The organism is Marasmitruncus massiliensis (assembly GCF_900186535.1).
Lineage (GTDB): Bacteria > Bacillota > Clostridia > Oscillospirales > Ruminococcaceae > Anaerotruncus > Anaerotruncus massiliensis_A.
In genome coordinates, this window is the sequence record NZ_FYDE01000003.1 from 54,789 (window position 1) to 516,161 (window position 461,373).

The 461,373-nt window shown below is 50.2% G+C and carries 452 protein-coding genes, 5 tRNA genes, 8 pseudogenes, 1 CRISPR repeat array and 1 other annotated feature (2 of these 467 running past the window's edge); of the genes and pseudogenes, 304 read left to right on the forward strand and 161 right to left on the reverse strand.

Annotated elements, in window-relative coordinates:
* The 11 genes from secY to rplQ all read left to right on the forward strand — a co-directional run.
* Nucleotides 1-1,245, forward strand: the 3' portion of a protein-coding gene (gene secY, locus C1A10_RS01445) for a preprotein translocase subunit SecY (RefSeq protein ID WP_101908529.1). The gene continues 60 nt to the left of window position 1, outside the view; 1,245 of the gene's 1,305 nt are visible here — the last part of the coding sequence; the start codon falls outside the window, past its left edge; it ends in the stop codon at nt 1,243-1,245.
* A gap of 14 nt (nt 1,246-1,259) precedes the next feature.
* Complete coding sequence (locus tag C1A10_RS01450; protein ID WP_101908530.1) at nt 1,260-1,892, forward strand: adenylate kinase; 633 nt, start codon at nt 1,260-1,262, stop codon at nt 1,890-1,892.
* Nucleotides 1,893-1,895: 3 nt separating this feature from the next.
* Nucleotides 1,896-2,642 (forward strand): type I methionyl aminopeptidase, encoded by a 747-nt coding sequence (gene map, locus C1A10_RS01455; RefSeq protein ID WP_101908531.1) that lies wholly within the window; start codon nt 1,896-1,898, stop codon nt 2,640-2,642.
* A 14-nt stretch (nt 2,643-2,656) separates the two neighbouring features.
* Nucleotides 2,657-2,920 (forward strand): KOW domain-containing RNA-binding protein, encoded by a 264-nt coding sequence (locus C1A10_RS01460; RefSeq protein WP_101908532.1) that lies wholly within the window; start codon nt 2,657-2,659, stop codon nt 2,918-2,920.
* Nucleotides 2,913-3,131, forward strand: coding sequence for a translation initiation factor IF-1 (infA, locus tag C1A10_RS01465; RefSeq protein ID WP_101908533.1), 219 nt, complete (start codon nt 2,913-2,915; stop codon nt 3,129-3,131). The genes C1A10_RS01460 and infA overlap by 8 nt, the downstream gene beginning before the upstream one ends.
* Before the next feature lie 56 nt (nt 3,132-3,187).
* The gene (gene rpmJ, locus C1A10_RS01470; protein WP_016317597.1) at nt 3,188-3,301 is read left to right on the forward strand and encodes a 50S ribosomal protein L36; all 114 of its coding nucleotides are present in this window, start codon (nt 3,188-3,190) and stop codon (nt 3,299-3,301) included.
* A 33-nt stretch (nt 3,302-3,334) separates the two neighbouring features.
* On the forward strand, nt 3,335-3,703 hold the full coding sequence (rpsM, locus tag C1A10_RS01475) for a 30S ribosomal protein S13 (protein ID WP_101908534.1): 369 nt from the start codon (nt 3,335-3,337) through the stop codon (nt 3,701-3,703).
* A 19-nt stretch (nt 3,704-3,722) separates the two neighbouring features.
* A complete protein-coding gene (rpsK, locus tag C1A10_RS01480; RefSeq protein WP_101908535.1) occupies nt 3,723-4,127 on the forward strand; it encodes a 30S ribosomal protein S11 in 405 nt (134 codons plus the stop codon).
* Between the two features lie 63 nt (nt 4,128-4,190).
* Nucleotides 4,191-4,811: a 30S ribosomal protein S4 gene (rpsD, locus tag C1A10_RS01485; RefSeq protein WP_101908536.1), complete on the forward strand. Its 621-nt coding sequence runs from the start codon at nt 4,191-4,193 to the stop codon at nt 4,809-4,811.
* A gap of 103 nt (nt 4,812-4,914) precedes the next feature.
* A complete protein-coding gene (locus C1A10_RS01490; protein WP_101908537.1) occupies nt 4,915-5,871 on the forward strand; it encodes a DNA-directed RNA polymerase subunit alpha in 957 nt (318 codons plus the stop codon).
* A gap of 51 nt (nt 5,872-5,922) precedes the next feature.
* A complete protein-coding gene (gene rplQ / locus C1A10_RS01495; RefSeq protein WP_101908538.1) occupies nt 5,923-6,264 on the forward strand; it encodes a 50S ribosomal protein L17 in 342 nt (113 codons plus the stop codon).
* 59 nt (nt 6,265-6,323) lie between these two features.
* Here rplQ and C1A10_RS01500 read toward each other — a convergent pair whose 3' ends face one another.
* Nucleotides 6,324-7,919 carry a peptide ABC transporter substrate-binding protein gene (locus C1A10_RS01500; protein ID WP_101908539.1) on the reverse strand — a complete coding sequence of 532 codons (1,596 nt, stop codon included), beginning with the start codon at nt 7,917-7,919 and terminating at the stop codon, nt 6,324-6,326.
* A 134-nt stretch (nt 7,920-8,053) separates the two neighbouring features.
* On the reverse strand, nt 8,054-10,135 hold the full coding sequence (locus C1A10_RS01505) for a glutamine synthetase III family protein (RefSeq protein WP_101908540.1): 2,082 nt from the start codon (nt 10,133-10,135) through the stop codon (nt 8,054-8,056).
* A 232-nt stretch (nt 10,136-10,367) separates the two neighbouring features.
* Between C1A10_RS01505 and C1A10_RS01510 the strand changes: the two genes are divergently transcribed.
* Nucleotides 10,368-10,904, forward strand: a complete 537-nt coding sequence (locus C1A10_RS01510) for a Chromate resistance protein ChrB (protein ID WP_101908541.1) — start codon at nt 10,368-10,370, stop codon at nt 10,902-10,904.
* 61 nt (nt 10,905-10,965) lie between these two features.
* On the opposite strand, the gene lepA is transcribed toward C1A10_RS01510, so the two are convergent.
* From lepA to gpr, 4 genes are all read right to left on the reverse strand, one after another.
* Nucleotides 10,966-12,780 (reverse strand): translation elongation factor 4, encoded by a 1,815-nt coding sequence (gene lepA, locus C1A10_RS01515; RefSeq protein WP_101908542.1) that lies wholly within the window; start codon nt 12,778-12,780, stop codon nt 10,966-10,968.
* Nucleotides 12,781-12,914: 134 nt separating this feature from the next.
* A complete protein-coding gene (locus C1A10_RS01520) occupies nt 12,915-13,295 on the reverse strand; it encodes a hypothetical protein (protein WP_101908543.1) in 381 nt (126 codons plus the stop codon).
* A 25-nt stretch (nt 13,296-13,320) separates the two neighbouring features.
* Complete coding sequence (gene spoIIP / locus C1A10_RS01525; RefSeq protein ID WP_101908544.1) at nt 13,321-14,526, reverse strand: stage II sporulation protein P; 1,206 nt, start codon at nt 14,524-14,526, stop codon at nt 13,321-13,323.
* Between the two features lie 83 nt (nt 14,527-14,609).
* Nucleotides 14,610-15,479 carry a GPR endopeptidase gene (gene gpr / locus C1A10_RS01530; protein ID WP_101908545.1) on the reverse strand — a complete coding sequence of 290 codons (870 nt, stop codon included), beginning with the start codon at nt 15,477-15,479 and terminating at the stop codon, nt 14,610-14,612.
* A 203-nt stretch (nt 15,480-15,682) separates the two neighbouring features.
* Here gpr and C1A10_RS18295 point away from each other — a divergent pair, with 203 nt between their 5' ends.
* From C1A10_RS18295 to C1A10_RS01565, 8 genes are all read left to right on the forward strand, one after another.
* A complete protein-coding gene (locus C1A10_RS18295) occupies nt 15,683-15,859 on the forward strand; it encodes a hypothetical protein (RefSeq protein ID WP_180950935.1) in 177 nt (58 codons plus the stop codon).
* A 59-nt stretch (nt 15,860-15,918) separates the two neighbouring features.
* A complete protein-coding gene (gene alr, locus C1A10_RS01535) occupies nt 15,919-17,115 on the forward strand; it encodes an alanine racemase (RefSeq protein ID WP_101908546.1) in 1,197 nt (398 codons plus the stop codon).
* 104 nt (nt 17,116-17,219) lie between these two features.
* The gene (gene murD / locus C1A10_RS01540) at nt 17,220-18,614 is read left to right on the forward strand and encodes a UDP-N-acetylmuramoyl-L-alanine--D-glutamate ligase (protein WP_101908547.1); all 1,395 of its coding nucleotides are present in this window, start codon (nt 17,220-17,222) and stop codon (nt 18,612-18,614) included.
* Nucleotides 18,615-18,665: 51 nt separating this feature from the next.
* Nucleotides 18,666-19,691 (forward strand): M42 family metallopeptidase, encoded by a 1,026-nt coding sequence (locus C1A10_RS01545; RefSeq protein WP_101908548.1) that lies wholly within the window; start codon nt 18,666-18,668, stop codon nt 19,689-19,691.
* On the forward strand, nt 19,691-20,704 hold the full coding sequence (locus tag C1A10_RS01550; protein ID WP_101908549.1) for a M42 family metallopeptidase: 1,014 nt from the start codon (nt 19,691-19,693) through the stop codon (nt 20,702-20,704). The genes C1A10_RS01545 and C1A10_RS01550 overlap by 1 nt, the downstream gene beginning before the upstream one ends.
* A 113-nt stretch (nt 20,705-20,817) precedes the next feature.
* Complete coding sequence (locus C1A10_RS01555; protein WP_180950936.1) at nt 20,818-21,456, forward strand: GNAT family N-acetyltransferase; 639 nt, start codon at nt 20,818-20,820, stop codon at nt 21,454-21,456.
* A gap of 35 nt (nt 21,457-21,491) precedes the next feature.
* Complete coding sequence (locus tag C1A10_RS01560; protein WP_101908551.1) at nt 21,492-22,763, forward strand: methionine gamma-lyase family protein; 1,272 nt, start codon at nt 21,492-21,494, stop codon at nt 22,761-22,763.
* A gap of 59 nt (nt 22,764-22,822) precedes the next feature.
* Nucleotides 22,823-22,904 (forward strand) — tRNA-Leu (locus tag C1A10_RS01565).
* A gap of 146 nt (nt 22,905-23,050) precedes the next feature.
* Here the strand turns inward: C1A10_RS01565 and C1A10_RS01570 are convergent.
* The 13 genes from C1A10_RS01570 to C1A10_RS01625 form a co-directional block, all read right to left on the reverse strand.
* A complete protein-coding gene (locus C1A10_RS01570) occupies nt 23,051-23,524 on the reverse strand; it encodes a hypothetical protein (RefSeq protein ID WP_101908552.1) in 474 nt (157 codons plus the stop codon).
* The gene (locus C1A10_RS01575) at nt 23,511-24,524 is read right to left on the reverse strand and encodes a hypothetical protein (RefSeq protein WP_101908553.1); all 1,014 of its coding nucleotides are present in this window, start codon (nt 24,522-24,524) and stop codon (nt 23,511-23,513) included. Before C1A10_RS01575 ends, C1A10_RS01570 begins: the two co-directional genes overlap by 14 nt.
* Before the next feature lie 23 nt (nt 24,525-24,547).
* Nucleotides 24,548-27,625, reverse strand: coding sequence for a type I restriction endonuclease subunit R (locus C1A10_RS01580; RefSeq protein WP_101908554.1), 3,078 nt, complete (start codon nt 27,623-27,625; stop codon nt 24,548-24,550).
* A gap of 16 nt (nt 27,626-27,641) precedes the next feature.
* Complete coding sequence (locus C1A10_RS01585; protein ID WP_101908555.1) at nt 27,642-28,181, reverse strand: hypothetical protein; 540 nt, start codon at nt 28,179-28,181, stop codon at nt 27,642-27,644.
* Nucleotides 28,182-28,201: 20 nt separating this feature from the next.
* A complete protein-coding gene (locus C1A10_RS18675; RefSeq protein WP_101908556.1) occupies nt 28,202-29,401 on the reverse strand; it encodes a restriction endonuclease subunit S in 1,200 nt (399 codons plus the stop codon).
* Nucleotides 29,402-29,405: 4 nt separating this feature from the next.
* A complete protein-coding gene (locus C1A10_RS01595) occupies nt 29,406-29,624 on the reverse strand; it encodes a hypothetical protein (RefSeq protein WP_101908557.1) in 219 nt (72 codons plus the stop codon).
* A complete protein-coding gene (locus C1A10_RS01600; protein ID WP_101908558.1) occupies nt 29,614-31,116 on the reverse strand; it encodes a class I SAM-dependent DNA methyltransferase in 1,503 nt (500 codons plus the stop codon). Before C1A10_RS01600 ends, C1A10_RS01595 begins: the two co-directional genes overlap by 11 nt.
* Before the next feature lie 2 nt (nt 31,117-31,118).
* The gene (locus C1A10_RS01605; protein WP_101908559.1) at nt 31,119-31,328 is read right to left on the reverse strand and encodes a helix-turn-helix domain-containing protein; all 210 of its coding nucleotides are present in this window, start codon (nt 31,326-31,328) and stop codon (nt 31,119-31,121) included.
* A gap of 124 nt (nt 31,329-31,452) precedes the next feature.
* Entirely contained in the window at nt 31,453-31,620 is a 168-nt protein-coding gene (locus C1A10_RS18300) for a hypothetical protein (RefSeq protein WP_180950937.1), read from the reverse strand.
* Between the two features lie 515 nt (nt 31,621-32,135).
* Nucleotides 32,136-32,528, reverse strand: coding sequence for a hypothetical protein (locus tag C1A10_RS01610; RefSeq protein WP_101908560.1), 393 nt, complete (start codon nt 32,526-32,528; stop codon nt 32,136-32,138).
* Nucleotides 32,529-32,847: 319 nt separating this feature from the next.
* Nucleotides 32,848-33,723 carry a hypothetical protein gene (locus tag C1A10_RS01615; RefSeq protein ID WP_101908561.1) on the reverse strand — a complete coding sequence of 292 codons (876 nt, stop codon included), beginning with the start codon at nt 33,721-33,723 and terminating at the stop codon, nt 32,848-32,850.
* A 321-nt stretch (nt 33,724-34,044) separates the two neighbouring features.
* On the reverse strand, nt 34,045-34,389 hold the full coding sequence (locus tag C1A10_RS01620) for a TnpV protein (protein WP_101908562.1): 345 nt from the start codon (nt 34,387-34,389) through the stop codon (nt 34,045-34,047).
* The gene (locus tag C1A10_RS01625) at nt 34,382-34,660 is read right to left on the reverse strand and encodes a DUF6809 family protein (RefSeq protein ID WP_101908563.1); all 279 of its coding nucleotides are present in this window, start codon (nt 34,658-34,660) and stop codon (nt 34,382-34,384) included. The genes C1A10_RS01620 and C1A10_RS01625 overlap by 8 nt, the downstream gene beginning before the upstream one ends.
* Nucleotides 34,661-34,873: 213 nt before the next feature.
* On the opposite strand from C1A10_RS01625, the gene C1A10_RS01630 reads away from it, so the two are divergent.
* From C1A10_RS01630 to araD, 18 genes are all read left to right on the forward strand, one after another.
* Nucleotides 34,874-35,236 carry a helix-turn-helix domain-containing protein gene (locus C1A10_RS01630; protein WP_101908564.1) on the forward strand — a complete coding sequence of 121 codons (363 nt, stop codon included), beginning with the start codon at nt 34,874-34,876 and terminating at the stop codon, nt 35,234-35,236.
* A complete protein-coding gene (locus C1A10_RS01635) occupies nt 35,233-36,867 on the forward strand; it encodes a recombinase family protein (protein WP_101908565.1) in 1,635 nt (544 codons plus the stop codon). The genes C1A10_RS01630 and C1A10_RS01635 overlap by 4 nt, the downstream gene beginning before the upstream one ends.
* Nucleotides 36,791-37,492: a hypothetical protein gene (locus C1A10_RS01640; protein ID WP_101908566.1), complete on the forward strand. Its 702-nt coding sequence runs from the start codon at nt 36,791-36,793 to the stop codon at nt 37,490-37,492. Before C1A10_RS01635 ends, C1A10_RS01640 begins: the two co-directional genes overlap by 77 nt.
* A gap of 88 nt (nt 37,493-37,580) precedes the next feature.
* Nucleotides 37,581-37,883 carry a hypothetical protein gene (locus tag C1A10_RS01645; protein ID WP_180950938.1) on the forward strand — a complete coding sequence of 101 codons (303 nt, stop codon included), beginning with the start codon at nt 37,581-37,583 and terminating at the stop codon, nt 37,881-37,883.
* Nucleotides 37,880-38,605: a YoaK family protein gene (locus tag C1A10_RS01650; protein WP_341456877.1), complete on the forward strand. Its 726-nt coding sequence runs from the start codon at nt 37,880-37,882 to the stop codon at nt 38,603-38,605. The genes C1A10_RS01645 and C1A10_RS01650 overlap by 4 nt, the downstream gene beginning before the upstream one ends.
* Nucleotides 38,606-38,784: 179 nt before the next feature.
* The gene (locus C1A10_RS01655; RefSeq protein WP_101908569.1) at nt 38,785-40,416 is read left to right on the forward strand and encodes a response regulator; all 1,632 of its coding nucleotides are present in this window, start codon (nt 38,785-38,787) and stop codon (nt 40,414-40,416) included.
* Nucleotides 40,413-41,852, forward strand: a complete 1,440-nt coding sequence (locus C1A10_RS01660) for a sensor histidine kinase (protein WP_101908570.1) — start codon at nt 40,413-40,415, stop codon at nt 41,850-41,852. Before C1A10_RS01655 ends, C1A10_RS01660 begins: the two co-directional genes overlap by 4 nt.
* Before the next feature lie 151 nt (nt 41,853-42,003).
* Nucleotides 42,004-43,047, forward strand: a complete 1,044-nt coding sequence (locus C1A10_RS01665) for an ABC transporter substrate-binding protein (protein ID WP_242968800.1) — start codon at nt 42,004-42,006, stop codon at nt 43,045-43,047.
* 96 nt (nt 43,048-43,143) lie between these two features.
* Nucleotides 43,144-44,697 carry a sugar ABC transporter ATP-binding protein gene (locus C1A10_RS01670; RefSeq protein ID WP_101908988.1) on the forward strand — a complete coding sequence of 518 codons (1,554 nt, stop codon included), beginning with the start codon at nt 43,144-43,146 and terminating at the stop codon, nt 44,695-44,697.
* Entirely contained in the window at nt 44,681-45,733 is a 1,053-nt protein-coding gene (locus tag C1A10_RS01675) for an ABC transporter permease (RefSeq protein WP_423241410.1), read from the forward strand. Before C1A10_RS01670 ends, C1A10_RS01675 begins: the two co-directional genes overlap by 17 nt.
* On the forward strand, nt 45,733-46,758 hold the full coding sequence (locus tag C1A10_RS01680) for an ABC transporter permease subunit (RefSeq protein WP_101908990.1): 1,026 nt from the start codon (nt 45,733-45,735) through the stop codon (nt 46,756-46,758). The genes C1A10_RS01675 and C1A10_RS01680 overlap by 1 nt, the downstream gene beginning before the upstream one ends.
* 349 nt (nt 46,759-47,107) lie before the next feature.
* A complete protein-coding gene (chvE, locus tag C1A10_RS01685; RefSeq protein ID WP_101908571.1) occupies nt 47,108-48,262 on the forward strand; it encodes a multiple monosaccharide ABC transporter substrate-binding protein in 1,155 nt (384 codons plus the stop codon).
* A gap of 104 nt (nt 48,263-48,366) precedes the next feature.
* A complete protein-coding gene (gene mmsA, locus C1A10_RS01690) occupies nt 48,367-49,920 on the forward strand; it encodes a multiple monosaccharide ABC transporter ATP-binding protein (protein WP_101908572.1) in 1,554 nt (517 codons plus the stop codon).
* Nucleotides 49,920-51,107: a multiple monosaccharide ABC transporter permease gene (gene mmsB, locus C1A10_RS01695; protein WP_101908573.1), complete on the forward strand. Its 1,188-nt coding sequence runs from the start codon at nt 49,920-49,922 to the stop codon at nt 51,105-51,107. The genes mmsA and mmsB overlap by 1 nt, the downstream gene beginning before the upstream one ends.
* A 199-nt stretch (nt 51,108-51,306) precedes the next feature.
* The gene (locus C1A10_RS01700) at nt 51,307-52,383 is read left to right on the forward strand and encodes a GntR family transcriptional regulator (protein ID WP_101908574.1); all 1,077 of its coding nucleotides are present in this window, start codon (nt 51,307-51,309) and stop codon (nt 52,381-52,383) included.
* An 80-nt stretch (nt 52,384-52,463) separates the two neighbouring features.
* Nucleotides 52,464-54,128, forward strand: coding sequence for a ribulokinase (gene araB / locus C1A10_RS01705; protein WP_101908575.1), 1,665 nt, complete (start codon nt 52,464-52,466; stop codon nt 54,126-54,128).
* Between the two features lie 19 nt (nt 54,129-54,147).
* A complete protein-coding gene (araA, locus tag C1A10_RS01710; RefSeq protein WP_101908576.1) occupies nt 54,148-55,626 on the forward strand; it encodes an L-arabinose isomerase in 1,479 nt (492 codons plus the stop codon).
* 10 nt (nt 55,627-55,636) lie between these two features.
* Nucleotides 55,637-56,332: an L-ribulose-5-phosphate 4-epimerase gene (gene araD / locus C1A10_RS01715; protein ID WP_101908577.1), complete on the forward strand. Its 696-nt coding sequence runs from the start codon at nt 55,637-55,639 to the stop codon at nt 56,330-56,332.
* Nucleotides 56,333-56,389: 57 nt separating this feature from the next.
* Here araD and C1A10_RS01720 read toward each other — a convergent pair whose 3' ends face one another.
* Both C1A10_RS01720 and C1A10_RS01725 read right to left on the reverse strand, forming a co-directional pair.
* Nucleotides 56,390-57,325 carry a TDT family transporter gene (locus C1A10_RS01720; RefSeq protein WP_101908578.1) on the reverse strand — a complete coding sequence of 312 codons (936 nt, stop codon included), beginning with the start codon at nt 57,323-57,325 and terminating at the stop codon, nt 56,390-56,392.
* Nucleotides 57,326-57,337: 12 nt separating this feature from the next.
* Nucleotides 57,338-57,811 (reverse strand): C-GCAxxG-C-C family protein, encoded by a 474-nt coding sequence (locus tag C1A10_RS01725; protein WP_101908579.1) that lies wholly within the window; start codon nt 57,809-57,811, stop codon nt 57,338-57,340.
* A 429-nt stretch (nt 57,812-58,240) separates the two neighbouring features.
* Between C1A10_RS01725 and C1A10_RS01735 the strand changes: the two genes are divergently transcribed.
* The 28 genes and pseudogenes from C1A10_RS01735 to C1A10_RS01870 all read left to right on the forward strand — a co-directional run.
* The gene (locus tag C1A10_RS01735; RefSeq protein WP_101908581.1) at nt 58,241-59,764 is read left to right on the forward strand and encodes a phosphohexomutase domain-containing protein; all 1,524 of its coding nucleotides are present in this window, start codon (nt 58,241-58,243) and stop codon (nt 59,762-59,764) included.
* Nucleotides 59,765-59,875: 111 nt separating this feature from the next.
* On the forward strand, nt 59,876-61,246 hold the full coding sequence (locus C1A10_RS01740) for a glycine--tRNA ligase (RefSeq protein WP_101908991.1): 1,371 nt from the start codon (nt 59,876-59,878) through the stop codon (nt 61,244-61,246).
* A gap of 79 nt (nt 61,247-61,325) precedes the next feature.
* Complete coding sequence (locus C1A10_RS01745) at nt 61,326-61,526, forward strand: hypothetical protein (protein ID WP_101908582.1); 201 nt, start codon at nt 61,326-61,328, stop codon at nt 61,524-61,526.
* A gap of 202 nt (nt 61,527-61,728) precedes the next feature.
* Nucleotides 61,729-61,804: transfer RNA gene (locus C1A10_RS01750), tRNA-Pro, on the forward strand.
* 417 nt (nt 61,805-62,221) lie between these two features.
* The gene (locus C1A10_RS01755; protein WP_180950939.1) at nt 62,222-62,821 is read left to right on the forward strand and encodes a hypothetical protein; all 600 of its coding nucleotides are present in this window, start codon (nt 62,222-62,224) and stop codon (nt 62,819-62,821) included.
* A 38-nt stretch (nt 62,822-62,859) separates the two neighbouring features.
* The gene (locus C1A10_RS01760) at nt 62,860-63,822 is read left to right on the forward strand and encodes a DNA adenine methylase (RefSeq protein ID WP_341456886.1); all 963 of its coding nucleotides are present in this window, start codon (nt 62,860-62,862) and stop codon (nt 63,820-63,822) included.
* Complete coding sequence (locus C1A10_RS01765; RefSeq protein WP_101908585.1) at nt 63,791-64,180, forward strand: hypothetical protein; 390 nt, start codon at nt 63,791-63,793, stop codon at nt 64,178-64,180. The genes C1A10_RS01760 and C1A10_RS01765 overlap by 32 nt, the downstream gene beginning before the upstream one ends.
* A gap of 13 nt (nt 64,181-64,193) precedes the next feature.
* The gene (locus C1A10_RS01770; protein ID WP_101908586.1) at nt 64,194-64,442 is read left to right on the forward strand and encodes a hypothetical protein; all 249 of its coding nucleotides are present in this window, start codon (nt 64,194-64,196) and stop codon (nt 64,440-64,442) included.
* Entirely contained in the window at nt 64,435-64,722 is a 288-nt protein-coding gene (locus C1A10_RS01775; protein ID WP_101908587.1) for a division/cell wall cluster transcriptional repressor MraZ, read from the forward strand. Before C1A10_RS01770 ends, C1A10_RS01775 begins: the two co-directional genes overlap by 8 nt.
* Nucleotides 64,723-64,725: 3 nt before the next feature.
* The gene (locus C1A10_RS01780; RefSeq protein ID WP_101908588.1) at nt 64,726-65,295 is read left to right on the forward strand and encodes a hypothetical protein; all 570 of its coding nucleotides are present in this window, start codon (nt 64,726-64,728) and stop codon (nt 65,293-65,295) included.
* A 15-nt stretch (nt 65,296-65,310) separates the two neighbouring features.
* Nucleotides 65,311-65,859, forward strand: a complete 549-nt coding sequence (locus tag C1A10_RS01785; protein WP_101908589.1) for a YodL domain-containing protein — start codon at nt 65,311-65,313, stop codon at nt 65,857-65,859.
* 61 nt (nt 65,860-65,920) lie between these two features.
* Complete coding sequence (locus C1A10_RS01790) at nt 65,921-66,274, forward strand: SpoVG family protein (protein WP_101908590.1); 354 nt, start codon at nt 65,921-65,923, stop codon at nt 66,272-66,274.
* Nucleotides 66,275-66,317: 43 nt separating this feature from the next.
* Entirely contained in the window at nt 66,318-66,548 is a 231-nt protein-coding gene (locus C1A10_RS01795) for a DUF6133 family protein (RefSeq protein WP_101908591.1), read from the forward strand.
* Nucleotides 66,538-66,996, forward strand: a complete 459-nt coding sequence (locus C1A10_RS01800) for a prepilin peptidase (protein WP_101908592.1) — start codon at nt 66,538-66,540, stop codon at nt 66,994-66,996. Before C1A10_RS01795 ends, C1A10_RS01800 begins: the two co-directional genes overlap by 11 nt.
* Nucleotides 66,993-67,814, forward strand: a complete 822-nt coding sequence (gene cpaB / locus C1A10_RS01805) for a Flp pilus assembly protein CpaB (RefSeq protein ID WP_101908593.1) — start codon at nt 66,993-66,995, stop codon at nt 67,812-67,814. Before C1A10_RS01800 ends, cpaB begins: the two co-directional genes overlap by 4 nt.
* A gap of 1 nt (nt 67,815) precedes the next feature.
* Nucleotides 67,816-68,631, forward strand: a complete 816-nt coding sequence (locus tag C1A10_RS01810) for an AAA family ATPase (RefSeq protein WP_101908594.1) — start codon at nt 67,816-67,818, stop codon at nt 68,629-68,631.
* On the forward strand, nt 68,628-70,013 hold the full coding sequence (locus C1A10_RS01815) for a CpaF/VirB11 family protein (protein WP_101908595.1): 1,386 nt from the start codon (nt 68,628-68,630) through the stop codon (nt 70,011-70,013). The genes C1A10_RS01810 and C1A10_RS01815 overlap by 4 nt, the downstream gene beginning before the upstream one ends.
* The gene (locus tag C1A10_RS01820) at nt 70,013-70,942 is read left to right on the forward strand and encodes a type II secretion system F family protein (RefSeq protein ID WP_101908596.1); all 930 of its coding nucleotides are present in this window, start codon (nt 70,013-70,015) and stop codon (nt 70,940-70,942) included. Before C1A10_RS01815 ends, C1A10_RS01820 begins: the two co-directional genes overlap by 1 nt.
* A gap of 8 nt (nt 70,943-70,950) precedes the next feature.
* Nucleotides 70,951-71,820, forward strand: coding sequence for a secretion protein F (locus C1A10_RS01825; RefSeq protein ID WP_101908597.1), 870 nt, complete (start codon nt 70,951-70,953; stop codon nt 71,818-71,820).
* 4 nt (nt 71,821-71,824) lie between these two features.
* A complete protein-coding gene (locus tag C1A10_RS01830) occupies nt 71,825-72,232 on the forward strand; it encodes a DUF3848 domain-containing protein (protein WP_242968801.1) in 408 nt (135 codons plus the stop codon).
* Nucleotides 72,226-72,621 carry a DUF4320 family protein gene (locus C1A10_RS01835; RefSeq protein ID WP_101908598.1) on the forward strand — a complete coding sequence of 132 codons (396 nt, stop codon included), beginning with the start codon at nt 72,226-72,228 and terminating at the stop codon, nt 72,619-72,621. Before C1A10_RS01830 ends, C1A10_RS01835 begins: the two co-directional genes overlap by 7 nt.
* Nucleotides 72,622-72,705: 84 nt before the next feature.
* The gene (locus C1A10_RS01840; protein ID WP_101908599.1) at nt 72,706-73,254 is read left to right on the forward strand and encodes a TadE/TadG family type IV pilus assembly protein; all 549 of its coding nucleotides are present in this window, start codon (nt 72,706-72,708) and stop codon (nt 73,252-73,254) included.
* A 97-nt stretch (nt 73,255-73,351) separates the two neighbouring features.
* Nucleotides 73,352-73,870 (forward strand): DUF6550 family protein, encoded by a 519-nt coding sequence (locus C1A10_RS01845; RefSeq protein WP_242968802.1) that lies wholly within the window; start codon nt 73,352-73,354, stop codon nt 73,868-73,870.
* Nucleotides 73,871-73,938: 68 nt separating this feature from the next.
* Complete coding sequence (locus C1A10_RS01850; RefSeq protein ID WP_101908600.1) at nt 73,939-75,660, forward strand: DUF8193 domain-containing protein; 1,722 nt, start codon at nt 73,939-73,941, stop codon at nt 75,658-75,660.
* A gap of 716 nt (nt 75,661-76,376) precedes the next feature.
* Nucleotides 76,377-78,359 (forward strand): group II intron reverse transcriptase/maturase, encoded by a 1,983-nt coding sequence (ltrA, locus tag C1A10_RS01855; RefSeq protein WP_101908601.1) that lies wholly within the window; start codon nt 76,377-76,379, stop codon nt 78,357-78,359.
* A 156-nt stretch (nt 78,360-78,515) separates the two neighbouring features.
* A pseudogene (locus tag C1A10_RS01860) lies at nt 78,516-78,749 on the forward strand (DUF3852 family protein); the annotation flags it as partial.
* Nucleotides 78,750-79,348: 599 nt separating this feature from the next.
* Nucleotides 79,349-81,166 carry a reverse transcriptase domain-containing protein gene (locus C1A10_RS01865; RefSeq protein ID WP_101908603.1) on the forward strand — a complete coding sequence of 606 codons (1,818 nt, stop codon included), beginning with the start codon at nt 79,349-79,351 and terminating at the stop codon, nt 81,164-81,166.
* 102 nt (nt 81,167-81,268) lie between these two features.
* A pseudogene (locus C1A10_RS01870) lies at nt 81,269-81,376 on the forward strand (DUF3852 family protein); the annotation flags it as partial.
* Nucleotides 81,377-81,422: 46 nt separating this feature from the next.
* On the opposite strand, the gene C1A10_RS01875 reads toward C1A10_RS01870, so the two are convergent.
* Together C1A10_RS01875 and C1A10_RS01880 are read right to left on the reverse strand one after the other, a co-directional pair.
* On the reverse strand, nt 81,423-81,791 hold the full coding sequence (locus tag C1A10_RS01875; RefSeq protein ID WP_101908604.1) for a YkvA family protein: 369 nt from the start codon (nt 81,789-81,791) through the stop codon (nt 81,423-81,425).
* Nucleotides 81,792-81,794: 3 nt separating this feature from the next.
* Nucleotides 81,795-82,511, reverse strand: a complete 717-nt coding sequence (locus C1A10_RS01880) for a sulfite exporter TauE/SafE family protein (RefSeq protein WP_101908605.1) — start codon at nt 82,509-82,511, stop codon at nt 81,795-81,797.
* Nucleotides 82,512-82,677: 166 nt separating this feature from the next.
* Between C1A10_RS01880 and C1A10_RS01885 the strand changes: the two genes are divergently transcribed.
* The 4 genes from C1A10_RS01885 (at nt 82,678) to C1A10_RS01900 (ending at nt 85,079) form a co-directional block, all read left to right on the forward strand.
* The gene (locus C1A10_RS01885; protein WP_101908606.1) at nt 82,678-83,580 is read left to right on the forward strand and encodes a conjugal transfer protein TrbL family protein; all 903 of its coding nucleotides are present in this window, start codon (nt 82,678-82,680) and stop codon (nt 83,578-83,580) included.
* Nucleotides 83,577-84,140: a DUF7768 domain-containing protein gene (locus C1A10_RS01890; RefSeq protein WP_101908607.1), complete on the forward strand. Its 564-nt coding sequence runs from the start codon at nt 83,577-83,579 to the stop codon at nt 84,138-84,140. The genes C1A10_RS01885 and C1A10_RS01890 overlap by 4 nt, the downstream gene beginning before the upstream one ends.
* A 13-nt stretch (nt 84,141-84,153) precedes the next feature.
* Nucleotides 84,154-84,423: a hypothetical protein gene (locus C1A10_RS01895; protein ID WP_101908608.1), complete on the forward strand. Its 270-nt coding sequence runs from the start codon at nt 84,154-84,156 to the stop codon at nt 84,421-84,423.
* A 68-nt stretch (nt 84,424-84,491) separates the two neighbouring features.
* Nucleotides 84,492-85,079, forward strand: coding sequence for a hypothetical protein (locus C1A10_RS01900; protein WP_101908609.1), 588 nt, complete (start codon nt 84,492-84,494; stop codon nt 85,077-85,079).
* Between the two features lie 78 nt (nt 85,080-85,157).
* Here C1A10_RS01900 and C1A10_RS01905 read toward each other — a convergent pair whose 3' ends face one another.
* From C1A10_RS01905 to C1A10_RS01920, 4 genes are all read right to left on the reverse strand, one after another.
* Nucleotides 85,158-85,505 carry a thioredoxin family protein gene (locus C1A10_RS01905; RefSeq protein WP_101908610.1) on the reverse strand — a complete coding sequence of 116 codons (348 nt, stop codon included), beginning with the start codon at nt 85,503-85,505 and terminating at the stop codon, nt 85,158-85,160.
* Between the two features lie 35 nt (nt 85,506-85,540).
* Entirely contained in the window at nt 85,541-86,302 is a 762-nt protein-coding gene (locus C1A10_RS01910; RefSeq protein ID WP_101908611.1) for a DUF2703 domain-containing protein, read from the reverse strand.
* A 14-nt stretch (nt 86,303-86,316) separates the two neighbouring features.
* Nucleotides 86,317-87,330, reverse strand: a complete 1,014-nt coding sequence (locus tag C1A10_RS01915) for a permease (protein ID WP_101908612.1) — start codon at nt 87,328-87,330, stop codon at nt 86,317-86,319.
* A 91-nt stretch (nt 87,331-87,421) separates the two neighbouring features.
* Nucleotides 87,422-87,739, reverse strand: a complete 318-nt coding sequence (locus C1A10_RS01920; protein ID WP_180950940.1) for an ArsR/SmtB family transcription factor — start codon at nt 87,737-87,739, stop codon at nt 87,422-87,424.
* A 93-nt stretch (nt 87,740-87,832) separates the two neighbouring features.
* Between C1A10_RS01920 and C1A10_RS01925 the strand changes: the two genes are divergently transcribed.
* The 12 genes and pseudogenes from C1A10_RS01925 to C1A10_RS01980 all read left to right on the forward strand — a co-directional run bounded on the left by C1A10_RS01925 (nt 87,833) and on the right by C1A10_RS01980 (nt 101,080).
* On the forward strand, nt 87,833-89,422 hold the full coding sequence (locus C1A10_RS01925) for a VirB4 family type IV secretion system protein (protein ID WP_242968803.1): 1,590 nt from the start codon (nt 87,833-87,835) through the stop codon (nt 89,420-89,422).
* A 701-nt stretch (nt 89,423-90,123) separates the two neighbouring features.
* Nucleotides 90,124-92,001, forward strand: a complete 1,878-nt coding sequence (gene ltrA, locus C1A10_RS01930) for a group II intron reverse transcriptase/maturase (RefSeq protein WP_101908613.1) — start codon at nt 90,124-90,126, stop codon at nt 91,999-92,001.
* Between the two features lie 210 nt (nt 92,002-92,211).
* Nucleotides 92,212-92,466, forward strand: a pseudogene (locus C1A10_RS18680) (type VI secretion protein); the annotation flags it as partial.
* A complete protein-coding gene (locus C1A10_RS01940; protein ID WP_101908614.1) occupies nt 92,466-92,933 on the forward strand; it encodes a hypothetical protein in 468 nt (155 codons plus the stop codon). The pseudogene C1A10_RS18680 and the gene C1A10_RS01940, both read left to right, overlap by 1 nt.
* 15 nt (nt 92,934-92,948) lie before the next feature.
* Nucleotides 92,949-94,007, forward strand: a complete 1,059-nt coding sequence (locus C1A10_RS01945; protein WP_101908615.1) for an amidoligase family protein — start codon at nt 92,949-92,951, stop codon at nt 94,005-94,007.
* Between the two features lie 10 nt (nt 94,008-94,017).
* Nucleotides 94,018-94,518 carry a gamma-glutamylcyclotransferase family protein gene (locus tag C1A10_RS01950; RefSeq protein WP_101908616.1) on the forward strand — a complete coding sequence of 167 codons (501 nt, stop codon included), beginning with the start codon at nt 94,018-94,020 and terminating at the stop codon, nt 94,516-94,518.
* 6 nt (nt 94,519-94,524) lie between these two features.
* Complete coding sequence (locus tag C1A10_RS01955) at nt 94,525-95,610, forward strand: M23 family metallopeptidase (RefSeq protein ID WP_101908617.1); 1,086 nt, start codon at nt 94,525-94,527, stop codon at nt 95,608-95,610.
* Nucleotides 95,611-95,625: 15 nt separating this feature from the next.
* Nucleotides 95,626-96,000 (forward strand): DUF3846 domain-containing protein, encoded by a 375-nt coding sequence (locus tag C1A10_RS01960; protein WP_101908618.1) that lies wholly within the window; start codon nt 95,626-95,628, stop codon nt 95,998-96,000.
* 14 nt (nt 96,001-96,014) lie between these two features.
* Nucleotides 96,015-96,275, forward strand: coding sequence for a DUF6103 family protein (locus tag C1A10_RS01965; RefSeq protein WP_101908619.1), 261 nt, complete (start codon nt 96,015-96,017; stop codon nt 96,273-96,275).
* Between the two features lie 417 nt (nt 96,276-96,692).
* Nucleotides 96,693-97,115, forward strand: coding sequence for a hypothetical protein (locus tag C1A10_RS01970; RefSeq protein ID WP_101908620.1), 423 nt, complete (start codon nt 96,693-96,695; stop codon nt 97,113-97,115).
* Nucleotides 97,115-99,994 carry a MobP3 family relaxase gene (gene mobP3, locus C1A10_RS01975; RefSeq protein WP_101908621.1) on the forward strand — a complete coding sequence of 960 codons (2,880 nt, stop codon included), beginning with the start codon at nt 97,115-97,117 and terminating at the stop codon, nt 99,992-99,994. The genes C1A10_RS01970 and mobP3 overlap by 1 nt, the downstream gene beginning before the upstream one ends.
* Nucleotides 99,995-100,138: 144 nt before the next feature.
* Nucleotides 100,139-101,080 (forward strand): DUF3991 and toprim domain-containing protein, encoded by a 942-nt coding sequence (locus tag C1A10_RS01980; protein ID WP_101908622.1) that lies wholly within the window; start codon nt 100,139-100,141, stop codon nt 101,078-101,080.
* Nucleotides 101,081-101,182: 102 nt separating this feature from the next.
* Here the strand turns inward: C1A10_RS01980 and C1A10_RS01985 are convergent, their stop codons facing one another.
* On the reverse strand, nt 101,183-101,467 hold the full coding sequence (locus C1A10_RS01985) for a hypothetical protein (RefSeq protein WP_101908623.1): 285 nt from the start codon (nt 101,465-101,467) through the stop codon (nt 101,183-101,185).
* 150 nt (nt 101,468-101,617) lie between these two features.
* Between C1A10_RS01985 and C1A10_RS01990 the strand changes: the two genes are divergently transcribed.
* The gene (locus C1A10_RS01990; protein WP_101908624.1) at nt 101,618-103,444 is read left to right on the forward strand and encodes a VirD4-like conjugal transfer protein, CD1115 family; all 1,827 of its coding nucleotides are present in this window, start codon (nt 101,618-101,620) and stop codon (nt 103,442-103,444) included.
* Between the two features lie 13 nt (nt 103,445-103,457).
* A complete protein-coding gene (locus C1A10_RS01995; protein WP_101908625.1) occupies nt 103,458-103,724 on the forward strand; it encodes a helix-turn-helix domain-containing protein in 267 nt (88 codons plus the stop codon).
* Between the two features lie 362 nt (nt 103,725-104,086).
* Here the strand turns inward: C1A10_RS01995 and C1A10_RS02000 are convergent, their stop codons facing one another.
* From C1A10_RS02000 to C1A10_RS02085, 19 genes are all read right to left on the reverse strand, one after another.
* Nucleotides 104,087-104,941 (reverse strand): ADP-ribosylglycohydrolase family protein, encoded by an 855-nt coding sequence (locus C1A10_RS02000; RefSeq protein WP_101908626.1) that lies wholly within the window; start codon nt 104,939-104,941, stop codon nt 104,087-104,089.
* On the reverse strand, nt 104,941-105,594 hold the full coding sequence (locus tag C1A10_RS02005) for a vWA domain-containing protein (protein WP_101908627.1): 654 nt from the start codon (nt 105,592-105,594) through the stop codon (nt 104,941-104,943). Before C1A10_RS02005 ends, C1A10_RS02000 begins: the two co-directional genes overlap by 1 nt.
* Nucleotides 105,595-105,722: 128 nt before the next feature.
* Nucleotides 105,723-106,832: a DUF4268 domain-containing protein gene (locus tag C1A10_RS02010; protein ID WP_180950942.1), complete on the reverse strand. Its 1,110-nt coding sequence runs from the start codon at nt 106,830-106,832 to the stop codon at nt 105,723-105,725.
* Between the two features lie 147 nt (nt 106,833-106,979).
* On the reverse strand, nt 106,980-107,102 hold the full coding sequence (locus C1A10_RS18820) for a hypothetical protein (protein WP_278309110.1): 123 nt from the start codon (nt 107,100-107,102) through the stop codon (nt 106,980-106,982).
* A 50-nt stretch (nt 107,103-107,152) separates the two neighbouring features.
* Complete coding sequence (locus C1A10_RS02015) at nt 107,153-108,439, reverse strand: topoisomerase IV (RefSeq protein WP_101908629.1); 1,287 nt, start codon at nt 108,437-108,439, stop codon at nt 107,153-107,155.
* Nucleotides 108,440-108,443: 4 nt separating this feature from the next.
* Nucleotides 108,444-109,442: a macro domain-containing protein gene (locus C1A10_RS02020; RefSeq protein ID WP_101908630.1), complete on the reverse strand. Its 999-nt coding sequence runs from the start codon at nt 109,440-109,442 to the stop codon at nt 108,444-108,446.
* Between the two features lie 196 nt (nt 109,443-109,638).
* On the reverse strand, nt 109,639-111,714 hold the full coding sequence (gene brxL / locus C1A10_RS02025; protein ID WP_101908631.1) for a protease Lon-related BREX system protein BrxL: 2,076 nt from the start codon (nt 111,712-111,714) through the stop codon (nt 109,639-109,641).
* Between the two features lie 16 nt (nt 111,715-111,730).
* Nucleotides 111,731-114,277, reverse strand: coding sequence for a BREX-1 system phosphatase PglZ type A (gene pglZ / locus C1A10_RS02030; RefSeq protein WP_101908632.1), 2,547 nt, complete (start codon nt 114,275-114,277; stop codon nt 111,731-111,733).
* Nucleotides 114,278-114,296: 19 nt separating this feature from the next.
* Complete coding sequence (locus C1A10_RS02035) at nt 114,297-114,800, reverse strand: hypothetical protein (protein ID WP_101908633.1); 504 nt, start codon at nt 114,798-114,800, stop codon at nt 114,297-114,299.
* Nucleotides 114,797-115,819, reverse strand: coding sequence for an AAA family ATPase (locus C1A10_RS02040; protein ID WP_101908634.1), 1,023 nt, complete (start codon nt 115,817-115,819; stop codon nt 114,797-114,799). The genes C1A10_RS02035 and C1A10_RS02040 overlap by 4 nt, the downstream gene beginning before the upstream one ends.
* A 39-nt stretch (nt 115,820-115,858) precedes the next feature.
* Nucleotides 115,859-119,488 (reverse strand): BREX-1 system adenine-specific DNA-methyltransferase PglX, encoded by a 3,630-nt coding sequence (gene pglX / locus C1A10_RS02045; protein ID WP_101908635.1) that lies wholly within the window; start codon nt 119,486-119,488, stop codon nt 115,859-115,861.
* Between the two features lies 1 nt (nt 119,489).
* Nucleotides 119,490-120,074: a MarR family transcriptional regulator gene (locus C1A10_RS02050; RefSeq protein ID WP_101908636.1), complete on the reverse strand. Its 585-nt coding sequence runs from the start codon at nt 120,072-120,074 to the stop codon at nt 119,490-119,492.
* 36 nt (nt 120,075-120,110) lie between these two features.
* Nucleotides 120,111-123,689, reverse strand: coding sequence for a BREX system P-loop protein BrxC (gene brxC / locus C1A10_RS02055; protein ID WP_101908637.1), 3,579 nt, complete (start codon nt 123,687-123,689; stop codon nt 120,111-120,113).
* 11 nt (nt 123,690-123,700) lie between these two features.
* Nucleotides 123,701-124,282, reverse strand: a complete 582-nt coding sequence (locus C1A10_RS02060; protein ID WP_101908638.1) for a DUF1788 domain-containing protein — start codon at nt 124,280-124,282, stop codon at nt 123,701-123,703.
* Nucleotides 124,283-124,285: 3 nt separating this feature from the next.
* Nucleotides 124,286-124,888, reverse strand: a complete 603-nt coding sequence (locus C1A10_RS02065) for a DUF1819 family protein (protein WP_180950943.1) — start codon at nt 124,886-124,888, stop codon at nt 124,286-124,288.
* A 13-nt stretch (nt 124,889-124,901) separates the two neighbouring features.
* Nucleotides 124,902-125,126, reverse strand: a complete 225-nt coding sequence (locus C1A10_RS02070) for a helix-turn-helix domain-containing protein (RefSeq protein ID WP_101908640.1) — start codon at nt 125,124-125,126, stop codon at nt 124,902-124,904.
* Nucleotides 125,127-125,144: 18 nt separating this feature from the next.
* Complete coding sequence (locus C1A10_RS02075) at nt 125,145-126,944, reverse strand: AAA family ATPase (RefSeq protein WP_101908641.1); 1,800 nt, start codon at nt 126,942-126,944, stop codon at nt 125,145-125,147.
* Entirely contained in the window at nt 126,937-127,398 is a 462-nt protein-coding gene (locus tag C1A10_RS02080; protein WP_101908642.1) for an ABC-three component system middle component 2, read from the reverse strand. Before C1A10_RS02080 ends, C1A10_RS02075 begins: the two co-directional genes overlap by 8 nt.
* Nucleotides 127,391-128,392: an ABC-three component system protein gene (locus C1A10_RS02085; protein WP_101908643.1), complete on the reverse strand. Its 1,002-nt coding sequence runs from the start codon at nt 128,390-128,392 to the stop codon at nt 127,391-127,393. The genes C1A10_RS02080 and C1A10_RS02085 overlap by 8 nt, the downstream gene beginning before the upstream one ends.
* A 275-nt stretch (nt 128,393-128,667) precedes the next feature.
* Between C1A10_RS02085 and C1A10_RS02090 the strand changes: the two genes are divergently transcribed.
* The 10 genes from C1A10_RS02090 to C1A10_RS02125 all read left to right on the forward strand — a co-directional run bounded on the left by C1A10_RS02090 (nt 128,668) and on the right by C1A10_RS02125 (nt 136,614).
* Nucleotides 128,668-128,871: a hypothetical protein gene (locus C1A10_RS02090; protein WP_101908644.1), complete on the forward strand. Its 204-nt coding sequence runs from the start codon at nt 128,668-128,670 to the stop codon at nt 128,869-128,871.
* A 239-nt stretch (nt 128,872-129,110) separates the two neighbouring features.
* Nucleotides 129,111-129,578, forward strand: a complete 468-nt coding sequence (locus tag C1A10_RS02095) for a sigma-70 RNA polymerase sigma factor region 4 domain-containing protein (protein WP_101908645.1) — start codon at nt 129,111-129,113, stop codon at nt 129,576-129,578.
* Between the two features lie 553 nt (nt 129,579-130,131).
* Nucleotides 130,132-130,185, forward strand: a complete 54-nt coding sequence (locus C1A10_RS18910; protein ID WP_376745147.1) for a hypothetical protein — start codon at nt 130,132-130,134, stop codon at nt 130,183-130,185.
* Nucleotides 130,166-130,534, forward strand: coding sequence for a type II toxin-antitoxin system PemK/MazF family toxin (locus C1A10_RS02100; protein ID WP_101908646.1), 369 nt, complete (start codon nt 130,166-130,168; stop codon nt 130,532-130,534). The genes C1A10_RS18910 and C1A10_RS02100 overlap by 20 nt, the downstream gene beginning before the upstream one ends.
* 19 nt (nt 130,535-130,553) lie before the next feature.
* Nucleotides 130,554-130,709: a hypothetical protein gene (locus C1A10_RS18310; RefSeq protein WP_180950945.1), complete on the forward strand. Its 156-nt coding sequence runs from the start codon at nt 130,554-130,556 to the stop codon at nt 130,707-130,709.
* A gap of 66 nt (nt 130,710-130,775) precedes the next feature.
* Nucleotides 130,776-132,356, forward strand: coding sequence for a recombinase family protein (locus tag C1A10_RS02105; protein WP_101908647.1), 1,581 nt, complete (start codon nt 130,776-130,778; stop codon nt 132,354-132,356).
* A gap of 4 nt (nt 132,357-132,360) precedes the next feature.
* Nucleotides 132,361-133,227, forward strand: a complete 867-nt coding sequence (locus C1A10_RS02110; RefSeq protein ID WP_101908648.1) for a recombinase family protein — start codon at nt 132,361-132,363, stop codon at nt 133,225-133,227.
* A complete protein-coding gene (locus tag C1A10_RS02115; RefSeq protein WP_101908649.1) occupies nt 133,220-134,875 on the forward strand; it encodes a recombinase family protein in 1,656 nt (551 codons plus the stop codon). The genes C1A10_RS02110 and C1A10_RS02115 overlap by 8 nt, the downstream gene beginning before the upstream one ends.
* An 82-nt stretch (nt 134,876-134,957) precedes the next feature.
* Nucleotides 134,958-135,722 carry a BRO family protein gene (locus C1A10_RS02120; protein ID WP_101908650.1) on the forward strand — a complete coding sequence of 255 codons (765 nt, stop codon included), beginning with the start codon at nt 134,958-134,960 and terminating at the stop codon, nt 135,720-135,722.
* Between the two features lie 103 nt (nt 135,723-135,825).
* The gene (locus tag C1A10_RS02125; RefSeq protein WP_101908651.1) at nt 135,826-136,614 is read left to right on the forward strand and encodes a DUF1016 N-terminal domain-containing protein; all 789 of its coding nucleotides are present in this window, start codon (nt 135,826-135,828) and stop codon (nt 136,612-136,614) included.
* A 646-nt stretch (nt 136,615-137,260) separates the two neighbouring features.
* On the opposite strand, the gene C1A10_RS18315 is transcribed toward C1A10_RS02125, so the two are convergent.
* Nucleotides 137,261-137,434 (reverse strand): hypothetical protein, encoded by a 174-nt coding sequence (locus C1A10_RS18315; protein ID WP_180950946.1) that lies wholly within the window; start codon nt 137,432-137,434, stop codon nt 137,261-137,263.
* A gap of 112 nt (nt 137,435-137,546) precedes the next feature.
* Between C1A10_RS18315 and C1A10_RS18185 the strand changes: the two genes are divergently transcribed.
* Both C1A10_RS18185 and C1A10_RS02135 read left to right on the forward strand, forming a co-directional pair.
* Nucleotides 137,547-137,717, forward strand: a complete 171-nt coding sequence (locus C1A10_RS18185; RefSeq protein ID WP_145997680.1) for a type II toxin-antitoxin system antitoxin — start codon at nt 137,547-137,549, stop codon at nt 137,715-137,717.
* Nucleotides 137,718-137,802: 85 nt separating this feature from the next.
* Nucleotides 137,803-138,510 carry a DNA alkylation repair protein gene (locus C1A10_RS02135; RefSeq protein ID WP_101908653.1) on the forward strand — a complete coding sequence of 236 codons (708 nt, stop codon included), beginning with the start codon at nt 137,803-137,805 and terminating at the stop codon, nt 138,508-138,510.
* A 108-nt stretch (nt 138,511-138,618) separates the two neighbouring features.
* Here the strand turns inward: C1A10_RS02135 and C1A10_RS02140 are convergent, their stop codons facing one another.
* From C1A10_RS02140 to C1A10_RS02165, 5 genes are all read right to left on the reverse strand, one after another.
* Nucleotides 138,619-138,849: a hypothetical protein gene (locus C1A10_RS02140; RefSeq protein ID WP_101908654.1), complete on the reverse strand. Its 231-nt coding sequence runs from the start codon at nt 138,847-138,849 to the stop codon at nt 138,619-138,621.
* A gap of 210 nt (nt 138,850-139,059) precedes the next feature.
* Nucleotides 139,060-139,764: a LiaF transmembrane domain-containing protein gene (locus tag C1A10_RS02145; protein ID WP_101908655.1), complete on the reverse strand. Its 705-nt coding sequence runs from the start codon at nt 139,762-139,764 to the stop codon at nt 139,060-139,062.
* On the reverse strand, nt 139,754-140,218 hold the full coding sequence (locus tag C1A10_RS02150) for a LytTR family DNA-binding domain-containing protein (protein WP_101908656.1): 465 nt from the start codon (nt 140,216-140,218) through the stop codon (nt 139,754-139,756). The genes C1A10_RS02145 and C1A10_RS02150 overlap by 11 nt, the downstream gene beginning before the upstream one ends.
* A gap of 206 nt (nt 140,219-140,424) precedes the next feature.
* The gene (locus C1A10_RS02155; protein ID WP_101908657.1) at nt 140,425-141,162 is read right to left on the reverse strand and encodes a ZIP family metal transporter; all 738 of its coding nucleotides are present in this window, start codon (nt 141,160-141,162) and stop codon (nt 140,425-140,427) included.
* A gap of 235 nt (nt 141,163-141,397) precedes the next feature.
* Nucleotides 141,398-141,589 (reverse strand): ferredoxin, encoded by a 192-nt coding sequence (locus C1A10_RS02165; RefSeq protein WP_101908659.1) that lies wholly within the window; start codon nt 141,587-141,589, stop codon nt 141,398-141,400.
* Between the two features lie 127 nt (nt 141,590-141,716).
* Between C1A10_RS02165 and C1A10_RS02170 the strand changes: the two genes are divergently transcribed.
* A complete protein-coding gene (locus C1A10_RS02170; RefSeq protein ID WP_101908660.1) occupies nt 141,717-142,148 on the forward strand; it encodes a putative ABC transporter permease in 432 nt (143 codons plus the stop codon).
* 54 nt (nt 142,149-142,202) lie between these two features.
* Here the strand turns inward: C1A10_RS02170 and C1A10_RS02175 are convergent, their stop codons facing one another.
* Genes C1A10_RS02175 through C1A10_RS02180 form a run of 3 tightly spaced genes read right to left on the reverse strand, consistent with a single transcriptional unit; the run spans nt 142,203 to nt 142,885 of the window.
* The gene (locus tag C1A10_RS02175; RefSeq protein WP_101908661.1) at nt 142,203-142,415 is read right to left on the reverse strand and encodes a cold-shock protein; all 213 of its coding nucleotides are present in this window, start codon (nt 142,413-142,415) and stop codon (nt 142,203-142,205) included.
* A gap of 43 nt (nt 142,416-142,458) precedes the next feature.
* On the reverse strand, nt 142,459-142,632 hold the full coding sequence (locus C1A10_RS18320) for a hypothetical protein (RefSeq protein WP_180950947.1): 174 nt from the start codon (nt 142,630-142,632) through the stop codon (nt 142,459-142,461).
* Nucleotides 142,633-142,648: 16 nt separating this feature from the next.
* The gene (locus tag C1A10_RS02180) at nt 142,649-142,885 is read right to left on the reverse strand and encodes a hypothetical protein (RefSeq protein WP_101908662.1); all 237 of its coding nucleotides are present in this window, start codon (nt 142,883-142,885) and stop codon (nt 142,649-142,651) included.
* Nucleotides 142,886-143,059: 174 nt separating this feature from the next.
* On the opposite strand from C1A10_RS02180, the gene C1A10_RS02185 reads away from it, so the two are divergent.
* Both C1A10_RS02185 and C1A10_RS02190 read left to right on the forward strand, forming a co-directional pair.
* Nucleotides 143,060-143,428 (forward strand): phage holin family protein, encoded by a 369-nt coding sequence (locus C1A10_RS02185; protein ID WP_101908663.1) that lies wholly within the window; start codon nt 143,060-143,062, stop codon nt 143,426-143,428.
* Between the two features lie 197 nt (nt 143,429-143,625).
* Nucleotides 143,626-143,847: a helix-turn-helix domain-containing protein gene (locus tag C1A10_RS02190; protein ID WP_101908664.1), complete on the forward strand. Its 222-nt coding sequence runs from the start codon at nt 143,626-143,628 to the stop codon at nt 143,845-143,847.
* 42 nt (nt 143,848-143,889) lie between these two features.
* Here C1A10_RS02190 and putP read toward each other — a convergent pair whose 3' ends face one another.
* A complete protein-coding gene (gene putP / locus C1A10_RS02195) occupies nt 143,890-145,464 on the reverse strand; it encodes a sodium/proline symporter PutP (RefSeq protein ID WP_101908665.1) in 1,575 nt (524 codons plus the stop codon).
* A gap of 206 nt (nt 145,465-145,670) precedes the next feature.
* On the opposite strand from putP, the gene C1A10_RS02200 reads away from it, so the two are divergent.
* The 5 genes from C1A10_RS02200 (at nt 145,671) to C1A10_RS02220 (ending at nt 151,274) form a co-directional block, all read left to right on the forward strand.
* The gene (locus tag C1A10_RS02200; RefSeq protein ID WP_101908666.1) at nt 145,671-146,558 is read left to right on the forward strand and encodes an NAD(P)-dependent oxidoreductase; all 888 of its coding nucleotides are present in this window, start codon (nt 145,671-145,673) and stop codon (nt 146,556-146,558) included.
* Nucleotides 146,551-147,003, forward strand: coding sequence for a hypothetical protein (locus tag C1A10_RS02205; RefSeq protein WP_101908667.1), 453 nt, complete (start codon nt 146,551-146,553; stop codon nt 147,001-147,003). Before C1A10_RS02200 ends, C1A10_RS02205 begins: the two co-directional genes overlap by 8 nt.
* A 58-nt stretch (nt 147,004-147,061) precedes the next feature.
* Nucleotides 147,062-147,367: a sodium ion-translocating decarboxylase subunit beta gene (locus C1A10_RS18685; RefSeq protein WP_242968804.1), complete on the forward strand. Its 306-nt coding sequence runs from the start codon at nt 147,062-147,064 to the stop codon at nt 147,365-147,367.
* An 81-nt stretch (nt 147,368-147,448) separates the two neighbouring features.
* The gene (locus C1A10_RS02215; RefSeq protein WP_101908669.1) at nt 147,449-149,614 is read left to right on the forward strand and encodes a Tex family protein; all 2,166 of its coding nucleotides are present in this window, start codon (nt 147,449-147,451) and stop codon (nt 149,612-149,614) included.
* Between the two features lie 37 nt (nt 149,615-149,651).
* Entirely contained in the window at nt 149,652-151,274 is a 1,623-nt protein-coding gene (locus C1A10_RS02220; RefSeq protein ID WP_145997681.1) for a B12-binding domain-containing radical SAM protein, read from the forward strand.
* 19 nt (nt 151,275-151,293) lie between these two features.
* On the opposite strand, the gene C1A10_RS02225 is transcribed toward C1A10_RS02220, so the two are convergent.
* From C1A10_RS02225 to C1A10_RS02240, 4 genes are all read right to left on the reverse strand, one after another.
* On the reverse strand, nt 151,294-151,884 hold the full coding sequence (locus C1A10_RS02225; RefSeq protein ID WP_101908671.1) for a VanZ family protein: 591 nt from the start codon (nt 151,882-151,884) through the stop codon (nt 151,294-151,296).
* A gap of 72 nt (nt 151,885-151,956) precedes the next feature.
* Nucleotides 151,957-152,844: an aldose 1-epimerase family protein gene (locus C1A10_RS02230; RefSeq protein ID WP_101908672.1), complete on the reverse strand. Its 888-nt coding sequence runs from the start codon at nt 152,842-152,844 to the stop codon at nt 151,957-151,959.
* Nucleotides 152,845-152,858: 14 nt separating this feature from the next.
* Nucleotides 152,859-153,812 carry a glycosyltransferase family 2 protein gene (locus C1A10_RS02235; protein ID WP_101908673.1) on the reverse strand — a complete coding sequence of 318 codons (954 nt, stop codon included), beginning with the start codon at nt 153,810-153,812 and terminating at the stop codon, nt 152,859-152,861.
* A gap of 20 nt (nt 153,813-153,832) precedes the next feature.
* The gene (locus tag C1A10_RS02240; RefSeq protein ID WP_242968805.1) at nt 153,833-156,322 is read right to left on the reverse strand and encodes a YfhO family protein; all 2,490 of its coding nucleotides are present in this window, start codon (nt 156,320-156,322) and stop codon (nt 153,833-153,835) included.
* A 130-nt stretch (nt 156,323-156,452) separates the two neighbouring features.
* On the opposite strand from C1A10_RS02240, the gene yfbR reads away from it, so the two are divergent.
* Entirely contained in the window at nt 156,453-157,019 is a 567-nt protein-coding gene (gene yfbR / locus C1A10_RS02245; RefSeq protein WP_101908675.1) for a 5'-deoxynucleotidase, read from the forward strand.
* Nucleotides 157,020-157,059: 40 nt separating this feature from the next.
* On the opposite strand, the gene C1A10_RS02250 is transcribed toward yfbR, so the two are convergent.
* From C1A10_RS02250 to C1A10_RS02280, 7 genes are read right to left on the reverse strand one after another with little or no spacing between them, the layout of a single operon-like run.
* Nucleotides 157,060-161,385, reverse strand: coding sequence for an EAL domain-containing protein (locus C1A10_RS02250; protein WP_101908676.1), 4,326 nt, complete (start codon nt 161,383-161,385; stop codon nt 157,060-157,062).
* Between the two features lie 42 nt (nt 161,386-161,427).
* Nucleotides 161,428-163,074, reverse strand: a complete 1,647-nt coding sequence (locus C1A10_RS02255) for a glutamine--tRNA ligase/YqeY domain fusion protein (RefSeq protein WP_101908677.1) — start codon at nt 163,072-163,074, stop codon at nt 161,428-161,430.
* Nucleotides 163,075-163,095: 21 nt separating this feature from the next.
* Nucleotides 163,096-164,739, reverse strand: coding sequence for a glutamate--tRNA ligase (gene gltX / locus C1A10_RS02260; RefSeq protein WP_101908678.1), 1,644 nt, complete (start codon nt 164,737-164,739; stop codon nt 163,096-163,098).
* Between the two features lie 34 nt (nt 164,740-164,773).
* On the reverse strand, nt 164,774-165,229 hold the full coding sequence (ruvX, locus tag C1A10_RS02265; protein WP_101908679.1) for a Holliday junction resolvase RuvX: 456 nt from the start codon (nt 165,227-165,229) through the stop codon (nt 164,774-164,776).
* Nucleotides 165,226-165,921, reverse strand: a complete 696-nt coding sequence (locus tag C1A10_RS02270) for a histidine phosphatase family protein (RefSeq protein ID WP_101908680.1) — start codon at nt 165,919-165,921, stop codon at nt 165,226-165,228. The genes ruvX and C1A10_RS02270 overlap by 4 nt, the downstream gene beginning before the upstream one ends.
* Nucleotides 165,922-165,958: 37 nt before the next feature.
* The gene (locus C1A10_RS02275; RefSeq protein WP_101908681.1) at nt 165,959-166,870 is read right to left on the reverse strand and encodes a dihydroorotate dehydrogenase; all 912 of its coding nucleotides are present in this window, start codon (nt 166,868-166,870) and stop codon (nt 165,959-165,961) included.
* Complete coding sequence (locus C1A10_RS02280; RefSeq protein ID WP_101908682.1) at nt 166,867-167,640, reverse strand: dihydroorotate dehydrogenase electron transfer subunit; 774 nt, start codon at nt 167,638-167,640, stop codon at nt 166,867-166,869. Before C1A10_RS02280 ends, C1A10_RS02275 begins: the two co-directional genes overlap by 4 nt.
* Before the next feature lie 207 nt (nt 167,641-167,847).
* On the opposite strand from C1A10_RS02280, the gene C1A10_RS02285 reads away from it, so the two are divergent.
* Entirely contained in the window at nt 167,848-168,375 is a 528-nt protein-coding gene (locus tag C1A10_RS02285; RefSeq protein WP_101908683.1) for a QueT transporter family protein, read from the forward strand.
* Nucleotides 168,376-168,409: 34 nt separating this feature from the next.
* On the opposite strand, the gene C1A10_RS02290 is transcribed toward C1A10_RS02285, so the two are convergent.
* Nucleotides 168,410-169,099, reverse strand: a complete 690-nt coding sequence (locus C1A10_RS02290) for a DUF624 domain-containing protein (protein WP_101908684.1) — start codon at nt 169,097-169,099, stop codon at nt 168,410-168,412.
* A 127-nt stretch (nt 169,100-169,226) separates the two neighbouring features.
* Nucleotides 169,227-170,339 (reverse strand): ABC transporter ATP-binding protein, encoded by a 1,113-nt coding sequence (locus C1A10_RS02295; protein WP_101908685.1) that lies wholly within the window; start codon nt 170,337-170,339, stop codon nt 169,227-169,229.
* A gap of 136 nt (nt 170,340-170,475) precedes the next feature.
* Between C1A10_RS02295 and C1A10_RS02300 the strand changes: the two genes are divergently transcribed.
* The gene (locus tag C1A10_RS02300) at nt 170,476-171,351 is read left to right on the forward strand and encodes a helix-turn-helix transcriptional regulator (protein ID WP_101908686.1); all 876 of its coding nucleotides are present in this window, start codon (nt 170,476-170,478) and stop codon (nt 171,349-171,351) included.
* Between the two features lie 19 nt (nt 171,352-171,370).
* On the opposite strand, the gene C1A10_RS02305 is transcribed toward C1A10_RS02300, so the two are convergent.
* Complete coding sequence (locus C1A10_RS02305) at nt 171,371-171,856, reverse strand: flavodoxin family protein (protein ID WP_101908687.1); 486 nt, start codon at nt 171,854-171,856, stop codon at nt 171,371-171,373.
* A 48-nt stretch (nt 171,857-171,904) separates the two neighbouring features.
* Nucleotides 171,905-172,579: a Crp/Fnr family transcriptional regulator gene (locus C1A10_RS02310; protein WP_101908688.1), complete on the reverse strand. Its 675-nt coding sequence runs from the start codon at nt 172,577-172,579 to the stop codon at nt 171,905-171,907.
* A gap of 149 nt (nt 172,580-172,728) precedes the next feature.
* On the opposite strand from C1A10_RS02310, the gene C1A10_RS02315 reads away from it, so the two are divergent.
* Nucleotides 172,729-173,634, forward strand: coding sequence for a ribonuclease Z (locus tag C1A10_RS02315; protein WP_101908689.1), 906 nt, complete (start codon nt 172,729-172,731; stop codon nt 173,632-173,634).
* A 180-nt stretch (nt 173,635-173,814) separates the two neighbouring features.
* The gene (locus C1A10_RS02320) at nt 173,815-174,078 is read left to right on the forward strand and encodes a hypothetical protein (protein ID WP_101908690.1); all 264 of its coding nucleotides are present in this window, start codon (nt 173,815-173,817) and stop codon (nt 174,076-174,078) included.
* On the opposite strand, the gene trpA is transcribed toward C1A10_RS02320, so the two are convergent.
* The 8 genes from trpA to trpE are packed head-to-tail and all read right to left on the reverse strand — an operon-like array spanning nt 174,044 to nt 181,453.
* Nucleotides 174,044-174,820, reverse strand: a complete 777-nt coding sequence (gene trpA / locus C1A10_RS02325; protein WP_101908691.1) for a tryptophan synthase subunit alpha — start codon at nt 174,818-174,820, stop codon at nt 174,044-174,046. The two genes, C1A10_RS02320 and trpA, sit on opposite strands and share 35 nt — an antisense overlap.
* Entirely contained in the window at nt 174,813-175,997 is a 1,185-nt protein-coding gene (trpB, locus tag C1A10_RS02330) for a tryptophan synthase subunit beta (RefSeq protein WP_101908692.1), read from the reverse strand. Before trpB ends, trpA begins: the two co-directional genes overlap by 8 nt.
* Before the next feature lie 14 nt (nt 175,998-176,011).
* Nucleotides 176,012-177,025 (reverse strand): 3-deoxy-7-phosphoheptulonate synthase, encoded by a 1,014-nt coding sequence (aroF, locus tag C1A10_RS02335; protein ID WP_101908693.1) that lies wholly within the window; start codon nt 177,023-177,025, stop codon nt 176,012-176,014.
* A gap of 2 nt (nt 177,026-177,027) precedes the next feature.
* Entirely contained in the window at nt 177,028-177,621 is a 594-nt protein-coding gene (locus tag C1A10_RS02340; RefSeq protein ID WP_101908694.1) for a phosphoribosylanthranilate isomerase, read from the reverse strand.
* Complete coding sequence (gene trpC / locus C1A10_RS02345; RefSeq protein ID WP_101908695.1) at nt 177,618-178,403, reverse strand: indole-3-glycerol phosphate synthase TrpC; 786 nt, start codon at nt 178,401-178,403, stop codon at nt 177,618-177,620. Before trpC ends, C1A10_RS02340 begins: the two co-directional genes overlap by 4 nt.
* Nucleotides 178,400-179,416: an anthranilate phosphoribosyltransferase gene (trpD, locus tag C1A10_RS02350; protein ID WP_101908696.1), complete on the reverse strand. Its 1,017-nt coding sequence runs from the start codon at nt 179,414-179,416 to the stop codon at nt 178,400-178,402. Before trpD ends, trpC begins: the two co-directional genes overlap by 4 nt.
* A complete protein-coding gene (locus tag C1A10_RS02355) occupies nt 179,385-179,987 on the reverse strand; it encodes an anthranilate synthase component II (protein ID WP_101908697.1) in 603 nt (200 codons plus the stop codon). Before C1A10_RS02355 ends, trpD begins: the two co-directional genes overlap by 32 nt.
* Nucleotides 179,984-181,453, reverse strand: coding sequence for an anthranilate synthase component I (gene trpE / locus C1A10_RS02360; protein WP_101908698.1), 1,470 nt, complete (start codon nt 181,451-181,453; stop codon nt 179,984-179,986). Before trpE ends, C1A10_RS02355 begins: the two co-directional genes overlap by 4 nt.
* A 609-nt stretch (nt 181,454-182,062) precedes the next feature.
* On the opposite strand from trpE, the gene C1A10_RS18645 reads away from it, so the two are divergent.
* On the forward strand, nt 182,063-182,623 hold the full coding sequence (locus tag C1A10_RS18645; protein ID WP_101908699.1) for a hypothetical protein: 561 nt from the start codon (nt 182,063-182,065) through the stop codon (nt 182,621-182,623).
* Nucleotides 182,624-182,658: 35 nt separating this feature from the next.
* Here C1A10_RS18645 and C1A10_RS02370 read toward each other — a convergent pair whose 3' ends face one another.
* Nucleotides 182,659-183,075 (reverse strand): metal-dependent transcriptional regulator, encoded by a 417-nt coding sequence (locus tag C1A10_RS02370; protein ID WP_101908700.1) that lies wholly within the window; start codon nt 183,073-183,075, stop codon nt 182,659-182,661.
* A gap of 104 nt (nt 183,076-183,179) precedes the next feature.
* Between C1A10_RS02370 and C1A10_RS02375 the strand changes: the two genes are divergently transcribed.
* The 8 genes and pseudogenes from C1A10_RS02375 (at nt 183,180) to C1A10_RS02410 (ending at nt 191,882) form a co-directional block, all read left to right on the forward strand.
* Complete coding sequence (locus C1A10_RS02375; RefSeq protein ID WP_101908701.1) at nt 183,180-183,413, forward strand: FeoA family protein; 234 nt, start codon at nt 183,180-183,182, stop codon at nt 183,411-183,413.
* A gap of 68 nt (nt 183,414-183,481) precedes the next feature.
* Nucleotides 183,482-185,626: a ferrous iron transport protein B gene (feoB, locus tag C1A10_RS02380; RefSeq protein ID WP_101908702.1), complete on the forward strand. Its 2,145-nt coding sequence runs from the start codon at nt 183,482-183,484 to the stop codon at nt 185,624-185,626.
* 226 nt (nt 185,627-185,852) lie between these two features.
* Nucleotides 185,853-186,317 (forward strand): annotated as a pseudogene (tnpA, locus tag C1A10_RS02385) (IS200/IS605 family transposase).
* A gap of 651 nt (nt 186,318-186,968) precedes the next feature.
* A complete protein-coding gene (locus tag C1A10_RS02390; RefSeq protein ID WP_101908703.1) occupies nt 186,969-187,334 on the forward strand; it encodes a hypothetical protein in 366 nt (121 codons plus the stop codon).
* A complete protein-coding gene (locus tag C1A10_RS02395; protein ID WP_101908704.1) occupies nt 187,319-187,552 on the forward strand; it encodes a hypothetical protein in 234 nt (77 codons plus the stop codon). Before C1A10_RS02390 ends, C1A10_RS02395 begins: the two co-directional genes overlap by 16 nt.
* A 409-nt stretch (nt 187,553-187,961) precedes the next feature.
* Nucleotides 187,962-188,888 (forward strand): DUF7916 family protein, encoded by a 927-nt coding sequence (locus C1A10_RS02400; RefSeq protein WP_101908705.1) that lies wholly within the window; start codon nt 187,962-187,964, stop codon nt 188,886-188,888.
* Between the two features lie 256 nt (nt 188,889-189,144).
* On the forward strand, nt 189,145-190,650 hold the full coding sequence (locus C1A10_RS02405) for a purple acid phosphatase family protein (RefSeq protein ID WP_207654708.1): 1,506 nt from the start codon (nt 189,145-189,147) through the stop codon (nt 190,648-190,650).
* A 77-nt stretch (nt 190,651-190,727) separates the two neighbouring features.
* Nucleotides 190,728-191,882, forward strand: a complete 1,155-nt coding sequence (locus C1A10_RS02410) for a YibE/F family protein (RefSeq protein WP_101908707.1) — start codon at nt 190,728-190,730, stop codon at nt 191,880-191,882.
* A gap of 78 nt (nt 191,883-191,960) precedes the next feature.
* Here the strand turns inward: C1A10_RS02410 and C1A10_RS02415 are convergent, their stop codons facing one another.
* The 4 genes from C1A10_RS02415 to C1A10_RS02435 all read right to left on the reverse strand — a co-directional run bounded on the left by C1A10_RS02415 (nt 191,961) and on the right by C1A10_RS02435 (nt 196,285).
* On the reverse strand, nt 191,961-192,662 hold the full coding sequence (locus tag C1A10_RS02415; protein ID WP_101908995.1) for a flavodoxin family protein: 702 nt from the start codon (nt 192,660-192,662) through the stop codon (nt 191,961-191,963).
* Nucleotides 192,663-193,004: 342 nt separating this feature from the next.
* Nucleotides 193,005-194,135 (reverse strand): 5-methyltetrahydropteroyltriglutamate--homocysteine S-methyltransferase, encoded by a 1,131-nt coding sequence (locus C1A10_RS02425; RefSeq protein ID WP_101908709.1) that lies wholly within the window; start codon nt 194,133-194,135, stop codon nt 193,005-193,007.
* Between the two features lie 91 nt (nt 194,136-194,226).
* Nucleotides 194,227-195,147 carry a LysR family transcriptional regulator gene (locus C1A10_RS02430; RefSeq protein WP_101908710.1) on the reverse strand — a complete coding sequence of 307 codons (921 nt, stop codon included), beginning with the start codon at nt 195,145-195,147 and terminating at the stop codon, nt 194,227-194,229.
* Between the two features lie 436 nt (nt 195,148-195,583).
* Nucleotides 195,584-196,285: a LysM peptidoglycan-binding domain-containing protein gene (locus tag C1A10_RS02435; RefSeq protein WP_242968808.1), complete on the reverse strand. Its 702-nt coding sequence runs from the start codon at nt 196,283-196,285 to the stop codon at nt 195,584-195,586.
* 490 nt (nt 196,286-196,775) lie between these two features.
* Here C1A10_RS02435 and C1A10_RS02440 point away from each other — a divergent pair, with 490 nt between their 5' ends.
* From C1A10_RS02440 to tnpA (C1A10_RS02455), 4 genes are all read left to right on the forward strand, one after another.
* Nucleotides 196,776-197,210 carry a MarR family winged helix-turn-helix transcriptional regulator gene (locus C1A10_RS02440; protein ID WP_101908712.1) on the forward strand — a complete coding sequence of 145 codons (435 nt, stop codon included), beginning with the start codon at nt 196,776-196,778 and terminating at the stop codon, nt 197,208-197,210.
* 15 nt (nt 197,211-197,225) lie between these two features.
* Nucleotides 197,226-197,882, forward strand: a complete 657-nt coding sequence (locus tag C1A10_RS02445) for an ABC transporter ATP-binding protein (protein WP_101908713.1) — start codon at nt 197,226-197,228, stop codon at nt 197,880-197,882.
* Complete coding sequence (locus C1A10_RS02450) at nt 197,879-198,637, forward strand: ABC transporter permease (protein ID WP_101908714.1); 759 nt, start codon at nt 197,879-197,881, stop codon at nt 198,635-198,637. Before C1A10_RS02445 ends, C1A10_RS02450 begins: the two co-directional genes overlap by 4 nt.
* 236 nt (nt 198,638-198,873) lie before the next feature.
* Complete coding sequence (tnpA, locus tag C1A10_RS02455) at nt 198,874-199,344, forward strand: IS200/IS605 family transposase (RefSeq protein WP_101908715.1); 471 nt, start codon at nt 198,874-198,876, stop codon at nt 199,342-199,344.
* A 253-nt stretch (nt 199,345-199,597) separates the two neighbouring features.
* Here the strand turns inward: tnpA (C1A10_RS02455) and C1A10_RS02460 are convergent, their stop codons facing one another.
* Complete coding sequence (locus C1A10_RS02460) at nt 199,598-200,464, reverse strand: AraC family transcriptional regulator (RefSeq protein ID WP_101908716.1); 867 nt, start codon at nt 200,462-200,464, stop codon at nt 199,598-199,600.
* A gap of 407 nt (nt 200,465-200,871) precedes the next feature.
* On the reverse strand, nt 200,872-201,411 hold the full coding sequence (locus C1A10_RS02465; protein ID WP_101908717.1) for a hypothetical protein: 540 nt from the start codon (nt 201,409-201,411) through the stop codon (nt 200,872-200,874).
* Nucleotides 201,412-201,493: 82 nt separating this feature from the next.
* Between C1A10_RS02465 and C1A10_RS02470 the strand changes: the two genes are divergently transcribed.
* From C1A10_RS02470 to C1A10_RS02525, 12 genes are all read left to right on the forward strand, one after another.
* Nucleotides 201,494-201,757 carry an SOS response-associated peptidase family protein gene (locus C1A10_RS02470; protein ID WP_101908718.1) on the forward strand — a complete coding sequence of 88 codons (264 nt, stop codon included), beginning with the start codon at nt 201,494-201,496 and terminating at the stop codon, nt 201,755-201,757.
* A gap of 218 nt (nt 201,758-201,975) precedes the next feature.
* Nucleotides 201,976-204,162, forward strand: coding sequence for a CRISPR-associated helicase/endonuclease Cas3 (locus tag C1A10_RS02475; RefSeq protein ID WP_101908719.1), 2,187 nt, complete (start codon nt 201,976-201,978; stop codon nt 204,160-204,162).
* 36 nt (nt 204,163-204,198) lie between these two features.
* Nucleotides 204,199-204,876 (forward strand): type I-C CRISPR-associated protein Cas5c, encoded by a 678-nt coding sequence (cas5c, locus tag C1A10_RS02480; protein ID WP_101908720.1) that lies wholly within the window; start codon nt 204,199-204,201, stop codon nt 204,874-204,876.
* Entirely contained in the window at nt 204,870-206,714 is a 1,845-nt protein-coding gene (cas8c, locus tag C1A10_RS02485) for a type I-C CRISPR-associated protein Cas8c/Csd1 (protein ID WP_101908721.1), read from the forward strand. Before cas5c ends, cas8c begins: the two co-directional genes overlap by 7 nt.
* Complete coding sequence (gene cas7c / locus C1A10_RS02490; RefSeq protein WP_101908722.1) at nt 206,698-207,555, forward strand: type I-C CRISPR-associated protein Cas7/Csd2; 858 nt, start codon at nt 206,698-206,700, stop codon at nt 207,553-207,555. The genes cas8c and cas7c overlap by 17 nt, the downstream gene beginning before the upstream one ends.
* Nucleotides 207,542-208,219, forward strand: coding sequence for a CRISPR-associated protein Cas4 (gene cas4, locus C1A10_RS02495; RefSeq protein ID WP_101908723.1), 678 nt, complete (start codon nt 207,542-207,544; stop codon nt 208,217-208,219). The genes cas7c and cas4 overlap by 14 nt, the downstream gene beginning before the upstream one ends.
* Entirely contained in the window at nt 208,161-209,189 is a 1,029-nt protein-coding gene (cas1c, locus tag C1A10_RS02500) for a type I-C CRISPR-associated endonuclease Cas1c (protein WP_101908724.1), read from the forward strand. The genes cas4 and cas1c overlap by 59 nt, the downstream gene beginning before the upstream one ends.
* 3 nt (nt 209,190-209,192) lie before the next feature.
* On the forward strand, nt 209,193-209,483 hold the full coding sequence (gene cas2 / locus C1A10_RS02505) for a CRISPR-associated endonuclease Cas2 (RefSeq protein WP_101908725.1): 291 nt from the start codon (nt 209,193-209,195) through the stop codon (nt 209,481-209,483).
* A 148-nt stretch (nt 209,484-209,631) separates the two neighbouring features.
* Nucleotides 209,632-212,676: a CRISPR direct-repeat array (repeat unit 33 nt; unit sequence GTCGCACCTCGCATGAGGTGCGTGGATTGAAAT).
* Nucleotides 212,677-212,747: 71 nt separating this feature from the next.
* Complete coding sequence (locus tag C1A10_RS02510) at nt 212,748-214,058, forward strand: ABC transporter substrate-binding protein (RefSeq protein WP_101908726.1); 1,311 nt, start codon at nt 212,748-212,750, stop codon at nt 214,056-214,058.
* A 68-nt stretch (nt 214,059-214,126) separates the two neighbouring features.
* Entirely contained in the window at nt 214,127-215,044 is a 918-nt protein-coding gene (locus C1A10_RS02515; protein ID WP_101908996.1) for a carbohydrate ABC transporter permease, read from the forward strand.
* 3 nt (nt 215,045-215,047) lie between these two features.
* Nucleotides 215,048-215,899 (forward strand): carbohydrate ABC transporter permease, encoded by an 852-nt coding sequence (locus tag C1A10_RS02520; RefSeq protein ID WP_101908727.1) that lies wholly within the window; start codon nt 215,048-215,050, stop codon nt 215,897-215,899.
* Between the two features lie 58 nt (nt 215,900-215,957).
* Nucleotides 215,958-217,967, forward strand: a complete 2,010-nt coding sequence (locus C1A10_RS02525) for a glycosyl hydrolase 115 family protein (RefSeq protein WP_101908728.1) — start codon at nt 215,958-215,960, stop codon at nt 217,965-217,967.
* Nucleotides 217,968-218,662: 695 nt separating this feature from the next.
* Here the strand turns inward: C1A10_RS02525 and C1A10_RS02535 are convergent.
* Nucleotides 218,663-219,121 (reverse strand): hypothetical protein, encoded by a 459-nt coding sequence (locus C1A10_RS02535; RefSeq protein ID WP_101908730.1) that lies wholly within the window; start codon nt 219,119-219,121, stop codon nt 218,663-218,665.
* The gene (locus tag C1A10_RS02540; protein ID WP_101908731.1) at nt 219,108-219,323 is read right to left on the reverse strand and encodes a helix-turn-helix transcriptional regulator; all 216 of its coding nucleotides are present in this window, start codon (nt 219,321-219,323) and stop codon (nt 219,108-219,110) included. The genes C1A10_RS02535 and C1A10_RS02540 overlap by 14 nt, the downstream gene beginning before the upstream one ends.
* 108 nt (nt 219,324-219,431) lie before the next feature.
* Between C1A10_RS02540 and C1A10_RS02545 the strand changes: the two genes are divergently transcribed.
* Nucleotides 219,432-220,220, forward strand: a complete 789-nt coding sequence (locus C1A10_RS02545; protein WP_101908732.1) for a helix-turn-helix domain-containing protein — start codon at nt 219,432-219,434, stop codon at nt 220,218-220,220.
* Nucleotides 220,221-220,624: 404 nt separating this feature from the next.
* On the opposite strand, the gene C1A10_RS02550 is transcribed toward C1A10_RS02545, so the two are convergent.
* Nucleotides 220,625-221,404: an IclR family transcriptional regulator gene (locus C1A10_RS02550; RefSeq protein ID WP_101908733.1), complete on the reverse strand. Its 780-nt coding sequence runs from the start codon at nt 221,402-221,404 to the stop codon at nt 220,625-220,627.
* 253 nt (nt 221,405-221,657) lie between these two features.
* Between C1A10_RS02550 and C1A10_RS02555 the strand changes: the two genes are divergently transcribed.
* The 8 genes and pseudogenes from C1A10_RS02555 (at nt 221,658) to C1A10_RS02590 (ending at nt 228,908) form a co-directional block, all read left to right on the forward strand.
* The gene (locus tag C1A10_RS02555; RefSeq protein WP_101908734.1) at nt 221,658-222,995 is read left to right on the forward strand and encodes a mandelate racemase/muconate lactonizing enzyme family protein; all 1,338 of its coding nucleotides are present in this window, start codon (nt 221,658-221,660) and stop codon (nt 222,993-222,995) included.
* A gap of 10 nt (nt 222,996-223,005) precedes the next feature.
* Nucleotides 223,006-223,665, forward strand: a complete 660-nt coding sequence (locus C1A10_RS02560) for an RraA family protein (RefSeq protein ID WP_101908735.1) — start codon at nt 223,006-223,008, stop codon at nt 223,663-223,665.
* 16 nt (nt 223,666-223,681) lie between these two features.
* The gene (locus C1A10_RS02565; RefSeq protein ID WP_101908736.1) at nt 223,682-224,452 is read left to right on the forward strand and encodes an SDR family NAD(P)-dependent oxidoreductase; all 771 of its coding nucleotides are present in this window, start codon (nt 223,682-223,684) and stop codon (nt 224,450-224,452) included.
* 70 nt (nt 224,453-224,522) lie between these two features.
* Complete coding sequence (locus C1A10_RS02570; protein WP_101908737.1) at nt 224,523-225,584, forward strand: TRAP transporter substrate-binding protein; 1,062 nt, start codon at nt 224,523-224,525, stop codon at nt 225,582-225,584.
* A gap of 241 nt (nt 225,585-225,825) precedes the next feature.
* Complete coding sequence (locus C1A10_RS02575) at nt 225,826-226,299, forward strand: TRAP transporter small permease (RefSeq protein WP_101908738.1); 474 nt, start codon at nt 225,826-225,828, stop codon at nt 226,297-226,299.
* Nucleotides 226,299-227,558 (forward strand): annotated as a pseudogene (locus C1A10_RS02580) (TRAP transporter large permease). The gene C1A10_RS02575 and the pseudogene C1A10_RS02580 overlap by 1 nt, the downstream one beginning before the upstream one ends.
* Before the next feature lie 52 nt (nt 227,559-227,610).
* Entirely contained in the window at nt 227,611-228,120 is a 510-nt protein-coding gene (locus tag C1A10_RS02585; protein ID WP_101908739.1) for an HIT family protein, read from the forward strand.
* A complete protein-coding gene (locus tag C1A10_RS02590) occupies nt 228,117-228,908 on the forward strand; it encodes a 5-deoxy-glucuronate isomerase (protein WP_101908740.1) in 792 nt (263 codons plus the stop codon). Before C1A10_RS02585 ends, C1A10_RS02590 begins: the two co-directional genes overlap by 4 nt.
* Before the next feature lie 1,481 nt (nt 228,909-230,389).
* Here C1A10_RS02590 and C1A10_RS02595 read toward each other — a convergent pair.
* From C1A10_RS02595 to C1A10_RS02610, 4 genes are all read right to left on the reverse strand, one after another.
* Nucleotides 230,390-230,474: transfer RNA gene (locus C1A10_RS02595), tRNA-Tyr, on the reverse strand.
* A gap of 47 nt (nt 230,475-230,521) precedes the next feature.
* A tRNA-Thr gene (locus C1A10_RS02600) sits at nt 230,522-230,597 on the reverse strand.
* A 123-nt stretch (nt 230,598-230,720) separates the two neighbouring features.
* Entirely contained in the window at nt 230,721-231,608 is an 888-nt protein-coding gene (locus tag C1A10_RS02605; protein WP_101908741.1) for an LCP family glycopolymer transferase, read from the reverse strand.
* Nucleotides 231,609-231,747: 139 nt separating this feature from the next.
* Nucleotides 231,748-232,524, reverse strand: a complete 777-nt coding sequence (locus C1A10_RS02610; protein ID WP_101908742.1) for a peptidylprolyl isomerase — start codon at nt 232,522-232,524, stop codon at nt 231,748-231,750.
* A 14-nt stretch (nt 232,525-232,538) separates the two neighbouring features.
* Between C1A10_RS02610 and C1A10_RS18330 the strand changes: the two genes are divergently transcribed.
* Both C1A10_RS18330 and C1A10_RS02620 read left to right on the forward strand, forming a co-directional pair.
* Complete coding sequence (locus C1A10_RS18330) at nt 232,539-232,679, forward strand: hypothetical protein (RefSeq protein WP_180950949.1); 141 nt, start codon at nt 232,539-232,541, stop codon at nt 232,677-232,679.
* A gap of 840 nt (nt 232,680-233,519) precedes the next feature.
* Complete coding sequence (locus C1A10_RS02620) at nt 233,520-233,828, forward strand: DUF1292 domain-containing protein (protein WP_101908744.1); 309 nt, start codon at nt 233,520-233,522, stop codon at nt 233,826-233,828.
* Nucleotides 233,829-234,101: 273 nt separating this feature from the next.
* Here the strand turns inward: C1A10_RS02620 and C1A10_RS02630 are convergent, their stop codons facing one another.
* Entirely contained in the window at nt 234,102-235,421 is a 1,320-nt protein-coding gene (locus C1A10_RS02630) for a hemolysin family protein (protein WP_101908745.1), read from the reverse strand.
* A gap of 270 nt (nt 235,422-235,691) precedes the next feature.
* Here C1A10_RS02630 and nifJ point away from each other — a divergent pair, with 270 nt between their 5' ends.
* Entirely contained in the window at nt 235,692-239,240 is a 3,549-nt protein-coding gene (gene nifJ / locus C1A10_RS02635; RefSeq protein ID WP_101908746.1) for a pyruvate:ferredoxin (flavodoxin) oxidoreductase, read from the forward strand.
* Nucleotides 239,241-239,294: 54 nt separating this feature from the next.
* Here nifJ and C1A10_RS02640 read toward each other — a convergent pair whose 3' ends face one another.
* From C1A10_RS02640 to C1A10_RS02650, 3 genes are all read right to left on the reverse strand, one after another.
* A complete protein-coding gene (locus C1A10_RS02640; protein ID WP_101908747.1) occupies nt 239,295-239,975 on the reverse strand; it encodes an ABC transporter ATP-binding protein in 681 nt (226 codons plus the stop codon).
* A gap of 213 nt (nt 239,976-240,188) precedes the next feature.
* Nucleotides 240,189-242,060 carry a glycoside hydrolase family 13 protein gene (locus tag C1A10_RS02645; protein ID WP_101908748.1) on the reverse strand — a complete coding sequence of 624 codons (1,872 nt, stop codon included), beginning with the start codon at nt 242,058-242,060 and terminating at the stop codon, nt 240,189-240,191.
* 119 nt (nt 242,061-242,179) lie between these two features.
* The gene (locus tag C1A10_RS02650) at nt 242,180-244,588 is read right to left on the reverse strand and encodes a glycogen/starch/alpha-glucan phosphorylase (protein ID WP_101908749.1); all 2,409 of its coding nucleotides are present in this window, start codon (nt 244,586-244,588) and stop codon (nt 242,180-242,182) included.
* A 304-nt stretch (nt 244,589-244,892) separates the two neighbouring features.
* On the opposite strand from C1A10_RS02650, the gene C1A10_RS02655 reads away from it, so the two are divergent.
* The 21 genes from C1A10_RS02655 to C1A10_RS02755 all read left to right on the forward strand — a co-directional run bounded on the left by C1A10_RS02655 (nt 244,893) and on the right by C1A10_RS02755 (nt 264,951).
* Nucleotides 244,893-245,261 carry a cell division protein ZapA gene (locus C1A10_RS02655; protein WP_101908750.1) on the forward strand — a complete coding sequence of 123 codons (369 nt, stop codon included), beginning with the start codon at nt 244,893-244,895 and terminating at the stop codon, nt 245,259-245,261.
* Between the two features lie 3 nt (nt 245,262-245,264).
* Nucleotides 245,265-247,334 carry a U32 family peptidase gene (locus tag C1A10_RS02660; RefSeq protein ID WP_101908751.1) on the forward strand — a complete coding sequence of 690 codons (2,070 nt, stop codon included), beginning with the start codon at nt 245,265-245,267 and terminating at the stop codon, nt 247,332-247,334.
* A 10-nt stretch (nt 247,335-247,344) separates the two neighbouring features.
* On the forward strand, nt 247,345-247,776 hold the full coding sequence (gene dut / locus C1A10_RS02665; RefSeq protein ID WP_101908752.1) for a dUTP diphosphatase: 432 nt from the start codon (nt 247,345-247,347) through the stop codon (nt 247,774-247,776).
* A gap of 47 nt (nt 247,777-247,823) precedes the next feature.
* Complete coding sequence (locus C1A10_RS02670; protein WP_101908753.1) at nt 247,824-248,384, forward strand: Maf family protein; 561 nt, start codon at nt 247,824-247,826, stop codon at nt 248,382-248,384.
* A 115-nt stretch (nt 248,385-248,499) separates the two neighbouring features.
* Complete coding sequence (locus tag C1A10_RS02675; protein ID WP_101908754.1) at nt 248,500-249,516, forward strand: rod shape-determining protein; 1,017 nt, start codon at nt 248,500-248,502, stop codon at nt 249,514-249,516.
* Between the two features lie 63 nt (nt 249,517-249,579).
* Nucleotides 249,580-250,428, forward strand: a complete 849-nt coding sequence (gene mreC, locus C1A10_RS02680) for a rod shape-determining protein MreC (RefSeq protein ID WP_101908755.1) — start codon at nt 249,580-249,582, stop codon at nt 250,426-250,428.
* Complete coding sequence (locus C1A10_RS02685) at nt 250,421-250,942, forward strand: hypothetical protein (protein ID WP_101908756.1); 522 nt, start codon at nt 250,421-250,423, stop codon at nt 250,940-250,942. The genes mreC and C1A10_RS02685 overlap by 8 nt, the downstream gene beginning before the upstream one ends.
* A gap of 54 nt (nt 250,943-250,996) precedes the next feature.
* Nucleotides 250,997-253,066, forward strand: a complete 2,070-nt coding sequence (locus C1A10_RS02690; protein WP_101908757.1) for a penicillin-binding transpeptidase domain-containing protein — start codon at nt 250,997-250,999, stop codon at nt 253,064-253,066.
* 25 nt (nt 253,067-253,091) lie between these two features.
* On the forward strand, nt 253,092-253,817 hold the full coding sequence (locus C1A10_RS02695; protein WP_101908758.1) for a nucleotide-binding protein: 726 nt from the start codon (nt 253,092-253,094) through the stop codon (nt 253,815-253,817).
* Nucleotides 253,818-253,948: 131 nt separating this feature from the next.
* Nucleotides 253,949-254,353, forward strand: coding sequence for a methylglyoxal synthase (mgsA, locus tag C1A10_RS02700; protein WP_101908759.1), 405 nt, complete (start codon nt 253,949-253,951; stop codon nt 254,351-254,353).
* A 326-nt stretch (nt 254,354-254,679) separates the two neighbouring features.
* The gene (gene hisS / locus C1A10_RS02705) at nt 254,680-256,014 is read left to right on the forward strand and encodes a histidine--tRNA ligase (protein WP_101908760.1); all 1,335 of its coding nucleotides are present in this window, start codon (nt 254,680-254,682) and stop codon (nt 256,012-256,014) included.
* Nucleotides 256,015-256,019: 5 nt separating this feature from the next.
* Nucleotides 256,020-257,810 (forward strand): aspartate--tRNA ligase, encoded by a 1,791-nt coding sequence (gene aspS, locus C1A10_RS02710; RefSeq protein WP_242968809.1) that lies wholly within the window; start codon nt 256,020-256,022, stop codon nt 257,808-257,810.
* Between the two features lie 152 nt (nt 257,811-257,962).
* Nucleotides 257,963-258,826: a DUF8122 domain-containing protein gene (locus C1A10_RS02715; RefSeq protein ID WP_101908762.1), complete on the forward strand. Its 864-nt coding sequence runs from the start codon at nt 257,963-257,965 to the stop codon at nt 258,824-258,826.
* Between the two features lie 19 nt (nt 258,827-258,845).
* A complete protein-coding gene (locus C1A10_RS02720) occupies nt 258,846-260,075 on the forward strand; it encodes a class I SAM-dependent rRNA methyltransferase (protein WP_101908763.1) in 1,230 nt (409 codons plus the stop codon).
* A gap of 340 nt (nt 260,076-260,415) precedes the next feature.
* Nucleotides 260,416-260,844 carry a 50S ribosomal protein L13 gene (gene rplM / locus C1A10_RS02725; protein ID WP_101908764.1) on the forward strand — a complete coding sequence of 143 codons (429 nt, stop codon included), beginning with the start codon at nt 260,416-260,418 and terminating at the stop codon, nt 260,842-260,844.
* 16 nt (nt 260,845-260,860) lie between these two features.
* The gene (gene rpsI / locus C1A10_RS02730; RefSeq protein WP_101908765.1) at nt 260,861-261,259 is read left to right on the forward strand and encodes a 30S ribosomal protein S9; all 399 of its coding nucleotides are present in this window, start codon (nt 260,861-260,863) and stop codon (nt 261,257-261,259) included.
* Between the two features lie 435 nt (nt 261,260-261,694).
* Complete coding sequence (locus C1A10_RS02735; protein ID WP_101908766.1) at nt 261,695-262,741, forward strand: 3D domain-containing protein; 1,047 nt, start codon at nt 261,695-261,697, stop codon at nt 262,739-262,741.
* Between the two features lie 155 nt (nt 262,742-262,896).
* Nucleotides 262,897-262,973: transfer RNA gene (locus C1A10_RS02740), tRNA-Arg, on the forward strand.
* A gap of 150 nt (nt 262,974-263,123) precedes the next feature.
* Nucleotides 263,124-264,041, forward strand: coding sequence for an aspartate carbamoyltransferase (gene pyrB, locus C1A10_RS02745; protein WP_101908767.1), 918 nt, complete (start codon nt 263,124-263,126; stop codon nt 264,039-264,041).
* Nucleotides 264,035-264,463: an aspartate carbamoyltransferase regulatory subunit gene (locus tag C1A10_RS02750; protein WP_101908768.1), complete on the forward strand. Its 429-nt coding sequence runs from the start codon at nt 264,035-264,037 to the stop codon at nt 264,461-264,463. Before pyrB ends, C1A10_RS02750 begins: the two co-directional genes overlap by 7 nt.
* An 11-nt stretch (nt 264,464-264,474) precedes the next feature.
* On the forward strand, nt 264,475-264,951 hold the full coding sequence (locus C1A10_RS02755; protein WP_101908769.1) for a peptidylprolyl isomerase: 477 nt from the start codon (nt 264,475-264,477) through the stop codon (nt 264,949-264,951).
* A gap of 43 nt (nt 264,952-264,994) precedes the next feature.
* Here the strand turns inward: C1A10_RS02755 and ypeB are convergent, their stop codons facing one another.
* The gene (gene ypeB, locus C1A10_RS02760) at nt 264,995-266,329 is read right to left on the reverse strand and encodes a germination protein YpeB (RefSeq protein WP_101908770.1); all 1,335 of its coding nucleotides are present in this window, start codon (nt 266,327-266,329) and stop codon (nt 264,995-264,997) included.
* 163 nt (nt 266,330-266,492) lie between these two features.
* On the opposite strand from ypeB, the gene C1A10_RS02765 reads away from it, so the two are divergent.
* The 5 genes from C1A10_RS02765 (at nt 266,493) to C1A10_RS02785 (ending at nt 274,666) form a co-directional block, all read left to right on the forward strand.
* Nucleotides 266,493-267,635 carry a cysteine desulfurase family protein gene (locus C1A10_RS02765; RefSeq protein ID WP_101908771.1) on the forward strand — a complete coding sequence of 381 codons (1,143 nt, stop codon included), beginning with the start codon at nt 266,493-266,495 and terminating at the stop codon, nt 267,633-267,635.
* A gap of 34 nt (nt 267,636-267,669) precedes the next feature.
* Nucleotides 267,670-268,839, forward strand: coding sequence for a tRNA uracil 4-sulfurtransferase ThiI (thiI, locus tag C1A10_RS02770; RefSeq protein ID WP_101908772.1), 1,170 nt, complete (start codon nt 267,670-267,672; stop codon nt 268,837-268,839).
* A 27-nt stretch (nt 268,840-268,866) separates the two neighbouring features.
* Nucleotides 268,867-272,763 (forward strand): class B sortase, encoded by a 3,897-nt coding sequence (srtB, locus tag C1A10_RS02775; RefSeq protein ID WP_180950950.1) that lies wholly within the window; start codon nt 268,867-268,869, stop codon nt 272,761-272,763.
* Nucleotides 272,764-273,080: 317 nt separating this feature from the next.
* Nucleotides 273,081-274,013: a class B sortase gene (locus tag C1A10_RS02780; protein ID WP_180950951.1), complete on the forward strand. Its 933-nt coding sequence runs from the start codon at nt 273,081-273,083 to the stop codon at nt 274,011-274,013.
* A 68-nt stretch (nt 274,014-274,081) separates the two neighbouring features.
* Complete coding sequence (locus tag C1A10_RS02785; RefSeq protein WP_207654709.1) at nt 274,082-274,666, forward strand: serine acetyltransferase; 585 nt, start codon at nt 274,082-274,084, stop codon at nt 274,664-274,666.
* A gap of 19 nt (nt 274,667-274,685) precedes the next feature.
* On the opposite strand, the gene C1A10_RS02790 is transcribed toward C1A10_RS02785, so the two are convergent.
* The 10 genes from C1A10_RS02790 to ppdK all read right to left on the reverse strand — a co-directional run bounded on the left by C1A10_RS02790 (nt 274,686) and on the right by ppdK (nt 284,353).
* Nucleotides 274,686-275,456: a M23 family metallopeptidase gene (locus tag C1A10_RS02790; RefSeq protein ID WP_101908775.1), complete on the reverse strand. Its 771-nt coding sequence runs from the start codon at nt 275,454-275,456 to the stop codon at nt 274,686-274,688.
* Between the two features lie 116 nt (nt 275,457-275,572).
* On the reverse strand, nt 275,573-275,932 hold the full coding sequence (locus C1A10_RS02795; RefSeq protein WP_101908776.1) for a sulfite exporter TauE/SafE family protein: 360 nt from the start codon (nt 275,930-275,932) through the stop codon (nt 275,573-275,575).
* Nucleotides 275,929-276,276, reverse strand: coding sequence for a sulfite exporter TauE/SafE family protein (locus tag C1A10_RS02800; RefSeq protein ID WP_101908777.1), 348 nt, complete (start codon nt 276,274-276,276; stop codon nt 275,929-275,931). Before C1A10_RS02800 ends, C1A10_RS02795 begins: the two co-directional genes overlap by 4 nt.
* Nucleotides 276,277-276,413: 137 nt before the next feature.
* On the reverse strand, nt 276,414-277,049 hold the full coding sequence (gene upp, locus C1A10_RS02805) for a uracil phosphoribosyltransferase (protein ID WP_101908778.1): 636 nt from the start codon (nt 277,047-277,049) through the stop codon (nt 276,414-276,416).
* Between the two features lie 29 nt (nt 277,050-277,078).
* The gene (rpiB, locus tag C1A10_RS02810) at nt 277,079-277,516 is read right to left on the reverse strand and encodes a ribose 5-phosphate isomerase B (RefSeq protein WP_101908779.1); all 438 of its coding nucleotides are present in this window, start codon (nt 277,514-277,516) and stop codon (nt 277,079-277,081) included.
* On the reverse strand, nt 277,516-278,226 hold the full coding sequence (gene tsaB, locus C1A10_RS02815) for a tRNA (adenosine(37)-N6)-threonylcarbamoyltransferase complex dimerization subunit type 1 TsaB (protein WP_242968811.1): 711 nt from the start codon (nt 278,224-278,226) through the stop codon (nt 277,516-277,518). Before tsaB ends, rpiB begins: the two co-directional genes overlap by 1 nt.
* The gene (gene tsaE, locus C1A10_RS02820; protein ID WP_242968812.1) at nt 278,223-278,651 is read right to left on the reverse strand and encodes a tRNA (adenosine(37)-N6)-threonylcarbamoyltransferase complex ATPase subunit type 1 TsaE; all 429 of its coding nucleotides are present in this window, start codon (nt 278,649-278,651) and stop codon (nt 278,223-278,225) included. Before tsaE ends, tsaB begins: the two co-directional genes overlap by 4 nt.
* Before the next feature lie 33 nt (nt 278,652-278,684).
* On the reverse strand, nt 278,685-280,352 hold the full coding sequence (locus C1A10_RS02825) for a formate--tetrahydrofolate ligase (protein WP_101908780.1): 1,668 nt from the start codon (nt 280,350-280,352) through the stop codon (nt 278,685-278,687).
* A 17-nt stretch (nt 280,353-280,369) separates the two neighbouring features.
* Complete coding sequence (locus C1A10_RS02830; RefSeq protein ID WP_101908781.1) at nt 280,370-281,509, reverse strand: FtsW/RodA/SpoVE family cell cycle protein; 1,140 nt, start codon at nt 281,507-281,509, stop codon at nt 280,370-280,372.
* A gap of 216 nt (nt 281,510-281,725) precedes the next feature.
* Complete coding sequence (gene ppdK / locus C1A10_RS02835; RefSeq protein ID WP_101908782.1) at nt 281,726-284,353, reverse strand: pyruvate, phosphate dikinase; 2,628 nt, start codon at nt 284,351-284,353, stop codon at nt 281,726-281,728.
* Nucleotides 284,354-284,590: 237 nt separating this feature from the next.
* Here ppdK and glmU point away from each other — a divergent pair, with 237 nt between their 5' ends.
* The 4 genes from glmU (at nt 284,591) to C1A10_RS02855 (ending at nt 291,351) form a co-directional block, all read left to right on the forward strand.
* A complete protein-coding gene (gene glmU / locus C1A10_RS02840) occupies nt 284,591-285,985 on the forward strand; it encodes a bifunctional UDP-N-acetylglucosamine diphosphorylase/glucosamine-1-phosphate N-acetyltransferase GlmU (RefSeq protein WP_242968813.1) in 1,395 nt (464 codons plus the stop codon).
* Between the two features lie 111 nt (nt 285,986-286,096).
* Complete coding sequence (gene pth / locus C1A10_RS02845) at nt 286,097-286,711, forward strand: aminoacyl-tRNA hydrolase (protein WP_101908783.1); 615 nt, start codon at nt 286,097-286,099, stop codon at nt 286,709-286,711.
* A 31-nt stretch (nt 286,712-286,742) separates the two neighbouring features.
* Nucleotides 286,743-290,210 (forward strand): transcription-repair coupling factor, encoded by a 3,468-nt coding sequence (gene mfd, locus C1A10_RS02850; protein WP_101908784.1) that lies wholly within the window; start codon nt 286,743-286,745, stop codon nt 290,208-290,210.
* 103 nt (nt 290,211-290,313) lie between these two features.
* A complete protein-coding gene (locus C1A10_RS02855; protein WP_101908785.1) occupies nt 290,314-291,351 on the forward strand; it encodes a peptidylprolyl isomerase in 1,038 nt (345 codons plus the stop codon).
* 96 nt (nt 291,352-291,447) lie between these two features.
* On the opposite strand, the gene C1A10_RS02860 is transcribed toward C1A10_RS02855, so the two are convergent.
* From C1A10_RS02860 to C1A10_RS02885, 6 genes are all read right to left on the reverse strand, one after another.
* Nucleotides 291,448-291,960 (reverse strand): flavin reductase family protein, encoded by a 513-nt coding sequence (locus C1A10_RS02860; RefSeq protein ID WP_101908786.1) that lies wholly within the window; start codon nt 291,958-291,960, stop codon nt 291,448-291,450.
* 77 nt (nt 291,961-292,037) lie between these two features.
* Nucleotides 292,038-293,252: a homocysteine S-methyltransferase family protein gene (locus tag C1A10_RS02865; protein WP_101908787.1), complete on the reverse strand. Its 1,215-nt coding sequence runs from the start codon at nt 293,250-293,252 to the stop codon at nt 292,038-292,040.
* A 48-nt stretch (nt 293,253-293,300) separates the two neighbouring features.
* On the reverse strand, nt 293,301-294,995 hold the full coding sequence (gene argS, locus C1A10_RS02870; protein WP_101908788.1) for an arginine--tRNA ligase: 1,695 nt from the start codon (nt 294,993-294,995) through the stop codon (nt 293,301-293,303).
* A gap of 61 nt (nt 294,996-295,056) precedes the next feature.
* Nucleotides 295,057-295,488 carry a YwiB family protein gene (locus C1A10_RS02875; protein WP_242968814.1) on the reverse strand — a complete coding sequence of 144 codons (432 nt, stop codon included), beginning with the start codon at nt 295,486-295,488 and terminating at the stop codon, nt 295,057-295,059.
* Between the two features lie 86 nt (nt 295,489-295,574).
* Nucleotides 295,575-296,384 carry a glutamate racemase gene (gene murI / locus C1A10_RS02880; protein ID WP_101908790.1) on the reverse strand — a complete coding sequence of 270 codons (810 nt, stop codon included), beginning with the start codon at nt 296,382-296,384 and terminating at the stop codon, nt 295,575-295,577.
* A gap of 42 nt (nt 296,385-296,426) precedes the next feature.
* A complete protein-coding gene (locus tag C1A10_RS02885) occupies nt 296,427-297,497 on the reverse strand; it encodes a D-alanine--D-alanine ligase family protein (protein ID WP_101908791.1) in 1,071 nt (356 codons plus the stop codon).
* 405 nt (nt 297,498-297,902) lie between these two features.
* Here C1A10_RS02885 and rpmG point away from each other — a divergent pair, with 405 nt between their 5' ends.
* From rpmG to rplL, 7 genes are all read left to right on the forward strand, one after another.
* Nucleotides 297,903-298,052 carry a 50S ribosomal protein L33 gene (gene rpmG, locus C1A10_RS02890; RefSeq protein WP_101908792.1) on the forward strand — a complete coding sequence of 50 codons (150 nt, stop codon included), beginning with the start codon at nt 297,903-297,905 and terminating at the stop codon, nt 298,050-298,052.
* A 21-nt stretch (nt 298,053-298,073) separates the two neighbouring features.
* Entirely contained in the window at nt 298,074-298,298 is a 225-nt protein-coding gene (gene secE / locus C1A10_RS02895; protein WP_101908793.1) for a preprotein translocase subunit SecE, read from the forward strand.
* A gap of 46 nt (nt 298,299-298,344) precedes the next feature.
* Nucleotides 298,345-298,866, forward strand: a complete 522-nt coding sequence (gene nusG, locus C1A10_RS02900) for a transcription termination/antitermination protein NusG (protein WP_101908794.1) — start codon at nt 298,345-298,347, stop codon at nt 298,864-298,866.
* 161 nt (nt 298,867-299,027) lie between these two features.
* Nucleotides 299,028-299,453 carry a 50S ribosomal protein L11 gene (gene rplK, locus C1A10_RS02905; protein ID WP_101908795.1) on the forward strand — a complete coding sequence of 142 codons (426 nt, stop codon included), beginning with the start codon at nt 299,028-299,030 and terminating at the stop codon, nt 299,451-299,453.
* A gap of 56 nt (nt 299,454-299,509) precedes the next feature.
* A complete protein-coding gene (gene rplA / locus C1A10_RS02910; protein ID WP_101908796.1) occupies nt 299,510-300,202 on the forward strand; it encodes a 50S ribosomal protein L1 in 693 nt (230 codons plus the stop codon).
* A gap of 73 nt (nt 300,203-300,275) precedes the next feature.
* Nucleotides 300,276-300,428 (forward strand) — a sequence feature (ribosomal protein L10 leader region).
* A 25-nt stretch (nt 300,429-300,453) separates the two neighbouring features.
* Nucleotides 300,454-300,972, forward strand: a complete 519-nt coding sequence (rplJ, locus tag C1A10_RS02915) for a 50S ribosomal protein L10 (protein WP_101908797.1) — start codon at nt 300,454-300,456, stop codon at nt 300,970-300,972.
* A gap of 50 nt (nt 300,973-301,022) precedes the next feature.
* Nucleotides 301,023-301,400, forward strand: a complete 378-nt coding sequence (gene rplL / locus C1A10_RS02920; RefSeq protein WP_101908798.1) for a 50S ribosomal protein L7/L12 — start codon at nt 301,023-301,025, stop codon at nt 301,398-301,400.
* A gap of 62 nt (nt 301,401-301,462) precedes the next feature.
* On the opposite strand, the gene C1A10_RS02925 is transcribed toward rplL, so the two are convergent.
* Together C1A10_RS02925 and C1A10_RS02930 are read right to left on the reverse strand one after the other, a co-directional pair.
* Nucleotides 301,463-302,494, reverse strand: coding sequence for a DUF4349 domain-containing protein (locus C1A10_RS02925; RefSeq protein ID WP_101908799.1), 1,032 nt, complete (start codon nt 302,492-302,494; stop codon nt 301,463-301,465).
* Between the two features lie 126 nt (nt 302,495-302,620).
* Nucleotides 302,621-304,267: a D-alanyl-D-alanine carboxypeptidase family protein gene (locus C1A10_RS02930; protein WP_101908800.1), complete on the reverse strand. Its 1,647-nt coding sequence runs from the start codon at nt 304,265-304,267 to the stop codon at nt 302,621-302,623.
* Between the two features lie 94 nt (nt 304,268-304,361).
* Between C1A10_RS02930 and C1A10_RS02935 the strand changes: the two genes are divergently transcribed.
* On the forward strand, nt 304,362-305,660 hold the full coding sequence (locus tag C1A10_RS02935; RefSeq protein WP_101908801.1) for an O-acetylhomoserine aminocarboxypropyltransferase/cysteine synthase family protein: 1,299 nt from the start codon (nt 304,362-304,364) through the stop codon (nt 305,658-305,660).
* 113 nt (nt 305,661-305,773) lie between these two features.
* Nucleotides 305,774-306,451, forward strand: coding sequence for a metallophosphoesterase (locus C1A10_RS02940; protein ID WP_101908802.1), 678 nt, complete (start codon nt 305,774-305,776; stop codon nt 306,449-306,451).
* Between the two features lie 186 nt (nt 306,452-306,637).
* On the opposite strand, the gene C1A10_RS02945 is transcribed toward C1A10_RS02940, so the two are convergent.
* The 3 genes from C1A10_RS02945 to mtaB form a co-directional block, all read right to left on the reverse strand.
* Nucleotides 306,638-307,339 carry a TVP38/TMEM64 family protein gene (locus C1A10_RS02945; RefSeq protein ID WP_101908803.1) on the reverse strand — a complete coding sequence of 234 codons (702 nt, stop codon included), beginning with the start codon at nt 307,337-307,339 and terminating at the stop codon, nt 306,638-306,640.
* Nucleotides 307,340-307,458: 119 nt separating this feature from the next.
* The gene (locus C1A10_RS02950; RefSeq protein ID WP_101908804.1) at nt 307,459-311,172 is read right to left on the reverse strand and encodes a phosphoribosylformylglycinamidine synthase; all 3,714 of its coding nucleotides are present in this window, start codon (nt 311,170-311,172) and stop codon (nt 307,459-307,461) included.
* A 58-nt stretch (nt 311,173-311,230) separates the two neighbouring features.
* Nucleotides 311,231-312,520: a tRNA (N(6)-L-threonylcarbamoyladenosine(37)-C(2))-methylthiotransferase MtaB gene (gene mtaB, locus C1A10_RS02955; protein WP_101908805.1), complete on the reverse strand. Its 1,290-nt coding sequence runs from the start codon at nt 312,518-312,520 to the stop codon at nt 311,231-311,233.
* Nucleotides 312,521-312,733: 213 nt separating this feature from the next.
* On the opposite strand from mtaB, the gene C1A10_RS02960 reads away from it, so the two are divergent.
* The 10 genes from C1A10_RS02960 to C1A10_RS03005 all read left to right on the forward strand — a co-directional run bounded on the left by C1A10_RS02960 (nt 312,734) and on the right by C1A10_RS03005 (nt 321,850).
* The gene (locus tag C1A10_RS02960) at nt 312,734-312,967 is read left to right on the forward strand and encodes an HPr family phosphocarrier protein (protein ID WP_101908806.1); all 234 of its coding nucleotides are present in this window, start codon (nt 312,734-312,736) and stop codon (nt 312,965-312,967) included.
* Between the two features lie 138 nt (nt 312,968-313,105).
* Nucleotides 313,106-314,281, forward strand: coding sequence for a D-alanyl-D-alanine carboxypeptidase family protein (locus C1A10_RS02965; protein WP_101908807.1), 1,176 nt, complete (start codon nt 313,106-313,108; stop codon nt 314,279-314,281).
* Nucleotides 314,282-314,486: 205 nt separating this feature from the next.
* On the forward strand, nt 314,487-315,824 hold the full coding sequence (locus C1A10_RS02970) for a glucose-6-phosphate isomerase (protein ID WP_101908808.1): 1,338 nt from the start codon (nt 314,487-314,489) through the stop codon (nt 315,822-315,824).
* A 50-nt stretch (nt 315,825-315,874) separates the two neighbouring features.
* A complete protein-coding gene (locus C1A10_RS02975) occupies nt 315,875-316,285 on the forward strand; it encodes an apurinic/apyrimidinic endonuclease family protein (protein WP_101908809.1) in 411 nt (136 codons plus the stop codon).
* 282 nt (nt 316,286-316,567) lie between these two features.
* A complete protein-coding gene (locus C1A10_RS02980; RefSeq protein ID WP_101908810.1) occupies nt 316,568-317,065 on the forward strand; it encodes a YceD family protein in 498 nt (165 codons plus the stop codon).
* 73 nt (nt 317,066-317,138) lie between these two features.
* Nucleotides 317,139-317,321 (forward strand): 50S ribosomal protein L32, encoded by a 183-nt coding sequence (gene rpmF, locus C1A10_RS02985; protein WP_101908811.1) that lies wholly within the window; start codon nt 317,139-317,141, stop codon nt 317,319-317,321.
* 85 nt (nt 317,322-317,406) lie between these two features.
* Complete coding sequence (locus C1A10_RS02990) at nt 317,407-318,708, forward strand: DUF512 domain-containing protein (protein WP_101908812.1); 1,302 nt, start codon at nt 317,407-317,409, stop codon at nt 318,706-318,708.
* Between the two features lie 19 nt (nt 318,709-318,727).
* Nucleotides 318,728-320,053: a ribosome biogenesis GTPase Der gene (der, locus tag C1A10_RS02995; protein ID WP_101908813.1), complete on the forward strand. Its 1,326-nt coding sequence runs from the start codon at nt 318,728-318,730 to the stop codon at nt 320,051-320,053.
* Between the two features lie 77 nt (nt 320,054-320,130).
* Entirely contained in the window at nt 320,131-320,802 is a 672-nt protein-coding gene (gene plsY, locus C1A10_RS03000) for a glycerol-3-phosphate 1-O-acyltransferase PlsY (protein ID WP_101908814.1), read from the forward strand.
* 37 nt (nt 320,803-320,839) lie between these two features.
* A complete protein-coding gene (locus tag C1A10_RS03005; protein ID WP_101908815.1) occupies nt 320,840-321,850 on the forward strand; it encodes an NAD(P)H-dependent glycerol-3-phosphate dehydrogenase in 1,011 nt (336 codons plus the stop codon).
* 103 nt (nt 321,851-321,953) lie between these two features.
* On the opposite strand, the gene rpmB is transcribed toward C1A10_RS03005, so the two are convergent.
* Nucleotides 321,954-322,142, reverse strand: coding sequence for a 50S ribosomal protein L28 (rpmB, locus tag C1A10_RS03010; protein ID WP_101908816.1), 189 nt, complete (start codon nt 322,140-322,142; stop codon nt 321,954-321,956).
* Between the two features lie 231 nt (nt 322,143-322,373).
* Here rpmB and C1A10_RS03015 point away from each other — a divergent pair, with 231 nt between their 5' ends.
* The 27 genes and pseudogenes from C1A10_RS03015 (at nt 322,374) to C1A10_RS03145 (ending at nt 346,594) form a co-directional block, all read left to right on the forward strand.
* Entirely contained in the window at nt 322,374-323,063 is a 690-nt protein-coding gene (locus C1A10_RS03015) for a site-2 protease family protein (RefSeq protein ID WP_242968815.1), read from the forward strand.
* Between the two features lie 11 nt (nt 323,064-323,074).
* Nucleotides 323,075-323,806: a segregation and condensation protein A gene (locus C1A10_RS03020; protein WP_101908817.1), complete on the forward strand. Its 732-nt coding sequence runs from the start codon at nt 323,075-323,077 to the stop codon at nt 323,804-323,806.
* Nucleotides 323,803-324,387, forward strand: a complete 585-nt coding sequence (gene scpB / locus C1A10_RS03025) for an SMC-Scp complex subunit ScpB (protein ID WP_101908818.1) — start codon at nt 323,803-323,805, stop codon at nt 324,385-324,387. The genes C1A10_RS03020 and scpB overlap by 4 nt, the downstream gene beginning before the upstream one ends.
* 28 nt (nt 324,388-324,415) lie before the next feature.
* Nucleotides 324,416-325,027, forward strand: coding sequence for a DUF2953 domain-containing protein (locus C1A10_RS03030; RefSeq protein ID WP_101908819.1), 612 nt, complete (start codon nt 324,416-324,418; stop codon nt 325,025-325,027).
* A gap of 18 nt (nt 325,028-325,045) precedes the next feature.
* The gene (gene ytfJ / locus C1A10_RS03035; protein WP_101908820.1) at nt 325,046-325,474 is read left to right on the forward strand and encodes a GerW family sporulation protein; all 429 of its coding nucleotides are present in this window, start codon (nt 325,046-325,048) and stop codon (nt 325,472-325,474) included.
* A gap of 63 nt (nt 325,475-325,537) precedes the next feature.
* On the forward strand, nt 325,538-326,683 hold the full coding sequence (locus tag C1A10_RS03040) for a D-alanyl-D-alanine carboxypeptidase family protein (protein ID WP_242968816.1): 1,146 nt from the start codon (nt 325,538-325,540) through the stop codon (nt 326,681-326,683).
* A gap of 79 nt (nt 326,684-326,762) precedes the next feature.
* Complete coding sequence (locus tag C1A10_RS03045) at nt 326,763-327,500, forward strand: pseudouridine synthase (RefSeq protein WP_101908821.1); 738 nt, start codon at nt 326,763-326,765, stop codon at nt 327,498-327,500.
* A 33-nt stretch (nt 327,501-327,533) separates the two neighbouring features.
* Nucleotides 327,534-327,911 (forward strand): hypothetical protein, encoded by a 378-nt coding sequence (locus C1A10_RS03050; RefSeq protein ID WP_145997682.1) that lies wholly within the window; start codon nt 327,534-327,536, stop codon nt 327,909-327,911.
* Nucleotides 327,912-328,133: 222 nt separating this feature from the next.
* Complete coding sequence (locus C1A10_RS03055) at nt 328,134-329,537, forward strand: carboxyl transferase domain-containing protein (RefSeq protein ID WP_101908823.1); 1,404 nt, start codon at nt 328,134-328,136, stop codon at nt 329,535-329,537.
* A gap of 61 nt (nt 329,538-329,598) precedes the next feature.
* Nucleotides 329,599-329,989: pseudogene (locus C1A10_RS03060) on the forward strand (biotin/lipoyl-containing protein).
* 16 nt (nt 329,990-330,005) lie between these two features.
* Nucleotides 330,006-331,409 carry an oxaloacetate decarboxylase subunit alpha gene (locus C1A10_RS03065; RefSeq protein ID WP_101908824.1) on the forward strand — a complete coding sequence of 468 codons (1,404 nt, stop codon included), beginning with the start codon at nt 330,006-330,008 and terminating at the stop codon, nt 331,407-331,409.
* 205 nt (nt 331,410-331,614) lie between these two features.
* A complete protein-coding gene (locus C1A10_RS03070) occupies nt 331,615-332,493 on the forward strand; it encodes a YicC/YloC family endoribonuclease (RefSeq protein ID WP_101908825.1) in 879 nt (292 codons plus the stop codon).
* Nucleotides 332,494-332,504: 11 nt separating this feature from the next.
* Nucleotides 332,505-332,768, forward strand: a complete 264-nt coding sequence (gene remA, locus C1A10_RS03075) for an extracellular matrix/biofilm regulator RemA (protein ID WP_101908826.1) — start codon at nt 332,505-332,507, stop codon at nt 332,766-332,768.
* Nucleotides 332,761-333,366 (forward strand): guanylate kinase, encoded by a 606-nt coding sequence (gmk, locus tag C1A10_RS03080; protein ID WP_101908827.1) that lies wholly within the window; start codon nt 332,761-332,763, stop codon nt 333,364-333,366. The genes remA and gmk overlap by 8 nt, the downstream gene beginning before the upstream one ends.
* 1 nt (nt 333,367) lies before the next feature.
* Nucleotides 333,368-333,571, forward strand: a complete 204-nt coding sequence (rpoZ, locus tag C1A10_RS03085) for a DNA-directed RNA polymerase subunit omega (RefSeq protein ID WP_341456879.1) — start codon at nt 333,368-333,370, stop codon at nt 333,569-333,571.
* Between the two features lie 76 nt (nt 333,572-333,647).
* Nucleotides 333,648-334,862 carry a bifunctional phosphopantothenoylcysteine decarboxylase/phosphopantothenate--cysteine ligase CoaBC gene (gene coaBC / locus C1A10_RS03090; RefSeq protein WP_101908828.1) on the forward strand — a complete coding sequence of 405 codons (1,215 nt, stop codon included), beginning with the start codon at nt 333,648-333,650 and terminating at the stop codon, nt 334,860-334,862.
* 14 nt (nt 334,863-334,876) lie between these two features.
* Nucleotides 334,877-337,330: a replication restart helicase PriA gene (gene priA, locus C1A10_RS03095; RefSeq protein ID WP_101908829.1), complete on the forward strand. Its 2,454-nt coding sequence runs from the start codon at nt 334,877-334,879 to the stop codon at nt 337,328-337,330.
* Between the two features lie 76 nt (nt 337,331-337,406).
* Nucleotides 337,407-337,694: a DUF2500 domain-containing protein gene (locus C1A10_RS03100; RefSeq protein ID WP_101908830.1), complete on the forward strand. Its 288-nt coding sequence runs from the start codon at nt 337,407-337,409 to the stop codon at nt 337,692-337,694.
* A gap of 49 nt (nt 337,695-337,743) precedes the next feature.
* Nucleotides 337,744-338,211: a peptide deformylase gene (gene def / locus C1A10_RS03105; protein WP_101908831.1), complete on the forward strand. Its 468-nt coding sequence runs from the start codon at nt 337,744-337,746 to the stop codon at nt 338,209-338,211.
* Between the two features lie 23 nt (nt 338,212-338,234).
* Complete coding sequence (gene fmt / locus C1A10_RS03110) at nt 338,235-339,155, forward strand: methionyl-tRNA formyltransferase (protein ID WP_101908832.1); 921 nt, start codon at nt 338,235-338,237, stop codon at nt 339,153-339,155.
* A gap of 23 nt (nt 339,156-339,178) precedes the next feature.
* The gene (locus tag C1A10_RS03115) at nt 339,179-339,862 is read left to right on the forward strand and encodes a zinc metallopeptidase (RefSeq protein ID WP_101908833.1); all 684 of its coding nucleotides are present in this window, start codon (nt 339,179-339,181) and stop codon (nt 339,860-339,862) included.
* Nucleotides 339,863-339,893: 31 nt separating this feature from the next.
* The gene (rsmB, locus tag C1A10_RS03120) at nt 339,894-341,174 is read left to right on the forward strand and encodes a 16S rRNA (cytosine(967)-C(5))-methyltransferase RsmB (protein WP_101908834.1); all 1,281 of its coding nucleotides are present in this window, start codon (nt 339,894-339,896) and stop codon (nt 341,172-341,174) included.
* Nucleotides 341,175-341,179: 5 nt separating this feature from the next.
* A complete protein-coding gene (gene rlmN / locus C1A10_RS03125; RefSeq protein ID WP_101908835.1) occupies nt 341,180-342,235 on the forward strand; it encodes a dual-specificity RNA methyltransferase RlmN in 1,056 nt (351 codons plus the stop codon).
* Nucleotides 342,236-342,344: 109 nt separating this feature from the next.
* Complete coding sequence (locus tag C1A10_RS03130) at nt 342,345-343,076, forward strand: Stp1/IreP family PP2C-type Ser/Thr phosphatase (protein ID WP_101908836.1); 732 nt, start codon at nt 342,345-342,347, stop codon at nt 343,074-343,076.
* Between the two features lie 19 nt (nt 343,077-343,095).
* Nucleotides 343,096-345,048 carry a Stk1 family PASTA domain-containing Ser/Thr kinase gene (pknB, locus tag C1A10_RS03135; protein ID WP_101908837.1) on the forward strand — a complete coding sequence of 651 codons (1,953 nt, stop codon included), beginning with the start codon at nt 343,096-343,098 and terminating at the stop codon, nt 345,046-345,048.
* A 32-nt stretch (nt 345,049-345,080) separates the two neighbouring features.
* Complete coding sequence (rsgA, locus tag C1A10_RS03140; RefSeq protein ID WP_180950952.1) at nt 345,081-345,971, forward strand: ribosome small subunit-dependent GTPase A; 891 nt, start codon at nt 345,081-345,083, stop codon at nt 345,969-345,971.
* The gene (locus C1A10_RS03145; protein ID WP_101908838.1) at nt 345,968-346,594 is read left to right on the forward strand and encodes a thiamine diphosphokinase; all 627 of its coding nucleotides are present in this window, start codon (nt 345,968-345,970) and stop codon (nt 346,592-346,594) included. Before rsgA ends, C1A10_RS03145 begins: the two co-directional genes overlap by 4 nt.
* A gap of 44 nt (nt 346,595-346,638) precedes the next feature.
* On the opposite strand, the gene spoVM is transcribed toward C1A10_RS03145, so the two are convergent.
* Nucleotides 346,639-346,722 carry a stage V sporulation protein SpoVM gene (gene spoVM / locus C1A10_RS18915; RefSeq protein ID WP_101908839.1) on the reverse strand — a complete coding sequence of 28 codons (84 nt, stop codon included), beginning with the start codon at nt 346,720-346,722 and terminating at the stop codon, nt 346,639-346,641.
* Nucleotides 346,723-346,743: 21 nt separating this feature from the next.
* Nucleotides 346,744-346,902, reverse strand: coding sequence for a hypothetical protein (locus C1A10_RS18335; RefSeq protein WP_180950953.1), 159 nt, complete (start codon nt 346,900-346,902; stop codon nt 346,744-346,746).
* Nucleotides 346,903-347,043: 141 nt separating this feature from the next.
* Here C1A10_RS18335 and C1A10_RS03155 point away from each other — a divergent pair, with 141 nt between their 5' ends.
* A complete protein-coding gene (locus C1A10_RS03155; RefSeq protein ID WP_341456880.1) occupies nt 347,044-348,108 on the forward strand; it encodes an aldose epimerase family protein in 1,065 nt (354 codons plus the stop codon).
* A gap of 68 nt (nt 348,109-348,176) precedes the next feature.
* On the opposite strand, the gene C1A10_RS18340 is transcribed toward C1A10_RS03155, so the two are convergent.
* Nucleotides 348,177-348,815, reverse strand: coding sequence for a hypothetical protein (locus tag C1A10_RS18340; RefSeq protein WP_180950954.1), 639 nt, complete (start codon nt 348,813-348,815; stop codon nt 348,177-348,179).
* Between the two features lie 232 nt (nt 348,816-349,047).
* Here C1A10_RS18340 and C1A10_RS18345 point away from each other — a divergent pair, with 232 nt between their 5' ends.
* The 6 genes from C1A10_RS18345 to rd all read left to right on the forward strand — a co-directional run bounded on the left by C1A10_RS18345 (nt 349,048) and on the right by rd (nt 352,451).
* A complete protein-coding gene (locus tag C1A10_RS18345) occupies nt 349,048-349,221 on the forward strand; it encodes a hypothetical protein (protein ID WP_180950955.1) in 174 nt (57 codons plus the stop codon).
* 23 nt (nt 349,222-349,244) lie between these two features.
* Complete coding sequence (locus C1A10_RS03165; RefSeq protein ID WP_101908840.1) at nt 349,245-350,738, forward strand: recombinase family protein; 1,494 nt, start codon at nt 349,245-349,247, stop codon at nt 350,736-350,738.
* Nucleotides 350,739-350,943: 205 nt separating this feature from the next.
* Nucleotides 350,944-351,237: a late competence development ComFB family protein gene (locus tag C1A10_RS03170; RefSeq protein ID WP_101908841.1), complete on the forward strand. Its 294-nt coding sequence runs from the start codon at nt 350,944-350,946 to the stop codon at nt 351,235-351,237.
* A gap of 246 nt (nt 351,238-351,483) precedes the next feature.
* Nucleotides 351,484-351,840, forward strand: a complete 357-nt coding sequence (locus C1A10_RS03175; protein ID WP_101908842.1) for a cupin domain-containing protein — start codon at nt 351,484-351,486, stop codon at nt 351,838-351,840.
* Nucleotides 351,841-351,842: 2 nt separating this feature from the next.
* Nucleotides 351,843-352,031, forward strand: coding sequence for a ferredoxin (locus C1A10_RS03180; protein ID WP_101908843.1), 189 nt, complete (start codon nt 351,843-351,845; stop codon nt 352,029-352,031).
* Nucleotides 352,032-352,292: 261 nt separating this feature from the next.
* Complete coding sequence (gene rd, locus C1A10_RS03185) at nt 352,293-352,451, forward strand: rubredoxin (RefSeq protein WP_101908844.1); 159 nt, start codon at nt 352,293-352,295, stop codon at nt 352,449-352,451.
* A 23-nt stretch (nt 352,452-352,474) separates the two neighbouring features.
* Here the strand turns inward: rd and C1A10_RS03190 are convergent, their stop codons facing one another.
* The 5 genes from C1A10_RS03190 to C1A10_RS03210 form a co-directional block, all read right to left on the reverse strand.
* Entirely contained in the window at nt 352,475-353,005 is a 531-nt protein-coding gene (locus tag C1A10_RS03190) for a manganese catalase family protein (protein WP_101908845.1), read from the reverse strand.
* Nucleotides 352,993-354,423: a recombinase family protein gene (locus tag C1A10_RS03195; RefSeq protein ID WP_101908846.1), complete on the reverse strand. Its 1,431-nt coding sequence runs from the start codon at nt 354,421-354,423 to the stop codon at nt 352,993-352,995. The genes C1A10_RS03190 and C1A10_RS03195 overlap by 13 nt, the downstream gene beginning before the upstream one ends.
* A gap of 42 nt (nt 354,424-354,465) precedes the next feature.
* Nucleotides 354,466-355,095 carry a YHYH domain-containing protein gene (locus C1A10_RS18695; RefSeq protein WP_242968817.1) on the reverse strand — a complete coding sequence of 210 codons (630 nt, stop codon included), beginning with the start codon at nt 355,093-355,095 and terminating at the stop codon, nt 354,466-354,468.
* A gap of 39 nt (nt 355,096-355,134) precedes the next feature.
* Complete coding sequence (locus tag C1A10_RS03205) at nt 355,135-355,512, reverse strand: hypothetical protein (RefSeq protein WP_101908847.1); 378 nt, start codon at nt 355,510-355,512, stop codon at nt 355,135-355,137.
* 174 nt (nt 355,513-355,686) lie between these two features.
* Entirely contained in the window at nt 355,687-356,100 is a 414-nt protein-coding gene (locus C1A10_RS03210; RefSeq protein ID WP_180950956.1) for a helix-turn-helix transcriptional regulator, read from the reverse strand.
* Between the two features lie 147 nt (nt 356,101-356,247).
* Here C1A10_RS03210 and C1A10_RS03215 point away from each other — a divergent pair, with 147 nt between their 5' ends.
* The 36 genes from C1A10_RS03215 to C1A10_RS03380 all read left to right on the forward strand — a co-directional run bounded on the left by C1A10_RS03215 (nt 356,248) and on the right by C1A10_RS03380 (nt 386,786).
* Nucleotides 356,248-356,478 carry a helix-turn-helix domain-containing protein gene (locus tag C1A10_RS03215; protein ID WP_101908849.1) on the forward strand — a complete coding sequence of 77 codons (231 nt, stop codon included), beginning with the start codon at nt 356,248-356,250 and terminating at the stop codon, nt 356,476-356,478.
* A gap of 97 nt (nt 356,479-356,575) precedes the next feature.
* Complete coding sequence (locus tag C1A10_RS03220) at nt 356,576-356,761, forward strand: hypothetical protein (RefSeq protein WP_101908850.1); 186 nt, start codon at nt 356,576-356,578, stop codon at nt 356,759-356,761.
* Nucleotide 356,762: 1 nt separating this feature from the next.
* Complete coding sequence (locus C1A10_RS18350) at nt 356,763-356,918, forward strand: hypothetical protein (protein ID WP_180950957.1); 156 nt, start codon at nt 356,763-356,765, stop codon at nt 356,916-356,918.
* A gap of 14 nt (nt 356,919-356,932) precedes the next feature.
* The gene (locus C1A10_RS03225) at nt 356,933-357,214 is read left to right on the forward strand and encodes a hypothetical protein (protein ID WP_101908851.1); all 282 of its coding nucleotides are present in this window, start codon (nt 356,933-356,935) and stop codon (nt 357,212-357,214) included.
* Complete coding sequence (locus C1A10_RS03230; RefSeq protein ID WP_101908852.1) at nt 357,211-357,492, forward strand: hypothetical protein; 282 nt, start codon at nt 357,211-357,213, stop codon at nt 357,490-357,492. The genes C1A10_RS03225 and C1A10_RS03230 overlap by 4 nt, the downstream gene beginning before the upstream one ends.
* Nucleotides 357,493-357,882: 390 nt before the next feature.
* Nucleotides 357,883-358,725, forward strand: coding sequence for a hypothetical protein (locus C1A10_RS03235; protein ID WP_101908853.1), 843 nt, complete (start codon nt 357,883-357,885; stop codon nt 358,723-358,725).
* Nucleotides 358,726-358,828: 103 nt separating this feature from the next.
* A complete protein-coding gene (locus tag C1A10_RS03240; protein WP_101908854.1) occupies nt 358,829-359,230 on the forward strand; it encodes a DUF2256 domain-containing protein in 402 nt (133 codons plus the stop codon).
* Between the two features lie 169 nt (nt 359,231-359,399).
* On the forward strand, nt 359,400-360,341 hold the full coding sequence (locus C1A10_RS03245; RefSeq protein ID WP_341456882.1) for a hypothetical protein: 942 nt from the start codon (nt 359,400-359,402) through the stop codon (nt 360,339-360,341).
* On the forward strand, nt 360,335-360,472 hold the full coding sequence (locus tag C1A10_RS18355) for a hypothetical protein (RefSeq protein WP_180950958.1): 138 nt from the start codon (nt 360,335-360,337) through the stop codon (nt 360,470-360,472). The genes C1A10_RS03245 and C1A10_RS18355 overlap by 7 nt, the downstream gene beginning before the upstream one ends.
* Nucleotides 360,469-362,967 carry a DNA methyltransferase gene (locus tag C1A10_RS03250; RefSeq protein WP_101908855.1) on the forward strand — a complete coding sequence of 833 codons (2,499 nt, stop codon included), beginning with the start codon at nt 360,469-360,471 and terminating at the stop codon, nt 362,965-362,967. Before C1A10_RS18355 ends, C1A10_RS03250 begins: the two co-directional genes overlap by 4 nt.
* A gap of 33 nt (nt 362,968-363,000) precedes the next feature.
* Nucleotides 363,001-363,222, forward strand: coding sequence for a hypothetical protein (locus tag C1A10_RS03255; RefSeq protein ID WP_101908856.1), 222 nt, complete (start codon nt 363,001-363,003; stop codon nt 363,220-363,222).
* 179 nt (nt 363,223-363,401) lie between these two features.
* Nucleotides 363,402-363,755, forward strand: a complete 354-nt coding sequence (locus tag C1A10_RS03260) for a DUF4406 domain-containing protein (RefSeq protein ID WP_101909006.1) — start codon at nt 363,402-363,404, stop codon at nt 363,753-363,755.
* Nucleotides 363,752-364,159: a VRR-NUC domain-containing protein gene (locus C1A10_RS03265; RefSeq protein WP_180950959.1), complete on the forward strand. Its 408-nt coding sequence runs from the start codon at nt 363,752-363,754 to the stop codon at nt 364,157-364,159. Before C1A10_RS03260 ends, C1A10_RS03265 begins: the two co-directional genes overlap by 4 nt.
* Nucleotides 364,143-364,682, forward strand: coding sequence for a hypothetical protein (locus tag C1A10_RS03270; RefSeq protein WP_101908858.1), 540 nt, complete (start codon nt 364,143-364,145; stop codon nt 364,680-364,682). Before C1A10_RS03265 ends, C1A10_RS03270 begins: the two co-directional genes overlap by 17 nt.
* Nucleotides 364,682-365,095 (forward strand): hypothetical protein, encoded by a 414-nt coding sequence (locus C1A10_RS03275; RefSeq protein WP_101908859.1) that lies wholly within the window; start codon nt 364,682-364,684, stop codon nt 365,093-365,095. Before C1A10_RS03270 ends, C1A10_RS03275 begins: the two co-directional genes overlap by 1 nt.
* A gap of 2 nt (nt 365,096-365,097) precedes the next feature.
* Nucleotides 365,098-365,874, forward strand: coding sequence for an MmcB family DNA repair protein (locus C1A10_RS03280; protein ID WP_101908860.1), 777 nt, complete (start codon nt 365,098-365,100; stop codon nt 365,872-365,874).
* Between the two features lie 189 nt (nt 365,875-366,063).
* Nucleotides 366,064-366,804, forward strand: a complete 741-nt coding sequence (locus C1A10_RS03290; protein WP_101908862.1) for a radical SAM family protein — start codon at nt 366,064-366,066, stop codon at nt 366,802-366,804.
* Nucleotides 366,797-367,129 carry a hypothetical protein gene (locus C1A10_RS03295; RefSeq protein ID WP_101908863.1) on the forward strand — a complete coding sequence of 111 codons (333 nt, stop codon included), beginning with the start codon at nt 366,797-366,799 and terminating at the stop codon, nt 367,127-367,129. The genes C1A10_RS03290 and C1A10_RS03295 overlap by 8 nt, the downstream gene beginning before the upstream one ends.
* A complete protein-coding gene (locus tag C1A10_RS03300; protein WP_101908864.1) occupies nt 367,119-367,556 on the forward strand; it encodes an ASCH domain-containing protein in 438 nt (145 codons plus the stop codon). Before C1A10_RS03295 ends, C1A10_RS03300 begins: the two co-directional genes overlap by 11 nt.
* Nucleotides 367,557-367,595: 39 nt before the next feature.
* Nucleotides 367,596-367,844 (forward strand): hypothetical protein, encoded by a 249-nt coding sequence (locus C1A10_RS03305; protein WP_101908865.1) that lies wholly within the window; start codon nt 367,596-367,598, stop codon nt 367,842-367,844.
* 92 nt (nt 367,845-367,936) lie between these two features.
* Nucleotides 367,937-368,344, forward strand: coding sequence for a hypothetical protein (locus C1A10_RS03310; RefSeq protein WP_101908866.1), 408 nt, complete (start codon nt 367,937-367,939; stop codon nt 368,342-368,344).
* On the forward strand, nt 368,304-369,761 hold the full coding sequence (gene terL / locus C1A10_RS03315) for a phage terminase large subunit (protein WP_101908867.1): 1,458 nt from the start codon (nt 368,304-368,306) through the stop codon (nt 369,759-369,761). The genes C1A10_RS03310 and terL overlap by 41 nt, the downstream gene beginning before the upstream one ends.
* Before the next feature lie 2 nt (nt 369,762-369,763).
* Nucleotides 369,764-369,934, forward strand: a complete 171-nt coding sequence (locus tag C1A10_RS18360; RefSeq protein ID WP_180950960.1) for a hypothetical protein — start codon at nt 369,764-369,766, stop codon at nt 369,932-369,934.
* Nucleotides 369,924-371,579: a portal protein gene (locus tag C1A10_RS03320; RefSeq protein WP_101908868.1), complete on the forward strand. Its 1,656-nt coding sequence runs from the start codon at nt 369,924-369,926 to the stop codon at nt 371,577-371,579. The genes C1A10_RS18360 and C1A10_RS03320 overlap by 11 nt, the downstream gene beginning before the upstream one ends.
* Nucleotides 371,580-371,679: 100 nt before the next feature.
* Nucleotides 371,680-372,129 carry a DUF2829 domain-containing protein gene (locus C1A10_RS03325; protein ID WP_101908869.1) on the forward strand — a complete coding sequence of 150 codons (450 nt, stop codon included), beginning with the start codon at nt 371,680-371,682 and terminating at the stop codon, nt 372,127-372,129.
* A gap of 132 nt (nt 372,130-372,261) precedes the next feature.
* Nucleotides 372,262-373,020 carry a hypothetical protein gene (locus C1A10_RS03330; RefSeq protein ID WP_101908870.1) on the forward strand — a complete coding sequence of 253 codons (759 nt, stop codon included), beginning with the start codon at nt 372,262-372,264 and terminating at the stop codon, nt 373,018-373,020.
* A 23-nt stretch (nt 373,021-373,043) separates the two neighbouring features.
* Complete coding sequence (locus C1A10_RS03335) at nt 373,044-374,102, forward strand: chitobiase/beta-hexosaminidase C-terminal domain-containing protein (RefSeq protein WP_101908871.1); 1,059 nt, start codon at nt 373,044-373,046, stop codon at nt 374,100-374,102.
* 63 nt (nt 374,103-374,165) lie between these two features.
* Entirely contained in the window at nt 374,166-374,540 is a 375-nt protein-coding gene (locus C1A10_RS03340; RefSeq protein ID WP_101908872.1) for a hypothetical protein, read from the forward strand.
* Nucleotides 374,537-376,444, forward strand: coding sequence for a hypothetical protein (locus C1A10_RS03345; protein WP_101908873.1), 1,908 nt, complete (start codon nt 374,537-374,539; stop codon nt 376,442-376,444). The genes C1A10_RS03340 and C1A10_RS03345 overlap by 4 nt, the downstream gene beginning before the upstream one ends.
* 4 nt (nt 376,445-376,448) lie before the next feature.
* Nucleotides 376,449-378,167, forward strand: a complete 1,719-nt coding sequence (locus tag C1A10_RS03350; RefSeq protein ID WP_101908874.1) for a hypothetical protein — start codon at nt 376,449-376,451, stop codon at nt 378,165-378,167.
* A 242-nt stretch (nt 378,168-378,409) separates the two neighbouring features.
* On the forward strand, nt 378,410-379,468 hold the full coding sequence (locus C1A10_RS03355; RefSeq protein ID WP_101908875.1) for an RNA-directed DNA polymerase: 1,059 nt from the start codon (nt 378,410-378,412) through the stop codon (nt 379,466-379,468).
* Nucleotides 379,428-379,874, forward strand: coding sequence for a phage tail assembly chaperone (locus C1A10_RS03360; RefSeq protein ID WP_145997685.1), 447 nt, complete (start codon nt 379,428-379,430; stop codon nt 379,872-379,874). Before C1A10_RS03355 ends, C1A10_RS03360 begins: the two co-directional genes overlap by 41 nt.
* Before the next feature lie 15 nt (nt 379,875-379,889).
* Nucleotides 379,890-380,333 (forward strand): phage holin family protein, encoded by a 444-nt coding sequence (locus C1A10_RS03365; protein WP_101908877.1) that lies wholly within the window; start codon nt 379,890-379,892, stop codon nt 380,331-380,333.
* The gene (locus tag C1A10_RS03370; RefSeq protein WP_101908878.1) at nt 380,326-381,102 is read left to right on the forward strand and encodes a glycoside hydrolase family 25 protein; all 777 of its coding nucleotides are present in this window, start codon (nt 380,326-380,328) and stop codon (nt 381,100-381,102) included. The genes C1A10_RS03365 and C1A10_RS03370 overlap by 8 nt, the downstream gene beginning before the upstream one ends.
* A gap of 1 nt (nt 381,103) precedes the next feature.
* Complete coding sequence (locus C1A10_RS03375) at nt 381,104-382,216, forward strand: hypothetical protein (RefSeq protein ID WP_101908879.1); 1,113 nt, start codon at nt 381,104-381,106, stop codon at nt 382,214-382,216.
* Between the two features lie 13 nt (nt 382,217-382,229).
* Nucleotides 382,230-386,786 carry a hypothetical protein gene (locus tag C1A10_RS03380; protein ID WP_101908880.1) on the forward strand — a complete coding sequence of 1,519 codons (4,557 nt, stop codon included), beginning with the start codon at nt 382,230-382,232 and terminating at the stop codon, nt 386,784-386,786.
* A gap of 53 nt (nt 386,787-386,839) precedes the next feature.
* Here the strand turns inward: C1A10_RS03380 and C1A10_RS03385 are convergent.
* The 3 genes and pseudogenes from C1A10_RS03385 to C1A10_RS03395 all read right to left on the reverse strand — a co-directional run.
* A pseudogene (locus tag C1A10_RS03385) lies at nt 386,840-386,932 on the reverse strand (manganese catalase family protein); the annotation flags it as partial.
* A gap of 6 nt (nt 386,933-386,938) precedes the next feature.
* On the reverse strand, nt 386,939-387,190 hold the full coding sequence (locus tag C1A10_RS03390) for a spore coat protein CotJB (RefSeq protein ID WP_101908881.1): 252 nt from the start codon (nt 387,188-387,190) through the stop codon (nt 386,939-386,941).
* Nucleotides 387,183-387,383, reverse strand: a complete 201-nt coding sequence (locus tag C1A10_RS03395; protein WP_242968818.1) for a spore coat associated protein CotJA — start codon at nt 387,381-387,383, stop codon at nt 387,183-387,185. Before C1A10_RS03395 ends, C1A10_RS03390 begins: the two co-directional genes overlap by 8 nt.
* 367 nt (nt 387,384-387,750) lie before the next feature.
* Between C1A10_RS03395 and C1A10_RS03400 the strand changes: the two genes are divergently transcribed.
* From C1A10_RS03400 to C1A10_RS03440, 9 genes and pseudogenes are all read left to right on the forward strand, one after another.
* Nucleotides 387,751-388,290 (forward strand): stage V sporulation T C-terminal domain-containing protein, encoded by a 540-nt coding sequence (locus C1A10_RS03400; RefSeq protein ID WP_101908883.1) that lies wholly within the window; start codon nt 387,751-387,753, stop codon nt 388,288-388,290.
* Nucleotides 388,291-388,292: 2 nt separating this feature from the next.
* A complete protein-coding gene (locus tag C1A10_RS03405) occupies nt 388,293-388,478 on the forward strand; it encodes a hypothetical protein (protein ID WP_101908884.1) in 186 nt (61 codons plus the stop codon).
* Between the two features lie 255 nt (nt 388,479-388,733).
* Nucleotides 388,734-390,266 carry a DUF3794 domain-containing protein gene (locus C1A10_RS03410; RefSeq protein ID WP_101908885.1) on the forward strand — a complete coding sequence of 511 codons (1,533 nt, stop codon included), beginning with the start codon at nt 388,734-388,736 and terminating at the stop codon, nt 390,264-390,266.
* A gap of 21 nt (nt 390,267-390,287) precedes the next feature.
* On the forward strand, nt 390,288-391,529 hold the full coding sequence (gene spoIVA / locus C1A10_RS03415) for a stage IV sporulation protein A (protein ID WP_101908886.1): 1,242 nt from the start codon (nt 390,288-390,290) through the stop codon (nt 391,527-391,529).
* 52 nt (nt 391,530-391,581) lie between these two features.
* Nucleotides 391,582-391,776, forward strand: coding sequence for a hypothetical protein (locus C1A10_RS03420; protein WP_101908887.1), 195 nt, complete (start codon nt 391,582-391,584; stop codon nt 391,774-391,776).
* Nucleotides 391,777-392,175: 399 nt separating this feature from the next.
* A complete protein-coding gene (gene ilvD, locus C1A10_RS03425; protein WP_101909007.1) occupies nt 392,176-393,852 on the forward strand; it encodes a dihydroxy-acid dehydratase in 1,677 nt (558 codons plus the stop codon).
* Between the two features lie 24 nt (nt 393,853-393,876).
* Entirely contained in the window at nt 393,877-394,848 is a 972-nt protein-coding gene (locus tag C1A10_RS03430) for a bile acid:sodium symporter family protein (RefSeq protein WP_101909008.1), read from the forward strand.
* A 180-nt stretch (nt 394,849-395,028) separates the two neighbouring features.
* Entirely contained in the window at nt 395,029-396,678 is a 1,650-nt protein-coding gene (locus C1A10_RS03435; protein ID WP_101908888.1) for a recombinase family protein, read from the forward strand.
* A pseudogene (locus tag C1A10_RS03440) lies at nt 396,666-396,950 on the forward strand (sporulation stage IV protein A); the annotation flags it as partial. The gene C1A10_RS03435 and the pseudogene C1A10_RS03440, both read left to right, overlap by 13 nt.
* A gap of 75 nt (nt 396,951-397,025) precedes the next feature.
* Here C1A10_RS03440 and C1A10_RS18700 read toward each other — a convergent pair.
* Entirely contained in the window at nt 397,026-397,355 is a 330-nt protein-coding gene (locus C1A10_RS18700) for a transposase (protein WP_101908889.1), read from the reverse strand.
* A gap of 854 nt (nt 397,356-398,209) precedes the next feature.
* On the opposite strand from C1A10_RS18700, the gene C1A10_RS03460 reads away from it, so the two are divergent.
* The 13 genes from C1A10_RS03460 (at nt 398,210) to C1A10_RS03520 (ending at nt 411,446) form a co-directional block, all read left to right on the forward strand.
* Entirely contained in the window at nt 398,210-398,929 is a 720-nt protein-coding gene (locus tag C1A10_RS03460; protein WP_101908892.1) for an indolepyruvate ferredoxin oxidoreductase subunit alpha, read from the forward strand.
* A 19-nt stretch (nt 398,930-398,948) separates the two neighbouring features.
* Nucleotides 398,949-399,584, forward strand: a complete 636-nt coding sequence (locus C1A10_RS03465) for a hypothetical protein (protein WP_101908893.1) — start codon at nt 398,949-398,951, stop codon at nt 399,582-399,584.
* A 139-nt stretch (nt 399,585-399,723) separates the two neighbouring features.
* On the forward strand, nt 399,724-400,782 hold the full coding sequence (locus tag C1A10_RS03470; protein ID WP_180950961.1) for a tripartite tricarboxylate transporter substrate binding protein: 1,059 nt from the start codon (nt 399,724-399,726) through the stop codon (nt 400,780-400,782).
* A 203-nt stretch (nt 400,783-400,985) separates the two neighbouring features.
* Nucleotides 400,986-401,438, forward strand: coding sequence for a tripartite tricarboxylate transporter TctB family protein (locus C1A10_RS03475; protein WP_101908895.1), 453 nt, complete (start codon nt 400,986-400,988; stop codon nt 401,436-401,438).
* Nucleotides 401,439-401,454: 16 nt separating this feature from the next.
* Complete coding sequence (locus C1A10_RS03480) at nt 401,455-402,972, forward strand: tripartite tricarboxylate transporter permease (RefSeq protein WP_101908896.1); 1,518 nt, start codon at nt 401,455-401,457, stop codon at nt 402,970-402,972.
* 75 nt (nt 402,973-403,047) lie between these two features.
* A complete protein-coding gene (locus C1A10_RS03485; RefSeq protein WP_101908897.1) occupies nt 403,048-404,928 on the forward strand; it encodes an NAD(P)/FAD-dependent oxidoreductase in 1,881 nt (626 codons plus the stop codon).
* A 113-nt stretch (nt 404,929-405,041) separates the two neighbouring features.
* Nucleotides 405,042-406,289 carry an aconitase/3-isopropylmalate dehydratase large subunit family protein gene (locus C1A10_RS03490; RefSeq protein WP_101908898.1) on the forward strand — a complete coding sequence of 416 codons (1,248 nt, stop codon included), beginning with the start codon at nt 405,042-405,044 and terminating at the stop codon, nt 406,287-406,289.
* Nucleotides 406,289-406,774: a LeuD/DmdB family oxidoreductase small subunit gene (locus C1A10_RS03495; RefSeq protein WP_101908899.1), complete on the forward strand. Its 486-nt coding sequence runs from the start codon at nt 406,289-406,291 to the stop codon at nt 406,772-406,774. The genes C1A10_RS03490 and C1A10_RS03495 overlap by 1 nt, the downstream gene beginning before the upstream one ends.
* A gap of 46 nt (nt 406,775-406,820) precedes the next feature.
* Nucleotides 406,821-407,921, forward strand: a complete 1,101-nt coding sequence (locus C1A10_RS03500; protein WP_101908900.1) for an AbrB family transcriptional regulator — start codon at nt 406,821-406,823, stop codon at nt 407,919-407,921.
* A gap of 95 nt (nt 407,922-408,016) precedes the next feature.
* Nucleotides 408,017-410,170, forward strand: a complete 2,154-nt coding sequence (gene helD, locus C1A10_RS03505) for an RNA polymerase recycling motor HelD (protein WP_180950962.1) — start codon at nt 408,017-408,019, stop codon at nt 410,168-410,170.
* 66 nt (nt 410,171-410,236) lie between these two features.
* Nucleotides 410,237-410,698, forward strand: coding sequence for a transporter (locus tag C1A10_RS03510; RefSeq protein WP_101908902.1), 462 nt, complete (start codon nt 410,237-410,239; stop codon nt 410,696-410,698).
* 61 nt (nt 410,699-410,759) lie between these two features.
* A complete protein-coding gene (locus tag C1A10_RS03515; protein WP_207654710.1) occupies nt 410,760-411,149 on the forward strand; it encodes a VOC family protein in 390 nt (129 codons plus the stop codon).
* Between the two features lie 78 nt (nt 411,150-411,227).
* Nucleotides 411,228-411,446 carry a sporulation stage IV protein A gene (locus C1A10_RS03520; RefSeq protein ID WP_207654711.1) on the forward strand — a complete coding sequence of 73 codons (219 nt, stop codon included), beginning with the start codon at nt 411,228-411,230 and terminating at the stop codon, nt 411,444-411,446.
* Here the strand turns inward: C1A10_RS03520 and C1A10_RS03525 are convergent.
* Genes C1A10_RS03525 through C1A10_RS03560 form a run of 8 tightly spaced genes read right to left on the reverse strand, consistent with a single transcriptional unit; the run spans nt 411,416 to nt 417,193 of the window.
* Nucleotides 411,416-412,480 carry a type IV pilus twitching motility protein PilT gene (locus C1A10_RS03525; RefSeq protein WP_101908904.1) on the reverse strand — a complete coding sequence of 355 codons (1,065 nt, stop codon included), beginning with the start codon at nt 412,478-412,480 and terminating at the stop codon, nt 411,416-411,418. The two genes, C1A10_RS03520 and C1A10_RS03525, sit on opposite strands and share 31 nt — an antisense overlap.
* Nucleotides 412,481-412,497: 17 nt before the next feature.
* On the reverse strand, nt 412,498-413,016 hold the full coding sequence (locus tag C1A10_RS03530; protein WP_101908905.1) for a hypothetical protein: 519 nt from the start codon (nt 413,014-413,016) through the stop codon (nt 412,498-412,500).
* Between the two features lie 31 nt (nt 413,017-413,047).
* Complete coding sequence (locus tag C1A10_RS03535) at nt 413,048-413,485, reverse strand: hypothetical protein (protein ID WP_101908906.1); 438 nt, start codon at nt 413,483-413,485, stop codon at nt 413,048-413,050.
* A 33-nt stretch (nt 413,486-413,518) separates the two neighbouring features.
* Nucleotides 413,519-414,004, reverse strand: a complete 486-nt coding sequence (locus tag C1A10_RS03540) for a DUF4860 domain-containing protein (protein ID WP_101908907.1) — start codon at nt 414,002-414,004, stop codon at nt 413,519-413,521.
* A gap of 35 nt (nt 414,005-414,039) precedes the next feature.
* On the reverse strand, nt 414,040-414,378 hold the full coding sequence (locus C1A10_RS03545) for a hypothetical protein (RefSeq protein WP_101908908.1): 339 nt from the start codon (nt 414,376-414,378) through the stop codon (nt 414,040-414,042).
* A gap of 13 nt (nt 414,379-414,391) precedes the next feature.
* Nucleotides 414,392-415,444: a type II secretion system F family protein gene (locus C1A10_RS03550; RefSeq protein WP_242968819.1), complete on the reverse strand. Its 1,053-nt coding sequence runs from the start codon at nt 415,442-415,444 to the stop codon at nt 414,392-414,394.
* A 13-nt stretch (nt 415,445-415,457) separates the two neighbouring features.
* Nucleotides 415,458-416,456 carry a transglutaminase domain-containing protein gene (locus C1A10_RS03555; RefSeq protein ID WP_180950963.1) on the reverse strand — a complete coding sequence of 333 codons (999 nt, stop codon included), beginning with the start codon at nt 416,454-416,456 and terminating at the stop codon, nt 415,458-415,460.
* Between the two features lie 35 nt (nt 416,457-416,491).
* Nucleotides 416,492-417,193, reverse strand: coding sequence for a class E sortase (locus C1A10_RS03560; protein ID WP_101908910.1), 702 nt, complete (start codon nt 417,191-417,193; stop codon nt 416,492-416,494).
* A gap of 204 nt (nt 417,194-417,397) precedes the next feature.
* Here C1A10_RS03560 and C1A10_RS03565 point away from each other — a divergent pair, with 204 nt between their 5' ends.
* The 3 genes from C1A10_RS03565 to C1A10_RS18825 all read left to right on the forward strand — a co-directional run bounded on the left by C1A10_RS03565 (nt 417,398) and on the right by C1A10_RS18825 (nt 423,002).
* Nucleotides 417,398-418,618 carry an AfsR/SARP family transcriptional regulator gene (locus tag C1A10_RS03565; RefSeq protein ID WP_145997687.1) on the forward strand — a complete coding sequence of 407 codons (1,221 nt, stop codon included), beginning with the start codon at nt 417,398-417,400 and terminating at the stop codon, nt 418,616-418,618.
* Nucleotides 418,619-418,838: 220 nt separating this feature from the next.
* Nucleotides 418,839-419,342, forward strand: a complete 504-nt coding sequence (locus C1A10_RS03570; RefSeq protein WP_101908912.1) for a hypothetical protein — start codon at nt 418,839-418,841, stop codon at nt 419,340-419,342.
* A 15-nt stretch (nt 419,343-419,357) separates the two neighbouring features.
* Complete coding sequence (locus tag C1A10_RS18825; protein WP_278309111.1) at nt 419,358-423,002, forward strand: InlB B-repeat-containing protein; 3,645 nt, start codon at nt 419,358-419,360, stop codon at nt 423,000-423,002.
* 61 nt (nt 423,003-423,063) lie between these two features.
* On the opposite strand, the gene C1A10_RS03580 is transcribed toward C1A10_RS18825, so the two are convergent.
* The 6 genes from C1A10_RS03580 to C1A10_RS03605 form a co-directional block, all read right to left on the reverse strand.
* Nucleotides 423,064-423,405: a DMT family transporter gene (locus C1A10_RS03580; RefSeq protein WP_101908913.1), complete on the reverse strand. Its 342-nt coding sequence runs from the start codon at nt 423,403-423,405 to the stop codon at nt 423,064-423,066.
* Nucleotides 423,395-423,739: a transporter gene (locus tag C1A10_RS03585; protein ID WP_101908914.1), complete on the reverse strand. Its 345-nt coding sequence runs from the start codon at nt 423,737-423,739 to the stop codon at nt 423,395-423,397. Before C1A10_RS03585 ends, C1A10_RS03580 begins: the two co-directional genes overlap by 11 nt.
* A gap of 59 nt (nt 423,740-423,798) precedes the next feature.
* Complete coding sequence (locus C1A10_RS03590; RefSeq protein WP_101908915.1) at nt 423,799-425,031, reverse strand: FAD-dependent oxidoreductase; 1,233 nt, start codon at nt 425,029-425,031, stop codon at nt 423,799-423,801.
* A gap of 155 nt (nt 425,032-425,186) precedes the next feature.
* A complete protein-coding gene (locus C1A10_RS03595) occupies nt 425,187-425,735 on the reverse strand; it encodes a YeeE/YedE thiosulfate transporter family protein (protein ID WP_101908916.1) in 549 nt (182 codons plus the stop codon).
* A gap of 59 nt (nt 425,736-425,794) precedes the next feature.
* Nucleotides 425,795-426,022 (reverse strand): sulfurtransferase TusA family protein, encoded by a 228-nt coding sequence (locus tag C1A10_RS03600; protein ID WP_101908917.1) that lies wholly within the window; start codon nt 426,020-426,022, stop codon nt 425,795-425,797.
* 45 nt (nt 426,023-426,067) lie between these two features.
* Entirely contained in the window at nt 426,068-426,760 is a 693-nt protein-coding gene (locus C1A10_RS03605; RefSeq protein WP_101908918.1) for a YeeE/YedE thiosulfate transporter family protein, read from the reverse strand.
* 306 nt (nt 426,761-427,066) lie between these two features.
* Between C1A10_RS03605 and C1A10_RS03610 the strand changes: the two genes are divergently transcribed.
* Nucleotides 427,067-427,966 (forward strand): LysR family transcriptional regulator, encoded by a 900-nt coding sequence (locus tag C1A10_RS03610; RefSeq protein ID WP_101908919.1) that lies wholly within the window; start codon nt 427,067-427,069, stop codon nt 427,964-427,966.
* A gap of 12 nt (nt 427,967-427,978) precedes the next feature.
* On the opposite strand, the gene C1A10_RS03615 is transcribed toward C1A10_RS03610, so the two are convergent.
* Nucleotides 427,979-428,209, reverse strand: coding sequence for a sulfurtransferase TusA family protein (locus C1A10_RS03615; RefSeq protein ID WP_101908920.1), 231 nt, complete (start codon nt 428,207-428,209; stop codon nt 427,979-427,981).
* 66 nt (nt 428,210-428,275) lie between these two features.
* Here C1A10_RS03615 and rffA point away from each other — a divergent pair, with 66 nt between their 5' ends.
* From rffA to C1A10_RS03645, 6 genes are read left to right on the forward strand one after another with little or no spacing between them, the layout of a single operon-like run.
* Entirely contained in the window at nt 428,276-429,403 is a 1,128-nt protein-coding gene (gene rffA / locus C1A10_RS03620) for a dTDP-4-amino-4,6-dideoxygalactose transaminase (protein ID WP_180950964.1), read from the forward strand.
* The gene (locus C1A10_RS03625) at nt 429,400-430,251 is read left to right on the forward strand and encodes a glycosyltransferase (RefSeq protein ID WP_101908922.1); all 852 of its coding nucleotides are present in this window, start codon (nt 429,400-429,402) and stop codon (nt 430,249-430,251) included. The genes rffA and C1A10_RS03625 overlap by 4 nt, the downstream gene beginning before the upstream one ends.
* On the forward strand, nt 430,160-431,416 hold the full coding sequence (locus C1A10_RS03630) for an ATP-grasp domain-containing protein (protein WP_145997688.1): 1,257 nt from the start codon (nt 430,160-430,162) through the stop codon (nt 431,414-431,416). Before C1A10_RS03625 ends, C1A10_RS03630 begins: the two co-directional genes overlap by 92 nt.
* 14 nt (nt 431,417-431,430) lie before the next feature.
* A complete protein-coding gene (locus C1A10_RS03635; protein ID WP_242968820.1) occupies nt 431,431-432,390 on the forward strand; it encodes an ABC transporter substrate-binding protein in 960 nt (319 codons plus the stop codon).
* Between the two features lie 22 nt (nt 432,391-432,412).
* Nucleotides 432,413-433,213 carry an ABC transporter permease gene (locus tag C1A10_RS03640; RefSeq protein ID WP_101908925.1) on the forward strand — a complete coding sequence of 267 codons (801 nt, stop codon included), beginning with the start codon at nt 432,413-432,415 and terminating at the stop codon, nt 433,211-433,213.
* 12 nt (nt 433,214-433,225) lie between these two features.
* The gene (locus C1A10_RS03645; protein ID WP_101908926.1) at nt 433,226-433,951 is read left to right on the forward strand and encodes an ABC transporter ATP-binding protein; all 726 of its coding nucleotides are present in this window, start codon (nt 433,226-433,228) and stop codon (nt 433,949-433,951) included.
* A 30-nt stretch (nt 433,952-433,981) separates the two neighbouring features.
* Here the strand turns inward: C1A10_RS03645 and C1A10_RS03650 are convergent, their stop codons facing one another.
* Nucleotides 433,982-435,412 (reverse strand): ArnT family glycosyltransferase, encoded by a 1,431-nt coding sequence (locus C1A10_RS03650; RefSeq protein WP_145997689.1) that lies wholly within the window; start codon nt 435,410-435,412, stop codon nt 433,982-433,984.
* Between the two features lie 427 nt (nt 435,413-435,839).
* Between C1A10_RS03650 and C1A10_RS03655 the strand changes: the two genes are divergently transcribed.
* Together C1A10_RS03655 and C1A10_RS03660 are read left to right on the forward strand one after the other, a co-directional pair.
* Nucleotides 435,840-436,748 (forward strand): sulfurtransferase, encoded by a 909-nt coding sequence (locus C1A10_RS03655; RefSeq protein ID WP_101908928.1) that lies wholly within the window; start codon nt 435,840-435,842, stop codon nt 436,746-436,748.
* A gap of 63 nt (nt 436,749-436,811) precedes the next feature.
* Nucleotides 436,812-437,801, forward strand: coding sequence for a rhodanese-like domain-containing protein (locus C1A10_RS03660; protein ID WP_101908929.1), 990 nt, complete (start codon nt 436,812-436,814; stop codon nt 437,799-437,801).
* Between the two features lie 48 nt (nt 437,802-437,849).
* On the opposite strand, the gene C1A10_RS03665 is transcribed toward C1A10_RS03660, so the two are convergent.
* From C1A10_RS03665 to C1A10_RS03695, 7 genes are all read right to left on the reverse strand, one after another.
* Complete coding sequence (locus C1A10_RS03665; RefSeq protein ID WP_180950965.1) at nt 437,850-439,073, reverse strand: M23 family metallopeptidase; 1,224 nt, start codon at nt 439,071-439,073, stop codon at nt 437,850-437,852.
* Nucleotides 439,074-439,230: 157 nt separating this feature from the next.
* Complete coding sequence (locus C1A10_RS03670; RefSeq protein WP_101908931.1) at nt 439,231-439,857, reverse strand: GNAT family N-acetyltransferase; 627 nt, start codon at nt 439,855-439,857, stop codon at nt 439,231-439,233.
* Between the two features lie 258 nt (nt 439,858-440,115).
* On the reverse strand, nt 440,116-442,161 hold the full coding sequence (locus C1A10_RS03675; RefSeq protein ID WP_101908932.1) for a M28 family metallopeptidase: 2,046 nt from the start codon (nt 442,159-442,161) through the stop codon (nt 440,116-440,118).
* A gap of 87 nt (nt 442,162-442,248) precedes the next feature.
* A complete protein-coding gene (locus C1A10_RS03680; protein WP_101908933.1) occupies nt 442,249-443,019 on the reverse strand; it encodes a TatD family hydrolase in 771 nt (256 codons plus the stop codon).
* 93 nt (nt 443,020-443,112) lie between these two features.
* Complete coding sequence (gene metG, locus C1A10_RS03685) at nt 443,113-445,071, reverse strand: methionine--tRNA ligase (RefSeq protein ID WP_101908934.1); 1,959 nt, start codon at nt 445,069-445,071, stop codon at nt 443,113-443,115.
* Between the two features lie 182 nt (nt 445,072-445,253).
* Nucleotides 445,254-446,861 (reverse strand): CTP synthase, encoded by a 1,608-nt coding sequence (locus C1A10_RS03690; RefSeq protein WP_101908935.1) that lies wholly within the window; start codon nt 446,859-446,861, stop codon nt 445,254-445,256.
* Between the two features lie 448 nt (nt 446,862-447,309).
* Entirely contained in the window at nt 447,310-448,464 is a 1,155-nt protein-coding gene (locus C1A10_RS03695; protein WP_101908936.1) for a sensor histidine kinase, read from the reverse strand.
* Nucleotides 448,465-448,725: 261 nt separating this feature from the next.
* On the opposite strand from C1A10_RS03695, the gene gap reads away from it, so the two are divergent.
* From gap to glgA, 5 genes are all read left to right on the forward strand, one after another.
* Nucleotides 448,726-449,739, forward strand: coding sequence for a type I glyceraldehyde-3-phosphate dehydrogenase (gene gap / locus C1A10_RS03700; protein WP_101908937.1), 1,014 nt, complete (start codon nt 448,726-448,728; stop codon nt 449,737-449,739).
* Between the two features lie 318 nt (nt 449,740-450,057).
* Nucleotides 450,058-452,061 (forward strand): 1,4-alpha-glucan branching protein GlgB, encoded by a 2,004-nt coding sequence (glgB, locus tag C1A10_RS03705; RefSeq protein WP_101908938.1) that lies wholly within the window; start codon nt 450,058-450,060, stop codon nt 452,059-452,061.
* Nucleotides 452,062-452,097: 36 nt separating this feature from the next.
* On the forward strand, nt 452,098-453,312 hold the full coding sequence (locus C1A10_RS03710) for a glucose-1-phosphate adenylyltransferase (protein ID WP_101908939.1): 1,215 nt from the start codon (nt 452,098-452,100) through the stop codon (nt 453,310-453,312).
* Between the two features lie 3 nt (nt 453,313-453,315).
* Nucleotides 453,316-454,440, forward strand: a complete 1,125-nt coding sequence (gene glgD, locus C1A10_RS03715; protein WP_101908940.1) for a glucose-1-phosphate adenylyltransferase subunit GlgD — start codon at nt 453,316-453,318, stop codon at nt 454,438-454,440.
* A gap of 82 nt (nt 454,441-454,522) precedes the next feature.
* The gene (gene glgA / locus C1A10_RS03720) at nt 454,523-455,980 is read left to right on the forward strand and encodes a glycogen synthase GlgA (protein ID WP_101908941.1); all 1,458 of its coding nucleotides are present in this window, start codon (nt 454,523-454,525) and stop codon (nt 455,978-455,980) included.
* A gap of 62 nt (nt 455,981-456,042) precedes the next feature.
* On the opposite strand, the gene prmC is transcribed toward glgA, so the two are convergent.
* The 5 genes from prmC to C1A10_RS03745 form a co-directional block, all read right to left on the reverse strand.
* The gene (gene prmC, locus C1A10_RS03725) at nt 456,043-456,882 is read right to left on the reverse strand and encodes a peptide chain release factor N(5)-glutamine methyltransferase (RefSeq protein WP_101908942.1); all 840 of its coding nucleotides are present in this window, start codon (nt 456,880-456,882) and stop codon (nt 456,043-456,045) included.
* The gene (locus tag C1A10_RS03730) at nt 456,882-457,820 is read right to left on the reverse strand and encodes a DUF1385 domain-containing protein (protein ID WP_101908943.1); all 939 of its coding nucleotides are present in this window, start codon (nt 457,818-457,820) and stop codon (nt 456,882-456,884) included. Before C1A10_RS03730 ends, prmC begins: the two co-directional genes overlap by 1 nt.
* Nucleotides 457,821-457,924: 104 nt before the next feature.
* Nucleotides 457,925-459,325, reverse strand: coding sequence for a sensor histidine kinase (locus tag C1A10_RS03735; protein WP_101908944.1), 1,401 nt, complete (start codon nt 459,323-459,325; stop codon nt 457,925-457,927).
* A 45-nt stretch (nt 459,326-459,370) separates the two neighbouring features.
* A complete protein-coding gene (locus C1A10_RS03740; RefSeq protein ID WP_101908945.1) occupies nt 459,371-460,075 on the reverse strand; it encodes a response regulator transcription factor in 705 nt (234 codons plus the stop codon).
* A gap of 31 nt (nt 460,076-460,106) precedes the next feature.
* A protein-coding gene (locus tag C1A10_RS03745) for a hypothetical protein (RefSeq protein WP_101908946.1) crosses the window boundary here: on the reverse strand, nt 460,107-461,373 show its 3' portion. 170 nt of this gene lie beyond the right edge of the window; the window shows 1,267 of its 1,437 coding nt (coding positions 171-1,437); its start codon lies off the right edge, out of view; the stop codon is at nt 460,107-460,109.

A 461,373-nucleotide genomic window follows, 5' to 3' on the forward strand; every position in this document is an offset into this window, starting at 1 on the left:
ACCCTGATGATCATTGTGCTGTTCCGGCTCGGCGCCGCCGTTCCGGTTCCGTTCCTTGATGCATCTGTTCTTCAAAACATGGTATCGGATACAGGCAACCTTCTGGGCTACTTGGATATCCTCTCCGGCGGCGCATTTGCCAACGCAACGATTTTTGCGCTGTCAATTACACCGTACATCACTTCTTCCATCGTCATCCAGCTGCTCACAGTTGCCATTCCGGCTCTGGAGCGCATGGCCAAGGAGGGAGAGGACGGCAGAAAGCAGCTCCAGAAGATCACACGCTACACAACCGTGGGTCTTGCCCTGCTGCAGGCGTTCGCTTATTACACGATGCTCCGTAACCAGGCGGGGGCAGTGCTGTACACAAGCGGCTTCTCCGGCGTTTTTGCCGCTCTGGTGATCATGGGCGCGTTCATTGGCGGGGCCATGCTGATTGTCTACATGGGCGAAAGAATTGACGACCACGGTGTCGGAAACGGTATCTCCCTGATCCTTTTCTCAGGTATCGTTTCCCGCGGTCCGCACGCTCTGCAGAAACTATGGGCTTACTTTAAACTGGCATTCGGCGACAACCCCCAGTCGATCTATCTGCTGACCGTTCCGCTGATCATCGTGCTGTTCCTGGCTCTCATTGTTGCGATCATCGTTATGACCAATGCTGAGCGCCGCATCCCGGTGCAGTACGCGAAAAAAGTGGTGGGCCGCAAAATGTACGGCGGGCAGTCGACCTTCATCCCCATTAAGGTCAACATGTCCAACGTCATGCCGATCATCTTCGCTTCCTCTCTGTTGGCAATCCCGGGCACCATCAAGGCGTTCGTCGATCCTAACGGTACAGGAATGCTTGGCAAGATCCTCGGCGCATTCAACTATAACACATTCCTTTATGCGGCGCTGTATTTCGTCCTGATCCTCGCGTTTAACTATTTTTACGTGGCGATCCAGTATAATCCGATCGAAATATCCAACAATCTGCGTAATAACAGCGGTACAATCCCGGGCATCAGACCGGGCAGACCGACATCCGATTTCATTGCCAGAATCATCTCCAAGATCACATTGATCGGCGGCGTTGTTTTGGCTCTCATCGCAACCCTGCCTATCGGTGTTGGCGCGGTGACCAGAATGAATATCTCGCTTGGCGGTACGTCCATCATTATCGTTGTGGGCGTTGCGCTGGATACTTTCAGACAGCTTGAATCTCAGATGATGATGCGCCACTATAAGGGCTTCTTAGAGTAAGGGGAGGAGAAGTTATGAAACTGATACTCCTTGGCGCTCCTGGCGCCGGCAAGGGCACACAGGCGGAAATCATCTGCGACCGTCTGCACATCCCCGCAATCAGCACCGGAAACATCATCCGGGAAGCACTGAAAAACGGGACCGAAATGGGACTGAAAGCCAAATCCTATATGGAAGAGGGCAAGCTCGTTCCGGACGATGTGGTGATTGGAATTATTAAAGAGCGTCTTGCACAGGACGACTGCCGGAACGGCTTCATTCTTGACGGCTTTCCGCGCACCGTTCCTCAGGCGCAGGCGCTTGACGCGATGGGAATCGAAATCGACCGCGTGATCGACATTGAAGTTGCCGATGAGGCGATCGAGAAGAGAATGGGCGGCAGACGCGTTTGTGAAAAATGCGGCGCCAGCTACCATGTCGAGGTAAAGCCTCCCAAGCAGGAAGGCGTCTGCGACAGGTGCGGCGGAGGTCTGGTAATCCGCAAGGACGACCAGCCCGAAACCGTCCGTGACCGTCTTGCGGTTTACCATCAGCAAACAGAGCCCCTCAAGGATTATTATGCCGAAACCGGCAAACTTAAAATTGTTGTGGGGCAGCAGGAGCTTGAGGAAACAACCAAACTCACTCTTGCAGCTTTGGAGGCGTAGCGTATGGTCGTGCTGAAAACGTCCCAGGAACTTGCGAAGATGAAGAAAGCGGGTTCTGTATCGGCACAGGCGCTACAAGTCGGCGGTGCGGCTGTTCGCCCCGGCATTACTACCGGGGAAATCGACCGTATCATAAAGAGCTTTATCCTTTCCAAAGGCGCCAAACCCTCGTTCTTGGGGTATGGTGGTTTTCCGGCCAGCGCATGCATCTCGATCAATGAGGAAGTCATCCACGGCATCCCCGGTAAACGGGTCATTCAGGAAGGCGATATTGTCAGTATTGACGTTGGAGCCATTCTGGACGGCTATCAAGGGGACAACGCGGGAACCTTCGCGGCGGGAAAAGTAAGCGCTGAGGCTCAGGCATTAATGGATGCGACGCAGCAGAGCCTGCTTGCCGCGATTGCGGTGATGCGGCCGGGCGCGCGTCTGGGAGACATTGGCCATACTGTCCAGTCCTATGTGGAAGCGCGCGGTTTCGGAGTTGTCCGCGAATATGTCGGACACGGAATCGGCCGTAAAATGCATGAGGAGCCTGAAGTTCCCAACTATGGGCACCCGGGCCACGGCATACGGTTAGTTGCGGGCATGGTACTTGCGGTGGAACCGATGATCACGCAGCATTCACCGGCGGTGAAAGTACTCGACGACGACTGGACAGTGATAACCGCTGACCATGGACTCGCGGCACACTATGAACACACAATTGCGATTACCGATAATGGCCCGGTAATCCTGACCTTGCCTTGACGGGAGGATATGGGATGCCGACTGAAGCGGGAATCATTGTGCGCTCAACAGCCGGGCATGATGCCCGCGGATGGTTTGTGGTTGTTTCAGCAGAAAACGGTTATGTCTGCTTAGCCGACGGCAAAACACGCCTGCTTGAGAAGCCCAAACGCAAAAGCGAAAAACACATCCGGAAAACCAACACACAGCTGGATTTATCCAGTATCACCACGAACAAAAAGCTGCGGGAAGCCCTTCGGGAATTCCGCGGGAATGAGGGAGGTAATCAGCTTGTCTAAGGAAGATGTCATCGAAATCGAAGGCATTGTCGTAGAAAGCCTGCCGAATGCGCAGTTCCGCGTCGAGCTGCCGAACGGCCACCAGCTTTTGGCGCATATATCAGGTAAGCTGCGGATGAATTTCATCCGTATCCTGCCGGGAGACAAGGTCACGCTGGAGATGTCTCCGTATGACCTGACCAAGGGGCGCATCACTTGGCGTTCCAAGTAAGCAGCGGCCTTGGCCGTTCGTAAACAATCCACGGGATTTTAAGGAGGTAGTTTCAGATGAAAGTAAGACCTTCCGTTAAGCCCATTTGCGAGAAGTGTAAAATCATCAAGCGCAAGGGCCGTATCATGGTAATATGCGCAAACCCAAAGCACAAACAGCGTCAGGGCTAAGTGCAAACCAAATAATGGAGGTGCAACAGAAGTATGGCTCGTATAGCTGGCGTTGACCTGCCGAGAGAGAAGCGGGTCGAAATTGGTTTAACCTATATCCTTGGTATAGGCCGAAAAACCGCTCAGCAAATTCTCGAGTCCACCGGAGTGAATCCTGACATCAGAGTCAAGGATCTTTCCGAGGACGACGTTTCCAAACTGCGTGATTATATCGACCACCATGTGCGCGTGGAAGGCGACCTTCGCCGTGAAACAGCGCTGAACATCAAGAGACTGGTCGAAATTGGGTGCTATCGCGGCTTACGCCACAGAAAGGGTCTTCCTGTCCGCGGACAGAGAACCAAGACCAACGCGCGTACCAGAAAAGGCCCCAAGAAAACAATCGCCAACAAGAAGAAGTAATTAGGGAGGGATATACACGATGGCGAAAGCTATTGCCAACAAAAAGACTGCCACTCGTAGGCGTCGTGAACGCAAGAACATTGAGCGTGGCGCCGCACATATCCAGTCCACTTTTAACAACACGATCGTCACGATCACCGACACCCAGGGCAACGCGCTTTCTTGGGCTTCGGCAGGTGGCCTCGGCTTCAGAGGCTCCAGAAAGAGCACTCCGTATGCAGCTCAGACTGCGGCCGAAACCGCTGCGAAAGCTGCTATGGAGCATGGCTTAAAGTCGGTTGAAGTTTTTGTTAAGGGACCGGGTGCCGGCCGTGAGGCTGCTATCCGTGCGCTTCAGGCAGCGGGGCTTGAGGTCAATATGATTAAGGACGTAACTCCGATTCCGCATAACGGATGCCGCCCGCCCAAGAGAAGACGCGTATAAGCGGCAAAACCAGCCCTAATGTGCTGCTGCACAGGGCGTTAAACCAATCAGGAGGTGCAATTCATGGCAAGATATACCGGTGCTGTATGCAGACTCTGCCGCAGAGAGAACAAGAAACTGTTCCTCAAGGGTGAAAGATGCTACACCGACAAGTGTGCCGTCAGCCGCAGAGCATCTGTTCCCGGTCAGCACGGCAAAGCGCGCGCAAGAAAATCTTCCGAATACGGAATTCAGCTTCGCGCAAAACAGCAGACCAGACGTTATTATGGAATCCTCGAAAGCCAGTTCGCGAAATATTTCGATATGGCTGCACGCAAAGAGGGCGTAACGGGCGAAAACCTGCTGCAAATCTGTGAGAGCCGTCTCGACAACGTTGTTTACAGACTGGGCTTTGCTTCTTCCAGAAAAGAAGCCAGACAGCTTGTTCTTCACGGACATTTCACTGTGAACGGCAAAAAAGCCAACATTCCTTCCATCCTGCTGAAAGCCGGCGATGTTGTTGCGGTGGCTTCCAAGAGCGACAAGATCAAGAATGTGGTTGAGACAATGGCTTCCCGTCCGGTCGCAAAATGGCTGGACTGCAACAAGACGAATATGACCGGACGCGTCATCGACCTTCCGAAGCGCGAAGATATTGATCTGGACGTTGAGGAGCATCTGATCGTCGAGTTGTACAGCAAATAATTGCAGCGCTGCATAGAACGGTTTGCGCTGTGTACGATTTATGGTTACAGGGAAACGAGAATGATACGGCGGGAGCCATTCCGCCAGAGAAGGAGGGTCCAATATGGTCAAGATCATAGAGCCCAAGATTGAAACGGTTGAGCTCAAATCTGACGGAACCTACGGCAAATTTGTAGCGGAACCGCTGGACAGAGGGTTTGGCACAACGTTGGGGAATTCCCTGAGGCGTGTGCTGCTTTCCTCTCTTCCTGGTGTTGCGGTCATTTCTGTCAAGATTGATGGCGTGCAGCATGAATTCTCGACAATCCCGGGAGTCAAAGAAGATGTAACGGAAATAATCCTCAACATCAAGGGCCTTACCGCAAAGCTGTATTGCGACGAGCCCAAGACGGTGAGAATTGACGCTCAGGGTGAGTGCGAAGTCACCGCCGGCAGCATTGAGTGCGATTCGGAGGTCGAAATTCTCGACCCCAGCATGCATATTGCCACGCTGGACGCGGGTGCCAAGCTTTCCATGGAGATTACGCTGCGCAAGGGACAGGGATATGTTTCCGCCGACCGCAACAAGCACACCGAGCTTGAAAAAGCACCGGTAGGCACGATCGCTGTGGACAGCATCTATACACCGGTGTTAAAGGTAAATTATACAGTGGAAAACACCCGAGTGGAACAGATAACCGACTATGATAAACTATCGCTTGAAGTCTGGACAGACGGGACGATCTCCGCAAAAGAGGCGGTCAGTCTGGCGGCCAAGATCCTCAATAGGCAACTCAATCACTTCGTCGATCTGTCTGATGAGGTGAGTGCGACAGAGATCATGGACAAGAAGGAAGATACCGGCAAGGATAAACTCCTTGAGATGACCATTGAAGAGCTTGACTTATCTGTTCGTGCATTTAACTGTCTGAAGAGAGCCAGCGTCAACACCGTGGCGGATCTCATCAACAAGTCTCCCGAAGAGATGATGAAGGTGCGCAATCTTGGCAAAAAGTCGCTGGAAGAGGTTATCGAAAAGTTACAGTCACTGGGATTTGACCTTTCTAAGGACGAAGAATAACGGAAAGCGCGCGAGCGCTTGATCTAAAGCATGGGTAAGGAGTGAAATTCGATGCCAGGAACCAGAAAACTCGGCAGAACTTCCAGCCATAGAATGGCTATGCTCAGGGCAATGGTAACTTTCCTACTGGAAAACGGCAAGATTGAGACCACTGTCACGAGAGCGAAAGAGGTTAGGGCAATGGCCGAGAAGATGATTACTACGGCGAAAACCAACGACCTCCACTCCAAGCGTCAGGTCTTCTCTTTCGTGACGAAAGAGGATGTAGCGAAGAAACTGTTTGACGAGATCGCTCCGAAGTACGCCGAAACAAAAGGCGGCTATACGAGAATCGTCAAGATCGGTCCTCGCCGCGGTGACGCAGCAGAGATGGCAATCATTGAGCTTGTGTAATTATTCAGTATAAAAAAGGGCGCATCCGAAAGGATGCGCCCTTTTGATCTGTTTGCAATTCAGTTTTTGCGCGCGTTCTTAAAATAGATGCCGGAAAGGAACGGAGAGAATTCGATATCGCTGACTCCTTTTGCCATAGCATAATAAGAAGTTTCAAAAAAGAGCGGAATCACGACGCACTCCTCCAAAAGTTGCTGCTCAGCCTGCATATAGGCGGTAAACTGGTCGTCGCTGTCCATTGTGGCGGTGGATTGCAGCAGCTCGTTATAGGATTCATTGCGATAGGCAGCGTAATTCTGCGGAGAATCCGACTTGAAAGCAGACAAAATGGCGTCGGGGGAAGAATAGGAGGCGGAAACTGGAAGAACAGCCGCTTCGAAATCGCCGCCGCTTACGCGCGAGAGCAAATCTTCGCGGGAAAGTTTCACGATTCCGGTATAAAGCCCCAGATGCTTCTGCCAGGCCTGCTGGAGAAAACCGGTGAGCAGCGGAATGTTGTTTTCGTCGCACACCAGTAGTTCGTTCAGGGACAGACGGTTCAATCCCAGGGCGGCCAGCCCAGAGTCGTAGTAACGCTTCCCGATTTCAGGGCTTGGGAGGACAGGCGAAACATTGCCGGCTGATTCACGGAAGGAACTGCCCGCAAACGACACCGCCGGCGGGATCAGCATGGAAGTTGTACGCAGGTTGCCCGGAAGATACTGCTCGAACAAAGTCCGGTCGGCGGTATAGGAAAGCGCACGCCGGATATCGGTGTTTGAGAGGCTGGGGCTGCCGCAGTTCAAAACCAGTATCCAGACAGTGTCCTCGAAAGAAGTATAGGAGCCTTTTTTGTCGAGGACTTTGGACAGCGACGGGTAATCAATTTTGCAGGCATCAGTCTCGCCGGATAAAAAACGCGTCAAAGGATCTGTCGGCTGGTCTTTATCCGAGGAGGGGATATATAGATTGGCCCCGGCGGCAACAACCGAATCCGTATCGCAATAGTGTGTATTTTGACGCAGGGCGACCACATCGTCATCCCAGGAACGTACAAGATAAGGGCCGTTGAAAATCATCGTTTCCTTCGTCAGCCCGTATCGGGCGGAGGTGGATTCAAAAAATGCCTTGTTGCAGGGTACCGCGTAACTGGAAGCAAGGCGCTCCAAAAGCAGCTGATCGGGCCGTTCCAGCCGGATGACCAGCGTGCGGCTGTCGACGGCGGATACCCCCAGTGCCGACTGACCGGCGTCTCCACTCAAAATCAGGCCCGCGTTTTCAATTGCGGAGAACTGGACGGCATAAGGGCTGAAAGCAGCGGAATCAAACATCCGACGCAGTGCAAATTCGAAATCCATTGCAGTGACGGGATCACCGTTGGACCAGGAAACGTCGTCGCGCAGATGAAACGTATAAGTGAGCTTGTCCGGCGAAATCTCATAAGACTCGGCCAGGCAGTTTTCAATTTTGCCTGAAGACAGCTGCCGGAACAGCCCTTCAAACGTATTGGAAATAATCATGTGGGCAGTTTCGCTGGTTGCAAACTGTGGATCTAAATTTTTAACCGCTGCGGGAATATCATAAGCAATCACTTGCCCCGCAGAGGAATCGGAGCCGCAGGCGGACATGCTGAAAATCAGCAGCATCGCCAGAAACAGAGTGAGTGGTTTTTTCATGCTGGCGTACCTTTCACAAAGTAATCAATATATGCATTTTAGCAGAAGAACAGACAGGTTGCAACGTAGAAAAAGAAATTCCCATTTTTATAGAAAAAGCGGCGCCCGGGAGGGACGCCGCCGACTGGATGGTATCAAACCCGGAGAAGCAAATCGGTATAGGTGGGGATTGGCCAGACCGCGCGGTCGGTGATTTTCTCGGCGGCGTCGCAGGCGGCACGCAGGCTGTCCATACGGCCGAGAACCTCATCGCGCATATAAGCGGCGCGATGGCGCGGGTCCTCCAGGGACTGGCTTCTCGCATAGACCTCCCGCAGGGAGCAAAGTTCGCTGTCAATCTGGTCGATGATGGCGGTCAGTGAATGAAGCTGGTTAACAACCGACTGGGAAACAAGGTTTGCGGTACGCATCCGGTTGACGATTTCCGCCACATCGCCCGCGTAACGCACAACCGCCGGATAGATCTGGCGGCATACCATCTCAATCATGGTAGCCGCTTCGATATTGACGACTTTGGCGTAATTTTCAAACAGGATTTCATGGCGGGACGCGCATTCCACTGCGGTGAATACCTTGTGGCGCTTAAAGAGCGCGATGTTCTTGGGATCGATGAACGCGTCAAAGGCGTCAACCGAAGAATTCAAAATCGGCAGCCCGCGGCGTTTTGCCTCCTGTACCCAGGCGTCCGAGTAGTTGTTGCCGTTAAAAATCACGCGGCCGTGTTCCCGCACAACATCCGCAAGAATGGCACTAAACTCCGCATTACGGTCGGAAGCCGCTTCCAGACGGTCTGAGAACTGTGAAAACACGTCGGCAAGAGCGGTGTTCATCACCACATTGGTCAGCGCAATCGACTGCGAAGAGCCCAGCATGCGGAATTCAAACTTGTTGCCGGTGAACGCAAAGGGCGAGGTGCGGTTGCGGTCGGAATCGTCTTTCACCAGATCGGGCAGGGCGGAAACGCCTGTTTTGATCAGTTCCAGATCATGCATATCCGCCGCTCCGCCCGCAGCGGCGGAAAACAGCTGGGAGGTAAGGTTTTCGCCCAGGAACATCGAAATAATCGCGGGAGGGGCCTCGTTGCCGCCCAGACGCTGGTCATTCCCGGCGGATGCGGCGGAAGCCCGCAGAAGGTCGGCGTACTCATCCACCGCCTGCACGAATCCGGCCAGAATCAGCAGGAAGGTGCGGTTTTTCGCGAAGTCTTTTGACGGGGAAAGAAGGTTCAGCCCGTCATCGGTCGAAAGGGAATAGTTGTCATGCTTGCCGGAGCCGTTGATGCCCGCGAACGGCTTCTCATGGAGCAGGCAGGCAAGCCCTTTCTTTTTCGCCACGATGCGGAGGGTCTCCATGGTCAGCTGGTTGTGGTCGCAGGCAATATTCGCGGAGTCAAACACCGGCGCGAGCTCGTGCTGCGCGGGCGCCACCTCGTTATGCTTGGTTTTGCAGGGGATTCCCAGCGACCAGAGCTCTTCATCCAGCGCATGCATAAAATCCGATACGCGCAGGCGAATACGCCCGCAGTAATGGTCGTCCAACTCCTGCCCCTTGGGCGGTTTCGCGCCCAAGAGGGTGCGCCCGCAGATTTTGAGATCCAAACGGTTTTCATAAAGGCCGCGGTCAACCAAAAAATATTCCTGCTCGGCGCCCACGGTAGGCATCACCCGTTTTGAGGAGGTATTGCCAAGCAGCCGCAGCAGCCGCAGAGCCTGCGTATTGACAGCCTCCATCGAGCGCAGCAGCGGGGTCTTCTGGTCGAGCGCCTCACCCGTATAGGAACAGAAAGCGGTGGGGATATAGAGCGTACCGTCTTTGACAAACGCGGGACTGGTGGGGTCCCACGCGGTATAGCCGCGCGCTTCAAAGGTTGCGCGAAGCCCGCCTGACGGGAAGGAGGAGGCGTCCGGCTCTCCCTTGACAAGTGCCTTGGGAGAAAACTCCAGAACCGCATTGCCGTCGCTGACCGGCTCCAGAAAAGAATCGTGCTTTCCGGCGGTGATATTGTTCAGCGGCTGGAACCAATGGGTGTAATGGGTGGCGCCCTGCTCGGTCGCCCAGTCCTTCATTCCTTCCGCCACCGACGCCGCAATCGCGGGGTCGAGCGGAAGCCCGTCCCTCTGGGTGCGTTTCAGGCTTTCATAAACATCTCTGGATAAATATTTGCGCATAGCGGCATCACCGAATACACGGCTCCCGTAAAGCGTTGTCAGTTCCATAGCAACCTCCTGCAATTTTAATCAACACAACACAAACACACACGAAAGCCTGCCGACCGGCAGGCAAAGTTTGTAACAGGAAAAGAACTAAATTTTATTTTATCATTTCGCATGTCAACATGCAAGCAACGACGCCCATAACTGTAATATTTTTACCATAGTCAAATAAACATTGACGGAAAAGCTAACAGTTGTTACAATTAAGACAGAATTGTTTAAAGGAGTGGCATATGTGCAGAGAACCATCTGGCTGGCACTGAGCTATAACGTACCGATCAATCCGTCGAAAGCGCGCGTTTATGTCTGGCGCAAGCTCAAGGAGTTCGGCGCGGAATACTTTAAGCAGGGGGTCGCGATTTTGCCGATTTCCGCGCAAAGTATGCAGCAGTTCGCCGCACTTGCCCAGAAAATCCGGCAGATGGGCGGGGAGGCATCTATTGTGGAGCTTCGTTTTACCGACCCGATCGACGAAGCCCAGATGACCGCCCGGTTTAAAAAACAGGCTGAGGACGAATATACCGCACTGCTCAACGACTGCAAAAACGCCCTGCGTGAGCTGCGCAATCTGCCTTCCGCCTTTTCTCTTTCCCAGCAGGAGGGGGAGCGCATGAAACAGGTAGTCAAACGCTACCGCAAGGCCCGCTCCAAGGACTATTTTAAAACCAGCACTTCGCGGGAAATTGAGGCGGGAATCGACGAGATGATTGACAGCGTGCGGGAAATCGCATCGGATTTCAGCAAACAGCTCCGCTCAATGATGGAAAACTGAACCGCAGGTTTACCATTAAGAAAAGCCATGCATCCGCAGATGCATGGCTTTTTCAGATGCTTCAGTCGTTGGAATCCAGCTTGAGCACAGCCATAAACGCTTCCTGCGGAACCGAGACGCTGCCGAGCTGCCGCATGCGCTTTTTGCCTTCCTTCTGCTTTTCCAGCAGCTTTTTCTTACGCGTAATGTCACCGCCGTAGCACTTGGCAAGCACATCCTTGCGCATTGCCTTGACGGTTTCGCGTGCGATCACCTTCCCGCCGATTGCGGCCTGAATGGGAATCTCAAACATCTGACGCGGGATATGCTCCTTAAGATTTTCCACCATCTTCCGGGCGCGGGGATAGGCCTTGTCCGCATGTGCGATAAATGACAGCGCGTCTACAACGTCGCCGTTGAGCAGGATATCCAGCTTGACGAGTCTGGAATCCCGATATCCGCAAAGCTCGTAATCGAAAGACGCATATCCTTTGGTGCGGGATTTGAGCGCGTCGAAAAAGTCGTAGACGATTTCATTGAGCGGAAGCTCATAATGCAGTTCCACACGGTCGGTATCCAGATACTTCGTGTCAAAATAAATTCCGCGCCGGTCCTGGCAAAGCTCCATGATGTTGCCGATATAGGCGGTCGGCGTGAAGATATTCGCTTTCACGAACGGCTCCTGTGCGCTGGCAATCAGCGCGGGATCGGGGTAACTGGTGGGGTTGTCGATCCAGCGTTCCTCGCCGTTTGTCATCGTCAGCTTATAAATAACGCTGGGGAGCGTCGTGATGATATCAAGGTTGAATTCACGCTCCAGCCGTTCCTGAATAATCTCCATATGCAGGAGCCCTAAGAATCCGCAGCGGAAACCAAATCCCAGCGCCACAGAAGTTTCCGGCTCATAGGAGAGGGAGGCGTCGTTAAGCTGCAGCTTTTCCAGAGCATCGCGCAGGTCGGGATATTTTGCACCGTCCAGCGGATAGATGCCCGAAAAGACCATCGGCTGCACCTTGCGGTAACCGGGGAGCGGTTCGGCGGCAGGACGGGATGCGTCAGTGACGGTATCACCGACGGCGGTGTCCTGTACGGTTTTGATAGAGGCGGCGATATACCCAACCTGTCCCGCATACAGTTCACTGCGCGGAACCGGTGTAGTCGCGCCCATGACGCCGCATTCCACCACGTTAAATTCCGCGCCGGTCGCCATCATCCGGATGGCCATGCCGGGCTTTACAACGCCGTCCTTCACCCGAACATACACGATGACGCCGCGGTAGCTGTCATAATAGCTGTCGAAGATCAGCGCGCGCAGCGGTGCGTCCTCATCGCCCACGGGCGGCGGGACGTCTTTTACAATGCGCTCCAGCACCTGATGCACGTTTTCGCCGGTCTTGGCGGAGATGCGGGGCGCGTCCATGCACGGAATCCCGATAACATCCTCCACCTCCTGCGCCACGCGCTCCGGCTCGGCCGCGGGAAGGTCGATTTTGTTGATGACCGGCGTTACCTCCAGGTCATGTTCAATCGCCAGATAGGTATTGGCAAGAGTCTGCGCCTCTATGCCCTGGGAAGCGTCCACAATCAGCACAGCGCCTTCACAGGCGGCGAGCGAACGTGAAACCTCATAGTTAAAGTCCACATGTCCAGGTGTGTCGATCAGGTTAAAGTTATAGTCCTGGCCGTCGTCGGCGTGATAGGTCAGGGAAACCGCGCGCGCCTTGATGGTGATGCCGCGTTCCCGCTCGATATCCATATTGTCAAGAATCTGGTCTTCCATATCCCGTTTGCTGACAGTCTCGGTCTGCTCAAGGATACGGTCGGCCAGCGTACTTTTGCCGTGGTCTATATGCGCGATGATGCAAAAATTGCGAATATTCTCTCTGCGGTCTGCCATTTGATACCTGCCGTTTCCGCCCGCCGGACGGGCTTTTCAGTTGCTTTGTTCAATGCTAAATTATAACACATCCGGTCCGCACTATGCAACGGGAATCTGTGCGGCGAAAAGACCGGAAGCATCAAAAAAACGCCCTATGAGACAGGCGTTTTTTTGATATTTTGTAGATATTGATCATTTAAATACTGATCGTAATATTTGATCCAGTAATATTTACAGAGGGATACTGCGATTTCTCCATTCAGGAGGGTGCGCGGCGTTACGAGGCAGGCGTATTCTTTTCGCCAGCTTTCCCATTGATTGACGGAATCGAGGGAAAGATGGTATTCCTGTCCCAGCAGCGCGACACGATAATGTAGCGCGTCGGGTTGGGAAAGGGAAAGGGCGGGCACTGTATCTCCGCTTTCGTATTGGGAACTGCTGGAATCGACCAGCAGGAACGCGGCAATCCAGCCGCTGAGGAGCAGGGATAGAAGGAATGCGGAAAAGAAGAGTCGTAAATCATTTTTTGTCATCCTGTATTTTCACCTTAGATTTATCCTATTTATTATTTTCCGTAAGGAGCTTTGCGAGGGATTTTCCGACCATATGGGCGGTATAGATGCTTTCCTCCAGTGTATTGGCGCTGGCGCCGACTTCCAGCAGCAGCGAGCCGGTTGTCTTATCCATATTGTATTTTCGGTAACAGAAGAAAATCGGGCGGGTCAGCTGCGGATAGTCCTGCTCAATGGCATCCTGCAGAGAGGCCGCAAATCGCAAATTCTCCCGCCACTTGGGCACATTCATCGTGCCGTCGTCGCTTCCGGTAATGATCATCAGCTGGGCGGCCTTTTTGCCGTCAATTTCCACCACCGGCTTTACAATGAGCTTTTCTTCGCGTTGAATCGCGTCCCTGTGCACATCAAGCGCAATTTTGATGGACGGATATTGATCGAGGTAGGACTGAATGGTCTTGGCGCTGCGCTCGTAAGCGCCGTTATAAGAGGGGTAGTCGTGCTGTGTGGTATCATGCAAGACCCCGATGCCGGCATCCTGCAGTTCCTTGGCCAGGGCGTTCCCAACCGCCACCATGTTTTTCGTATTATCGGTGGAACGCCACGTATTGCGGATATCATAGGCGCTGCTGTCATAGGGCTCAAAGCTTTCGGTTGCGTGGGTGTGGAAAATAAGCACCTGCGGCTCTTTTGTATCCTCAAGCTGGATATTTAAGCCCTGCTTCATGATGGAAACCACTTCACTGTCCGGAACCTGTGTATAGTTTCGAAGAAGCCCTTCTCCATAAGCCAGCAGATTCGAACCGCTGCCGGACATGTTTTCCTGAATCAGGGTGCCCCGGTAGGCCTCGGGAACTTCGTGGGTGTTATCCGACGCGGGCGACGGGTCCTGGCTGGTTGCTTTTTGGGGCGTCCGGGGAGGGGCGGAGGAAGATGCGCCCGAAGAAGCAGAAGATGATGTATCCGAATTTTCTTCCTCCGGGAAAGGTTCCACATAAGGGGCAACTTCACTTTCGTTGCCGTTATAGTATTCCTTATCCAGCTTGTCTGAAAAACGATTCTCCAAAAGGGATAACGAACCCTCCGGCATACTGATCATAGCCGAGACCAACGCGGCCTTCTCCGTAAAAGCGGACATGTCCACTGAAAATACAGCCGCAATGGTTAAGCCGATCGGCAGTATCGCGGCAACAGCGAGCAGTATCCATGGCCTTTTGCCTGACTGCTGTTTACGACCGTAATGTTTCAGCATCCCTGTTCCCCCCTAGCCGACAGAACCGTTTCTGTTCATTTTATGAGAGGTTTCGGGAAAATATGACAATGCGGCCGAAGCAATTACGAAACCAGATAGGTGATATCCTCCATGGAAAGCCGTGGCTGAAGCGCGCTGTTGATGGCAAGAGAAAGATGCCGCGCGCCGCGGGCGATCAGTGCGTCAATATCACGCGGGGTGACCATGACGGTGCGCGCGCGTTCGGGAATTTTGTCCTGCTCCGATTCCAGCAGGTCGGATATCATAGTCGCGCCGTCCACAACGGTAGGAATTCCGATTGATACAACCGGGACACCGAGCGTCTGTTCGGAAAGTTCCTTGCGGGAGTTCAGCACACCCGCTCCGGGGGCGATTCCCTGATCGGAAAGCTGGATGGTCTTTCCAAGACGGTCAAGTGAACGGGCTGCCAGCGCGTCAATCACAAGGACGGCGGCGGGCTTCAGGTCGTGTATCATGCTGAGAATGATTTCACTTGTTTCGATTCCGGTCTGTCCAAGCACACCGGGGGCAATCGCTGCAACCGGGCGAAGCCCGGTCAGCCCGGTCTGTTTGGCAACCTGAGCGGGAATATGCCGTGTTGCGAAAATCTGCCGCGCCGCCAGCGGACCCAGGGCGTCGGGTGTAATATCCGAGTTGCCGAGCCCCACAACGAGCACCAGCCCAAGGGATGGAAGCAGCGAGGCGAGCTCATCGGCGAGCAGATGCGTGGCGTCGTCGGCAGGGCTGACGGAAGAATCGACCGCGGGCAGTTCAATGGTAATATACTGCCCCTGTGCCCGCCCGAGCGCGCGTGCGCCCTGTTCGCTGGATATTACAACCCGCGTCAGCCCCACTCCGTTTCGTGTGTATTCTTCCACTGTAACCCCGTCTGGGAGGGTATCCCGATATTGTTCGGTCTGTTCCACCACGAGGTCGGTTCTAAGCAGGGACATGAATAACCTCCTAATAAAACGTTAAATTTTTGTGTTCGGTTGTAAATCAGGCGCAACGGGTGTATATTAAACTTACGCGGTCAAAACGGCCGAAGCCGTACCGGCCACGGCAGGTTGTATCCGCCGGTGCGCTGCCCGGACACGGCTATCCGCAGTCGGCGGATATGCAGTCCTTATGAGCAAATGAAAAGGAATTGAGTATCATGTCAAAAAATAAATTAGGTCTTATCATCCTTTCCGTAGGCATACTTCTATTGTTGGTTGCACTGCTGCTTTTATTCAATACAAATTCAGTCTGGGCGCTGATTACGCTGGGTGCATCCATTATAGTGAATACAGCCGGTCTGTCTGTGATTCTTGCGAAGAAAAGGGACGACTGAACCGGGCTTTGCCGGAAACAGGCCGGCAGAAAACATATGACAAAAGGAGATCTTTTTCCATGGATTATCTTCAGCGCACGTGGGCGAAGATTAATTTGGACAACGTCGTCCACAATTATTATGAACTGAAAAAAAAGCTGAAACCGGAATGCAAAACCATGGCAGTCGTCAAGGCGGATGCCTATGGCCATGGCGACGGATATGTTGCCGCCGCGCTTGAGAACGCCGGAGCCGACTGGTTTGCGGTTTCCAATATTAATGAAGCGGTTTCCCTGCGTAAGCAGGAGATTACCCGCCCGATTCTGATTCTGGGTTATACGCCGCCGGAAATGGCCGGAATGCTGGCCGCCCAGACAATTTCACAGACTGTCTATTCCCTCGAATATGCACAGGCGCTGTCCCGCTCGGCGCAGGCGGCAGGTGTTTGTGTGGACTGCCATATCAAGGTGGATACGGGCATGTCGCGTATCGGCTTTTTTGCGCAGCATGGGCATGAGGCGGAAGCGGCGGAGGAAATCGCGGCGGCCTGCGCGCTGCCCGGACTGAACTGCACCGGAATTTTCACGCATTTTGCCTGCGCCGATGAGTTTTCGGAGGACAGCCGCGCCTATACGCTCAGGCAATTTGACACTCTGATACGTACGGTTTCGCTGCTGGAACAGCGGGGAATCCGGTTTTCCATCCGCCACTGCTGCAACAGTGCGGCGGCGATGGCCTATCCGCAGATGCACCTGGATATGGTTCGTCTCGGCATTGTCCTTTACGGGCTGAACCCTTCGGATGAATGTGCGGGTATGGCCGACCTTCGCCCGGCCATGTCGCTTTATACCATTGTGACAATGGTGAAGAAGCTGGAAACCGGCATCAGCATCAGCTACGGCAGGCGCTATACTACTCAGGAGGACGGCAAAACAATTGCGTCGATCGCGGTGGGCTATGCGGACGGTTACCGCCGGAATTTTACCAACCGCGGCAGGGTGATTGTGCGCGGAAAGTATGCCCCGATTACGGGAACGGTCTGTATGGACCAGCTGATGATCGACGTCAGCGGAATTGAGGGGGTCCGGACCGGCGATACGGTGACCCTGATCGGCGAAAGCGGGGAAACCAAAATTACGCTGGATGATTTCGCTGCCTGCAACGGCACGATCAATTATGAGGAAGCCTGCCTGATTGGAAGGCGTGTCCCGCGCGTCTATTGGAAAGACGGGCGGCAAATCGCGGCAGTGGATTATGTGATTTCCGCATGGGAATAAGCAATTTGCACAAAAACATTCTTGATAATTGCGCGTTACGCGAATATAATAGTTTCGTTGGCTTTTTATCAGCAGAATAACGATTGTTTTGGAGGCAGTCATTTATGGACAGCAGGGTTCAGCATTTTTTTGAACAGATCAAAGGTGTGAAAATCTGTATCATCGGCATTGGCGTTAGCCACTCCGACCTAATCAGCCGTCTGGCGGAATACGGCGCGAAGGTTACCGCGTGCGACAAACGTTCCCGGGAAGAGCTCGGGGAGGCGCTTTGCAACAATTTTGAAGCGCAGGGGATTGAGCTGCGCCTGGGGCCCGGCTATCTCGACAGCATTGACGCCGAGATTGTCCTGCGCACGCCGGGAATGAAATTCTACCAGCCTGTGTTTGACGAGCTGCGCCGCAACGGTGTGGTGGTTACCAGCGAGATGGAGTTGTTTTTCGACCTTTGCCCCTGCAAAACCATTGCCGTAACGGGTTCGGACGGCAAGACCACCACCACTACCCTGATCGCTGAAATCTTAAAGGAAGCAGGGCGCCGCGTCCATATTGGCGGCAACATCGGCCGCCCGCTAATGCCTTTGATCCGTGACATCCGTGAGAATGATTTTGCCGTTGTGGAGCTTTCCAGCTTCCAGCTGATTTCTATGCGCCAGAGCCCGGATATTGCCGTCATCACCAATATTACACCGAACCATCTGGACATTCATAAGGATATGCAGGAATATGTGGATGCAAAGAAAAACATCTTTCTGCATCAGGGTGCGTTTTCCCGCACTGTGCTTGGTGTTGACAATGAACTGGCCGCTTCTTTTGAGAATGAAACGCGCGGACAGACGTTTTCTTTCTCGGTCAAACATCCGGTTCGCACCGGTGCTTATCTCGGAGAAGACGGCATCATTTATCTGTCGGTGAACGGGAAGCCGCAGAAGATCATGCACGCAAGCGAGATTAAACTGCCGGGCATGCATAATGTGGAAAACTATCTGGCGGCGATCTGCGCTGTCTGGGGTTATGCCGACGCGGAAGCCATTTATAATGTTGCGGTGGAATTCGGCGGCGTTGAGCACCGGATTGAACTGGTGCGGGAAAGAAACGGCGTAAAATGGTATAACGACTCCATCGCCACCACCCCCACCCGTACTATCGCGGGGCTGGACAGCTTTGCGCAGAAGCTGATTCTGATTGCCGGCGGCTATGATAAAAAGATTCCGTTTGAACCGCTGGCGCCCAAACTGATGGAAAAAGTAAAGGTTTTGATTCTGACAGGCACGACCGCGGATAAAATTGAACAGGCGGTCAAAGCTTATAGCGGGTATGATGCTTCTCAGCTGAAAATCCTGCGTGCAAAGGATCTGCCCGACGCGGTGCAGCTTGCCGACGGGCAGGCGAAAGACGGGGATATTGTATCGCTGTCCCCGGCCTGCGCCAGTTTTGACGCCTATCCCAATTTTGAATCCCGCGGGCAGCATTTCAAGGAGCTTGTCAGGGCACTTTCATGAAAGCGGGGCGGCATTTTGTGCCGCCCTTTACAGTTTAGGAGGCGAAAAATTATGACGACCAGAGAACTGCTTTTTACCCTCTGCGAAGCGACCGGTGTTTCAGGACTGGAAACCGGCGCGGTTGCCGAAGCAGAGAAGCTGCTGTCCGGTCTGGGCGGCTGCGAAGTCACCACGCTCGGCTCGCTCGTCTGTCGGGTGAAAACGCGGCCGGAAAAGCCGCATGTGATGCTGACGGCGCATATCGACACGATCGGGCTGATTGTTTCCTATATCGAGGACAGCGGATTTCTGCGCGTTTCCAACTGCGGCGGCATTGACCGCTCCCTGCTGCTGGCGTCCCATGTGGTGGTGCACAGCGACAGCGGCGATTACGACGGGGTGGTGTGCAGTATCCCGCCGCACCTGAATCCGGATGATTCCGTGATCCCGAAAGTGGAGGATATTTATATTGACGTCGGCTTCGACGGAGAAACCGTCCGCAAAAAAATTGCGCTCGGCGACCGGGTTTCTTTTTACGGACAGTCCCATGAACTGCTGAACGGGCGCGTCAGCGCAAGGACGCTGGACGACCGCGCGGGATGCGCGGCGGTCATCCTTGCGGCGCGCAGGCTTGCGGACTGCAACCTGAACTGTTCGCTCTCCGTCGTCCTTGCAACGATGGAGGAAGTCGGCAGCCAGGGTGCCAAAACGGCGTCGAACCTGCTTTCGCCCACTCATGCCATTGTGGTGGATGTTTCTTTCGGCCACACGCCAGATGCGCCCCGCCAGAAGTGCGGCGTTTTGGGCAAAGGCCCGATGATCGGCATTTCGCCGATTCTCGATAACAATATGACCGCGAATCTCAGGGAAACCGCCGAAAAGGAGAAAATCCCCTATCAGCTTGAAATTATGGGGGGAAACACCGGGACCGACGCGGACGCGGTCGCGTCTTCGGGCGCAGGTGTGCGCTGCGGCCTGGTTTCGATCCCTCAGCGGTATATGCATACCCCGATTGAAGTGGTGGAAATTGCCGACGTGGAAGCAGCGGCAAACCTGATTGCCGCCTATGTCCACGACGAGTTTGGAGGTGCGTGCTGATGCTTTTGGAAACGATCAGACAGCTGAGCGAAATCCCGGGGGTTTCCGGCTGCGAGGAGCAGGTGCGGTACGCAATCCTGAACCTGATTGAGGGACATTGCATCTACAAGGTGGACGCGCTCGGCAATGTCCTCGCGTTCAAAAAAGGCAGACGGGAGCCAAACCATAAACTATTGCTTTCCGCCCATATGGATGAAGTGGGGCTGATTATTACCTACGCCGAAGAGGACGGCTTGCTGCGGTTTTCCCCTGTCGGGGGAATCGACAAGCGCGTGATTGTCGGCAGGTCGGTTCAGATCGGCGATGTATACGGAGTCATCGGTATGAAAGCGCTGCACATGCGTTCGACGGAAGAAAAAGACAAAGTGGTTGAATCCGACAAGCTGACGATTGATATCGGAGCGAATAGCAGGGAAGAGGCGCTTGCGGTGGTTTCGCTCGGCGACCGCGCGGTATTTACTTCCCAATTTGCCCCGTTTGGGGAGGGGTTCCTCCGCGGGCGCGCGCTGGACGACCGGGCGGGCTGTGCGCTGCTGGTGGAATTGATTGAAAGCGAACTGGAATATGACACCCACTTCGCGTTTACCGTGCAGGAGGAGACCGGCACGACGGGCGCAAAAACTGCGGCCGCGCAGGTGGAACCGGAAATCGCGATTGCGGTGGAAACCACAACGGCGGGCGATATCCCCGGTACGGACCCTTCCAAAACGGTCTGCGGCCTGAAAAAAGGGCCGGTGCTTTCCTTTATGGACAAGGGCACGATTTATGACCGGACGCTGTACCAGAAAGCGCTTGCCGTGGCCGAGGAAAAAGGAATCCCCTGCCAGATCAAGGCGGGCGTCTATGGCGGAAACGAGGCGCGCTCGGTTCAGGTAGCGGGGAACGGCGCGCGGGTGCTGGCCGTGTCGCTGCCCTGCCGATATCTGCATACCCCGTCCTGTGTGCTGCATGAATCGGATATCCGGGAAACCGCCCGCCTGCTGCCCGCGCTGATCGGCGCTTTCGGGGAATGATCCGGTTTATTTCCCCGGAACTGGAAGCGCGGCTTCTGGATTGTTGCAATACAAATGATGTATTTTCTGCGAAAATATACTCACAGTATCAAACTTACGGTGCACAAAGCGGAATGATTCATTTTTGGATGCTGTTCAGCGGCGATACTCCGACAGGCGCGGTGTCAGGATGCGGCGATTATTTCACGCTGGCGGCAAAGACCGTACCGGATACGGGCGAACTGGCCGCGTTTTTGCGGGCATCCGGCTGCCGTACCATAGAGGCAAAACGGGCGTTACTGGAAGGTCTCGGAACAGTCACATGTTCCGGTTTGATTCTATGCGCGGATCAGCCGCCCGGACAAGCCGGAGGCGTAAAGCGGGCGGGAAAACTGTCCGCTGTCTGGGAACTGCTGTGCGAAGCCGACCCGGAATTTGCCAAAGGAACATGCTATGACGCGTGGCTGACTGAGCTTTCCCATAAAATCCGGCATGGCTTGGCGGAATGCTATACACTTGAAGTTGAAAACAGAATCGTATCAACATCCAGTATATTATTTCATAATCATCAAACGGCCGTTATCGCTGCCGTTGCCACGCGTCCCGCATTTCGGGGGCGTGGGTTTGGGCGGCGTGTAGTGAATCAGGCGGCAGCTTCCGCGTTTGCACAGGGGCTGAGCCCGCAGATGCTGATCAAAGCCCCCGGGCTGGCCGCGTTTTACGCTGCCTGCGGGTTTCAGCCGGCAGGTGAATGGGGGCGGGCGGCACTCTGAAAACCGCAGGATTCTGATTTTTGAGGAGATTACGTATGCTCGAACAATTTTTTCAGATTGACCCTTACATACTGACCCTTGCGCGGGAGGCTGAGGAGACCTGCGCGGGGGCTTTTGCGCGCATTGACCGCAATGCGGAATACAATTCCGCAAAGGTGCTTTCCGCGTTCATTCAAAACGGCGTCAGTGAAAGCCATTTTTCCGGTTCTACCGGCTACGGCTACGGCGATCGCGGACGTGAGGTACTGGACGCCGTTCTGGCACAGATTTTTGGCGCAGAGGACGCTTTAATCCGCCACAATTTTGTATCGGGTACCCACGCCATTACGACCGCGCTGTTTGGCGTACTTCGCCCGGGCGACCGGATTGTTTCGCTCACTGGTTTGCCCTATGACACCCTTCAGCCGGTGCTCGGTATCGTGGAAGGCGGGAGCGGTTCGCTGAAAGAATTCGGTGTGCGCTATGAACAGCTCGACCTCTTGCCGGACGGAACCCCCGACTTTGATCGTGTCGGCGAAGCGGTGAAGGGCGCGAAAGTTGCTTATATGCAGCGCTCGCGGGGCTATTCCCTGCGGGAATCGCTTTCCGTTTCCCAAATTGAAAAGATCATCGGGCTGGTGCGCAAGACCAATCCGCAGGCCATTGTCATCGTCGATAATTGTTACGGTGAGTTTGTGGAACAGCAGGAGCCGACACAGGCAGGCGCCGACCTGATCATTGGTTCCCTGATTAAAAACCCGGGCGGCGGGATTGCCAAGACCGGCGGCTATATCGCTGGACGCGCCGGCCTGATTGAACAGTGCGCCTGCCGCCTGACAGCGCCGGGCGTCGGCAAAGAGGTTGGGTGCACGCTGGGTGAACTGCGGGGTATGTTTTTGGGCCTGTTCTTCGCGCCGACCGTGGTGGCTTCCGCGTTAAAAACCGCTGTTTTTGCCGCGGCGCTGTTTGAACGTCTGGGCTTCGAGGTTTTCCCGCACTGGGATGCCCCCCGGACCGACATCATTCAGGCGGTCAAGCTCGGGACGCCGCAGGGACTGGAGGCTTTCTGTCAGGGAGTTCAGCGGGGAGCGCCGGTGGATGCGTTTGTCCGCCCGGAACCGTGGGACATGCCCGGTTACGACAGCAAGGTCATTATGGCGGCGGGGGCGTTTACGCTGGGAGCTTCCATCGAGCTTTCCGCCGACGGGCCGATGCGTGCGCCGTATGCTGCCTGGATGCAGGGGGGGCTTACCTACCCCAGCGGTAAAACAGGTGTCATTCTTGCCGCACAGTCGTTGCTGGAAGCGGGCGTCATCGCTGCCGGTTGACAACCCCTGTCCGGGATGCTATAATAACTGTTGTTTCTGCCGCCGGATGCGGCAGTTTTGCGGGCGTGGCGGAATGGCAGACGCGCTGGTCTTAGGAGCCAGTACTTCGGTGTAAGGGTTCAAGTCCCTTCGCCCGCACCAAATCATGATAATCCGAACCTTGCCCCCATTGGGGATGGGTTCGGATTATTGCTTTATTTATAACATCCTAAACTGTAGTCATTAAGTTCATGATTACTCAAAACCAGCCCCATCTTCTCCGGAATGGAAAATACGGGGCTGGTTCTCTATTTGAAAATAAGTAGCAACATACGGACACTTGATAGAAAAAATACTATTCCCTGCACGAAAAGAGCAACAGATAAATATTCGATATATTTCTTGGTCCTTACATATGCTTCGGATACCTGCTCTAACAGATTTATATCAATTATCATAATTAATAAAGATAATGTGAGCAAGATTATTGAATGAAAAAACAACTTGTATATTGTCTTGTCGCTCCCAATTTCTTTTATTGACTGGAATTTTTGATTTCCATTGAGTGATATTAATAAAGCTACCCCGGCCAGCTCAAAGCCTGCAATGGTAGCTGAAAGTGATATAACGTCGGAATTAACCAGTGAGGAAATCTTGGATATAGGAACAATTTCCGATTGTTTAACTGCTAAATATACTATGGACATAATGATAATTCCAACTGCCCAATGAAAGCACGCGAAAAATTTATCATGATAAAGCAACTTGTTAATTGCTTTCACCGCTACCACCTCTCATATATTGCTTTGCTAAATCTTGTTTTTCTCTAAAGGCATCTTGAATGGCTGAGAACATTTGCTGGGAATTGATATACTTAGTTTTCGCAGAGATTTTCTCTACCCTTACTACTTGCAACAGCTTTTCATCTAACAAATCATATGGGATTATTTTGCATTCATCTGCATCGTATCCCCGCATTTTCGCCTTTTTTAAAAGCGGTTCATCCTTATTTATAGTTTCCTCGTCTTCTTCCGCTGCTTTCTTAACTGCACTAATGACTTTATTTAAAAATTTCCCGACATTCTTTACAGGAAGATTTTTTCCTCTTTTTCCGCCTGATAGTTCAACATCAACATAAAATGGCTCACTGATATCAAGGTTGTCCGAAGCAATATCGTATGCGTTGATGATGCCTTCCTCTTTTAGTAGCTTTAGTCCCGGTTTAGCAACTTTGAATTGGATTTTTGATATAGCTTTGCAGTTGGCAATTTTCTTATAATAATCAGGAATAATGATGGGAAGTACTTCAATATCATATATTCTGCTGGGATAGATGTCCTGTACCATTCGGCAAAGATGGCTCCCCAATCGCTCTATTCGAGCACCATGAAAATTGAATTCGCTAACAATCAGTCCTTGGTCTATGTAGCAGTAAAAATGAGTTTGCTCCATCAAGGTGTCATCTGCATTCGCAGTAATTTCTTGGCGTCTTCCATCTAGGACATTGAATAAATATGGGAAATCGGTTCTTCGAAGACTGTAAAACAAACCTCGATACACGTTCTTATCACTCTTATGCGAATGCAAGTCGAGATAATGGTATTTGTCAAAATATTCAACGGCAAGCCCCCTTTCAATGAGCTTACTGTTATCTCCATTGGATTTCTTGATATAAGCATCGAATACTTCCCTTATAGGAGCTATTTTCCCATTGTATGAGCAGGTGAATTTATAGAAATAAATTTTTCTTTCAACCGTCTGAGGTTTTGGGGGCTTTGCCATGAAACTTCCTCCTCTACTGAATTTTAGTTTTTATCTGTCCACATCTCACATTGTGCCATTACAGTCTGTATCGCACCCTCAAGCCCTTCAGGAGGATACTTATACTTTTTAAGCAAGCGCTTTACCAGCATGCGCATTCCAGCACGTGCGCTGTCTTTTTTCTGCCAATCAATCGTGCGACTTTTTTGAAGTGCTGTGGTCAGCTCTTTCGTCATATCACAAAGCTGGTCATGTGTAAAAAAGTCTTTTATCGCTTCGGGTTTTGTAATTGCATCGTAGAAAGCCAGTTCCTCCGGTGAAAGTCCTAGATCATCACCTTCTTGATGGACTTTTCGTATATCTGATGCCATTTTCCGAAGTTCTTCAATTACTTCTGCATTGCTGAGTTGTCCATTTCGATATAAATTCATAATACGCTGCATACGTTCTGAGAACTTTTCTGCCTGCACGAGATTTGTTCGCTGATATGCTGAAATTTGCTCACTCAATAGTTTTCGGAGTAATTCAGCAGCAAGATTCTTTTCCCTCATTTTACCGACCTCTTCGAGAAAAGCGGGATCAAATAACGAAAACTCCTCATTCTTGTCCGAAAACAGATTGATAACACCTTCACTGCGTATACTTTGCTTAAGCATTTCGTTGATTTGCTCGTTAATTTCCTTAAATGACAGCTTGCGAGGGGCAGATATTTTACTGATTGCAACGCGAATCGCCTCAAAATAAGCTGATTCCATGCGCTGCTGTTTATTCAGCAGGCTTTGGCATAAGGTTTTTGCCTGACGAAGTAATAACGCCTCTTTTTGAAACAGCTTTTGTGCATCTTCATTTTTCCCAAGTATGAAGTTAATTCCACCAGTAATCAAATTAGCACGTATTTTATCGTTACTATCTTCTGCCAAGAAATAATCATATGTAAACCCGTAGAAAAACTCTCCGCATACTCTCAGTTTTTCTTCAAATTTAGGAAGTGCGGTTTTGGCAATATCCATATCTCCATAGTTTTTGCGGTCACGAAGGGTATAATCGTTCATAGCCTCCTTGAGCGCACGAGCAATGCCTACGTAGTCCACAACCAAACCGCCTTCTTTATCCTTAAAGACACGGTTTACACGAGCAATGGCCTGCATAAGGTTGTGACCGGACATAGGCTTGTATACATACATAGTAGCAAGGCTTGGAACATCAAAGCCTGTCAGCCACATATCCACCACAATAGCAATTTTCATTGGGTCATTATTATCCTTGAACTTACGTGCAAGCTCTTTTTTATATGCCTTATTTCCTATAATAGCTCGCCATTCCTCCGGGTCGTTATTGCCCGAGGTCATAACTACTTTAACCTTTTCTGTCCAATCTGGGCGTAGCTCCAGTATCTTTCGGTGGATATCCAGAGCAATGGGGCGGGAATAGGCTACAATCATTGCCTTTCCAGTAAGCAAGTTCTCGCGGTTGTCCTCATAATGTGTGATAATATCTCTGCATAGTGTATCAATGGTTTCAGGTGCCGCTAAGATAGCCTCCATACTGCCGAGCTCTTTTTTGCTGCGCTCAATATCCTGTTCATTGGCATTGAGTGCCAAAAGCTCATAGGTAGTATCAATTTGCCGTAATACATCCTCTTTAAGTCCGAGGTTCATAACCCGGCTTTCATAATACACCGGGCGAGTGGCGCCATCCTCCACAGCTTGTGTCATGTCGTAAATATCTATGTAGTCACCAAATATTTCTCTTGTATTGCGTTCTTTCGATGAAACTGGCGTTCCGGTAAATCCAATAAAAGTGGCTTTGGGTAAGCAATCGCGCATAATGCGAGCCGTACCAATAACAACAGTTCCATCCTTTTTTACTCGCTCACTTAGTCCATACTGACTGCGATGAGCTTCATCTGCCATGACAATGATATTCCGCCGTTCTGAAAGCGGCTCTGAGGATTCCTCAAACTTTTGCATAGTGGTAAATATAATACCGTTTGCTTGTCGCCCATCCAGATAATCTTTCAATCCAACTTCTTTTTTAACCGCTTTTTCTCCGATAGCAAGGGATTCTTTATATTCATCACTCAAACTCCGGCAAGTTGCCTGTACCGGGGTTTGGCGCAGAAAATCTTTACAGCTTGCAAATTGCAAATAAAGCTGATCATCCAAATCATTACGATCCGTAATGACTACAATTGTTAGACTGTCCAACTCCTGCTGTAAAAGGCCAGCGTAAAATACCATAGAAAGGCTCTTTCCACTGCCCTGCGTATGCCAGAATACCCCGCCCTTGCCATCGGTCTGAGTAGCATAACAGGTGGATTCTACGGCTTTCCGGACAGCGAAATATTGATGGTATCCTGCTAGAATTTTATTATCCTCGGGCGTGTCTTGAGAAAACAGAACAAAATGCTGTATAATATCCAAAAATCGTTTGGGTTCCAGCATCCCTTGAAACAAAACATCGTATCGGGCATATTGCGTTTCTTCATAGTTTCCGTCAACTGTTTTCCAGTTAACGAATCGATCAAACCCCGAAGTAATTGTGCCGACCTTGGAATCAACTAAATCGCTGATGATACAAAAAGCATTGTATTGAAAAAGCACCGGTATCTCATGCATATAGTTTTTAATCTGGCGATAGCCATTAGAAAAATCGGTGTCCTCTCGCATACAGCTTTTTAGCTCGATAACCACGAGAGGAAGTCCGTTAACAAATATTGTGATGTCTGGGCGTTTCGTCTCATTTTCTACCACTGTCCATTGATTAATTGCATAAAATAGATTGTTATTAACATTGTGATAGTCAATCAACTTGATAATATCGTGCTTGGTTTCACCATTTTTTTGATAACTGACTTCCATGCCGTTTTGGAGCCAGTCCGTAAACTGTTTGTTTTGCTGAATAAGCAAACCATGTGCCATATGGGTCAGCTTATAAAGAGCCTCGTCTACTGCCTGTTTGTCCGCTTTGGAATTGATATGCGGGAGCCGCTCTGTCAATATATCCATATATAGAGGATTGTGGAAATCCCGCTCAATGTCAGGGCCGTATAAACGAGTATAGCCTAGCTCATCCAGCAAAATCATCACGGCATTTTCGTAGTTGGATTCAAGGAAAGACATGACAATCACCTCGCAGTTAAATAAGATTCTCTGATGTAAGAAAAGCAAATATATCAGATACATCAGCGTCATCAATGGCATTAACATAGAATATTCGCTTACCCAAAATTCCGTTTAGTGATGTTCCCAAGATAAAACCACGACCGCTTTCTTTGATTATCCAAAACCGGTCATGAAAAGCACTGCAATTCCTTTGTATTAAACAGATGCCTTTATCCTTAAGGATACTGGTAAAGAAGTGTAACGTGCTTGGGCAGATGTTTTTTTGCGGACACAATACACATATTTCCTTTGGCGCAATACCAATAATTGTTGACAAGAAAAAATCTATAATGTCTGGAGTGTTACATGAAAGGAAATATGGATCGGTAATTATTAGTGTGTGGGATTTAGCGTCGACGTCTTCTAACATCCTCGTAAATTCAGTCTTTACATCACCTGTTAGCCTACCTCCATAAACCTTTTCTTCCTCATACACTACATTATCGCCCTTTTTGCGAAGCATACTACTAATTCCCTCAAAGAAACAATTCTTGCGTTTTATCACCAGTTCCATTATACATCCTCCTTCATCATTCACACTTCAATTTCACCGCTCATGAGCTTGGGTAACAGAGCATCGCGCAGGGCGGCAAGCGTCTGATTCTCTTTACGTAAGCCGGTTATCTTTTTTTGAAACTCCAACACCATTATGTTGAGTTGCTGTATATAAATACTACTATCGGGTATTTCAGGTAACGCTATAGGATAGCTCATGATAGCTGTTTTGTCACCACGTGGCATCTTGGTGCCTTTAGATGTGGCAGTTGCATGCTCGAAAAAAGTATCACTATATAGAACGCTGTACAGTACCCCTATAAACGCTGCGTGTTTTGCCCGAAAAACAAGAACATCATTAGAGCATCCACCAACTTTATCCGAAAACCAAATCTTTTTAAAATATGGCCTAATATTTGATATCAATATATCGTGTTCCTCATATCTGCTTACCGCAGGCATGGAAGGTAAAGAGGTAGCCTCAATAACCCCTTGCTTATTTACTTGCATATTTTCTGTGGATATGTAATTTTCTGTATTACAATGACTGACGGGTATTCGTTCCCCCACATATCGTGCAATATCTCCAAGTTTCCCTACCCGCCAGCCCTTTGGAATAAGGCCGAGCTCGCTCTCCACAAACTCACCATCCTGAAACGGCTCAAAATCCACAAACCAACTTTTGAAGATAGCCTGCGCCTGCGCTTCCAGATTGGCATTGATCTTGTTGTTTAGCTCTATTTTGTTATCAAGGCAGGAGAGGGTAGCAGCCATAGCACGTTGTTCAGAGAGGGAGATATAGGGTATTTGTAGGCTTTCCAAGTGTGGAATACGCAGGTTACTAACGGTTGTACCAGTTCCATCACTCCATGAAATTTGGTGCTGAACATATTTTGACATAAGTATGTAGAGCAAGTATCTATTATCACAAACCGCCTTATTAGGCTTCAATAATACCATTCTCTGCCCAAGGCAACACTCAAGTCCCTCGGGAATCATGCATACTTCACCCATCGGTGCCTCGCGTGTGATAATAATATCCCCCGCACAAGGTTTAGCTCTTTTCCGTCTTAGCAAGTAGCTTTGCTCAGTTGTATAAGATGGATTAGATAAATCCATCTTTCCATTCTTAATATATTGATTCCTAATTACCAGTTTACCACCATTTGTCCATTCGGGTGTTGAATGGGGGCAGTCGGTAATGGAAATACATAACTCAATTAATTTTTTTGAAATCATACGCTCACTCATTCTTCACATTTAATTTGGCAAATTGTTTTTTCCATGCAGATGATGGTTTCCTGCATATGCCGTCTTCCCGACTAAACGCGCAAATATTTGCCAACCCATTTGAGCCACAAATATCTGGATTTGTATGGCGACAGCCGATGGTTTGAAAAGGTGTATCATTCGTCTTTAAAGGCGAATTGAACGGTACACGAAGCTCTTTATCAGGCCTCATAACCAATCGCCCCCAATCTCCGGCGAATTTCATCTTCTAATTCATGGCTTTGTGCGAATAAATTAGACAATTCGCTCGTCAGACGTGCCATTTTTTCCTCAAAAGGCTCACCATCATCCTCTTGCTCGGCCAGCCCAACATAACGCCCCGGAGTCAAAATATAATCTTGTTTAGCGATTTCTTCCGTTGAAGCAGCAGCGCAAAAGCCAGCTTCATCCGCTAACGTACCTTCCTCGAAAGCAATAAAAGTATCAGCAATCTTAGCAATGTCTTCGTCTGCCATTTCTCGCAGGCGACGGCTAATCATAGTTCCCATATTACGGGCATCAATAAACAAGGTTTTACCAGGCTGTTTTTTGGCACGATTTAAAAACCACAGCGAAACAGGAATTTGTGTGGTATAGAATAGTTGTGGCGGCATGGCGACAATACCTTCCACTAAGTCATCTTCAATAATCTTTTTGCGGATTTCGCCCTCGCCACCGCTCTGGCTGGAGAGTGAGCCGTTAGCCAACACCATGCCAAGGCGACCCTTGGCGCTTAAATGGTGAATCATATGCTGCATCCATGCAAAGTTCGCGTTGCCAGCAGGGGGAATACCATATTTCCAACGTATATCATCAGCCAGCTTATCTGCTCCCCAGTTGGAAAGATTAAACGGAGGATTGGCCAAAATATAATCAGCCTTCATAGTGGGATGAAGGTCTTTAAAGAATGTATCCTCCGATGTCCTTCCAAGGTCAGCTTCAATACCATGAATGGCAAGATTCATTTTGCACAGCTTCCATGTAGTGGGGTTTGAATCTTGTCCATAAATGGATAAGTTATTGATATTTCCTCTGTGAGCCTGCACGAAGTTTGCAGACTGTATAAACATACCGCCGCTACCACAGCAGGGGTCATATACACGTCCATTAAAAGGCTGAATTACTTCTACCAAAGTGCGGACTACACACGCAGGAGTGTAAAATTCTCCAGCTAGCTTGCCTTCCTGTTCAGCAAAGCGTCCAAGGCAGTATTCATATGCTCGTCCCAACAAATCCATCGTGCCACCATTAGCAGCTACGGCTATGTTGGTAAACAAATCAACCACTTCACCCAACCTACGTTTATCCAACTCTGGTCGAGCAAAGTTTTTTGGTAAAACACCTTTTAGAATTTTATTAGCTTGCTCAATAGCGTCTAATGCGAAATCAATCACTTTTCCGATTTCCGGTGTATGTGCCTGCGATTTGATATTAGTCCATCTGGCTGCGGCGGGAACAAAGAAGATATTATCTTCCAAATAGGCATCTTTATCTTCTTCAAATCCTTCTCCTTCTTCAAGTAATTTCTTATATTTATGTTCAAACCGATCCGATATGTATTTTAAAAATATAAGTCCCAATATAACATGTTTATATTCAGCAGCGTCCATGTTTCCACGCATAATGTCGGCTGCCTTCCAAATTTCTTTCTCAAATCCAAGTTCTACACTATTATTTACTGCCATAATTAATCCTCCGCATCCATCAAATTGTCTATATCCACTCCGTGTAGTTTGCAAAAATCAAAAAATACTGACTGGGTTAATTTGTTAGGACGTGTTTTTCCATTTTCCCATCGGTTGATGGTGGCAAAGCTCACATTTAAAGCACGTGCCAGATCTTCTTGGCTCATGCCTGTCTTTTCTCTTATTAATCTTACAATTTCGTAAAAATTCATGGTTTTTCACCTCTGTTTAAAGTATAACACATGCTATAACACAAGTATAGAGTATTATGGGAATTTATTACTCCACAGAATAGCAGGGCGGCGGTTCATTTTGAACCGCCGCCCTGCTTATATATCATTTAGCTTCTTTCGTAGCCTCTTGTGCCTGCTGCTGTTTCCACTCATCAAATTCCCGCTGTCCTTCCTCGCTTTTAAAGAATAGGCGGATTTTCGGCAGGAGCAACCTTGCAAGACTCTCAATCTCGTGCTGTGGGATTTCTACCCCGATGTCGTCTTTTGCCATTTGCCCTCCTAGGTCTTAGGCAAATGCCACGGCATCCTGTGAAGCTGACTATTCAATTTTTGTGGGCATTTTTACCCTTTAATATAATTATTGTAGCGCTCACCAAATGACTTGTCAAGCTGCAAAACTTAACCGTATCTAGTTTCGCAAATTACGTAAAGCGGCTGGTTAAGGTAGGAATAAAGTTGTCAAACAACTCATGGTTATCGCATTCAGTCAAGGCCTGCAATGTTGTTAAATCCTTCTTCGCTCTGTTAAAAAGTGCATAGAACCCCGGTAGCGGCTTTATCCGTAACGATTTATGATAATGCTGGAACCCCTATACCCAAAAATCAAGTGTATGGAACCCCAAATGGGTGACATTAAAAATAATGTCCGAATCCTTGCTGAATGTCGTTGCCGCCCTTGGCGGCAAGCGGTCTGGAGGGAGTTTTGGAACTCCCCTATTCCTGCCTTAACTTCGTTAAGTTCTCCTTGCTGCTTTGGCGCAAGGGAAAAGCGAAGGGCTGTTGCGTCTACTCAGTACCGTTTCCGTGTTCACCACGTACAATTTCTCCAACGGTCGTTCGACTAATGACAATTTCAAACTCCTCAAAAATAGCTTTTGAGATATTTTGCTGCGATAAACCTTCCTGACGCAGCTCCAAAACCCGCAAAATGACTTGATTTGTTGCCTTTTTCCTGCGTCCGGCACCACGCTCATTATGTTTTTGTGATTGACGATTATTAATTTCCGCTATTTCCTGTGCATGTTTTTCTTGGAGCAAAGCAATAGCCTTTTCATGCTCCTGTATGGTAATGCGCTCCTTTAACTGTTCTCTCATGAGGTCGATTTTCTTGTTGAGCTTCTCGGTATATTCTATTTCTCGGTCAAGCGCAGCTTGAAGTTGTTCGGCTGTTTTTTTCATGGTAATCTCCCCATATATGACGATATTTAATTACCGTCAATCTATAATGGATCAATTTCAAGGAATTGTCCAGTATCACAAAAAGTTTAAAAAGTTCTTGCAGTCAATTTTTAATGGCATTATGTTTTATTAAGGATATCCCTCATAAATCAATTGATAGAAACGGAAGAAAATCACTATCATTTACAACCTCGTCGGGCAAACCGGTTAACCGTCAGCTTTATGGAGAGATTGACTGGCAGGCGCTAGGGGGGTAGCAATACCGAACAACTCTGCTTTTATAAAAAGCTGAAGCTGTTCGGTTAAAATTCGTATATCCTTACACTGAGCCAGATAGCCACATTGGAAACAATGCTGAAACCCATTCCGATGCTTTGCACCTGCTTTCAAAGCAGACATAGCCTTTATAACTGTATAGATAATCTATCTTCCATTGGTTTGCCTCTATTTGTTTCTCTTGCAAAAGGCGTAACAATGCTGCGCTGTCTTCACTTGCCGTTAACCGCCTTTTTCCGACAATATAAATTAAGTCTGTAAGTGAGAGTGCGTAACTTTGCGGAAACATGATATCTGTAATATGAGCGCTGATTGGTTGTCCATCCGATAATTTTTGAAACATTTTATGGCGAAGCATATAGTCTGTCCCTTGTATCAAGAGCTTTTCCACGTTCTGGTTTTCATACTTAACGCACTCTGAATAGGTGGTGAGCGCACGGACGGTTTTGCCAATACCAATATAACATGGCGTTTTTCCAAGGCAACCACCATGTTTGCAAACACCTTTATAAGGCCATAAAGTGGTTTGATTGCGCCCCAAAAGCTGATATTGCTCTATCCAACTTAAAGCTGCCTGTGCTTCTTTGCTGGTAGCAAGGCCAAGTCTGCAATAGGCTTCCAATAGCATTGCATTGTAGCAAGGGACAATTTCTTCAACTCCGCCTAAACATGAAAATCCATGTGCAGTCGCTATGTTCTGGTTAATATAGGCTATCATTTTCTGCGTGTAAGGCAGTCTTTCAATATATGGGATTTCACTCAGACCCATAATCCGAAAGACAGCAAATAGAGGGTGACCCACAAAATCTGCCGTGAGTTTTCCCACTAATGCCGATTGACTCAGTAGACTGGCAATTTCGTTACTCGCAAAATGCTGGTTTTTCTCAGAAGCAATTCTTAATATTAATGCGGTATCCACGGTACACCCCCTTAGAATTCATTACTTATGGCTTCTACGCTGTATGGAAAAGTCAAGTTTTTACAAGGGAAGCATACCATATTTTTTAGAGACTTTCCACTACCTTTATGCAAGTATTGACTAGGAGATGGTGGGAATGTAATTTACATCCGCTTCTCTTTTTATTCCGGATGCCAAGGGCAGAATAGAACTGAATAGAGAGCATGTCGAACCCATATTTGAAGATGAAATTTAACGAATTTGTTTTACTGTAGTTACACTGTTTAATTTTCCATAAATAGAACTGCCCTGCTGACCGTAAATCAGCAGGGCGGCTATCTTTTAGGCATATATCAAATCATGCAGTACATATTCGTCGGCAATATCTTGTGCCAGTGTAAATACCTGTATCCTTGCTAATGTATCCTCAAGAGGCGGGGGATTTTGCTCCAAATACTGTCCTCGAATCCGCTCCACCATGTCAAAAGCGGATTTCTCAATATCGGCACAGTGCCTTGACAGCTTGCCCAAAAACAGCAGTTCCCGATACATTTCTGGCTTTTGTCCGTGCAAATATTTCAGCCGTAGATTGCCGTATTTACCAAGGTGGCTATAAAGCCCCTCATCGTCCAAAGCAATGTTGGGATATAGGAGACCGTCTATTTCTATATAGTCCAACTCAATCATCTTTTCTCACCTCCAAAACCTCCAACATCAATTGTGCACCCAACCTGAACCCGTCTGAAAATGCCTGCTCCATATGATAAGCGGTAACGTCCGATTCCTTGGAAAGATACTCGTCCAGTTCCCCTTTCATAGATTGGCACAGCTTTTCTTCAAAGGCATCATGAGCCAGTACCGCCGCATTTTTTGCTGTATAAAATTCTGCAATGCATACCTTGGAACGCTCTGCCGGACACAATTCACCACTGTAAATCTGCTTGATTACACTCTGCATCTTCACCACCTCCTGTTTACTATGGTAGCCAAAAAGGAAGTGCGCGTCCAGACGGAATCCCGGACAAAGTTTTAGCGCTTTAAAGTGCGGTTTCCGGTAAAGGCCCACAAAAACAATCCGAATCGTTATGAGAATCCATATCGAATCTAAATATGAGTTGATTTTGTTTTGCATATGGGTTAATATAAGGATAAAAGAAAGCGAGGGCTGTACATGAAAGAGGTTGCGGAAAAAATCAAATTGCTGCGAGAAAGCGTGAATTTATCGCAGGCAAAACTTGCGACATTGGCCGGGGCCACTCAATCCAGCATTAACCGATATGAAAACGACCAGTCTGCTCCGCCTTTGCCATTGCTCGTCTGGTATGCGGATTATTTTGACGTATCTCTGGATTATATCTTTGGCAGAACGGACAAGCCGGAAGGCAGACTATACGACTATAAACCGAAATTCTCTGAAGAAAACCAACAGCTTCGGCAGTTTATCGAAATGTGCTTTGACCCCAAATCCCCCATGAATGATAAGCTAAAACAGGCTCTGATAGAAATGATTTCGAAAGGCGGTGACAGTGTGTGAATGGTGTGATTTATGCTCGCTACTCTTCTGATAATCAGCGGGAGGAAAGCATTGAAGGTCAGTTACGAGAATGTATGGCATTTGCCGAAAGCAACGGCATCAACATTTTAAGTAGCTATATTGACCGTGCGCTGTCTGCTAAAACGGATAACCGTCCGCAATTTCAGCAGATGATTAAAGACAGCGGCAAGGGTATGTTTGAAACCATTATTGTATGGAAGTTGGACCGGTTTGCCCGTAACCGTTACGATTCGGCTCATTACAAAGCGATGCTCCGCAAAAATGGTGTTACCGTGGTGTCCGCTACCGAGAATATCTCCCGTGGCTCTGAGGGTATTTTGCTGGAATCTATGCTGGAGGGAATGGCAGAATACTACTCCGCCGAGCTTTCGGAGAAGGTCATCAGAGGGTTAACCGACAATGCCCTCAAATGCCGCTACAACGGTGGTACACTGCCGATTGGTTATGTAGTAGATAAGGAACAGCAATTCCAAATTGACCCTGTTACGGCTCCCGTGGTGTTGGAGGTGTTCACGGCTTACAGTGAGGGCGCGACCATGCAGCAGCTTGTCAATCTGCTCAACGAGCGTGGTATCCGCACAAGCAGAGGAACGAAAATTACGCTAAACATTATGGCGCACATGCTGAAAAACCGCCGCTATATCGGAGAATACAGCTATCGTGATGTGGTAGTGCCGGAGGGTATTTCTGCCATTATCCCGAAAGAATTGTTTGACAGGGTGCAGGAGCGAATGCGCAAAAACAAGAAAGCCCCTGCCCGGCATAAGGCAGAGGATGATTACATACTGACCACCAAACTTCACTGTGGAAAATGCGGGCGGTACATGGTAGGAGAAAGCGGAACCAGTCATACAGGAAATGTCCACCGCTATTATCGGTGCCATAATACCAAGAAAAAGAAACTGTGTGACAAAAAGGCGGTAAAGAAGAATTGGATTGAAACTCTGGTTATTCAGCAAACCATGTGGGTGGTCATGGATAACGAGGTTATCAATAAAATTGCTGACACTGTATTTGCTCTGCAATGCAAGGAAAGCGATGCTATCCCCATGCTGAAAAAACAACTTGTCGAAACACAGAAAGGCATTGAAAATATGCTTAATGCGATACAGGCCGGTATCTTTAATGAATCTACCAAGAAGCGGCTGGATGAATTGGAAGAACGCAAAAATCAATTAGAGGTCAGTATTCTACAAGAAGAATTACAGCATCCAGTTCTCACAAAGGAGCAGATATTATTCTGGCTACACAAATTCCGTACCACCGATATTTCGGATAAAACAGAGCGCCAACGGCTGATAGATAGCTTTGTGAATGCGATATATCTGTATGACGATAAAATTGTACTGGTTTGGAATTATAAAGACGGTACAAAAACGGTATCTCTCAAAGACATTGAGGGTTCGGATTTATCATTAAACACTGCACCAAACAAGACATACTTTCCCGTAAGGGGAGGGTATGTCTTGTCTTATATAAAAGGTATGATACAATGGATATGGGTTATTTGTATGTTATTCGGGGGTGTCGAAAATGAAAAAAGTCCTGATACTCTTATTGGCGGCTATAATTCTCATATCGGTTGTTGCATGTACATCAGGGAATTCTAATAAACAAATTGAGAGTCAATCGGGAGTCGACGCACAAAGTGATAACAGTGAAATATTGTTTGCTCAGACAATTACATTTCCTGTAAGCGATGCCGGAAAAACAGAAAGTAATACTGAAATCTTTGACGTCGAACCATTTACGCTGTCAATGAAGTTGCCAAAAGGCTGGACTTTAACAGGGCGGTCACAAGACACAAAAATTTTTCCATTGATAGGCGTATGGTCGGTTATGGGAATTTACAACAAGAATAATGAGTATGTAGGGGCTGTCGGATACAATATTTACGAAGAATATGAGGGGGCTGAAAAGATACCGCAGGCAATCTACAGCCCAATTGCCTTAGGCAATGGCTATTTTTTTGATGCACGCCCCAAAGAAAACGGCGGTAGCTATACTCCAATTAGCGAAAAAGAAAATGGTGTTACTGCAATAACAGATGTCTATTATGCTGCCTGCTTGAGTAATGATTTGGGATATGGCGAAAACGAAAAGTATAATAAAGGAATTCTTTCCTACAACGACACCTTACTTGTATATGTCGCTTTTGAATTTGATGCGGATAGTCTGTCTGATGAGGAACTAAGCGCTATTGCCCAGAGCATAGATATTCAACCTGTACAGTAAAGTTTACATATAAATGAATGAGCGTAATCTCCGTCTAATCGTAAACCCCTTTTCCCAGTATACTCCCTAAAGACATGGCTTTCCGACAATGGACAGCGATGTCTTTTTTTATAGGGAAAAACGTGATATGATAAATATAGAAAAGATTTTCTATACGGATAAACGGGAATATGTTGAGGTGATTTATCTTGAAAGGATTTCTGGGCACATTTGTGATTTGCCTTGTTTTGTGCGTAATTGCGGCGTTTTTATTTGCAGGGCTTTTGGTAAGCAACATTTGGGCGGATATCATTGCGATAGCATTTCTGTTGGCGATATTGGTCACCGTTCTCATGAATCAGGATTCCAGAATCGAAGAACTGGAGAAAAAGATACAGCAATTGCAAAGTGAGAAAGAATCATCCTCCGAGGAATAAACTCCTATGCATCCGAATAAGGGGAATAGATACAATGGAAAAATCTCAACAAATATCAGAATCTTTACCGCTTGTAATTTTACTGACGCTGTCCGGCGGATTCATGGATGCATATTCCTATCTATGCAGGGAACATGTTTTCGCAAATGCCCAAACAGGAAATATTCTGCTGTTTGGGGTCAATCTCTCAACGGGCAATTTTTCGTCTGCGCTGCGGTATCTTTTTCCTGTTCTGGCATTTGCTTTTGGTATCGCTGCTGCGGAAATCATCAGAAATCGCTTTGGCGGAACAAAGCGTTTCCACTGGCGCCAGCTGGTGCTTCTGGCTGAAGCGATTATTTTGCTTGCCGTATCCTTGATGCCTCAAAGTTTCAATCTGCTTGCAAACAGCCTGGCTTCATTTGCCTGCGGCGCACAGGTGGAGAGTTTTCGGAAGATGAATGGAAATGGAATTGCCACTACGATGTGCATCGGTAATCTGCGGGCGGCTACGCAAGCTATTTGCGATTACGGTTTTACCAAAAACACAACAGCAAAAGAAAATGGGTTTTTATATCTTGGCGTCATCGGAATATTTGTCATTGGGGCGATTATAGGAAACTTTTGTGTAAATATGTGGCAGGAAAAGGCAATCATGGTCAGTGTCATACTATTGCTGGCAGGTTTTGCATTTATGTTCATCAATCAAGAAAATTAATAGAATGAAAAAGCCATACCCAAAAACCTCCTGCATCCGGGCCGGATGCGGGAGGTTTTTGCCTACACAGCGGATGTGCGGCGCAAAATCGTTATATTGCATTTATTTCCATCAAGTGGTTTAATGAAATTGGCTATTTCTGTTAACTATATGCGTCAAAATTGCGAGGTGGGAATGATATGCTCAAAATTTTTCTTGTAGAAGATGAAATGGTTGTCCGGGAAGGAATCAAGAATAAAATTGACTGGGCGGAACATGGGTTTGAATTTGCCGGGGAAGCAAGCGACGGGGAACTGGCCTATCCGCTGATCCAAAAGCTGCGGCCGGATGTCCTGATTACAGACATTAAAATGCCGTTTATGGACGGATTGGAGCTGGCGCGGCTGGTCCGTCAGGAGATTCCCCGCATGAAGATTATCATTTTGAGCGGATATGATGAGTTCCAGTATGCGAAGGAAGCGATTGCGATCGGCGTGACAGAGTATCTTCTCAAGCCGGTTGCAAGCGCCAAAATTGTGGAAACAATCCAGCATGTCAAAAAAATCATAGACGAGGAACGCCTGCAGGAAACCTATTTGCAGCGGTACCGGCAGGAAATGCAGGAACAGGCCGGGTTGGAGAACAAGCGGTTCTTTGAGGAACTGGTGTCGGGAAAACAATCGGTTTCCGACCTTTTAAAGAAAGCAAAAGATCTGGGATTTGAGCTGATTGCCCAAAACTATCAAATCGTACTGTTCAAGTTTTTTAAAGAGACGGGTGTAAACGATCTCTATTCCGAAAAGCTGGTGCAGCTGCAAAAAAAGCTGGAAGAACATCTAGGTGGTCAGCCCAACGTCCTGCTCTTTAAACGCGGGCTGGAAGGATATGCGCTGCTTGTGAAAGGCAGCGCCGAAATACCGGCGGAAACAGCCTCCCGGGCTTGCGCGGAGCGAATTACCCAGATTTTTCAGCAGGAACCGGGTATTTATTATTTTATCGGGATCGGGGAACCGGTCTGCCGGCTGCTGGAAATTTCCAAAGCCTTTGACACCGCAAGCAGGGCGTTTGCATACCATTATATTTTTGAAAAAAGCCGTGTGGTTAACTACTGTGAGATGCGCAAGCTTTCAGCGACGCAGGACGCGGATATCAGCCTGAAAACCCTCGATACCTCCAAAATTGACAAAATGATCGTGGAACGTTTTCTGAAAAGCGGGTCACGGGAAAATACGGATCATTTTGTGGAAGATTATTTTGAAAGCCTTGGCACAGTACATATCCAGTCGTTTCTGTTCCGGCAGTACATTGTCATGGATATCCGCCTTGCCGCTGCTGCTTTTCTGGAAGAACTGGGACACGGACAGAGCACATTAATTGAGCGCTGCGGCGATCTTGACCGCGTGGTCGGCATGGCTTCGACGGTGCAGGATGCGAAAAGCTATGTAAAGACCGTTCTCTCCGAAACACTGGCTCTGCGCGACCTTTTTTCCCGTAAAAAGTACGATGGACTTCTCCAGCGCGCGCAGGAATACATCCGGAAAAACTATAGCTGCGACGATATTTCGCTGAACCATGTGGCACAGGCAGTCAACATCAGTCCTACCCATTTCAGCGCAATCTTCAGCCAGGAAACCGGCGAAACCTTCATCGAATACCTGACGGGCGTGCGTATGGAAAAGGCAAAGGAGCTGCTGCGCTGTTCGGGAATGAAATCCTCTGAAATCAGTTATGCGGTGGGGTACAAAGACCCTCATTATTTCAGTTACCTGTTTAAGAAAATGCAGGGCTGCACCCCGAGTGAATTCCGTATGGGGAGGCAGAAGGAACTATGAAACGGACATTTTTTCAGAATTTCCAGCACATGCCGCTGGAAGTCAAGCTGAAGCAGCTGTTTGCCGGCATTCTGATACCGCTTGCCTTTCTGATCAGCCTGCTTCTGATTGCGCTTATCCGGTATAACAGCCAGTACAACATGATTGTCCGGAATGTAACGGTTGCCAGCGAGTTCAGCTTTGACTTTAAAAAGACATTGGATTATAAAATGTACCGCTATGTGATCAGCGGCAGCAATTTTGAAATGTTTGCGCCGCTGGACGATGTGGAACATGCACGCGCAATCGTTGAAAAGCTCAACCAGACCACAACGCGGGCAGACAGCCGTGACCGCCTGCAATACATCGGAAAATTCCTCGACAGCCTGGAAGCCAGAATTCTGGATATCAAAAGCGGAATAGGCGGCTATGACTGGAATATGGACAGGTTGGAACATAATATTTATATTCTCACCGAGCTGATCAGCGACAGCATGCATGAGTATATCTATTATGAAACCTGCAATCTGGCCGATATTCAGCAGCGTACCTATCTCGAAATCCGGCGCACGGTTCTGATTATTGCGGCAGCATCGGTGATCATGGTGTGTCTGCTGTGGCTGGTTGCCGTGCGGACATCCAAAGGCATCACGAGGCCGCTTAAAGAGCTGTGCGAAAATATCCGGATGGTAGGGGAGGGGGACTTCACTGTCCGCCCCGTTGCCAGCCAGAACGATGAGGTGCAGACGCTCAGCGAGAGCTTTGACAGGATGGTCGGACGGATCGGGACGCTGATGATGGACGTCCGTCAGGAGCAGGTGAATTTGAGGCGTACGGAGCTTAAGCTGCTGCAGGCGCAGATCAACCCGCACTTTCTTTATAATACATTTGATACGGTAATCTGGCTGGCGGAAGACCATAAGGACGAACAGGTGGTGGAGCTGATCTCCTCGCTCTCCACATTTTTCCGGACGACGCTGAGCAAAGGGGAGGATTTTATCCGGCTGCGGGAAGAAGCGCTCCATGTGAAAAGCTATCTCGAAATCCAGCAGGTACGATACTGCGACATTATGGAGTATGAAATCTGCATTCCCGAGCAGCTTGGAGAATATACTGTCTTAAAGCTGACCTTGCAGCCGCTGGTGGAAAACGCTCTTTACCATGGCATCAAAAATAAGCGCGGAAAGGGGAAGATTACGGTTTGCGGCCATAAGGATGGCCAGCTTCTGGAGCTAAGGGTCAGGGACAATGGAATCGGCATCTGCCCAGACCAGCTAAGCAAGCTGAGAAACTCCATATACAGCGGCAACAAGGTCGGTTTCGGCCTGACTAATGTGCATGAACGGATCCAGTTGTATTATGGAAAGGAGTATGGGCTCAGGATTAACAGTGAATACGGGGTTGGAACGGAAGTAACTATACGGCTGCCGGCGAAAATTATTCAACCGGTATCATAAGAAAATCAACCGGAGGGGAAAAGCCCCAAATTATTGAAACGAATCCGTAAGATACTGCATTGTAACCGCGCGGAGTTGTATGTACAATATAGGAAAGATCAATCAGGCTTGAACAACAACTGCATTCAAGAAAGTCTAAGGAGGAGAAAGAATGAGAAAGATTGTTAGCTTATTGTTAGGTGTCGCATTGGCCGCCGGCATGATGACGGGCTGCGGCTCCGCGGCTCCTGCATCCAGTGCTGCCCCGGCATCATCCGATTCGAACGCTCCCGCCGCTCCGGCTGCATCCGCCGCGGAAGAAAAGGGCACGATTGTAGTCGGCTATGCGCAGGTGGGCGCGGAATCTGACTGGCGCACAGCAAATACAAAATCTTTCCAGACCACATTTGTTCCGGAAAACGGATACACCTTGATTTTTGACGACGCGCAGCAGAAACAGGAAAACCAGATCAAAGCCATCCGCAACTTTATCGCGCAGGAAGTGGACTACATAGTGCTTGCTCCCGTCGTGGAAACCGGTTGGGAGACTGTTTTGGGCGAAGCAAAAGCTGCGGGCATTCCGGTGATCCTGTCCGACCGTATGATTGACGTATCAGATGATACACTGTATACCTGCTGGGTCGGCGGAAACTTCATTAAAGAAGGCGAAGACGGCGTTAAGTGGCTGAACGACTATCTTAAGGCGCAGGGCCGTGATAACGAAGACATCAATGTCGTGATGCTGCAGGGAACCATCGGCGCCTCTGCTGAAATCGGGCGTACCGAGGGCGTTGAAAAGATGCTGAAAGAGAATCCGCACTACAAGCTGCTTGAGAAGCAGACCGGCGAATTTACCCAAACAAAGGGTCAGGAAGTTATGGAATCCTTCCTGAAAGCTTACGATGACATTGACGTTGTCATTGCGCAGAACGACAATATGGCGTTCGGAGCAATCGACGCGATCAAAGCAGTCGGTAAGGTTCCCGGAAAAGATGTGATCATCGTTTCTTTTGATGCTGTTCACGCAGCTTTTGAATCGATGATTGCCGGCGACATGAATGTTTCTGTTGAGTGCAACCCGCTGCATGGGCCCCGCGTCGCGGAAATCATTCAGAAGCTGGAAAAAGGCGAAGCTGTTGAGAAGATCCAGTATGTCGATGAAAAGGTTTATGACCAGACCAACGCGGAAAAAGAACTGCCCAACCGTCTGTATTAATCAGTGATGGAAACTGGCAGAATCATAACCAAATAGCAAACGGCAGGTATGAACCAGGGAACCATCCGTATGGTTCTCCGGCATACCTGCCGTTTTATGAATCATTTTCGGAAAAGGGGGAGCGCAGTGGGCAGTGCAATTTTGACCATGCGGAATATCAGCAAAAATTTTCCCGGCGTGAAAGCGCTCGATCAGGTGGATTTCACCCTGCGGGCAGGCGAAATTCACGCACTGATGGGGGAAAACGGCGCCGGGAAATCAACGCTCATTAAAGTGCTGACCGGTGTTGAGGAATTGGAGACGGGAGAGATCCGGGTGGAAGGGATTCCCCACCCCATCGTCAACCGTTCGCCGCAGGAAGCACAGGCCAACGGCATCAGTACGGTGTATCAGGAGGTCAATCTTTGCCTGAACCTTTCGGTTGCGGAAAATATTTTCATCGGGCGGGAACCTCGGAAGCTGGGAGCAATTCACTGGAAAGAGATCAACCGCCGCGCCAAAACCGTTATGGAAAACCTGAACATCCACATTGATGTAACCAAGGCACTGGAAAACTATTCAGTCGCGATTCAGCAGATGGTTGCAATTGCGAGAGCGGTCGACATATCCGCCAAGGTTCTGATTCTCGATGAACCCACCTCCAGCCTTGACGAACAGGAGGTTCAGAAGCTGTTCCGCGTCATGAATCAGCTGAAGGAACGCGGAATCGGCATCATATTCGTTACGCATTTTCTGGAGCAGATGTATGAGATCAGCGACCGGGTCACCGTTCTGCGAAACGGAGGCCTCGTAGGGGAATATGAGGTGGAAAGCCTGCCCCGCGTCCAGCTGGTTGCTAAGATGATGGGAAAGGAATTCGACGATCTGGCTTCCATCAAGAATGAAAGCAGTTCCCAGAAAAACCATTCCGGTGAAGAACCGGTTGTCAGCGCAAGGGGGCTGGGACATGCGGGCACCATCAAACCGTTTGACCTTGATATCTATCAGGGGGAGGTCATCGGCCTTACCGGCCTTTTAGGTTCCGGACGCTCTGAATTGGCGAGGGCAATTTACGGAGCGGATAAAGCTGATTGCGGAGTCCTACATGTAAAAGGCAAAAAGGTACAGATTCATGCACCGATTGACGCTATGAAGGCGGGTATGGGATTTCTGCCGGAAAACCGCAAGGAAGAGGGCGTGATTGCCGATCTTTCCGTCCGCGAGAATATTATCATTGCGCTGCAGGCCAAACGGGGTATGTTCCGCCTGCTGACGCAGCGGGAACAGGAAAAAATCACCGACGAGTATATTAAAATGCTGCAGATCAAGACCGCCGGCAGGGAAACCCCGGTGAAACAGCTTTCCGGCGGCAACCAGCAGAAAGTGATTCTCGGCAGATGGCTGCTGACGCATCCGGATTTTCTGATTCTGGATGAGCCGACCAGAGGAATTGACGTCGGCACCAAAACTGAAATTCAGAAGCTGGTGCTCAAACTGGCCGGAGAAGGGATGGCCATCATGTTTATTTCGTCGGAGATCGAGGAAATGCTGCGAACCGTAAGCCGGATGGGCGTTCTGCGCGACGGCGCGAAGGTTGGCGAACTGGAGGAAATTCAGCTGACACAGACAGAAGTGATGGCGGCAATTGCGGGAGGTGGAAACGGTGAATAAAATAAACGCATACTGGCAGAAACTCAGAAAGCAGCCTCTGTTCTTACCGATCCTTTGCCTGTGCCTGGTGCTGCTGTTCAATGTAATCAAGACACCGGCGTTCTTTAACATCTCGATCCAGAACGGTGTTTTTTACGGCTATATCATCGACATTATCAATCGTTCCAGCGAACTGGTCATTATGGCTGTGGGGATGACGCTGGTGGCGGCATCTTCCGGCGGTGCGGATATCTCCGTGGGTGCTGTCAGTGCGGTGGCGGGAGGCATGTGCATCTTCGCGCTGGGCTCGGACAGCGTCTATCATATCCCTTATTTGGCGGGATTCCTGCTCGCAATGCTTACCGGTATTGCCTGCGGCGCATGGAACGGATTCCTGGTTGCAAAAATGAAAATTCAGCCGATGGTTGCAACCCTCATCCTGTTTACGGCGGGACGAGGCATCGCTCAGCTCCTGACAGAGGGACAGATCCTGTATGTACGCGTGGAAAGCTATAAACGGCTGGGCGCGTTTCTGCCGGGAGTCCCGCTGCCAACGCCGGTGTTTGTGGCGGCAATTGTGGTGATTCTTACAACGCTGATGCTCCGGTATACCGCACTCGGGCTTTATATCGAGGCCGTCGGCATCAACCGCAGGGCCGGCCGGCTGGTGGGGCTGAACTCCTCCCTGATTATTTTCCTGACCTACACCTTCTGCGGACTATGCTCCGGAATCGCCGGCATGATCATCACATCCCGCGTGTATTCCATCGACGCCAACAATGCCGGACTGAACATGGAGTTGGATGCCATCCTTGCGGTTGCGCTGGGCGGCAACAGCCTCGGGGGCGGAAAATTCTCTCTGGCAGGCAGCGTGATCGGCGCAATCACCATTCAGGCCCTGACCACTTCGCTTTACGCGATGAAGGTGACGGCGGATCAACTGCCGATTTATAAGGCAATCGTGGTAGTCATCATCGTATCCCTGCAATCCCCGGAACTGAAAAAGATGTTAACCGGCTTAAGGAACAGGCTGGCGTTGAGGGAGAGGGTGGCATGATGATTCAAAAGCTGAAGAATAAAATAACCGGAAACAGTTTTCTGCTGATGATTACGATTCTGCTGTTTGCGGCGATGTACATAGCGGGCGTATTCATATTTGCGGATAAAAACTTCGGGAAGATGCAGGTATTTCTGAACCTGTTCATCAGCAATGCCGGATTAATCGTTGCAGCCGTGGGCATGACCATGGTGCTGATCACGGGCGGTATCGATATCTCGATTGGCTCGGTAATTGGCATGACCTGCATGCTGCTGGCATGGATGATGGAGAAGAAAAGCATCGGAGCGGTACCGGCAATTGCAATCGTATTGCTGGTGGGAATTGTGTTCGGTTTTGCGCAAGGATTTCTGGTGGCTTACCTGAAAATCCAGCCGTTTATCGTCACGCTGGCGGGCATGTTCTTCGCGCGCGGCATGACCGCTATTATCAGCTCGGAAATGATCAGCATTCAGAACCCGACTTTTCTTGCAATGGCAAACGCGAAGCTCTACCTGCCGTTTGGCGGCGCAGTCAATAAAAAAGGGGTTATGATCTATCCCTATATTTATCCCAGCGTAATCATTGCCCTGATTGTGCTTGCAATCCTCTTCGTGGTGCTGAAATATACGAAGCTGGGACGCGCGATCTACGCGGTAGGCGGCAATGAACAGTCGGCGCTGCTCATGGGGCTGAATGTGCGCAGAACAAAGATGAAGGTCTATGTGATTAACGGGTTCCTTGCCGCTCTGGCCGGGTTTGTCTTTGCCCTCAATTCCTGCGGTGGATTTGTCGAACAGGCCCGGGGGTTTGAAATGGAGGCGATAGCATCGGCTGTCATCGGCGGAACGCTGCTGACCGGCGGTGTCGGAAATGTTATCGGGAGCCTGTTCGGGGTGTTGATTAAAGGAACGATTGAGACCTTTATCACTTTCCAGGGAACGCTGTCTTCCTGGTGGACCAGAATTGTGATTGCGTCTCTGCTTTGTTTTTTCATTGTGCTGCAAAGTATTTTTGCCGCGATCAAACTCAGAAGAGCCAAGTAACTGTACAGAATGCAGGGCGGTTGGTACCGGCTGGCTGCCCTGCCTGAGCAGTTTAATTTTTATGGCATGTGATGTACGTACAAGTTGACAAAAAGACAAACGAAAATAGAGATTATCGTGCAAAATGCTCGAAGAAAGAACAAATTGCACAGAGGGAAGCAGGCATCATTGGTCAGGTTTTTAGTAAAGATGTATTGACAACTTTCTTTCGATCCTGTATATTTAGAGCATAAAATATTTATAACCAATAAAAAAAGAGGATTTAATGTCATTTTTTTGAACATTATGTTGGTAAAGCCTGCTGACGGCAGGCAAGTGAATAGTATAACTTTAAGAAGGAGAGAAAGAAATGAAAAGGTTGTTAGCAGTATTCGTATCCGCGGCAATGATGTTATCTCTGGCGGCTTGCGGTTCCTCCGCATCCCCCGCTGCGTCTTCCTCTGCGGCCCCTTCTGCTTCCGCGCCGGCATCCAGTGCCGCGGCGACGGAAAGTAAACCCGAGGCTTCCGGCGCCGGCAAGAAAATCGGCGTGGCGATGCCAACCCAGTCCTCCCAAAGATGGATTCAGGACGGAGGCAACATGAAGGAAAAGCTGGAGGAGCTTGGCTATGAAGTCGACCTGCAGTATGCGGAAGACGATGTCCAGATGCAGGTTTCCCAGCTGGAAAATATGATTACCAACGGTGCAAGCTGCCTTGTCGTCGCCTCCATCGACTCGAGCGCGCTGGTTAACGTGCTTGCGCAGGCGAAAGCCGCGGGAATTCCAGTCGTGGCTTATGACCGTCTGCTGATGGACACAGACGCCGTTGATTATTACGCAACCTTCGATAACAAAGGGGTCGGCACCGCGATCGGCCAGTACATTGAAGAAAAAATGGGCCTGAAGGAAGGCAAAGGACCGTACAACATTGAGTTCTTTGCAGGTTCTCCGGACGATAACAACGCGCATATGTTAAATGCAGGGATGTTCGAAGTGCTCCAGCCGTATCTGGACAGCGGAAAACTGGTGTGCGTATCCGGACAGACGGATTTCGATACCATCTGCACCCTCCGCTGGTCTCAGGAAACCGCTCAGCAGCGCATGGAAAACCTGCTCTCCGCGAACTACAGCACCGGCAAGGATGTTGACATCGTAGTCAGCCCGTTTGACGGCATTTCCTACGGTATCGCCGCTGCTCTTGAGGGCGCAGGCTATAAAGTTGGCGAGAAATGGCCGCTGATCACCGGCCAGGATGCGGAACTGATGGCCGCGAAGAACATTCTCTCGGGCAAACAGTCGCAGACGATCTTTAAAGATACCCGTGTGCTCGCTGAAAAATGCGTCACCATGGTGCAGGCGGTTCTGGAAGGCTCCCAGCCGGAAATCAACGATACCGAAACCTATAATAACAATGTCAAGGTGGTTCCGTCCTATCTGTGCACCCCGGTTTCCGTTGACAAGGACAATCTCACCGAGATGCTTGTGGATACCGGCTATTATACCGCTGATCAGCTTAAAGGCTGAGTCTGAAAAAACAATTTCATCAGCTCCTAAGGATTGAGGCGGCGGCATCAAAGCCGCCGCCTCATCGCTTACGGGATCCAATTCAGCAAAGAAGGAGGCTGCTTATGTCCGATATACTGCTGGAAATGCGGCATATTACCAAGGAATTCTCCGGGGTAAAGGCATTGGACGATGTCAATCTTGTTGTCAAACGCGGGGAAATCCACGCACTTTGCGGTGAGAACGGCGCGGGGAAGTCAACGCTGATGAATGTCCTGTCGGGGGTTTACCCTTTCGGGGACTATTCCGGGGAAATCATTTATAAAGGGGAGGAATGTCAGTTCCGCGATATCCGTGACAGTGAGCGCAAAGGGATTGTTATCATTCATCAGGAGCTTGCGCTCAGTCCGTATATGAGCATCGCGGAAAATGTATTTCTCGGCAATGAGGTCACATCGCAGAAAGGCGTGATTGACTGGGATAAAACCCAGGCGAAGGCAATCGAGATCCTGCAGAAGGTTGGTCTGGAAAATGAAAGTGTAGATATACTTGTCAGTGAGCTCGGTGTCGGCAAGCAGCAGCTTGTGGAAATCGCGAAAGCACTGGCTAAAAAAGTGGAACTGCTCATCCTTGACGAACCCACAGCCTCGCTGAATGATGAGGACAGCAAAAAATTGCTCGGAATCATGCTTTCCCTGAAAGAGCAGGGAATTACCTGCATTATGATTTCGCATAAGCTAAATGAAATCAGCTATGTTGCGGATTCCATTACGGTCATCCGGGATGGGCATACCATTGAAACGCTTGACAAATCTATGGATGAAATCAGCGAGGACCGCATCATCAAGGGAATGGTGGGCCGCGAGCTGACCAACCGTTACCCTGCCCGGGAAAGCCATATCGGGGACGTCATTTTTGAGGTAAAACACTGGAATGTGTTTCATCCGGAGGACCCCCACCGCCAGGTGGTACGGGATGTTTCCTTCAGTGTCCGGCAGGGGGAGGTTGTGGGCTTCGCGGGGCTGATGGGAGCCGGAAGAACCGAGCTTGCCATGAGCATATTCGGCAGGGCCTACGGCAGCAAAATTTCGGGGGAAATTTATAAAAACGGAAAACAGCTGCATCTACACAGCGTGAAAGACGCAATTGATAACGGAATTGCTTATGTTTCTGAGGACCGCAAAAATTTGGGATTAATTTCCATAAACGATATCAAGTGGAATATGACGCTTGCAAGCATGGACCGAGACCGTTTCTCCAACAAAAATGTAATCAACGCCAACGAGGAAATTCTTGCGGCGGAGGAATACCGGCGCAAAATCAATATCAAGTGTATGTCGATCGAACAGCCGGTCAGCTCCCTGTCGGGCGGAAACCAGCAGAAGGTTGTTTTAGCCAAGTGGATGATGTCCGAACCCGAGGTGCTCCTGATGGACGAACCCACCCGGGGAATCGACGTGGGCGCAAAGTATGAGATTTACAGTATCATTAACGATCTTGCAGGCGCGGGGAAGGCAATCGTTGTAATATCCTCTGAAATGCCGGAACTGCTGGGTATCTGCGACAGAGTGTATGTCATCAACGAGGGGGAAATTGCAGGGGAACTGCAAAAAGAAGAACTTTCTCAGGAACTCATCATGAAGAAAATCATGGCGCATATCGGAAGGGAGAAAGACTGATGGAGACGAAAGCTGTTATCAAAAACCGCACAGGCGTGCAGATCAATCTGAAGCAGTACGGAATGATGATTGCGCTGGTTGTAATCTTTGTTATTTTTACAATGCTTTCGCTCGGGAAAAACGCGTCGGCTATGAACATCAATAACCTTGTGATGCAGAATAGCTATGTTGTCATCCTGGCGGTTGGCATGCTGCTCTGTATTATCACCGGCAATGTAGACCTTTCGGTTGGGTCTGTCGTTGCTTTCACGGGCGCTGCGTGCGCAATCTTTGTCTTGGACTATGGAATGCCGATTTTCCCGGCTTTTCTGCTGATCTTGGTCGGCGGCCTGATCGTTGGTATGTGGCAGGGCGTTTTTATTGCAAAGCTGCATGTCCCGCCGTTCATCGTTACGTTGGCGAACATGCTGATCTTCCGGGGCCTGACGATGTCCATCCTGAAAGGGCAGACCAAGGGCCCGCTGCCTGATGCCTATACGCAGGTAGGCGCGGGCTATCTGCCTACATTCTACATTCATTTTGGGAATTCCAAGCTGGATTTGGTTGCTGTTCTGGCAGGAATTATCGGATCTCTGCTGATCATTTACGGTGAGTTCCGGGGGATTGCCAATAAGAAAAAATACAACTTCCAAACGCCTCCGCTTTGGCAGACCACTGTCAAGCTGGTGATCATTGTGGCGATTTTGAATTTCTTTACATTGAAATTGGCGGCGTATAACGGTCTTCCGTTTGTACTGACCATTATGCTTGCGCTGATTCTGATTTATACGTTTATTTGCAGCAAAATGGTGGTTGGGCGCCAGATCTATGCGGTTGGCGGCAATGCCAAAGCGGCGAAGCTGTCCGGTATCAAAACTGACAAAGTCATGTTCTGGGTTTATGCCAACATGGGGATGCTTTGCGCACTGGCCGGTATTGTGCTCTCCGCGCGTAATGCTTCTGCAACGCCGAAAGCCGGAGACGGCTTTGAGCTTGACGCTATTGCGAGCTGCTATATCGGCGGGGCGTCTGCCTATGGTGGCACCGGCACCATTATCGGTTCTGTGGTCGGCGCGCTAATTATGGGCGTGCTCAATAACGGCATGTCCCTGATCGGCTGGTCGGTGGATATGCAGAAAGTGGTAAAAGGGCTTGTTCTGCTGGGCGCGGTGACCGTCGACCTGATTTCCAAACAAAAAAACAAATAGTGTGAATCTGAACTATCCGCTTTTGCGCTGTAGGGACGGGACCTCCTGACATGTGGATGCGAATTGGACTGTACAACCGGAGTAAAAATTGCTATACTATTCAAAACGTAAAAAATGTCGATTGCCGTCGAACCGGGGAAAGCAGATACAGTCCGATTTGCGGCTGCCGCATAAATCCACGTAGAAACGAGGGGACTCTATGGCACAGGAACTGCCCAAGTATTTGGTACTGGTCAACTGGATGAAAGAACAGGTGATGAGCGGCCACCTGAAATACGGGGAAAAGATCTATTCCGAAAATGAACTGAGCGCAATGTTTGGAATCAGCCGCCAGACCGTCCGGCAGGCGGTTGGGATTTTGGAACAGGAAAAGTTTGTGGAGCGCCGGCGGGGCAGCGGGACTTTTGTGACCTACAGCCCCATAAAACGCCGCGAAAAAACAATGAATATCGGTGTCATATCCACCTATCTGGACGACTATATTTTTACCAGTATTATTCGCGGAATCGAGACAGTGCTTACAAAGAACGGCTATTCCATGCAGCTCACCTTCACCCATAACCTTGTTGAAAATGAGTCGCGTGCGCTGCGGATGATGATTGATAAAAATGTGGACGGCATCATCGTCGAACCGACCAAAAGCGGCCTGCCCAACCCGAACCGCTCTTTTTATGATGAGATTCATCAGAAAGGAATTCCGCTAGTGTTTTTTAACGCCTATTATCAGGGCTTGCCGTTTCCGCATGTGGCAATGGATGATACGATAGCCGGGCGCCTCGCTACCGAAGCTCTGATCAATGCGGGACACCGGGAAATAGCGGGAATCTTTCAGTCTGATGACCTGCAGGGACATCTGCGCTATTCCGGTTATCTGGACGCAATGCGCGCCGCGGGGCTGGAGCTTCACTCGGAGCACATCCTGTGGTATTCCACGGAAGACAAGGCGTGCATGGCGGAAGATTTTCATAGGATTCTGCGCTGCCTGAAAGGCTGCACCGCGTTTGTCTGCTATAATGATCAGCTGGCGGTCGGTCTGATTCCGCTCCTTCGCGCCCGCGGGATCATTGTTCCCGATCAGATTTCCGTTGCAAGCATTGATAATTCCGATCTGGCATCCCTGTGCGAAGTTCCGCTTACATCAGTTGCTCACCCGATGGCGCTTTTGGGTGAGACTGCGGCCAATAATCTGCTAAAACTGGTTGCAAACCCTCGTTTTAACGCAACCGTAGACTTTACACCGAATTTAGTGGAACGCGCGTCAATCCGCAAGCTGTGAGCGGGCGGGCTTGTGGTAGATTTCTGTAAATTGTTGTATTTACAACTATTGAAATATTATAACACAAGGAGGAAGACAACATGGCGGCATATACGATCGGTGTCGATTTTGGTACGCTGTCAGGCCGGGCGGTTTTGGTAAATGTAAAGACAGGAGAGGAACTTGCAGACAGCGTTTTTGATTATCCTCATGCGGTCATGGACCGTGAACTTCCCGACGGTACCAAACTGGGGGTAGACTGGGCGCTCCAGCATCCGCAGGATTATTTGGATGTATTTTACCATACCATCCCCGAGGTGCTGAAAAAAAGCGGCGTCAGTCCCTCCGAAGTAGCAGGCATCGGAATCGATTTTACCGCCTGTACGTTTATGCCGGTAAAAGCGGACGGAACCCCCCTGTGTTTCCTGAAAGAGTTCCAGTCGGACCCCAATGCGTGGGTGAAGCTCTGGAAGCACCATGCGGCGCAGGACAAAGCCAACCGGCTGAATGAAATCGCACATGCCCGCGGCGAAAAGTGGATTGAACGCTACGGCGGAAAAATCTCCTCCGAATGGGAAGTACCGAAGGTCTGGCAGGTGCTGGAGGAATCCCCCGCAGCTTACGACGCAACAGACTGCTTTATGGAAGCGGCCGACTGGGTGGTCTGGGCGCTCTGCGGGAAACTGACCCGAAACACCTGCACCGCCGGATATAAGGGAATCTGGCATAAACAGGACAGCTATCCTTCAAAGGATTTTTATAAGGCGCTTGACCCCCGTCTCGAGAACTATGTAGAGGAAAAGCTTAGCTATCCGCTAGCGGAACTCGGCTCCCGCGTAGGCGGTCTTACCGCCGAAATGGCGGCCAGAACAGGGCTTTTGGAGGGAACGGCGGTTGCCGCCGCAAATGTGGATGCGCATGTCACGGTGCCGGCGGTCAAGATTGAACACGCAGGCGCGATGCTGGCGATTATGGGGACCTCTACCTGCCATATTCTGCTGGGAACCGAAGAGCATACCGTCCCCGGCATGTGCGGCGTGGTGGAAGGCGGCGTCTATCCCGGATTCTATGGGTATGAAGCGGGGCAGTCCTGCGTCGGGGACCACTTTGCCTGGTTTATCGATAACTGCCTGCCCGCCTCCTATTACGAGGAAGCCAAAAAGGAAGGCAAAAATATCCATGTTTTCCTGCGGGAAAAAGCCGAAACCCTCGAAGTTGGCGAAAGCGGCCTGCTGGCGCTTGACTGGTGGAACGGGAACCGTTCGGTGCTGGTGGATGTGGACCTGACCGGCATGATGCTTGGGATGACCCTGCAGACCAAGCCGGAGGAAATCTATCGCGCGCTGATTGAAGCGACCGCGTTCGGAACCCGCAAAATTATTGAAACCTTCCGTGAGAACGGAGTACCGGTGGAAGAATTCTACGCGTCGGGCGGCATCTCCCAAAAGGACCCGATGACTATGCAGATTTATGCGGACGTCATCAATCTGCCGATCCGGATTGCCGGCTCCAAGCAGGGCCCGGCACTTGGCAGCGCTATTTTCGCGGCGGTAGCCGCCGGTTCGGAAAACGGCGGATATGACGACGTTTTCTCAGCAGCGCGCGCGATGGGCAAGCTGCGGGATCAGATTTACCTGCCGATTCCGGCAAATGTCGCGGCATATGACAAGCTGTACGCCGAATACAGCGCTCTGCATGATTATTTCGGCCGAGGCGCGAACGATGTGATGAAACGGCTGAAAGCACTGAAAAAAACTGTGAAATAGAAGAAACGGAGGGTATGTCATGTCTGGTTTGAAACAATATGAGTTTTGGTTCCTTGTGGGGTCGCAGTTTTTATATGGACCCGAGGTTCTGGAGAAAGTGGCGGAGCACGCGGCAATCATTGCCGAGAGTCTCAACACCTCTCAAAAGATTCCCTGCAAGGTGGTTTATAAAGCAACGCTGAAAACGCCGGATGAGATCACCCAGCTGATCAAAGAGGCAAACTACACCGACAGCTGTGCCGGAATTATCACCTGGATGCATACTTTTTCACCGTCGAAAATGTGGATTAACGGGCTGGAACTGCTGCAGAAACCCTATTGCCACCTGCATACCCAATTTAACCGCTGCATCCCGAACGAAGAAATCGACATGGACTTCATGAACCTCAACCAGTCCGCCCATGGTGATCGCGAGCACGGCTTTATCGGCGCGCGTATGCGGATGGCGCGCAAGGTGGTCGTCGGCTATTGGGAGGATGAGGATGTTCAGGCTAAACTGGGCAGCTGGATGCGCGCGGCCGTCGGCGTTGCGGTCAGCAAAAAACTCAAGGTCATGCGTTTCGGAGACAACATGCGCAATGTTGCGGTAACCGAGGGCGACAAAGTTGAGGTTCAGCGCAAGCTGGGCTGGCAGATCAACACCTGGGCGGTCGGCGATCTGGTGAAGGAAATTGATGCCGTCACCGAGGAGCAGATTGACGCGCTGATAGCCGAATACAGGGAAAAATACACACTGAACACCGATAACATGGAGTCTGTGCGTTATCAGGCGCGCGAAGAAATCGCGATGAAAACGATTCTCGAGCGGGAGGGCTGCAAAGCTTATACCAACACCTTCGAGGATTTGTATGGCATGAAGCAGCTCCCGGGGCTTGCGTCCCAGCGTCTGATGGAACGGGGCTACGGCTACGGCGGAGAGGGCGACTGGAAGGTTTCCGCGCTGACCCATATCCTCAAACAGATGTCTGAGGGCGTACCGGGGGGTACCGCGTTTATGGAGGATTACACCTATGACCTGACGCGCGGCAAAGAACTTTCGCTTGGCGCGCATATGCTGGAGGTATGCCCGTCGCTTGCAGCGGACAAACCGAGAATTGAAGTGCACCCGCTGGGAATCGGGGGCCGTGAAGACCCCGCGCGGCTGGTGTTTGAAGGGCATCCGGGCAGCGCGATCGTAGTTTCGCTTATTGACATGGGCGGCCGCCTGCGGATGATTGTGCAGGATATCGAGGCGGTCAAACCAATCTATGAGATGCCGAACCTGCCGGTGGCGCGCGTTATGTGGCGCGCAATGCCGGATCTGCGTACGGGCGCGGAAGCATGGATTCTCGCGGGCGGCGCACACCATACGGTGCTCAGCTACGCGGTAACCGCCGGGCAGATGGAAGATTGGGCAGAAATGATGGGCATTGAATTTGTACATATCACGAAAGATACCACCATTGCCGGGTTGAAACAGCAGCTTTTCCTGGCGGATCTTGCCTGGAAGCTGAAATAGGAGGCCCCGTATGCTGGAAGAACTGAAGCAGCAGGTTTTTGAGGCAAATATGCAGCTGCCAAAACACGGGCTGGTCACGTTTACCTGGGGCAATGTCTCCGGGATCGACCGGGCCGGTGGATTGATGGTCATTAAGCCTTCCGGGGTCGAATATGACGTGATGTGCGCGGAAGACATGGTGGTTGTGGATCTGGAAACCGGCAGACGGGTGGAAGGTAAGTTGAAACCGTCGTCGGATACCCCGACACATCTGGAACTTTATAAGGCGTTTTCCGGAATCGGAGGCGTTGTTCATACCCACAGCCGGTGGGCGACGATCTTTGCCCAATCCGGCAGGGGAATCCCCGCGCTCGGTACCACGCAGGCCGATTACTTCTATGGGGAGATCCCCTGTACCCGCAGAATGAAGCCGGAAGAAATCCGGGGGGAATATGAAAAGGAAACCGGAACAGTCATTGTTGAACGGTTTCTGGATTTAAGCCCGCAGGATATGCCCGCGGTTCTGGTGCACAGCCACGGCCCGTTTGCGTGGGGCGCCGACCCCGCCAACGCGGTGCATAACGCGGTGGTGCTGGAGGAGTGCGCCATGATGGCATGGCACAATCTTGCGCTGTCAGGGTGCACCATCGAACCGATGCAGCAGGAATTGCTCGATAAGCACTATCTGCGTAAGCACGGTGTAAACGCCTACTACGGGCAGGGATAAAAAAACTGATAAAGCCCCGCGGAATTTTCCGCGGGGCTTTTGTATAGCAGGATTCTGTCAGGGCTGTTTTTGTGCGGGTGTTTTGCGAAACAGGAACGACAGATAGCAGATCAGGACATATAGGACCGCGATTACGGCGACTCCGGTTTCGACCGGTACAAGAGCGTTCAGGAACCCAACGGGTGTTCCAGCTTTGGAGAAAAACCCGCTTGTCTGTTTAAGCGAGATGGCGGTGATGACAAGCGGAAAGGTAAATCCCGAATAACTGGGGAAAAACCCGGCTTTCATCATAGCGGGCATTCCGCACAGAACCGCAAGATAAAGCAGCTGGGATAAAATGAGCAGGAAAACAATCATCGCAGTACTTTTCTGTTCGAACGAAGCCAGATAGCCGGCAAGGCAGAGCGCCGCCGGTGCGGCAAAAATTGCGTTGGTGGGTTTCACCGGGTTTGCAAAGTTTTTGATTGTCAGCAGCCGATAGAGCACCAATAGTAGCAGCGGCAGATAGGCGGCGAACCCGAACCAGAACATCGCGCGTCCCAGCCCGGTTTGTCCGAAAGCTGGTGCGGTTACGCTGACGGTGACTATCCCGACATAAACAATGAAATAGCTGGCGAATACCTTCTGAAAGTCAAAGTGAAAAAGGAATTTTACCGTAAAATACAGAATAAACAGCCAGTGCAGGGCAATTGCCGCGATCCAGAGCGCAAAAGCAACCGGGACAGACATCTTTACAAGATAGCCCGCCAACAGGATCAGCCCCATGGAAAAGGTGGGCGCGACACTGGCCATCACCGGGTTTTGCAGATCTTTGCGGACATCGCCAAAGTAAAGAACCGCTTTCGCAGTGAGCAGTAAAGCGAGTGCCGCAGACAGGATTCCAAAAAACAGGCGTACCGATTCAGAGTAGGATTGGAGCAGATTTCCCAGGGCGGCCAGCGCGAGCATCAGCCCCGCCATGGGGACAGGCAGCTTTTGAATGAAATTTTTCATATGGCCTCCTGCCTACGCCGGCTGCATTTCGTCGGCATTTACAAAGTCAAGTTCGCGTACCACAATCTGTGCGACTTTTTCCGCGACTTCTCCGGTGAACCGGATGCACTGCTCTTTATGTTCCCCGGCCGCCATATCCATGCCTTTGGTCAATATCCGACAGCACAGGGCGCTGTTCTTTTCCCTGAACCAGTCATGCAGTTCCTTGGACAGCACCAGATTCTTTTCGACCTTGGGATCCTTCTGCTTTGTGCGCCCGAAGAAATAACCGAGCATCATGACGCCGCCCGAGACTGCCCCGCAAAGGCATTTGGAACGGCCGATGCCCACCGGAAATCCGGAGGCCATCGCAACGATCTGTTCGGGAATATCCAGTTCAAAATTGGTCCTGAAGGAGCTGACAAGCGCTTCCGAACAGAAAAACCCTCCGCGGAACAAATCCATGGCATCCTGTTTGATTTTCTGAATACTGACTTCCCGTTTCATTATCGCAACCTCCATATGATGCTCAAAATTTTTTAGGCAGAATCATTCATATTGATTTCATTATATCAACCCAGTCACAAAAGTCGAATTCATAATTTAAATAAATGCGGCCGATTTATTGATGCCTGCCGCGTACAGGAAAAGGCAGGGAGATTTTGTGGAAGAAAATCTGATTTCTTCCTCTTTACACTACACTTTTTTATCAGGATTATGGTATAATAACCGCAAAGCGGCTATTATACCGAATTATGGCCAGGGCGATGCGTTCGCAAAGCTCGCTCCCGCTCCAATGGCCAATGATACCACTGCGTGCTTTGCACTTGTGGTATCATAACCGCGAAGTGATTATTATACCAATAAGTGTCGCCGAGACATTCTGAGCTGTGCGGAAATTTCTAAACAATTCAAAGAATATGTGGGGGAATCTGAATGGCAATTCAAAAAGAACGACTGATGAAGTTGCAAAACGGCAGCGATGTGCGCGGTGTTGCCGTGGAAGGTGTGGAGGGGCAGCCTGTTAACCTGACAAGTGAAGCTGCCAACGTGATTTCTATCTCATTTGCAAGATGGCTGTCCCAAAAAACCGGAAAACCGGCAAGTGAACTGAAGATCGGGGTTGGACATGATTCCCGGGTTTCCGCGCCGGCTTTGAAGCTCGCGGTTTTGCAGGGACTGGCAGCAAGCGGAGCCAAGGCGGTGGACTGCGGCCTTGCATCAACCCCATCCATGTTTATGTCCATCGTGTACCCGGAAACCAATTATGACGGATCCATCATGATTACAGCCAGCCACCTGCCCTATAACCGCAATGGACTCAAGTTTTTTGATGTGGATGGCGGCTTGGAGCACGATGACATCACCGACCTTCTGGTGTATGCCGCGAGGCAGGAGCCTCAAACCGCAAGCGCAGCACATGCGGAAACCTATGACCTGCTGCCGCTCTATGCGGCAAACCTCTGCGAGAAAATCCGCATGGGGGTATCTTCTGAGGAGGATTACGCGCATCCGCTGTCGGGTCTGCATGTTGTGGTGGACGCGGGCAACGGCGCGGGCGGATTCTTTGCGCAGCAGGTGCTGGAGCCGCTGGGCGCGGATATCTCCGGCAGCCAGTTCCTGGAGCCTGACGGCATGTTCCCGAACCACATTCCGAACCCGGAAAACAAGGCTGCTATGGACGCCATCAGCAAGGCCACCGTGGAAAACCACGCGGATCTGGGCATTATTTTTGATACCGATGTGGACCGTATGTCGGCTGTCCTGCATGACGGCACAGAGGTCAATCGGGATGCCATTATCGCGATGATGGCCGCCATTCTTGCAAAAGAGTATCCGGGCGGGACGATTGTCACCGACTCCGTTACGTCCGACAAGCTGACCGATTTTCTGGAGAATACACTGAAAATGAAGCACCATCGGTTTAAGCGCGGTTATAAAAACGTGATCAACGAGTCCAAGCGACTGAACGCTGAAGGCATTGTTTCTCCGCTCGCAATCGAGACTTCGGGTCACGGGGCACTCTCCGAAAACTATTTTCTGGATGACGGCGCTTATCTGGCGGTTAAGCTGCTGATTGCCGCCGCGAAGTCCAAAAAAGAAGGAAAATCAGTCGACGCCCTGATCTCTGCACTTCCGCCCCAGTTTGAGTGCCGGGAATACCGTATGAACCTTTTGACGGAGGACTTCAAAACCTACGGTAAAGAGGTGCTCAGGCAGTTTGAGGAGCGCACGAAGGCGGCGGGCTATGCCGTTGCGCCGAATTCCTACGAAGGCGTGCGCCTTTCGTTCAGCGGGGAAGAAACGCAGGGCTGGATGCTGCTGCGCCTGTCTTTGCATGATCCGTTGATGCCGCTGAACCTGGAGGGCAACCGCCCCGGGGACTGCGGCAGGCTGACCGCCATCGCAAAGGAACTGCTTGCAGGCTTTGACAAGCTGGATACCAGTGTGCTGAAATAGGGCATAAAAAGCGCGCAAAGCCTTGACCCCGCCGGTTTCAGCCTATATAATAAATGTTTAGGATACTAAAATGAGAGGGTGCAAACGTCATTGAATCATGCTGATAAAACAATGGAAAAGGTCGTAAACCTTTGTAAAAACCGCGGATTTGTATATGCCGGCTCCGAAATTTATGGGGGCCTTTCCAATACCTGGGATTACGGCCCGCTGGGCGTTGAATTCAAGAACAATGTCAAACGCGCATGGTGGAAAAAGTTCGTGCAGGAATCCCCTTATAACGTCGGGCTTGATTCCGCCATCCTGATGAACCCGCAGGTATGGGTCGCGTCCGGGCATGTGGGCGGCTTTTCCGACCCGCTGATGGACTGCAAGGACTGCAAGACCCGCCACCGCGCGGACAAGCTGATCGAAGATGTCAGCGGCGAGCCTGCCGACGGCTGGACCAATGAACAGATGATCAGCTATATCAAGGAGCACCACATCAAATGCCCGGAATGCGGCGGTGAAAATTTCACCGATATCCGCAAATTTAACCTGATGTTCAAAACCTTTCAGGGAGTCACCGAGGACGCGAAGAATGAGATTTATCTGCGTCCGGAGACCGCACAGGGGATTTTCGTCAACTTCATGAATGTACAGCGCACTTCCCGCAAAAAGATTCCGTTTGGCGTCGCTCAGGTGGGCAAATCCTTCCGTAATGAAATTACGCCCGGAAACTTCACTTTCCGTACCCGCGAATTCGAGCAGATGGAGCTTGAGTTCTTCTGCAAGCCGGACACCGACCTTGAGTGGTTCCAGTATTGGAGAAGCTACTGCGAAAACTTTTTGCTGAATCTGGGCATGACAAAAGAACACATGCGCCTGCGTGACCACGCCAAGGAAGAGCTGTCCTTCTATTCCAAGGCAACCACTGATATTGAATACCTGTTCCCATTTGGCTGGGGCGAGCTGTGGGGCATTGCCGACCGCACGGATTATGACCTGGGCCGCCATTCCGAGGTTTCGGGCAAGGCTTTGGAGTATTTTGACCAGGAGACCAACGAGCATTACACCCCTTATGTTGTAGAGCCGTCTCTTGGCGCGGACCGCGTGGCGCTTGCTTTCCTCTGCGACGCCTACGACGAAGAAGTTGTCGGTACCGACGATAAAGGCAAACAGGATACCCGCGTCGTCATGCGTCTGCATCCTGCGCTTGCGCCGTTTAAGGCGTGTGTCCTGCCGCTTTCCAAAAAGCTGGCCGAGGGCGCGGGCAAGGTTTACGCCGAACTGTCCCGCGATTATATGATCGACTATGATGATGCGGGCTCGATCGGCAAGCGTTACCGCCGTCAGGATGAAATCGGTACCCCGGTTTGTGTGACTTACGATTTCGAAAGCGAGAACGATGGCTGTGTTACCGTGCGTGACCGCGATACAATGGCGCAGGAGCGCATCCCGATTGCTTCGCTGAACGACTATATCAAGCAAAAAATGCAGTTTTAAAAGGCCAACAAAGGCGTCCGTAGATTACGGGCGCCCTTGTTTCTATCGCAATTGCATCAATAGAAGAGGAAGAGATGAAGTGAAAAATAAGGTACGAAAATGGTTTTTAGCTCTTCTTGGCGGAGTTAATGTAGTCGGTTCAATTCTTGGAGCATCTCTTTTTTATATGATGAACGGGAAATTTAATGTAAGCGTTATTCTTGGGTCATTGACTGGAGCGTCGGCACTTCTTATTATTAATGTAGCGATAGTTTTTCTAAGAAAGCATAAAATGCCCTGAGACAGATGGTCGAACAACTCAGGATAGGATTTGCAAATTCAATCGTAAGAGGGCATGCTTGACAAACTACATGTGCAATGGTACAATGTAGAATGCACTGTTTATTATGCCGCCCACGCAGGACACGCGCAGGACATATGCTATGAGGCACAAAAACCCGTCGGCGCGGGCAGGTACAGCGTAATTTTCCGTGCATCAATATCCGGGTGTAGCGCAGCTGGTAGCGCGCCTGCTTTGGGAGCAGGATGCCGTGAGTTCGAATCTCGCCACTCGGACCAAAACATTTGCCCAATATAGATGCATGGCCCATAAAGCCAGTGTTTATGCGGGCTGCGGGAGTTTTGAATGAGAAATTCAAGACTCCCGTTTTTCATAGATGCACACCCTCTTTTTGAGGGCTAAATCATATATAGCATAAAGAGATCAGAGGTCGTGCCAAATGGTATGGCCTCTTTTCCATACATTCGAAAATAAAATAACGCTCCCTGCCGGGTAATCTTTGAGCGGCTGTGTTCTTCGTAACTGAAAAACACAGCCGCTTTTTTTGTTGCCATTTTTCAAAAAGTACTGTCCTGCAGAGCGTGATGAAAGGAATGAGAACAATGCCAGCGAGGTTCATGAGAGGTACGCCTCTCGCTTTAACTGAAATAGAAATGCAATTAATTCCCGGCTTTTCTTCCCGAAGCACCGGAGTCATGAGAAGCCGTTACAAATATACCTGCACCGACTGCGATTGCCGGTTCTGTACACAAACAACAGAAAAGAAAAAATGCTGCGGCTTCGCAGGCTGTATTTGTCTTCCGGAACGAATCGCAGCCGGTTGCGTATCCTATGGGGAACTGCTCCGGCTGTTCCTAAGCGAAATCCAGCTTCGGACATTTGCTTCGCGGATAGAGAAGCTGCTCAAAGAAAGCGAGGCGAATCCGATGTTTTTCAGAAACGCAGAACACTGCAGAAGATTTCAAAGTCTGCGAAGAAGCGGATTGTTTCCGCTTTTGAATCTTTCCGAAGCCTATGCGGCGGCTGTTTTCCTGCTGACTTCAGACACCTTCCTCTGGAAGCAATCAAAAAACTATATAGATCAGAGCAGTATCCACTTTAAAGATATTCGTATCCATGGTGTGGATCTGGATGGCTACGCTATATTCCATACGGCAAAGGATCTGTATCACGGTACAGACCATATCGCCATTTCGGAACTGAGCGATCCGGAACTGATCAATGATAGGCTGCTCCGCCTGATCATTAACGCCTTTCTCGTAAGGCGGCACGGCATAGTGGCAATCCCGGTCTAAATGGAAGAAAAAATTATAGAGACAAGGAGGTGATGTTTATCAATAGCTTTATCAGTTGGATCGGCGGCAAGAAAGCGCTCCGCAAAATTATATACCGCCTCTTCCCCAAGGATTACGGCAGATATATTGAGGTGTTCGGTGGCGGCGGCTGGGTATTGTTCGGCAAAAAGCCGGAACAAAATGCAATGGAGGTTTACAATGACTTCAATTCCAACCTGGCTAATCTTTTTTACTGCGTCAAAACCCGCACATGGGAATTTCTACGGCACCTTGGCTTTCTTCCCATTAATTCAAGGGATGAGTTTCATGTCATCCGTAAATTTATTGAAAAAGAAGAGTTTATACAAGAGTATCTCTCGGAAGAACTGGAACTGGCGCAGCACAACCTTTCCCCTCCGGAATTTGAAGATATGAAGGAGCTGATGCTGGAAAACGCAAAAAAGAGCGATGTACGTCGGGCCGCCGCCTTTTACAAGCTCATCCGATACAGCTATGGCAGCGGCTGCACTTCCTACAGCTGCCAGCCATGCGATGTACGGAAAACCTTCTTCCTCATATGGGAGGCGTCCCGCAGGCTTGCGGATACGGTAGTGGAGAATAAAGATTTTGAGGCATTGATCCGGCAGTACGACCGGGACAATGCCTTTTTTTATTGCGATCCGCCCTACTACGAAACCGAGGGGCATTACGCCGTGGTGTTCCGAAAAGAAGATCATAAACGCCTCCGGGATACGCTCAAAAGCTGCAAAGGAAAATGGATGGTGTCCTACAACGACTGTGAGTACATCCGTGAGCTATACGCCGGATTCTACATTCTGTCTGTTACCCGCATCAACAACCTCGCGCAGCGGTATGATGGCGGCTGTGAATACCCGGAGGTAATCATCACCAACTACGATCCAAAGGAGCGCCGGAACGCCGAACCGAAACAGCTTAATCTTTTTTCTGATGAGAACGGAGATGACGGGGATGAATGGTATCGAACAAATGAGATGGGCTAAAGACCTGATCTCAGAAAAAACAAACGGTTTGCAAGAGATTGTCGTCGGTAACATGCATGATGAGCTGTATATCCGCACATCGGACAAGGCAACGGTCGGGCTGTATCTTTCCGTGCTGCCCAACTGGAAAACCGGGCTGTATGACTGCCTGTTCAAAGCCTACACCCGCACCTGCGGCGGCTACAATACATCGGAAAAAATGCAGGTTATTACCGACGAGTATCAGAACATCACAGATCTTCTGAGTCAGCTTGAAGTGGCAAAGATTTCACTCACTGGAGATGAGCTGAATACCTTTGTCGGTGAAATGAAATCAGCAGAAGAACAACAAACAACTGCCCCCCGAATGGGAATCTGAAGGAGGAAAGCCTATGAAACCAGAAAATACCGACCTCTGCGAGCTTGACGATCTTGTCATTCCAAGATGCCTTCTGGAAGCTGCAGAGATTACCGGGAACTGCGACTTAGAGATACAGTGCGTTCCCGGTGCAATCATCATCACTGCAAGCAATGTACTGGACGGTGTCCCCGCGCCGCTGATAACTCTGTTCCACGAATTGGGAATCAGCGATGCCGCCGTTCGAAGTGTTCTGATGGAAGGAGGACTGCCAAATGAGTAACGGAAAACCTATTTATAAACTGATCGACGGTAAAGGCCGCGTCCTGATTCCCAAGGAACTGCGTATCGCCGCAGGCATGGATTACGGCGACATTGTGCGCCTTGGAATGTCAAACGGCAAGGTGTCTGTGCGTAAAGTAGACATCATCGAAGTCGGCGATCAGTCTCCGGATGCTGTGGAAGCCTATGTCCGCGCAGCCTTCAAGACCATGCCGGATGATACCCGCCTCAGTCTGATTACCGAGCTGACGGAGCTGTTGAAGCAGAAAAAGGAGGTGTGAGAATTGGACGCAAAGGAAATCTATACGGAAAACGATTGTGCGGAAACAGGCTCTTCCTGCTCCATCAAGGGTAAGGTCGTAGTTTTGAACCGTGAGGCGCTTCCATCGTGCAACCCAAATCAACTGTATTTTTGTCTCTGCGGAAACGGGGCCGGTACCAACCCAAGTGGATGTGCTGTATTTCTGGTATCCCTGCGTACCGGGGAGTTTTCCCTGAAAAAGCGCAATGAAGTAATCGGCGTTCTGAAAACGGAACTGCTGCCGGACAGCGCAAAACTGCAGCTTTCCCAAATCAGGCCGGTCGGAGCGCTGGATTTAATAAATCATGAACCCAAGTACAGTGGCTACTGTTTTCTGCCTGATGGCCGGTACGCAGCAGGCGTCTGGCTGTGCAGCGAACAAGAAGTGTTGAACTATGTGGAAATGCAGAAGTCCTATCAGCACCGCATCATGATCTGCGACCGGGACGATTTCTGTGTTTTGGAAATGGAGACCGGCAGGCTCCTGCATCCATCCCAAGAGGAACTGGAAGCCTTTCGCAACCCGCAGAACGGAGGAATGCAAATGAAATAGAAAAGGAGGATCGCCATGCGCGGTATTCGAATGGAAAAGGACATCATCCTGTATTACGGCAACACAGCCGGGTATGTTTCGGGAGGCAAGGCTGTGGTCGATCCGCTGTTTGAATCGCAGGAGCTGAAGGATTTTCTCTTCCGGCAGAAAGATGTGTCCGAGGTGAAATGGACGGACGGTGTGTTTGACCGTCTCATGAACGGACAAAGAGAAAACCGTGAAATCACTTCGTTGAAGAACTGCCGCATCTGGCAGCTCAAACCGGAATCGGACATCCTGATGCGCTTCATCGGCTACGATGAGATGGTCGAAAAATTCGGGGAACCCAATATGCGGGATTACGAGGCGGTTTATGACGGCGAGGTGGAAACCAACAATCTGGAAAGCATCTACGCCAAATTCAATATGGAGCATTCCGAAGGTTTTACCGGACATTCCCTCTCCATGTCAGATGTGGTGGAGCTTTACGACGATGCCGGAAGCGAGTTTCACTATGTTGACCGGTTCGGCTTCAAACAGATCGACTTCAAGCCTCCCGCCCAAACACAGACCATGCAGCTATAACTCAACGACAGCACAGGCTGTCTTTTTTTGTACCCAAAATCAATTTACAGGAGGAATTGCTATGGAAAACACGCAAAATCAGCTTCCAATGAAAGTGGATGTAAAGATCGGCTCCATCCGCCCGGAAGGCAGCATAAAGGCCATCGCATCCGTCAATCTGAACGATTGCTTCGCCATCCGCAATGTCAAGGTGGTGGACAGCAGCAAGGGACTGTTCGTGGCCATGCCCAGCTATAAAGCGGGAAACGGTGAATACAAGGACATCTGCTTCCCGGTAACCAAAGAATTCAGGGAGCAGCTCAATCAGGCCGTCATTGGAGCTTACAATCAGGCTCTTGCGCAAAGCCAGAACGCAGCGCCTCATCAGGCAGAAGCGCCGAAGCAGAACGCGGGCATGCAAATGGGCGGCATGTAAACCGTCCAGTCAAATCACAAAAAATAATTTGGAGGTAATCGCAATGAAAGAATTCGCTGTCAAGGTTAGAAATCAAATGATCGGTAAAATGCTAAAGGTTCAGTCCGTGTTGAGTTCAAGAGAGGCCGAGGGTTTTGTGGATACTGCCATTAAAATTTTAATGGCAGTCGTAATTGGCGCACTGATCCTCGCGGGACTTTATGCCCTGTTTGGGAAAACGATCCTGCCTACACTCACGCAGCGCATTAAGGATATGTTCAACTATGCAGGCTAATTGCATTAGCCTCGGTAATTTGCCGCTCCTGTTTCAGGGCGGTCTTTTCATTATCCTGCTTCTCACGGCATCCATCTTTGACATCAGAAAAAGGATGATTCCCGATACTGTCTGTCTGCTGATTGCTATGACTGGCCTGATCGGTTTTCAACCGGTGAAGCTGTTCGGCATGCTTACAGCTCTGCCGCTTCTGCTCGCCGCCCTCCTGTGGGGCGGCATGGGCGGCGGAGATATCAAGCTGACGGCGGCGTCAGGGATTGTCCTCGGTTTTCAAAGAGGCTTGGCGGCTATGGTGATCGGCCTCACCGCCCTGCTTCTTTTCTATTTCTTTTATACCATCATACAAAGACTGCGCAAGAGGGAGCGTCAGAAAGCGTTCCCCCTTGCGCCTTTTTTATCGGTCGGCTGTATCGCCGCCTATTTCATGAACGGAGGGATTATTCTATGAGCTTTTTCAAAAACAGAACGGTTCTCGGTGTGCTCTGCATTGTATTGTCACTATTGATCTGCTTTGCGGTCACACCGCTTTTTAACGCAGGAATCTCACAAAAGACAAGCATTGTGCGTGTTACGAAGGACATCAAATCTGGAGATCAGATTACCAAGGACATGGTACAAACTGTCGAGATCGGCGGTTACAATCTGCCGGAAAATGTATTGAAAAACAAAGACAGCGTCATCGGCAAATATGCCGCCTCGGACTTATCCGTCGGCGACTATATTCTGAACTCCAAGCTCACCGACACACCCGTCGCCGACAACGCCTATCTGTACAACCTCAACGGAGAAAAGCAGGCCATCTCCGTAACGGTGAAAAACCTTGCCAACGGCCTGTCCGGCAAGCTGGCATCCGGCGACATTGTGTCGGTCATCGCACCGGATTACAAAAAACAGGGCGCGACTGTCATTCCTCCGGAACTGCAGTATGTTCAGGTGATCGGAGTGACCGCCAGCACCGGCTACGATACGGACACGCAAAAAAATAATGATAAATCGTCAGATCAATCGGCAGACAAAGAAAAAAGTTTGCCAAGCACTGTTACTCTGCTGGCGACGCCGGAACAGAGTAAAATTCTTGCCGAATTGGAGTCGGACGGCAAGCTGCACCTTTCCCTTGTGTACAGGGGCAGCAAGGACAACACAGCCAAATTCATAGCGGCGCAGGACAAGGTTCTGGCCGGGATATATCCATCCGCCACGGATAAAACGGCAGATGAAAAGAGTGATTCTTCTGCCGCAGCTGCTTCCGGCGAGGGAGGCAGGTAATATGTTCAATTTCAAAACAGGGAGTATTTTCTCCCGAAGCTCCGGTTGTGAGCCAAAGGAAACAGAGCCGGAAAAAGGCGTGCAGGTGCTGGCCGTGTGGGGCAGCCCTTCCTCCGGCAAGACCGCAGTCAGTGTAAAGCTTGCGAAATACCTCGCCGACAGGCATAAAAACGTATTGCTGCTCCTGTGCGACATGACCGCGCCCATGTTGCCGTGCATCTGTTCTCCATCCGATCTTGAGTGCGAGAAATCTCTCGGAAGCATCCTCGCGGCGACTCATGTGACGGATTCCCTGATCCGGCAGAACTGTGTCACGCATAAGAAAATCAGTTATCTGACCATGATCGGCATGCTCAAGGGCGAGAATGTGTTCACATATCCGCCGTATAACGCGGAGCTGGCGACAGAGTTAATTGAGCATCTGCGGGATATCGCGCCTTATGTCATCATCGACTGCGGCAGCTATATCGCCAACGACATCCTGTCCGCTGTGGCGCTCATGGAAGCCGATTCCGTTTTGCGGCTTGTGAATTGCGACCTGAAATCCGTCAGCTATCTTTCCTCCCAGCTTCCGCTGTTGAAAGACAAAAAGTGGGACGCTGACAAGCAGTACAAGGCAGCCAGCAATATAAAAACCAATGAGGCCAGCGAAAACGTCGAACAGGTGCTGGGCAGCGTGGCGTTCAAGATCCCCCATTCTGAAGAATTGGAGAATCAGGCACTCGCCGGGGATCTGTTCCGCGAGTTGGCACTCAAAGACAGCCGTGGCTTCCGGAAGGAGATTCAAAAAATCAGCAAGGAGGTGTTTGGCGTATGAAAGAAGCTTTGCAAAGCATTCAGCCTGCAGGTATTGCGGATAATCACAGTCTGTTCTTTTCTCCCGGCGACGGCACCAAGGATTTCGGGAATGTTCTGCATGAGGTGCAGGAGTATATCTCCGGAAAATATTCTTCTCTCATAATCGATGGAGAAACAGAAGATGGGAAAGCACAGGTCAAACGGTACATCGGCAAATACCTCATGGATCACCGTGTCGCTGTGAAAGGCATGACGGATCAGCAGCTTGTCGACGCCCTCTATACCGAAATGGCCGAGTTCAGCTTTCTGACAAAATATATCTTTGGCACAGGAATTGAAGAAATCGACGTGAACGCCTGGAATGACATCGAAGTCCAGTACAGCAACGGAAATACCGTGAAGCTTGACGAACACTTTGACTCGCCGGAGCATGCCGTCAATGTTATCCGAAGGATGCTCCATGTGTCCGGCATGGTGCTGGACAACGCAAGCCCTGCCATTCTCGGACACCTGTCTAAAAATATCCGAATCGCCGTGCTGAAAACGCCTCTTGTGGATGAGGACGTCGGCGTCTGTGCATCCATCCGTATTGTCAATCCGCAGAATCTCAAAAAAGAGGATTTTGTAAAGGAAGGCACGGCAACCGGAGAAATGCTGGATTTCCTCTCGGAATGCCTGAGATACGGCATTTCGGTGTGCGTGGCAGGCGCGACTTCATCTGGCAAAACCACCGTGGCGGGCTGGCTCCTGACCACAGTTCCCGACACCAAAAGGATTTTTACCATAGAAAACGGTTCGCGTGAGCTGGCGCTGGTTCGGGAAAAAGACGGCAAGGTCGTAAACAGCGTCATCCATACACTTACGCGCTCCAGCGAAAATGAAAAGCAGGACATCGATCAGGATCTGCTTCTGGATATGGCGCTCCGCTTTAATCCGGAAATCATCTGCGTCGGCGAAATGAGAAGCGCGGAAGCCTATTCCGCGCAGGAGGCCGCCCGAACCGGGCATACGGTGCTGACCACCATCCACTCAAACAGCTGCGAGGCTACCTACCGCAGGATGGTAACCCTGTGCAAACGAAAATACGACATGGCCGACGATACCCTCATGGACTTAGTGACCGAGGCATTCCCGATTGTTGTTTTCACAAAGCAGCTTGAAAATAAACAACGCAAAATGATGGAAATCATGGAATGCGAGATTCTGCCTGATGGCACCCGCAACTTCCGCACTTTGTTCAGGTTCCGCATCACAGAGAACCGCATTGATGGCGATAAATTCATCATCAACGGTCACCATGAACAGGTCAGCCGGATTTCCGACAGTCTGCAAAAGCGCTTCCTTGAAAACGGTATGCCGCAGGAGGTGCTTGACCGGCTCGCGAAGGGAGGCGTTGCCTGATGACTTTCATACAACTGATTGCATGCATTGGCCTGATCGCCGGTGCTTTTATTTTACTTGGCATTTCGCCGATTGCATTCACGGACGGCCTGTTCAGTTTTCTGATCAAGCGTCCAAGAAGTATCCGAGATGAGATTAACGAGGCAGCCAGAAGGAAAAAGCCATCCTTTTTGCGCCGTGAGATTACGGAAGCACAGGATATTCTTGTCCTAACCGGACGAAGCAGCCGTTTCTCTCTTGTATGCGCATGCTCGCTGCTGCTGTTTGCTATTGGCGCGAGCATCGCCATCCTGATGCAAAATGTGTTCCTCGTGCCGGTGCTGGCAATCGGATTGATGTTCCTGCCGTTCTGGTACATCCGGCTCACCGCGACGCATTACAAAAAGAACATCGCCGCCGAGCTGGAAACGGCGCTGTCCATCATCACCACGGCCTATCTCAGAAATGAGGATATCCTTACCGCCGTGGAGGAAAACATCCAGTATCTGAACCCGCCCGTTCAGGGTGTATTCAGGGATTTTCTCACGAGAATAAAGCTCATCAACCCGGATGTGGACGCGGCGCTCAAGGCGATGAAACCCAAGATCGAAAACGAGGTTTTTCAGGAATGGTGCGACGCTATGGCTGCCTGCCAGTATGACCGAAGCCTCAAAACTACTCTGACGCCTATTGTCGGCAAGCTGTCAGACATGCGGATCGTCAACTCGGAGTTGGAGTACCTTGTGTTTGAGCCGCGAAAGGAATTTATTATTATGACGCTCCTTGTGGTCGGCAATATTCCGCTGATGTATTTTCTCAATAAGAGCTGGTATGAAACGCTGATGCACACCGCTGTCGGTCAGATCGTCCTTGCGGTCTGCGCTGCGGCGATTTTTATCTCTACGGCCTTTGTCATCAAGCTGACCAAGCCCATTGAGTACAGGAGGTGACGGATAGGATGACATTGTTATTTTTGTTCGCAGTCCTGCTTGCCACAGGGCTGTTTTTCATCTTTGCCGACGCACTGAAGTTGCCGACCATGGGTGCGGCCAAAGCTATGCTTAGTGCCGGGAAGGAAAGTAAAAAAGCTTCCAAGACTGTGGAAGCGTATCTCATGTCCGGCGCTGTAAAGCTTTCAAAAATCATCCGCATGGACGAGTACAAAAAAAGCCGGATGCAGAATGTTCTCAAGGCGGCGGACATTGCCATGACACCGGAAATCTACACAGCCTATGCAATCGTCAAGGCGGGGGCGATCCTGCTCGGCGTGATTCCATGTCTGCTCCTGTTTCCGCTGCTTTCGCCGGTGCTGGTGTTCCTTTCGGTACTGGTCTACTTTAAAGAAATTCGTAAAGCTGATGAACAGCTCAAAGCAAAGCGGGAGCAGATTGAAAGCGAGCTGCCCCGTTTTGTGGCCACCGTTGAACAGGAACTGAAAAGCAGCCGTGATGTGTTGTCCATTCTGGAGCACTTCAAGAAAAACGCAGGCGCGGCTTTCGCCAAGGAACTGGACATTGTCACCGCCGACATGCGCTCATCCTCCTATGAGGCGGCGCTTACCCGATTTGAGGCAAGACTCAACTCGCCGCAGTTGTCCGACGTGGTGCGCGGGCTGATCGGCGTCCTTCGCGGAGATGACGGCGCGATCTATTTTCAGATGCTGGCGCATGATTTCAAGTCACTGGAGCTGCAAAGGCTCAAGGGCGAGGCGCAGAAGATTCCTCCAAAAATCCGGGTGTTTTCCTTCATTATGCTGCTGTGCTTCCTGTTTACCTATCTGGTGATCATCGCCCTTGAAATTATGAAATCTCTGAATGGGATGTTTTAGCGGGATGAAAAAATCTGATGTAAAGAAGGTACCCGATATGACGGAAAAAGAAATCAGGAAAAAACTTCAGGACAGGCTGGAAGCCAATTATCAGGCGTATATCCGGCAACTTCAGAGCAAACCTGCTCCGGATCTGATCGAACAGGCGACGGAAATTGCCGCCGCCAAGCTGGTCTACGACGAACTCTGCGACTGTGACTTTCCTGCGGAAAACCTTGAATATCTGCTCCGGTTTGAAAACCCTCTGGAGGTCGTCCGTGACCAATGGCTGCAGGAACAAAACACCGTGCGCGACGAGGAAATGAGCCATGTTCTCTGGTCGATTGCCGATAAGGGCGACGCAGAGCAGCTCTATGCGTTGCAGGAAGAAACGCGGGGCAGCGCTTTCTCCGAGGGGGTGCAGATGTGCTGAAAAAGCTCAAGGACAAACGCGGCGAAGGATACATCGATGTGGCGGTGCTGGTGCTTTGCGCCATGCTGGTCATCGCCCTCGCCGTGAAAGTGTTCCCCGTATACATCGCAAAAAATCAGCTGGACACCTTTGCCACGGAGCTATGCCGGGAAGCGGAGATCAGCGGCAGGGTCGGCAGCGAAACCACCCAAAGGGCGCAGGTGCTTAAAGAAAAAACAGGGCTTGATCCCGCCGTCACATGGTCGGAAACAGGAAAAATTCAACTTGATCAGGAATTCACAGTGAAGGTATCTATACAGAAAAACATCGGACTGTTCGGAGGCTTCGGCTCCTTTCCCATCACTTTACGGGCGCAGGCCACGGGCAAGAGCGAGGTGTACTGGAAATGAGCAGCGTGACGCTGCACTCAATTCGCACACTGAGCTTCCGCAAACAGGCAAGCTCAGCGCCTGCGATGAAAGCGAGGTGGTAAAATGGTTAAACGGCTAAGGCAAACTTTGAAAGACGAGCGAGGAACTTCTTTTCCTCTGATCGTAGCTGTCGCCCTCGCTCTTGTCATCATCCTATGCGGGATTTCCGAGTACATGCGGCTGATGATTATCGCGTCGGGTGTTCGGGACGCGGTACAGTCCGCCGTTATTTCGACAGTAAACGACAACTATGACGGCGTGTACCAAGGTGTCCGTGAGGGATATTCGGGAGGATATAAGCCGGACGGTTCTTCGTGGAGTGAAAGCATTAATTACGGCGATGTTTACACACGGCTTGACAAAACGCTCGGCCTGCGGGATGAAAACGGGTACCATGTGAAATATGCGGGAAAGGCTGTGGAATTCAGGCTTTCCGGGCTGTCGGTAAATATTCGAAACGCGCAGCTGGCTCCTTCCGATCCAAAAAATGCGCGGGCTTTTCTTGCCGATACATCGATCCTGCTGGAGGTTCCGGTGTCCTTCGGAGGTAAATCGCTGCCACCAATGCATATTAATCTCAAGGTGCAGGCGAAATATATGCCTTTATTCTAGAAACTTATGCAATTCCAATAGACTTCGGAAAACTTCTGTGATATGGTGTGAGCTGTAAGGAAATGTCAGATGCAAGTGCAAAAGGAGGTCAAATGTTGTGAAAAAACTATCAGATAAAAACAAGAGATGGCTGACCATTGCCGGACTCGGCGTAATGTGCGTAGCCCTCGTGATTGCAATATCTTCTCATTTTCATGCTGAAAAGCCCAAGGATAACATGGCGGTCTCGTCACCCACGGTTTCAGACGAGGTAAACGTGAAACCTGAATCCGATAAAATAACAGATCAACCCGATGTAACTGTCCCGGCAAGCGAACCGTCCGCGTCATCCTCTCAGGCGTCGGGCAGCGGTGTTTCCAGCGGGACAAAACAGACCATCCAGTCGGATGTGTCGAAGCCGGAAGCCCCCAAGGAAACTCCTAAACCACAGGGTGATACCACCAATCAGAGCAAGGCTCCAGCCTACAAGCCGGAGAATACCGAAAAGAAATCGGTGGAAAACAAGCAGCAGGGCGGGCTACCGGGTTTCGATAATGTACCGGACGGCGGTGCCAACCAAGGCTCATACGCCGGTGACATGTATGAGAACGGAAATAAAATTGGGAAAATGAATTAAATCAAACATATTTTAGGGAATCGCACAGCAGAAAGTGCTGTGCTTTTTCTTTGTAAAGGAGGTGCTGTATGAAACGGTTTTCCAGCATTATATTGGTGCTTATTCTGCTGTGTTCCTCGCTGTTTTCTGTTCCTGCTTATGCCATCGGGGACGGTAATATGGATGGTGGTGGCGGCGGCATGGGAGAAGGAACGGATCAGAATTCATGGACACCGGGCAACGAAGGTGTGCGTGTCACTGTGGTTCGTGCCAGCGACCATGCCGTTGTTACAACTCCGATTGATCTGACAAACAAGACACCATCAGCAGGTATTTATCATTTTGGCAAAGTCAGCAAATTGCAGTACAACAGTGGGGCCTCGCTTAGTCCTATGAAAGGTGGATATGTCTTTAAAAACCCATCACAGGCTCTGCCCAAAATTATCAGCACCAATGGTTCCAATAATATTGAAGCAATCAAAAGCTATTTTACTGACGAGCAGGTTATCCGCAGTATTGCGGGTCTTACCGGTATGAACTTTGACGTGCTGATAAGCGGCGAATACAAACTGCTGATTGAACCTATCGCCTATTATAAGTTTCAAGGCGTGATGATTGCCACCACCGCAACCGAAGCGGCACTCTATGACCGGCAGCTGGGCGGTGGACTGCGCAGCAAGATGGTGTCCCTGACGCATAAGAATCTGCCATTGGCCATATTTCTTGAAGTCCCCGATCTCGGCTATCCGGCGTGGTCTGGATCAACGACAACCGCTGCTTCCGATTCCGATATTATTTCCTCACTTGGACTTGGCATCGTTCGGTTTTCCGAAGCGGAGCCTCCAAAGGTCAGCACTCACAACTACACCTACCGTGTCAATACGGAAGTGATAACCTCGGTTACAGTTAGCGGTGGGCAGTCCGATCCTGACCACCCTGTAACAGTGCAGTTTAGTATTGGCGGCAGGACTTATACAGTCGGCAACGTCTACTATCCGAACGGCGACAGTCAGTTAGCTTGGGCACGATGGACAACACCAGCCACTCCTCAGACCATGACGATCCATGTATCGGTGACAGGCGGTGGCAGGACAAGCGAAGGTACGATCACAGCCAATATTGTGGATCTGTCAGGGAAAGACCCACCAAATCCTGTCGCTGATGACCGGAACGATTCTTATTCCCGCCCGAATGTTCCGAGCAATCCGCAGACAACCTCGGCCTCATGGGGCGTATGGCGGCCAAAATGGCATGCAAACTGGATCTGGCAAAGCGACTGGAACTGGTGCAGCGATGGAAAAGGCGGCGGCCACTGGCGTGACGATGGCCATTGGGTTGACCGTGGCTGGTGGGACTTTGACTATAACTCCTACTCGGCAAGCCTTTCCGCATCCATGAGCATAACGCCCGACGCCAAGGTACCGACCGCGTCGGGAAAGACGATGAAGTCTGGATACGGCGTCAATCAGGTTACAACCGCTAACATCAGCACCAACCAATCTTCTGCGGTGACAGGTGCGCAGACCGCCATAACGTACTTTCCGGAGTTCCAGTATCAAATCTATTGGAGACTGCTGGACAGAACCGGTGGTGGGTATAACGCAAGGTTTGAGTTTGCGAAAAACAGGTATTCAACCTATAACCGGCGCACCCATTTCACGCCGATCTGGATGCCGGACGGGAGCTATACCCCGTACACCTATCTGGAAGATTGCTGGACGCCTGCCGGAATGCTCAGTATGAATCTGACCGATTCGGTGACGATCAGTGGAAACTTGTGGTCGGACTGGCACGGTGCGATACGTTCCTAACTGAAAAGGTTAGGCGCAAGGTCGTGTTTTAATAAACACAGTTCTTGCAGAACTGATATTCCGATGGGTGGAATGATGGGGTAACGCCCTGAAACGCCCCCTTGATACTACGGTATGCATCAGTCGTGCAATAGATTTGATGTGTAAAGCCCGTTGAAGTCGGCAGAGAACCGCCCAAACAGGTCAAGCTGTGGAAAGCTGTGTAGAGGTACATGGTGTGGTCTATATGCCGGAGGTCTATCAATACCTATGGTGAGAATGTGGGTAGTTAGCCCGCTGACGAATTTCCGAATGAAAGGGTCTAAAAGTCGATACAATCGAAAGGTTGTAACCGTGTCATGCGGTGTGCGTGAGGATAAGTAAAATAGTGCCCATGAAAGTCCTTACGGCATTACAGGTGCCGTCCAACGTACAGGCTCAAAGGAAAACCTAAGGGTATTGGAAATTGGATAGGAATATCGGAACGTAGAAAGGTCAGGACGTGGAGCGCATTGCAGCGTAAGGAAGCGGTATCAGGGAAAGCGGTCACCGTATAACCTGATTTAATCTGGCTGAGAGCAGTGGCATAGTACCTATGAAACCGTGGAAACACGGCGGAGGGATAGCCACAAGTCGAGAATGATTCTGAAAAACAGTAAGGTAAAAGCAGACAATATCATAGGTTCGAGTAAGACTAAGAAAGGCAGGCCCGCCATTAAAAGCGAGGTGAGCCGACTATGACAGCGACAGGCAAGCAAAGGAAAAAGGCAAAATTACGCCATGCTGAATACTACGGCCTTCAGGAAATCTTTGATAAGCTGTATGCCGACAGCAAAAACGGTCGCATTTTCAAAGACCTTATGCCGCTGATAACAGCGGAGGAAAATATCAAGCTGGCATACCGCAATATCAGGAAAAACAAAGGAAATAGGACAGCAGGCACAGACAACCGGACAATCGAAAATCTATCCAAGTTAAGTGATGAACGGCTGGTTTACCTTGTCCAGCGAAAATTGAGTTGGTACGAACCCCAGCCGGTGCGCAGGGTAGAAATACCGAAACCAAATGACCCGACAAAAATGCGCCCGCTCGGTATACCAACCATCATGGACAGGCTGATACAGCAATGCGTGTTGCAGGTGCTGGAACCAATATGCGAAGCCAAATTTCACGACAACAGTCACGGCTTTCGCCCAAACCGAAGCACTGAACACGCCATAGCGCAGGCGGTTAAAATGATGCAGTTAAGCGGACTTTCTTTTGTGGTTGACATAGACATCAAAGGATTTTTCGATAACGTCAGTCATGGGAAACTGCTCAAGCAAATGTGGACAATGGGAATACGGGATAAAACCCTGCTCTCAATCATATCCGCAATGCTGAAAGCAGAAGTAGCCGGAATAGGATTTCCAGAAAAAGGAACACCTCAAGGCGGCGTCATTTCCCCGCTTCTTTCAAATATCGTGCTGAATGAACTGGATTGGTGGATAGCAAGCCAATGGGAAAACATGCCTACAAAACGGCAATATTCCACCGGAATTAGTGCAAACGGTGCTCCGATTCACAGCAGTCGATATGGCTCGCTTAGAAATCTGACCAACCTGAAGGAATGCTACATTGTGCGTTATGCCGATGATTTTCGCATATTTTGCAGAAAGCGTGGCGACGCGGAAAAGGTGTTCCATGCTGTTCAGGATTGGCTTAAGCACCGTCTGGGGCTTGAAATCAATCGGGATAAATCACAAATCGTTAATCTGAAAAAGGGATACTCCGAATTCTTGGGCTTTAAGATGAAGCTGATTCGCAGAGGCGCAAAAGCAAGCGGAGAGCCAAAATATATCGTTAAAAGCCACATCACTGACAAATCAAAGGAAAAGATTGTCCGAAAAGCGCGCGCACTCATACATGATATTGAGTTCCACACAGACGGAAAAGACGGTCAATATACCGCCGTATCCATGTATAACTCATTCGTTATCGGAGTGCATAACTACTACAACATGGCTACCCATGTTCAGAAGGATTTTAGGGGAATTGCCTTTCCAATCTACAAGAGCCTGAAAGCAAGACTCCGTGAACGGCTGAAAACAAAGTCGTGGCTGGAAAGCAGGAAAATTCAATATACCATACCAAAGCACATACAGGAGGCATACGGAAAAAGTGCACAAATCCGGTTTATCGGCACCAATGATACAAAAGTGCTGGTGCCAATCGGTTATGTGTCTCATAAATATCCCCGTATGAAAGCGAGAGTCGTTAATAAATACACGCCGGAAGGCAGGGCTGCCATTCATAAAGGGCTGGAGCGGATAGATAAAAACATCCTGCACTACCTGATGAGAAACCCTGTCCGCCATAAAACGGTGGAGTTTAATGATAATCGCCTTTCCCTGTACTGTGCACAGCATGGAAAATGTGCGGTCAGCAAACAGATTCTGGACAGAGATGAGGTTCACTGCCATCATATAGTACCAAAACACTGTGGCGGTACAGATGAATATGCGAACTTAATCATTGTTTCTGAACGGATGCACCAGCTTATTCATGCAAACAATCCTACAACGGTATTTGAATTACTCTCGCATTTCAGCTTAACAAAACCGCAAATTAAAAAGCTCAATCAGCTTCGGAAGCTTGCAATCGTTGATAACTGCTTTATCATACCAGAAGAAATTCCCGATGGAACGCCGTGTGAGGGGAAACTCTCATGCACGGTGTGAAGCGGGGGAAAATCCGGTGATGACATCAAAGGATTACCTATCGCTATTAGCTCCGGTTAGGCCCTGAAGAATATCAACAGAAAAAGAACAGGATCGCAGGGCATAAAGCCCTACGGTCTTTTCTTTTAACAACTAAATGGAAAGGTGGATAGATTTATGAAAAAAAGTAAAAAGGTCTTTATTATTTTTTGCGCCGTTACACTTATGGTTTCGATGTTCTGTGTGACCGCTTATGCCGCTGGCAGCGGCGATGTCGCCGGAGCCGTTCAAGGAACATGGAAAACAGCTTCTCAGCAAATTAAAACCGTTGTCAACAATGTCGTGTTCCCGGCCATTGATCTGATTCTGGCTGTGTTTTTCTTTGCCAAATTGGGCACGGCTTATTTCGATTGTGCGCCCGTAACGGCGATGTAATAATTCTGGACTTGGCAATCCAGCGGGTAAAAGCTCATTTGCCCGTCATCAACCGGCTTACCTGAGAGGGAAACCTCATAGGGGAAAATAGCACACCGGTAAACCCATGAGTTGGGCAGTTGTCAGCCCACGACTGAATGGGAAGATGAAACAGATGATATGAGGATAAAAGCCATACTGCCTGAAGCGCAGTCCGAGAGGTTTATGTAGGAACTTTGGCGAAAGACAGCTATCGCCATACCGCACAGCCACAATACATTAGTCGAGTATATGTGGGTGAGCTTCTGTGTGGCTCAACTCCGTATGGAGAAAAGGACGGAAACGCTATCCGACAATCATCTACGCTATTATTACATTGCTAAACGGGGATTGCCTAACCCGAAATGCCGGAAATCCGGCTATGCGTAATGCCTTTGTGGTGATAAATTTCAAGGCTTTGCCAAGAAAGATGACGCTGAATATTCGGCATGGCAACGGAGCCGCCGTAGTAGTCCGAGTGCGGTAACGCCGCATACATGGCGAAGGGCGGCAGCTTGTTATCTTAACAATAGAGAAAGGAAGGTGTGTGATACACCATGAGAAATCCAATCAATATGTTAAGCAGTTTACAGAACCACAGTAGTGACAGGTCGTATACCTTTGAACGGCTCTACCGCAATCTGTATAACCGTGAGCTGTTTTTGCTGGCTTATCAGAATATCTATGCCAGCCAAGGGAATATGACAAAAGGCACCGATGGAAAAACCATCGACGCAATGAGCCTGAATCGCATTGATGGCATGATTGCGAGCCTAAAGGACGAGAGCTATCAGCCACAACCATCAAGAAGAACCTATATCCCAAAGAAAAACGGAAAAATGCGTCCGTTGGGAATCCCTTCTTTTGACGATAAGCTGGTACAGGAATGTGTGCGGCTCCTGCTGGAAGCAGTATATGAGGGCGGTTTTGCGAAAACCTCGCATGGCTTTCGCCCAAAACATAGCTGCCATACGGCACTTAGTCAAGCACAGGTCTGTTTTACTGGCGTGAAGTGGTTTGTTGAGGGAGATATTAAAGGCTTCTTTGACAATATCAATCATGAAGTCATGATTGGGATATTAGCGGAACGTATCAAAGATGAAAAATTTCTGCGTCTTATCCGCAAGTTTCTAAAGGCTGGATATTTAGAGGATTGGCAGTACCATAACACCTACAGCGGTACGCCGCAGGGCGGTATCATCAGCCCCATTCTTGCCAACATCTATCTGGATAAATTGGACAGGTATATGGAGGAACTGAAAAAGCGGTTTGATAAGGGAGCTGTCCGTGCTGTCTATCCTGAAACCTATGAGCTGGAGAAAAAACGTGGGGTGCTTGCCAAGAAATTGCGCAACACCAATTCAGAGGAAGAAAAGCAGGTGCTCACAGAGAAAATTCGTGAGATTGACCGTAAAAAGCTGACGATTCCTTATTCCGACCCGTTTGATACCAGCTTTAAGCGACTTCAATATGTCCGTTATGCTGATGATTTTCTTATCGGCGTTATTGGCAGTAAAGAGGACGCAATCGCAATAAAGGAACAGGTAAAGGCTTTTGTTGCTGACACGCTGATCTTAGAGCTGTCAGATGAAAAAACGCTGATAACCCATTCCGAAAAAAGAGCAAGGTTTTTGGGGTATGACATTTATGTACGGCGTTCTACCGCTACCAAAAAGGATAAGACAGGGCGGCTCTGCCGCCACCTGAACGGCACTGTCTGTTTGGAAATGCCAACGGAGCTTATGCGTAAAAAGCTATTGGAATACAGTGCTATGACCATTGAAAAAACGGTCTATGGCAAAGACAACTGGAAAGCGAAAGCCCGGTACTATCTCAAGGATAACGATGACCTCGAAATCCTTGACCAGTACAACAGTGAAATCAGGGGCTTCCGCAATTACTACCGTATTGCCAATAACGCCGCTCATGCCAGCTCTTTTGGCTATATCATGCAGTACAGTATGTTCAAAACCTTTGCGACCAAATATCGCACAACCATGCGCAGAATGATTGAGAAACTGCGTATCGGCAAGAACTTTGGAGTACGCTTCACTGATAAAGAGGGAAAGACAAAAACACGACTGTTTTACAATGAGGGTTTCGCAAGAAAGCCTTTGCAGAAAAATGCCGTTGTAGACGTTATCCCCCAAACTGTGATGTATTCCAGTAAAACAAGCTTGATGGCAAGGCTGTCCGCAGGGCAATGCGAGCTGTGCGGCAAAACTGACTGTGAGATTGAAATTCACCATGTCAGGAAGCTCAAAGACCTGAAAGGTAAAAGCTATTGGGAGCGCTTTATGATTGCGAGAAACCGCAAGACGCTGGCGCTCTGCTTAGACTGTCACGAAAAGTTACACTCTGGAAAACTGAATTAACAAGTGGAGAGCCGTGTGCATCGAGAGGTGCAAGCACGGTTCGGGGGCGAGTGTTCGGAAACCTGCCATAGGAATATGGTAAGGCGCTGGGCACTTAGCCCACATCGCAAGCACGGACAATTCGAATGGGCCGCGCCAGCGATTCTCTTCGCCTGTCTGGTGTTCACCTTGACCGCTCCGTTATACATCTGGAGTGTAGTGGGGATGTAATAATTCAGCCGGACAAGTTGAGAACAGCTTGTCCGGCTGAATTTATCTAAAACCATATTGCCTTAACAACTAAAAATACGATCAGCAGCCACACTACCAGAATTGGCAACGCGTAATACCATCTCTTAGGCTTTCCGGCTGACCAAATTCCTTCTGCCTCCTCGCGGCATGCGTCGAAAACATCCGATGGAATCATCCGTATGGTGAGTGCCACCAGTGCTGGAAGCAGAATAATGTCATCTATGTAGCCCAGCACAGGAATAAAGTCGGGAATCAGATCAATTGGAGACAGTGCATACGTAACTGTCAATCCGGCAATTATCTTGGCTCCAATCGGAGTCTCTTTCTTTTTCATGGCAATAAATACTGCAGGAATATCTGTTTTGAGCTTTTTGGCCCGCTCCTTCAGGTTCATCCGTTATCCTCCGAATATCAGCATATATGCGCCTACAACACAGAGTAAAACGGCAACATATATCTGAAATTTCCCCTTTTCCATTTTCTTAATAATACGGTTTGACGCAAAGGTTCCGGCTATCATTGCCGCTCCCATTGCAAGCCCTGTAAGTAATGCCGATAAGTCAAGACCGATCAGTTTGCTGTATATGACAGTTTTCAGAATGTGCATTGCTGTGGCAGTCGTGGCTTCACTTGCAATATAGGCAACAGGCGGCAATCCAAGGGTCAGAAATGCCGCCGCTCCAATAGGCCCACCGCTTCCGGCAAGACCGGACAGAAGGCCGGTGGCCGCGCCACCGATAATCATGGCCCTTTTGCCATTTTTGAACTCCAATTTCTTAATCACCTTAATCAACACAAGGATAATCAAAACCCCGCCGATACAGCGAGTAACCATATCTTTCGGAAGCACAGAAAAGCCTAACGCACCCAGCGCAGCCAGCGGAAGCGCCGTTGCGCAAAACAATCCGACCGATTTCCAGTCGATCTGCTTTATTCCGAATGCCATACGAGAGAGATTCCCAATTAGCTGGGCAATGGTCAGCACAGGTACGGCGACTTCCGCGCCGACACAGGCAGTTACCACTGGCAGCAGTAAAAGAGCGCCACCGAAACCAGCGGCACCCGAAACAAAAGCTGCGATAAAGCTGGATAGTATTAAAATAGCGTAGATCATATCCGCCTTCAAAAATCAAAAGTATTTTCAATTTAAGTATAACACGGAAAGAGTGACATTCACATCTTTATGCAAGCACTGACTTGGTAGTTTTATGGATACAAGGACGTAAGCGTAATGAAATTATGGTTCCCGTTCTTTGTCTAGAAAGGAGTGGTGGCTTTAAATGTTCATATGGGACTTTGTCGCCGACACTGTTCTCGGTCAGATTGTGGACTGGATCTACGGTCAGATCGTGGGCTTTCTCGGCGATTTTTTTATGCAGATGGGCAACATGGGAGCAGACCTGTTCGATATGCCATGGGTACAATCAATCGTGCTGTTTTTCTCATACCTTGCATGGGCTTTATATGGTGTCGGCCTTGTTGTGGCTTGTTTTGAATGTGCCATTGAGTATCAGTCTGGCAGGGGCAGCATCAGGGATACGGCACTCAACGCCATCAAGGGTTTTATGGCAGTGGGGCTTTTCACAACGGTTCCGGTGGAACTGTATAAGCTGTCGGTGTCCCTGCAAGGCAGCTTTACCGCAGGCATTACTGGGCGAGGCACCGACTTTGGAACGGTAGCCGCGAATATTATCAACACGCTCAAAAGCGCCGGTGATGTCAATCAGGCCATGAGCAGCAATGTGTTCGGTGGTTTGACCGCCATCACGAGTCCGATCATGATGATCTTTATCCTCATCCTGATGGGCTATGCGGTCATCAAAGTGTTCTTTGCCAATCTGAAACGCGGAGGCATCCTGCTCATTCAGATTGCCGTAGGAAGCCTCTACATGTTCTCTGTTCCGAGAGGTTATATCGACGGCTTCGTGGGCTGGTGCAAGCAGGTCATAGGGCTGTGTCTGACGGCCTTTTTACAGGCTACGGTGCTGATTGCCGGGTTGATGGTGGTAAAGGATCACGCCCTCCTCGGCCTTGGACTCATGCTGGCGGCGGGTGAAATTCCCCGAATTGCCGGACAGTTCGGACTGGACACCAGCACAAAGGCAAACCTCATGGGAACCGTCTATGCGGCGCAGACCGCCGTGAACATGACGCGAACTGTGATACAGGCGGTGGCGAAATGAGTGAGAATAAGCTGGTCTATATCTGTTCGCCATACGCCGGTGACATAGAGAGAAATGTCGAATTTGCAAAGACGGCCTGCAGGTATGCCATGCGGCAGAATTGTACGCCGGTTGCTGTCCATCTTTTGTATCCGCAGCTTTTGGATGATTCCGAACCTGTCCAAAGACAGGCGGGCATCCGTATGGGGCTTCGGGTTTTAGAGGCCGTAGATGAACTGTGGTGTTGTGGTGACCAAATCTCCGCAGGCATGTGCGCGGAGATAGCCGCCGCCAAGCGGCTTGAGATCCCTGTAAAAGAAATACCGGAATCAGAAATCCAAGGAGGAATTGATATGGAGCAGTATGGAGTATGGGCGGTTCGCAGCGCCAATTCCGTATGCGGAGCAGCACAAAGCTGGTGTAAGCACAACGGCGAACCGATCAAATTTGATACTTACGAACAGGCGGCGGCTCATGCAAAATCTCTGAATGAAAATGCGTACAGCCCAAATGTTCATTATTACCCGAAAGAAATGGAGCCGGAACTGAAGCAATCTCCCGGCATGAGCATGAAGCTCTGAAGGAGGTCTGAGAATGTATATTTACCCCGATAACTTAAAATCCAAGGCTACCCTATGGCTGTGGCAGCTCCGCGATATCGGCATCATCGGTGTGGGCGCTTTGATTTCCATCCTCGCACTGACACAAATAAGGCTTATACCGCCGATTGTCATAACTGCCGTTTATGCCTTTCTGACCATCCGTTTTGAGGACACAAGTATACTGGATTTCATCCGGTATGCCTGTGCCTTTTTTATTGGTAAACAGCAAACTTACGAATGGGCGACTGAGCCTGCACACTAATCGCGCAATAAACATTGCGGAATTCGCAGCACGGTTTCCGCGTCTCGGATTTTGCGGAAAGGAAAGCTATGAGCAGAAAGAAAAAAGAGGCCAAACAAAAAGCGTCCACAAGACATCTCATGAACACCAAGGCCATCACGGATTACAGTTTACAGACTTATGGTCACGGTGAGCTGGTATATTTTCTGATAAAACCAAGCAACATCTCCGTTTTGTCGGAGGAAAGCATCGGCGCACGAATTTATGCCCTGATGACGGTTTTGAAAGGAATCGCCGAGATCGAAATGCTGTGCCTCAACAGCCGTGAAAATTTTGAGGACAACAAACAGTTTCTCCACAGCCGTATGGAGCAAGAACAGAATTCGGTTATTTGCAAGCTCCTTGAAAAAGACCTGAATTTCCTCGACCGGATACAGGTGCAGATGGCCACTGCCCGTGAATTCCTCATCATCATCCGTCTGCGTGATGAGAAGCAGAGTGAGGTGTTTCCGTATCTGTCCCGAATCGAAAAGTCCCTCAAGGAGCAGGGCTTCATCGCCAGCCGCGCAGGCAGTGAGGACATTAAAAAGCTGCTTGCTGTTTACTTTGAACAAAACGTGACTACGGAAAAGTTTGAGGATTTTGACGGAGAAAGATGGGTGATTCTGAATGAATAAAGATATGTATAAAATCAGGTCAATAGTTTCTCATAAAGCTGTTGACCTGATTGATTTATAATTACACTCCCGATCAATTCATCTTACTTTTTGCAGTATTTTAATGACCTCCTCAGTTTTAAGAACCTTACCGTAAGAAACTACTTTGCCGTCTACGACGAGAGCTGGTGTTGTCATCACACCATAGGCCGCAATCTGTGAAAAATCGGTTACATGGTCAATTGTTGTATCCATCCCCAATTGCTCCAGTGCAGCTTTGGTTGCGGCTTCAAGCTGATTGCATTTTGCGCAGCCGCTTCCCAGTACCTTGACACTTGCGCCTTCAGCTTTAGAATTTTCAGCCCTTGCCATGTTTTCAGCATCACAGTTGCCGCCACAGCAGCTTGAGGTTTCTTCCTTTTTCTTACCAAAGTTAAATAGTGCCATATTTACATTCTCCTTTATTAATTAATTTTTTTACATCAACAGCAGTTGCTGCCGCATGAGCAGGATGACTTATTGTTCTTACCCTCAAAAAATGCTTTCAGATTATCCGGCAGTTCATATCCTCCATAATTATCGCCGCTTGGTGTGCCGAATACAATTTTCAGAATTGCTTCGGCTAACATTGTCTTGGGTGGAATTTCGTAGCTCGCGCCTTCATATTCAAATAACCGGCAATCAACATCGCTCCCGCTGATTTCACTGCAGCAACCGCAACTGTTTTCTTTGACGGACTTGCAAATATCATGTCCGTTTATACGGATTGTGGGAGAAGATATAAATTGGTACCTTTCGGCAAGCTCTGCCGTTTCTATCTCGATTTTTTTGAACTCAACCTCATATCCTGCAAGCTTTAGGGCAGGAGTAAGCGTCATCAAAATCTCATCAAGAACGCTGTCTGTCCCAATGCATCGGTCGCAGGTCTTCAGATCGAGATACAGATATTCCACCAAGACTATCTTTTCAGTGGACGCACCACATCCGCAGGAACAGCAAGATTCAACTTCATGCTGTTTGCCGTTAGACGGCATCCAACCTGTGTTATCTCCCACATAAGTAATTGCTCCAACCGGACAGCGATTGCCACATCCATGACAATGGTCGATGCAGGATTCCGGATTTCTTACGACAGGTGATGGAGCCTTTGCGGCATCATAGACACTGTGCGGGCACTTTGCAACACAAGTTCCGCACTCGATGCATAGAGTATAATCGATAATCGGGTACCAGCTTTTAGCCATAATACTTCTCTCCTTTATACTAATAAAAATTGAAACGCGTTAAACGCATAGCCGATGATCATGATTCCTACAGCAACGATGCCGACAAATACTGCGAGCAGCTTCGGCTTGACCGCGCGACGCAGCATGATAATGGATGGAGCTGAAAGCGCGGTGACCGCCATCATGAAGGACAGGATTGTACCAAGCCCCACACCCTTATAGAACAGTGCTTCGGCAATTGGAATGGTTCCAAAAATATCTGCATACATCGGAATCCCTACCACTGTGGCAAGAATCACCGAGAAGGGATTGCGATCTCCGAGGACAGCCTGTATCAATTCGGTCGGAATCCAATCATGGATAACGGCTCCGATGCCTACGCCGATCAGCACATACAGAATGACCTTTTTCACTGTTGCCTGTACCTGTTCTTTGGCATAAACTAAGCGGTCACGTTTAGTAAGTTCGGGCGCTTCAATGTCCACGCTTCCGGCAGATTTTATAAAGTTTTCAACATACTTTTCCATTCCTAATTTTTCTATCAATGAACCGCCGATAACCGCGAGTATAAGTCCCACAATCACATAAGCCACGGCAACCTTCGTGCCGAATATGCTCATAAGAAGGACAAGCGATCCTAAATCCACAAGCGGAGACGAAATTAGGAAAGAGAATGTAATGCCGACTGGTAGACCCGCACTGGAAAAACCTATAAACAAAGGAATGGACGAGCACGAACAAAACGGCGTGATTGTACCCAGCAGAGCAGCTAATGTATTTGCTGTCAGGCCATGGAAACGTCCCAATATCTTTTTTGTCCGTTCCGGAGGGAAGTAGCTCTGAATGTAGCTGATAATAAAGATCAACACAGACAAAAGCACTAATATTTTGATTGTATCGTATATGAAGAACTGAACGCTTCCTCCTAAACGGCTGTTTATATCAAGACCAAGAGCAGATAATCCGCCGCCGATCAGACTGTTTAGCCACTTCATACCGAGGATCTGGCCCTGAAAAAAATCCCAGATAGCTTTCATTATTTGCATAGTGTGTGAACCTCACTTTCTTATAAGTAGACAATCATATCAAATATTTTTGATGTGTTGTGCCTTTAAAAAGCCATCGTTCAGATGGCTTTTAATTTTTGTTACAGCAATTATCATCTTTAATAACTATGTTCGGTGTTGTAAGCTCCTTTAGCAGTTCTCCGGCATAGGCGCTGCCGCTTTCACTGATTTTATAGTGTGTCCATTTGCCTTCCTGGCGACTTTCCACAATGCCTGATTCGACCAGTATCTTCATGTGGTATGAAAGTGCCGACTGTCCCATATCTAGCTGGTCGATCAAAACGCAGGCGCATTTTTCACCGCCGCGCAATAGTTCAAGTATCCGCAGACGCTTGTCATCACAAAACGCCTTGAACACTTTCGCGTGTTCCTCATAGATCGTTGTCAAGTTATCACCCCACATCAAAAATATTTGATATGTTATTAGTATATGCATCAAATCAAATTTTGTCAATATGAAATCAGAAAGAAGGAACCTGAAATGATTACCAAACAGAAAATCAAAAATGTGGAGGATGGTGAAATAAAAAAATTCCTCGACATGATCGCGCCTTCCATCATTAAATTCAATATTGACCATTTTATCTGCGGCAATACCTTCAGGTGTGTGTGGGCGCTTCGGGAGTACCCGACATCCACCGATGAGCAGGCAATCCTCCGGCACCTCGGCGAAAAGGACGGCATCACGCTGAGAATCTATACCCGCCATGTCACGCCTGTTGAGGAAAAAAAGATCATCAGCAATGCCGCTAATAAAAACCGCATGAACAAGAGCAATACTAATGATCTGCAGCAGACCGTTCTCGCGGAAAGCAACCTGCAGGATGTGGCTACCATCGTGGCACAGATGCACCGGAACCGTGAACCGCTGCTTCACGCCGCCGTATATATCGAGCTGTCTGCTCACGATATGGATCAGCTCAAGCTGCTGCAGACCGAAGTGCTGACGGAACTGATTCGATCCAAGCTCAATGTCGACCGTCTGATACTCCGCCAGCAGCAGGGCTTTCTCTGCGTCATGCCAAGCGGCTGGAACGTGTTCGGTGACCAGTTTGAGCGTGTGCTTCCTGCATCATCGGTCGCTAATCTTTATCCCTTCAATTACTCCGGCAAGACCGATCAGCATGGCTTTTACATCGGGCGGGACAAATTCGGTAGCAATGTGCTGGTGGATTTCAATAAAAGAGCCGACGATAAGACCAACGCCAACATCCTCATCCTCGGCAATTCCGGTCAGGGAAAGAGCTATCTTCTCAAGCTCATTTTGTGTAATCTGAGGGAATCCGGCATGAATGTGATTTGCCTCGATCCCGAAATGGAGTACGAGGATCTCACCAATAACCTCGGCGGCTGCTTCATCGACTTGATGTCCGGAGAGCATATCATCAATGTTCTGGAACCAAAAACATGGGACGAGAACGGCAGCCCGGATGACAAAGACGCACCGCAGGCATTCCGCTGTACATCCAAACTCAGCCAGCACATCAGCTTCCTCAAGGACTTTTTCAGGACATACAAGGATTTCTCAGACCGGCAGATCGATGTGATTGAAATCATGCTCCAGAAGCTCTATGAAAAATGGGGTATCACCGATCGCAGTAACTTTGACCGGCTGAAGCCTACGGATTATCCCATCCTATCCGATCTTTACGCTTTGATTGAGGCCGAATATAAAGATTTTGATACGAGCAGCCGCCAGCTCTATACCGCCGAACTTCTGCAGGAAATCCTCCTTGGCCTCCACTCCCTGTGTAAAGGGTCGGATGCCAAATTCTTTGACGGCCACACCAACATCACGGACGTCAGCTTCATTACCTTCGGAGTCAAGGGCTTGCTGCAGGCAAGTAAAAGTATCCGCAACGCCATGCTGTTTAATGTTCTTTCCTACATGAGCAACGAGCTGCTGACCACCGGAAACACCGCTGCCAGCATCGATGAATTTTATTTGTTCCTGACCAATCTCACAGCAGTGGAATATGTCCGAAACTTTATGAAGCGTGTCCGTAAAAAGGACAGCGCCGTGATCCTCGCCAGTCAAAACCTCGAAGATTGTGCGAAACGTTGTGCATAAATTTAGCTTAACAGGCTAAGTGAACAGCACCCGTCAGTTGCACTAAAACATTAGAAAATACTGATGAGAACTTAAATCTCGAATTCAAGGGGGCAGTACCCTTGCCGTGCAGAATTAACGCCGATGATGAAATGTTAAAATCTATGGCGGCACGAGAAGATGATACTCCACTGTGCGTTAGGCGACTGTAATCGCCTATGGTACAAAGCGTGGTAAAGTCGTAATTTGATGTTCTTGGCAACAAGGGCTATATAATGCGGTCATCTTGAACCTATGGTTATGATAGAAAAAGTTATGCAGCATCGTAAAGGTTTAGGGTCGAAAGACCAGCAAATGAAAAGGGGTATTTCCGTAGTCTTTGGGGGTACTCGCTCACGCTTGAAATAACGTGGGAAAGCATACGCCAACTGTAATTCAAAGTATGCTCAATTTTCACGGTGTAAGGTAACAACCTAAGGGTTCAGCATAAAAAGATAGAGATTTAGGAACGTTTGAGAGCCTGCACACGGAGTGTTACAGCACGATGAAATGTGCAGGAAGTCAGCCGTCCCATAGTAGTCCGAGATTGGGAAAGCCAATTACATGAGGCTGAAATGCCTCACGGCGAAGGGGACGAGTCAATTTGATTAACAGATTTCAAAACCGAAAATCCGTAACTCCCTGAAATATGGGTAGCGAACTGCAAAGGAAGTGATTGCTTTGTGCATATAAACGCTGGATTTTCAAACGAAACAGAGCTTAGAAAATTAACCGATCTGCTGTACGAAAAATCCAAACAAGGCACTACGTTCACAGGTTTAATGGAAGCGATTTGTAATGAAGTGACAATCATTACGGCAATTCACAATATCAAAGCAAACGCAGGCAGTAAAACCGCAGGGGTTGATCGCAACAAAATGGACAAGTACCTGCAAATGCAAAAAGAAGCGGTGATAGAACTAATTTCTCGCACTGTAAGCAACTATAAGCCCAAGCCCGCCAAGCGAATCTACATCGAAAAGGCGAACGGTAAACAAAGACCTCTGGGCATTCCTACTGTGCTTGACCGCATCATACAGGAGTGTATCAGAATTATCATTGAACCAATATGCGAAGCAAGATTTTATCCGCATAGCTATGGGTTCAGACCGTATCGGGCACAAAAGCACGCTGTACGAGACATCGTGAACATCATTAACGGTTCAAACAAGTCGGACAGTATGCCGACCTATGCGTTAGAGGGCGATATAAAAGGCTGTTTTGACAACATCAATCACAGAATACTTCTAAGTAAACTATGGAAAATGGGAGTACACGACAAGCGACTTTTAAAAATCATAAGTCAAATGCTAAAAGCTGGATACATGGAAAAAGACCTATTTTTCGACACATCGGTTGGAACTGGTCAGGGTAGCGTCCTGTCTCCGTTGCTGGCAAATGTATATCTCAACGATTTTGATTGGTACGTCGGACGCAAATACTATCACCCTTTCCCGAAACTCAACCTAAAAAGCAGTGACATGAGAAAGCTACGGCAACAGGGTGTTTTCCCGAAATATAACATCCGTTTTGCCGATGATTGGGTTATCCTCACCACTGCTGAAAAGGAAGCACACAGGCTGAAAAAGGAGCTCACCAAATACTTCAAGCACCGTCTGAAGCTTGATATATCCGAAGAAAAGACGGTCGTAACAAACATGAAGTGTGATGGGGTGAAGTTTCTTGGGTTCAAAATCAGAGTAGCGAAAAGCGAGAAAAACAAGGGCAAACAGATAGTTCGTTGGGTGGCAAAACCCTACCCTGACTACATCAAATTGGGCAAAAAGGTTAAAAACTTGCGCTCAGCAATTCAGGAAATTAAGGAGCATAAGGCACTGAATTGTCGGGTGGCTCAAATTGAATATGTGAATTCGGTCATCATGGGCATATCGGAATATATCAAAAGCAGTATCAGTTCCCATGCCTTTAACATGATTGATTACAGGGTAAACAACATGGTGTTTGCAGTTTGGAAGCGAATGTACCCCAAGAATTATTTGCAGATGAAGGTGGAGTTGCAGAAACTGAGCAACCTTCCTGCAAGGCACGAGGGGCATGAAACCAAAACTTTTGCTGTGAATTATCAAGGTAAGTGGGTAGGTATCACCTATGCATTTCTCACCCATGTGCAGTATGAAAAGAAACCCTTTAACCAAAATATGACACCGTATACTGCCGAGGGGAGAATGCTCTACCAGAAATACTGTTCTGCTAAAAAGCAATTTCTGCGTGACCGCCCTGCTCTGTATAGCCCAGACCTACTCAAAATGTCAGTCTACAAAAGCAAATACAATTTTGAATACTACATGAACCGTGAATACGCCTTTAACCGAGATAAAATGGTTTGTCGCTGCTGCAAACAACCACTTTTACACACAGAACAACGTGAATGTCACCACGTTAATCCTACCCTTCCATTGAATCAACTGAACAAAGTTCCCAATTTAGCGTGGGTTTGTACCGAATGTCATAAACAGATACACGGTAAGGAAATTCCACAAGGTACAGAAGTCAAAATCAAATGCAAAATCATTTCGTTTAGAGATAAACTTAACAACTGAAATCTGTTAAGCGACCATACGCCGTGAGGTCTATGGTTGTATGAAAGCCCAAGAGGGCTATGAAATCAAATTGATGGTGCGCCGGGTGCGCTGAAAGGCGCATGCCCGGTGTGAGGTGGGGGAAAATTCGGAGATAATTTCAAAGAATTACCTATCACAACAAAGTATCTACCCTGCGTATGCCTTACGGCAACGCAGGGATGGTACACATTTGCCATCCCCGGAATTGCCGAGCTGACAAAGCCGCTGTTTTCTATTCCAACCCATGCATTTTTGTTCAACGCAGGCAATATTGACAAGCGGTTTTATATGGACACCCTCCAGCTTGAAGAAAGCGAATACAATCTGATCTGCTTTCCCCAGCGTGGTGTATGCCTGTACAAGTGTGGTAATGAACGGTACAATCTCGCTGTTCATGCTCCTATCTATAAGGAAAAGCTCTTCGGAAAGGCGGGCGGACGATAATGAGAAAAGCAACAGAATATGAGCAGCTCTTGACGGTCATTCTTGAAGATTTGCGTATGTGCTTACGCTATACGCCCAATCGTGAGAATGACCTTTTGTGCTTTATGGAGCAATACCTCAAAGCACAAAGTGATGCTCGCCCCAACATTTTAGAAAATTTACGCGCCTGCATGGATGGTAAAGCCTACCCTAATCCCTATGCCGATTATCAGCATTATGGCGAGACTGAAATCAGCCTGCTGGAACATCTTCTCCGAGGCTATCCTGAAGATATGCAGAGCTCTGCCGACAAAGGGACTGTTCTGACAAACCTCATTGCTACAATAAATGACCTGCAGGATAGAAGCTTAGGTCAGCTCATCGACCGCTGGAGAAAGGATCACCTGATACAATTACTGGTTTTGGCGGCCAAGGAGGAAGGCTACCCCCCACTGGTTTCTCTCATCGACTCTCAGTGCCGATGGTAAGGACGGTGATGATAATTGGATTTAAGAGAACAAAACTTCGGCATAGAAATTGAAATGACAGGCATTACTCGCCGCCGAGCCGCTGAAGTCGTTGCTGAATATTTTGGCACACGCTCCATCTATGATGGTGGCGGTTATGATGCCTATCATGTCGCAGATAGCGAAAACCGCAAGTGGAAAGTGATGAGTGATGCCAGCATTATGTGCCAGAGGAAGGACGGTAACCGTAAGGTAGCGGCAGGGCGAGAATACAGCGTAGAGCTAGTCAGCCCAATCTGTGTATACGATGATATTGAAAAGATACAGGAAATTGTGCGAGCCTTACGGCAAGCCGGCGCCTTCGCCAATGCAAGTGTAGGCATTCATATTCACATCAATGCCGCTCCGTTTGAAACAAAGCAGCTTCGCAATCTTGTCAATATTGTAGCTGCCAAGGAGGATATGATCTACAAGGCGTTGCAGGTGGAATCTCGCAGAGAACAGAGATATTGCAGAAAAATTGATGCCGGTTTCTTGGAGCGGATCAATCGGGAGAAGCCAACCACCCGTGACCACCTCAAGCGTATCTGGTACAACGGTGAGGATGGCAGCTACCAGCATTATCATGATAGCCGCTACCATTGCCTAAATCTGCATTCGGTGTTCCAAAAGGGAACCATTGAATTTAGAGCCTTTAACTCGGGTGATTCCGGGAGCAAGGGTGCTATTCACGCAGGCAAAATCAAAGCATATATTCAGTTTTGCATGGCCATTACCGCACAGGCATACAACCAGAAATATGCCAGCCCCACCAAAACCGTTTCGGAAAATGAAAAGTACACCTTTCGTGTGTGGCTTTTGCGCCTTGGCATGATTGGAGATGAATTCAAATCTGCGCGGACCCATTTGCTTAATCACCTGGAGGGCTGCATTGCATGGAAGGACCCTGCACAAGCGATTGCTCAGAGAGAGCGGCTTCGCAAAAAGAGAGAGGAAGAATTGACACAAAGCCAGCAGCCGGAAACAGAATTTGATACAGAGCAGGAGCAATCCACCGAGAATGCCCCTGCTTTTTCTATGTCCATGACTATGTAGGAGGTGCAATTTGAGCAAAGATAAAATTTATGTTGCTTATGGCAGTAACCTGAATCTGCCCCAGATGGCGCAGCGATGCCCTACCGCCAAGGTGCTTGGCACATCGGAAATAAGAGATTATGAGTTGCTATTTCGGGGCTCCAGAACCGGCTGCTATGCTACCGTTGAACCCTCAGAGGGCAAGACTGTGCCGGTGCTCTTATGGAGCGTGAAACCCCAAGATGAAAAATCCCTTGACCGCTACGAGGGCTATCCCTTGTTTTATGATAAAGAAGCAATGACGCTCTCCCTTGGCGGTAAAGAGGTCAATGCTTTTGTCTATGTGATGAACGAGGGACATCAGCTTGGAATGCCCTCACAGCATTATGTGGATGTGATTGCAGAGGGCTACCAGAGTGCAGGGCTTGATTTGAATATTTTGCAACAGGCCATCACGGAAACAGCCCAGCGAATGTCGGAAGAACCGGAGCAGCAAAGTATGTTTGGATTCGGCGGCATGAAATGGCGGTGATGAACTATGGCTAACCCTGCAACAATCGGACTGGCGGTTAAAGCTGCCGCCGCTCTGTCTGATGAACGGCTGCGCAAAACCATCGGCTGGATCATTGCCGCCATCCTCTCTCCTCTCGTTTTACTGCTGGTCATCATTTGCTCGTTGCTCTCCGGCACGGCGGATCACAACAATACTGCTGTGGGCTTGTGCTTTGATGGCGGCGTGATTTCGGGCAATATTCCCGAGAGCTACCGTAGCTATATTGAGGATATGCGCGGCAGCTTCACACTTCTGGACGGCAGTATCGTCAGCATCAATTCCGAGATGGAAGGCAGCGATAGCCTTGATTCAGTGAGAATCAAGGCTATTTTCTATTCTCTGTTTTTCGGCGCTGATAGCCCTTCTCGCAAAGACCACCGTCGCTTTGCAGAGTGCTTTGTCACCTATGAGGAACGCACTCGCACGGTGGAAAACGAGGATGGTACTACCAGCGAGGAAACCTACACTGTGGCAGTTCCCATTAGGGAACTGCCCGTGGTATACGCAAACATCTCGGCGGCTATGGAAATTTCCATCACGCCCGAAAACCAAGCTAACGCTTCGGAAATCTATTACCGTGTGCTATATGGCAGACCGGCACCCACCTACGGACAGGAATTTGATGAATGGTCAGACGGCCTGCCACTTTCGGACGCACCGTTTATCGGAGTGGACGGTTTCTGTTCCCCGTTAGGTGAGAATTGGCGCAGCATGGTTACCTCGGAGTTTGGCTACCGCAAAGACCCCTTTACTGGGCAGACCAAAGGGCACAGCGGCCTCGACCTCGGCGCTGGAAAAGGCACACCCATCCGAGCAGCACTGCCGGGAACGGTGTATGTGGTGCGCTATTCCACCAGCGGCTATGGATACCATGTGATGGTCGACCACGGCGGTGGTTTTGTTACTTTATATGCTCACTGCTCCAAAATTCTCGTCACCGAGGGGCAGACAGTGAATGTCGGAACGGTCATTGCCGAGGTGGGCTCTACCGGCCGCAGCACTGGTAATCACCTGCATTTTGAAGTGAGAATTAACGGAGAGAAGCAGAATCCCAGAAGCTATTTGCCGTAAGGAAGGAGTTCGAATATGAAAGAAAACAAGATAAAAGTGTTGAGCGTTGCACCGGGACAGCCGCCTGCTGTCAAGGAAATCGGCAACGACCTTGCCAGTTTGCAAGCCGAAGTTGGAGGACTGATTGAATGCATCAGCTTCCCCAACGGCTGCGTGGTGGTGTGCAATGAGGAAGGCAAGCTCAATGGAATGCCGACTAACAGACGGCTGGGTGCGGACATCATCTGCGGCCCGTTTTTTGTTTGTGACACCATCCGAAACGGAGATTTTTCCTCACTGAGTAAAAGCAAAATTGCGGAGTACAGCAATCTCTTTGCCGAAGTTCCTGCTTTTAGCGGGGCGGAACCGGAGCTTGAACCTCGCATGACCTTTATCGGATTTAATTATTAAGGAGGATTTACAGTATGAAGAAAGAGAACATCACCATCAGCATGGAGGCTGATAAGCTCCGTGCAACCAAGCGTTACATGGAGAAAAAGGATGCCGACTTGGAGGGTGAGCTGGCGGACGCTTTGCAAAAGCTCTATGAAAAATATGTGCCTGCCCCCGTGCGAGAGTATATTGACGAGGGCGGCGAGGATGCCCCCGCACCGGCGAAAAAGCAAAAAGAAAAAAGTAAGGCAACTGCCGCCGCAAACAGCGGCACTGTGACACCGAGCCTGTAAGGTGGAGAGCTTCTCACCCAACCGTTGCCGCCCTGTCGCCCCTGTGTGGGCTTTTGGCAGGCGGGGTGGCATCTGTACACCCTCACACCGCTTCAAGGACGGTGTGAGGGCTTTGTGCCGAGGTGTGGCAATCGCCCCCATCCGCCAGCATAATCACGCTGAACCCCCCGGTCGAAAATAGAGCAGGAGAAAGCGAGGTGCTGTAAACGCACCTCACGGTCACAGCGGACGGCAGTGCCGACCGCTTCTAAGGCGAAAATACAGCATTTTTGCACGACGCATTTCTTTTGCCAAAGGTGCTGTAAATCGGCTTTTTCGCTGTCCAAGGTGCTGTAACCCACATGAAAGCCCCACCGCATCAGCATTTCTAAGGTGCTGTTTGGGGTGCTAACACAAAACAGAAGGAGATTTGAGTCTATGAATGAAAATAGAAACGAACTAAAGCAGCGGGTAGTGGCATGGCTCTACCCGGATATGATTAAAACCATGGAAGCCATGATGCAAGAAAAGGCCATGAAGAATCACACCGAATTTGTTTCCCAGGCAGTGGACTTCTATATCGGATATTTGAGCAGCCAAAACAGCACGGCTTTTCTCTCACAGAATTTGCTGGGAGCGATTCAGGGCACTCTGCAAAACACCGAAAATCGTGTGGCAAATAATCTGTTCCGCCTGTCGGTGGAGATCAGCATGATGATGCATCTGCTGGCAACCACGCTGGAGGTTACCGATGATGAGCTGAGTAGTCTCCGTGGCCGATGCGTTGCCGAAGTGAAAAAGACGAGAGGTAAAATCAAGCTTGATGATGCAGTGCAGTTCCAACAGGGTGCTGATCTTTAATGGCAAGGCTGGTCATTAAAAACGGATACCTCAAGGGAGGTAAAGCTGCCGCACACCTTCATCATCTGGTGAAATATATTGCTACCCGTGATGGCGTAGAAAAGATTCCGAATGGTCGGGAGCTGTGGCATAGCACAAAAAACCAGCAAGCACTCATTGCACACATCGTTTGTGAGTTTCCGGAGAGCAAGGAATCATTGGAATACGAGGACTATATCGCTCAGCCTAACCGTGAAAATGCTTCTGAGTTTATCTCTATCACGCTGGAGCAGCACATTGAACAAATCGGTGACCGAGAAAAATATCTCGATTACATCGCAAATCGTCCTCGCGTAGAAAAATTTGATACCCACGGTCTGTTCACAGCCAGTGATACGCCGTTGGTGATGGAGCAAGTAGCAAACGAAGTGTCAGAGCATACCGGAAACGTGTGGACGCCGATTATTTCTCTGCGCCGTGAAGATGCGGACAAATTTGGATTTGAAAATGCGGCGGCGTGGAAAGCACTAATTTCCTCCAAGGCAATGGAATTTGCGGATAGCCTAAAAATTCATCCGGACCATCTAAAATGGTATGCGGCCTTTCATAATGAATCCCACCACCCTCATGTACACATGATTTGCTACAGCACAAATCCGCAGGAGGGCTACCTCACCAAGCCGGGCATTCGCAAAATGAAGTCAGCACTGTCAACTGAGATTTTCCGCCAGGAGCTGATACCGCTGTACGGAGAAAAAACGCAGCGGCAGGATGAGCTTGCCAATCAGTCACGCACGGCACTTCGGGAATTGCTTGTACGGATGCAAGGCGGTACCTTGCAAAATGAAAAGATAGAACAGCTGCTTACACACCTCGAAGAAAGACTGAAACACACCACTGGCAGAAAGCAGTATGGCTATCTTAAAGCGGAGTTAAAAAATGTGGTAGATGAAATCGTGGACGAGCTGGCTCGGGATGAGCGTGTGGCGGAGGCCTATCGTCTGTGGCAAGAGGTAAAAAGTCAGATTAATCATTTTTACAGTGATCAATCGTCAGAGCCGCTCCCGCTTTCCAAATGTGATGACTTCAAATCCATCCGTAATATGGTCATCAAGGAAGCCATACAGCTTGCAGACGGTACGCTCACCTTTGAAGAACCGACCGCTATGGACTCCGCACTACCGGAACTCACAACAGATGATGATATACCATCACCCTCAATGGAGGATGATACTGCCGAGCCGGAGTATTCCCCGCGGCAAGAGCGAATTGGTCGGTCTGGATATGGCAACAAAAGTAAACACCTAAACTGGTGGACGGACGAATACAAGCTGGCAAAACAATGTCTGCATGGTGATGAGGACAAGGAAATTGCTCAAGATTTTGAAAAAGCGCAGGAGCTGTTGCTTTCACAAGCGGGGCAGGATAATCCTCTCGCTATGTTCGACCTCGGAAGAATGTCTGCTGACGGTCTTGGCTGTGAAGCTGATACCGATGTTGCTCAGCAGTGGTACGCAAAAGCCCTCGCTACTTTTCAAATTGCTGAAGCGGAAGAAACTTGGAAGTACACCGAATATCGTATTGGCAAAATGTACGCAGCGGGGCTTGGCACTGAGCGGGACTACGAAGCAGCGGCGCACTGGCTCACCTCGTCTGCCAATGAAAAATATAAGTATGCCGAATATTCTCTTGGCGGTCTGTACTATCATGGCAAAGGCGTGGAACAAAATCATGAAACCGCCCTTGACCTGTACATCCGCTCGGCAAGCCAGAGCTTTCCCTATGCCAGCTTCGAACTGGGTAAAATGCTCCGTGATGGGATCGGGTGTGCAAAAAACAAATTGGATTCCGATAGCCGCTTTGCAGAAGCCTTTGTGGGTTTCACTTCTTTGGAGCAGCAGAGCCATGACGATAAACTCCAATACCGACTTGGCTGGATGCTACTAAATGGCATCGGCACAGAAAAAGATGAAGCGGCGGCGAAAGTCTACTTGGAAAAGTCGGCATCGGTGGGAAACCCCTTCGCCGGTTACCAGCTTGCAAAACTCATTCTCTCCGATGAAGCCGCTCTGCCGCAGGACGTTCAAAAGGCGTTGGTGTTTTTGAAGCAGGCGGTGGCGGTCGAAAATCCCTACGCACAATATTTTCTCGGCAAGCTCTATGAGAAAGGTCAGCACGTTCCACAAAATGTTGTAGAAGCGATACAGCTTTATAAACTGTCGGCCGCACAAGAAAACGGCTTTGCGGCATACCGTCTCGGCAAGCTCTATCTTGGCGGTGAGGGTGTGCTAAAAGATATGGAGCAAGCACTACGCTGGCTACATTTTGCCGCAGATAAGAAAAATCAGTTTGCGGAATATGCCCTCGGCGCTCTCTACCTCAAGGGCGAGAATATTCCCAAAGATGCTGAAAAGGCAATCTTGTTTTTTAAGAGAGCCGCCCAGCAGCATAACCAGTTCGCACAGTATCGGCTGGGCAAGATTTATCTCACGGCTGAGGATGCGCCAAAGGATGTGGAAACGGCAATCCGCTACCTCACCAGTGCCGCTGAACAAGGAAATCAGTATGCGCAGTACACTCTCGGCAAGCTGTATCACATCGGCAAGGACGTACCGAGAGACAAGGAAACCGCCGTCCGGTGGTTCGCACTGGCGGCGGTGCAGGGGAACATCTACGCTCAATTTTTCCTCGACCATATCAACGAGTTCAAAGGCCCGTCTGTGATGCTGGCCGCCACAAGGTTACTCCATCACATGAGTCGTATCATCGGTGACACCGCACCGGCACGAATGCCGCCAAACCCACAGGTGGATCGTAAACTGATGCAGAAAATCCGTGCCAAAAAGCAGGCGCAGGGTCACGCCCGAGATGACCACGAACAAACTATGCATACACTTTAAAAATTGGAGGAATCCCATGAATAAGCAAAAACAGATTGTAAAGTTGTTGCCCAAGAATAAAATATTGCCTCAATTGCGCCGCCCGGTAAAAAGGGCGGCGCTTTTTCATCGCAAGGGCAGCAGAAACAGTTAAAGGAGGGCGCTATGACAACCTATGTGCATTTTACAGACGAGCAGAAATATCTCGCAAATAATGTTGATCTTGCCGATTTTCTAACCCGACAGGGTGAAAAGCTGATTGCCAGCGGCAGAGAAAAGCGGTTGGCATCGGATCACAGCATCACCGTCCGAGGTAATGAGTGGTACGACCATGCCATAGAAAAGGGCGGCTATGCCATCGACTTTGTGCGCCAGTTTTATAACATCTCATTTCCCGAGGCGGTGACTATGCTGCTGGGCGGCGAACAGGGGCAGAGCTACCAGCCCTCCGATCAGAAAAAGCAGGAGCCGAAAAAGTTCTTTGCACTACCGGCCACCCACACCGATATGCGCAGAGTGTACGCTTACCTTGTCAAAAGCAGGCTCATTGACCGCGAGGTGGTGTCTTTCTTTGCAAAGCAGAAGCTCCTATATGAATCTTGTGAAAAATCCAAGGATGGTACCAAGGAATATCACAATGCCGTGTTTGTCGGCTTTGATGAAAACGGTATCGCCCGCCATGCCCATAAGCGTGGACTTTATACCGAGGGCAAGGGCTTCAAGGGCAATGTAGATGGTGGCCTACCTCAATACAGTTTTCATTACAACGGCACAGACAATATGCTGTTTGTGTTTGAGGCACCCATTGATATGCTTTCCTATATCACCCTGCATCCGCAGAACTGGCAGCACCACAACTATGTGGCTCTTTGCGGTGTGGGTGGTCAGGCAATGATGAAAATGCTTGAACTCAATCCACAAATCCAAGAGGTGTCACTGTGCCTTGATAATGATGACGCCGGACATAAGGCATCGGAACGACTGGAAAATCAGCTTGTAGAAAGCGGATGCCAGTGTCGCAGACTAATCTCTCAGGAGAAGGATTGGAACGATGACTTGATAAATGGTCAGCAACAGCAAAGTAACTTTGAAATGAAAATGTCATGAAAAAAAGGCAGAGTGGCTTTACAGCCGCTCTGCCTAAACCTTTAGGGTTATAAGCTTGGTTGTGTACCAATGTATTTCAGTAAGTAGTGCATTCAAAACGAATTAGAAAATGAGATTTAATAATTGGTCGTATATCGCTTGGTCTACATTAGCCAGACACCTTTTACCGTTTTTAAATTTGATCTCCACTTTAGTAATTTTTAAACCGAACACTAAAACTAAATCTGTATTGCTATCAATCACATTAATGCTTTCAACGGTATTTTTATTGAGTTCTATCTTGGTATTTCCCAATAGACCATTTTTAATCAAAACAATTTTTTTCCCGGTGAGGGATAACTTTATTTCCCCACCTTTATAATCACCAGCGACTATATTTTTACCCATAATGTTCACCTCGTCAAATATAAAATTAATTTACTACCGCTCGAATCAACTCACTTCGAGATCAAAAAACATTTTCTACATGACCATCTGCAATGCAGGCGTTTTACATTATTATACAGCGCAATGATAGAATTGGAAAGGAGTATCCTCATGCACGAACCTGTATTCATTCTCATAGCCGCAGGTGTCATCATGTTCGCCGTTATCGGCGGCTTATCCCTGCTGGCGCATTATTACACCTTAAACGGCATCAAGTCCCGTACCGTGGGCGACGGTCAGCATGGCACGGCGCGCTTTGCCACTAAGCAGGAAATCAAAAACACCTACCAGCACATTACGTTTACACCCAAGCTGTGGCGTCAAGGTTTAGCATTACCACCGACAGACCGGCAAGGGCTTATCTTGGGCAGCACAGGCAAGAAAGGCGAGGTCACCGCACTGGTGGACACCGATGATGTCCACTGCCTTATGATTGGTGCATCCGGCGTGGGCAAGACGGCATTTTTTCTCTATCCAAACCTCGAATATGCCTGCGCCAGCGGCATGAGCTTTCTAACAACCGATACCAAGGGTGACCTCTACCGCAACTATGGCGCAATCGCCCATGACCACTATGGCTACCATGTGGCGGTCATCGATCTCCGTAATCCCACCCGCTCAGACGGCAATAATATGCTGCATCTTGTCAACAAATATATGGATGTCTATCGCGCCGATGAAAACAACCTTGTGGCAAAGTCGAAAGCGGAGAAATATGCCAAGATTATCGCTAAGACCATCATCAATGCCGGGGATGAAAACTTTGGTCAAAATCAATTCTTTTACGATGCGGCGGAGGGCTTGCTCACTTCGGTTATTCTACTGATTGCGGAATATCTGCCGCCCACTGAGGTGGATGGCAAAAAGGTGGACTGCCGACACATTGTCAGCGTGTTCAAGCTGGTGCAGGATTTGATTGGCCCATCCAATGTCAAGGGCAAGAGCCAGTTTCAGCTCCTCATGGATAAATTGCCGAGTGACCACAAGACCCGCTGGTTTGCGGGTGCTGCTCTCAACTCCGCTGAGCAGGCTATGATGTCAGTACTATCCACTATTCTGTCCCGACTCAACTCATTCCTCGACTCGGAAATGGAACAAATTTTGTGCTTCGATACCGCTATTGATGCGGAAAAGTTCTGCAAGGAAAAGTCTGCACTGTTCATTGTTTTGCCGGAAGAAGATCTGACCAAATATTTCATGGTATCGCTTATGATTCAGCAGCTCTACCGTGAAATCCTTGCGGTGGCCGATGAAAACGGCGGTAAGCTGCAAAAGCGCGTTGTGTTTTACTGTGACGAGCTAGGCACGTTGCCAGCCATCCAGTCACTGGAGCTGATTTTTAGTGCTAGCCGGTCGCGCCGGTTGACTATGGTGCCGATCATCCAATCCTTTGGGCAACTCGAAAAAAACTATGGCAAAGAAGGTTCGGAAATAATTGTTGACAACTGCCAGGACACTATCTTCGGCGGCTTCGCACCCAATAGCCAGACTGCCGAGATTTTGTCCAAGGCAATGGGTAGCCGCACCGTTATGAGCGGAAGCATCAGCCGCGGCAAGAACGACCCCAGCCAGTCATTGCAAATGATGGAACGCCCGCTGATGACGGCGGATGAGCTAAAATCCATTCCAAAGGGCAACTTTGTAGTGATGAAAACCGGTACCCACCCGATGAAAACTAAGCTGCGCCTGTTTTTAGATTGGGGCATTATCTTCGATGGCACTTATACCGTGTCGGAGCGTGCTCATCGTAAGGTTTCCTATGCCGACAAGCAGGTATTGGAGGAAAATATCGCTCGAAAGCACGCTGCCTGCGTGGTGGTGGATGAGGATACCGGCGAACTACTGGAGCTGCCCACAGGAACCGGCATACTGCATACCCCTGTAGCAGAGCAGACGCAGGAACCCCTAAAACGCAAAAGCCATGTCAGAACCCAGTGAAAGGAGTGAATAAATGAGCTATTTTAATCGTATATACACAGCCTCGCCCGATGAACTTCCTCATCGGGCGAGATCTGTCTATATGTATCTTAAAGATCGCACTGGCAATGGATCAGACTGCTGGCCTGCGGTAAACACCATTGCTACCGATATGAATCTCTCTCGCAGTACCGTCAAGCGCGCATTGAATGATTTGGTCAAAGCGGGACTGATTGAAAAGGAACCTCGCTATCGGGAAAACGGCAGCAACACCAGCAATCGGCTCGTTTTGAAAAAATAAACTACCGATGAAACACGAAAACGCATAGCTTCCCGCCAAGGGGATACTATGCGTTTTTTGTGAACCGAGCTGCGGTTCACAGTGAACCCACCAGAAGGACTCACTCTAAGAGATTTATTACAGAGAAAGAACAAGTAGTAGGTATTAAGAAAGGAATAGCCAGTTAAAAACAAAGGTTGACCTTCGAGCAATTATCCAAAGTGTATAGGGGAAATGCAGTGCATATCCGCAGGCTCGAAGGTAATGTTAGCCTCCAGCTTTTTCTTTTTCTGAAGATGAGCCATGTGCAGGCACCTCAGCAGGCTATCTTCTGCTGGAGCATCTTTTAGAACAAATTGTGATGCTTACAGGAATTAGAGTTATTAAAGCTGTTCCGTCCACCGTTCGCAAACCTCACGCAATGGAGAGTCAAGGTAATCCATTGCTCTATCCTTTATCCAATCAGGAACCCCATATGCGGCTTCGGCAATGCTTCCGGTAATCGCAGCAAGCGTATCGCTATCTCCGCCGAGGGAGATCGCATTGCGGATGGCGTCCTCGAAATCCGTGCTTTCAAGAAAAGCGGTAATTGCTTGGGGAACGGTGTCTTGACAACTTTCATTAAACCGATAGGTTGGGCGAATCTCGTCAAGCGATTTGCTCAGATCGTAGCCGTATTCACTCTCGATGTGTTCTCTGATTTGTATTTTATACTGCTCAAGGTTCAAGCGTTCTTTTATGGGATTACCCATATCATCCCCATAACCGCCGGCGTAAAAGCGACACATGAATATTGCATCTGTCACAGCCAATGCACCTTTTATACCTTCGGGATGGCTGTGCGTCACTTCGGCGGATAGTTTTGCTCTTTCCCTGCCGTTTGAAGGCCACATACCTGTACGGGCGCAGAAACCGCAATCCATAAGCCATGCACATGGTGAAATTCGCATCGCCGAGCCGTTGCCCCAACTGTTATACGGCCCACGGTCATCAGAAAAAATCCAACGACCGAACCGGCTGCCATAGCCCGCATCGGGATAATGCCGACCCCATTTTTTGTAGGAGTCTATAAAGTCATCGGGCTGCCCGCCTTTCAAAAGAGCGTCTGCTGTAGCGATGGTCATCACGGTATCATCCGTGAAAAAGCAGTCGTCACGAAAGAGAGGGAAGTCCTTTGTTTTGATATTGTTCCACTCATAGACCGAGCCTACGATGTCACCGATAATTGCTCCGAGCATTATTTTTGACCTCCCCTCCGGCAAACGTCCTTGCGGATTTCTTCAAAGCAAGCACTGTCTACCGCGCCCGCTTCTCGGAAAGTAGTTACAGCCGCACTCATTACTTTGAAGTTCAACTCGGTTCCTTCGCTGTCGGACAGATAATCGACCGCCCTGTCAGGAGCGATGCCAAACCGTCCGGCGGTCTGGACAGCATCAATATTCGCACCAAGGAAAATAAACTCCCAATGATACTCTGTTTTTTGACGCTCAATTTGAGCCTTTACCTTGTCAGAGGAGTATTCATGACTGGCATTTTCTTCGCCGTCTGTGATGATGACGAACATTACTTTTTCGGCACGATAATCATCGGCAGTGTGCTTTTGCGCATTGCCGATCTTTTTGATAGTTTTACCGATGGCGTCGAGCAGAGCGGTGGAACCACCGACAGAATACTCCTTATCGGTAATCGGGCTGACTGCCTTGATGTCAATGCGGTCGTGGAGCAATTCGTAATTGTTGTCGAACAGCACTGTTGTGATGTGGCACTCGCCCTCGACAGCCTGCTGCTTAGCCAGCATGGAATTGTAGCCGCCGATAGTGTCCTTCTCCAAGCCACCCATCGAACCGCTTTTATCGAGAATAAAAACCAGTTCAGTAAGTCCTTTTTTCATTGTGATAGTCCTCCTAAGATTTATTTGATGCTCTTAGGATACTACTTTACGAATGGCTGGAGGTCGCTTGGAAAGCGACAAGTCAATTAACCCATAAATGGGTTAGCAGCAAACCATACAATGCAGGTTTATCCTTTCATAATACCATCAAGCAACGGCTTAAAAATTTTTATCAAAGCTGCAAGGTTATCTGCAAGCCAGTCAATAATCTCGCTCCAATGTTCCTCGTGGTTGAGTCCGTAATCATGATACTGAGCGCAGATTCTACACGCTCTTTTTCCGGGAAGGTCTTGCCAAATAAGCTCACCGGGGAAAGCGGCGGCAATTTCGCTCTCTTGGGATTTTAGCGCATCATATATACTCATATTCCGAATATCATCACCTGTGTCAATATACAGCTCCGCCCGCGCTCCATCCATTCTGATAACCGGATTAAATACGACACCGCTATGACCGCTTGCTCCGGTAAGCCAATTATCCTTTCCAGGAGAAACATTGTTGTAAATGCCTGTCTTAGAACGCAGTACAGGCAATGCCGTTTCCCAAAATCTATACCGCGTTTTGTAGCGTGTAGCTTCCTCTTTTGATGAAATTGTTTCTTCTTGTTTTTTTGCCGTCAAACGAATTTGATAATCGCCGATGTCTTGCATCGGGATAATCTGCTCGGGGTCAAGGTATAACTTTTCGTCGTCCTTATACGGCGTCACTTTAATACAAGTAATATCAACACCGTGATAGTTGCGTAGCCAAAGAACGGTAGAGGTCACTTCCTTGCGGAAGTTCGCGGCAACGAGAATAATGCGCTGATCGCCCTCCACAGGATTCAAGCGAATGCTCTCATAATCCTGCCCATCATAAAATTCCGAGATTTTGTCCTGTGCAACGGCTGATGTTCCAAGATATTTCTGATAAACCTCGCAAATCTCACTTTTGGTCAATGTGGCACAGTAGGAAACATATTTTAAGGCTTGCCAAACAACATCTTTGCCCGAATCGTCAAGCTTATTTTCAATGATGACGAGTTTGCCACTTTCATCAAGGGCGAGGAGATCAAGACGCTCATTCGTGTCGGGGAAGCCATCAAACTCTTTTTGAATTATCAAGAGATTCTCGCCGAGGATCAACGGATTATCCGCAATCCACTCCTGCAAATCATAACGCTCGGACAATTTGAGTTCCGAGAATGATTTCTTTTCAAGGGAAACCGCCTTTTTATTTTGTGTGTCAATTAAAAACATATCTATCCTCCCAGTCATGGTTGGTAATAATGGAACAGCGCTTTGCTGATTTCAAAGATTTCGAGTCTGCTGCTCGCCATAAAATACTTAGTTGCACATATTATGATTGCGATTCATGCAGACTGCATTTAAACTCATCACAGTATCCTATCCCGTCGCAAAAATCTCCATCCTTGCCCTTGGAGCAGTGGTTAGGAACACCATTTTCATCATGTTCGCAAAACCAACAAAAATCACAAACGGGGTCGCAAACAGGGTCGTTGCAGACATACATTTTGCATCCTCCCAGCACCGGCTGATTGTAATGGAACGGCATTTTGTCAATCTCGCAAGTAAAAGTATTTTCCATCCTTGATAATAATTTGGACATCGTTATCATATACGGCTTCAGGCTCAGTGAGCATCAATTGCTGTCCGGCCTTTTGAGCGTTAATTTTTCGAGACATCCCATCTTCAAGTTCCTTGTAACGCCATTTGTCATCAATGAGGCTGGGTATCGCTGCAAAGAAACTTTCAATCCCTATTTTGTTTCTGCGGTTCTTATCCATGTCAATCCCGAGCGAATTCACTTGATTTTTATGCCAATCCTCTAATTTTGACCTAATCTGATTTGACTGATCTAAGAAGGTATTAAAAGAATAATAGCTCATTTCTCTTGAGTTTTCACCTTTTCCAAGCAGATAGATCAACTTGCTGATTTCTTCCAAAACAGTTATCAAAATGTGCTGATATTCAAGCAAAGGCATAAGCTCATCCACTTTTTCTTGATAGTCCCTGTAATTGGGAGTTTGATTTTTCTTTATTACTTCGTCAACAGATAAATTGACCTGTTGGAGTAATTGGGCACCCTCGGCTTTCAAATCATCTAATGTATGTAATTTGCGGTTTCGCAAAGTATCACTTTCCATAATTTCCGAATCGAATTTTGAGATTTCTCCAACTAAGGGAAGCAACACGAGAATCCGGCTTCTAAATTCTCTGTTTTGAAAATCACTGATTTTGTCTATGCTCTTTGTCATGGTTTCCATCTTGGCGCTTATCTCAGACATATAATATTGCCCGACCACTAAAGACCCGACATTCATCACATTTGCAACACCATTAGCGACAGTAGTAGCTTTTGTGACTTTACTCATATCAACTTTACTTAAATTTGCTTGTGCCGCTACACCTTTACCTCCGTGGATATAACCTCTTGCGGCACCTACTACATCTTTCGACTTCGTGAGTCGTGAAAATGGAATATCCAGTTTTACTAACTCTACACCTTTTAGAGAGTTGAGAGCGTTGTTTGCTATCAGTCTTGTCCCTGTTTGAGATGTAAAAGGTATTAGTTCTGAAATGCGAGAAATCACCGTTTGATCTGTGATTTGAAACAGGCGTTTTTCCTCAATGTGGGTTGTTGCTGGCAGTAGTTCAATCGGTATGGCTATTATATTGTTTTGAATATGATCTGCACCAAGCATCCCTGAATCACTTGAAGAGGATACTAGGGAAACCAGAGCATCGTTGCCACTGAGCTTAGATTTTTTTCTTAGATAGAAGACCAGCCCGGCTATTAAAGCAACGGCTATTATGGTTGATACCGTTATCAAAATGTAGTCCATGATTTTATCCTCCAAGCACCGGCTGATCGTAATGGAACAGCACCTCGTTGATTTCAAAGATATCGTATCTGCCGCCCACAATGAAATACTCAACAATCACATCAAACTTTTGGCTGTGGGAGAGAGCATATCCCGCCCGATTCAAAAAATCTTCCGTTTCACTAAGCGTCAGCTCCAAGGCAATGGCCAATGCAATTGCGGTCCGTTTACTCGGCATATACGCCTTACCGCTCCTGATTTTTGAGAACAGGCGGCGGTCGATATTGGCACGCTTATATACCTCGACATCGGTTTTACCCTTGGCATCAATCAACCGCAGGAGCGTTTGCGAAAATGGTTCATCGAGGTTTTCAATCACTTCATCCAGTCCCTTCGCTGCAGCAGCGATGGGCATGGGCATGGCTTCTTCTGCAAAAATTGCGGAACGCTCTACATCCAGTAGACTAATCCCGCGACGGCGATCTATATGTTCATTGACATAATGCTCATCGATGTAGCTTTCTACACCGCCCAGCAATTGTTCACTGATAGTAAATGCGTCTTTATCAAACACGGCAAGATATACATCCATATCATGTTCGTCAAGATAGTCTTGTATGGCCTGCGTTGCCACTTGCAAGGCATTCGTCTTCGGGTAGCCAAATATACCGCTGGAGATCAGCGGGAAAGCAATGGATTCACAATCATTCTCCGCCGCCACGGTAAGCGAGTTTATGTAGCAAGCTCGGAGCAGATCTGCTTCACCATGCTTACCGTCACGGTAGACCGGGCCTGCCGTATGGATGATATGTTTTGACAAGAGGGCAAAGCCAGGCGTGATTACGGCTTCGCCTGTCTGAATTGGCGAGAGCCTATTGCAAGCAGCTTGCAGCTCTTTTACCCCAGCAGCCTTGAAAATTGCACCACAAACCCCGCCACCCATTTGAAGCTCGGTGTTGGCGGCGTTGACAATGGCATCGGTCTGCATTTTGGTTATATCGTTGCGGATAATGGTAAAGGGCATACGGCAATCCTCACTTTTCAGGTGCTGATGCTCCATCAAGTCGATGGCATCTCATCACGCACTTCATCCATCAATTTGCGGTTTCTTTATTTGCAACATCTGTCCAGTTGGTTATGGTACATTTGTTACCTCCGTATAGCAATTTGTTTGTTAAGTAGCAATTAATATTCTGTCTTCTATGGTTTTGTCTCCTGGACTACTCCAATCCAAGAGCCTTGAACACAGCATCCTCGGGGCTTGTATAGAAGGAGGTTTGGAACTTCGCAAACAATTCTGAGGGCACAGTTCCTATGTCGACAGCCGAGGACATAGGCAAAAGCAACTTTTTTGCTCCTGCGTCAAGGCAGACCTGCATGGTGCTTGCAAGTTCCTCGACCTTGCTGATGGTACCGCCTATGCTCATATTACCTAATACGCACATCTGTGATTGAATAGGCTTTCGAAGGGATGCACTGCAGAGCGCCACAAAAGCACACAACGCCAAATCTGGCGTAGAGCCGATGCCCTGACAATCAGCGACGTGCATCAGAAAGTTACTATCGTCAATATTGATTGAACCGCTAATTATCTTCTCATTAGCCTTGAAGTAATTTTGTGCCGTTTTAAGATTTTCTTTTGCTTCGCGGTCATAACCAATGCCCGTCACTTCAAATTTACCGTTACCGCCTACAAGCTCGGTTTCAAGTTTGTAAACGCCAAGCATTCCTGTATCGCCGCGGGAAACGGTATATATATGACCGGACTTTCCTTGCCCTTCAGGGATCAACTTGCCTGAACCTTGCTCTGGCACAGATACAAAGTGTTCATCAAAACTATTATTGTCCAAATATGAAAAATGGACATCGTAAAACTCCATGCCGCCGATTTTTTTGAGCTGCTCTTTGACGCGCCGGCGTCCCTCAAGGGCATACTCCAATACCTCTGCAACATCGTCACGGTCAAACTCTCCATGAGGATACAGGAGTTTCAACAGGCCTGATACACTTTTACGAACAGCGATAACATCTCGTTGATTTAAGTCTTTGCCGAAACGAAAGAATTGCTCAATCGCATCGCCGAAAGAGCGCTTTCTCATTTCCCGCAGAAATTCGGCGAGATAATCAGTGATAAATCCATATTCATTCGTAAAATACTCAGGACGCATTTTCGGTATTTCCCACCCTGGCAGATAGTAGTGCATACGGTCGAAGAAGGCGCTGTCATATGCCATTGCAGCAGGAAACGGCTCAAATAGATGAGAAGTCTTCATCAGCACATCAACGCTTTGGTTGATATTCCCGACAAACACCATAGAAGCATTTGCGTTCTTTTCCTCCTTGCCACGAGCAAACGAGCCTGATGCCATGAAGTCCTTCATGATTTGGATACCGTCTTTATCCTTGAATGTAATTCCAGCGACCTCATCAAAAGCGACGCAATCCCACATACCGACAAGTCCGATAGTTTTATTCCCCATGTTATAGAACAGGTTAGCAACCGTGGTTTGACCTCCCGAAATCAGAATTGAGTTCGGAGAAATCTCTTTGTAGATATGAGATTTTCCTGTGCCGCGCGGCCCTAGCTCACACAAGTTATAGTTGTTCTCGACGAGTGGCACAATACGTTCAAGCAAATGCCACTTTACTCGGGTTTCAAATTGTGTGGGCTCCATACCAACGCTCCGGAGCAGTATATCAATCCACTCGTCTTTGGTAAATTGCCGTCTGCCCTCAAAGAACTCCTGCATATCCATGTGAGGAAGTTGAATCGGGGTCAATTCCTCTATTTCAAACGGGCTGACACGGTTTTTCTTGCTGCCCTTCGGGGCATCATTGTCAAACTCGTCGTATCTGTCCTCAAGTCTGTTATAGTTCATGCGGATAATGCACCAGATGCCACCCGACAACAGTTTTTCAAACTGCTTGATATACGAATCAGAAACAATGACATTCTTTAAATTTAAGTTGGAGAATACAGCGCGATATGTATCGCTGTCCGGGTCAAGTTTGGCCTCCACCTTGTCAATGACAGTATAGCTGCCCATTTCACGGATTTTGGATTTAATTTTCTCCGCTTCGTCTGGACGCACGAAATTATCCGCCAAAATATTCTTAACACGGCTTACGCCTGCCTCAATGCTTGCCTCGTCATCGGCAGCACAATACATCCCAAGCAGGTATTCAAGCACATAAATAGGCACATTTGCGCCTTCTTTAATTTTTTTAGTTAAGTCTTTTCGGACAATCTTGCCCGAAAAGGCTTCCTTTAGCGAGTTGTTTAAGTTCTCAGCCATATCAAATACCTACCTTTCAAAAGCGTATACTGCCACCAAAGATAAGGTCGATAACAAACGGAATCCGCTCCATCTCGGAGTTCACAAGCTCGTCCTCATCTTTGAGTATTAGGTAATAGGACGCACCCTTGTCATATGCCATGTCTTTGAGAGTGAATTTTTCTTTATATGTCCGTTCTTCCGGCTTACCGCTGGTGCTTTCTGCAATGATGATATTCTCATTTGAAATACGGTTTCCGGCTTCATCGGCAAAGTATGCTGTGATACGAAGCGGTAAATGCTTTTCGTCAACCGGCTCATTCTGGAAGAAGGTAAAATGTGTAATCACACTCGTAATTTTTCTTGAGAGGTCGGTCAAGCGCAAAGACACCTTTTTGGCACTCATGGAGCGGCTCAGGTTTTTATCACTCTTGAAGCGGATAACCGGAATAGCAACCTCTTGCAAAGCGGCGCCACCGTGAACATAGCGGCTCCCTGCACCCTGAACCTTAAAGCAATTGGTAGCACGCGGCAATATCGCATACATCCCATTACTATTTTTCGTAAGATATTCCATCGAGAAGTTTTGAGTGCCTTGCTTCTCTATGTTTTCCTGTGCCAAAATAAAGCGGCGCTTTGACTTGATACCCGCCATATTTTCTTTTGGGGTCTTATCTCGCTCGGCAAGTGGTGTCTGGCGATAGATATATCCGTGATCAGCAGTTATGACGATATTGATTGCACTGATATCATTACGGAGCTTGCGCACAAGCCCCGACAATTCCTTAAAAGCCTTATCGGTTGCTTCGAACACTTCATTTTCAGTTGGCGCATTGTCTCCACGCGCATCAATTGTGTTGTGATAAATATAAATCAGCTTCATGCCCGAAAGAGTCTCGCTGAGCTGCGGCTTTTTAAGAGCCATTACATCATCGTATTGAATAGCGATGGCTTCTTGTTTTGCCAAGCGGAGAATTTTGGTTCGGTTTTCCGTTCCCTCTGTTGATATTCCCTGTATCTCGAAGTCGGCTTTATCAGTAATATCAAGCTGCTTATGGGGCAGAAGCGAAGCCATGCCCAACGCTGTGTAAGAGGGAATAACACCCAGCATCACATCAAGCTCACTTGCACCTTTTTGCTCTCGGTTGAGGATATTATTCAGCTCAACGGCAGACTCATAGCGCAGGGCATCGGAAATGATAACAACCAACCGCTCATTGTCAGTCACAAATCGGCGGGCATATTTTTCATAGAATCCTTGCTGAGATGTGATTCCAGGCAACTGCCAGGTACTCTCATCATCCCAAAGGGCACACCATTTCATGGATAGGTCGTTCAGATACCAATTAGTATAGCTGTTTTCAATCATATCAAAGAGGAGAGTGTAGTCACTATTATCATCAAGTCTGTCATACGCAAAGAGGAAGTGTCGATAGCTGGAGTCTAACTTATAATAGCTTTTCACATAGTTATCAAAGAGTGATAGCGTGTTCGCACCTTGCAAGTCCTTGTAAGTTAATGCCAGTTCAAGGTATTCACAGGCATAGAGCAACACATCGTACTCTTTTTCAAACTGAGAATAATAGCGGCGATTTTTTCTGCTGTTGATTATCTTGCGGTAATGACCGTATTCTCCCGCATTCTGTGTGATGTTTGCGGTTATACGGTTGATAATGCTGGTGTCAAATTCTTCAAAGGTGTCGCAGTCAGTAATTTGGTCAATCGTCCATTTCGCAGTACGCTCTGATAATGCCAGTTTATTCGCAACGAAGTTGGCGAGGTTATTATAATCCTCGACCAACTCACTGTTTTTCATAAAATTGTCTACAAAAACGTAGCAGTTAGGGTTGTCCGAAACATAAACATCCCATTCTTTCGGCATATTCCCGTTGATGCTATGGGAGAAATGACTGCATAGCAGCAGGATGGCCAATCTTTCGAGGCTCTGCTCTGTGAACTTATAGCCATAGAACTTATTGACCAATGACCAAAACGCGTCAAGATTGCCAAACTTAGCAATGCTGTCATAAATTGTGGTTTCTCCGCTTGCCATTTCGGTGAGTAGGATTCGTACCACATTATCAAGGTTTGGGGCAGGCAGTTTACAGAGCGCAGACAATACGCCGAGATCAATTTTCGGCTCCGAATAGGGCGCAAGGGCATAGCCCTCAAACCGTTTGCTCCGCTCGTTGCTGCGGAAGAACAGCTTGTACTTGGTAACCACGCTTCGGAGAGCATTGTCAATTTTGTAGTTAAGCAATATGAGTGAGGTTTCATCCGTAGAGAATGTCTGACTATATTTGATGGTGTCCGTCAGCCAATTTTCCCGGTTAGCAGGGCGAGGCAAAGGAGAGTAGACCAACAGATTGCTCTTGCGGTCAGTCTCCTCTATGTACAGCTTCATAGCAAACATATTGTTGCCGTAAAGCTTAATAATCTTCACATTATCGAGCGACAGCGTATCAATGGAATCGGCGAAAACACCTTCCTCATCGTACCAAAATACGATGTTGCGTTTACTGCCCTGCATGAGCTCGCGGGCAAACTGTCGCTCTAAGGATTTTTTAACTTCGGTTAGGTTCATTATGTAGGCCACCCCGCTACTAGCACTTTAACAAGCCATACTCCCTGGCTTGCAAATGATTTATTGCGACAACGTCTAATCCCCATGTCTTAATCTGCCTTTTAAGCTTCCTTGTTAATGCATCTGTAATTGGGGGTAACCACTCTGTTCTATGTCCGTTAATTACCAATACAAATTTAATGTTAGCTTTAGAATAATCGGCTGTCTTAAAACAATCAGGCATATCATTTGCACTATCATGGATTCGTTTCAGCACTAAGCCGAAATACAAATCAATCGAGTGTGCAACTTTGATAAAGATTTCATCAATGAAGGAATCAAAATCTGCTTGATTACTGGGCTGAGGCGAACTCGACTTTGCTTCAACCATAAAGATGTTATCGTCCTTCTTGTATAGCACAAACTCAACTGTTGCGACTCCCTTTCCTAAAGAAATATAGGCAGCTGATTTTTCTGCATGAAATAACTGTGACTTTTCATATTCACCAAAGCACAAACCAGACTCATCAATGGTGATTTTCATTCCATCACCTTCTTTACTTCTTCCTTGTATAAGTCGATGGATTGTTTCAATATGCTGTTGTTTTCCAGCAAAGCGAAGTCGCTTTCGCTTTCATGCTGGATAGAATCATTTGACTTATACAAAGCGTGATAAAGAATGTGGTTTTCTTTTGTTTTTCTGGCATCAAGGTATTTAGCTAAAAAATAATCGTGTGTTGCAATAAATATTTGAACCCCATCTTTCTGCAAATCTAAAAGGAGATCAACAATAGCTGGAATATTTTGCGGATTAATATTTGCCTCAGGTTCATCCCAAAAAAGAACAGACCCTTTTTCTAAAGTTCCATTTTTTATTAACTGCCATAAAAGAGCTATTTTTCTAAGACCTTCCGCAACTAATTGAAACTCAAGTTTTGATTGAGACTGACCAGTCGGCAAAAGATAAAATTCCTCATTTTCGATTTTAACTCTGCCCTGGGTTATTGTCTGAAGCCGCCTTAAATATTTCGTCTTACGCTCATTATCAGGTCCACGGCTCACATTCACACTTGCAGCAGAAATAATATCCTTATAAGTGTCATCAAAATCAACATTGCCAGCATTAATGGCTTGTACCAGATTGCGGGAGTGAGACAATATTTCTTTAGCTGGAATAAAAGTGCTTGTTAATTCTGCAAACTCTTTTTCCCATTTTTCAGAACCTGTTGTTTCTACATTCTTTTTAAACTTAGAATGAAACGACAGCACTAAATTGCTTTTGTTTGAAAATACTTTTACAGATGAATTGCTTGCCCCGACACCGCGTTTTGATAAGCGCAGCAAAGAAAACTCGTCAGGACGAAATACTTTTACTATCTTTGTTTGGAAGTCTATCCCTGTTTTTTTTGATTGGGCAGCTTGACAAGCAGCGTAAAGCAATTTAATAATATGGGTTTTTCCAGTTCCATTTTCCCCAATAAAAACATTGATCCCATCGCAAAAATCAATTTCCATTTTGCTAAATACAGTAAAATTCTCCAAACTTATTTTTTTCAGTGACATGATAATCGCTCCTCTCAATATAAATACTTTTATTATGCCTCAAATTTTTGCTAATAAATCCATCTTCTCTGTTTTGCCGTTGTCCTTCGGTACTTCCACGCCTTGGAACTTCTCGTAGTTGACCTTTACGCCGTCATCGAAGTCAAGCTCAATCTGCTGATGGGCGATATGCGATACCACCTGGTCATAGGCGCGGCACTCGTCAATCTTGGCTTGCAAAGCGTCAATTTCCTTGCGATAGGCGGCTTTGTCCCGGGCGTTGTCGGTGGCTGTTGCCAGCATTTCTAACCGCTTGATTTCTGCTTCATATTTTCGCTGGAGCGGGTGCAGATAGTCTGTACGCACTCGCGCGATGGTATACTTGTCATATCTGTGAAGATAGAACAGCGCCTTAAACCCATCCTTTTTGCCGCTGTCAAGCAGCCAATAGATAGGTCTTTTCTGATATATTTTCAAATGATCCTTGTAAAAATCGTTCAGAAAATAGCGACGTATTTTCTCCTGTGCCGAGCCATTGCCGGTGGGGTAGAGGGCATCGGCAATAAAATTCAGATTCTCACTTAGCGTATCGTTACCGTATACTGTGCGGACGAACTCAACAAAGCGGACAACAATATCATCCTCAAAGTAGTCGGCGCTGCCGATGGGGAGGACGTTGTCCTCCTCGGGCAGATAGGTTTTATAGCGCTGTTTATCAAACTGGCCGCCGGCAAACACAAGCCCCGGCTGGTCCAAGCTATACCGCCCGAACATACAGCCCACAGCATAGCTGATAAAGCTGCGGATATCCCGCCCAAGGTCAGCTTTGCGGATGGTGACATCCTTGTCCTCGACCCCTGGCGTAAGCTCATCCTGCAAGCCGTATATATCGATGAAAATACGGTTGAGTTCTTCCTCGTTGACTTTAAGCTGAGAAAAACGACCCTCACATAACATTTCCCACGCTTTGTAGGCTGAACTAAGGCGTTTGGTGGGCTCATCATCCCCCCAAGAGAATGCTCCAGCCATTGATAGTTGCACCAGAGGATGCGTTTTGAAATCCCATGAGGTTTCAAAGCTGTCCCAATCTGCTCTCGAAATATCAACGCACGATTTGGATATAGTTTCAACATCACCTAACCAGGCATTATCAACAATAACAGGCATTGCTTTTACATCTTTGACTTGCAGGGTAATTGTTGCGTTAAAAGTTTTTAAGTAAAGCGTTGCTATCTTTGTATTAAACAGTGCAAGCACATAATACAAATGCTTCACATTTACGATCGAAGGTCCTTTTATATCAAATATCGAATTTGGAACCAAATATCTAAATCCGTTTACAGAACTACTCAAAGAGGTATATGTAACCCCTTCCTTGAACCTATATTTATCCGCAAGGAGATTAGATGTTGGATTATTTTGATAAAAGGAGATAGCTGTAGGTGACCAATCTATAACTAACTCAATATTGCCATACCAACGCCTAAATTCTCCACCTTTGGTATAGAATTGCCACTTGCCCTCCTTGCCTATATCTGTTCCGAATACTTCCCACCATGTTCGTAGAAATCTATCATTATCTGCTGTTTTATGCTGAGAGCCTGTAAAGTCGCTAAGAGTATCAACGCTTACTCCGTTATCAAAGTTTTCAATAAACTTCTTACTAACCCAATAAGCCAAAGGAGCACATGGAATTTGCAAAAAGTTTTCCTGTTGAGCAGTAAACTTTCCAATTCCATCAAAAAACCATTGTTCTTTTTTTTCAACGTTATCGACGGCTCCTTGTTTAAAAAAAAGGCGATGATAATTTGCAACATATGAAATAATCTTGTGTTTGTTAATTACAAATGCGGTTGTTCCGAAATCCGCCCCAAATATGCCCCTTCCCAAGTGAAGCATATCTATTATTGTTCTGTCTTGAAAGAGTTTATATCTCAATTTTTCATAGCTTGATAAAAACATCCAAACAGGGATGTTAATCATTGACATATAGCCGTAAGAATTGCATAATTCCAATGCCTTTTCCATGAAAACTGTACTCATATCACTCTTGCTATCCGGATAATGCTTCTTCACATACTCTGACAGGTTTGCATCCATACCTGAACTACCCATATAAGGTGGGTTCGTCACTACCACATCATACTTTTGTACAAGAACTTCAGCGATATCAATCAGGGCATCAAGGTGTTCTGCCTGCGACATAAAATCAGTGTCGTCCATCGCTATTTGCCCGGTTGCAAAGTCATGGACATATTTTCTAAGCCGCCCGAAATCAATCTCACGCTCAATTTTTATGGCAGAGCCGAAGGTCTTGCCTTTATCGTCGCCCAAAATTTCTGCAAGACACAGCAAGTCCTGATATGCGGCCTTTCTGTCGCTTCCGGCCATGCTAACGCCAAGCCATTTTTCAATGCCTACGATAAACCATTTTCGTTCGGGGAAGCTGTAAACCATCGGCTGAGGAATAGTATTCTGACGGAAAAAACGCCGGTTGTAGCTCCGTGCCTTTATCATCAGAGCAAAATAGGCAAGCTGACCGGCACGGTCATCAACATCCAGACCATAGAGATTATTTTGCAAAATCAGATTGGGTATCTCACGCTCAGCGTAGCCCTGACTCAGATAAATTTGATACAGCACCTCGAAAGCGTACACCAAGATATGACCGCTGCCCATGCAGGGGTCAATCAGCTTGATATCCTCCGGACGTTTGATGGAGCTTTGAGAGCGCAGGAGACGCAGCTGCTCTGCAACCTCTGGGGTTTGCTCCGCATCCTCAACGTAATATTTCCAGCCATAATAGCTGGCGTTCATGATATCGTCGGACAATCCCGATTCAGTCTTGTCACGGTCGAGCCACAGCCGTCCCAAGCTGTTCTCCACCATGTATTTTACAATCCACTGCGGTGTGAAAAGCTGTGTAGCAGCGGGGATGGTGTCTTTATTGATCTTCACATTCTTTTTCAGCCCGGCAAATACCTCATCTTTTTTCTCAGAGATATAAAACTGGTACAGCCAGCCTATAATTTCAATCTGCCCCTGCTTTTCCATATGAAAATTGTCCTCATGAATCATGTTCACAAGGTCATGGACGATGCCGCCTTTGGATAGCAGCGCATCGGGCAAGAGAAGCTCCGTGTAGTCATTCTCTTTCTCAAACATACCCGGCAGTATTTTATGCAAGGCGTTGCACTGAGAAATAAGGATGTACTTGTACAGCTTCTCGGAAGCGTTTATACCCGTATCCGCTCTTAATTCAGCGACTTTTGCTTGATTCACATAATCAAGGTGTTCAACCTCGCGCAAGGCATCGGGCTCCACACGCCCCGGCTCTTGGCTCGACAAAATGCGGGTGTTGGAGGGCAGCCACTCGTTGACCTCCATAATCCGCAGCGCAATCAAGCGGTTGAACCATGTGCAAGCTACGCTTTCCATAACACGGTTGTAGATTGCGGGCTTATATGGCATATCTTCATGCAGCAGCTCGTCATACAGCCGTCTGCGAGCATTTAGCTGATCAGCGGACAGGAAGATGCCGTCTGCCTGCAGGCGTTCAATCTCCGCACCGGGGCGCAGGGTTTTTGCGCTGTCCTCAAATATATATAGTTGCTGCGCCTTCAGCTTCACCGCTTCAATTAGTTTGCGGCGAGCTTCAACGGCATAATTTCTTATCGCTGTTTTATCCATTCTATATATCCCCCTTATCAAGGACAACATAACGTTTTATTTTTCTTGAGGTCTCTCCATTTGGCAAAGTCTCATTTATGTAAGTAATAAGGCCATTTTCGAGCAATTCCTGTAAAATTCTGTGGGCGTATGCGCGTGATATAGCTAATTCATCAGCTAATTCGGAGGCAGTAACGCCATTGTTCTTAACAGACATTATTTGTATTACTTTAATGAACTTATCATATTTCTGCGAATTATTTACAGAGATATTATTCAATAAAGACAGTTGAATGCTTTCCAGTTCATCCGCAATATTGGGGTTATTTAGCTTGACCTCTTCAATTTTCTTGTCAACTTTTGCCGCACTTAACAATTGCATAAAGTTATCTTCGTTAGAAAAGTCGCTTGGAGCGTAGAGGACTTTGTGGTTGCGGTTAAGTGTCAGGAAAAAGATGACAACAAGTAGAACTGGAAAGCCCATCACATACCAAATGAAAATACGCTGCAATTCAGAAGAAACAAGTGGAAGTACGGCAGTTCCCGCTACCTCTGCAATCCCGGCAAAGATACCAATTATCGTTAAAGGATTAGATATTTTCTTCATTTTAACCACAACCTTTCGTGTGTCTCTTTTAGCGAATTAAATAATCTGTATCGTCGTGTCATCCTCAAGCTGCGCTTCAAGCTTCTTTCGCAGCTCGTCAAGCAGACGGTCAATATCCTGCCTGCTTGAAATCTGGTTCGTACCACCGAACAGCACCTTTGCACTCACTGTTTTTGTCTTATGAATGGGAGGGGACGGCACATCATCGCCGGCCTTGGCCGCAGCGGCGGCAAGACGAGCCTCCTCATCGATAAACATCTGAATAAACCGCTGCTTCATGCGGTCGCTTTCAGTTTGCATGGCAATCGCTTCGTAAATGTTGTTGGCGTGAGAAAGCCTGTCAATCAGCGCACTAAAGTCTTTGCGCACTTTCTCGGCGTACTTATCCTTAAACGAGCGTTGGTTCAGGTCAGTGCTGGTGATTTCCCAATCCGTGTTTATGCTTGCGCGAATAGGCTCACACTCATCTTCCAACAACTGAGCAAAGCGATTTGTAAATTGCTCTATGAGCTCAGGAAGCTTGTGGATTTCAGAGTAAGGCGACTGTAGGCGCGTAATTTTTTCAATTTGCTCGACCAATGTGATTGTCTCAGGATCAAGCACATAGGAACGGTTGCCCTCGTAAATGGCAAGCATCTTTAAGGCATTGTCGAAGATAGGGCGTTGGTTCTTGAAGAACTTTTTCACATCCTGAACATCTTCTTCGTAGTCGAGTAATGCATCTTTTTCACGCTGCAGATACTCGTAGAATGCTTTAATATCTTTGATACGGTCAATTTCCTCTAAAAGTTTTTTGCCATTCTCCAATACTGCCTTGCCCGGATAGCGGGTATTACTGTACTCGTGAAGCAAATCTTTTATGCTGTCACTATTTCCGGAGAGTTCAGCGGCAGCAAAGTCCTTAATGCGAAGCATCAAGCCATCTTCATCACTCGGGACATCGCTTCTTCCAAACACTTCTTTTGCGAGATTTTTTGCATTTGCCAGAAGTGAAGGGTTGACAATATCTCTCCACTTCACCACAAGGCGGTCGAGGTATTCACGCTTGGTGATGTAGTTAATAACGCTCAAATCGCTTGTAGAGATATTCTCACCGTTCATCTCAAAGCGGATCTTCTGATTTTTGAACAGCGTCAATACGATTCCCGCAATGTCCATGTCTTTCCATCCATATGGAATCTTGCTAAACTGCTCCGTAATACTCCGCATGGTAACAGCTAGATTCTTGAAATGGCTGCGCTCGATAACTTCAAGCATCTCGGTCAGCGCAAGGTGATTTGGCGGGGTTTGCTGCATACCGTCAAGAGTGAGTTGATTATCCTTTGCCGTGAGGATTTCACGGAGGCTGTCTGCTGTGAGGTATGGGCTGACAATGTAGTTCTGCTTTGTGTAGATGCCCTCAATCAAGGTTCGGAATGCATCGTTAATGCGCTGCTCCGGCTGTTTTTCTTTTATGTCAAGACGAATACCATTCACATAGATTGCCGCCGTTTTGAGCGACTCCACAATCAGGTCACGGCAGCGTTCGGCTCTCTGCCGACCTTCTTGTGTTTTAGTTACCTTGATTATCTCTGCCTCGCTCGTTGCTGTTCTGCCAGAATTTCTACGAATATAGGTTTCGATTTGAAGGGACTGTTCCATTTCCTCCAAGAAACCAGTGTCGGGGGGCATGGCTACAACGACATTACGCTCACGAATGGAGATGCCTTTCATCTCCATGTCATCAGCACCACCATGGGCATATATCGGGGTGATTACTTTTAGCCCGATTTCTTCTTTCTGTGCTCCGATGGGGCGGTCGTCAATTATAGTATTAAAGCCAAAGTCATAGCGCTCGTTGTAACGGAATTTTTTGTTCAAGCCAAATAGGACGGAGAAGATTTCGCCGCCCACTTTATCTATAATTTCCGACTGCTCTATGCGAATTTCCCGAATTTCACGGTTGATGTCTTGCTCCTCGTTGGTAAGGAAGATGAAAACATCACCGTTTTTGCTAATCAATTTTTGCTCTTCCAAGCGGCGCAGAGAAGCATCCACTTTCTTCTTTGCTTCAATTTTATCCTGGTCAATATTTTGCAGCATGATGGTGGTGATGTTTTCAAGATTTGCAGGAAGAACATTGGGGATGTACTTCACCATAAACAGAACCTTAAGAACTTCAACATCATACGCCTGCAACGCACCACCGCGCTCCGCGCTCTCCTCCGCGTCTAAAATTACCTTGCGAATATTGTGATCGAGGAATGTTTCGACCGTCCGATAAAAAGCGTCAAAAGGTATCAGAACTCCGTCCTCGAAGTTTGCATACTGCATGGCAGCCTCTTGGAACGCATTGAGCAGTGAACGCTCGCCCTCTGACAGATGTTTGCCCGAGGCCCCATGAGTACGGATACCATTGAATACGGCTTGCAGTAGATTGAACTGATAGGGGATAAACGGATATACATCAGCAAACTCTTCTGCGGAATCGTATAGCCGTTTTTCGGGAGTTTCCTGCGAAAAGGTAATAAGGTTTTTAAGGATAGCGGACTTATCTGCGTAAACAAGGCGCAGCTTTTTAGCCGCCGTATCCGTTTTAGCAAGCAACCTTTTTTTGATAACTTCATCCACGTTCGCTGAGGACAGTGAGAGCCTTGTATCAAATCGTCCGATAATTTTTGAGAAAGCATCACGATTCACATTCGTTATGGAGTCAATATCTTCCTGCCCGGTGCATATAACCCAAGCTTGTCCGCCGCACTCGTTACCAAGCCCTTCAACAATGTTCTGGAGGTTGAGCATGAGCGCACCGGAGCTGCCAATATACTGGCCGACCTCATCGCACAGAAAAACAACAAACTGCTTCTTTCCGGTTTGGGTTTGCTTAGCTTCAATATATTCGCGTACCCGACGGGCAAAGGAGTTGATGTCGAGAGCGTAGTTTTCTTCCGCTTTGTTGTACCATGAGAGAGCAGCATCGATACTCATCTTTGTAGTGTCTGCCAACGCCTGCACGATATTGTCCTGCTCAAAGTAGAAATCTTCGCGTCCATCTTCCCACTCATTACCGGAAATTTCTTTAAAGCGAGCACGGAAAGCGTCATACTTTCCGTCCTTGACCATCTGCCGCTCTAAATCAGCAATCCATGGCATAGAGCCGCAGAAGCCTTGCATCTTGTTAAAGACCTTCATAAAAACCTTAACGATAGGGTCTTTGTTGGTCTTGGAATCGGAATCCGCTTCCGCATCTATATTGAAAAGAATAACATCCGTACTTGTGTTGGCGGCAACCTGCATATCAGCCATAATACGGCTGTCGGCAATTTTGCCCTCAAAGAAAGTAATTGCCTTTTGACCGTCATATGTACCACTTCCCAATAGGTAGGAAAGTATTTTTAAGAAGTGTGATTTACCGCTCCCAAAAAAGCCGGAGATCCACACGCCAATCTTGTCGGTACGGTGTTGCGTCCCCTTGCGGTATCCCTCGAAAAACTTATCAAAGTGACGGTTTAGTTCTTTGGTAACGACGTACTCGTCCAGCTCATCCCTTATCATTTCGGGTGAATCCTGACCAATTTTCACTACGCCTTGAATTGGTCTGCTAATTCGTTTATGAAACATCTCGTTAATCTTCATATCTCCACCCCTTATCTCTCAATGAGCTTGAACGCTCTATAATAATTATCGTCCGTAATCTCCCCGAATAGGCGCAGCTCGTTTGTATAGTTACCTGGGAAGAACATAACGAGCGGATTCTTATCTACCTTGCTGTGCAGATTGTTAAGTATCGTATGAGAGCGGACGATAGGCCACGCTTTCCCGATGCCCGTTAGAAAGATAATATCTTGCTCAGGCTTAAGGTTCTCTACGATTTTCCCAATGATTAAGTCGCCGTCTTCGGTCAGTCGGAGCGTCCGTTTAATCGGGTTAATAATGGCATCACTGCCTTTTGCTTGTTCCATCTGCTTCACCTTGTCAAGGTAATTCTTTGACCTCAACACATCAAGCATAAGGGTGTATAAATCAAAATGCACAATTCTAACATCGTCATTCTTGCCATTTATACGGTTCACCAAGAACTCAATATGGGCGCGCACCGCCATCTCATCCTCGGGGTCATAATCGAATATCCAGAAGTTGACCTCATTCGCAGTTCCACGACCGGTGCGAAAACTCTTTTCAAGTATTTTCGGCTCAATGAGGTCAAGCCGCTTATTCAAATTCATCATGTGCTATACCTCCATGAGCATTGCCTTGATATATACTTTATCCGTTTCGTCAAACAATACACGAAGCGTGTCATCAATGATAGGGCGCTGTATCAATAGAGCATTGCCATTTCTTTTAGCAAGTTTTGCATCACAAAGGGCACTTTTAATTTTGCTACGAACGCTTGCGAGATTACTCACAGACCACTTTGCAACAACTGTGCTGTTCTGTGCCTTACGCTCTATAAAGTCTAAAAAATCTTTATCCGTGATCTCGTCAAAACCCGCTTGAAATCTATCTGCATAGACCTCGTACATATATTCAAAAAGTAACCGATCTGCTTTCATCAGTGCAAGAAACGAAATCAATCTCGCCTCATCATCACGTCCGTGCGCGATAACTTTTAAGAGTGGCTGGTTGATGGTTAGTAGCCGCTTTATCATTCGTAGAGGTACATCCCGGCGACGCTTTTCTTTATCAAGTTGGTATATGTTTTTCTCCATTGACAACCGAACAATCTCATCGGCATTTTTATTCTCGCATAAAAGTAATGCTGTTCTTTTCATCTCGGAAAACATCAGAGGCATATCTTTTATCGAGGAAGTATATTGCAGTTCTTTTGCCATAGCCGCTTCCTCCTTATTCATCTTGATTCTCATCTTCAGAAGTTGCCTTATCAGCCGCTCCGCCGCTACGAATCCATTCGTCTATATCACTGACCTTAAACTTCCATTGCCGCCCGACCTTATGCGCAGGCATATCGCGAAGATTTATCCACTTCAAAATTGTTTCACGGCTTATATCAAGATAGTCGGTTATAAAGTCCATAGAAACCCATTTTTCAACGTTTTGCTTATTGTCCACTTTGGAACCTTCCTTTCATCACCGAGCATCCATTAAAAATCCGTATCTACCTATTGTCTCATCTTTGGTAAAACGGATGATGGTAGTGCCATTTCCATAGTCTATTTCAGGGATGTTGTTTTCTATAATGATTGTCTGTACGTTGCTTTGGTTCTCCGTCATGTACTGGAATAGTGCAGTTTTCATTGAGTCGGAAGCCTGTTCATCCGATGTGAGTTCTTCACAAGGTTCTGTCAGTGACAGTATGGGTGAATCCACGACCAATAAACCAGGCGAATATTTCGCACTCTCTGTCAGGAACGCTGCTAACGCAAGTGCAAAGGCTGTATTGAGAAAAGCACGGTAGCCTTTTCCAAAAGTGCCTTTATCTTTTTCATTGACAAGAACATCGAAGCTGCTTAGCCCTAATCGTGCAGAGCCAAACCCCTCATATTTACACGATCTGAGCACATTTTCGATATGTCTATCAAAAACATCTAAAATAGAGCGGTCAAAGCGGCTTTTGATGCTAAATTCAATTTCTGATTCCTCGTCCTCCATTTCTGCATCAAACAGTTCACTTTTCATGCTGATTTCCAAACTGCTGATAAACGAAAACTCATCGTGGACTTCCATAGCCTTACGGTATTCAGCGAGTGTCTTTTTAAGAATGACCGCCCTGGGCTTCAACTCATTGTTGAGTAATTCCTCGACTGTTTCTTTCTCAGCATTAAGAGAAGCTATTCTACTTTCTATCTCATGGCGCTCGGTAACAAGCTCCGTTTCCGATACACATAAATCCTGAATTTGAAGCTGTATTCTATGGAGTTCAGCATGGGAAGCCTCAATGTATGAAGCCTCGCTGTCTATCTCAATATCGTGATCACAGAACGGACATTTTGCGCTGACAGGATAGTTTGCTTGACGATATTCTCCCTCAACGATAAATGCTAACCGCCTTACATCTGACTTATATTGGCTCTGCAATGCGATATATCTGCCGTAGAGTGTATCGCATTCCGTCAATTGCTCGTTGAGTGCGAATATCTGCCGTAAGATATTCTTGTTTCTGCGAGAAGTATCGGCAATGCGATTTTCAGTTTGACTTATCTCGTCAATAATATCCTCAACTTGAGATTGTAGGTCAATCGAATCGGGCACATCGAAATCATCCAGCGCACCTTTCCGGTCAGCAAAATAAGCAAGCCGGCCTCTTATGTAATCGGCAACAGCAGCTTTCCGGGCAACGCGTATTTTCTTTTCTTCTCGAGGGTCAGCATCAGCAAAGTCCTCACCTGTTATCAAATAGAGTAGAGAGGCAAGCGCTCCAGTAGTCGCAGTGTTTTGATTGGGCAACAGAATAGAAGAGCGCTGGATAATCCTATCTTCCTTTATCAAAAACATATGTAGGAAATACCGCCATGTAAGGGCTTTCTTTTCAAATGTCTTCTTCCATATAACAGAGTGGCGTTCCTCAATCCCTATGAGCTTTAGCCACAGGTCGGTATTGGCATTCAGTTTGCCACTTCTTGTTCCGTATTCACCCGTCTCAACACGCGGGTCGGTGCTGCTAACGCTCAACTTATTGGTATTAAAAAACCGTTCCGCTGTGACAGTGCCTTGCGATGTTTCAACAATCATCTTGACGCAATCATAGCCCTCTTTAGGGTCGATGGGTATGGTACTTCCGCCAAAAATATAGTCGATACATTCAATGATATAGCTTTTTCCCGTATCAGAAGGACCACAAACAATGTTCAATCCTTTACCAAAGGTAATAATAGAAGGTTCTTTACCTTGACCAGTTACTGTCAACTTTTTAATGTAGAATCTATCCATTATAGTTTCCCCCTCTGAGCGAGGATATTGAGTTTCGATTTATCAATCTCAAAATCTCTCTATCGGTTTTATCAGCAAAGCTTTCACGCACAATTGCCGCTAATTCACGGTAACTCTGTGCGTAACTGCTTTCAATTTTACCGCAATAATCGCCTCCACTTTTGCTAAGTGTGTATACAAATCCATCTTGACCCAATTTTACATCTGTAAGTTTTCGAGCTACCAAAGCTTTAAGGGCTTCCTTTACCATCTCTCGGCGCAAAGCAAACTCACTGTACTTAAAACTGTTTACGCCATGCAGGTTTTCAGTAGCAATGTCGAAATCCCCGCTATAAACAGTAATAAAGTCTGATGCGGCAATCAAATCTGCCGTCCACCATTGTAAAGGCGCAGATTCAAGCGTGAGCAACACACGAAGCGAAATTTCAAACGATGTATTAAATATATTATTCATCACGCACCACCCAGCTAATTCTGCCATCATTCGCGAGAATGTGGCAGACACCTTTTTTCTCCTTGTTCCCAATCCATTCTGGCAGCTTACTGAGGGAGCACTTGTTTATCTGAATGGAAGAAACCTGTGTCATTACCTTTAAAAGACGATCATAGCCGCTTTTATAATCTTGTGAGTGTATGTCAAAGATGCCATCATAGGTTTCTTCTTTGAGCAATTCGAACTGGTCAGCATCCGATTCTTTGAACACCTCCCGTGTACCGCGACGAATCGTTTCAGCGGCATAGTATTCCTTTCTTCTTTGCCGCAGGTCATTATTGTATTTCGGATAACCACTTAATGCTGATCGCGATAACTCGGTGACACCCGCTGCTTCGGCATATGCTTCCAATAATTGAGTTATATATGCCAGTTCTTCGTCAGTTGGCTCGTTGGGTACAACCATTTCTTTTGGACGAGGATATTTGGAATAGATTTTATTCAATAATGCTATGTCGTCCGGTGCAATCTCTGTCGCAACCTCCATGTCATATTTGCCAACTGCGGCTTTGTTTGACCTGTTGAGGGCATACAAGTAGACCTCAGACAAGAAACATGAAAGGTCATCTTTATCAACAAGAGATAACAGGTCTTTCTTCTTGTTTGGTGCGATGCTCATATCACCATCAATTAGCCTGCGCAGGCTTTCTTTCATATCTTCAATTTGCGTAGGCTTCAAGTAGGGAACCACCTTTGAGACAAAACTCTCTGGCATAGACTCTATAATCTTTTCAGTTGATGCAAGTGCAATAATGTCCCCATGTACGTCATCTTTGAAGTTAAATAACCTGCTGATTTTTTTAGCACTCGTTGAGTAATCGGGGCTTAATTGCCCATCCAAAGCCTTATCTGTTATTAAGCCCATTAGCAATTCAGCGACAGCCTGATTGCTATCGGGCTTTTGTATTGCGCTTTGCACTATCCTTGCAAATGTCCCAAAACATAAGCTATTCATTAGCTGCCACTCCCTTATCGGAAAATTTGAGGTAAAAACAGGGGAAACACAGGGGAAAGGAATTTTCGGACAACCCTGTTATTCTTATATCAACGGTTAGCGAAGTTTGGCACAGCAATAAACTACAACTAAATCCGAAGATATTTATAATTAAACAATATTATATTGCTCTATTAGATAAATGTCAACATTTATACTATTTATTGAAGTGTAATTACACACTAATCGACTTTAATCGTTGATTAGAATTTGGGACTAAAAAGGAGGGAACTGTGGTGGAAAAAGATATTCGTACAAAACACGGAAAGCTCATTGGCAAGCTTGATGAACTGGCGGGTATTCTCAGCATTAAGGACGGAAACAAGATAACATTCATTGAAATACCGCCGGACGGACTTAATCTTAGCTATACCGCCGGTGATGGAATTACAGAAAAAATCCATATTGAATTTGAAAAGAGTAATCACCAAGTAGCATAGCGTTTACTATATCCAAGTCCGCCAGATTGCTTAGACGACAGCGCGGAGGAACACCCAACCGGGTGAACCTCGCCTGCCGTCTTTTTATTATTTAAAAAGTGCGGTGTGAGGTTCCCATAAAAAGGAGCTGGCACCGTGACTACATATCCATTACACCACATCTTTGTTAATGTACGAGCCCCTCCGCTTCTGACGTTTTGATTCACCATCAAAATTTCAGAAAGACGGAGGAAAGCCTTATGGCATTTAATTACGCAAAGGAAAAACGAGATTTTGACCGTGAATGGTCGAAGCTGCGCGACGAGTACAAAGCCGTGGGCATGACCACAGCGGACATTGAAGAGCTGTATAAATTTGATCTGAACTGGTTTTGCAGCCGCCGCAGATTTATGAACCATACGCAGAGCCTCCCGGCAGAGGTCATTGCCGGAGAGGACAGCCGAGAGCAGTCCTCACTGCTTCGTAAGTTCGCGACTTTTTCTGTCAGCCTTGATGAATCTGCAATGGGCGGCAGATACGGCTGGGTGGAGGAAATTGATAATCCTCGCCTGTTGGACAAGCTTCGAAAGCTCTCATATGAGGACTTGGAGCTACTGACACTGCTCGCTATAGACGGACATACACAGACAGAAATCGCACTTTTCAAAGGCTGTTCACAGAACGCCATTTCAAAAAAATACCTCAGAATTAAAAAAGTTTTGAAATAGGGTTGTAGAAAAGGGCTTCTCGCTGCCTACGCAGTGAGGGGCTCTTTTCTCATTCCCCCACCGCACCTTGAAAACTGAATATCCGATGACCTAAATACGTTAGCTGACGGTTCCGTGACGAGCGGAGCAGCGACCTCGGAGGATGCGCCAAGACCACCTGTGGGTTACAGCAGAAAAAACGAAACCACTATTTCACTTGTTCGTGTTGTTTTCTGCCATACCCATCAAAGACGGCCAAATAAGGTGCAAAGCGTTACCCATCCGACCGTAAAACAGGCTTTGGCAGCCTGTTTCGCAATGATCCCGTCAGCCTACAATGATACTTCTGTCCCGTCCTAAAGTCGAGCGTGAAAAAACCGTCGCAACAAAGGAGGGCAGCCAGCGGAGATCCCGGTGGGGGTGAAAGTCCCATGATGCGGTGTAGCTAACCGCAGTTTAGGTTGTCGCCATTTCGTGCTTGGGGAGTAGTGTCGAATTAAGCACAGAAAAAGTAAGACTTAATGTTAGAAGCAATGGGGATCGCTCTGCCCAAAACAGGGCGATCCCTATTTTTGTGATATTAAGAATATCAAAGGAGGTTACATATCATGCAGAAAGAGAAAACTGATATTTATCGTGGCGAAGTGTACTTTGCTGATTTAAGTCCCGTTATTGGATCAGAGCAAGGAGGTGTTCGTCCGGTATTGGTTTTGCAAAACAATATTGGAAACCGATATAGCCCCACAATTATAGTTGCAGCAATTACGGCTCAGTATAAAAAGCCTCTTCCCACTCATGTGGAAATCCATGGGGTTGACACATTGAGTAAACGCTCCGTAGCTTTGTTAGAACAGATACGAACCATTGACCGTAGCCGGCTTAGGGAGCGTGTGGGCAGGCTTAACAATCAATCCCTTAGCAGAGTTGATGAGGCACTGAAAATCAGCGTCGGGCTTACCCCGGCGCATTTTTTATAACCGAAACGGAGGAATCTTCATGCAGATAGAAAAAATCAGCCAAAACCAGTTTGCAGTGATGGTAGAGATGCTTTTTACTCTGCTTCAAAAGGGTATCATCACCCGAGCGGAGGCGGACAAAACGGCTCAACGCATTGCTTCTCAAAATGAACTCGCATTTATTTATCTTTGGTAGGATTGGGTATAGCTTTTGAACTCTCGTTGTGGTAGTGTTGGTGACTAAGAAAGGAGGCGAAAAACCATGAATACATTGATAACACAGGGCTCCAGTGCTCTGACTCCCGAAAGGGAAATTATACGCATAAAGGCAACCGCAACGGAAATTCACACAAAGCTCCGTGTTGCAGGATATGCCCGTGTCAGCAGTGACTCCGCCGATCAGCTTAACTCTTTTTCTGCCCAGGTCAACTACTACCAAAGGCTGATAGAGAAAAACAGTGGCTGGGAGCTTGCTGAGATTTATGCGGACGAAGCGGTTTCGGGCGTATCCACCGACAAGCGAGATGATTTTAGTAGAATGCTTGCCGATTGTCAAAAGGGCAAAATCGACCGTATCATCACCAAGTCCACCAGCCGCTTCGCACGAAATACGCTGGATGCCATCCGCGTCATTCGAGAGCTGAAGGATATGGGCGTAACGGTTTACTTCGAAAAGGAAAACCTTGATACCGCAACGCTGACCAGTGAAAACCTACTGACCCTATACTCCCTGTTCGCACAAGAAGAATCGCTCAGTATTTCGAAGAACTGCAAAAAAGGCAATCGGATGCGAATGGAAAAAGGTGTCTATGTGTCCTCGAATCCTCCCTACGGTTATCGGCTCATAGAGAATCAGCTTGTAGTCTACGAACCAGAGGTAGAGATTGTCTGCAGGATTTTTACTGAATATCTCGGCGGAAGCAGCATTACACGCATCGCACAGGTATTGATGGAGGATGCAGTCCCGTTTAAAAACGGAAGAATGAAGTGGCGGCATCAAGCCATTTCCAACATTATTAAAAATGAACGTTACGTCGGGGATATGCTCCTGCAAAAGACATATAGCGAAGATGCCTTGCCATACCGCAAATGCAAAAATAAGGGTGAGCTTCCCAAATACTATGTGAGAAACACCCATGAACCCATTGTAGAGCGCATCCAGTATGAGCTGGCAAATATTCTGCTGAAAGAGCGCGGCGAACATATCAACAGCGAATGTGGAGAATATCCACTCAGCCGCAAAATCAGGTGCAAAGAATGCGACACAGCCTACCGCAGAAAGATCACCAATCAAATCCCATATTGGGTGTGCCGCCAGCATGACAACAATAAAGCTGACTGTGGTGGTGAACGTCTCAGAGAAGATACTGTGCATGAAGCATTTGTTAGACTATACAACAAGCTCAAACAGAATTACGCCGGTATCCTTCTGCCAATGCTCTCGGGACTTGAAAAATTGCAGGAGCTAAAAACCAGAAACAATCCCGAGATTAGCACCCTCAACAAACAAATAGCAGAGCTTTCCGAGCAGAATCATGTGATGAATGGACTACTGTCCAAAGGCATCCTTGATTCTGCTCTTTTTATATCCCAAACCGATGAGCTGAACCGCAAAATCCGGTCGCTCAAGGTGGCAAAGGCAAGACTGCTTTCCGAGCAGGAATCAGATGGTGTGCTGGATAAAACAGAGGATTTGGTGGAAATCATGGAAAACGGTCCCGACCGCATCAGCGGGATGGAAACCACACTTTTTCATGAGATGGTGGAGAAAATCATTGCTCACGACACTCAAACCGTAGATTTTATCTTAATAGGCGGCTTGGTGCTGACAGAAAGGTTGTGAAGATATGGCACAAAACAGATATTTACCTTATGGGTACAAAGTTGAAAACGGTAAAATAACCACTCAGCCGCAGGAAGCTGAAATTATCCGCAGGATTTACAGCCGATATGCCGAGGGGCTGTCCTACAAGAAAATCGCAGAGCAGCTCACCGAATCGGGAGTACGGTATATGCCGGATAAACCGCAGTGGAACAAAAACATGGTGGCTCGTATCCTGCAAAATCAGAACTACCTTGGCACAGAGAAATATCCTGCCATCATAGAAAACAGCCTTTCCCATGCGGCGCAGCAGATGGCAAAGCCCTATACCCACACCGAATCGGCAGACATAAAGCTGCTCAAGCCACTGTTTACCTGCGGCATCTGCGGTGCGCAGGTAAAGCGGCGCCTGAAAACCTCCGGTGAGGAACGGTGGTTCTGTCCCAACGATGGAAAGCATATCGCAGTGGCAATGACCGATGAAACACTGCTGGCAGGGATCGAAAAGCTGCAAAATCACCTTACTGCCAACAGGCAGCTTGCAAAAGCTCGGCAGGCTACCCAAGAGCAGGTTGACCTCGGGGTGGTGCGGTTGCAGAATCAAATCGACCTTGCGCTGAACCAGCCAGCCCCCAACCTTGCTGAGCTTCAGCAAAGCATCATGGCACTTGCCTCGCAAAAATATGCCCTCATACAAGACACTCACTGCGATGAAAAGGAACTACAAGCAAAAATCGCACAGCTTTCAGACTCCTTGCTTAACAGCAGACTGCTAAAGGAAATAACGGCACAGATAAATCTTGCACATACAACAGCAACAGCCCTCATACTTAAAAATGGACAGACCATATCGCTTCCCACAGCGGAGAAAGGAGTGCAAAATTATGAGTAACACAGAAAGAGAAATTATCGTCATACCGGCATCGGAAAGCCTATCGCTGCAAGGGCGAAGAAACCGTCAGATGCGTGTGGCATCCTACAGCCGTGTGTCCACGGATTTTGAAGAACAGCTCACCAGCTTCCATGCACAGAAAAGCTATTACACCGACCTCATTATGCGCACTCCCCAATGGACACTGGCGGGAACATATGCAGACGAGGGTATCTCAGGGGCTTCGGCAGAAAAACGCCCCGATTTTATGAAGATGATTCGCCACTGCAAAAAGGGGAAAATCGACCTCATTATTACCAAGTCCATCAGCCGATTTGCAAGAAACACGCTGGACAGTATCGGCTATGTTCGTAAGCTCAAGGCGATGGGTGTGGGCGTTATCTTCGAAAAGGAAAACATCAATACGCTGGAGGAAAACAGCGAAGTGGTGCTCACGATCCTTGCCAGCCTTGCCCAAGAGGAACTCAACTCCCTCTCTCTCAATGTCAAAATGGGCAAACGCATGGCGATGCAGGAGGGTAAGGTGTTTTTCCAATATGAGAAGTGCTATGCCTACAAAAAAGGTGCAGACGGTCAGCCGGAGGTCATCCCCGAGGAAGCTGAGATTATTAAGCGGATTTATACCAGCTACCTTGCAGGCGAAAGCATCGGAGCCATAGCCAAAATCCTTTATGCCGATGGTATCAAATCTCACTCCAAGAGCGGCGAATGGACAGAAAGCACTCTGAGAGGTATCCTCCAAAACGAGCGTTACTGCGGCGATGTACTGCTGCAAAAAACCTATGTTACCGACCCAATCAGTAAAAAGGTAAAGAAAAATAACGGTGAGCTGCCCAAAATCCTGATTAAAAACAATCACCCAGCCATCGTCAGCCGAGAGATCTATGACCGTGCCCAGCAGGAGCGGTCACGGCGCGGCAGTAAGCGCAAGGTGTCCAAGGCAAGCGTTACCGAGCAGAGCAAGTACAGTGCAAAATATGCGCTGAGCGAACTTTTAATCTGCGGAGAATGTCTCACGCCCTACAAACGGACAACATGGACCAAGCGCAACGGCGAAAAACAGATTGTATGGCGCTGCATCAGCCGCCTAGATTACGGCACAAAATACTGCAAAGACTCGGTGACCATAGACGAGAGCAGTCTCCACGAAGCAATCATGCAGGCGATTAACGCCACAAGGGGCAGCCGCCATGAAATGATCCCATATCTTACCGCACAGCTTACCCAAACCTTTCGGGATAACGCCAAGGGCGACGTGGATGTGGATCAAATAGAAAACCGCATCGCAGAGCTAAAGGCGCAGACCATGGAGCTGGTAGCGCAGAGTATTGGCAACAACACCGTGGGCGAAAATGAGGGGCGGCTTCGAGCCATGTCAGACGAAATCAAAGCGCTCTGCGATATGCTGACAGAATATCGGCAATCGTGCAATACGGAAAACACCATTGAAAATCGGCTGGCAGTTATCACGGAAATCCTCGAAAACGAACCGGAGCAAAGTGATATCTACAATGACACCCTCGTCCGCCAGCTCATCGACACCATCAAGGTTATGGGTGAGGATAGGCTGGAAATCATCTTTGAATGTGGACTCAACTATGAGCAAAGCATTTTCCCTAAGGTGAAGAAGCTGAACACAGCCTCATAACAGCAGAAAGCAGAATTTACACAAGGCAGAGCCAAGAAAAATGGCTCTGCCTTTACTTTTGAAAGAAAAGAGGTAAAACTATATGAAACTGCAAATCTTTGAAAATAGCGAATTCGGTAAAATTAGAACTACGGTGGATGACAGTGGGCATATTCTTTTCTGCGGCAGCGATGTGGCAAAGGCGCTGGGCTATCAGGAGCCGCATAAAGCCGTTCACCGTCATACAAAGGGTGGGATGAAACATCCCACCCCTACAGATGGAGGGATGCAGGAGTTGGTATTCATTCCCGAACCAGATGTTTACCGGCTCATCTTCCGCTCCAAGCTTCCATCCGCTGTCGACTTTGAGGCATGGGTGGTGGAAATTGTATTGCCAACTATCCGCAAGCACGGCGCATACATCACACCGGATACTCTGGATCAACTCATGACTAATCCCACTTATGCTGCAAAGCTGTTCCATGAGCTAAAGCAACTGGAAACAAAAATCACTGATATGCAGCCAAAGGCTGAATACTACAATGCCTTGGTAGAAACCAATGTGCTGACCAACATCCGCCAGACTGCTAAGGAACTGCACATCCCTGAAAAGCTGTTTACTTATCTGTTGGTGGAAATGGGCTTTGCCTACCGCACCCCCAAAAGGCTGTTGATGCCCTATGCCTTTATGGTAACCAGCGGTTTTGCGGAGTTGAAGGAATATACGAACGGTAAGCACGGCGGTGTCTATATGCTGTTTACCCCTGTTGGCAGGCTATATCTTTCTAAGAAAATATGCCAGCGGTTAGCAATAAAGCCATCCACAGAGCCGGTACAATCGGAACAGGAACCGAAGAATCCAAACTAAGAACATTCAAGTGAAATTGGTGCTGATAAGCACTGAATCCCCACCGGCAGAACTTCTGCCGGATACATAAAAAAGCTCATACGAGCTGGAAAGGAGAAGCCCCGTGAAAACACTGAAAAATGAAAGCGCGACTTATGTGGAACAGATCGTATCTGCCATTGAAAGCTGTTACGGAAAAAATGCTGAACCCACCAATGCTCAACCCACCAATGCTCAACTGACAGAACTGTACAGCCTGATTGGCAAATGCATCTGTCAGCAAGGTGAAAAAGCATTTGTAGCACATCTGGCAGAACTACTTGCGGAAAAACTACCGCAGCTCGGCGGCTTCTCAATGCGCAACCTTCGTAGAATGCGTGGTTTTTACCAGACTTATGAAAATCAGCCGGAGCTGTTGCACAAGGCACAGGCTCTCGGATGGACACAGAACGCTGTAATTTTAGACTGCTGCAACACAGATGAACAGCGGTCTTTTTATATTAAACTGGCTGCGGAGAAAAAACTCTCCAAGCTGGCTCTTATGAAAGCCATTGCAACAGAAGTCTTTGAAGCGGCAACGCAAGAAACCGTAGCAGAAGAATGCGACCACTGTCACCCCGCTGTAGGCATCGCAACGCAAGAGGAAGCCGTAGACACCAAGGATGTCCTAGAAACGCAGTGTGGGACATTTGTGACAGTCTGTAAGCCGCTCCACCAAGGGGATGCTCCATTAATGGGCGATGGGATAAGCAAAGCGTCTCCTGATAATCTGTTTCGTAAGTTGTTGGCAATTCCAACGGCAATTGAGTTCACACGAAAGATAAGTGTATATTTGAAGCACCCAAGCTTACAAACACAATTATTCAAGCCACCGCATATGGGACAATCGCCTCCACTTGCAGTTATGGCTTAATTGTTTGACTGGAGCATTATATTTTGATATATTGATAGAAATAGGTAGCTTACGCTTTCGTTGGAAAAGGCATTTAAGGAATGAAAGTGAAAGTTCAAATCCCAACTAAAAAATTGAGGATATCTTAATACAGCGGGGCTCGCATTGAAAAGACCGTCGATTTTTGTCGACGGTCTTTTTCGTTTACCTAACTTCTTAAAAACATATTCACGTATAGTCGGCGCTCGAATCATCATACTTTTCACCTCACTAATATACTATTCTTTATTTGTCTAAAATATTCACCTACCTTACACTGAGTATTTTATAAAAATCACCGCATTTTCGACAAAATCCGAAGCAAGTCTATGTTAATCTTAAAGTGTCAGCTATGGCTGTGGATTGAAATAGTGTTAGGTACGTGAAATTGAACACATTACAAACATACGAAAAGGGAACCCGATCAGGTTCCCTTTTCGTATGTCCTATGCGCTTGCATAATGTACATTCGCCAAAAAACAATTTTGTAAATACTACTTATCGATTGCCCACAAACCATTGATATTACTGGGTTTTTCCAAGTCCTATAATTCCACTCGGACCAGACAGGACATAGCTTTCCGCCAAAAGAAGCTATGTTTTTATATGTAAGGGCGTGGATTTGGAATTACTCCTCATCCGCGCCCTTGTCGGTTTCTGCTGATAACCGAATCACTTTGCAGTCCGGTTCAGATGAGGAAATGTAAAGCTCTTCACATTCCCTCTGCACCGCGATCAGGACATTCACCGCCTGCTCCGATGCCCTGAACATCTTAAAATACAGTTCTTTGTAATCTGGCATAAACTCTTCCTCCAGCGGATGCTTTTTGGATATATTTTGTATCTATATCTCACATTATAACATATAAAGGCTTTAAAATAAATACATAATATGTTTATTTTGAGGTGGTTTTATGTCTACCAAAAGCCTTTCCATCAGGATTGACGAGGAGTTGCTAAACAAACTGCATGTTGTGGCAGACTATGAGGGACGTTCAGCAAACAGCCAGATTTTGATTCTCATTCGGAACTGTGTCGATGAATATGAAAAAATACATGGAAAAATAGAACTGAACAGTAAGTAAAAAGGAGATATGCTTTGATTTCAAATGCAGATTCCGTGGCATAATGAAACAGGATGAGTGTTTGTAAACCAAAGGGGGGATTTTCATGGATGTTCAAACAATTTTGAAAGAACTTGAATCATTAGGTACGGAGCGGACGAAAAAAGTATACATGCAGCAGGGTGCGCATGAGCCTCTTTTTGGAGTTGCGACAGGTGCAATGAAGCCGATCGCCAAGAAAATCAGGATCAATCAGGCGCTTGCGGAGGAGCTTTACGCTACCGGTAATTATGACGCCATGTATCTGGCCGGTATGGTTGCTGACCCCAAAGCCATGACCGAAGCGGATTTTGACAGGTGGATGGTAAGCGCTTATTTTTATATGATTTCAGATTTTATCGTGGCTGTGACGCTTGCGGAAACAGAGTATGCGCAGGCTGTTTCGGACAGCTGGATTGCAACCGGCGAAGAATTGTATATGTCCGCCGGATACAGTTGTTATTGCTGGCTGCTGGGCAGCCGCAAGGATGAGGAGTTTGACAGGGAAAAGCTGAACACGATGCTTGAAACGGTAGAGAAAACGATTCACAGCAGCCCTGACCGCGTTAAATACGCCATGAATCATTTCGTTTTGACCGTTGGCGTTTCTTATGTCCCACTGCATGAAAAAGCAGTTTCTGTCGCAAATGCCATTGGTGCCGTAGATGTGTTCAGAGGCAAGACCAAATGCAGCGTCCCTGTGGCGGCTGACGAAATCCAAAAAGCCGCAGCCAAAGGGCGGCTGGGATTCAAGCGCAGAAATGTCAGATGCTAGGTTTCGATTTTTTACGGCGCGATTTCATATGTAAAGTTTTATAGAAGCCCGGGCATACGTTCGTATGAACGATGCCCGGGCTTTTCTTACAAATGTTACGATATCCGTTCAGCTCATTTGAGAGGCGAAATGCGCCATTGCGGCTTTCACTTCCGCCACATATTGCGGCTTGAGCAGTTTTATAAGGGCCGCTTGAGTTTCAGCCATATGTTCACGCGTAAATGTTCCGGCCGCTTGCTGCCTGAAATTTTCCTCCATCATCTCTTTTGCGGTATTTTTGTGTTCATCCTGTATGCGCTCCATCAGGAAATTGAAGAATTGTTCCTGTCCCGGGTTCACATCAAAACCTCCTTTGAAACTATGGCCGTTTTATCCAATCGCAAAAAGTGGACCGCCATACTATAGTTTTTACTGTATAGCATGTTATCATTCAAGTACACCCCTTGCCGGCCATGAAAAAGTTGCTTTCGCGTGACCATGGCCCAAACATGCGGATAGATGTATAGAGATGTTTTCCCGCCCACGGCTTGCTCATGGGCGGGATTTTGCTTAAATATAATGGATTTCCACGGCGCCCAGCTGCACATTGCCCGTCAGCGTCAGCGTGGGCGCATTTTCAGGGGGAGTGGCAAACCTGACGTCATTCTCAACCGAGCCAAGGCCTGTGTGGATTTTGTTCGTTACAGACCAATGCTTGGGAATATACAATTTGATTGCACCCAGATTGCAGTCAAGATAGATTTCCGCGCCTTCTGGGTCGAGCTGGACCTGATCAAAAAACAATTCCAGCGCGCCGAAGGAAACCACAAACTGCCCGTTTTTCAGCCGGTCGGCATGCAGATACTTGCTGGTTGCCCCGAAGTTTACCTTGGCAGACGGGTTATTGTCATCAACGGTTTCAACCGTCTGGTGAAACTGCTCTTTGTCATGATACCAATGTGCCGTCCCGTGCGGATGCTTATGGAAAAGAAAGCTGAAACCCATGCCTGCAAACAGCGCGGCAGTGATCAGAAGCCATAAAGAGATCTCGATTAAGCCAAGGGGCTTGCGATAGATAACGTAAAGAAATGCCAACGATAAAAATATCCCGAAGAAATTCAGATTAGCCAAACTTTGGATCAGGAGCGCCGCCAGCAAGACGGTCGCAAGGATACTCATTACCCCAATCTGAACAAATGCGTTTGTCTGGCTGGCAATGACAAAGACCGCCGACAGAATAAAGAAAATTCCCCAAAACCAATTCCTAGTTTTCATAAGTACTCCTTTCATTGATCCGCTGCCGCAATTCCTGAAAGTAATATCGCGACGCGTAAACCTGCTTATGGCTGTTAACAAACTGGACCAGACTTGATGCGGTGAGATTACGTGTGATGGAATACACTTTGGTTACATTGACGATCGTTGATTTTGCCGCCCGCACAAAATACCTTGGAAGAATTTGCTCCAGCTCATACAGGCGGTATTTAATAAGATAGGCATCATTGGCGGTATGCGCATAGATATGGTCACCTTCGGTTTCGAAAAACAGAATATCAGTCAGCGGAAAATAAAATTCCTGATTTTCTTTATAGAAAACAATCTTCGCTCCCGACTGCGACTGTTCCAGAATATACTGGTGAATTTTTTGAATGGCATCATCTACCCGTCTGCACCGGATCAGCACTTCATCCTCCGCTAAATCATTGACCAGTTCGATGCTTATCTTCACCGGATCACCTCCTAAGCCCTGAGAACATTATAGCGGGTTTTGGGATGCTGGGAAAGGGCGATTTGTTATCTGGTCGTATAATTCCGGTAACAGGTGAATCCCGGGGCGCCATCCATTCCCATCATGCAATAAAACAGCAAAATGCGGTGCCGGAAGATCCCGACGCCGCATTTTGCTGATGAGCATTGACTTATGGGAATGAGGAGCTAAACTTTTAGTTGCACCGAAATTATGATGCCTGAGATCATACCGAGAATGCTTCCAAGCGAGCCGAATCTGCCGCTGTACATCCGCTTTGACTCCGGCAGCATATCCGCGAAAATCACATATAACATCGCGCCGCCGGCAATGGCAAGGCACATTGCGATCATTACTTTTGAAGATCTGCCTGCCCAGGCGCCCGCCATAGCGCCGAACCCCATCGGTAAGCCGGAGAGGAAGGTCAGGAAAAAAGCAAATCGTCTGCTTGTTCCGCCGGCGCGTAACGGAACTGCGATAGAGGCCCCTTCAGGAATGTCATGCAGCATAATAGCAATTGCCAGAGAAAGCCCGAGAGAGGCTCTTGCTTCATAGCCGGACCCGACCGCAAGCCCTTCCGGAAAATTATGTAAAGCGATCCCCAGCGCAATGGCGAGGCCGGTATGTTTGACGCTGCTGATGGATTTTGGAGACTGGCAGGTATCCATCCATAAATCAGACAAAACCATGATGGCTACTCCGAAAATCAGCCCGAATATAACGCATGGGAGAGACGAAAATTCGAAAGCGCTCGGCAGGAGGTCGAAGCAGACAATTGCAACCATCAGCCCCGCGGAATATTCCAAAATGAAACTGTTGATTCGCCGGTTATTTTTCGGAACAAAACAGCCAAAAAACCCTCCGGCTGCGGTGCCCACTGTTCCGGCGATAAAACCGTAAATTGTTACGGTCCACAGATCGGACATTATAATCACACCCCTGTGCAGATAAGAGAGTATATGCGCGCCCGGCCTGCAATATGAAGCGCAGAATTCCACTGCCTGTTGAAAACATGGTGGAAAACGTGGAAAATCACAAAATACATGTTGAAAACAAAAACAGCCTCTATATATTGGGATGGATCAAAATCGGGTTTCAGAAGCAAGGAAAATCAGACAGAAAAGAAGTAAAAAAGCCGCTTATACAAGCGGTTTTTTTACATTAAGATTCTACAGAAATAACAGATACGGGACAGCTTTCCTGCGCAGCAATTGCACCGTTTTCTGCCTCTGTGGGGACTGGGTTCTGGTGAACGTCCGCCAGATCATCTGTGCCCATGTGAAATACCTCGGGGCAGATCTCAATGCATAATCCACAAGAGATGCAGCCGCTTCGATCAATGTGTGCTTTCATATCAAACTTCCTTTCAAACTATGCGATCAGCATGATCATTCTGAGAAAATTAATCTACCAAGAAATTTATAGAATTATTTTCACATATAATTTCTTATCTTAATTGATTGAGAATTGGTGGTGCGAAATGAAGTCTATTTTTCGACAGCTGACAAAATACTGCTATCTTTTTCTGTTTGGCGGCCTTGCGTATTATCTCATTGAAGTTCTTTGGCGCGGACATTCTCATATGGCAATGGCGGTTGTGGGAGGACTGTGTTTTGTATTGATTGGGCTGATCAATGAAAGCCTTTTGCACAGGGGCATGCCATTGGTTTCGCAGATGACAATTGCGGCAGGAATCATTACATTTGTGGAACTTGTTGCCGGCCTGATTCTCAACCGGTGGCTCGGGCTTGCAATCTGGGATTACAGCAACCTGCCGCTGAATCTTTTGGGGCAGATATGCCCACAGTTTTTCGGTGTGTGGTGGATGCTGTCGCTGATTGGAATTACATTGGATGATTACATACGGTATTGGTTTTTTAAAGAGGAAAAACCTGAGTATCGGTTCTTTTAATACGAATAAGCAAAAGCCGCTCCTGCCGGGGCGGTTTTTGCTTGCTGAGCGGAATTATTGGATGATTGTTACACGGGTAGCTCTGAGTTTTCCGTTCCTGGGATCAGTTTCCATTTCAAAGGAAACCCGCTGCCCCTCGTTCAGTGTTTTGTAGCCTTGTGAAACAATATCGGAAAAGTGGACGAACGCGTCCTCGCCGCCGCTGTCGTCCGAAATAAACCCAAATCCTTTTTCCGCATTGAACCATTTTACTGTGCCGGTACTCATCTTTAAATCACCTCCGTATTTATTATAGCTTCTTTAAAAAAATTCAGTCATCGCCGCGCAATAAATTTTCCGCATAATCACACAGGCTTTCAAACGTCTGAACACTGTCGGAACGGGTACTGATATGTTCTCGGACATAGTCGGGAAGGGAATCAAAATATTGCTTTGCCTGCCGATTGCTGTTCAGGAGAGCGTACATATCCGCATATTTTTCCATAAAATCACCTCTTTGGTCAGGAATTGGAAGCTTTACCTTTTGGAACATCACAATTGGAAAAATCGGTAATCGGTTCGCCGGCTTTCGTTTGCGCAATGTCATAAAGTGCCCCGTAAGATTCCGCTTCATCCTCAGTATAGGGGTTAGACGGCATCAGACCGGTGCAGTCCATGCTGGATGCGACATTTTTTTGATGCAGAAAGTCTTCATTGTCCAACGGAATTCCATATTTATCAGTTTTTCTTTTATCCATAATAAACTCTCCTTTGCTTTCATAAAAGTAGTTTAACCACTCATCAGATTTTTAATAATGAAGTTTTTGGGGATTCTTTTGCATGTTAAAATTTGAGAATGTATAAAAGGCATGTTTTCAATAAAAATACTCATGAGCAAATAACTACAATTTGAATAAAAGGAGAATTGATTCATGGAACATCGCTTTTCGGAGCAAGGATCTGCTCCAAAGGAATTTTTACGTTGGCTGGGAAGGATGGTAGTCATTGCAATTGTCTTGGCTGTTGTCTCCTTCCTCACACCGGGTTTTTCAATCAGAGGCTTGTGGTCCTTCCTGATTGCGGCGGTCGTCATCAGTATTTTGGATTATCTGGTTGAAAGATTTATGAAAGTGGATGCGTCCCCATTTGGCAAAGGGTTGAAAGGATTTCTCATTTCGGCCGTCATCATTTATCTGACGCAGTTTTTTGTTCCCAATATGTCGGTATCCATTTTTGGCGCCGTACTGGGAGCGCTGGTTATCGGAATTCTGGACGCGGTTTTCCCGAGCAGGGTTATGTAAGACCAAGAATTTTCTTGAAAAATGGGCACAGGAAGGAAGTAACAACTCCTTTCTGCGCCCATTTATATTCCTTTTTACTTCCTGTATCATGTCTCTTTGGATTGCGCTTTTTCCGGGGGATTCTTTATAAAAATTTTTAGGTCAATTTCACCCTATTGATAATAGGTCAATTTGCCATAATAATTATGGTGATGAAAATGAGCCGCTTGAGGGAACTCCGAAGGGAAAAGGGTTTTACACAGATTAAGATACAAATGCTTACCGGTATTGACCAGAGCGATTATTCGAAGATCGAAAACGGCAGCCGGTACATGACGTTTGAACAGTGCAAAAAGCTCGCATTTGCATTGGAGACCAGTATGGATTATTTAGCCGGGCTTACCAACGAGAAAAACCCTTATCCAAGAAGCGATCAATAAATATGCGGGCGCCCAGTGGGCGCCCGCATGCTTTATATCTTGTTAAGCCTGATCCCGATAGGTTTTGGCGTACCGGAATTCCGTAACAATCTCCTGTGAGGGTTTTTCAGTGGAAAGGGAAACGAGGATGATTGCGATGCACGAAAGCACAAAAGCGGGGAACAGTTCGTAAATGCCAAACACGCCGCCCATCGGTTTCAGCAGCAGCTTCCAGACAAACACCATAATGCCGCCGGTCAGCATACCGGCTACGGCGCCTTTGTGGTTAATTCTCTCCCAGAACAGGGAGAACAGCAGAACCGGCCCAAAAGTGGCTCCAAAACCTGCCCAGGCAAAAGAAACAATGGTGAAGATCACGCTGTTTTCGTTCCAGGCGATCACCATCCCCAGCAGCGCAATGGCAATCAGCACAATGCGGGAGACCCGCATGACCTGTTTATCGGAAGCGTCCTTTTTGAGAATCCCCTCATAAATGTTTTTGGAAAAAGCGGATGCGGCAATCAGCAGGTAAGAATCGGAGGAGCTGATGGTTGCAGCAAGGATACCGGCCATAACGATGCCTGCAAGCAAGGGAGGCAGCAGCGACTGGGAAAGGGAAATGAATACATTCTCCGCGTGGCTCGCCGTAAGAAGCGCCTGATCCGCCGGAAATACGGCTCTGCCGATGATACCGACCGCGACTGCCGTAAACAGCGAAATGAAACACCAGGTAGTAGCGATCCGGCGAGACTGCCGGAGCTCATCCACTCTGCGGATCGCCATAAAGCGCAGCAAAACCTGCGGCATGCCGAAATAACCAAGCCCCCACGAAAGGGTGGAAATGATGGTGAGAAAGCCGTATTTCCCGGCATTCCCGAACAACGGCGCGCCGTTGGCAATCTGCTGAACGCCATTTGCGTCGACCTGGGGGACCGCGATTGAAGTCAATGAGAAATAACCGGGGATAGATTTGGCGTTTTCAATCACTGCGGCGGCACCTCCCGCGGCGGAAGTGCCGGCGATGACTACGGTGACCAGCGCGAAAATCATGACGACTGCCTGCATAAAATCGGACGCGCTTTCAGCGAGGAACCCACCCAGAAAGGTGTAGAAGATCACGAACAGGGCGCCCGCGATCATCATCGAATGATAGGAAAATCCGAACAGCGTTCCGAACAGTTTTCCGCAGGTTACAAAGCAGCTCGCTGCGTAAACGGTAAAAAAAACTAAAATAAACAGTGCCGAAATTGTCATGAGCACTTTTTTCTTCTCGTGGAAACGGTTGCTGAAAAATTCAGGAATAGTGATCGAGTCGCCGCAGACCGTGGAATACTGGCGTAACCGTTTTGCCACCAAAAGCCAGTTGATATAGGTGCCGACGCCAAGCCCGATCGCTGTCCAGGCCGCGTCGGAGATGCCGCACCAGTAAGCGACGCCGGGCAGGCCCATCAAAAGCCAGCCGCTCATATCGGAAGCTTCCGCGCTCATCGCGGCTACCCATGGGTTCAGCGACCGCCCGCCCAGAAAATAGTTCTCACTGCTGGCCTGCGCCCGCTTGGCAAAAAAGATTCCGATTCCGATCACAATCAGCATATAACTGGTCATGGCAATGAAGATTTGCAGCGTTCCGGATGCCATTCAATCAACCCCTCAAACACATTTATTTTTCTATAGTAATATAAAAAAGCGTGAAAGTAAAGGCTTGGCCGCGATTTTTTGAAAAACCGGGCCGCCAGTTGCTTTGAGACTGTTTTGCAGCGGCTGATTATGCTATAATTGCGTTAAAATAGATTGTTGGCCGGTCATAGATCGGAAGAAAATAAAGATGCGGGAGTGTGAGACAGTTGAAAAGGATCGGGTTTATCGGTGTGGGTGTTATGGGGAAAAGTATGGTGCGCAACCTGATGAAAAAGGGGTTTGAACTTTCTATTTATTCCCGGACACAATCAAAATGTGAGGACGTTATCCATGAAGGAGCCTTGTGGTGTGAAACGGTTGAGAAATGTGCCCGGAGTGTGGATGCAGTCATTACCATGGTGGGCTATCCGAAAGATGTGGAGGAGGTCTATTTCGGCAAAGGCGGAATCCTCGGCAGTGTGAAACCGGGTACGTATGTGATTGATATGACCACCACAAGCCCGCAGCTCAGTGCCCGGATTTATAAATCGGCGAGGGAAAAGGGTGTGTTTGCGCTGGATGCGCCGGTGAGCGGCGGGGACATCGGCGCGCAGAAAGGTACCCTTTCGATTATGGTTGGCGGTGACAGAGAAGCGTTTGATGCGTGCATACCGTTATTTGACGCGCTGGGAACCAATACTATCTATGAAGGCGGGGCAGGTTTCGGGCAGCATACCAAGATGGCGAACCAGATTGCGCTGTCCGGCATAATTGCCGGCGTTTGCGAGGCGCTCGCATATGCAAGGGCGGTCGGGCTGGATGCACAGACGATGCTGGACAGCATCGGCGCAGGGGCCGCCGGCAGCTGGCAGATGAACAACATGGCCCCCCGGATTTTAAAGGGCGATTTTGCGCCGGGGTTTTTCATCAAACACTATATCAAGGATATGACCATTGCGTCGGAAGAGGCGGAGTGCGCCGGTATTTCACTCGAAATTCTCAATGATGTCTGCCGGATGTATCAGGACCTTGCACAGCGCGGAATGGGTGACCCTGGGACGCAGGCGCTGATGCATTATTACGATTGTGAGCATGGAGGAGATAAAAATGGATGATCTCGAGACAAAATCTCAGCAGATGCCGGACGACAGCTTTCCGGTTTCGGAACTGCTGCGGCGGATAGAGGAAAATACCGCCGAACAGAAACGCTCCGCGCGAAAACAGCTTTTATGGGTGCAATTCTGCGCGGTAATGGCTGCTGTTCTGACTCTGGCGACGTTTGCCGCCGGCGCGGTGCTGCTGCCCCGGATTTACGCGACGCTGACGCGTGCCGACAGTGTTCTGCAAAATCTGGAGACGGTTACCGATGATCTGGCGGACGGCGATCTGTTTAAAAATATGGACCTTTTTATGGCCGAAGGCGGGTCTGCCGTTACGGAAACACTGGAAGAGGCGAAAAGCGCGCTGGAGGCGCTGAAGAGCGTGGATATCGCAGGGCTGAACAAAGCGATTCAGGACCTTCAGGCCGTTGTGGAGCCGCTTGCAAGGCTGTTTCGGTAAAAGCGCTGTTTGAATGTTTCCCCATTTTATGGTAAACTATAAAAAAGGGGCTGAAATCATGAAGAAAAGTTATCGGGTTTTAAAGGTGGCCACCGTCTTTTTTGCGGGTTTGGCCATGGTTATTTTGGCGCTTCAGGCGGCGCTGAAGGCGTTTTTCATCTATTCTCTGCGCGGGCAGTTGAATATCACTGCCGGAAACGAGGCGGCCTCCATCGGGATTATCGGCGGCGCGGACGGGCCGACCGCGATCTTCGTGGCGGCACAATACTCGTGGGGGAATCCTTATATTTGGGCGGGCGTCTGTGCTTTTCTGGCAGCGGCCGGATTTATCACATTGCTGGTCCTGAAAAAACGCGCGAAATAAAATCAATTCCTAAACGCATAAGCTCTGCCGGCTGCATGGGGCGGGCAGGGCTTTTATTTTGATAAAACAGGTGGGTTCAACATGGAATTTTCCGCAATCCTTTCAAACGAATTCGGTATCGCACAAAATCTGGTAGAGAACATCATCGCGCTGATTGACGAGGGCAATACCATCCCGTTTATCGCCCGCTACCGCAAGGAAAGAACAGGCTCCTGTGACGACCAGGTGCTGCGGGAGCTGGCTGACCGGCTGACCTATCTGCGCAGCCTCCAAAAGCGCAAAGAGGAAATCACCTCCTCTATTGCGGAACAGGGAAAGCTGACCGAAGAGCTTTCCGCCGACATTGCCGCGGCGGAGACACTTGCGCGGCTGGAGGATATCTACAGGCCCTATAAGCAGAAGCGCCGCACCCGCGCCACTGTTGCGAAGGAACGGGGGCTGGAGCCCCTCGCGCAGAAGATTTTCGCGCAGGACTTAAAGACCGGCAGCCTGGAAGAGCTTGCGGTTCCGTTTATTGACGCGGAAAAAGAGGTGTTAACGGCGGAGGATGCGATCGCCGGGGCGTGCGACATTATCGCCGAGGAAATCTCGGACAGCGCACAGGGCAGGCTGCTGCTGCGTGAATACTATCAGAAAAACGCCGTTCTCCACAGTGTGAAGGCAAAAGAGGAAGAATCGGTCTACTCGATGTACTATGAATACACGGAACCGGTATCGAAAATCCCGAGCCACCGTGTTTTGGCGATCAACCGCGGGGAAAAGGAAGAATTCCTCAAGGTTACTATTGACGTTGACGCCAATTTCGCCTGCGGTCTGCTGGGCGGGCTATTTGTAAAAAAAGGCAGTTTGACCACCGATACCGTGAGAACTGCGCTGGAGGACGGCTATAAGCGGCTGATTCACCCGTCGCTGGAGCGGGAAATCCGTTCGGACCTGACCGATATGGCAAATGAGCAGGCAATTAAGAACTTCGGTATCAACCTGAAAGCGCTGCTGATGCAGCCGCCGGTCAAGGGTAAAACTGTTCTGGCCATTGACCCCGCCTACCGGACAGGCTGTAAAATTGCCGTGGTAGACCCCACCGGAAAGGTGCTTGCGACAACGGTCATCTACCCGACGCCGCCCCAGAACAAGGTGGAAGAGGCCAAAAAGACTCTGAAGGTGCTGATCAGGGAGCACGGTGTACAGGTGCTTTCGATCGGGAACGGCACCGCGAGTAAAGAAAGCGAAATCTTTGCGGCGGAGCTGATCCGCGAGATGGACTGTGGGCTGTCCTACATGATGGTCAACGAGGCGGGCGCGTCGGTTTATTCCGCGTCCAAGCTGGGCGCGGAGGAATTTCCCGAATTTGATGTTTCCCTGCGCAGCGCGGTTTCGATTGCCCGCCGTTTGCAGGACCCTCTGGCGGAACTGGTCAAAATCGACCCCAAATCGGTGGGGGTCGGGCAGTATCAGCACGACATGCCTGCGAAACGGCTGGATGAAACGCTCACCGGTGTGGTGGAAGACTGTGTAAACCGTGTGGGGGTGGACCTGAATACAGCGTCTGCCGCACTTCTTGGCTATGTTTCGGGGTTATCGGCTGCCGTTGCAAAAAATATTGTTGCCTACCGTGAGGAAAATGGGGAGTTCTCCGGACGCGCGCAGCTCAAAAAAGTGTCGAAACTGGGGCCCAAGGCGTTTGAGCAGTGCGCCGGCTTCCTGCGCATTCCGCACGCGAAAAATGTGCTCGACCAGACGGGCGTGCACCCGGAATCCTATGAAGCCGCGAAGAATGTGCTCGAGCTTTTTTCCTATACATTGGACGATGTTTCCGCGGACAGGCTTTCCGGCCTGTCCGATAAGATCGCTGTCGAAGGAGAAAACAACGTGGCGCAGCGCTGCGGCATCGGCGTGCCGACCCTGCGCGATATCGTCGCCGATCTGATGAAGCCCGGGCGGGACCTGCGCGACGAACTTCCGTCTCCGATGCTGCGCAGCGACATCATGGAAATGAAAGACCTGAAAGAGGGCATGGAACTGAAGGGAACGGTGCGCAACGTCATCGACTTTGGTGTGTTTGTGGATATCGGCGTCCATCAGGATGGCCTCGTGCATATCTCGCAGATTACCAACCGTTTTATCAGGCATCCGAGCGAGGTGCTCAAGGTGGGAGATATCGTGACGGTCTGGATATTGGGCGTGGATACGGCGAAAAAACGGATTTCGCTGACGATGAAACAGCCCAAAAATCAGAATCAGCCCTAAAACGAGCGTGAGTTTTAAACAGAAAGGAGGCGTACGGTTGAAAACTCTGCTGGTCGCAGTCAACGCGAAATTTTCCCACACCAATCTGGCTGTGCGCTCTCTGAAAAAAGCGCTGGATGCCGCGGAAATCCCTGCTGAATTCGCGGAATTCACCATCAACCAGACACCGGATGAAATCCTGCGGGGAATAGCGGCCTTTGCGCCCGACAGGGTACTGTTCTCCTGCTATATCTGGAATATCGCGGTGGTGCGGCGCGTCGGTGCGGATTTGCGCCTGCTGTTTCCCGAAGCATCCATCCTGCTCGGCGGGCCGGAGGTCAGCTTTGACGCGGAAAAGCAATTGCAGTCCATGCAGTGGGCGGACGGTATCCTTTGCGGCGAGGGGGAAGGGCAGATCGCGCGTGTGCTGGGCGAAGACCGTCCGCGCGGCGTGTTCTGCGCGGACGGATTCATTAATTTAGATACGCTGCCGTTTCCCTACGAGGATCTGGATGCCCTGCAAAACCGGGTGATTTATTATGAGTCCACGAGGGGATGTCCGTTTGGCTGCAGCTACTGCCTGTCCTCCGCAGACCGCGCGACACGGGCTCGTTCGCTGCCGCTGGTCTTTGAAGACTTGCAGCGGCTGCTGGACGCCAGAGTGATGCAGGTCAAATTTGTCGACCGCACCTTCAATCTCGATGCAAAACGCGCCCTGCGGATTTGGCGTTACCTTGCGGAGCATGATAACCGGATTACCTGTTTTCAGATGGAGCTTGGCGGCGACCTGCTCACAGAGGAACAGCTCGCGTTTCTGAAAACGGTGCGGCCCGGTCTGTTCCAGTTCGAAATCGGCGTGCAGAGCACCTGTGGTGAAACAATGGAGACCGTCTGCCGAAAGACGGATTTTGCAAAATTGCGGGAGAATGTTTTGGCGGTCAAATCCGCCGGGAACATCCACCAGCATCTGGATTTGATCGCAGGGCTTCCCGGAGAGGGCTTTGCGCGGTTCGGGCAGTCGTTCGACGAGGTGTTCGCGCTGCGTCCGGAACAGCTGCAGCTGGGGTTTTTGAAGCTGCTGCGCGGTTCCCGGCTGTATGCGCAGCGCGGAGCATACGGGCTCGTACACAGCGATTACCCGCCCTATGAAATTCTGTGCACGCGGGAGCTTTCCTTTTCCGAGCTGACCCGCTTGAAACTGGTGGAGGAGATGACCGAGGTTTACTACAACAGCGGCCGGTTCGAGAAGACGCTGGAGTATCTGTTCCGGTTCTGCCCATCCCCGTTTGAGGCGTTTCTGGCATTGGGAGAGCGGATGCCAAGGCAGCGCAGTGTGGGAAAATATGAATATTATGACCTGCTGTTTGCGTTTGCGGCGGAGCGGGGCTGCGACCCGGAGGTAATTCGCTGGCTAATCCGTTTTGACCTGCTTCGCAAGGAACGCCCCAGGAAATTGCCGGCTTGCTGCGGGGAAAGCCTGACCGGGAATTACCGCAGGGAGATTGCGCAGCTTCACCTGCCCAAAAATCAGACGGCGGAGGTCTTCCCGTTCGATGTCACCGCTCCGGAACACACGCCCGGTGTCGTCGCGGTTGTCTGCGATTACGAAGCAAGAGACGCGCTCGGGCGTACCGCCTATAAGAAACTGCCGCTATCAAGAAAAGAGCCCTGTTTCGATTGAGAAACAGGGCTCTTTTCGATTACGTTTTTTGGCTGAATTTTTGTGTCCAGCGGGGCACCAGCCTGCTTAACCATTTGTACACCGCATACCCCATCACAGCTCCCAGCGTATTGAGCCATAAATCGTCCACGTCAGACCCTCTTGCGATCAGCAGCTGAAGCGACTCAATCAATAAGGATATGCAAAATCCCAGAAAGGCGGCTTGCTTGAGTTTTACTTTTTTCCAAAGCAAAGGGGGAAAGAAGCCAATGGGCATAAACATAACCAGATTGCCTAAAAAATTGATGATTAGATAATTCCAATTCCCATTGGTGAAAACTTCGTAAAAAGTATCTGAGAAAACCTGAAACAGTCGAAGATTGATCCCGCCAATCCCCACCGATGCAATTTGAAAACCAGCTGTTCCGATTTCAAATCTGGGCAGGATTGTTTGAGAAGCCAGCCCGACCAGGAACATTGCGAAGAGATAAAAAGCTGCTTCATGATAGAAATTGATCCTTTTCCATTTTTTTGTCCGTTTCCTGTATAATAACCTTAAAATAAAAAGAAACGGGAAAGAAAACAGAAAATAAGGAAGAATATGTAAGCAGTATTCCAGAATTCTTTGCATGACAGATCACTTCCCAACATTCTGGAAGGACACTTCTTTACAAAGTGCCGATTTCGCCTTTTGAGCGGCTGTTTAATCGATTACTTTCATCGAATAGCCAACCTGGAAACTCGTGCCGGGCTCCAGGATTCTGACATAGGGCTTATCCTCAAAGTTGCCGGTTTCCCCCTGATAGGCAGGCAGTCCGCACCAGGGCTCCAGGCAGACATAGGGGGCGTTCTTGTTGGGGGCCGACCAGATGCCGAGCGCGTCAAATTTATGGAAATCAAATTCCAGGCCTTTGCCGGTTTTAGCGTTGATCAGCTTCACAACGCGGGATTTGGGGCCGGCGAAGATCAGCGCGTCACGCGGGTCGAACAGGCTGTGCTTGAGGGCAAGCGTATCGGTATCAGTGAATTCAGGCAGCCATTCGGTGCCGGTGATGCAGCCGCCGTTGGGCGCAAGGGTGTTCTCGGTGTGCTCCACACATTCGAATTTCAGTACATAGTCCTCGAAGAATTCCCCGTCGCGGATCGGGCAGTTGAAGCCGGGATGGCCGCCGATGCACATGGGCATGCGCCTGTCCGATTGATTCTCCACCAAAAAATCGGTGCGGAATCCGTCTTCGCAGATCGTATGGGTGACATGCAGGGTAAACTCGAACGGATACTGCTTGAGCAGATCGGGATTGGAGCTCAGGGTGTACTCCACAAAGTCCTCGCCGTGTTTGCCCGGCTGGAATTCCAGCTTACGGGTGAAGCCGTGCTTCTGAATGTCATATTCTTTGCCTGCGATTTTGACTTTGCCGTCGATGGTGGTGCCGACCACGGGGAAAAGCACGGGGGAATGGCTTGCCCAGACTGCGGGGTCGCCGCCCCAGATATATTCCCTGCCGTTTGCGGCTACGTAGGAAGCAAGCTCGCCTCCGATGGAATTGACGGCTGCGGTTGCTTTTCCATATTTGAGCTGATACTGTGACATAGGATGGTCCTCCTCTATTTTTGGTTTAAAAAGCGGTCCACGAGAAAACGCGGACGGTGCTTCACCTCAATATAAATTTTGCCGATATACTCGCCGATCACGCCCAGACAGAGCAGCTGGATGCCTCCGATGGCCCAGATGGAACCCATCAGGGTTGTCCAGCCTGTTACGGTATACCCAAACAGCTTCAGCAGCAGCAGTGTGAGCAGGGCGATGACGCTGCCGGCGAAAATCAGCATCCCGAGAGCGGTGATAAACCGGATGGGCTTCACCGAAAAGGAAGTGATGCCGTCGATGGCGAAAGCCAGCATCTTTTTGAGCGGGTATTTAGATTCTCCCGCGAACCGCTCGCTGCGTTCGTAGGTAACGATGGAAGTACGGAAACCGATGAGCGGCACAATACCGCGCAGAAATAAATTCACTTCGTCGTACTGCATCAGCGCTTCCAGCGCGCGGCGGCTCATCAGCCGGTAATCCGCGTGATTTTCAACGATCTCGACGCCCATCAGCTTAAGAAATTTGTAGTAACCGAGCGCTGTGGAACGCTTAAAAACAGTGTCCTTGGCGCGCGACGAACGCACGCCGTACACGATGTCACAGCCGCCGTAATATTCGCTGACGAATTTGTCAATCGCGTCCACGTCGTCCTGCAGGTCGGCATCCAGCGAGATTGCCATGTCGCAGTAATCCTTGGCCATGGTCAGCCCCGCCACAAGCGCGTTCTGATGCCCGCGGTTGTGCGCCAGCTTCAGTCCGGAAAACAGATGGGGCTGCTTTTTATGCAGGTCGGCAATGATGGCCCAGGTGGTGTCCCGGCTGCCGTCATCCACGAACAGGACCCGGCTGTTTTCCGACACAACCCCTTTGTCCATCATGCCGCCCAGCTTTGCCGCAAGGCGCCTGGAGGTTTCCGGCAGCACCTCCTGTTCGTTGTAACAGGGGATGACGAGGTATAGGGTTTCGTTCATTGTGAGCCTCCTTCTGAAAGTCAACGGTCGTTATTTTCCGGCGCATCGGGCGAATCAAACCATTCTTCGGGCGGTTTTGGAAGTTCGTCCTCGCTTTTGTCGTTTTCCGGGGTGTCCAGCCACTCCGCCTGCGGTTCGTTTTCGGGATAGAAGACGTCGGACTCCTCACATTCAACAGGCCGCTCTTTTTCAGGGGCGGCTTTTCTAAAACGCTTCCAAAGCAGCAGATAGATAAGCAACAGTACCAGTCCCCCGGCGCTTGCGGCAATGCCGGCGTACAGCCCGGGCGGGGTGTACGTAAAGCGGATGGTATTCTGTCCCGCTGGCGCGCGGACCGCCATGAAACCGATGGAGACTTTCTGGATTTCAGCCGGTTCCCCGTTTACCGTGGCAGACCAGCCCTTATCATGAGGAACCGAATAAAAGACAAGGTTTTCACGCGGCAGATTGATTTCGGAGGTAAAACCGCGCCGGTCGATGACGAATGAGTCACCGGCGGTTGCGCGCCGGTTTTGGCAGTCGGTGAAATAATCCTCTTCACCGAGATCCTCATAATATTCCTGCGGCATCCGTTCGAGGATGTCGGTGTAATCCAGACTGTCGTCGTCCGGCAGGATTAATGCGCGCAGGAGCACAGCCGCCCGTTTTTCTTCCGGGATTTTTTCAAAATCACGCTCATTGATATAATAATCATAGGTGAAACCCATCGGGATAAAATTCTGGTTTTCATAGATATGGTAGCCAAGCTGCGTGGACTGCAGTTCCCATCCGGGCATCAGATCTTGATTTTCTTCATCTTCCTTGACGAACAGCCAGCGCACGGAGAGCAGGGGACGCAGCTGATAATATTTTGTCTCCGGCTTGGAGGAAACGTCGCGCTTGACGCCGACTTTGGGGTAAAAATCCATAATGGAGACAGGGATAATGCTGTGGAAAGCCTGAATATTCGGCAGATGCCAGTACATACCCAGGTTGTCCATGCCATTATAGATATCTGACCGCGCAAAAGTATCACTATCCGGAAGCTGGAGCTGATAGCGCCCTTTCAGGGCTACGTCGCGGATGAAATCGGTGTCATCCGAATGGGTTTTGCCCATGCCGATAAAGGTGCCGGTATAAGCGACAATGATAAAGCACAGGCAGCCGCAGAGCATGCGGAAAAACAGTTTGGATTCGCGGTAGCGCCGAAGGAGGATCCCCAGAGCAATCAGCCCCGCCAAAGCGATGGCGGCGATGGCAAGGAAGCGTTCGGGATATTTGGTAAGCCCCCAGGTTACCTTTCCGGCGGAATCGATAATGGGCGTAAACGCCAGAATCGCAGAGGTTGCAGCGGTGATGACCATCGTCCAGCGGAATCCGCGCTTCAGATCGATCGAGCGGTTTTCCAGCGCGCGGATGGTGGCAAGCGCCATCAGCAGCACCGGCATATAGTACCAGCGCGCATAGTAGGAACCGTTAAACAGGATGAACATGCTGTTCAGGCCCGGAACCAGCGCAAACAGGAAGCTGATCAGCAGGATTCTGCGCAGCCAGTCGCGCTTGCACTGCAGGTAGGCAATCACGCCGGACATGCTGAAAAACGGCAGCCAGGCCGAAAGCGAAGCCCATTTTGCCCCGCGGTCGGGGAACAGGTTGGGGCGCGAGGGCAGGTCGGGCGGAAAAAAGGCAGAAGCGCCGATTGCGGGATAGAGCTGGCAGTGCCAGTACAGCCAGAAATTCCAGCCGTCGAGCAGCTCGGTGATGCCGGTTCTGGGGTTGCCCATAATCGCAAGCACCGAGGGCAGCAGAAGGCACATCGACAGCAGAACGCCGATGACCGATTCGAACGCTGTCCGGAAAAACTTGCGGAAGCTCATCTTCCAGTCGGGCGACAATGAGCGGATGATAAAATAGAGAATGACGAACACCACTTCGCCGATGAAAAACCAGTAATTGATAAACGCGTTGATTGCCACCGAAAGCGCAAACAGACCGCGCCGGTCGTTGACGATCAGTTCCTCAAGCCCTACCAGCAGCAAAGGGAAACAGATAATCGCCTCATGAAAGTGGTTGAAAAAGATATTGTAAACCGTAAACCCGGAAAACGCGTAGAGCACCCCCCCGAGAACGGCGTAATTCGGCGTGCGGACAAACCGCTTCAAATAAAGCGTACCGGTGAATGCGGCGCAGGCATGCTTGAGAATCAACAGCGGCGCCATCAGGTGGGGAACAAATTCCGTGGGGAACGGCAGCGTCAGCCAAAAGAAGGGGCTGCCGATCAAATAAAAGCTGTAGGAACCAATAAAGTTTGCGCCGAGGTCGGTGTACCAGTTCCAGAAAACAGCCCCGCTGCGCACCGCCTCATGAGCCAGCTTATAAAAAGGAATCTGCTGGACGTTGAAATCTCCGAAAAAGAAAAAATATCCCTTGTCCCAAATCATAAACGGGATAAAAATGACAGACGCTGTCAACAGGGCAATACAAAAAGCCTTGCGGCATGGCCTTGACGTTGTGTTTTGCTGCAATTCCATGATAAACCTCCGCGACGCGATAACAAAGATAGTTAAATTATACCACAATAAATGCATTTTAAAAGCGCGTCTTTTAAAATGTGTAAATTTCTGATATGATGGTATCCGACAGTAAAAAGGAGCGGATGAAATGAAGAGTTACAGTTTTTTTGCGCTGCTTTCGCGCATGAAATATATCAACCGCTGGGGGCTGATGCGCAACGCAAGACAGGAAAACCTGAGTGAGCATACGCTGGAAGTCGCGTATATCGCACATGCTTTGGCGTTGATGTCGGGGATAGAGCCGTCCCGCGCGGTGTTCTGTGCGCTGTACCATGACTGCAGTGAAATCATCACGGGGGATCTTCCGACACCGATTAAATATGACAACCCCGAAATCCGCAAAAACTACCGGCAGATTGAGCGGGCGGCGGCAGAACGGCTGCTGTCCGCCCTTCCGAAAGAATTATCCGCACAGTATGAACCGTGTTTTTTTGAAGAGGACGAGCAGGTTCGAAAGCTGGTAAAAGCAGCGGATAAGCTTTCCGCGCTGCTGAAATGTGTCGAGGAAATCCAGATGGGCAACCGTGATTTCTGCAGCGCAAAAGAAGCGCAGCTCGCCGCACTCAAGGCGATGAAGCTTCCCGCTGTGGATACGTTTCTGGAACAGTTTCTGCCATTCTATGAGCGGACTCTGGACGAACTGCAGGCCGAATAAACCGTGGAAAACGGCATGCCCCTATCGGGCATGCCGTTTTTTAAAACTGCGCGGCAAGCTTATTCAGAAATGCCTCTACCGGCAGCGGTTTGGAATACAAGTAGCCCTGTGCGAGGTCACAGCCCGCAGATTTGAGAAATTCAGCCTGTTCGGCAGTCTCCACGCCTTCGGACAGCACTACAATGTCAAGCGATTTCGCCATATGGATCACGCTGGAAATCACCGCCTGCTCCTTTTGGGTGGCATGCCCGGAGCTTAAAAATTCCCGGTCCAGCTTGAGCACGTCAATGGGCAGGCGCCGCAGGAGATTCAGGGAAGAATATCCCGAGCCAAAGTCGTCTATGGAGAACAGCATGCCCATTGCGCGAAGGCGGTTGATAGATTCTATCAGCGTATCGGTTGTGTCGAGAAACACGCTTTCGGTCAGCTCGAGTTCGATCAACTCCGGAGGAAGCTGATATTTTTTCAGTGAGGTTTCGAAAAACGGGATGAACCGGTCGTCCAAAATATCGACGCGGGAAATATTGACGGAAATTGGAATCAGAGGCTTCCCTTCATCCAGACATTTCCGCAGCAACTGAAACACCTGATCATGAATATAAAAATCGAGCTGCTTGATAAAACTGTTTTTTTCGAACAGCGGAATAAATTCTGATGGCATTACCATCTGCCCAAAATCCCTGTGCCAGCGCACAAGCGCTTCCGCCCCCACGATTTTCCCGGTTTTGAGGTCGATTTTCGGCTGAAAGAACGCTACGAATTCGTTGTTCTTTAAGGCTCCGGACATCAAAAGTTCGATTTCCTTTTCGCGGGTAGTCTTGAGGTGAAGCGCATGGTCGTAAATTGCAAAACTGTTTGCCTGAGGCCCCTTAATGGATTTGCGGGCAATGTTGGCACGGTCCACAATCGTAATAAAATCGCTGGGGCCGTCAGGTTCCACAAAGCAAACGCCGCCGGAAATGGAGATCGTAAGACCCTGCGTGATGTCGCGCACACTCTCCGCCATTTTCGATTGAAGGTTTTGAAGACGGATTCCCAGTTCCCCTCTGTCGTCATAGCGCAAAAGAGTGAGAAACATATCCGAAGTATACCGGCAGGCCAATTCTCCGGGATGCAGGGAAGAAAGCAAAACCCGGGAGAAAGCGATCAGGACCTGGTCGCCGGTATGGTAACCGCAGGCTTCGTTGATATACTTAAATTTGTTGAAATCCATATACACCAGCGCGTAATTGGATCTGCCGCGCCGTTTGAGCAGGGAGAGCGCGTCGGTTTCAAATTCAGTCATATTGGAAAGGCCGGTCAGGGAATCGGTGGTCATAATGCGGCGGCGGAAGCTGGTGATATTGGAAAAGCAAACCACAATGGCGTCCTCGTTGCCGTCCATGGAAATCCGCGAAGAGGTCGTGTTGACCCACCACCCAAGATGGCTGTTATAATATTCCGAAATTCCCCCGTTTTCCGGCTTCATCGGACAATGCATGCACGGGAAGCTGCCAAAGCGGAAAGCCTGATAGCATAGGTCGCCGGGGTTGGCATCCGGATAAAGCTGCTGCATCCCCGGGTCAATAAAAAGCAATTTGTATGTATTGGGGCGAACTGCATAGGAATAGAGGTTCGGGTTGTGCGCGGCGGCTTCCAAAAGCAGGTTACGGCCGCTGAACTGCTCTTTCGCGCGGGAATCCAACAGCCGTGCGCTGATTACTTTTGCCAAAGCGGAAAGCGCATCGATTTCATCGCAGGACCATTCATGCACCCGGTCACAGATATCAAAGCAGACCGCCCCATGAGGTGTTTTGGAATCCCCGATCAGATACTGGATCTGTGCGCGCGTTGAAAAACGGGCATAGATCACGCGAATGGATTCCGGAAGGCGAAGCATGCGGGCATCGGCGCACACCAGAATGCCGCTGCGGAAATAGGGTATGAACCCGTTCTGCCATTCCGAAACAGAAATTTTTTGCAGGCTGCCCCTTGTGGAAGGGGCACCTTTACCGCACCACTCGTTGACAACACGCATCCCGCCGGAATTTCCCGCCGGCTCAAGAAGCACAACCCTCGACAGATTGAGCAGCCTGCCCGTTCCTGCGAGAAGCTGCTGGATTGTGACATCCGGATCGGCGGCGCAGTCAAGCAGTTCCCGGAGCGCCTGCTGGAATCCCGGCATGGCCAAAGCTGTTTCATCCGGCGGCGCGAGGCTGGTATCCGATAATGCGCCGTCGGTCAGCTCGATTTCGCTGGAATAAAGCATATAGCAGTCTTTGCCCCGCCGCTTGGCGCCGTACAGCGCGGCGTCAGCCTTGACGAACAGCTCATCAAAGCTTTCGCCGTCATTCGGGTACAGGGCCACCCCGACGCTGCCGGAAATCGGGCGGCTGTTCCGCCCGATTCGGGTGCCGCGAAAAATATCGCAGATTTCCTGTGCCTTGCGGCGGATTGCCCTCACCGAGCCGATATTTTTTAAAAAGATCAGGAATTCGTCTCCGCCCATGCGCCCCACGATATCCGTATCGCGCATGATGGAACGCAGCTGCCCCGACACCTCGGTAAGGACTGAATCTCCGGTCATGTGCCCGAGCGTGTCGTTGATGTCTTTGAAGCGGTCCAGGTCGGCGATAATGAACGCGTGCTGCCGGTTGGGCTCCTGGGCAATTATCTGCCCGATCAGCGTTTCGGCTGTGCCGCGGTTATAAAGGCCGGTCAAAGTGTCAAACTGGGCTTTTTCAATCAGCCCTTCAATTTCCCGCTTTTGTGCGTCGATATTGGAAATCAGCCCGATCGCCTTAACCGGTTCGCCCAGTTCGCCGCAGATGGTTTTCCCCTGCACACGCGTCCAGCCGTACTGGTCGGTCAGAAGGCTGCACCGCAGCTCGAAAGTAAATTCACTCACGCCGTTTTCCAGATGGTCGCAAAGCTGCTGAAAGACGGGAAGGTCTTCAGAAAAGACCGCGTTTTTTTCGAGCATCGCATCCCGAAAGGAAGGAAAATACCGTTCGGACCGCTGCATCCCTGCTCCTGAATTAAAATAGCATAGGGAACCGGTTGCAATGTCATATTCAAACAAAAGATCTTTGCTGAAACCGGCGACAATACGGTAGCGCTCTTTTTCGATCTCAAGCGCCTGCTGTACGGATTTCAGATTTGTAATATCCATGAATACACAAAGCATGACAGGGAATCCGCTTTGTTCGTCAATTTTGCTTGCATTGAGTGCCAGCCAGATATTTTTTCCGTCGACCGAGCGGACCCGGCATTCCGTATGTGCCATTTCATTACGGATGATCCGATTATGCAGCAGCTTCTGCAGGCCGGGAAGATCGTCAGGGTGCACAGACTCACCAAGCCGATAGCTGTTATTTTGGCTGTCATCATTGGGAAATCCTATCAGATTGAAAAAGCGGTCATTGGCATAGAGCAGGGAAAGCCCTTCGTCCAAAAGCACGGCGGCAACACCGCCGGGAATGGAATCGGTGAGCTGCCGGAGCTCACGGTTGGTCCGTTCAAGGTTTTGCTGCGTTTTTTTCTGTTCGGTCAGATCCACAAAAACGCCCTGAAACACCGGACGCCCGCCCTGCATTTCCAGAAATGTGATCCGCAGGTAGATCCACGCCATGGTTCCGTCGTGTTTGTAGATGCGAATTTCTTTGGAAAGCGTCTCATTGGTATCGGCGGTTCCATGAAGAGCCGCCAGCAGTTCCCGGTAATCGTCCGGATGAATTGCCTGCGCGAGTCTGCCCTGATTCAGGGCGTCTTCACACTGTACACGGGTCCGCCCGCTTAGCTGGAAAAACCCGTCATTCGCGTAAAGCAGCGTGAACCGATCTGTATCCAGCCGGATTTTCGCCACCCCTCCTGAAATACCGTTGGCGAGAGCCTCCATTTCCCGGGTTTTCTTGCTCATTTGACGAACAAGTGTCTCGTAAGAGCGCCGCGAAATACATGCGGGGAAAAATGCCCCGCTCTCCTGCAAATCGCTTGGCACGGAGGTGTGAAAATGGATGATTTTGAATTCGGTCTCCGGGTCCCGGCGGATAACGGCGGTAAATCGGATTGGGAAAAGCGCAAGATCCTCCCTGCCTCCCGGAGCGCAGGCAATGATGAAACCAACTACCAGCCAAACCCCGTTTCCAAGACTGATCGGATGATAGCGTTCGCGCAGAATATCCAGAGTGCTGGAATCTTTACTCAGTTCACGGCGCACGGCGGCCAGAGCTTCCTCCGAAGAGAGAAAAAACTCATCTTTCCCGGTTCCTATCCAACTGAGTTGTTCATCGAAATGCGGAAGAAGGAAGGTGTTATCCCTGTCTACCAGATAGGAATGCCAGATCTTTTTTGCAAAAGATAAAACATTGTTGTTTTCCGGTTCCAATTTGGCACATCCTTTCTCAAATCCGAGGAGCGCTGAACGGGATTATATTTTGAAACTGTCCTTTAAAGTAACAACGCGGTTAAAAGTCCCGCTGTTGCGGCTGTCGGCGCAGAAATAGCCCATCCTGACAAACTGGAACCGGTCGCCCGGCTTTGCCTGCGCAAGCGAAGCTTCGAGCTTGCAGTTTTTGAGAACCGTAAGCGAGTCAGGGCTCAGAAAGTCCAGATAATTGGTGCCTTCCGGAACATCCCCCACGTTTTCCAGCGTAAACAGGTTGTCGTAGAGCATGATCTGAGCGTCCACGGCGTGCCGGGAAGAAACCCAGTGGATGGTGCCGCGCACCTTGCGCCCGTCTGCGGGGACGCCGTTTTTGGTTTCCAGGTCGGCGGTACAGCGAAGTTCTTTGATCTCGCCGTTTTCATCCCGCACGATCTCGTTGCAGCGGATAATATAAGCGCCCATCAGGCGGACCTCGCCGTCCGGCTTGAGACGTTGGTATTTCGGCGGGGGAACCTCCGCAAAGTCGGACTGCTCGATATAAAGCTCCTCCGAAAAAGCAACCTGGCGGGAACCCGCTTCGGGGTCGACAGGATTGTTTGCCACCTCGAAAAACTCCGTCTGCCCGGCGGGATAATTGGTAATTACGACCTTAAGCGGTTCGGTAACCGCCATACGGCGGGGCGCGGACGCGTTAAGCTCTTCGCGGATGCAGTATTCCAGCAATTTGATATCCACAAGGCTGTTGGCTTTTGCCACCCCCGCGCGTTTAACAAACTCAAAGATGGAACTCGGGGTGTAGCCGCGGCGGCGCAGGGCGCAGAGCGTCGGCATGCGCGGGTCGTCCCAGCCGTCCACTTTGCCCGTTTCCACCAGTTCACGCAGATAACGCTTGGACATGACAGTGTGCGTGATGTTGAGCCGCGCGAATTCCCGCTGTTTGGGCTTTTTGGCAAAGTCAATATTGTCGACCACCCACTCATAGAGCGGACGGTGGTTCTCAAACTCCAGCGAGCAGAGGGAATGGGTAATCCCCTCAATTGCGTCCTGAATCGGGTGTGCGTAATCATAAAGAGGATAGATGCACCATTTGTCGCCCTGACGGTGGTGATGAGCGCGCACAATCCGGTAGATCGCGGGGTCGCGCATGTTCATGTTCGGCGAAGCCATATCAATTTTCGCGCGCAGCGTCTTGCTGCCGTCGGGGAATTCGCCGTTCTTCATCCGCTCAAACAGGTCGAGGTTTTCCTCGACGGAACGGCTGCGATAGGGGCTTTCCCTGCCCGGCTCTTTCAAAGTGCCGCGGTATTCGCGCATTTCGTCCGGCGTGAGATCGCAGACGTATGCCTTCCCGTCCTTGATTAGTTGGACAGCGTAGGCGTAGCACTGGTCAAAATAATCGGAACCGTAATAGATACCGTCGGGGACCGCGCCCAGCCAGCGGAGGTCCTCTTCAATGGATTCCACATATTCGGTATCCTCTTTGACAGGGTTGGTGTCGTCAAAGCGCAGGTTAAACAGGCCGTTATATTTTTTAGCGGTGCTGTAATTAATCCAGATCGCTTTTGCACTGCCAATATGCAGATAGCCGTTCGGCTCCGGCGGAAAACGGGTATGAATGCGCTCTTTGAGCCCGTTTGCAATATCTTCATCAATGACTTCATGGATAAAATTAGAGGCGGTTTCGCCCATTGATCATCACTCTCCAAATATTCAGTTTTCAGCCGCTTTGCGCAGGCGCTCCAGAACCTTTTTCTGCCCGAGCACCTGCATCACATCGTACATGTCGGGGGAATTTTGCCGCCCGGTCACCGCCACGCGGATGACCATGCTGATATCGGCCACGCTTCCCCGGTACGCTTCTGGATTCTTTTTATAGTCTTTCATGTTGGAGGCATACCCCAGCTTGTCCGCCAGCGCTTTGATGCGCTCAAACCACTGGCCGCTGTCGTCGGCGGGATCATAGACCCCGGCATAGTCGTTCAGAATTTGTCGGACATCGCCGAGGGTGTTTTCAGGGTACGCCGTATAATCCGGCTGGAACAGCTCGTCGAAGAAAAAGTCCATATAAGCTTTCGCTTCGCTCCAGACCGCAAGGTCCTTGCGGGGCTTTTTGCCGCCGCGGCCGATTGCCAGGATGGCTTTTGCATAGTCCGGGTCGCGGGTAAGCAGCGCATAAAACAGCTCGTCAAACTGCTTTGCCCATGCGGACAGCAGGGTATAGACCTCTTCCGCGGTCATCCGGGAAATGACGTTTTTGGAAACGTCGTTGAGCTTTTCAATGTCAAACAGCGCGCCGGAAACGCCCATCTTTTTGGTGGTGAACACAAAGTCCTCCATCGGCGCGTCGGGGTTGGCAAGGCGCCAATCCTCAAAATTGGAATTCAGCAATGTGAGGATATATTCCTTGACCGCCGGTACGCAATATCCCTGCCGCTGATAGAAATCAAGCGCTAGTTCGGGATCCTTGCGTTTGGAAAGCTTGCGCTTGGATTCGCCGTCCATCTTCATCAGCTGGGCGGTGTGGATATATTTCGGCGGCTTCCAGCCCATGGCCTGGAACAGCTGCAGATGAATCGGTAGCGTGGCAAGCCATTCCTCGCCGCGCACGACGTGGGTGGTGCCCATCAGGTGGTCATCCACCACATGCGCGAAATGATAGGTCGGGATGCCGTCAGATTTTAGCAGGACAACGTCCTGGTCGTTTTCGGGGAATTCCATGGCGCCTTTGACCAGATCGTTGAATTTTACACGGTGTTCAAGGCTGCCTTCACTGCGAAAACGCAGTACGAACGGCTCGCCGCCGTCCACCCGTTTCTCTATTTCATCAAAAGGCATATCGCGGTGAACCGCCCATTTGCCGTAATAGCCGAAATTTTCTTTTTGCTCCGCCTGCTTTTCATGAATGGCGGCAAGCTCTTCCTCGGTACAAAAGCACGGATAGGCCTTGCCCTGCTGTACCAGCCATTTGGCGTAGGTCTGGTAAATCTGCGCACGCTGTCGCTGTCGATACGGGCCGTAGCGTCCGTTGTCGCCGTCGAGGACGGCCCCTTCGTCAAAGTTCAGTTCATAGTCGCGGAAAACGTTCAGAATCGTTTCCACGCTGCCCGCCACCTCGCGCTTCTGATCGGTGTCTTCGATGCGCAGATAGAAGATACCGCCGCTCTGGTGGGCGAGACGCTCGTCCGCAATGGCCCCGAACAGGTTCCCCAGATGCATAAAGCCGGTGGGGCTGGGGGCGATGCGGGTTACTTTGGCTCCTTCCGGGAGCTGCCGCGGCGGGTAGCCGGCTTCAATGTCGGCTGGAACCGTGGTAATCCGGGGGAACAGCAGGTCTGCAAGTGCGTTGTAATCCATGATTGTGCTCCTTTGCTTGAATCTTCTCCAAAACCTATTTTACTACGCCGCTGTCGGAATTTCCACTCATTTCCACATGGTTTTTACGATAATTAAGGAAGCTCTCCAAAATAATCGTTGCTGCGACAGCATCCACCACTTCTTTGCGCTTTTTTCCGCGCGTATCCGTTTCGTTGAGATAGCCGATGGCGGATACGGTGGTGCCGCGTTCGTCCCAAAGCCGGACAGGGACGCCGACCAGCTCGCCGAGCTTCTCCGCAAAGCTCTCGCACAGCTTTGCCCGCGGGCCGGCGGAACCGTTCATATTGAGCGGGTGACCGACCACCACCATGCCGACGTCAAATTCGACGACTGCCGCCGCCACTTTGCGCAGGATGCTGTCAAACGTGCGGTCGTGGATAACGCCGACGGGCGAAGCCAGATATTCCGTGCGGTCGCAGACAGCCAGCCCGGTGCGGGCGTCTCCGTAATCAACAGCCATAATTTTCATACGATTTCTCCTTTTGCAGGTTCTTCTTTGGGCAGTTCCGGAACCTTTTTCCACCAGTTCTGCGTTGCAAAGGTGGACTGCTCTTCCGGCAGATGCCCGGAATCGTTCAGATAAATCAGTTTTGGAAGAAACTGATGGTCATATACAAGCTTGCTGACCGCGGTATTATCGCACCACGGCATATAGCGCAGTTTTTCGATTCCCCAGCCGCTGGCGTAGCACAAATAACAGCGGATTGCGCAGCCGTGGGAGACAACCGCAAGGGTCTTGCCGGCATTTTCCCGCGCAATCCCGTCGACGGCGGATTTCATGCGGGCGTAAACCTCCGCCATGGGTTCCCCTTCCGGAGGGACGCAAAGCTCGGGATGTTCCTCCCAGTGCCCGAATGCTTCCGGAAACCGCTGCGGCAGTTCGCAGAAGGGAACGCCCTCAAACGCGCCGCCGTTGATTTCCATTAATTCGGGGCGAATGATGATGGGAACGCCTTGATTGACAGCCTGGGCAGTCTGGACGGCGCGGGCGAGGGGGCTTGCGTAGACTGCGTCAAAGCGGATGTTCTGCATGCGGTGAGAAAGGGAAGTAAGCTGCTGATATCCCACATCGCTGACTTCGGCATCGGTATGCCCCTGAAACAGCCGCTTCCAGTTGCCTTCCGCCTGCGCGTGGCGAATGAGGTAAATCGTAGTCTCCATAAGTCCCTCCGAGAATCAGATTTTTCCGGTCAGCCGCCTACCACGGCCTGACCGTGCCGACAATCTCGTTGATGTCGGCAATGCCGTTTTCATCGAGCCACTGCTCCATTCCCGCCAAAACCTTGAGCGGGGCGTAAGGGTCGCTGAACAAAGCGGCGCCGATCTGAATTGCGCGTGCGCCCGCCATCATCATTTCGATGGCGTCCTGCCACTTTTCGATGCCGCCCAGCCCCACAACGGGAATCTGAACGGCGTTTGCCACCTGCCAGACCATCCGCACAGCCACCGGAAAGACGGCCGGGCCGGAAAGCCCGCCCACATTGTTGTGCAGGATGGGGCGGCGGGTTTTAAGGTCGATGCGCATGCCAAGCAGAGTGTTGATCAGCGAAACGGCATCGGCGCCTGCCCCCTCCACCGCCTTGGCAATTGAAACGATGTCTGTCACATTCGGCGACAGCTTGACCATCATCGGCTTGGTGGTATAGCGGCGCATGCCGGCGATGACGCCTGCGGCGGTTTCGCAGGAGGTGCCGAAAGCCGCACCGCCCTCCTTGACATTGGGACAGGAGATGTTGACCTCCAGCATATCAACTTCACTGTCGTCCAGAAGCTCGGCAATGGCGCAGTAATCCTCCGGTGTGGAACCGGCAACGTTGGCGATGATCACAGTATCCCGACCGGCAAGCGCGGGCAGCTCCTTTTTGAGTAATACCTCTGCGCCCGGATTTTGCAGTCCCACGGAATTCAGCATGCCGGACGGCGTTTCGGCGATGCGGCAGGGAGGGTTGCCCTGCCGTTCCAGCAGGGTGGTTCCTTTCAACGAAAGGCCGCCCAGTTTTTCCACGGGATAGAGTTTATCATATTCGCGTCCGAAGCCGCAGCAGCCGGACGCCAGAATCACAGGATTTTTGAACGCGACGCCCGCAACGTTTACCTTCAGGCTGCTCATTCAAAGACCACGTCCTTTCCGTCGAATACCGGGCCGTCCTTGCAGACGTGGGAAAAGACCTCGCGGCCGTCCCTTACGGTTTTGCAGGCGCAGACCAGGCAGGCGCCCACGCCGCACCCCATGCGTTCCTCCAGAGAGACCTGGGTGGGAATTCCATGCGCCTGCGCCATTGCGACAACGCCGCGCAGCATCGGCATCGGGCCGCAGGCGCAGATCAGGTCCGCGCTGCCCTCCGCCAGCCGCTGCTCCAGCAGGCCGGTCACAAAGCCATGATAACCGGCCGAACCATCGTCGGTCGCAAGCCGGGTGTCGCAGCCGAGCCGTTTGAAGTCGTCTTCGAGGATAACGGCTTTACTGTTGCGGAATCCTATGATAGCGGTGGTATCTCCGCCGAAGCGTCTGGCGGTTTCGAGCATGGGCGGCACGCCGATGCCGCCGCCTGCCACGATCAGCTTCTGGCCGGGCTCTGGAAGGGTAAACCCGTTGCCAAGCGGCCCGAGAAGGTCCATCGTACCGTTTTCGCCGGTTTGGGCCAGTTTTTCCGTACCGGCCCCGCGCGCCTCAAAGACAATGCGGATGGTGCCGGCCGACGGGTCGGTCTCGCAGATGGAGATCGGCCGGCGCAGCGAAAAACCGTCCACGCGGATATGAACAAATTGTCCGGGCTGTGCCTGCTCGGCAATGGACGGGCAGCAGATTGTGTAATCGTAAATTCCGCGGGCGGATTCCCGCTTTTTTGCCACGGGATAGGTTCCCTGCAGGTATGCCATGCGTGATGACCTCCGATTGCGATTAAATTACCCATTATTATACTATAAAACCGTCATAATAACAATCTGCAGTTGCATTTTTTACAGATTTGCAGTACAATTATTGTGCCGTTTTACACAAACGGTGGTCAGTCGGAAATTCCTGACCTTAAAACAAACTAGGGTGCGCGAACGGTTTTTGCAGCGCCTACGAAAGGAAAATTGAATATGAAAACAACCAATGTCAGAAAGCTGGCGGTCTGCTCGATGATCGCCGCGCTTTATACCGCTGTCAGCCTTGCGCTGGCGCCGCTGACGTTCGGCGTTGTCCAGATGCGCATTTCGGAAGCGCTTGGGCTGCTCGCCGTTCTGTCGCCGGCGGGTGTCTGGGGCGTGACGCTGGGATGCCTGATCTCGAACGCAGTCGGCGTCGTGATGGGGGCGACTATGCCGCCGGATATCGTGTTCGGCACGCTGGCAACGCTGATTGCTTCGCTGCTGTCTTACCGGCTGCGGAATGTCCGCATCAAAAACATTCCGTTCTGGTCCGCGGTTCCGCCGATTCTGGTGAACGCCGTAATCATCGGGCTGGAGCTGACCTATTTCTTTTCGGGAGGATTTACCATGAAAATCTTCCTGATCAACGCTTTGAGCGTGGGAATCGGCCAGATCGTCCCCTGCGCGGTGCTCGGGCTGCTTCTGGTTTACACACTGGAGAAGACCGGGCTGGACAAAAAGCTGTTTCAGAACATATAAAGAAAAATGCCGCTTGCAAAAGCGGCATTTTTTATCAGGATTCCTTTTCAGAGATCACGTATTTCCGGATACCGTAATAGGCGCAGAAAGTGGTGATAAAATTCATCAGTGCAAACCATAAAAACGGGAACAGCAAAAGGGTAACCGGAAGCAATGCCGCGGCAAACAGGGTCAGCCCTGCGGTAATCACCAGCGCCAGAAGGTTATAGTGCAGGCAGACGAAAGTCAGCAGGAACGCGTTCCGGATGATTTTCTGCAAAGGGAGGTCCACCAGCGCAATCATGGGGAAAACATAAAATCCCATTATCGTCAGCACCAGTACAATCAGGCAGGAAAGGGCCAGCGGAAGATAGAAAAACGGGCTGGCAGTGAGCATTTTGCTGTAAAACCATGCCCCGAACACTCCTGCCCCGATGCCAAGAAAAACCAGGGCCCCGGCGCCTGTGGATTTTTTAAAATCGGCCTTGAACTCCGCCCAGAAATCAGCCCATAAAAAATGATTCCGGTCGCGCACCATGGTGACTGTGATTTTGCTCATGGCGGTGCAGGCGGCGGGAATTGTGATCACCGGCACACAAAAGGCACAGAACAAAAGGTTCAGCTTTACGAGTTCAAAAAATTCGCGGAACAAAATATCCCAAAACAGGGCCAGCCCCTTTTTGGACGGGGCATCTTTTGGAATGCCGGGCCCGGGACGGTTCATGCGATTGCCGAAAATACCCATCAGAATCCCCCGTTTGACAAACAAATCTCGATTGTATTCATCATATCATGAACAAAGCGGAAAATGCAAATCCGACAGCGCGCAAACTCGCTGCCGGATTTGGAAGGAAGAAAATGAAAAGCAAAAATCAGTTGCAGATGGTCGCTTCTGTCTCTTTATCGAACAGATGAATTTTTGTACAGTCAATGGCAATTTTAATGGTATCCCCATCCTTCGCGCTGCTGCGGGGCGGAACCTTGGCAACGAGCTTGGCATCGCAGCTGGTCATGTACAGGAAGATTTCGGAGCCCATCAGTTCGGCGAGGTCGACATTTGCCTCGATCATACTGGCGGTAGCAATATTGGTGTAGGCCTCTTCATCATGCAGGTTTTCAGGACGGATTCCCAGTGCGACCACTTTCCCGACATAGGGCGCGAGAACTTCCGGGGAGGCTTTTCCGGCGGGAATTGTGATTTCGGAATTGCCGAACATACCAACAAAGCCGCTGCCTTTTTTCTCAATGGTAACATCCAGAAAGTTCATCTGCGGGGAACCGATGAAGCCCGCTACAAACATATTGCAGGGTTTGTCGTACAGGTTTTGCGGGGTATCTACCTGCTGGATAAAGCCGTCTTTCATGACAACAATGCGGTCGCCCATGGTCATCGCTTCGGTCTGATCATGGGTAACATAGACGAAGGTGGTGCCCAGACGTTTATGCAGCTTGGTGATTTCCGATCTCATTGCGGTACGCAGCTTTGCGTCCAGATTGGAAAGGGGCTCGTCGAGCAGGAAAACGGCTGGGTCGCGCACCATGGCGCGCCCAAGGGCGACACGCTGTCTCTGGCCGCCGGACAGAGCCTTGGGCTTTCTGTTGAGCAGGTGCTCAATATCGAGAATTTTTGCGGCCTCTTCCACCTTCTGCTTGATCTCGTCCTTGGGAGTCTTGCGCAGCTGAAGGCCGAAAGCCATGTTCTTAAACACAGTCATGTGCGGATAAAGCGCATAGTTCTGGAACACCATCGCGATATCGCGGTCTTTTGGGGCAACGTCGTTGACAAGGCGGTCGCCGATGTAAAGCTCGCCCTTGGAGATTTCCTCCAGTCCGGCGATCATGCGCAGCGTGGTGGATTTTCCGCAGCCGGAAGGCCCAACCAGAATGATAAATTCTTTATCCTGAATTTCCAGATTGAAATCATGAACAGCGGTGACATCGCCGGGGTAAATCTTATAGATATTTTTCAGGGTAATGTTTGCCATCTTTCTGCCTCCTGTGGTAATTTATTGATTTTTTTGTTTTTGGTGCTATACTGATAATATTCGCTCATGCAGTTATTATAACAACAAAATCGCACTCCAACAAGGGTAATATCTTGATTAACAGGGTGAAAAGTTGATGTTTTGCACAGATGATATGGAATATGGCGCTTTCCCAATAGATTTTCCGGTCCCCGAAAACTTTACATGGGTTTATCCGACGAGGTGCGGTTTTCAGGCGGCAGAAAAATCCCCCGCCGCAGTCAGCGGAGAACACAGCGCGCTGTTTCTCTATCTGCTGAGCGGCGAGGGAGAAGCGGAATTCGAAGGCCGGAAATGCGGATATCTTGCAGACTGCATCATTACGGTTCCGGATGCCTCCGGGCTTTTGCTGTATCCGATGGAGAAAACCCAATACCTCTATCTGCTGCTGGAAAATGGGGAAGACCTGCTTGGCCGCATCGGCTATTTTCAGCCTATCGGAAGCGGCAGCAGGATAGACCGGCTGCTGGGGTACATCTGCCATCACGCCCGCAGCCGGATGCCAAAAAATATTTATACGGCATCGGCCGAAGTCTATGCGCTGCTGATGGAGGCGCTTTCAAGCTGCGCGGATAAGAAGACCGAATACAGCCCGCTTGTGCGGGACGCAATCGCGGTCATGCGGGAGGAATTTGCTTTTCTGGGAGGCGTGGAGGAGCTGGCGCAGCGACTGGGCGTTACAAAAAGCCACCTTATCCGCATGTTTACGGCCGATACCGGAGAAAGCCCGGGCAAGTTTTTGCAGTCGGTCAAGCTGGACAACGCCAAACTCATGCTCCAGAACCGGGATTACAGCATTGAAATGGTGGCGGACATGGCCGGTTACTCAGGCGCCAACTATTTTTGCAAAGTCTTCCGCCGCGCGACAGGGGAATCGCCGGGAGAATACCGGGCGCGCAATCTTGCGCCCGCCGCGCTGGATTTGGAAAATCAGCGCAGGCTCCGGGAACTGGAAGCAATCTATCATGTCTGATGTATCAAACCATAAAAAATCAAGCCAAATTCAGCGACCGGACCCATTCAATTGTTTTTTGCCTGTTTTCTTCAGGATTCCGCACAAGTGGGTCAACCAGGGAGAGTTCCCCCAAGAATTTGCAGCCCGGCAGATTTTTTTTGAAATCCTCAAAACATTTTTTAGTGCCGCCGCCCTTGTGGCAAGCAAACAAAGCAATTTTCTTGCCTTCGAGTTTTTGGGTTTTCAAAAAGGTGTTGACTGGGGCTGCAAACGACCCCGCCCAGACTGGCGTGCCGATCAAAACGGTATCATACTCCGCAAAATCCGGAAACTCATTTTCCAGGTCCGGCTGTTCACGAAACACAACACTTTTCCCGCCCCAAAAGAACTTCCGGAAACCCTTCTTTGGGATTTCCTGCTTTGGTCTAAGCTCCAGTAAATCCGCTTCAGTTTCTTTTGCGATAGCTTGGGCAATCATGCGGGTATTGCCTTCCAGAGAATAAAAAACCACAATGCTTTTCATAAAAATCCTCCTCAAGATTTCTTCATCAGCTTATAAAAACGGCTTGTGTCAGATCATCTGCCGGAGCTTTTTGCGGTCCAAAACGCGGATTCCTCCCCGGGACAGCTGTACGATCCCTTCATCAGCGAAATATTTCAGCATCCGTGACACCACCTCGCGGGCGCTGCCTATATATTTTGCTACCTGTTCGTGGGTCAGCCGGATGGTGTCATCCTGTGATTTGGAAAGTTCATCCGATAGAAAAACAGCGAGCCGTTTGTCAAAGCTCATAAACAGAATCTGCTGCATGGTCCACATGACATCGGAAAAACGGTCGGTTGCAAGCCGGTAGGAAAAATTTTCAACAAAAACATTGGTACGGGAAAGCTCAGAAAAAACCGGTGTGCTGATTTGGAGCGTTTCGCAGTCGGACTCGGCGTCTATGTGGACTTCAAAGGTAATGCTTTTGAGAATGCAGGAGGCGGAAAGGATGCAGACATCCCCTTTATAAAGGCGATAAAGCGTAATTTCCCGCCCTTCCTCCGAGAGCATATAGGTGCGCAGAATGCCGCTTTTGATTAAAAGAACACCGATACAGTCCTGATCACCGCTATGGATGTTTGTCCCCTTCGGATATTTGACCGTCATGACGTTTTGCAGCAGACGTTCCTGCTCCTGTGCGGAAAGATGGTCCCAAAATGGAAACTGCGTTTGAAGGATTGCCCTGTCTTCCGGACGGTTCATTCCTATGGTCCCCCTTTTCTCTATGCGGCGGTTTAAATAAAGGCTTCTAAAAACCATCATTATAACTAGTATACAATGATTTTCGCTGAAAAAATAGAAGGGTTTGTAAATTTTTTTCATGGACATTTATAAAGAAAGGGGCGGTGAACTTGTTAGATATTTGTCTGCCGGGAACGGGCGGTGTGATTCCGCTGGAGAACCGCTGGCTGGCCTGCTGCTGGATGGACTATCAGGGCAGCGCGCTTCTGATTGACTGCGGCGAGGGTACCCAGATCGCGCTGAAAAAATCCGGCTGCAAACTGCGCCGTCTTGATACACTGCTGATTACCCATTTTCACGCGGATCATATTGCCGGGCTGCCTGGGCTGTTGCTTACGCTTGGCAACAGCGGAAAAACGACGCCCCTGACGATCATTGGGCCGGCAGGGCTGAAGCAGGTTGTCGGCTCACTGATGATCATCGCTCCGGTGCTGCCGTACCCGCTCCGAATCGGGGAGCTTGAAACGGATCAAAGCGGAATGGTTGAAATGGATGGGCTGCAAATTTCTTATCTGCCGCTGAGCCATGGGATACCGTGCTTTGGCTATGGCGTTGCGGTGAAACGCAAACCGGTGTTCAACCCGTTTAAAGCGGAACAGCTTGGAATACCGAAGCCTCTGTACAGAACCCTGCATGCCGGGCAGCCGGTCCGGCTGGAGGACGGGCGCGTGATAGAACCGCCGATGGTTCTGGACGGCGAACGGAAACCGCTTTTCGTCTGCTATTGCACCGATACCCAGCCGATTGCCTCGATTGCGGAATTTGCACACGGCGCCGACCTGCTGATCTGCGAAGGAATGTATGGCGGCGACGAACTGCATGAAAAAATGGAGGAGCGGGGGCATATGGTGTTTTCAGACAGCGCCGGGCTTGCAAAAAAAGCGGGCGTGAAACAGCTTTGGCTGACCCATTTCAGCCCAGCGTGCTTAAATCCGGAGGAATCTATCGATGCCGCCCGCCGGATTTTCCCGAACACACAGGCGGCATACGATGGAATCCGCCTGACCCTGCCATGAAGAAAGCCCGCCGGCAGCGACCGGCGGGCTTTCTTTTTAAATGACATGCTGCGGAACAGTTTTCCGCGTTTTTACAAATTGTCGCAGATTACCCCAAAAATTTTAAAGCAATTTCGAATTCTTATAAACAGAATATTATGAATAGTCAGGTACATTTTCTGGAAAGGGGGTAACCGGACGGTGCCATATATTCCAACCTATACGATCAAAGAGCACAGCCGCCAGTATCTCCTTGTTCGGAAGCTTGCAACATTTGAGCGCCATTTCTATCGGCCGGAAGATTATCTGTATGACGGCTCCGGTTTCTGGCTTGTTCTGGATTCCTCCGACGATCAGTGCCCGGTTGAATTGAAACTTCGGGATTTGCTGGAAACCGCAGAAAAGTATGCGGAATCGGAAGGACTTGACGTTATCGAGCCCGGATGGAATCTTTCATCTCTCTGACATAAGCGGAAAGATGACCGCCCGCATTCTCTCCGTATTGTTCAATGAGTTTCACAATTGCGCTGCCCACAATGACGCCGTCGGCAAGCTTGGATAATTTATGGGCCTGCTCCGGCGTGTTGATCCCGAAGCCCACAGCCACAGGAATTTTGCTCACAGACCTGGCCGTTTCGATGATGGAGGCCAGGTCTGTTTTAATTTCGCTGCGCATGCCTGTGACCCCCATGGAAGATACAATGTACAGGAACCCCTTGGCTTCCGCCGCTATTTTTCTGATTCTGTCCGCTGAGGTGGGCGCGATCAGGGAAATCACGTCCACATGGTGCGATTCCGCGATACCGGACAGCTCGCCTTTTTCCTCAAAGGGAAGGTCGGGAATAATGATTCCGTCCAGTCCCACACTTTCACAGCGTGAGAAGAACCGCTCGTAGCCATACTTAAATACGGGATTTAAATAGGTTAAAAAGACAAGGGGAGTATCAGTCTGTTTGCGTACGGTTTCCACGATGCGAAACATCGCTTCGGTGTCCGCGCCGGCCGACAGAGCGCGGATGTTGGCCTCCTGAATAACGGGGCCCTCCGCAATCGGGTCGGAAAAGGGAATCCCGATTTCGATGAGGTCCGCGCCGCTTTCCGCCATATCCAGAATCAGTTCGCAGCTTTTTTCAATGGACGGGTCTCCGCCGGTGACAAATCCGATAAACGCCTTTCCGTTCTCAAACGCCTTTTGAATCTTACTCATGGATATCCCTCCCTCTGTATCTTGCGATTGCCGCAACATCCTTGTCGCCCCGCCCGGACAGGCAGACAATGACGATCTCGTCTTTCTTCATTTTAGGCGCTGTTTTCATGGCATGATAAACCGCATGCGCGCTTTCAATGGCGCAGATGATGCCTTCCGTCCGCGCCAGATACTCGAATGCCTCGACCGCTTCGTCGTCGGTCACAGGGACATATTCAGCTCTGCCGATATCGTGCAGGTGTGCGTGTTCCGGCCCCATTCCCGGATAGTCCAGACCCGCGGATATCGAATAAACCGGCGCGATCTGGCCGTTTTCATCCTGGCAGAAATAGGACTTCATGCCGTGAAAAACGCCAGGAGTGCCTTTTGCGATGGTTGCGGCGTGTTTGTCGGTATCAACCCCGCGTCCCGCCGCCTCGCAGCCGATCAGCTTTACACCGGTATCGTTGATGAAATGATAAAACATGCCCATGGCATTGGAACCGCCGCCCACGCAGGCCATTACCACAGAGGGAAGCTTTCCCTCGCGTTCCAGAATCTGTTCTCTTGCCTCACAGCTGATGACGCTCTGAAAATCCCGCACCATCATCGGGAACGGATGCGGCCCCATAACCGAGCCGAGTACATAATGGGTATCGTGCACACGGTTGGTCCACTCCCGCATGGTTTCGTTGACTGCGTCCTTGAGCGTCATGGTGCCGCTGGTGACCGGATGCACCGTTGCCCCGAGGAGCTCCATGCGGTATACGTTAAGCGCCTGCCGCTCCGTATCCTCTTTGCCCATAAAGATTTCGCATTCCATGCCGAGCAGGGCGGCGGCGGTCGCGGTTGCGACCCCGTGCTGTCCTGCGCCCGTCTCCGCAATGACACGGGTCTTACCCATTTTTTTTGCCAGCAGCGCCTGCCCCAGCACGTTGTTGATCTTGTGGGAGCCGGTATGGTTAAGGTCCTCGCGTTTGAGATAAACTTTCGCGCCCCCCAGGTCTTTTGTCATCTTCTCCGCGTAATACAGCAGAGACGGCCTGCCCGCATACTCTTTCAAAAGCGTATCAAGCTCCGCGTTGAAAGACGGATCGTTTTTATAAAATTCGTATGCGGCTTCAAGCCGGATGATTTCGTTCATCAGCGTTTCGGGGATATACTGCCCGCCGTGGACGCCGTATCTTCCTTTTGACATATTGGTGACCTCCCTTATATGAGTTTCTTTTCTACCGTTGCCCGGGTTTTTAAAGTTTCCATCAGGCCGGCAAACTGTCCCGGGTCCAGCGATTGCCCGCCGTCGCACAGCGCGTGGGCGGGATCGTTATGGACTTCCACCAGCAGGCCGTCCGCGCCGACCGCCAATACCGCTTTGGAAAGCGGCGCGACAAGGCTCCGGATTCCGGTTGCGTGGCTGGGGTCGACGATGACCGGCAGATGGGATTTCTGCTTCAGGAGCACCACCGCCGAAAGGTCGAGGGTGTTCCGCGTCATCGTTTCAAAGGTGCGGATTCCCCGTTCGCAGAGGATGATTTGATCGTTGCCTTCCGACATGATGTATTCCGCGCTCATGAGAAGCTCTTCAATGGAATTGGCAAGCCCTCTTTTCAGAAGCACCGGCTTTTTCAGCTGGCCGACCGCTTTGAGCAGGTCGAAATTCTGCATGTTCCTGGCACCGATCTGAATGACGTCGATGTCCTCGAACAGCGGAATCTGGGTCTGGTTCATGATCTCGGACACAATGGGCAGTCCGGTGGCCTTCTTTGCTTCCAGCAGCAGGTTCAGCCCGTCGGCGCCGATGCCCTGAAAGGAATAAGGGGAGGTTCTGGGTTTGAACGCCCCGCCCCGCAGCAGCTTCGCCCCGCTTGCTTTCACCGACTCGGCCACCTTGATGATCTGCTCTTCGGATTCCACCGAGCATGGCCCGGCGATGACCGTAAAGCTGCCCTCGCCAATGACGGCGTTCCCGACGGGAATCAGCGTATCGTCCGTGTGCACGGTGCGGTTGACGGCTTTATACTGCTCGGTGACACGCCGCCCGTATTCCACGATTCCGCTTGTCTGCACCACATGCTCCAGATCGACCGCGGCGGTGTTTCCCAGCAGACAAACCGCCGTATGCTCGGTTCCCACGCTGAGAATGGTGGAAAAGCCCTTTGCCTCCCAGCTCCTGATAAAACAGTCTATTTTTTCCTGCGAAACGCCGGGCTTTAAAATAAATACCATATCTAGATCTCCCTAACTTCGCGGACGAGCCGCAGAATCTTATTTTTATCCTTCACGCCGCCCGTTTCCGCGCCGCTGCTGATATCGACGCAGTAGGGATGCATGCGGACGGCTGCCCGGATATTGGTTTCGTTAATCCCGCCTGCCAGAAAATACGGCTGGCTGACAGCGGGGATCTGTCCCCAGTCAAAGGCTTTTCCCGTGCCGCCTTTGCCGCTGTCCAGAAGCAGGAAATCCGCCTTGGATGGGAGCATACGTTGTGTGTTGGCCGCATCCATGCGTACCGCCTTGATCACAGGGACACCGGTCCGGCTTTTCAAAGCTTTGATATAGAGGTCGTCCTCCTGCCCGTGAAGCTGGACCATTTCGATAATGTGTTCTGCGCAGAGACGGAGAATCTCCTCCTGCTCTGCGTTGACGAACACGCCGACCGGGACAATCCCGGGATGCAGGCGGTTTCGCAGGAGCTTGGAGGTTTCGGCGCTGACCTGCCTTGGGCTTTTGGCAAATACAAAACCGATATAGTCCGGCATCGCCTCGTTGACATAATCGATATCGCATTCCCGGAACAGGCCGCAGATTTTCACCTTGGTCATCGCCGGATTCTCCGCAGTTCGTCAAGCGCGGCTTTTTTGTCGGGGGTTCTCATCAGTGTTTCACCGATCAGCACGCCGCTGACATTCGCGCGGCGGAGTTCCTCTACATCCTGCGCGGTTTTGATCCCGCTTTCCGCCACAAACAGGACATTGTCCGGAACTATCGACCGGAGCCGGATACCGGTATGGATATCCACCGTGAAATCCTTGAGGTTCCGGTTGTTTACACCTATGACCCTTGCGCCCGCGCGCAGGGCAGAGTCGATTTCCGCTTCATCATGCGCCTCCACCAGCGCGGAAAGCCCGAGGCTGTCGGCAATGCAAAGGTATTCCGCCAGCGTTTCTGTGTCGAGCAGGGAACAGATCAGCAGCACTGCCGACGCGCCCAGCACTTTTGCTTCGTAAATCTGATAGGCGTCCACCGTGAAATCCTTGCGCAGGACGGGGATGGTGACCGTTTGTGCGATTTCCCGCAGATAACGGTCGCTGCCCTGAAAATAATACGGCTCTGTCAGCACGGAAATCGCTGCGGCGCCTGCCGCCTCATAGTCCCGCGCAATCTGGAGATACGGAAAATCCTCTGCAATGACACCTTTTGAGGGTGATGCCTTTTTTACCTCGCAGATGAACGAAATACCCTCTTTTGCAAGCGCCTGCTCAAACGGGAACTCCCGACTGGCTGGCAGTGACTTTGCTTCGGATATTAAAACAGCAATACTTTTTGCTTTTTTCGCCTGCGCGACCCGACTTCGGGTTTTCTCCGCGATTTCCTGCAAAATCATGCGGCCACCTCATTGGACAGACGGATCAGGTCATTCAGCTTTTGCATTGCTTTGCCGCTGTCAATCAATTCCGCCGCCATGCCTACGCCGTCTTGAAGTGAGGATACTTTACCCGCGATGTAAAGCCCTGCCCCCGCGTTCAGCAAAACGGCGTCCCGCTTCGGGCCTTTTTCTCCTTTGAGAATTGAAAGCGTGATCTGTGCGTTCTGTGCCGGCGTACCGCCGACCAGATCGGATTTGCTGCATCTGGCGAGACCGAATTCTTCCGGAGTAATACTATACGTTTTGTATTGACTGTCCCGAAATTCACAGATGGTAGTAGGACTGCTCATGGAGATTTCATCCAGCTTATCCTGCCCGAACACCACCATGCCGCGTTTCACGCCGAGGCTGGAAAGCACATGCGCGAGCGGTTCCACTAGTTTTTCCGAGTAAACGCCCAGAACCTGCAGCTTTGCCGACGCGGGATTGGTGAGGGGCCCCAGAATGTTGAAGATCGTCCGCACGCCGAGCTCTTTTCTCACCGGTCCGACATATTTCATGGATGTGTGGTATTTCTGGGCGAAGAAGAAACAGATGCCGATTTTCTGCAGCAGTTTCCGGCACTGCTCGGGCTCCAGCGAGATGTTTACGCCGAGCGCCTCCAGCACATCCGCGGCCCCGCTTGCGGAGGATGCGGCGCGGTTTCCGTGCTTCGCGACGAGCACGCCCGCCGCGGCGATGACGATAGAGGCGGTCGTGGAAATATTGAAGGATTTTGCGCCGTCTCCTCCGGTCCCCACAATTTCCAGAAGCTCCATGTTATGTTCGAGCTTCAGGGCGTGCGCGCGCATACCGGCCGCGCAGGCGGCTATTTCCTCATCGGTTTCCCCCTTGGTGCTCAGGGCTGCGAGAAAAGCCGCGGTCTGCACCTGAGAGGTATTTCCGCTCATGATTTCGTCCATTACGGTATTGGCTTCCTCATAAGAGAGATTTTGTCTCTCAATCAATTTTGCCGTTGCTTCTCTGATCATCTTCGCTGCCTCCTATAAAATTTTTCAAAATGACTCTGCCGTGCGGCGTCAGGATAGATTCCGGATGAAACTGAACGCCGTATATTTTATAATCACGATGCCTGACCGCCATGATTTCTCCGTCATCCGTCCGCGCCGTAACAACCAGCTCCTCCGGCATGCTATTTTCCAGCACCGCAAGGGAATGGTACCGCGCGCCTTTGATCGTAGCGGGCAGGCCCCTGAAGATGGGGCATTCGGGGTCGATGCGGATCTCCGACTGCTTGCCGTGCATGAGCCGTTTGGCGTAGGAAACGGTTGCGCCATAGGCTTCACAGATCGCCTGATGGCCGAGGCAAACGCCCAGCACCGGAACTTTCCCGGCGAAGTAGCTCGCCGCTTCCACGCAGACCCCCGCGTCCGCGGGTTTTCCGGGGCCGGGGGAGAGGATGATCCGGCCGGGACGGAGCGCCTCGATTTCCTGAACCGTCAGTTCGTCGTTCCGGATCACACGGACATCCGGATGGATTTCCCCCACCAGCTGGTAAAGGTTGTAGGAGAAGCTGTCATAATTGTCAATCAACAGAATCATTTGTCCATTCCTCCTTCGGCAGACTCCAGTGCGCTGACAACCGCTTTTGCCTTGTTGATGCACTCTCTGAACTCGTTTTCGGGGACGCTGTCCGCCACAATGCCCGCGCCCGAACGGACAAATACTTTTCCGTTTTTCTTAAACGCAATCCGGATGGCGATGCAGGTGTCCATATTTCCGGTGAAGTCAATATAGCCGATCGCGCCGCCGTAAATGCCGCGCTTGTTGTTTTCCAGCTCGTTGATGATTTCACAGGCGCGGATTTTCGGCGCGCCGGAAAGCGTTCCCGCGGGGAGCACCGCGCCAATGGCGTCCAGCGCCGTTTTATCTTCCCGGATAGTGCCGTGCACGGTGGAGCCGATATGCATCACATGGGAGAACCGCTCAACCGACAGATACTTTTCCACTTCAACGGTACCGAACCGGCTGATCCTGCCGAGATCGTTGCGCCCAAGGTCGACCAGCATGTTGTGTTCCGCAAGTTCCTTGGGGTCTTCCAGCAGTTCCTGTTCCAGCTGTTTGTCCTGTGCGTTGTCCGCGCCGCGCGGCCTTGTGCCCGCAAGGGGAAAGGTGTACAGATTACCGTCCTGAAGCTTCACCAGTGTTTCAGGGGACGCGCCCGCGATTTCAAGATCATCACTGGAAAAGTAGAACATGTAGGGCGACGGGTTGGTAGTCCGCAGAACCCGATAGGTGTCGAACAGGCTTCCTTCCGCGTCCGCCTCCAGACGGTTTGACAAAACCACCTGAAAGATATCGCCCTCGTAAATATACCGCTTTGCTTTTTCCACCATGGCACAGTAGGCGTTTTCATCAAACAGGGGGCGGAATTCGCTGTTCAGTTTCAACGGCTGGATATCCGCCGGCCGTCCGTTTTTGATCAGCCGTTCCATGCTGTCCAGCTCCAGCAGGGCTTTGCCGTAATTTTCCTCCAGGGCTTCTGTCTTGATATTCACGATCAGTGTGATCTTCTGCTTGAGATGATCAAACGCGATGACCTTGTCGAACAGCATCAGATCGAGATCCTTGAAGCCCTCCTGATCCTCTGCGTCAAGCTTCAGGCCCGGTTCGCTGTACTTGATGTAGTCGTAGGAAAAATATCCGACCAGCCCTCCCGTAAAGGGCGGGAGGCCGTCAAAACGCGGGCTTTTGTTGTCGTCGATAATCTGCCGGATATATTGCGCGGGATTGCTGCATTCCATGGTAATTTTTGTCCCGGCGTTGATGCTGACCATGCCGTTCTGGCAGGTAATCTCCATCTGCGGGTCGTATCCGAGAAAGGTATAACGTCCCCATTTTGATGCGTCTTCGAGGCTCTCCAGCAGGTAGCAATGCCGGCTGACGCCTTTTAAAATGCGTAAAATTTCGATTGGCGTGCAGAAATCCGCATACAGCGTACGGCTGATCGGGATTGTCAGAAATTTCCCCGCCAACTCTTTTGCCTCTTTCAAGCTTGGTTTGCACATGGCAACGTCACACTCCTTTGAAAATAAAAAAAATCCGCCCTCGACAAACTAAATTGTCAAGGGCGGATTGAATCGTTCATCCGCGGTGCCACCTTGATTTGAGAGAGGATAGACCGTCTCTCACACTCGTCGGGATACCAACATATCCCCGGCAACTCACGTATGCCTCACGTCGCGGAATACTCAGCACAAAGCCTTTGACCGCGCCCTCCGTGGTCCATTTAACAATCTGCGTTCTGCCGGCTTCTCAGCACCCCGGCTCTCTGTAAGTGCACGAACTGTTTTTATCTCCACTTCAACGGTTTATCTGGATAATATGAAATTTTTTATATTATATGCCGCCCGACGCGGTTTGTCAATAGTGCTTTTGCGAAAAATACAGCCTTAAAATGACGCCGATTACATCATCTTTATACAGAAATGCTTGTAAAATCATGTTTTGGGGACAAAAAATTTTGAATAATAATTATGTCAATTATTTTTAAGTATAGAAATGACTGATAATCAGGTTATGCGGATAATAAGGTTTCTGTGAACAGAATATTTAAATACATAACAGAAAAACTATATGATGAGTCGAAAGACTTATTTAAATAAAGGAGTGATATAATGGCTGATAAAAGCCTTGAAGAAGCAAAAAAACTGAATCAGAAATCCCAGCAAAGCAGCTCCGGTTCCTCCTCCTCTTCCGGTAGCCAAAGCAGTTCCGGCAGCAATTGGAACCAAAATCTCCAGCAGGCAAAACAGCTCAACCAGCAGTCCGCCAGTTCCTCTTCCGGACAGAGCGCATTTGGCAGCAGCTATCTGAATTCCGTGAACAACGGCAGCCAGGATCTGCAGCAGGCCAAACAGGCAAACCAGCAGTATTCGAGCTCTGTGTCCGGACAGAGCGCATTTGGCAGCAGCTATCTGAATTCCGTGAACAACGGCAGCCAGGACCTGCAGCAGGCCAAACAGGCAAACCAGCAGTATTCGAGTTCTATGTCCGGACAGAGCGGGTTTGGCAGCAGCTATCTGAATTCCGTGAACAACGGCAGCCAGGACCTGCAGCAGGCCAAACAGGCAAATCAGCAGTCCGCCAGTGGTTCTTCGTTTACAACGGGTTCCGGTTCAAATCTGGATTCGGTAAAAAAGGAAAATCAAAAATCACAGCAAAACAAAGGGAAGTAACCTGAAATCATGAAAGGACGCCATTTGACGTCCTTTTACTTTTCGTCTAAAAAACGTGCAATATTACAAATAGTACGTTCATCTATGAAGTGTTCAATCCGTTCCACCTGTTCCAGTTCGTCATCCGAACCGTTAATACGGCAAAGAAACCGGTTGAGCAGGTTGTGCCGGTAAAGCAGATAATTTCCGGCTGCCAGCCCCGATTCGGTGGGCGTAATGCAGCCGTACTTTTCCGAACGGACAAGAGAAAGCGTTCTCAGATTATCCACCATCTTGGAAGCGGATGATGGTTTTACATTCAGGCACTGCGATAAAATATGAATGCGTGTATATCCGTTTTTTTCCGAAAGACGACAGATCATTTCCAGATAATCCTCCATAGCGGCGGTTATTCCGGCTTTTGCGGCTAATTCGTAGCCTTTTTGCGTATGAAAATCATAGGGACTATACATTTTGATTTCTCCTTTCCGGGAACACAATGCTTTTTTCTCACATATATTAGCATCAAGAAAAAAAGTTTCCCTTGACTAATACTTATTTTAAGGAGAAGACACTTATGAATGAGAAAACTTTTTTGTCCAGCTTGAAAGTCGGACAAAAGGCAAAAGTTACATCTTTACTGTCGGAAGGAAGCATGAGGAGGAGGCTGCAGGATATCGGGCTGATTGAGGGCACGGAGATAGAGTGTATCCAGAAAAGTCCTGCGGGTGACCCGGTGGCCTACCTGATTCGCGGCGCGCTGATTGCGCTGAGGTCAGAAGATTCCGCAATGGTACTCATAGCCTGCTGAGCGAGAGGCGTCGGGGACAGGGCATGGCCTCTTCCCCGACTCACATATTTTAAACTGAGGTGATCATTTTGGGTTTAACTAGCGACTCCACCGGCGTCAAGGCTGTAGATGTGGGCTTGACCGTGAAGAAACAAAATCAGGATGATATCGTAGTGGCTTTGGCGGGAAATCCAAATGTCGGAAAATCAACGGTTTTCAATGCGCTGACGGGAATGAATCAGCATACCGGAAACTGGCCCGGCAAGACGGTTGCCAATGCCCAGGGCCTTTGTACATATCGGGACCATCATTTCATCATGGTGGACATTCCGGGAAGCTATTCGCTGATGGCCCATTCCGCGGAAGAGGAAGTGGCCAGGGATTTTATCTGCTTTGGAAATCCCGATGCCGTAGTGGTGGTATGCGACGCTACCTGCCTGGAACGAAACCTCAATCTGGTGCTCCAGACCCTTGAAATCACCGATCATGTTGTGGTTTGCGTCAACCTGATGGACGAAGCGGAACGTAAGGGGATTCGGCTGGATCTGGAGAGTATCTCAAAGCAGCTTGGGATTCCTGTTGTACCGGCGGCCGCCCGGAGCGGCAGGGGATTGGATGAATTGATGCAGGCTGTCTGCGATTTACGGGATTGTGAAAAGGAAACCCGTCCGCTTTCCATAAAGTATATCAATCCCATTGAAGAGGCGATAGCGATCCTCGAACCAGCTGTCGAAGCCGTGTGCGGCAGCCGTATCCCCCCGCGCTGGCTGTCGATCAAGCTTCTGGATTATGATGAATCGCTGATCCATTCTGTCAACGAGTACTTGGGGCTTCCCATATTGGATCACAGTGAAATCGTGCAGAAGCTGGAGGAAGCGAAGGCCCATCTGCAAAGCAGGGGAATCTCCATGCAGGAGCTGCGGGATAAAATGATCTCGTGTATTATCTTATGTGCAGAGGGGATTTGTGCCGATACGGTTCGTTTTGAACTGTCGGAGCGAGACAGAAGGGACCGCAGAATTGACCGCCTCCTCACCAGCAAGTGGACCGGGTTTCCGATCATGATGCTGATGCTGATTATCATTTTCTGGCTGACGATTACAGGGGCAAACTATCCTTCGCAATTGCTGTCCAGCGGACTGTTTTGGCTGCAGGACCGTCTGCTGGAATTCTTTCACTGGCTGGGGACTCCCGCATGGGTAGGAGGCGTCCTGGTCGAAGGGGTCTATCGTGTCCTGGCATGGGTAGTCAGTGTAATGCTGCCGCCAATGGCTATCTTTTTCCCACTGTTTACCCTGCTGGAAGACATCGGATATCTGCCGCGTGTGGCGTTTAATCTCGATAAGTATTTTAAAAAATGCTGCGCATGCGGCAAACAGGCACTCACCATGTGCATGGGGTTCGGATGCAATGCCGCGGGAATTGTGGGCTGCCGCATTATTGATTCCCCGAGAGAGCGCCTGATCGCAATGCTCACAAACAATTTTGTACCTTGCAACGGGCGGTTTCCGACTCTGATTGCAATTTTAACAATGTTTTTTGTCGGTACCGCAGCAGGTCCGTTTCAGTCGGTGCTGTCGGCTGTTTTTCTGACAGGCGTTATTGTGATTGGCGTTTTTATGACATTTGTTGTTTCCAAACTGCTTTCCCAGACAATCCTGAAAGGTATTCCATCCTCCTTTACGCTGGAACTTCCGCCCTATCGGAAGCCGCAGATTGGGAAAGTGATCATTCGTTCCATTTTTGACCGTACACTGTTTGTACTTGGAAGGGCAGTCGTCATTGCGGCCCCTGCGGGACTGGTCATCTGGGTGGCCGCAAACATAACGGTTGGAAACGCGACGATTCTGTCCCATTGCTCCAGCTTTCTTGACCCGCTTGCGCGCCTGCTCGGAATGGACGGAGTCATTCTGATGGCATTTATATTGGGGATTCCTGCCAACGAAATTGTGGTACCGATCATCATTATGTCCTATATGGCAACCGGAAGCCTTCTGGAGCTGGAGGATTTGTCAGAGCTGAGGCAGCTTTTGGTTAACAACGGATGGACATGGATCACCGCTGTCAGTACGATGCTGTTTTCGCTGATGCATTGGCCCTGCTCCACTACCTGCCTGACTATCAGAAAGGAAACACAAAGCTGGAAATGGACCGCAGTCTCTTTTCTGATCCCTACGGCTATGGGAATACTGGTTTGTTTCCTTTTTACAACTTTTGCAAGAATACTCTTTTAATATTGACTTACGATCTTCGCTGCTCATTCAGGTAATAAAAAGAGCCCCTGTCATTCAGCATAAACCGCTGAATAACAGGGGCGTTTATTGTCGTACGAAAACTCCCGGCTGTGCCGGGAGTTCAAAAAAGCTTTAGCGATGAGTATAGCAAAAAACCTCCTTTTGATATAATGAAGCTGCGGTCTGCCAACTGCAACGAGACATATCAAAAGGAGGAACATTCGACATGAAGACGAATGATATAGATAGTTTAAATCATACGAGCTGAAATTGCAAATACCATATAGTGTTTGCCCCAAAGTATCGAAGAAAAGTAACATACGGAAATATGCGGGCTGAGATAGGAAAAATACTGAGGGAGTTATGTAACTGGAAACAGGTGGAGATCATAGAAGCGGAGGTGTGTCCGGACCATATACACATGTTGGTGAAAATACCACCAAAGATGAGCGTTTCCGGATTCGTAGGATTTCTCAAAGGAAAGAGTACCTTGCTGATATTTGAGCGGCATGCGAATTTGAAATACAAGTATGGAAACCGGACATTCTGGTGCAGGGGCTATTTTGTGGATACGGCAGGGAAGAATGATAAAGCAATAGCCCAATATATCAAAAATCAACTGGAAGAAGATCAGGTTGAAGACCAGATGACACTCAAGGAGTACGTAAACCCGTTTACGGGTAGCAAGTAACAAACTTTTGCAATTGGCAGACCGTACCAGCGCCTTGAGGCGCAGCTAGTAAAACAGGGCTTTGCCCGCATATGGAGAACCCCCGGCTTTGCCGGGGGGTAACTATTTGCGAGCCAGTCTGTGAAGACAGCCGTTTTTATAATCAAGAATAAAATATTTTATTATAAAAACAACAAGAATCTTGATATTTACAATTGACACGAACATTTGTTCGTGATACAATAGGAGTACAAAGTTAAACGAAAGACAAATACTTGCGGATTGCGGGGGAAAGCCAATGATAAAAAACGGCTGGTATTATTGCGATTTCTGCGGCAAAAAGTCCTTTCCGGTGTTAAAGGATACCAGGATCTATAGAATGCCCTTCCAATGTAAGAATCACCTCTGTCCGCAAAGAGAACAGTTGATCACAATTGAACAGAAGACACAGTGCCGATGAGCCTTGAGCCGATGAGCCGATGTACCTGTTTTATGACGGGTACATCGGCTTTTTCTATAGCAAATCAATCGGAGGGGGGATAGAAAACAAGCTCACCTCGCTGTTTCACAATATGCAGGACCAATTCTCGAAAGGGGGGATAAGATTTGGTGTAAATACGGAAAAGGACCGTTTCAAAACCTGATAGAAGATTAAGCGGAAGGAGATGTGCGATGGACACAGCAGAACTGGTACAGGCTGTTCTGTACCTGCTTACGGTGGTGTTTGGCGGTTTTGCCCTCTGGTATCGGAGCAGCGCCGGTATCAATCGAAGGGTATCGGCGCTGATTGCCGAGGCGGAAAACCGGTATCAGGATTTCACAAAGGCCGGCGGCATCAAATTTGAATGGGTGGTAACCCGGCTGTACGAGCTGATTCCGGCGGCGGTCCGGCCATTCGTTCCCCAGACGATGATCCGGACGCTGGTGCAGGCGACCTTCGACGCCATTGCCGGTTACGCAAAACTGCAGCTTGACAGGCTTGCGGAAAAGAGTAAACAGACAGCAGACATGGGGGATACACCATGCCTCCGGAAATAGTGGTTGCGCTGCTTTCCTGCGCCGGTACAGTGGCAGGTGCGTTCCTGGGTGTTGTCACTAGCCAGAAGCTGACGGATTTCCGGCTGAAGAGTCTAGAGGAAAAGGTGAGCAGGCATAACAGCATCATGGAACGAACCTTTGTATTGGAAGAAAAAATGAAGGTTGCAAACCACAGGATTGAAGATCTGGAGGAGGGGTTGCGGTATGGCGGAGATTAGGAAAAAAGGATTGCACTCCCAATGCGCAGGGAGGCAATCCATGGGCAGCGTGTAAAAGCATCTGGCCAGTAATTTTACATTACTCCGCGTCGGCATCCAATTCGTCTGGCAGGGCATTCGGAGCAGACAGAGCGGGAGAATGTGGCGAAGTAAAGGCGGCCGGGGCGCCGTTCGGTATCCGCCGCTGTTCCCGGCCGGAAGAGCGAAGTTTATCGCCTTGTTAGATCATCCGGCCTGAACAATGAAAAAGCGGGGAGCCGCCCAATACAGGGCGGCTCCCCGCTCTTTTACACGATTTGAAGCTTGCATAATGATTCCCTTTATTTTACTATGGATTTAGACAATGAAGTTCAAGCACCATCCTACATTTTGAGAAACGATGGCTTTACTTTCTGAAGGAGGAGATACCATGGAAAAACGTCTGTTGGACTGTTATGCGTCGGACTTTGCCGCCTGCTCCAAACAAGACCTGCTGACGGCGATTGCCGCGAGCGAGGGCCGTACGCTATTGTGCGAAACAATCGGCGCGGCAATGCCGATTCTGGGTGATGTCACCAACGCCGAGCTTGCTGCGTCTATGGGTGCGGACATTCTGCTGCTGAATTTGTTTGATGTAAATGAGCCGGTCATCAATGCTTTGCCGGAAGTTGCCCCGCAGGAAATCATACGGGAGATCAAACGGCTTACCGGGCGCCCGGTTGGCATCAATCTTGAGCCGGCGCTGCCGGTTGAGCGTGATAAAAAACAGCAGGCGGTCTGGTCGCTTACAGAGGGGCGGCGCGCCACGCTTGAAAATGCGCGGAAAGCATACGAAATGGGGACAGACATGCTGGTGCTGACAGGCAACCCGGGCGTAGGGGTCAGCAACGAAGCAATTGTGGAAACGCTGAAGCTTTTTCACGAAAATCTTGGTAACAAAATCATTCTTGCCGCGGGCAAAATGCACGCTTCCGGCATTCTTAGCGAGGGCGGAGAGAATATTATCAAGAAGCAGGACGTCAGGGAGTTCCGGGACGCGGGCGCCGATATCATTTTAATGCCCGCGCCGGGAACCGTTCCCGGCATCACCATGGAATACATCCGCTCTTTGGTCGCATATGCACACAGTCTGGGTGCGCTTACGATAACCGCTGTGGGAACCTCGCAGGAGGGGACGGACACAGCTACAATCAAACAGATTGCTTTGATGTGTAAAATGACAGGGACCGATCTGCATCATCTGGGGGATTCCGGCTATCTTGGGATTGCCCTGCCGGAAAATATTCTGGCCTACTCTGCCGCCATACGGGGCGTACGCCATACCTACCGGCGCATGGCGGCTTCCATCAACCGCTGATTCCCCAAAGTGCTATTGAGTTTTGTAATAAGGCAGGCCCTGTGAAAACGCCCCGGCGTATCGCATGGCCCGCCTTATTTTTTGCTTTGAAAAAATGATTGAGACATTTTTGGGATAAGCGGCAGTCCAGTGTAAAACCTTAGGCGAGTTGTGTAATATGTTTGTAAAATGAATTGAATTTTGGTGATTTTAGATATAGTATGAGGGCAAGGAGAAAATTGCCAAATTTAAAAATGTAATGGAGGGTATTCAGAACATGAAAAAAAGGTTGATAGCCTTAACAATTGCGGCATTGGTTATCGGAACCGCCGGAACCGCCCTGGCGGCTACCGAGCACTGGAACGATGCTTCCGCACAGCCGGGGGCAAGGACCGCGACTTACCTTTCGAATGCAACGAGTTTTGAAACATGGAAAAACAATTGGGAGCATACGAAGCAGGATTATCAGCAAATCTCATTAAGCCCGGGCAGAAATGAGACCGAACTGAATTTCGGATGGTACTCAAAAAAATCGGGGTTTGCTAAAATCCGCATTTCAAAATCAGGCTCAATGGCGGATTATAAAGAGTTTAGCGGGACATCTAAAAAGGGCACTGTCGTTGATGGCGTACAGTATTATACAAATAAAGTAACCGTCACCGGGCTGGAACCCAATACAAGCTACTACTACCAGTACCTGCTCAATGGATTCTGGCAGGACAAAGCAAAATACCAGTCTCAGGGAACCGACAGCTTTTCCATGCTGTTGGTAGGGGACCCGCAGGTCGGCGCTTCCGTCAGTCAGGTTCCGAAAAACGGGGACGGAACTGCGCAAAGCGCTGAGATTGCCGCCAGGAATGATTCTTACAACTGGAACGTTACCTTAAATTCCGCACTGAAAGCACATCCGGATGTCAGTATGATTTTATCGGCGGGCGACCAGATTAACGAAACCGTCAAGGACGGCTCTGCAGAAAAATTGCTTGAGCAGGAACGCGAATATGCGGGATTCCTGTCCCCGCAAGTTTTGAAATCGGTGCCGCTGGCAACTACCATTGGCAACCATGATTCACTGACCGCCGGATATCAGAACCATTTTAATATTCCGAACCCGTATACGCAGGAAAAAGGCGCAACAGCAGCCGGAAACGGGTATTACTACCGTTACGGAAACGCGCTGTTCATTGTAATCAATACCAATAACTATAATGCTGCCGATCATAAAGCCCTGATTGACAAGGCCGTAAAATCCTTCCCCAACGCGAAGTGGAAAATTTTGATGTTCCATCAGGATATCTACGGATCGGGACTGGACCATTCCGATTCCGACGGGATTATCCTCCGTACGCAGCTGACGCCTATTATCGACGAATATCAGATTGATGTTGTGCTTCAGGGGCATGACCATACTTACTCAAGAACTTATCAGCTGACCGGGGATGCGAAAGCACATGCCAAATATGACAAAAGCGTTGACCTGGACGACAGCGCGGTCAAAGCGGCTTTCCTGGCGCAGAATCAGTGCTATCAGATTGTAGAGACCGGAAACGGCACCATTACGAATCCCGAAGGAACGGTCTATTTTGCCACCAACTCCGCTACAGGTTCGAAATACTATGAACTGATCCCCATGCAGCAGGATTATATCGCGGCGCGCAGCCAGACATGGACGCCAACCTATTCCCTGATCCAGATCGATCAGAATCAATTCACAATCAATACCTATGAGGCGGCGACAGGCAAACCCATTGATCAGAGCTATACCATCGTTAAAACCAAATAGTACGCCTTTCGCAGATGCCGGAACCGATGGCTTTCGGTTCCGGCATCCGTGCGTCTGCTATAAAGAGGAGATACCGGATGAATGCCATTGGGTTTTCGGATAAGCGGCTTCTATTCAAAAGGGCGGCAGTCGCCCTTTTGGCACTTTTGTTTTTGATATTCCTTTATTTTTTGAATCAGGTCAAAAAACCGGAGCTTGTAAATACATACGGAAGAACGTTTGAAAAAGCAACCGTAGCAGAAATATTGCAGGATAATCTGCAGGAAGACGGATCGCGTGTCGGGAATCAGGTCGTGCTGCTTAAAATGCGCTCCGGGCAGTTGAAAGGGCAGCTTTTGGAAGCGACCAGCGCAAATGGGTATCTGTTTGGCGCAAACTGTAAACCCGGCATGCGCGTGATTGTTCTTTCCAGCGTTTCAGGTGATACCCAGGTCCTGTCGGTTTATACGGCAGACCGCGAATGGGCCGTATACCTGTTTGCGGCCGTCTTTTTTCTGGTCCTGTGCCTTGTGGGAGGGAAAAGAGGGATAAAATCAGCCGCCGGCTTGGGCTTTACAATCCTTTGCATTATATATTTGTATCTTCCCATGATTTATAAAGGGGCCTCCCCGTTTTGGTCCGCCATTTTAATCGTGATCATTACAACCATTGTGACCATCTATCTGATTTCGGGCGTCACGGTCAAGGGCATTTGCGCGGTTTTGGGCACCATTTTCGGCGTGCTGGTTTCCGGAATCTTTGCGACCCTGTTTGGCTGGCTTGCCAATATAAACGGTTATAATGTGTCTAACATCGAATCGCTTCTCTTTATAGGGCAGGTGACGGATGTTCAAATTGGCGGGCTCCTGTTTTCAGGTATTTTAATTTCCTCCCTGGGGGCGGTAATGGATGTCGCCATGTCGGTTGCATCCACCTTATGCGAACTTTATGAAAACAATCCGCAGATGACACGCTTAAAATTGTTCCGGAGCGGCATCAATGTGGGGCGGGATATGATGGGCACGATGTCCAATACGTTGATTCTCGCATTTGCAGGCAATTCGCTGAGCGTTCTGGTCCTCAATTACGCATATGCGCTTCCTTATGCACAGATTGTCAATTCTTACGCCATTGGGATCGAAATCATGCAGGGCGTTTCCGGAAGCATCGGCATCATTCTGACTGTGCCGCTTGTATCCATGATCTCCGCGGCCCTTTTAACCGCTCGCAAAAAGGAGGCAGCATCGGTTTAGGCCAATTGCGTTCTTGAAGAAGCCGAACATGGCTTACAAAAGCAGGTGATACCGGCGAGGGTACCGGCAAATGAAAACCTAACGTTTTATCCAGCCTTTATCAGCCCAATACTGATTATCCGCCGATAAAGTTTGTTCTTTCCCGGCAATTGCCTGATGCATCCTTTTCGTAATGGCAAACAGCAGGTGAACTTTTATTCCCTTATGCGTATGCGCTGTATAACCATTTTTATATTTTTTTGCGATCATTTTTGTTTTGCTGATAATCATTTTACGCCGTTTATCGGACAGTTCATTCCAGATAACGCCTTCCAATAACCCAATTCCCAGTTTTCTGATGTCAGAAACACCCAGCCACATCAGGCTGGTGGCAATATCCTTTTGAGCGCCGCTGTAAAATACCCCAATGGCATTCGTCAGAATTACAGCTTTTTTGCCAAACATTCTGTCATCAGGCCTGTGCACCATCCAATGGACACACAAATGGTCAAGTAAAGATTTTAGCTGTGCTGTCGCTCTCAGCGCATATACGGGTGAAGCAAATACGAGCAGGTCAGAATCCAACATGGCATTCCAAATAGGCATGACGTATTCGGCGTGAGGGCAAAGCCGCTCACTTTTGAAGAAGCAATTTTTACAGCCACAACAAAAATACGGTAAATCTTTAGGCAAATAAAACTCCACGATTTCATGATCATCACGCAGAGTCTCTAAAAAGCTCTCTTTTATATGATAGGTACAACCCTTTACTTCTGTGCCATTTATTACTGTTATTTTCATAATCTTCACCCGCATTACAACTTCCGGTTTATGTGCATTTTTATAAATTCTTGAATTATTATAAGTGTACCATAAATTATTTCTATCAAGCAATAGAATAACAAAAAGAGGATGTCACTGCAGTGGCATCCTCTTTTTGGAGAAAGATAGATGAATGATTTTAATATGGGGCTGTCCCCGGTCGAAGCTATGCTTTTCTGTACAGCAAGCAGCATCCGGAACCCTCTTTCCTTTGCCGTATACTGTGTGTGATCAGTGGCAGGCCTGTTACCCTACACATACTGGCAGGTCTCCAGAACAAGGGGCTGCAGTGCGCTTTATATCGAATATATGGAAATGTATTTATCCCCACACCTGCTCTGCGATTTCCTTGACCAGACGGATTTTTGCCCACTGGTCCTCTTCTGTCAGGATATTGCCCTCTTCCGTAGAGGCAAAGCCGCATTGCGGGCTTAGGCACAGACGGTCGAGCGGAACATAGGCGGAAGCCTCGTGAATACGGGCAATGATTTTTTCTCTGTCCTCCAGTTTGGGATATTTGGAAGTAATCAGTCCCAACACTACCAGCTTTTCCCCCGATATTTTTGCCAGAGGCGCAAAATCACCGGAGCGGTCGTCGTCAAATTCCAGATAGTATGCGCTGACATTTTCGCCGCCAAACAGCGTTTCCGAAACCGGTTCATAACCGCCGCTTGTCGCCCATGTGGAGTGATAGTTGCCGCGGCAGACATGTGTTGTCACCGTCAGATCGTCAGGTAAATTTGCAATGGCATCATTATTGAGACGCAGATAAAGCTTTTGCAGGGCTTGGGGATTGTATCCTTCGCCCGCCATGCCGCGCCAGAAATTCTGATCGCAGAGCATCCCCCAGGTGCAGTCATCCAGCTGCAGGCTTCGGCAGCCGGCATCGTATAAAGCCAGAATAAAATCATGATATGCCGTGGACAAATCCCGGTACAGCGCTTCACGGTCAGGATAGACCGCGTTGAGGTACTGCTCGTTTTCTCCGCGGACCAGTTCGGCGAAGCACTGGGCGGGCGCGGGGATGGTCTGTTTGGCAATGGCACGGCTTGCTGCGATTTTCTTTAAGAACTTATAATGGTCAATAAACGGATGGCTTGAAAATTTGATTTTTCCGCAGACACGAGCCGAGTCGGCTCTGGTTTCCTCCCCATGGAAAAAATAGCCGTGATCCAGCTCAACATGGTCTATGCCATCAAGTCCCCACATGAAATCCAGATGCCAGTAGCTTCGGCGGAATTCACCGTCTGTGACAGAGTGAAGACCGAGTTCAATTTCCTTTTCGACAAGGGCGCGGATGCAGTCATCCTCAACAGCGGTAAGCTGTGCCTGCGTTAATGTCCCTTTGTGGAATGCTTCTCTTGCCTGCTTTAAAGCTTGGGGACGCAAAAAGCTGCCAACGACATCATAGCGGAAGGGTGCGGCGGTGCGGGCGGTAAATTGTGTATTCATAGATCAGCTCTCCTTATGTGAATCACTTGCCTATATTATACACAAGATGTTTCGTTATGCGTTAATACATAATTTCGATCATTATCGATAGCTAAAAGTTATCACTATAATAAGAAGAAATGTAATCCTGCAGCAGAGTGATATACCGCATACTGATCGAACTAATCGGATGGCATGCTTCGTAAAGATACCCGATTTCCATCCTCTCTGAGCTTTCCAGCGGAATGGACACAATCTCATCGCCATTCAGATCACTGCTTAGGATACCGGAAGATATGGTGTATCCATCCAGGCCGATCAACAGGTTAAACAGCGTTGCCCTGTCGGTAACTACGATACTCTTCGGACTGAACTCCACGCTGTGCAGTTCTTCAGAAAAATAAAAGGCGTTGTGGATGCCCTGTTCATAGGTGAGACGCGGATATGGCAGCAAATCCTCCAGCGTTACGGAGGACTTTCCGACCAGCGGATTTTTCCTGCTGACAAATACATGAGGACGGGCAATAAACAACGGTACAAAACGCAGCTCATGATTCTGGATGATGCGTAAAATAACATCCTTATTGAACTGGCTTAAATACAAAATGCCAAGCTCGCTTCTTCGCGTACGGACATCTTCAATGATGTCATAGGTGCGCGACTCACGCAGGGAAAACTCATATTGGGTCTTGCCGTATTCCCGAACCAGCGATACAAATGCATTCACAACAAATGCGTAATGCTGGGATGAGATGGCGAAAACCCTTCGCAATGGCGCATTGTGTTTATATTGCTGCTCCAGAAGTTCGGCCTGTTCCATTACTTGACGTGCGTATGACAGGAATTTTGTCCCGTCCTCCGTCAAGGTAACGCCCCGGTTGCTGCGGCCAAAGATGGAGATTCCCATCTCTTTTTCCAGTTCGCCGATCGATTTTGAAAGACTGGGCTGTGAAATAAAAAGCTTTTGCGCCGCAGTATGGAAGGATCCCGACTGCGCTGTCTGTATCACATATCGAAGTTGTTGTAGCGTCATTTTATCACCCTGTTTCATGCGTTTGTTTTGATCACCTTTTATGGTAGATACCGCTGGAATCTCTGTTATAATGGGTGCATTTGCAGCAGGAAAATGCAGTTTGTCATCCAACATTGCAATTGTACTAATTATACCATACTTGTGCAACTGGCAGATCGTACGAACGTGACGTGACAGGTGTGGCTGGTAATAAAGCTTTGCCGATCAAAGAAGAACCGCCGGTTTGGCCGGCGGATATTTATGATACACAAATAGTACGGATTATTCTGCCGGTACGTAAAGAGCATAAGACAAGCGCGTATTGCGTATACAGCATCCAAAAGAAAGAATAAAGCCCCCAAAAAGGGAACGGGCGTCATCGCCTGAAAACGATGACACCCTTAATTTGTGTCGCATTTATATCGCTTATAAAATAAAAATACTTTTGAAAGAGCTTCTATATGAAATATCGGGGAAACTGCCTCACGATGCCCAGTGTCATCATGTCGGCCATTGCCAATGCTTCTCTTTCAATATTTTCGAAGACGGTGATGCTGTCTGAGTAATTTTTCGTTAAGATGTCGACCGCTTCATTTTTTGTCATCGCAAGGTGATCATATAACATTCTCTGCCATTCCTGCGCCGACCAATATGGATTGATGCTGCCGAGAAAGGCCGCGATCTGATCCGCGTTAGCATACCAGCGTTTTTCCGCATCGGCTGCCGCAGCGTTATTATTGACTTTGGCCGCTTTGACAAGCTCAGCGGCGATTGTAAGATGGCTTGTAAACAATTCTGCGAACTTTGCCGCACTGGATTCCCCGTAAAAGGGGCTTAATGCCGCTTCAAAGTCCTTAGGGTTGCGGAGGAGGCGGCTTGTAACGAATTCTGTATCCGGTAAGTCAAAAGCCATGCTGAGAATAACCATCCTCGTCCAATAAATGTGCTGTTCCCACAGCATCCGCATATGGTTGTTCAACATTTCTTCCGCTCTGCTGATCCTCTCCAATGGGAGAGGTTGCTCGGGATTCTGGTAAAAACGGTGTCCTTGTGGAATACAGATAATTTGTCCTATATGCAGGTTATTCGCATCTATGCCAGGATTCAACGCCGTAATAGCCTGTATAGTTGTACAGGATCGTTGCGCGATCAGCCACAATGAATCGCCGAATTTGATTTTGTATGAGTATGTACCTGTCGGACATGGAGACATATATGTGCCACTCTTCTTTCTAATTTTAAAGATTTATTTTTATATATTATGATTTAATTATCGGAATGTACCTTGTTGTGCCTTTTTATCAGGAATTATTTATACAAAAAGAGAACGTCCTGTGAACAGTGCCTCAATCACTATTTCAATATATCATTTTCACTCGTTAAATTTTAGGTGCTAATTCTATAAAGAAAAAGAACATTAACAATACACAGAATTGTGATAACAGCCGATGAAATAAAGAGGGAAAACGATGTATAACTGTTTAATATATAACTCAGCGTAATTTTCTGAAAAAGATGCTTATCGAATCATCTGGATAAAAAATTAAATAACCAACCTAGGCTGTTGCTTTACAAAACAAGTTGTGATAATATTGTGATATAATTCGAATATCGTAATATTCGTATATCGTATTTATGGGGGCAGGCAAATGGATGAAAACAAGATTTTGCACAGGATGATTGACCTTATTCAGTACAAGGATACCTATCAGCAGCAAAGCTCGGAAATCCAGCCACAGGATATGTTTGTTCTCGAGAGAATATATTTTCATAAAACAGTTCAGATCAGGGATCTTACCAAAAACTATGGCATCCCTCCGTCTACCCTTACCGGAATATTGGACAGGCTGGAGCGAAGAAAGTATATTCAGCGTATCAGAAAAGAGAATGACAGGCGAGCGATTGAACTTTTGATAACAGACGCGGGGAATGCTGTTTTGCAGGAGCATATACGTGAAGACAAGATTTTTGCCTGGAATTTGTTTCATACCCTTCCATCAGAGGAACGCCAACAGCTTTTGTACCTTTTGGACGAACTGCTTAGCAATGTGAGCAAAGAAAATCTGTTTTATGAGGGTAAATGAGAAGGGTGAATTGTATTGGCTCAGTTAGAATTTCAAAACGTCTCGTTCCGCAATGATGAAAAATCCATACTGAAAGGCATATCAATCAGTATCGAGCCGGGTGCCTATATTTCCATCATGGGACCTTCCGGCAGCGGGAAAAGCACCTTCTTGAAGCTTTGCTGCCACCTGATCAGCCCAACCGGAGGCAGGATTTTGTTTAACGGTGGTGATCTCATACAGCAAGACCCAATTGAAGTAAGGAAAAAAATCAGCTACTGTTTTCAAACGCCTACGCTTTTTGGAGAAACGGTAGAGGACAATATATCGTTCGCTTATACAATCCGTAAACAAAATGTAGATAGGGAGAGGGTGAATTCTCTCTTTTCCCGGTTTAATATGAGCCGGGATTATCTGGGTCATAAGATTCAGGGCCTCTCCGGTGGGGAAAAACAAAGGATTGCCCTGATCCGGACTTTGCTATTCATGCCCGATGTTTTGCTGTTGGATGAAGTGACTTCTGCTCTTGATGCCGATAATACGCTCATCGTGGAAAAAGCGATTGAGGTGCTTAATCAGGAAGGGGTAACCATTCTATGGGTTACACACAATCCTGAGCAGGGCAGAAAATACGCCGAAAAGCTGTTGACCATTAAGGACGGCCAAATAAATTCGCTGGAGGAACTTAAATGAGCAATGCCAATATCAGTATGGATTCTCTTCTGATCGCGTCTTCGCTTGTGATGGTATCTTTGCTGTTTTCCTATTTTCAGAAGCTCAAGCTTGAGAAAGAAACCATTATCAGTGTTGTCAGAGCTATTATCCAGCTTATTGCAGTAAGTTATATTCTCGAGTATATTTTTGGCCTGAACAATCCGTTATTTACGACACTGCTGATATTGATTATGACGTTTAATGCCGCTTATAACGCATCCAAAAGAGGGAAAGGAATGAAAGACAGGCTTCTTGTCTCATTCGTATCAATTACGGTCGGAGCTGGAATCACCCTGTCCATCCTTGTTTTTTCAGGCGCAATAAAATATCAGCCCAACCAGGTTATTCCAGTCAGCGGGATGATTATAAGCAATGCTATGGTCGCGCTTGGACTATGCTTCCGCCAGCTGTCTTCCGATTTTAAAAACAGGCGGGACGAGGTAGAGACCAAGCTTTCGCTGGGAGCGGATATTTTGCCGTCCTCTATTGAGATTATCCGCGATTCAATCCGAACGGGTATGATTCCTACAATTGATTCAGCCAAAACGCTTGGGATTGTTTCATTGCCGGGCATGATGACGGGGCTCATTCTCGCGGGAACATCACCTCTACAGGCTATCCGGTATCAGATTTTGGTAACCTTCATGTTGATGTCGACAACTGCTATTTCCTCATTTATGGCCTGTTATCTTTCTTACAGGAGTTTTTTCAATAAGCGAAAGCAACTGCAATAAGGATACGGCAATTCATAAATAATGTAAAACAGATCACTAAAACACTGAAACATATAGAAGAATGGGAAGCAGCGAGCTGAAACCTCGCTGCTTCCCATTACATTGTAGCTTTAGCGTTAATCAACCACCAGCTTTGCTGGTGAGAATAAAAATCTTTAGATGCAAGAAAACTTCTTTTTGCTAAACTAGATGCAGGTTGGCCAACCGCATAAAGGAGCAAAAGGAGGTTTTGTCGCATGAACGACATACAAAGTTTAGCACATTCTAATTGGAGATGCCAGGATCATATTGTGTTCACGCCTAAATACCGCAGGAAAGAGATATATGGAAAGATTAAGGCGGACATAGGTCAGATACTGAGAAAGCTGTATGAACAGAAAAAAGTAGAAATTATTGAGGCACAGGCATGCCCCGACCATATTCACATGCTAGTATGTATTCCACCAAACATAAGTGTCTCACAATTCGTGGGATACCTCAAAGGTAAGAGCAGTTTAATGATATTCGATAGACATGCAAACTTAAAATATAAATATGGCAGCAGACACTTTTGCTGCAGAGGATACTATGTGGATACAGTAGGGCGTAATAAAACAGCAATTGCAGAATACATCAAAAATCAGTTAACGGGAGATATTGCGGCAGGCCCAATATTGCTCAAAGAGTATATGGACCCGTTTACGGGCAGCAAGAATACAAAGGCATAAAACAGGCCGCTTTAGCGGCGGCCTGTAAAAGGGCGACAGTCCTTTTTCTTTTTGCGGAAAACAAGTTATATCACAGTCCTGTTCAGCCATACTGGGAAAAAAGAAGATGAACCGTATGGCAGTATCGCATAAATCTGTCATAGCCTTTGGACTTGTGACTGTACTCACGCAACAATACCGGACGTTTTGCCACGCCCGGTATTGTGTTCGGTTTTGCCCTACTATTGCGAAAGCGGATTATCTGCAAATAAATTCATTTCTTCTTCCGAACCGGTGTCCAAACTTCGCTGTAAGCGTAATCCTTTTTATGCTCATCCATTTTTGAAAAGGAAAAAGCAGGGATGTTGATGACCTCATAATCAGAGACGGGCAGCCATTCGGAATAGACTCGTGCCATGGTATTTTGCAGGGTGGCGGGAAACGGCCCCTCATTCGGAAAAACTGCCCAGGTGCAGGCTTCTACCGGAACTTTCACCAATTGGTCACTTACATCCTCTTTTGTAGTCAGCACGCCAATCAGATGGGTCAGCTCGCCTTCTTCTTTCAAGAATCCGGCGTCTGCTTCATAAGAGGCGTTGACGATCTGATGAGGTTCCATGTTTTGCAGCGCGTGCATTTCTTTTCTTTGTTCTTCTGTAATGCTCATTGCAAGCTCTACAATAGCATTGTTGACGCCCTCAAATTGCATGGGAACTCGCTTGCTTACACCAACCAGATAAAACGCCGATTTTTCTTCGATTCTACATTCCATCGTATTTCCTCCTTTGGTTGTGATGACAAATGAAAGTTTAGGGAAGGGCTTGCTGATTCTTTTTTTGACTACTTCCGAGGGCAAAAAGCAGCTCCATTTTTTGAATGCCCGGGCAAAGCCGTCCATTGATTGGTAGCCATATTTGTAAGCGATATCAGTGACTTTTTCTCCCAGCAGCAAATCCTTGTTGGCTTCTGACAATCTTCTGCTTTTTATATACTCACTCAATGTCATTCCCGCAAGATAAAAGAATACCGTCCTAAAGTGATAATCTGAGATTCCGACATATTTAGAGATTTCTTCCAGAGTCAGTTCATCGGTCAAATGCTCTTCAATATAGTCAATGGCGCGGTTTAGTTCCTGAAGCATAGCCTTCCCTCCTTTCGCTTCTACATCATATCAAAGTTGATTGGGCAATGCTCGACTTTTGGATGCAAGAAATATCGAATCCCCATAGAGGCAAACTATCTAGTCGTAAGCTTTTTACCCCGTAGCTTAACGGCTAATTACAATTATACAGTATATTCCATTCACAAGCAAAGCAAATCCGACTTGCTTCACATTGTAAGCCGGAACTTCTTTGACACTCTGAAAAGGACGGATAAAGCCGTCCTTTTTTCTTTGGCTCTATGAAATGATAGAAAGATAATAACGACCGTATAAAAAAGAGGAGCAGCCGGTCAGCTTACTCCCTTAAATTCATATATTCTAAGCAATAGATACTTTATAATTTGCTGAATGGCAAAGTAATTAATGGAGAGCGTGTTAACATGACATCACGCTTTCACATCAAGTGAAATATCCATGCACTGTTCCGGAATTTCGTTTTTTGGCAAGGAATTGTCCACCGTGTTTTTCGAAGTATCTATGGAGTCGGTATTATGTTCGTCGCTTTCATCTTCCGAAACTCGCTTGTGCTTCTTGGGGTGCTCTCGACTGGCACGAAGCATAATCGACACGCTGTAAAGCTTAGGATTATTTTTTGCCAGATAGCGGTGATCCTGTGGGGGAACAATGTCGCCCGCCATAATCCGTAACGCTATCTTCTGGCACTTCATTTGCGTCCGCATGGATTCACCCGTTGATTCCGCCTGTTCATTAGCGTTTGCCAACTGACGTTTCAATTCCTCGATTTTAAAATCATTATCCTGTGACTGTTTTTGTAAGGATTCCGCAGCCAATCGCCGTTGATCCTCTGCGGACATGGTAACCGTATCTTGCGATGTCTGTGCCTGTTCGGATTGTTCTGAATCTCCCGGCTGCTTTGTTTGACGGGCAAAGAAATGACTGTGACGGTTTACGTTTTCAATGTACATATTGTCACTTCCAGTATGTTTTAAAATCCATTCCTTATTAATTGATTCGACAGATTACTGAAAATATAAAACGAAACATATTATGGTTCGAGAATCCAAAATAGTTTGCATTGGCCGAAGATTGGGAGGAGCGCTATGTGTGGCAGGTCTCTGCAACGAGGTCAATGGGGAATCACGCTTTGCCATTCTTACCACTGCTGCCAACGAATCAATTTCGGATGTGCACAACCGGATGCCGCTGATACTTCCGAAGGCGGATATCAGTCCATGGCTGCAGAATGTGGCTGCCGCCGTTCAGATTTTGAATAAAGAGCCGCCGATGCTGGCGAAACAGCCGGTTGCGTAGAGAATTACTGCCTCTTGTGAACAAACTGCACATAAGGGGCAGTTGTCTGTAACGGCCTGTATTGTCAGATAGCACAACAGGAAAGATTAATTTCGGATATTTGGTCGAAATTCCCATTATTGAGTTGTTTTCACCTGTCTGTTGTCTTATAGTTAATTTATGGATTTATAATCTGATGATCTAGCAAATAGCACTGTGAAGTTTGTAGAAAGGGAACTATGATTAATCAAGTTTACTACGCTCATACCCTTAAGGGAGAAAGCGAGGAAAAGTGGCAAACTGCCAAGAAGCATGCAGAAAATGTCGCGGAACTTTTAAAGAAGTTTTCGATACCGTGGTGCACGGAGGAATACGCCGAAAATCTTGGGCTGTTGCATGATGTTGGCAAGTATCAGTCCGATTTTCAGCGCCGCCTACGAGGTGAAAAGGTTTCTGTGGAGCACTCGATATGCGGAGCTGCGCAGTGGATCGAAATGAAGTGGCCGGAGTCTGGCGCATATTGTATCGCCGGGCATCACAGCGGCTTGCCGGATGTGGGAAGTAAAACCGACTCGGCTGACGAGCCGACACTACTTGGGCGGATAAAGAGAGCGGCGCAACAGGACTTTTTCGCCTTCCAAAACGAACTTACATTAAAGAAAATCAATGTTTTCCCTGCGAAAGATGCTGTTTGCATGAGCGGCAACAGTAAAGATGACATCAAAAAGGAATATGCCTTTTGGACACGGATGATGTTTTCCTGCCTGACCGATGCCGATTACCTTGACACAGAAGCGTTTTGCAGCGACCGTAAAGAAAGAGGCGTGTATGCAGATTTAAAAATCTGCCGCGCTCTGATCGACAGGTATATGATGCAGTTTAAGGCGGACACGCCTGTCAAACGTGCACGAGACGCCCTGCGCCGTCAGGTCATGTCGCACGTGCGGGAAAAGGCCGACGTTTATCTCATTCATATGCCTACAGGAAGCGGTAAGACACTTACCAGCATGCAGTTCGCACTCGAAAGAGCGGTCTTGTCGCGCAAAAAGCACATTATTTATGTGATCCCTTACACCAGCATTATTGAGCAAAACGCAAAAATTTTCAAGAGTATTTTCGGCGCCGACGCTGTTTTGGAGCATCACTGCAACTTTGATTATGAGTCGGTGAAAGATGCCGGAACGCGCGAAAGGCTACAGCGGACGTCGGAAAACTGGGACGCTTCGATCATCGTGACCACCAACGTACAGTTTTTTGAATCGATTTACGGCAACCGCAGCAGCGAGCTGCGCAAGCTGCACAACATAGCCAACAGTGTCATTGTCTTCGACGAGGTGCATATGTTCCCCCGCCTGTTTTTTCAGCCGTGTCTTGAAGCTGTCAGGATTCTGACACAGCGGTATCATTGCGAGGCCGTTTTTATGTCGGCTACCATGCCTGATTTTCACAAATGGATGAGAGAATTCGGCTGCGGCAGTGTCAAAGCAGTCGATCTGATAGCGGACAAAAGCGATTTTCCTATATTTGAACGCTGTAAAATCGAGAATCTGGGGCAGCTGTCGCCGGAAAAGTTGGCAAGCCTTGCGGCAGAAGCGGGGAACGCGCTGATCGTGGTCAATTTGCGCAAGACCGCACGGCAGATTTACAAGCTTCTGCCGGACAAAAAATATCATTTATCTACCTACATGACACATGAAGACCGCAGCGCAGTCATCGCCGAGGTCAAAGAATCGCTGGAAAGACACGAACGGTTTTGCCTTGTCTCAACGTCGCTCATTGAAGCCGGCGTCGATCTGGACTTTGACCTCGTTTTCCGCGAGACTGCGGGGCTCGACAACTTGCTCCAAACTGCCGGCCGCTGCAACCGCGAAGGTAAAAAGCAGAACTGCAGGACATGCACCTTTGAGTTCGAAGAAAAAGAGCTGCAACCCCAAAATGATGAATTCACGATCAAAAAGCAATACTGCCTAGAGGCACTTGAAAAATATGAGAACGTGGCGTCTCCCGAGGCAGTCGCACTCTATTTCGACCGGCTTTACTCTTATACGCTCCCGGATATGGAGTCGATGGATTTTAAGAGAGCGCTTTCCGCCGCATCCTGCGGCATAGACGGCTTTGGTTTTGATTTTGCCCGTTATGCCGCGGATTTCCGTCTGATTGACGACCACACGCAGCCGCTTGCTATTGTCACCGAAGAAAACAGAAAGATTGTCCGGCCGTTGCTAGACGCGGCCGCCTGCGGCGGAATGGCTCCTATGCGGAAGCTCCAGAAATATACAATTGCTCTGCGCCCGGCGGATTTTGCCCAGCTGTATCAGGCGGGTGTCGTCTGCGATGCCAACGGGCTGTACTATCTGGACTGTGAACGGTATTACAATAGGGAAACCGGTATTTGTTTTGAAAACAATGATGCTTGTTATTGGTGAAATTGTTTTAAATAATAAAAACCGAGGAGGGGTTCAATGGGCTACGGAATCAAAATTCTTATCGAAGGCGACTATGCTCTGTTCAGCAGGCCGGAGATGAAAGTCGAGCGCGTATCCTACGATGTGCCGACCCCGAGTGCTTTGGCGGGGCTTCTGTCCAGCATCTACTGGCACCCGGGCGTCAGGTACCTCATAGACCGGATTCATGTGCTCGAGCCGATACGTTTTGTCAACATCAGACGAAATGAGGTCAGTGAAAAACTGCTCCTTTCCGCTGTAAAAAAGCAGATGGACGGTTCAAAAGGCGACGTCGGCATTTATACGAAGGAGTGCATCAGCCAACGAGCGAGTCTGCTGCTGAAGGATGTCCGTTACGGTGTCGAAGCGCATTTTGAACTGACCGACGAAAAGGATGCCGGGACGACCCCTGAGAAGTGCTACAACATTCTGTTGCGCCGGTTGCGCAAAGGGCAGCATTTTACTCAGCCGTGCCTTGGCTGCCGGGAATTTTCCGCACGGGTTACGCTAGCCGAACAGATCCCTCAAAGCCCGTTGGCAGGCGACGTCGATCTCGGGTATATGCTGTATGATCTGCAATACAAAAAGAATGCGGCCGGTAAAAGTCTGGACTCCGCCGAACCGCGTTTTTACCGGCCGCACATGGTAGACGGAGTGATCGACGTGGCGAAGTACGCCGAGGATGTGTTATGTTAAGGGCTTTGAGTGCGTACTACGACTGCCTGTGCCGGCAAAAGGACAGCGGCCTTGTGCCGGACGGTTACAGCAGGCTCGGCGTGAATTACAATCTTGTGCTGAACGCCGACGGATCAATTCAGACAATTTTACCGTATGTCAATACGGTCAACAACGGAAAAAAGATGAATGAGATCCCGCGGGACGAGCTTTTCCCGTTTCGGAATTCTGTTCCGGGAATTGCGGCCGAGACTGTCGATCACCGTGAAAAGTACCTTTTTGGCATCGAGTGGAACAAGCAGGGCAATACGCTCATGGTAACGAAAAACTCACTGTTTGCATTTGTAAAATGCAAAGAAAAGAATCTTGCATTTCTCGGCGGATTAAGCACTCCGGTCATCGATGCATATAAAAGCTTCCTGCGGTGCTGGAATCCGGAGAACGAACTTGACAATCCGTTCCTTGTGGATTTGGGCAAGCGATATGGCGGTGCAAAATTCGTTATCACATCAAGTGAAGATGCCGCCGCGCACAGCCCGCTCAACCGAGATCCGCTTGTCAGGGAAAAATGGAAGAACAGTCTGCGCAGCAAGCCAATTCCGGACGATGCAGTAATGGGACAATGCAGCATAAGCGGTCAATACGGTCCGATCGCCCGCATCCACGATAATCTCGCCGGCATACCGGGTGGCCTTGCCACCGGCGTGAACATCGTTTGCTTAAAATCGCCGGCCTTCTGGTCCTATGGCCGCAGGGAATCCTATAACAGCTCGGTTTCGCAAAGGATTATGGAGAAATACACAAGGACTTTCAATTACCTGTCGTCTGTATCGAATCACAAGCAGGTACTGGATGACATGACGCTTCTCTGGTGGGCGATGACAAAGGAATCGGAAAAGCCGTATATGCAGGCGTTCAACGCCGGGATGGGATTTTTTTATCTGCAGGATGATGACCCCGAGGAGGCAAAGCGCGGTGAGCGTGAAACGAGCGATAAGGCGCTCGCCTCGATTTTCCGCCAGCTTGCGCAGGGCAAGCTGGCCGATTGGAAAGGCTTCGGCGTTGATCAAAGTACGGAATTTTATCTTCTCGGCGTCAAGCCCAACAGCAGCCGTCTGGCTGTCAAGCTGTTCGAGCACAACTCTTTCGAAAAAATAATGATGAGTATCGAAAAGCATCACGCGGATATGCAACTTTCACCGGAAGACAAACAGATACCGATATGGCTGCTCGTCAAAGCGTTGAAATCGCCTGTTGTTTCAAGGGACGCTTTGCCGCCTAATCTTTCGGCGAAAATACTGCAGAGCATCCTCAAGGACGCTCCGTATCCCCGGTATATGCTTGATACGGTGGTGCGACGGGCAAAGACAGATCAGGATGACGCAAGTAAAAAGTTTTATGCAGTCAGCCGTGACCGGATCAGGATTATCAAGGCATGTCTTACACGTATGAATATTATAAAAAGAGGCGAGTTGAATATGTTGAACACGCAGAATCAGAACGGCGCGTACAATTGCGGCAGGCTTTTCGCCGTCTTGGAAATGATCCAGCAAAAGGCGCTTCCAGGTATCAACGCGACGATCAAAGACAAGTTCTTTTCCTCTGCCTGCAGTACGCCGTATCTTGTTTTCCCCCGTTTAATGAAACTTTCTCAGAGCCACCTCAAAAAGCTGGACAGGGGCGGCGAAATATTCTATGAGAAATACATTCAAGAGATTTTAAGCAATCTCGGCGATTCTTTTCCAAAGGCCCTGAGCATGGAAAAACAGGGCATGTTTATTCTCGGTTATTATCAGCAAAAAGAAAAGTTCTTTGAAAAGAAAAATGAAGGAGAGAAAGATAATGGAACTGAAGAATAGGCATGAATTCGTCATGCTTTTTGATGTGGAGAACGGCAACCCAAACGGCGACCCCGACGCGGGCAATATGCCTCGTGTCGATGCTGAAACAAGCATCGGTATCGTGACCGACGTCTGCCTCAAGCGTAAAATCCGAAACTATATTGAGGCCACGCGGGAAGAAAAACCAGGTTACAATATTCTAATTAAAAACGACCGGGCGCTTAACACAAAATTTACCGAGGCGTATGAAACCTGCAATCTTAAAACAAAGCAAAAGGGTAAGGAGCAGAGTGCAGTTGCACAGGCGCGGGATTACATATGTAAAAACTACTTTGACGTGCGTACATTCGGAGCTGTTATGAGCACCGGAGACGATCCGTGCGGAATCGTCCGCGGCCCCGTCCAGATCAATTTTGCCCACAGCATCGACCCCGTATTGCCGCAGGAGATCACCATCACCCGTCAGGCGTTGACTACAGAATCGGAAAAAGCCGAAAAAGAAAACACGATGGGTAAAAAGAGCTTTATTCCCTATGGGCTCTACCGCGCGGAAGGATATGTTTCGGCGCTGCTCGCCAACAAAACCGGCTTCAGCGAGGAGGATCTCGAGCTTCTTTGGAAGAGTATGATCAACATGTTTGAAATAGACCACAGTGCCGCGAGAGGCAAGCTGTGCATGCGTAAGCTGTTTGTTTTTAAGCACGATTCGGCACTCGGCAACGCGCCGTCACATCTGCTATTTGACAAAATAACCGTCGCCAAAAACGCTGATGTGGACGTTGTGCGCAAATTCGGTGATTACACCGTTACAATTGATAAAAACATGCCTGAAGGGGTAGCGTATATTGAAAAGCTCTGACGCCCTGACGGATATCCGGTCAGTACAGCAGTACCTTTATTGCCCGCACCGGTGGGGTCTGATGGAAACCGATTGCAGTTGGGCAGAAAACGTATTTGTCTGCAAAGGCAATCTGGTGCATGAAAATGTTGACACTGGGAAGTGTCTCTTTGCACGCAATGCAATCGTCGAGCGGTCGGTCAGGGTATACAACGACGACTGGGGCCTTTTTGGCGTCGTTGACTGCCTTGAGCTTCGCCGCGCTGCGGCGGGATGTTTAATAGAGAAATACGGCGGTCGCTTTGAGTTGGCAATCGTCGAATACAAGGTACGCTCTCCTAAAAGCGGTGATTTCCGCTACGAGGACGGTATGCAGTTGCTTGCACAGAAAATCTGCGTGGATGCCATTTTCAAAACTGACTGCGAGACCTTCTTCTATTACGCAAATATTCGCAAAAGAGTGAAGGCTGAATTTCACAAGGAAGATTATTCATTTCTGAGAGCAACTCTTGCTGAAATGAATGAGCTGTGTAAGGCTTCCATCATTCCGCCGGTAAGAAAAGGGCAGTATTGCGGCGGATGTTCTTTGAAGGATATCTGTATGCCGAAAGGAGAGAAAAACCGTAATGCGAAAGCTGCTGAACACACTGTATATCACCCGTCCGGAGGCGTATCTCAGTCTTGACGGCGAAAACGTGGCCATGCTTCTGGACGGGAAAGAGGCCGCGCGCTTGCCATTATCAAATATCGAAAGCATCATCTGCATGAATTATCCTGGTTGCAGTCCGGCTCTGATGGGTAAATGTGCTGAGGAGCAAATCGGGCTGTGTTTTGTGTCGCCCGGCGGCAGATTTCTTGCGAGAGTAACCGGCCCTATAAAGGGCAACGTCTTTCTGCGAAAACAGCAAATGGAATTGTTCTCCGACCCGGAAAAGCGGACAGCGCTTATACGAAATCTGATAACCGCAAAGTTGAAAAATACGCGCAGCCTGCTCATGCGTTCACGTCGCGATTACCCGATGACAGATGAGAACGGTGAGTTATCCCGCTGCATTGACATGCTTGAATACAATCAAAAGAAGCTGCTTGAGGAAAAGGATGAAAATACTTTACGAGGCATCGAAGGCCAGAGCGCCAAAGAATACTTCAATGTGTTTGATTTGCTGTTTACCCAGCAGAAAGAAGATTTCGCACTTTTGAGAAGGACAAAACGGCCGCCGCTTGACCTTACAAACGCGATGCTGTCATTTCTGTATACGATATGTACCAACGATATTGCATCCGCCCTGGAATGCGTCGGCTTAGACCCGTATATTGGCCTGTTTCATACACTGCGCCCCGGGAGAGCTTCTCTCGCATGTGATATCATGGAGGAGTTTCGTGCGCTGGTCGAACGTCTGGTGATCACTATGGTGAATCTGAAAATGGTGCAGAAGAGCGATTTCGAAAAGCAGATCAGCGGAGCAGTGTGGCTGAATGACGACGGCCGGAAAAAGGTGATTACAGCCTGGCAGGACAAAAAGAACGAATGTATCAGCCATCCGTTCATAAAAGAAAAAATGCCGATAGGCCTCTTCCCCTATGTACAAGCAAATCTGTTGGCGAAATATATCAGGAGTGAAATAGAAGCCTATCCTAACCTGATTTGGGGGTAGAATATGTTTGTAATTGTAGCCTACGACGTAAATGTTACTTCTGAAAAAGGCAGGACCCGGCTTCGCAAGGTTGCAAAGGAATGTGTCAATTATGGCCAGCGGGTGCAGAATTCGGTGTTTGAGGTTAATTTGGATTACGGCAAATTTCTAAAGATGAAAGATCGTCTCATCAAATTAATTGACACCGACAAGGATAGTCTTCGCTTTTATTACTTGGGAGACAACTGGAAAAGGCGCGTAGAGCATATCGGTGCAAAACCGGGATATGACAGTGAGGGAGTGTTGATTTTTTGAATGCGAACGTGCGGTGACAGCGAAAATGCTGTCTGGTTCGCGCGGCTAATCTGGCTTGTAAACAGAAAAAGTATCTTATTATTGTTTCCTTTTTGCTTTATTGTCCACTTCATATACAGGGTGCGGTGTTATATACACAATATATAGGGTCGCACCTCGCATGAGGTGCGTGGATTGAAATGTTTTGCCACTGACTGCGCCACATCATCAACACGTCGCACCTCGCATGAGGTGCGTGGATTGAAATGAACGATGAGAGCACCATGCTTGCCAAACTGATAGTCGCACCTCGCATGAGGTGCGTGGATTGAAATTCCGGTTAGGGGCGTCAGAGGGCGCAAGGTTAAACGTCGCACCTCGCATGAGGTGCGTGGATTGAAATATCGCACCTATCAGGATTGGGAGTGTGGAAAACGGTCGCACCTCGCATGAGGTGCGTGGATTGAAATTAGTGGGGATATTGTCAGGCGCAGCGGATATTACGTCGCACCTCGCATGAGGTGCGTGGATTGAAATCGCTGTTATATCCGCCTATGCCGTAGGCGACCACGTCGCACCTCGCATGAGGTGCGTGGATTGAAATTTTCAGGGTGGCGTTTTCGGCTTGCATTGCGCTGGTCGCACCTCGCATGAGGTGCGTGGATTGAAATTGACGACGCCTTGAAAAACTCTATTTGTTTTGGGTGTCGCACCTCGCATGAGGTGCGTGGATTGAAATAATTTAGTGAATGTCAATAAGGGTAATATGTTTAGTCGCACCTCGCATGAGGTGCGTGGATTGAAATTGTTTAAATCTGATTTAATTTCAAGAAATTCTTCGTCGCACCTCGCATGAGGTGCGTGGATTGAAATTTCCATAATTCAAACCAAGTCATTTTTATCCTTGTCGCACCTCGCATGAGGTGCGTGGATTGAAATCGCTTGAAACCCAAGCCCCGCAGGAGTCAGACCCGTCGCACCTCGCATGAGGTGCGTGGATTGAAATGCTGGTACTGTTGCGCCCGCGCTGACGTGTTTTGTCGCACCTCGCATGAGGTGCGTGGATTGAAATTACTCTAGCCACACTGGAAAGTATAGGCTATACCGTCGCACCTCGCATGAGGTGCGTGGATTGAAATTGTACTGTACGACGGCAAGATTGTCCGTCCGAAAGTCGCACCTCGCATGAGGTGCGTGGATTGAAATGTGTCAGATATGTTTGACAATCGGAAAATTAAGGTCGCACCTCGCATGAGGTGCGTGGATTGAAATCTTAAAATATATTTCTTATCTCTTCTTTTGTGTGGTCGCACCTCGCATGAGGTGCGTGGATTGAAATCGTTTGCAAGCCTGTATACATACAGCAATAGCGAGTCGCACCTCGCATGAGGTGCGTGGATTGAAATCGTTTGCAAGCCTGTATACATACAGCAATAGCGAGTCGCACCTCGCATGAGGTGCGTGGATTGAAATGTTCTAAGATTTTCGAGTATGCGCTTTGCAATCAGTCGCACCTCGCATGAGGTGCGTGGATTGAAATGATTATATCAAAGACAATGAAGCCTGTGCAAAGTAGTCGCACCTCGCATGAGGTGCGTGGATTGAAATTCGTATTCCGTGAAGGTTTTCAGCGACAAGCCAGGTCGCACCTCGCATGAGGTGCGTGGATTGAAATTTAATATCCGGTATCTGGCGCGGCTTTCGTTTACGTCGCACCTCGCATGAGGTGCGTGGATTGAAATATGAATTCTTGACAGAAAACAGTAAAGGATTTAATGTCGCACCTCGCATGAGGTGCGTGGATTGAAATCTTTGTTGCTGCTAAAGGCTCCGGGGACGTTTTCGTCGCACCTCGCATGAGGTGCGTGGATTGAAATTTTTGGGTATTTGTACGTTTATGTTTGGCATGTTGTCGCACCTCGCATGAGGTGCGTGGATTGAAATAGTCAAGCCATCGGGTAAGAGGAGGTGTATCAAGTCGCACCTCGCATGAGGTGCGTGGATTGAAATAATGATGCGCTTTCGGAATCGATCAGAACTAACCGTCGCACCTCGCATGAGGTGCGTGGATTGAAATCTGTATCTCAACTTCGATTTCCCTGTTTTCGGTAGTCGCACCTCGCATGAGGTGCGTGGATTGAAATATTGGACATGGATAAAATCAGCAGAATGTTACACGTCGCACCTCGCATGAGGTGCGTGGATTGAAATATCTTAAGAACACCGAACCGGTTCGAAAATTTAAGTCGCACCTCGCATGAGGTGCGTGGATTGAAATGTTTCCGACAGCAAAACAGCAACCGGCTCCCGGACGTCGCACCTCGCATGAGGTGCGTGGATTGAAATTATCTTTAGCAATGTCAAATAAAAAGGACGTACTGTCGCACCTCGCATGAGGTGCGTGGATTGAAATGTCCGTTCCGGCCAACATCAATGATTTCATCGGGTCGCACCTCGCATGAGGTGCGTGGATTGAAATATTAAGGGGCTTATGCCAATCGTCAAAGAATTGGCGTCGCACCTCGCATGAGGTGCGTGGATTGAAATCACAGGCTGTTTGGGCAGCTAAAAAGTACAGGTGTCGCACCTCGCATGAGGTGCGTGGATTGAAATTGATCGGCTTGTCGGTTCCCGCCCACTGGTTTAGTCGCACCTCGCATGAGGTGCGTGGATTGAAATAAATTTGTGAATATCAATTAAGTCCTGTTGTGGTCGCACCTCGCATGAGGTGCGTGGATTGAAATTTCTTCCAATTATACAGGCTATTACTCCTGAGATGTCGCACCTCGCATGAGGTGCGTGGATTGAAATCGCGCGGACGCAAACACGCTGACTTCCGATGTGGGGTCGCACCTCGCATGAGGTGCGTGGATTGAAATTTCTGAACAAGTAAGACTGCGATGAAAGTTTTCATAGTCGCACCTCGCATGAGGTGCGTGGATTGAAATAGTCCGATTCCGCTGCATATCCAGCTTACACCAAGTCGCACCTCGCATGAGGTGCGTGGATTGAAATCCTAAAACGTCTGCAGTCGGCGCCTGCGGGCGTGTCGCACCTCGCATGAGGTGCGTGGATTGAAATTTCAAGCCCGCGCTGCGTGAGCTGAGCATAATATGTCGCACCTCGCATGAGGTGCGTGGATTGAAATGTATCCGGCATTGTTTCCAACGCCAGCTTGGAGGTCGCACCTCGCATGAGGTGCGTGGATTGAAATAAGACCTAACGCCTCGCTGCGCCGAAGCCCAGTGGTCGTACCTCGCATTGGCGGTATGTCTCGCAGCCACCATGGCATTTTCAACGGTCGGCTGTGATTCCGCAAATGCGGAAAGCTCTTCGGAAAGCGGTTCTGCAAGCTTGGCAGATTCGAGTTCCGGCGACGGAGAACCTGTAACACTCAAAATCACTTGGTGGGGTTCACAGAGTAGACACGACTATACTCAGAAGCTTCTAGACCTTTATACAGAAACACATCCCAATATAAAGTTTGAAGCGTCGCCTGCCGGTTGGGATGGATATTTTGACAAACTGTCAACGCAGACGGCTTCGGGCTCTATGCCGGACATTGTACAGATGGACTATTTGTACATTACAACTTACGCACAAAATAATTCTATCGCGGATTTAAAGCCGTTTATCAACGATGGAACGCTCGATGTTTCAAGCGTTGGCGCGAACATTTTGAATACCGGTGAAATCAACGGAAAAATGGCTGGTATGGTTTTGACAACCTCTCTGCTTGCATTCGGATACAATCCGGATGTTCTTACAAAAGCGGGTGTCAATATGCCGACAAGCGAATGGACTTGGGATGACTATATCTCGATGAACAAAACCATAAAAGAAAAAGCGGGTATTGCGGACAGCGCCAGCATAGATCCTCTGTATGACACCAATCTTTTCAATTATTGGGTAAGGCAGCACGGCGAGAAGCTTTTCAGCGATGATAATAAGTCCTTAGGATATCAGGATGATAAACTCTGTGCGGACTACCTGAAGATGTGGAAAGACCTGATGGATACCGATATTGTGCCCAATCCCGATGAGTTTGCGCAGATTCAGACCTTGGGTCTGGAAGCTGGCCCTGTCGTTACCGGAGATGCTGCCTTTGTTCAGAACTGGAACAATTATGCGACTCTCGTAGCAAAGTCGAACGATAAAATCAAGATCGTCACGCCCCCGATGGCCACTGATTCCGATGCAAAAGGCCTGTGGCTGAAACCAGGTATGTTTTTCTCTGTAGCCGAGACTTCGGAACACAAAAAAGAAGCAGCCGAATTCATTAACTGGTTTGTTAATTCGGAAGAAGCCAACGATATCATCATGGCGGAAAGAGGCACACCTGTATCATCCAAAATTCGCGAGCATATGGTCAGTTCCGGAAAAATGACACAACAGCAGAAAGATATGTTCCAGTATGTTAACGAAGCGGCAAAACTTTGCGGCGAGACTCCACCTCCAGATCCGATTGGTATGTCTGAGGTAAATAAAGTGTTCAAGGATGTGGGTTCAAGCGTGTTTTATGGCCAGGCAACGCCGGAAGAGGCGGCGGCCAGCTTTAGGGAACAGACAAACGCAATGCTGGCAAGAAGCAACTGATTGGTGGAAAAAAGGGGTTCCACAGAAAGATGTGGGACCCCTCTTTTTTGAAAGATGCAGGTGATTATATGAAAGGCCATAAGAATTTGATTGGAAAACTTTATAAGCCGAGAGATAATGTGGTAGGCTATTTGATGCTTGCGCCGTGGCTGATTGGCTTTCTTTTTATGTGGCTCGCTCCGGCTGTGACTTCTATGTACTATTCGTTTACAGACTTTAATCTTCTGAATACGCCGAAACTGATCGGTTTCGATAATTATATTCGCATATTTACGACAGACAAGACCTTTATTCAGGCACTTAAGGTCACTTTTATTTATGTGCTGGTACTAGTGCCGCTTCGCTTGGCGTTTGCCCTGTTTATCGCGGTTCTTCTGAATAAGAAGCATAGATGCCTCGGCCTGTATCGCACGTTCTATTACATCCCGTCCATTATTGGTGGAAGCATTGCGGTTTCAGTTGTCTGGAAACAGATTTTTGGCAACAAGGGCGTCATTATGTCGCTGCTGGAGGTCTTTGGAATTCATCAGCAGACTTCCCTTTTGGGAAATCCAAAAACGGCGTTAAGCGTTATTATCATCATGGGTATATGGCAGTTTGGCTCGTCTATGCTAATTTTCCTTTCTGCATTGAAACAAATTCCGGGTTCGCTCTATGAATCTGCTATGGTGGACGGAGCAAAGCCGGCAAAAATTTTCTTTAGGATTACGATGCCCATGCTGACGCCGATGATCTTCTTTAATCTGATTTTGCAAATTATCAATGGCTTCCGGGTATTTACGGAAAGCTATATTATTACGAACGGCGGGCCACTCGATAGCACGCTGTCCTACGTGTTATACCTGTATCGCCGAGCGTTTACCTATTTTGATATGGGGTACAGCTGCGCGATGGCATGGATTCTGGTTGCAATTATTGCCGTCTTTACAGTAATATTGTTCAAAACCCAAAAGAGCTGGGTCTACTATGAGTCGGGAGAGAATTAGACAATGGGTATAAAAAAAGAAAAAAGACTGCGTTCCATCCTATTTCATGTCGGGGCATGTATTCTGGGATTTATCATGATCTATCCGCTGCTCTGGCTCGTTGCAAGTTCCTTCAAAAGCAATGAAACAATGTTTACGAACACCTATTCACTGATTCCAACGGAATGGGACATTATTGAAAATTACAGTAGTGGACTTAAGGGAGTCGGCGGTGTCACGTTCCTAACATTCTTTCTGAATTCGCTGATTGTCACCTTTGTGGGCACCGTTACCTGTGTAATGTCATCTCTTTTCGCGGCATATGCCTTATCTAGAATCCGGTTCCGCTTTTCCGGTTTTTGGTTTGGCTGCGTCATGGTTACTATGATGATACCGCCTCAAGTTATGGTTGTACCACAATATATTATTTTGAAAAAGATGAAATTGATCGACACTGTAGCGTCGCTGGTGCTGCCGTGGGGGTTTGGTACGGCATTTTTTATCTTTCTGATGATCCAGTTTTTTAAAGGGATCCCGAAAGAGTTGGATGAAGCGGCACAGATCGATGGCTGTGGAAAGATCGGCATCCTGTTCCGTATTCTGGTCCCGATTGTAAAGCCTGCGATTGTGACGTCGTCAATCTTTGCATTTTATTGGATCTGGCAGGACTTCTTTCAGCCACTAATTTTCATGAATACAACCAGCAAGTTTACAATTCCTTTAGCCCTGAACATGTATCTGGATCCCAATTCCTACAACAACTATGGGGGACTGTTTGCCATGTCTGTGATTTCGCTGCTCCCGGTTATCATTTTCTTCATTATCTTCCAGAAACAGCTGGTAGAGGGGATTGCAACGGAGGGGCTCAAAGGCTGAAAGAAAGGCGTCACATGTTGGTGTGGCGTCTGTTTTTTTATAAAGGGAGGGAAAAAGTATGTTGTTGATTAATAAAAATTCGGTGATTACTGTAACAATGGATTCGGAATCTGTCAGAAGAGCCGTGAGGAGCCTCAGGCGGGATATCGACAAAGCCTTTTGTGATTCCGATACAACAGGGGCGGAAATACGTCTGACAGAAGATCATAAGCAGAAGACAGAATGTTTCCAAATTGTGGCGATTGACGAATATCTGGAAATCCGGGCGATGGATGCTCTCGGTTTTATTTATGGCATCTATGAAATCAGTCGTTCCCTGCTTGGTATCACAGACTTCTGGTTCTGGAATGACCAGAAGATAGTGCCGAAGGTGGGCATTCGCATCCCCGACGATTACCAGTACCAGTCCATGCCGTATATAGTGCAATTCCGCGGCTGGTTTGTCAACGACGAGGTGTTACTCCATACCTGGAGCGTAGACAGGCAGAAAGCAAAACCATGGGAAATGACGTTTGAAGCACTGCTTCGCTGCGGCGGCAACATGGTTATTCCCGGTACGGATACCAACTCACGGCTTTACCGAAAACTGGCATCGGATATGGGGCTGTATATTACCCATCACCATGCGGAGCCGCTTGGCGCGGAGATGTTTGCCCGGGCATATCCACAGCTGAATCCTTCCTACGCGGAATATCCAGACAAATTTCGGCAGCTTTGGCTGGATGGTATCCGAGAGCAGAAGGAGATGCGTGTCGTCTGGAACCTTGGTTTCCGCGGCCAGGGGGACTGCCCCTTCTGGATTAACGATTCGCGGTACCGGACGCCAGAATCCCGTGGTAGGTTAATGAGTAGGCTGATCCAAATTCAGTACGAAATAGTAAATCAGATGGTGCCTGGCGCGGTCTGCTGCACGAATCTATATGGAGAAACGATGGAACTTTACCGGGATGGTTACCTAAAGTTGCCGGAGGACATTATCAAGATCTGGGCGGACAACGGTTACGGAAAGATGGTGACGAGAAGGCAGGAAAATCATAATCCGCGCATTTACGCCTTACCACAGGAAGGAGACAAAGGGAAGCACGGCATTTATTATCACGTTTCTTTTTATGACCTACAGGCGGCAAACCACATCACAATGCTCCCGAACTCCCCAGAATTTGTGCTTGGAGAGCTTGGAAAAGTGTTGAAGCATGGTGTAAGGGACTTCTGGCTGATCAACTGTTCCAATATCAAACCGCATGTATATTTCCTGGACTTTATCTCCAAAGTCTGGCGGGAGGGAACGGTTAATCCTACGAAACACAGGGAGGAATACATATCGCGATATTATGGAACGCATAACGTTGGGAAAATTTCCGCTTGCCTGAAAGCTTATCCGGAATATGCGCTTGCATATGGGAACGAAGAGGACGAACATGCTGGGGAGCAGTTCGCCAATCATGTGGCGCGGATTCTGATTTCACAATTTATGAGGGACAAAGAGAAACGCGCGGAGGACCTACTATGGGCGACGAGGGCAAAGAATCTGAAAGAACAAGTCCTCTGGTATCAAGCGCTGTGCGATAAGGCGCGAAAGGGATACCTGGAGTACCAAAGAGAGTGTGAGCGGACGGCAGATTCTATTTCGGATGATGCACGGGGACTATTCCGGGATTCACTGCTTTTGCAGGTGGAGATCTATTCTCATTGCTTTTCTGGAGCTTATCTGGTGTGCGAAAGCCTGCTGAAGGCCATGGATGGTGATGAACAGAGGGCATTTTATGCGGCTGGCAAAGCAAAGGAAGAATATTGCAGCGCAAATCAAGCTATGCGGGACTGTGAACATGGTGAATGGTGCGGCTTTTACGCAAACGAATGCCTGACAGATGTCAAACAGACAGCCTGGGTTCTGGAAGGATTAATGAGCTACCTGAGAAATTTAGGTGATGGACCTCATTTTTACAAGTGGCAAAGAGAATTTCTGTATCCCGAGGAGGACCGCCGGGTGCTGCTGATTCTCAACATGGAAAACCATTTGAAAGATGACGAACTGTTTACGCTGATGGAGGCAAGATGGGATAGTTAAGTGAAGAAATCAGCGCGGCACAGCGTCGAGATATGCTTACCTATTCAGCTAGGAGGAGGGACAGACGGATGAAAAAAATACTGATTCTTGAACATGGAAAACCGACACCTAACGATTACGGCAGGAAATATCGCCAGCAGAGGTGTGAAAGGCGTCTGGATTGACAATGTCATATGGGCAGATAAATCTGGTGGTCTATTATATTCCGGATGGCAAAGATACGGTTATGAATGGAGGACATTGCCAGGGACCTCTCTGAACCAGTGGAACAGGTTGTCCGACATAACGATACTATCCCACCCACTATCGATTCTGTGGCGGGAACCAAGAGTGACAATGCTCAGGCGGATCCGCGCGAGCAGCTTGAGGAATTGCTGCGCCGACAGCAGTTGAAGCACAAGGAACAACCGACATAGGCTGCCAACATTCAACAGGTAATTCCTGAACCCATCCGCAGACCGTCCGGCAGTTCCAATAGACCGGGCGCAGCTGCTGTTTTGGCTTCCATGCTTTGCTTCCTGGCACTGATGGTGATGATCGTTCTGCTGGTACGCAGGCAGCACAAGGCAAGCGCTTATTGTGCGCCGAATATCCCGAAGAAAGAGTAAAGGAATGAAAACATAAATCAAGGGTGTCATCGCTGAAAAACGATGACACCCTTGACTCCGTTTAATACTCACACTGCTTATGGTGTGTTAATCATCATAATCATTCTTGCTGCTTACTTTTTTTATTATGGCTACAATCAGCGAAATAAGCAGACCACTGGCCGGGACAATAAAGAGAATGAAAGCGGAATTATCGTTTGCATCTTCAGCAACTGATTGGACTGATAAATTTCCAAAGAGCTTAAATGATGCCATCACCAGAGTAACAGAAAAGGCTATAGAAATGATCAAGGATAGAATAGTTTTTCTGTTTTTAGCTTTCGGGGGCAGATATGCGTTTGTCGCAATCGTTCTAATAAGATAGATACTCATACAAACCATAATAATTACCATAATGTTTAGAGGATATTTAAGCCAGCGGATCCCATACCCGTAGAGACCGGTATCAAGTAAAAGGGCATAAAACATCAGCATGAACATTTGATTACCAATACCGTTGCGTTTTTCTTTCTGCATTTCGTCCAGACCATTTTTATGGATTCTCATACTTGTCATCCTCCCAAAAAAGTTGATCAAGGGTTTTACCAAGAACCCTGCAAATTGCGATGCATAAATTTATCGAAGGGTTATAGTCGCCTTTTTCAATAGCGTTCATTGTTTGCCGAGCTACTCCGACAGCGTCAGCAAGTTCTTTTTGCGTCATGTCTTTTGCTGCCCTGGCGGCCTTTATTCGTAAATTCTTTCCCATTGTTACTACCTCCGAAATGATAGTAACATATATAAATCTAAATGTCAAATATATATTACACAAAAGAGTGTCCGATCTAGATCTCTATTTGTAGAAAGAGGTAATTAAATGAACTATTTCTGCATAGGCAACAAACTGTTCGGCTTTGGCCTGTCTCCAGCTGAAGCAATGGTTTTCTGTGCGGTAAGCAGCATCCGGAATCCACTTTTTTTTGCCGTATCCTGCGCGGATGCGATCAGTAACAGGACAGGCTTGTCGCCGCGCACCGTTTACCGAGCACTGGAAGGCCTCCAGGACAAGGAATTATTGATTAAAAAGGAAAGATACTGCTATGACGGACTAAGGGCTGCCAACGGCTATTATGTGGCGCGTATTGGCGGCGGACGATTTAAGGTTGAGCGCAATATCTGGAAGTATAAGCTGGATGCTGCGAGCTTCCTGGTCTATCTGTACATATCGAAATACATTAACAACCGGAACAGGAAAGGTTTCCCCAGCCTGCGCAAGATGGAGAAAGTGCTCGGCCTGTCCAGAACTACCATCATCACAAAGATCAGAAAGCTGCACCGGTTGGGTGTGTTGCAAAAGTTCCACCAGTATCATAAGCAAGGCTATCACTGCAACGGCCACACAGTACCGCTGCTGAATTACAAATCACATATTGCAAAACAAAAAGGACGCACGGCAATGCGTCCTTTCCTTATGCGTCATCCAGCTTTTGTCCTCACCACAAGGTTTTATGCAAGGATACCGTCTATTTGCAGTGTAACGCATCAGGGCGGGGATTTCAAGGGGACAGGGCAAAAAAAGCGACGATCTTTTGTAAATTTTTTGAGGTGGTCCAATTTTGGCAGAACAGGTATTATACCATCTCAGTTACAGCAAAAGAAAGAATAGCTTTAGATTCTACATAGATTAATGGGTTAGATAGAACAGTGCAGATAATAAAAAATTCGCACTACAATTCTGATACCGTGAGTCGAAGGGCAAAATGCCGTTTTTCTTTTGGTGTCATTTTACTTTTCATAAAATTCGTATATATTAAGAGTAATTGTTCGGAACATTTGTTCTAATTAGAGGTGAAAAAAGTGGAGCGGGTAATCTTGTATATCGACCAAAACAATTTTTACGCCAGCGTGGAATGCCTGTACAATCCGAAGTTGCCTCAAGGCTTCTTGAAAACGAAGTCACTACTCTGTACAATGAAGCCAAAGCCCCAAGGTTTTCCGTGAGAAGATATTTCGATAGTATTGTCACATTTCTTTGCGTATCATATTTTTGAATCCGTATTCGTTGTAGTGTTAAATTGATGACAATGCCTTGAAATCATCAGCAATACATTTGGTATAGTGTTTAAGTGCCAGCACATAATGTTTAAGCAGTTCATTGTTAAAGAATAAATAAGTATATGCAATACTTACAGCCGCAATAATATTACCAGAGGGATCGAGGACTGGACTGGCAACAGCGCAAATGCTATCAATGTATTCGCCACTGTCGACCGAATACCCCTGTTCCTTTATCGTATCCAGTTCTCGCATCATTGATGAATACTCAGTAATGGTAAGGCGTGTGTATTGCTCGACAGGTTTTTCAAAGTAACGTTCGATATCTCTTACGGGTAATGATGACAACAAAATTTTACTAGCCGCACCAGCGTGGAGGGGGAAAGTTGATCCCATTTCCACGCTGATTTTTATCTGTTGCGTACTTTCCACCTTGTCAATGACAAAACAAGAGTTCTTTGATAAAATACTGATCTTTACAGTTTCCTTCACTTCGTTCTCCAATGCAATCAAATGCGGATGTGATATCTGCTTCAAAATCTGAAGTTGCTCATCGCGGACTCTGGAGATATGTGCAAATTTATTACCGATATAGTAAAGTCCCGATTCTGCTGAGGACTTCAAGAAACCGTGTAGTTCCAAAGATGCAAGTATACGATATAACGTCGTTTTAGGTATATTAAATTTACGTAATAAGGTGCTTGCAGATACCCCCATAGGGTATTCACTCACATAATCAATTACATCACTTGCCCGATCGATAATTGGAATATTGGCATAATTCCCCTTGATCATGATTATCCCTCGCTCTCTAGTTTCAACTGTAGCACTAATTATAACAATTTGCAACTTTGTTTATCGTGAAAGTACTATATAAAAAATTTAAACAAAATTATTTCAAATAAGAAACCATATGTCGATATTTGTAATGTGTAGTAGCGAAATTCATATCGATTTGGGCAATTAGCGAACTGATTGACACGAATATACATGATATGATTATATCATGTTTTAAATATGAAACAAATTAGGGACAAGGAGGATTATAATGGAAAGTATGACAAGCGGAATAAATACGAATTCTAGCCCATCCCAACTGCGAATAACCGATATGAGATTTGTGGATATTGTAGACGCACCTATGGAATGTACCATCCTGCGATTGGAAACGAATCAGGGAATTACCGGTTACGGTGAAGTGCGGGATTTCTCAAATAAGGTATATGCTTTGCAGTTAAAGCGGTTGATTGTTGGGGAGAATCCTTGCAATATCGGAAAGATATTCAATAAAATCAAGCAGTTTGGTGGTCAAGCGCGGCAAGGTGGCGGTGTCAGCGGTATCGAAGTAGCACTTTGTGATTTGGCTGGTAAAGCATTCGGTGTGCCGGTATACCAAATGTTGGGCGGTAAATTTCGCGATAAGATTCGTATCTATTGCGATACTGATGTTGGAGAAACCCACAACGGAAACGATATGAGTGTTGCGCTTCAAAAACGAATGGACAGTGGATACACCATGTTGAAGATGGATCTGGGCATTGATCTTCTGGTAGGCATTGATGGAACAATTAATGCGCCCCTTGGTTATCTCGATAGAATGCGTGACTTTACACGTCAGGAAATGTCTTTCGGCATAACGGATAAAGCGTTTGCGGAGTTTATGAGCGTACCCCACCCCTTTACCTTTGTGTCTTTGCCGGATAAAGGTCTTGACTACCTGGAAGAGTATATGTCTCAAGTGCGGGATATCATTGGGTATGAAGTTCCGTTGGCAATCGACCACATTGGCCATGTGAATGTGCAAAGTTGCATCCGGTTAGGCAAACGTTTGGAAAAGTATAATATCGCTTGGATGGAAGATTGTGTGCCTTGGTTCTATACAGATCAATGGAAGCAATTATCAAATTCTTGTGCAGTTCCTATGTGTACTGGCGAAGATACATATCTGTGTGAGAATTTCATGCCTTTGTTCCGGAATAAGGCTATCTCGGTTATTCATCCCGATGTGTTGACCGCAGGTGGTATCTATGAAACAAAGAAAATCATTGACACGGCATGGGAGCATGGCATCGCGGCGGCGATTCATATGGCAGAGACACCCATTGGCTGCATGGCAGCGGCTCATGTATCAGCGGCGGTCGGAGACAATTTCGTTGCGATGGAATTCCATTCTCATGATGTTCCTTGGTGGAACAATATGGTAAAGGGTGCAAAGGAACCCATTATTCAAAACGGATGGCTTACCATATCTGATAAGCCGGGCTTGGGAATCGATGAATTAGACGACGAGGTTCTGAGAGCTCATATGAATCCGAAGCGGCCTGGATTATGGGAAAGTACAGATACATGGAATCAGGAATGGGCCCATGACCGTACCTGGAGTTGAGGTGTGAAAAATGTGGAAAAATGATGACGAACTCTTTGACCTAATAACAAAAGAGCTATATACGCCGGTAGTGGGTGATATATTGGATGGGCTTGGATTGTACCATCAATTCCTACCACCTCAGATCCGCCCGATACACGATATCGATAAACTGGCAGGTCGCGCAATGCCAGTAGTGATGACTGATGTTTACGGTCCACAGAAAAAGCCGTTCGGATTACTAACAGAGGCGTTGGATCAATTGCAACCGGGGGAAATTTATATTGCCAGCGGTGGAGAAATGCGTTGTGCCTATTGGGGCGAATTGTTGACTGCTACAGCTAAGAAGCGTGGTGCCGTTGGTGCAGTTGTGAATGGATATTACCGAGATTCCCCCCAGGTAATGGAACAAAAATTTTCAGTTTTCAGCAGAGGGCGGTATGCACAGGATTCTTCTGTCCGTACACAAGTTACCAATTTCCGCTGCCCAATTGAGGTGCAAGGGGTCTGGATTGAACCCGGTGATATAGTGTTTGGTGATTTGGACGGAGTGCTCGTGATTCCTAAAAATCATATATCAGAGGTTATAGAAAAATCTCTTGAAAAAGCAAGAGGTGAGAAAACTGTTCGCCAGGAGATTGAAAGTGGTATGAGCGCAACCGAAGCGTTTGCGACTTTCGGAATTTTATAAAGGAGAGAACAATACCATGCAGGATTTATTTTTGCATGCATTTAGCCTTGAAGACCGCACAGCCGTCATTACCGGGGGCGGGACCGGGCTGGGGTATGCTATGTCAAAATGTATGATTGCGGCCGGCGCGAGGATCGTCATGCTTGGTCGGCGGGAAGACGTGCTGCGGAAGGCATGTACCGAACTGGGTGAGAGAGCTTCCTATTTGACGTTCGATATCACCGACACGGACAATATGGAGAAAATCGTTCGCAAAATCCGATCAGATGTCGGCAGGATCTATATTCTAGTCAACAACGCAGGTAATCAGCACAAAAAGCCGGTGGAGGAAATGACCGTTAATGAATTCACGCAAGTTTTGGACGTTCATTTGGTTGGCTCTTTTGCGCTGACCAAAGCGATTTTGCCATCCATGCGGGAGCAGAAAAAGGGCAGTGTAATATTCATTTCCTCAATGTCTGGCTTCATCGGAAATTCTAATTTGACCGGATATGCCGCCGCAAAATCCGGGATCTTAGGGCTTGTCCGAACGTTGGCGAGCGAGGTATCTGGTAACGGCGTACGTGTGAACGCAATCGCTCCCGGATGGTTGGAAACTCCCATGTTTCTTCAAGCGCTGGCAAAAGACCCCGATCGCCAGGCGCGTATCTTGCAACGCACACCGATGAATAAATTTGGTAATACCACCGATGTTGGGTGGGCCGCAGTCTATCTGGCATCCGATGCATCCTCTTTTGTCACAGGAACATCGATCACGGTGGACGGCGGCGCGGTGATCGGATTGTAGGGCAATTTGGCATTGAGTTGCTATTGATAAGGATACTATAAACCTTCATTTACAAAAGAAAGGGACGATTATGATGAAAAAAAATATCTGTAACCTTCTGGCGATTATTCTGCTATCCGTTACCTTGACAAGTTGCGCGCAGTCTGAAAAACCGGCAAGTGCCGTAGACAGTAGTACAAGCAATAGAACAGAGTCCGGTAGTAGCGAAAGCGATGATACGACGAGCGGCGACGTGATTGTGCTGAAAATCGCGCATGTTGACAATGATACCTCTCCTTATCAAGTAGGCCTAGAGAGATATGCGGAAGAATTGTCGCGGCTGACAAACGGAAAAGTAACTGGCAAAGTATATTCCGGCTCGATTCTTGGGAACGATAGAGAGTTGACCGAGGGTATGGCGCTCGGAACCACAGATATAGGTGTGGCCAGCAGTGCAATGCTTGAGTCCTTTATTCCGGATATGGCTGTGTTGAACGCGCCATTTATGTTCAATAGTCCGGAACATGCGGCCAAGATGATTGATGGCGAAGTAGGCGAGCATTTTGAAAAAGAACTGGAATCTTTGGATTTTCATACGATTGGGTGGATGTCCTCCGGTATGAGGAATGTTTTTTCCACCAGACCGATCCAGACTGTGGACGATTTCAAAAACCTGAAGATCCGCACCATGCAGAACAATATGCATATGCGCACATTTGAATTGCTTGGCGCGCAGGCTGTCCCAATGGATACAAACGAGCAGTTTACCGCATTGCAGCAGGGGACTATTGATGCAAACGAAAACGCTACTTGCAATGCGCTGAATCAGCATTACTACGAAGTGATCAAACATATCACCAATACAGGACATGTGTTCGGATTCATAGCAGTGGGCATCTCCACAAAAACGCTGGAAAGCATCCCGGAGGAATATCGCTCCGCAATCTTTGAAGCCGGAAAAGTGATGGAGGAAGTCGAGAGGTCGCAATTAGAGGCAGACAATGTGCAGGCGGAAGAAGAGCTCAAGAAGCTTGGCGTGACTTTCTATGAAATTGACCGGGAGGCCCTGAAGGAAAAGATCGCTCCTGTCTATGAGGAATTCAGCGCAAATATGCCGGAAGATTTGCTGAAGAAGGTTCGGGATTTGGCATAACTATTTCTGTTAAGGAATCAGTACCACCTTTTCATTCAAGTGGTGGGTTGAGCTCTTTTGTTCCATTCTGATCCCCTGGTTCAATTTGGGACTATACATCTAGACACCCGAAATACAAATTTTTAATTCTTTGGTTGCTATGGTACTTATATTACTACTGTAACGCTTCTGTTTATTTTGTTCTTCTACGCATAGCCTGTGGATTAATCGGGAATTAACACTACACAAAGGAGGGTTCTGTATGGTCCAAAAAATTGAAAAAGCGGCAATAATTCTTTTTTTTAGCGTTATGACCGCCGCTATGATCTTACAGGTGGTAAATCGCAATATTCTGCATATTAATATCGGCTGGCTGGAGGAATTGTCCAGATATTGTATGGTTTGGATCGTGATGCTCGCATCGGGGAGTGCGTTGCGGAAAGGTGAGCACATCTCAATGGAAGTCGTTACGGCCAAGGTCTCGGGAAAAGTAAAAATGGTTTTAGAGATTTTGGTGCAACTGGTTATCCTTGTGTTTGTACTGACACTTTTGATCGCATCGTTTAGGCTCGTAGGCATTCAAATAAGGACAGGGCAGATATCGCCCGGATTGAGAGTCCATATGGCATTGCCTTATTTATCCCTTCCTGTTGCGTTCGCAGGTATGGCAATTGGACAGATTATTGATTTGGCTAAACGCATACCGGCCTTATCAATTTCAAAGGGGGAAGGCTAATGTCGGCGCTGGTTTTGTTTGGGTCGTTGGTACTTTTTCTGCTTATCGGTGTTCCTATCGGGATTTGTCTCAGTAGTGCTGCGTTATTGTCTTTTGCTTATCTGGATATTCCTATGCTTGGCGCGGCGCAAAAAGTCTTTACTGCGTTAGATAGTACATCCCTGATGGCAATTCCTTTCTTTGTACTGGCGGGCAACCTGATGACAAAGGGAGGTATTTCAAAACGACTTTCAGAATTTGCAAACTCCATTATCGGAAATGTGCGTGGAGGCATGGGGATTGCCGTTGTCATAGCCTGTGCATTCTTTGCAGCGTTGTCCGGTTCTGGCTCCGCGACGGTTATCGCGATCGGTTCCATGTTTTATCCGGAAATGATTAAGATAGGCTATACAGAAGAACGCGCCTCAGGATTGATTTGTATATCCGGTGGTCTTGGCCCTATCATTCCTCCCAGTATTGCCATGGTGATTTACGCTACATGTGTGAACGCATCTGTTAGTGAGATGTTTACAGCCGGCACCGTTGTTGGCATATTGATTGCGGTAGGCTTAGTGATTGTGTGCCTAATTTTTGCTCACAAGGAAAAATGGCCAAAAAACGAGAAGTGAATTGTCATAAAGGAACTGGGATTATCCTTTGTTCATGCAATTCCGGCACTGTTCCTACCTGTCATTATTTTAGGAGGGATTTTTTCTGGGCTGTTGACACCGACAGAATCAGCAGCGGTGGCGGTGGCTTATGCCTTAATCATCAGCATCATGGTCTATAAGGAGATTAAGCTGAATGACCTAAAGGAAATATTTTTTGATTCTGCGCGCGCTACAGCAACAGTCATGTTTATTATCGCCGCATCGTCCGTGTTTGGGGGGATATTCACATCTGCCGGGTTATCCGATCAGGTTGTGAGCTTCATTCAAGGCTTTAATCTCTCCCCATTGCTCTTTCTCTTTGCTGTCGTGCTTTTAATCTTTGGCCTTTTTATGGAAGGCGCGGCTACTATCCTGCTCCTTGTTCCCATGCTGTGGCCCATTGCATCTGCGCTGGGCATTCATGCAGTACATTTTGGAATGGTCATTATTGTGGCGATTGTCATTGGCAATATGACGCCACCCGTCGCTTTGAATATTTTTGCAACTGCAACGGTAACAAAATTATCCATTGAACGAATTGCTAAAGGCCAGATGCCGTTTTTTATAACAATGTTTGTCGTATTTGTTGCTGTTATCTTGTTTCCGCAAATTTTGCTGGCATTTCTGTAAAGCATGCCACAGTTAAAGACGTATATGTGTAAAAAAGGAAACGGAGAAACGCATGGATCATTGCATGTACTGTGAAAAGAACGAAACTCTTGATAGCTACATGTTACCAATTTGTTCGTTGGAATATTCTCAGGTATACTTGCTCAAAAATCAAAATTATCCAGGTCGGTGTGTGGTTGCATTTAACCGGCACAAAAGAGAAATATTCGAGCTGGAGCGAAAGGAGCTTCACGGCTTCTTTGACGATGTATCCACTGTTGCAGCTGCCATTCAGCGGTTGTTTTTTCCGGACAAGCTGAATTATGGCATATATGGAGACATCGTTTCCCATTTTCACTGCCACATTGTTCCCAAAACAGAGGGAGACTTTGCTTGGGGGATACCTTTCAGTATGGATGGCAACGCGCATTTTCCCGATACATCGGAGCTGAAACGGCGGGCAGAACAAATCCGCGATTGTATTGCCAGTATGAACTCGAGGAGTAATCACACGGATTCCTATTTACAATTCCCCATACAAATAAAATGGAACAACAATAAAATCAGGGAGGCAGTACAATGAGTTTGCAGTCAGAAAGAGAAGACATGTTCAAGTGGTGCGTGCAATCACCCGAAGAGCCGGGCTTTCACACCGTCGTTTCACCCGAAATAAGCGATTGCGAAGTCAGCTATATTTACAGACTGAATTTGAAAAAAGCACAGTCTTACAAGCTGAAATCTGATAAATTTGAGATGTTTGTAGCGCTTATAGCCGGTGAAGCAAGCGTGAAAGCTGTCGATTTTGCGGCCGACATGAAGAAACTAGATTGTTTCTATATCACAGGCAATTATGAAGCTACGATCGTGGCACAGCAAGACAGCATTTTCTATATTGCTGGTGCTGTATGCGAAGGGATTGGTCGGCCATTTTTCTACCATTTTGACAAGAACATCCCTCTAGGAGACAAGCATCAAATCCATGGTGAAGGGACGACGCAGAGAGAAGCATATCTCATTCTGGACGACTATGTACCAACGTCAAGACTTTTATGTGGCTTTACCAGTGGCAGCGACGGCGGATGGACAAGTTGGCCACCTCATGAACATTCGGCAACCTTAGAAGAAACTTATTGTTATTTTGATATGCCCGCGCCGCATACCGGGTTCCAATTGACTTATCTGCGCGAGGGTGAACTAGACAATTCCGCCGTTTCTGGGGTAAGAAGCGGAAGCATGGCCAATTTCCCGCGTGGATATCATCCTACCGTGGCGGCTCCGGGCACAAAAAACACATATTTCTGGGTATTGACAGCGCGTCAGCCAGAAATGCGCAAATACGGCGTGACAAACGCAGATCCCAATTATCTTTGAGTAAAATATAGGGTATTTCATCGGGTATCTGCGTGATAGTACAACCTGATTCTTCGTAAATTTCAGATTTTTTGTAGAAAATATGCGTACCACATATGTCATGACAATGCATGGCTTACGACATGAATAGAGCAGATTTCGATCTTTACGGCAAATTCGCCTTTCCAATTCTAATAATAAAGTGGTTTGGCAGAACAGCGGTATTGTTGTGCTTTTCCCAATTGAAACTTTGGATGGAGGGATATGAACAAAACGGTTGTATTATAGCAATGACTTTGTTTTTACACAATTATGTATGATAAAGACCCGCACCATATTTCGGTACGGGTCTTTATCATTTACAAATCAAATCATATAGCACACACTCATCAGTAACAGCCGGCGCCGGAAACGTCAATCGAGAGTGAATTAAGTGGCATAGCCCTTAAAGCTGATCTATATTTATTGATCGCACATTTTGTTTTCTCCCAAGATTGATAATTAAATTTACTTACTCAAAATCCGCAACAACTAAGGCATATGTTAGATGACACCAGAGTTTCTTACAATTTCAACAATTGCCTGGCCGAACTTATTTATCAAAAAACGACGTGTTACAAAGAGAGATATATTAGATAGTAATTGGTTATTTGGCTGAGCATGGCTACCCTGTAATAGAATTAGAGATAGGCATTTGTATTTTTTCAAAGATACGATAATAGATAAGCCGTAATAAAATTAAAGATATTCAAAAGGTACTTCTTTCACTCAGTTTAAGCTTTAATTAAAGAATACCTAAATACCCCCGGCAAATAAAATGCCGTGGGTACTGTACAACTAAGAGTCATGTCTAACAGCTGAGGCAAATTTCAGCACGGTATCCACGCAATCTGTTAGACATAAGAGTTAGTTGTACAGAAAAGCAAAAATCCATTGCAAATTTTAAAATTGCATGGTATAACATTCCTATGGAGTTATATCATGACAGCAAAAAAACTCCCACAGCATACCGATTGCTTCCAACAATCGGTATGCATGCGCCTTAAAAGATGTTACGACCAACATCCATAAGACTTATGAGAGGTTCTTTCCATGGTATTTTATCATGGTTAAGATACATTTTTCAAGGGCTTTTAGATGTTTCGGTCAAAGGTAACATCTGAAAGCTCTTATTTTTTGGTGTTAACGTCGACCCGACGTTTTCACATACATAAAACTGAATTACCCATACAAAATGGATACAAAGTGCTTTTGCCCAGCGTGAATTCTGCCCGCCAAAAGCTGAAATGTTACATGGTAACAACTTTGCAAACGCTCCAAGATAGCCACAATCTGCTGTATTGCTAATTTAGGCTGAGGAGTAGGAACGACTTTTGTGCTAAAAGGGAAACTGTATTCTATATATGTATCTATGAAACGGCAGAGCGTTGCCAACACCAACGCTCTGCCGTTTTATATACAGCTATCATGCAATACGATCGCTCGTATTGCATGATGTGTTTTGGTGGGAGGAGATGGATTCGAACCATCGAAGTCACTGACAACAGATTTACAGTCTGCCCCCTTTGGCCACTCGGGAACCCTCCCATATTCAGTTGCGCCGCTAAACAGGATGCCTTTAAAAAAGGGTTGGTTGGAGCTGGTGGACGGACTTGAACCCCCGACCTGCTGATTACAAATCAGCTGCTCTACCAACTGAGCTACACCAGCGGATTTACAGCTCTCTCATAGCGACGGGTTTTAGTTTAGCATAAATGCATCTGGTTGTCAATAGGGTTCCGAAAGAATCTGAGACAAAGATTCTTTCGGAACCCATGTTAATCCTGATTATAATTATGAGATCATCTGGAAATATTGCCGTACAGTGTTTACGTATTCTTCGGAAAGTTCAAATGCTCCGCTTTCCAACACACTCCCGGACAGGGGGAGGTTGCCGGCAACCTGCGTCTCCAGCTTTGCGGTAAAGTCCGCGGCCTGCCTGCGCATTTCATAGTCCGTATAAGTAATATTGGTCCGAATCAGATTGACTGCCAAGCGAAATAACCCCGGGGAAAGGTCTTCACTCGCAGCATTTAGATTTTGATTAATGATTGCTTCCACAAGACCGCCAAGAAATTCGCTTTTCCCGATAGCGCCGTCTTTAAAATTGGGGTAACCGAATAAATCCGCAATATCCTGCCCGTCGAGACGGCGTTCGCCCGCTGCCAGGTTGACATCAAATCCGTCCCGGGTGTAAGAAACGTCGTAGGGGAGGGTATAGACCACTGTGCCGGTTTTTTCGGCCAGAGTGATAAACATGTCCCGGTTTAAAGATGCATAGCGGTCAATGACAATGCCAAGGCGGCGTGAAAGCGCGTCTGCCGCTTGCTGCCCTCCTCCCGAACGGTATGCCTGCGCCAGTGTGATCCCCCGTCCGTTCAGGGTGACCGCTGTTTCCGGCGGGAGCAGCGAAAGAGGGACTTGCCCATATTGCGGGTTAAAACGAAGCAGCAAAAAATCGCCGGGCGTGTTTTGGCTGTTAACGCCAACGACCAGCACGGTCAAGGTGTCCTGCGCCAGCGGGCGATAGTGATACTCGGGGGTTTCTGCCTCCGCATGCGTCTGCGGCATGGACGGCTGTACCACCATAACGGCACCCGTCATGACCAGAGATAAGAATGCGGTAGTGAGTAGAAACGCCACAGTAAACGATCTCCACTTTTTTTGTTTGCCCTGCTCCATAGCAATCTCCCGTCCAAATTCATTCTCAGTCTTAGCATTGACCGCACTGCTGCAAGATTATTCATATCCGAAAAAGATTTGCGGGACGCAAAAAAGCCGCGTACAAACGCTTTGTACGCGGCCGGAAGCTATTTTACTGTCAGGCAATTTCAATAGAAAGGATGGTAATATCTTCTTTGGGCTTGTTTGTGTCGTCCCTCGGCGCGGAGGCAATCTTTTCGACGATATCCAAGCCCTCGACAACCTGCGCAAATACGGTATCCTTAAAGTCGTAATTAGGAACGCCGCCTGCCTTCAGATACTGGTCAACGACCTTCTCGGGGAATCCGACATCGAGCATCTCCTCCGCGAGATCGTCGGATATGGAACTGTTCTGTATGATGTAAAAACGGCTGTCGTTGCGGTCCTTGGAACCGCCGTTGTTCATCGCAACCGCGCCGTTAAAATGCCACAAATTGACGCTGTATTCGTCGTCAAACTTTTCTCCGCCTTCAAAACTGCTTTCCCCCTTGTTCCCGGTTCCCTCGGGGTCGCCTGTGCAGATCCGGACGCTGGGGAGCACTTCATAGAACTTCTGGTTGTCATAATACCCTTTTTTCGCGAGCGCAATCCAGTTTTCAACAGCTTTAGGGGCTTCTTCCGGATAGAGGACAATCTTAATGTCTCCGGCGCTTGTTTTGATGGTTGCTGTTTGGGAGCCGGCCGCAGGAGCCTGCGCCTGAAGCAGATTGATGTCCTCTTCGCTGATTTTCAGATTATGCCCGATAATTTCGGATTCAGTGGACGGCATGCTTTGGGCGGATTCGGACGCCGACGCATCGGAAGAAGCCGGAGAGGCCTCATTCTTTTTGCCGCAGCCGTAAAACATGACGGACAACGCCAAAAGCGCACTTAAAAGCAGGGCGATTTTTTTCATAAAGGTACCTCCATATGTTTGCAATCACGGGCGGATTATGCGGCGAAACCGGATTTACCCGCTCAGACAAAGCTGATGGGGAACAAAAGCCGCTTTGCGCGATACCACCGCCGCAGACGGCTTTGCCGTTTGCTTATGCGGCTATTATAGCATAAAACCCGATAAAATCAATGACCCTGCGGGCTATTCATAGTAATTTAACGGTTTGGACATGGAAAAGCGGCACCGATGATTACCGGTGCCGCCTGGTTCGTTTTTCATTATGACAATTTGCTTTACCGCTTTCATAGCCTATTTCGGCCATGAAAATTCGGTCAACATTCCGTTATCCAACCGGTTCTCAATTTTGCTGACTTCAAATCAACTTCTTTTCTCTGGATTTTTGTTTGAAAGTTCGATTCCTTGCAAAAATGCCCGCGCCGGAATTTACATACACAAGGGTTTTAGCAAGACATTGCGGGCGGACGATCAGTCGGGATTTGAACGGTAAACCCGTTGCGCGTCTGGCTTCTGCCGCGGAAGTATCCAGCAAAATGGAAATACAAGATGGGAATATGCCTTGTTGCCTTTGCGTTCAATTTGACAAAATCCTTTCACAAATATATGACTGCTTCTATGGTAAATCATATACATTCGGAGGGATATTGCCGCAACAGAAAAGCCGTGAAAAGAATCCTTCTAAATCGTTCCACATGGCGCTGAGCTCCCTGATGCAACGGAATCGCTTTGTGAATCGTCGTACATTGGAACCACCGCCTTTCCTGAAAAGTTTGTTTTCATTATACCCTTTCTGCACTTTCATTATACGCAAATAATTGTAAAAAGTCAATACCATGTTTGCTTAATTTCACATAATTTTAGCAAATATATACAAGCTTGTTTTACAATTGACATTTTGGGCAAGATGGATTAAGATAGTATTGTCAACAAGAGACAGTACCATTTGATTTTGCTGATTGAGCAGGCATGATGCTCAGATAAAGGAGAACAACAGTATGGCAGACAACGAGATGGCAGCCGATCTGATCACATTGGTTGATGACGAAGGAAATGAGCACGAATTCGAAATTGTTGATACTCTTGAACTTGGCGAGGAGCATTACGTTGCTTTGGTTGCGGCAAATGATGCCGATGAGGATTCAGATGACGACGGTGAGCTTGTAGTTCTGAAGTCGGTCGTTGACGGAGAGGAAGAATTCTTGGAAGCCATTGAGGATGAGGCCGAATTTGACCAGGTGGCCGGAATTTTTATGGAACGTCTCGAAGAAGATTTTGATTTCGTTGACGGTGAGGAAGAACCCTAAATTGCGTTACTCCCTGCTGTACACGACAGCTTTGCCCATAATACTCCGATAACTGTATTTTGGGAGCCCGGGCGTCCGCGGCGGATTGAAGACCTCCCCTTTCGAGGGACGAAGGGATCATGAATCCGGGGAGAGGGCGTACCCACCTTTGTCGAAAGACGGGGTTGATAGCTGGCAAAGCATCGATACGGCGGGGCAACGATACAACATGCAAAGCCCGTTCCGGTTACGGAACGGGCTATTGTTATGCCGTTTTTTAGAAGGACAACGGGATTATTCGCCGCTGATTATCATCCGCTCGGCGCGGATGCGCGCAATGCGCCGTTCCTCCACCAGCAGGATGGTGAACTGAATGCCGGACAGTTCGACCGAAGGATGTTCCTCCGGCAGCGGGATCCGTTCCAGCGCCTCGGTCAGCAGGCCGCCGATGGTATCATAATCTGAATCATCGCTGAGGGAAATGTCAAACAGCCGCTCTACCTCTTCGATGGAGACCGCGCCGTCCAGTTCGTAACAGCCGTCGCCCAGCTTGACGATCATTTCCTCTTCATGATCGTATTCGTCCTGAATGTTGCCCAAGATCGACTCCACAAGGTCCTCCATCGATACGATACCGGCGGTGCCGCCGTACTCGTCCACCGCGATGGCCACCTGTACCTTTTTGATCCGAAACTGGGAAAACAGATCCACGCAGCTCATATTTTCGGGGACAAACAGTACGCTGCGCATGTATGCCCGCACGTCAAACCCATGATCATGTTTTCCGATCAGCGAGAGCAGGTCCTTTACATAAAGAATCCCTACGATATCATCGATATCATCCTCATAAACGGGAATGCGGGAATACCCCGAATCGATTGCAATACCGGTCACCTCATCCAGCGAAGTGGAAACGGGTACGGCCGTCATATCCGTGCGGTGGGTCATAACCTCAGAAACATTGCGGTCGTCAAACTCAAAGATATTATTGATCATATCCTTTTCGCTCTGCTCAATTTCGCCTTTTTCGCTGCCGACATCCACCATCATGCGGATTTCCTCTTCGGTAGCCTGCTCAGGCTCATCCTCTCCACGGATACCGATCAGATGTGAAAGCAGGCGGGCCACCGCGCTGTTGAATGCCGCGAACGGACGGAACAGAAAAGCGGCGGAGCGGCAGAAATGTGCAAGGGCGAATGCTGCCGGCTGGGGATAGCGGCAGGCGATTCGATAGGGAAGCAGCAGACAGAATACGTCAAGCACCATAACGGCAAGCAGGACCGCAAGAAGAACCAGCCCCATGCCGCCGGCCCTCTGCAGCTGGCTGCCGCGAAGCAGCTGTTCGACCCGGATGGGGAGTACGAGCGGCAGCAGGCGCCAGGTCAGCAGGGATGCCATCACGGTGCAGGTAAAACCCGCCAGCTTGCAGCCTTCCAGTAAGGCCGCGGGCTTTTCAAGCATCCGCGCTACCGCCCGTTCCTTCGGATTGCCGGAAGAGGCCATTCTCTTTACAGCTCCGTCTCCGAGCATGGTCAAAGCGGTGCGCCCCGCAGTGATCAGGGCATTCAGAATAATCAGGGACAGGACGGCAATCATACTGGGGTAGGGGTCCATTTGTTCATTCCTCCAAATCGTCAGTTCACTTAAATGTTACTGGTTTCAATATAATCGTTTTTTTTATTGCTGTCAATTTTGCTCTAATACTCACAGAGAATTCGGTGAAAAATTACAGTCTGTACACATTTTTTCTCCTTGTCGTTATTTACAATGGTAAAGAAAGATGTTAAAATTAACAAAGATGGGTCGGCCTGCTATGCGGGACCGATCCGCAACGCTGTACTAGTTTATTAATAGTACTAATTCACATTAGGAGGAAGATAAAACATGGCAAGAAAAATGAAAACCATGGATGGTAACAATGCTGCGGCGCATGTATCTTATGCATACACCGATCTGGCTGCGATCTATCCGATCACTCCGTCGTCGGTAATGGCGGAAGTCACCGATGAGTGGGCTACTCAGGGACGTGAGAACATCTTTGGGCAGAAAGTGAAAATTGTTGAGATGCAGTCCGAGGCCGGCGCCGCGGGTACTGTCCACGGTTCACTGGCTGCCGGTGCGCTGACCACCACCTACACCGCTTCGCAGGGTCTTCTGCTGATGATTCCGAACATGTATAAAATGGCGGGTGAGCTGCTTCCGGGCGTCATCAACGTTTCCGCCCGCTGTGTTGCTTCCCACGCGCTTAACATTTTCGGCGATCATTCGGATGTTTATGCATGCCGTCAGACCGGTTTTGCAATGCTCTGCGAAAGCAGCGTTCAGGAAGTCATGGATTTGACCGCTGTCGCACACTGCGCCGCAATTAAGGGCCGTGTTCCGTTCCTCAACTTCTTCGACGGATTCCGCACCTCTCATGAGCTTCAGAAAATCCAGGTCTGGGATTACGAAGATCTCGACGAGATGGTTGATCATGACGCAATTGATGCGTTCCGCAGAAACGCTCTGAATCCGGAGCATCCTGTTCTGCGCGGTACCGCCCAGAACCCGGATATCTTCTTCCAGGCGCGTGAGGCCTGCAACAAATACTACAACGCGATCCCTGAAATCGTTGAGGAGTATATGGCAAAGGTCAACGCCAAAATCGGCACCAACTACAGCCTCTTCAATTACTATGGCGCTCCCGATGCCGACAATGTCATCATCGCTATGGGCTCTGTCTGTGAGACCATCGATGAAACCATCGATTTCCTGAACAAAAACGGCAGAAAGACCGGTCTGATTAAGGTCCGCCTCTATCGTCCGTTTGCTGCCGACCGCCTTGTTGCCGCAATTCCCTCTACTGTTAAGACCATTTCCGTCCTTGACAGAACCAAGGAACCGGGCTCTTTGGGCGAGCCGCTCTATCTTGATGTCGTTGCGGCACTCAAAGGCACTCAGTTTGCTGAGACTCCGGTGCTCCGCGGACGTTACGGCCTCGGTTCCAAGGACACCACTCCTGACCAGATCATTGCTGTTTATGATAATGCTGCCAAGAATGGCAAACCGGAGTTCACCATTGGTATCGAAGACGATGTGACCAACCTGTCCCTCGAAACCAAAAAGAACCCGAATACAGCTCCTGAGGGTACTACTGCCTGTAAGTTCTGGGGTCTCGGCTCCGACGGTACGGTTGGCGCCAACAAGAACTCCATTAAAATTATCGGCGACCATACCGACATGTATGCGCAGGCTTATTTTGCTTACGACTCTAAGAAATCCGGCGGTGTAACCGTTTCGCATCTGCGCTTCGGACATACCCCCATCCACTCCACCTATCTGATCAACAAGGCGAACTTCGTTGCCTGCCACAATCCTTCCTACATTGACAAGTATGACATGGTGGAAGACCTGGTGGACGGCGGCACTTTCCTGCTGAACTGCCCGTGGAGCGGCGAAGAGCTCAACGAGCGCATTCCCGGCAAGGTAAAGAGATTTATCGCAGAGCACGACATCCAGTTCTACACCATTGACGGTATCGACATCGGCCGTAAACTGGGACTCGGCACCCGCATCAACACCGTACTCCAATCCGCGTTCTTCAAGCTGGCGAAGATTATTCCGGAAGCGGATGCAATCCAGTATATGAAAGACGCTGCAACCAAGTCCTACGGCAAGAAGGGCGAAAAGGTTGTCAAGATGAACCATGACGCGATTGAAGAAGGCGCGAAATCCATTGTCAAGGTGGAAGTGCCGGCTGACTGGAAGAACGCTACCGACGCTGACGAGGCCCTGAAGGCTACCGGCAGCCGCAAAGACCTTGTCGATTTCGTCAATGATATCCTGATCCCCGCGAATGCGCAGCGCGGTGATAAACTGCCTGTTTCCACTTTCGACGGCCGCGAGGACGGCACCTTCCCGCAGGGTTCTGCCGCTTATGAGAAACGCGGTATCGCTGTGGATGTCCCCTGCTGGATCTCTGACAACTGCATCCAGTGTAACTTCTGCTCTTATGTCTGCCCGCACGCTGTCATCCGTCCGGCTGTTATGACCGAGGACGAAGCCGCCAAGGCTCCCGCCGGCACCAAGACCGCCCCGATGACCGGTATGCCCGGCTATAAGTTCGCTATGACCGTCTCCGTTCTGGACTGCACCGGATGCGGATCCTGCGCAAATGTCTGCCCCGGCAAGAAGGGCAACAAAGCGCTGGTTATGGAAAAACTCGACAGCCAGCTTGAGCAGGCGGAAGTTGCCGCTTATGGCCAGGCTCTGCCGTCCAAACCCGAAGTTGCAGAAAAATTCAAGGAAAGCACCGTCAAGGGAAGCCAGTTCAAACAGCCGCTGCTTGAATACTCCGGCGCCTGCGCGGGATGCGGCGAAACTCCGTATGCCAAGCTTGCTACCCAGCTGTTCGGTGACAGAATGTATATTGCCAACGCGACCGGATGCTCTTCCATCTGGGGCGGTTCTGCTCCGTCCACCCCGTACACGGTCAACAAGGAAGGACGCGGCCCGGCATGGGCGAACTCCCTGTTTGAGGACAACGCGGAATACGGCTACGGCATGTATCTGGCTCAGTCCACTCTGCGTCAGCATCTGATTGCCAAAGTGCTTGAGGCTGCCAAGAATGAAAAGGCATCTGCTGAAGTGAAAGCGGCATGCGAGGCTTATCTGTCCTCTGTTGATGACGGCGCGGCCAATGCGGTTGCCACGAAGAACCTGATCTCCGCGCTGGAAGGCATTGACTGCCCGACCTGCAAAGCGATCCTGAAGGATAAAGAGTTCCTCGCCAAGAAGTCCAACTGGGTATTCGGCGGCGACGGCTGGGCATTCGATATCGGCTTCGGCGGTCTGGACCATGTCATTGCGTCCGGCGAGGATGTCAATATTCTGGTCTTCAACACCGAGGTTTACTCCAATACAGGCGGTCAGTCCTCCAAAGCAACCCCGACCGGTGCGATTGCACAGTTCGCGGCTGCCGGTAAGGAAATCAAGCAGAAGGACCTTGCCGCGATTGCGATGAGCTACGGCTATGTCTATGTTGCGCAGGTTGCTATGGGCGCTGACTACAATCAGTGCATCAAGGCGTTTGTTGAGGCGGAAAGCTATCATGGCCCGTCCATCATCATCGCTTACGCGCCCTGCATCAACCACGGCATCAAGGGCGGTATGGGCATTGCGCAGACCGAGATCAAGAGGGCTGTCGAGGCCGGCTACTGGCACAACTTCCGCTTCGATCCCCGCAGAACTGCCGAGGGCGCTAATCCGTTCCAGATGGATTCCAAGGCTCCGAATGCGGACTACAAGTCCTTCATCGAAAACGAAGTCCGTTACAGCTCGCTGGAAAGACAGAATCCTGAGCGTGCAGAGCAGCTGTTTGCGGTTGCGACAAAGGCTGCGACCGACAAATACAACCATCTGCTCCGTATGTCCAAACTCTACGACGCAGAATAAAATTTATCGTATGAAAAGGCTCCGCGGCATTTGCTGCGGAGCCTTTTTGATCTGTCAGGAAACGGTATCGTCCACAACACAGCCGTCAACGATGCGGATAATCCGGTTTGCCATCGAGGCAATCGTGCCATCATGCGTGATCAGGATAATCGTCTTGCCTTCTTCATGCAGATCCCGCAGAATCGACATCACTTCGGAGCCGGATGCCGAGTCAAGATTGCCGGTGGGTTCGTCGGCAAGAAGAATCGGCGGCTTCGCGGCAATCGCCCGCGCAATGGCAACCCGCTGCTGCTGCCCGCCGGAAAGTTCGGAAGGGCGGTGCCGGACTCTGTTTGCGATTCCAACCCGGCTGAGCGCGGAAAACGCCAGTTCAAACCGTTCTTTTGCGCGTATGCCCCGATACATTAACGGCAGTTCCACATTTTCAAGGGCGTTCAGGCTGGAAATCAGGTTGAACCCCTGAAAAATAAAGCCGATGCGGCGGTTGCGGATATGGGCCAGCGTTTCTTCCGGTATGGTCGCAACGTTTTCGCCCTCCAGCAGATATTCCCCGGAATCAGGCATGTCAAGACAGCCCAGCATATTCATCAGCGTTGATTTTCCGGAACCGGATTGCCCAATGATTGCAACAAATTCCCCCTCGCTGATCGAGAGGGAGACATTGGAAAGCGCGCGGACTTCATTTTCGCCGGAGTTATAAATTTTGGTGAGATTCCTCAGTTCGACCAGCGGCATAAAACAACCCCCTTTTGCATTTCTACAATTGTGCGGTATATGCCGCACGGATTTCACGGAGCGGAAATCCGTCTGTTTATATTGTAGCCGCATAAGAGAAAATCATCAGCAAAACTTGAAGGGATTGAATTTCCTTTTACTGGAAATTGTAATAAAAAAATGCACACAGCAAACCATGCCGGTAAGCTGTGTGTTATCATGTAGTCTGATCTATTAACGCGGTATGCTGTCTGCCAGAACGGCATAGCCAAAAGGCGCGAGCCGGCCGCCGTCAACAGTACCAAGTACAACTTTCGCTTGCCCAAATCCGGCGGGAAATGCAATAGGCATGGATCTGTCTGTACGGTTTACCGCGATCAGCAGGCGGTTTTGGCCCCACTCCCGGCAGTAGGACACCGTCCCCGGCGTAAAAGAAACGGCGCGGAACCTGGCGGTGGAAAGCTCCGGAAACTGCGTGCGCAGACGTCCGAGAGACCGGAAGAATTCCAAAAGTTCCGTATCTTCCCGTCCCCATGGGTAGCAGGTCCGGTTGAACGGGTCTTTATAGCCGTACAGCCCCGCTTCGTCCCCATAATACAGGCAGGGGATGCCGGGCAGGGTATACTGGATGACCGATGCCACGCAAAACAGGTTTTTTCCCAGCCGGTACTGGCTTTCGCTCAGCCGGTTATGCTGGCCCTGCCAGTCCCGTCCGTTGTCCGCGGCCGGTTCGCCGGCCAGTGCGGTGATGGCGCGCTCCACATCGTGGGTGGAAAGCGAATTCATCAGGACATCCAGCACGGGCTTGGGGTAGTTCTCGAGAATTGCCAAAATGGTCAGATATAGCCTGTTGCAGTCGCCGCAGCGGACGTAGCTGAGAATCGCGTCCTTGAAAGGATAGTTCATCACAGAATCGAGCTGCCCGCCAAGCAGGTAACGGCGGCGCTCGCCGTAGCTGATTTTGGTGGAGGCGTCCTCCCAGACCTCACCGATGACGGCGCATTCGGGGTCATGCCCCTTGACACAGGCTGAAATACGGTTCAAAAAGAAGTCCGGCAGTTCGTCGGCTACGTCGAGCCGGTAGCCGGAAGCGCCGAGCCGCAGCCACTTTTTCAGCACGCCGTTTTCCCCGCAGATGAACTCCTGGTAAGCGGGGTCGCTTTCATTGAGATTGGGCAGAGTCTCAAATCCCCACCAGGAACGATAGGAGTTTGGATAACTGGTAAAATCGTACCAGCTGCGATAAGGGCTCTGCGGATCGTTATAAGCGCCCAAATGCTCTCCGTAACGCCTGTTTTTGTTGAAATAAACGCTGTCGCTTCCCGTATGGTTAAATACACCGTCCAACAGGATGCAGATGCCAAGCTTTTCCGCCTCGTCACAGAGTGTTTGAAAATCCTTTTCATTCCCTAAAAGCGGGTCAATCTTTTCATAGTCGGCGGTGTTGTAACGGTGGTTTTCATGCGCCTCAAAAATAGGGTTGAGGTAGATGCAGGTAACTCCCAGGCTCTTTAAGTAGGGCAGCTTGGAGGTGATACCGATTAGGTCGCCCCCAAAATAATCGGTGTTGGGGAATTTGCCGTTACTGTCCGGCTGATAGACGGGCAGCTCATACCAGTCCTTATGCAGCCAGCGGTCGGGGAATGGGCAGTCCTTTGGCGTGCCGGAATTGCAGAACCGGTCGGGAAAGATCTGATACATGACGCCGTTTTTCATGAAATCCGGTGTCTTCAGCGCTGTGTCATAAACGGTAAGCTGCCAAAGATCGCCGCTTTCAAGGCTGATCTGGGAGAATCCGTCGGGGCCGCGGTTGACAGACTTGACGCCGTCGATCCCGCTCAGTTCGAACCGGTAAAAATAAAGCTGCGGCAGCGGCGGGCAGAAAACGCAGGTGTAATATCCGGCCACACCGTCGCTCTCCTCAAACTGCATGGGGATGCGGTCGGGGGTATCCCACTGGTCGGCCTGAAACATCAGCAGGGCCGGGGCTGTGAACTGGTATATCATTGGCAGGCAGATGCGAAAGGTAACGGGCGTGCCTGCGGGAACCGCGCCGAAAGGGGATTTGAATCTCTCATCACGGCTGTCGTAGAGCAGGGTATTCACGAAATCAACTCCAAAAAAATCTGCGGGCAGAATCTCACCTGCCCGCAGAAAAAATCCAAACAGTAATCTTGGGCATTTACAGAACCTTACCGCGCCGGATGCTTACGCCACAGCAGGCGCTATTTATAAAGTCCCCAAATATCCCGCGCATAGTCCTGTATGGAACGGTCGGCGCAGAAATAGCCGGAAGCGGCAATATTATAGAGGGACTTTTTCTGCCAGCCTATGGTATCCCGGTACAGGTCGGAGGCCTGCGCCTGCACTCTGCAGTAGGCGTCAAAATCAGCAAGCACCATATAAGGGTCATTGTAGCGCAGAGAATTTGCGATATCCGGGAACTGCTGCCCCTCCAGACCGGACGAAAGCAGATCAATGGCACGGCGTAAGCGGTCGTCCTTATTGCAATAATCGGCGGGGACATAACCCTGCGCTTTCAGGGCGTTGACCTCCGGCGTGGTCATGCCGAAAAACAGAATATTTTCTCTGCCCACGCACTCACCGATTTCCACATTTGCACCGTCCAGTGTACCAAGCGTAATTGCGCCGTTGAGCATCAGCTTCATATTGCCGGTGCCGGAGGCTTCGGTGCCCGCGAGGGAAATCTGTTCGGAAATTTCGGATGCCGGCATCAGCAGCTCGGAAATGGTGACGCTGTAGTTTTCGAGAAACACAATCCGCAGTTTCTCGCGGACAGCGGGGTCGTTTTCAATCATATCGCGCAGTGTGCAGATGAATTTGATGATTTGCTTCGCAAGGAAATAGCCGGGAGCCGCTTTCGCACCGAAAATATAAGTTTTGGGTATAAAATCAGCGTCGGGGTGGTCTTTCAGCCAGAGATATTCCGTCAGAATATGCAGTGCGTTCAGGTGCTGCCGCTTGTATTCGTGCAGGCGCTTGACCTGGACATCAAAAATCGAGGCGGTGTTGACGGCGATGCCGCTTGTTTCCAGCACATAGTCCGCCAGCCGCTTCTTGTTTTCCTGCTTCACCTCCGCCAGCCGCGCAAGCACACTCTGGTCGTCGGCAAACCCGCTGAATTTGCTGAGCTGCGGCATATCTCTGAGCCAGCCGTCGCCGATGGTATCAAGCAGCAGCCCGGTCAGGCCCGGGTTGGACTGGTAGAGCCAGCGGCGGGACGCGATGCCGTTGGTAACATTCTTAAACTTATAAGGGAAGAGTCTGTAATAATCGTGGAAAACGCTGTCCTTGATGATCTGGGAATGCAGCTTGGAAACGCCGTTGACGCTGTGGCACGCGATGACCGCGAGATTTGCCATGCGCACCTGGAAGTCATAAAGGACGCGCATGCGGTCGATATCGTACTGGTCGTAATGGTACTTCTGCTGCAATTCCTCACAGAACCGGCGGTCGATCTCCTGAATGATCTGATAGATGCGGGGCAGCAGGGAGCGGAAAACATCCGCGCCCCACTTTTCAAGCGCTTCCGCCATGACGGTATGGTTTGTATAGGCGAAAGAGCGCGTGACAATGTCCCATGATTTTTCCCAGCTGTAGCCGCAGTCGTCCAGGAGCACGCGCATCAGTTCGGGGATGGCAAGGGTCGGATGGGTGTCGTTGATCTGGATGGCGTTTTTCTCACCGAAATTATCCAGCGTACCATAAAGGGTGATATGGCGGCGCGTAATGTCGGAAATGGAAGCGGCGCAGAGGAAATACTGCTGCTTGAGGCGCAGCATTTTTCCCTGCTGGTGGTTGTCGTTCGGATAGAGGACTTTGGAGATCGCTTCGGATACGGAGGCTGCCCCCATGGCGTTCACATAGTCGCCGCGGTTGAATGATTCCATGTCGAAGCCGGGGCTCTGCGCTTTCCAGAGGCGCAGGATAGCAATCCCATCGCTGCGAAAGCCCGGGACATACATATCGTGCGGGACGGCGTAGACCGTCTGGTAGTCCACGTGGTTCATCCAGTGGTGCCCGTTTTCCCAGCCTTCTTCAATGCGCCCGCCGAAACGGATGGGAACGGTGCGGTCGGGCTTTACCTTGAGCCAGACGCTTCCGCCGGGCAGCCAGTAGTCCGGCGTTTCGGTCTGCCAGCCGTCGATGATGTTCTGCTTGAAGATGCCGAACTCATAGAGGATGGAATATCCCATAGCGGGCAGCTCCTCGGTCGCCATGGCGTCCATGTAACAGGCCGCCAGCCTGCCCAGCCCGCCGTTGCCGAGCCCTGCGTCCGGCTCCAGTGCATACATCTTTTCGATGTCCACGCCGAGCTCCGAGAGCGCCCCGGTCATCGCTTCCTGAATATTCAGATTGTAGAGGCTGTTTTTCAGCGACCGCCCCATCAGGAATTCCATACTGAGATAATAGACCTTTTTGGCGGCGCGGGCATTGTTATGCGCACTGAAAACCTGAAGCTTTTCACTGAGAATGTCGCGGGTTACACGGCAGAGCGCTTCATAATAGGCTTCGTCCGAAGCGTGCTCCGGGTCGATGAGCATGTCGTTCTGAAAGGTCAACAGAATCAGCTGTTTGAGCTTTTCTTTGGTAAATGGTGGTTTTATATTCATAGATTGCCTCCTAATCAAGCGGACAGATTCGGCAGGCCCGCCGGTGAGTGTCGGCGACGGGGCATTCCAGCTGCGTACAGATATTATTATCATTATACTCGCATCCCGAATGCCGCGCAAGCAATATCTGCCGTCAATGGGGATTTATGTCGTTTTTTGCAGATAGAGTTCCGATATGTTTTTTTGTAAACTCCTCTTTATTCGCAAACAAAAATGTATTATAATAAATACCAGTTAATGCTCCGTAAGGATAATTGATAGATCAGACCGTATGCAACGCTGATAAAATGGAGGAAAAACAGACATGAACACGCAAAACCGTGTAAAGATTACCATAAATGGGGTTCATTATTTCATCGCGACATCCGAGCCGGAAGAATATGTTCTCGGGCTTGCGCAGGAACTGGACGAGCAGATTAAGGGAATTTTAGACAAGAACACAAATATTTCATTTAATGATGTTATGGTTCTTTGCGCCATGAATTATGTGGATGCTTATAAGCGAAGCGAAGAAAACGCGGACCGTATGCGCACCCAGATTTCCGAGTACCTGGAGGATGCGGCAAAGGCCCGCATCGAGCTGGACGAGGTCAAACGCGAAAATGCCCATCTGCGCCGTCAGCTGGAGGCCGCGGAAACGAAGGGCCAGCCTAAATTGGACGAGAAAGGCTAAGGAATGAAAAAACCTCTGGAAATACTGGCGCCCGCAGGGAGTATGCAGGCGCTGGAGGCTGCGGTTTACTGCGGTGCCGACGCCGTATATCTCGGAATCGAAACGCTCAACGCCCGCCGCAACGCGGAGAACTTCACCAGTGAGAATTTAGCGGAGACGGTGCGCCGATGCCACATCAGGGGAACAAAGGTTTATCTGACGCTCAATATCGTTGTGCTGGAAAACGAAATCGGGGAGCTTCTGCGTGCCGCGTCCTGTGCCTGTGCGGCGGGTGTGGACGCGGTGATTGTGCAGGACTTGGGCGCAGCTGCAATTTTGCGGCGCTGCTGTCCTGATTTAAAACTGAATGCCTCCACGCAGATGGCGGTGCACAACGCCGAAGGCGCAAAAATGCTGGAAAAGCTGGGTTTTTCCCGTGTTGTTCTGGCCCGGGAATGTTCCAAAGGGGAAATTTGCAACATTGTCCGCGAAACTTCGCTGGAAGTGGAAGTATTTGTCCACGGGGCGCTCTGTATGTGTGTTTCCGGACAATGCTATATGTCCTCGGTGCTGGGGCAGCGCAGCGGCAATAGGGGACTTTGCGCCCAGCCCTGCCGGCTGGAATTTGAAAGCTCGGCGACCAGCCATGCGCTTTCTCTGAAAGACATGAGCCTGATTGCCCGTATCAATGAGCTTCAGGAAATCGGCGTGGTTTCCGTCAAAATTGAGGGGCGTATGAAACGCCCCGAGTATGTTGCCGCTGCGGTAACAGCCTGCCGGAACGCGCTTGCAGGCGAAGCGGTGGATCTCGATACACTACAAGCTGTATTTTCCAGATCGGGATTTACAGAAGGTTATTATACCGGCAATTACACAATCGATATGTTTGGCATCCGCGCAAAAGAGGATGTGCAGGCGGCGGCCGGTGTTCTTGGCAAGCTGGAAAATCTCTACACGGATCCGCGCAAACAGGTGCAGAAGGTGGCGGTATCATTCCAATTTGCCATGCACCCGGGGGAACCGGTTACGCTTGGCGCAGAAGACTGCGACGGCAACCTGATAACAGTATATGGCGATACCCCTCAGGCCGCCATCAATAAGCCGACGGATGCGGAGCGCGTCAAAGCGGGACTCTCTAAAACAGGCGGCACGCCGTACAAAGCGGAATCGATTGTATGCGATGTGGCGGAAGGGCTGATGCTGCCGGTCTCTTCGCTCAACGCACTGCGCCGGGAGGCGCTGGAAAAGCTGGATGAACTGCGGGGGAAACCGCGTTCGATCCGGTTCGGCCCGGGCCGGATGGGGACTCCTGCGGCGGGAAGGCGGGCCCTGTTCCCCGGACTGCGGGTGCGCGCGTACCGCGCGGAACAGGTTACCCCGATGATGCTGGAACATGCCGAGCTGATTACGCTGCCTGTGCCGGAACTGCTGAAATTATGTGCAAAAGGGGCGTCGCCTTACGCGGACAAACTGTGCGCCGGGCTTCCCCGTATGTTGTTTTCCGGACAGGAACAACTGAGAACCCAGCTTCAGACGCTGTGGGAAAACGGCATCCGCCATGCATCTGTCGGCAACCTCGGAACGCTGTATCTCGCGTCTGAATATGGGTTTACCCTGCATTGCGAGCCGTTTTTCAACGTGACCAATTCCTATGCGGCCGAGGCTCTGGCCGAGCTGGGTACCGCCGATTTGCTGGTGTCCTTTGAGTTGAGCCTTGAATCCGCGAAACGGCTTGTCTCCAAAATCCCGCTTGGAATCACCGCCTACGGAAAGCTGCCGCTTATGACGGTGCGAAATTGTCCGGTGCGTGTTTCCGAAGGCTGCGCCGCCTGTAAGGCCGGCAGGAACTTCATCACCGACCGGAAGGGAAACCGGCTCTATACCAGCTGTGCATACGGCTGCAGCGAGCTTCTGAACCCCGTTCCGCTTTATATGGGTGACCGCCTTGACGAACTGAAGAATCTGGATTTTATTTCTCTGTGTTTCACAGCCGAAGAACCGAAGGAATGTGAGCGCATGTTCCGGCTGTACCTGGAAGGCGGCGAACTTGGCGGAAACTTTACACGCGGGCTGCTCTACAAAACAATCTTTTAGGAGTAAATTCATGCTGAAAATCAAAAAACTGCGCGAATGCGCACAGATTCCGCGTAACGCTACAGCGGGCAGCGCGGGCTTCGATCTGTGCGCCGCAACCGAACACCCGGTGACGATTGAGCCGGGAGAAACGGCAGGCGTCCCGACCGGCCTTGCCCTGCAGATTGAAGAAGGATACGCGGGATTTGTGTTTGCCCGCAGCGGGCTGGGAATCAGGCACGGAATTGTGCCGGCAAACTGTGTCGGCGTGATTGACAGCGATTATCGGGGGGAGGTGCTGGTGGGGCTTCACAACCATTCCAAGACGGCATTTACCGTGAACCCCGGCGACCGGATTGCCCAGTTGGTGCTGATACCGGTCCATACACCCGAAATCGAGCTTTGTGAGGAACTGGACGACACCGCGCGCGGAAGCGGCGGTTTTGGCTCCACCGGACGCTGATGCAGGTGCAAAGGGTGGAAAATACATTAGGTTGGGCAGGTGAAACGATGAGAGAGGTTATTCTGGCTTCCGGTTCGCCGCGCAGACAGGAGCTTCTTCAATTGGTGATTGACCATTTTGAGGTTTGTGTTTCCGATGTGGACGAAACCCTGCCGGAAGGAATTGCTCCCCGTGACGCGGTGGAAATGCTTGCTCAGCGCAAGGCGCAGACAGTAGCGGAACTGCGGCCGCACGCACTGGTCATCGGGGCGGATACGGTGGTGGCTGTGGAAGGACGGATTCTCGGCAAGCCCCGGGACGACGAGCAGGCGGCGGAGATGCTGAGGATGCTTTCCGGGCGTACTCATCAGGTATATACGGGAGTTGCGGTCTGTGAAAAAAACAAAAGCAATGTTTTTTCCTGCTGTACACAGGTCGAATTCGCGCCGCTTTCCGAGGCGGAAATTGACTGGTACCTCTCAACCGGAGAACCGTTCGATAAAGCGGGCGGATATGGAATTCAGGGTTACGGCGCCAGGTTCGTAAAAGGGATTTCCGGGGACTATTTTAATGTGATGGGGCTTCCTGTGAACCGGCTTTATACAATCCTTGGGAGGATTGACAAATAAAACCACCCGAATCGGCGGGTTATTTACAAATTAGGTGTTGTTCTATTTTTCGACACAGGTTATAATATACAGGATCATGTGGCAGTTTTGAAATGTATTAAGGGGGACGTGACAAATGTTTTCAAAAGATATCGGAATTGACCTGGGTACGGCGAACACCCTGGTTTTTATGAAAGGAAAAGGCATCATTATGAGGGAACCGTCCGTTGTGGCGGTTGATACACGTAACGATACCGTTCGCTATGTCGGCAAGGAGGCCAAGGAAGTCATCGGCCGTACTCCCGGCAGTATTGTAGCGGTCCGTCCGCTGAAGGACGGCGTTATCGCTGATTTTGATATCACTGCGTCTATGCTTCAGATATTCATCAAAAAGGTTTTTAACAATTCGATCCTTGCCCGCCCCCGTGTAATCATCTGTATTCCGTCCGGGGTTACCGCTGTCGAGCGGCGCGCGGTGAAGGAGGCGTCATATAAAGCGGGAGCCAAACGTGTTTCCATTATTGAGGAGCCAATGGCTGCGGCGATCGGCGCGGGCCTTCCGGTTGCGGAAGCCACCGGAAGCATGGTGGTGGATATCGGCGGCGGCACCAGCGAGGTGGCGGTGATCTCGCTCGGCGGCATTGTAGCCGCGCGCTCGGTGCGCGTCGGCGGCGACGAACTGGATTCCTACATCATTCAGTACATCAAAAAGAAATATAACCTGCTCATCGGTGAGCGCACCGCCGAAGATATCAAAATCGGCATCGGATCTGCCTACCCGTTTGAGGGGGAGGCTTCCATGGATATCAAGGGACGCGATCTGATGGACGGCCTGCCCAAAAATATTTCGGTCACCTCCGAGGAAGTCCGGGAAGCGCTGGCAGACCCGCTCTCCATGATTCTGGACGCCATCCGCGTGACACTGGAAAAGACGCCGCCGGAGCTTTCAGCCGACATCATCGACCACGGCATCACCCTGACCGGCGGCGGCGCTCTGCTGCGCGGGCTGGATCAGCTGGTTTCCAACGAGACCGGGATGCCTGTACATATCGCGGAAAATCCGCTTGACTGCGTTGCGCTGGGAACCGGCAAGGTTCTGGACGATATCGACCGCCTGCATGAGCTTTTGGCGGATGACGATAAGAGCTACTGATCCTGTTTGAAAGGAAGCCTGGGAACGCGTGCGAGCGCGTTCCTTGCTGTTCGGAGGAAAGCATTGGGAGATTTCTTGAAAAGCGCTCGATTTAAAATTTTATTTGGCGTGTTCATTCTGCTGCTCTTCTTTATGCTGCGCGCGGCATGGACAGGCGGGCTCTCTCCGCTCCTGAGCCAGGGGACGGGCTTGCTTGTCACACCCTTGCAGAAGGCGTCTTCCAGTATTTCTGACGCGGTGAGCGGCTACTTTCAGCGATATGTCCGCGCGGATGAACTGGCGGCGGAGAACGCCGCGCTGCAGTCGGAGGTTAATGAACTGCGCAGTCAATTGATTGACTATGAGCAGTACCGCCAGGAAAATGAAAACCTGCGCCAGTACATCGGACTGAAAGAAGAAAATCCCGACTTCGAGCTGGAGCCTGCTTCGGTGGTCAAGCGCGACTCGGACGACCGGTTTTTCTCCTTTATGATTGATAAAGGTTCCATCAACGGGATAACGCTTTATGATACGGTTATTTCACCCGAAGGATTGGTAGGGGCCATCACAGAGGTCGGCCCCAACTTTTCCAAAGTGACGACGATACTGGATGTCCGTTCCAAAGTGGGTGCGTATGACAACCGCACCCGGGACATCGGCATTGTAAACGGCGATATCGAGCTGGCGGCCGAAGGAAAATGCAAACTGACCTATCTGCCGCGCGAAAGCGGGGCCGCCAAGGATGATCTTGTGGTGACAAGCGGCGGCAGCATCTATCCGAAAAATCTGGTTATCGGAAAGGTTACGGAAATCCGGGAAGGAGAGGGAAAGATCTCTCTGTACGCGGTGGTTGAGCCTGCCGCTGACATTAAAAATCTTACGGATGTCATGGTGATCAAGTCGTATCAGGGACAGGGTGAGCCGGATGAATAGCAAGACAAAAATTTTCCTTGCAAAGTATACGGTTTATGCGGCTGTCCTGATTGTGCTTTATGTTTTGCAGACGACCCCGCGGTTTCTGACAATTTTGGATGTGAAACCTAATTTTGTGATTCCGGCGGCGGTGGGTATCGCTATGCTGGAAGGGGAATTTATCGGTGGCCTGTATGGCGCATTTGCGGGAGTCCTCTGCGATCTGGGCGGGCGGATGCTGTTTGGTTTCAATTCCATTATCTTGCTGGTGTCCTGCGTCTGTGTGGGGCTGCTGGTGATCTATCTTCTTCGGCCGGGTGTCATTAATTTTGTTTTGCTCGTTGCAGGCACAATGCTGATACGGGGACTGCTGGAATACCTGCTCAGTTATGTTATGTGGGATTATGAGAATGTCTGGATGGTGCTTGCCTATATGATTTTGCCGGCGATTCTGTATACGGCGGCGGTTTCCCCGCTGATCTATTATCTGCTCCGCTGGCTGAACGGAAAATTCTCAGAATACCTGCAGGTTTGACAGGAAGCGGTTAGGACGATTGTTTTAGTAGGGATTATTTAATAGGAGAACAAGATGAAATCAGCCTCGCAAACACTACGAATCATTATATTAGCTGCGGTTACCATTGTGCTGCTGCTGTTGTATTCGCTCTGCCTGATGCAGATGCAGGTCGTAAATGGGGAAACATTTGCGAACATCGTGGAGCAGGGTACTACGAAACAGCAGCGGATTAAAGCCGCCCGCGGGGAGATACTTGACCGCAACGGGCGCCCGCTTGCTGTAAATGCGTTGGGCCGCGATGTGACCATTGATAAGGCCTACCTGCCCAGAGACCAGATGAACGAAGTTATTTTGCGGCTGATCAAAATCATGGAAGATGCGGATGAGGACTGGATTGACAACCTGCCGCTGACCGAGACCGCGCCCTTTGCTTTCAAGGAAGGCGAAGGATATGAAAATGCGATTGCAACGCTGAAAAAGACTCTGGGGATGCAGCAATATGCCACAGCGGAGAATGTTGTAGAAAATCTACGAAAAGTATATGACCTGGAAAAAGTGAGTGACGCGGATTTCCGCAAGGCGGCCGGGGTTCGTTATGAAATGCAGCGCCTGGACTTCAGTATTTCCAATCCATATACCTTTGCCACCGATATCAAAATTGAGACCGTGCCTAAAATCAAGGAGCGCAGTTTTGAACTGCCGGGCGTGGATGTTGTGGAAAGCACCATCCGCCAGTATGTCAGCGGGGATGTGGCGCCCCATGTAATCGGCAGTATCGGCAAAATCTATCAGGAACAATGGGAACCCGCGGAAAAAGTGAACGACGGTGCTGTCATTAACGGGCTGGTGTACCAGATGACGGATATGATCGGCAAGGAAGGCGCTGAACTTGCGTTTGAACAATACCTGAAGGGGCAGGACGGGCAAAGGCAGATTACCCTGAACTCCAGCGGCGACGTGATTGACGTGGTTGAAGAGAAGGAGCAGGTGCCCGGGAATACGGTCATTCTGACCATCGATTCCCAGCTGCAGAAGGTTGCGCAGGAAGCGCTGGAAAACAAAATCCATATGATGCAGAATGACCTGGTGACCTATCCGCCGGGCAAGGGCCATGAGGCGGATGCCGGCGCGGTTGCCGTTGTGAATGTTAAAACGGGCGAAATCCTTGCTTTGGCGACCTATCCGTCCTATAACCTCACTACTTTCCGGCAGGACTATGCGCAGCTTTCTGAGGACCCGCTGCGGCCAATGTTCAACCGTGCTCTGAACGGTACCTATACGCCCGGCTCTATCTTTAAACCTGTCATTGCGCTGGGCGCGCTTTCGGAGGGGGTTGTTACCCCAACCGACACGGTGAATTGCACCGGTGTGTATACACGGTGGACCAGCTGGCAGCCCCGCTGCTTAAGCGCCCATGGCCTGGTCAACGTGATGGATGCGCTGAAACATTCCTGCAACATCTATTTTTATGATGTGGGATACCGCCTTGGCATCGAAAAGATTGACGAATATGCCGCCAAGCTGGGGCTTGGGCTTCCTACCGGTATCGAACTGCCGGAAGCTGTGGGACGTGTTTCGTCGCCCGAAGTCAAAGAACAGATTCATCAGGGGGATGACCGCATCTGGCAGGACGGCGATACGGTGCAGGCCTCAATCGGTCAGTTGGATACAAAGCTGTCCCCGCTTCAGCTTGCCAACTATGCGGCTACCCTTGCAAATAATGGCGAACGGATGAAGCTGACGCTGCTCAAATCAGTGAAGTCTTACACGTTCGATGAAACCCTGTATGAACATCAGCCGGAAGTGGCCGAGGAGATTGATTCTTCGGCGGCGTTCGCGGCCATCCGCGAGGGCATGGAGCGTGCTGCCGGGCTGGGCGGAACCGCCGGCGCCGTATTCGGCAACTACCCGATTCAGGTGGCCTGCAAAACCGGTACGCCGGAAACGCACGCCGACCCGAACTCTACTTTTATCGCTTATGCGCCCGCCGAAGACCCTCAGATAGCCGTCTGTGTGGTCATCGAAAAAGGCTGGCACGGCTATACCGGCGGACCTGTAGCCAAAGAGATTTTTGATTCGTATTTCTTTTCCAATAAAGGGAAAACTTCAGCGTCCATTGCATACGGCACGCTGCTTTCCTGACAGAGCAGAAAAAGGGGGAAGCCGTATGGGGCAAGCGATTCTGATTACCAGCGGGAAAGGCGGAGCGGGCAAATCGGTGGTCTGTGCCGGCTTGGGGGAAGCGCTGGCAAGACAGGGCAAGCGGGTGCTTTTGCTCGAGGGCTCCCGGCGTTCACTGGATGTGATGCTTGGCGTTTCCGACAGCATTTTGTTTGATTTTTCCGATGTTGCCGGCCGAAACTGCGATTTAGCCGACGCAATGGTAGCAGTCGGTGAAACAGGTCTTCTTCACCTCGTTTGCGCGCCGATCGCGGAAACCGTCCCGGTGGACGCACAACTGTGCCGCGAGTTTTTTCAGGCGGTCGCACCGCATTTCGACCATGTCCTGATTGAAGCGGACGGCATGGACAGACAGACACTGTCCGCTTATGCCGCGGCCGCCAAACGGGCCGTTCTGGTTTGTGCTCCCGACCGGATCAGCGCACGGTCTTCGAGGGTGGTTTCAGACGCGCTGTTTGCGGAGCATCTATCGGATATCAGGCTTTGTGTGAATAAACTGCCACGGGATTTTGAGCATCAGCGCACAATTCCAGACCTGGACTGGCTGGTTGACAATGTCTGTGCACAGCTGATCGCGGTGATTCCCTACGATAAGGCATTGTCCGCAGGACCGATAGGGCATTCTATCAGTTTGTCGAATGTATCCAAATTGATATTTGATAATTTTGCACAAAGAATTCTTGGGAACTATATTGATTTGTTGATTGAATAAGTGCTATAATAACACATAATACTAAAATTGGAACGTTATGGCAGGTCTTTCCGGTTTGTTGCGCTGATTTAGGGAACAAATATGCTGGAAAGCTGATTGTATGACAATATGACCGGGAGGTATAGAATACTATGAATATCGCATTGATTGCCCATGATTCCAAAAAGGAATTAATGGTCCAGTTCTGCATTGCTTACTGTGGCATATTCAGCCGTCACAGCCTTTGCGCAACCGGAACTACAGGGAAGCTGGTGGCGGAGGCAACCGGCCTGGAGGTGTTTCGTTTTCTGAGCGGTTCGCAGGGCGGCGACCAGCAGATTGCCGCGCGCATCGCCTGCAATGAAATCGACCTCCTGCTGTTCTTCCGCGACCCGATCCGCGCAAATCCCGGGGAACCGGATGAAGCCGGCCTGCTTCGCCTGTGCGACGTGCACAATATCCCGGTGGCAACCAATATTGCTACCGGTGAAGCGTTGATCCATGCCCTGGAGCGCGGAGATCTTGATTGGCGCAATATTGTAAATCCAAAGCGGTAGGGGCAGCCTGCCGGATATCGAATAAAGGCGTTTCACGCGGGAAGAGTAGCGGGATGCGGCGGACAGAGAGGGTGCAGCAAGCTGGAATGCGCCTGCGCCGGTGAGTCCTGTGAAAGACACCCGTCCAGCCTGCCGTGACAAGCGGCACGTAGTTCCTGCGTTAAAGGGTTTGAGAGGGGCGCGTTTGCGCCCAACAAGGGTGGCACCACGTGGAATGTCCTCGTCCCTTTGTATGGCGTTGTCATACACTGCGGCGGGGATTTTTTCATTTTTAAATAGATTGATTCCATCTTTTACGATATGTATATTTTCAGGAGGATTATACTATGGCGATTATCACCAATGCGCCGCGCGGCACACAGGATGTGCTGCCCGCACAAAGCGGCAAATGGCAGTATGTGGAGCAAAAGGCGCTGGACGTGGCGGGGCTGTTCGGCTTCCGCGAAATCCGGTTTCCGACCTTTGAGCACACAGAGCTGTTTCACCGCTCGGTGGGAGATACCACCGATGTTGTGCAGAAGGAAATGTATACGTTTCAGGACAAAGGCGGGCGATCGATCACGCTGCGCCCGGAGGGCACTGCGGGTACGATGCGTGCCATCCTGCAAAACGGGTTGCTCAACGACGTCATGCCGCTGAAGGTCAGCTATGTAACCAGCTGTTTCCGCTATGAAAAGCCGCAGGCGGGCCGCCTGCGTGAATTCCACCAGTTCGGGGTGGAGATGGTGGGTTCCGCCGCTCCCGCCGCCGATGCCCAGACGATCGCGGTTGCGAAGACGATCTTTGATTCGTTGGGAATTACCGGCCTGGAACTGGAAATCAACTCGATCGGCTGCCCGGAGTGCAGGGCAAACTATCACGAAGCACTGAAAGCCTATTTCCGGAGCCATTATGAGGAGCTGTGCGAAACCTGCCGTGAGCGCCTTGACAAAAACCCGATGCGGATTCTGGACTGCAAAAATCCGGCCTGCGCGGAACTTGCCAAGGATGCGCCTGTGGTGCTGGACTATATCTGCGACGACTGCAAAACGCATTTTGAAGGGCTGAAAAAGCACCTTGAAGCAATGGGAATTGCCTACCAAGTCAACCCAACCATTGTCCGCGGTCTGGACTATTACACACGCACGGTGTTTGAATTTGTTGCCACCGGAATCGGCGCGCAGGGGACTGTCTGTGGCGGAGGGCGCTATGACGGGCTGATTGAGCTGCTGGGCGGTCAGCCGACCCCCTCTATCGGTTTCGCGATGGGACTTGAAAGGTTATTGCTCGTCATGGAACAGTGCGGCTGCGAGTTCCCGCCGGATCAGGGCTGCACGATCTATCTCGGCAGCATGGGCGAAGCCGCCGCGCTGAAAGCGTCGGAACTTTGCATGAGGCTGCGGGACGAAGGCTTTTACGCCGAGTGTGACATTGTCGGGCGCAGCGTCAAAGCGCAGATGAAATATGCGGACAAGCTGCACGCCAAATACAGCTGCATCCTCGGCGACAATGAGTTGGAAGCAGGCAAGGTGAGGGTGAAACGCATGGACAGCGGCGAAACGGAGGAAGTTTCGCTGGAAGCAGACGCGTTTATCCGGTTTATTTACGCCGGGACACTGGATGAACTGACCGATGAGACCGACGGCATACTCGGTTCCATTTCGAAAATCAAAGGAGAATAAAATTGATGGACACGATGCAGGGATTAAAAAGAACGAAATATTGCGGGGAATTTACAGCGGCGGATATCGGCAGGCAGGCGGTTGCCTGCGGCTGGGTGCAGAAAATCCGCGACAAGGGGATGCTGGTTTTCATTGATCTGCGTGACCGAAGCGGCATTTTGCAGCTTGCGTTTGACGACCAGACCGACGCTGCGCTGCGCGCAAAGGCGCAGACAGCGCGCTCAGAGTTTGTGCTGATGGCAAAAGGAACCGTGCGCCGCCGTGAATCCGTCAATCCGGAGCTTCCTACGGGCGAGATTGAGCTTTATGTGGACGATCTGCGGATCCTGGCGAAAAGCCAGACCCCTCCGTTTGAGATTACCGATACCACCAATGTGAAAGAAGACCTACGGCTGAAATACCGTTATCTTGATTTGCGCCGCGGCGAAATGCAGAACGCGCTGACGATGCGCCACAAAATCGTCAAAATCGCCCGCGACTATTATGATCAGAACGGATTCCTGGAGATCGAAACGCCAAACCTGATTAAATCCACGCCGGAAGGCGCCCGCGACTATCTGGTTCCGTCCCGCGTCAATCCGGGCTGCTTTTACGCGCTCCCGCAGTCGCCCCAGCTTTATAAGCAATTGCTGATGCTTTCCGGCTATGACCGCTACATGCAGGTGGCGCGCTGCTTCCGCGACGAAGACCTGCGCGCGGACCGCCAGCCGGAATTTACCCAGATTGACATTGAAATGTCCTTTGTGGATGAAGAGGACGTCATGACTGTCAATGAGGGTTTCATGAAGAAAGCGTTCAAGGAAGCGCTGGGCATTGACATCAAGACCCCGTTCCTGCGCATGCCTTATGCCGAGGCAATGGAGCGTTTCGGCTCGGACAAGCCGGACACCCGCTTCGGCCTTGAACTGGTGGACCTGTCCGACCTGCTCCAAAACTGCGAATTTAAAGTCTTTCAAGGTGTACTTGCGGGCGGAAGTGTCCGCGCGATCAACGTAAAAGGCGCGGCTGACCACCTCTCCCGCAAGGAGATTGACAAGCTGGTGGAGTTTGTCAAAACCTACCGCGCGAAAGGGCTGGCCTATACCAGGCTGACTTCCGAAGGGGAATCCTCCTCCTACGAGAAGTTCCTGACCGACGCAGAAAAAACAGCCATCCGCGAGCGGATGGGCGCGCAGACCGGCGACGTACTCTTGATTGTGGCGGACAGCAAAAATCAGACGGTATTTGACAGCCTCGGCGCGCTGCGCTGCGAACTTGCCTCCAAACTGGGGCTGATTCAGAAGGATGTATTTAACTTCCTGTGGGTCACCGAATTCCCGCTGTTTGAATACAGCGAAGAGGAAGATCGGTACGTTGCGAAGCACCATCCGTTCACGCATCCCGCTCTGGAAGATCTGGACAAGCTGGAAAGCGACCCCGGCGCCTGCCGCGCCCGTGCCTATGATATGGTCCTCAACGGCTGCGAAGTAGGCGGAGGCTCCATCCGTATCAATAATCTGCAGATGCAGGAACGCATGTTTAAAGCCTTAGGCTTTGACGAGCAGACAGCGCATGAACGGTTTGGGTTTCTGCTGGATGCCTTTCAGTTCGGCGCGCCGCCTCACGGCGGCATGGCCTATGGTCTTGACCGGCTTGTCATGCTGATGCTGCAGAAGAGTTCGATCCGCGATGTGATCGCGTTCCCGAAGGTGCAGAATGCAAGCGAGCTGATGACCCAGTGCCCGGCACCTGTGGAGGAGAAGAGTCTGAAAGAACTTTCCATCAAAGTGGATTTGCAGAAAAACGAAGAACAGTAACATGTGGGCGAATGAAGATTGCCGTTCAGGCGGATCTTCATTCGCCCTCTTGGCTTTAGAGAGATTCCAAACGGCGGACAATTGTGATATAATAAAAATATGCTAGTGACTTTGTGTATTGAAACAATTTTTAGCTGGAGAAAGGGAACAACATGAAACCAATGATCTGTGACAGCTGCGGGAAGCGATACGATTATGACCGTGACGAAACCTGCCCGAAATGCGGGGCTTATAATCAGCCCTACCGGCGTCCGCAGGGCGATTATAGAAGCAGAACAGAAACTTCTGCGGCATCACGGCCGGCTCAAAACACAGGTGCCCGAAAATGGAACAGCGGAAAAAAGCCCGTGTCGGGGAAAAAGGTGGCATGGATTTTTGTTCTGGTTGCGATCATAAAAATCGCGTTCGCACTGATCGGCAACTTCAGTGATGCGCAAAAGGAACGGATTTCGCCTGATTTTTCCAGTATCGGGGTCGGTATCGAGGAAACCTTATTGCAGGAGAGCGCGGATGAACAGGCGGTTGACGATGGGCAGGCACCTTTCACAGAGGACAGCGGTACGGCGGGCGATGTTTATACTCGCCGCTATTCTTCCGACAAATTTGACTTTGAGCCTGCGGACGGCGTCCACATCGTTGTGAATGACTATGGAACGATAGAGGGCGAGCCGTTTGCGGAACTTCTGGACGACGGGGATCGGTGCGCCTATTTGGATATCACTTTCGTGGTAACAGATTATGAGCAGGCGGCGAATGCCTACGTAACGGAACCTTATATCGAAGCGGACGGGGAATATTACAATTCTCTGCCGCCTGATGGATTATACGATGTTTCCGGCTGCACGCCGCTCGATTATACCCCGCTTGGTGAGGGGGCATATGCCGTAACGGGCCAGCTGTATTTTGCCGTTCCGGAGGATATGGAATTGTTTGAGCTCTGTTGGGATTCCTCGGACGGCGATACGCAGTCGTTTGAGCTTCCCTTTTCTTCGACAACAGATCCGTTGAACGTATAACAACTATTAGGAGAGTTCTATGAAACAGGAACGCAATTTTGCCAGAATTACCGTGACCCGCAAGGCGGAACGGGCGATAGAAGGCGGTCATCCGTGGGTTTATGACGCGGAACTGATCAAAACGGAAGGTACCTGTGAAAACGGCGGCTTTGTGGACGTGGTGAGCATCAAGGGAAAATATCTGGGCACCGGGTTTCTCAGCGAACAATCGAAAATCCGCATCCGGCTGATTTCCCGCAACGCGAACGACAGGTTTGATGAAACATTTTTTGAGCGGCGCATCCGCTACGCCTGGGATTACCGCAAAACGGTCATGCGAGACGATATCAGCTGCTGCCGCATCATATTTGGCGAGGCGGACGCGTTCCCGGGGCTGACGGTTGACCGGTTTGGCGATATTCTTGTAACACAGACGCTGTCATTGGGAATCGAACAGCGCAAATCCATGCTTTTCCCGCTTTTGTATCGTGTTCTGCGGGAGGATGGAGAGGAAATCCGGGGTATTTATGAGCGGAACGACGTTGCCATCCGGGAGCTTGAAGGGATGGAACAGAACAGAGGATGGTTTCCGCTGCAAGGCGTTCCAGCACCTGATTCTACAAAAACCATAATTGTGGAAAACGGCATTTCTTATGCGGTCGATTTTGAAAACGGCCAGAAAACCGGTTTTTTTCTCGACCAGAAATATAACCGGCAGGCGGTGGCCCGGCTGGCGCGCGGCAAGCGTGTCCTCGACTGCTTTACCCATACGGGCTCTTTTGCGCTCAACGCCGCAAAGGGCGGCGCCGCCCATGTCTGCGCGGTGGATATCTCCGCGGCCGCGGTGGAACTTGCGCAGGAGAACGCCCGCCGCAACGGACTGGACGGCGTCATGAGCTTCCGCACGGCGAACGTCTTCGATTTGCTGCCGGAATTGGAGGCGCATCCGGAGGAAAAGTTCGATTTTATTATTCTGGACCCGCCCGCTTTCACCAAGAACCGGAAGACGGTGGACAGCGCCGTCAGAGGCTACAAAGAGATCAACCTGCGGGCGATGAAGCTGCTTCCGCGCGGCGGCTATCTGGCCACCTGTTCCTGTTCGCACTTTATGACCGAAGAACTGTTTGAAAAAATGCTGAAATCCGCGGCGCGCGATGCCTGCGTGGAACTGAGACAGATTGAGGTGCGCCAGCAGGCGCCCGATCATCCCATTCTGTGGAATGTGCCGGAAACCAACTATCTGAAATTCTATCTGTTTCAGGTCGTTTAACCGTTTACAGAACAGAAAACAGAGTACCGGAACCCTTGGAGGGGAAGCTTCCAAGGGTTCTATATTTTCCGGCTTTCTCGCAGGGCTTTCAAAGAAAATGTGATTTTAGTTTTGAGAATACGAGAGAAAATGAGAGAAAATCAGAGAGAATAAGAGCATATAATTTCTAAATTAAATTATTTTTTAAAAAGTGTTGACAGGCACCCTCCAGCTCTGTATAATAAGATTTGTTGAATCTTGACCTTGTGGTAATGCGCCTGTTTGCGCTTATTTGCGCGTTGCCGATCAACTGTTGTCAAAGATGAAGTGAGTTACTGAAATGAAATTTGGAGGAAAAGGTATGTCTACTACAATGCCGAAAGCAGCAGAAATTACCCGCAAGTGGTATATTCTCGATGCTGCTGAGAAGCCGCTTGGACGCACGGCGGCTGTTGCCGCATCAATTCTGCGCGGCAAAATCAAGCCTACTTTTGCGCCGAATGCCGATTGCGGCGATCATGTGATCATTATCAACGCCGAAAAGGCGATTCTGACCGGTAAAAAACTGGAGCAGAAGGTTTACCGTCACCACAGTGGCTGGGTTGGCGGCCTGAAGGAAATCAAGTACAGCAAGCTGATGAAGGAAAACCCGGAAAAAGCCATGATGCTTGCCGTCAAGGGAATGCTTCCGGATACCACCATCGGCCGCACCGCCCTCACCAGATGCCGCATCTTTAAGGGTGCGGAGCACACTCATGCCGCGCAGAAGCCGCAGGCATGGACACTGTAAGGAAGGGGAATAAAAAATGTACGAATCTAAGCCTTATTTTTACGGCACCGGCAGAAGAAAACAGTCGGTTTCCCGCGTGAGACTGTATCCGGGCACCGGCGCAATCACCATCAACGGCCGTGACATCAATGATTACTTCGGCCTTGAAACCTTAAAGCTGATTGTTCGTCAGCCCCTGAACCTGACTGACACCGTTGGTAAGTTTGACGTTGTCTGCACTGTTTCCGGCGGCGGCGTTTCCGGCCAGGCCGGCGCAATCCGCCATGGAATTTCCCGTGCTCTGCTGCAGAACGGTGAAGAGATGAGACCGATCCTGAAAAAGGCCGGCTTCCTCACCCGTGACCCCCGTATGAAAGAACGTAAGAAATACGGCCTCAAAGCGGCCCGCCGTGCTCCCCAGTTCTCCAAGAGATAATTTGTCCGATTGGACGTTGCTTTTGCTTTATAAACACCCGGCACTGTTAGAAGTGCCGGGTGTTTTTTTAAATACGAAACCTGTATTTCGAGAAAAGCTCCCTGCATACATTTGCAGGGAGCTTTTGGCGGAAGGTAAGACATAAAAGGTATAAAATCAAATGTACAAAAATTATATTGGAAATTTTGTAAATTTCAACAGGATTTCAAACAAACGCATTGACGAATTTTGTCTGAAGCATGAGAAAAAAAGGATAAATTTTTGCATAAATCAGGAAAATATCGGAATCGATTGGAATATAAAACTTGACAAATAATTTTCATTTGAATATAATGGCAATCACTTTGCTATAATAATCCATATGGCGAAGTATCCCTTCTAGTCAATCGTCAAAATGCCAACAGGCCGGACGAAAAACAACAAAGGAGTTTCGTAATGACACAATTTTGGAAAAGGGTCCAGGCTCTTGCAACTTTTTTGCATAGCCGGACTTTTACTGTGGGCATGTTGTCCATAGTATGTGCGTTCGTGGTAGTCAGTATCACTTCCATGACGAACGCCGTCTATGTGACACGCCCCGAGGGACGGACGCTGGATTTCTTGATGTCCAGCCAACCGGAACGCATCATGGATTCTGTCGGGTTAAGTTCTGTAAGCCCGTCAGAAGTGACAGTAGATGGCGCTTCCAGCAAATTTATTGAGATGGATGTATCGAGTCCGCGGACAGTTACTGTCAAGGCGGACGGAAAAACAGACACCTACGAGGTAGAAACCGGCAAAACGGTGGGAGACCTGCTGTATGAAAACGGCGTCTCCTACGACGGCAATGATCTGCTGACACCTTCGGCTGAGAAGCCGCTGGAGGACGGAGACGAAATTGTTTTACGGCGTGTGGACTATGAACAGCACAATGTTGACGAGATCATTCCTTATGAAACCGTGTATAAGAACACATCGCTTCTGAAAATTGGGCAGAACAAGTGTATCCAGGCCGGGGAAAATGGGCTCCTCCAAAAAACGTATATGCGCCGGACGGTGGATGGCGTGGAGGAGGAAGAACAGCTTCTGGGGGAACAGATTCTGGAGCAGCCGGTTAAGGAAACGATTCTGGTTGGCTCTGTCTCGCCGATATCGGATCTGGATTTTGATCTTGAACTGGATAAAGACGGAAAACCGCTGCACTATTCCAAACTGTTAACGCATCAGGCCGCAACAGGATACAGCGCGCGCAATGGTGCCAGGACGGCCAGCGGCCGCTACGCCATGACCGGGCATGTCGCGGTGAACCCCCACGAAATACCCTATGGCTCCAGGCTGTATATTGTCTCTCCGGATAACAAATTTGTATACGGCTGTGCGATTGCCGCTGACACTGGCACAGGGCTCATGGCAGATGTTGTAGATGTGGATTTGTTCTATGACACGTATGAGGAAAGTGTGCTGAATGGGCGCAGAGTCGTTGATATTTATGTGCTGGACTAGAAGGAAGGACGGCCGCTTCAAGCGGCCGTCCGTTTTTGTTAATTCAGAAAATTATTTTTCCAAATCACTTGACTCCTGTCCACGTTTATAGTATTATAGTAAGGCTGATTCAAGTCAGTGGGGTGTTGATTCATTTGACATCCGGAATATTGTGTGCGCCGGTAGCTCAGCTGGATAGAGTGACTGGCTACGAACCAGTAGGTCGGGGGTTCGAGTCCCTTCCGGCGCACCAAAAAGAAACAGTCGATTGCGTTGCAGTCGGCTGTTTTTTCTATTTCAAATCCACAAAAGCAGCCGCCGTTATTCACATAATTTTTGCTTGCACCGGAAAGGCTGTTGTAGTAAACTAGTTTAGAATAAATTTGGTATGGGGGGATTTCGTTTGAGACATCTGATTGAACCGATGGACCTGTCTTCACAGGAGACTGACGAACTGTTGGATCTTGCGGGGGCAATTATGGAAGACCCCGCAAAATACGCGCATAAATGTGACGGGAAGAAACTGGCGACGCTGTTCTTTGAACCCAGCACCCGTACACGCCTGAGCTTTGAGGCGGCTATGCTGGAACTGGGCGGCAGCGTGCTGGGGTTTTCGTCTGCCAGTTCTTCTTCCGCGGCGAAGGGCGAAAGCGTGTCGGATACGGTGCGGACCGTTTCCTGCTATGCGGATATTATCGCCATGCGCCATCCAAAGGAGGGTGCAGCCAAGGTGGCGTCTCTGAAATCGGGTGTGCCGATTATCAACGCGGGCGATGGAGGCCACCAGCATCCGACACAGACACTGACCGACCTTTTGACCATCCGCTCCCTGAAAGGGACGCTGGACAACCTGACGATCGGGCTTTGCGGCGACCTGATGTTCGGACGGACGGTGCACTCGCTTATCCGAGCTTTGCTGCGCCGTACCAATATCCGCTTTGTGCTGATTTCCCCCAACGAACTGCGGGTGCCCGATTACATCCGTGAGGAACTCAAAACGAACCGCTTCGAGTTTGCCGAAGTGGACCGGCTGGAAAAAGTAATCGGCGAGCTGGATATCCTGTATATGACCCGTGTGCAGAGGGAACGCTTTTTCAATGAGGAGGACTATGTCCGCCTGCGTGACAGCTATATTCTGGACAAGGCAAAAATGGATCTGGCGAAGCCCGATATGATTGTGCTCCATCCGCTGCCTCGCGTGAACGAAATTGCCGTGGAAGTGGATGACGACCCGCGCGCATGCTATTTTAAGCAGGTGCTGTACGGAAAGTTTGTGCGTGAAGCGCTGATTTTGAACTTGCTGGGGGTGGAATCATGCTGAATGTTGACAGTGTGGAAAGAGGGCTTGTAATCGACCACATCCAGGCCGGGAAGAGCATGGACATTTACAGAATCCTCGAACTGGACAAGCTGGACTGCAGCGTGGCAATTATTAAAAATGCCCGGAGCAAAAAGAGCGGGAAAAAGGACATCATAAAAATTGAAGACAAAATTGATATTGATTTGGATGTCCTTGGCTTTATTGACCCGAATATCACAGTCAATATTATTGACGGCGGCAAAATCATTCAAAAGAAAAAGCTGACTCTGCCTGACACGGTGACAAACGTTGCATTCTGCAAAAATCCCCGCTGTATTACCGCTGTTGAGCAGGAACTGCCCCATGTCTTTAAACTGGTAGACCGTTCAAAGGTTACCTACCGCTGTATCTACTGCGAACAGGAATATGATTCCAAAAAATAAGGAGGACGCACATGATTACCATCGAAATGGAAAATGGCAAGCAGATCAAGCTGGAGCTTTATCCGGACATTGCGCCGGCCACTGTCGAAAATTTTATCAAACTTGTTAAAGAGGGCTTTTATGACGGCCTGATTTTTCACCGCGTTATCCCCGGGTTTATGATTCAGGGCGGATGCCCGGAAGGAACCGGCATGGGAGGCCCCGGCTATACCATTAAAGGGGAGTTTTCTTCCAACGGGGTAACAAACAATCTCAAGCACGCCCGCGGCGTGATCTCGATGGCGCGCGCCATGGACCCGAATTCCGCCGGTTCCCAGTTTTTTATTATGCACCAGGACGCACCGCATCTCGACGGGCAGTATGCCGCGTTCGGCAAGGTTGTGGAGGGCATGGATGTCGTGGATGAAATTGCGTCTGTCCCTACAGATTACAGCGACCGTCCGCGTGCGGATCAGAAGATGGTGAAAGTAACGCATACGGAAGACTGATGAAAAAGCCGGCCATTCTGGCCGGCTTTTTTGACTGCATATCCTATTTGGTTAGCGTACCGCTTGGTGTCTGCACCAGCAAAAAGATCTGTTCTTCTATACCGGTGTACGCATTGACATAAACAAGAATTTTCTGGTCCTTGTCTGATTGGGTTAAAAATTCATAGGTGAGCACTTCGTTTTTTCCGCTGGTGGGGATCAATGCGATCTTTTGGGAAAGAATCTTCAGGTTGGGGTTCACAGATCTTGCGGCATCTTCCGCCGTGATAGACGGGGGATCAAAGGTGCGCTCCCGGTGATTGGTGATATAACCGCGCGCGTCAAAGAATACGATGCTGCCGTCGTCAAGCGCAACGCCTACTTTGATCAGGTCGGTATAAAGGATGACATTGTCCTTGGCGGCGGCATAGTTGATGGTGCAGATGCCGTCGGCAATTTCATAATAGGTGGTGCGCATGTCGTAAATCCCCAGGTTTTCCAGATAGCGGTCTGCGAAGGAGAACATGGAGTCATGATTCAGCCGCTGTTCACCGACATCGCGGGAGTTGATCATATAGGTGATCAGTCCGCCGGATTTTGTGGCGCCCACAGCTACATTGTTCCCGTTGAACGTATAGGACGGCATATTGGAGTTTTCGTCATCACTGCGAGTCAGTTCCCCGACCGACAGGCCGGCGGCTTTTGCGGCTGCGGCCTGCGCATCCTCGGGGGATACCGTCGGCAGACCCCGGGTAAGACGCGGCTTCTGGTTCAGCAGGTGATCGGAAAACGGACCGTCATAGATCAGTGTGGGATATCCTGTCATGGACTGTTCGAGATCCTGAAAACCGTCAATCAGGCCGGGGCTCTGTTCCGCCACGCCAGTGCGCAGGGCGGAGACGCGGATATCATTGTTGATGATCTGCTGCTGCACATTGTCAATGTAGTCTTTCAGTTTAGACGCATATTGCTGCAGGGCTTCCGCATTTTTCGTCTCCTCGTCCGTGAGCACACCTCCGGCTGCGACCTTTTTGGAGAGGTTCATAGCGTAGTCGCCCACCTGCGAGAGGAACTTATAGGTGTTTTCCATATTAAGGTCACTTACGGGGAGGGTGGAAAGCGCCGACTTGGCTCCTCCGCTTTCTTTCCAGATGCGGGCGGAAAGCAGGGCGAGCTGGTTGGAAGTACCCACATACTGCCCCTTGTCCAGATCGACGGTCAGATTCGTCAGATAGCTTGAAAGCTCGCCGAGGGAGCGGGTATAGGAATTTTCGATCTGAAGCCGGTAGTCTTTGGCAATCGCGTTTTGCCGGATGGCATAACCCGCGCAAAGGAGGAGAGCGGCGGCGGAGTAACTGATCGTCCTGACCAAAGCGCGTTTGGAAATTTTTATATTCATAATAAAACCTCCATGAAATGGTATGGTATAGGAGTAGTTTGTGAAATAAACTTTAAAATATTATGAATACACCGGCGTAAAGTTGAAAAAGATTGTCTGAAGTTGTATAATTATTTTAATATTGGGACTTTAGGCGGTCATATTTGGATAGGAGAACGGAAAAATGGAGCAGCAAATCGCATATCTGGACAATGCGGCCACAACCCGCGTCAGTGAGGAAGCGGCGCAGGCGGCAATGAGAATGATGCGGGAGTGCTTCGGAAATCCTTCTTCACTCCATGCGATGGGGGTTGCCTCTGCGCGCGAGCTGAATGCGGCGCGGGAAGCGGTCGCTTCCCTGATGGGCTGTCAAAGCGAGTGTGTCTATTTCACATCGGGCGGGAGCGAATCCAATAACCTGGCTGTTTTTGGAGCGGCGAACGCAAAAGCCCGCAGGGGCCGGGAGATTGTCACGACTGCCGCGGAACATTCCTCCGTTGCCTGCGCGATGAAGCGGCTGGAAGAGACCGGCTGGACGGTAACGCGTATCAAACCGGACAGCTCCGGCAATATTGATCCGCGCGCTGTTGCGGATGCCGTTACCGATCAGACTGCGCTGGTCAGCATGATGATGGTGAACAACGAGACCGGCGCTGTTTTCCCTGCGGAGCAGGCGGCAAAATTAATCCGTGCCAAAAACCCGCAGACGCTGATCCACTGCGACGGCGTGCAGGCGTTTGGGAAGCTGCCGCTTCGGGTTTCGCGTATGGAGATTGACCTGATGAGCGTCAGCGGACACAAAATCTGTGCGCCGAAAGGCTCAGGCGCGCTCTATATCAGGCGCGGTGTCCGGATTCTGCCGCTCATTTACGGCGGCGGACAGGAGCGCGGACTGCGTTCCGGAACGGAAAACCTGCCCATGATCACGGCTTTGGGAACCGCGTGCGGCGCGCTGGAAGGGCAAGTACAGGAGTATTATCAACACGCGGCTGCGCTGAAAACGCGCCTTTTGGAAAAACTGTCGGAAATCGACGGTATATGCATCAATTCACCCGAAAACAGTTCACCTTATCTATGCAGCTTCTCGGTTCCCGGTTACCGCTCGGAAACGATGCTGCATTTCCTGGAAAGCCGAGGCGTTTACGTCTCCAGCGGTTCCGCCTGCTCAAAGGGGGCCGCAAGCCCTGTTTTAACCGCGATGGGCCTGCCTGTACCGGTGATTGACAGCGCGCTGCGCGTCAGTACCATCTATGATACCGCTGAGGCAGAGATTGACCGGCTCGTGGAAGCGCTGAAAGCCGGAATCGCGGCGCTGGCACACAGGTAAAGATTCAACAACTTCAATAGAAATGGTGGAAAACATGAAAGAACTGATTTTGCTCAAAAGCGGCGAAATGGCGCTCAAGGGGCTGAACCGCTCCTACTTTGAGGATACCCTCATCCGAAACTGCCGCCGCCGTCTGGAAAGCCTCGGTAAATTCCACATTTATAAATCTCAGTCGACCATTTATGTGGAACCTCAGAGTGAGGAAATTGACCTTGATGAAGCAGTGGACAGGCTGGGCCGTGTATTCGGGATTGCGGCCCTGACGCGCGCGGCGATTGTGGACAAGGATTTTAACGATATCAAAGCAAAAGCGCCCGGGTATCTGGCAGCATGGCTGGACACCGCCAACACCTTTAAGGTGGAGGCGAAGCGCTCCGACAAGACGTTCCCGATGAAATCCCCGGAGCTCTGTCTGGAGCTGGGAGCTGTTTTGCTTGATGCATTCCCTCACCTGACCGTGAATGTGCATGAGCCGGATGTGACTGTCTATGTGGAAATCCGCGAGAAGGCGGCTTACCTGCATGTGGACCAGATGCGGGGGGCCGGCGGTCTGCCGGTTGGAACTTCGGGAAGCGCGACGCTGCTGATTTCCGGCGGGATTGACAGCCCCGTAGCGGGCTATATGATGGCAAAACGCGGCCTGCAGATCATGGCCGTGCATTTTGTGAGCCCTCCGTATACCAGCGAGCATGCGCTGGAAAAGGTGAAAACCCTCTGCAAAAAGCTGACACCTTACTGCGGGCACATCCGGCTCGCGGTGGTGCCGTTTACGGAGATACAGGTCGCCATCCGGGATCAATGCCCGGAAGATGTGTTTACAGTCATCATGCGGCGCTGTATGATGAAACTCGCCGAGCGGGTGGCGGCCGATAACGAATGCGGTGCGCTGATTACCGGAGAGAGCGTGGCGCAGGTGGCCAGCCAGACGATTTCCGCAATTGCCTGTACCGACGTAGCCTGCCGGATGCCGGTGCTGCGTCCGGTAATCGGGATGGATAAAGACGAAATCGTAAAGATAGCGTATAAGATTGATACGTTTGAGACCTCCATTTTGCCATATGAGGATTGCTGCACGGTCTTTACCCCGAGGCATCCGAAAACCAAGCCGAAGCTTGCATACGTGGAGGAGGCGGAATCCAAACTGGACAGCGAAGCCCTGATGCAGAGGGCATACGAGAAGATCGAATATTTCGTGATTGGCTGATCCGGGTGAGAAGAGGAGGTGCGACGGGTGGTTTCGGAAATCATTGGAGTCGGTGAAGCGCTCGCCACAGGCGGGGCGCTGGCCGAAAACGCACAGCTCGCAGCCAGGGAACTGGAAGCGTTTGGCATCACTGTAAAAGGGCAGACCGCGGTCGGCTCTGATGTCCGTCGGCTGAAATCCGCTATTGCGCAGGCGCTGGGCCGAAGCGACGTGGTAATTTTAATGGGTGGAATGGGCGCCGGTCCGGACGGAATTACCAAAAAAATAGTGTGCGAGGGGCTGGGACGCCGGCTTGTGCTGCATGAGGACAGCCTGCGGCGGATTCGGGAAGCATACCAGCGCGCTGGGCGGCAGATGCCCCAACAGGTGAAACAGCTGGCGATGCTGCCGGAGAAATCCATTGTTTTTCCGGGGGTTCGGGGAATTACCCCCGGCTGTGCGCTCTCGGCGGGCAGCCAGTATATGATCCTTCTGCCCGAAAGGCCGGAAGAGTTTCTGCCGATGTTTCAAAGAAGCGTCATTCCTTATCTCGCGAAGTTTACGCAGGCCGCCGTTGCGTCACATACTGTCAACGTAGTAGGTATGGGGGCGGAGGCGGTCAGGCAAAAGCTGGGAGAACTTCTGAAATCGGAAAATCCTGCGATTACCGTCGAGCCAAAGCCGGGCGAGTTGCAGGTTCGTGTGACGACCAGAGCGAATTCAAAGCAGGAAGCGGCCGCTTTGAGCGCACCGGTGGTTGACGGAATACAGAAGCAGCTGGGCGGGGCAATCTACGGAATTGATGCGAAAAATCTGCAGAGCGTGGCTGTGGCGGCGCTGCTGGAACGCGGGCTTTCCGTTTCGGTAGCGGAGGCGTGCACGGGGGGCATGCTTTCGGAACTGCTCAATTCAGTTCCCGGCGCCGATAAAATTTTCCGGTATGCCGTATCGGCCGCATCCCCCCGGGTGAAGGAAGAATCGCTGCGGGTTCCGGCAAAAATGCTCAAAAAGTTCGGTTCGGTAAGCGCGCAGGTCGCGGCTGCGATGGCGGCCGGCGCGATGGCGCAGGGCAAATCCGAAATCGGCATTGCCATAACGGGGAACGCCGGGGGGAAAGGCGAAGACGATAAACATACCGGGACCGTTTACATAGCGCTTTGTAATCAACAGGACGTCTGGGTAAGCAGGATAAGGCTTCCCAAGAGCACTGACCGGGCTTTGATTCGGCATACAGCCTGCATGGCCGCGATGAATCTGGCCCGTAAATACGCTGCGGCGCTGCCCGCACAGCTGGCGGGGTCAAATCCGTTAAAGGAAGCCGCCGCCGGGAAAATATCCAATATTTTAGAGGAAGATCTGAATCAAGGCTCAAATAAAGGCGGAAAACGCCCGTGGTATGCGGTTATTTTTCCGGTAAAGGGTGACGATATGAAATCAATCGTTCAAAAAACCATTCTGATTATAGCCGTGCTGGTATTTCTGGCGTCCGCGGGCTATTTGGTCTCTTTTTATGTACAGGCTGAAAGCAATAAGAAAATGACTGCGGGTCTTGCGGAAATGTATGGGGAAGCGCCGTCGGAAGAAGATCTGAAAAAGCTGGAGGAGTCCGGCGGATATCCATCCGATTATCAGAATAAATTTTTAAGTCTTTATGCCATCAACAGCGATGTCGCGGGCTGGCTCCAGATTGAAGACACACAGGTCAACTATCCGGTTGTGCACTATACGGACAACGATTATTACCTGCGCCGGGATTTTTACCGAAATAATAACAAGCATGGTATCCCATGGCTGGAAGCGAATAACACGCTCAATCCTCAAAGCGACAACTACGTCGTATATGGGCATAATATGACCGACGGCCAGATGTTTGGCGAGTTGATGAAGTACAAGCCCAGCGGAGAAGGGCTTGAATATCTCAAAAACCATGCAATCATTTCGTTTGATGATGTTTACCGCGATAATGACTATAAGATTTTCTCGGTCTTTATCACAAATGCCAAGGAAGCTTACGGCGAAATTTTCTATTACAACACGATGCTTAACCTGCAGGACGACGCAGATTTTAACGCGTTTGTGGATGGGGTAAAAGCGCGTTCCTATTACACTTCGGATGTGGATATCCAAAAAGGGGATCAATTCCTGACGCTTTCCACCTGCTCTTATGAGTTCGGAGCGATATCCGACGATGCGGATGTGCGTACGGTGATTGTCGCGCGCAGGGTCCGTGATGGAGAAAAAGCGGATGCCAGCGGCATTACATATGCTTACAACCCGGACCCCCTGCTTCCGCCCGGATTTGTGGAGGGCCAGAAGCAGAAGGCAATCGCCGCCTCCAAGGCGGCTTCTGAAGCCGCCGCATCGCAGGCGGCGGCAAGCGGCAGCGCTGTTGCCGGGGCGTCCTCCAGCAAGAGTTCTTCCGTTGTTGTGTCCAGTTCAGCTGCAGGAAACCTGAGCGGGGTGGAGACTGAGGCGGCGCAGAAAGCCGCAAGGGCGCAGCAGGCGCAGAGTGACGCGGAAAAAGCGCTGAGAAACGCCAAGAGCAGTTACAATAACGCAAGGGATGCGGGCACACAGTCGAGGGCGCAGACGTATGCCAACGAAGCGAAGGGATATGCTGATACCGCAAGGGAGGCATATTATAAAGCCTCGGATCTGGTGGACGAATTACAGGAAGTCTATGAGGAATATCCATCGCAGACAACGGAGAAGGCTTATCACACTGCTTTGGACGCAATGAATGCGGCCGAGGCGGCATGGGAAGACGCGAAGTCATATGCCGCTGATGCACAGTCGGCCGCTGATGATCTGAAGCCGGTTTCTTCGAGCAGTGCGCCATCTTCAAGCAATAAACCTTCTTCAAACAGTGTGCCTTCTTCAAACAGTGAACCATCTTCAAATAGCGAGCCATCTTCAAACAGCGAGCCATCTTCAAACAGCGAACCGTCTTCAAACAGCGAACCGTCTTCAAACAGTGAGCCATCTTCAAATAGCGAGTCGAACCCTCCAAGCAGTTCAAATGAAGAAATCACTAACGACGATTTAAATAATAACGCTGGTGGGGAAGGTGCCGGAGAATCTTCAGACGGCGATGCAGATGATGCAGGCGGAGCCACTCAAATGAGTGCGGTTTTGAGAAGCGGGTCAGCAACCGAAGTGCTTGCCGCGTCGGTCAGCGGGAATGAGAAGCTCACGATTATTGCCGGAGGGAAAAAACTGACGGGAAAAGCCTCTTCCCTGGTAGCCAAAGTTGTCATGAACGAAATGGGAACAGGATTTGAAAAAGAGGCAATCAAGGCGCAGGCGGTTGCTGCCTACACCTTTATCAAGCAACAGAACAAATCCGGCGTTACCCCCTATTTCGGGATCAAAACGCCCACCGCCGATCTGCAGAAAACGGTGAATTCGGTGATCGGCAAGGCGGTTTATTATCAAAGCAACCTCGCGTTTACCCCGTTTTATGCGACCAGTGCGGGGGTGACCATTTCCAGTAAGGATGTATGGGGCGGAAGTTATCCATATCTGGTGTCGGTAGACAGCGAAATTGATGAACAGGCGAAAAATTACAAGCAGAGCGTTTCGTTTGATGCCGATACTGTTGCCGAAAAAGTAGAGGATAAACTGGATATTGACCTGTATGATTACAGCGATGACCCAGCCGATTGGTTCAGCATTAAGAGCCATACAGAAGGCGGGCGCTATGTTAAGACCGTCCGGGTGGGTGATAAGACCACAACGGGCCGCATCCTGCGTGAACAGGTTTTCGGTTTGCGTTCGGCCGCTTTTGACATTAATTACAGGAATGGAAAGTTTACCTTTACCACTTATGGATACGGGCATGGTGTCGGCATGAGCCAAACGGGCGCAAACCTGTATGCTTCGCTGGAGGATTGGAATTACGTGGATATCCTGACCCACTATTATCCGGGCTGCAAGGTAAAATAGTGTGAAAATGATTTGGTGATTTTGCCGTGGAGTTTTATCTCGTATGATAAGTTTTAAAAGTGGGAAATCATTTCCAGGTATATTTTTCATAAAAATTGTCATTTTTACAAATTTACCACTCCCCAAACGGTTAGAACTGTGCTATAATAATACCTGTTTATTACAGTCGTTTGTTTTTACAATGGCTTAATGAGAGGGTTTGAATTGGATTTATGAAAGCAATTTTACGCGGGCTTTATTTCTTTTTTTCAGGCATCAAAACAACCTGCAGCGAACTTTGCGAGTGGTATACGACAAACAGGAGTATTCCGCGATTTATGCGTAACAAGGCCTCTCTGGCGGTCATTGTGGTAGCCATTATTGCCGGAGGCTGGGGACTGGTTGCCGCGGTAACAAGCGGGAGCGGCATCGAACGTCACTCGCTCTCCGACTCTTCCGCGAAAGAGAGTTCCTCAGAGGCGCAGGAACCGGACAAAGATCAGCAGGAGCCATCCTCATCCGAAGAGGCGCCGTCTGAACAGCCGGCTATCGATGCAATTGCCGGGGCAACCCGTTTTGAACCGGTAACTGCCGAACAGATGTATAAAGTGCTGGATGACCGTGCGAAAAAATACAAAGAAAATAACAAGTCCGATGTTTTCACACCGCCGCCTGCGGGCGATATTGCCGCCTGGAAAAAGATCAACAGCGATGTGGTCGGCTGGATTACAGTTTCCAACACAAATATCAATTATCCGGTGGTAATTGGTGCGAATACGGCCTATTATACCAGCCGGGGCTATTATAAGGAAGCCAGCAGAAACGGCGTGATCTGGTTGGACTCCGATACAAAATTCGGGACTAACGGAGCGATCACCTCTCAAAATGCTGTCATCTATGGACATAACTGGACGAATTGCTGGCGGCCTGTGCGTATCGGCAATCCGAACGATGTGATGCTTGCGCAGCTGGCTGCTTATGACAATGCCGAATTTGCAGCGGCGAATCCCTATATCCGGTTGGCGACCTCCGACGGGGACCATCTGTATGAGATTTTCACAGTGTTTTATACCGACCTGAGCTTTGGCTATAACTATGCGGATGGAAGCCGGGTACCCGGCATCATCTCCAAAGCGAAGGGCCTGAGCATTCACAAGTTTAATGTCCCGGTTTCCAGTACGGATAAGATTATCACCTTGTCTACCTGTACCCGTATTCTCGGACCGGGAGACAATCAGCGGTTTGTCGTAATGGCAAAGAAGATTTCTTAGTTCTGAAAAGCGGCTGCCCGTGCAGCCGCTTTTTTACCACTTATGACCGGGGGAGGAATCCTTTTTTTATGAAAGATTTGATATTTGCGCTGATGCGTCCGTTTATAACCGCATGGGCGCTTCTGCGGTTTGGCTCCATCTGGGGGGCCAAGGAACACCTGCGAAAAGGGGGACGTCACAAACTGCTGGAGCTGGCCTACGGACATTATTTTATGCGAAGAGGCAGTTTTGTGGGGATTACCAGTGAATTGGCGGGGATGCCCTGTTTTCCTCATGGCATGCAGGGTATCTTTATTTCAAACAATGCAAAGCTGGGAAAAGATGTCGTCATTTTTCAGCAGGTGACCATTGGCTCCAATACGCTTTCGGACAGCAGTCATCTAGGCAGTCCGACAATTGGAAACCGTGTCTATATCGGCGCGGGAGCCAAAATTATTGGTGGCATTACAATTGGCGACAACTGCCGAATTGGCGCGAACGCGGTGGTATATGAGGATATGCCGCCCAATTCTGTGGCTGTGTGCGCGCCCACCCGGATCATTCAGAAGGATGATTTGGATAATACCTACTATACGACGATCGGCAAAACGGAGTATTATTTTCAGGACGGTTCGTTACATAAAGTGGAAGACGAAAAGAAAAGACGGACATAGTCCGTCTTTTCTTTTTGCTTTAGATTTTGCCCATTGTTTTAAGCGGGTCAATCCATTTGCCGTCAGCGGATTTCATTGCAAAGTGCAGGTGCGAATCAAGCAAAATTTCGCTTGGAATCTCGCCTATTTTGCCGATGTTCTGGCTGACTTTCACATTGTCGCCCACTTTAACGGAGACATCTTTGGTAAGTCCGCAATAAATCGATGTAACGCCGGTATCATGCTTGATTTCCACCGTCACGCCCATCAGCGGGTCGTCATTGACTGCTGTTACCTTTCCGTCGTTAACAGCTTTGACCGCGGTACCCTGTTCGGCTTTGATATCAATGCCGTCATGTGTGCGCCATTCTTTCAGCGTATTGTTTTTCACAAGTTCGCCGTTGCTGTAAGCCCCGAAGATTTCACCGGTGACCGGCATAACGTAGGACGACGGAGGCAATTGCTGCCGCGCAGCGGCCTCGGTGGAGCGCGGTTCGGACTTGGATGAGGCTTCGGATGACGACGAAGGCGCCGTAGACGAGGAGGAGGAACTGGGGGACGGCGCTTTTACGCCGCTTTGCGCCTTTCCAGCTTCCTCCAAATCGGGGAAACCGTAGGTTGGTTCCTGCGAAGCGGCGGGTTCCTGCTCGACGATCGTACTATTGTTTCCATCAATACGGGCAATGGTCTTGTCAACCGCGACCCATGCCGCGGTACCGGCTCCGATCACGCAAACTGCCAACGCTACATAAAAGCCTCTGCCTGCTAGAAATTTACTGAATTTGTTTTTTGGATTATAAGAATCATTCATATTGTGGTTACACCTCCAACGTTATTTTGGTCGCTTGCCGAATGGTTTATACGGTGCCAAGAATTTCTTTTAAGCGTGTTTTTGTTTTTTGTCTGATCAAACAGAATGTAAACGGATTACTTTTTTTGCTTGAATTCCCTCACTCCGATGATTAAAAGCATGATGCCGAACAGTTTGGAAAGCAGTTCGCTGCCAAGCCGTTCTCCCAGCCAAACTCCAAACAGTACAGCGGGCAGGCCGGACAGAATGCAGAAAGCGGCAGCTTTCCAGGTAATCAGATGGTTACGGCTGTGAAGGATGATGGACAGGACGGCGATCGGCAGAAAAAACAGCAAATTGATACCTTGTGCCTCCAGCTGCTCATATCCGCCGTAGACCCGCAGATAGAGCAGCAGAACTGCGCCGGCCCCCATGCCTAATGACCCGAGAACCCCGCTGATCAGAGATACAGCGGCTATGACCAGCATATGGTTCATGTGAGCAGCCGAACGGCCGAGTAAAGGACAATGACGCCGAAAATCCTGTGCAGCCAGACTTTTTTAATCTTTGTCAAAAGCTTGCTGCCGATGACCGCACCCACAAGCCCAAGCGGGAGATAAGGAAGGGCGCTTGCCAGCCTGATATGCCCGATGGAAAGATAAAGGATGCTGCTGACAATTGAGAGCGGCAGGATCACAGCGATCGAGGTGGCATGCGCGCGTTCGGCAGGAAGCCCGCAGTGGCCGAGCATCGGGACGACAACCATCCCGCCGCCCGCGCCGAAGAGCCCGTTCAGGATGCCCGCAATTGCTCCGGTGAGTACAAATTTGAGTTTTTCCATTTCATTCCCCCTTTGTCTGAACGCAAAAAAAGAAGCTGTTTGAAATTAGCATTCCAAACAGCTTCTGTCTTTATTCGATGAATTCTTTCCCTGCGATTCTTTTTAGAAAAAGGAGCTATATAATCAATCGCAAAACGTTATTTTGTACCAAAAATGCGGTCGCCCGCATCGCCAAGGCCGGGAACAATGTATTTGTTTTCATTCAAGTGGTCATCCAGCGCGCCGCAATAGATCTGCACTTCCGGATGGGCATCGCTTAAAGCCTTCAGCCCTTCAGGGGCGGCAATGATGCACATGAACTTGATGTTGGTCGAACAATTATGTTTTTTCAGCTGGTTGATGGCGTCAATGGCGGAACCGCCGGTTGCCAGCATCGGGTCGAGCACAATGATATCGCGCTCCTGAATATCGGCGGGCAGCTTGCAGTAATATTCCACAGGCTCATGGGTGGCCGGATCACGGTACATACCGATATGGCCGATCTTTGCGGCGGGAACAAGCTCCAGCATACCGTCCACCATGCCAAGCCCTGCCCGGAGAATCGGCACAAAAGCAACCTTGCGTCCAGAGATGACACTTGCCTTTGCAATGCAGATAGGCGTCTCGATCTCCACCTCTTTGGTGGGCATATCGCGGGTCGCCTCATAACACATCAGCATGGCGATCTCATTGATCAGTTCGCGGAATTCCTTGGAACCGGTATTTTTATCACGCAGAAGGGTGATCTTGTGTTTGATCAGCGGGTGATCCATAATGAACGGTTTTGTTGACATAACGATATCCCCTTACATTCATTTGATTGTCATTTATTTTCAAGCGCGGAAATTTTATCGATGCGCCTCTGATGGCGTCCGCCCTCAAACTCCGTATGCAGGAACGCGTCTACAAGCTCGATCGCAAGTCCCGCGCCGACCACGCGCCCACCCATGCAGAGCGCATTCGCGTTGTTATGCAGGCGGGTATATTTGGCACTGAAATAATCTGAGCAACAGGCGGCCCGGATTCCCTTGATTTTGTTGGCCGCCATCGAGATGCCGATCCCGGTGCCGCAGAAGAGCAACGCCTGATCACACTCGCCCGAAACAACGGCTTTGCAGGCCGGAGCAGCCATATCGGGGTAGTCGCAGGACTGTCCGTCATAGCTTCCAAAATCTTTATATGCGATTTTATTTTCGTCGAGCCATGCCCTGACTTCCTCTTTCAGCGCATAGCCTCCATGATCCGCAGCTAAAGCTATCATTATTTTCCATCTCCTGAAATTTTTTGTTTTGCAAGCAGTTCCCGCTCCGCCTGGGGCAGTCTCAGATAGGCCGGTACCAGCGCAGACGGCTCCACGGCATTTGCAATGTCGGGCAAAGCGGCAAGCGCAACAGAAGACGCGCGCACAAATTGCAGCGCGGGTGAAGCCAACCGGATACCGGGAACACGCTCTTTCATGCTATTATAACACAGTTTTGCCCCGTCTCCAACTAAAAAAACAGGCTCGCCGGCATTTTTCAGCCATTTTTCCAATTGTGCGATGGGAATCGCGCTGTCTTTTTCCAATCGGGTTAACTGATTTCCGTTCCAGCGGAACAATGCGGTATAGACCTGCGAACAGCGTGCGTCCAGCACAGGAGCCACCACACAATCCACACCGCGGTATTGATATGCAAGCGCTTCCAAGGTGGATACGCCGATACACCGCCGCCCAAGCGCGTGCGCCATACCTTTTACAGCGGAAAGCCCGATACGCAGACCTGTAAAAGACCCGGGGCCGTCCGTGACGGCAAACAGATCAACCGCCTCGAGCGGAATCCGTGTCTGGCTGAGCAGGCTTTGCACCATTGGCATAATCGTCTGGGAATGCGTCAGCTTTACATTTGCAAAGCATTCTCCGAGGACAACATCCTCCTCTAACAGCGCACAGCTTGCTGAAAGAGATGAAGTATCCATCGCAAGTATCTTCAAAACCGTTCATCCCCTTCTATCCTGATGTCGCGTGTATCTTCGCCGGTTGGCGAAATTGTTAATAGGATGGTGTGCTCCGGCAAAGCGGATGTAATATTTTCGCTCCATTCGATGAACAGGACTCCGTCTTGCCCGAGGTAGTCAAAGAACCCCGTCGAATAGAGCTCATCGAAATCCGAGACCCGGTACATATCAAAATGGTAAAGCGCGAGTTCGCCGCGCGTATATTCATGCACGAGCGCAAAAGTAGGGCTGGATACGTCGTCGGCAAGGCCAAGTCCGCGCGCCAGCCCGCGCGCAAACGCGGTTTTGCCCGCGCCCATTCCGCCCCGGCAGGCAATCACGTCACCCGCCCGCAGCTTTTGCGCAATCCGGGCTGCGAACGCCTCTGTTTGTGCTGTGGAATGACTGGTAAACTGTATCACAATTTCATCCTCTCATCCTGACCAAACAACTCATTAGAACAGGCCGGAGATATGACCGTCGCCGTCCACATCAATGTGATAAGCGGCGGGGTCTTTCGGCAGGCCCGGCATGGTCATAATATCACCGGTCAGCGCGACAATGAACCCTGCGCCGGCAGACAGGCGGATGTCTTTTACATGAATGGTAAAACCTGTGGGGCGTCCCAACTTTGTGGGATCGTCGGACAGGGAATATTGTGTCTTTGCCATACAGACAGGCAGGCCGGCTTTGCCGAGCCTTTCAATTTCCTGTATCATCTTTTCGGCGGAAACGGTATAACTGACATCCGCCGCGCCGTAAATTTCTTTGGCGATGCGGGAGATTTTCTCCCTGACCGGCAGTTCCGTGTCATAGAGCGGGCGAAAATCGGAAGTGTCCTCGCATGCCTCTACAACAGCTTTCGCCAGTTCGATTCCGCCGTCTCCGCCTTTTGCAAAGACTTCCGATAGGGCAAACCGGCAGCCGGTGCGTGCGCAGAACCGGGAAAGCGTCTCAATTTCCTCGTCGCTGTCGCCGCCGAACCGGTTGATGGCAACGACTACCGGAACACCGTATTTTTGCATGTTTTCCACATGCGCCTCCAAGTTGACCAGCCCTCTTTTCAGGGCTTCCACATTCGGAATGCCCGTTTCGGCCTTGGGGACGCCGCCGTTATATTTCAGCGCGCGCATGGTGGCGACCAGCACAATGGCGGAAGGCGCAATTCCCGCGATGCGGCATTTGATGTCCAGGAACTTTTCGGCGCCGAGATCGGAGCCGAAGCCCGCCTCCGTAATCGTGTAATCGGCCAGCTTGAGCGCCAGCTTGGTGGCGCGGATGGAGTTGCAGCCATGCGCGATATTGGCAAACGGCCCGCCATGCATCAGAGCGGGCGTATTTTCCAGCGTCTGCACCAGATTAGGCTTGATTGCGTCTTTTAAAAGAGCTGCCATTGCGCCCTGCGCCTGCAGGTCACGCGCGTAGACAGGGGTATTACTAAAAGTATAAGCAACCAGAATATCTCCCAAACGTTTTTTCAGGTCATCCAGATCAGCCGCGAGGCAGAGAATTGCCATCACTTCAGAGGCGACGGTGATCATAAAATGGTCTTCCCGCGGCATACCGTTGATTTTTCCGCCAAGCCCGACGATGACGTTGCGCATCGCGCGGTCGTTCATATCCAGACAGCGGGTGAACAAAATACGGCGCGGGTCGATTCCCAATAGGTTGCCCTGCTGGAGATGGTTATCCAAAATGGCGCAGAGGAGATTGTTTGCCGAGGTAATCGCGTGCATATCACCGGTAAAATGCAGGTTGATATCCTCCATTGGCACCACCTGCGCATATCCGCCGCCAGCCGCGCCGCCCTTGATGCCGAATACGGGGCCGAGGGACGGTTCGCGCAGCGCGATCACAGCGCGCTTCCCAATTTTCGCCATCGCTTCGCCGAGCCCTACCGTTGTGGTGGTTTTTCCCTCGCCGGCCGGCGTGGGGTTGATGGCGGTAACGAGAACCAGTTTCCCGTCAGGGCGGCTGTTCAGCCGCGAATAGACTGCCTCCGAGAGCTTCGCCTTATATCTGCCGTATGGCTCCAGTTCCTCGGGCAAAATCCCCAGACGGTCCGCAATCTCGCCGATTGGGAGCATCTGCGCGGACTGTGCAATTTCGATATCACTTAGCATTCATGAAACCCTCCATTTTATTCGCTGAATAGATTTTTGGTGGTATGCATATGTACAGACAGTGCCAGGCCGATGCTCATATAGGTTGAAAGCACCGAGGTACCTCCGTTGGAAACGAGCGGAAGCGTAATGCCGATGACCGGAAGCAGGGAAAGGCACATGCCGATATTGATAATCGCCTGCACAGACACCATCGCAAAAATGCCGACGCAGATCAGGCGGCCCTCCATATCCTGCGAATGCTGTGCGCAGGACAGCAGTCTGGTGCACAGCAGGATCAGGATCACGATGACCGCAAGGCAGCCCACAAACCCCAGAGATTCGCCGATAAACGCAAAAATGAAGTCGTTATGCGCTTCGGGAACCGGCGTATGCGTGTCCACAAAGATTCCCTTGCCCCACACCTGTCCGGACCCGATTGCAAGCTTGGCCTGATATTGCTGGTAATAATCTCCCAGCTTGTCCTGCATTTCCGGCCGGAAAAGAATCCGGATGCGCTGCTTCTGGTCCGAATTCAGGATGAAGAACCAGACAGCGGGAGCAATGACTACCAGAGAGCCGACAGCAGACGCGATATATTTCCAGTCCAGCCCCGCCGCAAACACCATACAGATGAAAATGCCGGCAAATACAATCGCGGTACCGTCATCTCCCTGAAAATGAATCAGAAGTACCGGCACCGCCCCATGGGCACAGACTGCCAGAAGGGTCTGGGGACGGTTGAGCTGATCGTGCACGATGGAAAGATGGTAGGCCAAAATTAAAATAAACGAAATCTTTAAAAATTCTGTAGGCTGAACGGTGATGCTGGTGCCGGGAAGATAGAACCAGGATTTGTCGTTCTGGCGCATCGCGGTGCCATGCCCGATAAAGAAGGTCAGCACAACCAGAAAATATGCGGCCGGAACATGCAATTTCCAGAGTTTGGTAAGCGTATGGTAATCAAATTTAGACAAAATGAGTGCCGCGACACAGCCAATGCCGGTAGCGGCAAACTGAATGAGCACCTTGCGGGGCCCAACTTTGCTGATCAGTTCTGAATAGGAAATGCCGGCCAGCATCACCAGGCCGATTCCGGAAAGCACAAGACAAAGCGTCCAGAGCCAAAGGTCGGTCTGACGCAGATAGACATAAACGGCGTGGAATAGCTTTTTCATACAGTTCTCCCAAAAATAGCCAGCTAATTTCAGCAGAGACGTCAATAAACGTCAATGCGGATGTGCATCCCTATTATATCGGAAAAGGGAGGCTCATTCAAGGGAAAACACCGAAAGCCGTAAAAAAATGCCCGCGAAGCGCGGACATTCCAAAAAATTGCTTCGGCGGAGGATTCCGCCGAAGCAATTTGAATAAAAATCTATAGAAGGAAGCGGTCAGCGGTCGTATTTGATTGCCGCCTGTGCTGCCGCGAGGCGCGCGATCGGCACGCGGAACGGTGAGCAGGAGACATAATCGAGCCCGGTTCTGTGGCAGAATTCCACGGAGGTCGGGTCGCCGCCGTGTTCACCGCAGATGCCGAGATGGATGTCCGGGCGGGTTTGGCGGCCCAGCTTCGCGGCCATTTCCACCAGCTTGCCGACGCCGTTCTGATCGAGATGTGCGAACGGATCGGACTCGTAAATCTTATTTTCGTAATAGTAGCTGAGGAATTTGCCCGCGTCGTCGCGGCTGAAGCCGAAGGTCATCTGGGTCAGGTCGTTGGTGCCGAAGCTGAAGAACTGGGCTTCCTTGGCGATTTCGTCGGCGGTCAGCGCCGCGCGCGGAATCTCAATCATGGTGCCCACTTCATAGGTCATGTCGACGCCGGACTCCTTAATCAGCTGGTCCGCGGTCGCGACAACCACATCCTTGACGAATTTCAGCTCTTTGACTTCGCCGACCAGCGGAATCATGATCTGCGGGGCAATCTTGTACTGGCCTTTTTTGGTCACATTGATTGCCGCGTTGATGACCGCTGTGGTCTGCATTTCGGCGATTTCAGGATAGGATACCGCAAGACGGCAGCCGCGGTGACCCATCATCGGGTTGAATTCATGCAGGCTCTCGATGACTGCTTTCAGGCGCTGAACGGTGATGCCCAGTTCCGAAGCAATTTCCTGAATGTCTTCCTCTTTGGTGGGCAGGAACTCGTGAAGCGGCGGATCCAGGAACCGGATGACAACCGGGCAGCCTTCCATTGCTTCATAGAGGCCCTCAAAGTCGCCCTGCTGATAAGGCATAATCTTCGCAAGCGCTTTTTTGCGCTCCTCGGTGGTTTCGGCGACAATCATCTCACGCATGGCCTTGATGCGTTCGCCCTCAAAGAACATGTGCTCGGTGCGGCAGAGGCCGATGCCTTCCGCGCCGAAAGAACGGCCCTGTTTTGCGTCGCGCGGGGTATCGGCGTTGGTATAGACCTTCAGCTTGCGGACTCCGTCGGCCCAGCCCATGAAACGCCCGAAATCGCCGGAGATAGCGGCGGCAACGGTCGGAATCGCCTGCCCGTAGATGCATCCGGTGGTGCCGTCGATGGAGAGGTAATCCCCTTCCTTGATGGTCATGCCGCCAAGGGTAAACTGCCTGGCATCGTAATCGACTTCAATTTCGCCGCATCCGGATACGCAGCAGGTACCCATACCGCGCGCAACTACGGCAGCGTGGGAGGTCATGCCGCCGCGTACAGTCAGGATACCCTGCGCAACAGCCATGCCCTCGATATCCTCAGGCGAGGTTTCGCGGCGTACCAGCACCACTTTTTCGCCGCGGTCGGACCATTCTTTGGCGTCTTCGGCGGAAAAGACCGCTTTGCCGCAGGCGGCACCCGGGGAAGCGGCAAGGCCTTTGCCGATCAGTTTGGCGGCTTTAAGAGCAGCGGAATCAAACTGCGGATGGAGCAGGGCATCGAGCTGCTTGGGTTCTACGCGTAAAACGGCCTCGCGCTCGGTAATCATGCCCTCGTCCACCAGGTCGACCGCAACCTTCAGTGCGGCGGCGGCGGTACGCTTGCCGTTACGGGTCTGGAGCATGAACAGCTTGCCGTTTTCAATGGTGAACTCCATGTCCTGCATATCGCGGTAGTGCTTTTCCAGACGGTCCGCAATCGCGGCGAACTGGTCATAAACCTCGGGCATATCCTCTTTCAGATGCTTGATGGGGGACGGAGTGCGCACACCGGCAACAACATCCTCGCCCTGCGCATTGATCAGGTATTCACCGAACAGCGCTTTTTCGCCGGTCGCGGGGTTGCGGGTAAACGCGACGCCGGTGCCGGAATTGTCCCCGGAATTTCCGAAGACCATTTCCTGTACATTGACCGCTGTACCCCAGTCATAGGGAATTTCATTCATGCGGCGGTAAACATTGGCACGCGGGTTGTCCCAGGAACGGAAAACCGCTTTGACGGCTTCCATCAGCTGGACCTTCGGGTCGCTCGGGAAATCGGTGCCTTTTTTCTCTCTGTAAAACGCTTTGAAGCGGCGGACGAGCTCTTTCATGTCATTTTCATCCAGCTCAGTGTCCTGCTTCACGCCCTTTTCCGCTTTCACAGCGTCGATAATCTTTTCGAACTCGGGCTTGGGAAGCTCCATTACCACGTCGGAAAACATCTGGATGAAACGGCGGTAGGAGTCATACGCAAATCGGGGGTTGCCCGTAAATTCCGCGAATCCCTTCACAACCTCATCATTCAGTCCCAGGTTCAGGATGGTGTCCATCATGCCCGGCATGGATGCGCGCGCGCCGGAACGCACGGAAACCAGCAGCGGATTTTTAGGATCAGCGAATTTCTTTCCGCAGATTTCTTCCATTTTGCCCAGATACTCATAGATTTCCGCCTGAATTTCACTGTTGATCTGGCGTCCGTCCGTGTAATACTGGGTGCAGGCTTCGGTTGTAACGGTGAAGCCCTGCGGGACGGGCATTCCAAGGCCCGTCATTTCAGCAAGGTTTGCACCCTTGCCGCCGAGGAGTTCACGCATCTTGCCGCTGCCCTCCGAAAACATGTAAACAAATTTCTTACCCACTTTGATCTACCTCCAATTTTTTGTTAACTGTTTGCAACTGGCATCCGGTTCCAAGCAGATGCCGCAACATGGAGTTAACTACCAAATATTATAGCAAACAAGTACATGCTTTTCTAGCACTTCTGTAAATTAATTTTGGTATAATTTTCAATTTCCATACAGCTTCACTTGCAAACACGGCAAAAAATTGACATAATATAGAGTGACAGACAAATTATCAGAAAAGGGGCGGAGCCTTTGACAACAGGGGACAGACGCCGTTTCGCGGTGATTCTTGCCGCGGGCGACGGGAAACGCATGAAATCCGACCGGCCCAAGGTTCTTTGCGAGGTGCTTTTCAAGCCGATGATCCGCTGGGTGGAGGATGCCTGCCGCGCTGCGGGCGTGGAGGAGATCTGCATTGTGGAAGGCGATCAGAGCGAACTGCTCCGGCAGGCGGTTTCGCCGGCATGTACCTTTTACCGGCAGGCACAGCGCAGGGGCACGGGGCATGCCGTCCGGATGGCGGCCGAGGCGCTTGCCGGAGGCGGCGACGTGGTGGTGCTCAATGGAGATTCGCCGTTCATAGACGCACAAACGATCAATGCCGCCTACCGGCAGCACAGGGAAGAACAAAACGCTGTTACCGTCGTAACGGCGCATATCGCCGCGCCTTTTGGGTACGGCCGGATTCTGCGCGACAGCGCAGGCGCGGTGACGGGCATTGTTGAGGAAAAGGACGCGGACACGGAACAAAAAAGAATTACTGAAATCAATTCGGGCGCCTATTGGTTTGACGCCGTATTTCTTGCGGGTGCTTTGGAGCGGATTACAGCCAATAATGCGCAGGGTGAATATTATCTGACCGATGTGCTGGGCATCGCACTGACGGACGGCCTGCGTGCGGGAGGTTACACCGCGCCGGACAGTAACGTTACGCTGGGAGCCAATGACCGCAGGGCGCTGAAAACATTGAATGAAATTGCCCGCCAGAGGGAGATTGACCGTCATCTGGACGAGGGCGTGGATATCCCCTGCGACGACGGGGTTGTGATCGGCAAAGGGGTTACAATCGGGCACGACACCCTGATTCTGCCGGGCACCATTCTGCTGGGCAATACCAAAATCGGCGCTCACTGCGTCATCGGCCCGAATTCTTATTTAGTGGATTCCACCGTCGGTAACGGCACCCGTGTAAACGCCAGCTATATGACAAACGCTTTTGTGGGCGAAAACAGTACCATCGGCCCGTTTGCGCAGATGCGGCCGAACACCAGTCTGGGCAACGGCGTGAAGATCGGAGACTTTGTGGAGATCAAAAATTCCACGATCGGGGATAAAACCTCCGTTGCGCATCTGACCTACATCGGCGACAGCGATGTGGGAAGCCAGTGCAACTTCGGCTGCGGCGTGGTGACCGCTAATTATGATGGCTGTCATAAATACCGCACAGTCATCGGCGACCGGGCGTTTATCGGGTGCAACACGAATATTATCCCTCCGGTCCAAATTGGGGAGGGAGCCTATACCGCTGCCGGAACCACCGTGGATGAGGATGTGCCCGCGGGCGCGCTCGCCATCGGCCGGGTCCGCCAGCAGGTCAGGGAAGAATGGGCCGCGAAAAATATCAATTTTAAAGGCGGAAAAAAGTGAGACCGGCAAATTTCGGTTCTTACTGCATACATCAAAGAATAAGATCAAAAATACCAGACAAAGACGGGGTATATTCTATATCCCGTCCTTTGTTGCGGGGAGAGAGACCATATGTTTTCTTTGTTTCATTCCAAATCTGCCGCGTCCGCACCCACCGGCCCGGTAGAATTCATCATTGCCGGCCTTGGAAATCCGGGGCGTGAGTATGAAAATACCCGGCACAATGCCGGCTTTTTGGCGGTGGACACGCTTGCGGAAAAGCTGGGCGTTAAAATTGACCGCCTGAAATTCAAATCTCTTTGCGCGGACGCCATGATCGGCCCCCACCGCGTATTGTTGATGAAGCCGTCCACTTTTATGAACAATTCCGGCGAAGCTGTCCGCGAGGCGATGCAGTTCCACAAGGTTCCGGCAGAACAAGTATTAGTCCTGTTCGACGACGTCAGCCTGGATGTTGGGCGGGTGCGCATCCGCAGGCAGGGCAGCGACGGCGGACATAACGGCATCAAAAGCATCATTTATCTGACCGGAAAGGATACATTTCCCCGTATCAAGCTCGGCGTGGGGAAGAAGCCGCACCCGGATTACGATCTTGCGGCGTGGGTGCTCGGAAAGTTTCGCAAAGAGGACACCGAAACGCTGGACCGCATGTTTGAGGCAGCTTCCGATGCCGCGGTCATGATTGTCGAGGGCAAGACCGACCAGGCCATGAACCGGTACAACTAACTTACACATTGGCTGCAGAAAGGAAAACCGCATGGAGGGAATAGAACAGCTTCTGACAGGATTACCCGAGTTTCGGCGTATCATGGAAGCGGTGGAAAGACAGGAGACTCCTGTTTTGGCAACGGGGCTTTCCGGCGTGCATAAAGCGCATGTGATTGTTTCCATCACACGGTTGCTTGAAAAACGGGGTCTGGTGCTGGTGCAGGACGAGGCGAACGCCATGCGTATCTGTGAAGACATCAATATTATGGCGGGTGAAGGGACGGCGGTTTTGTTCCCGTCCAGAGAGCCGACGTTCCATGAAGTGGAGGGCGTATCCAGAGAATACGAACATGCCCGGCTGAATGTGCTGGGGAGGCTTGTGTCAGGCAGCGTCAAGATTGTGGTGGCATCCGCAGCGGCGGCGCTGCAGTATACCATGCCGCCCGCCGTCCTTTCCGCGCGAACGCGCACCCTGAAGGCCGGGGAATCTTATGACATGGCTGAACTTGTCAGCTTTCTGGTTGGTGCGGGCTATACCAGATGCGACCAGGTGGACGGCGTGTGCCAGTTTGCGCAGCGCGGCGGGATTCTGGATTTTTTCCCGCCCCATATGCCCAATCCCTTCCGCGTGGAATTCTGGGGGGACGAAATTGATACGATTTCCACTTTTAAGCTCGACACCCAGCGCCGCGAGGACACGGTAAAGTCCGTTGCGATCACGCCGGCGGCCGAGGTTGTTGCAGACAGCCCGCAAAAGCTGGTGAAGCTGCTCCGGGCGGCGATGGCGTCCCTTCGCGGAACGCAGGGGAAATTGGCAAAAGAAAAGCTGACGGCGGAGATTGAAAAAATAGAAGGCGGCGTCATGCCGCAGAGCCTCGACCGGTGGATGCCGCTGCTTTATCCGCAGCCGGCGCTCGTTTTTGACTATCTGCCGGACGGCGTATTCTATCTCTGTGACGCGGGGAACTGCCGTGAAGCGCTGAAAGCCGTCCAGGTGCAAAGCAGCGAGGATATCAAACTGCTGCTCGAGGAAGGCATCCTGTTTAAAGGCTGTGACCGGTTTGCCGGGGATTTTGTGGATTTGCAGTCCCGGGCTGCGAAAACCAGCACTGTCCTGCTGGATACCTTTGCCCGATCGGTGGGGGATATCCCGCTGCGCGATATGGTGAATATCAATGCTGTCCAGCTTTCCTCGTGGAGCGGGGAATTCTCCCTCCTGCTCGAAGATATCCGCGCCTATCTGCAAAACGGGTACTGCGTGGTGGTGTTCGCGGGAACAAAGCGCAGCGCGTCCGCAATTGTCGAAGACCTGCGCAAGGAACAGATCAATGCCGCGGAAAGCGATAAAATAGGGGAACGCCTGTCCGGCGCGGTCTATGTCATCGGAAGCAGCATGAGTGCGGGCATGGAATATCCCGCGCTCAAACTTGCGCTGATTTCACAGGCAAGGACGGTCACTCAGAGTGCCAAGCGCAGGCCAAGGCCCAAAGAGGGTAAAAAACTCCGGGACATCAGCGATCTTGTCCCGGGGGATTATGTCGTTCATGTGGCGCACGGGATCGGCGTGTTTGAGGGAATTGTCAAGCGCGATATCCAGGGGGTTACGAAAGATTATATCCGCATCCGGTATGCGGGCACCGATACGCTGTTTGTGCCGGTCACCCAGCTGGATCTGGTCAGCAAATATATCGGGGTGCGCGAGGATACCTCGGTAAGGCTCAATAAGCTGAATTCCGTCGAATGGCAAAAAACGCGCCAGCGGGTCCGCAAAGCCGTGGAGGATATGGCGAAGGAACTCACCCAGCTGTATGCCAAACGCATGCAGGTCAAAGGCTATGCGTTTTCGCCTGATACCGACTGGCAGAATGACTTTGAACGCCGGTTCGCCTATGACGAGACAGACGACCAGCTTCGCTGTATTGAGGAAATCAAGGCGGATATGGAACGCGAGATCCCCATGGACAGGCTGCTCTGCGGCGACGTGGGCTTCGGAAAGACCGAAGTGGCGGTGCGCGCGGCGTTCAAATGCGTGATGGACGGCAAGCAGTGCGCGATTCTTGTGCCCACTACGATTCTTGCATGGCAGCATTACCAGACCATCCGCAAGCGGATGGAGGGGTTTCCGGTCAAGGTAGACCTGCTGTCCCGCTTTCGTTCACCGAAGGAGCAGAAGCAGGTGCTGGATGAGCTGCGCCGCGGGGAAATCGATATCGTGATCGGAACCCACCGGCTGGTGCAGAACGATGTGAAATTTAAGGATATCGGGCTTTGCGTCATCGATGAGGAGCAGCGGTTCGGCGTACGGCATAAGGAAAAGTTTAAGGAAATGCGCGCCACTGTGGACGTGCTTACCCTGTCCGCCACGCCGATTCCGCGCACGCTGAATATGGCGATGAGCGGAATCCGCGACATGTCGGTGATTGAAGAAGCGCCGCAGGACCGGCACCCTGTCCAGACCTATGTGCTGGAGCACGATTGGGGCGTGATCGCGCAGGCGCTGGAGCGCGAGCTGCGGCGCGGCGGGCAGGCGTTTTACCTGTATAACCGTGTGGAAAGCATTGACAACTGCGCGTATAAAATCAAACAGTTGCTGCCCGATGCGCGGATTGTAACCGCCCACGGGAAAATGACGGAGGAGCAGCTTTCCCGCGTCTGGCAGCAGCTGCTGGATTATGAGGTGGATATCCTCGTCTGCACCACGATCATTGAAACGGGCGTTGATGTCCCGAACTGCAATACGTTGATTATTGAGGACGCGGACCATATGGGGCTTTCCCAGCTTTATCAGCTGCGCGGGCGGGTCGGGCGCTCCAACAGGAGGGCGTTTGCCTATCTGACGTTTAAAAAGGATAAGCAGCTTTCCGATATTGCCACCAAGCGCCTTGCCGCTATCCGGGAGTTTACCTCCTTTGGTTCCGGCTTCCGCATTGCGATGCGCGACCTTGAAATACGCGGCGCGGGCAATATCCTCGGTTCCCAGCAGCACGGGCATATGGAAGCGGTCGGCTACGACATGTATCTCAAAATGCTGTCGGAGGCGGTCGCCGAGCAGCGCGGCGAAGCAACTGAAAAACCGGCGGCTGAATGTATGGTGGATGTGCGCGTGGGCGCTCATATACCGGAAGATTATATTGACAATCTGGCGCAGCGCATCGATATCTATAAAAAAATCGCGGCGATTCAGAATCAGGATGACGCGATGGATCTGACAGACGAACTGATCGACCGTTTCGGGGAGCCGCCCGAAGCGGTCAAAGGGCTTGTGGATGTGGCGCTGGTGCGCAATACGGCTTCGCTGATGGGCATTGCGGAAATTTCCCAGCGGGGGGACAGCGTTCTGCTGTATCCTGAGACCATGGATATGGTGCGCGCAGGCAACCTTGCGGTTAAGCTGCGCGGACGCGTTATGGTGAGCGCCGGCGCGCGGCCTTATATTTCTGTCAAAATCCCGAAGGATACGGAGCCTCTCGCAACCATACGCGAAGCGCTCGCGGCCATGGGCGGAGCCGCTTCATAAAAGCCTGTGGACGTGATTGTTTACAATTTCTTATGGACTTTTTTCAAAAGAGGTTGTATAATATTCAAGTATGTTAATTACCCCTTACAGGAGGACGATAAAGATGGGTTTTGCGAAAAAGTCTCTGTCCGCGGTTCTTGCCTTGGTAATGACTGCCGGTCTTGGCGCGTGCACAGTAGGCGGCGGCACCTCATGGGTTGCCAAATCCGGTGACATGACAGTTCCCGCCGGAGTTTATATCGGAGGACTGATGAACGCATACTATACGGAAACCGCAAAAGTTGCGCAGGATGTGAAAAATCCGCTGAAGGAGCAGGTGGACGGCGTGTCCGTTTCCCAGAAGATCTCCGAGGAAGCGAAAAAATCGCTCGGCCAATATCTTGCTGTTGAGAAGAAATTCGACGAAATGGGCCTGAGCCTGGATGAAGCCACCGGTACAGCGGTCTCCCAGAATGTGGAGTCCTACTGGCAGTACATCGGCGAGTCCTATCAGGAGAACGGGATTTCGAAGGAGTCTTATGCAGAACTGTTTACGAACGACGCCAAAAAATCCCAGATATTCATGGCAATTTACGGGGAAGGCGGAAGTGAGGAAGTCCCCGAGGCGGAACTGAAAGAGAAATTTGCCAACGACTTTGCGAAGATCATTATGATTCCGATCAACTTCAGTTCCTCGGAAGATCCGGCCCAAAAGGAAGAGGATACCAAAAAGGCCCGCGAACTCATCGATAAATATGAGAAGCTTGCCAAAGACGGCGGGAATATGGAGGACCTTGCTTTTGAGGCCCGCAAGGAGGTTGCCAGCGACCCGTCATCTGTCACCAAGCCGGAGCCCGGTACTTCGTACACCTTTGTCAGCCGCGACCAGTCTTCTTACGAGGAACAGGTGACCGAGGCGATCTTCAATGCAAAAATCGGCGAACCGACCCGTGTGGAAACCGAAAGCAGCATCTATCTGTTTGTCCGGTATGATGTCACCGAGAACGAGGCCGATTTCACCTCCCGTAAATCCACGCTGATTTCTCTGCTGAGAAACGATGCGTTTAACAGCAAACTGGATGAGTGGGCAAATGCGCTGGCGGACGTTACCTATAACGAGGATGCGCTCAAGCGGTATACCCCTGAAAAGCTGAAAATCTGACCTGACGCAGGAAAAACAAAATAAAACTCCCCGGAAGACGCCGTCTTCCGGGGAGTTTTTCCGTATCTCAGGCCGCGCCTTGACCGGACAGCCTTTCTATTTCGATATTGGAATATAAGAAGAGGCCTTCGGAGGCGTCTTTCCTTTTTTCACCGCGTGATAGTAGGCGTAGGTCATCACCGGCAGATCGGAAAGCCGCCTTGCCTCAACCGTTTCCCCGACAAACAGCAGGTGTGTGTCAAGGTCAAGCCGATCAATTACCTTGCAGGAAAACAGAGCCGCCGCCGACTGGGTGGGGTAGCAGATGCCGTTGCTGTCGGTGTCAAACGGAATGTTCGCGTATTTCTCCATGCCGCGTCCTTCCCGGAACCCGAACAGGCCGATCATCTGCATGGTAGCGTCCTCCGTGAGCGGGACGGCGTTGAATACGCCGGATTTTTCAATCAACTCGGCGGTAAGATTCTGCTTATGGACTGCCACCGATACTTTTGGCGGTTCCGCGGTAACCTGCGTGACGGTATTGACGATACAGCCGTTTTGCTTTCCGTCAAAAACAGAGCTGACGACATAAAGGCCATAAGACATTGTAAAAAAAGCCTGTAAATCCATTTAGCTGTCCTCTCTTTCAATCGCCGCACATTGCCGTCCAAAGATGGTCCGTGGCGGGCTGTCCGGGTCCCGCGGCGTCACATGACGATAGCGCCGTAGCGGGAAGCAATTTCTTCAAGCAGATCGTGGCTCAGTTCACAGGAGGTGGAGACAACCAGTGCCTTTCCATGATAATGCAGCAACGCGTTTTCCAGTGCTTCCACCGATTCCGATTCAAACGCCACCGGCTTATCGACCATGTGTGCGTTCAGGGAAAACCGGTAGCCGTCGTCCGGTGTATCAAGGTGGACCAGAACCGCGTCACAGCTCTGGCCGGATACCTCCAGCAGGGCGTCGGCCATATCCACTTCGCAGAAAATCGGCTCTGAATACTCCAAATCGTCATTCAGATAATAAACGCTGCGGGCGGCGGCGATAATTTTGTAATCGGCGGGAGGGATGTGTACACAGTCGATGTCAAAACTGTCCAGCATATGCCGCAGGGCGGAGATATAGTCCGGGTCGGTTCCGCAGCACCCTCCGATGATGGAGACGCCCCGCCGCAGCAAAGCGGCACAGCGGTCGCTGAACTGGACCGGTGTCAGAGCGGGATTGCCCGCATTGGGTTTCGCAATCAGCGGGATTTTTGCATAAGGCGCGATACGCTCAAAAATCGGAATCATGTCATCCGGGCCTTCCGAACAGTTCATGCCGAAAGCGGTGATCCCCATGTCCTGCAGGACAACCAGCGAGGCAAGAATATCGTCACCCCACATGGTGCGGCCCTCCTTGTCGACGGTCATCGTCAGAAAGACCGGCAGGCCTGTCTGTCTTGCCGCAACCACTGCCGCGCGGCATTCCGCAAGCGAACTCATCGTTTCGACCACGAGCAGGTCCACGCCCGCTTCCGCAAGGGCGGAGGCCTGCTCGGCGTAGATGCCGACGATATGGACAAACTCCGTGTCACCGAACGGCTCGCACATCAGCCCGGTGGTGGACATGTCGCCCGCGATTTTGACATCGCGGGCGGCGAGGCTCTCCCTGACGATACCCACGATTTTTCCGTTCAGTTCCGCTGCCTGCTCGCTGAGGCCGTACATTTTCAGGTTGCCGGCATTGGCGAGAAAGGTGGGGGCATAGACAATGTCACTGCCCGCGTCGGCGTAGCGGCAAACTACATCGCGGACGATCCCGGGGTGTTCGCCGGCCCATTGTTCCACACAGATCCCGGAAGGCATCCCTGCTTTCATGTACTCGGTGCCTGTCGCGCCGTCTAAAAGCAGCGGCAGTCGTAATCGGCCTGTTTCGTTCATGCTAATGACACCAATCCTTTTCTTTATGTTATGATTTGAAAATACCAGTCACATGGATTCCGGAACCGAGATTTTCAGCAGCGTCAAAACGTTGTGCAGGACGGCTTTTGTCGCGAGGCACAGGTTCATTCTGGCCTGCATCAGCGGTTCCGCCTCGCCTTTGATGCGGCAGGAATCGTAATATTTGTGGAATCCGGTCGCGATTTCAACCGCATATTTGGTCAGTCTCGCGGGATCATAATTCCGCGCGGCGTCGATAATCTCCTGCGGGAACCGCGCGAGGGTGCGCGCCAGCTCGATTTCGGCGGAGGAGTTCATCGAACACAGTTCTTCCTCTGTGCAGGGACGCGGCCGGATGCCGGCTTCCTCCTGCTTGCGCAGCAGCGTGCAGATGCGCGCGTGGGCGTACTGCACATAATAAACCGGATTCTGGGAGGATTGCTCCACCGCCAGGTCAAGGTCAAAATCAAGCGTGGAATTCGGTTCGCGCATGTTGAAGAAGAACCGCGCGGCGTCCACCGGCACGTCTTCGAGCAGGTCGGTCAGCGAAATCGCCTTCCCGGTGCGTTTTGACATTTTGTAGGGCTGTCCGTCCTTCATCAGGCGCACAAGCTGCATCAGGACAATATCCAGCTTGCTTCCGTCGAGACCAATGGCGTCCATGGCGCCCTTGAGACGGGCGACATGGCCATGGTGGTCGGCGCCCCATACATTGATGACACGGTCGAATCCGCGCACCGCGAATTTATTATAATGATAGGCGATATCCGCCGCGAAATAGGTCGGGAAACCGTTGGCGCGAACCAGAACCTCGTCCTTCTCACCGCCGTTTTCGGTTGCCTTATACCACAGCGCGCCTTCCTTTTCATAGGTCATGCCGCGTTCGGTCAGTTTGTGAATTGCCTCGTCCACCGCGCCATTGTGCAGCGTGCTTTCGGGGAACCAGACATCATACTGGATGCGGTAGCTGGCAAGGTCCGTTTTCAGCTTTTCAATGTTTCTGGGCATGGCAAACTCCACCAGCGCCTTTTTGCGGGCTTCGCCGTCCGCGTTCAGATAGCTGTCGCCGTGAAGTCCGGCAAATTCACGCGCACGCTCCAGAATATCCGCGCCGTGATAACCGTCCTCGGGAAATTCCACGGCGTCCTCGCCCAGATAGATCTGCAGATAGCGCGCCTCCAGCGATTTTCCGAACTTTTCCACCTGATTGCCGGCGTCGTTGATGTAGAATTCACGGGTTACCGCATGGCCCGACCAGTCAAGCACCGCCGCCAGGCAGTCGCCGATTGCGCCGCCGCGGGCGTTCCCCATGTGCATCGGGCCGGTGGGGTTCGCGGAGACAAATTCCACCTGCACCTTCTCACCGTGGCCGTAGTCGGTGCGGCCGTAGGAATCGCCCTCTTCCAGAATGGAGCGGACCACGCCCGCAAACCATTTGGCGGAGAGGAAAAAGTTGATGAATCCGGGGCCCGCGATTTCCACGCGGTCAAAAGCGGTGCCGTCCAGACGCAGGTTTGCGCAGAGGGCTTCCGCCACTTTTCTGGGGGCGCAGCGGAAAGCGCGCGCGGAAACCATCGCGGCGTTGGTCGCAAAGTCGCCGTGGCTGGTATCGGCGGGGATTTCCACCACGAAAGAGGGAAGTCCGCCGCATTCCGGCAGCACGCCGGAAGCAACGGACTGCTCAAGCGCCGCGGTTACAAGGGCGGCAATCGAATTTTTAGCTTCAGAAACGGGGTTCGTCATGCGTTTACACATCCTATTATTCATTCTTGATTCTTTCCGAGCGGATAAACGACTGTGTCCATTATGACTGGGGCTGCTCCCGCACATTCACATAAACGGAATTTTCACTCGCGAGCAGGGTGTTGACATCCAGCGAATACGCAAACTCAAGCTGGCCGCCGTGTTCCCCCAGCGTGGAAACCACGCGGTCACCTGAAACACCGATCATCATCGGGCCGTAGCCGGTATCATAATGGCATTGGTGGCGGACACCGCGCTCCACGATCAGCTGGCTTTTTGAACTGCCGGTGCGCTGCAGGGTGACACGGTCGCTGTCCTCCACCTTGAGAACTGTGCGGGTGCCTTCAAAACCGGTGGCCTCGGATTCGTCATAAGCGATGTAATAATGCCCGTTGCGCTTATAATAAGAGCCGGTAGTAAAAAGCTCCACCTGGTCTTCGTCCCCATCCTGTTTATAGACACCCTTAATTTCTATTAAAACGTCTTTTTTCATTCTGTTCAATCCTTTGTTTATTTCGCCTTGTGCATGAACCCCAAGGAGTTCATTATGTAAGCATTTCCAAATCGGGCCCAAATCAGTCAGAAGGAATCTATGTCAATCTGTTCCACTTCCCCCTGAATGTCCCCGCCAAGGAAGATGGCTGCGGTATCGGAAAACAGTTCGGGAGAATCGGAAACATAGTATTCACAGCTTCCTTCTCCTTCCCGCAGTATGCCGCTGCTTGTCAGGAAATTCTGCGCCCACTTTGCAACCTCTCTGCCCGGATCAATCAGCGTCACTTTGTAATCCAGCACCTGATTGATGATATCGTAGATAATCGGATAATGGGTGCAGCCCAGAATCAGCGTGTCCACGTTCGATTCAATCATCGGTTCCAGATATAGTTTTGCAACTTTCAGCGTGATTTCGTTGTCCGGCTGGATAAATCCGTTTTCCACAAGCGGCACGAACAGGGGGCACGCGTTGCCGAACACTCTGGCTTCGGGACGGATGGCTCTGATTGCGCGCCCGTAGGCTCCCGACCGCACTGTGGCGGTGGTACCGATCACGCCGATCTGCCCCGTGGAGGAAGCCGCGCAGGCCGCCTGCGCGGAAGGAAGCACGACCCCGGAAAACGGAAGGCCGATACTGTTTTGCATTTCGGGCGTCATCATGGAGCTGACAGTCCCACAGGCGGCAATTACCAGCTTCACGTCATGACTGAGCAGCAGGCGAATATCCTGCATGGCATACTTTCGGATGGTTTCCCGGCCCCGGTTTCCGTACGGGACCCGGCCGTTGTCACCAAAATAAATGATGTGCTCGTTCGGCAGCAGACGCCGAAGCTCCTTTACGGTAGTAAGCCCCCCTAATCCCGAGTCAAAAATACCGATGGCCCGATTGTCCATGCATGCTGCCTCCTTTCAGTTTTTAGTTCCGGCCTGTAACTATCAGGCGCCGGCTTTTTCCAAAGCCAGCCGCAGCAGACGGTCGATTAGTTCGGGATACAAGATTCCGGCGGCTTCGAACAGTTTGGGATACATCGAAATAGAAGTGAAGCCGGGGATCGTGTTGATTTCGTTGACAATGACCCCGCCGTTGTGCAGGGCAAAGAAGTCAACACGGGAAAGTCCTGTGCATCCCATGACAGCAAACGCGCGGCAGGCCGTATGCCTGATTTTTTCGGAAACGGCTTCCGGAATCCGTGCGGGGATGTATAAATCTGTGGAATTATCGAGATATTTTCCCTCATAGTCATAAAATTCATGATGGGGAACGATTTCTCCGACAACGGACGGGATGCAGTCCTGATAATTGCCGAGAACGGCGCACTCAACCTCGTCGCCCGAAATGGCGGTTTCAACAAGCACCTTGCGGTCGTACCGAAAGGCGGTTACCAGCGCCTGATAAAGCGCGTCCTTGTCCTTTGCCTTGCTTACCCCCACGGAAGATCCCGTGTTGGCCGGCTTGATGAAGAGGGGATATCCCAGTTTTTTCGCGAGCAGAGGCTCGATTTCTGAAAACCGTTCAAGCTCCGGACGGGTAATCGCGGCCCACGGGGCCGTCTTGATCCCGGCCGCTTCCAGCAGGATATGGGTCGTTTCCTTGTCCATGCAGGTTGAGGACGCCAGCACGCCGCATCCCACATAAGGAAGCCCCGCGAGCTCCAGCAGACCCTGTATGGTACCGTCCTCTCCATGCTCACCGTGCAGAACAGGGAATACCACGTCAACCCGCAGGTTTTCCACACCGCCGGATGTCAGCCGCTGAATGCCCCCCACCGAACGGTCGGGGGAGAGAATCGCAGGGGCGATGCAGCCGCTTTCGAGCCACTTATTCTGCTGAATCAGGTCAATGTCCCCGGTATATTCATACCAGCGGCCGTCCTTTGTGATGCCGAGCATGACCACATCATAACGGTCGCGGGGGATGTTGCGCAGTACGGAAGCTGCGGAGATAAGAGACACTTCATACTCGCTGGAGACGGAGCCGAAAACGACCGCCACCGTTTTTTTATCCAAAACACATACCTCATTTCAGCCGTTCCTCAGAGAGGGGCGGTACTTCTAATCATAATATATAATATTTCAATTTATATTCTAGCATATCTTCACATAGTACGCAATTGAAATATGGATAAGATTATGGACAAAATAGAACGGTTTGCTATGAAATACGACAAGAATATGCTATCATAGAAAGCAGCTAAGAAAGCGATAAAAGATGTCATTTTTGTTATTTCGGCCGAATTGCAGAAAAATAACCGAAAAAAGTCTGCAAACATCGGTAGATAGGGGCTTGACGAGCCCTTTGGGTTATGATACAATAGTGATACCTCTAAAAGGGTTATTTTTTTATGTCCAAAAACAAAGCGTTTCCTTTCACGAGGGAGGCAAAAAATTCCGGTATAATCAGGAGGTGCCGAAATGAGAGTAAAAATTACTCTAGCATGCACAGAGTGCAAACAGCGCAATTACAACACCATGAAAAACAAGAAGAATGATCCCGACAGGCTTGAGATGAACAAATACTGCAAGTTCTGCCGGAAGCATACCCTTCACAAAGAAACAAAGTAAGCATGAAAGGCGGGTCTTGACATGGCAGATAATGCAGTTTCGAAAAAACCCGGTTTCATCGCAAAAGCAAAACGCTTCTTTCGGGACGTAAAGGGCGAGTTCAAAAAGATTGTCTGGCCCGGCAAAAGCCAAATTATCAATAACACCATTATTGTCTTGGTCGTGATTGTGATTTCCGGAATATTTGTCGGCGGTTTCGACATTCTCGTTTCTTACTTGGTCAAACTGCTCCTCAGCCTGCTGTAAGAATGGGCTTTGGAAAGAACGAATCTTTTGAGTGGGAGGAACGCGAATGGCTGACGCAATGAGATGGTATGTGGTGCACACCTATTCCGGGTATGAGAATAAGGTTGCTTCCGACATTGAAAAAGCGGTAGAAAACCGCAAGCTCCACGATTTGTTTGCTGAGGTGAAAGTCCCCACTCAAACGGTTACGGAGATTAAGGACAACAAAAAACGCGAGGTTGAACGCAAAATTTTCCCGGGCTATGTGCTTGTGAAGATGATTATGACCGACGACAGCTGGTATGTTGTCCGCAACATCCGCGGCGTCACGGGCTTTGTAGGCCCGGGCTCCAAGCCGGTTCCCCTGACAGAAGAGGAAGTGGAACGGCTGGGGGTTGAGGTTAAGAATATTGAGGTCAATTTCGCGGCGGGCGATTCGGTCAAGGTGGCGGACGGCTACCTTGAGGGCTTCATCGGTGTGGTTGATGAGATCGACCTGCAGAACGGAGTCGTCAGGGTCACCGTTTCCATGATGGGTAAGGACGTGCCTGTCGAGCTTGAACTGGATCAGATCGAACCGCTGGAATAATCCGCGGTCGGATGCCGCCTTTGTGCAGCCTGTGTTTCGGCACGGGCTCTTTAGAGGATGCCGGTGTAAATCCGGCGATATGAGCCGGTGTGAACCGGCTTGTGGGAGGAACAAAATTTATTTGTTCCGAAATGAACCACTAATTTTGGAGGTGCTTTAAAATGGCTCAAAAGGTAGTCGGCTTTATTAAGCTGCAGATTCCGGCAGGCAAAGCAACGCCTGCACCGCCGGTTGGTCCTGCTTTAGGTCAGCATGGCGTAAACATCATGGCTTTTACAAAGGATTTTAACGAGCGCACAAAAAACGAAGTTGGCATGATCATCCCGGTTGTCATCACCGTGTATGCCGACCGTTCCTTCAGCTTTATTACCAAAACGCCGCCCGCGGCTGTTTTGATTAAGAAAGCGATTAACCTGCAGAGCGGTTCCGGTGTGCCCAACAAGACCAAGGTTGGCAAGATTACCAGGGAACAGCTGCAGAAAATTGCGGAGCTGAAAATGCCCGACCTCAACGCTGCAAATGTTGAGACAGCAATCAGCATGATCGCAGGCACCTGCCGCAGCATGGGCGTTGAAGTAGCAGACTAAGCTCCCGGGTGGGAGGAAAAATCCGCTAATGACCACTCTAAGGAGGAAAAGAATAGATGAAACATGGTAAGAAATATTCTGACAGTGCGAAACTGATCGAACGTCAGAAGCTGTATGATACGCCGGAGGCCTTGGATCTTTGCACCAAGACCGGCAAAGCTAAATTTGATGAAACGATAGAAGTTCATGTCCGCCTGGGCGTTGACTCCCGTCACGCGGATCAGCAGGTCCGCGGCGCCGTGGTTCTTCCGAACGGAACCGGTAAAAAAGTCCGCGTGGCTGTTTTTGCCAAGGGCGACAAGGTGCAGGATGCCCTGAATGCCGGCGCCGATTTTGTTGGCGCTGAAGACCTGATGGAGCGTATCCAGAAGGAAGGCTTCATGGATTTCGACGTCGTAATCGCTTCGCCTGACATGATGGGCGTTGTGGGCCGTCTGGGTAAAATCCTCGGACCCCGCGGCCTGATGCCGAACCCGAAAGCCGGTACTGTTACTCCGGATGTCGGCAAGGCTGTCATCGACGCGAAAGCCGGTAAGATCGAATACCGTCTTGACAAAACCAACATCATCCACTGCCCGATCGGCAAGGTTTCCTTTGGAACGGAAAAGCTTCAGCAGAACTTCGATACCCTGCTGTCTGCTATCGTAAAAGCGAAGCCGGCTGCGGCCAAAGGCCAGTATGTGAAGTCCTGTGTGGTTGCAACTACTATGGGCCCCGGCATCAAGATCAATCCCGGACGTTTCCAGTAAGCTGATTGCAGGGCGCGGGCCGGCGGCCCCCGCCCTGCTTCTCAATGCCTATTGACAAGTGATTGTTGATATGTTAAACTATATAAGCTGTCCTGAGACAGCAGGTGTCGTAAGACATAAAGGTTTTTAACCTGCCTGCCGAGGAGAGGCGTTTCAAATATGCGTATTACGCTGTTTTGTTCTGCTTTTTCCGCGGTAGTGCGGAAAAGGCTTTTTTTGTATATTTTTGACTTGACTTGGAGGTGAATCATATGCCAAGCGAAAAGATTTTATCACAGAAAAAAGAAACGGTTGCTGAGCTGACTTCCAAGCTGAAGAACGCGGCTGCAGGCGTTGTGGTGGACTACAAGGGAATTACCGTCGCTAATGACACGAAGCTTCGTAAAGAGCTCAGAGAAGCCGGCGTCGATTATGCGGTTGTAAAAAACACAATGCTCCGTTTCGCTGCGAAAGAAGTCGGATATGAGGCGCTCAATGATGTCCTCGAGGGCACCACTGCGCTGGCCATCAGCGATGGTGATCAGATTGCCGCCGCAAAAATCCTGACGAAATACGCAGAAGACAGCAAAGGCAAGTTCGTTGTCAAAGCCGGATTTGTCGATGGCGGCGTGATCGACGCAGCCAAGGTTGCCGAACTGGGCAAACTCCCCAACAGAGAAGGTCTGCTTTCCATGCTGTGCAGCGCGCTGCAGGGCAACATCAGAGGCCTTGCTGTTGCACTCAATGCAGTTGCCGAAAAGAACGGTGAAGGCGCTCCTGCTGCCGAATAAATTTTGTGCAGCAACAAATTTGAAAACAAGATTATAGGAGGTAAACTATCATGGCTTCTGAGAAAATTTTGAAGTTTGTAGAAGATATTAAAACCCTCACTGTCCTCGAGCTCAACGAGCTTGTCAAGGCGATTGAGGAAGAGTTCGGCGTTTCCGCCGCTGCTCCGGTAATGGTTGCTGGCGGTGCCGCTGCTGCCGCTCCCGCTGCTGAGGAGAAAACCGAATTTGACGTAATCCTGGCAAATGCCGGCGGTTCCAAGATGGGCGTTATCAAGATCGTCAAAGAGATCACCGGTCTGGGCCTGAAAGAGGCTAAGGATCTGGTTGACAATGCTCCTAAGCCGGTCAAGGAAGGCATTTCCAAGGCTGATGCTGATGAACTGAAGAAGAAGCTGGAAGAAGCCGGCGCTACCGTCGAAGTCAAATAATGACTGCATATAAAAAAGACCGTCCATCCGGACGGTCTTTTTTATATGCAGTTATCTGGTCTTTATTTTGTTTCTTCGTCCTTCGACAGAGGTTCCGCTGCTGGATTATCCATAGCATTTCCGAGCTTTCTGTTTCGGCGCGCGGAAATGCCGGCCATACCCTTATAGAGAATCAGCAGAATTACCGCGATGACGATTCCCCAGAACAGAAGCGCCGGAATAACTTCAACGACAAACAGGACAACGCCCTGCACAGAATTGGTTACGTGGGAAATTGATCTGGAAAAAGTGGCGGAGAGCCGGTCGGCAAAGCTTTTGGGCGTGTTGACAGGCTGGTTATATTCACCGACCTCCTGTAAGTACAGATTCAGGTAAGAATAAGTAACCTGGCTGTCCATCCGCTTTAAGGAGGCAGTCAGCGACTCGATTTGATACCGCACGTCGGACAGAGCCTTTTCCAGCGTTACGACATCCTCCAGTTTCTCCGCTTTTCCGAGGATATCCAGCAGCCGCTCCTCCTGTACTTTCAGCACATCCAGATGGGCCTGCGAGTCATAGTAGGTATCGGTGATATCGTCGGTGGAATCATTGCGGGAAACAATGTTGCATAGCTCTCCGACCGAAGAGGTCACCTCATCCAGCTTATCGGCGGGAATCCTTGCGCGTATTTCCGCACTGCGGGAGTAATAGGTATCCCGATTGTTCAGGCTCCGCCCGTTGGTGCTTTGCCCTTCCACATAGCCGCCGGCGGATTCCACGAGTTGAACCAGCTTTGAAAGTGCGGTGTCGAATTCTTTCGTTTCGAGAGAGAGCTCGCTGCGCTTGACAATTTTGCGTTCGGAAGGAGCGGCCGGCGCCGATTCGGCTGTACTTTGCAGTTTCATAGCCCCGTTATCTTGTGCGGCGCTTTCTGCGCTCATGGCCGCGTCGGCAAGGGCTCCGTATTCCATCTGGGGGGAAGCGGCAATTTCCGCGGGGGCTGCTATCGACCGGGCAGCGGAAGTGCTGGACTTCGCAGCGCCGCAGCCGGTCAGGACGATGGAAAAGGCAGCGGCAATTGCCAATATGGTTTGAATATTCGATTTATGATGCATGTAAGGTCCTCCTTTTTTGCTGTCTTTCCTCTTCTAGGTGCGAAATCAGGCAACATTTACTGCATCCCTATCAAATAAATCCAGGGGCGTCTCATAAAAAAACGCTCCTGGATTTTTCTGTAACCGTCAGCGTCTCGTGGGCGGGCGCTTTCTGCGCATCCGATAGCGGCGGCGGTTGCGATTGCGGATAATCATCAGAACCATATAAAGGATCAGGATCACAATTACAAAGGAGAGCACAAATTTAAACAGGAATGTGCTGAGGAAAGACTTCACGACATCCGCGTAATAAAGCGCGGAACTGCGCTCCACCGACTGGGCGGCCAGCAGGTTTACGCGGCCGACTTCCTCACCGTTGAGCATGAGCTTGACATATCCGACTTCATCCCCTTTTGTCACAGGCGCGTCAATGTTCTCCGGAATTTCCACAAGTTTCTGCAGGCTGTCCTCCGTAACCTCGTTTGCGACCAGGGAAGCAAATTTGCCGCCTGCCAAAAGCTTGATGTGGTCGACGTCCCATGAGAGGCGGACAGGAACTTCAGCCACCTCATCGCCTACATCCATCAGCGTTTTTACCGTGAAATTTTCAAAAGCCCAGTTGTAAAGATTGCGCGTATCAAGAAAAGCGAGATTATTTTCAAATCTCAGGCCATCCTCCCGCTCCTGCGGGGCGCCGATGCATACCGTCAGGTAAGTATAACCGTTGCGGGTGCAAGTGGAAATAAAATTGCGGATTCCGCCGCCTCCGACATCCGAATCAGGCAGGGAACCGGTTTTAACCCCCTTGATACCCTCATAATAATATTCGTTGCCGACCTGCTGCATGTAGTTGATCGACGACCAGGTAACTCCATTCGGGTGCTTTTCCGTCGGCGGGCAGTCGTAATACAGAGCTGTAACGAGTTCTGCAAAGATGGGGTTCTTCATGGCATATTCGGTAATCAGGGCCAGATCATAGGCGGTGGAATAATTATCCTCGTCATGCAGGCCTGTTGTATTGCTGAAATGGGTATTTTTTGCGCCGATCTCCTTTGCTTTCTGATTCATCTTTTCGATAAAAACGTCAATGTCGCCTTTCCCTACGTAAGCCCCCACCATCATGGCTGCTTCGTTGGCGGACTGGAGCATCATCGCGTAGAGAAGCTGATGGATGGTAAAGGTTTCGCCCATCCGGATATCCCCAAGCGAGACGCCGCCCAGATTGTAGAGATAGGTCTGAATATCTGCGCTCAGGGAGGTGGTTTCCTTGTCAATATCCCCCACTTCCTCCAAAGCGACGATGCAGGTCATAATCTTGGTCAGCGAGGCGGGCCAGATACGTTCCTGCGCATTTTTTTCAAATAAAACGGTGCCGGAGTCCAGATTTACCATATAAGCGGCGTGGGAATAAACATTGTCTGCGGTGGGCACCTTGGAAGAAGAGGCAGGTTGCTCTGCGTCGGAGGAAGGCGAAGAAGATTCCCCGGAGGAAGATGATGCCGATGAGGATGAACTTTCCGAAGAAGACGCGGATGACGAAGACTGAGAGGCAGAACTGCTGGGCGCTGCCAGCAGGGGGCAGGAAAGTGATGTCAAAAGTATCACGAGCGTCATAAAAAACGCGGTTTTTTTCATAGCATAATCCATTTCTCCGCTGCCGTTGCGGTGAATCCCATATGCCGCGGCGGAATTTAGCAATGGGAACAAAACAGAAAACAGCATGCAATTTACCGTTCCGGCGAGGAATTCTAATTGCAGTGCCAGGAAAAATGTGATAAAATAAAATCCGTACATTTAGTAGATTAGCCACATTTATTCTAAGTATACCAAAAAAAGGCGAAAAAGAAAAGATCAAAATATGGCATTTTATAGAGCAGGAGGGAAATCTATGTTGGATTATGCCGACAAACAGCTTGGATTCGACACGCTAATGGTACATGCCGGTACACAGCCCGACCCGGAAACTCATTCGGTCACCTTTCCTATTTATCAAACTACTGCATATACATTTAATGATACGCAGCATGCCAAGGAGCTTTTTGAACTGAAGGTGCCGGGGAACATCTATACCAGACTGAGCAACCCCACGGTGGACGCGCTGGAACGTCGTGTGGCGGCACTGGACGGAGGCGTGGGCGCGCTGGCCATGTCGTCCGGCCATGCTGTAATGTTCAATGCTTTCCTGAACCTCGCGGGTGCAGGGGATGAGATCGTTTCCTCGATCTGCATCTATGGCGGCGCCATCAACATGATGGGCGTGACGCTGGGACGCATTGGCATTAAGACCATTTTTGTGGACCCGGACGATCTGAATGCATGGGAAAAGGCTGTAACCGACCGTACAAAAGCGTTTTTCGTGGAAGGAATCGGTAATCCGAATGCCAATGTCGCGGATATTTCCGCCATCGCGGAAATTGCCCGCCGCCACGGTATCCCGTTGATTGTCGATTCGACTTTTACCACCCCTTACCTGCTCAAGCCGATCGCGTTCGGTGCCGATTATGTGGTGCATTCCGCGACGAAGTTCCTCGGGGGGCATGGCACCTCCATGTGCGGCATCATCACCGATGCCGGGACATTCAAATTTAAAGGGAACCCCCGCTTCCCGCTCTATAATGAACCGGACGTCAGCTATCATGGCGTTATATTTGCCGACTGCCCCGGCAACACCGGCTTTATCACCCGGCTGCGCACAATGATGCTGCGCGATCTGGGCGCCTGCTGCTCACCTTTTAACGCATTCCTTGTCCTGCAGGGCGTGGAGACGCTTTCCCTGCGTATGCAGCGCCATTCCGACAATGCGCTTGCCATTGCGCAGTATCTCAGCGATCATCCGCAGGTATCATTTGTTCACTATCCCGGGCTTGCCGGCGACAAATATCACGCGCTTGCGCAGAAATATCTGCCCAGCGGAGCCGGCGGCGTGTTTACCTTTGGGCTGAAAGGCGGCCGGGAAGCCGGCGCGAAATTCATTGATTCGCTGAAATTGTTCAGCCATGTGGCAAATGTAGGCGACGTCCGCTCGCTGGTGATCCACCCCGCCACAACCACACACAGCCAGCTTTCCGACGAGCAGCTTGTGGAAAGCGGCATCTCGCCGGAGACGATCCGCCTCTCGATTGGCATTGAAAATGCCGAAGATCTGATTGCGGACCTGCGGCAGGCAATTGAAGCCGCCTCCCGGTAAGGACGCAGTGGATCGTAGTCGGAACCGTTTTATCGTATCGTAACAAGATGCCTCAGAATCCAACCTGCTGAAATGTTGGCGGGTGCCGAGTTTATGGATTAGGAGAGAAGCCTATGATTTATGTGACAGGGGATACCCACGCGGACATCGAGCGGTTTAAGACCCGCGCGGTAAAGCGGCTGAAAAAAAATGACACGCTGATCGTCTGCGGAGATTTCGGCTTTGTCTGGGACGGCTCCAAAGAAGAAAAAAAGCTGCTGCAATGGCTTGGAAAGCGCCGTTACCATCTGCTGTTTCTGGAAGGCACCCATGACAATCTCGACCTGCTCGGCGAGTATCCGGCTGAGGAATTCTGCGGAGGCAGGGCGCGTCATATCAGCGGACGGTGCTATCAGCTGCTGCGCGGCGAAATTTATACCATCGAAAGCGACAATATTTTCGTTTTCGGGGGCGGCGAAAGCTTCGATACCGATACGCGGCAGGAAGGGAAAACCTGGTGGGTCGGGGAACTCCCCACAAAAGAGGAACTCGATTACGCGCGCGAAAACCTTGCCAAACACGGGAATGTGGTGGATTATATCGTCACGCACTCCCCCTCCTCCGGTGTCAGCAGTTTCTTGAATATGGACAGTACGCATACAAACCAGCTTGCCGCGTTTCTCGATGAGATTACAAAAACGGTAAGGTTCAAGCACTGGTTTTTTGGAAGCTGCCATCTGGATAAAGTGATTCCGCCGCGCTATCATGCCGTATATCAGGACATTCTCCCGCTTAGGAAGCAGCTTTCCTGATGAATTCCGATGTCTCAGATATATAAAATGCAATTTTTCTTGCAAGATTTTGCTACATGTCTTGACAATGCCGCCATTTTGAGATATCATGCCTGAAGGGCATCGGTTATGCCTCTCTCTGGTTTTAGGGAAGCGGCCGGAGGACGAACCTCTCCTGTTTTTAGACAGGAGGGGTTTTTTATATGCTTATTGCCTTTTCAGCCGTTTCATCCATGCAAAAATCTGCCTGCTGAAAAACATGCACAGAACTCCGAGTGCTCCCGAAATACAGAACACGACGACTGCGCTGATGTAGTTTCCTTCCATGATCGCGTCGCTGGCAAAGGTTGCGCAGAGGACAGAAGGAATCCGTGCGGTCAGGGTGAGCAGAAGGTATCTGCGCAGCGACAGAGGAGTCAAAGCTGCAAGATAGGTGAGCACGTCTTTCGGCATGGCAGGAAGCAGATATAAGAGGAAAACAATCCGGTCCAGCCGGCTGTGATGATACAGAAACTGAAGTCTATGCTGCTTTTGCAGAGGGAAAAACCGATCGACCAACGGCTGCCCAAACTTTTTGACAGCGGCAAAGACAAAAGCGCTTCCGGCAAGAATACCCGCCATGCAGAGAAGCAGGCCGCCAAGCGTACCGTATGTGATGCCTGCACAAACCTGAATCGGCAGCGCGGGAATAATGCCCGAAATCACCTGAAGCGCCTGAATGGCGAACAACGCCGCTGCACCCCAGATGCCAAAAGCGTTCAGCCTTTCCCGGAAAGCAGCCATCTTCTCCGGCTGCATCAGACTCATTATAGCGGGATAAAACTTCCATATCAGCCAGCCGATGACCCCGATACCAAAAACGAGTGCGGCCGCTGTCAGCAGCATCCCTATTTTTCGTCTGCCTGTCATTGGCTGCACCTCCTTGCAACAGTTATAGTGTTCCTGAAACTACAGCAGCTATGACAGATGTGTCTGCCATAGCTGCTGTAATATTCATCGCTGCCTGTCTGTAAATTCGAAAGACAATATTATTTTATGAAGTAATCGACCGCTCCGCCAAACAGGTTTTGGAATTTGCAGCCTTCCACATTCTGATAAAGATCGGGCGCGGTGCGCTCCGAATGGCCCATCTTGCCCAATACCCGCCCGTCCGGGCTGGTAATGCCTTCAATCGCATCAAACGAGTTGTTGGGATTAAAGCGGATGTCAAGCGACGGCTGACCGTCCAGGTCAACATACTGCGTCGCAATCTGCCCGTTGTCGGCAAGCTGCCGGATCAGAGCCTCAGGAGCGACAAACCGTCCTTCTCCGTGGGAAATCGCGACGGTGTGAATCTCGCCTGGCCGCATGTTCATCAGCCACGGAGACTTGTTAGAAGCGATCCGGGTGCGAACCAGCATGCTCTGGTGCCGCCCGATGGTGTTGAAGGTCAGTGTGGCGCAGGTTTCATCCATATCGCGGATTTCGCCGTATGGCACCAGCCCCAGCTTGATCAGGGCCTGAAACCCGTTGCAGATGCCGCACATCAGTCCGTCCCGGTTCCTGAGCAGTTCATGTACCTCGTCCCGGATGCGCGGGTTACGCAGGAACGCCGTGATGAATTTTCCGGAGCCGTCCGGTTCATCACCGCCGGAAAAGCCGCCCGGAAGGGCGATGATCTGGCTGCCTTGAATACTTCTGGCGAAAGCATCAACGCTTTCCCGGATGTCCGAAGCGGTCAGGTTTCGCACCACAAAAATTTCCGGTTCCGCCCCCGCAAGCCGGAAAGCGCGCGCGGTATCATATTCGCAGTTGGTGCCGGGGAAAACCGGGATCAGCACGCGCGGCTTCGCAATTTTCATGCCCGATGTCAGTTTAGCCGAATTTGCATGGCTGTATACGGGAACATCCTTTTTTTCCGGTTTCAGCAGATAGGGGAACACCTTTTGCAGCTTCTTTTCCCAGCGCTCCTGCACTTCCTCCAGCGGGATCGAGTCGAACCCGTATTTCACCGCGTAGGAGGACGAGACGGTGCCGATGCAGGGAAGGCCGGGGAGTTCCTCCTTTGCTTCAAGCAGGAACCCGCCGTAAATCGGGTCAAACAGGGCGGTATCGTCAAAGGTGGCGGAAAAGTCAAATCCAAGGCGGTTGCCGAGACACATCTTCGTGATGCCTTCGCAGACGCCGCCGTAACCCAGCGTCCACGCCGCGGCAACCTTGCCTTCGGCAGTCAGCGATTCGACAAGGCGGAACACGTGTTTGACGCTCTCAAAATCCGGGAGCCGGTTTTCGTTGAAGCCGGGGGTCACCAGATAGACCTTATGCCCGGCCTGTTTAAACTCGGTGGAAACAATCTGACCGGTATGCGCGACTGAGACCGCGAACGAGACCAGCGTGGGCGGAACGTCTAGGTCTTCAAAACTGCCGCTCATGGAATCCTTGCCGCCGATGGAGCCGATTCCAAGTGAAAGCTGCGCTTCCAGCGCGCCCAGCAGGGCGGCCATCGGCTTGCCCCAGCGTTTTGGGTCGTTTTTGGTGCGCTCGAAATATTCCTGAAAGGTCAGCCAGCATTTCCGGCTGCTGCCGCCCGCCGCGACTACTTTCGCGACCGATTCAATGACCGCGTTCATGGCGCCATGATATGGGCTGCACTGGGAGAGATCGGGGTTGAACCCCCAGCCCATCAGGGACGCGGTCGTGGTCTCGCCGCCAAGGACGGGAATCTTCGCGGCCATCGCCTGCGCGGGGGACAGCTGTGTCTTACCGCCGAACGGCATCAGGACGGTGCCCGCGCCGATGGTGCTGTCAAACCGTTCCACAAGGCCTTTCTGGGAGCAGACGTTGAGGCCTTCCATGACGGCCAGCCATTTCTCGCGCAGCGTTTTTTCGGGATGACTGCGCACAAAGTGGCGCGGTGCCTCAATTTCAACATCGGTATGCTTAACGGCTCCGTTGGAATTCAGGAAACTGCGGGATAAATCCACAATCCGCTTTCCGTTCCAGTTCATCACCAGACGAGGGGTTTCGGTTACCTTCGCGACGACGGTGGCTTCCAGATTTTCCTTATGGGCATAAGCAATAAAGCGGTCTGCGTTTTCCGGGGATACAACCACCGCCATGCGCTCCTGTGATTCGGAGATCGCAAGTTCGGTGCCGTCCAGCCCGTCATATTTCTTCGGCACGGCGTCCAGATTGATCTCCAGCCCGTCGGCAAGCTCCCCGATGGCGACGGAAACGCCGCCCGCGCCGAAGTCGTTGCAGCGCTTGATGAGCCGGGTCACCTCACCGTTCCGGAACAGCCGCTGGAGCTTGCGTTCGATGGGCGCGTTGCCCTTCTGGACTTCCGCACCGCAGGATTCCAGGGATTCCAGCGTATGGGATTTTGAGGAACCGGTCGCACCGCCGCAGCCGTCGCGGCCGGTGCGGCCGCCGAGCAGGACGACAATATCGCCTGGGTCTGGGCATTCGCGCACGACATGGTCCGCCGGGGTTGCGCCGATGACCGCGCCGATTTCCATGCGCTTTGCCGCGTAGCCGGGGTGATACACCTCCGCCACATGTCCGGTCGCCAGACCGATCTGGTTGCCGTAGGAGCTGTAGCCTGCCGCGGCGGTCGTTACGATTTTGCGCTGTGGCAGCTTGCCCGCAAGCGTCTGGGAGAGCGGTACCGTCGGGTCGGCCGCGCCGGTGACGCGCATCGCCTGATAAACATAGCTGCGCCCGGAAAGCGGATCGCGGATCGCGCCGCCGAGGCAGGTGGCCGCACCGCCGAACGGTTCTATTTCAGTCGGATGGTTGTGTGTTTCGTTTTTAAACATCAGAAGCCAGTCTTCGTCATGTCCGTCCACATCCACGGTAATTTTCACCGAGCAGGCGTTGATCTCTTCGCTTTCGTCTAGATCGGGGAGCATTCCTTCCGCTTTCAGCGCCTTTGCCCCGATGACGGCGAGGTCCATCAGCGTCATCGGCTTGTCCTTGCCCTTGTAGAGGCCCGCGCGCAGAGCGAGGTATTTCTGGTAAGTGTCCCGGATATAAGGGGTTTCGATCCGGACATTTTCAAGATTGGTCAAAAAAGTGGTGTGGCGGCAATGGTCGGACCAGTAGGTATCGATCATGCGGATTTCGGTGATCGTCGGGTCCCGGCGTTCCTCCTCACGGAAGTAGCGCTGGCAGAAAGCGATGTCGTCGGTATCCATGGCAAGCCCGCAGCGGCGGACAAAATCCGAAAGCCCGTCCTCATCCAGCGCCGTGAACCCGACGAGCGTCTCCACTTCGGTCGGAATCTCGTAGCGGGTGTCGAGTGTAACGGGCTTTTCCAAAGACGCAAGCCGGCTTTCCACCGGGTTGACGAGGTAATGCTTAATGGTGTCGAGCGTTTCAGGGGAAATGCCGCCGCTGAGCACAAAAATGCGTGCGGTGCGGACGACCGGCTGCTCCTTGGCGGTGGAGAGGGAAATGCACTGCGCACAGGAATCGGCACGCTGATCAAACTGACCGGGCAGGTATTCCACAGCGAATACCTTTTCGCCGGGGCCGAACTCGGGAAACTCGTCATAGGTGACGTCCACCTGAGGCTCGGAAAAGATCGTATGCCGGGCGTTTTCAAAATCCAACGGGTCGATGTGCTCCACATCGTAGCGGTTGATCATGCGCACGCCGGAAACACAGTCCAGCATCAGCGCGGTCCGCAGATCGCTGAGGACACCGGACGCCTCCACCGCGAACTCCGGCTTTTTCTCCACATAAATACGATAAACGCTCAATCTAACGACCTCTTTCTCTATGAGTTTAGGTATAGCGGCTTATAATTATCTTAAAAGCTCAGGCCAGTGAGCCTGTGCAGAAGTCGGATTCCGCCCCGCTGATTTGTACCGGGCGAATGGTACCGCGCAAATCCTCGCCGGAACGGACATGAACCGGCGTGTAATTTTCCGAGTAGCCCTCGTAGATGCCGTCCGTCACATGGCTTTCAAACAGGACGGACATGGCGCGCCCCACCTGCTTTTGCAGGAAATCCGCACGGGTGCGTTCGGTCAGTTCAATCATGCGGGTACTGCGGCTTGCCTTTTCCGCTTTTGATACCTGCTGCGACAGGACGGCGGCGCGTGTGCCGGGGCGCTGGGAATAGGCGAACACATGCACCTTTGCAAAAGCGATCTTTTCCGCAAACGCCAGTGAACGGGAAAACTCCTCTTCGTCCTCGCCGGGGAAACCGACCATGATGTCGGTGGTAATCGCGCAGTGATCAAAATGGCGGCGCAGGCTTTCTGTAATCCGGGTATATTCGGCGGTGTCGTAATGTCGGTTCATCCGCTTTAAAGTTTCGTCGCAGCCGCTTTGCAGGGAAAGATGAAACTGCGGGCACATCTGCGGCAGCGCCGCCATGCGTTCAATATCTTCGTCGGTCAGCAGTTCCGGCTCCAGGGAACCGAGCCGTACGCGTTGAATGCCTTTTGTCCGGCAGGCGAGCTCCACGGCGTCTATGAGGCGCAGACCCAGTTCCTTGCCGTAGCAGGAAAGGTTGATGCCCACCAGAACCACTTCCTGATAACCTGAGGCCGCCAAGCCGCGCAGTTCTTCGAAGAGCTCGTCCATCGGCTTGGAGCGGACCGGGCCGCGCGCGGTCGGTATAATGCAGTAGGAGCAGTAGCGTTCACAGCCATCCTCAATTTTCACAAACGCGCGGGTGCGTTCCGCAAAGCCGGCAGCGGCCATCCGTTCGAATGTTTCGCCCTTCTCATGGGGGCGGATATCGATGATCCTCTCGTCCGTCGCAAGGCAGCGGGATACCACCTTTACAAGCTCCGCGCGCCCGCGCGCGCCCATAATGATGTCCGCTTCGGGCAGCTTTTCGGCGGCGTCGGGGAAGGCCTGCGGAAAACAGCCGGTCAGCGCGACTTTCGCCGCCGGATTCTGCGATTTGAAGTGGCGCAGCATCTGGCGGGTCTTTTTGTCGCCGGTGGCGGTAACGGTACAGGAATTGATCACGTAGATATCGGCTGTTTCGTCCGGTGCGACGATATCATAGCCGTCTGCGGCAAAAAGCTGGGACAAAACTTCGGTTTCATATTGATTCACCTTGCATCCCAGTGTATAAAAAGCAATTCTCATTGTATACTCCATCCAAATAAGATTCAACATCTATATTAATAATGCACAAACAAGATGGCAAAATTTTCGTATTCTACAGATAACTACACATATTATAATGAATTTTAGAAACAATTACAATTAGCAGTTGACTTAAAGAAACCGCACTGTTATATTGTATTTGTAGTTAAAACATAAATAAGTAATATCTCTGGAATTTAAGGAGGCAACATGATGAAATCTACAGTAATTAAGCTTGATACCATCAACGATGTGAAGAATTTTGTGAATACTGTTTCCAAGTACGACTTTGACGTGGATTTGGTTTCCGGAAGATATGCGGTCGATGCAAAATCGATTATGGGCATTTTTTCGCTTGATCTGGCAAAACCCATTAAGGTTGAGATCTATTCCGACAACTGCCAGCAGTTTTTGGATGAGATCAAGGGCTTTGTTCAGGAAGCTTAATACAGTTGCAAAAAGCGCAGCTCAGGAGCTGCGCTTTTTTTGCGCCGGCTGCTGCGGCTGATTTTGCCCTGGCGTGCCGACATGTTTTGTCCTATCCATGCATACACATGTACTATTCTGATGGGAGAGGTGTACGCAATGGGAAAACGGTTGGCGGCGGCTTTGACCGCGGCGCTTGTGCTTTGCGCGGGCGGCGTGCCGGCTTTGGCGGAGGATGTAGCGGACATAACCGCTTTGGAAACAGCAGCAAAGGTCGACGACAGCTTTCCGGCGAAATCGGCAATTTTGATCGAACAGGAAACCGGCCGGGTGCTGTTTGAGAAAAACGCGGATGAACAACTCCCGCCCGCGTCTATTACCAAGATCATGACCCTTTTACTGACAATGGAAGCGCTGGACAGCGGAAGAATTACACTGGACGATATGGTTACCTGCTCGGAGCACGCGCAGTCGATGGGCGGCAGCCAGATCTGGTTTGAAGAAGGGGAACAGCTTTCGGTGGACGATCTTCTGAAGGCTACGGCAATTTCCAGCGCGAACGACGCCTCAGTTGCGCTGGGCGAATATCTGGCGGGCAGCGAGGATGCGTTTGTTGAACAGATGAACGAGAGGGCTCGTCAGCTGGGAATGACAAATACCATTTTCGTAAACGCGTCGGGGCTTGATGCCGAGGGGCATCTGACTACGGCGCGTGATATCGCCACGATGAGCCGCGAGCTTCTGAACCACCCGCTGATTACGAATTATTCCAGCGTCTGGATCAGTGAACTCCGGGACGGCAAGACCCAATTGGTGAACACCAACAAGCTGGTGCGGTTTTATGACGGCTGTACCGGGCTGAAAACAGGGACGACAAACGGTGCCGGGAGCTGCCTGGCCGCAAGCGCCACCCGGAAAGGGATGTCGCTGGTTGCCGTGACTCTTGGCAGCGCCACCTCCGCAGACCGGTTTTCCGCCGCACGGGGGCTATTGGACTACGGCTTCTCAAATTATGCCCGCGTGGAACTGCCGGCGCTGGAAAATCTCGCTCCGGTGAAAGTAAAAGGCGGTGTGGAACAGCAGGTAGAGGTTGTCTGCGAGCCGCCCAAGGCAGTGATTGTCCGCAGTGCCGACAAAGACAAAATTGAACAGGAAGCCAAGATTTTGCCGGATGTGGAGGCACCGGTGGAAGAAGGGCAGGTGCTTGGAAAGGTGGTCGTACATGTGGGAGACGAGACAATCTGTGAATATCAGCTGCTGGCCGCGCTCCCTGTGGCAAAGATGACCTTTTTCAAGGCATTCGGAAAGCTGTTTAATAACCTGATCAGTATGTGACAAAAGACTATCCCGGGCTTTATGGCCGGGATAGTTTCCTTCCTGTAAGAATTTCGACAATTCTTAGCAGAATTGCTATGGAAATTTCATATTGTTGACTTGAAATGGAAGAACAAATAAGGTAAAATGTGTGTAAGAAACAGTTCCTCCGCACAGGTTTGGCTTGTGCGTTTTGTACAATAACCTAGAGGAAGGAAGAGACAAAATGGGAATGAAGCTGAATATCAGGCATGTGAAAAATTTTATTGCAGAGCACGAGCTGGAAGCAATCGCGCCGCAGGTAAAAGCCGCGCATCGGGTGCTGACTGAAAAAACCGGGCTCGGCAATGATTTTCTGGGCTGGCTGACGCTCCCGCAGGACTATGACAGGGAAGAATTTGCCCGTATCAAGGCGGCCGCGCAAAAAATCCGCTCAGACAGCGATGTGCTTCTCGTGATCGGGATCGGCGGCTCTTATCTGGGCGCGAGGGCGGCGCTGGAGCTGCTCAAATCCCCGTTCTATAACAGCATGAAAAAGGATACCCCCGAAATCTACTTTGTCGGCAACAGCATCAGCCCCGACTATCTGAATACCATGATTGGGCTGTGCGAAGGCAAACGGGTTTCGGTGAATGTGATATCAAAGTCAGGCACAACCACCGAGCCGGCGCTGGCATTCCGCGTTTTCCGCGAAATGCTCGAACAGCGCTATGGAAAGGAGGGCGCTAAGGAACGCATCTACGCGACCACAGACCGTTCACGCGGCACGCTGAAGGAACTTTCCGACAGGGAAGGGTATCAGACCTTTGTCATTGCGGATGATGTGGGCGGACGCTATTCGGTTCTTACCGCGGTTGGTCTGCTGACCATGGCTGTCGCAGGAATCGATATTGACGCCGTCATGACGGGCGCGCGGCAGGCAATGGAGGATTTTTCGGGTGATGACCTGTTTTCCAATGACTGCTACAAATATGCTGCCTGCCGCAATATCCTTTACCGCAAGGGCAAGCAGATTGAACTGCTGGTAAGCTATGAACCCGCGTTTGCCATGATGAACGAATGGTTCAAGCAGCTGTTCGGCGAAAGCGAGGGCAAGGACCACAAAGGGCTTTTCCCGGCATCCGTGGTGTTCTCCACCGATTTGCATTCCATGGGGCAGTATATTCAGGAAGGCAGCCGGACCCTGTTTGAGACGGTCGTGGATATTGGAAAACCACAAAAGGATTTCTTTGTAAAAGATGACCCCGAAAATCTGGATGGACTCAATTTTCTGTCCAATCAGGAAATGTCCATCGTAAACCGGAAAGCAATGCAGGGAACTGTTCTCGCGCATACAGAGGGCGGCGTCCCCAACCTGATTCTGGAGATTCCGGAAATCAACGCATTTGAGTTTGGCTATATGGTTTATTTCTTTGAAAAAGCCTGTGCTGTCAGCGGCTATCTGCTTGGTGTCAATCCGTTTAACCAGCCGGGTGTGGAAAACTATAAGAAAAACATGTTTGCTTTGCTTGGCAAACCGGGTTATGAAGCCCGCAGAGCTGAGCTGGAAGCCGGGCTGAAGTGAGCTGGAAAGAAGTCCATACTATAAATAAATTGATATTGGAGGAATTTCACATGATTAAATTAATCGTCGGCAACAAAGGCTCGGGCAAAACCAAAACCTTGATCAATATGGTGAACGAGGCGGCCAAGACTTCAAAGGGCAACGTCGTTTGCGTGGAAAAGGGAAATACCCTGACCTTTGATGTGAGCCATCAGGCGCGCCTGATCGATATTGACACCTATGGCGTTTCCGGTTTTGACGCGTTCTACGGCTTCTTCTGCGGCCTGTTTGCCGGCAACTATGATATTACGGAAGTATTTGTCGATGCTACCTTTAAGATCGGCGGCAAAGACTATCTGGCGTTTGCCATTATGGTGGAAAAGCTTGCAAAGCTGCTGGATGACAATGGGGCGACCATGACCTTTACGGTTTCCTGCGGCAAGGACGACCTGCCTGAGCGGATTCACCAGTACATTATCTGATGGAGCGCTGCTGCCCGTGTTCCCGGCTGAAAGAATACCGGAACCGCGCAGATATAAAAGGAAATGCCCGCGTCAGGCGGGCATTTCCTTTTGCCGGTACTATGAAAAAAGAAATTCCTTAGATTGTTTAAAAGTTTGATAGTTCGGGCACCTTTTCATGAGAGGATGCTTGACAAGCAGGGCTAAACCGACTATAATAATCTGCGTGACATTTGTGAGGGGGGCACTGCGCCCCGACTTGCTGATGTGAGCCCCTGCGCGAGACCGAACGGAGGAAACCGCATGATCATTGACCTTTCCAAACTGTTTGACAACGAGGGCGAATCAGCCGGAATTGCCTGTGCGCTTGATTTGGGCAATGTTGCCCGATGGGGAAGGAAACTGTTCGACGGGCCGGTGAAAGTGACCGGCCGGGCGGAAAACCGTGCCGGAATCGTTAGCGTAAGCTATGCGGCAGACTTTATCCTCGATGTGGTGTGCGATCGGTGTCTTACGTCGCTTGCCCGTCCATGGCGGATGGAGTTTTCACACATCATGGTTTTATCCCTGAACCGTGAGGACAACGATGAGTTTATAGTAATACCGGACGGACGGCTTGATTTGGCAGAGCTTGTTTCCTCCGATATTCTCCTCGAACTCCCCACTTCGATTTTGTGTGACGAAGGCTGCAAGGGGCTGTGTCCTGTCTGCGGCAAAAACCTGAACAACGGCGACTGCGGCTGTAAGCGCAAGCCACGTGACCCGCGGCTCGATAAGCTTCGGGAACTGCTGCAGGAATAACGGCAAAAAGTGGTGCCTGTGCGCAGGCACAGGCAATCCTGTTATATTATTGATTTGAAGGGGGTGCCATAAAATGGCAGTACCAAAGAGAAAGAGTTCCAAAGCGCGCAAGAACAAAAGGCGTTCCAACGTCTGGAAGCTGGATGCCCCTGCATTTTCAAAATGCACACACTGCGGAGAGCTGAAGGCTCCTCATCAGGTTTGCGGAAACTGCGGTTACTACAAAGACAAAGAAGTAATCAAGGTCGAGGCCTAATCCATAGTGAGTTCAACGGAGGTGGAAGGTTTTCCGCCTCCGTTTTCTTTTTCCTGTGGGTTGCAATTCGAATGGGAGAAAAACAATGCCAGTTCTGATTCAGTCGGTGGAGCCGGGTTCCCATGCGGACCGCGCGGGGATTCTCGCGGGGGATGTTCTGGTCGCCATTGATGAAAGTGAGATTAACGACGTGCTGGATTACCGGTTTTATGTGACCAGCCGGAAAATTGCGCTGCACCTGCTTCGTTCGGGTGCGCCTTTTTCTGCATCCCTGCAAAAGGGAGAATACGAAGATATCGGGCTGGAGTTTGAAACTTATTTGATGGATAAACAGCATGCGTGCAAAAATAAATGCGTGTTCTGCTTTGTGGACCAGATGCCGAAGGGAATGCGCAAATCCCTGTATTTCAAAGACGACGACAGCAGGATGTCGTTTCTATTCGGCAACTATATTACGCTTACCAACTTGACGGATGCGGATATCGACCGTATTATAAAGATGAAGATTTCTCCGGTGAATATCTCGGTGCATACAACCGACCCGGCGCTGCGCGTCAAAATGATGAAAAATCCGGCGGCCGCGGACAGCCTTCGTTTTATAGAAAGACTGTGTGAAGCGGGCATTCAGGTCAACAGTCAATTGGTGCTGTGCCCGGGGCTGAATGACGGCCCTGCGCTGGAGCGCACCCTGAGGGACCTAGGCGCGCTGTATCCCAACCTGCAGAGCATCGCATGCGTTCCTGTGGGGCTCACCCGTTACCGGGAGAATCTTCCGGCGTTACAGCCGTATGATCGGGAACGCGCCGCGCGGACAATTGAGATCATCCATCGGTTTGCTGAAGAAATGCTGGAAAAACACGGCGAGCGTGTGGCATATCCTTCCGATGAATTTTTCCTGAAAGCGAAGCGGCCGCTGCCGCCGCCGAAGTATTACGGGAGATTTGATCAGTTGGAGGATGGTGTCGGCGTTCTGGCGCTTCTGGAAAGCGAGTTTATGGACGCGATGGAGCAAGACGACGGTTCCGATGCCCGCGCCGACTTGACAGTTCTCACCGGCACAGCGGCATATCCGACGCTTCAGGCTCTTGCCGGACGCGCCATGTCTAAAAAACCGGAGCTGAAAATTGAAGTGCATGCGATTGTAAACCGGTTTTTCGGGGAATCTATTAATGTGGCCGGTCTTATCACCGGGCAGGATATCGTCGCGCAGATGAAAGGCAGACGGATTGGCAGTCAGGTGCTTCTCCCGTCGGTTATGCTGCGGCGCGAGCGGGACAAATTTTTGGACGACATGACGGTGGAACAGCTGGAAGCCGCGCTCGGCGCGCCTGTGAAACCGGTGGACAACGACGGCTGGCAGCTTTATGATGCCATGACCGGCAGATGAGAAAGATGGAGGAAACAGGATGTCCAAACCATTGATCGCCATAGTGGGGCGTCCCAATGTGGGAAAATCGACCCTGTTTAATAAACTGGTGGGCGCGCGTGTGTCCATTGTGCAGGATACCCCCGGCGTAACACGCGACCGGATTTATTATGAGTGCGAGTGGCGGAGCAAATCCGTTATGCTGGTGGATACGGGCGGTATTGAGCCCCATTCAACCGATACGATTCTGTCACAGATGCGGCGTCAGGCGCAGCTTGCGATTGAACGCGCCGATGTCATTATTTTTGTGGTCGACCTGCAGACCGGCGTGACCGCCACCGATCAGGACGTTGCCGTCATGCTGCAAAAAAGCGGCAAGCCGGTTGTGCTCTGTGTCAATAAGTGCGACCAGCTGGGAGAACCCCGGCCCGAATTCTATGAGTTTTATAATCTGGGATTAGGCGACCCGGTTGCGGTGTCCTCGGTTCACGGGCACGGTACCGGCGACCTGCTGGACGCCTGCTATGAACTGATTGATTTCGACAAGACGGAGGACTATGATGAAGAAGCAGTCCGCGTTGCGATTATCGGCAAGCCCAATGTGGGCAAATCCTCGCTGGTGAATCGCATGGCAGGGGAGGAACGGGTGATCGTGTCAGACATTGCAGGCACCACTCGTGACGCGACCGATACAGAGGTGGAGAACCAGTACGGCAAATTTATCTTTATTGATACGGCGGGCATCCGCCGCAAATCCCGTGTGGACGAGGAAATTGAGCGGTACAGTGTTCTGCGCGCCTATATGGCGGTCGACCGCAGCGAGGTGTGCGTCATCGTGCTGGACGCCACAGTCGGCTTCACCGAACAGGACAGCAAGGTGGCGGGCTATGCGCACGAGCAGGGGAAAGCCTGCATCGTGGCTGTAAACAAATGGGACGCGGTTGAAAAAGACGACAGGACCATGCAGGAGTTCCGCAAGAAACTCGAGGTGGATTTTTCCTTCATGTCTTACGTGCCGTTTATCTTTATTTCCGCGAAGACCGGTCAGCGCGTTGATAAATTGTATGAACTGATCAACTTTGTGAACGCGCAGAATGCGATGCGTATCTCTACCGGCAAGCTCAACGACCTGCTTGCAAACGCAGCCGCGCGGGTTCAGCCTCCTACCGATAAAGGAAAACGCCTTCGTATTTTCTACTGTACACAGGCAAGCACAAGGCCCCCGACATTTGTCTTTTTCTGCAATAATAAAGAATTATTTCATTTCTCCTATCAGCGTTATCTGGAGAATCAGATACGGGAGACGTTTGGCCTTGAGGGCACCCCTGTCAGAATCATTGTGCGGGAGCGCGGTGAGAAAGATTAACGGCTTTTCTGAACCTGTGTGTTTTAAAATGAAAGAATGCGTCCGCCCACGCGGTCGCGCTGAATGAGGTGAAATGAATGGAGTTACTGTCAACGGGCCAATTCTGGACAGCGGCTTTTCTGGCGGCTGCCGCGGCTTACCTGATCGGAAGCGTCAGCTTTGCCGTGATTATATCCCGCCTGTGCGCGCAGGATGACGTGCGTGCACACGGCAGCGGAAATGCCGGAATGACGAACATTCTGCGTACTTATGGGAAAAAGCTGGCGTTTTTTACGGCGCTTGGGGACTTCGGGAAAGGTGTCGTGGCGGTCGCACTGGGCCGTATCATTTTTCGGCTTGTCGCGGACGGAGCGGCGCCCGCTCTGTTTGATGGCGGATACATCGCCGGGCTGTTTGTGATTCTTGGCCATGTTTTTCCGCTGTATTTTCATTTTAAGGGCGGCAAAGGTGTGCTCGCCAGCCTTGGCGTTTTAATGATGCTGAACCCATTGGTATTTTCAATTATCGTAATACTGATAGTGCCGTTTGTGTTCTGGGTAAAAATTGTATCATTGGCATCGATCATTGGGTTTCTGATTTTTCCGGTTTTAACAACGATTGTCAATCTGGTATCACGCAAGCCCTATCAGTTTGATTTGTTTTTTTCGCTGCTGATCAGCGCAATGGGCATCTGGATGCACCGTACCAACATTAAGCGGCTGCTGAACGGAACGGAATACAAGTTCGGCGCCAAAAAAACAACTGAATAAAGTGTCGGAGCAGAAATCAAGTTGGAGGTATTGGTAAATGGCAAAACTGTTTATATGCGGAGCGGGCGGGTTCGGGACGTCTCTGTCCGTTATGTGCGACCAGAACGGACAGACGGTTACACTGTATTCCCCGTTTCAAAAGGAGATTGAGATGCTGTCCAGCGAGCGGGAGCACAAAAAGCTGCTGCCGGGGATAGTGATCCCAATGTCTGTGCAGATGACCTGGAAACTGCCTGAACAGATCGATGCGGAGCTGGTGATCATTGCTACCCCGTCTTTCGCTGTGCGCAGTGCCTGCGCCTCGCTTAAGGGGCATCTCGCGCCTGAAACGGTGGTTTCCTGCGTGGCAAAAGGGTTTGAGCCGGAGACGCTGAAGCCGCTTGCGCAGGTGATTGGTGAAGAACTGCCGGAAAACCAGCGGGTGATGATTTCCGGACCGTCCCACGCGGAAGAAGTTGCCAGAGGGGTTCCGACAACCGTAGTGGCCGCATCTGACGACCAGGCAGCCGCTGAATTTGTGCAGGATATTCTGATGAGCCCAACCCTGCGCATTTATACAAACGACGATGTGATCGGCGTGGAGCTCGGCGGTGCGGTGAAGAACGTCATTGCGCTGGCCGCCGGTATTACCGACGGGCTGGAGCTGGGAGATAATTCCAAGGCGGCGCTTATGACCCGCGGCATCACCGAGATTGCGCGGCTGGGCGTTGCGATGGGTGCGAAATCCGAGACCTTTGCGGGGCTGTCCGGCATTGGCGACCTGATCGTTACCTGCACCAGTATGCATTCGCGCAACCGCCGCGCGGGAATCCTGATTGGGCAGGGGAAAACCGCTTTGCAGGCCATTGAGGAGGTCGGCATGACGGTGGAAGGCTATACCGCTACAAAATGTGCCTGGGAGCTTGCCAAAAGGTATCAGGTCGAAATGCCGATTATTGAACAGGTTTACGCAGTTTTGTATGAAGACAAACCGCCCAGAGAAGCGATCGGCGCGCTGATGGGGCGCTCCAAGCGGCATGAGGCGGAATCTAACTGGCTGGTCAAATAAAATTAGTCAATCAAAAAGCAGGCCGCCCGGAGGCGGCCTGCTTTCCTGTCGATATAAAACAAAAAGGCCCTCCGCTGACGCGAAAGGCTTTTAGCTGCAAATTTTAGATTGCACGGGTAATTTTATCGGAACGCAAGCAGCGGGTGCAGGCGTGAATGTGGCGGGGGGTACCGTCGATAATCGCCTTAACACGCTGAACATTAGGCTTCCAAGTTCTGTTAGAACGCCTATGAGAATGGGAAACCTTAATTCCGAAAGTAACACCTTTTCCGCAGATGTCGCATTTTGCCATGTGTCTGCACCTCCTCTATCTGGAACGGATTAAAACTCTCTTTCGGGGTCAACATTGATATTTTATCAGATCGGCATAGGAAAAGCAAGCTTTTTTTCATAATTTTTTTATATTAGCGCGTCCATGTGTGAATTTACAGTGAATTCGCTTGTATTTTGACCGGATTGCCGGTATAATAATCCTATTAAGCTAGGAAACTATGACATTTTATTGATGAGGCAAGGAGAAGCTATGGGATATTTTTCGCCTGACCGTTTATTTGTTTATTTTGCCCGCCTGATTGTGCTGTTTACCTCCATGCCCGTGCATGAATTTGCGCATGGATGGGTGGCTGATAAACTCGGCGACCATACGGCGCGGTATCAGGGACGGCTTGATCTGAACCCGCTGGCACATTTGGACCCGCTTGGAACCATTCTGATTTTGTTTACAGGATTTGGCTGGGCAAAACCTGTTCCGGTAAACCCGTCGAAATTTAACCGCAAAATCACCATGCGTGCGGGAATGGCGCTCACTTCGCTGGCGGGCCCCGCCGCGAACGTGCTGATGGCGACGATTCTGCTGCTGGTTTATAAAATCATCGCCCTTGTGCTGATGCTGATGAATGTCCCCATGGGCAACGCGGTCCAGATTGTCACCACCATCCTTTCCATGATGGTCACCATCAATGTTTCGCTGGCTGTATTCAACCTCCTGCCGGTGCCGCCTCTGGACGGGTATCATATTCTGGCCTATTTTCTGCCGGCCCGCTGGGAATATCTGATTGCCCAGTACAGCCGCTATATCTTTCTTGGGCTGTTTGCCGTCATGATGTTTACAAACATCTTGTCCCTGCCGCTGACATTGCTCTCGAACGTGATCTATCGGTTTCTGGATTTTATTACCGGATTTGTGGATGTCCTTGCAAATATGCTGCTGTAACGGGCAAGAATATGGAAAAGCTGAATTTTAAGACGGCGGAGTTTGAAGGGCCTTTAGACCTGCTGCTCTATTTAATTTCCAAGCATAAACTCGATATTTATGAGATCTCTATTTCCGAGCTGCTGGAACAGTACCTTTCCTATATGAACGAACTGAAGACCGGTGGGCTGGAAATTTCGAGCGAGTTCATCGAAATGGCATCCCGGCTGGTTTATATCAAGACCGTGATGCTGCTTCCAAAGCATGAGGAAGAGGGCACCCAGCTGAAGGCCGAACTGCAGGGACAGCTGCTGGAATATCAGGTCTGCAAGCAGGTGGCTGCAAAGTTGGGGGAACAGAACCGGATGTACCGCAATTTTGTCCACCCGCCGTCCCCGGTGGAAGTGGATGCCGCCTACCGCCTGACCCATCCCGTCAGTATTTTATACGCCGCTTACCGCGATGCGGTGGGGCGCGGAAGACGGCGTCTCCCGCCTCCGGTCAAGGCCTTTACGGGCATCGTGGCAAGGCGGGTGGTATCGGTCGGATCCCGCATTATCCATATCCTGAAACGTCTGTACCGTCATGGAAAAACTTCGTATGTCAGTCTGTTTGAATCAAGCACAGACCGCAGCGAGCTTGTGGCGACGTTTCTGGCGGTTCTCGAACTGGTAAAAGCCAAACGGATTACCCTGGAGGGGTCGGAGGTCTGCTTTGACCGCAGCCGGCAGCCAGAACACAGCCGGTCGGAGGAACTGACATGATAGATTTGCCGCAAAAACAAATATTGGCTATCCTGTTTGCGGGCGGCGACCCTGTTGAGATCGCAAGGATTGCGCAGGCAATCGGGGCGGATGAGGAAACAGTGACGCGGTATCTGCCGCATCTGCGTGATTCGCTGGAAGACGCCGGCATGCCGTTTGAAATCTTGCAGCTGGAGGACAAGCTCCAGCTCTGCACAACGGCCGACTTCGCCCCGGTGATCAGGGAAGCGCTGGAACTTCGCAAGAATATTCCGTTGTCTCAGGCCGCGCTGGAAGTGCTGGCCGTGATTGCCTATAACCAGCCGGTTACCCGCGCGTTTGTGGAGCAGGTGCGCGGCGTGGACAGCTCGGGCGTCGTAAATTCCCTGATTGAGAAGCAGCTCGTGGAGGAGGCGGGGCGTCTGGAACTGCCCGGACGCCCGATCGCATATCGGACGACCGCTCATTTTCTGCGCTGCTTCGGCCTGGAAAATCTGGACGGGCTTCCCGTGCTTCCGTCGGCGGAAGAACCGGAGCCGCTTCCGGTAGGCGTTCTGGAGGGGCAGGTCGCGTTCGAGGAGATTGTAGAACCGGAAAGCTGAGCGCAGGCGCAAAGGGAGGGGAAAAGTCGTGGCGATTGTGGGATATGTTCTGCTGGGAATACTGGCTGCTGTTTTGCTGCTTCTGTGCGTTCCTGTGAGGCTCATCCTGCGTTACTGCACCGGTAAAGCGCCTGTCGGCGTTTTGCGCTGGCTTTTCTTTCAGGTCGACCTGCTTAAAGCAGCCGAACGAAAAACAGCCGATACAGAGACCCGCGCAAAAAAAGCGGAGAAACTCCAACCTAAAAAAGAGAAAAAGCCGCTGGAGTTTTCCCGGACGCTGGGCATTGCGGCTGACCTGCTCTCTTCGCTGAAAGGCGGGGCGGGAATGATTGTCCGCCGTTTTCGGATTTACCGGCTGCGGCTTTCGATGATAGTTGCCGGGGGGGACGCCGCGGAAACTGCGGTTGACTACGGCAAATGCAACGCTGCGGTTTATTCTGCCTATGCGCTTGCAAAAAATTTTTTGAATCTGAAAAACCCCGAAATAGAAATCCGGCCGGATTTTGTTTCGGAAAAAGGCTCTGTGGATTTTGAGATGCGCGGCCGCCTGATGCCTATTATCGTGCTTGCGGCGGCGGCTCGTATATTTGCCGCGTTTTTGGTCAAAACCATCCACAGAAAGAAACTTCAACAGGAATAACCGCTGGGAGGAATTCAAATGGCTAACGAGGGCCACCCGATTAACGGGTTGTTGGACAGCTCGATGCAGAATCTGCGTTCACTTGTGGACGCGGACACCATTATTGGCAATCAAATCACAACGCCGGACGGAATCGTCATTATCCCGATCTCCAAGGTAAGCTTCGGTTTTGCTTCCGGCGGCTCCGATCTGCCGACTAACAAGCAAAATGAGATGTTCGGCGGCGGCGCGGGCGGGGGCGTTTCTGTGCAGCCGCTTGGCTTCCTTGTGATCAAGGATGGCGCGGTCTCTTTGCTGCAGATGGACAACAGCAAGAATACTGCCGACCGTATGGTCAGCCTGATGCCCGAAATGATCGACAAATTGGGAACAATGTTTAAAAAGGACAAAAAGGAATCAAAAGACAGCAAAGACTCCGTGCCAACAGAGGAAAAGGGCACCCGGTAATGTCGGCGTGTGTTGCCGCATACAAATAACCTGTATCTTATTTTAAGCTGCGGGTGATGGATGATGGCGAAAAAACTGGTAGGGCTTCTGGTAGGCTTTTTATTTCTGTTTTTGGGCATGCGGCTGACCGATGCGCAGGCGGCTCCTGCCGCGAATGGCACACAGGCGGCGTTAGCCGATGAAATTAAAGCCAAAGGCGCGGTGCTGATGGACGCCGAAACGGGGCGTGTGCTGTTTGCACAGAACGCGCATCTGCGGTTGCCGATGGCTTCAACCACTAAAATCATGACCGCTCTGATCGCGCTGGAACAGGAGCGTTTGGATGATTATTTTACTGTGAGCACCGCCGCGGTCCATGTTGAGGGCTCTTCCATGGGCCTACTGGAGGGGGACAGCGTCTCTTTGCGGGCACTGGCTTATGGAATGCTTCTGCCGTCCGGCAATGATGCCGCCAATGCCGCAGCCATGCGGATAGCGGGGAGTCTGCCGGATTTTGCCGATCTGATGAATGCGCGCGCGGAGGAAATCGGCCTTGACGATACCCATTTCGTGACCCCGTCGGGGCTGAACGACCCCAATCACTATTCCACTGCCTATGATATGGCGCTTCTCGCGCGGGAGGCCCTGAAAAATCCGCTTTTTGCCGAGATCTGTTCCCAAAGCAAGGCCGTGGTGCAGTATGGAAACCCGCCCTATAACCGCTGGATGCAGAATCATAACCGGCTGCTGCGCAGTTACGAGGGTACGGTAGGCGTAAAAACCGGCTATACGACAGCCGCCGGCAGGTGCCTGGTTTCCTGCGCTGAACGGGACGGCATCAAGCTGATTGCGGTGACGCTCAATTGCCCGGATGACTGGAACGTCCACGCAAAGCTATATGACAGCTATTTCAGCCGTATGGTCCTCACCAATGTCGCCAAAATTCTGCCGGATATCCAGATTCCGGTTATGGGCGGGACAGCTTCCAAGGTACGGGCTGTTTATGAGAAGCCGCCGAAGCTCGCGGTGCTCGAAGGGGAAGCCGTTACCGTGGATGTGACCGCGGAACCGATCCTGTTTGCGCCGGCGGAGCGGGGGCGGGTTGTGGGGAATCTTTCGGTCTGCCTGAGCGGGCAGCCGGTGCTGGAGTTTCCGCTGACGCTCGGAAAGACAGTAAAAGTATCGCAAAAGTCCAACCTGCTGGAGAAACTGTTTGGCAACCAAAGCTGAATCGCTTTATAAACACAGAATGGAAAAGAATAAGATCAGTCAATGACGTGAGTCATGGAAGGAACAGGTGCAAATAAATATGGTAGTCAAGGGAATTCGCATTCAAAAAGTGCTTTCTGATAACGGGATTCTTTCCCGCCGAAAGGCGGAGGATGCTATCCGCGCGGGCCGTATCACCATTAACGGCCGCCCGGCGGTGCTGGGAAATCCCGTAAATCCGGCGCGCGACGTAATTGCAATTGACGGTGTAAACGTTGTGCTGCAAAAAAAGAAGAAGAATTGTTATTTAATGCTTCATAAACCGCGCGGGTTTGTGACAACAACGTCCGATGAGCTGGGCCGCCGCTGTGTAACCGATCTCGTCAAGGATGCGCCCTGCAAGGTGTATCCGGTGGGCCGTCTTGACCGAAACAGTGAAGGGCTGCTCCTTTTGACTAACGACGGCGATTTTGCCAACCTTGTCATGCATCCGTCCAGCCATATCAGCAAAACCTACCGTGTGACGGTGCGCCCGGACATTACCGACGAGCAGGCGGCACAAATGGGAGCGGGCATCATGCTCGACGGAAAAATGACTCTGCCCGCGACCGTACTGGTGCTGGAGAAGCAGGAGGGCCGGGTTGTGCTGCAAATCACGATTTCCGAAGGACGCAACCGCCAGGTGCGCCGTATGTGCGAGGCGGTCGGGCTGGAGGTTGCGAGGCTCAAGCGTGTCTCCATCGGCCCGCTCAAGCTCGGAATGCTGCCTCCCGGCGAGTGGCGGGAACTTAAGCCTTCCGAACTGATCGCGATGCGCAATGCGGCGCAGAAAAAGTAAATGCGCAAGGTTGTCAAAAGGGGAGAAGACAGCATGTTTTTAATTAAACGGATTACCGACCCGCGGCTTGCGGAACGTGTCTGCGGCAGCTTTGGCGTTTTCGAAAAAGGAGCGTTTGCCTATGCTGCCTACAAGGGAGAAGACGTGCTTGCAACCGCCGCCTTTTTCACAGCGCCCGGTGGCTGCTGTACACTGTGCGGGGTTGATACGGGACGCCGGGCAGATATCCCGATGATTGACGGGATTGCCCGTGCCGCTTTCAATGCGCAGCTGAAGGCGGGCGCGAGAACGGCGCGGCTGGGCGAAGGCATTTCACAGGAAATTCAGTTTGCGCTGACAAAACTGGGGTACCGGGCAGGCGAAGAATTCAGTCTTGCTGAATTCTTCGCCCGGAAACCCTGCTCCAAATAAAAATGCGGGCGCATTATGCGTCCGCATTTTTACATGGTTTGATAGAATTCGCCAAACGATGAAAAACATGTTAAATTAATATCAGAAAATGAAGAAAGATGCTTGTTATTTGGAAAAAAAACGTGTATACTTTAACGTGGTTGCATTTTGAACTTTTTTTGGGGAAAAAGTTCAGAATGAGTAAATAACGTTAGTTTTTGATTCAGATAGGAGGAACAAAACATGAGTGACAAGGCTATGACACTGGCCGACGCACGCAAGGAAGCACTGAAGGCAACCGCCGCCCGCGAAAGGCTGACGGCGCTGTTTGACCCCGACACATTTGTTGAGGTTGGAGCTTTGGTGAAAACCGGCTGCGATGGCGCTGGCGTCATTACAGGATATGGCCTCGTTGAAGGCAGCCCTGTATACGCATTCTCACAGGATTCCACACAAAAAAGCGGCGCAGTCGGCGCCGCGCAGGGCTCTAAAATCAAAAAGATTTATGAGCTGGCCCTTAAGACCGGGGCGCCGGTAGTCGGGATTTATGATTCCAACGGCGCAGCGGTTGAAGAAGGGCTGGACGCTATGGATGCATACGGCGAGATGCTCTGCTGGAGCAACAACCTGTCCGGTGTTGTGCCTCAGATTTCTCTGGTGCTCGGCGTCTGCGCCGGCAGCGCGGCACTGATCGCTGCTTCCGCCGACTTTGTCGTGATGAGTGAAAAGGCGGAGCTTTTCCTGACCACGGGGGATGTTGAGAGCGCCAGCGATGCTGCGAATGCTGCCGGCTCCGGCGTTGCCCACATTGTCAAAAAAGATGATGCCGAGGCAATCTCCGCCGCACGCAGGCTCATTTCCCTTCTTCCCTCCAACAACCTTTCCGCTGCGCCGATGTGCAATTTCAGTGCAGTTTCCGGCGGTGGCCTGGCTCTTTCTTCCGCGGCTGTCAATATCGATGGCGCCGATCTTTTCGAAATTGCGAAAAATATCGTGGATGCGGACAGTGTGACGGAGCTTCAGGCGGAGTATTCCAGCAGCGCGCGTGTCGGCCTCGCCACGATCGCCGGTTCCTCGGTGGGCGTGGTTGCGGCTTCCAACAGCGGCACCATCTGCTCCGGCGGCGCATCCAAGATCGCCCGCTTTGTCACAATCTGTGATTCCTTCCAGATCCCGGTGATCACAATTGTCAACTGTGAAGCGTTTGCTCCGGTTCCGAATCAGGGCTTCCGCGGCGGTATCCGTGAAGTTGCCAAGCTGGCGCATGTTTACGCCGAAGCTACGACTCCCAAGGTTGCGGTCGTGGTCGGTAAAGCATATGGTTCCGCTTATATTACGCTGGCCGGACGTGCGGCAAATTCGGACTATACCGTTGCCTGGCCGAAAGCCACGATCAGCGCCCTGTCCCCCGCCACCGCGATTGCGTTCCTTGGCGGCGACAGGATTACCGCCGAGGTTTCCCGCCAGCAGGCTGAGGCCGACTATGCCGCTAACGACGCGTCTGCTTACGCGGCCGCTGCCAAAGGCCACATCGACGATGTGATTGATCCCGCAGAGACCCGTTCCGTCATCATTTCCGCGCTGGATATGCTGGCCGGAAAACGGATGACCACTCTGCCGAAGAAACATGGCAATATCCCGATGTAATACGCGGATCAGTTCCGTTTTCAAGTTTTTCAGAATCAAATGATATAAGGAGGATTCTATCATGAAAAGATTTAATATAACTGTCAATGGCAGGGCGTATGACGTGCAGGTGGATGAGCTTGCCGCCGGCGCACCGGCTCCCGTTGCCGCTCCGGCTCCTGCCGCAGCCCCCGCACCTGCTGCCGCTCCCTCCCGCCGCAGCCCCCGCTCCCGCTGCTCCGGCAGCTGCTCCCGCCGGCGCGACCAAAGTGAACGCCCCGATGCCCGGCAATATCCTGGATGTGAAAGTAAAAGAGGGCGACCAGGTAAAAGAAAATGACCTGCTGCTCATTCTGGAAGCCATGAAGATGGAAAACGAGATTTTTGCTCCCGTCAGCGGAACCGTTGTCGGCGTGCATGTGAAAAAAGGCGACACTGTTAACTCGAATGATCTGCTGATCTCCATCGGTTAAGGGGAGGTATGACAAGATGGCTCAAAAGGTAAAAATCTGTGAAACGATCCTGCGTGACGCGCATCAGTCCCTGATTGCGACACGCATGCGTCTGGACGAGATGCTCCCGATCCTGCCCGCCATGGACGAAGTGGGATTCTATTCCTGCGAGTGCTGGGGCGGCGCGACGTTTGACGCGTGCATCCGCTTCCTTGACGAGGACCCCTGGGAAAGACTGCGCGTAATCCGCAAGAATATGCCGAACACCAAGCTGCAGATGCTGTTCCGCGGGCAGAATATGCTCGGTTACCGCCATTACGCGGATGACGCGGTTGAATATTTTGTTCAGAAATCGGTTGACAACGGAATCGATATCATTCGTATCTTTGATGCGCTGAACGATATCCGCAATCTCGAAACCGCAATTAAAGCGACTAAAAAGATGGGCGCGCACATGCAGGCGGCGATCTCCTATACCACCAGCCCGGTGCATAATGTGGAGTATTTCGTCAACTATGCCAAGCAGCTGGAGAGCGCCGGGGCGGATTCCATCTGCATTAAGGATATGGCAGGTCTGATCAATCCTACGGTTGCCACGGAACTGGTAACCGCGCTGAAAGGTCAGCTGAAAATTCCGGTTAACCTGCACACCCATTACACCTCCGGCCTGGCCTCTATGTCCTGCCTGAAGGCGATTGAGGCGGGTGTCGATATCATCGACACCGCGATGTCCCCGCTGGCATTGGGTACCTCCCATCCGGCGACGGAGTCGATGGTTGCCGCTCTGCAGGGAACCCCGTACGATACCGGACTTGACCTTAAAAAACTGGATATTGTCCGTGCGCATTTTGCGAAACTGCGCCAGAAATATCTGGACAGCGGTCTGCTCTCGCCAAAGGTCATGGGCGTGGACGCCAACACCCTGCTTTATCAGGTTCCCGGCGGCATGCTGTCCAATCTGGTCTCCCAACTCAAACAGGCCGGCAAAGAAGACCAGTTCGAGGATGTGCTGAAGGAAATCCCCAACGTCCGCAAGGATTCCGGTTATCCTCCGCTCGTAACCCCGACCTCCCAGATTGTCGGTACCCAGGCGGTGTTCAACGTGATTATGGGCGAACGCTACAAGATGGTCACCAAAGAGTTCCGCGGACTGGTCAAAGGGGAGTACGGCAGAACGCCCGCTCCGATTTCTCCGGAATTCCGCAAGCAGATTCTTGGCGACGAACAGCCGATCGACTGCCGCCCCGCAGACCTGATTGCTCCGGAACTGGATAAACTGCGCGCAGACTTCCCGCAGGAATACCTTGAGCAGGACGAGGACGTTCTGACGATGGCGATGTTCCCGCAGGTGGCACCGAAGTTCTTCGAGTCCCGTAAGAATCAAAAATACGGTGTCGACGGAAAACACTCCGACAAGGAAAATAAAGTCCATCCGGCTTAAATTTAAGCTTTTTCAGTCCCTCACCTGACGGGTGAGGGACTTTTCCTACCCAGGGATGTGCATATGTCTTTGATACACAGACTGTACGGTCTGGAATTACAATGCAGAAATTGACAAAATGGCAGATTTCATATAAAATAAGAAGATATAGAACAGCAAAATTCCCGGCCTCCGCCGGGAAAAAATGATAAAGGCGGTAATGCGCATGATCAGAAGCATGACAGGCTACGGACGCGCCCAGCGGCAGATTGACGGACGTGACATTACCGTAGAGATAAAGTCGGTCAATCACCGTTTTTTTGAATTTTCGGCACGGGTGCCGCGCATGTACGGCTATGTGGAAGAAAAATTGAAAAGCTATATACAAGGCCTGATTTCGCGTGGCAAGGTGGAGGTTGGCGTTACCCTCCAGTCTTTTGACGCCGGAAATGTCAGTGTGGAAATCAACCGCGAGCTGGCGGGCGCATATGTGCGGTCGCTGCGTGATCTTGGGCATGAGTTTCATCTGCAGGATGACCTCACTCTGAGTTCTGTTTCCCGTTTTACCGATATTTTTACAGTGAGCAAGGAACCGGAGGATGAAGAAGCCATCTGGAGCGCGATCAAAACAGTTGCAGATGAAGCGGTGGCAAAGTTCGTGAACATGCGTACGGTGGAAGGTGAACGCCTGAAGGCGGATCTTCTGGCCCGGCTGGCGTTTATTGAATCCCGGGTTGCCGTTGTCGTGGAGCAGTCCCCCCGGACAGTGGAAGCCTACCGTGAACGACTGGCCGCCAAAATTGCGGAAGTGCTGGCGGACCGCCAGATCGATGAAGCGCGCATCATCACGGAAGCTGCCATCTTTGCTGACCGGATTGCGGTGGATGAGGAGACCGTCCGTCTTTCCAGTCACATTGCGCAGTTCCGGGATATTCTTACCCACGACGAGCCTGTCGGGCGGAAACTGGACTTTCTGGTGCAGGAAATCAACCGCGAGGTAAACACCATAGGATCCAAAGCGCAGGATGTTTCCATTGCGCAGATTGTAGTTGACATGAAAAGCGAAGTTGAAAAAATCCGTGAGCAGATTCAGAATATTGAGTAGGAGGATGCGTCATGAAATTGATTAATATCGGTTTTGGCAACATGGTCTGTGCAAACCGGCTGGTCGCAATTGTCAGCCCGGAATCCGCTCCGATCAAGCGTATTATCCAGGATGCCCGTGACCGGGGAACGCTGGTGGACGCGACATACGGCAGACGCACCCGCGCGGTGATCATCACAGATTCCGACCATGTGATCCTTTCAGCTGTGCAGCCGGAAACAGTTGCAAACCGTCTGGTAGACGAGGACGACGATGAGGTTGAAGAGGATGAGTAAAACCGGCATGCTTTATGTCTATTCCGGCCCTTCCGGAGTGGGCAAGGGAACGATTTTGGGGCCTTATCTGAAAGCGCATGAAAATGCGGTGCTTTCAGTTTCCGCTACAACACGTGCCCCCAGGCCCGGTGAGACGGAAGGAGTGGAATACCACTTTCTCGGTATGAATCAGTTTGAAGCTCTGATTGAAAACGGCGGCCTTCTTGAATATGCACAATACAGCGGCAACTATTACGGCACCCCTCGCGCGGAAGTGGAAAAGCACTTGATGGAGGGGCTGGATGTCTTTTTGGAAATCGAGGTTCAGGGAGCGATGAAGATCAAGAAAACATTCCCTGACGCGGTATTTATTTTTGTGTTACCCCCTTCTTTTGAGGTTTTGCAAAGGCGATTGACCAATCGGGGCACCGAACCACCGGCTATTGTAGAAATGCGGTTAAACACGGCCCGTGAGGAAATGCGGCATGCAATGGAATACGATTACGTAATCATCAATGACAATGTGGAGAAAGCCCGTGCGGAATTATCCTGTATTGTAACAGCTGCGAAATGCCAAACGAAAAATATGAAAAAACTAATTCAAAAAGTGAGTGATTGATATGAATATGCTCAGACCGTCCATGGCATCCATGATTAAGCCCAATGAAAGCTGTTACGCTTTTGTAGTCGCTGTTGCAAAGCGTGCCCGCGAAATCGCGGAGGAAGCCGAGGAAGAAAAGATTATCCTTGAGGAAAAGCCGGTTAAAAAAGCAATCGAGGAGTTTTCCAACGGAAGATATAAGCTGAGTATGAAAGAAAACTGAACGATTCCATTGCAGCCCTGTCACAAACAGGGCTGTTTTCAACAGGCTCGTACAGACTGGGGCGGGAGGAAGATTGATGTTTGAAGGAAAAACGATCATATTGGGAGTCAGCGGCGGCATTGCCGCCTACAAGGCCGCGCAGCTTGCGAGCGACCTTGGCAAAACGGCTGCGGAAGTGCATGTGATTATGACGAAGAATGCGGCGGAGTTTGTAACGCCCCTGACTTTTGAAACGCTGACAAACCGCAGGGTTTCTCTGGATACGTTTGACCGCAATTTTGAGTATAACGTCGAACATGTGGCGCTTGCCAAAAAGGCCGACCTGTTTCTGGTGGCGCCCGCGACCGCCAACGTGATTGCGAAAATAGCGGCGGGAATCGCGGACGATATGCTCACAACGACCTTCCTTGCGGCTTCCTGCCCAAAGATCATAGCGCCCGCCATGAACACGGGCATGTTTGACAATCCCATTACCCAGCGCAATCTGGAAACCCTGCGCGGGTTCGGCGTTGAAATTGTCGAACCGGACAGCGGATGGCTTGCCTGCGGCGATATCGGCAGGGGGCGCATGCCCAACCCGCCGGTGCTGTTTGAGGCGGTGCGCAGGGCGCTGACGCCGCACGACCTTGAGGGCCTGCGGGTGCTCGTCACGGCGGGGCCGACGCAGGAGGCAATTGATCCGGTGCGGTTTATCAGCAACCATTCCACCGGAAGGATGGGATACGAGCTTGCGGCGGCCGCCCGCCGGCGCGGCGCGCGGGTCACTTTGGTGACGGGCAAGACCGCATTGGAACCGCCAGCCGGCGTGGAGGTTGTGCCGGTAGTGAGCGCGCAGGAGATGTTTGACGCGGTGGCTTCCCGCGCGCAGGAACAGGAACTGATCATCAAGTGCGCCGCCGTGGCCGACTACCGTCCCGAAACAGCCGCCGAGGATAAAATCAAAAAACGGGACGGGGAACTGACCCTGCACCTCAGCCGTACGCAGGATATCCTTGCTTACCTTGGGAGCCACCGCGGGGAACATCAGGTGCTGTGCGGGTTTTCCATGGAAACCAGGGACCTGGTTGAGAACAGCCGCGCCAAACTGGAGAAAAAAGGCGCGGATATGATCGTTGCAAACAGCTTGAAAGAGGAAGGCGCGGGATTCGGAACGGCAACCAACCGTGTCACTGTTTTGACGGCGAAAGGCGCGGAGCCGCTGCCGCTGATGGGCAAGGATGCGGTCGCGGACGCGCTGCTGGACCGGCTGCTTGTTCTTTACAGGGAGAAAAACCGGTCAGAGGGGCATTGACAGGGGGCAGAAAGTTGTCAACAATTGCAAAAGTTGTGGTGGAAAACGCCACGCTGCATTTTGATAAACTGTTTTCCTACCTTGTTCCGGAGGGAATACCCGTTTCTGCGGGCTGCCGTGTAACGGTTCCGTTCGGGGCCGGGAATCGCACACGGTTCGGGCTGGTCATGGAGCTGGGGGAGGAAGACGGCGGCGCGAAGCTGAAAACCATCGCGTCGCTTGTTGATAAAGAACCGCTGCTCAACGCGGAAATGCTGGCGCTTGTCCGCTACCTCAAAGAGACGACCTTCTGCGGCTATTATGACGCTGTCCGTACCCTGCTCCCGCCGGGAATCGGCGTGGAGCTGAAATATACCTATGAACTGGGAGAACCTGTTCCGGAAGGGGAGGAACTTCCAGGTGACGTAAGGCAGGTTGTGGATTATCTGTCGGGGCGCGGAAAGCCGGTGCGGGAGGAAACCATGCTGGCCGCGCTGGGCCTGGCGGCGGACGCCCCGGTGCTGCGCTTTCTGTGCGAGAACGGAACTCTGATTAAGTCCCAGGAAATCCGCCAGCGGATTCTGGACGAAAAGCTGGTGATGGTGCGTCTTGCGGATGGCATCAGCGAGCTTTCCGATATCACCGGCGTGAAAATCACCGCCAAACAGAAGGCGGTAGTGGAACTGCTCTCCCGGGTGGGGCAGGCGTCGCTTAAAGAAGTCTGTTATTTTGCCGCTGTGGGCAAAACCGTACCGGACAGACTGGAAAAAGCGGGTATCCTCCATTATTTTACCAGGGAGATCTATCGCAATCCCTATGCAAATCGCCACGCCCGGGAAGACAGTAATTCGATTGTGCTTGCCGATGAGCAGGAGGCGGCCTTTGAGAGCCTGTGCGCCCTTGCGGACCAGGATTCCCCCGCCGCCGCTCTGCTTTACGGTGTGACCGGTTCGGGCAAAACAGAGGTGTTTCTGCGTACAATCCGCCATGTGCTGGAGCGCGGCCGCGGCGTCATCGTCATGGTGCCGGAGATTTCGCTGACCCCCCAGACCATCGACCGCTTCCACCGCTATTTCGGCAGCCAGATCGCCGTTCTGCACAGCGGGCTCACCATGTCGGAGCGGATGGACGAATGGAAGCGCATCAAAAAAGGCGGCGCACGGATTGTTGTCGGAACCCGAAGCGCAGTGTTCGCGCCGCTGGACGATATCGGGCTGATTGTGATGGACGAGGAACAGGAATCCACCTACAAGTCCGAGCAGTCTCCCCGTTACCACGCGCGGGACGTGGCGAGGGTGCGTGTGGCTTACCATAAGGCGCTTCTGCTGTTGGCTTCCGCGACGCCCAGCGTCGAAAGCTATTACCGCGCCCGGCAGGAGAAATACCATCTGCTGACGCTCAAAAACCGCTACGGTAAGGCAAACCTGCCGGATGTGACGATTCTGGACATGTCCACACAGGCGCTGAACGCCAGCTCCGCGTCTCTATCACAGGAACTGATCGAACAGCTGCAATCAAACCTCGACCATCATGAGCAATCGATTCTTCTACTCAATCGGCGCGGCTACAACACACTGGTCAAATGCGCCGTCTGTTCCACGGTGGCGCAGTGCCCGCACTGTTCGGTAGCGCTGACCTACCACAGCGCCAACGGGCACCTGATGTGCCATTACTGCGGGTATGTCGCGCGCGCGGATGAGGTCTGCCCCACCTGCGGCAGCAAGCTGCTGCGGTTTTCGGGCGCCGGTACCCAGAAGGTGGAGCAGGAGCTGCGGGAGCTGTTCCCCGATGCGCGGATTCTGCGGATGGATATGGACACCACAATGGCGAGGTTTTCCCACGAAAAATATTTTGCCGATTTTTCTGCGGGCAAATATGATATGATCATCGGAACCCAGATGGTTGCCAAGGGCTTGGATTTTCCGAATGTGACGCTCGTGGGCGTGCTTTCGGCGGACGCGTCCCTGTATGCGCAGGACTACCGCAGCTATGAGCGGGCGTTTTCCCTGTTTACACAGGTCGTGGGGCGTTCCGGGCGTGCGGAAAAGGCTGGCCGCGCTTATATTCAAACGTTTACGCCTGAAAATACGGTGATTTCTCTTGCGGCCGCGCAGGATTACGACAGCTTTTTTGCGCAGGAGATCGAAAGCCGCCGCATCCACCTTTATCCGCCATTCTGTGATATGGTGGGCGTCGGATTTTCCGGGCTGGTGAATGCGCAGGTCCGGGACGCGGCGCAGTGCTTTGTGGCAAAATTCGCGGAACTGGCGGGCGGGGAGTATCCCGACCTGCCTCTGCGGGTGCTTGGGCCCTGCGAGAGTCAGATCAACCGGGTGGCAGGCAAATACCGCTGGAGGATGGCGGTGAAATGCAGTTATAATGCCCGTTTCCGCACGCTGCTTTGGCGTGTGGTGGAATGGTATTATGCGCAGAACGCGCAGAAGGATGTCTCAGTCTTTATAGACCCCAAGTATGAAAATTCGATATAATTGCCTGAAATTGCGGATTTTTTTGGAATGTTTTAAGATTGTTTAAGCATTTTCGCGCAGAGGAGGTATAATAGAAATGCAGTGGTTTTTTGTGATTGCCGGGTTTGTGGCTGTGGTGTATTACGTCAGAAGGCGGCTGGATTATGGAAAGCCAAAGGAGTGCGAGGCGACGCTCACCCGAAAAACAGTTTCTTCTGTCGGGGGCGCGCCTGTTTATACCTTTACCTGCGAATGCGGGGACGGCGTAAGCCGCGTTCTTTCCACGCGGGAGGAATACTACGGCAGACTGAAAGAAGGCATGCGGGGGATGCTGGCTTATCGGGGCAGGACTTTGCTTGATTTTGAGGAATTCAGCAGATACTGATGTTACCGTCCGTATAGATGAAAACAATAAAATTCTGGAGGATTAACAGATGGCACTAAGAAATATTATTAAAAACGGCGATGAACGGCTGCGCAAAAAAGCACGGGCGGTGACGGACTTTAATGAGCGTCTTTGGACATTGCTTGACGACATGTATGAAACCATGCAGGACGGGGACGGGGTCGGCCTTGCCGCCACGCAGGTGGGCATCCTTCGGCGGGCGGTTGTCATTGATATCGGGGAGGGGCTGATAGAGTTCATCAACCCTGTGATCACTGAAAGTTCCGGCGACCAGTACGGCAGCGAGGGGTGCATGTCTGTCCCCGGGGAATACGGGATGGTGCACCGCCCCCAAAAAGTGGTGGTACAGGCGCAGGACCGTCATGGCAAGCCGTTCGAGCTGACTGCCGAAGACTATCTCGCGGTTGCCGTCTGCCATGAAACAGACCATCTGGACGGCGTCCTGTTTATTGATAAAACAGACCATATGCTCACGCCTGAAGAACTGGGCGAATAATTCTGCGGATATGGAGGGACTCTATGCGTATCGTATTTATGGGCACACCCGATTTCGCGGTGCCGTCCCTGCGGCGGCTGCTGGATGACGGATATGAAATAGCGGGCGTGTTTACCCAACCGGATAAACCGAAAGGGCGCGGCTATAAACTGGCTCCGCCGCCTGTGAAAGAGCTTGCACTGCAGCATCAGCTTCCGATTTTTCAGCCCGAAAAGATGAAGGACGGCACAGCTTCGGGAATTCTGCAGGAGCTTGCCCCCGAACTGATTGTGGTGGTGGCTTTCGGACGGCTTCTGCCGAAAGAGATTCTGGAGCTTCCGCGTTACGGATGCGTGAATGTGCATGGGTCGCTCCTGCCGAAATACCGCGGGGCGGCTCCCGTCCAGTGGAGCGTGCTCAACGGCGATCAGACCGCCGGCGTTACCACAATGTATATGGCGGAGGGGCTGGATACCGGAGACATGATTCTCAGCCGTTCTGTGGAAGTCGGCCCCGACGAAACTTCTGGCGAACTTTATGCCCGGCTGGCGGATTTGGGGGCAGACGCCCTTTCCGAAACGGTGCGCCTGATTGCGAAAGGCGAAGCGCCGCGGACGCCGCAGGATGACACGGCATCCTGCTATGCACCGATGCTGACCAAGGAGCTTGCACGGATTGATTTTACGAAATCTGCGGCGGAGGTGCTGAACCTTGTACGTGGTATGAATCCCTGGCCGGTCGCCCATACGCTGCTGGGCGGGAAGCTGCTGAAGGTCTACCGCGCCCGCATTGTGGACGGCTCCGGCGCCCCGGGCTGTGTAGTGGACTCACATCGTCTGATTGTCGCCTGCGGCAGCGGGACGGTCGAACTGCTCGAAATTCAGGCGGAGGGCAGCAAAAGAATGCCCGCTGCCGATTATCTGCGCGGACATTCGGTTGCCGCGGGCAGTTTCTTAGGGGAATAATTCTTCTGGAAGGAGGATTTTCGATGTTTTTTGACTATTACTATTTGATTCTGGTGGTGCCCGCGCTGCTGTTTGCGCTGTGGGCGCAGGCTACCGTATCGGGTACGTTCGGGAAATATTCCCATGTGCGTTCGGCCAGCCACCTGACGGGGGAACAGACCGCAAGGCGGATTCTGGACGCCAACGGCCTGCAGAATATCCGGGTCGAACACATCCGGGGGAATCTGACCGACCATTACGACCCGTCAGCCGAGGTCGTGCGGCTTTCCGACAATGTCTATTTCAGTGATTCCGTGGCGGCGGTCGGGGTTGCCGCGCACGAATGCGGCCATGCGGTCCAGCACGCCACCCACTATTCGCCGTTGGTGTTTCGGAATGCGATCATTCCGGTGACCAATTTCGGCTCAAAGCTGGCGGTCCCATTGTTTATACTGGGCCTGATTTTCTCGTTGCCAATGCTCTCCAACCTGGGTATTCTTCTGTTTGCGCTGGTGGCGGTGTTCCAGCTGGTGACCCTGCCTGTGGAGTTCAACGCGTCCTCGCGCGCGCTTGCCACGCTGGAGAACTTTGATTATCTCAGCCCGTCCGAGCTGCGGGGTTCCCGCAGGGTGCTGCAGGCAGCCGCGCTGACCTATGTGGCGGCGCTTCTTGTGACAGTGATGCAGCTGCTGAGGCTGGTACTGCTTTCCCGCAACCGCCGCGACTGACCCGGCAAATTTATCAGATTGGATATTCAGAATGAAAGATGCACGATATACGGCGGTGCAGGCGCTTCTGCGCCAGAGCACCGCGAACGCCTACTCCAACCTTGTCCTTGATTCCCTGATCAGCCAGAACGGGCTGGACCAGCGCGACGGCGCGTTTGCGTCGGCGTTGTTTTATGGTACCCTGGAACGGATGCTAACGATAGACCATATTTTAAGCGCTTATTCCGCCAAGCCGCTGTCGGAGCTTTCCGCACCGGTGAGGGAGGTTCTGCGCGCGGGAATCTGCCAGCTGGTGTTTATGGACGGGGTGGATGACTATGCCGCCGTGAGCGAAAGCGTGAATCTGGTCAAGGCGATGGGGAAAACAAAGGCGTCCGGTTTTGTCAACGGTGTGCTTCGCAGTTTCCTGCGGGACGGCAAGAAGATTCCTCCTGTTTCCGGAGGCCGGGCGGAGCAGCTTGCGGTGGAATATTCCTGTCCGGCGTGGCTGATTTCTGTTTGGCTGGAACACTATGGCGAAGCGGCCTGCCTGCGGATGCTGGAGCGTTCCCTTGGAAAGCCGCCAGTTTATCTGCGGGTGAATACGCTGAAAACGGATGCGGAGTCGCTTTGTCGGTTGCTCGGGGAGCAGGGGGTGGACGCAAAGCCCGATGAGGAAGTAGCGGGCTGTGTTGCGGTTTTTGGGCGCGCGGCGGTGGAAAAGCTGGATGCCTTCCAGCAGGGCCTGTTCCATGTGCAGGACAAGGCGTCCCAGATCTGTGCGGCCTCTCTTGGAGCATTGCCCGGGGAGCGGGTGCTGGACGTGTGTTCGGCGCCGGGCGGGAAGACCTTTACCATCGCGCAGCTAATGGCGGATCAGGGTGAAGTTGCCGCCCGAGATCTGCATGCCAAACGCGCCGCTTTGGTGCGGCACGGCGCCGCGCGGCTGGGGCTTTCCTCTGTGACGGCTTCGGTATGGGACGCGTCGGTATTTGACGAATCGGCAGGTGCCTTTGACCGGGTGTTATGCGATGTGCCCTGTTCCGGTTTCGGGATCATCCGCCGCAAGCCGGAAATCAAATACAAGCCGCGGGAATCTATCCAAAATCTGCCGGAAATACAGTATAAAATCCTGCAAACTTCCTCACACTATTTAGCAGGGGGCGGCACGCTGGTTTATTCCACCTGCACGCTGCTGCCTGCGGAAAATGAGCAGGTGGTTGCCCGGTTTCTGGCGGAGCAGAGCGGGTTTTCTCTTGTTTCGCAGCAGACCTATACCGGAGAAACGATCGATACCGACGGCTTTTTTGTATCCGTCCTGCAAAAACGGTGAGATAAATGGAAAAAATCGACATCAAATCCTGTACCCTTACGGAATTAAGGACGGTAACCGCAGAAATGGGGCTGCCGAACTTTCGTGCGGGGCAGATTTACAGTTGGCTGCATGGCAAACGGGTATCCACATTTGCCGAAATGTCCGATCTTTCTGCATCGCTGCGCAGTCAGCTTGACGAAAAATTTTACATAAATACCGTCTGCATCAAAAAAAAGCTTGTTTCCGCTATTGATGGTACGGTAAAATACCTTTATGAACTGCGCGACGGCAACTGCGTGGAGGCGGTCCTCATGCATTACCATCATGGGACCTCCCTGTGCATCTCTTCGCAGGTGGGCTGCCGGATGGGCTGCAAATTCTGCGCGTCCACGCTTGCGGGCTGCGTGCGGAATCTCACCGCGTCCGAGATGCTGGATGAGGTGTATACCGCTCAGGCGGACAGCGGCGAACGTGTGGACGGCGTTGTGATGATGGGCATCGGGGAACCGCTCGATAATTTCGAGCAGGTGATGAAGTTTCTGGAGATTCTTTCAAGCCCGGAGGGGCTCAACCTTTCGCTCCGCCACGTTTCGCTTTCCACCTGCGGGCTGGTGGATCAGATCCGGGAGCTCGCCCGGCGGAAGCTTCAGCTGACCCTTTCGGTTTCCCTGCACGCCCCTAATGATGAAATCCGCAGCCAATCGATGCCCATCAACCGCAAATACAATGTGGAACAGCTTCTGGAAGCGTGCCGCGACTACTTTGCGACGACCGGGCGGCGAATCTCGTTTGAATACGCGCTGATCGCGGGGGTGAATGATTCGCCCGAAAATGCTGCGGAGTTGGCTTCCCGCCTGAAGGGGATGGGCGCGCATGTAAATCTGATTCCGGTCAACCCGGTGGAGGAGACAGGCTACCGGCGCGGAGACCGCGCCGCGATTGAGCGGTTCCGCGACAGGCTGGAGCAGCTTGGCGTCAATGCGACGATCCGAAGGGAACTGGGGAGCGATATCAGCGCCGCGTGCGGGCAGCTCCGCAGACAGGATGCGGCGGAGCAGGAAAACGGAAATGTGGGCTGATGCGGCCAGCCGCGAACCTGCCCCCGAAAAGCGGGTTGAGCGGAATTCGCCAAAACAGCGTCCACACTGCAAGATCGTGCCGTGTGGCAAGAAGGAGTGCTAACGATTGATGAAGATCTATGGGGGGACCGATAAGGGGTGTGTGCGCGCCACCAATCAGGATGCCTATGTTTTCGAAGTGATCGATGATACTACCGCATATGCGGTCCTGTGCGACGGTATGGGCGGAGAGAACGGCGGGCATATCGCGAGTGGGAGAGCAGTGGAAATCATCGGGCAGGCGCTTTCCAGAGGGCTTTCCAGCCATCCGTCACCGGCCTCGGTCAAATCGATGGTCGTTTCCGCGGTTTCTGCCGCCAACGCGGTGATCTTTGAGATGGCCGGCGCGGATAAATCCCTGAAGGGAATGGGTACTACGGTGGTGCTTGCTGTGGTCTGCGGCGATCTTCTGTGTGTGGCGCACGCCGGGGACAGCCGCGCCTATTTTATCCCGGAGCATGAAGGCTCTTCCCGGAAGCTCACCAGGGACCACAGCGTGGTGCAGCTGCTGGTAGACAGCGGCGAGATTACCGACGAACAGGCACGTGTGCATCCCAAGCGCAATTATATTACCCGCGCACTCGGAGTGGAACGGGAAGTGGAGCTGGAATATATGGAGCATCCATTTCCCTCCGGCCGGGTGCTGCTTTGCTCGGATGGGCTCTATAATTATGCTCCTCCCGAGGAGCACCTTGATCTGATTACCACATGCGCAGGTGAGCAGGATGTTTTTCTGCTGATCGATGAAGCGAATAAAGCGGGCGGAACGGACAATATTACCGCTGTTATCATCGCGAAATAACGCGGGAGGAAACATAGGAATGGATAAATATTTAGGCAAAAAGCTTGATGGCAGATATGAGATCATGGAAATCATCGGTATCGGGGGCATGGCGAATGTCTATAAGGCCTATGACGTGCTGGAGGACCGGATTGTAGCGGTCAAGATCCTGCGCGAGGAATATATGGACAATGAAGACATGCGGCGCCGGTTTAAAAATGAAAGCAAGGCCATGGCGGTGCTGAACCATCCCAATGTTATGCGCGTGTATGATGTCAGTTTTTCCGACCGGATGCAGTCGATTGTGATGGAATACATTGACGGAATTACGCTCAAGGAGTATATTGAGCAGCAGGGCGTGCTTCAGTGGAAGGAAGCGGTCCATTTTACGGTGCAGACCCTGCGGGCGCTTCAGCATGCCCATGAAAAGGGGATTGTCCACCGTGATATCAAGCCTCAGAATATTATGCTTCTGTCTGACGGCACCATCAAGATCACTGATTTCGGCATCGCGCGGTTTGCCCGCAGCGAGGCCCGCACGCTGACCGACAGGGCGATCGGCTCGGTGCATTATATCAGCCCGGAACAGGCTGCCGGCGGGACAATCGATGCCCGCACCGACATTTACTCGGTCGGCGTTATCCTTTACGAGATGCTTACCGGGCAGGTCCCTTTTGAAGCCGATACCCCGGTGTCGGTCGCGCTCAAGCAGATTCAGAATAAAGCGGCCCTGCCGCGCACGCTGAATTCTTCCATCCCGGAGGGGCTGGAGGAGATTACCATGCATGCCATGGAGAAGGACGCGGCAAAACGCTACCAGTCCGCGGCACAGATGCTGAGGGATATCGATGAATTCAAGCGCGATCCGTCGATTTCATTTGAATATAAATATCTGAATGTACCGCTGCCGGCGGAAAACAGCAAGTACACCAATGCGATACAGAATGCCCGAAAGGATCAAAAAAAGGTGAAACGCAAAAAAGAAAAAACAAAACGGGCTCCGATTATTCCGGTTCTCGCCGGAGTAACGACGGCTTTTGTGATTGTGACGGCGGCGTTTATCGGCTGGATGATTTATCTGAACAATCCGTTTGCGCCCGTCGAAGATGTGGAAGTCCCCACATTAATCGGGCTTAAGTATGATGACATCAAGATTTCCCCCAAATACGAAAATTTTAAACTGGAAGTGGAAAAAACCGATTACAACAACGATTACGGTAAAGGGGTCATTTATGACCAAAGTCCCAAAGCGGGAACAAATGTCAAAGTCGATTCGATTGTCAAAGTAAAAATCAGCACCGGCCAGAAGACGATCAAGCTGACCAATTTTGAAGGCATGGACGTCAAGCAGGTGATTGCCCAGCTCAAGGAGTGGGGCATTGATTATGATGAAAAGGCAATGTTCAGCGATACCATACCGCTGGACAGCATCGTGAAAACAATTCCCGGAGAGGGAGAGGAAGTTTCCGCAGGCGAAGTGGTGACGCTCTATGTCAGCATGGGCAAGGAGCAAAAACAGGTTACCGTGCCGGATCTGGCAGGAATCAGCATCGAGGATGCGCGTACCCTGCTGCAGAATTATAAACTGCAGATCGACAAGGTGACCTACGACTCTGATTATGACGGCGAATTCCCGGACGGTACGATTATCGAGCAATCTCCCGCGGCGGATTCCATGGTGGAGCAGAATAGCAAGATCAACGTGACGGTTGCCGGCGAAAGCAGCGGGCCGATCAAGATGTCCCTGTTTGTTCCGCTGCCTGCGTCGGTTGACCGCGATGTGGAAATGTCCGCCACACAGGACGGCGAGGAAGTCGCCAAGGAAACGCTCAATCCTTCCAATGCCAAGGTCTGGAAACCTGCTTTTGAAGGCGAAGGGATCACAGAGGTGAATATTTTCTTTGATGGAGAGCTTTATCAGGTGTATGAGCTGGACTACGACCAAAAAGGACACCGCATTCTCCATAACTACGCAGACGAATTTGAAGAATGAAATCAAAATCTATTTCTGTGAAGGGCGGCTGTATGGAGTATCTGACAGGTCTGATTACGAAAGCAACGGGCGGGTTCTATTATGTGACAGCCGGTGCGGAGGTTTATGAATGCCGCGCCAGGGGGCTCTTCCGAAAAGAAGGAGTCAGCCCTCTCGTTGGGGACTCAGTGAAAATGGAACAGCTTGGGCAGGGCAAGGGACAGGTCGCGGAAATCCTGCCGCGCAAAAACGCTCTGGTGCGCCCGCCGCTTGCAAACCTGGACACATTTGTACTTGTCACTTCGGTTGCCGACCCCGCGCCAAACCTTCTGGTCATCGACAAGATGATGGCGATTGCCTGCCACAAAGGCATCCGGCCGATGCTGGTAATTACCAAGAGCGACTTGGGCAGCGCGAAAGCGCTGGAAGAGATTTACAGCAAAATAGGGATTTCGGTGTTCACTGTAACCGATAAAAGCGATGAGGGAATTGAACAGATTCGGGCGGCGCTTTCCCATGGGATCAGCGCTTTTTCCGGCAACACAGGCGTAGGGAAATCCAGCCTGCTCAACCGCATTGATTCCCGTCTGGCCCTTGAAACGGGGGAAACCAGCCAGAAGCTTGGCCGGGGCCGCCACACCACCCGCCATGTGGAGCTGTTTCCTACCGGTGAGGACGGGTACATTGCCGATACCCCCGGGTTTTCCGCGGTGGAACTTGAGCGGTATGAGGTGATTCTGAAAGAAGAACTTGCCGGATGCTTCCCGGAATTCGCGGAGTATACGGATCATTGCCGGTTTACCGGCTGTTCGCATACGGTGGAGAAGGGCTGCGCGGTTCTGGAAGCTGTAAATCAGGGAAAAATCCATCCGTCGCGTCATGCAAACTACTGCGCGCTTTATGAGGACGCAAAAAAAATCAAGGAGTGGGAACTGAAAAAATGAAGCGCTGCATTGTGCTGACGGGCGGGCCGCTGTCCGATTTTGACCGTGTCCATCCGGAAATTCGTCCGGACGATTTTATCATAGCCTGCGATTCGGGATATGCGGCCGCCAGATATTTTGGCATTACCCCTCATCTGGCAGTGGGGGATTTCGATTCCCTGCAAGAAACGGTTCCGCCGGACATTCCGGTATTAAAGGCCTCTACGCATAAGGACGATACGGATACCATGCTGGGGCTTCGCTGCGGTCTGGAACGGGACTGCCGTGATTTCCTGATACTGGGCGGCTTCGGCGGCCGTCTGGATCATACGATTTCCAATCTGCAGGCGCTTTCCTTTCTCTGTGAAAACGAAGCAACGGGGCAGATTCTGTCGAACCGGAATGCGGCATGGATTGTCCGGAACGGTTCTCTGCATATCCCCCGGATGGAAGGATATCATCTTTCCGTGTTCGCGTGGGGAGGGCCCTGTACAGGCGTAACACTGGAGGGGCTGGAATACCCGCTTACCGATTACACGATGCGTCCCGTTATCCCTGTGGGCACAAGCAACGAATTTTCCGCCGAAGAGGCGGTAATCACGGCGGGAAACGGCACTTTGCTGGTAATTGCCTCCCGGGAATAAAAAAGCTTTGGGCAAGCCGCCTGATGGGCCTGCCCAGAGCTTTTTTATGTATTCTCTTTTTTTATACCGAACAGGAGCCGTAAAATTGGCGCGAGGAACCGCGGACTTTTTACAACGACAATTTTCATGAAGATAAAGCCTCCTTTGAATCACAAAATCAGGATACGTATTCCGAGAGCGACCAGACAAACGCCGGCTAATATCAACACCAATTTCAACGAGGCAAACACGGCAAGCACTACGCCCAATCCAAAACCGGCCCCCATCAGCGCCCAGCAATTACAATCCAGAAAATCCTTGCGTTTCATCTTGTCACCTCCGCCCTGCGTATAGTTCAATATACGCATTTTAAGGATTTTGGTGACAGACAGCCCTGAATTTCATTTACATTCCCGCAGAGACGGACTATAATGAAAAAAAAGACTGCAGCATAAAAGGAGAGGCGTTTCATGACAGCAATGACAGTAAAACCGTTTGCCATCCTTGAAGACGGGAGAACCGCGGAGCTTTATACCCTGAAAAATGTGAATGGAATGGAAGTCGCCGTAACCAATTTCGGCGGCGCAATTGTATCCCTTCTGGCCCCTGACCGGAATGGAATGTTTGCGGATGTGGTGCTGGGACATGCCGGCTATGAGGGATACCGGGCGCGCAGGCATTTTTTCGGCGCACTGGTTGGGCGCTGCTGCAACCGCATCAAACAGGGCCGGTTTACATTAAACGGGAAAACCTATCAGCTTGCTGTCAATGACCAGGGGAAAAACCATCTTCACGGCGGAATTGAAGGGTTTGACCAAAAACTGTGGGATGCCCAAACCGTGGTGCGGGACGGGAACCAGGCGCTGCGGCTTACCTATACCAGCCCGGACGGTGAGGAAAATTATCCGGGTACGCTTTCCGTCAGCGCCGAATACCTGCTGACAGACGGCAATGCCCTTGAGCTGCGCTATTCTGCGGTCTGCGATGCCGATACGGTATGCAACCTGACAAACCACTCCTACTTCAATCTTGCGGGCCATGATTCCGGAACGGTTTTAAACCATCAGCTGAAAATTTATGCGGATTTTTTCACCGAGGCAGACAGTGAAAGCATTCCCACAGGGCGTGTCCTTCCGGTTGCCGGTACGCCGATGGATTTCCGGGAGTTTTACCGGGTGGGCGAGCGGATTGAAGCGGATTACCAGCCGCTGCATTTCGGCGGCGGATACGACCATAACTGGGTGCTTAGAAAAGGAAACGGTGTCATGGGGCCTTGCGCGGAGCTCTATGAAGAAACAAGCGGGAGGCATATGATCTGTGAAACGACGCTGCCCGGCGTCCAGTTCTATTCAGGGAACGGCTTGGATGGAACCATCGCCGGCAAAGGAGGCTGCAACTATCAGAGGCGCGGCGCGCTTTGCCTGGAAACACAGTATGCTCCGGATTCTGTGAACCACCCTGAATGGGATAACCCAATTTTGAAAGCCGGACAACGTTATGAATCTGTCACCGTTTACCGTTTTGATGCGAAGTGATATAGAAAAAAGCCCGCGCAAGCGGGCTTTTTTTATGGACTGATCTGTATAGAGGCGCCCGGCAGGGCTCAGCCCCATCCATTATTGCTGTGTTTGCTCCGCTTTGCGGAGGGGTTGTTGGAATATGGGCTGACCTGGTTATACCCGTAGTTGGATGTATTAAGGATTGGCTGATTGTACTGATAGGCTGGGTAGACATCATTCGTTTTTGAGGCGGATGTGTCAGCAACTTTGGAGACGCCGGCAGTTTTGGATACGTTGGTATCGGCAACCTTAGAGACATCGGCGACCTTGGACACGTTCATATCGGACACCTTGGAGACGTCGGCGACCTTGGAGATATTCATATCGGACACCTTGGAGACGTCGGCGACCTTGGACACGTTCATATCGGACACCTTGGAGACGTCGGCGACCTTGGACACGTTCATATCAGACACCTTGGAGACGTCGGCGACTTTGGCCGTGTTCATATCGGCCACCTTGGAAACATCAGCGACTTTGGAAGCACCGGCAGTTTTGGAAAGATTGATATCAGCTATTTTTGAAGTGACGTTCTCTATGACCTTTGAAGCAATATCGGATACTTTAGAAGTGGCAGCTTCTGATACTTTGCTGACAGGAGTATCCAGGGATTTGTAGGCGGTAACCGGAGAAACCTGATTGATCTGTGCGTTTGCCATCGGATTCACCATGTTTTCGGCCATGTTCGAGACTCCGGCTACAGCATTGACGGGCTGAGGAGCGACCGGAGCGATGTCAGCGGGGTTGCACTTTTTATCAAAGCTGGGGTTGAATGCGTAAAAATTTCGGCAGTCCAGGTTATCCTGTGTAATCCGCAGCGCTTCCCCCAACCGTGCAGGGTGAAATAGTTCATAACTGCTTTTGCATGCGAACCGCGCCTGCCGCATACATAAGATAGCGGAGAGGAGTGGTTCTATGGAAAAGCAGGACCTGTTCGACAAAGAGGAAGTCCAAACGCTGCTGTATGGGAAAAGTTATGTGGTTACAAATTATTTTCCTAAGCTCCGGCCTGATGATTACCGGCAGCGCATCAGTCAAATAGCCTGCCGCCTTTATGAAATTCTGGATAAACGCCAGCCGCCTGAATAAGAGAGAGGGAAAGAAGGGCGGCAATGTATGCGCTGTATGCAAGACAGTCAGTAGAAAAACCGGACAGCATCTCTATTGAAAGCCAGCTCGAATACTGCCGGTATGAAACAAAAGGACAGCCTTATAAAACCTATGTCGACAGGGGCTTTAGCGGAAAAGACACCCACCGCCCGGCATTTGAACAGATGCTGTCAGATATTCGGGCGGGGCAGATCCAGACTGTAGTGGTCTATAAATTAGACCGCGTGAGCCGTTCCGTTCTGGATTTTGGCAGACTGATGGAGGAGTTCGAAAAAAGTAAGGTTGCTTTTGTTTCCGCGACGGAAAAATTCGACACACAGACCCCCATGGGCAGGGCTATGCTGAATATAGCCATGGTGTTTGCCCAGCTTGAACGGGAAACCATTCAAAAGCGGGTGGCGGATTCTTATCTGGCACGCAGCCGTCATGGATTTTATATGGGCGGAAGAGTTCCGTATGGTTACCGGCTGGAACCGGCCGAGATTAACGGGGTCCGTACGTCCGTATATGTTCCGGAAGAAAAAGAGGCACAGCAGGTAAAACTGATTTATTCAATGTATGTAAACAGCGATTATTCACTGGGAAAGATCCTTCAGTTTTTTGAAGAACACCAGATCCGGCATCTGCGCGGAGGCAGGTGGAATACCGCGCGTCTCAGTGAACTTCTGCGCAATCCGGCTTATGTAAAGGCGGACGCCGGTATCTATCGCTATTATCAATCTCAGGGCGTGGAAATCATCAATGACCTGTCAGATTTCCAGGGCGGAAATGGGTGCTATCTTTACCGGCAGAGGAAAAATGACAAAAAATGCGCGGCTTTCCCAAAAGATACGCTGGTGTTGGCCCCGCATGAAGGGCTGGTTTCGTCCGGCTTATGGCTGGCATGCAGAAATAAATGCGGGGAGCGCCCATATCCCGCTGCCGTCGGGAAAACAAAAAACACCTGGCTTGCGGGAAAAGTAAAATGCGGAAAATGCGGGTATGCGCTGACAGTCAAAAAATCCGACACAAAAATGGGCCGATATTTTGTGTGCAGCGCAAAATATACCGCAAAGGGATGTACCGGCGCCGGGACGGTTTATGTACTGGCGGTGGAGGACTGCCTTTCGGAGCAGATCAAAAAGAGGCTGGAACAGTTTCAGAATGCTGGTTTTCCGGAAGATAACCGCGACTCCCAAACAAGTACATACCGGCAGCGGATTGAAAAGCTGGAGGAGTCGATTGACCGGTTGGTCGATCGGGTCGGGCATTCCACGGATGCCGCCATGGAAGAAATCAACCGGCGTATTAACCGGCTCTGCTGTCAAAAGCGGGAATTACAGGAACAGTTGAACGTCTTGACGCAGGAGACTGTAAAACAAAGCTTTCGGAAGGACATTCCTTTAGCCGCCATCTGGGAAGAGACGGAACCGGTGGAAAAAAAACAGATAACAGATAGTTTGATTCAGTCTGTTCAGGTTGCAGACGACAGGATTGACATTGTCTGGAAGATTTAATTTTTGAAGAACAGCTGGCAGGAGGCCGTGAAAAGAATTTTACCGCGGATGTTGCTTTCCTGATTTTATTGTCGAATATTGTTGTATAAAGCTTTATCGGGGATGCAGCTGAAGGATGACGCGGTGATAGAGCCGCAAAAAGCGGCTGAAATTAAAAAACCAAAAGGGCATTTACGCAGAGCAAGACAGATGAGAGGTGCAAACTATGCAGCAGACAAATTTAATTTCGAAAAATATGATGGAAGACTTGGTAGACGACAGGCTGGAAGAATTGATGAGATTCTCAGGCGTTTGCTGCTGCGAACGCTGCCGTGCAGATGTGCGGACGCTTTCCCTCAATACGCTGCCTGCGAAATATGTCATGAGCACGAGTGGGGACGTCTATGTCCGGTTTCAATCGTTGGAGCCTCAGATGCAGGCTGATATTGTAACCGCGATTATGAATGCAATTGAGGTCGTGCGCGCCAACCCAAGACATGACAAATATTTTTGTTATTAAGGCGAAATCCTAAGCACCAGATAACACAGCAGAACGCCGGAGGCGCTCTGCTGTGTTTTTTAGAAAGAAATCAAGCTGCTGGCCGGCATGATTTTGCCGGATTGAATCATAATAAGACAGACAGTGAATTTCAGCCGCCAATATTTTCTAAAAAAGAACTTTTTGTGGTATTTACAACGGATTTTATCGTTTAAATCCAGTATGATACAAATAGAAAGAATCTTAAAAGCTGTAAGGAGGATCACAATGGAAGATATATTTTTAAAAAATCTGGACCGGGAAACCGTGCTGAAGCTGTCGGAGCAGGTGAGTTTTCTGCCGGGCCAGATTGTGAGCAAGACTCTTGCACAAAATTCCGCAGTCAGCCTCACGTTGTTTGCTTTTGACAGCGGAGAGGAAATCAGCACGCACGAGTCCCATGGAGACGCGCTCGTAATTGCTTTGGAAGGCGCGGGTGAAATTACGATTGACGGCAAGAAACAAACGCTTCGGGCGGGCGAATCGATTGTGATGCCGGCAAATCATCCGCATGCGGTATTTGCACCCGAGCCTTTTAAAATGTTTTTGATCGTGGTGTTCCCACAGAATAGAAAGGAGTCATGAAAATGAAAGCAACAATTGACAGAAACGGATGTATCGGATGCGGCCTTTGTGCCAGCATCTGTCCGGAGGTGTTTTGCATGGCGGATGATAATTTAGCCCAGGTGTGCGGCGACGTGACCGAGGAGACCCGGGACAGCGTTCAGGAAGCGAAAGAAAGCTGTCCTGTCAGCGTAATTGACACGGAAGAATAAGAATCTTTTTGTAAAAAACGGTTACATAAAAACAGGTTTTGATTTCAAATATGCGCGAAGGCTTTTTTGGAAAATAGTAGAAATCGAAATCAATTGATGCTATAATATAAAAAAGTTTTAGCGGCATACTACCAAGGTCTGCAAACTTTTTTCTGCTGCTTAAAAGCAGCAGGAGCAAAGGCCGATTCGTGACGGCTCAGCAAAAAGCCCTGACGGTTCGGCTCAGAGTGAAATGAAAAAAGAAAGTGGAGGAATCGGAACATGAAAAAGTATGTATGCACAGTCTGTGGATATGAGTATGATGAGGCTTTGGGAGATCCGGATAACGGGATAGCTCCCGGAACAAAGTGGGAAGACCTCCCGGATGACTTTGTCTGCCCGGTTTGCGGCGTCGGCAAGGATTTATTTGAGGAGCAGTAATTCTTTTCGGCTGTTTCGGAAAATCAACAGGAGCTCTCCGGTTTACGGGGGGTTCCTGTTTTGTTTCCATCCGCACGGTTTGCTTCCCCGAAGCGTTGGAAATGTACGACTTCACGCGCGCGCAGGAATTTGATCGGGTCGCGGACATCGGAGTCATCAATCAGGCGCAGGATGTTGTCGTAAGACAAACGGGCTTTTTGCTCGGCGGCGAGATCTTCGGACAGGTCGGCAATCGTATCGCCTGCTACCTGGAGTGTGCCGGCCGAAAACGGAACGCCTGATGCCCCCTGCGGATATACCCCGGTGGTGTGGTCAACAAAATAGACGTCGAACCCGCTTTTTTTAATTTCACTCATGGAAAGATTGCGTGTCAACTGATACAGGATGGCGGAAACCATTTCGATGTGACCAAGTTCTTCGGTTCCGATATCCGTCAACATGGCTTTTACCTGTGCGTAGGGCATACTATAACGCTGCTGAAGATAGCGGGTGGCAGCACCCAGCTCACCATCCGGACCGCCAAGCAGTAAAAGGATATAATTTATAAATAACAATAAACTTGGAACTTGTTCTTAGACCGATCAAAAACAATTTCATCTACAAACCCGCGCAAAATCAGGTTTTTATTTGCGCCTGAAATATCAGGGTTGCGCAGGTCTGCCACGACGCCGCGGTGCTTTTCAAAAAATTCATTTCGGATTTCATTAGACGTCTTTGCAGGCGCAGAATGGTTGCGCTCCAATTTTGCAATGGCATCTAAAATTTTCCGCTTGTTTTCCTTATACTCTTGGAGCGTATCTATACCGTCCTCATAGGCGGCTCGGATGCGCTCCATTTTTGTATGTTCGCGTTGGATCATGGCATTGATCATAGAATTATCGTTTCCGGGCACAGATACAGATTTGAATGTCAACGGAAAATCCTCGTGTAGGAAGCCGCTCTCAATCAAATCAATAACGCGCCGATTTGCTGTAGCTTCGGATATATAGTGAGAAACTTTGCACACCCCTTTTGCGTACGAGTGGCATTGCAGACCGGAGCTGGAACGAACGAGCGTACTCCCGCAATCGCTGCAACGCACAAGGCCCTTTAGCATGAAGTCATCCGGCCAGGCAGACTGGCGGGCAAATTTAGCATACATTTTTTTACGGTCAGCCAAGATGTCCTGCGCCTGCTCGAACAATTCAGATGAAATGATCGGTTCATGATGACCTTCAGACAGAATAATATCGGGGCTGCTGTAATTCCTCTCCGTCTTCCCATTAGTGCTCCAGCGGATTTTTCCAACATATACGGGATTATGTAGCATATACTCCACCGTGCGGTTTTCCATTGGATAGCCTTTTTTTGTACGGACTCCCATAGCGTTCAGTATAACGGCCAGATCACGGCAGCCGGCGCCGGACACAAACTTTTCAAACACCATCTGAACAATCGGGGCTTTTTCTGGATCGGGAACAAAAGTGCCGCCTTGCGCCAGATAGCCGAAAGCGGGGGAACCAACCACACCACCACGGACCGCCTTTTCAGACATTCCGCGCTTGACCTCCTCTGCCAGGTTGACAGAATAATATTCGTCCATTGCCTCAATAATAGCTTCCATCAAGACAGAAGTCTTATCATCGCCTACCGGCTCACTAACGGAAACCACATCAATATTACACTTTTTCCGTAGCATGGACTTATAAACAACGCTGTCCTCGCGATTGCGGGCAAACCGGCTGAACTTCCAAACCAAAATCACATCAAACGGCTTGGGGGAAGATTTTGCAATGCCGATCATGCGCTGAAATTCAGGGCGCTTATTCGCGTTCCGGCCGCTGCGCCCTTCATCTTCCATAAATATGTAATCCTGAGAAAGCACAATGTCATTAGCCTTAGCATATTCTTTTATTTTGTGAAGTTGGCTGTCAGGAGAAAACTCCAGCTGATCATCCGTAGAAACACGGACATAAGCCGCGCCGATGCGCAAATCAAAGACCCCCTTGAACCATATCTTTTTTAACAGTGAATTTTATTTATGCTTTATTTTCCTGACGATACGTACAATTAAGCGAACAATTGCATAAGTACAAATTAAAATCACTAACCAGGTAACGGATAGCTCACGATCTTCTAATTCAACAGATAAGTTTTCATTACCTTTGTTTAATTCATTGATCTTCGAATTAAGATTGGCAATTTTATCAGCAGATTCATCACGTACCGCGCTAGAGCCTTTATCATAGCCTTGCCGATAAAGATTCTCACCGAATTCAGTTAATTCGTCATAGGTCATGTCAACCTTGTCGGAGCCATCTGGGAGAATAAGCGAAGGGCCTGAACTTGACTCATTAGGTACTGATTCGTCAGCATCCAGAAGGGGAGCCAGTGCAGGAATCGAACTTGATTCGGACGATGGAGAAGTATCCGCGCTTTTTATGGAACTTGGGACTGAATTGGATATGGATTCATAAGGACAAATTCCATTCGGGTGCAAGTGAGCCGGGTAGCCATGATGATAGTGATAGGGGCCAAGCCCGCTCACATTATTATTATCCCTGTGCCCGCCATTTGCGTCGGTGCGTCCGCTGTGCGCAAACACAGGAAGAGCCAATAAAAACAAACAAACGATCACTAATACAAACCAACTCCGCTTCTTCATTCCGTCCCCTCCACGATGCAAAACAGGCATAAGAGGCCCTTATTTTTTAGTAGCATACTTCTCCAAATCCAAATCAAAAAAGAACGGGACGATAAAAGCCATGGACAACAGCCAGAAAAAAGCCATAACGGGATCAGCCTTAATAAACAATCCGGAGACATATACGGTTCCGCTCAACAACAAAAAGGCGATACCGGTCTCCACGAGACCAATTACCCCCAATAACTTAGGATTAAAACGCCCCTTCCATCCGTGAGCCAATAAGGCGGGGAAAAGATAATATTTTTTTATGGGATATAAAATCGGATTTGATTTTTTGAATATAGAAATAGCCGTTAGCACAAAAACAATTGGAAGCCCAACTACAATATAAGTAGGAAGAAATGCAAAAAGTAATATAAGGAAAAACCATTCCATAAATATTCTCTCCCATCTTTCATATTAAAAAGGTGATGCCGTTGGTTTCAGCGGCATCACCTTTTTGTTTATGTCGTGATGTCCGTCCAAGATGTCAGAAACTACAAAACCAAAGATGTCAGGTGTAATAAGTCACGAAGATGAAAACGACGCCATCATAGCGGGTAATAGGCATCACAGTTTTTGTTTTGTAGCCTTGGCTGGGTTTACAGCGTTTTCGGGATTCATAGTATGTATGATATCATCCGCCAAAGCGGAGGAATCAAGCGAGGGAGTTTCGATCTCAAGCAGCTTATCAATGGCATATTGCACTGCAGGATGATTGCGATAAGCGAGTATTACTTTTTCTTCATGAGCGCTTAACGAATGCACGGAAGGGATTTTTTTAAACCCAAACGCCTCGTCCACCGAAACCCCATAGATATCGCACAGAGCAAACAAAGTATCTGCATCTGGCTGAGATTGACCGGTTTCCCAGGACGCTAAAGTTTGTTGCTTACGGCCAACTTTCTCAGCGGCTTGTTTTTGAGTATACCCGGCCTTAATTCGAATCTCTTTCAATATTTTTGCAATTTCATCTTTTGTCATAAGTAAACCCTCCATGGGTAGATTATACCATTTGAATTTCAAAAATCAATACAAAAACTGAAAAATTCGGTAAAAATGTTATTGACAACCGAAATTTTCAGTAGTATCATATAGTTGTACCGAAGAATTCAGTAAGGAGGAATAAAAATGAAAGACATTCGTGATAATCTGAAAACCGCCATCGAAAGAAGCGGCATGAAACAAATCGCAGTAGCAGAACGTGCCAATCTTAGTCCTGCGAAACTATCAGGAATTTTAAATAAGAAGCGCAAATTGGAAGCTGGAGAAATGTTTAGCATCTGCGAGGTAATTAACATTTCACCCGAGAGATTGAAACTCTTTTCCACCGACCAGGACCAAACCGACAAGGCCAGCTGACCGCACTTTTCCGAAAAATCGGAAAATCAACTATGCTCTTGCTGTATTTGTGATAGGACAATCTACCGGAATCATACAGAGAATTGAGGTGATCAATATGCCGAGATTTCCACCGCCATGTGACGAATTGTTGATAACCATTAATGGCGAGACTGTTCCCGTACAATCGCTCCCACCGGAAGAGTGGGCAGCCTACAAAAAGAAAATGATGGAAAATGTCGGCAGGATCATGTCGGCAGAACTGGCAAGGGAAGCCATGATGAGCAGGGAAAGGGATGTATAAAATGATCTGCCTCAGACTTGTAAAAATCATCTACGGCGACGGTAGCGCTGAAAGTTATCTTTCACCAGCGACCTACAATGAAGTGCTGGAGCAGGCGAGGGAAGTAGCGCGGGCGCGCGGGACTTTTGTACGTGGCTTTACATTCAGATTATCGTAACTCAGGAGGACGTCATGAAAAGTATTTTACAGGACGACAAAGAGTGCTTTGCTACACAATCAACCAGCAATCTGCATAAGCATCACATCTTCTTCGGAAACGGATACCGTAAAATATCCGAGAACAACGGGTTTTGGGTTTGGCTTCGGCAAGACTGGCACAACGGCGAGGATTACGGAGTACATTCCAATAGGCAATTTGATCTTAAACTGAAACGCCAATGCCAGGCCAAATTCGAAGAAACCCATTCCCACGAAGAGTTTATGCGCCTGATCGGGAGGAATTACCTGCCATGAACGACGAACTTTGCCCGCGCTGCGGAGAACATCCAATTGCGGAGGGCAACACGCTTTGTACATCCTGCCGGCGCGAGATCGGCCCGGACGGTTTCATTCCACACTATAACACTGCCTGCCCGGTATGCGGCGCCGAACTGCAATTTGCAGTCAACTGCAAAAAGCACCGCGCCCTGGTCTGCCTGTCGCACTGCTACACCTGCGCCTACATAGACGAGCAGACCAGCATAACCCGATGCGACTTCCTCCGTAAAAAAGTGCACGAAAAAACGGTTTAACCCCTGCCGACCAAAGCCGGGTTAAACCGTTTGCAATATCTAAGTACGGACAAGCCGTCCCTATACCAATATAGTACCACAATATCATGTGTATTGTCAAGCGGACAAGCACTTTTAACGCTAAATATAGAGTGGACAAGCAGGGCAAACCAATGCCTTTGAGTCCCTCGTAATGGGTATTAACTTTGTGCCCATCGTTTTACACTAAGCCAGAATAAGGAGGTCATAACACATTTTCTTTTTAATTGACTGAACCCATGTGGGTGCGGGGGTGAATGGTCAGGCGGTTGGAAAGTTGGAAACCTTGTTTTCAATCTTTTCAATCACCTGGACAGAGGGGGACAGTCCCCCTTCATCAGGACAACAAAGACGGAAAGGGGGAGCAGCTGCTTGCCTGGAACCGGGAATATCAGAGAAAAATGGGTTCACTGCGGAAACGGGTACAACGAGTTTTACATATATGCCAAGTCAGACACGGACCCGCCGACCAAACGTAACAAACACTACCGCGAATCGCGGCCGGCACAGCAGAACCTGAACGACAAATACGCCCGCCGGTACTTCATCCGGCTGGTATACGGGAACTTTTACTGGAAGGATTACCACATCAGTGCAACCTATGACGAAGAGAATCTACCTAAGACGTGGGAACAGGCCGTGCGGGACGGAGCTAACTATATAAAACGCATTGCCCGACGGTGCAAAAAGTTGGGGCTCCCGCCGCCGAAGTGCCTCGGCATCATCGAGTGTTACGACAAAATCGGAAAACCCTGCCGCGTCCACCATCATATCCTCGTATCCTGCGGATTGACCCGGGAAGAACTGGAAAGCCTCTGGCACAAGAAGGGCATGAAAAAAGGTGAGACCATCGGGTTTGTCAATGCGGATCGTATCCGCAACAGCAAGGACAGCATCGAGCGTCTGGCCCGGTATATCAGCAAATATCCCGACAAGGCCGACGATATAGAGGATGCCCAGGAGCTGGACGAGCTCCACCGTCGTCCGCGCGGCCGGCGCCGCTGGTATTCCTCCGGGGACCTAATACGGCCGTTTGAAACCTACGCGGACACCAAGTACAAGCCGCGGGAGTTCGGAAAGATGCTGGACCGGTACCGTGACCGGGATTTCTGGGAGGAAACTTACCCAGGGTATCAATATATCGGGTGCACCCGGGAGCACAGCGATCTGTCCGGATGGTGCATCTGCCTGAAAATGCAGAAAATGACATGTTGACAACAAAGGAGCGCTGAAAAAATGGACAAATTTTATCACATTACCGCCGCATACGATAAGGATTGCACACCTCAATCACTAGAAGCCGCAACTAAGGATATGCGTGATTTTTTCCGCCGAATCAAAAAAAGATGCAAGCAGCAAGGGACGGAACGTCCTGAATACCTTCTGCTCCAGAAAGTGCTATGCCGCAAAGCGCTATCTGGATAATAACCCGGAGGTAACCAAGACCTGCGCCGTCTGCGGAAAACCGTTCCAGACGCGCATCAAAAACGATGTTTATTGTTCCGACGAATGCAAGGATAAGGCTTCCCAGCGGGAAAACGTCCTCAACCGGGACTATACGGAACTGACCCCCTACCTCTGCCAGAAGTGGCGTCGGGAAGGTATGAGCATCAAAAAAATTGCGGCCTTGGTATCCAGGTCACCGGAAAATGTGCGCAAGGCTCTGAAAATCAGGCTCTCTCGGGAAGATTACGCAACGATGGAAGAATATGCAAGATAAGGAAGGCTTCAAATGGGACAGAACTGCATAGAGCGGATGGAAACCAACCACACAAAATACAAAATCGCCATGTTCCGGGTAAAGCAGCAACAGCCTTATGAGTTTAAAAAGGCTTATGCAGAAATACGCGCATGGGAGTTTTACAAAAAGATCATAGGCGCCGGCCATAATGTCCATGTCTCCGTGGGGGGGGTTGGACAGCATCACGCTTTTACTGTTTCTTCGGTCAATCGGAATAGATATGCCGGCAGTCTCGGTTTCCACGCTGGAGGATAAAAGCATCCAGAAGATACATAAGCAGCTCGGAGTCACGGCGCTTAAACCCGAAAAAAGCAAATTAGAGGTTATTCGGGAATACGGGTTTCCGGTACTGTCAAAAGAAATCGCAGGCAAGATAGATCTCTTGCAACGCCCTTCCGAAAAGAACGCGACGGTGCGTCATGCTATCATCACCGGCGAAACTGGAGAATACGGCGGAAATCGGCAGGATACCCGCATGAAACTGTCTCAATGTTGGATGGAACTGTTCGCCGGATATGAAAATGCCAACGAGGGCGTGAACTACAAAATCGCTCCGTTCAAGGTGTCCGACAAATGCTGTTACTGGCTTAAAGAACTGCCGTGCGACAAATATGCTAGGGAAAACGACAGTTTCCCATATCTTGGCCTGATGGCCAGCGAAGGCGGCCGCCGCCAGAAGTCGCTTATGATGCACGGATGCAACTACTACGGAGTGAGTACGACCAGATCAGCTCCATTTGCCATCTTTGATCGACAGGACGTTTTGCGGCTTGCACTTGATCTGCATGTCCCAGTACCGGAAATCTACGGAACAATAGAGCGTGACGATAGCGGGAAACTCTACACAACTCGCGCGCAAAGAACCGGTTGCAGCATGTGCGGGTTTGGAATCCACATGGAAAAGCGTCCGCACCGGTTTGACCGTCTGCGTGAAGATAACCCAAAGGAATGGGAATTTTGGATGTACCGTTGCGCAACAGATCCGAATACAGGAGAAAAATTTGGATGGGGCCGCGTACTGGATTATATCGGCGTCGGGTGGGAGGACATCTACACCGACTGGGCCAAGCAGCAGACAACATTATGGTGAAAAAGGAGAACCGCATGAGCATCAAAAGCTATGGCACCAGTCAGAACTACTGGAAAGCCATGATACGGCAGCTGGACAGCCAGAAAGACCGCAGCAAATCAAAGCCCCGAAAGAAGAGGAAACGCAAATGAGCTACATAGACTTCCTGAAAAGCAAAATTTCCATTGCGCCGGTAGCGGGCTTCGACATTTCACCGGATGAAGTCAACCCGGCGCTGAAACCGCACCAGCGCGATGCGGTAGTATGGGCGATCCGCGGCGGCAGGCGTGCGCTGTTTGAATCCTTCGGTCTGGGGAAAACGGCGCAGGAACTGGAATTCTGCCGGATAGTTATTAAGCACAAAGGCGGACAGGCTCTGCTTGTGCTTCCGTTGGGCGTCCGGCAGGAATTTGTACATGACGCAGTGGAACTATTACACATCGACCCGCCTGTATATGTGCGGAATATGGAGGAAATCCGCGCGACGGCCGCGCCTATCCTCATGACCAACTATGAGCGGGTGCGCGATGGAGATATAGACCCTGCATATTTTAAAGCAGCCGCAGGACTAGATGAAGCGTCTGTTCTGCGTTCCTACGGATCCGACACCTATCAGACGTTCCTCCCAAAATTCAAAGGCGTTCCCTATAAGTTGGTCTGTACGGCCACACCATCGCCGAACCGCTACAAAGAACTGATTCACTACGCAGGTTTTCTGGAAATCATGGACACCGGGCAGGCTCTTACGCGCTTCTTTCAGCGGGACAGCACAAAAGCCAACAACCTAACCTTGTACCCGCACAAGGAAAAAGAATTCTGGCTCTGGATATCCTCCTGGGCGCTCTTCATTACCAAACCTTCAGATCTGGGTTACGACGATACCGGATACGATCTGCCGCCGCTGGATGTCAGATACCACCGTATTTGTGTAAAGCCTGAACATGTGATCGAAGATCAGGACGGGCAAACCAAACTGTTTCGGGAGGCGGCAACCTCCCTGCCGGATGCGGCAAAGGAAAAGCGGGAGAGTATCGGCGCCCGGGTTGCCAAAATGAAAGAGATCGTAGAAGCAGATCCGGAAGAACACTTCCTACTGTGGCATGACCTCGAAGAGGAACGCCACGCGATCAAAAAGGCCATTCCGGAAACGGTGGACATTTACGGATCCATGCCGTACGAAACACGGGAACAGAGGACCATTGATTTTTCAAATGGCAAGATCAAACTCTTTGCCACAAAGAAACTGCTTTCCGGTAGCGGGTGCAACTTTCAGAAGCATTGTCACCGGGCGGTCTTTTTAGGCATCGACCACAAATTCAATGACTTCATTCAGGCCATTCACCGCATTTATCGTTTCCTGCAAACAGAGCAGGTGATCATAGACATCATCTACACGGAAAATGAGGATGAAATTCTGCGGGACCTGATGGAAAAATGGAAGCGGCACAATAACCTTGCGGAACAAATGACGGCCATCATCAAAAAATACGGCTTATCCGGCGCGACCCTGTTCGACCAGTTAAGCCGCAGCATAGGAGTTGAGCGAGTGGAAATAAAAGACAGGCATTACACCGCGGTCAATAACGACTGCATTCTGGAAACGGAGCGGATGCAGGAAAACAGCGTAGACTTGATTCACACCTCTATCCCGTTTTCCAACCATTACGAATATACCCCAAGCTATAACGACTTCGGCCATAACGAGGATACGGCAAAATTCTTTGAGCAGATGGACTATCTTTCCCCGCAGCTCCTGCGGATTCTGCGCCCCGGCCGCGTGTTCGCCTGCCACGTCAAGGACCGTGTTCTATTTGGGAACGCCACAGGAACCGGGATGCCGACAATCGAACCGTTCCACGCAATGTGCATCAATCATTACATGCGGCACGGGTTCCAGTATTTCGGCATGATCACCATTGTGACCGACGTTGTGCGGGAAAACAATCAAACCTACCGGCTGGGATGGTCGGAGCAGTGCAAGGACGGCACCAAAATGGGCGTGGGCTGCCCGGAATATATCCTGCTATTCCGCAAACTGCCGACCGATACCGGAAAGGCCTATGCGGATGTACCAGTGAAAAAGTCCAAAGCAGACTATACCCGCGCACAGTGGCAGATTGACGCGCACGGCTTCTGGAGATCATCAGGAGATCGCTTTCTATCCAAACATGAAATCGAGGCTATGCCGGTTAATAAGCTGCAGGCCGTGTACAGGAAGTTCAGTTTAGACAACGTGTACGATTATGCGGAGCATGTCGCCCTTGCGAAACAACTGGACGAAAACGGAAAACTTCCCGCAACTTTCATGGTTGTCGCTCCCGCCAGCTGGACAGATGAAGTATGGGACGATATCAACCGTATGCGCACGCTAAACACGACGCAGAGCCAGCGCAGGCAGCAAATGCACGTCTGCCCCCTGCAAATAGATATCGTCGACAGGATTATCAACCGGTACAGCAGCAGGGGCGAGGTCGTATTTGACCCGTTCGCGGGATTGTTCACCGTTCCGGTGGAAGCGGTCAAGCTGGGAAGAACCGGCTACGGTATAGAACTCAATACGGACTATTTCCGGGACGGAGTCGGGTACCTGCAGGCGGCAGAATCCAGACGGGACATGCCAACGTTATTTGACTATCTAGCGGGTTAATCATTTCAAAATCATAATAGCGGGAGGTATATCATGAAGCGATATTTCAAAAACGCGGTTACCGGGCATCCCTTAGTGCTGGACTTTCGTCCTCCGCTCTGCCATCAATCCGTCGAAAGCCTTAGCAGCCTGATACATATACCACTTATTGAGATCACCAAAAAGGACTTTATTGCCATGTCGAACCCCATGTGGGACAAGATACAGGAAAATGCCCGTCTGGATCCTCCGGAGAGGGGAGGCGTAGCATATTGAAAGCATGTTGCCCAACCTGCGCCATCCGCAAATCCTGCCCAGACCGTAGCAGGGTTTACCCCTGCAACCACTGGCACCCGCACAACAGCCCCAGAGAGGGTAGAACACGCCCGGCCGGTAAGAAAGCCGCGCCGGTCCGACAAATCAAAAATTATGCATAGACAGAACGGAGGGACACTATGCCAAAAGAAACCGTCTACTTAGCGGGTAAAATCACAGGAGATCCCGATTATCGCGAAAAGTTCACGGTAGCCGCACGGGAGCTGGAGGCTGCAGGATTCATTGTACTTAACCCGGCCATACTTCCGCAGGAAGGTTTTACATGGGAAGCCTACATGCGTATGTCTATGGCCATGCTGGATGAATGCACATCAGTCTGCTTTCTTCCGGACTGGAAGGATAGCCAGGGCGCGATTTGGGAATACGGCAGAGCGTTTGCAACCGGAAAGCGCATCCTTATGTACGAAGAGTGGAAGCCAATATGGGGACGGCCTGCAGAGAAGCCCGTAGAAATGCCGGAGGTCCACCAATGACCAACAAATCACACACTAGCGGGATTTCCGAGAGCATTGAACAACAACAACTTTTCGCCTGGGCGGAGTGGCTTATTCCGCGCCGCCCGGAGCTGGCGCTCATGTATCATATCCCCAACGAGGGCAAGCGCAGCAAAGCAACCGGAGGCCGCATGAAAGCGGAAGGGCTCAAAGAGGGTGTCCCAGATATCTGCCTGCCGGTTCCGTCAGGAACATATCATGGGCTTTATATCGAAATGAAACGCGTCGGCGGTAAAGCCTCGAGTGAGCAGCGCAAGTGGGTCCATCTTTTGTCAGAACAGGGCTATCGCGCGGAAATCTGCCAGGGCTTTGAAGCCGCCGCAACGATAATCATGAAATACTTAGAATTGAAAGGGGAGATTCACCATGTCAAATGCGACTAAGTTTTATCCCGTCCACTACGATGAAACCACCATTGAGCAGGCCGCCGTGGATATCCACAATGTTACATATGCCATGCGGGAGCCGCGCCCGCAAAACCGCTATGCAGCTTGCCGTTTCTGCGGGCAATTCGTTGATTTTACAGGCGTCCCGCTTGCTTGGGATGCGGATATCGCCGAGGAGGCAACACTTCGCTGCAGCTGCCCGGACGCCAAGCGTTACGCAGACCAGCTTACCGCCGCCCGCCGTGCCAGGGAAAACCGGCAGTTTGCAATTGAGGATGCTCGGCAAATCATTGATGATCTGTTCGGGGATGGCGCAGTCGGTTACGGCCGAGTTCCGATCAAAGAGGAAACTCGCCAGCATATCTTAGATGCAGCGATTATGATATACGACCGCCGCATGAAGGCCGTAACCATCAATCTAACATCCTGCATCAAAGTGAAGATCACGAAAAACAGCAAGGACAAGCTGATCATCGAGCGCAGCGACAGCGCGGTAAATAAACAGGAGGTGGCAGGGTAATGCCGCTATTAAATTACACGACGAAAGTTGATATTTTCACAACGCTTGGCGCCATCCAAGGTCAGTTGGTGAAACATGGTGCCAAAAAGATACTGCAGGACTACGACGACAATGGGCGCATCACGGCACTGTCTTTTATGATTGATACACCTTCAGGACTGCGTGGTATCCGGCTCCCAGCAAATGTAGATGCAGTACATAAGGTTCTCATACGCCAGAAAATCAAATGTGACCGCGAACAGGCGGAGCGTGTCGCGTGGCGTATCGTAAAGGATTGGATTGAGGCTCAAATGGCGATCCTCGAATCTGAAATGGTCCAGATGGATGAAATCTTTCTGCCTTACATGGTTAACAATAATGGTCAGACGTTTTTCGAGGCATACCAAAACAATCAATTGATGCTGGAGGGATAGAAATGCCAGTAACATCATCAGACATCAAGAAAGCCCTTAGCATCCGTCACGGCATGGACTTCTTCACTACCGAGTGTATGAGCGGACCATCAGGGCGCGGCACATACCGGTTTGATGCAGTAGCAATCTCCAAGAGTTGGGCAAAGCCGACCATCACGGGATACGAGGTCAAAGTATCCCGCAGCGATTTCAAGGCAGACAACAAATTTTATGCTTACCTCCCATATTTCCACGAACTGTACATAGCATGTCCAAAGGGCATGATTTCCCGAGAAGAACTCCCGGAGAGCATCGGACTTGTGTGGTACAACCCGGAAACCGGAGAAATCCGCGCTAAAAAGCGGGCTCCATATCGCGACATTGAAATAAGCGTGGAAATGCTGCTTCATATTTTTTATAGTCACATGCAATCGGACAGAACTCCATTTTGTGCCAACAGAGCCGAATATGTAAAGCAGTATATTGAAAGCAAGCGCAGCAATCACGATATCGGACGGAAGCTTGGCTCAAAATTGGCGATTCAATTGCAAGAACAGCAGCGCATGTTGGATCGGTACAAACGCAGCGGCAAGGACCTTGAATTACTGGATTCCATCGTAAAAGTATTAGACAAATATCAGATTTACGGGTTCGGAGATAGCCTTAGCGAAGAACTGGACAAGGCATTATCCAGAGGCTATCCGCGCGAGATAGATCTAATCCGCAATCAGTTGTCCCACACAGTTGAACAACTCAACCGGATATGTGACAAAAAGGAGCGTGAACCATGGGCCTTATAAATTATGAAGTTTGCGACCGTTGCGGTAAAAAGATCAAAAAACCGATATTTCCTTTTGTAAAATACAAAACCACGGTTTCAATAACGACCCTCTTCGGACACGGAAGTTTTGACTATTCCAGCAATGAAAAAGTGCTATGCAAGAAGTGTGCAAGAGACCTTGAAGAGTTTATGAGGGAAGGTGAAATGCATGAAACCCATCTATCAGCCCGCAGGCCGCGCCCGTGAATACGGTGACTATGCAATCAATATCTATACTGGTTGTCCCCACAGATGCTATTATTGCTTTGCTCCAAATGTTCTACATAAGACCAGGGAAGAATTCCATTGCCATGTAGAGCCGCGCAAAGGCATTGTTGATGCCGTTAAGCGGCAGTTGAAAACAGAGCAAATCACAGACAAGCTGATTCATCTGTGCTTTACCTGCGACCCGTATCCGGTTGGATATGATACTATGCCCACACGGGAGATTATAAAAGCAATTAAAGGAAGCGGAAATCACGTCCAGATTCTTACGAAAGGCGATGGTAGCAGGGATTTTGATTTACTGGACAGTAATGATTGGTACGGCGTTACCTACGCAGGATATGATGCCGGAGACCTTCTTAAACCCCCAATACCTGAACCAGGCGCCACAGCGTGGATTTGCAGACTTGCGGATTTGCAAAACGCAAGCGAATATGGAATAAAAACGTGGGTATCATGTGAGCCGGTCCTTGTTCCGGAAGCTATTTATTCGCTGATTGAGAGGAATGACGAAATCGACCTTTTCAAAATCGGTAAACTCAACTATCATCCGTCGAACATCAATTGGCATGACTTCGGAATTGAAGCTGAACGGCTTTGCCAGCAGTACAAACGCAAGTACTACATCAAAGAGGATTTGCGGGCGGAAATGGAATTGCAGAAGGAGAGTGATCAGAATGAATGATAAAACGCTTGATGCCCTTCAAAACTGGAAAGGGAGCGTTTCTTTCGGTGACCATACAAACGAAGCGGATGAACTGAGACGGTACAGGGATACCGGTTTGACACCGGAGAAGATTGCCTCACTGAAAGATATCGCAATTCGCGGTGATGGATACCACAAAAAATATAGCGCCGCTTTAGCTGATCTGGATGCAAAGGACGCAGAGATAGCTACCCTGAAAAAGGCGCTGGAAATGATGTATCAGGATAATAAGGGATACAACCATGACGGCACGGGAAATTCAGCGTATTACATACAGAAAGCGAGGGCTGACAATGCGTGCTAGAACAATTTATGAGCCTTATGCCTGGGGCATCTTCCACGGCCTCAAGCATTTCGAAACAGTTCCGCATCCCTGCCATATCCGGGGGACCATAGCAATCCACGCGGCAAAATCAACTCCAGCACATGCAAGCATCCAGTTTTTTAAATCCCTTCTGGAGCAGACAGATGATCTGACCAAAATAAAAATGTTCAGCCCCGAGTGGGTAAAAAGCCTTCCTTATGGCGCAGTTCTCGGCACGGTGGAAATTATAAACTGCGTCCCGGCAGAATCAATCCGCGACGGGCTCCCCAAATTGGAACGGGTATTCGGGGATTTCTCGGACGGCAGATATGCGCTTGTGCTTGCAGACCCCGTACCATTGGAGCGGCCGGTTCCAGCCAAAGGGCAACAGGGCTGGTGGAACTGGGAGAAAAACAAATCAGAATAGCGGGTTGAAAGGGCGGTGATTACAATAGGATTTCGAAAAATGCGAGGCGTTGACCTTCCGTACATAAAGCAGGGATTGATTTATTTTACCTGCCGCAACTTCAACGATCAGCCGGCAATCGTTCAGCACAAAATCAATAACCTTTGTCTGGAGTGCGGGAAGGATCACTATCAGGCACTGTTTGAAGTGGTGACGTCAAGCAAAAGCATTTCGCGCATTGCGATGGACCATCACATAGATGAATCTTGGCTATACCAATTACGGAAACGCTTTTATGTCAAATGGTAAACTCCCCGATAACTGCACGGAATATGATTTACAATGAGAGGTAGAAGGAAACTTTTACCTCTCATTTTCGCTTTGAAAGGATGTGAAAAGGCATGGCCAGACCCAAAAAAATAACAAAAGCGGTAGTCCAAAAATTGGAGGAAGGTTTTTTAAAAGGCCTTTCAGATCAGGAAGCCTGTCTTTTTGCGGGGATTGCCAAGCAAACGCTTTACAATTATCAAAAAGAAAATGCAGAGTTTTTAGACCGAAAAAACCTTCTAAAAGAGAATCTTAAAATGCAGGCAAAGTTAAACCTTGCGGGAAAGATTGAAACGGATAAGGATATCACCCTTTCTTTGTGGTATTTAGAGAGGAAATGCAAGGATGAGTTTTCACCGAAACAGGAGATTGAACATTCCGGTAGCATCAACAATCCACTGGACGGCCTGACCACAAATGAATTAAGGCAGTTGTTGAAAAATGACACTGACACCAGCACAGAAACAAGCGATACGGCTTGAAATCTCCCGGCGGGAGAGCTGGGAGAAGTACAGCGCGTACGTTGAATATGTCCATGAGGGACGCTGGATACCGGCCCGCGCGGTAGTTTTCCTTTGCGATCAGGTACAAGACTTTGTAGAGCGGCCGACGGAAGCGCCATATGAAATTCTAATTATTTCGGTTCCGCCGCAGCACGGTAAATCCATGACGGTAACAGAAACGCTCCCTAGTTGGTATCTTGGCAAAAATCCGTACAAACGCATTATAGAGATCAGCTACAATGAGACGTTTGCACAGCTATTTGGCCGCCGAAATAAAAATAAAATTGAGCAGTTTGGATTACCGGTTTTTGGTGTGGAACTTGCAAAGTCCCCAAATAACAATACGGAGTTTGAAATTGACAACAACGTGGGCGGCATGATCAGCCGCGGCGTAATGTCCGGCGTTACCGGCCGCCCGGCAGATTTGATGCTTCTTGACGACCCAATTAAAAATCGGCAGGAAGCGGACAGTGAAACTTACCGCCGCCGCCTCGCAGACGAATGGGAAAACAGCTTTAAAACGCGCCTTTCTGCCGGCGCAAAGGTCATCCTGATACAAACGCGTTGGCATCAAGACGATCTAGCGGGCCATATCATCCGAAACGAAAAAAATGCAAAGGTCATTAACCTGCCGTGCATTGCGGAAGAAAATGACCCTCTGGGCAGAAAGCCGGGACAGGCGCTTATGCCGGAGATCGGCAAAGATGATAAATGGGCGCAGACGTTTTCAGAGACCTATAAGACACAAAGTGGATCCCGCGCCTGGAACGCCCTATATCAGGGCAGACCGACCAGCGCGGAAGGAAATATTTTAAAGCGCGAGTGGTGGCAGTATTACGACGTCCTTCCAAAAATGAACCAAAAGGTAATTTCGGTGGACGCGACGTTTAAAGATGCCAAAGACAACGACTTTGTTGCTATACAGGTTTGGGGAAAGCGAGGCCCCAATTGCTATCTGATCTATGCGTATAAAGGCCACTTGAACTTCCCGGCAACCTGCAAAAAAATCCTGGAAGTTAGAAACCTTCATCCGGACGTCTGGGTGACGCTCATTGAGGACAAGGCTAACGGCAGCGCAATCATCCAGATCTTACGCAATCAGATTCCGGGAATTGTACCGGTCAACCCGAGCGGGGGAAAGGTTGCCCGCGCGAATGCGGTTTCCGGTCATATCGAAGGCCATTATGTCTACCTTCCGAAAAACGAACCGTTTACCGGGGACTTCGTAGAAGAATGTGCAGACTTCCCGAACAGCCTCCACGATGACCAGGTAGACTGCATGACACAGGCTTTGAACCGGCTTATCTACTGGCAGGCGGACGACATCCCGCCGAAAGACGACGATCAGCCGGACTATGACGATCAGATAGACAATTTCTTAAATTTTGGAGGTTAAATATGTTTGCAAAAAAGTTGAAACAGGAAAACGAAAGCCTGCGTATGCAGGTGAGAGAACTGCAAGATAAACTCAATCGCGCCGGACAATCCGGATTGACCCGAGATCAGCAGCTTGACAATCTATTTTCCTATAACGGAAAGCCCCAGAAGGAGAGAACCGATGAGGATTAAAACTGACCCGGTGGACATTTTTGGAGAGGCTCAAAAAATCATCGAATACAACCAATCGATTGATCTCTATGAAAAAGTCAAAAACAATGAGAACTTTTTCATCGGAAACCAGTGGGAAGGTGTAAATGCTCCGGATCTCGAAAAGCCGGTGCTGAATATTCTAAAGCGCGTTGTATCTTACTTCATCTCTACAATTGTCTCGGACGATATCAGTGCGCAGGTTTCGCTTTTTGGTGGTAAGGCAGACCCAGACACGGAAATCATGCTAAAAATTGTTTCAGCGCAGTTTGATCAGATCATGGAGGCTGCAAAGATTAAATTTAAAAACCGTTCAATTATCAAAAGTGCCGCGGTCGATGGCGACGGATGCTTATATTTCTTCTACGATGTTCCGCCCGAGGAGCAGGAAGTAGCTGAAAATAGCGAAGCCGCCGCACTTCCAGAGGTTCCGATGGGAAAAATCGAAGCCGAGGAAATCGATAATACAAACATTCTATTTGGGAATCCACAGGTTCAGGATGTGCAGCGGCAGCCCTATATTATCATTCAGCTGCGCCGCACAGTAGAGGAGGTTAAGGAAGAAGCACAGGCCAACGGTATTTCACGGGATCAAATTGACTTGATCACGGAAGACAACGATCCGAACGGAATCAATACCGAAAACGAGACAGGGAAAGTCACCTTGTATTTGAAATTCTGGAAGGAAAGAGGAACTGTCAGTTACACCAAGACCACACAGAATGTCATAATCAAAAATAAGACAGATTTAGGATATCGCTTGTATCCGATTTCCTATTTTTCGTGGGACAGGGTAAAAAACAGCTTCCACGGACAGAGCTGCATTACCAGCTTGATTGACAACCAAATCTTTATCAACAAATTGTTCGCTATGTCTATGGAGCACGTCAAGCGCATGGCTTTCCCAAAAATCGTATACAACGGCTCTGCAATAACAAAATGGACCAACAAAGTTGGCGAGGCAATAAAAGCGAACGGCCAGATTGATGAAAAGATCGTACAGAAAATTGACGGGACGGACATGAGCGCTCAGGTTATTCAGCTGATTGAAAAAACCATCAGCTACACACGCGACACCATGGGCGCATCAGATGCGGCACTTGGTAATATCCGGCCTGACAACACCAGCGCAATAATCGCGGTCCAGAAGTCCACTCAAATGCCGCTGGAACTGCAGCGTATGGACTTCTACCAATTTGTAGAAGATTGTTGCAGGATCTTCCTGGACATTATGCGCGTTGATTATGGCCTACGCGAAGTATCTTACACCGATGCAGATGGAAACTCCGTAACCGGGGCATTTGACTTTTCAGTTCTTGACAGCCTGAATGTCAAACTCAACGTGGATGTTGGTGCTTCGGCATACTGGTCCGAGATTATGCAGGTGCAGACCATCGATAATCTGTACAAGCAGCACGTCATAAACGACCCGATCACCTATCTGGAATCCATCCCTGACGGCTATATCTTCAACAAATCCAAGCTGATTGAGCGCGTCAAAGAGCAGAACAACCTGAAAGAACAGGTTAAGGCTCTGACAGCTCAATTACAGGCTTTACAAGGAGGTGGAGGAAATGGACTTGTGCCCGGTATGCAAAACGGCAACGGAATCGGAACTTCGGGATAATAACATTGTCTGGAAGTGCCGGAACCCGCAATGCCCCAATTATGGAAAGATTGTTGATCAAAAAGAATACTCTGCAGAAGAATAGAAAGGATGCACATTGATGAAAAAGTATATCGGTACAAAAATTATTCAGGCAGAACCCATGACACGTAAGGATTACAACAATCTGCGCGGATGGCCCATGCCCGCCGACGAAAATCCCGCTGACAATGGATTCTTGATCAAATATCCGGATGGATATATTAGCTGGTCCCCCGAAACTGTGTTTTCAGACGCATATCGACTGATTGACGGAATGACGTTTGGGCTGGCGTTGGAAGCCATGAAAAAAGGCCATAAAGTTGCTAGAACCGGATGGAATGGCAAAGCACAGCACATTGAACTGGCAAGTAATATCAGTTACGCAACAACATCCGGCACTATTGTCAATTGCGAACACAGCGCAATTGGGAATAAAGCGATTGCTTTTGTTGGGACATCTGGCATTCAAATGGGATGGCTTGCCTCTCAGGCTGACATGCTCGCAGAAGACTGGACCATTATCGATTAAGCACCCTACCACAGGTGCAGCAGCATAGGAAGCGCCGCCCAACCATAGGCGGCAGTACATCAGCCGCGCAAGGGTAAACCAACCTTCAGCGCGGTACCGGACGCCCAACCATAGGCGGGGAAGGACCATATTATGGAATTCGAGGAATTAGATACAAACATGCAGGATGGCGCGGAGGCCAACGATACGGACGAACTTAATCAGCTTTTATCTTTGGACGATGATGACCAGCCGGAAGAGGACTCAATAGACGGAGAAGAATCTCCCCAGCTGGGAGATCAAAAGCCCAATGATGAGCCAAAATTTAAGGTTAATTACATGGGCAAGGAAATGGAAATGAGCGCTTCGGAGCTTGTTACCGCCGCCCAGAAAGGCCTTAATTACGACCGCGTACATGATCAGCTGGAAGGCCTGCGATCCTCGCGGGAATTTACACTGCTTGACAAACTTGCACGGGAAAACGGAATGACTCGGGCTCAATATCTTGACGCCATCGAACGCGCGGATCAGACTCGACAGATTCAGCAGGAAGTTGCTAAAGGCGTACCTCCTGAAATCGCCGTGAGACTGCATCAGCTGGAACAGGACGCCAAGAGCCGCCGCCAGCAGGAACAGCAGCGCCGCGCAGAAGAGACCCGCCACCAGCAGTTTGCCGATCTGGCGCGGGAATACCCGGACATCAAAGAATTCCCTCCGGAAGTTATTCAGGCGGTCGCTGACGGGGAAACACCTCTGAACGCCTACCGCGCATGGGAAAATCAGCAGTTAAAAAACAAATTGAAAATGGCGGGTCAGCAGAAATCCGCTCGGGAAAAATCACCGGGCAGCGCCACAGGAAGCCAGCCGGGAGAAGAACCGGATGACTTCCTCACGGGATTTCTTAGCGTATGACCCGCCAAGGGAGGTAAAAATTTATGGCAATTAATCTTGTAACAAAACATGCAAAACAGATTGCAACCAGGTTTGTACAGCGGTCTTTGATCGCCGGAAGACTTTCCGAGCAGTACAGCTGGGCCGGGGCCAAAACCGTTGTCGTCTATACGCCCCAGACGGTGCCGCTTGGCGAGTATCAGCGCACCGGCACAAATAGGTACGGAACACCGACAGAAATGCAGGACATCGTTCAGGAAATGACGCTGACGCAGGACAAAGGCTTCGCGCTCACCATCGATAAGGGAAACAACAAAGATCAGAACGGCATCAAATCGGCCGGTAGAATGCTTGCGCTCCAGATCGATGAAAGATGTGTACCCACGTTGGACGCCTATGTATTTTCCCGTCTGGCGCAACTGGCGGGATTTGTCGTCGGGAATCCCACTGCACTGACCAAAAGCACTGTATGCGACCGGATCAGCGAAGGAACCGTGAAACTCGATGATTCTGAGGTTCCTCAGGATAACCGTACGCTGTTTGTTTCGGCCTCTACATACAAGATGCTGAGACTTTCGGAAGAGTTTATTGGCGTGGATAAACTGGCGGCGAAATCCCTTACCAAAGGACAGGTTGGTGAATATGACGGAATGCCGGTCATTAAAGTTCCAAAAGGCAGATGGCCTGCCAACGTCAACTTCATGATCGTCTATAAGAATTCCGCGACGGCGCCGGTCAAGATCAATGAAACTAAGCTGCATCAGGATCCGCCAGGAATCAGCGGAAATCTTCTGGAAGGCCGCATGTATTACGACTGCTTTGTGCTCGGTGCAAAGTGCGACGGTGTATATGTGGAGATCAACACTGGTTCGGGTGCAGGCACTGTGCTCGCAAAACCGACAATCGCCGCGGCGACCGGAGAAATCACCGTTCCATCTGGGGCAACCTGCAAATACACCACGGATGGCACAGACCCGCGCTATTCCAAGACCGCGCAGATTGGAACATCAGCGGGGACAGGCGTTGGAACCGTCGTGAAAGCGTATTGCTATAAAGACGGGTCCTACCCGTCAGAAGTAGCGGAAGCCACGCTCACAGCTTAAAACCGAAAGGGAGCAGGGGGAATTGTTCCCGTGCTCCCTTTTTCATTAAAGGAGGTTTTGCAATTGACTGCAAAAGAAGTTTATTCTGCCGCCCTCACTCTACTGCTGGAAACAGAGCAAACGGCGGGAGATTACGATAATTTTGCCATTCCTTTCTTAAATATCCTGCTTCCGGAAACTTTTAAAACAAACAATCTACTCAGGGAAATCAGAGAAAAAGAACCGCTCACGGAGATCCCGAAGGTAGAAAACCTCACTGACGATATCCCTTACGAACCGGAACTTTTACGCACAGCGATTCCTTACGGGCTGGCAGCGAAACTGGTTTATGACGATAACGACATGAGCAAAGTTTCCTACTTTAGCAGCATGTACGAAAGCGCTGTGAATTCATTCTCTGAAATGCTGCCGCAGGAAGTGGAGGACGTTTACGCATGAGGCTTCCGCAAATAAAGGGTTCCGCGCCGCGGGAATATACCACGAAGTATACAAAGTTTAAGGGAGTGGATTTTAGTTCTGACCCTGCGCTGATTGCGTCGGAACGTTCTCCCTGGGCGCCTAACCTGATTTCAGACACCGGAGGAAATCCGGAAAAGCGGCCGGGATGGCGCAAGCTGCTGAGCGTCGACCAGCCCATTAACGGGCTGTATTACGGTGTAATTGATAATCAGACGACCTTTCTTGTACACGGAGGTACAAAGCTCTACACCTGGAATGAGGACGGAACGACAGCGATCATTCGGGAAAACATCAATAACGGGAAATCTGTTGCTTTCGTTCTCAAAAATTCAATCTGGATCCTGACCGGAAGTGAATACCTTGTGTACGGGATGTTTGATAATCCGGATTACACGGAAGGCGGTACAGCGCCAAAACAGACGCTTCAAATAAAGGACGTAACGGAAATCGCCTATGTGCCGACCACCATTATCGCCCGCGCTCCATCGGGAGGCGGGACAGTCTATGAGTCGGTCAATCTACTACAGCCGAAACGGATCAATAAATTTCTAACGACCTCCGAAAAGACATATCACCTCGACAGTACCAGCATTCAAAGTGTAGAAAAGGTCACATTGAACGGTTCTGTAAAAACAGTGACAACAGACTACACGGTTAACCTGACAAATGGAACAATCACATTTACGGCATCAACGATGCCGACCCCACCGGTAGCGGGACAGGATAATTTAGAAGTCGAGTTTTCAAAACCCGTGGAAGGATATGCAGATCGTGTAAAAAAATGCACCATTGCGGCTCTTTACGGAATCGGAACAAATGACCGCGTATTTATTTCCGGGAATCCGAATTATCGGAACACCGACTGGCGCAGCAACGTCAATGATCCATCGTACTTCCCGGACCTTAACTATGCCCGAGTTGGCGCGGAAGGCACAAGAATCATGGGATATTTGCCGCTCGGGTCCAGCCTTGCAATTATCAAAGAGGACAACCAACAGGACAGCACGATCTTTTTACGTAGCGCAGAACTAAGCACCGGCGGAGAAGTCCTATTTCCAATGCGTCAGGGAATTGCAGGCGTTGGAGCCATTGCGGCAGGCTCTGTGCGCATGTTGAGGGATGAACCGTTATTTCTTTCCCACACAGGCATTTACGGCATAGCAACCAACGCGATCACCTACGAACGGACTGTTCAAAACAGAAGCTATTTTGTAGATGCAAAGCTAACCAAAGAGCCAAACATGGAAAAGGCTGTTGCAATCGAATGGAACGGATATTTCATTTGCTGCATCAACTCAAAGTGTTATATCTTGGATGGAAAGCAGAATAAGTCCTACAAGCCTCAAAGCTACGGAGATTATGTTTATGAATGCTATCACTGGGAGAACATCCCGGCAGTAGCTTTTATGGAACATGACGGAGATTTGTATTTTGGCACAGAGGACGGGCGCATCTGCAGGTTCAACAACGACATTGCGACAATGGACAAGTACAATGACGATGGGGCGGCCATCGTCGCGCGATGGTCAACCAAATCCGATGACGACGGGGACTTCATGCGCCGAAAGAGCATGATCAAAAAAGGCTGCGGCGTTATGATCAAGCCGTTTACACGTTCGTCTGTCAAAGTGCTGCTAAGAACGGAAGCTGACCTTGGGAAGCAGGTTCGCTATGAAACAATGGATATTTGGGACTGGACAGATATCGACTTTTCCAGAATCGGATTCAACTCCAACGATGCCCCCCAGGTTGTGAGCTTCAACACGAAGCTCCGAAAATACATTGCCTTGCAGATCATTGTTATGAACGACGCTGTAAACGAGGGATTTGGAGTATTTGGAATCATCAAGCGGTACACCATTGGAAATTATGTAAAGGGGTGAGCAAGTGGCAATCACGGATAAAAAAATAAGCGAAACCACATTGACGCAGGAAGGGCTTGTCTCTGCGCCTGATCAACTAAAGGGAACTGCCCAGGAAAACAAAGCCAGGTTTGACCAGCTCACCCGCGCAATTGTGGCACAGAGCATAAATCCAATAATTGATGAACTAGCATCTTCTGCCGGCGCCGCCAATATCGGGGCTTCGATAGGAGATCTATCCGGGGACAATGTGCAAAGTTTGCTTTCTGCTCTAAAAGCTTATACGGACCATGTAGTTCTTGAAAGCGGAAATGTCACGCCTGAACAGGTGGAAAGATGGGATGATGCATGGGAAAAGACACGATCGTCCCCCAACTATGCCGGGAAACTAACCGTCCACGTAGCCACAACGGACGAAGGTTCTCTCGGGGATACGAAAGTCACCGTCCGGAACGAAGCCCTAGGCGCTTACTATGTTCAGGAGCTGGACGCACTCGGAGACACAACCTTTGAACTGCTGGAAAACCATACCTATTATATCTACCTGACAGATTATCCGGAAACCTATTTCGGCGGGGCCACTGTGGCAACGGTGGAAAGCAAGGACGATCAGACCGTCACCATTACGATGGACACGGAACCCGACACAATCGGGTGGAAGATGAACACCGCCACTGGAGAGATCACCTATACAGACGGCGCGGAAAACTTTGTACCCGCCTCAATGGGTGAATCCTTCGATGCCGGATCATGGCAGGGCAGCTGGCTAATCAAGAATATCAAGCCATGCGTACTAAAAAATGGTGTCGTGCAGTATTATCTTGACCCGAACGACTTCACTAAGAAGACGGACGGAACGGCGGCTGACATTACATCAGGTAACGACGGGGATGTCATGGTTGAGTTCCCACTTGTATATTACAAATTTTACAGTGAAACCGGATATATCGGGTGCCAGTTTTCACGTGTGGCACAGGATGGGTTCAGCGCACCTGCATTTTTCAATCTTTCCGGAATTCCGCAGACAACCATGTACATGGCCGCATATGACGGGTACAGCCTATCGAGCAAACTTCGCTCACTATCCGGGAAAACTCCCACAGCAACTACTACGATAGGCGATTTCAGGACATTGGCAACGGCGAACGGTACCGGCTATCAACAGCAGGAATGGACGAAAAGAACGCTGCTGCAAACCATGTTCATGATGGTATTCAAGGATACCGATTCGCAAACCAAGCTTGGGAAAGGTGTCACATCCGCATCTGCCGCGATCAACACCGGAACCATGAATGATAAAGGCATGTTCTGGGGCGATCAAACCGGGACAAACGGCGTCAAGTGCTTTGGCATTGAAAATCTGTGGGGCAATATCCGCAAATGGTGTGATGGTATAGAAAAATATAATAGTTCATACGAAATAAAGCAATACGCCCCATATAATGACACAGCATCTGGATATATAAATCCAGCAGCATTTAGCGGAACAAGCGGAGAATTTATTAAATCAGTAAGCATAAACGGAAGTGCGATTTTCCCAGTAGGAACAATTGCAAATGAGGCTGAGAGCGTTATTCCGGATAGAATCTATTGGGGAAGTACAGGAAGCACGTACTATCTATGTTCCACTGGCGGCAATTGGGGCGAGACCTCCAACGCGGGTCTGTTCTATTTGTACCTGGGCAGCACCGCGGCGAGCGCGAGCACGAACATTGGTGCCTCCCTTTCTTTCACTCCGCAGTAGCGGGGGACCGGGGGCGGCCAGCCCCCGATAGGGTTCCGGAGCGCGGCGGCAATTGGAGCGAAACCTCCAACGCGGGTCTGTTCTATTTGAACCTGAACAACACCGCGACGAACACGAACACGAACATTGGTGCCTCCCTCTCTTATTTTTATAATGCGTTCCGGAATCCGTAGCACTTGCTAAAAATTCGCCGCTGCGGCATGGATTAGTAAAAAATTGAAACTCCGTGAGGTAAATAAGAAATGAAGCGAATGGGATATCTTTACGAAAAAATATACTCGGAAGAGAATATTTCCGCAGCAATCAAGCGCGCATCCAAGCGAAAAAAGAAGCGAAAAATGGTACGGTGGGTGCTGGACCATCAGGAATACTGTGTCGGTGAAATTAAACAGATGCTGGAAACGCAAAACTATACACCATCACCTATGCGCAAAAGAACTATACTGGACGGCATAACCGGAAAAGAACGCATCATTTCCATTCCCAAATTTTACCCGGATCAGATTATTCAATGGGCGATTCTTTTGCAGATCAAGCCGATACTTAGCCGGGGCATGTCGGACTTTACCTGCGCTTCTATCCCGAAACGGGGCATTTCCTATGGTCAGCGCTTTGTGGAACGCTGGATGAAAAACAGAAAGGCCACAAAATACTGTGCGCAAATGGACGTCAGGCACTTCTATCCCTCCGTAAACCATGACCGCCTGAAAGCCATGCTACTGCGCAAATGCAAGGATCAGAAGCTGCTTTGCCTACTGAATAGAGTTATCGACGCGGAACCCGGCTTACCAATCGGAACGATTCTAAGTCAATGGCTTGCAAATTTCTATTTGCAGGGGATAGATCATTACATCAAAGAGCAGCTGCACATCAGGCGTTATATCAGATATATGGATGATATGATCCTGTTTGGTTCCAACAAAAAGCAGCTGCATAAAGCGGTTAGGGAGATTTCCGCAGAACTGGAAGGTATCGGACTGACGCTGAAAGGGAACTGGCAAGTCTATAAAGTGGATTCACGCGGCGTCAGCTTCTTGGGATACCGGTTTTTCCACGACAGAACCATTTTGCGCCGCTCCAACATGCTTCGCATATCCCGCAAAGCGCGCAGAACCGCCAAGCGCGGCACATGGGGGCGCAGAAACTGCGCGGCAATCCTATCTTATCTCGGATGGATTAAGCACAGCGACAGCTACCATTTTTATCAGGAACGGGTGAAACCATTCGTCAGTATAAAACGCATCAAGGGAGTGATCAGACGTGAAAATTACAAGCACAGACATGCCGCAGACCCCGTTTAAGGTCAGGAACGGGAAAGCGGTATTTTACAGCGAAGTATCCAGCAGCATGCGGACAGACAGCATGACGGGCGGTGATGTAACGGTGTGGAGCTATGAAAGGTACGAACTTCCGGTAAAGGAAACGCCGAACCTTTGCGCAGACATCGGAACGCACTACAATGATTGGCTGCTTCGCGCAAAGGATTACGAACGTACGATGCTTTCCGAAAAAATACGAGATCGCCGCGATGAGCTGCTAAACATCTGCGACGTAAAATACTGCAATTCCGAAAAATGGGACTCCATGACGGACGAGCAGAAAGCTGGATGGAGGGCATACAAACAGGCATTGCGGGACATCCCGGAACAGGAAGGATTCCCTTACAGGGCAGAATTTCCGGAAGTACCATATCAGACAGAAGAATAATGGAGGAATGACAAAATGAATTATATCAAAGCAATCTTCGCGGCGATGTCCGCATTCGTACTCGCAAGGCTTGGGATTCTGGCACCATGGGTGTGGGTGCTCCTCGTGGCAATGGTACTGGACTACATAACAGGAATGACGGCCGGGTGGGTCACCAGCTCGCTGAACAGCCGTACGGGCATCTTAGGCGTCGTGAAAAAACTGAGCTATATCGTACTTGTAATAGTAGCCATGATGGCGGATTGGGCAATTTCTCAAGGCGGGGCTTACATAGGAGTCCAGATCAAGGCACAGGGGTTCGTTGCTTTGCTGGTAATTGTGTGGCTGCTGATTAACGAACTGATTTCGATTATGGAAAACTTGGGAAGGATCGGGGTACAATACCCTGACTGGTTCCTGACGCTCTTAAAACACCTGAAGCAGACCACAGAAAAGGAAGGAGGCAAGCTGAATGCCTAATGTAGTGAGCAGGGGCACAGATGTCTCCTATGCGCAAGGCACAATCAACTGGCCGGTAGTTGCAAAAAACGTTGACTTTGCAATGATTAGGGCGACGCTCGGCTATCCGTCTCCGGGATTTACTGGGGTAGATAGGTGCTGGGAGGCAAATATCAGCGGCGCGGTCAATTCCGGTATACCTTTTGGCCTGTATCATTATTCATATGCGCTTACAACCGACGCGGCAAAAAAAGAAGCTGAAAACTTTCTGGACAAAATCAAAGGATACAAACCAACCTATCCGGTAGCGTTTGACTTCGAAGAGCCTAAACAGCTTGCTTTACCCGCTGAAACGCAGATGGATATAATCGACACGTTCATGGAAACCGTGGAGCAAGCCGGTTATTATGCAGTTCTTTACATGTCCGCGTCCCCAATGTTGGCTCTGATGCGGGCGCAAAAAGAACGCATGGGATTTTATGACAAATGGGTTGCCCATGTCGGCGTTGCGTCACCTGCGGTAAGCGGCGGTATCTGGCAGTATAGCTGGAAAGGTGAAGTTCCGGGAATCCGAGACGATTTGCCGAGCGGCCACGCGCAAAAAGGCGTTGATCTTGACTATGCCTATAAGGATTATCCCAACCTCATAAAATCAAATGGTAAAAACGGCTGGGGCAAGCGGGTGCCCACAGAACCAGTAATTGAAACGGTGCCAAAGGCAGAATATGACGCTCTGGAAACAAAATACAATGCGCTTATCAATGGAATGAAAGCGCTGATAGGAGGCTAATATGGTTGTACAGGGACGTTCCACAAAGTCAAGCTCTTCCAAAAGTTCTTCAAGCAAAAATACAAGTTACGCCGTTTCCAAATCAGGAATGAAAGTCGCTCCCGGAAGTTCTGCTTATGACCGGGTTGTTTCGCAGGGCGGCGCAAAGGTCACGCTCGACAACGGCGACGGAGGCTATGTCCGAAAAAACTCAGACGGTTCAACCACTAGTTACAATAGCAGTTACGGAAGCGGATCTGGAGGCTCAGGGGGAGGATCATACGGATATGATTATGACTTCATGGATGAATACAAAAGAGCACTCGGAGCCGCGCAGGACAGCGCCGCGGAAGCCTACCGAAAACAGATTGAGGCGGGAGTTAATCAGATCAACGCACAGCGCGACCCGCTGAAACAGCAGTACAACGACGCGGCACAGCAGGAATACATAGCAAATATGCAGTCCAAAAAGTCTCTTCCTGATCAACTCGCAGCGCAGGGGCTCGGAACTGACGGCCTCGCGGAATCTTCAAATATTGCATTGGACACCCAATACGGAAATAATCTGAACAACCTGACGCGGGATTACAATAATAGCCTTACCTCTCTTGATTCAGATATTTCCCAACTGCAGGCCACTGGAGACATGCAGATTGCCCAGAACGCCTCACAGTATCAGCAGCAGCTTGCCGCCGCCATCCTTGCACAGCAACAGCAGCAAGCGCAGTTCGCACAGCAGATGCAGCTTGCCAAGTATAACAACGAGCAGGCAAGGCAGATGGCAGAATACAACAACAGTCTGGCCATGCAGAGGGATGCGGCACAAGCGGCATTAAGCGCAGGCGCAAAATCTTCATTGGGCTCATCGAGCTATAAGCCAAATCTGACCTATTCTCAGGCCCAGAGCGCCATTAACAATGGAGATTATTCGGATGAAATCGCAAACGCCTACCAATATTACACTGGCACAAGGCCGTCGCTGACGATCAGCCCGGATACGGCCGACCAGCTTTCCCGCTGGTGGAGCGCAAACGACAGCGGTACATTTAATTCTCTCGTTCAACGGGAGCTCTCTGCTGGCAGGCTGACACAAGCAGAACTTGCCGCATGGCTACAATCGAGAGGCATGTCATAAAGGAGGCAGAAAAGTGAAAAAATCATTTAACAGCTGGCTCTCCGATATTCAAAATGAAGAGGACAAGAAAAACTATTCTGGAACAATGAACAAAGCTTTCGTTCCCATGAGCACCCCCGCCGATACGGACGGGGGTGCGTCCTTATCAAAACCGATTATGTCAGATTTCAAGCAAATAGATTATCAAACCACGGCTCCGCTCATGGGAGATTTTAAACAAATAGAATACGGAGCGCCTAAAACCACGAAAGAACCAGTTCCATCACTGTATGAATCGTTGTGGCCGGGTCTGAACGGAAACCAACCTCGAGTTGAAGACTTAATGCCTGACACAACGCTTCCAACTTATGAGCCGTTACGCCTAAACCAGGTCCCCACACTTAAAATAAATAATCAGTTCAAAAACCCGCTTAAAAAAGAAACGACCACAAATATAGCGGGAATGAATCTTCCTAAGTATACCCCTCCACCGGAAATCCCGGAAAATGTTTCAGTGCTTTTTGATGTAAAAGACGACGTTTTAACCCCTCAGCAGCTGATTTCTAAATATTCCAAAGTCGCTGAGACGGACAATCTCAGTAGCGCAGAAAGAAACAGGCTGGCAAAGCAGGGCGAAAAAGCAATGGGGAAAATATCCGCGCAGCAGATAACAGTTCCTTTCCTGCGTCCGAGACTAAACGGGGAAGTATCTCAGGATGATATTGAACGGGCGATGTACTTACAAAATGAATTGGCACGGCAAACCTCATGGGGTGCCGGGGTACTGTCTGCATTTAACGCGGCATCTTTCAATCAATTAGAAAAGCCTGTTGCCGAAAAGCTGCTTTCCCCAAAGTATGTAGAGGATCAGCGTCAGGCTATCCAACGTTCCCGCGAAGCGCAGCCGGTAGCATCTACCGTGGGGTCATTCGCGGGAGAGGCCGCAAAGTATGCCGCGCTGGCCCCCATGATCGAGGGATTGCCCATCGTAGGAAAAGCGACACAGGCAATCGGAGCAGGTGCGGCCAAACTGACAGGCGGGAAACTATCCGCAGAGATTGCCGCGAGACTGGCGGCCGGCCGTGCGATCGACCTCCCTATGGATGTAATCCGCGCGGCACAGGACAACCCGAACAATTTAGCAGGATTTGCAAAGCAGCTCGGAATAGATACCGCCCTTGGTCTTGGCGCAGACGTGGGACTGGAAGCAATCGGAAAGCTGTGGCGCATGGGGAAGAGCGCCGCCGGCACACGACTGGACAATGCTGTCAAAGATCTAAACGTTGACACCGTACCAAATATGGACTTGCCGAACGGTGAACTATTTTACAACTTGCAGGACGGGACCGGAAGAATCAAAGGAATGCCGGACTTTTACGCAGGAACGCGAGGTGTTTCCAGGAATGCGGATAAACTGAAAATCCCCATTCAGAAACCAAGCAATTTATTGGCCCTTCCCGCCGCATCCAACGATGAAAGACTACTGCGGCAACTTGAAAATCTGGATACAGGCTTCACTTACCCGATCAATGCCGTGAGCGGTGGAATCCCAAACACTGTTCCAAACTTGCAGTCAACTCCAAGCCTGAAAAATTTGGGACTTCCGGAACCGAATGCACCGATTAGGCTGTTTGATATGAATACCGCACAGCCAAAGATTCCGGTCACGACAGAATTTTCCGCCGCAGATGTTCCGTCGCCGCGCGGAAGAGAACCGCAGGTTACAACAAAATTCACAGATGCGGATATCCCTCCAGCGAGAGTAAATACCAAGGAGAAAAGCCCGCGCGAACTGGATTCCGTCAAAGAGTTATTCAGCGACATTGATGCCCCAGAGATCGCCATTGATAATCCAGATGCGGAGGCGGTATCTAAGCTCACCGGACGAGGCGTAAGCTATAACAAGGATTTTGCCCGGAATCTGGACGCGGCGGCCGGAAAGGACAAAAAAGTAAGGCAGTGGCTGAAAGACAACATCGAAACCCCATTCCTTGACGCGAAAGCAAGATACGCTGACAATGTGAAAACCAAGCTGGATACCTATAAAAAACAAATGGACGCGCTCGGCATCAAGAAGGGAAGCAAGGAAAGCTCAGCCGTTCAGTGGATAGGTGAAGGCGTCAAGGTGGACAAATACGGTGACCCGCATGAATACACCATGGAAATGCTTCGCGAAGAATTTCCGGAAAGCTGGCAGAGGATTTTACAGGCGGATAAAATTAACCGCAAGCTATACGATGATTACATCCAGAGTATCAACAATTCCCTGACACAGATCTATCCGGATGCACAGGTAAAAGCCTTGGAACGCTCTGACCGCCTGATGGACAGCATTCATTATACCAACAGCCGGATTGATGAACTGGCGGGCGATCTTGCCAACGAACCGGACATACTGAATCAGGCGAAACTAAAAGATGAAATCAGTCGCCTGAAACGCAAGGTATCGTTGGACAGCGGAGCATTTAATCAGCTTCAAAACGATATCCAAAGCGGAGATTACCTTCGCAACAAGCGCCTATTGCCGCGCAAAGACTATTACCACCACTTCCAAGAACTTCAAGAGGGCGTCGGAGGATTGAAAAATATCATTTCCACCCCGGCAGACATTGACCCGCACTTGGCAGGGACATCCGATTTCACACAGCCAAAATCCAAATGGACCGGGTTTATGCAGCAGCGCAAAGGTGCAGAATATTCATCGGATGCGGTGGGAGGCATGATCAAATACATTCCCGCAGCGGAATACAAAGTGAATATAGACCCCATAATTGCAAAGAACAGGGGAACCGTTAAATACCTGGCCGATCAGACGGAAGACTTACGCAACGCGAATAAGTTCATTGAATGGATGGGAGATTGGACAAACGATCTCGCAGGGAAAACAAATCCGATTGACCGACCGGTTCAGAAGCTGACAGGAAGGAAAGCCATGAAGGTAGTTGAATGGGTTAACAACCGTGTGAAGAGTAACGCTGTTTTAGGCAATCTTAATTCGGCTGTTTCCCAGGTATTCAACATTCCAAATGCTGTGGGATACATTAAAAGTCCGAAAAACCTTGCGAAAGGCGCAGCCGAATACGTACAGTCCATGTTCGGAAATAAGGAACTGCAAAACCTTCTTGACCAAAGCGGATTTCTGAAAGAACGATATCTCGATCAATCTATCAAACAATTTGACGAGGGAACATTAAAAGCCCCTAGAAAATTCGCAGAATGGTTGCTAAATGCAGGCGATGAAGGCGCAAGTAAATTCATTTGGCTTTCTGCATACGATCAGGCCAAAGATCAGGGAATCAAAAACGCGGTAGAATATGCCGACGACATCGCCCGCAGGGCAGTTGCCGGCCGGGGAATCGGAGAATTGCCAATCACGCAAAAAAGCAAATTAGTGCAGCTATTTGCACCATTCCAAGTTGAAGTCAATAACGCATACCAAGTGCTTAAAGAAAAAGTGAAGCAAAAGGATGCACTTGGAATAGCGGGAATATTTGCAACCACTTGGTTTATGAATAATATTGCAGAGCAGCTAACGGGAAATCGCGTAGGGTTTGACCCCATAGATGCCACGCGGGACGCCATAGCAGAAGCCAAGGAAGGCGCAAACTTCGCAGACAAAGCAACTCTAGCGGGCGGGAGAATTGCTGGAGAGGCACTCTCAAACATGCCTTACGGCGCGACCATTGCGGCGACGCTGGTTCCGGAAGAATACCGGGAACCGCTCTTCGGAGAGAATGATCCGACACGTTTCGGGACCGGAAACATTGGAGCAAATACGTTGTTACAGCCATTCTTTGATCTTGGATATAATGCGATTCAGTCCGCAAAAGGAAGCGACAGCAAAAAGAATCCGGACTGGCTTGGAACGGCCGCCAATATCGCTCTTCCGTGGGGAGGAAAGCAGCTTGACCGCTCGGTGAACGCCCTGCAGGACATGCAATACCTACCACGCTTTGACGGCGTAGGCGCGGAGAACATGCCAGCATCCTACTCCAACACCGGAAGATTTCGTTTCCCAATTGACACCAGTGATCCGCTGAACGTTTTGAAAGGTGCAGCATTCGGAAGCTTCGCAACCAACGAAGGAAAAGAATATATTAGAAGTGGGACACTGCCTTTGAGCGATAAAGCGACCGGGCAAATCAAAGAAGCATCCGGGCTTGGAATATCACCGGAAGAATTCATTGAGATCGGCCGCGATTTAAAGGAATTCAAACCAATCAAAGACGAAAACGGAAAGGTAATCACCAGCGCCGCAGATCAGCAGCGAGATCTACTGAGAGGTCTCGAAATCCCACCGGAACAAAAACAGTGGCTTGACCAGTCGCTAGTTGGGGAGTTAAAGAACCCGAGGGACTATTCCAGCAACGACGCCTATATCCTTTCCGGACTCACGGAATCACAGCAAAAAGGATATAATAAATTCAACGATGGCAGGTTTACGGTTGATGAGTATGTCAGAGCCATCGATGCTATCAGGAAGATTAAAGGAAAGGATGAAAAATTGAAAGCGATCAGAAAGCTGGGATATTTACAGGATGGAGCGGAACGACTCTATGAAATGATTAATTATCGGGAAAAAGACGAATAATAAAAACGGGCAAGATCACACCTTGCCCGTTTTTATATCTTATTACAGCTAAGACCGCCAAGTTGGCTGATGATTACACGGGCAAGCGCCGGGTTTGGGGTTTTGATTTTGACAGGATACTCCAGTTTCTTTTCATATTGCCACATAATGTACTACGCCTCCAGTTCCCAAGGCCAGGGGTTGTTGACCCAGGTCCAGTAGTTTGAATTTTTGTTGCCGTGCATATGAATGGGACCGTACAGTGCTTGATAGCGTTCCATTGCCTCGTGATGGAGGTGCTGATATTTTTCAAAGTACGCCAGCGCATTTTTGCAGGTTGGATGACTGTCGAGATAAAGCCCTACATCTGTGAGGGCGAACTCATACATCTGAATTTGTTTTAATAATTGATCACGTTCAGACACGTAAACACGCCCCCTCTAAGAACGGTTTGTTGAGGCCGGGGAAAATCGTTCCATAATGGAAGCCCGCCTCAAGCTCATAAGTGCCTTCCCATTCCTGCATAGGGGAATACACCATGGCCAGAGCAGGCATTACGGATGAACAATTCGGCGCAACAGAATTTGCTGCCGCAATTGCCTCTGAATTCAGCTCCATATGCGAAAACTCCTTTATTAAACAGTATAGGGGCGGTGCCCCTCTCATCCCCATAGTATGAGCGTCTTTTTAAATGGTTCGCGGCCGGTTCCTTCAGCCGATCGTCCAAATAAATAAAAAATAAAAAATTCCATAAGATTCCTATTGTTTCGTACATACTTTCCACATAAATCCGATTTTGTCAGTCAATAATAACCTTGCAGTGACTGGAACACAGCCTGAAACCACATCGCAGATAATTTGTGTGCGGCGAGGTGCAAAGTCAAATGTAATCAGTTCAGTTTGGGGTGTATTTTCGCTGCTGCCATTCATGATGGTGGCGGGCGCTGTGTTTCAACACCAAGCAGAAGGAAGGAGGACAATTCTGATGAAAGCCACAGGAATTGTGAGGCGCATCGACGATCTCGGGCGCGTGGTTATCCCGAAAGAAATTCGCCGCACTATGCGCATAAGGGAGGGTGACCCTCTTGAAATATATACGGATAATGACGGTGAGGTAATTTTTAAAAAATATTCTCCAATCGGCGAGCTGTCGTCCTTTGCGTCTCAATACGCGGAAGTGCTCAATAAGGTCGGGGGCTATCCGGTGGTTGTTTGTGACCGCGATCATGTAATCAGCGTTGCCGGTATTCCCAAAAAAGAACTGCTGGAACGCAGAGTCTCTCCCGCGCTGGAAGAAATGATGGAACAGCGCCGCAACTTTGCTATTGCGGGAGATGGCAAGAGAATGCAGCCGGTAGAAGGCGTTGACAGGTTTGCCCTGGTGGTAGCGCCGATTATTGCAGCCGGAGATGTTTGCGGTAGCCTGATGTTTATAGCAGGGGACAATCCTGTGCCTGCTACCGATACGGAAATAAAGTTGATTCAGGTGGGCGCCGCATTCCTTGGAAAACAGATGGAGGAATGATGATGCCTCCCAGCGACAAGAGGAAAGATCAGGATCGATCGATTTCTGAAGGCTTGATCTCCCGTGTAAGCAGGGCAGCAGAAAAAGTAATCGCTGTTCCGCCCAGCCGCAGTGACCCGCAGGGCAGTTATACGGGGCGTCCAGTTGAGACAGGAGAAATTCCGATTCAGGATGCCGATGATTTATAAAACAGGCAGGGAAAGCAAAGCGCTTTCCCTGCCTGTTTTTGGATAAATGGCTTGTCTGCGACATTTGCAGGCAAAAGTCAGCATAAATTGAATAGGAAAATTATTTTTGCTGTTCTGATAGCTTCCAATCCCAAAATCAGGATGCCCGTTTCCCGATTTCAGGGGCAAACATGGCCGGGAAGCGCGTCAGACCGGCATATTGAGGCGAGGCTTGGCATATAGTGATGATAGCTAACAGAAGGAGAGGGTCGAACTATGGATCTGAATTTGCAAAAACAGACGGTATGCACCAGCGAAGTGATATACGACGGCGTGACAGAGCAACCGTTGGAGTGCGACGTGTTGCTGCCGGATTACTGCCCTGATATTTCAAAAATTCTGCGCTGTGAGGTCGTCCCTTCGCTGCTGTCCCACGTGGTCAGCGGCGATAAACTGTCCATTGACGGAATGGCGGTGGCACATCTTTATTATCTGAGCGAAGACGGCTGCATCCGGCATGCCGAATATAAGATCCCGTATACAAAGGTGATTGAGCTCAGAACAGCGCCGCAAAATCCCACTGCAACCATCAGTCAGACGGTGGATTATTTTAACTGCCGGGCGGTCAGCCCCCGCCGGCTGGATATGCGCGGGGCTGTCAGCGTGAATGTGCGGGTGTCCAGCCAGGTGGAGGAGCAGGTGGTTTGCGGAGGCAATGAGGCCGGGCTCCAGTTATGCCGGGAAGCTGTGGAAAACACAAGGGTGCTTCCGCAGTCGGTTCGTCAGACAACCATTCGCGAAGAAATGGAGCTGGGAAACGGGAAACCGGCCGTGGGCAATGTCATTCGCTATTCCGCTTCCGCGGATGTGGCTGATTTCAAAGTTATTTCCGGGAAGCTGGTTACCAAAGGAGAAGCAAATGTAAAGATTATCTATCAGAGCGAAGAGGATGCGAAAAAGCTGGAGGTAATGGAATATGCGCTTCCGGTGAGCCAGATTGTTGACATGGAAGGGGTGGATGAGGACTGCAACTGCAGCGTCTGGTATGATGTCTGCGGTGTGGACATTACCCCCAAACAGAACTCAGACGGGGAAAACCGGGCTTTTTCCGTGGAGCTGGTTTTGAACGCCTGCGCGACCGCAAACCGGAGGATCAACGTGGAGGCGGTAACCGACTGTTATTCCACACAGTATGAATGCAAACAGTCCCAAAAACAGATTCCTTTTCTCAAATTGCTGAATACGGTGGACGAAAACCATATGTATAAGGAAACCCTGGATCTTCCGCCGAATGTCAAAAGCATTATAGACCTTTGGTGCATTCCGGGTGCGGTGAACACCAGAGTGGAACCGGATGGCGTGGTTGTGACAGGAAAACTGAATGTGTGCATGTTCGTCTATGAAGATGACGATAACATCGCTTATTTTGAGCAGATGCGCGAATACAATCAGCGGATCCCGAACAACGATATGTCTGGTACGATACAGTTTGCGCCGGTGGTACGGGTTGGGACGGCAACCTTTACCCTATCCGGCCATGATAAGCTGGAAGTGCGTTGCGCTGCCAGAATCCGCGGCGGCATTTACAGCCTCAACCGCAAAAAGGTGATCAGTGACATCGCGGTGGATGAGTCCCGTCCCAAAACAAGACAGGAGAATGTGCTGTACCTTTATTATGCATCGGAGCAGGAACCTGTCTGGGAAATCGCTAAGCGGTACAACACCTCCGTGAATGCGATTCAGGCAGAGAATCAGCTTGAGGGCAGCGTTCTGAGCGGTAAGGCCATGCTGCTCATTCCGATGAAATAGTCAGCGAAAGGGGAGAGGACAATGGAAGCGCAGAGCATTTATCAGAACATCGCCAAGCGAACAGGCGGTGATATTTATATCGGTGTTGTGGGGCCGGTGCGTACGGGAAAATCCACTTTTATCAAACGGTTTATGGAAACTCTGGTCATTCCGAATATCGGCAGCGAGTATGTCCGCGAACGCGCAACCGATGAATTGCCTCAGTCGTCAGCCGGCCGGACCATCATGACCACCGAACCGAAATTTATTCCGGAAGAAGCGGTCAAGGTCTCGGTGGCGGACAACGCCGCACTCAACGTCCGGATGATCGACTGCGTAGGGTATATTGTTCCCAGTTCGCTCGGCTACATTGAGAATAACGCGCCCAGAATGGTCATGACGCCGTGGTTTGAAAAGGAAATCCCGTTTAACATGGCGGCGGAAGTCGGAACGCAGAAGGTGATCAATGAGCACAGCACGATCGGGCTGGTGGTAACCACGGACGGCAGCATCAGCGATATCCCGCGTGCGGAATATGAAGAAGCCGAGCAGCGCGTCATTCAGGAACTGCAGCAGATCAATAAACCGTTCATTGTGCTGCTGAACTGCGTGGACCCCAATACGCCGTATGCGCAGCAGATGCGCACGGAAATGGAAAATAAATATCAGGTGCCTGTTGCCGCGGTAAACTGCATGGAGCTGACCGAAGAGGATATCCGGGTGATTCTGAAGGATGTACTGTTCCAGTTCCCGGTACGCGAGGTTGCAGTCAATCTTCCGGGCTGGGTAACGACCCTTGCCCCTGATCACTGGCTGCGTACGGCACTTTATAATGCTATCCGGGATGCCGCCGAACCGGTGGAACATATCGGCCAGCTGAAAAATCAGATGGAGAACCTGGCCAACTGCGAATATGTAAACCGCGTGGACGTGAATTCCATTGACCTGGGAACCGGCTGCGCGAAGACTGCTGTGGAAGTGAAAAACGGCCTGTTTTATAAGATACTGGGAGAAGAGACAGGTCTGAATATTCCGGATGAAAATGCGCTCATGCCCTGTATGGTGGAGCTTGCGGGAATTAAGCGGGAATATGATAAAGTAAAATGCGCGCTGGACGAAGTCGCGGCGACCGGTTACGGAATTGTCATGCCGTCGCTGCAGGAGCTTGCGCTCGAAGAACCCGAAATTGTAAAGCAGGGCGGCCGCTATGGGGTCCGTCTCAAGGCTTCCGCACCTTCTATACATATCATATGTATCAAACAGAAATATAGAACCGCGACGTAAAAGAAATTCTAAATCCCGCCCGGCCTGAATAAGCTGAAACCGGGTGAGGAAAATGAGAGAACAAAGAAAAGAGAATCTGAACATTGAAACAGAAATCAAGCTGCTGATCAATCAAAGGCTATATGAAAAAAAGATCATTTCCCTTGAACTGTTTGAACAGGCAAAGGTACTGATTCTAAAACCGGTAAAAAACTGCGGTTTGACAATGAAAGGGAAGAAATCAAGGATGGAAGCAAAAAACTGTTGACAAAAATTGAAAAAGCGGTATACTTATAAAAAATAAATACTTTAATGAAATGCAGTGACAGGGAAATTAGTATTCCAAGGCTTGCAGAGAGCTGCCGAATGGTGCAAGGCAGCAGCGGAAGTATATGAAAATCCCCCTGGAGCAGTTGGCTGAAGGGCTTTTTGCCTGTGTAAGTTTCACCGATTAACACCCGTTATCGTGTTTCTCATTGCAAGGGTTTGTCCCGGAGATGCAGAGTTGAGTGGTCATGGTTTTTAGGAAACTATGGCAATGCAGAGTGGTACCGCAGAGCGCTTTTACAGCCTTTGTCTCTCGTGATAGAGAGGCAAGGGCTTTTTATTTTCTATTTTACTAAAATTAAAACAATATTAAATTTCAGGAGGAGTTAAATTGAGCGGCATGAGAGACAGCAGGACTTTACGAAGCGATCATGTGACAAAAGGCGCGGAGCGCGCGCCGAACCGCTGCCTGTTTTACGCGATGGGCTTTACGGATGAGGAGCTTGACCGTCCGCTGATTGGTGTTGTATCGGCGTACAGCGAAATTGTTCCCGGCCACAGCCATCTTGACAAACTGGCTGAAGCAGTCAAGGCGGGCGTGCGTATGGCGGGGGGAACCCCGATCCTTGTCCCTGCAATCGGGGTCTGTGACGGAATCGCCATGGGACATCAGGGCATGAAGTATTCACTGCCGTCCCGGGAACTGATTGCCGATTCGGTGGAGACTATGGCTTTGGCGCATTGCTTTGACGGGCTGGTACTGGTGCCGAACTGCGATAAAATCGTCCCCGGAATGCTGATGGCGGCGGCCCGGCTGAATATCCCGTCTATTGTGGTAAGCGGAGGCCCCATGCTGGCCGGACGGCATAACGGTGAGGAAATCAGCCTGTCCAAAATGTTTGAAGCGGTCGGCGCGAGGAAAGCGGGGATGATCGGCGATGCTGAACTTGAGCAGTTCGCGCAGGATTCCTGCCCCGGCTGCGGTTCCTGTGCAGGTATGTACACGGCCAACAGCATGAACTGCCTGTCGGAAGCCATCGGCATGGCACTGCCCGGCAACGGAACCATCCCCGCGGTTTATTCCGCCCGGACTCAGCTTGCCAAAAAGGCCGGTATGCAGATTATGGAGCTTGTCGACCGGGATTTGAAACCGCGCGACATCCTGACGCCGAAAGCGTTCCAGAACGCGCTTGCGGTGGATATGGCGCTTGGATGCAGCACCAACAGCGTGCTTCATCTGCTTGCGATTGCCAACGAGGCAGGCGTTCCAATGAATCTGGAAACAATCAACGAGGTCAGCGCCAGAACCCCCAACCTCTGCCATCTGGCACCCGCCGGAAACGACCATATTCAGGACCTTTATGAAGCGGGCGGAATTCAGGCGGTTATGGCGCAGCTCGCGCAGGGCGGTTATCTGAACACCTCTTTGCCGACGGTAACCGGAAAAACAGTCGGAGAGAATGTTTCCGGAGCCGAAAACAGGAATCCAAAAGTCATCCGTACGCTGGATCAGGCCTACAGCAAGACTGGCGGGATTGCGGTGCTTTGGGGAAATCTCGCGAAAGACGGCTGCGTGGTCAAACGCTCCGCCGTATCGTCGGAAATGCTGGTGCACACAGGCCCTGCCCGCGTCTTTGACAGTGAAGAAGAGGCAATTGACGCCATTTACAACGGAAAAATCCATCCCGGGGATGTCGTGGTGATCCGTTACGAAGGCCCCAAGGGCGGCCCCGGAATGCGCGAAATGCTCAACCCGACTTCGGCCCTTGCCGGTATGCAGCTGGACAAGCAGGTGGCTCTGATTACAGACGGACGGTTTTCCGGCGCGTCGCGCGGCGCTTCCATCGGTCATGTGTCGCCGGAAGCGGCAGCCGGTGGGGAGATTGCCTATCTGAAAGAGGGCGACCTGATCCATATTGATATCCCAAATAACCGGATAGACGCGGAAGTCTCGGAAGAGGAATTCGCAAAACGGAAAGCACAGTGGAGCCCGAAACAGCCGGAAGGGCTTGAAGGCTGGCTCAGCAGGTATGTGCGTCTGGTAAGTTCGGCAAATACAGGTGCGGTTTTGAAATAAGAAGGATGATGGAGGGTATTTATGATGGAATTTCTGAAAAAGGTAAGCAGATTTGCGGGAAAGTATATGGCATTTATCGTGCTGGTGATTGCGGCTATGGCGTTGTTTGTACCGTCTTCCCTGAGCTGGATTAAAACCAGCTACGTCAACACCCTGCTTGGAATTGTTATGTTCGGTATGGGGCTCACCTTGAAGCCGGACGACTTCAAAGTGGTATTCAGCCGTCCGAAAGACGTGTTGATCGGCTGCGTTGCCCAGTTTACAATCATGCCGCTTCTGGCGTTCCTGCTCACCAAGGTGTTCCAGCTCCCGGTAGAGCTGGCGATCGGCGTCATTCTGGTTGGAACCTGCCCCGGAGGCACCTCTTCGAACGTCATGACCTATCTCGCCAAGGGCGATGTCGCGCTGTCCGTCGGCATGACTGCGGTTTCCACCGTGCTTGCGCCGTTTATGACTCCGCTGCTGACCTATGTTTATGCCGGCCAGCGCGTGGATGTTAATATGGTGAGCATGTTTGTCTCCATCGTTAAAGTCGTCATTGTCCCGATTGCGCTCGGCTTTGTCTTTAATAAGCTGTTTGGCAAACTGACCGAAAAACTGACCGAGGTGCTGCCGCTGGTTTCCGTTACCGCGATTGTCGCGATTGTGGCTGCCGTTGTCTCTGCGAACTCCGCGAAAATTCTCACCAGCGGCCTGCTGATCGTCGCGGTTGTCATGCTGCACAACATGCTCGGCTATGCCTGCGGTTACGGTCTCGGAAAGCTGCTGAAAATGGGAGACCCCAAATGCAATGCCGTCGCAATCGAGGTCGGGATGCAGAACTCCGGCCTTGCGACCTCGCTTGCCGCGACCCACTTCGCGGCAATGCCGCTTGCGACAATTCCCGGCGCGGTATTCAGCGTCTGGCATAATATCTCCGGTTCCATTGTTGCGAACCTGATGGCTTCCAAAGCGGAGAAAAAATTGAAAGTGGTTTCTGATCAGGTGACTGCCTGACGGAATGATAAGGATCATTCCATGATCGAGGCTGGGGAAGGAATGCGGTCAAGTGTTCCTTCCCCGGCTGATTTTTTAGGCGATTTGGGTTTTGGTGTTCACTTTGGTATTAATATTTTTCTTTTGTGTTACATATAAAAGAATAGCATGTACCGAAAAGAAGTACTTAGGGGTGAACATATGGATCTGTATGACATCCGGAATCAACTCAACGGAGGGAAATCGATTTATGATCTGCATCTGCGGGTAACTTTTTACGCAAGAGTATCAACAGATAAGGATGAGCAGCTTCATTCCCTGCAAGCCCAGATTCAATATTATTCGGATTTGATCACCGGAACTCCAAACTGGACGTTTGTTGACGGCTATATCGACGAAGGGATCAGCGGCACAAGCGTCAAGAAGCGAGAGAGTTTTTTAAACATGATTGAGGATGCGAGGCTGAAAAAATTCGACTTCATCATTACGAAAGAAATCAGCCGCTTTTCCCGAAACACCGTTGACAGTATCCAATATACGCAGCAGCTGTTAAGCTATGGGGTGGGCGTTCTATTTCAGTCGGACAATATCAATACGCTCATGCCGGACTCCGAACTGCGCCTGACAATTATGTCCTCGATTGCCCAGGATGAAGTTCGAAAAACTTCCGAACGTGTAAAATTCGGGTTTAAGCGTGCGATCGAAAAAGGTGTGGTCCTGGGCAACAACCGGATCTGGGGCTATGTGAAGGATAACGGGCGGCTGGTGGTTGTTGAAAAAGAGGCAAAACTGATTCAAAAAATTTTTACCATGTACGCAGTGGACGGCCTTGGGATGCGCTCTATTTGTAACTGGCTGACAGAACACGGCATCAAAAATACAAAAGGGAACGATTTTTCATTCAGTACCATCAAGGGTATTTTGACCAACCCGAAATACAAAGGCTACTACTGTGGCGGAAAGACACATAAATATGACTACAAGCTCAGCAATGTCAGATACCTTGACCCGACAGAGTGGAAGCTGTACAAAGATGAAACGGGAAGCATTGTGCCTGCGATTGTCAGCGAAGAACTGTGGGAGAAAGCCAATTCCATTTTACAAACCCGCAGCGCCCGGCAAAGTGCAGAGAATAAAACGAGCTATCAGAATCAATATTCTTTCAGCGGCAAGGTCATCTGTACCGAACATCAGACGCCTTATTATCGGGCATGCTATCGGTATCCTTCAGGAAGCAAAGAAGTCTGGCAGTGCAGAAAATATACGGAGCAAGGAAAAGCCGGCTGCAATTCTCCAATTGTTTATACTTCGGAGCTGAATGAAGCGTTGCGGCAGGTAGTTGGACGTGTGGTTCATAATCAAGCCGGAATCATGGAAGATCTGATCGGGATCTATTCGGAAATTGACAGCCAGTCAAACGTGCAGGCGGAAATCCTCAGGCAGGAATCGCTGGTGTATGAAATCTCTCAAAAAAAAGACAAATTACTTGATTTAAGCATGAAAGGCAGACTGTCTGATAACGAATTTGAAGTTCGGAACAATCAATTCAATGTGGAGCTTTCCGATCTGCAGAACAGGATTGCCGGCTTGCGGCAGCAGGAGGCTCAAAACAGGGGGCAATCTTTGCCGGCCGAAGAACTGCGCGGTTTGATCGCTGAGGAGCTGAATTTTGAGGATGGCTTCAACAATCAAATCGTGGACAGCCTGCTGGAGCGGATTGAGGTTGACCACACAGATCAAAAAAATGAAATCAGGCTGAAAATAATACTGAAAGTAATCCCGGAAAAGCTCCTTTTTCTAATCCGGCGCGCCCGTTCAGAGACTTCTGTTTGTTACATACCATACATATGATGGCCGCCAATATCACCACGGAAGTTTCCCCGATAGTAGGCAGCGAAAAGCAGAGCGAAGAATTGGTGCGTTACCTGCTGCATGAGTTCGAGGAAAGCCCGCAGAAAATCTGGGAAAGCAATATTTTCGGCAAAAGCCTGCATGAACTGGTCAATGAAGGTTTGCACAACAAACTGAACCGGATGCCCGGCGATGCCAGAATGAAGCTCCAGGAAACCATTGAACGTATCATCAATGAAGGCTGCACAGGGCTTATCTGCATTATTATCTAGCGGCGCAGATTGGTCCATTGGCGCGGCAAGGCGCTTCCGCAATTCAGCGGAAGCGCCTTTTATTTAATTCATTCGTTAAAAGTGGCTGCATTTTTTCGTTGGTTTTCTCCCTATGCTGTGTTTGCTGAAATCATCATCGATACCCAGTTCCCTGCATACCTGATCAATGATGGCGTCTTTTTGTAATTTGATGAATCTGCTGTACACCGTTTGCCATGGCCCATATCTTTCCGGCAGGTCCCGCCAGGCAGCCCCGCTTTTTAAAATCCATAAAATAGCGTTCAACATTTTCTGATTGTCCTTCTTTGGACGGCCCTTTTGTCCGGTCCGTTCGGGGGGCAGCAGATTTTTTATATTTTCCCACTGTGTGTCGGTAAGTTCATAACGTCTTTGAAAGGTTGACATTTCGCTATCCTCCGTATTTTATATATTGGGCAGATTCTTCAGGCTCTCCGATTTGTCAGGAGCACTGAGTTATGCTGCAAATGCAATTTGACATAAAAATAGCGTGAACCAATTTATTTGCATTTCTGTAAATATCTTGGTTCACGCATTTTATGGCCTTGTTTATTTGGATACCTTTCGCTTGGGATAATTTTTTCATAATACAGCGGGCGATGTATTGTATGCGATCCGCCCGCCAGGCTGGACCACGTTTCATTATCTATCCTCCTTAAGTTTTGATGAAACAGTATTCGAGTTTCTTGTCCCCCTTTATTAAATTCATAAAGCACTTGTGATTAATAGATATATTATTTATATCACCGAAGAATAATTTTGTCAATTATTTCAACTTTCATTATCGCCAAATACTATAGAATTAGCCCATGTTTGAAAAATGATCAATCACAAAAATATCAGGAAAAATTCGTCAGTTTGCAGCAAATGTGTTTTGCATTATTGAACACAAGCTGTTTAAAGTTGTCAGGAACCGAATGGTATGCGCCGGAAAGCACAGACTTTGACGCGTTCCGTATAACACGGCCATAAGGAATTTTTCAGACCGGAAAAGCGGTTTTTATTTTCAAACATGGTTCCGGCCGGAGAGCAAAAATGAAATGATTGACAGGGTAATTTTGTAATGTTATAGTCAAAAACATGGATGGCGCACATCCGACAGCGAAAGGCTTCGTCGGATGTACTGTTATCCCCAAAAGTTCGCGGATGCTAAGGGGGGACAATCATTCAGCGCTGGCTTTACCAATGGAAAGTCTACTGCCAGGTAACAAAGTTTAAACAAAATAAGAGGAGGCCAGGATATGAGAATTGATCCTGCAAGGTGTTTGGGTTGTAACCGATGCGTCGATTACTGCATGTTAAACTGTATATCGAAAGCGGATAATATCTGTACAATCAAGGAAGAAGAATGCGTGGATTGCGGTGTTTGCCTAAGAGCAAATGTATGCCCGGTCCACGCTATTTTTATGCCTGAAGAGTGTTATGAGTATCCGCGTGCCGTACGCATGCAGTTCAGTGACCCGGGCGTTCAGCATCCCGCTCTTAAAGCTTGGGGACGCGGGACAGAGGAAGCAAAAACAAATGATGTCACCGGAAAATTTGGCAAAGGGGAATACGGCCTCCTGCTGGAATTCGGAAGGCCCTGTACCGGAACCAGATTCACTGAGGTCGAGAAGGTCACGGTTGCCATGCGTAAGCTGGGCATTCCCATTCTCGAAGACAACCCGCTCTACGGCCTTCTGGAATCAGATGATTCCGGGCGGTTCAAAAAAGAATTTGTGAATGAAAAGGTGCTGTCCGCCATTCTTGAACTCAGAATTCATGAAGAAGAACTGGAAGAGATCATCGGCACAATCATGCCGCTGCTGGAGAATGTGGACACGGTCGTTTCTGTGGGGCTTGTAACCAGGTTCGACGATGACGCAAAGCTTCCTGTCGCGGAAAAGTTGAAAGCAATGGGCTTTACGGTACGCCCCAACGCAAAAATCAATGTGGGTCTTGGGCGTCCCCTGATCGATTAACAAGGAGGTTGGACAAGATATGAGTCATTCTTTGCACCGCTTTGGAACTGTTGAAGATCTTAAAAACGATTTTTGCATCTATGCCAGATGTGCCCGCGGAGTTAACCGGGATCATCCCGGGGAAAAATTGAGAAGAATTCTGGATATTTACTTATCGGAAGATTTTGTGAATTTTGGTTCCAGCCATGCTGGAAAAAGTTACGTCAATGGGCTTGATCCCGAGGATTACAAAGAAACATTGGACAATGCTTACGGAATTATTATCTCATTTGCGGACAGAAACGCTGTGAAGGGCGTGCTGACCAAGATCCGCGATGCGCAGCTCGGTATTTCCATTGTTGTGAGCGGACTGATCGACGAGGTAGTCAATATAGCGCATGAATGTGGGCTCAAACCCCATACCGCAACCCTGTCCCTTGGCATTTTTGGAAATAAATCCCTGCTCCCTAAGGATGAAACCTTGAAGATTACAACCATGTGCGGCCATTCGCTGATTGGTACTCCGCTTGTGGAATCCACCTGTGAAAAAGTCCGGCAGGCTAAACTGACACCGGAGAAAGCGGCCGAAATTATTGCCAAACCCTGTACCTGCGGGATATTCAACACCAGAAGATGCGCCGAGTTGATTCGCAAGCAGCTTGAAAACATCAATTGAATCGGTAAAGATCTTCTGTGGCTATGATAGATTGAAGGATGAAGCGCGCCTCCCAGGGAAGTTACGAAGCGGCACACTTGATTTGACAATCTATCTGATATAAACAGCAATTCAAAAAAATCAAATGGAGGTCTTGAAAATGAAAAGGGTATTAACGCTTATTCTGGCAACTGCTATGATTCTGGCTGTATCCGGATGTTCAAACTCCACGCCGGCCCCCTCCGCGACATCGTCGTCCGCAGGCGCGTCGAAACCCGCGGGAACAGCCGAATCCTCAGCGGCATCCTCGTCGGCGCCTACATGGAAACCCGATAAGCCGATCGATTTTATCTGTCAGTCTTCAGCAGGCGGCGGAAGCGATCTGATGGCGAGAACCATTGGAAGCATCATGAACACCAAGGGCATTATTGACCAGCCGTTTGTCGTGCAGAACCTGACCGGCTCAGGCGGTGTTCAGGCATTCAACTATACCCAGAAGCAGGCGGGCAACCCTTATGTCATGCAAACCGTCAATTCCGCATTCTTTGTCGCGCCCATCACCGGAAACATTGACAAAAACTACAAGGATTACACGACTCTCGCGGTAATCGGAACCGACCCGAACGTTCTGTGCGCTCCGGCCGATTCCCCCTACAATACGATTGAAGACGTTGTGGAAGCCGCCAAGGCCGATCCGAAGGGTCTGAGCATCTGTATCGGTAACGCCGGTTCGTCCGGTTCCGCCTGTTCCATCATCTTTGAAGGTGCGGCGGGCATCGAAATGACACAGGTGCCTTTTGAGGGCGGCGGCGACGGACTTACTGCGGTTATGGGCAGTCAGGTTGATTTCTCCTGGCAGAATATCGGAGAAGTAGTTGGTCCGGTTGAAAGCGGCCTGATGAAAGTGATTGCCATCGCGGCAGAGGAACGGTCCGACGCCTTCCCCGATGTCCCCACTTTTAAAGAATTAGGTTATGATGTCGTTTATGAAGTCCCCAGAGGGATCGTCGGGCCTCCCGATATGCCGCCCGAAGCAGTTGCATTTTATACCGATGCGCTGGAAAAGCTCAATACAACCGATGAGTGGCAGAAAAACTATATCGAAGCCAATTTCATATTCCCAAGATTTGCGGTGGGAAATGAAGCTCTGCAGATCTTTGACGAGTTTTACAACGATACCTACAACATTTTCGACAAAATCGGCTTAGCGGTCCACTAAAACAGGGACTGCCAGATCCCATAGTGTCTGTAAACTAAATGGCGGAACGCGGCTATAAAGTCGGCCGCCTTCCGCCTGACAATCTGTGGGCATGGTAAAGGTGCGTCCACATAACAGCGAAATTTTTATTAACCGATAGTTGCCAAAACTTGTTGGAGGTGAATGACATTCGCAACAGGGATCACCTGTTGTAATGCAATGATATGGTAAAAAGTAAAGACCTGTGGCTGGGCATATTTTGTCTTTTAGGCGGAACCGCACTATACTTTTATTCTTCAAATTATGATAATTTTTCTTATGATGTTGTGGGCGGCGGCGGATTTCCCCGGCTTCTTGCAATCATAATTTTTGCCTGTGGGCTGTTAATTGGCGCGGAAGTCTTTTTTAAGCGTAAAAACACAACAGAATCAAAGAAAGCTCCGGGTAACTATGGTGCGGCAATTAAAATGTTCGTAAGCGTACTGGTTTATATTATGATTCTGACACATGTCGGGTACGTTGTATCCACTTTGGCGCTGACAGCAGTGCTTTTGTATATACAAAATGTAAAAGACATTAAAAAACTGGCGCTGTATTCGGTTGTGATTGTTGCCGCGCTTTACTTGCTGTTCAGGGTAGTTCTCGCGGTAAAACTTCCGACCGGCATCCTGATATAATGAGGAGGGAGTAAAATTGGATAAATTTTTAATTGGAGTCCAGGCTGCCTGTTCATTATCGTCATTGTTTTTTATAGCAGTCGGTGTGGTGGCGGGAATCCTGGGCGGGGCTATGCCGGGAATCAACGCATCAATCACCACCGCGCTTCTGCTGCCGTTCACCTATCGAATGGGGCCGACTCAGGCACTGATGCTTCTTGTAGGCGTATATATAGGCGTGCAGTATGGCGGTTCTATCCCCGCGATTCTGATTGGCACCCCGGGAACGCCGTCGGCCGGTGCAACCCTTTTGGACGGATATCCGCTAAGGCAGCAGGGAAAGGCGGGAACAGCGCTGTACACCGCGCTGTCTGCCAGCACTATCGGTAATCTAATCAGCGGCATCGTGCTGATTCTGGTGGCGCTTCCGGTGGCTAAAATGGCGCTTTCGTTCGGCCCGGCGGAGTATTTCAGTCTGGGCGTTTTAGGATTGACCCTCATTGCCGGCCTTACGGAGAAAAATGTTGTAAAAGGCATTCTTGCCGGTGCGCTGGGCCTTTTCCTGTCAACAATCGGTATTGATCAGTTTCTGGGCATGCCCCGCTTTGCTTTCGGGAGCCTTGACCTGGCGCAGGGTATCGACCTTGTGCCCGCAATGATGGGCCTGTTCGCAATGGGCATGATGCTGCAGGACTTTTTCAAGCCCGTACATCTGGATTCTGTGAATGAAAAAATCAAACTGACACCGCTTTCCGGCAAGGAGTTTAAACAGATTCTTCCAACCAGTGCATTTTCCGGGCTTCTCGGCACGGTCATCGGTGCGCTGCCCGGTGCCGGGGCAGCGATTGCGAGCTATATCGCTTACAATCAGGTAAAGCAGTTTTCGAAGCACCCGGAAAAATTCGGAACCGGATGTATTGAAGGTATCGCTGCTTCCGAAGCCTCTAATAACGGCGTTACGGGCGGTGCCCTGATCCCAATGCTTGGACTTGGAATTCCGGGATCGGGCACGACGGCGGTTATCCTGAGCGCATTGGTAATACACGGTGTGCGCCCTGGCCCGAACCTTTTTATCAGCCAGCCGGAAATCCCCTATGGTATTTTTATCGCGGTTTTTATCGGTACTTTCTTTATGTTCGTTTTTGGTCTCCTGTATACCAGGATGTTTGTAAAAATTGTCATGCTGCCCCAGCCTTTGCTGAATGCCGCCATTATTGCGATCGTTTTAACCGGCGCTTATGCGGTGGACAGGGATATCTTTAATCTTTATCTGGTACTTGGCCTTGGTGTTATCAGCTTTATTTTGAGGCAGTTCAAGGTGCCCATCACGCCTATGGTCCTTGGAATGGTTCTCGGCGAAATTGTCGAAGCCTCCATGAGGCGCGCGCTTGCGATTTCCCTGGGGGACTGGTCCACTTTCTTTACCAGACCAATCAGCGCCGGCCTCATGATATTGGCCCTGGTGATGCTCGTTTGGACGCTCTACAGATCCTACCGTACGCCTAAGACAAAGAAAACAGAAGAGGCTGCTGTTGCGAGCACAGCCTCAAATTAAAACACGTTTTAAAAGATGCTTGCAACACGGCAACCCAATATTTTTTAGTTAGTTTAGAGAAAGCGAGAAAAGAGAATGGAAAAACTGCTTACACCAATTACGCTTGGAAATGTGACGGTTAAGAATCGAGTGGTTCTCCCATCAATGTGTGTCCATTTTTGTGACAGTGAAGGGTATATCAACGACTGCATGCTGGAATATATCCGATGCAGGGCCGCCGGAGGAATCGGGCTGATTATTGTGGGCGGAAGCCCGCATGGGAAATGCGGTGCAGGCCGCCCCGCGCTGTCGGATGATAAATTTATTCCGGGCTGGAAAAAACTTGCGGACACGGTGCATCAATATGGAGCGACATTGTTCTGCCAGCTTCATCCTGCGAAATTTCAGGCGGGGCGCGGACACGCCATTGAAAGCCCTTCGGACTATTCGGAAGAGGATATTGCGGAGTTGGTGGAAAGCTATGCCAGAGGTGCCTTGCGCTGTAAACAGGCGGGGGTTGACGGCGTGGATATTCACGGCGCTCATGCGCATGAGATTGCGCTGTTTCTGTCCCCGCTTTACAACAAACGTACTGACCGATATGGCAAAGATTATGCGGGCAGGGCGCTTTTCCCAATCCAGATTGTTCAGGCGATCAAGAAGGTTTGCGGCAAGGACTTCCCGGTCAGTTTCTGCATCAGCGGAAGCGAGATGGTTGAGGGCGGAAGGGAAATTGAAGAAACAGTCAAAATCGCAGTTCTGCTTGAAAAGGCTGGCGCCGACGTAATCCATGTGTCGGCCGGCATGCCCGAATCGGGAGGTTACATTTCCGCGCCGATGGATGTGGAAGACTGTTTCAATGTGGAAAACGCGGCAAAAGTAAGAGCGGCCGTTTCGATTCCAGTCATGGCGGTAAACCGGATAGTCGACATCGCCGAGGCGGCTGAGATTGTCGACAGCGGCAAGGCGGATATGGTTGCGATGGGAAGGGCGCATCTTGCGGATCCGGATCTCGTTAACAAATATTTTGGGATTAACCCCCTGCCGGTACGCAGATGCGTTGGCTGCAATCAGGGCTGCCGCGATTCCAAGGTCCGTAAAAAGATCATCTGCATGCAGAACCCGCTGCTGGGAAGAGAGCATGAACTGAAGATGGTGCCCGCAACCGAGGAGAATAAAAAAGCCAAAATCATCATTGCGGGCGCAGGCCCAGCGGGACTGGAGATGGCGTGCGATCTGGCGACCCGGGGATTTATGCCTCTTGTTTACGAGAAGTCCGATAAAGCGGGCGGGCTTATTAATCTGGCATCGATACCGCCCCACAAGCAGAACATGAACAGCATCACAAAATACCGCGTGGAATATTTAAAGATGCTGGGAATTCCCATCCACTACGGTAAGGAAGTCACCATGGAGCTTCTGGAAGTGGAAAAACCGGATGTGCTGGTGGTTGCGACAGGCAGCGAACCGGTCATTCCGCCTGTTCCGGGTATCGGCGGTCAAAACGTTTTTAATTGTGATCAGGTGATGTCCGGAATAGAAATCCCGGGCAAAAGAATTGCCGTGATGGGCGGTGGACTGATCGGCTGTGAGACGGCGGATTACTTGGCCGCGCAGGGAAAAGAGGTTGTGGTAATCGACATGATCTCAAAAATTGCGGCCAACCTCAACTCAAGCCGGCGTAATTTCATGCTCAAACGGATGAGCCAGATGCCGATAGATTATAAACTCGAAAGCAAGGTAGAGGAAATCCGTCTTCCGGAGGTTGTGATCTCAAATGCGGAAGGGGTGCAGACGCTTACGGGATTTGACGCGCTTGTGGTTGCGGTGGGCAGAAAACCTGTCAATGACCTGCAGGCCGCGGCGGACAGACTGCCCAACACACAGGTGGTTGTTCTCGGCGATGCAAAAGAAGTCGGCCTTGCACTGAACGCGATCTATCATGCGGCGGAAGCTGCCGCGGGTGTGCTGGCATAATCCCCTATGGCCTGATTCTGTGCAGCCTGCCCTTTGTCGGGCTGCACAGGGTCTGTTGTTTTTCAGCAGAAAACTCAAGTCTTACCGGATGGAACCGGTGGAAGGAGAGCGGTATGGGCACGATTGTGGAAAAGATATTCAGCGCCAAGCTCGGGCGGGAAGTGGCCGCCGGAGAAATGGTGATGGTTGATGTGGATGCCAGCATGATCCAGGACATGAACGGGCCGTCTGTGGTGACAAGATTCGAGGGGTTTGCCGACGTGGTAAAATCACCGGACAAACACTTGATGGCCCTGGACCATTTTTCTCCCTGCCCGACCGGGGCGGCGGCAAATAATCATATACGGATGCGGGAGTTTGCCCGCAGGCACGAAATCTGTGATGTCATTGAGGAAGGCCAGGGTATCTGCCACCAGCGCATGATTGAATCCGGAAAGGTGAAGCCGGGATGCATTGTGGTAGGAACCGACTCCCACTGCTGCCACTATGGCGTACTCAATGCATTCGGTGTTGGCATAGACGCGGTGGATGAGGCGGTGGTTCTGGCCTGCGACCGCTGCTGGTTTAAGGTTCCGGAAACCATTCTGGTGAAGTTTACCGGTAAACCCGGCCGTCATGTGACCTCGAAAGATCTGGCATTGGTTATGATCCGGGAGTTGACCCAGTCCGGCGCCATTTACCAATGCCTGGAGTTCTGCGGCGATACGCTTGGGCGCTTGTCCATGGATGGACGCTCTGTTATCTGCAACATGGCGATTGAGGCGGGTGCAAAGGGCGCAGTCATGCCGTTTGATGATACTTTACGCGGATGGCTGGAGGCGCGTGGAATTACCGGTTATACACCGGTGTCCCCGGATTCCAATGCTAACTATGTGCGTACGCTGGAGATAGACGTCTCCGCTGTTGAGCCGGTTGTGGCGGTTCCGCCGGAAATCGACCACATTGTGCCCGTCCGGCAGGTTTGCGGGCAGGTGGTAAATGAAGTGTTCATCGGCGGATGTACCAACGGAAGGATGGAGGATTTTGAGCAGGCGGCGGCAGTGCTCAAGGGCAAAAAGATCACCCCCAACGTCCGTCTGGTCGTTGCTCCCGCATCCAGAGAGATTGCCCTGAGAATGGAGCAAACCGGAATCTATAAAATCCTTCTGGAAGCGGGGGCGAATATCCTTCCGCCCGGCTGTGGCCCCTGTACCGGACTGCATGGCGGGATAATCGGGGATAACGAGGTTGTTCTTTCCACAACCAACCGGAATGTTTCGGGCCGGATGGGCAGCCGCGAGGGCAGAATATTTATCTGCTCGCCGGTTGTGGCGGCCTATTCCGCCTTGGCGGGAGAGATTACGGTGGGAGGTGTTCGCTGATGCTGGAAGGAAGAGCAAGAATCCTGGGGGACAATATCAGCGGGGACCATATCATCAGTAAAGAATACATTCGTCTGGGCCTTCCCATTCCGCAGATGGTCCCGTATCTTTTCAAAGTTTGCCGGCCTGATCTGGGGGAAACGCTGACCCCCGGGGATATGATCGTGGCGGGGGAAAACTTCGGCTGCGGTTCCTCCCGCGAATATGTTATGTTGCTGCTCAGGGAAGCCGGCATCAGGTGTATCGTAGCCCGCTCATTTGCGAGAGGCTTTTACCGTTCCTGCATCAATCAGGGGCTGCTTCCAATTGCGTGCACAATTCAGGCGCAGGAAAATGACCTTTTGTCGATTGATCTGGATGCGGGAACTATCGCCGTGAATGGAAAAAACAGCGGATGCTTTGATAAATTTCCGCCGCTTATTCTGCAAATCATGGCGGACGGAGGTTTAATCAATTATTATTTAAAACGGGAAAAGCTGGGGTAAAAAACGAGAATTCATTGCAAAAGAATTCAGACTGAGGAGGCTTCCCGTGGAAAATTTTTTGCTGACATGCGTGGTTGGGCTCTGCTGCGGCCTGCTGTTCTTGAAATTTAAAATTCCGGGCGGGATGATGGTGGGATCGATTGTGGGCGTCAGTGCGCTCACAATCGTATTCCACGCGTCATATATGCCATATGCGGCCAAGCTGGCAGCCCAGATAACTGCTGGCGCCTTCATCGGGTGTTCGGTGGGAAAAAGCGATTTCGTGCGTATGAAATCTATCTACAAGCCGGCATTGGTGCTGTTGTCGATGATGCTCTGTGTGAATGTGTGCTTGGGGCTGATCATCTATTGGATTGGTCCTATGGATCTTTTGACATCGCTCTTATGCGCAGTGCCTGGAGGAACCAGTGAAATGCCGCTGATTGCCGTGGATATGGGGGCGGACGCGCCAAAAGTGCTGGTGCTGCAATTTTTCCGGATGGCTGCCGGGGTCGGCATTTTCCCGAGCGTCATTGCGTGGAGGGCGCGGCGTTTGGAAAAACGGCTGGCCCCGGCGGTCATTGACGGGGTGTCCGAACCGGATGCGGCCGGCACCGAAAGCCGTTTGCAGGATCTGCCGCCTGAAAAGGCTCCGCCGATCCCATTCAGGTGGAACTTTTTTTTGCTTACAGCACTGATTGCCGCCCTGTCAGGTTTGGGTGGATACGTGCTGAAAATGCCGGCGGGGGCGCTGCTGTGCGCAATGTTCGGCATCATCGCGGCCAAGCTGTCGGGGATTCCTGTCAGCATGCCAAAACAGGTAAGGCGAGGCGCCCAGGTATTGGCGGGCGCTTATATCGGTTCCTCAGTTTCCTATCAGGACCTTGCTGAACTCAATCATCTGATCGTACCGGCACTGATTTTAATACTGGGCTATTTTGCAAACAGCTGGTTCACCGGACGTTTGCTTTCCCGCCGGTTTCATCTGAACATCAAAGAGGGGATGCTCGTTGCGACTCCGGCGGGAGCCAGCGATATGGCATTGATCAGCGCCGACATCGGCGTACAGAGCACCGATGTAATTGTGCTCCAGGTCATACGCATGCTGACGGCCGTTTCCGTGTTTCCGCAGATCATGCGCGCAATTGCTATGCTGGCAGGTGAATGAGTCGGTTCCGGCTACATTTTTTGGAATGCTGCATTGTGTTTTTAATTTTCGTATGTTAAAATATTAATTTTCAATGATTAATGGGGGATGGTTGTTTGCAGCAATCCATATTTAAAGAGGAACAAGAAACGCTGAAGGAAAAAATCGTACAGTATAAGAAATGCATTGAAGATACCCGGCTGCTGAGGGACAGCCTGCCCGGGCTGTACCACTCGCAGCCCATGCTTTTAGCCGAACTGTCGGCACAGACAAATAACCATCTTTTTCATCTGGAGCGGGGGGTTGGAAAGCCCTATTTTGCCCGCATCGATTTTGAAGAAGACGGTTTTGAAAAAACTGCGCAATGCTATATTGGAAAGATCGGTGTCGTGGATGAAAACCAGGAGACCGTTACGGTCGACTGGCGGGCGCCTGTCGCCACGCTGTATTACGACAGTAATCCGGGAAAGGTTTCCTATCAGGCGCCGGGAGGAACCATTTCAGGGGAACTGCTGCTAAAGCGGCAGCTTGAAATTGAAAATGGGATTTTGCTTTCAGTTAATGATGTGGAAACGGTTACCAATGATGATCTGCTTAAGCCCTATCTGAGCGCCGGTTCCGATAACCGCCTCAAGAACATTGTTGCTTCCATTCAGGGTGAGCAAAACCGGATCATACGCGAACAGATCGACCGCAATCTCATCGTGCAGGGAGCGGCGGGAAGCGGGAAAACGACAGTCGCCCTCCATCGGATCGCCTATCTGGTCTACAATCACCGGGACACCATTAAATCGGGACAATATATGGTGATTGGACCCAATCGATTTTTTATCAGCTATATTTCATCCATATTGCCCGATCTCGATGTCGACAGCGTCCCGGAACATACCTTTGAAACTCTGTGCCAGGGGTACATTGGGGAAGCATTCAGCTTGACCGATATTTCCGGGCGGCTGACCGAGGTCGTGAATGGAACATACAGGAGCGGCGTCGACCGTTTTAAAACCACCCTGCGATACAGAGATGCCCTCGCCGCGTTTATGGACAGATTCGATCAGAATGTTGTTCCGGATAAGGACTTTGTTATCAGAGGGTTCCGGATTCTTTCCTGCGATATGATAAAAGACATCTACGCGAAAGTGGATTTTTCCCTGAATTCTACTGTTCAGGCCCGCGTTTCCCAATGTATCCTGTACCTTTCTTCCTATATAGATCATCGCAGGGAAACGATTAAAGAGCGGTTGAACGAGCATTTCAGACTGCTGTTACTGAAAGGCTGCGACGCTTCGGAACTGGACAAGCAGAAAAAAGACCGCGCGGCAATCTTAAAAGAGCTGGAAAATGGGTGCAGGCAATCACTGAAAAAGCATTTTTCTATTACCGAGACGAAGATCCTGAAACTTTATGAACTGTTTCTGCACAGCTGTGAAAAGGATCTTCCGGATGATTTCCCGGAAAAGAACAAACTCAAAACAGATACGCTTGCCGGGCTCCGCAAGAGAAAACTCGATTTTACAGATCTGCCCGCGCTGATGTATCTGAAACTGCGCATGAAAGGCTCCGACTGTTACGAGTTTTTTCGCCACACGGTGATTGACGAAGCGCAGGACTTTGGTGAATTCCATTTTTATGTACTGCGTTCGCTGCTCAGTCAGAGCACATTTACAATCGTTGGTGACCTTGCCCAGTCGATTTACAGCTACCGGAGCATAGAAAGCTGGGAAAGCGTTCGCGAACAGGCCTTTGACAGCAAAGCGGATATGATTGAAATGCGCAAAAGCTATCGAACGACTGTGGAAATTATGACCGCGGCCAATAAAGTCTCATCCCTGTTGGGCCTTGCGGAGGCGCTCCCGGTAATCCGGCATGGATCTCCTGTCAGGTATACCAGATGTGCCGCATCCCAGCAGCCGGATCTGATCTGCCGGTTGGTGAGGGAGTACACAAAACAGGGCTTCAAGACGATAGCCGTCATCTGCAAAACGGCACAGCGGTCAACTGACATGAATCTGGCGCTTCGGCAGCGCGGGATAGAGGCTGAGAATGTCACTTCTGACACCGAGGGATACCAGGGCGGTGTCTGTACTATTACAGGATATCTGTCTAAAGGGCTGGAATTTGACGCGGTTATCATTTGCGGCGTATCGGAACCGGTATATGCTTCGGCCAGCAAAGTGGATATGCACTTGCTTTATGTTTCGATGACCCGTCCCTTACACAGTCTGGATATCTTATACGAGGGGGAACTGACAAAAGCGTTACAGGAGTAATGGTTTTCGCGCCGGCTTTCACCAAGTCAATCTAATGCCAACGAAAATCAGGAGGTGCAGTATAAAATGAAACAGGCGAGAAACAGGCTGATCAGCATCACATTAATCATTGAAATCATGGTTTCTGTTTTGGTTCTAGTCGGCATTATATATGCTTCGTACTTTTTGATTGTCGAAATCAGAACCTTTCAGACGCAGCTGTTCCATATGAGCCATTTTGAGACATTTCTTGAGCACGCCCTCACTTTGGTAATTGGCTTGGAGTTCATCCGTATGCTGATGAAACACACACCTTACTCCGCAATCGAAGTCTTGCTATATGCGATGACCCGCCAGCTGGTCGTTTATCACACGAATGCATTGGAAACGCTGTTAGGCATTTTTGCGGTGGCGTGCGTATTTGCAATACGAAAGTTTTTATATATCCCTATTTTTGAAGAGAAAGAGCCTGAAGCTGCTGAAGGAAAACAAGCTGTGGGGCTGAATACAATCCGTACATTTCTCCATAAAACGGAGCCGGAATTTTAAAATCGAACTGGTTTACAGCGAAGACTGCCGTACGGAATAAAATGACGAAAGGGGCTGTTTTGTGGTGGCCAATCCAAACAGATCTTATCTTGAGCATGTGGCACTGCGTGTTCAGGATCTTCAATGGTATGCCCGTTTTTTTGAGGACGCATTTGGTATGATCATCCGCAAAACCCGGGAAAAGGACGGAGTGGTTTCACAGGTGTGGCTGAACGGCGGAATACAGCTGATCGCAGCATCTGGGGATGGAAATGAGGACGGCAGAATGAATCATCTGGGCTTTATGGTGGAAAATTTGGAGAACGCCGTAGCGGCAGTAAAACGGTATGACGCGGTTGAAATGCCAAAAGGGCCGAACTGGTTTCGTCTGCGGGATGGACTGGTGATCGAGCTGATACAGGCTGCCGGCACCTCTGTGGCAGATATATTAAAGATAGACCCGCGGGCCTGATCGGCCGGATTGAATGATCAATCATCTGGTGAATGAAGGTCTGCACAACAACTGAACCGGATGCCCGGCGATGCCAGAATGAAACTTCAGGAAACCATTGAACGTATCATCGATGAAGGCTGCACAGAGTTTATCTGCATTATGATCTGGCGGCGCAGATTGGTCCATTGGCGCAGCAAGGCGCTTCCGCAATTCAGCGGAAGCGCCTTTTATAGAATTGATTCCTTTTTTGACAATTGCGCGGCGAACAGGACGGTCTGCTCTTATTACATGTTTTTAATCTTTTTCAGCATCTGATCGGGGTTAGTGCTGTAGGTGAGCATATCACTCTGCCTGATCAAATTTTTCTGATAAAGATCCAATAGACTCGAATCCATTGACTGCATGCCTTCACCGGCGGACGAATAGATCACTGTATCGATCTGGTGCACCTTGGATTCCCGTATCATATTGCGGATTGCGCTGTTGACCAGCATAATTTCAAACGCGGGGACTTCTTTTCCGTCGACTGTCGGGAGAATCTGCTGGGAAACAACCGCCTGCAAAACCATCGAAAGCTGAATCCTGATTTGATGCTGCTGATTCGGGGGGAAAGCATCGATAATCCGGTCAATTGTATTGGCGGCACCGATGGTGTGAAGCGTGGAAAAAATCAGATGCCCTGTTTCTGCCGCCGTCATGGCAACGTTAATTGTTTCGTAATCCCGCATTTCTCCGAGCAGGATGACGTCCGGCGCCTGGCGCAGGGCGGAACGCAACGCTTTCACATAGCTTTCGGTATCTGTGGAGATTTCACGCTGGCTGACAATGCTTTTATTATGCTTGTGCAGATATTCCAGCGGGTCTTCCAGCGTAATCACATGCGCGCTTCTGGTTCTGTTGATGCGGTCGATCATGCAGGCCAGCGTGGTGGATTTGCCGCTTCCGGCAGGGCCGGTGACCAGCACAAGCCCCTTTGTGCGGTCCGCAAGATTCAGGACGGTATCCGGAATTCCGATTTCATGCGGGTCCGGCAGATCAAAGGTTACAACCCGGATGACCGCCGCAAGCGAGCTGCGCTGCCGGTAGGCGTTTACGCGGAAACGAGAGATTCCCTTGAGGGAGAACGAAAAATCATCGTCGCCCTCCAGTGTCACATGATTGAGGTCCCGGTCACCCGCAAGCGCGTAGATTTCCCGTACCATCGTTTCTGTCTGCGCGGGCATCAGGTTTTCCTGATGCGTCCGGATAATTGTACCGTTGACTTTATAGGAGACCGGCAACCCTGCTATTACAAATATGTCGGACGCGTGATGTTCCACAGCGTCCTTTAATATTTGTATCATATCCATTGAAATCTTCCTATCTGTTATGATTCTCCATTAAAAAGCGGCAGGGAATCTTCCCCGTCCCAAACGGTCAAGGTGTCATCCGATTCCCATTCCGCTGTCTGTATCACCTGCCATGAAGTAACGACATAGCGCTTTCCCGCGTCCTGCAAGGGAAATGTGGGCCGCAGGGAAACCTGGAGCGCCCGCCGGTCATCCATCTTCACCTGAAACCCGATGATGACCTCGCCGTCCTGCTGCGCGATCGTGACCCTATCAAGTCCGGAAAGCGCTTCAGAAAGCATTTCTGAATTGGACTGTCCGCTGGCTGTGGTGTTTTTTGCCATACTGATCAGTTTTTCATCAATAGCGGCGAGGAGCATTTCCGCCTTTGCATCGGCTTCGTAGTAACCGGAAACGGATTCGGCAGTTTTTGCTGTGAGTTTATAGTCGGCATTAGCGGATACCAGTGAAAGGGTAGAGAAAGTGACAAGGCAGAGCAAAACAAAAATCATCAGGATCAAAGAACTTCCCACATTCATGCCAAACCCTTTGTTCATCTCCTCTGTCCTTTCTATCTGCTTGCATACGTCAGCCGCGCGGTTTATATTTTTTTACATCCAGCTCATAAAGGGGCTGTCCTTCCCGGCCTTTAAACATCCGGATTTGCGAATCATAAACAGAGCCCTGCTCTGTAACCCGGATGGTCATACGGTAGGCATTCTGCCCATCGGGCACCGGATTCCATTCTTTGTCGTAACAGATTGTGAGGAGTCCGCCGCTTTGCTGTGCATCCAGAAATTCGGCAAGGTCCGATTCATTTCCGTCCAGACTTTTAAAGGCCTCCGCTGCCGACTGCACCTTGGTCATTGCCGCGGTCAGGTCGCTGCTTTTTGTGCTGATCAGGTGCGCTTTTACAAAAATCTGCATACAAATTGCACTAGCAAAAGAAAAAAACAGGATGCCAATCATGAGTTCCAATAAAAACGGACCGGATTTAGAGGCTTTCCGCCTGTAAGTCCTGTTCATAGCGTACTACCTCCATCCTCAAAACAAACAAGCCTATGCGCATCTCGGGCTGACCATCTGCGAAGCGGTTCTGCCGTTTTCATCGGTAACGGAAAACCGGTACAGCCGCTCATTCAGGCGCTCCATGGTAAAAGAAGAAATCTCCATAATCTGCTGCCCGCCGGACGGGCCGATTTCTGTACCCTCTTGAGCAAAAAGCTCCATCAGGCTTCCGTTATAATGGTAGATCCATGTTTCGTATTCGGCGCCGTCGTAAGTCTGAGTGAGTACGAGGGCCGGAACAGAATCAAGAGAATCCAGGCGCACCGCGCCGGCCGCATCGTTCTGCCGCACCTTTTCGCAGACATAGGACAGAGACGTGCGCACATTGAAGTTTTCGTTCATTCCTTTTGCGGTGCTTTTATAGACGTCCGCGCCAATCAGAATCACCAGAAGCGAAGAAGCCGCAAAAACGCAGAACAAAGCCAGCGTAAACAGCAAATCAACCATATGGCCTTTCGGCTTTGCGGCAGACTTCATGACTTTTCATCTCCGTTTCTGGACAATTGGTAAATTTATGCCGCCGCATTGTTCGGAAGCACTGTGATATCCGGCATGATGTTGGATGCAAAACACCGGTAATCAATAATATAGCGCTGCCTGTCCACCTGAAGCCCGTAATTCTGCTCCAGATAGGCAAGGTCGGGCGGATAGACGCCCTCCACCGCATAACACTGGATCACTGCACGGGTTACCGCCTGACGGGCGGATTTCAGCTGTTCCGACTCGGTAGCCGCGGTTACGGAACGCAGGCCGCCCGCAAACAGGAGCAGGACACCCACAAACAGAACCACAGGCAGCGCCAGTTCGCGGAGGAGTGAGTGTGGTTTTTTTGTTTTGGCGAAACGGTTCACCTTCTTGTCCCTCCTACCCGATTGAGGACATAATCCCCATCAGCGGCAGCATGACCGAAAGCAGGATCATTCCCACAATGACCGAAAGGACCGCCACAAGGGACGGCTCCAGCAGAGCGATGAGATTGCCGACACGGGCGTCAATTTCTTCTTCATAACGGTCAGCCAGTTTTTTCATGACAGTATCGGCGGAACCGGTTTTAAAACCGACGGAAACCATTTTGGAGTAAATTCCCGAAAAAATCCCCGCCGATTCCAGAGCGCTGGCAAACGAACTGCCCTGCGCAATCTGCACCTTGCAGTTCTCAATTTTTTTGCTGATGTATGTATTGTCGATCAGCTTTGCCGCCATATCCAGAGACTGGTCGGTATCCAGCCCGCTGGACAGCATCATGGCCATCGCCCCGGCAAACCTGCCGGATGCGATTTTGGCATAAAGGTCTCTGGTCAGGAAAAACCGCGACTGAAAAGAAGCAAGCGCGGATTTGCCGCTGTGTGTGCGGTTCAAAGCGTAAACGACGGCCGTCGCAACAGCAATCACCGCAACAATCACGACGGAATATCGCCCCACAAGGGAGCCGAACTGCATGACGCTCAAAGAAAAGGGTGACAAATCACTGCCGAGTTGCAAAAATACCTGCTGGAAAACCGGCAGTACTTTTACGACCAGAACGCCGATCACCAGAACCATCATCACAATCATGACAAGTGGGTAGGTGACCGCGCTCTTCACGTTTCTGGAGATGGCTTCCTCCCGCTCATAATACTCGCACAGATAGTCCATTACCTCATCCAGCCTGCCCGCCTGCCCGCCGATTTCCGCCATGTCCACGACATACTTCGGGAAAAGTCGGGAGGCGGCGAGCGCCGTGTGCAGGGGTTCTCCCAGCTCCGCGTGTTCAAGGATGGTTCCGATAATCTCCCGGCCTTCGGCTTTTTGCATGTCGCCGTGCATGATGGAAAGCCCTTCAGCCACAGGGATCCCTGCTTTCAGAATCATGGACAGCTGCGCGCAGAAGGTGGATATTTCAGCGGGGGAAAGCATCCCCTTTGCCTGATTCGCCATAGGCCGCCCCTCCTCAATAAACGTATTTGGTACTGTAGTTACTCCCGTTCCCGATAAATTTCATAATGCTGTCGCTGCTTCTGGCGCTGGACGCGAAAGTAGGGTCCATCAGTTTCCACGTTTTGCCGTCGAAATAAATGATACCGTTGACCCAGCCCTGCTGCTCCAGATAAACGCTGACCCAGGCGTGATAGATTCCGCCGGACGCGTACCCGACTTCCAGACGGGTGGGGATATTCTGTGTGCGGAGCATGGCAGCCATCACCGCGGCATAATCAAAGCAGATTCCCTTGCCGGAGCTGAGGATATTGTCCACAACCGGAAGATAGCCGGAGGTGACGGTATTCGCCTTCTGCGTATCATAAGTGATGTGGCTGACGACATAGGTATAGATATTCTGCACGATTGTGAGCTGGTTCTCCGCCCCCGCGGCAAGCTGGGCGCCCTTGGCCACCGTCTGTGAACCGGCTGAGTAGTTGACGTACTGATTCGGATAAAGATAGGGAAGCAGGGAACTGGCCAGCTTGACGGAGATGGTCTGGTTCATTGCCAGAGAATACTGGCTGTCGCGGACATGCTCATAAAGATTGAGCTGGTAGTTTCCGTCCCCGGAAGTGAGGGGGAACGTGTCATAGCTTCCCTTGTGCAGGTCATAGGTGTAAACAATCCGGTTGCTGCCGGAAATCTGAAGTTTTACTTTGGAGGAAGCGCCGGTGTATTTGACCATGACATAGCCCTGCGAAGTATTGGAAGCATCTATCACCGCGCTTTTTCCGGAATACACCACCTTGCCGGAAGCCTCCGGCATGCGGACCTGTACGGTCTCGGGCAGCTGCGCGAGCGGAACAGACTCCTTCTCAATTGTGACCAGCGGCGGCTGTTCTGCGTAAGATGGGGCTTGTCCGCCCCGGCCGGAAAAAAAGTCCTCCGCGAAGACGGCCGACAGTAAGACCAGTCCGGCAGCCAGCAGTGTCCGAAGAGGATGCGTTCTATGAAAATGAGGCATTTGCATGTTTCTATGTACCTCCGTTTTGAGCGCCGTGAATCTCATTGAGCGGCGCTGCTCACCAGTTCGGCGGTTACAATGATTCGTTTCTGCGAAGTCCCGATGGGATGGCAGGAGGTCAGCGTCAGGCAGCTGAACTCCTTGCTGTAGATCGGCCCCCAGTCGTCCGCTTCCACAATTTCTGTTTTCAGGTAACGATAGGTATAAAGGGTCCCGTCATATTCCAGATAGAGCAGGTCTCCATCTGTTACCGTATCAATATAATAAAATTCACAGCCGTAAATATCGCGGTGCCCCGCAATGCTGACGTTGCTGTTTCCCTCACCCGGAAGCTGCGCGTATTCATAAAGGCCAACGCTTTTTTTCAGCGCCTGATCGTCAGTGCCGCTCATGACCGGGGCCTCCAGGTCCAGACGCGGAACGCGTAAAATCATTGCGCCGTCGGTATACTCCTGCCGGCCCCGTGTAATAAACAGGCGGTCGGTGGGGTAGAGAAGAGCCGCTTCCTCTTCGGGCTGTGAGGAGGAGACAACGGCGGAAGAAACCGCGGAGGATTCTGATGAAGATTCAGAGGAAGAGACAATCACGGGACTTTCGGGTAATTGGCTTTTGGATGCGAAGAAATTTGAAAAAACTGCAAAACCGATCAGCAAAGCACCCAGCACAAACAGCCCCGCCCCCGTCAACGAGAGCATGTTTCCTTTTTTTATTACGGACCGCATCCATTCTGAAAGCCTTTTCATAGCGCATTCCCCGCCGTATTGCCATCTGCAACGGTAAACGGTTGACAATCATTTTTTATATTATTATAATATAATTTGGAACAAAAAGAAAGTAATTCTTTGGAAAAATGAGAAACATTACTTCCCATATACTGTTACGTTCGGCTCTTTTTAAAAGGCAGAATATTGCTTCTCGGCGGCTTGACAAAAGGAGGAGGCTTTGCGGTGACTGTTTTTGCGAACCCCACAACCGGGCATAAAATTTATGTTCAGATGTTAGGCGGGTTTCAGCTTGTTGCGGACGGCAAGGTACTCAGTGATTCAATCAGCCGTACAAGGCAGTTGAGGAACCTGCTCGCATATCTGCTTGCGTTCCGTAAAAAAGCGATCTCACAGGAGACGCTGATTGATGTGCTCTGGCCGGACGGCTGCAGCGGAAGCCCTGCAAACGCACTGAAAAATTTGGTTTACCGGATGCGGACAATCTTTGGCACCCATGAAATTCCCTATGCCAAAGAGCTGGTGGTATTCCATCAGGGGAGTTATTGCTGGAATAACAATCTGAACACCGAAATTGATATTGAAAAGTTCGAGCAGCTCAAAAAACTGGCGGATGACACGTCTTTGCCGGATGAAAATCGGGTGGATTGCTATCTTGAAGCGATCAGCCTGTATAAAGGAGACTTCCTGCCCGCTTCCTGTTATGAGGAGTGGGTGGTTTCGCTTGTAAATTATTACCGTACAGAATATTTTAAATGCGTTTATGAAGCAAGTGCCCTTCTGGTAAAGCTTGAACGATATGAGACGGTCCAGACCATCTGCGAGCAGGCAATCGTGATTGACCCTCTTGAAGAAGGTGCGCACAGATATCTGATTTTTTCTCTTGTCAGGCAGAACAAGCAGCAAAAGGCGCTGGAACATTATCGTTACGTGCGCGACCTGTTTTATCGCGAGCTTGGCGTAAAGCCATCGGATACAATGCGGGAGCTGTATAACGAGATTACAAAATCGGTCCAGACGGTGGAAACCGATCTTGATATTATTAAAGGAGACCTGAACGAGCAGAATGCCGCCGAAGGGGCGTTTTACTGCGATTATGAGATTTTTAAGAATATGTATCGGCTGGAGGTGCGGGCGGCTTCCCGCACCGGGCATTCCGTCTTCCTTTGTTTGCTTACCGTTACCGACCGCAGGGGGAGCCTGCCGGGAAAGGAACAGTTGAGCGGTGTTATGAGTGAACTGCTGGAAACGATTCGCAGCAGTCTTCGCAAAGGGGATGTGATCTCGAAATTCAGCCCTTCCCAGTTTGTACTGATGCTTCCTATGCTGACGTATGAAAACGGGGAGATGGTTATGGGCAGAATTTGTGACCGCTTTTACGAGAAGACCCGCTTCCGCGGGATCAAGTTATCTGCCGACCTGCGGCCGCTGGATGCCGCAATTTGATCTGAATGATGCTTAAAAAATACGCCTGCTGCGGCTGAATACGCAGCAGGCGTATTTTTTTGTTCATTTTTTGAGGGCAAGGAAAATAAAATAAAAACTTGAAAAAAATTTTGTTTTACCAAATTTTGTCGTCAAAATGTGACCAAAGTGTGACTCCCGTGTGAGATAGTATAAAAAAAGATGATTAGGACGTAAGGGTTTCCGGACAGGGGGCGGTGGATTGACATCAGGCAATGTGATTTTGAGACCAAGCAATATCACCAGGACTTTGGTTTGCGTCGACGGTTTCTATCATGCCGATTTAACAGGCCGCCTGTTTAATCCCTACATAAGAGGCCCGATCAGGTTTTCGGAGATGCTCGGAATGGTCAGGGCGCTGGAAAGCATGATGGATGGATTTTCCTTTCCGGAATCCACGTTCCGCTGCCAGTCATTCCGGAAAAAGGGCTGCGGCTCTCGGCAAAAGAACATCAGGGAGGTTCGTAGGTATATGAGCGACGATATCTTTCAGCAAAAGTTCGGAGAACAGGCCACCTTTGTTGTTCAGGTTCAGTTTCGGCAGAACGCCACATGGCAGGGAACGATTCAGTGGCTGGAAGAGAAGAAAAGCCGGAAGTTCAGAAGCATGCTGGAAATGATCAAACTGATGGACGAGGCAATGACGCAAGAGCAAGAGACGGACGAGACGGTCAATTGGGACCAGATATCTGAGAAGGCTATTTAGTAAGGAGAGTAGAAGATGAACGTGAAAAAACTGTTAAGTACACTTTTGGCAGCGGCAATGGTGTTTACCCTGGCTCCGCTCAATGTGTTTGCGGAGAACGATGTATTATGGCATCCGGATGATTATGGCAGCTTAATACTGACGAATAAAGAAAATCATAGTATTTTATTTAATTTCTTAATTACTGTTTCCATTTTTGTGGATGGCGAAAAGAAAATATCAAAAGATATTGTTACTGGGGAATATTATCATGTAAAATTGAGATTTGATCCGGCAAGTGACTATACAGGTGCTGTACAATATAAATACAATGGAAGATCTATCCAACCTAACGATTGGATAGATGTTAGCACATTGGTCTCAAATTTCGAAGTCCATTTAAATGAAAAAAAATATACTGTTGATTTTGTGATAGCAGGGGATACAAGCAATCCTAAACCGGCAACGCAGTTTGTCCGGAAAAATAATAAAGCCACCAAGCCTACAGGTGCCGATTTACCTACAAAAATAGGACATTTCTTGGATGGATGGTATACAAATAGTGGCTGTATAGGAAGTAAATTCAACTTCGATGATAAGATTAACAAAGATACCTTCTTATATGGTCGTTGGATTCCAATGAGTAATCTGGGATATACCGTCAACTATTACAAAGACAGCATTAGTAAAGCGAATCTTCTGAAAACGGAACCCGGCACGGGAACATTTGGGGACGGCATACCTGCTGACTTGTCGAAGTATGCCCCTGTTGGTTATAAGACGCCGGGAACCAGAAGCGGAGCGACTACAATTACGGCAGATCCCAGAACGAACGTAGTAAATGTGCTGTATGCGACCAAAAACACGTATGGATATACTGTCAACTATTACTACGATGCCATTGACAGCGCACACTTCATAGACGATGAAACCGGGACGGGAACATTTGGAGACGGCATACCGGCAGATTTGACGTTGCATGCTCCTGATGGTTATGCGACGCCGGGAACCAGAAGCGGAGCGACTACAATTACGGCAGATCCCAGAACGAACGTAGTAAATGTGCTGTATGCGACCAAAAACACGTATGGATATACTGTCAACTATTACTACGATGCCATTGACAGCGCACACTTCATAGACGATGAAACCGGGACGGGAACATTTGGAGACGGCATACCGGCAGATTTGACGTTGCATGCTCCTGATGGTTATGCGACGCCGGGAACCAGAAGCGGAGCGACTACAATTACGGCAGATCCCAGAACGAACGTAGTAAATGTGCTGTATGCGACCAAAAACACGTATGGATATACTGTCAACTATTACTACGATGCCATTGACAGCGCACACTTCATAGACGATGAAACCGGGACGGGAACATTTGGAGACGGCATACCGGCAGATTTGACGTTGCATGCTCCTGATGGTTATGCGACGCCGGGAACCAGAAGCGGAGCGACTACAATTACGGCAGATCCCAGAACGAACGTAGTAAATGTGCTGTATGCGACCAAAAACACGTATGGATATACTGTCAACTATTACTACGATGCCATTGACAGCGCACACTTCATAGACGATGAAACCGGGACGGGAACATTTGGAGACGGCATACCGGCAGATTTGACGTTGCATGCTCCTGATGGTTATGCGACGCCGGGAACCAGAAGCGGAGCGACTACAATTACGGCAGATCCCAGAACGAACGTAGTAAATGTGCTGTATTTTAAAGACGAGAGCCAGACGCTCCCCTATACTATCGAGTACTATAAAGATCAAGAACTACTTGATACAATGAGTGAAGGATTGCAAGTACCTGCGTATGCTCCGTATGTTGAAAGCGTGTCCTATGCAAATATGCCCGCAGGATATGTTCTTGATAGAAATGCTTCTACACCATTGCCTTTTACGGTTACCCCGGAAGATAGTGCTATCAAAGTTTATTATGTAAAAGACACTGTGTTAGAGGAAGGCCCGATTGAAGTGCGGCATCAATACTATCTTGACCAAACAACAACACCTGAGGGCATCGTAGATAAACAGTATCATGATGCGATTTCTGGGCAGTCGATTGATACAGCTCTCTGGAGAGCACCGGCATATCAAGGAAGAGATTACACCTATTGGAAGACAGAAATTTGGGCGAGTGAACAGCAGCCTAAACTTACAGCAACAGATATGAAAGCCAGTTTGGAATCTGTCATTCCAGGGTGGTTAACTAAACGTATTAGCGATTTAAAAGATGCTCTTTCCAATATGTCAGATGAGGAAATAGCGGAAGAAGTTTCGAAACGTGAAAATGCAGTTGAAACTCTCCAGGCCGCATTTGATAAGATCATTCGAGCTATTCAATCTGAGAATCCAGATCTTGATAAGGAAACCATTACTGAAGCGTTGGAAAATTATAAATCAACGCTAAAGAACGGATCAACTTCGGAAGATGAGGATAGTGAATCGGTGTTCTTATTAAAAGATTCACTGAAAAAGCTCGAGTCTATAAAAGAAAAATATAGTATCACAGATAAAATGGGTGCTGAAGACAGTACGGAACTTATAGAGTTGTCCTCTAGTTTGGATTTGATTATTCAAGATTTGGCTAATGAATTGGGGATTGAAGAAGAACTGGAAGACGATGAGAAAGAGAACCTGGAGGACAACGCGGATTCTGTGGAACCGTCTGATCCAGTGGAACCATCTGATCCAGTGGAACCATCTGATCCAGTGGAACCATCTGATCCAGTGGAACCATCTGATCCAGTGGAACCATCTGATCCAGTGGAACCATCTGATCCAGTGGAACCATCTGATCCAGTGGAACCATCTGATCCAGTGGAACCATCTGATCCAGTGGAACCATCTGATCCAGTGGAACCATCTGATCCAGTGGAACCATCTGATCCAGTGGAACCATCTGATCCAGTGGAACCGTCTGACCCAGTGGAACCATCTGATCCAGTGGAACCGTCTGATCCAGTGGAACCATCTGATCCAGTGGAACCATCTGATCCAGTGGAACCATCTGATCCAGTGGAACCAGCGGAGCCTTCCAATCCCGGTTTAACCGAAGAGCAAAAACTGCAATTATATAATGCGCTTAAAGATCTCAAAGATGATGTGGACTGTTATAAGAGCGACATGCGGGATGAGGCTGAAACATTGCTTGGTAAAGCAAACCTGAAAGCACTTTATAGCGCAGATCAGGATATTTTGTCTAACCAATATGAATTGTTTATGCTCAAACCGGATGAATATACCAGCCCGTTTGCATCAGCTTTGAGAGTGGCAGAGTCCTCTGCGATGTTACTAGCAACAGTGGAATCGCCGATCGGTGCAGACGCTGAGAACCCATTTGATGGAACGACCTTTGATTTTGACTCCAATTACACTTATACGGTAGTCATTTACTATTCTCGAAACACACCGTCAAATCCTGACGATGACGATGATGACGATGATGATGACAGCGACAACACTGTTTCAATCATCAATCCTCGTGTCCCGCTGGCTCAGCTTCCCCAGGAAGAACTGGTAACCATCCTTGACCAGGATGTGCCGCTTGGCAATCTGCCGAAAACTGGTGGATCAGCTGAAAATGCGGTTGGCAGCCTTGGCGCAATGGCGATGGTACTGGGTATCCTGATGAAGATATTCGGAAAATCGCACAAAGACGATCAGTAATCAGTCAATCTAAAACAGCCTCCCTGCATTAAATCCGCAGGGAGGCTGTTCCGTTTATTATCTATCTTGCGGCAATGCAGATTCCAAGCACAATCAGACCGTATCCAAGTCCCTTTTTTAACGACAGCGGTTCATGAAACAGCAGAACACCGAAAAAGCCGATAAACAAGTAACTGGACGCGGAGAAAAGCGGGGCGACGCTCAGCGCAATTGTACGGTATGCCAACACTGTCAGTAACGAAGACATCAGCATGAATGCATAGCCGCTGATGACATACCGGTTCAGATATTCTGTCAAAAAGCTTTTGCTGGGAAGACTGGCGGAGGTTTTCAGCAGCAACTGGCCGACGACCGCAAGGAATACGCCAAACAGATAAAGCAGCAAGCCGATTCTATGATTCATTGCTGATCACTAGTCCGGCGCCCGCGGCAATGACTGCCGCTGAAAGCAGCAGCCGTGGGCTGATTGTTTCGCCGAAAAAACAGATGCCCCAAATGATGGACCATATAGCCGCCATGCCTTTGCCGGCATAAGCGGTTGTAATAGGCAGGCGCTTGAGCAGTTGCTGCCAGATCACCGCATAGATAGCCATGATGCAGAGCGTGAGACCATAAAAGCACCAAAAGCTCCAGGAAAAAACCGGCTTGCCCGCGGCCAGTTTGCTGCATAATCCGGCAATCGAAAGAAGAAAGACATCTGCCTGCAAAATCAGCAGTGCAATTTTTCTGGTTTGCATACCTACCCTCCATATGCAAAAAGGAGCGGGACAAAGCCCCGCTCCCATCACTCATTCGATCAGCATTCTACCAGCTTTTCAATCGTTTCAACCGTGAGCGGACCGGTTACGCATTTTATAACCTTACCGCACTTCACGCATACGACGCAAGGGGTTTCGCTGACTCCAAGGCGGTTGGCGATTCCTTCCGACTTGTAAATATCCGCTTTGGTAACCTTGACATCTTCGGCATGTTTTTCTTCAAACTGCTCGATCACAGGCAGCAGCTCGCGGCAGACGGGGTCAACCGCGTTCCAGACATATACGATGCCCGGCTTATCACCGCTCATGATCTGATTTTGGAAGACCGCGCTTTCCGCGATATATTTCTCCGCTGAATAGCCCGCGATCGCTCCGTCGCCGACAGCGGTCGCGACCTGCTTGAGAAATTTGTCGCGCACATCGCCCGCGGCAAAAACGCCCGGAATTTTCGTTTCCATCTTTTCGTTGGTAATCAGGTAGCCGCCGCGGTTCATATCGACCATGCCCTTAAACAGCTCGGTATTGGGCAGATAACCGATAAAGATAAAGCAGGTGTCGACCGGAATGTCCGCAATTTCTCCGGTTTTTACATTTTTAAGCGCCACCGATTTCAAATGCTCGTCATCGCCTCTGAATTCATCCACAGTCGTGTTCCAAACGAATTCCATTTTGGGATTCTGCATGGCTTCGTTTTTTGCAATTTCATTGCAGTCCATGATGCCTTCGTCATGCATGACGGATACAATCACTTTATTTGCAAATTTCGTGAGGAACATGCCTTCTTCAATTGCAGCGTCACCGCTGCCGATCACCATAACGGTTTTTCCGGTATTTGCGGCTGCGTCGCAGGTGGCGCAGAACGAGATGCCCTTGTCATAGAGATACTTTTCCTCATTCTTTGCGCCGGTGAGGCGGGGCTTTCCGCCCGATGCAAGAATCACAACCTTGCATTCATAACGGTTGCGGAAGGTTTCGACAGCTTTTACATCTCCTTCCAGGCTGACGGATTTTACATCGGTCAGTTTAAACTGGACGCCGAATTTCTTCGCCTGCTTGTGAAACAGCTCCATCAAGCCAATCCCGGAGTTTCCTTCCGGGAATCCGGGATAGTTTTCGATTTCGTTCGTATAGGTCGCAAGGCCGCCGACAAGGGCCTTTTCGATAATCAGTGTTTTCAAACGGGCGCGTCCGCAGTAAATGCCGGCGGTGAGTCCGGCGGCGCCGCCGCCGATAATCACAACGTCATATTGTTCCACCTTTTTTTCCATCATAATACCTCCCGATTCTGTTTAAGGGTTGTTTTTGACAACACCCAATCAAGCCGTCGGCAGAAGGCCGACAACGATGTTTTAATTTTGCTTTATATAGACAGATGGAGGCCTTTGTCATCCAAAAGACCTCCATTGTCTATAAGCGAATAGCGGGACTACATAAAAAATTTAGTCAGCAGCTTACTTCCGATAAACGCGCCCGCGAACAGGGAAACCGCGAACACCCAGCCGGACAGGGACATCGAAGCGATGCCGCTGAACAATGCACCAATGTTACAGCCGCCGGCAAGTCTGGCGCCATACCCCATCAGCAGTCCGCCGCAGACAGCCGCTACAATTTGACGTGCGGACTTGATTTTTTTGAATTTAAATTGCGAAGCCAGCAGAGTTGCCAGCAGAGCCCCGAAGATGATGCCGATATTCTGCCAGCTGCCGGTGTTGTTCAGAAAACCGTTTTCAAGCGTAGTCTGCGCGCTTGCAGAGGAAAAATAGTACCATTTATCCACATTGCCGCCAAACAGACGATACAGCCATGCTCCCCAGTTCGCAAAGGTGCCGGTTACACCCCACGGATTGCCGGAATAAGCAAAAATAGCGATATTGAACAGCGCAAGCAAAACCGCGCCCGTCACATAGCTGAACGGATTTTTGAAAAACTGGATATAATACCGGTTTTTAGAAATCTTTTTCCAGAATTCTTCCAAGTAAAATGACACCTGCCTTTCGAATCAGAATATAGTGCCATCCGATTACCTTCAGGCTCTTACTTGTTTTTCTCAATGATCAGGTCCCATTCCCCGTCGTCAACTTCTTCTACTTCGACGTTGTAGCCTTCTTTTCTGGCCCAGTCGGGGATATTTTTCATTGCGCAGCTATGGTCAATATGTACGGTCAGCACATCGCCGACAGCCATCGAAGCAATCTTTTTCTGGGCCTTCACCAGCGGGACGGGGCAAACCTCTCCTAAGCAATCAAGTTCAAATTCAGCCATCATAAAATCCTCCTTCAATTATATCAATCGTACAAGCAAATGGACTTATTCATCATCGGTAATATGCAGTTTTTTGCGTTCCCAGAGATCTGCCGCGATATACAGGACAAAAATCAGCAGAAGCTGGAACACAACCGCGCCGAACCATCCGAATACGTCCGGCAGAAACACTTTTTTGCCGTTGGCCACAAAATTAACACTCCAGAAACCCATATCATGCGCTCCCCAGAGGGAACCGATGATAAAGAAAACGAGTGCGAGCGTGTTCACCGCAAAACCCTCGCCGACACGCATCAAAGTTCCCGAAGCACAGCCTCCGGCGATGACCATGCCGATGCCGAACAAAACGCCTCCAAGAACAGTTGCAAAGCTGATCGGCTGGACAAAACTCTGGCCGGGAATCGGCTGGCCGCCCGCAAACGCGCTGTATTTGATTGCGGCGAAACCGATTGTCGAAACTGCAAAAGCAACCAGGACCGCTTTGGTCAGCGTGGTCGTTCCTGTCAAAACCGGGTCACGCATGGATGCTGTAAAACAAAACCTGGCTTTTTGCAGGATAAAACCAAAACAACCCCCGAAAACCCAGAACATGGAAACCTGGCTGGAGCGGGAGCGAAGCAGGATACCAACCACAACCATCAGCACAAAAACAAGAAGCGCTACCGGGAGCTGGCTTTTTTTCGGTTTCCTCTTTGGTTTTGCAGGGCGCGGGGCCGCTTCTGTTTTGTTTTCTGACATCTCTGTACCTCCTTTGTTCAAGACTTGAAGCTTTCAAATAACGGTTTACTATGCGTATGATTATAACATGTTGTTAATAAATTGACTATTTAATGTACTTATGCAATATAATGAGTTGTTATGGAATATCTGTCCGGCATAGCGGAGAATTGCCTGTATATGGGCTTTCTGCGCTGTCTGATATAAAATTATGATGACCGGCCAAGATTTATCCCAGGGGGTTTCTTCTTTTTTGGTTTGCTGGTATAATAAGATGCAATAGCAAATGTTAATTAATTATCACATAGATGGAAAGGGGCCGGCTCCATGCAGCTGGAACATATTATTCTGTTCAGCAAAATTGCAAATGAAAAAAGTATTTCCAAAGTCGCTGCCGCAAGCCATATTTCGCAGCCGGCTCTCAGCCAGCAGATGCAGCGTCTGGAGGAAGAGGTGGGACTCAAGCTGTTTGAACGCAGCAACCGGGGGATAGAACTGACCGATGCCGGACGTGTCATGCAGAAATATGCGCATCAGCTCATTCGCTCCTATGAGAGCTTCCGGGAAGAAATCGACAACCTCCAGCACAACAGCGGAACCTACCGGATCGCCTCCACCTCCGTGGCGGGCAATTATACGCTCCCCTGCACATTGTTTAAATTGAAAAATAAGTTCCCAAAGTTCCAGTTCTCGCTCGCCTCCATGCCGTCGAAGGAGGTCGTCCGGCAGATTCTGGATGACCGGGCAGACGTGGGTTTTGTGGTGGGAACTGTTGAGGAACCGGGCCTTGTCTGTAAAAAGGCGTTTTCGGACGTCATTCATTTGGTAGCCGCAAAGGACTATCATGTAAAGGACCATATCAGCATCGAGGCGCTGGAAAAATATCCGCTGATTATGCTCAACGAAAATTTCAGCTCCTACCGCATGCTGCTCGACCAGATTAAAAATATGGGCTACAATATCGATGATTTTCAGGTGCTTTACCATCTGGACTCCACCGAGTCTGTCAAAGCCTCAGTCATCGGAAAATACGGCATGGCGTTCCTGCCGCATATGGCGGTAAAAAAAGAGCTTTACCTCCAGCAGCTGAAAATTGTGGAAGCGGACGATCTGCACCTGGTTTATGACGTTTCCATGGTGTATAAAACGAAAGACCCTTCTTCCAGCAATTTGATCCGGAATGTCACCAAATATTTTGAGCATATCGTTAATTCTTCTATCTGCTGAATCAACAGAAGATTATTTCTGCAGCGGGACGCTTTTAGAAATATACATTTCAAATACCCCATTGACCGGTTCTTCCACCCGGAGGTTCAGTTTCAGCTTTTTGCAGTAATCGGTGATATTTTCGCAGACACAGCTGTGATCGGTGATCAGCTTAATCTGTTCTCCGTCCTTGAGCATACGGCACTGTTTCAGCTTCAGCATCGGCACAGGGCATATATCCCCCAGGCAGTCCAATTCGATCATGGTTATACGCCTCCTTTTCACCAGTATATCATGCGGGAGACAAAAAGTATAACGGAAAGGAATTACATGGCAGTCTCATTTTACAGCCGGTTCATCCCGGAAGAAGAGCCGGCGCTGCTGCGTGGCGTACTGGAAAGCGGGCTCGTCACCGGCGGGGAATCCACACGCAGTCTGCAGTCGCTTTTTTTGCAGAGGTATCAAGTCCGGAACCTGTTTCTGATGCCTTCCTGCAGCCATGCCCTGGAAGCAGCCTGCCAGCTTCTGGAACTGAAACCGGGCGATGAAGTGATTTTGCCTTCTTACAATTTCCCTTCGGCGGCCAACGCAGTATTGCTTGCCGGGGGGACTCCTGTTTTATGCGATATTGAACCTGATACCCAGACGCTCTCCCTGCGGGATGTGGCGGATAAACTCACACGGCGTACCAGGGCGGTGATTGCCGTTCATTATGCGGGGATTTCCTGCGATCTGGACACTTTGAGCACGCTGTGCGAACAGGCCGGCGTTTCGCTGATCGAGGATGCCGCGCAGGCGGTGGATTCCTTCTATAAAGATCGGGCGTTGGGCACGGTTGGGCGGTTTGGCGCGTACAGCTTCCACTATACCAAGAACTTCTCCTGCGGGGAGGGCGGCGCGCTGGTCTGTAAGGACAGCGACCGGCACAGCGCGGAGGTCTTTCAAAACAAGGGAACCAACAGAAACGATTATTTGAGCGGGGTCTGTGACCGTTATACCTGGGTGGGAAAAGGGAGCAGCCCGATCATGAGTGAGCTTGGTGCGGCCGTGCTGCTGGGGCAGATGCAGCATGCGCAGGAGATTGCAGCGAAGCGGATGGCGGTTGTGAATGCCTATCACGCATCGTTGGAATTACTGGAAATGCGGGGGATGATCCGCCGCATGTGTTTTCCGGGCTACGCGCGCCCCAACGGGCATTTCTATTATGTCCGTTTTCCTGATACCGCTTTGCGGGACCGTGTGATAGCGGCTCTGCTGGCGCAGGGAATCGACTGCAGAACCCACTATGTGCCGCTTCACATATCCCCGATGGGCAAAAAGCTCGGCTATGGGGAAGACGCCTGCCCGGAAAGCCGCGCAGCCTATGAAACTCTCCTGCGCCTGCCTGTACATACCGGAATGAAGCCAGAGGACGCCTCCTTCGTTTCGGAGCAGTTCAGCAAGGCGGCGGCTGGATGAGCGCCCGGTTTGAGATCGGGGCGGTGATCCCCGTTTATAATTCCGAGCGGTCGGTGGAAGCGGTCGTGCGGGGTTTTCTTAACTTTGCGGACGATGCGGGGATTTCCTGCCGCGTTATGCTGGTCGATGACAAAAGCACGGACCGAAGCGCGGAAATTCTCGACCGTATGGCGATGGCGGACGGGCGGGTTACCGCGGTGCACCTGTCCCAAAACAGCGGGCAGCAGGCGGCGCTGCTCTGCGGGCTTGCGCTGGCGGCGGGGGATTGCCGGTATCTGCTCACCATGGACGACGACCTCCAGCATCCTGTTCAGGTCGCGGGGCAGCTTTACGCCAGAATACAGGAGGGGTATGATCTGGTGTATGCCATCCCGTACGGAGAAGAGCGCCCGCTCTGCCGCAAGGCGGGAAGCCTGCTGCGCGATATCCTGTTCAGTCTGTGTACCGCCAAGCCGCGCGGGGTGCGCGTCAGTTCCTTTCGGATGATGACCGCGGAGCTGGCGCAAAAAATCTGCGCGGAGCACCGGCAGTTCATCTACCTGTCTGCTTCGGCGTTCCGCTATGCCCCCAAAACAGCAACCCTGTTTTACCGGCAGCAGAAGCGGGCCTATGGTTCATCAGGCTATTCCCTGAGAAAATTAGCGGGCGTTTACGGCAATCTGTTCCGGTATTATACCGTGCCGGGCGCGCTGCTTTGCCCCAAAGGGCAGGGTGCACCTTATCAGATTGCGTCGATTGTGGAAAGAGGTGGATGTTATGGCGAGACTGATGGTTCTCGGCGGTTCCAACTGCCAGAGGAACGCGCTGATTGCCGCGCGCAGGCTTGGACATCAAACCGTTCTGATTGATTATTACGATCATCCGCCGGCGGCGGAACTGGCGGATATCCATGTAAAGGCGAGTACCTTTGATCTTCCCGCCTGTCTTGCCGCGGCAAAAGAGCACCACGTCGACGGTATCTTTACCATCGGCACCGACCAGCCGGTCTATACCGCCGCGTGCGTTGCCGCAGAACTGGGATTGCCAAGCCCTATCAGCACAAAGACCGCGTTGTCGGTGACAAATAAAAAGGTGATGAAGCGGATTCTGGCGGAGCATGGAATCCCCGCCGCGGAATACCGTCTGATCGGGCCGGAATCCGGACCCGGCGCGCTCGACGGTCTGCACTCTCCATTTGTGCTCAAGCCGGTGGATTCTCAGGGCCAGCGAGGAATTTTCAAACTGAACTGCGCGGAGGAAGTGGTTTCCCATTTGGGGGAAACGCTGTCCTTTTCCCGCCAAAAGGAGGCGTTGGTGGAGGAATTTTATCCCTCAGCCGAGCTGACGGTTTCCGGCTGGGTGCAGGACGAAAAGTTGTTTTTACTGGCTGTCACCGATCGTCAGTGCTTTGATGATCCCGTCCACATCGGTGTTTGTGTCGGCCACCGGTTTCCTGCCATCCATATGGCGCGCTATCAGGAGATTGCGCGGATTTCCTGCCGGATCGTGGACGCCTTCGCAATCCGCGGCGGGCCGGTTTATATTCAGATGCTCGTCGGAAAGGACGGCATCAAAGTCAACGAGCTTGCCTGCCGCATCGGCGGCGCTTTTGAGGACGTGTTTTTACCCTATCTCAGCAGCTTTGATATCCTGCGCGCGGTGATTGACAGCGCCCTCGGAAATCCTGTGGATTGTTCTGTACTAGAAGGGTACGACCCATCCCAAAACCCCCGGCAGGTTTCAGTTCAGCTGATGTTCTGCAACAGTGGAAAGGTCTGCACCGTTACCCCGCTGGAGGAACTCCGCGCTTTGCCGTATGTGCTGGATGCGGGCTATAACTATGGGTTGGGGGACCGGATTCCCGCTTTGGAAAATGCGACCGCGCGCTTCGGGCACTGCGTAATAGTGTCCGAAACCGGCGGGATGGAGGAAAAACTGCGGGAATTTTACCGCCTGTTCCGCGTTTTGGATGATAACGGGCGGAATCTGGTGATCCCGCATAATTTTGCGGGAGAGATTCCCGCGCATTTGTAAAAAGGAGTATCCAATTGAATAAAATAGCAAAAAAATGGGCGGCGGCGCTTTTGTCTGTTTCATTGGCGGCAGGGTTCTGCGCCGGCTGCGCCAAACAAGCGCCAAACCAATTGAATATTGCCGAGCAGTTCGGAATCGCCTATGCGCCGCTGCAAATTATGAAACAGCAGAAGCTGCTGGAAAAGCGGCTTCCGGGCGTAACAGTCAACTGGAAGCAGTTCGGCGGACCCACCGCGATCCGGGAAGGAATGCTTGCGGGGGAGATTGACTTTGGGTTTATGGGCCCGGCTCCCGTCCTCATGGGGATCGATAACGGCATGAAGTGGAAATTTGCGACCGGTATCAGCTTTAACGAGATGGCGATTATGGTAAAAAATCCACAGGTACAGAAGCTCGGCGACCTGACGAAAAACGATCGGATCGCCATTCTGTCTCCTGCCTGCACCCAGCATGTGCTGCTCTGCATGGCGGCGGAGCAGGAGTTGGGGGATGCGAACTATTTTGACAGCCAGCTGGTGTCCATGTCCCACCCCGACGCTGCAAACGCGCTGATGGCCGATACCGAGGTGACCGCCCATGTCGCCACGCCGCCTTATATCGGGACAGAGCTGGACTCGGGTATGCACAGCATTTACACCGGCGAAGAAATCATGGGGCAGCCGTTTACCTTTATTACCGGGGTTGCGATGGAGGACTTTTATCGGGAGCGTCCGAAAGAATATCAGGCGTTTATTGAAAGCCTGAATGAGGCAATCGATTATATCAATCAGAATCTGAAGCAGGCGGCGGCTGATCTGGCGCCTGTTTATGGACTATCGGAGGAGGAACTCTACGAGCAGATGACCTACCGCGGGACGATTTACTCCAACCGGCTGGAGGGGATCGAAAAGCTATCCGATGTGATGCGGCGTATGGGCTTTGTGAAAAACAGCCCGGAAATGGAAGAGATGATATTTCCAAATGTGAATTCATAATGCGGGAATTCGGAGGAATCAGATGAAAGTTTATTACGACCTGCAAAAGCACAGGCTGGCGCTGCGACTATTTTGGGTGCTGGTCCTGCTGCTTATTTGGGAAGGGGGCGTCCGGCTGACCGGGGTATCCCCGCTGCTGTTCCCTTCTGTTGGGGAGGTCTTGCGGGTGCTCGCTGATTCCGTACTGCGCGGCGACCTTGTCTGGCAGGCGGGGTTCTCCCTGTGGATTATCTTTCTGGGAATGGCCATCGGGCTAGGCTTAGGTTTTGTGCTGGCACTTTTATCGATGCGTTTTCCGGTAGCCGGAGACCTGATTGACACGATATCCGCCATCGCACATCCTCTGCCGGGCATTGCGGTTCTGCCGCTGATCATCCTGTGGTTCGGCACAGGAACGGGGGCGATTCTGGCGATTATCGTGCATTCCTGCCTTTGGCCCATGCTTTTGAATCTGACCGCCGGGTTCCGTTCCGCGCCCCCCATTTACACAGACGTAGGACGCAACCTTTCCATGAACTCTTTCGCGATTACAACCGAGATTCTGATCCCGGCTTCCTTTCCGCTGCTGCTGTCGGGCGTCAAGATCGGCTGGGCGCGCGCCTGGCGGGCACTCATCAGCGCAGAGATGGTGTTCGGCGCGATCGGCTCCAAAGGGGGAATCGGCTGGTACATTTTCAAGCAGCGCACGTTCATGAATACTGCCGGTCTGTTCGCGGGCATCCTTGTGGTAATTGTCATCGGGATGCTGGTGGAAGATTTGCTGTTTGGAAAAATCGAACGGCAGACGGCGGAAAAATGGGGCATGACACAGATTCGGCAGTGAGGAGGTTTCCCTTTGGCGCTTAAACTGGAACAAATCAGCAAATCTTTTCCTACGGAGAGTGGTTCACGTCAGGTGCTTGACCGACTGGACCTCTGCGTGGAAGACGGAGAGTTTGTCGCGGTGCTCGGACAGTCCGGCTGCGGAAAATCCACACTGCTCAGGATTGCGGGCGGATTTGAACCGCCCGACAGCGGCAATGTCGGGCTGGGAAATACGCCTGTTGTTTCTCCCGATCAGAAGATGATCATGCTGTTTCAGGACTTTAACCAGCTTTTTCCGTGGATGACCTTACAGCAGAACCTTTTATTTGCCATCCGGAAAACTGTTCCCAAGATGGGAACAGACCAGGCGCTTCAACTGGTACGCTCTTGTCTGGAACAGACCGGGCTTGGGGATTCCGCGGGTTGTTACCCCTATCAGCTGTCGGGCGGGATGAAACAGCGCGGCGCACTTGCACGCGCGCTGGCATTGAGCCCGGAAGTTCTGCTGATGGATGAGCCGTTTTCCAGCCTTGATTACCTGACCCGCAGGAACGCGCAGGACACCCTGAAAAAACTGTGGAGCCAGGGCGGCCTGACGGTGCTGTTTATCACGCATGATATCGGCGAAGCCCTGCTGCTCGCGCAGAGAGTTGCTGTCTTTGATCTGCCGTCCCGCCGCATTGGACACATCTTTTCAAACGACGGTACGGTTCCGAATCTGAAAAGCCGTCTGGAAGAACTGCTGGGGGTGGAATAAAGGAGGTCTGCGTTATGTTGCAGACCTCCTTTATTCGTTCACACGGTAGACGGTTATGGTATCCTGTTTTCCTGAACCGACAAGCTCCTGAATGCGCACTCCGTAATACGGACTTTCAAAGTGTCCGATTTCAGTGCAGTCATTTTGAATAAATGTCTGCATCTGTTCATAATAGCCAGCCGTATTGCCGTAGATGGTATTCCATTTCGGCCTGACCGAGTAAATATAGTCCAGCTCGTCAGAAATCAGCAGATAGTCCACCCCGTTCTGGCGAATGTAGTCATCGAAGCGAAGTCCGTTTTCGCTCAGATAACTGAGATTGCGGTAATCCAGCAGACAGCCGTTTTCAAAATAAAAGCCGCTGTTCAGATTTCCGAGCACTTTTGCATCCGGCGCAACAAGGTTCGCGATCTGTCCAAGATAGGTCTCGTAGCTTTGGGAAAGCCATGGGCGGACATTTTGTGCCGAGGACCATACGACGACAGCGGCAATAGCGGCAAAAACGGCCCTGCCTGTAATTTTGCCGAACATCGTGCAAAAAAACGGGAAAAGCATCCAGCAGAGCGGCATCAGAAAGACAATGCCGGTTTGGTTATAGCGTCCGATCAGGACAGTACCGAGCAGGATTCCGGCAGCGGCACAGACAACCTGTGCGAGACGTTGGCTCATAACGGAATCTTCCCGGCGCATGACAGCGGCATATGCCAGCGCACAGAGCAGCAGCAGGGGGAACAACAGGAGCTGTGGCTTGATGTCGGGCAGATAATAAGTCCCGCTGACGCCATACCAGAGTTTCTGAAAAAAGGCTCCCAGCTCGGCGGCCTTGCCGGTAACCGGTATCAGCAGGTCAAATTCGCTATCTCCATAGGCAAGATAATGCCGGATAAAGTCAGAATCCATCGCAAAACTTGCCGCGATAAAGACAGCGGCAAATCCACCCGTTATCGCTGTATAGAGTCCCAACTGGCGGAACGAGGCGGTTTTATAAACAAGGATGCGCGTCAGAAAAAGACTGCCGCACAGGCAGGCGATCAGAAAGCTGTTGGGATGAAGCCCGATTGACAGCCCGGTAATCACGCTAAGGGCGATCACTGTTTGGCGGGGCAGCATTCCGTCCTGCCGCAGAAACAGGTACATGCAGGCGCAGATAGATACGCAAATCAGGATTTCCTGCCGGGCGAAATGCGAGGCATACACGAACTGAATGTCGCAGGCCAGCAGTATAGCGGCGAAAAGCGGGGCGGCCTCCCCCGCAGAAAGACGCCTGACCGCACTCCGAAACAGGATCAGCACGGCGCAGCCGCCCAGAAGTGAAAGCAGCCGCACCGAAAAAATGCGGTAGCCAAACAGGGCGACCAGGGGCATCTGGAGCAGATGGAACAGGCTTTTGACGGCATGGGGCCAGCGGGGCTTTAAATTAAAAAACGGTTCGGTTACAGCAAGCGAATGATCCTCCATCATTGCCCGCGTCAACCCGGCCAGCCAGCTTTCGTCTGAATGAACGAATGGAAACCGGGTTAAAAACAGCAGGTTGATCAGAAAAAACAGCAGCAGAAACAGCCAGAAAGCGATTTTCAGAAAAGCTGAATTTCTACCGCCGCTATCAGGTTTTCTGATATGCCATCACCTCCGGGCAGGTTAAAATGAAAGTTCAGGAACGGCTTTTTGGGCTTTTCTTCATTCTACCATAATTGCTGCCGCTTTTGAAATCTATTAAACAATCAGATGCAGTATAATAAAATGTGATAGCATATTGTAAGATTTGTGAAGTATAATGGTAAAGAAATCTACAATGAAGAATTTGAAGCGTTCTTGATTGTAGGGCATAACGGTTTACTAACTTTTTAGCGATTTTATTTAAAAAGCAAAAAGGAGGTAATGCACGAGGATGATTGCTAAAAAATTAACAATGTTTGCGGTATGCATATTTGTTCTTGTATCTCTGGCCGCATGCAATCCGTCCCAATATGAAGAAAGTGATCAGAAAATTATTCCGGCAAAATCACTTTCTTCATACATAGGTAAGGAAAATGTGGCGATCGTGGATATGCAGAGCGCGGAAGATTACGCCGCGGGGCATGTCGCGGGCGCTGTCAATCTTTCAAAAGACGACATCGTGATCAATGTCCCTGTTGACAATATGCTGACATCTAAAAGCAAAATTGAAAAGCTGATGTCCGCGAGCGGGATCGGCAACGATACCACGGTGATCGCGTATGACAGCAACAAGATGAACGCGCCGCGCTTTTTCTGGACAATGCTGATGTACGGCAATGAAAATGTCAAGGTTGTGGACGGCGGTATCGAGGCAATTAAGGCGGCGGGGATTTCCCTTTCGACAGAGGCGCTCGCTATCACCCCAACAGCCTATACCGCGGGAGAAAAGCAGACGCAATGGCTTGCCACTGCAAAAGACGTCATGGCACAGCTTAACGAGCCGGATCCCAACGTTATACTGCTGGATGTCCGCACAGATGAGGAATTTGCCGAAAAGGGCAAGGTTCCTTCTTCCGTCATGTACGATTATATCAACAATTTTTACAAGGATGGTACCTTTAAGAGTACGGAAACCACGCGGATTGATTACATCAATCTGAATATGCGCCCGGAAAAACAAATCATCATGTACTGCCAGACCTCGATGAGGGCCGCCCCGGTATTCCTTCGCCTTTACGATGCAGGCTACCGGAACATCAAGCTTTATGACGGCGCCTATCTGGAATGGTCGTCCAATCCGAACAATCCGGTTGAACTGCCCGCCGGACAGGTTGCCGCGAGTAAAAAAGATGCCTCATAGTCGAGTCGCTTAGCAATACACCGATTGATTCAAACCATCTCAATTTCGTTAGGAGTAATAAAAATGAAAAAATTAGCCGCGCTTCTTGTATCATTGGCACTGGCTTCCTCTCTGTTTGCCGGCTGCGGCAGTAAACCTTCGGAAGCATCTTCCGCACCCGCCTCTTCAGCTGAGGCATCGTCTTCGGAAGCTGCTTCTTCGGAGCCAGCCTCTTCTGACGCCGGTTCTGAAGGTTCCGATGTGGTAACCGCTGCTGCGATGGGCTATTTCGAGAATTTTGATAAAGCAAAAATTATGAAGAGTGTGTCCGATTTCTTTGCCGCCATCGATGCGGGAGAAGACATGTTTGTCCTTGACGTCAGACAGCCGGACGCTTATGCCGAGGGCCATATCAAGGGAGCAGTCAATATGCCGTTCGGCCCTGCCGTGGCAGAGGGGCTTTCCCTGATTCCGGATGATAAACAGGTTTATGTTTACTGCTATACCGGTCAGACCGCGTCCCAAGTGACCGCGCTTCTGAATGTAGCCGGAAAATTTGCCGCGAATGTACAGCTTGGCTTTGACAATGGAATTTCTAAGGCTGAGGGATACGAGAAGTACATTGACAAGGAAGCTGTACCGGTACCGACAGATACTTATGACGTTGATCCTGCCATTCAGGAAGCGATTACAAAGTATTTTTCGGATGTGGAAGCCGCAAAAGGCACAGCATTTGCGAATTTTAACTTCAAGGCCGACAGCCTGAAGGAAGTTCTGGATGCCGAGGATGACAGCTATTTTGTCTATTCCATCCGGTCGGCGGAAGATTACGCCAAAGGCCATATCCCCACCGCGGTCAACAACCCGTTCGGGCAGGGGATGCAGGCGAAGTTTTCAGAACTGCCGACAGACAAGACGATCATCGTCCAGTGCTATACCGGCCAGACCTCTTCCCAGACGACCGCGATTCTCAGGCTGCTGGGCTATAACGCCTATTCGCTGCACGGCGGCATGGGCAGTGCCGAAAGCGGCGCCGGCTGGCTTGGCGCAGGCTATGAAGTTGTCACCGATTAATGAAAAGCATATAAAAGGAGCCGGCGCATTCGCGCCGGCTCCTTTTTCTCAGATTCCGTTTTGGAGAGCTGTCCATGGATTGACAAAAACGTTATTGACCGCGAGTCCGAAATGAAGGTGGGGGCCTGTGGAATAGCCGGTGGTTCCCACTGCGCCGATCTGCTGACCCTTTTGTACCATGTCGCCGGCCTTCACATTGAGGGAATCCATGTGGTAATAGAAGGTTTTCAGACCGTAACCGTGCTCAATCAAGATGGTGTTCCCGGTGAGCTGGAGGTAATCCGCGAAGAGGACACGGCCGTTATTGCTTGCCAGAACAGGGGTTCCTTTCGCCGTCGCGATATCAATACCGCTGTGACGGGTGGGGGTAGGGTCGTCGTTGGTGTAGCGGATGCAGCCGAATTCAGTGGTGATTTCGCCCTCAACCGGCTGAAGGAACGGGTTTTCCCAATAACGCTGCGGGTCCGCGATTTTTTTCAGCGGCTCGATCTTTTGTTCCCATTCGGCGTTGGCGGCGGCACTCAGCGCGGTATCCGCGGCGGTGCCGGGGTCCATTGTCAGGTACTGGACTTCAAACTCCCTTTTCTGCACCTGAATCTCATAACGGAAGGTAACTTCACCCGCCTGTACAGTCAGCGGATAAGCGCCCGGCGCGGTCGTATAACGCACCGGCAGCAGGGCTGTCTGGGTATTATCCCCGCTGGCGAAAAACTGGGGGGTAAAGTCCAGCCCGCTCTGCGCGGTCAACGTGATTCCGTTTGCGTAATCGGCCCGGATCAGGATGGTTTCGCCCTGCTGTACGGTAGTTGGCACTGTGATTTTAACGGGGAACTGGCAGTTCACACCGAATTGATAGGCAGATCCGTCCGGCAGCGCGACCTTGTATGTATATACACCGTTCTGGGATGGCCTGAATTCTTTCAGGGCTTCCGCAGCTCCCTCAAAAACCGATTCTCCGTTCCATGTAATGCTGCATTGTGCGTCCGGTGCGGAAAAAACGGGCAGGTTTTCCACGGCGCTGACGTCAAATGTGGAAAGCTCGGCATCGGCGGCCACAGAAACGGTGGCACCTCCGACAGCCACTTCAAGAGCAGGGGCCGCGGCCTGCGAAGATACGGGCTCGGGATCGCTGGAAATGTCCGCGCTTATGGATTCGGAAATGGATTGCTCCAATGCGGACGAATCGGGAACAGCCTGTTCCTGCGGGGCACATGCGGGCAAAGTTGAAAACGCAACAGCCAGAACTGTTACACCGGTGATAAATCGTTTCATAGCATCCTCACTTCTCATGTTCTTTCTTTCATTATATGCGGGTTTTTCCCGGGTTTCAACCGGAAAAATCTTAAAGTCAGCTGTTAACAGGCAAATTAACACCTATGAAATAAAAAAACCGGGTATTTATCCCAACGGATAAATACCCGGTTCGGTTTTATCGAACCATGCAAAACTGTTTGAGTTCAAAATGCTTTTGCATCACCTCATAAAGACGGAAACCATAATGTTCATACAAGCTTAGGTTTTGCTCGTTATGTGTTTCCAGTGAGGTTGTCAAGTGATGCTCGTCGGCATACTGCAGAACGCTGTTCATCAGCTTTCCGGCGATGCCTTTGCCGCGCATCGACGGACGCACAGCGAAATAAATAATATGCATACGCCGATCTGTGTTGATCGAATCTGTCCAGCTGGACGACAGATAATCCTTCCCTTTGATGAAATTCCAGAGGGTAGCAAGCGAATGGTCGTCACGGATGAGGTATAGCCCCGATTTGAGCGCGTAGAAAAGTTCGAGCGCGTAGTATTTCAGCGGGTTGTACGGTTCCGTCTCGTCGGAAACAATAATGATTCCATTGAGGTCTTTGCTGTCGGCATAGATTTCACAGTTTTCAAACATCTCATCCAAATCACAGCTAAAAAGTTCCGGCAGAAGTTTTTTACGTTTATCTCTTTGCGGGATTAGCTGACAGTAGAGAGGGTCTTTCTGAAAACATTCGGTTAGAAGCTGATTGAGCTTGCCAAAATCTTTTCTCTCTACGCGATATAGTTGGTCGGTTTTCACGATTTCACTCACCTTTTACAATTGTTACGAGTTAAACTTCGAATTTAATTTGGTGAGTTTGACTAGTCCATAATTCCACCCCTAATTAGTAGTTTGCCGGATGGAACTGTGTATTTGGATTACCTATATTCTAACACTCTGCACAAGTTTTTTGCAAACGCTTTGTGCAGGAACAGTTTGGAGTTGGACGGAGTTGAACACTCTCAGAAGATGCATGCTTGCGAATCCTCGCATATGCTCTGTATTTCGCCGTATCTCTCACGATTTCAAAAGTTCCTGCAATTGGGCGGACAGGAAGTCCAATGCTTCGATTTCTTTCGACACGCTCTCGATCAACTGTTGGGAAAGCTCCTTTTCAGCATTTTGCAGAATAAAAATTTCGCTCTTGAGATTCTGCATACCGCCGCGTTTTCTCAGCAGGGACTTTACAACATCCACAAGATCGACCAGACCACAAATGCGCCCCGCACCCCACATCAGCCGGTCCGCGGGCTGATGGAGCACATAGTCGGTGAAATGGCGGCATACGGCTTCATCGAAATAGTAGGCGTACCAGGTGGTGTCGATCTGATGGAGCCAGTGGTCCAGCGCGCTGTTTACATCGCCCGCATTGAGCGCGCGCAGTGCTCCGTCCAGAAGAGCCAGATTGAGCTGCGCATATTCGTGCGGAAACAGCACGGCATCGTGCCACCCGAGGCGGGTAAACCTGTCCTCACAGAATTTAAAGGCCGAAAGAAGCCCCGCATACAGCGTGCGGCTTTTTGCATACAGCGCATCCGCTGCGGAACGGTCGCCGCTGTCCAGCGCATTGGCATAATGATGGTTCAGCGTGCATACCTGCTGATAGAGCAGCTCTGCCGCCGTCAGCGCCCGGTTGACGGAAAGGATCAGCCCGCTGGCATTGGCGCCGCACTGTGTCATCCGTTCGATATCGATCCTGTCCTTGAGCGCTTCCAGACGCGGGACAAAATCCAGCGGGGGAACCGCACAGCGGTCATAAGCCAGAAGCAGGGTACCGTAAAGCGCGTGGTGGAACCGGTAGATGCTTTCGTCATAGGCATCGTCATTGTCAAACTGGGTGTGATAGTGGGTCTCCATGTAGCTGCCTTCCGCGAAATCATTCACCATTGAGGGGACACCGGCAATCGCCATCGAAAAATCGTCCGACCAGGTCATAACAGGTGAAACGATCGAAAGCCCGTCGGGATAGAGGTGGGTGATATCGGGAACTTTGGAGACAAAGGCGTTTAGAAAAGTGGAATATTCATAAACACAGCGGATGACATCCTGTGTGTCATGCGCGTAGGCGGGCAGTTCAAAGTTGATGTTCGCCGCGACCTTGCCGGCCCATTCGGGATGGACGCGGAAAATCTCATTGTAAGCGCCGGTGGACCAGTCATATTTGGAATTGGAAACTCCCCATTCCTCCGCGGCCATTGCGCAGAAAACCAGCGTTTTTTCCGGTCGGTAACCGCTTGCGAGAATCGAGCGTGCAATGCTCAGCATCAGCGCAACCGCGGCGTTGTCGTCCTGAAAGCCGGAGAAATAGGAATCATAGTGCGCGGACACCAGCAACATGGAATCCGGGTCGCGCCCGGGAATTTTCCCGACGATGTTGTAGGAGGTGCCGTCGAAACCGACGGTGGAGCTGGCGTCGAAGAGGACGGCGGCTTCTCCGCCGCAGGATGCGATGTAGTTCCGGAGCAGGTGCGCGTCCGCCTGCGAAAGGGAAAAAGCGGGAGCGTCGGCAGGCCCCGCAATGTTCTGCGCATTGAGCGCGGTGGAGTCCACTTCGCCGTATCCGTTGTTCTGTACGGCGATCACAGCGGCGGCTCCGTGCAGGTGTGCCTGATAGACCGGATAGCTGATCCACCAGTCATCGCGCTGGTTGATGTCGATCAGAACCAGTTTTCCCTCAACGTTCAGGCCCGACAGTTCCTCCGCGGTGCCTTTTCCGGCAGAAACGATTGCAAATTTCTTCGCCCCGCCAGTATGAAAATTCGTCTGGTAGCCGCCCAGTTCAAACCGCCGGACAGTGCCGCCGGTATCTTTGAAGGAAAGACGGGCATGATCGAATTCCCAGGTATCCAGGGTAAACGCGTCCTTGCAGACGTCCGTCAGGCCGATGCGCTTCATCTCGTGGAACAGGAGTTCCCCGGTTTCGAATTCCGCCCGGGAACCCGCCGTTCGGTATCCGAGCACCGAATTGGATTTAAACTGTTCCATCTGCTTGGCAAACCGGTAGGAATAGTTCACATCCAAAAATGCAAGATAAGCCTTCTGCGCGTCCGCTAAAATCAACATTTCATTCACCCTTTTCTAAAAAATCCCGTTCATTCAATCGCCCCGCGATTGCTATCGCCTACTTCTTTTCGTATTTTTTATCGATTTTTACTCCGCGATCTGATAAACCTCATACGCGTTTTTGCATGTCCGGTCCAACAGCTGCTGTGGGTCGACCCCATGCAGCTCCGCCAGCTTTTGGGCGGTATAAGCGATCAGAGAAGAATCGCATCTGGTTCCGCGCAGCGGCTCCGGCGTCATATAGGGGCAGTCGGTTTCCACCAGCAGCCGCTCCAGCGGCACAGCGGCGGCCGCCTCCAGCGTTTTGCGCGCGTTCTTAAAGGTAACGGCGCCGCCGAAGGCGATATACATGCCGAGCTTCAAAATCTCCTTCGCCATTTCCGCGCTGCCGGAATAGCAGTGCAGGATTCCGCGCGGGCGGTATTTTTGGAGCAGCTCCATCGTATCCGCGTGAGCTTCGCGGTCATGGACAATGATCGGAAGATCAAGCTCCAGCGCCAGCTGAATCTGCCGCTCGAAGACCAGCTTCTGGGTTTCGCGCGGCGAGAAATCATAGTGATAATCCAGCCCGATTTCCCCGATCGCCACCACTTTCGGCAGTTTGGTGTAGCCCGCCAGCAGTTCTGTGTCCGATTCGGAAAACTCATCGGCGCTGTGCGGATGAATCCCGACTGAGGCATAAATGAAGTCGTAGGAGCGGGAAAGTTCAATGCTGGTCAGGCAGCTTTTCTTGTCGCAGGCGGCGTTCAGCACCGCATGAACCCCTTTGGACGGCAAGGAAGCCAGCACCGCTTCGCGGTCGCCGTCAAACCGCTCGTCGTCATAGTGGGCATGGGTATCGAAAATGTGATGCAGCAAGGGGAAACCCTCCTTTCAAACCCGCCGAAAGCGGGGAACCAATCAGAATAAAAAAGGCGGGAGCTTCGCCCCCGCCCAGATATTCGAATACTTTCAGCGGACGGTTGAACCGCAGGGGACGCTGTCGTCCACAAAAATAACTTTCACGTCATTTTCCCCGGCGTCGGCAGCCAGAATCATCCCGTTGCTCTCCACTCCGCGCAATTTGGCGGGCTTGAGGTTGGCGACCACAATGATTTTTTTGCCGACCAAAGCGTCCGGCTCATACCACGGATGGATTCCGGATACCACCTGGCGTCCGGCTTTTGTACCGTCGTCAAGCTGGAGCTTCAGCAGTTTATCGGCTTTGGGCACCGGCTCGCAGGCAACCACCTTTGCGACGCGCAGATGCACCTTGGCAAAGTCGTCGATGGTGATGAGAGAGGCAACTCCCTGCACGGCGGCGGGCTGAGCCTCTTTTTCCTCCTCTTTTGGGGCCTGTTTGGAGGCTTCCAGATCGGCAAGCTCTTTGGCGACATCAATGCGCGGGAACAGGCTGTCGCCTTTGTGAATCACGGCATTCTGCGGCAGCAGGCCGAAAGTGCCTGCGGATTCATAGGTGGTAATGGCGTCATCGGCGCCGATCTGCTCAAAGATCTTTCTCACGGTTTCCGGCATAAACGGTGTCAGCAGGATTCCGCAGATGCGCACGCATTCCAGCAGGTTATACAGTACGGATGCGAGCCTGGGATTATTAGCCTCGTCCTTCGCAAGAACCCACGGTGCGGTCTCGTCAATATATTTGTTGGTGCGGGAAATCAGCTTGAATACTTCAATCAGGCCGTTCTGAAAAGCATAGTTTTCCATCTGAGTCTCGTACTTTTCCAGCAGACTGCGGGCAATCGAGAGGACTTCTTCATCCAGAGGCTCGCCTTTGCGTTCGGAAGGAAGCGTGCCGCCGAAGTATTTGTCAACCATGGCGACGGAGCGGGAAACCAGATTGCCCAAGTCGTTTGCAAGGTCGGCGTTGATGCGGTTGATCAGTCCTTCATTGGAGAACAGCCCGTCCGAACCGAACGGGAATTCCCTGAGCAGGAAATAGCGGATGGCATCCACACCGTAACGCTGAATCAGCACGACCGGATCGACGACGTTGCCCTTGGATTTGGACATCTTGCCGCCTTCCAGCAGCAGCCAGCCGTGGCCGTAGACCTTCTGCGGGAGGGGCAGATCGAGCGCCATCAGCATGGCGGGCCAGATAATCGTGTGGAAACGCATGATCTCCTTGCCGACAAAGTGCACGTCGGCAGGCCAGTATTTTTCAAAGTCATGATATTTTTCGTTGCCGTAGCCAAGGGCGGTGATATAGTTGCTCAGGGCGTCCACCCAGACATACACCACATGCTTGGTATCAAAGGTAACGGGAATTCCCCATGTGAACGAGGTGCGGGAGACGCACAGGTCCTCCAGGCCCGGTTTGATGAAGTTGTTCACCATCTCGTTCAGGCGGCTTTGGGGCTCCATAAAGCGCGGATGCTTTTCGTAGTACTGCACAAGGCGGTCCGAAAACGCGGAGAGCTTGAAGAAATAGGCTTCCTCCTCGGCATCGATGACATCGCGCCCGCAGTCGGGGCATTTGCCGTCTTTCAGCTGGCTTTCCGTCCAGAAGGATTCACACGGCGTACAATATTTGCCCTTATAGGAGCCTTTATAAATATATCCCTTGTCGTAGAGGGTTTTAAAAATTTTCTGAACCGATTCCACATGATAATCGTCGGTGGTGCGGATGAAGCGGTCGTTGGAGATGTTCAGCATCTTCCAGAGCTGCTGGATGCCCGCGACCACGTTGTCGACGTACTGCTTCGGCGTAACCCCGGCGGCCTGCGCTTTCAGCTCAATTTTCTGGCCATGCTCGTCCGTTCCGGTCAGGAACATCACATCAAACCCCTGCATTCGCTTATAACGCGCCATGACATCTGTCGCAACGGTGCAGTAGCTGTGCCCGATGTGCAGCTTGTCCGACGGATAGTAGATCGGCGTCGTGATATAAAATGTTTTTCCAGTTCCATTCATAATGGAAAGCCTCCTCGCAGTGAGTTTGATATCCTACACATAGATATATAGTATAGCACAAAATACGGAAAATGAACAGAATTTTCATAAAAAATGGCAAACGCATCCGCTTTTCCGCGGGAAAAAAGAAACTGCGGAGGATTTGATTGCTTTTTGCAACCAATCCTCCGCAGCAGATGCCGTTATTTGGATTCGCGGATTTTAATCGCCGCGGAAACAAAGCCATAAAAAAGCGGATGCGGGCGGTTCGGCCTGGACTTGAATTCCGGATGGAACTGCACGCCCACAAACCATGGGTGATCGGGGACCTCTATGATTTCAACAAGACGGGAATCCGGAGACAAACCGGCGATTTTCATCCCGTTTTCTTCAAATTCCTTACGGTACTGGTTATTAAACTCATAACGATGGCGGTGGCGCTCGTAGATCAGCCCTTCCGCGTAGAGCTTTTGCGGAATCGTGTCTTCCGCCAGTTTGCACGGATAAAGCCCCAGACGCATCGTACCGCCCTTGTCGGTAATTTCCTGCTGTTCTTTCATGATATGGATGACCGGGTGGGAGGAAGATTCATCGAATTCAGCGGAATTAGCGTCTTCAAAATGCAGCATATGGCGTGCATACTCGATGACCGCAATCTGCATGCCCAGGCAGATTCCGAAATAGGGGATACCGTGGGTTCGGGCATAGTGGGCGGCCGATATCATCCCTTCAATGCCGCGGTCACCGAACCCGCCGGGAACCAGGATCCCGTCACAGCCGCACAGGATTTCATGCGCGTTATCATCGGTGATTTCACCGGAATCAATCAGCCGCACATCAACATTTGCGTCGTTGGGGATGCCGGCGTGGCGGAGGGATTCGGTAATGGAAAGATAGGCATCAGGCAGGGCGATGTATTTACCGACCACGCCGATTGTCACCCGTTTATAAGCTTTTTTCTGCCGTTCGACCATTGCCGACCATTCGGAAAGCTCGGGCTTATGGTTTTCCAGCTCAAGATGGTGGCAGACTGCGTCCGCCAACCCCTCGCGCTCCAGCATCAGCGGTACTTCGTAAAGCGTGGAGGCGGTCAAATTCTGAATAATATCCTCACGGCGCACATTGCAGAAAAGGGCGAGCTTCTGGCGCATTTCCTCCGGAAGCTCCATTTCCGCGCGGCAGACCAGAATATTCGGCTGAATGCCCTGAGAAAGCAGTTCCTTTACAGAATGCTGGGTGGGCTTCGATTTCAGCTCATTGGAGCCGGAAATGAAGGGAACCAGAGTCACGTGAATATAGATGGCATTTTCTTTGCCGACCTCCGAGACAAACTGCCGGATAGATTCCAGAAAAGGAAGGCTTTCGATGTCGCCGACGGTGCCGCCGATTTCAGTGATGACAACGTCGCTGCCCTGCTTGCCGACCCGGTAGATGCGGTCCTTGATTTCGTTGGTAATGTGGGGAATGACCTGCACGGTTCCGCCCAGATAATCTCCGTGGCGTTCCTTGTTGATGACGGACCAATAGACCTTACCGGTGGTGATATTGGAATTGACCGACAGGTTTTCATCAATAAAACGCTCATAGTGCCCCAAATCCAGGTCTGTTTCGGCCCCATCGTCGGTAACAAATACCTCTCCGTGCTGATAGGGGCTCATCGTACCCGGGTCCACATTGATGTAAGGGTCGAACTTCTGCATGGTGACGCTGTATCCCCTGGCCTTGAGCAGTCTGCCAAGAGAGGCGGCAGTAATTCCCTTACCCAAGCCGGATACGACGCCGCCTGTGACGAATACGTATTTGACTGGCATAGTTTCCTCCATCCCGCCGCCCGCGGATCGTTTCCGGTCTGTGTGGCAGACGGAAAACAGGCAGCATATTTATAATGATTTACAAAATTATGCCGTGCATCGGGAATGTTGTTTTTCCTGGAAGCCCGCAGCAAACCTGAGAAAACGCCACGGAAAAGCGGCTTCTCATACTTGTTGCGGCGAATGTGCTTCCTCGTTGAAGCATTCCTGTCAGAACGGCACATGATCACACTATTTTAATAAGTACTTGCTATTTTCAAGAGCAAACACTGGCCAGGATTTATTGAAAACCCGATAAACAGCCTTTTTATCGGGTTTAAATATCAAAATCCAATAAATCAAACATTTTCTAATTTTACCTTTTTTCGCGGATAATTGCAATATCCAAAATGTGAAAAGTTGTTGGGAAAAAACAGGGAATTTTGTGCGTGCGGCAAATCCGGGCTTCTTACAGAGGGCATCGGATACTATCAGCCAGATAAATCCACGGTATGGAAAATCTGTCTTCCAGATAATCAACTGCACTGCTGTTCACGGCAAGCGGGGCGGAGCTGTCGTCTGTGACAGGCAGAGTGAATACAACGGTGGTTCCCTCGTTTTCAACGGAGGTCAGGGCGATCGTGCCTCCAAGCGCGCAAACTGCCTGCTTTGCGAGGGGAAGCCCGAGCCCGTTGCCCACGAAAGGCCCCCCGTCTTTACTGTAGGAGAAATAGGGTTCAAAAATATGGGGCTGGACATGGGACGGAATTCCTGTCCCGCGATCGGAAATGGCGATGCTCACCGAATTGTCCATCTGGCGCACCCGGATATCGATGCTGTTATTTTCCCGCGTAAAACGGCAGGAATTGGACAGTACGCACATAATGGCGCACACCAGCTTGGATTGATCACAGCTTATAATCAGGACGCCTTCCGGAACCTCATAAAAAAGCTGAATGCCGCTGCGGGCGGTCATCTCTGTACAGACTTCAAACAGGCTTCGGAGAAAACTGAACAAATCCATCCGGATCGGACGCACCGGTGAAAGACCGCCCGCCAGCCGGGTATATGTGGTCAGCAGTTCGCAGTTTCGTAAGACTTTGTAACAATTCTGATTAATCGTTTCCAAATGTGCCAATAACTTTGAAAGATCCCTTCCGGCGCTGTTTTGCCTGAACTCCTGAACCAATATGGAAAGGGTGGAAAAAATAGTTGAGATCGGTGTGCGGTACTGGCTATTCAGTGCGGAAAGGATGCGGGAAACCCCTTCGGGCTGCATGCCGGTTCCCTGTGGGGCGGAGCTTGGGAGCTGCATCAGATACAGTTCGGAATCCTCAGAAAGCAAAGCACAGATCGAAATAGGGGGATTGCCAAAAGGCTCTATGCTGTTTGAACTTGTGTAAACCCCTTTTATCTCAATTTCTTCTTTGATCCGGGAAAAATCACATCCGGATAGAAGCGTTCGGGCGCCGTCCGGGAGCGAAAGTCCGGGAAAACTGAGTTTTGCCGAGTCGCTGCACCAGATAATATTAAAGTCATCATCCAGGATGGCAGCTGGAAACCCTGCTTTTGAATACATGGCAATTAGACGGTCTAAAAAACCGTCATTCTTCTGAAAATACATGGACAGTCCTTTCGGAAACGTTATAGCTTTATTTTTTCGATGGCAATTGTAAATATGCACACTTGAAAAGGCAAAGTGTTCGACACAAAAATACTGATTTTATTATAATCGATCAATTAGGCGTTTTCAATAAAAAGCAGAGTATTACAGGAAGAAGATTGAAGAAAACAAAAAAAATTGTTTATTAAATCACAAAGAACTTGTAGTTTCATTGGAAATGATATAAAATAAAGTAAAACAAATACTAGGAGGTCATTCCATATGGCAATTAAGGTTGGTATTAACGGTTTTGGTCGTATCGGCAGACTGGTTTTCCGCGCTGCAGTTGCACAGCCCGAAACATTTGAAATTGTTGGCATTAACGATCCGTTCATTGATTTGGACTACATGGTTTACATGACAAAGTATGACACCATGCACGGCCGCTTTGAAGGCGAAGTTTCCACAAGCGGAGACAAGCTGATTGTAAACGGCAAATCCATTAACGTTTCCGCCTGCATGAATCCCGAAGAAATTCCGTGGGGCCAGTGGGGCGCTGACTATGTGGTAGAGTCTACCGGCGTATTCACTACAATGGATAAGGCTTCCGCCCATCTGAAAGCCGGCGCAAAGAAAGTTGTCATCTCCGCCCCTTCCAATGACGCCCCGATGTTCGTTATGGGTGTTAACAACGACAAATACACCAAAGACATGACGATCGTTTCCAATGCTTCCTGCACCACCAACTGCCTTGCTCCTCTTGCCAAGGTAATTCATGATAATTTCGGCATTGTGGATGGCCTGATGACGACCGTTCATTCCACAACAGCCACTCAGAAGACTGTTGACGGGCCTTCCAAGAAGGACTGGAGAGGCGGACGCGCTGCTTCCGGCAACATCATTCCTTCCTCCACCGGCGCTGCCAAAGCGGTCGGCAAGGTAATTCCTGAGCTTAATGGCAAACTGACCGGTATGTCCTTCCGTGTACCGACACTGGATGTTTCCGTGGTTGACCTTACCGTTAACCTGGCGAAACCGGCCACCTACGCGGAAATCTGCGCCGCGGTGAAAAAGGCTTCTGAAAACGAGATGAAGGGCATTCTCGATTACACGGAAGACCAGGTTGTTTCTTCCGACTTCCTGACCGATCCGCACACTTCCATCTTTGACGCAAAGGCCGGTATCGCTCTGACCGACAAATTTGTCAAGCTGGTTTCCTGGTATGACAATGAGTGGGGTTACAGCAACAAGGTCCTGATGCTCATCGCTCATATGGCAACTGTTGACGCGAAATAAGACTCAGTATGTTTGATAAAAAAGCAGAGGGTGAATCCCTCTGCTTTTTTATATCCTGTTTTTGCCGCAGACGGAAATTTTGAAAAAACGACAATAGAGCAGCTGTATAATAACTGTTTGTGGGGATCGAGCCGCCTGATAAACGCGTCATTCCCCAGATTCAAATTGCATTGGCGAAAAGTATAGGATTGTGAAAAATATATAGGTAAATCAACCAAATCGGAGGGACTTTTACCTGAATATTTACTGGAATATTCACAATAAATACTTGAATTAAGCTCATAAAACTGCTAATATATAGAAAAGGGAGGTGAAACAATGGCTAAGACAAATGAGAACTTACCATTGTATCTGTTTCATCAGGGTACAAATTACAAGGCGTATGAGTTTTTTGGCGCGCATCCCTATCGGAGTGCGGAAGAACGGGGTTTCATTTTCCGCACCTGGGCGCCGAATGCGGAGTCGGTATCGGTGGTGGGAGACTTTAACGGCTGGCAAAAGGAAAGCAATCCCATGCGTCTGGTACAGGATCACCGTTCGGGAGTTTGGGAATGCTCCGTGCCGGGTCTCAAACAGTTCGACAATTACAAGTTCTGCATTTCCACACAGGACGGCCGCTCCTTAATGAAGGCTGATCCGTATGCCTTCCATGCGCAGACCAACCCGGAAACGGCATCCAAGCTTTATGACATTGAAGGATATGACTGGAATGATCAGGCGTGGATGGAAAAGCGCAAGGAGCTCAACCCTTACCGCAGCCCGATGAACATCTATGAGGTGCACCTCGGATCATGGCGCAGATATCCGGACGGAAATGTGTTCGACTATCGGAAAGCCGCGGATGAGCTGGTAGCCTACCTCACCGATATGGGCTATAATTATCTGGAACTGATGCCGCTGATGGAGCATCCCTACGACGGCTCCTGGGGTTATCAGGTGACCGGTTATTTTGCCCCCACCTCCCGTTACGGAACTCCGCACGATTTTATGTATCTGGTGGAAAAATGCCATGAGGCAGGCATCGGCGTGATTATGGACTGGGTCCCCGCCCATTTCCCAAAGGATGCCCACGGGCTTTATGAGTTTGACGGGCAGCCGCTTTATGAATATCAGGACGTACATAAACGGGAGCACGCGCACTGGGGAACCCGCATCTTTGATTTCGGGCGCAATGAAGTGGTCTGTTTTCTGGTATCCAATGCGATGTTCTGGGTGGAAAAGTACCATATCGACGGGCTTCGTGTCGACGCGGTCGCCTCTATGCTTTACCTTGACTACGGCCGTGAGGACTGGGAGTGGCTGCCCAACCTGAACGGCGGGCGGGAGAATCTCGAAGCTACCGCCTTTTTGCAGAAACTGAATACCGCGGTGCTGACTGAACACCCAAGCGCGCTGATGATTGCGGAGGAATCGACCTCGTGGCCGCTGGTAACAAAACCGGCTTATGTCGGGGGGCTGGGATTCAATTTTAAATGGAATATGGGCTGGATGAACGATATGCTGGCCTATCATTCGCTGGATCCGATTTTCCGCAGCTATAACCACGATAAACTCACCTTCAGCCTGTTTTATGCGTTCAGTGAAAACTTTATCCTGCCCATCTCCCATGATGAAGTGGTGCACGGAAAATGCTCCCTGATCAATAAAATGCCGGGCGACTACGCGATGAAATTTGCGGGGGCACGCGCTTTTCTGGCCTATATGATGACCCACCCGGGCAAAAAGCTCCTGTTTATGGGCTGTGAGTTCGCGCAGTTTATCGAGTGGAATTATAAACAACAGCTTGACTGGTGCCTGCTGGATTATGAGGCGCACCGCCAGATGCGTGATTTTGCCAGGGAACTCAACCATTTTTACCTCAAGACCCCCTGCCTGTGGCAGGTGGAGGATTCGTGGGATGGTTTCAACTGGATTGCCCATGACGACCATGCCCAAAATATCATTGCTTTCCGCCGCGTTGATGAAACCGGGCAGGATCTGGTCATTGTCTGTAATTTCGCGCCGGTTACCCGCGAAAATTACCGTGTGGGGATACCGGACGCGACCTCCTATGACGAGATTTTCAACACGGATGATGTCCGGTTCGGCGGGTCGGGCGTAATCAACAAGGGTGCGATCCGGGTGAAAAATGTCTCTGACCATGGGTTCAAACAGTCCATTTTGCTTACGGTTCCGCCTCTCGCGGTTGTATTTCTGAAAGGCAGGCCTAAAAAAGCGCACAGAACGCAAAAACATCAAGCGGACGAAGATGCCGCCGCAAAGAAAAGTACCGACGCCGCAGCCGGAAAAAGGGCGGGCCGTCGCAAGACGAAAGACAAATGAACAAGGGATTCTATCATCAATAAAGGGGGAAGATACATGTCATGCAAAAAGGAATGGATTGCCATGCTTTTGGCAGGTGGGCAGGGCAGCAGGCTTTATACCCTGACGAAAAACCTTGCAAAACCCGCGGTGCCGTTTGGAGGGAAATACCGGATTATCGATTTTCCGCTTTCCAACTGTGTCAATTCCGGGATTGACACAGTCGGTGTGTTGACACAGTATCAGCCTCTGGTGCTCAACGAATATATCGGAAACGGGCAGCCGTGGGATCTCGACCGCACAAATGGAGGCGTATTCGTCCTCCCGCCTTATCAAAAAAGCTCCGGCTCCGACTGGTATACGGGAACAGCAAACGCCATTTACCAGAATATCAATTTTATCGAGCGGTATGATCCTGAATATGTCTTGATTCTGTCCGGTGATCACGTCTATAAAATGGATTATGAAAAAATGCTGGGATACCATAAGGAAAAGCAGGCCGACTGCACCATCGCGGTTTTGCAGGTTCCGATGGAGGAGGCTTCCCGCTTCGGCATCATGAACGCTTACCCGGACGGCACGATTTATGAGTTTGAGGAAAAGCCCCCCAAACCAAAGAGCAATCTGGCGTCCATGGGCATCTACATATTCTCGTGGAAAAAAATGAAGCAGTACCTTGAGGATGACGCGAAAAATCCGAACTCCCATAATGATTTCGGCAAGGACATTCTGCCTGCCATGCTGGGAGACGGGCAGAAGATGGTAGCCTATCCGTTTGAAGGCTACTGGAAGGATGTCGGCACGATCGACAGCCTGTGGGAAGCAAACATGGATCTGCTGGACCCGAAGGTCCCGCTTGATTTATACGACGACAGCTGGAAAATTTACGCCAGAAACCCGGTGATGCCCCCGCATTTTATCGCGCAGGGCGCCGTTGTGCAGAATTCAATGGTGACGGAAGGCTGCAGTATCGCAGGCCTGGTTGACTTTTCCATCCTGTTTTCGGGCGTCACCGTGGAAGAAGGCGCGACGGTACGAGATTCCATTGTAATGCCCGGAACGGTCATCAGGAAGAATGCCGTAATCGAATATGCGATCATTGCGGAAAACTGCGTGATTGAAGAAAACGTGGTGATCGGGCAGCGTCCGGAGGACGCGGAAGACAAGGACAGCTGGGGAGTTGCCGTGGTCGGGAACGGAGTTCGTATTGGAAGAGGAGCCGCTGTGGCCCCAAAATCCATGGTCGAAAAAGATGTGCAGGGGGTGCAGTAGTCTATGAGGGAAAACAGGGTCTTGGGTATCATCTTCTCCAATATGCATGATACCATGCTTGGCGAACTGACAGAAAACCGTACCACCGGCTCAGTGCCTTACGGAGGCCGCTACCGCCTGATCGACTTTGTGCTTTCCAGCATGGTGAATTCCGACATCACGGATGTCGGAATTGTAACCAAGCAAAACTACCAGTCCCTGATGGACCATGTGGGCGCAGGGCGCGCGTGGGACCTTTCCCGGAAGCGCGGCGGGCTGGTGATCCTGCCGCCGTTTGCAAGCCGCGGCGGCAGCGGGATTTATCGCGGCAGGCTGGAAGCATTGCGAGGAGCGATGGGGTTCATCAAGCACAGCAACGCGAAATACGTGCTCCTGTGCGACTGTGACATTATTGCCAATATCGACCTGCGCGGCATGATCAACGAACATATCAAAAACGGCGCGCAGGTTACGATGATGGTGAAAAATGCACAGGTACAGCCGGAAAACCTGCGGAATATCACAACTGTCATCTACGACAGCGAGCACAATGTCACAGACATCCTTGTGAGGCCGGATGTCAAGGGCAGCCAGAACGTTTACATGAATGTCATGCTGGTGGAAAAAACGCTGCTGGAACGCATGGTCAGCGAAGGAATCAGTCACGATCACTATTCGCTGATTCGCCACGCGATTCAGCCGTCTATCGGCAAACTGAGCCTGAAAGCCTATGAATTCACCGGATATTCCCATAGGGTTTCTGGCCTGCGCTCCTATTTCGACGCCCATATGGAACTGCTGAGCACCGAAGTCCGCTCGCAGCTGTTTCCCCGCGATCTGCCCGTTTTTACCAAGGTGCGCGACGAAGTGCCGGTTAAATATGGATTGTCGGCAAAGGTAAGCAATTCGCTGATTGCGGATGGCTGCATCATCGACGGTACTGTGGAAAACTGCGTGATTTTTCGCAGTGTCAGAGTCGGCAAAGGGGCTGTCTTAAACAACTGTATTCTCATGCAGGACACCATGGTCAGTGACAATACCCATCTTGAGTATGTCATTACAGACAAGAACGTGCTGGTAAAGAACGCGCGCACGCTGATTGGGTGCGACACCTATCCGATCTATATTGCCAAAGGCAATACTGTATGAAGTCCGGAAGGCAGGCCTGCTGAGACAGGAGCAGCTGTCTTTGGAAAAGAATTGAACCAACGCCAGTGCAGGGAGGGTCACTATGAAGATTTTATTTGCCGTATCAGAAGCCAACCCGTTTATTGCGACAGGAGGCCTTGCGGATGTTGCGGGTTCGCTGCCGCGCGCAATCCGGAACTATCAGCACGCATGCCGTGTAGTGCTCCCGCTTTACAGCGCAATCAAGCAGGAATTGCGGGGAAAGATGAAATTTGTCTGCAATTTTTACGTCAATCTTGGCTGGCGCAACCAGTATTGCGGCGTTTTTGAAGCAAGCCATAACGGTGTCAAATACTATTTGCTGGATAATGAATATTATTTCAAACGTGATGGCGGCATCTACGGTTTTTATGATGATGCGGAAAGATTCGCGTTTTTCTCAAAAGCGGCCGTGGAAATGATTCAATATATCGATTTCGAACCTGAAATTATTCATTGCAACGACTGGCAGACCGCCATGATCCCTGTTTACCTGAACCTGTTCTACCGGCAGATTGATAAATATAAGGACATCAAAACGGTATTTACCATCCATAATATTCAGTATCAGGGAAAATATGGGATGGAAATTGCGGCGGATGTGCTGGGGCTTCCCTATTATGCGGCGCCGACGATGCTGTATGACGGATGCCTGAACATGATGAAGGCGGCCATTGAGGTCAGCGACTATGTGACAACCGTGAGCCCAACCTACGCCAGGGAGATTACAGACCCCTGGTTTGCGCATGGGCTTGACCGGCTTCTGAAAGATCATCAGCACAAACTGGCCGGTATTTTGAACGGAATCGATACTGTCAGCTATAATCCCGAGGCAGACTCTGCCATTTACGAGAATTTTGGGCCGGGCTCGCTGGAAAAGAAGACGGTCAACAAGATTGAACTGCAAAAGGCCATGGGTTTGAGCCAGAACAAGGACGTCATGCTGGTAGGCATTGTCAGCCGCTTTGTCGCACATAAGGGGATAGACCTTATCCAGTACATCTTTGAGGAACTGATGAAACGGGAGCTTCAAATCGTTGCCCTCGGGTCGGGGGATTATCTCTTCGAGAGCTTTTTTCAGGAGATGCAGGCAAAGTATCCGGGCAGAGCCGCCGTAAAAATCGGGTTTCTTCCCGATATAGCAAGAAAGATCTATGCCGGCTCCGATGTCTTCCTGATGCCTTCCAAGAGCGAGCCGTGCGGGCTGGCCCAGATGGTTTCCCTCCGTTACGGTACACTCCCGATCGTGCGGGAGACCGGCGGCCTGAAGGACTCCATCACCGACCTCGGGGATGAGCTGAAGGGGAACGGGTTCACCTTTAAAACCTATAATGCGCACGATATGCTTGGCGCGATAGACCGTGCCGCCAGCCTGTATTACGACAGAGAAAATTGGAAACAGGTGATACAAAAAGCGATGCAGAGCGATTTTACATGGAAACGCTCCGCGGGAGAATATATTAGCATGTACCGCAAAATCCTCAGCAAAGACGAGCCGGAAAACGCTTCAGTCAAAAATTGAACTCCATATGCAACATGCAGAAAAGCCCGCATCAGCGGGCTTTTCTATTGCCAGATACAGTGTCAGGACTTTTGACCGAATACAACACGTTCTATTCCGGCCAGATCTTTGCGGATTCCGATTTTTCCATAGCCCGCGGCGAGAAGCAGACCGGACACTTTCTGCGCCTGGTTATACCCGGTTTCAAACGCAATGGCGCCGTCAGGCTTCAGCAGATGGTAGTAAATTGCGGGAAGGCGGCGATAAAAATGATAACCGTCTTCTCCGCCGAACAGCGCCATTTCCGGTTCAAAGGTGATCTGCTTTTGCAGGGTCTCCAGCTCGTTTTGCGGAATATAAGGCGGGTTGGACACCGCTAAATCGAGCAGCGGCAGCTCGGGCGGTGCGAATACATCACAACGTATGGCCTGCACCTCGACTTGGTTGCGTGCAATATTTTCGCGCAGATAGGGGAAGGCGGCTTCGGACAGCTCAAGTGCAAAAACTTTCGCATCCGGCCTTTTGTACGCAATCGCCGCAGCGATACAGCCGGACCCTGCGCACAGGTCCGCCACAACGGGATTTTTCCGGCCTTTCAGCAGTTCCAACGCCGTTTCAACCAGGATTTCCGTATCCGGACGCGGAATCAGGACACCTTCGCCGACTTTAAACGGCAGCCCGAAAAACTCCCATTCCCCGAGCAGGTATTGCAGCGGGTAGCCTTCCGCGTAGCGGCCGCATAAATCCAGAAATTCTACCGCTTTCTCCGCGTCCGCAGGGTTCTGCCCGACCAGCGGCAGCCGGTAGCGGGAGATGCCCATGACATGCTCAAACAGCAGGGAAACGTCAAAAGCGCAGGAATCTTCCTGCGCTTTCTCTTTACAGTTTTGACAGGCGGTGCGGTATAAATCGTTCAGCGTCATCAGAAGCGGTCCTCGTCCTGGTTTTCGGGGATGCAGGGCTTCATAGAGGCAATGGCAACCTCCAGCATGGAGGCGTCCGGTTCAAAGGTCGTAAAGTTCTGCAGCCAGAGACCGGGGGCGGAAATCGCGCGGGTAAACGCATTGTCGTGGCGGCCGGCGAAACGGATGATTTCATACGCGATGCCGACAACTACAGGCAGCAGCAGAATTTTCAGCGCCACGCGCATCCAGATGCTGCTCCACGTCACAACAGAAAAGACAATGATGGAAATAATCAGTACAATCAGCATAAAGCTGGTTCCGCAGCGGGGATGAAACCGGGGGTATTTCATGGCGTTTTCAGGGGTCAACTCTTCGCCCGCCTCATAGCAGGCAATTGTTTTATGTTCCGCGCCGTGATACTGAAAAACACGGTGAATGTCTGGGGTACGGGAAACCGCGAACAGGTAAAGGACAAAAATAACGATTTTCAGGATTCCTTCGGCGATGGTCAGCAGATAGTTGGGAGCGGCGAGAGCGCTGCCCAGATATTTTACAAGCGTAGCCGGCAGCAGCATGAACAGCCCTACGGCAATCACAACGGCGACGATGGTGACCAGCGCGTTAAACAGTACGGACATCTTGTCCCCGAGGTGCTCTTCCAGCCAAATTTCCAGCCTGGAGGGGTTCTCCTCTTCGGAAGTCCCGGAGATATCTGCGGATTTCATCAGACATTGATAGCCAAGCGCCAGCATAGAAAACAGGTTAAAGATTCCGCGGACAAACGGCAGCTTCGTATACCATCTGTTTGCCGCGGTCTCCCATGTTTCCGAATAGATGGTCCCGTCCGGTTTGCGGACCGACATGGCCGATACACGCGGGCCCCGCATCATGACGCCTTCAATGAGGGCCTGACCGCCGATGGATGTTTTTTTCACTGCACAGCTTTTTTCCGACAAATGATCAAATCCTTCCTGTTCCCATGGGAATGTCCGCACCGCCGACACCTGACTTTACGGCAGTATAACGACATTATAAAGCGTATATATGAACATTTCAACTTTCAATTTTTCGCAAGGGGAAGCACAATCGTTACCTTGGTACCGACGCCTTCTTTTGAAGTGATCTCCAGTGTGCCTCCGTGCATGGTAATGATTTCGTCCGCGACCGCAAGCCCGATTCCCGAACCGCGGCGGGTGGAATTTGCCTTGAAGAACTTCTCCTTGACCTTTGGCAGATAGGCTTCCTTGATGCCGATTCCTGTGTCGGCGACGGATATGCGGATCGATTCGCCGGTAACCGCGGCATGAACGGTAACGGTGTCGCCGCTGTCGGAATATTTGAGCGCGTTGTCAATAATATTGACGAATACCTGGCGCAGCCTGTTGCGGTCGCCGAAAAACAATGCGACCTGATCGGGCTCTTCATAAATCAGCTGCTTATTCTCATGCTTTGCGCGTTCCTCGAACATCAGCACCGCGTCGGAAAGTTCCGCAATCAGATCCAGCTTTTCCTTTACAAGCTGCATGCGCCCGTTCTGCAGACGGCTGAAGTCCAGAAGCTCCTCCACCATCTGCGCTAAGCGCTCGGTTTCTCCGGTGATGACGCGCATCCCTTTGCCAAGCAGCTCCGAATCGACCTCGCCGCCCATGTCGGCCAGCGTTTCCGACCAGCCCTTGATTGCGGTGAGCGGGGTGCGCAGCTCGTGGGAGACCGAGGAGATAAAGTCGTTTTTCATCTTTTCATTGGCGGAAAGTTCCTCCGCCATATAGTTGATGGTGTCGCACAGCTCGCCGATCTCATCATCATTTTTCTTATGCAGACGGGCGTTGAAGTCCCCCTGCGCAATCTTGCGCGCGGTAACACTTACATCACCCACCGGGTTTACAATGGAATTGATAAAATAGGAACTGGAGAAGATGACGAAAAAGATGATTGCCACACCGAACAGGGTAATAATCAGAATCAACAGCACAATCTGGCGGTCGATGCGGTCGAGCGATACGGCGAACCGCATGGCCGCAAGCTGCTGATCCACGACAGGGGACGCAACCGTGATCGCCATGATGTTTTCCCCGTTTATAGTCCCCACAAATTCACCGATTCCCACCGACATCGCATCGTCAAAATCACTGGTCTGAATGGTGGAATCCGCCTCGAATCCGCTGGAAGTAAAGGTGACCCTGCGGTCAAGGTCGACCGTCATGAGCTCCATGTGATTGCGTTCTTTAAAATTCTCCACCAGACTGCGCACCTGTTCGGAAAAGTTGCCGGACATGTCCTCGGAATAATCGGTGAGCTGATTGGTTACGTAGTTTGCCTGTGCCATAATCGCGGCGCGGACATTATTGTAATAAAACGCGCGGATGCCCATCGAAAATCCGATTTCCAATGAAATCAGAATGACAAGAATGACGCCCAGATTATTGAAAAGCCAGCGCTTGGTGATTTTTCTGGCCGCCATGGTCATCCCTCCCTTTCGGCCGATGCAGTTGAGAATTCAACCGGATTACTTCTGCACCCACTTATATCCAAAGCCCCATACGGTCAGCAGATATTGCGGCTCGGACGGTACATCCTCCAGCTTCATGCGCAGGCGGCGGATGTTGACATCAACAATTTTAATGTCACCGAAATACCCTTCGCCCCAGACTTTGTTCAGGATATCCTGACGCCCGAGCGCTGTATTGGGGTTGTTGAAAAAGTACTCGAGAATCTGATATTCCACCTGCGTCAATTCCAGAATCTGTCCGTTTTTGGAAACTGTACGGCTTTTGGTATTCAGGGTAAAAGGCCCTGACTTCAGTTCGCTGATAACAGGGGCCTGCACTTTTTCGGCAGCCATCGTGACGCGGCGGTGAATCGCATCCACGCGCGCGATCAGTTCGGAAGGAGAAAACGGCTTGGTCACATAATCATCCGCGCCGATCATCAACCCGTTGACCTTGTCCATTTCCTGGCCTTTTGCGGTGAGCATAATAATCCCTACCGAGGCGTTCTTTTCCCGCATGCGGCGGCAGACCTCAAACCCGTCCATGCCGGGCATCATGACATCCAGCAGAACCACGTCGAAGTAGAACGGGTTACGGTCGAACACCTGCATGGCTTCCTCGCCGTTGGAAACATCCACTACCTCATAGCCGGACCGCTTGAGATTAATCACTTCAAAATCGCGGATGACATCTTCATCCTCTACAACCAGAACACATTTCATATCAAAATCACCTTTCTTTGTATACGGCAGCCTAAAGCAGGGTAAAAATGCGATTGGGATTTTTGGAGGACAGCTGGTAGGAGCTGATCGAGAGGCTGCTCTTCACCTTATCCGGAATGTAGGCATAGTAGGTGAACATGCCGCGGGTATCCAATTCCGTATATTTTTCGAGGAATTTATCCTGATACCCTTTTTTGGAGACTACGCGGATCCGAAGCAGCTCGCCCGCAAGATCACTAAACGGGTCCTCAAGGGATGCATTATACTCGATAAACCGCCACTCGCTGGTTTCCGGCTGGGCAAAAACCGTCACCTGATCGATCCAGTCTTCCGGAAAATTTACACGATAGCCTCCGGACCGGTTGATGACTGTGGCGAGCATGCGTACGAGCTTGTTGCCCTGAAGCTGCATATATTCCGTCAGATACAGCGCCTCGCTGTCCTTTTGCTTTTGGTAACCGGGCAGCAGACGGGCAGTCGGAATTTCAATAACGGAATCGCCGTTGATATCCGCGCAGACAGTTTCCTTAGGAGTATCTTTTCCGCCGGAAATCGCATCCCGCAGGGTACGCTCGTAAAGAGGCGGGCCCCCGTCTTCGCTCTCATCGCCGCTCATGCCGATACTGATGACAGGGGCAAGAAGGCCGTCGTCATCCAGCGTGAACACCTCGGTGGCCAACACATCGCCAAATAGAAGCTCATCAATAAATACGCCTCGGCGCCCGCTGCTGCGGTCAAGATTGCCGGCAATAACACCGACAAACTGCGATATGGAATCCGACAGGGAATGTTCGCTGAACAGCCGGACAACGCCGGCCTCGCTGTCATAGGAAAGCTGCTTGATCCAGGAGGATTCCAGACGGTTGCGTTCATCGCGGCTAAACAGAAAAATATCATCCAGTCCGTCCGTATTCAAATCATTGATGAGGTAGGTGTCATAATAGTTAAAGTCGGTTTTTCCGGAGCTGTCCCGGAACAGCATGCGCTCAAGTTTACCGCCCGAACAGGTATAAAGCTCCAGCTGTTTTTCCGTCTCTTCCTCGCTGCTCCAGCCGACCACGATGTCCGCGCTGTCCGGACCGGAGATATGGGCGAACGCGACAAATTCCACCTCTTCGCTCGCGCCTGACAGCGCGTTGACAGCCCGCCACACGCCGTCCTCCTTATCAAGCAGGGCGACGCGAGTCGTACTGCTCAAACCAATGGAGTAGAACGCCAGCGCCTCTTCGTCTCCGTCTTTGTCCAGATCCTGATAGATAAATGCGGAACGATAGTCGCCGCTTTTGGGATATTTCAGA

Excerpts from the sequence above, each read along its gene's own strand:
- C1A10_RS03475 (WP_101908895.1), top strand. The coding sequence starts at position 400,986 with ATGGTAAAAAGTAAAGACCTGTGGCTGGGCATATTTTGTCTTTTAGGC.
- C1A10_RS03610 (WP_101908919.1), top strand. The coding sequence starts at position 427,067 with ATGCAGCTGGAACATATTATTCTGTTCAGCAAAATTGCAAATGAAAAA.
- C1A10_RS02405 (WP_207654708.1), top strand. The coding sequence starts at position 189,145 with ATGAAAAAAAGGTTGATAGCCTTAACAATTGCGGCATTGGTTATCGGA.
- rd (WP_101908844.1), top strand. The coding sequence starts at position 352,293 with ATGAAAAAGTATGTATGCACAGTCTGTGGATATGAGTATGATGAGGCT.
- C1A10_RS02095 (WP_101908645.1), top strand. The coding sequence starts at position 129,111 with ATGGCATTTAATTACGCAAAGGAAAAACGAGATTTTGACCGTGAATGG.
- C1A10_RS01915 (WP_101908612.1), bottom strand. The coding sequence starts at position 87,330 with ATGCAAATAATGAAAGCTATCTGGGATTTTTTTCAGGGCCAGATCCTC.
- C1A10_RS18320 (WP_180950947.1), bottom strand. The coding sequence starts at position 142,632 with ATGGAAAAATATGCGGATATGTACGCTCTCCTGAACAGCAATCGGCAG.
- C1A10_RS01980 (WP_101908622.1), top strand. The coding sequence starts at position 100,139 with ATGACAACCTATGTGCATTTTACAGACGAGCAGAAATATCTCGCAAAT.
- C1A10_RS02050 (WP_101908636.1), bottom strand. The coding sequence starts at position 120,074 with ATGAAGAAAATATCTAATCCTTTAACGATAATTGGTATCTTTGCCGGG.
- C1A10_RS03430 (WP_101909008.1), top strand. The coding sequence starts at position 393,877 with ATGGAATTTCTGAAAAAGGTAAGCAGATTTGCGGGAAAGTATATGGCA.
- C1A10_RS02650 (WP_101908749.1), bottom strand. The coding sequence starts at position 244,588 with ATGAATATAAAACCACCATTTACCAAAGAAAAGCTCAAACAGCTGATT.
- C1A10_RS02750 (WP_101908768.1), top strand. The coding sequence starts at position 264,035 with ATGCTGAATGTTGACAGTGTGGAAAGAGGGCTTGTAATCGACCACATC.
- trpD (WP_101908696.1), bottom strand. The coding sequence starts at position 179,416 with ATGATCAGAGAAGCAACGGCAAAATTGATTGAGAGACAAAATCTCTCT.
- C1A10_RS01625 (WP_101908563.1), bottom strand. The coding sequence starts at position 34,660 with ATGCAGAGTGTAATCAAGCAGATTTACAGTGGTGAATTGTGTCCGGCA.
- C1A10_RS02375 (WP_101908701.1), top strand. The coding sequence starts at position 183,180 with ATGAATGAGAAAACTTTTTTGTCCAGCTTGAAAGTCGGACAAAAGGCA.
- C1A10_RS02155 (WP_101908657.1), bottom strand. The coding sequence starts at position 141,162 with ATGTCCGATCTGTGGACCGTAACAATTTACGGTTTTATCGCCGGAACA.
- C1A10_RS02960 (WP_101908806.1), top strand. The coding sequence starts at position 312,734 with ATGAAATCTACAGTAATTAAGCTTGATACCATCAACGATGTGAAGAAT.
- C1A10_RS01840 (WP_101908599.1), top strand. The coding sequence starts at position 72,706 with ATGGTTAAACGGCTAAGGCAAACTTTGAAAGACGAGCGAGGAACTTCT.
- C1A10_RS18310 (WP_180950945.1), top strand. The coding sequence starts at position 130,554 with ATGCAGATAGAAAAAATCAGCCAAAACCAGTTTGCAGTGATGGTAGAG.
- C1A10_RS02690 (WP_101908757.1), top strand. The coding sequence starts at position 250,997 with ATGAAATCAGCCTCGCAAACACTACGAATCATTATATTAGCTGCGGTT.
- glgA (WP_101908941.1), top strand. The coding sequence starts at position 454,523 with ATGAAGATTTTATTTGCCGTATCAGAAGCCAACCCGTTTATTGCGACA.
- C1A10_RS02230 (WP_101908672.1), bottom strand. The coding sequence starts at position 152,844 with ATGTCACAGTATCAGCTCAAATATGGAAAAGCAACCGCAGCCGTCAAT.
- C1A10_RS01985 (WP_101908623.1), bottom strand. The coding sequence starts at position 101,467 with ATGGGTAAAAATATAGTCGCTGGTGATTATAAAGGTGGGGAAATAAAG.
- C1A10_RS01865 (WP_101908603.1), top strand. The coding sequence starts at position 79,349 with ATGAGAAATCCAATCAATATGTTAAGCAGTTTACAGAACCACAGTAGT.
- coaBC (WP_101908828.1), top strand. The coding sequence starts at position 333,648 with ATGTTTGAAGGAAAAACGATCATATTGGGAGTCAGCGGCGGCATTGCC.
- C1A10_RS02585 (WP_101908739.1), top strand. The coding sequence starts at position 227,611 with ATGGATCATTGCATGTACTGTGAAAAGAACGAAACTCTTGATAGCTAC.
- C1A10_RS18185 (WP_145997680.1), top strand. The coding sequence starts at position 137,547 with ATGTCTACCAAAAGCCTTTCCATCAGGATTGACGAGGAGTTGCTAAAC.
- C1A10_RS01545 (WP_101908548.1), top strand. The coding sequence starts at position 18,666 with ATGACGACCAGAGAACTGCTTTTTACCCTCTGCGAAGCGACCGGTGTT.
- trpE (WP_101908698.1), bottom strand. The coding sequence starts at position 181,453 with ATGTGCAAACCAAGCTTGAAAGAGGCAAAAGAGTTGGCGGGGAAATTT.
- murI (WP_101908790.1), bottom strand. The coding sequence starts at position 296,384 with ATGGACAATCGGGCCATCGGTATTTTTGACTCGGGATTAGGGGGGCTT.
- C1A10_RS03115 (WP_101908833.1), top strand. The coding sequence starts at position 339,179 with ATGTTTTTTGACTATTACTATTTGATTCTGGTGGTGCCCGCGCTGCTG.
- C1A10_RS01825 (WP_101908597.1), top strand. The coding sequence starts at position 70,951 with ATGACATTGTTATTTTTGTTCGCAGTCCTGCTTGCCACAGGGCTGTTT.
- C1A10_RS01580 (WP_101908554.1), bottom strand. The coding sequence starts at position 27,625 with ATGTCTTTCCTTGAATCCAACTACGAAAATGCCGTGATGATTTTGCTG.
- C1A10_RS03055 (WP_101908823.1), top strand. The coding sequence starts at position 328,134 with ATGAGTGACAAGGCTATGACACTGGCCGACGCACGCAAGGAAGCACTG.
- C1A10_RS03365 (WP_101908877.1), top strand. The coding sequence starts at position 379,890 with ATGAATTATATCAAAGCAATCTTCGCGGCGATGTCCGCATTCGTACTC.
- cpaB (WP_101908593.1), top strand. The coding sequence starts at position 66,993 with ATGAGCTTTTTCAAAAACAGAACGGTTCTCGGTGTGCTCTGCATTGTA.
- C1A10_RS03400 (WP_101908883.1), top strand. The coding sequence starts at position 387,751 with ATGAAAGCCACAGGAATTGTGAGGCGCATCGACGATCTCGGGCGCGTG.
- C1A10_RS03535 (WP_101908906.1), bottom strand. The coding sequence starts at position 413,485 with ATGAACAGGACTTACAGGCGGAAAGCCTCTAAATCCGGTCCGTTTTTA.
- rpsM (WP_101908534.1), top strand. The coding sequence starts at position 3,335 with ATGGCTCGTATAGCTGGCGTTGACCTGCCGAGAGAGAAGCGGGTCGAA.
- rpmJ (WP_016317597.1), top strand. The coding sequence starts at position 3,188 with ATGAAAGTAAGACCTTCCGTTAAGCCCATTTGCGAGAAGTGTAAAATC.
- C1A10_RS01660 (WP_101908570.1), top strand. The coding sequence starts at position 40,413 with ATGAAACGGACATTTTTTCAGAATTTCCAGCACATGCCGCTGGAAGTC.
- C1A10_RS18340 (WP_180950954.1), bottom strand. The coding sequence starts at position 348,815 with ATGGCCGAAAACATGGTGAATCCGATGGCAAACGCACAGATCAATCAG.
- brxL (WP_101908631.1), bottom strand. The coding sequence starts at position 111,714 with ATGGCTGAGAACTTAAACAACTCGCTAAAGGAAGCCTTTTCGGGCAAG.
- C1A10_RS03485 (WP_101908897.1), top strand. The coding sequence starts at position 403,048 with ATGGAAAAACTGCTTACACCAATTACGCTTGGAAATGTGACGGTTAAG.
- C1A10_RS01970 (WP_101908620.1), top strand. The coding sequence starts at position 96,693 with ATGAATGAAAATAGAAACGAACTAAAGCAGCGGGTAGTGGCATGGCTC.
- C1A10_RS03280 (WP_101908860.1), top strand. The coding sequence starts at position 365,098 with ATGCCAGTAACATCATCAGACATCAAGAAAGCCCTTAGCATCCGTCAC.
- C1A10_RS03020 (WP_101908817.1), top strand. The coding sequence starts at position 323,075 with ATGGAAAAGCTGAATTTTAAGACGGCGGAGTTTGAAGGGCCTTTAGAC.
- cas1c (WP_101908724.1), top strand. The coding sequence starts at position 208,161 with ATGCGAAAGCTGCTGAACACACTGTATATCACCCGTCCGGAGGCGTAT.
- glgB (WP_101908938.1), top strand. The coding sequence starts at position 450,058 with ATGGCTAAGACAAATGAGAACTTACCATTGTATCTGTTTCATCAGGGT.
- C1A10_RS03470 (WP_180950961.1), top strand. The coding sequence starts at position 399,724 with ATGAAAAGGGTATTAACGCTTATTCTGGCAACTGCTATGATTCTGGCT.
- C1A10_RS01610 (WP_101908560.1), bottom strand. The coding sequence starts at position 32,528 with ATGAAAAAAACAGCCGAACAACTTCAAGCTGCGCTTGACCGAGAAATA.
- C1A10_RS01490 (WP_101908537.1), top strand. The coding sequence starts at position 4,915 with ATGGTCAAGATCATAGAGCCCAAGATTGAAACGGTTGAGCTCAAATCT.
- C1A10_RS02765 (WP_101908771.1), top strand. The coding sequence starts at position 266,493 with ATGGAGCAGCAAATCGCATATCTGGACAATGCGGCCACAACCCGCGTC.
- C1A10_RS03345 (WP_101908873.1), top strand. The coding sequence starts at position 374,537 with ATGAGGCTTCCGCAAATAAAGGGTTCCGCGCCGCGGGAATATACCACG.
- C1A10_RS01770 (WP_101908586.1), top strand. The coding sequence starts at position 64,194 with ATGAAACCAGAAAATACCGACCTCTGCGAGCTTGACGATCTTGTCATT.
- C1A10_RS03590 (WP_101908915.1), bottom strand. The coding sequence starts at position 425,031 with ATGATGGAAAAAAAGGTGGAACAATATGACGTTGTGATTATCGGCGGC.
- C1A10_RS02275 (WP_101908681.1), bottom strand. The coding sequence starts at position 166,870 with ATGAGCAGCCTGAAGGTAAACGTTGCGGGCGTCGCGTTCAAAAATCCT.
- C1A10_RS03265 (WP_180950959.1), top strand. The coding sequence starts at position 363,752 with ATGACCAACAAATCACACACTAGCGGGATTTCCGAGAGCATTGAACAA.
- C1A10_RS02075 (WP_101908641.1), bottom strand. The coding sequence starts at position 126,944 with ATGGATAGATTCTACATTAAAAAGTTGACAGTAACTGGTCAAGGTAAA.
- C1A10_RS02100 (WP_101908646.1), top strand. The coding sequence starts at position 130,166 with ATGCAGAAAGAGAAAACTGATATTTATCGTGGCGAAGTGTACTTTGCT.
- upp (WP_101908778.1), bottom strand. The coding sequence starts at position 277,049 with ATGTCAACAAAACCGTTCATTATGGATCACCCGCTGATCAAACACAAG.
- C1A10_RS01725 (WP_101908579.1), bottom strand. The coding sequence starts at position 57,811 with ATGAAACGGGAAGTCAGTATTCAGAAAATCAAACAGGATGCCATGGAT.
- C1A10_RS18695 (WP_242968817.1), bottom strand. The coding sequence starts at position 355,095 with ATGAAGAAGCGGAGTTGGTTTGTATTAGTGATCGTTTGTTTGTTTTTA.
- C1A10_RS02430 (WP_101908710.1), bottom strand. The coding sequence starts at position 195,147 with ATGACGCTACAACAACTTCGATATGTGATACAGACAGCGCAGTCGGGA.
- C1A10_RS01900 (WP_101908609.1), top strand. The coding sequence starts at position 84,492 with ATGAGCAGAAAGAAAAAAGAGGCCAAACAAAAAGCGTCCACAAGACAT.
- C1A10_RS03165 (WP_101908840.1), top strand. The coding sequence starts at position 349,245 with ATGTATGCGCTGTATGCAAGACAGTCAGTAGAAAAACCGGACAGCATC.
- C1A10_RS02660 (WP_101908751.1), top strand. The coding sequence starts at position 245,265 with ATGAAAAAACCTCTGGAAATACTGGCGCCCGCAGGGAGTATGCAGGCG.
- araA (WP_101908576.1), top strand. The coding sequence starts at position 54,148 with ATGTCTGGTTTGAAACAATATGAGTTTTGGTTCCTTGTGGGGTCGCAG.
- C1A10_RS03490 (WP_101908898.1), top strand. The coding sequence starts at position 405,042 with ATGGGCACGATTGTGGAAAAGATATTCAGCGCCAAGCTCGGGCGGGAA.
- C1A10_RS01960 (WP_101908618.1), top strand. The coding sequence starts at position 95,626 with ATGAAAGAAAACAAGATAAAAGTGTTGAGCGTTGCACCGGGACAGCCG.
- C1A10_RS18685 (WP_242968804.1), top strand. The coding sequence starts at position 147,062 with ATGAAGAAAAGTTATCGGGTTTTAAAGGTGGCCACCGTCTTTTTTGCG.
- C1A10_RS18645 (WP_101908699.1), top strand. The coding sequence starts at position 182,063 with ATGGCTGATAAAAGCCTTGAAGAAGCAAAAAAACTGAATCAGAAATCC.
- C1A10_RS02610 (WP_101908742.1), bottom strand. The coding sequence starts at position 232,524 with ATGAAAAAAATCGCCCTGCTTTTAAGTGCGCTTTTGGCGTTGTCCGTC.
- C1A10_RS02215 (WP_101908669.1), top strand. The coding sequence starts at position 147,449 with ATGGAATTTTCCGCAATCCTTTCAAACGAATTCGGTATCGCACAAAAT.
- C1A10_RS02695 (WP_101908758.1), top strand. The coding sequence starts at position 253,092 with ATGGGGCAAGCGATTCTGATTACCAGCGGGAAAGGCGGAGCGGGCAAA.
- C1A10_RS02310 (WP_101908688.1), bottom strand. The coding sequence starts at position 172,579 with ATGAACCGTCCGGAAGACAGGGCAATCCTTCAAACGCAGTTTCCATTT.
- remA (WP_101908826.1), top strand. The coding sequence starts at position 332,505 with ATGAAATTGATTAATATCGGTTTTGGCAACATGGTCTGTGCAAACCGG.
- C1A10_RS02305 (WP_101908687.1), bottom strand. The coding sequence starts at position 171,856 with ATGAAAAGCATTGTGGTTTTTTATTCTCTGGAAGGCAATACCCGCATG.
- C1A10_RS03145 (WP_101908838.1), top strand. The coding sequence starts at position 345,968 with ATGAAGCGCTGCATTGTGCTGACGGGCGGGCCGCTGTCCGATTTTGAC.
- C1A10_RS01795 (WP_101908591.1), top strand. The coding sequence starts at position 66,318 with ATGAAAGAATTCGCTGTCAAGGTTAGAAATCAAATGATCGGTAAAATG.
- C1A10_RS03495 (WP_101908899.1), top strand. The coding sequence starts at position 406,289 with ATGCTGGAAGGAAGAGCAAGAATCCTGGGGGACAATATCAGCGGGGAC.
- C1A10_RS02980 (WP_101908810.1), top strand. The coding sequence starts at position 316,568 with ATGATCATTGACCTTTCCAAACTGTTTGACAACGAGGGCGAATCAGCC.
- C1A10_RS02865 (WP_101908787.1), bottom strand. The coding sequence starts at position 293,252 with ATGAACGAAACAGGCCGATTACGACTGCCGCTGCTTTTAGACGGCGCG.
- cas7c (WP_101908722.1), top strand. The coding sequence starts at position 206,698 with ATGGAACTGAAGAATAGGCATGAATTCGTCATGCTTTTTGATGTGGAG.
- C1A10_RS01895 (WP_101908608.1), top strand. The coding sequence starts at position 84,154 with ATGTATATTTACCCCGATAACTTAAAATCCAAGGCTACCCTATGGCTG.
- C1A10_RS02560 (WP_101908735.1), top strand. The coding sequence starts at position 223,006 with ATGTGGAAAAATGATGACGAACTCTTTGACCTAATAACAAAAGAGCTA.
- C1A10_RS02525 (WP_101908728.1), top strand. The coding sequence starts at position 215,958 with ATGTTGTTGATTAATAAAAATTCGGTGATTACTGTAACAATGGATTCG.
- aroF (WP_101908693.1), bottom strand. The coding sequence starts at position 177,025 with ATGGTATTTATTTTAAAGCCCGGCGTTTCGCAGGAAAAAATAGACTGT.
- C1A10_RS03320 (WP_101908868.1), top strand. The coding sequence starts at position 369,924 with ATGAGGATTAAAACTGACCCGGTGGACATTTTTGGAGAGGCTCAAAAA.
- C1A10_RS01640 (WP_101908566.1), top strand. The coding sequence starts at position 36,791 with ATGAAAAAAGTCCTGATACTCTTATTGGCGGCTATAATTCTCATATCG.
- ruvX (WP_101908679.1), bottom strand. The coding sequence starts at position 165,229 with ATGAAAATTATGGCTGTTGATTACGGAGACGCCCGCACCGGGCTGGCT.
- C1A10_RS02520 (WP_101908727.1), top strand. The coding sequence starts at position 215,048 with ATGGGTATAAAAAAAGAAAAAAGACTGCGTTCCATCCTATTTCATGTC.
- C1A10_RS02355 (WP_101908697.1), bottom strand. The coding sequence starts at position 179,987 with ATGATTCTGTTGATTGACAATTATGACAGCTTCTCCTACAACCTTTAC.
- C1A10_RS03625 (WP_101908922.1), top strand. The coding sequence starts at position 429,400 with ATGAGCGCCCGGTTTGAGATCGGGGCGGTGATCCCCGTTTATAATTCC.
- spoVM (WP_101908839.1), bottom strand. The coding sequence starts at position 346,722 with ATGAAAATTGTCGTTGTAAAAAGTCCGCGGTTCCTCGCGCCAATTTTA.
- C1A10_RS01820 (WP_101908596.1), top strand. The coding sequence starts at position 70,013 with ATGACTTTCATACAACTGATTGCATGCATTGGCCTGATCGCCGGTGCT.
- C1A10_RS01850 (WP_101908600.1), top strand. The coding sequence starts at position 73,939 with ATGAAACGGTTTTCCAGCATTATATTGGTGCTTATTCTGCTGTGTTCC.
- C1A10_RS01830 (WP_242968801.1), top strand. The coding sequence starts at position 71,825 with ATGAAAAAATCTGATGTAAAGAAGGTACCCGATATGACGGAAAAAGAA.
- C1A10_RS01645 (WP_180950938.1), top strand. The coding sequence starts at position 37,581 with ATGGACAGCGATGTCTTTTTTTATAGGGAAAAACGTGATATGATAAAT.
- C1A10_RS03420 (WP_101908887.1), top strand. The coding sequence starts at position 391,582 with ATGAGAGAACAAAGAAAAGAGAATCTGAACATTGAAACAGAAATCAAG.
- spoIIP (WP_101908544.1), bottom strand. The coding sequence starts at position 14,526 with ATGCTGAAACATTACGGTCGTAAACAGCAGTCAGGCAAAAGGCCATGG.
- C1A10_RS01875 (WP_101908604.1), bottom strand. The coding sequence starts at position 81,791 with ATGAACCTGAAGGAGCGGGCCAAAAAGCTCAAAACAGATATTCCTGCA.
- C1A10_RS03205 (WP_101908847.1), bottom strand. The coding sequence starts at position 355,512 with ATGGAATGGTTTTTCCTTATATTACTTTTTGCATTTCTTCCTACTTAT.
- C1A10_RS18360 (WP_180950960.1), top strand. The coding sequence starts at position 369,764 with ATGTTTGCAAAAAAGTTGAAACAGGAAAACGAAAGCCTGCGTATGCAG.
- C1A10_RS01575 (WP_101908553.1), bottom strand. The coding sequence starts at position 24,524 with ATGGCAAAGCCCCCAAAACCTCAGACGGTTGAAAGAAAAATTTATTTC.
- C1A10_RS02925 (WP_101908799.1), bottom strand. The coding sequence starts at position 302,494 with ATGCATCATAAATCGAATATTCAAACCATATTGGCAATTGCCGCTGCC.
- C1A10_RS03245 (WP_341456882.1), top strand. The coding sequence starts at position 359,400 with ATGTCCATGTCTCCGTGGGGGGGGTTGGACAGCATCACGCTTTTACTG.
- C1A10_RS02340 (WP_101908694.1), bottom strand. The coding sequence starts at position 177,621 with ATGACCAAGGTGAAAATCTGCGGCCTGTTCCGGGAATGCGATATCGAT.
- C1A10_RS03585 (WP_101908914.1), bottom strand. The coding sequence starts at position 423,739 with ATGCAAACCAGAAAAATTGCACTGCTGATTTTGCAGGCAGATGTCTTT.
- C1A10_RS02000 (WP_101908626.1), bottom strand. The coding sequence starts at position 104,941 with ATGCTCGGAGCAATTATCGGTGACATCGTAGGCTCGGTCTATGAGTGG.
- C1A10_RS03555 (WP_180950963.1), bottom strand. The coding sequence starts at position 416,456 with ATGCAAATGCCTCATTTTCATAGAACGCATCCTCTTCGGACACTGCTG.
- C1A10_RS01880 (WP_101908605.1), bottom strand. The coding sequence starts at position 82,511 with ATGATCTACGCTATTTTAATACTATCCAGCTTTATCGCAGCTTTTGTT.
- C1A10_RS03550 (WP_242968819.1), bottom strand. The coding sequence starts at position 415,444 with ATGGCGAATCAGGCAAAGGGGATGCTTTCCCCCGCTGAAATATCCACC.
- cas5c (WP_101908720.1), top strand. The coding sequence starts at position 204,199 with ATGGGCTACGGAATCAAAATTCTTATCGAAGGCGACTATGCTCTGTTC.
- ltrA (WP_101908601.1), top strand. The coding sequence starts at position 76,377 with ATGACAGCGACAGGCAAGCAAAGGAAAAAGGCAAAATTACGCCATGCT.
- mgsA (WP_101908759.1), top strand. The coding sequence starts at position 253,949 with ATGAATATCGCATTGATTGCCCATGATTCCAAAAAGGAATTAATGGTC.
- C1A10_RS02965 (WP_101908807.1), top strand. The coding sequence starts at position 313,106 with ATGGGAAAACGGTTGGCGGCGGCTTTGACCGCGGCGCTTGTGCTTTGC.
- C1A10_RS02555 (WP_101908734.1), top strand. The coding sequence starts at position 221,658 with ATGGAAAGTATGACAAGCGGAATAAATACGAATTCTAGCCCATCCCAA.
- mmsB (WP_101908573.1), top strand. The coding sequence starts at position 49,920 with ATGGAGACGAAAGCTGTTATCAAAAACCGCACAGGCGTGCAGATCAAT.
- rpmG (WP_101908792.1), top strand. The coding sequence starts at position 297,903 with ATGAGAGTAAAAATTACTCTAGCATGCACAGAGTGCAAACAGCGCAAT.
- C1A10_RS03295 (WP_101908863.1), top strand. The coding sequence starts at position 366,797 with ATGAATGATAAAACGCTTGATGCCCTTCAAAACTGGAAAGGGAGCGTT.
- C1A10_RS02545 (WP_101908732.1), top strand. The coding sequence starts at position 219,432 with ATGAACTATTTCTGCATAGGCAACAAACTGTTCGGCTTTGGCCTGTCT.
- pknB (WP_101908837.1), top strand. The coding sequence starts at position 343,096 with ATGGATAAATATTTAGGCAAAAAGCTTGATGGCAGATATGAGATCATG.
- C1A10_RS18820 (WP_278309110.1), bottom strand. The coding sequence starts at position 107,102 with ATGTCTGCAACGACCCTGTTTGCGACCCCGTTTGTGATTTTTGTTGGT.
- C1A10_RS03210 (WP_180950956.1), bottom strand. The coding sequence starts at position 356,100 with ATGACAAAAGATGAAATTGCAAAAATATTGAAAGAGATTCGAATTAAG.
- C1A10_RS01995 (WP_101908625.1), top strand. The coding sequence starts at position 103,458 with ATGAGCTATTTTAATCGTATATACACAGCCTCGCCCGATGAACTTCCT.
- C1A10_RS02860 (WP_101908786.1), bottom strand. The coding sequence starts at position 291,960 with ATGGATTTACAGGCTTTTTTTACAATGTCTTATGGCCTTTATGTCGTC.
- rlmN (WP_101908835.1), top strand. The coding sequence starts at position 341,180 with ATGGAAAAAATCGACATCAAATCCTGTACCCTTACGGAATTAAGGACG.
- C1A10_RS02655 (WP_101908750.1), top strand. The coding sequence starts at position 244,893 with ATGAACACGCAAAACCGTGTAAAGATTACCATAAATGGGGTTCATTAT.
- C1A10_RS01785 (WP_101908589.1), top strand. The coding sequence starts at position 65,311 with ATGCGCGGTATTCGAATGGAAAAGGACATCATCCTGTATTACGGCAAC.
- C1A10_RS02825 (WP_101908780.1), bottom strand. The coding sequence starts at position 280,352 with ATGCTAAGTGATATCGAAATTGCACAGTCCGCGCAGATGCTCCCAATC.
- C1A10_RS03230 (WP_101908852.1), top strand. The coding sequence starts at position 357,211 with ATGAACGACGAACTTTGCCCGCGCTGCGGAGAACATCCAATTGCGGAG.
- C1A10_RS03615 (WP_101908920.1), bottom strand. The coding sequence starts at position 428,209 with ATGATCGAATTGGACTGCCTGGGGGATATATGCCCTGTGCCGATGCTG.
- C1A10_RS02670 (WP_101908753.1), top strand. The coding sequence starts at position 247,824 with ATGAGAGAGGTTATTCTGGCTTCCGGTTCGCCGCGCAGACAGGAGCTT.
- C1A10_RS02755 (WP_101908769.1), top strand. The coding sequence starts at position 264,475 with ATGATTACCATCGAAATGGAAAATGGCAAGCAGATCAAGCTGGAGCTT.
- C1A10_RS02170 (WP_101908660.1), top strand. The coding sequence starts at position 141,717 with ATGAAGTCTATTTTTCGACAGCTGACAAAATACTGCTATCTTTTTCTG.
- gpr (WP_101908545.1), bottom strand. The coding sequence starts at position 15,479 with ATGTCCCTGCTTAGAACCGACCTCGTGGTGGAACAGACCGAACAATAT.
- rpiB (WP_101908779.1), bottom strand. The coding sequence starts at position 277,516 with ATGATAGCTTTAGCTGCGGATCATGGAGGCTATGCGCTGAAAGAGGAA.
- C1A10_RS02720 (WP_101908763.1), top strand. The coding sequence starts at position 258,846 with ATGAAACAGGAACGCAATTTTGCCAGAATTACCGTGACCCGCAAGGCG.
- mtaB (WP_101908805.1), bottom strand. The coding sequence starts at position 312,520 with ATGAGAATTGCTTTTTATACACTGGGATGCAAGGTGAATCAATATGAA.
- C1A10_RS18315 (WP_180950946.1), bottom strand. The coding sequence starts at position 137,434 with ATGCCAGATTACAAAGAACTGTATTTTAAGATGTTCAGGGCATCGGAG.
- C1A10_RS02295 (WP_101908685.1), bottom strand. The coding sequence starts at position 170,339 with ATGGCAAACATTACCCTGAAAAATATCTATAAGATTTACCCCGGCGAT.
- C1A10_RS03250 (WP_101908855.1), top strand. The coding sequence starts at position 360,469 with ATGAGCTACATAGACTTCCTGAAAAGCAAAATTTCCATTGCGCCGGTA.
- C1A10_RS03650 (WP_145997689.1), bottom strand. The coding sequence starts at position 435,412 with ATGATGGAGGATCATTCGCTTGCTGTAACCGAACCGTTTTTTAATTTA.
- C1A10_RS01605 (WP_101908559.1), bottom strand. The coding sequence starts at position 31,328 with ATGAATTTTTACGAAATTGTAAGATTAATAAGAGAAAAGACAGGCATG.
- C1A10_RS02575 (WP_101908738.1), top strand. The coding sequence starts at position 225,826 with ATGGTCCAAAAAATTGAAAAAGCGGCAATAATTCTTTTTTTTAGCGTT.
- C1A10_RS02475 (WP_101908719.1), top strand. The coding sequence starts at position 201,976 with ATGATTAATCAAGTTTACTACGCTCATACCCTTAAGGGAGAAAGCGAG.
- C1A10_RS01630 (WP_101908564.1), top strand. The coding sequence starts at position 34,874 with ATGAAAGAGGTTGCGGAAAAAATCAAATTGCTGCGAGAAAGCGTGAAT.
- C1A10_RS02410 (WP_101908707.1), top strand. The coding sequence starts at position 190,728 with ATGAATGCCATTGGGTTTTCGGATAAGCGGCTTCTATTCAAAAGGGCG.
- C1A10_RS01520 (WP_101908543.1), bottom strand. The coding sequence starts at position 13,295 with ATGACAAAAAATGATTTACGACTCTTCTTTTCCGCATTCCTTCTATCC.
- C1A10_RS03435 (WP_101908888.1), top strand. The coding sequence starts at position 395,029 with ATGGATCTGTATGACATCCGGAATCAACTCAACGGAGGGAAATCGATT.
- C1A10_RS01940 (WP_101908614.1), top strand. The coding sequence starts at position 92,466 with ATGAGAAAAGCAACAGAATATGAGCAGCTCTTGACGGTCATTCTTGAA.
- C1A10_RS01905 (WP_101908610.1), bottom strand. The coding sequence starts at position 85,505 with ATGGCACTATTTAACTTTGGTAAGAAAAAGGAAGAAACCTCAAGCTGC.
- C1A10_RS01890 (WP_101908607.1), top strand. The coding sequence starts at position 83,577 with ATGAGTGAGAATAAGCTGGTCTATATCTGTTCGCCATACGCCGGTGAC.
- der (WP_101908813.1), top strand. The coding sequence starts at position 318,728 with ATGTCCAAACCATTGATCGCCATAGTGGGGCGTCCCAATGTGGGAAAA.
- C1A10_RS01680 (WP_101908990.1), top strand. The coding sequence starts at position 45,733 with ATGATTCAAAAGCTGAAGAATAAAATAACCGGAAACAGTTTTCTGCTG.
- C1A10_RS02565 (WP_101908736.1), top strand. The coding sequence starts at position 223,682 with ATGCAGGATTTATTTTTGCATGCATTTAGCCTTGAAGACCGCACAGCC.
- argS (WP_101908788.1), bottom strand. The coding sequence starts at position 294,995 with ATGACGAACCCCGTTTCTGAAGCTAAAAATTCGATTGCCGCCCTTGTA.
- C1A10_RS01620 (WP_101908562.1), bottom strand. The coding sequence starts at position 34,389 with ATGATTGAGTTGGACTATATAGAAATAGACGGTCTCCTATATCCCAAC.
- C1A10_RS03375 (WP_101908879.1), top strand. The coding sequence starts at position 381,104 with ATGGTTGTACAGGGACGTTCCACAAAGTCAAGCTCTTCCAAAAGTTCT.
- putP (WP_101908665.1), bottom strand. The coding sequence starts at position 145,464 with ATGGCATCCGGAACGCTGCAAATCTTCATTGCCATGACCAGTTATATG.
- C1A10_RS03355 (WP_101908875.1), top strand. The coding sequence starts at position 378,410 with ATGAAGCGAATGGGATATCTTTACGAAAAAATATACTCGGAAGAGAAT.
- secE (WP_101908793.1), top strand. The coding sequence starts at position 298,074 with ATGGCAGATAATGCAGTTTCGAAAAAACCCGGTTTCATCGCAAAAGCA.
- rpsD (WP_101908536.1), top strand. The coding sequence starts at position 4,191 with ATGGCAAGATATACCGGTGCTGTATGCAGACTCTGCCGCAGAGAGAAC.
- C1A10_RS02280 (WP_101908682.1), bottom strand. The coding sequence starts at position 167,640 with ATGGCATACCTGCAGGGAACCTATCCCGTGGCAAAAAAGCGGGAATCC.
- C1A10_RS02400 (WP_101908705.1), top strand. The coding sequence starts at position 187,962 with ATGGAAAAACGTCTGTTGGACTGTTATGCGTCGGACTTTGCCGCCTGC.
- C1A10_RS02180 (WP_101908662.1), bottom strand. The coding sequence starts at position 142,885 with ATGGATAAAAGAAAAACTGATAAATATGGAATTCCGTTGGACAATGAA.
- C1A10_RS01735 (WP_101908581.1), top strand. The coding sequence starts at position 58,241 with ATGGCAATTCAAAAAGAACGACTGATGAAGTTGCAAAACGGCAGCGAT.
- C1A10_RS03310 (WP_101908866.1), top strand. The coding sequence starts at position 367,937 with ATGGCCAGACCCAAAAAAATAACAAAAGCGGTAGTCCAAAAATTGGAG.
- C1A10_RS03510 (WP_101908902.1), top strand. The coding sequence starts at position 410,237 with ATGAAACAGGCGAGAAACAGGCTGATCAGCATCACATTAATCATTGAA.
- C1A10_RS02135 (WP_101908653.1), top strand. The coding sequence starts at position 137,803 with ATGGATGTTCAAACAATTTTGAAAGAACTTGAATCATTAGGTACGGAG.
- C1A10_RS18825 (WP_278309111.1), top strand. The coding sequence starts at position 419,358 with ATGAACGTGAAAAAACTGTTAAGTACACTTTTGGCAGCGGCAATGGTG.
- araD (WP_101908577.1), top strand. The coding sequence starts at position 55,637 with ATGCTGGAAGAACTGAAGCAGCAGGTTTTTGAGGCAAATATGCAGCTG.
- C1A10_RS01885 (WP_101908606.1), top strand. The coding sequence starts at position 82,678 with ATGTTCATATGGGACTTTGTCGCCGACACTGTTCTCGGTCAGATTGTG.
- C1A10_RS02975 (WP_101908809.1), top strand. The coding sequence starts at position 315,875 with ATGATTAAATTAATCGTCGGCAACAAAGGCTCGGGCAAAACCAAAACC.
- glgD (WP_101908940.1), top strand. The coding sequence starts at position 453,316 with ATGAGGGAAAACAGGGTCTTGGGTATCATCTTCTCCAATATGCATGAT.
- C1A10_RS02390 (WP_101908703.1), top strand. The coding sequence starts at position 186,969 with ATGGACACAGCAGAACTGGTACAGGCTGTTCTGTACCTGCTTACGGTG.
- C1A10_RS01740 (WP_101908991.1), top strand. The coding sequence starts at position 59,876 with ATGGAAAAGGTCGTAAACCTTTGTAAAAACCGCGGATTTGTATATGCC.
- C1A10_RS01600 (WP_101908558.1), bottom strand. The coding sequence starts at position 31,116 with ATGGCAGTAAATAATAGTGTAGAACTTGGATTTGAGAAAGAAATTTGG.
- murD (WP_101908547.1), top strand. The coding sequence starts at position 17,220 with ATGGACAGCAGGGTTCAGCATTTTTTTGAACAGATCAAAGGTGTGAAA.
- C1A10_RS03325 (WP_101908869.1), top strand. The coding sequence starts at position 371,680 with ATGAAAAAGTATATCGGTACAAAAATTATTCAGGCAGAACCCATGACA.
- C1A10_RS01790 (WP_101908590.1), top strand. The coding sequence starts at position 65,921 with ATGGAAAACACGCAAAATCAGCTTCCAATGAAAGTGGATGTAAAGATC.
- C1A10_RS03065 (WP_101908824.1), top strand. The coding sequence starts at position 330,006 with ATGGCTCAAAAGGTAAAAATCTGTGAAACGATCCTGCGTGACGCGCAT.
- C1A10_RS01800 (WP_101908592.1), top strand. The coding sequence starts at position 66,538 with ATGCAGGCTAATTGCATTAGCCTCGGTAATTTGCCGCTCCTGTTTCAG.
- araB (WP_101908575.1), top strand. The coding sequence starts at position 52,464 with ATGGCGGCATATACGATCGGTGTCGATTTTGGTACGCTGTCAGGCCGG.
- pth (WP_101908783.1), top strand. The coding sequence starts at position 286,097 with ATGTTTTCTTTGTTTCATTCCAAATCTGCCGCGTCCGCACCCACCGGC.
- C1A10_RS02290 (WP_101908684.1), bottom strand. The coding sequence starts at position 169,099 with ATGGGTATTTTCGGCAATCGCATGAACCGTCCCGGGCCCGGCATTCCA.
- C1A10_RS03460 (WP_101908892.1), top strand. The coding sequence starts at position 398,210 with ATGAGAATTGATCCTGCAAGGTGTTTGGGTTGTAACCGATGCGTCGAT.
- ytfJ (WP_101908820.1), top strand. The coding sequence starts at position 325,046 with ATGGCTAACGAGGGCCACCCGATTAACGGGTTGTTGGACAGCTCGATG.
- C1A10_RS18355 (WP_180950958.1), top strand. The coding sequence starts at position 360,335 with ATGGTGAAAAAGGAGAACCGCATGAGCATCAAAAGCTATGGCACCAGT.
- C1A10_RS03405 (WP_101908884.1), top strand. The coding sequence starts at position 388,293 with ATGCCTCCCAGCGACAAGAGGAAAGATCAGGATCGATCGATTTCTGAA.
- C1A10_RS18300 (WP_180950937.1), bottom strand. The coding sequence starts at position 31,620 with ATGGCAAAAGACGACATCGGGGTAGAAATCCCACAGCACGAGATTGAG.
- C1A10_RS02945 (WP_101908803.1), bottom strand. The coding sequence starts at position 307,339 with ATGACAGGCAGACGAAAAATAGGGATGCTGCTGACAGCGGCCGCACTC.
- C1A10_RS01550 (WP_101908549.1), top strand. The coding sequence starts at position 19,691 with ATGCTTTTGGAAACGATCAGACAGCTGAGCGAAATCCCGGGGGTTTCC.
- C1A10_RS02470 (WP_101908718.1), top strand. The coding sequence starts at position 201,494 with ATGGTTCGAGAATCCAAAATAGTTTGCATTGGCCGAAGATTGGGAGGA.
- C1A10_RS02830 (WP_101908781.1), bottom strand. The coding sequence starts at position 281,509 with ATGAAAAAGCTATTCCACGCCGTTTATGTCTATCTGCGTCAGACCGAC.
- C1A10_RS03520 (WP_207654711.1), top strand. The coding sequence starts at position 411,228 with ATGAAACTTCAGGAAACCATTGAACGTATCATCGATGAAGGCTGCACA.
- C1A10_RS02540 (WP_101908731.1), bottom strand. The coding sequence starts at position 219,323 with ATGGGAAAGAATTTACGAATAAAGGCCGCCAGGGCAGCAAAAGACATG.
- C1A10_RS01755 (WP_180950939.1), top strand. The coding sequence starts at position 62,222 with ATGAGAAGCCGTTACAAATATACCTGCACCGACTGCGATTGCCGGTTC.
- brxC (WP_101908637.1), bottom strand. The coding sequence starts at position 123,689 with ATGAAGATTAACGAGATGTTTCATAAACGAATTAGCAGACCAATTCAA.
- C1A10_RS02855 (WP_101908785.1), top strand. The coding sequence starts at position 290,314 with ATGGGTTTTGCGAAAAAGTCTCTGTCCGCGGTTCTTGCCTTGGTAATG.
- C1A10_RS02080 (WP_101908642.1), bottom strand. The coding sequence starts at position 127,398 with ATGAATAATATATTTAATACATCGTTTGAAATTTCGCTTCGTGTGTTG.
- C1A10_RS03675 (WP_101908932.1), bottom strand. The coding sequence starts at position 442,161 with ATGTTGATTTTAGCGGACGCGCAGAAGGCTTATCTTGCATTTTTGGAT.
- C1A10_RS01720 (WP_101908578.1), bottom strand. The coding sequence starts at position 57,325 with ATGAAAAATTTCATTCAAAAGCTGCCTGTCCCCATGGCGGGGCTGATG.
- nifJ (WP_101908746.1), top strand. The coding sequence starts at position 235,692 with ATGGCAAGAAAAATGAAAACCATGGATGGTAACAATGCTGCGGCGCAT.
- C1A10_RS02640 (WP_101908747.1), bottom strand. The coding sequence starts at position 239,975 with ATGCCGCTGGTCGAACTGAGGAATCTCACCAAAATTTATAACTCCGGC.
- C1A10_RS03100 (WP_101908830.1), top strand. The coding sequence starts at position 337,407 with ATGCAGTGGTTTTTTGTGATTGCCGGGTTTGTGGCTGTGGTGTATTAC.
- C1A10_RS03740 (WP_101908945.1), bottom strand. The coding sequence starts at position 460,075 with ATGAAATGTGTTCTGGTTGTAGAGGATGAAGATGTCATCCGCGATTTT.
- C1A10_RS03395 (WP_242968818.1), bottom strand. The coding sequence starts at position 387,383 with ATGGAGCTGAATTCAGAGGCAATTGCGGCAGCAAATTCTGTTGCGCCG.
- C1A10_RS03155 (WP_341456880.1), top strand. The coding sequence starts at position 347,044 with ATGACAGCAATGACAGTAAAACCGTTTGCCATCCTTGAAGACGGGAGA.
- gltX (WP_101908678.1), bottom strand. The coding sequence starts at position 164,739 with ATGGATTACAACGCACTTGCAGACCTGCTGTTCCCCCGGATTACCACG.
- C1A10_RS03170 (WP_101908841.1), top strand. The coding sequence starts at position 350,944 with ATGCAGCAGACAAATTTAATTTCGAAAAATATGATGGAAGACTTGGTA.
- fmt (WP_101908832.1), top strand. The coding sequence starts at position 338,235 with ATGCGTATCGTATTTATGGGCACACCCGATTTCGCGGTGCCGTCCCTG.
- C1A10_RS03255 (WP_101908856.1), top strand. The coding sequence starts at position 363,001 with ATGAAGCGATATTTCAAAAACGCGGTTACCGGGCATCCCTTAGTGCTG.
- C1A10_RS02570 (WP_101908737.1), top strand. The coding sequence starts at position 224,523 with ATGATGAAAAAAAATATCTGTAACCTTCTGGCGATTATTCTGCTATCC.
- C1A10_RS01655 (WP_101908569.1), top strand. The coding sequence starts at position 38,785 with ATGCTCAAAATTTTTCTTGTAGAAGATGAAATGGTTGTCCGGGAAGGA.
- C1A10_RS01555 (WP_180950936.1), top strand. The coding sequence starts at position 20,818 with ATGATTCATTTTTGGATGCTGTTCAGCGGCGATACTCCGACAGGCGCG.
- hisS (WP_101908760.1), top strand. The coding sequence starts at position 254,680 with ATGGCGATTATCACCAATGCGCCGCGCGGCACACAGGATGTGCTGCCC.
- C1A10_RS01910 (WP_101908611.1), bottom strand. The coding sequence starts at position 86,302 with ATGGCTAAAAGCTGGTACCCGATTATCGATTATACTCTATGCATCGAG.
- yfbR (WP_101908675.1), top strand. The coding sequence starts at position 156,453 with ATGAAGAGTTACAGTTTTTTTGCGCTGCTTTCGCGCATGAAATATATC.
- C1A10_RS03300 (WP_101908864.1), top strand. The coding sequence starts at position 367,119 with ATGCGTGCTAGAACAATTTATGAGCCTTATGCCTGGGGCATCTTCCAC.
- rpmF (WP_101908811.1), top strand. The coding sequence starts at position 317,139 with ATGGCAGTACCAAAGAGAAAGAGTTCCAAAGCGCGCAAGAACAAAAGG.
- alr (WP_101908546.1), top strand. The coding sequence starts at position 15,919 with ATGGATTATCTTCAGCGCACGTGGGCGAAGATTAATTTGGACAACGTC.
- C1A10_RS02240 (WP_242968805.1), bottom strand. The coding sequence starts at position 156,322 with ATGGAATTGCAGCAAAACACAACGTCAAGGCCATGCCGCAAGGCTTTT.
- C1A10_RS02270 (WP_101908680.1), bottom strand. The coding sequence starts at position 165,921 with ATGGAGACTACGATTTACCTCATTCGCCACGCGCAGGCGGAAGGCAAC.
- C1A10_RS01500 (WP_101908539.1), bottom strand. The coding sequence starts at position 7,919 with ATGAAAAAACCACTCACTCTGTTTCTGGCGATGCTGCTGATTTTCAGC.
- C1A10_RS02715 (WP_101908762.1), top strand. The coding sequence starts at position 257,963 with ATGAAACCAATGATCTGTGACAGCTGCGGGAAGCGATACGATTATGAC.
- trpC (WP_101908695.1), bottom strand. The coding sequence starts at position 178,403 with ATGATTTTGCAGGAAATCGCGGAGAAAACCCGAAGTCGGGTCGCGCAG.
- C1A10_RS03695 (WP_101908936.1), bottom strand. The coding sequence starts at position 448,464 with ATGTATTTTCAGAAGAATGACGGTTTTTTAGACCGTCTAATTGCCATG.
- C1A10_RS03260 (WP_101909006.1), top strand. The coding sequence starts at position 363,402 with ATGCCAAAAGAAACCGTCTACTTAGCGGGTAAAATCACAGGAGATCCC.
- lepA (WP_101908542.1), bottom strand. The coding sequence starts at position 12,780 with ATGGCAGACCGCAGAGAGAATATTCGCAATTTTTGCATCATCGCGCAT.
- C1A10_RS03525 (WP_101908904.1), bottom strand. The coding sequence starts at position 412,480 with ATGGATATGATACAAATATTAAAGGACGCTGTGGAACATCACGCGTCC.
- ilvD (WP_101909007.1), top strand. The coding sequence starts at position 392,176 with ATGAGAGACAGCAGGACTTTACGAAGCGATCATGTGACAAAAGGCGCG.
- rplQ (WP_101908538.1), top strand. The coding sequence starts at position 5,923 with ATGCCAGGAACCAGAAAACTCGGCAGAACTTCCAGCCATAGAATGGCT.
- C1A10_RS18350 (WP_180950957.1), top strand. The coding sequence starts at position 356,763 with ATGATCTGCCTCAGACTTGTAAAAATCATCTACGGCGACGGTAGCGCT.
- C1A10_RS02395 (WP_101908704.1), top strand. The coding sequence starts at position 187,319 with ATGCCTCCGGAAATAGTGGTTGCGCTGCTTTCCTGCGCCGGTACAGTG.
- C1A10_RS18700 (WP_101908889.1), bottom strand. The coding sequence starts at position 397,355 with ATGTCAACCTTTCAAAGACGTTATGAACTTACCGACACACAGTGGGAA.
- C1A10_RS01595 (WP_101908557.1), bottom strand. The coding sequence starts at position 29,624 with ATGAGGCCTGATAAAGAGCTTCGTGTACCGTTCAATTCGCCTTTAAAG.
- C1A10_RS01700 (WP_101908574.1), top strand. The coding sequence starts at position 51,307 with ATGGCACAGGAACTGCCCAAGTATTTGGTACTGGTCAACTGGATGAAA.
- C1A10_RS03220 (WP_101908850.1), top strand. The coding sequence starts at position 356,576 with ATGCCGAGATTTCCACCGCCATGTGACGAATTGTTGATAACCATTAAT.
- C1A10_RS02875 (WP_242968814.1), bottom strand. The coding sequence starts at position 295,488 with ATGAAAAAAGACGTTTTAATAGAAATTAAGGGTGTCTATAAACAGGAT.
- pglX (WP_101908635.1), bottom strand. The coding sequence starts at position 119,488 with ATGGATAAAACAGCGATAAGAAATTATGCCGTTGAAGCTCGCCGCAAA.
- C1A10_RS01965 (WP_101908619.1), top strand. The coding sequence starts at position 96,015 with ATGAAGAAAGAGAACATCACCATCAGCATGGAGGCTGATAAGCTCCGT.
- rpsK (WP_101908535.1), top strand. The coding sequence starts at position 3,723 with ATGGCGAAAGCTATTGCCAACAAAAAGACTGCCACTCGTAGGCGTCGT.
- dut (WP_101908752.1), top strand. The coding sequence starts at position 247,345 with ATGCTGAAAATCAAAAAACTGCGCGAATGCGCACAGATTCCGCGTAAC.
- rplJ (WP_101908797.1), top strand. The coding sequence starts at position 300,454 with ATGCCAAGCGAAAAGATTTTATCACAGAAAAAAGAAACGGTTGCTGAG.
- C1A10_RS03290 (WP_101908862.1), top strand. The coding sequence starts at position 366,064 with ATGAAACCCATCTATCAGCCCGCAGGCCGCGCCCGTGAATACGGTGAC.
- C1A10_RS02185 (WP_101908663.1), top strand. The coding sequence starts at position 143,060 with ATGGAACATCGCTTTTCGGAGCAAGGATCTGCTCCAAAGGAATTTTTA.
- cas2 (WP_101908725.1), top strand. The coding sequence starts at position 209,193 with ATGTTTGTAATTGTAGCCTACGACGTAAATGTTACTTCTGAAAAAGGC.
- cas8c (WP_101908721.1), top strand. The coding sequence starts at position 204,870 with ATGTTAAGGGCTTTGAGTGCGTACTACGACTGCCTGTGCCGGCAAAAG.
- C1A10_RS03735 (WP_101908944.1), bottom strand. The coding sequence starts at position 459,325 with ATGGCGGCCAGAAAAATCACCAAGCGCTGGCTTTTCAATAATCTGGGC.
- C1A10_RS18675 (WP_101908556.1), bottom strand. The coding sequence starts at position 29,401 with ATGATTTCAAAAAAATTAATTGAGTTATGTATTTCCATTACCGACTGC.
- map (WP_101908531.1), top strand. The coding sequence starts at position 1,896 with ATGGTCGTGCTGAAAACGTCCCAGGAACTTGCGAAGATGAAGAAAGCG.
- C1A10_RS02020 (WP_101908630.1), bottom strand. The coding sequence starts at position 109,442 with ATGCCCTTTACCATTATCCGCAACGATATAACCAAAATGCAGACCGAT.
- C1A10_RS03710 (WP_101908939.1), top strand. The coding sequence starts at position 452,098 with ATGTCATGCAAAAAGGAATGGATTGCCATGCTTTTGGCAGGTGGGCAG.
- C1A10_RS01450 (WP_101908530.1), top strand. The coding sequence starts at position 1,260 with ATGAAACTGATACTCCTTGGCGCTCCTGGCGCCGGCAAGGGCACACAG.
- C1A10_RS03600 (WP_101908917.1), bottom strand. The coding sequence starts at position 426,022 with ATGGCTGAATTTGAACTTGATTGCTTAGGAGAGGTTTGCCCCGTCCCG.
- C1A10_RS18335 (WP_180950953.1), bottom strand. The coding sequence starts at position 346,902 with ATGAAACGCAAGGATTTTCTGGATTGTAATTGCTGGGCGCTGATGGGG.
- C1A10_RS03465 (WP_101908893.1), top strand. The coding sequence starts at position 398,949 with ATGAGTCATTCTTTGCACCGCTTTGGAACTGTTGAAGATCTTAAAAAC.
- C1A10_RS02780 (WP_180950951.1), top strand. The coding sequence starts at position 273,081 with ATGCGTAACAAGGCCTCTCTGGCGGTCATTGTGGTAGCCATTATTGCC.
- rpmB (WP_101908816.1), bottom strand. The coding sequence starts at position 322,142 with ATGGCAAAATGCGACATCTGCGGAAAAGGTGTTACTTTCGGAATTAAG.
- C1A10_RS18295 (WP_180950935.1), top strand. The coding sequence starts at position 15,683 with ATGTCAAAAAATAAATTAGGTCTTATCATCCTTTCCGTAGGCATACTT.
- C1A10_RS02440 (WP_101908712.1), top strand. The coding sequence starts at position 196,776 with ATGGATGAAAACAAGATTTTGCACAGGATGATTGACCTTATTCAGTAC.
- C1A10_RS18330 (WP_180950949.1), top strand. The coding sequence starts at position 232,539 with ATGTTTGCAATCACGGGCGGATTATGCGGCGAAACCGGATTTACCCGC.
- rsgA (WP_180950952.1), top strand. The coding sequence starts at position 345,081 with ATGGAGTATCTGACAGGTCTGATTACGAAAGCAACGGGCGGGTTCTAT.
- C1A10_RS03270 (WP_101908858.1), top strand. The coding sequence starts at position 364,143 with ATGTCAAATGCGACTAAGTTTTATCCCGTCCACTACGATGAAACCACC.
- C1A10_RS03605 (WP_101908918.1), bottom strand. The coding sequence starts at position 426,760 with ATGTCAGAAAACAAAACAGAAGCGGCCCCGCGCCCTGCAAAACCAAAG.
- C1A10_RS03005 (WP_101908815.1), top strand. The coding sequence starts at position 320,840 with ATGGCAAAACTGTTTATATGCGGAGCGGGCGGGTTCGGGACGTCTCTG.
- rpoZ (WP_341456879.1), top strand. The coding sequence starts at position 333,368 with ATGAATATGCTCAGACCGTCCATGGCATCCATGATTAAGCCCAATGAA.
- C1A10_RS03580 (WP_101908913.1), bottom strand. The coding sequence starts at position 423,405 with ATGAATCATAGAATCGGCTTGCTGCTTTATCTGTTTGGCGTATTCCTT.
- C1A10_RS02790 (WP_101908775.1), bottom strand. The coding sequence starts at position 275,456 with ATGAATGATTCTTATAATCCAAAAAACAAATTCAGTAAATTTCTAGCA.
- C1A10_RS03630 (WP_145997688.1), top strand. The coding sequence starts at position 430,160 with ATGGCGAGACTGATGGTTCTCGGCGGTTCCAACTGCCAGAGGAACGCG.
- aspS (WP_242968809.1), top strand. The coding sequence starts at position 256,020 with ATGGACACGATGCAGGGATTAAAAAGAACGAAATATTGCGGGGAATTT.
- mobP3 (WP_101908621.1), top strand. The coding sequence starts at position 97,115 with ATGGCAAGGCTGGTCATTAAAAACGGATACCTCAAGGGAGGTAAAGCT.
- C1A10_RS03305 (WP_101908865.1), top strand. The coding sequence starts at position 367,596 with ATGCGAGGCGTTGACCTTCCGTACATAAAGCAGGGATTGATTTATTTT.
- C1A10_RS02930 (WP_101908800.1), bottom strand. The coding sequence starts at position 304,267 with ATGTACGGATTTTATTTTATCACATTTTTCCTGGCACTGCAATTAGAA.
- C1A10_RS02675 (WP_101908754.1), top strand. The coding sequence starts at position 248,500 with ATGTTTTCAAAAGATATCGGAATTGACCTGGGTACGGCGAACACCCTG.
- C1A10_RS01460 (WP_101908532.1), top strand. The coding sequence starts at position 2,657 with ATGCCGACTGAAGCGGGAATCATTGTGCGCTCAACAGCCGGGCATGAT.
- C1A10_RS03215 (WP_101908849.1), top strand. The coding sequence starts at position 356,248 with ATGAAAGACATTCGTGATAATCTGAAAACCGCCATCGAAAGAAGCGGC.
- C1A10_RS02990 (WP_101908812.1), top strand. The coding sequence starts at position 317,407 with ATGCCAGTTCTGATTCAGTCGGTGGAGCCGGGTTCCCATGCGGACCGC.
- C1A10_RS03655 (WP_101908928.1), top strand. The coding sequence starts at position 435,840 with ATGATTGCTAAAAAATTAACAATGTTTGCGGTATGCATATTTGTTCTT.
- C1A10_RS02465 (WP_101908717.1), bottom strand. The coding sequence starts at position 201,411 with ATGTACATTGAAAACGTAAACCGTCACAGTCATTTCTTTGCCCGTCAA.
- C1A10_RS02040 (WP_101908634.1), bottom strand. The coding sequence starts at position 115,819 with ATGTCACTGAAAAAAATAAGTTTGGAGAATTTTACTGTATTTAGCAAA.
- C1A10_RS03660 (WP_101908929.1), top strand. The coding sequence starts at position 436,812 with ATGAAAAAATTAGCCGCGCTTCTTGTATCATTGGCACTGGCTTCCTCT.
- C1A10_RS02205 (WP_101908667.1), top strand. The coding sequence starts at position 146,551 with ATGGATGATCTCGAGACAAAATCTCAGCAGATGCCGGACGACAGCTTT.
- C1A10_RS03175 (WP_101908842.1), top strand. The coding sequence starts at position 351,484 with ATGGAAGATATATTTTTAAAAAATCTGGACCGGGAAACCGTGCTGAAG.
- C1A10_RS02415 (WP_101908995.1), bottom strand. The coding sequence starts at position 192,662 with ATGAAAATAACAGTAATAAATGGCACAGAAGTAAAGGGTTGTACCTAT.
- C1A10_RS02060 (WP_101908638.1), bottom strand. The coding sequence starts at position 124,282 with ATGATGAATTTGAATAAGCGGCTTGACCTCATTGAGCCGAAAATACTT.
- C1A10_RS02010 (WP_180950942.1), bottom strand. The coding sequence starts at position 106,832 with ATGTTTTTAATTGACACACAAAATAAAAAGGCGGTTTCCCTTGAAAAG.
- C1A10_RS03690 (WP_101908935.1), bottom strand. The coding sequence starts at position 446,861 with ATGCCAGTCAAATACGTATTCGTCACAGGCGGCGTCGTATCCGGCTTG.
- metG (WP_101908934.1), bottom strand. The coding sequence starts at position 445,071 with ATGAATGGAACTGGAAAAACATTTTATATCACGACGCCGATCTACTAT.
- C1A10_RS02590 (WP_101908740.1), top strand. The coding sequence starts at position 228,117 with ATGAGTTTGCAGTCAGAAAGAGAAGACATGTTCAAGTGGTGCGTGCAA.
- C1A10_RS02550 (WP_101908733.1), bottom strand. The coding sequence starts at position 221,404 with ATGATCAAGGGGAATTATGCCAATATTCCAATTATCGATCGGGCAAGT.
- C1A10_RS02620 (WP_101908744.1), top strand. The coding sequence starts at position 233,520 with ATGGCAGACAACGAGATGGCAGCCGATCTGATCACATTGGTTGATGAC.
- C1A10_RS01925 (WP_242968803.1), top strand. The coding sequence starts at position 87,833 with ATGATTACCAAACAGAAAATCAAAAATGTGGAGGATGGTGAAATAAAA.
- C1A10_RS03050 (WP_145997682.1), top strand. The coding sequence starts at position 327,534 with ATGTTTTTAATTAAACGGATTACCGACCCGCGGCTTGCGGAACGTGTC.
- terL (WP_101908867.1), top strand. The coding sequence starts at position 368,304 with ATGACACTGACACCAGCACAGAAACAAGCGATACGGCTTGAAATCTCC.
- C1A10_RS01990 (WP_101908624.1), top strand. The coding sequence starts at position 101,618 with ATGCACGAACCTGTATTCATTCTCATAGCCGCAGGTGTCATCATGTTC.
- C1A10_RS02190 (WP_101908664.1), top strand. The coding sequence starts at position 143,626 with ATGAGCCGCTTGAGGGAACTCCGAAGGGAAAAGGGTTTTACACAGATT.
- C1A10_RS01665 (WP_242968800.1), top strand. The coding sequence starts at position 42,004 with ATGAGAAAGATTGTTAGCTTATTGTTAGGTGTCGCATTGGCCGCCGGC.
- C1A10_RS02515 (WP_101908996.1), top strand. The coding sequence starts at position 214,127 with ATGAAAGGCCATAAGAATTTGATTGGAAAACTTTATAAGCCGAGAGAT.
- C1A10_RS01670 (WP_101908988.1), top strand. The coding sequence starts at position 43,144 with ATGAATCATTTTCGGAAAAGGGGGAGCGCAGTGGGCAGTGCAATTTTG.
- C1A10_RS03040 (WP_242968816.1), top strand. The coding sequence starts at position 325,538 with ATGGCGAAAAAACTGGTAGGGCTTCTGGTAGGCTTTTTATTTCTGTTT.
- C1A10_RS03335 (WP_101908871.1), top strand. The coding sequence starts at position 373,044 with ATGGCAATTAATCTTGTAACAAAACATGCAAAACAGATTGCAACCAGG.
- tnpA (WP_101908715.1), top strand. The coding sequence starts at position 198,874 with ATGAACGACATACAAAGTTTAGCACATTCTAATTGGAGATGCCAGGAT.
- trpB (WP_101908692.1), bottom strand. The coding sequence starts at position 175,997 with ATGTCAAAAGGAAGATACGGCGTCCACGGCGGGCAGTATATCCCCGAA.
- C1A10_RS02425 (WP_101908709.1), bottom strand. The coding sequence starts at position 194,135 with ATGAATACACAATTTACCGCCCGCACCGCCGCACCCTTCCGCTATGAT.
- C1A10_RS02085 (WP_101908643.1), bottom strand. The coding sequence starts at position 128,392 with ATGAATAGCTTATGTTTTGGGACATTTGCAAGGATAGTGCAAAGCGCA.
- C1A10_RS02005 (WP_101908627.1), bottom strand. The coding sequence starts at position 105,594 with ATGAAAAAAGGACTTACTGAACTGGTTTTTATTCTCGATAAAAGCGGT.
- C1A10_RS01815 (WP_101908595.1), top strand. The coding sequence starts at position 68,628 with ATGAAAGAAGCTTTGCAAAGCATTCAGCCTGCAGGTATTGCGGATAAT.
- rplL (WP_101908798.1), top strand. The coding sequence starts at position 301,023 with ATGGCTTCTGAGAAAATTTTGAAGTTTGTAGAAGATATTAAAACCCTC.
- C1A10_RS03530 (WP_101908905.1), bottom strand. The coding sequence starts at position 413,016 with ATGAACAAAGGGTTTGGCATGAATGTGGGAAGTTCTTTGATCCTGATG.
- plsY (WP_101908814.1), top strand. The coding sequence starts at position 320,131 with ATGGAGTTACTGTCAACGGGCCAATTCTGGACAGCGGCTTTTCTGGCG.
- C1A10_RS02450 (WP_101908714.1), top strand. The coding sequence starts at position 197,879 with ATGAGCAATGCCAATATCAGTATGGATTCTCTTCTGATCGCGTCTTCG.
- C1A10_RS02110 (WP_101908648.1), top strand. The coding sequence starts at position 132,361 with ATGGCACAAAACAGATATTTACCTTATGGGTACAAAGTTGAAAACGGT.
- C1A10_RS01560 (WP_101908551.1), top strand. The coding sequence starts at position 21,492 with ATGCTCGAACAATTTTTTCAGATTGACCCTTACATACTGACCCTTGCG.
- scpB (WP_101908818.1), top strand. The coding sequence starts at position 323,803 with ATGATAGATTTGCCGCAAAAACAAATATTGGCTATCCTGTTTGCGGGC.
- C1A10_RS03640 (WP_101908925.1), top strand. The coding sequence starts at position 432,413 with ATGAAAGTTTATTACGACCTGCAAAAGCACAGGCTGGCGCTGCGACTA.
- trpA (WP_101908691.1), bottom strand. The coding sequence starts at position 174,820 with ATGAGTAAGATTCAAAAGGCGTTTGAGAACGGAAAGGCGTTTATCGGA.
- C1A10_RS02785 (WP_207654709.1), top strand. The coding sequence starts at position 274,082 with ATGAAAGATTTGATATTTGCGCTGATGCGTCCGTTTATAACCGCATGG.
- C1A10_RS03225 (WP_101908851.1), top strand. The coding sequence starts at position 356,933 with ATGAAAAGTATTTTACAGGACGACAAAGAGTGCTTTGCTACACAATCA.
- gmk (WP_101908827.1), top strand. The coding sequence starts at position 332,761 with ATGAGTAAAACCGGCATGCTTTATGTCTATTCCGGCCCTTCCGGAGTG.
- C1A10_RS01765 (WP_101908585.1), top strand. The coding sequence starts at position 63,791 with ATGAATGGTATCGAACAAATGAGATGGGCTAAAGACCTGATCTCAGAA.
- C1A10_RS03275 (WP_101908859.1), top strand. The coding sequence starts at position 364,682 with ATGCCGCTATTAAATTACACGACGAAAGTTGATATTTTCACAACGCTT.
- C1A10_RS03370 (WP_101908878.1), top strand. The coding sequence starts at position 380,326 with ATGCCTAATGTAGTGAGCAGGGGCACAGATGTCTCCTATGCGCAAGGC.
- C1A10_RS02735 (WP_101908766.1), top strand. The coding sequence starts at position 261,695 with ATGACACAATTTTGGAAAAGGGTCCAGGCTCTTGCAACTTTTTTGCAT.
- C1A10_RS03665 (WP_180950965.1), bottom strand. The coding sequence starts at position 439,073 with ATGAAACGATTTATCACCGGTGTAACAGTTCTGGCTGTTGCGTTTTCA.
- C1A10_RS02285 (WP_101908683.1), top strand. The coding sequence starts at position 167,848 with ATGAAAACAACCAATGTCAGAAAGCTGGCGGTCTGCTCGATGATCGCC.
- C1A10_RS02370 (WP_101908700.1), bottom strand. The coding sequence starts at position 183,075 with ATGTATAGTCCCTATGATTTTCATACGCAAAAAGGCTACGAATTAGCC.
- C1A10_RS03180 (WP_101908843.1), top strand. The coding sequence starts at position 351,843 with ATGAAAGCAACAATTGACAGAAACGGATGTATCGGATGCGGCCTTTGT.
- gap (WP_101908937.1), top strand. The coding sequence starts at position 448,726 with ATGGCAATTAAGGTTGGTATTAACGGTTTTGGTCGTATCGGCAGACTG.
- C1A10_RS02225 (WP_101908671.1), bottom strand. The coding sequence starts at position 151,884 with ATGCAAAGAATTCTGGAATACTGCTTACATATTCTTCCTTATTTTCTG.
- C1A10_RS02970 (WP_101908808.1), top strand. The coding sequence starts at position 314,487 with ATGGGAATGAAGCTGAATATCAGGCATGTGAAAAATTTTATTGCAGAG.
- C1A10_RS03410 (WP_101908885.1), top strand. The coding sequence starts at position 388,734 with ATGGATCTGAATTTGCAAAAACAGACGGTATGCACCAGCGAAGTGATA.
- C1A10_RS02175 (WP_101908661.1), bottom strand. The coding sequence starts at position 142,415 with ATGAGTACCGGCACAGTAAAATGGTTCAATGCGGAAAAAGGATTTGGG.
- C1A10_RS03015 (WP_242968815.1), top strand. The coding sequence starts at position 322,374 with ATGGGATATTTTTCGCCTGACCGTTTATTTGTTTATTTTGCCCGCCTG.
- C1A10_RS01955 (WP_101908617.1), top strand. The coding sequence starts at position 94,525 with ATGGCTAACCCTGCAACAATCGGACTGGCGGTTAAAGCTGCCGCCGCT.
- C1A10_RS02510 (WP_101908726.1), top strand. The coding sequence starts at position 212,748 with ATGGCATTTTCAACGGTCGGCTGTGATTCCGCAAATGCGGAAAGCTCT.
- mfd (WP_101908784.1), top strand. The coding sequence starts at position 286,743 with ATGGAGGGAATAGAACAGCTTCTGACAGGATTACCCGAGTTTCGGCGT.
- C1A10_RS02145 (WP_101908655.1), bottom strand. The coding sequence starts at position 139,764 with ATGAAAACTAGGAATTGGTTTTGGGGAATTTTCTTTATTCTGTCGGCG.
- rpsI (WP_101908765.1), top strand. The coding sequence starts at position 260,861 with ATGTACGAATCTAAGCCTTATTTTTACGGCACCGGCAGAAGAAAACAG.
- C1A10_RS02605 (WP_101908741.1), bottom strand. The coding sequence starts at position 231,608 with ATGGAGCAGGGCAAACAAAAAAAGTGGAGATCGTTTACTGTGGCGTTT.
- C1A10_RS02035 (WP_101908633.1), bottom strand. The coding sequence starts at position 114,800 with ATGAAAATCACCATTGATGAGTCTGGTTTGTGCTTTGGTGAATATGAA.
- C1A10_RS02300 (WP_101908686.1), top strand. The coding sequence starts at position 170,476 with ATGTTTTGCACAGATGATATGGAATATGGCGCTTTCCCAATAGATTTT.
- chvE (WP_101908571.1), top strand. The coding sequence starts at position 47,108 with ATGAAAAGGTTGTTAGCAGTATTCGTATCCGCGGCAATGATGTTATCT.
- C1A10_RS03130 (WP_101908836.1), top strand. The coding sequence starts at position 342,345 with ATGAAGATCTATGGGGGGACCGATAAGGGGTGTGTGCGCGCCACCAAT.
- C1A10_RS02105 (WP_101908647.1), top strand. The coding sequence starts at position 130,776 with ATGAATACATTGATAACACAGGGCTCCAGTGCTCTGACTCCCGAAAGG.
- C1A10_RS03540 (WP_101908907.1), bottom strand. The coding sequence starts at position 414,004 with ATGAAGTCTGCCGCAAAGCCGAAAGGCCATATGGTTGATTTGCTGTTT.
- rsmB (WP_101908834.1), top strand. The coding sequence starts at position 339,894 with ATGAAAGATGCACGATATACGGCGGTGCAGGCGCTTCTGCGCCAGAGC.
- C1A10_RS02165 (WP_101908659.1), bottom strand. The coding sequence starts at position 141,589 with ATGAAAGCACACATTGATCGAAGCGGCTGCATCTCTTGTGGATTATGC.
- rplM (WP_101908764.1), top strand. The coding sequence starts at position 260,416 with ATGTCTACTACAATGCCGAAAGCAGCAGAAATTACCCGCAAGTGGTAT.
- C1A10_RS01585 (WP_101908555.1), bottom strand. The coding sequence starts at position 28,181 with ATGGAACTGGTGATAAAACGCAAGAATTGTTTCTTTGAGGGAATTAGT.
- C1A10_RS02535 (WP_101908730.1), bottom strand. The coding sequence starts at position 219,121 with ATGAGAATCCATAAAAATGGTCTGGACGAAATGCAGAAAGAAAAACGC.
- C1A10_RS02800 (WP_101908777.1), bottom strand. The coding sequence starts at position 276,276 with ATGGAAAAACTCAAATTTGTACTCACCGGAGCAATTGCGGGCATCCTG.
- C1A10_RS02015 (WP_101908629.1), bottom strand. The coding sequence starts at position 108,439 with ATGGACTACATTTTGATAACGGTATCAACCATAATAGCCGTTGCTTTA.
- def (WP_101908831.1), top strand. The coding sequence starts at position 337,744 with ATGGCACTAAGAAATATTATTAAAAACGGCGATGAACGGCTGCGCAAA.
- C1A10_RS18345 (WP_180950955.1), top strand. The coding sequence starts at position 349,048 with ATGGAAAAGCAGGACCTGTTCGACAAAGAGGAAGTCCAAACGCTGCTG.
- rplK (WP_101908795.1), top strand. The coding sequence starts at position 299,028 with ATGGCTCAAAAGGTAGTCGGCTTTATTAAGCTGCAGATTCCGGCAGGC.
- C1A10_RS03070 (WP_101908825.1), top strand. The coding sequence starts at position 331,615 with ATGATCAGAAGCATGACAGGCTACGGACGCGCCCAGCGGCAGATTGAC.
- mmsA (WP_101908572.1), top strand. The coding sequence starts at position 48,367 with ATGTCCGATATACTGCTGGAAATGCGGCATATTACCAAGGAATTCTCC.
- C1A10_RS02460 (WP_101908716.1), bottom strand. The coding sequence starts at position 200,464 with ATGCTTCAGGAACTAAACCGCGCCATTGACTATATTGAAGAGCATTTG.
- thiI (WP_101908772.1), top strand. The coding sequence starts at position 267,670 with ATGAAAGAACTGATTTTGCTCAAAAGCGGCGAAATGGCGCTCAAGGGG.
- spoIVA (WP_101908886.1), top strand. The coding sequence starts at position 390,288 with ATGGAAGCGCAGAGCATTTATCAGAACATCGCCAAGCGAACAGGCGGT.
- C1A10_RS02935 (WP_101908801.1), top strand. The coding sequence starts at position 304,362 with ATGTTGGATTATGCCGACAAACAGCTTGGATTCGACACGCTAATGGTA.
- C1A10_RS02795 (WP_101908776.1), bottom strand. The coding sequence starts at position 275,932 with ATGAACCATATGCTGGTCATAGCCGCTGTATCTCTGATCAGCGGGGTT.
- C1A10_RS02685 (WP_101908756.1), top strand. The coding sequence starts at position 250,421 with ATGAATAGCAAGACAAAAATTTTCCTTGCAAAGTATACGGTTTATGCG.
- C1A10_RS02630 (WP_101908745.1), bottom strand. The coding sequence starts at position 235,421 with ATGGACCCCTACCCCAGTATGATTGCCGTCCTGTCCCTGATTATTCTG.
- C1A10_RS03330 (WP_101908870.1), top strand. The coding sequence starts at position 372,262 with ATGGAATTCGAGGAATTAGATACAAACATGCAGGATGGCGCGGAGGCC.
- C1A10_RS01505 (WP_101908540.1), bottom strand. The coding sequence starts at position 10,135 with ATGGAACTGACAACGCTTTACGGGAGCCGTGTATTCGGTGATGCCGCT.
- C1A10_RS03045 (WP_101908821.1), top strand. The coding sequence starts at position 326,763 with ATGGTAGTCAAGGGAATTCGCATTCAAAAAGTGCTTTCTGATAACGGG.
- C1A10_RS02115 (WP_101908649.1), top strand. The coding sequence starts at position 133,220 with ATGAGTAACACAGAAAGAGAAATTATCGTCATACCGGCATCGGAAAGC.
- C1A10_RS02120 (WP_101908650.1), top strand. The coding sequence starts at position 134,958 with ATGAAACTGCAAATCTTTGAAAATAGCGAATTCGGTAAAATTAGAACT.
- C1A10_RS02235 (WP_101908673.1), bottom strand. The coding sequence starts at position 153,812 with ATGAACGAAACCCTATACCTCGTCATCCCCTGTTACAACGAACAGGAG.
- C1A10_RS02255 (WP_101908677.1), bottom strand. The coding sequence starts at position 163,074 with ATGGGCGAAACCGCCTCTAATTTTATCCATGAAGTCATTGATGAAGAT.
- nusG (WP_101908794.1), top strand. The coding sequence starts at position 298,345 with ATGGCTGACGCAATGAGATGGTATGTGGTGCACACCTATTCCGGGTAT.
- pglZ (WP_101908632.1), bottom strand. The coding sequence starts at position 114,277 with ATGAACCTAACCGAAGTTAAAAAATCCTTAGAGCGACAGTTTGCCCGC.
- C1A10_RS02065 (WP_180950943.1), bottom strand. The coding sequence starts at position 124,888 with ATGGCAAAAGAACTGCAATATACTTCCTCGATAAAAGATATGCCTCTG.
- rplA (WP_101908796.1), top strand. The coding sequence starts at position 299,510 with ATGAAACATGGTAAGAAATATTCTGACAGTGCGAAACTGATCGAACGT.
- C1A10_RS01775 (WP_101908587.1), top strand. The coding sequence starts at position 64,435 with ATGAGTAACGGAAAACCTATTTATAAACTGATCGACGGTAAAGGCCGC.
- C1A10_RS03560 (WP_101908910.1), bottom strand. The coding sequence starts at position 417,193 with ATGAAAAGGCTTTCAGAATGGATGCGGTCCGTAATAAAAAAAGGAAAC.
- prmC (WP_101908942.1), bottom strand. The coding sequence starts at position 456,882 with ATGACGCTGAACGATTTATACCGCACCGCCTGTCAAAACTGTAAAGAG.
- C1A10_RS01810 (WP_101908594.1), top strand. The coding sequence starts at position 67,816 with ATGTTCAATTTCAAAACAGGGAGTATTTTCTCCCGAAGCTCCGGTTGT.
- rffA (WP_180950964.1), top strand. The coding sequence starts at position 428,276 with ATGGCAGTCTCATTTTACAGCCGGTTCATCCCGGAAGAAGAGCCGGCG.
- C1A10_RS02940 (WP_101908802.1), top strand. The coding sequence starts at position 305,774 with ATGATTTATGTGACAGGGGATACCCACGCGGACATCGAGCGGTTTAAG.
- ypeB (WP_101908770.1), bottom strand. The coding sequence starts at position 266,329 with ATGAATATAAAAATTTCCAAACGCGCTTTGGTCAGGACGATCAGTTAC.